Origin of the sequence: Ruegeria arenilitoris, assembly GCF_013035315.1 — a bacterium.
Lineage (GTDB): Bacteria > Pseudomonadota > Alphaproteobacteria > Rhodobacterales > Rhodobacteraceae > Ruegeria > Ruegeria arenilitoris_D.
Genome location: NZ_WQHP01000002.1, coordinates 173,015 through 592,148, shown reverse-complemented (window position 1 = coordinate 592,148; position 419,134 = coordinate 173,015). Strand labels below are relative to the sequence as shown.

Genomic DNA, 419,134 nt, shown 5'->3' with positions numbered 1-419,134 from the left:
TTGCAGTCCAGTGCGGCTGGGGGGTGGTTTGTGAGTGGGCCATCCCCCAACTTATGGAAAAGTGCTCTTCGAAAGGTCTTAGTTACATTTCAACGAAAGGTAGTCAGTGAGTGGCGAAACCAAACGGCTACTTTGTCCGCTAAGCCGGAATTGCAAAGTCCTGGATTGAATGTCCGGTTTGGGCTGCGATCAGCCAATCATGCTTGCTGCGGAGAACGGCAATGCGAGCGGCAATACTGACTTCATCAAAACTCTCCTCTTGGAATGGGCTGTATGCAGGTCATCTTATGAAAGCAGTGGTTATTGGCACAGGTGTTGGTTTGTTGCAGAAAATCAGAAGATGTAACGGAACGTGCAACACTATTCCGTTTACCAATCCTCAGTAGCCGACGTGGTGGTTGTACGCTCCAAGCAGAATTTCTGCGCGCGAATTTCTTATTGTATCTTCAAGGCCCGTGCTTCACCCGCCAGAGACACGTATTCGCGCACCGTAATGATATCTTCTGGCGAGGTTAAGTGCCCAGCCTTTAGGAGGTCGGCAAGCAGCTTGGCTTGGCTCCATTCTTCACGGCCTCCGAATTGACGAGCAACAACCGGGGCAATCGATGGTTCATTCTGCAACACCGTCGCAACAGCGCCTCGAATAACATTTTGCGTTTCTTCATCCCCGGAAAGACTGTGAATTGCGAATGCCTCAACAATCAGTTCCCGGTTTTCAAGCGGAAGTGTCACATCTGCCAAGTAACGCATCGACAAATCAGTAGCGGCGCTTGGCCCACCATGCTCGACAAAAGCGGTAGCGAAGGCACCGAAGGCAGGACCAGGCCTTGCTGAATAGACTTTAAGCCCTGCTTGCAACGGCCGTTGGACGTTACTGTCTTTAGAAAGACCAAGTAGAAGAACCTGTATCGGTAAGAGTGTCGGATCAGAGACAGCATACAATCCAGAGGTGATCGCTTCCGCTGGGATGCTCAATCCTAGATTTTTCAACGTCCCATATTCCACGCGGTCAAGTTCACGGAGCGCCAACTGGTGAATGCGAATGTCGGTGTGGCCCAACAAAGCGCCAAAAAAAACTAACCGGTCACTCTCATCCCCTCCACGCCAGTCCTCTATTCGAGCGATGATTTGATCAAAGACTGTGATCAATTCTCCGTCGACAAGTGCAAGTCTTGTCCAAGCACCGTACTTCTCTCGCCCGAAAATTGCGTAAGCGTCCGGATTTTTTCCAAGCCTCTGAATTGCGGTTGCGTCCACGCGCTGAGGGATATCAATATCTTCGGGCGTTGCGCCAATTGCTGCAATCGGATCATACCGCAACGGATCATTTGGATCTTCGATAACAGGAACTGCCAGTGCAATTTCCTGACTGCGTAGTAACTTGTCCACCACCGTGTCTTGCGGGATGTAATTATGAAATGCACAGGCGTACACAGTCGTAGCGGCCATGACGACGGACAATACTGCGCCTGATAGGGCCGCAATAAACATACGTTTTATCATCTTGACCTCCCAAGAATGATTTTGTTTGTCATGAGGCGATTCAATCACGCCGCGTTGGTCTCTTTGCCTTCCAGCCAGGTTCCACTTACTTCGATGTTTTCTATTTGCATTGGGTCAACAGAAGTCGGGTCGTCTTCAAGAACCGTGAGATCAGCGTATTTCCCAACTTCCAAACTCCCCGCAATGTCATCCATATGCAGTTGCCAGGCCGCATGCGTCGTAACACCTTTAAGTGCTTCTTCTACTGGAATACGCTGGTCGGGCGCGAAGACTTCCCCACCGTCTGCCATGACTCTGGTCACCATGTCTTGGACGCAACGCAGAGGACCTAACGGCGATACCGAGTAATCGCTGTGCATTGAAAACGGGATGCCTTTTTCAACGGCTGTGGCGGCGGCATCGTAGTACTCGACCCTTTCTGGACCAAGTAGATTATCTCGGAACGCCTTGCCCCACCATCGAATATGGCCGGACAGGTAAGTTGGCGAAACACCGAGTTCCTTCATCTTGTCGTACTGCTCAGGATGGCCGACGCTGCAATGTTCAATCCGGTGCCGATGATCGTCGCGCGGGTTCTCCGCCAATACCTGCTCGTACACGCGTAGTACTAGATCTATAGCCGCATCCCCGTTGCCATGAACGGCAAGAGAAAAACCATCCCCATGTGCCCGTTTGACCACCTCGTATAGTTGGTCTTCCGTGTAGTTGAGTGCTCCACGGCTGTCCGTGCCAAGGTAGGGCTCGCGCAAGTAAGAGCTGTAGGCCTGCGTCGCGCCATCTGACCACGCCTTCATCTTGGCAACGCGCATCTTGTCGTCGCCGTAGCCCATACCGATTCCGTTTTCGGCCCATTCGTCCATCAGGGTTGAAACTAGAAAGGCGCGCGTCCGCACCGGCGCGCGATCCTTGATGCGTTCAAATAATCTGAGGTCTTCTATGCCTTTGTTTTGACCGACGCTTGGATCACCAAAGGTGGTAATTCCGACCTTGGCACCCGAGTTGAAAAACCGGAGTGTTCGCGCCTCCATATCCTCATCGGTCAGTTGTTGGGCAGCGTTCAGAAACGGGCCAAAAGTCGGGAGCTCTTCCAAGCGACCAGTGAGTTCCCCTTTGTCGTTTTTAACGTAGCGAGCCGCAACTGGGTCCGGAGTGTTCTCGTCGATTCCAACGATTTTGAAGGCAAGTGAATTAGCATAAGCTGCATGACCACTTCCTTCCAGCAACAAGAACGGGTTGTTGGGGGCGATGCGGTCCATATCTTCAAGAGTGAACTGTCTTCCGCCGGGGGTCACGACGCCGTCATAATCAGCGGCCAGAAGCCAGTCGCCTTCTTTCAACTTGGCGGCACCTTCGTTCAGTTTTTGCATTACCTCGTCGAAACTGGCTACTTCAGTCGGACTGATAATAATGAAGTCGTCCTTAACCACCGAATATGAATGCGCGTGGCTGTCGATCATGCCAGGCATTAGCGTTCTGCCGTCAAGATCAATGATGCGTGTCGTGCTGGAAGTCAGCGCGTCGATTTCATCTTGGCTACCAACAGCGATGATCCGCCCATCACGGACTGCCAGCGCTTCAGCCTTCGGGTTGGAGGTGTCCATCGTAAGGATACTGCCGCCACTGAAAACCACGTCTGCTGCATCAGATTGGGCAATAGCTGTTCGATAGGGAAGCAAAAGAGCCCCCACAGCAGCAAGCGACCCGGTTTTCAATACATCACGCCTGTCCGGCCGGAAAGCGGATTTGTAAGGAAGCAATGGGGCTTTCATACTATTTCTCCTTATATTTCAATAATATTTCGATGTTCTTGGTGCGCAATCGACCCAATGTGCTTGGAGTTTGAAGTGACGAAGACACCTCTAGTCCGCGAGATCGCGGCATTTTTCACCTAACGGATTGCAAAAAATCTGGCTCCGAAATCCTTTGTTCGGCAGCCTCAATCCGCTTCGCTTTCGACAATATTTCGGGAACAGCTTATTTGGTTAGGCGAAATTCTCGCGATGAAATAGTATTCAATTTATCCGGTGTACTAATTTTTTAAGACCGCGCACTAAGATTGGACCTATGGGTTTCACGCATCTTGGAGAGTTCTTATGCAGTTGCGACCGATAAAGAGTTTTGCGCAACACTTCACGAATGCGCCGGTTCGAGAAACAGAACTTGTACAGCTGGGTCCTGGCGACATCAATTTAAAGGACTGTTGGATCTACGGAGAAAACAGTTTTGTAAATACCGCTTCCAGTGAAGCCCGGTCTTCTTGGACAGTGCTCGGAAGGCAGGATTTGATGGCACTAATTTTGCCACTTTCTTGGGACGGGGATTACCGCGTAAATGGTTGGTACTCCGATCCAGGTGATGTCTATCTGCTCGACGGGGAGTACGAATACTGCAACGTGGGTCAGGATCGGAAAGTGCTGTTCATTGCTTTCGAGCGCCGCCGAATGACGAGAGAAGTCGCTTCCTTAAGCAGGCGCACCTACGATGAGCTACCCAAAGGGCACAGCAAGTTTCAAATTGGTCTAGCGGCGGCTGAGAATCTATCAAAGATCGCTGGCCGAGCTTTCCAAAATGCTTCACCTCTTGATCAAGGGGGGCGGCGATTTGGAATAAGTCGCGGAGTAGAAAGCGAATTTTTTGCTCAGATCGCGCAATGGATATTGTCGTTGAACCTACTTTCCGATTGTACACATGTTCTAGACAAGGCAGCTTTCAAGAATGTTAGGTTGGCGCGGGGCGCGATCACACGTATCCCTGCGGACCAACTAACGATCTCAACTCTGTGTCGAGTTGCTGGTGTGGGGCGAAGCCAACTTCACGAGAACTTTGTCGAGATTTTTGGTGAATCGCCTTGGCAATACATATTGAAGCGACGTTTGACTTCTGTCCGAGAGCATCTCCTAGACGTTGTATCAACACCAAGGTCGGTCAAGGACACAGCACTCATGCATGGCTTCTTTTCTGGTGGCCACTTTGCGAAAGAATACCAATCAATGTTCGGAGAGCTACCGTCTGAGACGTTAAAAAAGACACTGACTGAAAAATCTCAACTTTGATTAGATTGGCCTGTAGGTTTGCCGGGACGTTTGGATTGTCCGCAAATCGGAATCTGCATAGCTTGTTTTGATACCCGCTTCGAGCTGCTGGCATCAGCTGACGACAAAGGCAGAGAGCTTCAGGGACTTGCCCCAAGCGACCCTCGTATTCAGGTAGTTGGAGTAGAGGGCCGCTTCATCTATCGTCGAACACATGTCGAACAAGGGGCAACAGTTGCAACGAAGGTTGGCGGCAATTCTAGCCGCGGATGTCGTTGGGTATTCGGCGCTTATGCACCAAGATGAGCAAGCCACAATTCTAATGCTTGATCACCTGGAAAGCGACATCATCACCCCAACGATAGCAGGCCAATCAGGTCGTGTCGTAAAGAGCATGGGCGATGGTTGGCTGGTGCAATTTGACAGCGCCGCGCAAGCTGTAACTGCTGCAATGCAGCTACAAGAGCAGTTGGCTGACCACTCGTTAATGAGCATGCGGATCGGTGTTCATGTGGGTGACATCACAGAAAAAGGTGATGACATCCTAGGTGACGGTGTAAACATTGCCGCACGGCTTGAGAGCATTGCACCAACCGGTGGCATCGCAATTTCTGAACCCGTACACTTGAACCTTGAACACACTCTGGCAGACGCTTTCAAAGCAGTTGGGAAGAAGAAGCTCAAGAACATCCAGCGCAGCCTGGATGTGTGGATTCACGATGGACCGCAACTTGGCGCATCGCAAAGGTCGCATTCTTTCACAGAGACGAGCTTGCCAAAGCTATCCATCCATCCTGTCACGTGCAGCGACCAACGCGCTGAGCTAAAGGAAACGGCCGCAGCTCTCACTTCAGATTTCGGTTCTTATTTTCGAACGATCAACTGGTTAAACGCGGCAATAACCTCCACGGAAGCATCAGAGGGATATGCACTTCGCTGCGTGCTGCGTGGACACGGCGACCGATTGCGTCTGGAAGCCCGATTAAGTGACTCTTCTGGTCCTGAAATCTGGACTCAGAAGTTCGACGGTTCGGTCGAAGCTATCTTTGATTGGCAAGACGAAGTTGTAGAAAAGCTGTTGGATGCGGTTAGTGGGATCTTGATCCAGTCGCTGACCGCAAAGCTCTCCGCTTTGCCTGAAGAAGAACTGACTGCCGAACAGTGCGTTTTGATGGGCATGATCACATGGTCGGAGGCCAGCATCGACAGCTATGAAGAGACGTTGTCGTACCACGCCAGGGCCATCGAAGCCAAACCAACCCTCGCTGCCGCCTATGCCGAAGCTATTTGGACAATGAATGGCGCGAGAACCTATGATCTTCGTCGCGAACTGTCTTCCTACTATGAGAAGTTGCCACGCTGGATCGAGGCCGGGCGACACATGGCGGGGCAAAGCCCAACGCTTGATTTGAGTGTTGCAGTGGCTGACTACAATGTTGGCGGGGACGCGGATCGCCTTTCCGTGGCGCTGGAGCAAATCCGGCAACGAGCGCCGTTAGATGCGCGCCTCCATTTATTCATGGGGTGGGGGTACAACTGGGCCGGGTTTCCAAAAATGGCACTAAGCTGTTTTCAGACAGCGCTTCGATTGGGCCGATATGGAGCCGTTTTCGTGGGTGCTTCCGGAGGTGCCGCGACCTCCTGCATCATGCTTGGTCGAGACCGTGATGCTATCGCCTACGCAGAGGCAGGTTTGCGCTTCTCAAAAAACTATGCCGCACTTCACAGCACGAGGGCCGCTGCTCACGCAATGCTTGGGGAACCTGAAAAAGCGTCTGCGGCGTTGGTGCAAATGCTGCAAATGGAGCCTGGTGAGACGATCTCGAAGTGGCGTAGCAACGTGGACTATGGCGGTTCTGAAGGCGCTGAACGCTACTTTGAGGCGCTTCGCCGGGCAGGATTGCCAGAATAGCGGTGCTGGAACCAAGTTGCGCTGGCAAAACCGGCAGCTTGATCGCGCATCTCGGTAGCTGCAAAGCTTGGATTTGAATGTCCGCTTCGGGCTGATAGTTCTACTCTCGGGGTTCGCGCAAAAAAGGCCGCTCGAAAGCGGCCTGATGGATCACACCTCGGTGGCTTCCGCGATGGCGAGTGCGTCTTCGATGTCTACACCCAGGTAACGCACTGTACTGTCCATCTTGGTGTGACCAAGCAATAGCTGCACTGCTCGCAAGTTACCTGTTCTACGATAAATCTGCGCCACTTTTGTGCGTCGCATTGAATGGGTCCCATATTGGCTGGGATCAAGCCCAATCGAAGCGACCCATGACTGAACCAACCTCGCGTACTGACGAGTAGAAATATGCAGCCGATGCTGAAAACGCCCTGGCCACAAGTACTCGGATCTTTTCATCGCAGGTTGTTTCAGCCAATTCAAAAGCGAGTTTCGCGTACCACTACTAATTTCAAAACGAACGGGTATCTTTGTCTTGCTTTGGTTGACAGACGCGCGTTCCTTTACTTGTCCAGCGGCAAATACGTCTGCAACTTTAAGGCGAACAAGATCGCAACCACGGAGCTTACTATCTATTGCTAAATTGAAGAGTGCTAAGTTCCTATGATCTTCTGAAATTTCTAAGCGAACGCGTATTGCCCAGACATGCCTTGGCAAAAGCGGGCGCTTCTGGCCAATAACCCGACCTTTGTTCCACGCAGATCGGCCAACTCGAATGACGGGTAGATTTAAAGCTTGCATGACGAATACTCCACACCGCCACGCACCACCTCATCGCCCACACAGTGTCAGCGTCTATTGGTTACCATGCTTGGTCTCCGTCATGAAAAATCTGACTTTGTCGAAGCCTGACCGGCGCCTCAAATATGCGATTTGGTATAGGGCGAATAGCAGAACTATGGATTCAATAGATCAGGATGGATAATCTTGGGTCTAGGGGAGAACGGGAGTGGAACGCCGCCTTACCACTATCTTGAGTATTGACGTCGTGGGCTACTCGCGACTGATGGAACGCGATGAGGCAGCGACGCTGGCAGCACTAAAGTCGCATCGGTCTGAACTCATTGACCCCTTTGCGGCGAGTTATGGTGGCAAGACGATCAAATTGATAGGTGATGGTGCTCTACTGGAGTTCGAAAGCACCGTACAGGCAATGAAATTTGCCGTTTCTGTTCAAAACGAAATGCTCTCTCGAAATTCGGACGTTCCAGAAAGCGAACGAATTGTGTTTCGGATCGGCATCAATATCGGAGATGTGATTGCCGAGGATGGAGACATTTATGGTGATGGCGTCAATGTCGCCGCTCGACTTGAAGGCTTGGCTGAGCCTGGAGGTATTTGCATTCACCGCAGCGTAAGGGACCAGGTACAGGACAAGCTGGATCTGAATTTCGAGGATCTGGGTGAGACCGAAGTCAAAAACATAGAGAGACCAGTCCGAGCCTTCGAAATCGTTCTGGATGACCAGGCCAAGGCTTTGGCTTTATCAAAACCAATTGCGCATACGAAACCAACGATATCCAAGTGGGTGCCAACTCTAATCGGTGCAGCATGCATCTGTTTGGTGCTGGTTTCGGTCGTATGGTGGCGATCCAGAGATGCGGCACCCCTGACCGAACAAGAGGAGTTTGCGCTTGCCATCCCAGACGAACCGTCCATCGTCGTTTTGCCCTTTGAGAACCGCTCAAAAATTGAAGAGGTCGGCTATCTGGCAGAAGGTTTTGGAGCAGCAATCACGACGCAGCTTTCGAAGTTTCCACAGCTATTTGTGATTGCTGGTTCTACTTCGATTACCTTTGCGGACAGCTTGGCCAAACCGCGAGAAATAGGTCGAGAGCTCGGTGTGCGATATGTTCTGTCAGGTAGCGTTCAGAGCGTTGGCGAGAATATTTCGATTAACTCAACACTGATAGAGACAGAGTCGGGGCACGCTCTATGGTCGGAACAATATGACGTTGGCGTCGAAGAATTGTTTTCCGCTCAGGCCGACCTTATTCGGGAAATCGCATCCACCCTAAAAATTGTAGTTGAGGAAGAAGAAATCGCTTCGCTTAGGAAACGGCCAACCGATGATCTAGAAGCGTATGAACTTTTTCTGAGGGCTGTCGCCAAAAGCAAGCTGCTGAATACTGCGAGTCGGCAAGAGGCAATTGAACTACTGGAACGAGCCATAGTGCTCGATCCAGACTACCTTTCTGCACATATTGAATTGAGCGGTCGCTACCTTAGTCTTTGGCGCTTTGGTGGGTCGGACGATCCAGAAACCGCGCTGAACAAAGCCCGCAGGCACGCACAGCGTGCGTTAGAACTGGATCAATCGGACTATCGCGTTCAACACCGCTTGGGCCAGCTACATTTGTTTGCTGACCACGATCATCAACTCGCATACCAGGCATTTCAGCGGGCAATACGGGAGAACCCCAATGATCCTGAGGTTCTATATGGTATGGGCTTTCTACGGTCGCTTATGGGTGAGCCAGCCGAAGCGATTGAGTGGAACAACAAGGCAAAAAAGGTCAACCCGCGTTATCCCGGCTGGTACAATTTTAACGCGGCCCTTTCTCATTTCTTAATCAGAGATTACAAACAGGCAATTCTGCTGGCAAAAACCGGTATCTCAACTTATCCAAAGTCGCTTCCTCCGCGCCGTATCTTGGTCGCAACTCTTGCTGAAATGGGACGTCTGGAAGATGCACAGGTTGAAGCAAAGAAATTACTCGAAATCCGGCCGGACTTCCGTGTTTCTACACACAGAAACACACCCTTTATGCATACTGAGGACCAGGACCGGTATTTTGGTGCGATGGTTGCTGGTGGATTGCCCGAATAGAAAGGTTTTCATATCCCGGATACTGGCTGTATGCGCGGTTTCCACTTTTGGTAGCATCGTTGCATGAACGGACCAATCCGCTCCTCGGGATCAACAAACATCGCTGTTGAATGTCTGGTTTGGGCTGCGACCCGCTGATGATGCGCATTGAAGAGAAGAGCGGGAGTAGCTTAGAACAACGTGTTTGTTGTTTCACTGGAGAGTGCGCAGTGAAGTAACCGTAGACGTTCAAGTGAGATTCAGGACTGACTCATTGTCAAAGCGGATCGGTCTACGCGCCAGTTTCAAGCCTTCCGGCCTCATTCGTCTTGCAGCACCGAGCCCGCCTAGGCGCGGAGAAGTATAGACAATACTCGGCGGTGAATACGATCTAGATCGTAATCGGTTAGTTCTAAACCCTCAGTCATCCGCGCTTTGAATGACTGAAAGTCTCCGCGAGTGATCTCGCCACGGTTTTCGTCGTCTCCGGCAAGTTGCTGCGCGAGTTTTTCCTTTCGGAAGTCCAGCAGAAAACGGGAAAATCGAGCGTTCAATTCGGAGTATTGAGGGGAATCCTCGATAGGCGATTTGTTTTTCATAAATTCGGTATCCGATAGCCATGGAACTGCCCGAGCGGTTTTGCTGGGCAAGTACAACATTCTGGTCAGCTTTTGCGTGTGACGCGTATGAGACGATTTGGTTCCATGGCCACAGTCTTGAGATTTTCTGGTCCTGGTCAATAGCGCGATTGCTATCGATGGTCGCCCAAAGCAGAACAATCTCAAAACTCTAAAGGAATCTTTTTTATTTTATTTCAGTACCTTAAGAATCTGTGGGCATTAAAGACCGTTCAAATGGGCGCAAAAATCAGCACTATGGGCTATTTATGCTCACCCACACACGCGGAATCTCCGCTGACCTATTTCCAAAGCTGCGTCAGCCGGTACATGAAGTAACCACATCGACGCCAGGTCGAACAAAGCACATGTGGCGGCGGGAGCCTATTCCGGCCGTCACAGCAGATGAATTCTGAGACATACCCGCTGGTCAACGACGACCAGTGTCTGAGGGTTGGTTGCAGAGCCCCGCGGTCAAGCGCGTCATGAAAGGCGAAACTTTCGCGGCGCTTGGTCAACCCAAACAAACCTAGGCAAGGGCCCAAGACTTACCTGCTGTGACCTACCTTTGGTATGGTTGAGCCTCTCTCGATCAGCCTGACTTCCAGTCTTTCAGCTTTTGGTTTTTCTTGAATGGAAATCCACCGCTCCAAAGCAACGGCTGCCCTTTCTCCCATCCGGGAAACAGGAAGGTGCACCGTTGTTAAGGAAGGCACCGAACAAGCAGAGCTTGGCAAATCGTCCAGTCCCATCAAGGATAGTTCTTTTGGTACACTTATTCCTTTGGACTGCAGGCCAAACAGAACCCCCAGCGCGACGACATCCGAAAGGCACAGGATGGCATCGGGTTTGGTCGGATAACTGAGAATACGCGCAGCAGCTTCTGTTCCGCCACGGAGGCTGATCTCGGTCTCGACTGTTGTAAGCTGACCTTCCCAGTCTATTTCGCGCAGCCCCGAGAGGCGGGCGAATGTCCGGTCGTTGTTGTGAACCGGGCCATGTACGACTGCGATTTGCCGATGCCCAAGTTCGATAAGGTGCCGTAAAGCCAACTGCGCTGCTGCCTTGTTGTCGTAGCCAATCGTCGGCAAGGCACTGGCGTCATCAAAATACGACGTGATGATCGTGGGGATCATTGTACGATCCAACAAATCGTGGAACTCGGCGGTATGTGCCGCTCCGGTAACGATCAGCCCTTCTGCACCAATATCGACAAGCCCCTTCGCCTTCTTGGCTTCAACCTCCAGATCGGACTCTGTTGTGGCGACGACAAGTGAAAGGTCATTTTCTGAGAGCTTTCGTTCCAGCGCGGCAAGAAAACGGGCAAAAATGGCATTGTCCAAAGTGGGCACCAATGCCCCGACAAAACGCGTGCGGCCCGAGTTGATTGCCCTTGCAGCAGCGCTTGGAACGAAGCGAAGCTCAGTGATTGCCTTTTGAACGCGGTCCAGCGTGTCCTTTTTGACAAGCCCCGGTTCATTCAGAACGCGAGACACCGTGGCAACAGATACGCCTGCAGCTTTTGCAACGTCTCGAAGGTTTGCACGCTTTTTTGGCGTCGGGTCTTTTTGCGTCACCTGAATTTGCACCCATTTTCCGATTTCTAACGAAAGTGTTGACATATGAAACTAGTTTCATCAACCTTTGTAACTAGTTTCATAACTGAGAATCCGTCAGCGACATGCAAGGTTCGGCCGTCCTACACGCGTTCACGAATACTGGGTTTAGCAGCCCGGGACGCAGATTCCCTGGCTTTCCCAAAGCATCTGGCGCCCGGAAACTAACGCTTGCGCCACGCGACGCGGATTGCGTTGATCTCAATGTGGGCGACCTGCTTTCGGTTGAAGCGACCTCGGGGCACAGTGCACTCGAGATCGTTGCTTTTCTAAATGGTCAGCCCGCGCTTTCCTGTCTGAGCCTGGAGGCCAGCGGGGCAGTTGATCCGGACACCTTCAGCAGCGAACGTTTGACGTCATGGATCGCGTCAAACGGGGGAGGGCAGTCGGAACGCATTCCCAGTTGCAGGCTGCCGGTAACGTCCGAGTCCATCGTTCTGCGCACCGACACACCCGTGGTGATCTGGTTGATCCGATCCGTGACTGTTGTCGATTTGATCGAAGGAACTGACAGCGGCTGTGTCACGGTTTCCCACAAACACGCTGACCCGGATTACCCTCTGTTGCCGCCGCTTCTGGGCGATACCCGGGACGAGTTCACAGTGCCGCGTGGGACCGGGTTGGCCTACGAACTGAAAGCTGGCGAATTCGTCCAGATCATCGACATCGAAGGGCAGCAATGCTCGGATTTCATGGCCTTGCGCTCGGATGGGTTGGATCAGGGGGCCGAGTGGATGATCGACTCGACAGCAACCCGATCGATGGTGCGCCGCGCCTATCCTGGTCCCGGATTGCTGGACAAGTTCTATGATCGAGAGATGCGGCCACTTCTTAACGTCGTTCAGGACACGTGCGGGCGTCACGACACGTTTGGCCTGGCCTGTACCGCGCGCGGCTATGAAGAACGTGGTTTCCCCGGTCATGTGAACTGTTCCGACAATATGTCCAATACGTTGGCACCTTATGGCGTTGCACGTCGTTCGGCGTGGCCTGCGATCAACTTTTTCTGGAACACGTGGATCGATCCGACAACGCATCACATTCTTACGGAAGAGTCTCACTCTCGCCCCGGCGATTACGTCGTCATGCGCGCGATGGAAGATTTGGTCTGCGTTTCGACTGCCTGCCCGGACGACATTGACCCAATCAATGGCTGGAACCCGACGGATGTGCATGTCCGCATCTACCGCCCGGAAACGCCAATCCGCCGTGCGGTTGCTTATCGTGAAAAGGAAGATGCTCCGATGTCGATCAGTCAGGAATCCGCGTTTCACGACCGCCTTGCCCCTTTGACTCAGCAGTTCGCGCCTGCGCGCGACCTTTGGACGCCAGTCAGTTTTCCTGCCTATGGGACGCTTGGTGAATACTGGGCCTGCCGCGAACGGGTCACGGTTCAGGACATGAGCGGTTTGCGCAAATTCGATATTGTCGGACCCGACGCTGAGAAGCTGTTGCAACAGGCAACAACGCGCAATGTAGCCAAACTGCCGGTTTGGCGTGGGTCATATACTCTGATGTGCGACGAAAGCGGGTCTGTCATCGATGACGGAACCCTATTCCGGCTTGCGCCCGAGCTTTTCCGCTGGTGCTGCGGGTCCGAGGAAAGCGGCCGCACATTGCAGGCCTTGGCATCGGAACTGGATCTGCAGGTTCGTGTCCATGCCGTGCGGAACGCGATGCCAAATCTCGCCATTCAGGGGCCAAAATCGCGCGATCTGCTGCGCAAGATCACCTTCACGCAACCGCATGTGCCATCGCTTGATGATCTGAAGTGGTTTGGCGTCACAATCGCGCGGCTCAACGATCGCGAGGGGGCACCGTTCATGCTATCGCGGTCGGGCTACACTGGCGAGTTGGGCTACGAGATTTTCTGTGCCAAGTCCGATGCGGTGGCGATTTGGGACGCGGTCATGAGCGCGGGTGAAGAGTTTGGCGTCACCCCCATGGGGTCCGCCGCGCTGGAGATCATCCGGATCGAGGCCGGGCTGGCTGCGGCAAACGCCGAGTTCGCGCCGGGTATTGATGCATTCGAGGCCGGGTTGGGGTTTGCCGTCGATCTGACCAAGAACAATTTCACGGGCAAAGCGGCCCTTGAAAGAAACGCGCGCGAACCGCGCCGCGCCCTCAAAGGGCTATTGATCGGGTGCGATGACGTGCCGGCACACGGCACCCCGGTTTTTGCAGGCGAACGGCAGATCGGCGTCGTCACATCAGCCACCCGCTCACCGATGTTGGAGCACGCGATCGCAATTGCGCACCTGTCGGTCGAGCACGCAGACAACGGCACCCAACTGGAAATCGGGCAACTCGACGGGCGGATGAAACGCTTGGGGGCAACGGTATCGGACATTCCTTTCATAGACCCGCAACGCAAGCGGGCACGCGCCTGATGGCGCAACCAACACCACGCAACGGGAGATAAAGACATGAAAAGACTGACAACACTCACAGCAACAATGGCCTTGGCCTTGGGGGCCACGTCGGTGATGGCCCAGGAAAAGGTCATGGTGGGTGAGCCCAGCTGGCCTGGCGCCAAAATCATGAGCCGTGTCATCGGGCAGGTGATCGAAACGCGATTGGGCGGAGAGGTCGGCTACGCGCCGGGCGCGAATGCGGTGATTTTTGCCGCCATGGACGGCGGGCGCGGGGATATCGACGTGCATCCGGACGTGTGGTTGCCGAACCAGTCGTCCTTCACCGACGAATACGTCGATCAGAAAGGCACCGTCGCGCTGTCGTCCGGCAACTACGAAGGCCGTGCAGGGATTTGCGTTCCGAACTACATGGTCGAGGATCACAACATCAAATCGATCTACGATCTGGCGACCCCAGTGGCGCAAGAGCTGTTTGACTCGGATGGCGATGGCATGGGCGAGGTTTGGGTTGGCGCGTCCGGCTGGGCTTCGACCAACACCTTCAAGGTGCGGGTGCGTGACTATGGTATCGAAACCTTCCTGACGCCCACCACCGAGGATGAGACCGTTTTCTATTCCCGCCTCAAGGATCAGATCGACCAGAAAAAGGGCGCTGCCTTCTACTGCTACGCACCGCACTATGTGCACGCCCTGTACGACGTGACCATTCTGGAAGAACCCGAGCATGACGCGGCAACCTACAAGATGGTGCAGCCGGATCAGGATGCGGATTGGTACAACAAATCGCATGTCAGCACTGGCGAGCCGGTGAAAACCGTGACCGTTGCTCATTCGAAATCGCTGGAGCAGCGCAACCCGGCTGCGGCGTCTTTCCTTGCCAATATCGACATGGATGCCGGTCAGCTGAGCGGCCTGACCTATGAAGTCGTCGTCAAAGGGCGCGACACCGATGAGGTCGTCGCCGAATGGATCAACGCAAACGGTGACACGGTCGACGGCTGGCTTGGCCTGAAAACCAACTGATACCGAAAGGCCCTCGGCCCGTACGCCGGGGGCTCAATTTACAAGCTAGACCAAAGTGGGGCCAGTATGACGGCGGATATCGCAATTGATGCGCGCGGCGTGTGGAAGGTGTTCGGCGCACGCGCAAAGGAAGCGCTGAAAGCCATTCACCGCAAGGGGCTGAGCAAAGCCGAAGTGCTGGAGCAGTTCGACTGCGTCGTCGGCGTGGCTGATGCCAGCTTTGAGATCCAGCGCGGCGAGCTGTTTTGCGTCATGGGTTTGTCCGGGTCGGGTAAATCGACCCTGGTACGTCACGTGAACCGCCTGCTGGAACCCACCGACGGTCATATCTATCTGGATGGCGATGATGTCATGGGCCTGAACGATGAGGGCCTGCGCGATTTGCGGAACCGGCGCGTTGCCATGGTGTTCCAGAACTTTGGCCTGATGCCCCACAGAACCGTCCGCGATAACGTCGCCATGCCGCTGGAAATTCGCGGCACTGGCAAGGCACGCCGCTGGGAAGAGGCGGATCGCGTTCTTGAGCTGGTGGAACTCAGCGGTTGGGAAGACAAATACGCGCATGAGCTGTCCGGTGGCATGCAACAGCGTGTCGGACTTGCCCGCGCTATTGCCGCAGACCCGGAAATCCTGCTGATGGACGAGCCGTTTTCGGCCCTCGATCCGCTGATCCGCAAGCAATTGCAGGATCAGTTCATGGAATTGAGCCACAAGCTTAACAAAACCACGATGTTCATCACCCATGACCTCGATGAGGCGATCCGCATCGGTCATCGCATCGCGATCATGAAAGATGGGCGCATCGTTCAGATCGGAACGCCGGAAGAGATCATTCTGAACCCGGCGGACGACTACGTTGCCGATTTCGTTGCCGGCATCTCCAAGCTCAACATGATTTTCGCCCACGCGGTTATGAAGCCGGTGGACGAGTTCGAGGCGCATCATGGCGAGGTTCCCGACGACGCCAAAGAGGCACATCCGGACATGGACCTGTCTGACCTGATGACCCTCTGTGTTGATGGACACGGCGTTGTGGCGGTCACACAGGATGGCAAGACCGTAGGCGTTATCAACCGCGCGGGACTCATCCGCGCGATCCAGGACAGTCAGGCATAAGGGGACCACGATGAAACACGTTGATGCACAACAGGTCCAACCTGAAACCGCCGACCGTCTGGAAGGGTTGATCGGTGATTTTGTCGGGCAGAGCCAAGCCTACTACCAGAAAACCTTTGCCTATATGATGCAGGCACCCGGCTATCGGTTCACTCTGAACAAGGCCGCGGCCATTCTCGGCCCGATCTGGTTCGGCGCACGTGGCCTCTGGTCGTGGTTCTTGGCTTTTCTGGTGCTTGAAACGCTCGCCTACATTCAGATCGGATTGGGATTGTTCGGCGATCTTGGTCGTGAATTCCGCGAACGGGCCGACCAGATCGAGCAAACCCTGTCGCTGCGACGGCAACAGATCGAAGCGGCAGAACAGTCCGGTGCAGCATCACTGGATTCACTCAAGCGCGCGGCCGAGTCGCTGGAAAGCGCATTGGTCGGAGCACAGGAAGCCGCCCAGAACGCAGATTCCACCGGTATCACCTATCTGGCAGTTGGCATCGTTTTGCTGCTGGCGGTCAAGTTTCTGGCGGCCTCACTGGCGAACTGGACTTTGGAAGGCCAGTTCGCGCGTTGGCGGTCGGATTCCAGCGTGGCGCATGGATGGTCCGTGAGCCGGATGGTCGTTGCCTCTGCGCTGACTCTGGTGGTTGTCGTGTTGTCGACCATCAAATTCGCGCAACCGGACGCGCTGGCCATTCTGAAAACATTCCCGACAAACCGCGATTGGCGGTTAAATGTCGGCGATGGCGTGCAGGCCGTGTTTGAGTGGACAAAGACCGCAGGCCGCGGCTTTTTTGACGGGCTGACCTATGGAATGCGCACGCTGCTGGACTGGATCGAGGTGGTGCTGGTCGACACACCGTGGCCGGTGGTTGCGCTGGTGATCATCATGCTGGCTTACCTTTCCGCAGGGCCGCGCGTCGCGATCTTCACCGGTGCCGCGCTGGCCTATCTCGGGCTGCTGGATTTCTGGGAAAAGGCAATGACAACAATCGCCTTGCTGGGGGCTGCGGCGCTGATTTCCATCACGCTGGGTATTCCGCTCGGCATCTATTGCGCACGGCGTCCGCGCGCTTTTGCGATTGTGCGACCAATTCTGGACTTCATGCAGTCGATGCCGTCATTCGTGTACCTGATCCCGGTTGTCGCTTTCATCGGGTCCGGCAAACCAGCGGGCGTCGTGGCGACGATGATCTTCGGCAGCCCGCCGGTCATCCGCTTTACTGTTCTGGGCCTGCAGCAAGTGCCCGAGACAGTGCGCGAGGCTGCATTGGCCTTTGGCGCGACACCACGTTATCTGTTGTGGAGAGTTGATCTGCCGCTGGCGCACAAGACGATCATGGCCGGGGTAAACCAAACCATTCTGATGTCGCTTGCGATGGTTGTTGTCGCATCTCTGATCGGCGCCAAGGGCCTGGGCGAAGACGTGCTGGAAGCGCTGCAATACGCTGCGGCGGGTCAGGGTATTCTGGCCGGTCTGGCAATTTTGTTCTGCGCGCTCATCCTTGACCGTATTGTTGCGGGAAAGAAATGAGTTCTGGATTCGGGAGCGATAGAGCACAAAAGTCATGTGAGCGCGCTGTCTGACGGGGTGCTCCACGTCACGGCAGCTCGCCCGCAGTGTGTCAGCAGCGTTTCTCGTCCAGCGTTTTGGTGCGACACCCGCGCCTAGCGCATCAGGTTTTCGTCATAGGGATAGCTGTCGAGTTGTTCCAGACCATCTGCTGTGACCAGAAACTGATGCTCGATCTTGACGCCGCTGCCGCCGCGATCGGAACCGACATAGCCCTCGACGCAGATCATCATGTTCTCTTCGATGATCCCGTCATAACCGATGTCATCCCAATCCTGCGGATAGGGGACATAGGGGTATTCATCGCACATCCCCACGCCATGCATGATGCAGGGGTACCGGTGGGCAACGAACTCTTCGGGGTGGCGGAAGCTGTTGTCGACCAGTTCCTTGAACGTCACACCGGGGCGCACGTTGGCCTTGTTGTGCTCGATCTCGTCCAAAGCGCGTTTATAGAGATCGCGGAACGCATCCGGCGCTTTGCCCGCGCCGCAATACCAGGTGCGCGAGATGTCGGACATGTACCCAAACGGGCCGACCATGTCGGTATCGAACCCAAGCAACTCGCCCTTTTGCACCCGCCGCTCGCCGGCCTCTTGCAGCCACGGGTTCGTCCGCTCCCCCGAGGCCAGCATCCGCGCCTCAGACCACAGGCCGCCATGGGCGATATTGACCTGGCTCAGAATGCTCCACAGCTCATTCTCTGAAATGCCGGGCTGAAACGCCTCGTGCATCCGGGAAATGCCCAGTTGCGCCACGTCGATAGCATAGCGGCAAAGCGTGATCTCTTCGGCCGACTTGATCGACCGCGCCTTTTCCAGAAAACCGGGGGCATCGACAACCTCAAACCCGGCCTGCATCAATCCCTGAACGGCTGAGGCATCCAACCGATCCAGAGCCACGCGGCAGCGTCCTTTACCCTGCAACCGGCTTTTGACGAAATCCACGAATTTGCGGGTATTCTCCGTTTGGTCAAAACCCGCAAGGAACGGGGCCAGACCGAACATCGGGATGTACTCGGTCACATGGTCCAGATCCTTGATGAACGCCCCGCTGAACACCACCGGACCATCGGCAAAGACCATCAGCATCATCAGCGGGATGCGCGCCTGAAACTGCATGTATTCGTGATAGTTCACCGCGTAGCGCATGGTGAGCGGATTGGTTATCACTGCCAGTTCCACATCCCGTTCCGCCATCGCCTCGCGGATGCGGCCCATGCGGTAATCGTTCAGCTTGGTCCAGTCGATTTCCGGCGCGGGCAAAACGGCCTTGGAAAACTGGGAAATTTCTTCATGTTTGTTCATTTCGCTACCTCTAAGGTGGCTGCTACATCGCGCAGTCGCAGGTTTTGCGGATCAAGTACCGCGTCGGCCAAAACTGTCGCCTTGTGCATCTGGCCAAAGACGATCACTTCCAATTCGGTGCCCGGCATGGCCGCATGGGGTTTGACGAACGCAAATCCCAGATTGCGCCTGGTCACGGGACCAAAGCCGCCCGATGAGATTGAGCCCACCTTCTCGCCATTCAGATAGACAGCCTCGCCGCCCAGAACATCCGTGCCCTCCATCTCGATATCGAGATAGGCAATGACCGAGGAGCTGTCCGTTTCGACCAGTTTTGCCAGCGCCTCTTTCCCCACGAAATCCTTGTCGAACTTCACGAAACGCATCTGATCGGTGTGGACAGGGCTGGCGTCATTGGCCAGTTCATGCCCCCCGCGATAGGCTTTTTCCATTCGCATCATTTCCAGAGCTTTTGAGCCGAAGGGAACCATGCCGTGCGGCTGGCCCGCGTCCCAAAGCGCGTCCCATAGCGTGCCAAGCTGACCCATCGGTGCGTGCAGCTCCCACGCCAATTCGCCCGAGAAAGACAGGCGCAGAGCGATCAGGTCCACGCCTGCAACAGTCATCTCGCGCGCCTTGAGCCAACCAAAATCTGCGTTCTTCAGTGAGGCATCCATCAGCGGCGCGAGAACTGCGCGGGCCTTGGGGCCCGCGACAGTCAGGATGCCCCATTCGTCGGACAGGTTTTTAACCGTCACATCCTCGGTCCCGCGCTGATGAACGGTGATCCAGTCCCAGATGCGCCGTTCGGATGGGCCGCCGGTCACGAACCAGAACCGATCTTCGGCTAGCCGCGCAATCGTGGCCTCGCCCTCGATCGTGCCCTGTTCATTTAGCAGCAGCGTCAGACAGGTGCCGCCAGTCTTTTTCGGAATCCGGTTGGCGCAGAGGCGGTTCAGATAGTCTTCGGCCTCTGGCCCGGTGATCTCAAACTTCGAGAAGGCCGAGAAATCTCCGATGCCGACGCCCTTATGCACAGCACACGCCTCGGCGAGTGCCGCCTCCCAAGAAGGGCCGCGCTTCCACGATTTCGGTTCATTGCCTTCCCACTCGGGCTTGCCATAGACGCGGGGACGTTCCCAACCGCCCGCCTCTTCGAACACCGCATGTAGGGCCTTGGTGCGGTCATGAACGCCGGACGTACGGATCTCGCGGCAGGTTTCATACTGCAACTGCGGGTAGGGCAGGGACAGGCGCGTCATATAATTTTCGCGGCAGCGCTGATGGGCATATTCCTCGTCCACGCGACTATGGAAGCGGCGCGGATCAAAGCCACGCATCGAGATTTCAGCCGTGCCATGCACCATCCACTGCGCCAACGCCCGGCCCAGACCCGGCCCCCAGGCAATGCCTACCGTCGCTCCGCAGGCCAGCCAGTGATTGCGCAGCCCCGGCGCGGGCCCGACCAGTGGGTGCCCGTCCGGTGTATAGGTGATCGCCCCGTTGACGATCCGCTTGATGCCGCGCTCCATCAGCGCGGGATACCGTTCAAAGCACTTTTCCAGCCACGGGGTGATCCGGTCGTAATCCGGCTCGAACAGTTCATTCTCGCTGTCCCAGGGGCAGCCATCGCGCCATTTGGCCAAAGCATCATGGGTGTCATACAGCCCGATCAGCGCGCCACCCTGTTCGCGGCGCAGATAGCCGGTGAAATAATCGTCGCGCGTCACCGGAATTTCGTGATCCATCGCTTCGAACTCGTGCACAGTATCCGTGACCACGTAGTGGTGCTGCATGGGAACAATTGGCAGGTCCAGCCCGCTAAAGGCACCGATCTGGCGCGCGTGGTAGCCGCCCGCGTTGACCACATGCTCGCACAGAATATCGCCCTGTTCGGTCACCACTTTCCACTCGCCCGAGGGCGTCTGCTGGACATCCGTCACCCGGTTGCGGCGTATCACCTTGGCCCCCCGCTGCCGCGCGCCCTTGGCCATGGCCTGACAGGTGCCGGACGGGTCAACGTGGCCATCATCGGGCGTGTAAATCCCGCCGATGATTTGCGACGTGTCAGAGATCGGGTTCAGCGCGCCGATCTCTTCCGGGTTAACCCAGTGACATTCTTGACCCCGTGCCAAGACCGCGTCGCGCGTGTGCATCAGCCAGGCGCGGTGATCCTCGGTCGCTGCCACCCGCAAGGATCCGCAATTGTGCCAGCTGACACCCTGTTCGGTCTCTTCCTCGATGGTCTTGTACAGATCGACCGCATAGTCGTGACAAACGCCTAACGCGTGACCCGGTGTCATCCGGCTGACCAGCCCGGCGGCATGCCAGGTCGCCCCAGAAGTCAGCTCGGCCTTTTCGATCAGAACAACGTCGGTCCAGCCCTCTCTGGCCAGATGATACAGCACGCTGGCCCCCATGTTGCCGCCGCCAATCACGACCACTCGAGCCGAATCCATCATTTTCAACTCCACGCTTCCTGGGAAAACCATTCCTCAAGGAAAAATTTTGTCCATAATTTTTCCAAAAGGATACTTTCAGACAGGCGACTTGATTCGGAGACGGAAAATGAACGGAGCAGTCCCCAAGGAGACCAACCTTGACCGTATGCGTCGTATCCTCGGGGAAGAAGGGTACGCACAGCTGTTTCGATCCATTGATCGGGCCGCAGGCCTGCCCAACCAAGCCTACTGGTCCGAAGAATGGTTCCAGATGGAGCAGGAACTGATCTTTCGGCGATCCTGGGTGTTTGCAGGCGCGCGGGCCGAGATCGCTGATCCCGGTGCCATGAAACCGATCGAAATTGCCGGTACGCCGATTGTTCTGGTCCACGGGCGCGACGGTGTCATTCGGGGGTTTCAGAACGTTTGCCGCCACAGGGGCATGCAGTTGGTTACCGAACCGTGCAAAAAGGCGACGCTCACTTGCCCTTATCACCGTTGGGCCTACGGGCTGGATGGCAAACTGCGCGCCCGTCCGCATTTTGACGGCCCGAATGAAGCCGGGATTTTCAAGGATGGCGGCGGAGACAAACTGAATCTGATCCCGGTTCGGGTTGAAGAGTTCTTTGGTTGCCTGTTCATCAACGTCTCGGGTACGGCTGAGCCTTTAGACGTTTGGATGAAGCCCGTTCTGGACCAACTCAGAGGGTATGACCTGTCCGCAATCCGATGGGCGGGCAAACGGGATTTTGACGTCGAGGCCAACTGGAAGCTGGTCTATGAAAATTACATGGAAGGCTACCATGTCTTCGCCCTTCACCCCCGTCTGCTCGAGTTTGCGCCGATGGATGTGCGCTGGTCCGGTGAGTGGCGCGGCAGTACCTTCGTCAACGGCTATCGCTTTCCGAAGCTGGAAGAGGGGCGCGGCATGGGCCTGCCGCATTATCCAGGGCTCTCGGAAGAGGACAGCATGAAAGGGCAGTGGTTCCTGACCATGCCGCATTTCGCAGTCGAGGTTTACCCGGACCAGTTCACGGTGCTTGTCGCCTATCCCGAAGCGCCCGACCATTGCCGGGAAGAACTGCATGTGTTCGTCATCGGCGACGAAGCCGCGACGGGTGAGAGGTACGAAAAAGAACGTACCGATCTCATCCAGATGTGGGATGACCTGAACAAAGAGGATATTTTTGTTCTCAAAGGGCTGCAGCAGGGCCGCAGATGTTCAGGCTATGATGGTGGCCGTCTCTCACCGCATTGGGAGGGGCCAACGCTCAGCTATTCGCAAAAGATCATTGAGCTGATGGCGGACGGCGAAGATTTACCGGCATAACCCAGTTTAACGGGCCTTCATAATGACCGGCGTGTTGGTGTGTATGATCTGCAAATCGGCCATTCCTTTGTTGCAGTACCGATGCGGCTTGTGTCCGGGAAAACCGAAACTGTCGCCTTCCTCCAACACGAATGTATGGCCATCCACCTCAAGGGTCAGCTGACCGGACAGCACATAGCCGACTTCTTCGCCCTCATGGGACAGAGGGTTGTCGCCGGAATGTCCTCCGGGCGAGAACTGCATCAGCGACATGGCCAGTTGGCCATCGACTGACGGAGACAGCAGATAGTCGACCTCGCCAAGATAGTCGGTGCCGGACAGCCGCGAATAATCGATGCGCCGCCTAAAACCTTTTCGCACAATATACTGGTTTTCGATCGGATCATCGTTTGGCGAGGGCGGGAACAACCAGCCGATTTCGACGCCCAAGGCGGCACTGATGCGTTGCAGTGCTTCCAACGAGGGTTGCTTTTGACCGCGCTCGACAAGGCTGAGGAATCCTACCGAAAGCGAGGCGGCCTCGGCACAGTCGTTCAACGTCATTCCCATGGCGCGCCGCATTGCTCGGATCTCGTGCCCGATGCCTGCATTTCGCCCAGCGGATTTACCTCGCGCGGTCGCCTCCGACTTTGGTTTGTCCGCCATTTTGTTACTCCTCGACAATGCCTTGTATATTCTGCGCAGCGACCGTCAGCAACAATCGGGCAACGGAAAAAGCGACCATAGGGCGTTGCGCAGATGCCAACCGCACAGCGGCGGGCTTGCCGATCTATCGGCATGATGACCACCGTCTTCAAACTTCTTTACGTGCAAGAAACACCCGCAACACATCCGCGATTTACCAAAGCCAATGAACAGGTGCCCCTGATTTCTATGGGGCATCAAAAATCAGCCAGTCGAGTGCTGAAGCGCGCGCGACCGGACCGAAACCGCCGATGCTCTAGCTGGGTGTGCTGTGCGATAGGCACCACCACAATCAAACAAGAACGTCTTCGGCTGAGCCCGATGTCGCGCGTGGAAAACGGCCTCAGAACACGATGCGGGTTCTAAGGCCGAACAGTGCGATACTGTCCTGATCCGGGTTTTGCAGCGGGTTTGAGATGAACTGCACAGACGGCGTGACCTGCAGACCCGGAGAGATCGAGAAACGATAGAAAGCCTCAACAGTGAACTGATCACCGCTGATCCCGCGCGCTTCGGCCCAGTTCAGGCCCACCCCGGCAAGGTCGGTGTTTCGACCATAATAACCTATGCCGGTGGAAACCGATCGCTGATAAAGCGCTGCAGTTCCCTTGGAGACCCCCGCGCGAAAAAACGGCATCCACTTATTGTCAATGAACCAAGCGGCTGAAAACGCCCCGCCATAGTCTTCGGCGCGCGAGCCATCGTCGGCGGCATCGGCATGCCAAAGCGTCAGATGGATGTTGTCAAAGTAGATACGATCAAACCCGGACGTGTACCCAAGCTCGAGCGATTTAAAGAGGTTGCCGTCACTGAAAACGTCAAAGTTAGGATCAGACGGGTCGGCGTTCGCGTCGGCCAAACTGGCCACAAGGTACAGGTTGTTGTTGAGCTTCAGGCCCCCGGCAATACCCAAGCCCTGATTTGGCGTGTTGATCGTTGGGCTGGTGTTGAACGCAAGGTTTTGAAACCCGCTGTAAGGGCTGACAAGACCATAGATATCAACGAAATCCGTCACGTCGATCTGCCCGATTTGAAGGGTCCATGCACCGTTGCTGGCCCTCTGCGTCCAAAACAGGTTGGTGAGAAGCAATCCAGAGTCGTTGAACGCGGTCCCGGTAATCGACAAAGCCCCTCCATTCAGTCCAAGAAACTGAGGGGCCACATCCGTATAGCTATGCCTGTCCTCGATCTTGAACGTCACAGAGCCACGCTCGGTCGCCTGCCAGTTTCCGTAAAACCTAGCGATACCACCAGCAGCTTCGCCTGTTCCAAGATTGGCATCCGACGTTTGGCCCAGTGCCAGATAGTCAAAGTTGAAGCGGAATCCGTTTTCAGCCAACCGATCCTTCCAATTGAACCAACCCGGCGCGATGTTGCGTGGAAAGTCCGATCGATATTGCGGATCGGTCAAGCCGTCTCCGGGCTCAAGCTCGGCCCCGACAGAGGAAGGCCCCGACAGACCTTGGGCCGAGGCCGCTTGGACAGTTGCAAAGGTCAAAAGCGCAGCAATCAGGGGCCTTATCATTGGGATGTTGGTGCTCCACCTGTTTTACGTTGCCGTGCGGCGCGAAAGCGATCCGCCGCGCTGTCGCTCCATTCCAGTTGATCGCCCTGCGTTTCCAGCGTTTCAACGCTGTCCGTGTCCAGCTGAAAGGTCGCGTGCATGGGCATAAAACCATCCACGACCATCATGCTTTGTTCGGACGGTGAGATGGTCAGGACGCCTGTCAGACGCACTGGCTCGTGGAAATAACTGGGCGTCCAATCGTCGTTCAATCGCACGCGGATCATCTGGTTGGGCGGGGGCGGGGGCAAATGGCTGCACATTCCGCGCTGCGGCACCAGATAAGCCACCGGTCGCCCGTCTGGATCGGCGGGGGCCGGAATGGCAAACCCTGCCACAGTGACTGTTTGACCGTCGATCTGCGGGTTTCCATAGGTGCCCGCCTTTCTGCGCCGTTCGGTCACGACCTCTCGCTGATCCAACAGCCAGTCGACATCAATCCCTCCGTCCGCCAAGGCGTCCTCGGTCTCGGTCAAAAGCTCCTGCCATTTCTGCCTGTCCTCAGCGCTGCCAGCATCCTGCTGCAACCTGCCGCGCAAGCGAACGACGTAGAGGAGATCGTCGAACTGTTCCGGACCAAGATCGCGATAAGGGTCCTCAAAGACCTGAACGGACGGATCCGGCAGGTCTGTCCAGTCAAGCACCGTCCCCGGTGTCGCAAAGGCGGGTTGCGCGCCCCAGACCATTCCCGCGAACACTGCGAAACGAAACCAATTGCCCATAACCACTCTCCGGCTGTCTGTCCCGATTATTCCAGCGTGTTTTTGTATATCACACCATCTTTCATAATCAGTCGAATGGTTTCAGGGCTCTCAGGTCTCGGGTCGGCTCCGAACCACTGGTCGCCCGTGCCGACGACCGAGAAGTCTTCGAGGGGGTTGCCGTCTATCAGTAGGATGTCGGCATAGGCGCCTGCTTCGATCACACCCAGTTTGCCTTCTGGATAGGGGTTCATGAAATCACCGCTAAGTGCCGCGATCTCGCCGCCTACCGAAGTCAAGGTTACCATCGACGCATAGGGGCCGAAGAAATGGTTGTTCAGATGCTTCTCGTAGGCGATCTGAATGTTGCACGCCTCGACTGAGCCCACGCAATCGGTTTGGAACCCGCGCGGCGCCGGGCATTCCTTCATGCTGGGAATATAGGCTTCGAAGGTCGCCGAGGCCGATTTGGCCTTCCTCAAACTGTTGGGGTTGTTTTTCACGGACGGAACATCAAGTAGGCCTGGATCAAATGCTGTGATGTTCGTCGTGATGTACGCTCCTTTTTCTTTCATCAAAGCAGAAATCTCACAGTCAAAGTGAAATCCGTGTTCAATGGTTCTGACCCCTGCATTCAGGGCATTGATGATCGCTTCTTTGCGGTAGGAATGTGCCATGACATAGGTGCCGTACTCGTTGGCAACCTGAACAGCGGCCTCAATCTCTTCCTTCGAACCGGCGAGCAACTGCCATGGATCGAATGCCGAAATCACCCCACCCGATTGCATGAACTTCAGTTGCGTGGCACCCATGCGCAAGTTGTTGCGGCCATACATGTAAATTTCATCAACACCGTTGACCTGTTGGGCCATATTCAGAGTGCCAAAATTGGTCACCCCGCCCGGCGGAGATGTGAAGGATGCGAAATCGGCGTGACCACCACGTGTTCCGAGAAATGCCCCGGAAGGGTAAAAGCGGGGGCCGACGATCTGGCCGGCGTCTATTGCGCGCCGCAGCCCGCCGCCAGCGCCCCCGGCATCGCGAACGGTCGTGAAGCCCTGCATCAGGTACATTTCGGCCATCCGTGTCCCGTGGATGGCGAAATCCTCCCAGGTCGAGTTGGTTTCCATCTCGGCAATCGATGGCCCCATGAGCATCAGATGCGCGTGATTCTCGATAAAGCCCGGTGTCAGAGTGCGTCCGCCACCGTCGATAACCTTCGCACTCGGCGCATTAATGGCATCGGTTGAGACGGACTTGATCAGATTGCCCTCGACCAGAACACTGGCATTCTCAATGCGTTGCTCATTCACACCGTCGAAGACATGCACGTTGGTAAACAGCGTTTGAGGGGCCGTCTCGTCCTGAGCCGAGGCGGGCAGGGCATAGGATAAAGTCGCTGCAATGAACGACGCCGAAAAAAGTGAGCTGCGTAATGCGGACATGATACACCTTATTACATTCAGATTTGTCTAACGTTAGCTTGAAAACATCTGGTCCGGTTGCCACTTTTTCACTACGTTGTCCGATTATGGGGTCAAAAATGGCAACTGACCCAACGCTTTGTTCAAGCTGTAGGTGGCTGACATGCCTTTCAACTCGACCCCACAAGACCACAGCGAAGGCTTTGTCCGGCTGGCTTTGGCGGGACCCTTCCTGCAATACCTCACTGAGCGCAGGATAGATCCCCAGCCCGCGTTGGATCAGGTCGGGCTGAAAGCCGAGCTTTTGTCGGACCCGTCCGTGTATGTGCATTCGGAACTGGTCTACGGACTGTTGAATGCCTTTTCCGATTTGGCAGGAGACCGCTATCTGGGACTTCATGTTGGGGAGACGTTCGACTTGCAGGGCTGGCCTCCGTTCGCGCAGGCGCAGCAAGAGTCAAAGACACTGTTTGAATTCTTCACCCGTTTCGTTCGGCTTGTGCCGCAGGAATCCAGCTCGGTTCGTCACCGGCTGATCGTGGATGCAGACAAGGCGACCTATCGGATCGAGCGGCAACAGGAACCTGCCGTGCCGCCGATACAAGTCACAGGCTTCGGGGCCGCGATCTACATCCGTCTTCTGCAAGCCGTGGTTGGTAAATCCTGGGATCCATCGGTCGTGCGGTGGGAAAGCAGGTTCATAAATGGCTTGCCGATCAATTACAAAGGTGTCGAGGTCGGCCTGGGCACCAGCCCGGGTATGCAAATCAGTTTTCCCGTCAACTGGTTGTTCATCAATCTGACGCCAGAGACCGCTTCCAAACCCTATGTCAGCGCGCCTCAGGACGAGCAGGTCACGGTCGTTGCAGCGATGAGGTCCGTGTTACGCGACAAACTGGATGAGCCGGATCTGGGACCGCGGGTTGTGGCGGACTTGTTGGGCATTCAGGCGGATCGGCTTGTTAAGGCGCTCAGGCAACAGGGCACAACGATGCCGCGCGAGGTCAAACGCCTGAAAGTCGACGTCGCCAAGGAACACCTTAGAAACGGCGACAAGACCGTGGGCGACATCGGGCTGTTATTGGGCTATTCGGACAAGTCCCATTTCACACGCTTTTTCCAGCGTCAGACAGGGATGACACCAACGGCCTTTCGGGCGGAGGTCCAGTCGTAGATCCGTCCGCGCTCAGGCGTCGTTCTGTGGTGATTTGAACAGATCCTTGCGCAGTGTCATCAACGCTCCGGGATCAATTTTTGCCTGTATGACAGTTGTTTGCCCGGACTCTATCGCCTTGGTCAACGCCGGACCCATGCCGCCCGGACCATCAACCCAGATGCCTTTGCCGCCGCATAGCTCCGCGAATTTGTCATAGCGCGGGCTTTGAATTTCCGCGCCCAGCAGACGGCCGCCATAAAACTCTTGCTGATAGGCTTTTTCGGCCCCCCAGGCCTCGTTATCCAGAACCACGATAATCACCGGAAGATCATTGGAGACGGCGGTCTGGATTTCGATCATCGTATAGCCCACAGCGCCGTCGCCCATGACCGCCACAACCGGGCGATCCGGTGCCGCCGCTTTGGCACCAATTGCGGCAGACAGACCAAATCCGACCAGACCGAAATCCAACGGAGTAATCAGCGACCGGGGTTCGTAGTGGGCCAGACGATCGGCGGCCTGAAGGCAGGTATTGCCGGTATCCAGTGTGACAATCGCGTTTGTGGGCAGCGCATCGCGAAGCTCAGCCAGCGCGCGTCGGGGATGCATCGGCAGAGTCTCGATTACGGCCTCTTCCGCGCGTTCGGCCCGCAGGCTGTCCATATCGGCTTTGAACTGCGTGCGCCAGGCATCGCAATTGGGTCTGGCCGTCGCCGCGGTCAATGCCTCAGCCGTCATGCGCGCATCGGCTTGAACTGCGACCTCGGCGGGGAAGTAACGCCCGACTGCCGATCCATCTATGTCCACATGGGCGATGCGGGTCTCGGCCCCCACGTAGTCATTGCTGTGGAAGGTCGAGTTGAAACCCAACCGTGCGCCCAGAACGACCATCACATCGGCTTGTTTCGTCAGTCGGCTGGCCACCCGGTTTCCGCGTGGCCCGGCTTGCCCCGCAAACCACGGATGGCCGTGGCGCATCACGTCGGCATGACCGGTCGAGGCGACGACCGGTATCTCCATCGCCTCGGCCAAAGCGGTCAGAGCGTCGCGCCCCTGGCCCCACTTGAAACCGCCGCCCGCAAAGATCACCGGGCGTTTCGCGCCGTGCAAAAGCTCTGCAATTGCGGCTACGTCTGCGGGTGACGCGGGTCCGGGGCGTGCGATGTTCACCGGCGCGGGCTCAATCGTGGGCACTTCGGCTGCAAACAGATCGCGCGGCACGTGCAAAACGACCGGCCCACGACGGCCCGAGTTGGCCAGCCGGATCGCATCTTCCAGCATCGGCGCAAGGCGCGACGGGTCGGTGACCATGACCGAGCGCTTGCAGATCGGGGCAAACAGCGCCACCTGATCGACCTCTTGAAAGGTGTCCTTGTGCTGATCCGCCCGCGTGATCGCCCCTGCAATGACCACCAGCGGGGAATAGGCCAGTTGTGCTTCGGCCACGGCCGTCACGATATTGACCACACCCGGCCCCGCCTGCGCGCCCAGAACGACGCCGGGTTTGCCAGTCATCCGCGCCCAGGCATCCGCCATGTGTCCCGCCGCGCGTTCATCCCGGGCACCGACATAGGCGACCTCGCCGCCCTGATACATGGCGTCATAGAGTTCCAGCATCGAGCCACCCAACAGCCCGAACACAGTGTCGATCCCGTTGGCCTTGAGCACGCGATTGACGGCCTCGCCGCCAGTGATATTGGTCATGATCTTAGTCCTCGGATCGGGGGCGCAGGTTCTGCGGGTCAAAAATGGCGTCGTCATGGACGGTTACAGGGATTGAGCGGTTCAGGATTTGTACGCTCAGCCCCTCGGGCGGGGTTCCATTTCGCACGAACAGCCAGCCAAGAGATTTTCCGACCGTATATCCATACCCGCCCGAAGTGGTCAGACCAACGGGCTTGCCGTCCAGCAAAACGGGCTCTCCGCCATGAATGTCGATGTCGTCGGCATGAAGTTCGGCGTAGTACAGCTGCCAGTCCGGGCGGCGGGCCAACAGAGCGTCTTTGCCGACAAAGTCGCGCCCCTCGGTGCGTACAAACCGGTCCAACCCGACGTCGAACGGGCCGACATCCGTGGTCAACTCGCCACTTGCACGATAGGCCTTTTCCATCCGCATTCCGTTGAACGCGTAAGAGCCCAGATCGACCAGACCGTGCTTAGCACCAGCGTCGAACAGCGCATCATAGAGTTCCGCGATCCGGTCCAGTGGCGCGTGCAATTCCCAGCCAAGTTCGCCAACAAAGGACACGCGCAACGCATGGCACGGGATGCCTGCCACCTTGATTTCTTGCCCTGAAAGCCAAGGGAAAGCCGCGTTGCTGAGGTCCGCCTCAGTCAGCTCTGCCATGATCCGGCGCGACGCGGGACCGGACAGCGCGAGCATCCCCCAATCGGAAGACAGATTGGTCATCTGCACGTCTTCGTCGGGCCGGATATGGGACTTGATCCAGTCGAAATCCGGCTTGGACCGCGCAATGGCTGAACCGGTGAAATACCGATCCTCAGCGATGCGCCAGATGGTGATCTCGGTCTCGAAGCGTCCTTTATCTGTCAGCAGGTGGTTCAGGCTGATCCGCCCGTCACGCGCCGGGATTTTGTTGGCCGACAGACGATCAAGCAAAGCGCCCGCATCCTTGCCGGTGATCTCGAACTGGGCAAAGGCGCAGAGGTCGATCACGCCGGCAGCGGCGCGTGTGGCCTTGGCCTCGGCCAGGGCGTTCTCGTGCCAGTTCTGGTGGCCCCAACCGATCTGTTCGACCTCACCCACCTGACCGAAATAGCGCGGGCGTTCCCAGCCCGCCACTTCACCAAACACTGCACCCTTGGCGGCCAGCCGGTCATAGAGAGGGTGGCGGTTCAGCGGGCGCAGGCTTTCGAACTGTTTGCCGGGGCAGGGCGTGTCGTGGCGGCGCATGAACTCATCCTTGGTGCGCTCGACGATGAAACTGTCCGTACTGAAATCACCGTAACGGCGCGGGTCCATCCCACGGGTGTTGATCTGGGTTTCGCCATGCACCATCCAGTCGGCCAGCACTTTACCGGCCCCGCCGCCCCAAGCGAGGCCAATGGACGACCCGCAGGACAGCCAGACATTCGGCGCGCCGGACGGGCCGACCAGCATCCCGCCATCCGGCGTGTGGGTGATTGCCCCGCGCACCACGCGCTTGATCCCCAGCTCGGCCAGAATGGGCATCTTGTCGAAGGCCACCATCAGAAAATCGCCAATCGAGTCGTAGTCGGCCTCGAACAGCTCATTCTCGGCTGCCCAGGGCGCGCCCTGCGGCATTTCCCAGACAGTGGGGCAGACATGGCCTTCGTAGATCCCGATCAGGCCCGATTTCTGTTCCTGCCGAATGTATCCACCAAAGGCATTGTCGCGCATGACCGGCAGTTCGGGGCGGTCCAGAAACTCGGGCACAGTATCTGTGACCAGATAGTGATGCAGGCAAGAGACCGAGGGGATTTTCAGCCCGAACCATTCACCGACCTGATTGGCGTAAGAGCCTGCGGCGATCACCACGTGTTCGGCCAACACATCGCCCTTCTCGGTCTTCAGCAACCACATGCCGCCCTTGCGCGAAGCCCCGATGACCCGATTGTGCCGCTCGATCTTGGCACCCCGCGCGCGGGTGGCGGCGGCCAACGCCATGGTGACGCCGGATGGGTCGATGTGACCGTCTTCAAAGGTCTGAACAGCGGCCTTGATGTCAGAGGTTCTGTAGAACGGGTTGCCCTTGGCTACCTCGTCCGGCCCGACCAGTTCCATTGGCAGGTCCAGCAGTTTCCCGACACCCATGATCGACTTCATCCAGTCGACTTCGTCATCCGTGGTGGCGAAGCGGAACCCACCGACCTCGTGCCAGCCGATGCTCTGGCCGGTTTCTGCTTCGACGCGCTTGTAGGTTTCGATCGAGGTTTTGTTGATCCAGCCCGCGATCCGGCTGCCCACCGCATGCGCGATCTGCCCGGCCGCGTGCCATGTCGACCCCGAGGTCAGCTCGGCCTTTTCGAACAGGATCGTATCGGTCCAGCCATTTTCAGCGAGCTGGAATTGGGCCGCAACGCCCATGATCCCGCCGCCGATGATGGCGACCTGTGTGGTGCGGGTGGTGTCAGTCATTGGAACGCCTCTTTGGCGGGTTGAAACGCAGCGCGGGCGCTGTAGCGGGTGCAGGCGATTTCGACCTCGAACCCCGCGACGACCTGGTTTGCGGCCAGTTGATCAAGCGGCGCGTTGATCATCGCCAACGCAACAGAGCGCCCGAAACGATAGCTCCACGCGGCCGAGGTGATTTGCCCAACGACCGCACCGCCGAAGTAAACCGGCTCGTCATGGATCGGGATAGCATCCGGGTTGTCGAACAGCAGTGATACGATCCGGCGCGCGGGTATGTGATTGCGCAGCGCCTCTTCGCCGACAAACCCGGTGCCCATGGCGCAGAACGCATCCAAACCGGCCTCATGAGGGGTGGTGCCCGGGGTCAGTTCATGGCCGAAGGCACGAAACCCGCTTTCGATGCGCAAACTGCCACTGGCATATAGCCCCGCATGACCGGCCCCGGCGGCCAGCAGCGCCTCATAGGCGGTCATGGCCATGTCGGCGGGGATGTAAAGTTCAAAGCCTTCTTCGCCGGTAAAGCTCAACCGCCCGGCCCAGCCACGCGCCAGCCCGATTTCAACCGGCGCGAAGTGAAAGCGTTTCAGGTCAGGCACGGGTGTGTTCGAGGTCGCTTGCAACACATCGCGCGCCTTTGCACCAGCCAGTCCCAGAATGGCATAACCGCTGGTCATGTCGGTGAACTCAACGCGGAACTCGCCGCGGGATTCCCGCATGCGTTTGAGGTCGCGCACAACTTCGCCCGCACCGACGATCAGCAGATAGGTTTCGGGCCCGTGTCGTTGAACGGTGAGATCGCTTTCCACCCCGCCGAGCGCGTTCAGGATCTGGGTATATGCGATGCGCCCCTCGGGGATGTTCATCTGTGCCGCGCAAAGATAGTTGAGAAACGCGCAGGCGTCGGGGCCTTGCACCATGATCTTACCAAAGGCGGATTGATCCAGAATAGCTGCCCCGTTGCGGCAGGCTTCGACCTCAGTCCCAACCTGAGCGCGCCAGGCGGGAACACCGAATGACAAAGGCAAATGCGCGGCCTCGCCGCCGAAATGCACCGCCCGTTCCCAGCCACCCCGGCTTTCGAACTGCGCGCCCGCCGCAACAAGCCCGGCGTGAATGGGCGAGCGGCGCTGACCGCGCGCTGTTTCCATCGCCCGCCCCGGATAGGGATTGTCATAGTGACGGCCCAAAACCTCGGGGATGCGGGCCTCAAGCGCGCCCAAAACGTTCATTTCAGGGCCAAAGCGGCGGATGTCGGCCTCGTTCAGCTCCATCGTCGGCTCGCCCGCGATGATCCATTCGGCCATCGCCTTGCCCGCGCCGCCAGCTAAGGCGATGCCGGTAGAATTCATGCCACCCATCAGAAACAGCCCCGGCACCTCGGGGCTTTCACCCAGCATGAACTGGCTGTCGAGGGTGAAACTTTCAGGCCCGTTCAGCAGCATCCGCACTTCGGCCCTTTCCAGCGCAGGAATTCGGCGCAGGGCATTTTCCATCATCGGCATGAAATGGTCCCAGTCCTCGTCCAGCAGATCAAAGCTGAAATCGGCGGGTAGGTCGCGGGTGGAAATTCCTTTGGCGTGGGGTTCGAAACAGCCCACCAGCAATCCTTCGACATCGTCGCGCGCATAAAGGAACGCGTCCTGATCATTCAGCGTCGGCAGATGTGCGCCCTTGCAAAGCGCCTGCACCTCGGCCAGTGGTTTCGTCAGGATGTAGAAGTGTTCGCACGCATACAGCGGCATATGCGCGCCCGCCATCGCCGCCACTTCGCGGGACCACAGACCACAGGCGATCACCACCTCGTCGGCCTCAATCACACGCTCCCCGATCTCAACGCTCGAGACGCGCCCGCCCTTCTTTTGCAGGCCCGTCACGGCGGTATCCTCGAAAATTCGAACCCCGCGCGCCCGTGCGCCTTTCGACAGCGCCAGCGCCACGTCCGAAGGGTTCACCCGCCCATCCGCCGGGGACCAAACCGCGCCGATCACGTCATCTGTTTCGATCAGCGGCCAAAGCTCTTTCGCGCGGGCGGCATCGACCACTTCGGCTTCAAGCCCGAAGGCACGGCCCAGCGAGACTTGCCGTTTGATATTGGTCAGCCGGTCCTGGTTGGTGGCCAGTGTCAGCGATCCGGTTTGCGTCCAGCCGGTGGCTTGCCCGGTCTCGCGTTCCAACTCGCCATAGAGGTCAATCGAGTAGTTGATCAGCTTGGTCAGCGTTGCCGAAGGCCGCAGGCGTCGCACCAGACCGGCGGCATGCCAGGTTGTTCCGCTGGTCAGCTTTGAACGCTCCAGCACCACGATATCTTTGCGCCCCTCTCGGGCCAGATGGTAGGCGATCGAGCAGCCGATAACACCGCCACCGATCACAACGGTACGCGCAGCTGAGGGAAGGGTCATTGCAGTACTCCGTCGCGGATCATGTCGGAAAGAGTTGCGCGGAACGCTGCCAGAGCCTCGTCGATCAACTCGGGCGTATGCGCGGCAGAGGTCAGACCAGAGGTGTAGGACATGATATCCACCCCGCGCGACAGCATGCCGTCGCGATAAGCCCTGACAGTTGACTTGGGCAGCCCCCGGATTTCCGCCGGACTGAGCCCATCCACGGTTTCAGCGCCGAAATAGACATGAAAGATCGAGCTGTCGCCATAAGCTATTCCAGCTACGCCAAGCTCTGCTAGCGCAGCGTTCATGCCATCCCGCATTTGCGCGGCCGTGGCATCGGCCTGCGCCTGCGCCTCGCCACTGGCCAATAGGGGCATCGCCGCACAGGCCGCCGCCGCCACCAGAGGTGAGCCGTTGAACGTCCCCTTGTGACTGACAGCCGGACCCAGCCCGTTGCGCACAGTGGCATTGCTCAAAAGCTCCATGATCGTCGCCCGACCACAAAGGGCACCACCCGGCAAACCACCGGTGACAATCTTGGCCAGAGTGGTGAGGTCCGGAACAATCCCGTCCCGGGCCTGTCGTCCGCCGGGTAACCAGCGGAAACCGGTCATGATCTCATCGAAGATCAGAACCACGCCTGCGGCCCGCGCTACGTCATGCAACGCCTGCAGCGTATCGGTGGACAGGGGCACACAGCCATAATTTGCGCCGGACACTTCAATGATGACCGTGCCAATACGTTCGTCCTGCAGCGCGCTTTCCATCGCCTGTGGGTCAGCGGCGCAGATGTGGATCAGATCATTGATTGCATCGGGAATCCCAAGCGACGGAGCCTGTTCGCTGCCGGGTTTCGCCCCTTTCAGCGCGTGATCGTGCCACCCATGAAAGTGACCATCCACGCGCAAGACATGATCCTTGCCGGAATAGGCGCGCGCCAATCGCAGGGCCAGCATCGTGGCCTCGGTGCCCGACGCGGTAAACCGGGTCAGTTCGGCCGAGGGATACAGGCGATTGACCCATTCGGCCCATTCGATCTCTGCCTCATGACAGTCAGCGGTGAAAACCGAACGGGCGGCCTGTTTTTGTATCGCGTCCACAATCGTTGGATGGCAATGCCCCAGCATCTGACTGGCGCTGCCCATCTTGAAATCAACGTATCGCCGGCCTTCCCGGTCCCATTTTTCGGCCCCCAGGGCGCGGTCAATGAACACAGGATGTGGATCGCGATAACGCAGCTCATGGCTGACGCCGCCCGGCAAAGCGGACCGCGCGCGTGTACTCAGATCATGGTTTTTCATTCCGGTCGTCCCATCTGTGCCCGCGTCAGGCGAATGTCGAACCGTTGTCGCAGCCCTTGATCCACGGCATCCGGCAAATGGTCTGGGAAACTGGTGCTCAGGATCTCGCGGGTCTTTTCACGCGCAACGTCGCCGACACGCAGGGCACCGTCATCCTGCCAGTCTGCGGGGGCGCGGCGATCTCCGATCTCGGGGTAGAAATAGTCGGATTTCATACGGCTGAACGTGTGCTGTTCGCCAAGATAGTGTCCCTCGCCACGGCACACTTCGGCAATGACCTCCGCCGCTATGTTGTCCGGCGTCGCCTCGATGCCCCGGATCGTGCGCAGGATATTGCCCAACAGATCGTTGTCGCTGACATAAGCCGCGTGGCTGACACCCAGAAGGCTGGACATCATGCCCGCTGCCTGTGTGATCAGATTGGACCCGGCATGGGCTGCCATGGTCACCGCCAGAGACTTTTCGGCCCCGTATTGCGCATCCAGGCGCTTGGAATCCGTTATCCCGGCAATCGAACTGGTCGGCAGATCCCAGCGCCGACCCATTTGCGCGGCACCGGCCATCAGAATGGCCTGTTCTCCGCCGCCGCCGCTCATCGAACCGGTGCGCAGATCGGCGACCAGGGGCTTGGGGGCAAAAATGGCTTTGACCTTGGGATCAACCAGACGGGCGAACACAAGGCCCGCCAGCGTCTCGGCCACAGCCTGCACCAGTGACCCCGCAATCGTGGCCGGGCTGGTCGCACCCGCCTGACCCGCGCTGATCAACTGCACTGGAAAGCCTGCCTCAATGGCCAGTTCCAGAACTTCACAAGCCTCTTCGGCGAACCGCATGGGCGGAACGACGTGGCACACCATCACCGTCAGAAAGGGTCGGGCCCGAAACGCCGCCTCGCCACCTGCGATACTGTAGCAGAGCGCAGCAATGTCAGCGACATTCTGCGGCTCGGTGATCGAGATCGAGACATGCTTGGACGTGCCCGCCAGACAGGCATATGCCGTGTTGATATCCAACAAGGTGTTGTCTTCGATGTCGCGTGCGACAACCGACCGACTGAAATGGTGGATATTGTCCATCGTGTCGACGATCCGGGCGGCGTCGTAGAGATCCTGCAAAGAGGATTCGCGGTATTCATGTGTGTCCAGATCAAACACACCCGGCGCCGCGCCGCCGGTCGACATGTGAACCCGGGCGGCTTCGATCTTCAGGTCATTCTCGGGCCGTTGCCCACACAAGGTAAATCCACGCTGGGCCCCGTCGATCGCCCATTTGACCAGAGCGCGTGGGAACAGCAGCCGGCCGTCTTCAGTCATGGAGCCGCCAGCCGCGGTGACTTTCTCGATCATTGACGGGATGGCCTGGCTAAGCCCCAGATCCTCCAGGATGGTCAGAGCCGCTTCTTCGACCCGCGCCTCTTCCTCGGGCGACAGGGGTTTCAGACGCCCTCCGACCACCCCGGGCCAAACAGGGGGGCTGGGGTCAACCTCCGATCCTTGCATCAGGCGTTCTTTGCGGCCGCGCCGGCGGTTCGTTGTGGGCATCGACTCATGAGCTCAGTTTCATTCGCTATCACCTTGCCCGAGAAATCAACGCATTTACAAAAGCAACTTTCTCATCGAATAATGAGTAAAACTTATCTATAGGTTCTGATGAGACCTTCTCTTCCAGCGCTACGCGCCTTTGACGCCGCCGCCCGGCAGGGCAGTTTCCGGGCCGCTGCCGAAGACTTGTCGGTGACGCCCACAGCGATCAGCCACCATATTCGCGGTCTGGAAAGCCAACTTGGCCTGACACTTTTCGAGCGGGAAGGGCGCGACGTTGCCCTGACAGAACACGGCAGGCGACTTGCCAAGGCCACGCGGCAGGCCTTTGGGCTGTTAGATGATGCTGTTCTCGCCCTGCAGAACAGCGCGCGCAAGGCCGTTCGCGTCTCGGCCGGGCCGATCTTGACCGCCCGATGGCTTATGCCACAGATCAGTGATTTCTGGGAGGCGCATCAGGACGTCGAACTGGAAGTCGTCCCCTCATTCCAGCCCGGAACGCACATTCGGGAAAACGTCGACATCGTGATCCGCTGGGATCGTTTGGCAGGGGCGGATGAAGCCGCCATCAAGCTGTTGGAACTGAACCCGGTGGCAATTGCATCCCAAGATTTTCTCACCAAACATGGGCCGATCAAGTACCCCGCTGACCTGCTGGACCTGCCCTTGCTGCATCAAAAAAACCACTGGGGCTGGCTGGATTGGTTTGCCGCGATGGGTGTGCCTTTGGACAAGCCACTACAGGGTCCCGTGTTCGAGGATGCGAATGTACTGTTGCGGGGCGCCGCCGCAGGGCAAGGCGTGGTGGTTGGGTGGCTGCCACTGATCGATCAGGATCTGTCGGAACATCGGGTCGTTCGCGTCTTCGACGAAAACATCGCCCCAACACATGGATATTTTCTTGAGGTGCGCGACGGTAGGGAATCGCGACAGGAAGTTCGCCAAGTGGTCGAGTGGTTGACGAAGGGGGTGAAACCCGGCGCAACCGAAAATAGGTGATTATCACCCGGACCTAGACTGGTGGGCGCAAAAATTGTTTATTTGCCAATATCTTATCGCCAACATAACCCACACGCCGCAACAGTCCCTCGGGATCACAGGTTCAGGAAACAGATTCAGTCTTGATTTTCAACCAGCTTTATCTGATATTTCTGTCATGACAGAAACAATAGACATAACGAAATCAAACGCGGCTAGCCAGTTTATTTTGTACTGGGGTGACATGGGCAATCAATGGGGCGTCAACCGCTCGGTCGCGCAGATTCATGCGCTGCTCTATCTCAGCGCAAAGCCCCTTAATGCCGAACAGATCGCCGTGGCTCTGGGCATTGCGCGATCCAATGTGTCCAACTCGCTCAAGGAATTGGTGAGCTGGCGGCTCATCCGGCGCGTTCCCGTTCCCGGGGACAGGCGAGAGCACTATGAGGCCGAGGTCGATGTCTGGGAAATGGGGATCCGCATTGCGCAAGGACGAAAAGAGCGCGAGATCGATCCGGCCACACAAGCCTTGCGCGCCTGCGTGGCACAGGCTGAAACCGAAAGCGGGCTGGACCCGGTCGCGTTGCAACGGATGCAAGACATGCAGGACTTTCTTGCGACGGCTGACACCTGGTTTCGCGACATGCTGACGGTGCCCCGTCCTAAGCTTGTGATGTTGATGAAAATGGGAACCAAAGTTGTCTCTCTCCTCAATTTCACCGGAGGCAAAAAGAGCGGATAAAAAATTTTGACATCTAATTTCTCTTACAACGGAAATAACAGAATGATCGAAAATAACGCCAATCCTGCACCGCCCGACCTAAAGCCGGGTCACACGAAAACCGATTCAGCCAGTTGCCGGGACGATCGGTTCAAAACCCTGCTGGGTGCCACTGCGTGGGCGCGTTTGCCCAAGGCGATCCAACGCCGTTTCAGTAAACGCCTGCTGGGTGATGCCAGCCTGGCTTATCAGGGCCGCGTGACCCAGATGCGGATGAACCCTGTTGGGCGCGCACTGGCCTTTGCCCTGCGCGCCCTGGGTGCGCCGCTGCCGTTTGATCGCACCTCTGTCGGCCGCTCCGCAGTGGTGACCGTGACCGAAGATGCGGCGACCGGCGGGCAGTATTGGATCCGGCAATATGGCAGGGCCGCCGGGTTCCCGCAGATGGTTGGCAGCTCAAAACGGTTTGCCGGGCCAACCGGGTTGGAAGAATACATCGGTTTCGGCATCGGCATCTCGTTGCGACTGAAAAGCACCTCAACCGGGCTTTACTTTATCAGCGACCGATACTTCATGAAACTGGGCCAACGGCGCATCTCATTGCCACGATGGGTCTGTCCGGGCGGATTGGTTGCGGGCCACGAAGAACTGGGCGGGGGGCAGTTTCGATTCACCTTGGAACTGGCGCATCCGCTGTTCGGTGAACTGATCTGGCAGGACGCAGTTTTCCACGACGCCGAGATTGTCGGAGGTTTACCGTCATGAAGGTCGTGATTATCGGCGGGTACGGGGTCTTTGGGTCCCTGACCGCACGATTGCTAAGCCGCGACGGCCACAGAATATGGCTGGCCGGGCGGCACCCTGACAAAGGTCGCGCTTTGGCGAAAGAACTCGGGGCGCAAACGCTGGCGGTGGATATAGGCACGGCGCCAGAGGTTTTGTTCGACGCCCAGCCGGACGTGGTTATCGATGCTGCGGGTCCCTTCCAAAACTATGGCAGCGATCCCTACCGGGTTCCCAAGCTCTGCATCTCCCGCGGCTGTCATTACCTGGACCTGTCCGACAGCGCCAAATTCACCCAAGGTATCGTTTACCTGGACGCCGAGGCCTGTGCCGCAGGTGTCTTCTCGCTTTCTGGTGCATCCAGCGTGCCGGGCCTGTCCTCGAGTATCGTCGCGGACCTGATCACCGGTCTTGACGAAATCGACCTGATCGACATCGCAATCCTGCCGGGCAATCGGGCACCGCGCGGCATGTCCGTCATCAAAAGCATCGTCAGCGGCGTCGGGCGACCTTATCACATATGGCGTGACGGCAGTTGGCAGAGCGCCACCGGTTGGACGGATCGCAAGCTGTACCAGTTGGAACCGGGCTTGAACCGCGCCGGGTACAGCGTGGATGTTCCCGACATCGCGCTGTTACCGAGCTGGACCGGCGCAAAAAGCGTCATGTTTCGCGCAGGGCTGGAGCTTTCGGTGATGAACCGGGCTTTGCAGTTTCTGGCCAAGCTGCGGCAATACGGGCGATTTGATGTACCGGACGTGGGTTACGCGGGCCTCTACCTGCTTTCAAAAGCGCTCTATCCCTTTGGGAGCGACCGTGGCGGCATGGTGGTGAGCGTCTCCGGCAGACTGGGCAAGCAGAGCGTAACGCGCCAATGGAAACTGATCGCCGAAAATGGTCACGGACCCTTCGTACCAGGGGTCATGTGCCGCGCGCTTCTGAGAGAACCCAGCAACATAAAAGCCGGTGCGCGCCCCTGCCTCGCAGAGATGCCAAGGTTCAAGGTCGAGAACGCAATGGCCGATCTGCAGATCCAGACAGAGACCACCGAAGTGCTTGATAAACCTGCGCAAAGTGACGGACACTCAGGTCGGCAGGGCCACCATATGCTTGACCCTGCGGCCCCTTGAGTGCAGTTGCATGTGGTGTTGAACCCAGATCAGCCGAACGCTTCATTCTGCGACCAGCGCGACAACCGCCTTGTCGGCTTCGGCGGGTTGATGAGTGGGCACTGAACGCTCTCTGAACCGGCCCCGATACACCAAGGCGAAAACCGGCGGGGTGAAGTAGAACGACACAACCGTCGACAACAGAACGCCACCGGCGATGGCGACCGCGAAGGGGGGCCAGAACGCACCGCCACCCAGGATCAGCGGAAGGAACCCGCCAAAGGTTGTGACCGTTGTCGAGATGATGTGACGGCTGGACCCGGACACGACCCGCGCCATGGCGGCACGGTCGCCGCGACTGGCCTCGGGGTCCTGTTGCAGGCCGGTCAGGATGATGATGGCCGCGTTGATCGATACACCGATCGAGCCGATGACACCGATAATCGCCGTAATGCCAAACGGGAATTGCATGATCGCAAGGGACAGCATCGACAGGCCTGCGGACAAAACGCAGACAACCAGAGTGACCAAAGTCAGCCGGAAGGAATTGAACGTCAGAACAATAGTCGCAATCGACAAGGTGACGATCAGACCAACCGAGGCCAGCAGATTGCCCACAGTGTTCGAGCGCGCGTCGCTGTCCCCACCCAAGGACATCGAATACCCCTGCGGCAGGACAAACCCAGAGGCGTCCAATGCTTGCAGAACGTCCTGCAGGGCCTCTTCGGGCAAGACACCCGGTACGATGAAGGCCTGAATCGTGTTCTCCCGAATGCCGTCTGTCCGAGTTATGACGCTTTCCGCAGGTTCAATGACCGGGCGGGCCAGCTCTGACAGCGGGACGGCAGGAAACACTCCGGTCGCCGAGACCGCGGCTGCGTTCGGCAGAAGGATCGGCATACTGACAATTGTGTTGAGGTCAGAACGCACACTGTCGCCCAATCGCACGCGTACCGGCAGTTGCTCGGTCCCCTCGATCAACGAACCGCCGGTGACGCCGACCAGCGCCGTATCCAGCTGACCGGCGATATCGGCCACGTCCAGACCCAGCAATCGGGCTTTGACCTCATCAATCTCGAACCGGATCTGGGGGTTTCCGCCATTCACGCTGGCGCGGGCCTGGGTAACCAGATCCAGGTTCGCCATGACCGAGCGTACCTCGTCGCCCAGGTTGCGCAGGACCGTAATGTCCTGCCCCTGGATTTTGACCTCGACCGGGGCTGCAACCGGTGGACCCTGAACCAGATTTCGCACGATGATCTGGGCATCGGGAAAGGCGGTATCCAACTGGCTTTGCAGCGCGGCGACAAGCCGTGCGGCGTCGTCCGCCGTTTCGGTCGTGATCATGGCCTGCGCAAATCCGGGCTCGCGCGAGCGGTTGCCGACGATGTTGTAGTAAAAGGCCGGACCGGACTCACCCACTGTCCAATAGACGCTTTGAACACCGTCATCGGCCAGCAAAATGTCGTCGATCTGGCGCGCGGTGGCCTCGGTGCTGGCGATTGACGTGCCGCCGGGCATGTCAACTTCGATGTAGAACTGGTTGCGGTCCACACCGGGAAAGAACTGCGCGGTCAGGGTCGGAAAGGCCGCAAATCCCAGGACCGGCAGGACCAGCGCCAAGGCGATGGATCGGATCGGGTTGGCCACAGACAACCGGATTGAAGCTTCGAACAAACGGGCCAGCGGCGGAATGCTGAGGCCCCGGCTCAGGACACCGGCGTCTGTGCGATCTGACAGAACCCAACCGGCCAGCGCGGGCGTGACCGTCAGGGCAACCACCAGTGACCACACCAGCATCAGAACCACGGCGATGGCGATGGCACCAACAAAGTCCCCGGCCGGGCCAGGCAGCAGGATCATCGGCGTAAAGGCCAGCGCCGTCGTGACGGTCGACGCCAAAAGCGGAGCGGCGAGGCGGCGAACAGCATCCCGCACGGCCGCAAGACGCTGCATCCCGTCCTGCAGCCGGCGGCGGATTTCGTCCGTCATCACGATTGCCGCGTCGACCAGCAGACCCAACGCCACAATCAGGCCCGTCACTGACATCTGATGAATGGGCAGGCCGATCATGTTCATGGTTGCCAGCGTTGCCAGCGAAACAACCGGCAGCACCAGCGCCACAATCGCAGCCGCCCGCACCCCCAGCGTGATGAACAGCACACCCACCACCAGCGCCACGCCGATGGCCATGTTCACGCCGACCTCAGTCAGGCGCTCGGTCGTGTACTGGCTTTGGTCAAACAGAAGGATTTCCTGAACCCCCACCGGGACCGAGGCGGCACCGGCCTGCAATTCCTCGCGCACAAAGCTGGTCCAGCGGTCGATCTGCACTCCGTCCTGGGCCAGAACGCCGACCAGAACGGCGGGCTTGCCATTGGCAAATGCGATCGAGGATTGCGGGTCGCGCGCACCCCGGTCGATGCGGGCAATATCACCCAGTTGCACCACCGCCCCATCTGCGCTTTCGCGCAGAACAATGTTGCGAATGCGGTCCAGCGTTTCTATTTCGCCGCTGATGTTGATCGTCAGATCGACATCGGATTGCAGTCGCCCCGACTGTACCTTGCCATCCGCTTCTGCGATCCGCGTTGAGATTTCGGCCGCGCTGAGCCCCAGCGCTGCGGCGCTGTCCATATCAACACTGACCAGGACCTCTTCTTCCGGCTGGCCAAAATACTCGACGGCCCGCGTTGCCGGGATCGCCCGCAGGCGGTCACCCAGGGCTTCGGCATGGCGCGACAGCAGGGTCACCGGAAAGTCGGCACTGTCAGCGGCCACTGCGATCACGGCGGAATAGGCCGAAATCCCCTCGGCATCGAATTCCGGGGGCAGGGCGCCCGCAGGAAAGTTCTGACTGGCATCGTCGACCGCGTCCCGTGCCTCGGCCCAAACCTGTTCGATGGTGGCCTCGTCCAGCGTTTCTAGCAGTTCGATCGACACGACCGACACGCCCGAGCGCGAGACGGAACTGACCTCGTCAACCTCGGCGATCTTGCGAAGTTCTTCTTCGATTTCCGCTGTGACCAACGCCTCGACCCGCTCGGGGTCTGCGCCGGGGAACTGGGTTGTTACGGTCGCGAAAAGATTGGTGATTGTCGGGTCTTCTTGACGGCCAAGCGACAGGAGCGAAGACAATCCGGCTGAGACCAGTACCAATATGATCAGGGCAACGAGTCTGGGATGGCGAAAGGTCAGGGTTTCCATGGGTCAGCTCCGTTACTCGGCTGCGCTAAAGGCGACGCGCTGTCCGACCGTGACGCGCTGAGGCCCCTGGTCGATCAGAACGGTGCCTTCGGGAAAGGCCCCGCGCACAAAGACCCGGTCATTCTCGGCGTGCAGCACTTCGACGACCGCCAGACGCACTGTTTTCTGCGCATCGGCCACCAGCATGGTCCACTGCCCGCGCGTCCCTTCCTTCAACGCGGTGGTGGGCACCCACGTCCCGGCGCTTTGAACCGGGTCAAGCACGTGGACACGGGCCGTTTGGCCAAATGTGACGTCCGGCCCGTCCTGCAGGTTGAACAGCGCGGTTCGGGTGCGGGTAACCGGGTCCACATCCGGGCGCAGCGTCGCAAGTTCAGTGCGATAGCTTTGGCCCGCGATTTCGATCTCGACATCCGTCAGCAGCATTGGATCGACGTCCAGAGGAATCCCGATCCGTACTTGTGGCGATACAACCTCGACCATACCCAACACCAACTCGCCCGCCCGCAGGGTCTCGCCCCCATCCACGTGGCGGGCGGTGATCTGGCCGGCAAAGGGTGCCTCGATGCTGGATTTTTCGATCCGAACTGTCACGTCGCGCAGCCCGGCGTCCAACTCGCCAATCCGGGACAGCAACTCGTCCTGCTGTGCCACGGCTTCGTCCAGACGCGCCTGGCTGGTAAAGCCCTGCTCGATCAGCTTGGCATTTCGCTCGACTGTTTTCTGGGCAAAGGACAACTGCGCCGCGATGGCATCGCGCGAGGCGGTCAGCCGGTCTCGTTCAACCTCAAGCAAGGCGGTGTCCAACGTGGCCAAAAGCTGACCCTTTGCAACTTCGTCCCCTTCGTCGACCAGGATCTGGTCCAGTTGGCCATTCAGCTCGAACGACACATTGGCCGAGCGCTGCGGTTCGACCTGCCCGATAAAGACACGGTCCACGACGTATTCGCTTTCGGAGGTGATCGGCGTCACCGAAACCGGGGTCACTGCGGCGGCATCTGGCGGCGGAACGGCCTCTGCCCTGCGCGTCAACTCGGACGCTCCGAAATACACGGCGGCGGCTGCAACCGCGATGAAACTGACGGTAACGCCAAGCCGAACGGTGCCGCGCAACAGGCGCAAAATCAGGCTGGGCTGAGTGGTCTCAGAAGGGGATGGCGCAGGGTTCTGCATTTTGGGACCTCATCAAGTTAGCATCTCTAACATATGTTAGAACTTCTCACTTTGACAAGGGATACGCGATCTGCCACATGTTGGATCATGACGAGCACAAAAAAATTTGAAGAAAATACCAGCCAGCCGACCGCGGGTAAAAAAGCGTATCACCACGGCGATCTTCGCGCCGCCCTCATCGAAGCGACGCGACAACTGGTCGAGGAAAAAGGCCCGGACAGTTTTTCGGTTTCCGAGGCTTGCCGCCGGGCAGGGGTATCCACTGCGGCCCCGTATAAACACTTCAAAGACAAGACAGAAATGCTGTCAGCCGCCGTTCTGGAAGGGATGGTACGGCTGCGGGGAAACATGCTGGCCGCACTGGAGGGCATCCCCGAAGGATCGCCAGAACGCGTCACCGCAATCGGCATGGAATATGTTGCCTTTGCCTTGAACGAGCCGGGTATCTTTCGGCTCAAGTTCGGGGGGTTCACCGATCGCATTGCCGACCCCCGCCTGGAAGAAGGCGGGCAGCAGAGCTTTGGCATTCTGCTGTCAGAGGTCGCGAAATGTATGGGAGAATCGGAGGTCACAGAAGACGTGCGCAAGCGAAGCTTCTTGATGTGGAGCTTTGTGCACGGCCTGTCCTTCATCCTGCGCGACCACGGTCTTGCCGACAAAGGCAAGGAATTCGAGCTTCACAGCCTGCTTGAGGACGTGTCCGAGAGGATGCTGAGGTAGCTGCCATGGGTACGCGCGGCGCTGACCCCAACCGAGCTACCCGCTAAGCAGGATCATTCAAAAAGCGCGCAGTCCGGTGCAATAATTCCGGAGCGGCGCGTCGTATCTCTTTGGTCATCGGGCAATTGCCCAGCCAGTCAGACCAACGGAGATGCTATTATGAAAACCTTTGCACTCACCACTGCCGCCACGCTGCTGGCGTCGACCGCAGCCATCGCGCAAGTCGAGACCCGCACCGTGACATTCGAGAATGAGGGCGCGACCCTGTCCGGCACGCTGTACCTGCCCGAAGAGCGTAGCGACGAGCCCCTGCCTGTTGTTGTTGTCACCGGTGCCTGGACATCCGTGCAGGAACAAATGCCAGCCAACTACGCGCGTGAAATGGCCGAGAGGGGCTTTGCGGCCTTTACCTTCGATTTCCGCGGCTGGGGCAAATCGGGTGACCTTCCGAACAACGTGCGCTTTGTCGAAAGCCCCGAGGCGAAAACTTCGGACATCAAGGCTGCAATCCAGTTCGTGTCGACCCTTCCCGAAGTGGACGCCAATCACATCAACGGTCTGGGGATCTGCGCCTCGGCTGGTTACATGGTCGACGCAGTGTCAGGCAACTCGCTGGTTGAGCGTGTCGGTCTGGTCGCCCCCTGGCTGCAGAATGAAAACATCGTCGAAGCCGTCTATGGCGGTAAAGAAGGCGTCGCCGGGCTGATCGAAGTGTCCCACGCAGCCGAAGCTGCGGGCGGCCAGATCATCCCCGCCGCAGGTCCTGAAGGGGCCGAAGGCGTGCTGATGCCGATCGGTGGTTACTATTACGAGGCCGACCGCGGTGCGATCCCGGAATATGACGACAAGTGGAACAATGCGGGCTGGGAAGGCTGGTTAACCTATCACCCTGCGGACAACCCGCAGCGCTTGGACAAGCCTCTGGCCATTGTTCATTCGGAAAGCGCAGCGATCCCTCAGGGCGTTCAAACCTTTCTTGCCGGGTTTGCCGGTGACGCAACCGCGCAATGGCTGGAAGGCGTCACGCAGTTCGACTTCTACGACAACCCCGAGGACGTGACTCGCGCGGCTGACACGGTCGCCGACCACTTCCGCGCCGGTTTGGAAAACTAAGACCCCCTTGCAGGCGCCGGAGCAGCCTTCGGCGCCGTTCCCTCCATCCCCTCGGAGCAACCAAATGTGTAAGAAACTCACAACCACCATCGCCGCCGCAACACTGATCAGCAGCGCGGCCTTTGCGGAACAGCACGTCGCGATTTCAACCGCGATCACCGATATCGCCGCCGGTGCCGACCGCCATGACTGGGACCGGGTGCGCGGCGCTTTTGCCGACACTGTCACCATCGACTACACCAGCCTTTGGGGCGGCGAGCCTGCAACGCAACCCGCTGATGCACTTGTTGCGGCATGGGCTGCCTTTCTGCCCGGCTTCGACAGCACGCACCACATGGTGACAAACCACGCGATCACCGCGCTGTCCGACGATACGGCCACGGCGCAAGCCGATTTCACCGCGACACATCGTCTGGATGACGATCTGTGGGTCCTGGGTGGCCGATATGACTATGCGCTTGAGAAATCGGATGACCGCTGGGTTGTCACCTCAATGACCATGACCGCGTTGTGGGAAACCGGTGACCGGGGCCTTGTCGCTCTTGCTGGCGAGCGCGCGACCGAAGCCAACTGAACCCGAAACCTGAACGGATTACCCCATGCTACGCAAGTTTATCCCCGTTGCAGTGCTGGCCATGGCCGCTCCGGCCCTAGCTGAAAACGCTTTGCCTGCGGCCATCAGTTGCTACCAGACTGCGACCAATAGCAAAGATATCGAAGCCTATATGGCGTGCTTCACAGACGACGCCGAGATGATCGACGTCAGCCGAACATTTCAGGGCAAGGACGCCATCCGAGCCTGGGCCGAACGTGAGGTCATGCCCGGTGGCCAAAGCTTCAAGCACCGGCAGATCCTCAAAAGCGATCCCGGCTATGCCAAAACCGAAGTGAATTGGGCCAGCTGGATCGCGCATTACCATTATTGGTGGAATGACGACGGCAAGATCACCAAGATGTCCCTGCAATACGCTGATTGACCTTTAAAGGGTGACCAGATGACGAACCTACGCATTGCCCTGGTGACCGGTGCCAACCGCGGTATCGGCAAAGAGGTCGCCTTGCAACTGGCGCGCGACCATGGGCTGAAAGTCCTTCTGGGGTCGCGCGATCTGGCCAAGGGCCAAAGGGCAGCGCAAGAGGTCGGGCATGGCGCGGACGCTCTGCAGCTGGATGTCTCTGATCCTGTATCGGTTGCGGAGGCCTGTGCGCAGATCAAAGCCGAATATGGACGTCTCGACATTCTGGTGAACAACGCAGGCGTCGATTACGACACCGATCAAGAAGCGCATCGCGCCGATCTGAACCGCGTGCGCCGCGCTTTTGATACCAACCTCTTCGGCCCCTGGGACATGACGATCGCCGCGGTTCCGCTGTTGCGGCGCGGTCAGGACGCGCGGATCGTCAACGTGTCGTCTGGAGCGGGCGCATTGTCCGATATGTCTGCGGGCACGGCGGGATATGGCGTGTCCAAGGCGGCGCTGAACGCACTGACCATCAAGACGGCGGCCGAGCTGAAACCCTATGGCATTCTGGTCAACGCCGTTTGCCCCGGTTGGGTCGCCACGGATATGGGCGGTGGGGGCCGTCCCGTACCTGACGGAGCCAAAGGCGTCGTCTGGGCTGCAACCTTGCCCACGACCGGCCCGACGGGTGGGTTCTTTCGCGATGGTCGGGCGATCGACTGGTAGGGCTATCCCGGTGCCATGAAATCAATCAGCGTCCTGATCCGCGCCGGCAAAAGGCGGCGGCCGGGATAGACGGCAAACATCTCCCGGGTCAGCGGGGTTGTGCCCTCAATCGTCAGGGACTGCAGCCCGTCGCCCATCATGTCTAGCGGCAGCATGGCGACACCCAGATTGCGGCGTACTGCCTGGGCAACAACCTCCAGATCGGCAAAGCTGTGTGAGACATGAGAGGGCTGAAGCGTTTCACCGCTTGCAAGCACCCAAGGCTGACCAGCGGAAAGCGCCGGCAGGCCCAAGAAGCGCTTGCGCATTATCGGATCATTCAACCCCTGATCCTCAATAAACCCCAGCCCAGCACAAAAGCAGTAAGGGATTGACCAGAGCCGTTTGGCCACAAGGCTGGAATCCGTCAACGGGCCAACGCGAAACGCCAGATCAATGTTATCGCGAAAGAAATCCATCATGACATTCGTCGTGGTCAGATCCAGTTCAACGTCCGGGTTCTGCTGGGCAAAGTCCAGCAACCGGGGGCCAATCGTCGTTCGGGCGGCCAGCGGCGGCGCAGTGATCCGAATGACATGACGCCTTGTGTCGTCAGAAAACCCCGCCACGCCCTGCAGTGCTTCGATCGGGTCCTGACAGCGATCCAGAAGGCGGCGGCCTTCTTCGGTCAGGCGAACCTGTCGGGTTGTCCTTTCGAAAAGTTTGGTGCCCAGATGGTCCTCTAATTCGGCCACCCGACGACTGACCCGGCTGAGCGGCATCCCCAACCGCTGGGCCGCCTTGGAAAAGCTAAGGTGGTTGGCAACCACCGTGAAAAGGACAAGGTCATTATAGATCATTGTTCTATTTTTGGGATGATATCTTCCAAAATCAACTATTATCACCACACGTACGAAATTCTACCTTCTGCTCAACAGAAGGAGACACACCATGTCATTCGCTATTGAAATCACTCAGACCGGCGGCCCGGACGTGCTGCGCAAAATCGATCTTGCGGTTCCGACCCCCGGTACAAATGAGGTTCTGATCCGCAACCACGCCGCGGCGGTCAACTTTATCGACACGATCATCCGCCGGGGTGAGATGCCCGAGGGGATGATGCCCGATCTGCCTCATGTGCCGGGTGTGGAAGGGGCCGGGGTTATCGAGGCCCTTGGTGCCGGCGTCAAAGGCCTTGCTGTGGGTGATCGGGTCGCCTGGATGGGACCGATCGGTGCCGGTGGATATGGCACACACTCGGTCATCGGGGCGCCTTATGTGACCCGGCTGGCCGATACGGTCGGTTTTAACACCGGGGCTTCGATCCCGGTCAACGCGATGACCGCCTATCACATGCTGGTCAATCTGGGCGGCGCGGCGGCGGGTAAATCCGTTCTGGTGCACGCAGCGGCAGGGGGTGTCGGCACGATGATCCTGCATATCGCCAAGCATCTGGGCATGACCGTGATCGCCTCGGCCAGCACCGACAAGGTCGGGTATGCCAAGGATCAGGGCGCGGACCACGTCATCGACTATCGTACTGAGGATGTCACCGTACGGGTGATGGAACTCACCCACGGGCGCGGCGTGGATCTGACGCTGAACCCGATCTCGGGCGAGTCGCTCAAGTCCGACCTCGATGCGCTTGCACCGCTGGGCACCGCCGTTCTGTTTGGGTTCCTTGCCGGTCCGCCCGCAGGCAGCTTTGCCGAAGATCTAATCAAGCATTTCCAGAAATCCGTCGCAGTCCGGGGCAGCGATATCTACACCTATTTTGTCAACCGGCCAGAGGAATTCAGTGCCGACATGGCGACCGTGTTTGGTCTTCTGCAGGAAGGCGTTCTGCGCCCTAACATCACCACGCTGCCCATCGCCGAGGCCGCCGAAGCGCACCGTCGTTTGGAAGCGGGTGAAACCACCGGCAAACTGGTGCTGAGCTTCGACTGACCGACCGGAAACCGGCATCAAGGCCGCTAGACTTAGGCCCCGAGCACCCCGGTGGGCAGGGTGCTCGGGGTGGTGGGTTCAGGTGAACAGGCCAAGCCGCTCGCCGCCCGCCACATCCGCGAACCGCTCAAGATTCGGGAACAGGGTCGTCAGGGCCGAAGGCTGCACACCGAACCAAAGGGACAGATCCGCGTAAAGCTGATCGGTCGAGGTTGTCGGGATCAGTACCCCATCCCCAACATCCAGTGCGTTGTCGCTGGCCAGACCCAGTTCGGGGTAATCCCCCAAAATCTGCCCGCCTTTGACCGAGTTACCCATGACCAGCGTGTTGCCACCCCAGCCGTGATCGGTGCCGTTGCCGTTCGACGTCAGCGTGCGGCCGAAATCCGATCCGGTGAAGGTCACGACGCGATCCGCAAGCCCCATGTCGTCCAGCGTGGCCTGAAACGCGCCCAAGGCCTCGGACAGGACGCGCAGCATGCGGCCATGGTTGGCCAACAATTCATCATGATGGTCCCAGCCAATGTAGCGCACAAAGAAGGTCTGCTGTTCGTGACCCAACCGGTCCGAGGCGGCAATCGTCTTGGCAACCATACGCAATTGCTGCGCCAGATCCGAGGACGGGAAGGACCGTGGTATCTTGATCCCGCGGGTCGCGGATTTGAACGTCTCATGCTTGGCCTGTGCATCGCGCGTCAGGTTCAGATAGGTCTCGCGGAAAGGATCGCCGCCGTGATCGGCGTTCATCATCCGGTTGAAACTGTCCAGCAACAGATCGTTCAGCTGGCTTCTTTCCTCTTTCACATATAGTCCGACGCTGCCCTGATCGGTGATTGCATAGGGCAGGTCGATCTTGCCGTTCTGAGCAATATTGTTCCCGGCCAGAGAGATGTTCATCCCAATCTCATGCGCCGATTTCGACGGCTGCAGATCGTCGGCAAAGAAACCGAACCAGCCGTCATTGACCCGCAGATCGGGGCGCGAGGTTTGCCAGTGCTTGAACTGGTCGGCGTGGCTTAGCAATCCCAAGGGCAGCGCGGCAGAGCCATCGTAGAATTGTTCCTTGCGCACGCGTTCGACCAGCGGGCCGACATTCGAGACGAAGGACAGGCGTTTCTGATTGAACAGCTCGGCCACCTCGGGCATCGACGGATGCAGACCAAAGCTGCGGCCCAGCCGGTCCTTGGGTGTGTCCAGATCCAGCAACTCGCCCCGTGACAGGGCCAGGTTGGCGCGGGTTTCCGCATATTGGCCATGGGCGATCTTGTCACTTGGCACCAGCATATTGAAGCTGTCATTGCCCCCATCAAGCATCACAAAGACAAGCGCCTTGCGGGCGGGTTTGATCATGCCGGTTCCGGCCTGCGCCAGACCGGGCAGGGCGGCCCCCATCATGGCACCGGTGGCGGCCACGCCGGTCGAGGCCAGGAACTGACGGCGGGTGAAGGATTTGGTCAGCATGGGCTCAGGCCTCCTGCACGGTGAATTCTGGGGAAACGGCGATCATGAAGGCGATGGTCTGCACCACCCATTCTGGATTGTCGGCATATTGCACGTATGCCTGTTTGATCCGCTTGCGCGCCGCCGCATTCGTCTGCCCGGTCAACAGGACCGAGATCCGATCGATCAGCTCATCATGCCGGCCCCGGTTTTGGGCGATCTTGATCTCTTCGCTCAGATCGAACTGCAGGGCGTTCTTGGTGTTGGCCCAGAGGGTGTCGGGGTCCATCTCCATCACCATCATCTGTTCGGGACCGGACCCGATCTGGTTCGAGACCAGAGGCAGATAGCCCCCGAAGAACCAGTAGTAGATGTTGTTGACATAAGCGACCGAAGTCGCGGCCGTATGCAACTCGAACTCGGGCGCGCGCAGGCCCATTTTCTGAAGGGCGCCGTGCGGAGTGAAATCGGGTTTGTAGAAGTTAAACACCGTGGGAGCGGACAGGGGATGCATCTGCAATGCGTCCTGAATGTCATCCCCCAGCAACCACAACTTGCCGCTTTGGTTATGCGCACCGAACGCCAGCAAGACCTGCGTCACCCGATGCAGGGGTGATTTCAGCTTTTGGGACTGCACGATCTTGGCCGAGGTCTTGTAGGCCGACGGCAGACGCTTGGCCGCAACTTCGTTGGTCAGCGGGTAGGTCAGGATGGTGCGAACTGCGTTTTTCAGATCGCCGTTCGGGCCAAATGCGCGCGAGACAGCCTCGACATAAGCCGGTGAGGGGTTGGAGGTGACCAGCCGGTTGATCAAATGGGTCGCGATAAAGGGCGCGGTCGTCGGATGGGCCACCAGTTGATTGACGGTCGAGCGGATTTCCTTCGGGCCAGACTGATTGCCGGGCAGGCTGAGGCGACCGTTCAGCAGGGATTTGGCACCGCGGTCGTGATACTCTTCCTCAACAACCATCGGTTTGGTTGCGTCGATGAAGGGCACGGTTTTATAGGCCTTTTCGATCCCGTCATCGAAGGCCACGGGATAACCGTTATAGCTGCTTTCCCAGAACGAGGTATTCCATTCATATTCATAGGCGGCAGGCAGCAGGCCGGTGAAGACGCGCGCCAGTTCCTTGATGTCGCGGTTGTCATAGGTCGGGATCGGGTCGCCACCGGCATCCAGTTTCTCGGTCCCGTCAGGGTTCAACTCGAACAGGCCAATTGAAAACAGCTGCATGATTTCACGCGCATAGTTTTCGTCGGGGTGGATGTTTTTGGGTTTGTTCGCCTTCTGGTTGGTCATATGCGACAGGTAGATGCCCATCATCGGGTGCATCGACACGTCGTACAAAAGGTCCGCATAGCTGCCGAACGCATGTTTGTAGAGCAGGTCGTAATAATTCGCCATTCCGATGGCATCCAGCTCAAGCGAGGAGGCGTCCGAGATCACCAGAATTTCAGACAATGCTTGCGCCACACGCTGACGCAGCAGGTCGTCCCGCTCGGTCAGGGTGTGGTTCCACCAAGCCATGTGGAAGTACCACTTGTAGGGCAGGGCGGGGTTGTTGCCGTCGCCATTGATCGCCCATCCCCCATGCGCGCGCTTCAGGCGCTTACGGAAGCTTTTCCAGATCTTGCGCGTGGACTTTTCAAACGGACCTTTGGTCGCAATACGGGCGCCCAACTGATCATCCAGCCAGCGTTCCGGGCCGATCTTGCTGACCTGTTGCAGCAGAGTTTGATCCGCCCCTAGCGTGGCCTGCATCAAAAACCGACTGGTGTCTTCCAGAGATGTCTGCATGTGCTCGCTGTCCTTGAAATCTGAATTAGATGGCAGAAAAGACTCATTAATTGTCACAAAGGACAATTTAAAAGCCAATTCACATCTTTCAACCCTCAGACTCGGCGACAGGCAAAAAAAATGCCCCGTTTCCGGGGCAGTCGGGGTCCAAGTTTCAGGTCGGCTTTAGTTGGCGTAGTTCATCTTCAGTCCGACCGAAGAGTTGTTGCCGTCATAGTCAATCGCCGCGTCCTCGAACACGGGGACAGACCGGGTGCCGGCCCCTTTGGTATAGGCCCAGCCTTCCTGTGGAACCGGGCCCTTCATCTCGAACTGGCCGTTGTCGTTTGCGTCATGGTGGATCATGATCGCCAGCTGCCCCGGTTTCTGGTTCTTGAGCGTTCCCGATACCGAACTGCCCGTGGCCGGAATCTTTGCGTAGCCCACGATCTTGGCCATTTGGCTTTGGTCAAATGCGGCCTTGTCATCAAACGCGAGGACGTGGATGACCCCACCGCGTCCGGCATCAACGCCAGAGATGTCGACCTGAATATCCCCGCCGCAGCCTGAGATGCCACAAGGGCCATAAAACCAGCGAAAAAAGCAGTCTTGGTCATTGAGAGTCTCCTGAACAGTTAACCGATGTAAATTCCGAACAGACGCCACGCCAGATCCTGCACGACGTACAGCAGACCGAACAGGAACCACATGGTCGTGATGGCGTAGAAGAGGGGTGGGTTTTCCTGGCGGTCAATGGTCTCGATCAGGAAGGCCTGTCCGGTCATGAAGGACGAGATGGCCCACCACATGAAGAGTGCGCCCCAGATCGAAAAGACCTGAAACCATGTTGCCAGCAGCAGGCATACGAAGACGATCCAGGAAAACGGGTTGGATTTGATGTATTGCATTAGGTTCTCGTTTTGATGGGGCTTGCTGCCCGCATATGATACGTGGGTGACGTCAGTACTTTTGCGGGGTCAAAAGATGAGCCCGTCAGGCAAAATGCCGTTGGCAACGCCGTTTGCTTTGCGGATCCGCCGAATTCCAGCCGACAGACCATCCTTTTGGGTCTCCTTAAAGCCTGCTATAGTGAACGATCACTCACACAAGATCACACCCTGAGTTTTTTGTCAAAGTTGTCAGGCTTTTTCAACTTCCAAAGCCCCGAACAAGCAAATGGCCGCCGATACATCGGACGCGTGACAGCGGCCATTTGCGGGTGGGTACATAATTAGAAGTTGTGCGAAACACTCACCCGAACAGCGGTACCGGACACGTTCCGGACCTGCAGACCGGCATCCGGTTCGTTGACATCGCCAAGCGTTCCGTATGTGAAATCAACCAGGATGCGGGTCTGACCGATCGAGTGCACGGCCCCCAGAGTGATCCCTTTGCCGCCGCCCTGATAATCGAACCCGACAAAACCGCCTTCAGGCTGAGACCGCGACAGGATGCCGTAGAAGTACCATTTTGGGTTCAGCAAGTATCCGACCCCCAGCTGATAATCGACCGAGTTTTCTGCGAACTCTGCCAACGGACCACCAAGCGCAGGCGATTGCACTGCGGTGTCATCCCAGTTTCTCCAACGTATCGACCCGAAGGCGCCCCACGGGCCGCTGATCGAACTTTGCACGTTTAGCGCAACTGTCTGTGGCGTGGTCAACTCGGTTGTCACGTCGGTTGGTGCCAGCGGTTGAAGCTGCTCGACCCCGTCCAAATCGTGATCGATCTTCGAGTAATAGGTCAGGTCGGCACGAAATGCGAGCGACGGGATCTCGTACGCTGCACCCACAAGAAAACCGGGGTTGTAGCCGCCTTCGGAGTCCAGCGAATAGCTGAGGGAGGGGTTGATCAGAGCGCCGCTGAAGTCGTTCAGCTTTTCGAAGCGAATACCCGCATAGGCGCTAATGTTCCCGTTGAACTTATAGCGTGCCATAAGTGCGACTTCGGTGCCGCGATAGCGGACGTTTGTTCCCGCAGAAGGAGCGCCCGTTCCCGTAGGATACTGCAGTTTATAGTTGATCGAATTGAACCCGCGGATCGCGAAAACCCACTTTTCGCCCAGGTCCTGTTTGTAGGCCAGCGACAAGCCACTGATGCTGGGCGTAACGTCGCCCGTGGGCTGGCCGAACTCTGTGCCCTCGGTTTTGCCGTCAGCCCACCCCCCGGTGATCTCGACATAGCGGCCCTGTTCGAACAGGAACCGGGTTTCGGATGGAAACCCCTCGATCCCGCCCGCAAGAACGGGGCTTGAAATCAGGCCCGCGCCCAATGCCAGTGTTGCAATCTTTTTCATACTTCCCTCCCTTTCTCTGGTGTCAGCCCGCGAAGCGACCCAGAGGAATCGATGTGACCGTTGCGCAATACGCCCGGCCGTCTGTTACACGGGCCGCGAACGGCGTGTTCTTGGGCACCGGATCGACGAACGTGTCCTCAATCGAGTGCGGTTTCCGGCTTGTGGGTTTCTGAGCAGTGCAGTAGGGAAGCGCGCAGAGGGACGGCATTGCAATGTTTTGCGAAAACGGAGCGTGATCTTCCGTTTGAAAGCCGCCTTGTGCCCCGTGAGCAGGCAGGTATGCAGCAGGCAATACCAATTGGTTCGGCCCAAGGCCGGTTGCGCGTTTTTTCATTTTCCCTGTCGTTCTTGCAGCCCAGTCTCAGGCCGGTTTTTGGTCTTTGTTATCGTGGTGCACGACGCACCGGTCTGTTATCTCCTCGTCGCTTGTTTGAATTTGGTGAGTAATCAGCCCGATCGCGAACTCCGTTTCCCTCCTGAAACTGCGCGGCGCATCGGACTAAACTGTCATGCACGACACCCGCCAATGATCCGGACGAATCTCGGATTGGTCATGGTTCTATCCCTATTGCTTGCCAGTGGGCTGGCTTTATTGTCGTTTGTGACAATCTTTTGTTGCACAAAATTTGATTCTTTTCAATACGCTTGTATTGTACAACTGATTTGTAACTTTCTTGCGCCGCAAATGTTGTATTTTCAGCGCTTTCGCCCACGTTTTGTGAAGTTGGGGCCACCCCTCACACTTCCGCGGAAACTGCGCTATGAGAGGCTGATGATCCAAAATATGCCCGAGAATCGCGCCAAGCTGCGTGACAGAAACCGAGAACACAAACGCCGCGAACTTGCCGAAAATGCGATTAAAACGATCGCACAGATCGGGTATGCCAACACGACCCTGCGGGACATTGCGGCCTCGACCGGGGTTTCGCTGGGAAAAATTCAGTACTACTTCCCCGAAAAAGAGGGGCTTCTGCTGTATTGTATCGACCTGTCCGTCGACCGCTTTACCGGGCAGCTGACTGAGATTCTTGATGCCGACCTCACCCCGGATGCGGCGCGCAGTGCCTATGTCGAACTGTTTGCCTACTCGATTACCAATCACGCGAACATGCACCGGCTTTGGTATGACATCCGCAATCAGGCCATGTTCGACAGCCAGCTCAGAGGTCGCGTTGCCGACGTCGAGGCCCGGTTCATCGAGATCTGCGACGAGTTGGGCAGGAAATTTGCTGCTAAGAACGTCTCGGGCGTCGAGATCTATGTCATTTTGGACGGGGCCTACCGGTACTTCATCCAGCAAAGCGTTTCAGGGATGCCCGTCACCGCCGAAGATATGACCGAAATGCTGAACCACCTTATTGGCCGTATCACTCAAGACAACTAGGCCGAGGTTGGCGGGGGCAGGCGACCGCCCCCGCTCCGAGCGTCAGGCAAGGGGGTCGAAGCCCAGCTCGGTCAATTGCTCAAAGAGCAATCCGGTGTCATCCAAAATGGGATTGTTGGGATCCGCCTCCAGATTGGAACGGGTCAGGTCTTCGGCCTGAAGACCGATCACCGTGGTGACGTTTGTGTCAGCAGATACGTGACCCCCGTTGCTGCTCTGAACGCGGTTAGCATCGCTCCGATCGTGAATTCGATCCATTGGATTTCCGCCATCATAGTCGTGCCGATTTCATCTAGGACAACGTCCAGATGGTCTTCGGTTTTGTGCAACGTAACCCGGGCACGCGGGCGGGTGATCGATGTGAACCGTTCGATGTAGCCCAAGGCGTCCGCAAGATTGTCCGAGTTGAACAGCATGTAGGTCAACAGCGCGCCGTTGTTCATTTTGATGGAAAGACGGGTTTCCGCTCCAAGATACGGCGTGCCTGTCCTGTGGGCCAAGAGGTTCAGAACCGAAGCCTCGGTACCGTGGGGCACGGGGGCGCCAATTTCGCCCAGGATGTTCTGGGGCAGTCCGACCTGGTCCAGAACCCAGGACGCATGGTCGGCATGTTGGGGCAGGGCTAGGATGGACCGGAGCCAATGGTTAGGCACCTGGTCCTTTTTGGATAATGTGGTCTTCATGGGAAAGGTCTGTATCTTACTGTTCAGTTTGTTTGACGGCTACGTTTTTTGGCCGCCCATAAAAACCAACAAGACGGCGCAAAATGGTCGGAGAAGCAAAGGGTTGGAGGCATTCTAGCGCATTGTTGAATCGCAGTGGTTCTGCTAACATGTGCTGAGCAGTCAGCCGAGCTGTTGCAAAGTAAAGCTTCGTAATCAATGTTATGTTAAATAATCAAGATTTGGTTGCCCATACTCGGAGCCGTGTTCTGATACCGCTTGCGGAAACATGTAACCACTCAACCAAGCAAGCACCCGAGACGCCGCACAACTCACGCTCGCAGCCCAATTCCAACTGCGCAGCAACGACATCATCTTCATCGCTGAAAACCCCATCACAAAATGGGGCAGATCCGTCAGCCAAATCGTACCATCACTCATAACAACTCCAATCAACGCCGCCATAAACTAAATGCAAACGGCGGGTCTGCAAAAAGCCAAAGTGAGGGAGTGCAGTGTCCTATGCGTTGATTCGCGATGGTCGGTGTCAGTTCGCCTGATTGCGCGCTTCTAGTCTTTCCAGGTTTACGACTGTCGACAGCATCAGTCGGTCATGACTCCAATCCTGCGTCTGGCGGACAGATGCGGCGCCTATGGCCAAGACCGAAGCCAGTGCCAATGTCAGACCCATGAACATCGCAGGGGACAGTGTCCCGATGATGGAGCGTTCTGTCAGCGCAAGCACACGTTGACGCAGCACGTGTTTAGATTTGCTTCCGTTGACCAGACCAACATGCAGAACACGCGGATTGCTCTGCGCTACGGACTGCGCGCAATAGTCCAGCAGGCAGGTCGTGTAGTCTTGGGCGTCGATCCCTTTGCGCCATACAACGGACTGATCGCAAGCCAATTCACGTAGCCTGTCGAATTGATGCTTCAGGATCAGATAGGCCGGGTTCCAGAACAGGACCGGGCGCAAAAGTTCGAACCCCAGCTCCCACTCGACGTCTCTGGCGCGGATATGCTGAAACTCATGCGCCAGCGCGAAGCGCAACTCGCGCGGCCGGTTCAACAGGTGGCTGGGCAGAACCACATGCCGCCGAAACAGCCCGCGCACTGCGAACGGTACGGTGATCCTGTCGGACAGGCGAATGTCCACCTTGGGCGACTGCCGCCACAAGAAACTGCCTTTCACAGCCTGCCGGATCGCCCAGGCGTCTCGCAGCACACGGATTGCCAACAGCGATGAAACCAGCGCCAGCACCACCAGCACGCTTGTCACAACGCCATTGCCGCCGGAGAGAACATGATCAAGCCAACGCGCACGAGTATTCAGCAGGGATTCAAATTGTGCGGCCGGCATCGCAATCTCACCACGCAGGTAGGCCGCCACGGCAATGTCCCCCAACGCTACGGCACGTCCCGGCCAAAGCAACCCGGCAAGCGTTGAAACACCCAGCGCCAGAAGCGGGCTCAGGACAACGCAGATGCACAGCGTCTTGAACACACGCAACTGCGCCGCAAAGCCATATCGCATCGAGGTCCGGCCCAGCACAGCCCGCACGGCCAGCCAGGCAATTGAGGACAAGCCCAGCACGATATTCAACTCGAGAAACGCATCGAGAACCGGTTTAACCGCCGTCATTTTGCAGTCTCCTTTCTACCAGTGCCCGAATTTCCTCAAGATCGGATTCGCTCAGCCCTGCATCATCGACCAGCCGCGCGACCAGTGTCGCAGGGGTGTCGTCAAACAGTGTACGAGACAGGTTTTGCAACGACCGCGCCTGGTATCTGTCTTTCTCAAGCAGCGGTTTATAGATCAGGGTTTTGCCGTCCTTGCGGCTTTCGACAAAGCCCTTCTCATCAAGAATACGCAGAATGGTTGCGCCGGATGTGTAGGCCAGATTGCGTTCTGATGGCAGGCGGCTCAGGACGTCCCGAACGGACCCCTCGCCTAGCGCCCAGAGTTCATTCATGAACTCCAGCTCTACTTCGGTCATCAGATTTGTGGTTTTTTTCTTACGCATCGGGTCTTGTGTCGCCATTCTTGATATGCCCGTTAGACAAGCATCCTTTCACTGTTTCGCAAAGCCTAAACTTTCCAGAAGACAAAAACGCCCCAACCTATGGACAGGAACAGAGGGGTCCAGACCGGTTGTCCGACCAGTCCCAGCCAGGCCAAAAAGATATAGGCCGAGCCCAGCAGAGTGATGAACAGCCGGTCGCCCAAAGTGGTGGTCAGTCCCAGCACGCCGCGCCGTTCGATACCGTCGCGATACTTGAACCCTTCCAGCACACCGATCAGGGCAATAGCCGAAAAGATGCCCACGAACAGAGCCAGCGTGGCCGGGGTCCAGGCCATCCAGAAATCGGGCCACAGAGGATCGGTCCAGGAAAAGCCCTTTTCCTCTTGCTGGCCGACATTGCCCCAACCTGCCTGTTGGGCCACGGCCATGGAGGGCAGGAAAAAGAGGGAGAGAAGAAACTTGCGCATATCGAACCTCACACACGTCCCATCGCGAAACCGCGCGCGATGTAGTTGCGGACAAACCAGATGACGATGGCTCCGGGGATGATGGTCAGTGTTCCGGCAGCGGCCAGCAGGCCCAGCTCATACCCCGCGCTGGAGGCGGTGCGGGTCATTACGGCGGCGATGGGTTTCGCCTCGACCGCAGTCAGGGTTTTGGCCAGCAACATCTCGACCCATGAGAACATGAAGCAGAAGAAGGCTGCGACGCCGACGCCCGCTTTGATGTTCGGCAAAAAGATCGTCACGAAGAAGCGCGGGAAGGAATAACCGTCGACATAGGCCGTCTCGTCCAGTTCCTTCGGGATGCCGCGCATGAAGCCTTCCAAAATCCAGACCGCCAGCGGCACGTTGAACAGCGTGTGAGCCAGTGCCACAGCCAGATAGGTGTCGAACAGGTGGATCGACGAATAGAGCTGGAAGAACGGCAACGCGAACACGGCCGCCGGGGCCATCCGGTTGGTCAGCAGCCAGAAGAACAGCTGCTTGTCACCCAGGAACCGATAGCGCGAGAACGCGTAAGCCGCAGGCAAGGCGACACAGACTGACAGCACCGTGTTGATCGTCACGTAAATGATCGAGTTGATATAGCCCCAGTACCACGTCGGGTCGGTGAAGATGGTGATATAGTTCTCCAGCGTGAAGGTCTGAGGGAACAGGGAAAAGCCTGACAGGATCTCGTTCGTGGTCTTGAAGGACATCGCCACCAGCCAATAGATCGGCAGCATCAGGAACGCGATATAGAGGATCGGGATAAGGGACCGCTTCTTCATTGCGCGTCATCCTTTGTCATCAGAGTGTAGAAGACCCAGCTGACCAGTAGCGTGATGGCGAAGTAGATCAGGCTCATCGCGGCCGCAGGGCCAAGGTCGAACTGTCCCAGCGCGATCTTCACAAGGTCGATCGATAGCAAGGTGGTTGAGTTTCCGGGGCCGCCGCCGGTCAGAACGAAGGGCTCGGTATAGATGTTGAAACTGTCCATGAACCGCAGCAGAACGGCGATGGTCAGGACGGTTTTCATCTTAGGCAACTGGATATAGCGGAACACCGACCATGGGCTGGCACCGTCGATCTTGGCGGCCTGATAATAAGCGTCCGGGATCGAAACGAGGCCTGCATAGCACAGCAGAACAACCAGCGACGTCCAGTGCCACACATCCATGATGACAATGGTGATCCAGGCCGACAACGGCTGCTGCGTCATGTCATAGTTGATGCCCAGAACGTCATTCAGGAAGTAGCCCATCAGACCGATTTTCGGCAGGGTAAAGATGTTCCACATCGACCCGACCACGTTCCACGGGATCAGCATCGGCAGGGCCATCAGCACCAGACAGACCGGCACCCAGAACCCTTTGCGCGGCATCGACAGGGCGACGATGATGCCCAAGGGCACCTCGATCAGCAGGATCAGGAAGGTAAAGAGGAACTGCCGACCGAGGGCCGCCTGAAACCGGTCCGACCGAAGAATCTGCTCGAACCAGCCCAGCCCTTCCCAGAAGAACTGGTTGTTGCCAAAGGTTTCCTGCACCGAGTAGTTGACCACTGTCATCATCGGCACCAGCGCGTTGAACGCGACCAGTGCCAACACTGGCAGGACAAAGAACCACGCCTTTTGGTTTTCGGTTCTCATCAGCGGCGCTCCTCGGTTGCGATCCAGCCGTCGCGGTAGACGCGGGATTGTTCAGGTTTGAATTGCAGAAAGACCTCGGATCCCGGCTCGGGCACCTCATGTTCCGTCACAGCCTTCAGCGCAGTGTTGCCGACCACGGCGCTGACCACATAGTGGCGGCCGATGTCGGACACCTTGGTCACATGCGCCGGGATACCGCTGTCGCCAAAGCCCACATATTCTGGGCGGATACCCAGATCGGTGCGACCTCCGTCGCCATGGGTGGGACCCTCCAGCATGACCTCATGGCCTTCGAACACCGCGCGGTCGCCCTTGGCCTCACACGGCAGAACGTTCATTCCCGGCGAGCCAATGAAGTGGCCGACGAACGTGTGCTGAGGGCGCTCGAACAGCTCGACCGGAGTTCCGATCTGCACCACCTCGCCTTCCTGCATCACAACCACCTCGTCCGCGAAGGTCAGGGCTTCGGTCTGGTCGTGGGTCACATAGATCATCGTGGCCTGAACACGCTGATGCAGTTCTTTCAGCTTGGACCGCAGTTTCCACTTTAGATGCGGGTCGATCACAGTCAGCGGCTCATCGAACATCACCGCATTCACGTCATCACGGACCAACCCGCGCCCCATCGAGATTTTCTGCTTGTTGTCAGGGCTTAGGCCGCTGGCGCGGGTATTCAGCATATCCGTGACGTCCAGCATCTCGGCAATCTCGTCGACGCGGCGCTTGATCGTTGCCGGGTCAACGCCGCGGTTCTTCAGCGGAAAGGCCAGGTTCTCGCCCACGGTCATCGTGTCGTAGATCACCGGGAACTGGAACACCTGCGCGATGTTGCGCTGATCAGGGGGCAAGGCGGTCACGTCCTGCCCGTCGAACAGAATCTGCCCTTCGGACGGGGTCAGCAGACCCGAGATGATGTTCAGCAACGTGGATTTGCCGCAACCCGACGGACCCAGCAGTGCATAGGCCCCACCGTCGCGCCAGGTGACATCGATTTCCTTCAGCGCATAATCCTCGGGGCCTTTCGGCGCGGACATATAGCTGTGTCGCAGGTTAGAAAGCTTGATCTGTGCCATGTCACGCGACCCTTTGGCCGTCTTGGCCGAAATATCGGCAATGCGCCGGGTTCATGTAGAAACTGTGATCCTCACCGACCTGATAAGGGTGCACGCCGGCAGCCAGAGACACCCAGTCATCCGCGCCATGGCGGAAATGCGCACTGGAATCCGAGCCCGACAATTCGGTCACGATCACCCTGCCCGTCAGTTCAACATCCGCGTCGGATGTTCGGATCGGCGTGACCCGGTGCGGGCGTACGGCGACCATGTACTCGCCATCGGCCATCTCGGGGACGGCCCAGCCCCCTCCCCCGGCCAATTGCGCCTGAGCGCCGGATACCGTGATGCGGGCCACGTTGATCGGTGGATCGGAAAACACCCGCGCAGCGGCAAGGTTTTCGGGATTGCGATAGATGTCGGCGGTCGGACCGAATTGCGTCACACGACCATCTTCCATCAGCGCGGTGTAGCCGCCCAGCAGCAGCGCCTCTTCCGGTTCCGAGGTGGCATAGACCACCACAGCCCCGCGCCCGGCAAACAGGTCGGGCAACTGCTCGCGCAATTCTTCGCGCAGCTTGTAATCGAGGTTGGCCAGCGGTTCGTCCAGGAACACCGCGCGGCTCTCTTTCGCAATGGCACGGGCCAGCGCCGTACGTTGTTGTTGCCCGCCCGACAACTCATGCGGACGACGGTGCAGCATCGGACGCAGTTGCAGCAGATCGGCGGCCTCTTCCACGCGGCCTTCGATTTCGGATTTCGCCATGCCCGCCACGCGCAGCGGCGAGGCAATATTGTCGAACACGGTCATGTGCGGATAGTTCACAAAGAACTGGTGCACCAGGCTGATCTGCCGCTTTTGCGTGTTCAGCCGAGTCACATCCTGCCCGTCCATAAAAACCTTGCCCGAGGCAATCGGGTCCAGCCCCGCCATCATCTTGATCAGTGAGGTCTTGCCCGACCCGGTCGCCCCTAACAGCACGTTGAAATGGCCGGTTTGCAGTGTCAGGGATGTGGGTTTGATATGGATGACGTTACCGACCCGCTTGGTCGCGTCTTGAAGTTCGATCATGTCCGTGGGTTCCGGTCCTGCAGTGCATGGCACTGGTCTTAGGGGTTGGGGATGCCGCAGCCGGCACCCCCGGTTCTTAGGGACTTACTGAGCCTGCCAGCGCGCCACCAGTTCGTCATAGTTGACGGTCTGGCCCTGCGGCTTTTCGTTCTCAAGCTTGGCCTTCGGCGAACCCGCTTTTTCCAGCCAGAAGGCAGGATCCTGCGGCTCGTTCAGACGCGGACCACAGCCACCGTAGACACCGGCGCTTTCATCCGCGGCCTGCATGCGGGCCATGGTGATGTCCATTTCTTCGGCCAGACGGTCCATCGCCTCTTGCGGCGTGAACGCGCCCGAGTTCACGTCACCGATCTGCTGCCACCAGATCTGGGCCAGCTTCGGATAGTCCGGAACGTTGATGCCGGTCGGCGACCATGCCACACGGTCAGGCGAGCGGTAGAACTCGACCAGACCACCCAGCTTGGGTGCGCGCTCGGTGAAGGACTCGTGGTTGACCGAGCTGTCGCGGATGAAGGTCAAACCCACATGGGACTTCTTCACGTCAACAGTCTTGGACGTCACGAACTGAGCGTACAGCCAAGCGGCCTGGGCACGATCCGAAGGCGTCGATTTCAGGAAGGTCCACGACCCCACGTCCTGATAACCAACCTTCTGGCCGTCTTCCCAGTAAGGACCGTGCGGGCTCGGCGCCATCCGCCACAGCGGCGTGCCTTCGTCATCCACGGTGTTGTTGCCTTCGGACTTCGGCTTCACCATGTCGGCGGTGAAGGCGGTGTACCAGAAGATCTGCTGGGCGACGTTGCCCTGGCTGAGCGCCGGCAGAGACTGGTAGAAGTCATAAGACGCCGCACCCGGAGGCGCATAGTTGCGCAGCCATTCGTCCCACTTGCGAATCGCATAGACCGCAGCCGGGCCGTTTGCAGCACCACCGCGCGAAACGGATGCACCAACAGGGTTACAGGTGCCCGCTTCCATGCGGATGCCCCATTCGTCGACGGGAACGCCGTTCGGCTCACCTACGTCACCAGCACCGGCCATCGACAGCCAGGCGTCGGTCATACGCCAGCCCAGGTCAGGCGCGCGCTTGCCATAGTCCATGTGGCCATAGATCGCCACTCCGTCGATTTCCTTCACGTCGTTGGTGAAGAATTCGGCGATGTCCTCATAGGCCGACCAGTTGACCGGAACGCCAAGGTCATAGCCGTACTTCTCTTTAAACGCGGCCTTGTTGGCCTCGTCATCGAACCAGTCCTTGCGGAACCAATAGAGGTTCGCGAACTGCTGATCAGGCAGCTGATACAGGTTGCCATCCGGGCCAGTGGTGAACTGAATGCCCATGAAGTCATCCAAATCCAGCGTCGGCGATGTCGTCGCCGCCCAATCGCCACTCATCTGATCGGTCAGGTTATAAGCCAGTTGCAGGCGCGAATGCGTGCCGATCAGATCGCTGTCGTTGACATAGCCGTCATACAGGTTCCGTCCGGTCTGCATCTGGGTCTGAACGGCCTGAACAACTTCGCCTTCACCCAAGATCTGGTGGTTGACCTTGATGCCGGTGATCTCCTCGAACGCCTTGGTCAGGACCTCGGACTCGTACGAGTGGGTCGGAATACCTTCGGACAGGACATTGATTTCCATGCCGGCGTAGGGTTGTGCAGCTTCGATGAACCACTTCATCTCACCCATCTGTTCGTCTTTCGACAGGGTCGATGGCTGGAATTCGTCGTCAATCCAACGTTGTGCTGCGGCTTCGTCGGCCCAAACGGGACCGTGCCCCGCAATGACGGCAGCCGCCGCCACTGCGGAAAGTAGATGTCTCCGCATCTGTCTCCTCCCAAAGATTATGGTTTCCGGCGCGAACCGGATGGCGATCAGCATCAGCGATTTGTTGCGCATCTGTCAAACTAAATTTTTAGTAAATGGAAGACTTCTTCTGCAAGAATCTGATAAAATGGGGTTTTCTGCGAAATCCAGATGGGTTTCCTTTGGCTGCCCTGCCAAATGAGACTCAGGGATTCCCCCTTTGGGTGAATGGGTCGAGGTTCCACTAAAAACGATTAAAAGGGTTAAGTGAGATCAGTGTCGGCACGAATGCCGAAAAACACCAAGGGAAGTTGAGAACAACGCCGCAGTGAGGCATTCTTTTCGCTATGCTTCATTTCCAAGAACATCCCCTTCCATTTTTTGGCCCACGCCTACGTCGGCTTCGCCGCGCTAAAGGCATCAAGCAACAGGCGCTGGCTCAGCTTTTGGGTGTGGATCAAATTACCATCTCTCGCTGGGAGGGTGGGGCGCAAACGCCTGGAGCGGACACACAACAGGCTGCACTGGCTGCCCTTGGCGTTGCCCGTTCAAATGACACGGCCCTGCGCCGCTTGGTCGAGACATCTAGTGAATGCATACATTTGGTCGAAGAGGCAAGCCACGTCTGTCTGGCCTATTCCGCTGCGCGAGCGCGGGATTGGCGGGTGTCTCAGAGCGCTTTGCTTGGCGTGTCACTTTGGCAATTTGCGACCGATGAGATTCGTTCGGCGGAACATGCGCTCGAGCAGTCTGATTGGTGGGCTGTAGAAACCCCGGCGCCCGTCTGCTTTGTGACATCTGAAGCAGTTCATGACCAAATCCGCATCAGCGCCGGAGGAATCCGGTGGGAGCGTCTCTACCTGACAGATGGTACTCCGGCCCGTCTCGTCAGCGGGGACTGAGATCAGGAACCGTCCTCGCGCATAATTTAGGCGTGGTCATCGACGGGGTGATGCGCGTATCGGTTGGGTATGTCTGTTGCAACACCCCGCGCTCTCTTTTTGATCTTACTGCTTTGGCTGGCTGGGCTTGCCGCAGCAGCGCAGTTCGCCAAAATCGCTGTTCCGTTTGATCTGTTTCGCCAGCAATATGCGGGGGCGGGGCCACATATAGGCTGGGTGCTGACCTTTATAAGTGCCATTGGCGCCGTCGCAGGAATGTCGGCGGGCGTCGTCGTAAACCGTTTTGGCTGCAAACCGGTTCTGGTTCTGGCACTGCTTCTTGGCGGAAGTCTTTCCGTCTGGCAGGCCGAGATGCCAGTGTTTTCGACGATGTTGTTCAGCAGGCTGTTGGAGGGTGTATCCCATCTGGCCATTGTAGTTGCTGCGCCCACTTTGATCGCTGAAATTAGCCCAGACCGGCTCCGAAACTTTGCCCTTGCACTCTGGAGTACATTCTTCGGCGTTGCCTTTGCCTTGGTCTCCTGGCTCGGGACTCCGTTTGTCGCGGCGCACGGGCTTGGTGCATTGTTCGTTCTTCACGGGGGTGCCATGGTTGCACTGGGTCTTTGCCTCGCCATGGTTTTGCCGAGCGCCCCACGTCTTTCTGAGCCTGATAGTGACGGCATTAAATCATTTCTTGTCAAACACATAGCTGCCTACCGGTCCCCCCGGATTGCCGCGCCGGGTTTGGGTTGGCTTTGTTACACGCTGACCTTTGTGTCACTGCTGGCGTTACTACCTGCTCTGTTGCCTCAGGATGTTCGGGCGATGGTCGCGGGACTAATGCCTTTGGTCAGTATTCTGGTTTCCCTTGTTTTCGTTCCGCTTTTGCTGACCCGATTGACCGGGGTGAGTGTTGTTATCGTCGGCTTTGCCCTGGCAATCGCAGTGATTGCAGGCGTGTTTCTGGGTGGACCAGTGCCCGTCCTAAGCGTGGCGCTTTTCGCAGTTCTGGGGCTGGTCCAAGGAGCAAGCTTTGTTGCCATCCCGCAATTGAACACCACTCTGGCCGACCGCGCGATGGCGAACGGAGCGATGGCCCAAATGGGAAACATCGGGAACCTTTTGGGCACTCCGATCCTGTTGTTCATACTTGCGCGCGCAGACTTGCAAGGCGTTCTGTTGAGTGTTGCCGTCTTCTATTTGGCCGGGATTTTTCTGCATATTTGGATGCGGGCGCGTAGAATGGCAGAAACCGGCTTTTCTGACGCTGTTTGACCTGTTTAGCTTTCGCCGGAGTTCTTGTCTTGCGCGCGGTCATCGCAATGACAACAATCATATTTTTTGGATTTTCTGACTCGGTCTCGGCGGGGTCAACGACGATAGGACCCAGCCTTGAACCGTTCGATGCCCTGCAAGAAGACACATCGGTCGGGTTTGGGAACGGATCGTTTCGCCGGTTTTAGTGGTACATTGGGGCACGCGAGATGACACCTTGTATCCGACAGAGAGTTTCAACCCTAAGGTCGAGGCTTCACATAATTTCACTCTCGAAGGGATAACGGGTGACCATTCCAAAGCTTTTGTGAATTTCACCAATTACTTTAACCCGGTCCCCAAGGAGGTCATCGCAGCCCGCGCCTCGACCTGTGCCGCCAGTGCGGACACTCCGTTTATTGACCAGTGTTCGCTTGGGGGCACTGATGCCCCGTGGGTTCCCGGTCACCCAGTTTCTGGATTTGCGCTCGGCCTCGCTGCAGGTTGAGTACCGCCGTCAGATCTGGCGTCGATTTGGTGCCGCGGTTTTTGCCGGTGTTGGCCAAACCGGCGATAGTTTTTCGAACTTGTCCTCCGGCGGCACTCATTCCGCCTATGGTGTTGGCGGGCGGTATCGCGTCTCCAAGAAGTTCCCGATTGATTTTTCCGTAGATTGGGCCCGGAACAACAAAGGGGATGATCAGCTCTACATTTACGTAGGTCAGCGGTTTTGAAAAATCGGCCAAATCTTGCTTTGGTCCGGGTCCGGAGGATGGGTATCTCCAATCCGTGAAGACTAACTTAACACCCTCGAAGAAAACAGCTTTTACGTCGCAGTCTGCTCAGTTCATCGGTGGGCAATTGTCGCAATTTGAGTTTTCTCGACTTGTTCGCTTGACCACGTTGGCCTAGACAATTCCTCGTGCTCATAAGAACCTGTGGGCGATTGAAAAACAGGGAGACGATTGGATGAAACTGATTGCTGGTACGGCTCTGGCCTTGACGTTGTCGACAACCTCGGTGCTTGCCGCCGGTGACGGAACCTGTGCTGCGGGTAAGACACTGACTGACGGCACATTGACAATCGCCACGGGGAACCCGGCCTATTACCCATGGGTCATGAATGACGCCCCCGAAAGCGGCGAAGGGTTCGAAGCCGCGGTCGCATACGCGATCGCTGATAAAATGGGTTTCAGCCAGGACAACGTCACATGGGTGCGCACAAGCTTTGATGAGGCGATCCAGCCCGGCGCGAAAAACTTTGACTTTAACATGCAGCAATACTCGATCACCCCAGAACGAGAAGAAATGGTCGATTTCAGCCTGCCGTATTACACATCTGCCATGGCGGTTCTGACCACGCAGAATGTGGTCGACGGCGGTGCAGAGGCGACGCTGGACAGTCTTAAGGGTCTGAAATGGGGCGGCGTGGCCACGACCACGGCAATCCCGATGCTGAAAGACATCATCCAGCCAACGGATGAGCCGCTTTTGTACAATGACAACGCCGACGTGAACGCCGCCATCATGGCCGGTCAGATCGATGCGGCGATCTACGATCTGCCGACCGCGCTCTATCTGTCGGCGGTTGTTGTCGAAGGCGGCACGCTGCTGGGCCAGTTCCCACCTGAGCAATCGGAAAGCCCGGACCAGTTCGGCCTGTTGATGGAGCAGGGCAATCCGCTGAAGGAATGCGTGGACGCTGCCATCACAGAGCTGACCGAAAGCGGTGAGCTGGCCGCCATTGAAGCGCAGTGGCTGTCTGAGGCAACCGGCGTTCCGGTCATCAAGTAAATGGACAAATCGCCGGTGCAAGACAGGCCCGTTGAACACGTGGCCTCGGTGCCTACGCGCCGAGAGCTATACGAGGCCGGAGTCCGGCGACGCTCGAACCGCATCGCACTGATCTCGACGGTCAGTGTGGTGTTGGCACTGATTGTGCTCGTCCCGCTTGCCCCTGGTTGGGACGCCGTTCAGCGCGCCTTTTTCAACGGCAAAGTCTTTGTCGCGACCTTTCCCGGACTGCTTGAGGCGTTTCTGCTGAACGTGATGATCTTTGCCTGGTCGGCTCCCTTGATCGCGATCATGGGGCTGGCCATCGCTCTGTGCCGCGACACCCGCGCGCCGGCGCTGTTTCCTCTGAGATTGTTTGGAATAGCATACACGGACGTTTTTCGTGGCCTTCCCGTGGTTTTGGTTATCTACATCATCGGCTTTGGTATCCCCGGTTTGGGACTTCCACGACCGTGGAACAGCCCATACATTTGGGGCACTTTGGCGCTGGTTTTGGTGTATTCGGCTTATGTGGCCGAGGTGATCCGCTCGGGTATCGACTCGATTCACAAATCGCAAAGATCGGCAGCCGCTTCTTTGGGGCTAAACGATCGGGACACCATGCGGTATGTGGTTCTGCCGCAGGCCATTCGGAACGTTGTTCCGGCCAATATGAACCTGTTCATCGCCTTACAGAAGGACGTGGCCCTTCTGTCCTTTATTGGCCCGGTCGAGGTTTTCCGCCAGGCAGGCGTTTACAAATCTCTCTATGCCAATTTCACGCCATATGTGGGTGCGGCGTTGATTTTCCTGATCTTGACCATTCCGGCCACGCGATACGCAGACTACCTCATGAACAAGCAAAACAAGGCGCGCACATGACGGCAAAGCTTTCGTTGCGCGGCGTGCGCAAGCGGTTCGACGATCACGACGTCTGCAAAGGCATTGACCTTGATGTGGCCGAGGGTGAGATGGTGTGCCTGATCGGCGCGTCAGGTTCGGGCAAGTCCACGCTTTTGCGCTGCATGAACCTGCTTGAGCCGATTGATGACGGGACAATCTGGCTGGATGGCAAGGACATCTCTGAACCCGGTCTGGACCCTCAGCCGGTGCGCCGGCAAATTGGCATCGTGTTCCAAAGCTACAATCTATTTCCCCATATGACGGCGGTCGAGAATGTCATGCTTGCCCCCCGCCGAGTGCGCGGTCTGAGCAGGGACGATCTGAGGCCGCGGGTCACTGAGTTGTTCACTCGCTTTGGCCTAGGCGAACGGATGGAGCACTACCCCGATCAGCTATCAGGCGGCCAGCAGCAGCGGGTGGCGATCATCCGCGCTCTGGCGATGGAACCTCAAATTATGCTGTTCGATGAAATCACCAGCGCGTTAGACCCTGAACTGGTGGGCGAGGTGCTGGATGTGCTGCGCGACCTGCGTCAACAGGGCATGACCATGGTGCTGGCAACACACGAGATGGGCTTTGCACGTGAACTGGCGGACAAGGTTTGTTTCCTGGATGCTGGCCGTATTCTGGAACAAGGCCCGCCCGAGGTTCTTTTTGCCGAACCCCGCGAGGCGCGCACCAAAGCCTTCCTGTCCCGCGTACTCTGACGGCTCATTGAAGCACGGGCTTAACACTATCAGGGGACACATCTCCGGATCGCTAACAAAGGCGCTGGCGACGGGTTTTATGCTGGGCGAGTGCATTTTGGGATTGGGTAGCGTGTTGCGGACAAAGGCTGTGTTTCTGTCGGAGTCTCCAGCTGTTTGATGACTGGCAAAACGAATTGCGGGTGCCATGCCGATCAAGCATGGCACCCGTTGTTGAATTCGGTGCGGAATTTATTCCGCAGCGATGGCTTGCGCGTTGTCGGTCCGATCATTGAAACGGACCCACTTCAGATCTCCGTTGTAACGCCAGGCTAGCTTACCTTCGTCGTCCATTGTGATCAGGTGGAGCCAGCCATTGTCGAACAGCTCGCGAACTCCAGGATGCCGGGACAGGATGTCGGACATGGCGTCGCGTGGGGCTTCGATAATCACGGACAAGCGCAGCGGATCGTGTTGGAAAGCGTTGCCGTCATGGACAGACTGCCAAGGTAGACCCGCGCGCGGCGCGCCATTGTTGCCTTCCAGCACACCGATGCCCCCGACCACGTTGTGCAAAAGCTTGTTGCCGCCGCCGAACAGGTTTGGTGCAACGGTCGAGCCGTAGTACTGCAGGCTGATCCAGCTGGCGACCACGACCGGAGCGGTCATGATCAACTCGAGAACGCCGAACTCAGAATCGCGCCGCCAATCGTAGTTGTGCAGGAAAGCCTGCCCGGACAGGTCTGATCCATCCGTGCGACCGCGCGGAGCGGCAACAAAGGCGCGGCAGCCGGCCAGACCCCATTCGGGGCGGGTCTCGGCCCAGTCGCGCGCACGACGCAGCACGTTTGTCGCATCCGCCGCGCGCGGCAAACGCTGCATCCGTTCCGCGCGCGCAAGGCTGCCCGCCGCATCCAGGTGTTTGCGCAGCTGAGCAACGCCCGGGGTCGACATGCCCATCGGCAAGTCCTGGTCGTACAGCGTGACCTCATCTGTGGTCGTATGGTGCAGTGCAGGCAGGAAAACCGTATCCGACGGGATGTCGATGCCTGCGTCTCGCAGGGCGTCATGAACTTCACGATCATTCAACAGCCCGGCCAGAAGGCGCGCGTTCACGTCGCCTGCATAGCCGCCGCAAGCCCCGCATTGCAGCGCGCTTTCGTGCGGGTTGTTGGTGACGTGTGCCCCGTGGCCGGTCAGCATTACGATCTCGGCAAAGTTGTCGGTCAACGACATCGCCGACAACACCGATTTCGCCATGCCCACGCGTGCCTCAAGGTCAATTGCAGGGTCCAGCTTTGGGGCGGGATCGGCCTTGTTGTTGTGGCTCAGACTCAGAGAGTCCTTGACCAGCTTGCCCGCATAGAGTGGCCCGGTCGCCTCGACAAAGGCAAAGGATGAAACCGCGGCCAGTTTGAACCGACCCCATGCGCGCTTTGCCCGCGCTGTGTATCGACGATCCAGATCGGCCTTTACGGGTTCATTGGCTTGCGAAGTCACACCTGCCTGCAGCAGCACAGGACCCCGCATTTCGGTCACGTCAGAACCTGCAGCCTTGTGCGCGCTGGCCAGACCGAAGAAACCGGCAAAGCCTATGGTTTCGATATTGGCATCCTGCGCTTCCAGCGCCCGGCGGAACACTTCGGACCGGACGTCTATGCAGAACGCTGCCTGTATGTCCGGGCGCCCATTCACTGTCCGGGGTTCGCCCTGACCCAATTTGTCAGCCAGAACCCGCTGTTGCGCCCGTTCACCTGCATCTTGAAGGATCGCATCAATCACGAAGTCCTTGGATGGGGTCACGGGTGCCCTGTGCGCCTCGACAACCTCGGCCCACCGCGCTGCGATCTGGTCTTCGTACAGGTCGAACAGCGCCTCGTCGAAGACCATCCGCACGGCTAAAAGCTCGGTTGCGGTGCTGTCTTCTGTGCCGTTCAACTCGGCTTGCCAAAGGTGGTAACGACCGTATTGCGCCCACCCGCCCAACGTCATCAGCCAGCGGTGAAAGGCGGTAGAAGCCGCATCGGTGTCAACGGTCAGCCGCTCCGAGGCGCGACCGACGGCGCGCCAGTGCGAACGGTTGGTCTCTGCGACAAAGGCGCAGAACCCTTTCAGGCCATGAATCTCGGGCGTCAGATCGCGCGAGGCAAAGTCACGCCAGGATTGGAATGCGCCACCTGCATTGGCTTGTTGCCACAACGCCTGACCCTGATCGAAATGACCAGCGGCCCAAACGCCGATCCGGTCGTCAATTAGACCGGGCCAGTCGATCCCGGATACATCTGCGGCAAGTTCTGCGACTGTCGGCAGAGCTTGAGGCTCTGACGTGTCGGTGTTCAGCGCATCCTTTATGTCTTGCAAAGTCGGCTGGTTGAAGGGTTCGTTCGACGCTGATACGGCATCGATCAGGTCCGCTTCGGTGATTTCGCCCGCGTTGATCCTGGCGGCCCAATGCGCCCGTGTCGGCGTGATCCGTTCACCGCCAACGCGCGCCAGGCGGGCTGCGGTCACAGCAAGAGGTTCGCTGGTCTGGCCCAGAAACGGGTTAACAGCGACGCTTGCCGACAGCGGGAACAGCGGTGGAACGGCCTTGGCCGCCAGATTGGCTTCGGTGACAAGTTCCAGCAGCGGGGCGGAGTAGGTTTCAAGTTTCGCAAACATCTTTGTATTCCTCTCAGGCTGCGGACCGCTTGGACCAACCGTCCAGAAGCTTGTCGAAGATGGCATTGGCATAAAGGCCGTTTGTGAGGTGGACGCGCAGGCCTGCGGCGGCCGGATGCGAGGCCCAGAGTGGAAAGGTCGATTGAGCCACGGCAACACAGCCAAAGCTGATCAGCGCGAGGACGATCAGGGCCCATTCCAGGGGTCCGGGGCTTGGCGTTGCAGGAAGTGTGCCAGCGGTCAGATGCTGAGCGATCACTTGCAGGGCGAAATAGCTGACTGAGGTTACCAGCGCATAGATCACAGTACGCTGCATCAACTCACGCGGGGCTGAGTCCGCGAAACCTTGGGCCAGCAGGTAGGCCACGCCGAAAATCAGGATGACACCGAGGGCAATCGCCTGAACCGATTTGCCGTCGAACCCGACCAAGGTGCCGACGATGCCATAAATCACGATCGAAGTGACAAAGGCCTGCAGAACGTTCCGCGCACTGGGTACGGCGATCGGACCCGGCCGGCGGATCGCAGCGACATTGCGAACAGCCTCACCAGCGCTGAGGAAGGCATGCGCCTTGTACAGGGAGTGGGCCACGATGTGCAGCAGCGCGAGCGGGAACAGAGCCAGGCCGCATTGCATAACCATGAAACCCATCTGCGCGATGGTCGACCAGGCCAGAGATGTCTTCACCGCAGGCTGGGTCAGCATGACGAGCCCCCCAAACAGAGCGGTAAAACCACCCAACATTACCAGCAGCGCCATGACACCCGGGGCCAGCAGCATCACATCCGCGAACCGGATCAACAGGAAACCACCCGCATTGATTACACCCGCATGCAGCAGGGCCGATACTGGGGTAGGGGCCTCCATCACTTCGGTCAGCCATCCGTGCAGTGGGAACTGCGCTGATGCAAGCACCGCCGCGATGGCGATCAGCAGGGCCGCACCCATGGTCAGCCAGTTCGGTTCGGCCGTTGTCAGGATGGTTGTGATGTCGGTCGTTCCGGATGCGGCAATCAACAGGACGATGGCCACAGCCAGGGCACCCTCGCTCATCCGGGCGACAAGGGCTTTCTTACGCGCTGCCCGCCGGGCTGTTGCGCGTTCGGGATAGAACAGCAGCAGCCTGTTCAGCGACAGGCTCGTCAGAGTCCATGCGAGGAACAGTTGTGCAAGGTTGCCGGACATCACCAGCAGCAAGACTGCAGCAAGGGTCGCGGACATCCAGCCGGTAAAAGCACCCTGGCGGTCTTCTCCATCCATGTAGGTCTTGGAATAGCGCAGTACGACCCAGCCAATGAAGCTGACCAGAACCAGCATGATCGCGCTGACCGCATCCAGACGTACGGACAGGCCCACTCCGAATACCCCGATCAGCGCCGAGGTCCCCGATCCGTTAACGACAACCAGTGCAGCCGCCAGAGCTGAGACTGCAAAAGCCGCAAACGCGGCTGCCTCGGTGATAGCCGGGATGTTGCCGGGGTATTTTCCTGGTTTCCGCGTCGCCAGATACGCCGCAGCGATCAGGATCAACGGACCCATCAGCGGTAGAAAGAGATAAGCCATGTTTGGGTTCCTTGCGTTTCTTGGGCCAAAGCCTTTGGACGCAGATAGGACAGAAAGTCTGCCAATAAAAATTCATTGTTTGCGACTTATTGTTCTATTAAAAAGAACGAATGCCGCTCAATTATCATCATCTGAGGTACTTTTGGGCCGTCGCGCATGACGGCAACCTGACGCGCACTGCGCAGCGGTTGAACCTGTCTCAGTCCGCGCTGTCGGTTCAGATCAAACAGCTGGAGGAACGGCTAGGTCACCCGTTGTTTGAACGACGCGGTCGCCAGTTGCACCTGACCGAAGCAGGGCGCATCGCGCTAGACCATGCGGACGCGATATTCTCGACTGGTCAAGAACTTGTGGCAACGCTGACGGGCACTGTGCAAACCCGCAAAGCGTTGCGTGTCGGTGCGCTGGCAACCCTGTCACGCAACTTTCAGATTGGTTTCCTCAGGCCGATTTTGTCCCGTTTGGACGTCGAAGTGATCCTGCGGTCCGGCAGTCCGGCCGAGTTGCTGGAAGGCTTGGAGGCTTTGAACCTGGACCTGGTTCTGATGAACCGCCCTCCCCCGGATGACAGCCTGACACCGTATGAGACACACCATATTGGCGAACAGGATGTCAGCATTGTCGGAACGCCAAAACGGCTGGAAACTGACCTGCCGATCCAAGAGTTGCTTGCCGAGCAACCGTTCATCCTGCCGACAACCGACAGCAGTGTGCGCACCGCCTTCGACGCCATGGCCAGCCGCTATTCCGTGCGTCCTCAAATCGCTGCCGAAGTGGACGATATGGCCATGATGCGCCTTTTGGCGCGCGAGGATATCGGTCTGGCGTTGGTAGCGCCGATCGTTGTGACGGACGAGTTGAACTCCGGTCGGTTGAAAGAGGCCAAGGAACATCCGCGCATCAAGGAAAGTTTCTACGCCATCACTCTGCGTCGCCGTTTTCCCAACCCGCTGGTTCAGGAGATCATTGAACAAAACGCTGGATCGGATTTTTTGTCGTGAAAACGGCTGTGCGAATGGCTTGGTTTTGGATCGGCCGGACCTACCCTTCACGGGATGGACAATAACCCGTTAAAACGCCCCACATTGATCGTTGTACTGGGCGATCAGCTTTCGATGAATTCTGCTGCGCTGCGCGCTGGTTCAGCAGATCGCGACACGGTCCTGATGGCCGAAGTGATGGACGAGGCGCAATATGTGCGACATCACAAGAAAAAGCTTGCGTTTGTTTTGTCGGCCATGCGCCATTTTGCGATCGAGCTTGAAGCTGCGGGGTGGCGGGTCAGGTATGTGCGGCTGGACGACCCAGACAATACACACAGCCTGACGGGTGAAATCGCGCGCGCGCAAAGCGACCTGAACATTTCGCGTGCTGTTGTGACCGAACCCGGAGAGTACCGATTGGCGCAGGCCTTTGCGGGCTATGAGGGTTTGAGCGTGCTGCCCGATGACCGTTTTTTAGCCAGTCATCAGGAGTTTCGGGATTGGGCCAAGGGGCGAAAGCAGTTGCGGATGGAGTATTTCTACCGCGAGATGCGCCGTAAAACCAGGCTTTTGATGTCTGGGGACGCGCCGGAAGGTGGGCGATGGAATTTTGACTCCGAAAACCGTAAACCCGCCAAATCCCATCTTTTTATGCCTCGACCTCTGGATACGGACCCGGACGAGATAACCCAAGAGGTTCTGACGCTTGTTGAAGCGAAATTTGCGGATCACTTCGGAACCCTGACCCCATTCTGGTTCGCCGTGACGCGGCAGGGCGCGTTGGCCGCGTTGGACCATTTTGTCGATGCCGCGCTACCCCGGTTTGGCGACTACCAGGACGCGATGCTGAGTGATGAGCCGTTTCTGTACCACTCGGTTCTGGCTCAATACCTGAATGCGGGCCTGTTATCGCCGCTTGAGATCTGTCGGCGCGTCGAACGGGCCTACTATGAAGGACATGCACCACTGAACGCGGCAGAGGGGTATATTCGTCAAATCATTGGCTGGCGCGAATTTGTGCGCGGTATCTATTGGTTGCGAATGCCGGGGTATATTCAGGAAAACTACCTTGAAGCAAAACGCCCGCTACCTGCCTTCTATTGGACCGCAGATACGGACATGGCCTGCATGTCTGCAGCCATTGCCCAGACACGCGACGAGGCTTACGCGCATCATATCCAACGGTTGATGGTGACCGGCAACTTTGCCCTGTTGGCCGGCATTGACCCGGTCGAGGTGCACGAGTGGTACCTAGCGGTCTACGCAGACGCCTATGAATGGGTCGAAGCGCCAAATGTGATCGGAATGAGCCAGTTCGCTGATGGGGGGTTGTTGGGGTCCAAGCCCTATGCAGCCAGTGGGAATTACATCAACAAGATGTCCGATCATTGTGCTGCCTGCCGGTACGACGTGAAACAAAAAACGGGCGAGGGTGCATGCCCCTTCAATCCTCTGTACTGGGATTTCTTGGTGCGGAACGCGGACAAGTTGCGCGGTAACCCGCGTCTTGGACACGCCTACCGGACCTGGGATCGCATGAACGAGGCCAAGCAGCAGGAGTATCTGGACAGTGCCCAAAAGGTGCTGGCGCGGATTTAGTCTGAAAGGCCAAGGTTCCTCAGCAGGTTTGGGATTTGTTTTTTCAGCCCAAAGAAGCCGCGTTTGGCATGAGGCCAAACCAGACTGTCATAAGCCCGTCTGACGCGAACCAGCTCGATACCCTCGGACATCAGAGTTGGTTCGGCAGCGTCTAACTGCGATCGGGCCGGTCCAATCGGTGTGTAGGCGGTGACGATCCTTCGGATACCGGATCGCGCAGCGGCCTCGACCAGCGGTTGGGTCCAGTTGTTGCTGGTGATTGGCGTTTGTCCCCAGTCTGCCAAGGCCTTTTCCAAGCCGGCGGCAACGAAGTCATTCGCCAGAACACTACCGTCGGGCGTTAGCAGACCAAGAACCCCATCTGGGTCAGGGGGCATCAACGCTGCGCCGCACAGGTCTTCGGCATTGAGCAACAGCATACACGGCCCCTCGGGCGGGGCGAATGATGGGGGAATCGGTCTCAGCGGGTGATCCTCAGGTTCGGTCAATGGCTCCGCCACAGTGGCCAAGCCTGTGGGATCAAAGCGACCATTTGTGTATCTCGCGATATTGTCGGGCCGGGCCAGGTAGGTCTTGCCCTTGGTATGCAGCCCGGCGACCCAACGCCAACTGAGTGTGTTCGAGGCCGGATCTCCATCCAGCAGATGATGCAAAAAGAATTCTGCACCCAACTGCCAAGGCAGGCGCAGAGTAAAGATCCAGATCGAGGCAAACCACATCCGGGCGTGATTGTGCAGATACCCGGTTTCCCGCAACTCATGGGTCCACGCGTCAAAGCAATCAATCCCTGTTCGACCCGCAATCGCGTCCTGATAGTCTGCACCAATGGTGTAGCGTGCATTATCCAACCCGTTCAGGTAGGCGGTCCATACACTGGGACGCTGTTCCAACCAGCCTTTAAAGTAGCCGCGCCAAAAGACCTCTTGCACGAATTTCTCGCAGGCCGCGGGACTATGCCGAGCTAAGGCCGCTGTCAGCACCTCTCGTTCCGTCACAAGGCGGTGCCTGATCCACGGGGACAAAGCCGAGATGTTGTTGCGGTTTCCGGGCCCATCATCATAGTTGCGCGTTGCGGCGTACGCGCGGCCCGCTTGCGGCGCAAATTGGCCGAGACGCGCCAGGCCCGCCGCCCTGGTCGGAGCCCACTCCACGGGCTGAGGGATCGGGGCAAGGCCGGGCAGGGTAAGGGTGGTCATGACGCGCGCCTGCACCGGTCCGAGCAATAACGGATCTCATCCCAGACCTTTTCCCATTTTTTGCGCCAGCTGAACGGACGTCCGCATGTCGCGCAGAATTTGGTGGGCAGGTCGGATTTCTTCCTCATACGCAGTTTTCAGCCCTCCAACGGCAGTGAGAGTTGTGCCGATTGCATGGCTCTGTTCGGTTTGCGTGGCCGGCGTTTGCGGCTGCCATGTTTCGACTGGATTTGCGCCGCCTCGGACCGGAACTCAGGACTGCGACGGACGGCCCAAATCTGGGCGCGCGCATGTTTTGCGGCCTCAAGGTGGTCAAACACGCGCTCGGGATAGCGTTTGCCGATCACGTCTCTGGCATTGGGCGCAGTCCACGGTTCTTGCAGGAAAGGGTCGGCAATATCCGCAAGCTCGGGTACCCAACGGCGTGTAAACGCACCGGTTGGGTCCTGATCCTTGCCTTGCTTAACAGGGTTGTAGATACGAACCGCGTTGATCCCCGTGGTGCCCGACTGCATTTGGACTTGGCTCCAGTGGATGCCGGGCTCATAGTCGGTGAAAAGGCGCGCCAGAACCAGACCGGGCGCGCGCCAGTCCAGCCAAAGGTGATAGCTGGCCGTGGCCATCACCATCGCCCGCATCCTGAAATTCAGCCAGCCTGTGGCATGAAGCGACCGCATGCAGGCATCCAGAAACGGATAGCCAGTTTGCCCGCTGGCCCATGCGGCCAGACGCGTGCTGTCCGGTTGCTTCGGGCGCAGCCCGTCATACAGCCGGTGCATGTTTTCAAATTCGATCCGAGGGTCATCCTCGAGCTTTTGGATGAAGTGGCAATGCCAGTGCAGCCGACCGGTGAAGGACCGGAGAGACTTGCGCCAGTTGCTTTGTTTCGCGCTCAGATTTTGTCGGCGAAGCTCGGTTGCTTGTGAGACCTCTCGCATCGAAAGCGCGCCCCATGCCAGGTAGGGCGACACGCGCGAGCACGCAGTTGCGCCCTCTAAAGGGGACGACATTGCCTGCCGATAAAGCTCACCACGTTGGTTCAGAAACGTCTCTAACAAACCTATCCCAGCAGCGCGCCCACCAGTTTGGCGATCTGTACACAGGTCGTTCTCTAAACCCAGTTCGGCGACAGAGGGCAGCCGCCCCAACCCCACGTCCAGGGCATCAATCGTGGGTGCGAGTGCGGCAGGTTTCGCCATGAACGTGTCCCAGCGCTGCGCCCATCCGTTTCGCGAGGACATGCGCCGAATAACCCCGTGGTTTTGCAGCTCGTGCCATGGGACGCCCTTGGTCTGGCACCACGCTGCGACACTCCGATCGCGCTGGAAAGTCCAGCCGTTTCCCGTCTCTTCATGGGACCAAAGGGCCGCAAGGTGACCGGCCCGACGCAACTCGGCCAGGATTTTGACAACTTCACCCAGACGAATGACCAACGGCTGGCCAAGATGGGCGAGGTCCCGACGCAGTTCGACCAGAGTTTCAGACACAAACTGCCAGTGCCGGGCAGACATATCCGGTTGCTGCCAGAGCTCTGGTTCAACAACGTACAATGGCAGCACCGGCCCGCGCTGCGCAGCGAGCGCCAAGGCCGCGTTGTCTTGCGTGCGGAGATCTCTTTTGAACCAGACGACCTGCATAGCCTACGATTTACGAAGTTTCCGTTGTCCGGATGAACCTAGGTCTGACCGCGAATACGGCCAGTAGACACTGTACCAAACGTCGCCGACGCGCCCAGATCAGAGCGGGTTTTGGGCACCCACATAGTAAGTCAGTTTACCCGTTTCATCGAACAGGGGGCGAATGCGTAAGCGGTTCATGAATGGGTCCCCGGATTTTCGATAGTTCAGGATATCGATCGAAAAAACGGTCTTTGCCGCTAGCGCGGCGCGGATGGCCTGAATTGCCTGTGGGTCGGTATCAGGACCCTGTAGAAAACGGCAGTTTCGACCCAAGGACTCTTCGGGCGAATATCCGGTGTGTGTTTCGAATTCTTCGCTGACATAGATCATAGGGTTGTCGTTGCGCGCTGGGTTGGTGATGACAACGCTCATTCTGCGTTCATCCTCCTGCAGCATCGCGACCAGTTCTGCCTCGGTCGGCACGGATATTGACATGGGTGTCCTCTCACATGCGGCTCTGAAACAATGAGTTAAGTATAGTTCGGATATTCGTGATTTCCGGTGGCTTGGTGCAGCGTTGTTGCGCCGGATGCTCGCCACAGGCGGATCAAAAGCTATGTATCATGCGTAGGCGAAGACTATTTCGGTGGCGAATATGCTTGAGGACAAAAGAAAAGATCTGGTCTCGGAAAAACAAAAGCAGTTGCTGGAGCGGCTGGTCATCGAACTGAGCCGGACCCGCGGCGACCTGTATTACCAATCTACCAGTGAGGTTGCCGCACAGCTGGAGCGCCATATTCAAAGTGGTGCGAACCTTTTGGACGTCGAAAAGGATCTGATTGGCGGCCTAAGTAGACGGGATATCGAGATCATCCTGAGTCTTGGTAAGTAATCGGGCCTTTGGATTCGAAGCAGGTGTTCAGGCATCGATTGTAGATGCGAGGGTGAAATAAACTGTAAGTTAACAATTGTTCGCAAACGGGAAACAAAAGGGCCCAGTTGGTGCTGCGAGTATCGGCTAGCCCAATGTTTGGGCGGTGTGAAAACTCCAATTTTTTCAAATAGGTGACTGGCTAATCTCCTGCCGCCCAATACCGAAACGCGGCCTAGGGGTGTTCTACCTCAGCCAAGAGTCGACAGGTACCTTGGCTTCGCATACGATCAGGGCAGTCTTTAATTGTTTTGCCGACGTATTTCGCCTGGGGGGGTGTGCAGCAAATTTCGTAGGGCACTTGGTCTGGCTGCATTGAATTTAGCGCCATGTGCTGCAATCGCCCCTTTGGACGGTGTGAGGGGTTGTTATGTTAAGTGGTTCTGCCGTCCGTGCACTTGGTTCATTAAATTTCGATCCTCAGCTGGACCTGTATCAAAGCTTTCTGCGCGTTTGTCAGATTGTGCCTGAGGCGATCGCCCTTATGGGCGATGGTCGGCAATACACCTATGCTGAGATGGTGCGCGCCGCAGACAGGATTGCCGCGCACCTGATCAATCGGGGCGTCGTGCCCGGCGACAATGTGGTCATGATCACTGACCGGACACCCGAAGCGATCCTGACTATGTGCGGTATCATGCAAGCGGGGTGCACCTATGTACCTCTGGACCCGGCCTACGACTCCAAACAGTTGGGGTATGTTGTCGGCGACTCAAAGCCGACGGTCATCCTGTGGGACGATCCGTATGAGGTGCTTGCGACCAACCTTGCTGACGATACCATCCCACAGCTGAAGATCTCTGAGGTGCTGGAAACCGATATCGCGATTCCGCAGGAATTTCCCAGACGAACCGGCGAAGATGCCTGCTATATCATGTACACATCGGGGTCGACCGGGCAGCCCAAAGGCGTTGTTCTGCCCCATAGGGCCATATCGCGACTGGGGTACGACCAGCCGACAGGGCAGATGAGGCCGGGCGACATCTCATTGGCAAACTCGACCATCGCCTGCGATGTTTCCACTTGGGAAATCTGGGTGCCACTGCTTAACGGCGGGTCCGTAGCAGTTGTGACCGAGCCGAAGCCTGCGCTGGACGCCTTGGCCGAAACGATAACGCGGTACAATGTAAATGTGGCCTATTTCTATACCGGTTTGTCGCATCTGATGATCGAACACCATCTTGGGGCGCTCAAGGGTTTGCGGGAGTTCGGTGCTGGTGGCGATGTTCTGTCGCCATCTCATGTGCGTCAGTTAATGGAAGCCTATCCCTATGTTCAGGTCGTCAACGGCTATGGGCCCACCGAGAACTCGGTTTTCACAACGATGCATCTTGTTACGGCGGACGATCTGAAAGGAGGGTCAATTCCAATCGGCCTGCCAACGGGGCATTGCGAGTGCTTTGTTGTCGATGAAGACTACAATGAGCTTCCGATTGGAACGGTAGGGCAACTGGTTGCGGCAGGGCCGGGGGTCGCCTCGGAGTATCTCAATAAACCTGATCGCACGGCTGAATCCTTTATCCCGGACCCACGACAAGGTCGCAGCGGTCAGGTTTACCTGACGGGCGATCTGGCTCGCTGTCGCGAGGACGGCGTTTACGAATTTCTTGGGCGGGTCGACCGGCAGGTCAAGATCGGTGGCCGCCGGATCGAGCTGGATGAAATCGAACATCATCTGCGCGAAATTCCGATGCTGGTCGACGCGGCGGTTGCGCTGGTTGTCGCCAAAACGGGGGAAAAACGGATCGCTGCGTTCTTAAAACCCTCTGGTGAAATGCCGGCGGATCACCGGGCCTTTATCAGTGATGTCATGGCCGAACTGGGCAAGGTACTGCCGGAGGGATGCCTGCCCCGGATGAACCGCGTGTTGGCCGATTTTCCCCTGACCGTGAACAGCAAGATTGACCGCAAGGCGCTGGTGCGCAGCGTTGAGGACCCTGAAAGCGACAGCACGCCCGACACTGTCGTGGCCTTCCGCTCAAAGCGTAAGAAACGCAGTGCCGACGAGGTTTTTGGAGTTCTGGCCAAAGTCTATGATGAGCATCTGGGTTGTGGACCGTTGGACAAAACCGCAACCTTCTTCGAAGCGGGTGGTACATCGTTGCAACTTATCAGCGCGCATGCCGAGGTGATGAAGCGGCTGGGACTGATCTTTGACATCAGTCTTGTGTTCGAAACACCGCGACTGGGATCATTGTCGCAGGCCATTGCCGAGTTGGCAGTCGACGCTCCGGTGGAAACCCCTTCGGAAGAGCTCAGACCGGCGGCAGTTGATGAAACTGCAACCCAGCCTAATCTACCCGAGGATGCAATCGCGGTTGTAGGTATGGCCGCCAAGCTGCCGGGTGCGGATTCTTTGGAAACGTTCTGGCAGCACATCCAGAACGGCGACAACCTGATCCGGCCCTTCAAGGCAGACGAGCTTGAAGACGGGTTTTCTGAGGCGGAGCGATCCAAGGACAGCTATGTCCCGGTGCGCCCCGGCCTGCCGGATGGGGGCATGTTCGATGCCAAGTTCTTTGGCATGCACGCACGCGAGGCCGCCGTGACCGATCCCCAGGCACGCGTCTTCATGGAGATTTGTTATCACGCGCTGGAAGACAGCGGGCATGATCCATGGCGCATGGGCGGCACTGTCGGGGTCTATGCCGGGTGTTCGATGAACACATACCTGATCCACAATGTTCTGGGGGACCGCAAATCCTCGGACGCGTTTACCTCTAATTACCAGACCGGGAAATTCTCCGAAATGACCGGCAATCTGAGCGATTGTCTGGCCACCCGTGTATCCTACAAGCTGGACCTCAAAGGTCCTGCAATGACGGTTCTGACGGCTTGTTCCAGTTCGTTGACCGCGATATCGCAGGCGATGACGGCGCTGCGGTCTGGTCAATGCGACATGGCCCTTGCAGGAGGGGTGTCGATCACCTTCCCGCAGAACCGTGGTTACATCACGCAAGAAGGCGGGCTTGCCTCGGATGACGGCACGTGCCGCCCGTTTGACGCGCAGGCCAGTGGAACGATCTTTGGGCATGGCGCAGGCGTTGTCGTCTTGCGGCGGCTGAAGGATGCCGTCGCGGATGGCGATCATATCCATGCGGTGATCCGTGGGTGCGGCATCAACAACGACGGATCGGAAAAGATTTCGTACACAGCGCCCACGGTTTTGGGTCAGGCGGATGCCATCCGCCGCGCGCATCAGGATGCGGGGATTTCCGCGGATACCGTTTCTTATGTGGAGTGCCACGGAACGGCGACGCCGCTGGGTGATCCGATCGAGATCAAGGGATTGCGGCAGGCCTTCGCGGATGCCTCGCCCGAGGGCGGCTGTGCGCTTGGATCGGTCAAGGGCAATATCGGCCACCTGGACGCGGCGGCCGGGGTTGTTGGCGTGATCAAAACCGCGCTGATGCTGACCCACAGATCTATCCCGCCCGTAGCAAACTTTAACAGCTTGAATCCACGAATTGACCTGGATGGTTCGGGGTTCAGGGTTCCGAAAGCCGCTTCAAACTGGGTGTCCGACGGTCCGTTGCGGGCCGGTGTCAGCTCGTTCGGGGTTGGTGGGACCAATGTGCATCTGGTGATGGAAGAGGCGCCGGATGTTCCGCATGCCACCCCGTCCAAATCGGCTCAGGTCATTGTTCTGTCCGCCAAGACGCCCGAAGCGTTGGCCGAGATGCAGAATCATTTGGTCGATGCGTTGGAGCAGCCCAATGCGTATGCACTGGCAGATATAGCCTATACATTGCAGGACGGTCGGGCTGAGTTCGAGTTTCGCCAGGCCGTGGCCGGAACGGACAAGGCCGAAGTCGCCAAAACCTTGCGCGCGGCACCGGCAGTTCGAAAACCCGCGATGCAGGGTGATCCGTCGGTGGCGTTCATGTTCCCGGGGCAGGGGTCCCAGTATCCCAGTATGGGCAGCGGCCTTTATCGTTCAGAACCAGAGTTTGCCCGCTGGATTGATCAGGGCGCGGAAATTCTGCGCCCCGTGCTTGGGTTGGACGTCAAGACCATGCTTTGCTTTGGCGATCCCAGCGATCAGGAACTGGCCCGCGCTTTGCGGGAAACCCGGTTGACGCAGCCTGCGCTTTTCCTGACCCAATATGCCTGTGCGCGCCTTTGGATGGCTCGCGGAGTGACCCCGGCGGCGATGATCGGGCATTCGGTGGGTGAGTTCACGGCGGCCGCCCTCGGCGGGGTTATGGATTTCGAAACCGGCCTGTCGATCATCGCAAAAAGAGGCCAACTGATGCAGGATCAGCCCGGCGGCGCAATGCTGTCGGTCAGAGCGCCGCTTGAAGCTCTTGAAGATCATCTTGATGACACCGTTGATGTCGCCGCCCGCAATGCGCCACGTCTGAATGTTCTGGCCGGAGATTTTGATGCCATCGCGGCTATGGAAGAGCGACTGAAAAAAGCCGATATCCCTTGTTCACGTCTTCACACGTCGCATGCGTTCCATTCGCGCATGATGGATCCGGTATGTGATGGCCTGATGGAAGCGGTCTCGGAAAGAGTGCTGCAGCAGACAAGAATCCCATATGTAAGTTGTGTAACGGGTGATTGGATTTCAGAAGATGAATGCACTGACCCGTCCTACTGGGCGACGCAGGCGCGTGCGGCGGTCAATTTTGCAGATGCGGTGTCGACACTAGTGGGCGAAGATGCGGTTGCACTGCTCGAGGTTGGCGCAGGGAACACGTTATCTGCGTTTAGCGCCCAGACTTTGCCAAGGGATGCCTCGGTTGCAATTATACAATCCTTGCCGGATCACACCCGCCCGGAAACTGATGAAGTCGCAATGGCCACTGCAATGGGCCGTCTGTGGGGATGTGGTGTCAGTGTAGATTGGGAAAAGCTTGGTTCGCGAGGAAACCGACGGGTGCCGCTGCCAACCTACCCCTTCCAACGCAAATTGCATTGGGTGGACGCTCCGGCGCCATGCCTCGGAATACCAACTGGCGCGTCAACCGATCCGACCGCCGTACCAGTGAATCCTGTTTCAAGTGTGAGTGAGATTTCTTCGATGCCGACATCTATTTCTCAAGAGCCCATTGATCGCAAACCCCGCCTGATCGGCGAGATTATGGCCATTCTAAGCGAAGTTTCCGGTGAGGATCTGGGTGCTGAAGATGCATCGGCAACATTTTTGGAACTTGGGTTTGACTCCTTGTTCCTTGGTCAGGTCACTCAACAAATGAATACCGATTACGGGGTTGATCTGACATTCCGGCAATTGCTGTCTGATTATCCGTCCGCCCAGGCGTTGGTTAATTACCTTGATGAATGCCTGCCTGCTGAAACGGCTGCTCTCTCGGTGGAGCAAGAAACTTCGCAGGCGGTCCCTCAAGGCGCTGTTGCACAGGTGGTTCCTGCGGCTTCGCCGCCGCCAGCGGCGCCCTCCGTTCCTATGGGCGATGGTTCGGTTGCGGCTGTTATGCAAGCGCAGGTCGCGGCAATGCAGTCATTGTTCGCGCAACAGCTTCAGGCCTTGTCAGGGGCTCAGGCGGAGGAACCGACCGCTCCGGTCAGCACACCCAAGGTCGCGGCAGAGGATAAACCTTTGGTTCCCGCCCCAGCCAAAACCGCCGCGAAAAAAACCGCTTTCTCGATTGGACGCGCAACCAATGCGGCTGGAGGCGATCTTACACCTCAGCAACTGGCCTTTGCGCAAGACCTGGCGGGCAAATACAGTCAGCGATACGCCAAGTCTAAAGAATATGTTCAGACCTACCGGTCCGTTATGGCCGACCCGCGCACTGCTGCCGGGTTTCGTTCCGAATGGAAAGAGCTGGTTTTCCCGATCGTTTGCGAACGTTCGAAAGGTGCGCGCTTATGGGATATCGACGGCAATGAACTGATAGATTTGGTCAGTGGTTTCGGGCCTATCGCCTTTGGTCATTCGCCGGATTTCATTATTGATGCCATAACGCGACAAATGGAACTCGGGTTCGCAATTGGTCCGCAATGCGATCTTGCCGGTCCTGTTCTGGAACGCTTTGCCAAGTTCGTCGGACATGAGCGGGCTACTTTCTGTAACACCGGGTCCGAGGCTGTGATGGCGGCAATGCGCATTGCTCGGACAGTGACAGGTCGTGACCAGATCGTCGTTTTTGGCAATGACTATCATGGCCAGTTCGATGAAGTTCTGGTCAAGGGCAAATCCCGCGGTGGTGATCCTGCAGCTCTGCCAATTGCGCCTGGGATTCCGCGTTCGAGCCTCTCCAACATGGTTGTGTTGCCCTATGGGGCGCCGGAAAGCCTCGACTGGATTCGCGAGAACATCGGCGCAGTTGCTGCCGTTGTTGTTGAGCCGGTACAAAGCCGGAATCCAACCCTGCGACCCAAGGATTTTGTGCGCGAACTGCGTCACATCACGCACGAAAACGGCGCAGCGCTTGTCATGGATGAGATCGTCACAGGATTCCGCGTTGGTGCCCGCGGCATGCAGGGCGAGTGGGACATCCAAGCTGATATGGCGACCTATGGCAAAGTGATCGGAGGCGGCATGCCCATTGGCATGCTGGCGGGTTCGGCCCGGTTTATGGATGCCCTTGATGGCGGCATGTGGCAGTTCGGTGATGACTCGGTCCCCGAAGCGTCGCCGACCTTCTTTGCTGGGACATTTGTTCGCCACCCGTTGGTTGTCGCCGCAGTGGATGCCACACTGGATCATATGGAAACCAATGGATCCGATCTTTGGCAACGCACAGCGGCGCGTACAGCCGACGCAGTCGAAAGGATGAATGTTATTCTTGAAGCGCGCGGATTGCCGCGATTGGTCGAGAGCTATTCAAGTTGGTTTGTTCCGAAGCTCATGGATTTTGATCCTAACGCAGCTCTGTTTTATCCGCTTATGAAGATGGCCGGCATCCATGTTCAGGTCGGATATGCTTGCTTCTTTACCACTGCGCACACTGAGCAAGATTTTGATGCAGTTGTCACCGCATTCGAACAATCCGTTGATGCGCTTAGAAACGTTGGGATTCTCACCGGCGATGGTCAAGCCGAGCCTGCCGCGGCAGTACCTGTGGCCACACCACCGACCGAGGGTATCCCTTTGACCGAAGCACAGCGTGAGGTCTGGATGACCAGTCAGCTGGGAGAGAAGGCGTCTTGCAGCTTCAATGAAAGCGCCTCGTTCTACCTGACGGGTCAACTCGACAAGGAAGCACTGCAACGGGCGCTTAATCTCGTGGTCGAACGCCATGACGGGTTGCGTCAGGTCTTTGCAAGAAACGGTGAGACGTTCGACATCATAGACCCCTTCGAGCTGCCTCTGACTTTGCATGATCTGAGCGAAAGAGAAAATCCAGAAGCCGCTTTAGCTGATATTTTGCACGAAGATTCAGCGACCGAAATCGACTTGATTTCTGGACCTCCATTAAGAGCCTTTCTTGCTAGGATGTCCGCGGAAGAACATGTTCTGGTCATTAATGCACACCACATCGTTTGCGACGGTTGGTCATACAACGTTCTGGGTTCAGATCTGGTGGCGTTTTACAAAGCAGAGGTCGCCGGAACGTGTGCGGAGTTACCGCCCGCCCCATCTTTTGCTTCCTATGCCATCCAACAATCTGGCAAAGATGTACGAGCTGAGACGCGCGCTTATTGGCAAGAGCAATATGCAGAGCCTACCGAATTGCCGGAGATACCAACCGATAGATCTCGGCCAGCAATCAAGACATTCTCCGGAGCAACCTGTACAGCGCACATTTCGGGCGATGTGGCGGCCGCGGCGCGGAAGGCAGGTGCCGCTCAGGGCTGCACGCTGTTCGCAACCCTGTTTGCATCCCTTCAGATCGTTTTTGGACGGCTGACAGGGTCGCATGATCTTGTCTTAGGCGTTCCAACCGGTGGGCAGGCCTTGTTGGATGACAGTGATATGGTTGGCCATTGCGTCAATTTCCTTCCGATCCGCACCATTCAAGATCCGAACGCTACGGCTGCTGACTTCCTGGTTCAGGTTCGCGACAGGGTAATGAATGCATTTGACCACCAGGATTACACCTATGGAACGCTCGTTCGCGATCTGAATATCGAGCGTACGCTAAACCGCCTGCCGCTGACGGAAGTACAGTTCAATCTTGAACGACTGGGCGAAGCCGTTGACATGGGCTCGCTGAGCATGACGACCGCACCCAACCCAAAAACTGCTGTGAATTTCGATCTTTTCTTTAACGTGATCGAACGTCGCGATGGTCTGCGAGTGGATGTCGATTACAACACCGATGTCTATGACGAAGACACAGTGATGCGTTGGATAAAATACTTCGAAACAGCGCTTACCGAATTGGCAGCGGATACTACGCGTCCCCTGTCCGAGATTACCATTCAGCCAGCCTATGAACTTGAGTGGATGTTGGAGACCGTAAATCAAACAAGCGAGGAATTGCCGCAGGCGTCAACGCTTCATAGGCTGATCTCAGAAACTGCTAAAACTCACCCCGAAGTCATCGCAGTTGAGGACAGCAAAGAGCAGCTCAGTTATATGGAGCTTGACCGGCTGAGTGATGCGGTAGCTGCAGATATTCAGGCCCTTGTGCGCAGTTCCGGCGGGCGGATCGCCGTTGCGATGTCTCGGTCATCACAGTGTCTTGCAGCTTTGCTTGGCGTTTTGAAAAGCGGCAACGCATATGTTCCGATTGATCCTGCTCAACCCGCGTCGCGGCTACGAATGATACTAGAGACGGCAGATGTTTCGGCAATCCTGCACGACCAGACTGATCTGCCCGATTGTGCGGAAGGTCTGGATCTGCGCGAGCTTCAAATGAGCCAAGTAAGAGCGGGTGGCAGTCCCTCGTTCGTCGCGGGCAAAAATGATCCAACCGCATATGTGATGTTCACCTCTGGTTCGACCGGTACACCGAAAGGGGTCGAGATAGGCCATCGCTCTGTAATCAACTTGCTGACGTCTATGGCGGACGAGCCCGGGTTTGACGCGCAATCCGTTATGCTGTCTGTGACGACAACGATGTTTGATATCTCCGTTCTGGAACTGTTCCTGCCGTTGCTGCAGGGCGGTCGTTTGGTTATAGCCGAACAAGAAGACGTACTGGACGGTTTCCGGCTGGTTGAACGCCTAAAGCGCGGAGATGTCACCCATATTCAGGCCACGCCGACATTGTGGAGCATGCTTCTTGAAGCAGGACTTCAACCGGATGAAGGCTTGACCATGTTGGCAGGAGGAGAACCCCTGCCAGCCGACCTCGCAGAGCGGTTGATGGAGAATGGTGCAGACCTCTGGAATATGTATGGTCCGACTGAGACAACGATCTGGTCGGCGGTCTCAAAGATCAATTCGGGAGAACTGATTACGATTGGTCATCCGATAGCCAATACTGAATTGCATGTCCTTGGTCCTGACGATCAGCCGTTGCCTATCGGTGCCGAGGGCGAACTGAACATTGGTGGTACCGGGCTGGCCAAGGGGTATTTCCGACGCGAAGACCTCACCAACGCCGCGTTTCGTGAGGTGTCTCTGAACGGGCAGTCGCGAATGTTGTATAAAACCGGCGATGTAGCGCGTCGTTTGGTGGACGGAACAATACAAGTTCTGGGCCGCAATGACGGCCAGGTCAAGTTGCGTGGTTTCCGCATTGAGCTTGGCGAGATTGAAGCTGCTATGCGGACCGTGAGCGGCGTTCAGTTTGCCGCCGCTGCATTGCGTCCATCGCCACGCGGCGACAAGCAGTTGGTCGGCTATGTCGTTTCAGAGCCGGGATATGACCCGAAGCCGGAAGATCTGACAATGGCTTTGGGGCATCGTCTGCCAAATTACATGGTTCCAACTGCTTGGGTTTTCCTGAGTGATCTTCCCAAAACCGGCAACAAAAAGTTGGATCGCAAGGCTTTGCCCGATCCGGACGTGGTTGCAACAGTCACAGTGTTGTACACTGAACCGAGCACGCCGACGGAAAAGAAAATGGCGAAAATCTGGGAAGAAACGCTGGGCATCGAGCAGATTTCAACATCGCAAACCCTGTTCGCCTTGGGCGCTGACTCTCTGACTGTGTTCCGGATTGCCGCGCGCCTGATCGACGCCGATCTGAACGTCGAGGCGAGACATCTTTTGGAGTACCCCTCAATTGCGCGCCTTGCAGCGTTTGCAGACAGTCGGGTTGGAGATGACAATGCGCCGCGCAAACCTTCGCTAAAATCCTATCGCCGCGGCGCGCGCCGGGGATTATAAGCGGTTATCGGGGTCACTCGAAAGTGAAACGGGCGGTCCTGAGATCTTGATCCGACGTTTTACTGATGCGTCGCCCTCAGGACCCGTTGGGACGATTTCGAAATCCAATGTGTCACCCGTTTGTAATACCAGACTAATCTCCGGCAGGGTGTACCCGTCTTCCGTAACCTCAGCGTCGTGAATGAGCGTCCCATTGTGTTGGATAGATAGGCGGGCTTTTTCGGATTGTGAGTATGCCTGCCACCACCCATTTATTTCGAACGAGCCGTCCATTTGAGCAGTGAACCGTTCAATAGCCGAGTAGGGCCTATCATTGAACCGAGCAGTGGTTACGCCATCGTCTGTTATCCGCAGCGGTGATAAATCTGGCGCACCGCGAAAACTTGGCCAGTTCCAATCGATGATTTCCAACGGCACCAGCCCGATACTGGGGCGCCGGGCATAGTAACTCCAAGGCGGTCTATTGAACTGGTATTGCGTGTCCGCGTGCATATTTAGCGTCTTTAGTCGCACGTCCAGATCCTGTCCAAGTATCAAAACCGGAGCGTCCGACATTCGGCTTACTGGATCAATAGGGCGACCGCGCGAGTCGAAAAATTTTGCCTCCCCACTAACTTCAAACTCGCCTCCACTGCCCCATACAACGAATGCTTCACCGTTTTGTCCGAATTCATAAATGCGCGCTGGTTCAATAGTCTCGCTTGCAACAGGACGACCCAATGGCAAGAGACTATTTTGCAAAAATTCGAACGAGTCCGCCGCGGGTTTTCGGTTTTCCGCGTTTATTGTGCGCAAACCCATGTTCGGCCACCAAGGCTCATCGAGCAATGCGTACCAGTATGCCTCGCTTATTCCGGCCGCGGCCATTTGTGTGACCATCTTGATCATGTAGTCGGGCGCGTCGTGTTGATCATCGAACCAATTGCCGAATTCGGTTACGAAGATCGGGCGTTCCCCGCCGTATTCCTGCATTAAGGTGGTCAACCGGTTCAGTTCTGTTAACAGAGTATTTGGGTTGTCGCGGTAAGGATGAACGGAAATGGCATCGCAGGCTTGCAACCCGCCCTTTCGGAAGAACTCTTGATAAAACCCGATGGCGATTGTGTTCAGTCCGCTACAGATGATTTTCGCGTCCGGATGATCTTGGTCCAGACGCTTGCGCACCGCCCGGACCAGTGCCGCCAGATAAGCTGGCGGGTCTTGGGTAAACGGCCCGCTGATAAAGTCGCTTGAGTTGAATTCGTTCCCGATTTCGATCTGAACATTCTCGACCCCGTAGTGGCCGAAGATGGCGCTGACCCAGGCAGCGAAACCTTCGCGACCCTCTTTGCTGTGCGGGGTGTCACCGTCGTCGTATAGTGGATTTGTATCGGTGATAACAATCAAAGGGACCATGCCTTTTTGAAGCATGGGCAACATGTACTTGTCGGCGACTTCAAAGTTGTAAACGCCGGGCTGTCTTTCCGCCGTGGCCCACCCGATTTCATCGCGCAGATGCGTTGCACCGAGTTCTTGCGCGAGTTCGACAGCGGCTACACTCCATCCTTGTTCCATGTGTGTTTGAACGCCGAGCTTGAAAGTCATATCCCCGGCCATGGCTGTGTTTGCTAAAAGCAACGTTGAGATCGCAATTTTCCATTTCATTCCGCTCCGCTCCAGTCCATTACGATCTGGTCACCAGCGACGGTCAGATGATGCATAGCTTTCACACCGGGTCGATCTTTGGGCGTGAACTGCCGGACAAACCGTTCCTCGTACTCTGTCTCGTCAAGCTTCAAGATTTCCATGAGGTTTAAGCCAAAACCGTAAACCCCATGGCTGTTGTTTTGCGATGGCCGGAACAGCCGATCCCCTTGCCGAATAATCGCTCCGGCGTTTCTGGCGGAGTCCGAACCGAAAACGACCGGGTTCTTGGGATGAGGTTTGATCGATTTCAGATTAGGGCCGTCGATTTCGAACAGGTAGAGTTCGCTGGAGTGATCCTGAAAGGCGTAATGATCTGACAAATTGGTTATCAGCCACCAACGCCCATCATCCCCGAGATACATACTGGAATCCGCTAAATACTGTCCTTCGAATGCTGTGGCATGTAACTCCCATTCATCGGGAAACGTGGTGCAACGCCAGATCTCAAGGCGTTTAGATGCCTGTGTTTCAGGCATCATAAATATCGAACCTTCTGCACGAAATACGAATGGAAATGATAGGTGATAAGAACATTTCAATGCGGTAACGGGGTCTTCGAGGCGGTCTCCATCAAGGCACGCCACATCTATTCGACCGTTAACATCATTGGCGTTCATAGCTTCGAAAAATACCCACCGCCGTCCTTCGTGCTCGAACAGGAAAGGATCGGCCATTACGCACGATGATCGCGACAGTGCTTTTGCTTCACGCGGATGAAAGCCTGAGACCGGACCTGAAGAACTGCCCAGTTGCCAAAACTCTATGTTCTTTCCGGACCTGGCCAGACGTTCAGATCTCAGTTTTTTTGACACTTCATTTGCAAGATTGAAAGCATAAGTGAGGGCGGGTTCAAAACCAGGTTTTTCTTTCGAAGCGGTAGGCAAATGCTTGGGATCAGGCATGCAGCGGTACTCTGCCAACCCAGCCAATGTATGTAACAACAGCAGAACAGATTTTTCGGCGACAAATGCCCCTGTCAATACTGTTCCCGGTTTGCGATTATAGCTGGTTTGTCGAAGAACCATTCGCGCCGGGTTTTCGTACGATCGTGTATGGATTTCGACTTGGACCCGAGGGATGCTTCTGGCGCCCGAAGTCATGAATGCGTTGAACGGATCGCTCATGCCGCCGAAAGTAATTGACCATTCTCCGTACCGGATCTGGGCCAATTGGTATTTTGTTAGCGATGAAGGACCCAGCGCTAGGGCCAGATCCGCTTGATCTTGAGTGATCGGTAGCGCTTTGATGAAACGCTCAGCATGTTGAGTGTCGTAAGGCAGAATACGACGCGCAGCCAAAGCTTGCTCCGCGCGTTTAAGGCAGCGCGACAAGAGCGTTCCAGAGGGGTCTCGCCTATCCTTTGCGCCAACAATCTGACCTGTGATTTCATACCGAGGATCGTTTCTTATTCGGTCAATCAAAAGTGCTTGCCAATCCTGCAATCCTGCCGGACTTGGCGGTGCAATCAGCACGACCTTCAGCTTTTCATCTGGCACGGTCGCTCTCCAGTCGGCGGGCCTTTGCATCAAAGACTTCGGATATGCGGCCAAACCCCGATCTCATGAGCGAGTCGCCGTGCCAGCCATTCACCTGATAGACAGCTGTGTCCGCTGGAAGGAGTTCCGACCATCCCAAAATGCCGTCCTCGGGAACCATGGCTTGCGATCGAGTGACAAACAGAACAACTTCGCCGTCATATGTATCGAATTTGTAAGTACGTGTTTGCTTCACCAAAACATCTACGGTGTCGTCGACCAATGCGGCGGCGGGTGCTGTGGGCTTTACCAGCTTAATCACTTCTAAGACTCGCTGCAGAAAATCGTTTTGCCCGAGAAGTTCCGTCGTGCTGATCTGTCCGCGCCACCTTAGTGCGAGGTAATACCGTAGTCGGCGCAGTCGAATGGTCCATTTATCACGGGCACGTTGAAACCGCGTGAATCTGCCAATTGCGCCGGGAGCCCAAGTATCAATCATACCAACGCAACGCACCCGTTCGCCGAGAGCGTTTAGCCGTTCCGCGAGCCGCAATGCGACGCGGCCGTCGACGCAAAGTCCGCACAAAAGAATGTCGCGCCCAGCATATCGGCCTTGGACCAGTGCTGCTGCCGCATCAATCGCTGGATCGAACCCGGCTTGTGACAAAGCTTGGAGCTGTGCCCGATCAGCGACGCCAATATTAGCTACGGCGCAAGTGGCTTCGATTTCTTTGCCGAGTGATTGATATAGGAAGGGCTGATTGACCGTCAGTAAGACCGGCGCGGTTTCCGGCGAAGATTTTAGCTCGGCCATGGCCCAAATTGAATTGGGTGTGGATACCGCTTGTGGTGTCGCATGCGTTTCCAAGACTGGTTCAGCTTGCCCCAGTAGACCGGTCAAACCGTCCAGGGTGGGTTCACTTAGAAACGCGTGTAGGCTTGGCCGGGCCTGGAAATTCTCTCCGACGCGCGACAACATTTGTAAGGCAAGAACAGAATAACCGCCCAGTTCAAAAAAATCTCCATCGACTTGGTCAACAGGCAACGCAAGAATGTCAGACCACAAGGCAGCCAGTTTAGGTTTGACGCTGTTAGGAGGAGGTGTTTGCTTAACAGTAAACCTAGGCTTTTTTGGTTCAAGCGGCGCCGCATTTGCCTCAAGGGAACGATTTGGCGCGATTGCTGAGATCGGTACATCGTCGCGCCGCATCAAGGCCTGAAACGCCTCTAGCAAAACATCTGAGAACGTCTTGATCGTCGCTTCATTAAACAAGTTGGCGTTGTAGTCTATCGCCAAGCGCCAACCAGAATTTCGGCCAATAACATTGACATTGAGATCATAGAGCGTACCCGGTGAGTGTGACTGAACCGAGACCAGCTCTATGTCACCATATTTCCTTTCGTTTAAGAATACGCGCTGAAGGTTGAACATGACAGAAACAAGCGGAATTCGTAACGGGTCGCGCGGTGGGTTCAGAACTTTAACTAGCTTGTCGAACGGCAGCGTCTGGTGTGCCAAGGCACTGTTCACAACATCACGCGCGGCGCGACTTTGATCGATCAGTGTTTTGTTCGCATCAATATCAAAACGCATTACAATTGGGTTGGTGAAAATACCAATCAGCGGCTCTAGATCTATTTCCGTTCGGCCTGCAACCTGAATGGCAAAGCTTACGTCGCTACGGCCGGAAAATCGCTCCAGCGCGATACTGAATGCTGAAACACCTAAGGTAAAAACCGAAGTATCAAGCTCTCTCGCGATTTCAGAAAGGGAGGTTTCAAAATCCCCCGGAAGCTCTCTAGTGATTGACCTCGGCTCAGGCTCTGAAGGTGCGCGCGGTCGGTCAAGTGGCAGCTCGAAATACTCCATACCTTCCAGCGTTCGTTTCCAGTAAGCCTCCTCATCGTCCATGCCGCCGCTTTGCTCGTAATCAGCAAGCCACATAGAATAGTCACCATATTGTAGCGAGAGCTCCGGAAATTTAGGGTCTGTTCCGGTCAAGAGCGCTTCGAGATGCATCCCAAGCTCATGGCCTAGGACGCCGATGGAAAATCCGTCGAACACGCTGTTGTGTACCGAAATCAATAGAGCGGCGCGTTCTGTCTCTATTGGCACCATCGCAACGCGAAAGAGACAGGGCTTAGATAGATCGAATGGTTCTTCGGAATGTGCAACGGCAATTGAGTTGATGCGTTCGGCGCGGTCCTCTTCGGGAACGTTGCGGATATCCACAAGATCGAGTTTGAAATCTACGTGTCCGAAAACTTCCTGCAGAGGTTCTCCGTTTTGTTCTATAAAACGGGTTCGAAAAATCTCATGGCGGTCGACAATCTTCTGGAATGCGGTTTGAACCATGTCGCTTGTTACCGGTCCTCGCAATTCCCATCGGATTGCCAGATTCAATCCCTTATTGCCAGGGTGAATCTGGTCCATGAACCAGCACCGTTTTTGCGTAACAGAAGTGGGAAAGGTTCCGACAACCTGTTGATGCTTTAATGCCTTCATTCAAAAAACACTCCGCTATCCCCAATTGCCCTGGGCGCGGAAAAATGTCGCAAGCTAAAACGAGCCAATAAACTTCCGGCATGCGGCGAACAGGGCAAAATGCGGGTACTAATTACACACTTCAAGTGTCACTGCAGCGGACGCTTGAGTCAAACAAAACTGTTAAAAAAACACCAGTGCAGCTCAACAGTGTGAGGTTTAATCCGACACTACGTGAATTATGGGGCGAAACGATCCTGACAGGCCATGATTTATCGGTATCATGTGACAGTTGTTATTTAGTTGTAAGCGATTCGATGAGTTGGCTTAAGGGTTCTGATTTAGCTTCTGCGCGAATTCTCGTGTTTAGCATATGCGCTGTTTCCACTTTTGTTTGCGCAGCGATGGTCAGCAGTATTGGCTGGGCTACAACCCCTGACGGGTATTTGATCAGTGTCGGTGACGAACTCGAGCTTGATATACTCGATGACAATGAACCGCCTCAGCGATTTACCGTCGGCCGCGACGGCGAGGTGCAATTGCCTTATATCGGTGGTCTACAGGTGTCTTCAATTGCGGTGGGCGATGCGCGGGACTTAATTCATCGCACTTATGTGCAGCGTGAGATTTTTGTGGACCCTTCAATAGAACTTTCGATTGCAAGTTTCCGACCGATTTCGGTTTTGGGGGATGTTCAGAACCCAGGAAATTTTGATTACCAGCCATTTATGACAGCTGAGCAGGCCGTAGGGCTGGCTGGGGGGCCGGCGATCTCGGCAAATAATGAAGAAGCCCGAGTTCTGGAGCGTCGTAATTTGAAGGGCGCGCTAAACAGTCTTGAGTACGATCTTGGTTTATTGGCCGCCCAATACGCTCGGTCACAAGCGCTGCTAAAAGGTGAGGGAAACCTAAATTGGTCTAATCTACCATCTGACTTGCGCCAAGGCGTGAACCGCGAATTGTTCGACGAACACAAGGCAAACGAAGATCAGGTTATCGCCTTGGAAACGCAGAACGCGGTGACGCAGCGGGGTCTTCTGACGCAGGCTGTTTCGGAAGCTGAAAATCAGATCGCCATTCTGCGGCAGCGTGAGGTTGTACAGCGTAAAATTGTTACTGTTTCTCAAACAGAGCTAGAGAGAATGATCGACCTGGCGACCAGAGGCCTGATCCCAAAATTCGATGTACGAAATTTCGAGCTTCAGGCTTCGCAGGCAGAAAGCAGCCTTTTGGATCACCGTGAGCGACAATCTGAGGCAATTGTGCAACTTACGACCCTCATGGGGCGTTTGTCCCAATTCGATTCGCATCTGGAACAGCAACGCCTGACTGAATCCCAGCGGATTCGGAATGAGATTAATAAATTGATTTCAAATCGTAATTCGGTCGAAGATCGTTTGGCATTGCTGGATCAGTGGATGAATGCAGCTTCCGGTCTGGAAAGTGAACTACTGCTTGAATTTCAAGTACGTCGGCGCGAAGGCAACGGGGTTCGTAAGCTACTCCTGCGGCCCGATGAAGAACTGTCACCTGGCGATCTGTTGGTTATTGTTGTGAAGCCGCCAGAAACTTTGGGTGAAGCGCAATGAACGTGCGTAGAAACCCGCATTCTTCCATTACTAGCGAAGCAGGAGGTCTCGTCAAACCGGATGCTGGTTTCCTTGCATATCAATCCATCGACGTGATGTATCTGTTCTCGATATTGCGGGTCAATGCACGGCTAATTGCCGCCTCGGCGATAGTGTGCGCTATCGCGATGTACGTATACTTGCTCTTCGTCTCACCGACTTACACCGCTTATGCGCAGATTATTCTCGATACACGCGAGGAAAGTGTATCGCCCGTGGAGGAGGTGGTTTCTGACCTTAACTTGAACAGTTCAGTTATTGCGGGTGAGGTCGTCACTATCCGGTCGAATGTCTTGATCGGTCAGGTGGTCGACGAATTGGGTCTATTGGAACATCCACAATACGACCCCCGTTTGCCGCGGAGCGAAGGACTTTTTGACAAGGCAAAACGTCTCTTACGTGGAGGCGATCCGCCACATGTAGTTGCCGAAAGACTGCCAATAGAAACCTTGCGTTCGTGGGTAATTTCTGACGTGCGTGGGAACCTGTCTGTGACGCAGATTGGTGTGTCTTACGTCATAGGTGTGAGCTTTAAGAACACTGATCCGGTGCTTGCTGCCGATGTTACAAACGCGATAGCGAACCAATACATTAACAGCCAATTGAGCTCGAAAATGGAAGCAACACTACGAGCCAATTCGTGGTTATCAGACCGGTTGGCAGAACTTAGCGAACAACTTGAAGCTGCAGATGCAGCTGTGGTCGATTTCAAAGCCGAAATGATCGAAATTGCGGACGGCAATGAAGAAAACATCAGCCAACTATTGGCCGAATTGAATACTAAGTTGGTGGGTAGCTCAACTGAGCGCGCAGATGCGGAAGTGCGGCTCTCCCAGGTTGAGGCGCTACAAAACCTCGGTGGTTTGCGCGCGGTTTCCGATGTTGTGACTTCACCGTTACTGGAAACATTAACTCAACAACGAACGGAATTGACGACAAATCAGGCTCAATTGGCCAGCACCCTCGGACGTAGGCATCCGGAAATGGTTCGCATAAATGCGCAGATCGCGAACATAGACCAATCGATTGACTCCGAACTGCGGCGCCGGATCGAAGAAATGCGTGGCGACGTTATCGTGACCACCAATCGAGAGAACGCACTGCGAAGCCAAATTGCTGTAGTATCTGAGCGGGCAGATTCGTTGGCGAAGGCGTCGGTACGTTTAGGGCAACTAGAACGGGCCGCAAACGCCAACCGGCTGGTGTACGAGAATTTTCTTTCGCGATTCAAGGAGACCAGTGCACAGGCAGATTTTCAACTTCCTGAAGCGCGTATAATTGGACAGGCCGAGGTGCCTTCTATCCCATCCGGCCCGCGGAAAACTTTGCACATGATCGCTGCTTTTGTTTTCGGCCTTTCTGCGGCTACTGCATTTGTTTTCTTACGCAACCTGGCGCGCTCACCGGTGAATACAGCTGATGAACTAGAAGCACTGACCCAGCGTCGTAATCTAGCTCTGTTGCCATACGTCCGCCACTTTGGAAGCAAGTACAGATGGCTGCGACAAGAATTGTCTGGCGCGGAAAGATCACACTTCATGGAAAATGTGCGCACCATTCGCACCAGCCTGTTCGGCCTGCGGAAATCCCGCCAGCCCAAAGTAATAATGATCACGTCTTCTGTTCCGGCTGAAGGGAAATCATCACTCTGTTGCGCTTTGGCGCGGGTCGTAAGCACTTCAAAGACGTCTGTTCTGCTGCTGGATGCGGATCTGCGCCATCCGGATGTTCGAGAAGCGTTGGACTTGCCGTCGGACGGGCCGTGTTTGGTGGAGTATCTTAATGGGAACGAAAAGATTAAAGACTTGCCCATCAGATCTGATCTGGCTGGTGTCGACGTCATTTCACCCAGAGCTCAAAGCGCGCGCGCTGCGGATTTGCTGTCTTCTAACTTGTTTAACGGACTATTGAACCGAATTAGCGCCCGCTACGACGTGGTGATCGTAAACGCGCCACCTGTCCTGTATCTATCAGATGCAATTTTGCTCACGAAACATGCGGACACAACTCTAGTCGCCGTGCGGAGTGGCAAGACACCGGCCAAGGTCGTTCGTAACTCGATCGCGCGGCTCGAAGAGAACGGGCACCCGGTGTTCGGAACTGTTATGACAATGGTGCGCCGCCAGGACGTCGCTGCGCGTGATCTTGGGAGCTATTCGTACAAGTACAACTATTGATTTGAGTGTTTTGTACAAATTGTGAAGTTATGAAAGTTGCCCTTGTTCACTATTGGTTGACTGGAATGCGTGGCGGCGAGCGCGTGTTGGAACAGTTGGTCAATCTGTACCCACAGGCAGACTTGTTCACGCATGTTGCCGATCCGGACAAATTGTCGCCACTTCTGAGAAGCCGACCCATCCAAGAAACTTTTATTGGCAAGTTTCCGGGCGCACGGCGCCACTACCAGAAATACCTTGGGTTCATGCCCCGCGCGCTCGAAGAGCTGGATTTGTCAGGCTACGACTTGATCATCTCCTCCGAGAGTGGTCCGGCCAAAGGTATCATTGCGCCGCCGGGGACGCCTCATATCTGCTACACGCATTCACCGATGCGATACATATGGGATCAGTACGGAGCCTATAGTAGTCGGTTGTCTCGCGTCGAGCGGCTGTATTTCTCGCATCTCGCACACAGGCTCAGAATTTGGGATGTCAGCACCGCAGCCCGTGTCGACAAGTTTGTGGCCAACTCCAATTTTGTGGCACAGAGGATCCGCCGGTACTATCACCGCGACGCACAGGTTGTGCATCCACCTGTCGATCTTGATGCCTATCGCCTACCTGAAAAAACCAGCGACCGTAGCCACTATCTGTTTGTCTCTGAGCTGGTTCCCTACAAAAAGGCAGACTTGGTGATAGAGGCGTTCCGAGGTTTCGACCGACATCTGGTCGTCGTAGGGGACGGCAGCCAGCGGTCCGAATTGGAGCGGAATCTACCCCCGAACGTAAAGTTGCTGGGCCGGGTTCCCAGTGCGGACTTGCCGGGTCTGTATCAAACCGCTAAGGCGCTGATTTTCCCGGCCGAAGAAGACTTTGGCATCGTCCCGGTCGAAGCCATGGCCTGCGGAACACCCGTGCTGGCCTACGGTCGAGGGGGTGTACGCGACAGCGTTGTAGAAGGTCGAACAGGTTTGTTCTTTGACACGCAATCAACTGAATCGATCATCGATTCAATTCGTCTGTTTGAAAACATTCAATTCCGTTTCGCGGACATCAGCGAACACGCAAGAGGGTTTGGAGCCGATCGGTTTCGTCGCGAATTTTCTGACGTTGTAGAAACTGTTCTTAGCGGTTGTGGTCGCTAATTGTCGGGCTCTTTCGGACCTTCTTCAATCTGGTAGGATCTGCAGGATCAAAGCGGACGGCGCATTTGAATCGCTGCGTACAGAAATCTCAGCCACCCTAAAGCCGGTCTCAGAATAGATTGGTCCGCCGGTATTGGTATTTCTTGAAAGCCGAGGAAAACTGGAGCCCGCCAAATGCAATCGAATTTGATGACCAACGTCAAACTTGTAAGCGATTTGGCGCATGTCGACTGTCACTTCGTAGACCTCTCCAGGTACCAACAGTTCGGGCGTTTGAAAACTATCCCTGTACCGCAATCTCAATGCACCTTCTTGTACTAGAAGCGAATTTCCTCGCGTGTCCACGTCTGTAAGGCGCAAAATCAGGTCGGAATCCGGAGTTGAAACACTGATACGTAGTTTTGCCTGGATTGGGCCTGCTATGGTTACCGGATTTTCCAAAGGCGCTGACGAAAATAACAGCAAATCATTTCGTGACTCGATCGAATTCTGGAACACGGGTCCCTCACGATCTTCTGGATTACCAGTGCAGCAAAGCGGGCCGCCGATAGACGGAACAGGATTGTCGGGGTCAGATAAGAAGGCATGCACAAAGTCCGAAATGCCGCTTTTCTCCCAAACTAGAGCCTGATTAGCACTCAAAAACAATTGACGTTGAATTGCGTGTGCAGGCGGCCAGCTGTCGGCCTCGCGCCACTTGTTCTCGACGAGTGTGAAATACGTGTATGCGGGTAGATCGACAGCGGGTCCATCCGCCAGATGCCAAGCAAGAAACTGGCTAATGAGGTCGACATAGCCGATGTGTCGATCTGGCGAGACTGTCAGGTCTCCTACGACCGTAACATCATCCGTGCCGAGGTAATTGCAGTGCGTTCCTGCGCCGATGATCGTTTTTACGGATGCTCCTGACGCTTGCAGCGTTTTTGCCAATGTCAGGCTCGAGTCTATTCCGGGATCGTGCCATGTATCAATGAACAGGGCTGGCACCGCAAAGTTTTCGTCGCCCGTAATGTAACCTGCATCTCGCCAATACTGCGGATTCTCGAAGTTCTGTAAGAACGCTTCATAATCAGTGTTGTCAGGGCGAAGTTTCGCGACAAGGCCCTCCACAGGAAGACGCTCGAGTACCGGGCTGGGGTCGATAGGACGATGGCTCGACACGGGCGCGGATTTTCCGCCCTCAGCGCCAAACCAACCGACGCTGAGCGCAAGATTGAATACCCCGCCTTCGAATGCGCTAAAGAAGGCGTTTTTTCCATCGACTGAGCCTACCGCGCCACCGGCTGCGATTGGAACTATGGCATGAAGTGCTGGATGACCTTGAACTGCCAGCATGAGTTGGGATTCTCCTAAGGCTGAACAGCCCAGTGTGCCGACTCGACCGTTCGACCATGGTTGGTTAATGATCCAGTCCAATGTAGCGACACCGTCTGGACCTGCATTGGGATAGGGCGCAAAAATCCCCTCTGAACCGTGTCGCCCACGCATGTCTTGGGCAACGACAACGAAGCCCCGGCGCGTCAGTTCCCCCACCCAAAACCGCACTTCTCCATAATATCTTTTGCCATAGGGAAGGCGCATTAGCACCGTAGGTCGAGGGCCGGACGCACCCGGAAAATAAACATCAGTCGCAAGGCGGACCCCGTCTGGCATTGTTACCATGACATCCGAAATATCTGGTGCGCCAGCTTGAACCCACCAAGCAATTTGGTTCCGATTCTGGTCCAAAAATTTTTTTCCCAGTACGGCTACAAACCCAATTGCGATCACTGCGACTATGACAAGAATAACCTTGCGTTTCATGTAGACACCCTATCGACTAGTTGGGTTTTTCGCGAGAAGATTTCAGAATCTGAACAGAGGAGTATGCGTGTGCTCAATGTGGATCTTTGGCAATGGTCTCTGGACGAACCGGAAGAAAGCATAAACCATTTCAGTAAGGATCTTTCCACGGAAGAACACCAAAGGGCAGAACGTTTTGTCAAACTCAGCGATAGGAGCATGTACATCGTGGGCCGTTCGGGTTTGCGCAAAATTTTAGCGGAATACGTCGGCGTCACCTCACAGACGATCCAGTTCAATTATGGGCCGCATGGTAAGCCGTACTTGCGAGATGGTCCCTGGTTTAATCTTAGTCACTCGGGTGGCCTCGCCGCTTTGGCGGTTTGTACTCGGTCTGACCCCGGCCTCGATATTGAGTTGGTTAGACCCATTGATGATGCGGTTGCCAAACATAATTTCTCTTCTGCGGAATATGCTGAGTTGTCGAGACTGCCACAGGCGGACAGGCTGCAGGGATTCTTTCGCTGCTGGACCAGGAAAGAGGCCGTGCTAAAAATGTTGGGCCACGGTCTGCACATGCCACTCGACTCCTTTGATGTGACCTTGTCGCCTGACGTTCCAGCCAAATTGAACCGGATTGAAGATGGCGACCCGACAAGCTGGTCTCTTTTTCACCTCGAGCCTGCGCCGGGTTGGGTCGGTGCTTTGGCCCTGCGCGACACGGACGGCCCTGTTGAGCTTTGCTGGCAATCGGGCGAACCGATTGTTAGAGCTTGATCACAACGTTCCAAGAAGTAGCCTCGGCTGACACTTGGACCCAAGCCCGGATGCGTTGAGACGACGTGACTTAGAGACGGAATGTCCCACTGATCGCGTATGACATAACCCATTTCGGTCAGACCTTTTTCAAATTCCACTTGGTTTCTGATCTGATATGGGACCCGGCCAGGCCCGATCTTTTCTAGAGTTACAATAGACGGGCCACAGCGCGTAGCAACTTTGTTCAACAAAATGTATTTGGGGGGGGAGTCCAGTTCTCCGACCAACTCTGCCAGGGAAATATCCAAGTATTGCAAAAGACCAGACGCCAGCAAAACATCTACAGAACCAACTTCTGATAGGTGGTCTTGAAACACAATCTCGGCAGGTAATTCTTGTTTCTCTTGCGCGGCACGGGCCAGACTAATTGTTATTGGCAAATCATAAACTATCCAGTGCAGCCTATCGATAGGGCACAAGTCTCCAAAGGCAATATACTTGGATCCGAAATGCCCGCCCGCATCCAGCAGATGCATTCCTTCGCTGAATACTTCATTGATCCAATAAATTACCGGGTAATCCCAAACTGTAGTTTTGCGCATCAGCTCAGCATTTACCTGTGCTACGTCTTCATCGTTATACCCATTGCCGTTCGTGTTAATTGCGGCTGTCGCATAGTCTGGATAAGCACCGATCATAGCTGGAGGGCGAATACCAGTTGCCATTAATCTCGCCCACGCTGCAGAAACCGGTAACCCAATCCCGCGCTTAAAAAGGCCTAACCCAAATTTTAGTGTCTCACGTGATGTCACGACAATCTTGCCATTGGAAAAACGAGTATAGTGTTTGCAACTGTGAATCTTGGAGTCCCAGAACTTTCAATCGAATTGCTTTCAAATTGGATTCGATAAAACTCAAAGGCAAAGTAATCGTGCTATTGTTGTTGTTTTCGAAACGTTCACGTTAGTTTTCGGAAATTGTCTCTCTGACCTTCGGCCGTGATCGCCATTAGATATCTACCTGAAATTATTTCATTATTCTTAGCGCTTAAGCAGTTCGAAGCGCTGTATTCCAGAAATTTTTCATGCGGGCGGCGATGCTTGTTAAAATCGCAAAGGACATAGAGAGTTGGACTAAGCAAATTACATATTGGCCTAGACTAGTATCACGTAAGTTTAATGTTCGCGGATTGCACTCCGAGACTTTGAGTGAGGACGTAAATGGCTGTTTATCCCGCTGCAGCCGCCTTTTTGCTATTGTGGCTTTGGCTTAGCGCACGAAATGCAGACACCGGAATACTGATGGCGGTTGCGGTCATACCCTTTGGGATGTTCGCGGCGATGGTAGTAGGTGGCCTTTCACTGATAATGGCCAATTTCTTGGCTGTCCTCTCGATCTCAATCTTGTTGATACGTTGGATCGCGCATGCGTACGAACCGAGGTATCTCCGATTCCCTCCATCAGGTGTCTACCTTCTGGTCTTTACGCTGTACTCAGTTTTTTCGGGTGTCGTGCTCGTGCGCCTGTTTCAAGGGCAGTTTCTTGTTTTCCCGATGACAGTGACAAACAAGGGGCCGCAAGTTAGCAATTTTTTTAACTCTGTAATGTTGCCGTTACGACCTACGAACTCCAATATTGCTCAATCCGTCTACATTTTGTTGTCCTTTGGCTTTTTCCTGGCGACGGTCTTCGTCGCTAGAAGACGTGGCGCTGAGTTCATCGAGAAAGGATTGGTTTGGGCCGCGTTATTAAACGTTCTACTCGGACTTTTTGATTTTCTAGGTGCTGACGCAGTTTTGAGCCTTGTCAGAACTGCCGATTACGCGTTGTTGAATGAGCACCTCGTCGGGCCGTTTAGCAGGGTGATCGGGGGTTATGCAGAGGCATCCGCTTATGGTGCCGCCTCGGCCGTCTTCTTTACTTACTTTTTTATGTCTTATTTGATTGGCAGAAAGCAGAGCCATGGCATGTTGGCAGCCGCTAATTTCATTGGAGCTTTGCTGGCCATGTCCAGTACGGGAATTGCTGCTCTTGCCGCGGGAGTGCTTTTTGTGGCGCTCCATTTCAGGGTTTATCTGGGTTTCCGTATGTCACGTGGTTTTGGTCATCTATTGGTCGTTGGTGTTTCATTCCTCGCAATTGCTGCGAGCGCTATGCTTCTACTTCCATTTGTTTTGGATGGGCTTTCAGATGTTATGGACCGGTTGATTTTTTCCAAACAGGATTCCTTGTCAGGTCGGGAACGGGGGGCGTGGTCAGTTGCTGGATTTGACGCCTTAGTTCAAACTTGGGGGCTTGGAGCCGGGGTCGGTTCACTGCGCGGCAGCGGGTTTGCATCTGTCCTTTTAGGAAGTGTCGGACTTCCTGGAACGATTGCTTTTTCGCTTTTCGTTATCACCGCAATTGGAGTTTCGGTAAGTGGAGCCAACCAAACTACCTTGCGGTTGTTTTGCGCCGGCCGTGTAAGTTCGATGACCTTGTTGACGGCTATGTTGGTTTCGGCGACTACGCCGGATCCAACCCTGCTCCTAATGACGACTTCGGCGCTGTGCGTTGTCGCCCGTGAAGAAGTGTACGCGCGCAATGCTACGGAGCCACTGGCGCAATCTGCAGTCGGACTTTCGAATCGCCTTTGACCTCAGAGAGTTTGGCTGAATGGCAACAGTGCTGAACTGAAATTAAACACTGTTTCCATTTCTCCAACAAATGGACTCTAGAAATTGGGTTATCCACAAGCCGCTTGATGCCCTGTGTCAAAAATACAAAAAAGTTGCGACGTCGAGGGGGATTTTCTTATACTGCTTATCTAGGCGAATTGATCCGCGAGCCAACATTTTTTGGGCCGCGACTTGTGAATATTTTTTAACGATTGGCTGCGTTATGGGAACTGATTTTAATCGGGGCGCTGAAGTGAATGCTTCATTGCTTGGAAGCTCAACTACGAGCAGATTAAAAAAGTACAAAGGTGGTTGGGGTTCTGCGATCAAATCTTTGTTTGACCGTTTGTTCGCATTCTTAGCCCTGATCTTTTTCGCACCCTTTATTGTTCTGATCTCCGTCGTAATTTTGATAACGGACGGTGGGCCGATTTTGTTTGCTCATAGACGTATCGGTCGCGGTGGCAAAGAGTTTAACTGCCTAAAGTTCAGAACTATGGCTCGGGACGCTGAAGAGCGTCTAGCTAATATCTTGGAATCCGACGCCGAAGCTCGTGCCCAATGGGAGGCGCATCAGAAATTGGATGAGGACCCGCGAATTACAACGGTCGGAGAGTTTTTTCGTAAGACAAGTTTGGACGAACTTCCGCAGTTCTGGAACGTTTTAAGAGGTGATATGGCGATCGTTGGCCCTCGCCCTGTGGTCGCTGCTGAAGCATCCCACTACGGCGAGCACTTTTGCGACTACCTATCAGTTAAGCCTGGGATTACTGGGCATTGGCAAGTAAATGGACGTAGCAATACAACTTACGCGGAAAGGGTGGAAATGGATGTTGACTATGTTCGCAACCAATCATTCGCCCGCGACGTAATTATCATCCTTAAGACAATCAAAGTAATGATCATGGGTGACGGAGCAAGATAGCGTCATCTAGTCATCCGGGTCAAAAGAAAACGAACAGGAGCACTATTAACCAAAAGAGGAGACAACCGCCAATCACCAACCGGCGCAGTAGCTTCGGTGACGCGGATTCGATCAGATCGATGATATTGAAGCGCAACGTTTTATTCTCGTGAACGAGTGCCATTTGCTATGCTCGACTTTTCTTATTCATGATTACTACCACGGCTACGCTGGAGACGAATACCTGTCAACAACGCAAGCTGAGATGGCGGTTTATCGGCAATATTATGTCTAAAGTGGGATAACGTTATGCGTATTATTGTTTCCATACCGACTGCGAACCGCCCTGATGTTGTGGTTACTACAGTTCTTGATTTAGCGCGCCAAAAACGATTTCCAGACCTGGTAATAGTAGTAGTCGCAGACGCCGGAGATATCGACGCGAACAAAATCGCCGATTTACCGTTTCCGGTCTGCGTCGTTCAAAGTGAACGTGGCACTTGTGTTCAACGAAATACTGCCTTGAGTATGCTGCACGAAGACGATGTTCTTCTGTTTTTGGATGACGATTTTCTGATGGCGCCGGACTATCTGGCCAACCTAGAGAAACTGTTTGAAACTCAACCCGATGTCGTAATGGCAACAGGCACCGTTTTGGCCGACGGGATACACGGGCCGGGAATTGACCATTGGCGTGGTATTGATTTGGTCTCGCGCACTTCCGATAACAATGACCCTAGCATAACAGAAGTCTACAATTGCTATGGGTGCAACATGGCGCTGCGTGCGGCACCGGCTTTGTTGGATAAGATACTGTTTGACACGAAACTCAAGTTATATGCTTGGCTAGAGGACGTGGATTTCTCGCGCCAGATGGCTGCACACGGACGTATCGTTCGTTCGAGCAATTTGCGGGGAGTGCATTTGGGGACCAAGGTCGGGCGAACAAGCGGCCAACGTATAGGCTATTCGCAAATTGCTAACCCGCTTTATTTGAATCGGAAGGGCACGATGGCCTTTAGCCGTGCTCTCAAGATAATGTGGAGGAACTTGGCAAGCAATTTTGTCAGGTCTTTCAATGCCGAGCCCGAAATAGACCGGTTGGGACGATTGAAAGGAAACCTCCAAGCCTTTGGTGATTTGGCGCGCGGAAAACTAAACCCGGAAAACGTGGTAAAATTCGAATGACGGACCTGGTGCCCAGTCGTGTCGTAATACTTAGCGATTTCGCAAAAATTCGAGGAGGTGCGTCGAAGCTGGCTGTCCTTCAAGCTGAATTACTTGCCGAGCAAGGCATTCCAGTTACTTATTTTTGCGGCGATGACGGTGATCGTTTGAATGCCGGAATTGAATTAATTTCAATGGGTGGCCAAAGCCTGTTAGAACGGGGCGGATTGTCCGCGGCCGCATCTGGGATTTGGAATTATGCGGTCCAAAAACGGTTGGCAAATTGGATCAAAATGAATGATTGCGGTGGTGTGATCTATCATGTTCATGGGTATCACCAGACCTTGTCACCGTCGTTACTTTGGCCTCTCAAGCAGGTCAAAAGTCGTACAGTTATGCATGCTCACGATTACTTTCTGAGCTGCCCCAATGGTGCATTTTTTGATTTCCGTGGGCAAAGCACCTGTCCCCGGTTGGCAATGTCTGGGTCCTGCATTCTGCACAATTGTGACAAGCGCAACTATGGACAGAAACTGTGGAGGGTCTTGCGTCAAGCGCTTCAAAACCAAGCTCGGAACAGGCTTTTGCCAGATGTTACGACTTTGCTCATCCACTCAGGTATGGAGCGACTACTGTTTCCGGACGGCACGAGCGGTCCCGTCGTGGCAATTGCGAACCCGTCGGAACCCCTGTTATCCCAACCGGTTGCAAGCCAGCTGAACAGTGAATTTGTATACGTTGGAGATATACACGCTTACAAAGGCGTCTTTCTGCTTGCAGAAGCTGGAAGAAAAGCTGGTGTCAAAGTGCGTTTTGTAGGTGATGGACAGGACCTGCACCAGTTGCGCACTAGCTTTCCCGAACATCAGTTTGATGGTTGGCAAGACCGAGTCGGATTGCAGCGCGCCATGACCAACGCACGAATGCTGGTAGCGCCGACTTTGGGACCAGAGCCCTTTGGTCTGGCACCGGTTGAAGCGCTGCTAAGCGGCGTTCCCGTTCTTGTATCCGACAGCCTGTTGCTGAGCCAAGAAATTCGAACGCTAAACATGGGTCTAAACTTTTCGGCGGGTGATAGTGAAGCGCTGGCGGCGGCTATGCGAGACCTTTCACAGGACGATAACATGATCCTGCAAATGGCTTCTAATGCCAGACGTGGCGCGCGCAATATCTCCCATACGCCCGAAAACTGGTGTGCTGAGTTGCTGAATGTTTACCAAGAAATACTTTGGGGGATGAACGAATCCCGGAGGGCTGAGCATGAATATGCCCGAACTGCTTCATGAAGGGTCTCGCCAAAATCGCCTGTTTGCCAAAATTCCGGGTGCCGGGTCCATCAGGAATTGCAAATGACAACGGCGGATAAGAAAGAAGAAAGTGTACTAAAGGGCGGGCTTTGGACAATTGTGTCCAAAGTCTTCACCCAATTAACCCAATTCGCGATCTTTATGGTTGCTGTGCGCCTGATGACGCCAGCAGAGTTCGGTATCTTTGCGCTTGCTGCTGCAGTAGTGGTCATCCTAACTCAGGTTTCAACCGCAGGTTGGCCTGAGTACATAATGCAGTGGCACGGGAAAACGGCCCGCATAAGAGAAACGCTGAGTGTTTCTATGCTTTGTGGGTTCGCGATTGCTGCGCTCGGCCTAGTTGGAGGCGGTGCGATTGGTGCTGTCGTTTCCGAACCGGCCGCTAAACCGCTTATCCAGATATTGTCGGCGAGTGTTTTTTTTACCTCGATAGGCGCAGCCTACAACGGAGTTTTGATCTGGCAGAATAGGTTGACAGCAGGCGCGTTGCTGACACTTCTGGCTGATTTTGCAAATTTGATCGTTGCGACTTGGGCCCTGTTTCATGGCTATGGCGTGCTGGCTCTGGCGTGGGGGCGCCTGTCCAGCGCTTTGATCTGGAGTGTCAGCGGTTTTGTCGTCAGCAGAATGCCCCCTAAGTTTGTGCGCTCTGAGACACTGCGTGAGGCTGCAGAGTTTTCTTGGAAAATTATTTTGACCCGCGTTGTTGTGAATATTCGAATTTACGCGGCAACGTTGATCATTGGGGGGTTCTTGGGAGCGACATCTGTTGGCTATTTCCGGGCCGCCCAGCGGATTGTTGCGGCCTTTGAGGAGATCGTAAGTGAGCCGACGCGTGTCTTATCTTGGAATCTTTTCCGCCGAAGCCGTGACAACAACAGAGGGCCGAGAGGATTTGGTGCGCTCGCCTTGCGGTTTTTTCCAATTCTGTACTACGGAGTTGTTCCTCTTTTTACTGGTGTGTTCCTCATGGCGGATGCACTTACCACCGGAATTCTCGGACCCGATTGGGACGCCGCGACACCTGTTTTGCGTATCTTGGCCGTGGCGGCCCTGATCCGGTGCAGCGGTCATGCGAGCCTCGCGATCATCACTTTGGCGGGTCATGTCCGGCTTCTGCCTTGTTTAACAGCGCTTTATTCCGTTATCGCGGTAGGAATGGTTCTTGCAGCAGCGCCCCTTGGTATCACAGCAATCGCTATGGCCGAGGTTTTTGCTGCAGCGATTGTCTTTGTGATCAATGCCTTCATAATGAAGCGCTACGCCGGGATTGAGTGGTGTTCTGTCCTGGGCAAGACTTGGCCCGTTGTGCCCGCACTGGCAATTTCGTGCATTCCTGTGTTTTTAGCAGACGAGTTCAGTGTGTTTTCGGGCCTCCACGAATTGATCCGTTTTGTATTAACCGGTTTTGCCATGTTGGTTCTCTTTTTGCCCGCCATTCTTGTGTTGGATAAAAGCCTTTGGGAAACGCTGCGACAGCGAAGATCTCAAAAGCCTCCGGCAGAAGAATCGACGGAACGTTCGGCCTAGTCTCGGGACATCTGCGAAGAATAGTAGTATGCGATTGCTTGGGTTCTGTTCCTCACGTCCAGTTTTTCGTAGATGTTGGACAAGTGAAACTTGACCGTATTTGTTGAAATCTGGAGATCTTTGGATAATTCCCTATTGGACATACCCTGCGCCAGTGCATCAAGTATTGTGCGTTCTTTTTTGGACAGGCTCTGGATCGGGTCCTGCTGCACTTTGCGAATGTCGATGAACGGAAAGACCATTTTTCCGGCAGCCACATCAACACAAGTTTTCAAAAGGCCCTCGACCTCGCCGGAGCGCGCGGCAAATCCAGCGGCACCGGCTTGCATAGCAAGTCTTGGAACGTCGCCAGTGGTCTCGCCGTAAACCACAAACCGTGGGGCATTGGCCTGTTCGCGCAGCACCTCGATCAGTTTGGCCGCGCCCAGCACTGGGAGGTTCCAGTCTATCACACCGACCTTGACCGGAACGCGCATCACTGTTCCCAAAAAGCCTTCAGCGGTCGCAGAGGTCGCCACCAGCGAGAATCGCGGGTCACGCTCGAAAATTTCGGACATGGCAGACGAAACCAGCGGATTGCTGTCAGCCAGCATGACGTCGATCGGGGATTACAAAGTGTCAACCATTTGATTTCGGTCCAGTTTCTTAAAAAACTACCCATTCAGGTGGGTACCATTTTGGTATACCTTGGTATTTTTGCCAATTTAGGTAGTCAACTTCCCACCAATTTAGCCATCCTAAAGCAGTAGTAAGTTACGTTGCGTTATAGGGCAAGTCCGCGTTTTCTACCCGTCATTGCAACGTAACGGGCCTTTGCGCCTGGCCCACAGCCGAGGATGTCGACGAAGATATTTCAGATTTACCCTCCGCTCAGTATCCCCGAAACTCTGGCCGCAGGTCCGGGACCGGGAAACACGGATGCCCGCGTTCTACAAGCATTCGCCGGTGCAGGCGTGGCCGACCATATGCAGGGTGACGTCCTGAGAGGTATGATCGAGTGCAAGCATATGCTGCGCAAGATCTGGGGTACCCGCAACACCTATACTATCGCCGTCGCTGGTACAGGTTGGAGCGCACTGGACACCATGTTTTCCGCCGTTATGCCCGGCGACAAGGTTGTTGCATTTGCCAATGGAACCTTCTCTGGGATTAATGCGCTGACCTTGCGGATCAAGGCGGCGACGTCTCAGGAACATGCGGCCAACCCGCTCAACCCGCAGGCTGCTAGCGTCACGGTGATTGACGTTCCACATGGCGAACCTGTGACAGCAGAAATGGTCGATGCCGCTTTGGCCGAACACAAGCCGAAATGGGCTTTCATGGCACATTGGGAAACCGGCTCCGGTCGAGTGAACGATCTGCGCGGGTTTTCGGATGCTTGTGAGCGCCATGACGTTATGGGTCTGATTGATGCAGTGTCTTCCCTGGGTGTCGATGACTTTGCGATCGACGACTATCCGGGGATTGCCGGTTGGGCGTCTTGCCCGCAAAAGGGCCTGTGTTGTCTGCCGCTGACCTATGCGCCGGTCAGCTTCACTGATGCGTATATCGACAGCCTGAAGGCGTCGGGTGCTTATACCTACGTGCACAATCCGATCTTTGAAGCCCGCCACTGGGGCATTGTTGACGGCCACGACGTCGACAAAGGGACCTACCACAGAACCCATTCCGGCTATGCGGTTGCCGCGTTCCACGAAGCCCTCCGCCTGACATTGCAGGAAGGGCTGACCAGACGGACGGTATCCTACAAAACCCATCAGGCAGTTTTGCGCGACGCCGTAACGGCCATGGGGTGCGAGGTCACTTCGGACATGCCCAGCCTGGTTGTTCTCAACCTGCCGCCGGAGCTTACTGGGCGCGAGATGGAGCTGGTGCAGAACTGCCGAGCGCAAGGGTTTGGCATCTGGCCGACGCTCAGCGCGCCTGTGCAGGTACGGATTGGTATCCTCAATCAGCTCAACCGCGAGGCCGTCAGCCGCATCGTTCGACTGTTTGCCGAGGCCATACGCGAATTGGGCGGTCACGTTGATTTCGAAGACATCGAAGCGCTGCTCGAAAGCCGTTACGGCACATCGATCGCAGCTTGATCACACTGCATGAACGGGAGGAATGCAGATGGATATCCACGAGTACCAGGCGAAAGAGGTCCTTTCGAGCTTTGGTGTAGCCGTACCGCCGGGTGCTTTGGCGTACAGCCCCGAACAGGCGGCCTACCGCGCGCGCGAACTGGGCGGGGATAAATGGATTGTGAAAGCCCAGGTTCACGCAGGTGGTCGCGGCAAGGCGGGTGGCGTCAAGCTGTGCAATACCGAAAACGAGATTTACGAGGCCTGCGATGATTTGTTTGGTCGCAAATTGGTAACGCATCAGACAGGTCCGGAAGGCAAAGGCATCTACCGTGTTTACGTCGAAGCCGCGGTGCCGATTGACCGAGAGATCTATCTTGGATTTGTTCTGGACCGGTCCAGCCAGCGGGTGATGATCGTCGCGTCTTCGGAAGGCGGGATGGAAATTGAAGATATCTCAGCCGAGCGCCCTGACAGTATCGTGCGCTCCATCGTGGAACCGGCGGTTGGCCTGCAAGAGTTTCAAGCGCGCGAGATTGCCTTCAACCTTGGGCTTGAACCGCGTTTGGTTCAACAAATGGTACGGACATTGCAGGGGTGCTATGCGGCTTTCAGCGAGCTGGATGCAACCATGGTCGAAATCAACCCGTTGGTCATAACGGGTGACGATCGGGTTTTGGCGCTGGACGCCAAGATGAGCTTTGACGACAATGCTCTGTTCCGCCATCCGCAAATTGCCGAGCTGCGCGACAAAAGCCAGGAAGACCCACGCGAAAGCCGCGCAGCGGATCGGGGTCTGTCCTATGTTGGACTTGAAGGCAATATCGGCTGCATCGTGAACGGGGCCGGTCTGGCCATGGCGACGATGGACACGATCAAACTGGCCGGTGGCGAGCCTGCCAACTTTCTCGATATCGGTGGCGGAGCATCGCCTGAGCGTGTGGCCAAAGCATTCCGGTTGGTTCTGTCCGATACGAATGTTCAGGCAGTTCTGGTCAATATCTTTGCGGGCATCAACCGCTGTGATTGGGTTGCCGAAGGCGTTGTGCAGGCGCTTCGCGAGATCGAGATCGACATTCCGGTTATCGTGCGTCTTGCCGGTACGAACGTGGAAGAGGGTCAGAAGATCCTCGCAAAATCCGGCCTTCCGATCATCCGGGCTACGACGCTCATAGAGGCGGCCGAACGCGCCGTTGGCGCTTGGCGCAATGACCTGACGCAAAATACAAAGATGAGGGCTGTGTAATGAGCATTCTTCTCGACCGCGATACACGTGTCATCGTTCAAGGGATTACCGGGCGCATGGCGCGCTTTCACACCAGGGACATGTTGTCTTACGGTACAAACGTCGTCGGCGGAGTCGTCCCCGGCAAGGGAGGCGAGACCGTTGAAGGTTTGCCTGTCTTTGACACCGTCAAACAGGCGGTAGAGGCAACCGAAGCGGATGCCAGCCTAGTCTTTGTGCCGCCCCCTTTTGCAGCGGATTCGATCATGGAAGCGGCTGATGCAGGTATCCGCTACTGCGTCTGCATCACCGATGGCGTCCCTGCGCAGGATATGATCCGCGTTAAGCGCTATATGTACCGCTATCCCAAGGACAAACGCATGGTGCTGACCGGGCCGAATTGCGCGGGCACGATCAGCCCGGGCAAGGCGTTGCTGGGGATCATGCCGGGCCATATCTATCTGCCGGGCACAGTCGGGATCATTGGACGATCAGGGACGCTTGGATATGAAGCCGCCGCGCAGCTCAAGGAGCGCGGGCTGGGTGTTTCGACCAGCGTTGGGATTGGCGGCGATCCGATCAACGGGTCTTCGTTCCGCGACATTCTCGAACGGTTCGAACAGGATGAAGGCACCAAAGTCATCGCCATGATCGGTGGCCCGCAAGAGGCTGAGGCCGCCGAATACATCCGTGATCACGTGACCAAACCTGTGGTGGCTTACGTCGCCGGTTTGACCGCGCCAAAAGGGCGGACCATGGGACATGCCGGTGCAATCATTTCGGCGTTTGGCGAAAGCGCGTCTGAAAAAGTCGAAATCCTGTCTGCTGCGGGCGTCACGGTCGCTGAAAACCCTGCGGTCATCGGTGAGACAATCGCCCGTGTCATGGGAAAGGCCGCGTGATGACCAAACCTTCTGTACTGGTGACCCGTCGCTGGCCCACCGCAGTTGAGGCGCAGCTGGCTGAGAGTTACAACGCTGTGCTCAACGCCGGGGACAAGCCTATGTCCCCGTCGCAGATACGCGATGCGTTGAAACACTATGATGCCGTGTTGCCCACGGTAACCGACACGCTCAATGCCGAGGCCCTGGACGTGCCAGGTGCGCAAACCAAAATTCTGGCCAACTATGGTGTCGGCTACAGCCACATTTGTGAACCTTCCGCGCGCGAATTGGGTATGACGGTGACGAACACGCCGGATGTTTTGTCCGAATGCACCGCCGATATCGCGATGACGTTGCTGCTGATGGTGGCGCGCCGAGCTGGCGAGGGTGAGCGTGAATTGCGCTCGGGTCATTGGATCGGCTGGAGGCCCACGCACCTTGTTGGCACAAAGGTCAGTGGAAAAACACTGGGCATCGTAGGTTACGGCCGTATCGGGCAAGAGATGGCCCGCCGTGCCCATCACGGGTTCGGTATGGACGTCCTTGTCTATAACCGCAGTCGGGTGGCACCAGACGTGCTTGCGCAGTGCAATGCGACCCAAATGGATGAGATCGACAACCTTCTCCCTCAGTGTGATTTTGTGTCGCTGCACTGCCCTGGCGGTGCCGCAAACCGGCATCTGATCAATTCGCGCAGGTTGAGCTTGATGAAGCCGAATGCCTTACTGATCAATACCGCACGAGGCGAGGCGATCGACGAATGGGCGCTGATCCAGGCCCTGATGTTCGACATGATCGGTGGTGCGGCCTTGGATGTTTTCGATGGCGAGCCCCGGATCAGCGCGGACCTGCTGCAGTGTGACAACCTTGTGATGCTGCCGCATTTGGGCAGCGCCTCGCGTGAGGCCCGCGAAGCGATGGGGTTCCGCGTGCTGGATAACCTCAGCGACTTTTTTGCGGGCCGAGCGCCGCGAGACCGTGTGATCTGAAAACGCGCCAGATGAATGCCGGGAGCACAAATCACGAGGCTGCCCGGCATTCCACCACCATGACCAGCTATAACGAAGGACCGTAACCGATGAGTTTTCATTCTATTGACCAAGCGCCCGCCCGATTGAACCGCAGCGAGTTGGCCGTTCCGGGCAGTCAACCCGGCATGTTCGAAAAGGCCGCTAAATCGGACGTCGATGTCATTTTCCTTGACCTCGAGGATGCTGTCGCACCCGATGAAAAGGAACAAGCACGCAAGAACATCATTGAAGCGCTGAACGATATCGACTGGGGAAGCAAGACCATGTCGTTGCGAATCAACGGGTTGGACACCCACTATATGTATCGCGACGTGGTTGACGTGGTGGAACAGGCCGGCGAGCGTTTGGACCTGATCATGATCCCTAAAGTTGGGACCGCTGCAGACGTCTATGCGGTCGATATGCTGGTCACTCAGATTGAGGATGCCAAGGGACACAAGAAACGCATCGGGTTCGAACATATCATCGAAACCGCACTTGGAATGCAAAACGTCAGCGAGATCGCTGCCGCGTCGAAGCGCAATGAAAGCCTGCACTTTGGAGTGGCCGACTATGCGGCCTCCACCCGTTCGCGCACAACGACTATCGGTGGTGTGAACCCGGATTACTCGGTCCTGACGGATGCGGACGCAGACGGTGGACGTCTGACCCATTGGGGCGATATGTGGCACTATGCCTTGGCCCGAATGGTCGTCGCGGCGCGTGCGAATGGTTTGCGCCCGATCGACGGCCCTTTTGGGGATTTCCAGGACCAGGACGGATACCGGGCTGCGGCCAAACGCGCCGCTGTTTTGGGGTGTGAGGGCAAATGGGCGATCCATCCCAGCCAGATTGCATTGGCCAACGAGGTTATGTCCCCGTCGGACGCCGAAGTGACCAAAGCACAGCGTATTCTCGTTGCTATGGCCGAAGCCGAGGCATCCGGAAAAGGGGCCGTGTCATTGGATGGTCGGCTGATTGATTACGCATCGATCCGCCAGGCAGAAGTGCTGGTCGAGAAAGCTGGTCAGATCGCGGCTGCATAAGCAGTCTAATGAAGAGTTTTTTGACGCAGGGTACTTGCGACCCTGCGTTTTCAGTTCCGCTCGGTATCGATTTTTCGTGCCACTCTCATTTCGAGTGCGTTTGGCACTCGCACTTGCTTTCGATCTGATTATCGGTTCAGATTAGCCCCTCGCCAATTGATGTCTGGTTGCGCTAGTGGCTGACCCGGTCTCAAAAATAGGCCATCTCATTGGCAAAGAACAACAAGAACTTGTCGAATGTTACTGTCCTTAGGCAAATCGTATACCGAGCAACAAATATCATTTGAGATTTTTGTTCAGGCAGAATTTTCTTATTTGGAGTTGTCATCAGTCATCGCCGTTTTGCAGACAGCAAACGACGTTCTCAACCGCGATCTATTTACATGGCAGATCACTTCCGACACCCCGGGTCTGGTGTCCAGCAGTTCGGACCTGATTGTGCGGGCGATCCCCACTATTTCGGACCAGTACCTAAGCGATTGTCTGTGCGTTTTGGGCGGTCAGATGGGCGATGTAGGGGCGTGGTTGCGGCGCGTTAGAGCGATGCAGAAACTCAAGCGACCAGTTGCCCTGTTTTCGGACGCAGCACGCGAATACATCAAGGCAACGGCACCTCAATCCGGGCCAGTTACGGCGCATTGGCGCGATATCGGCGTGCTGCGTGAGGTCGGAGATTTCCCGACGCTTTCGGACAACTTGGTCGCGCGCAACGGTACGGTGCTGACATGTGCCGGGGCCGGGCATACCGCCGAGGCTGTGATCGGTATTCTGTCTGAAGTGCTTGAGCCGCAGGACCGAGCCGAGCTTGCATGCCAGATGATACTCAACAACGTGCGCGGTCATGCGCAAGAACAGCCAAAGGGCCTTAGCGCCAATCCGAATTTTCTGGAAAAACGACTGCAGAACGCCATCCGCATTATGGAAGAGAATACGGAACACCCTTTGCCAACCGCCACTCTGGCGCGCCGCGTGGGTGTCTCAACCCGACAGTTGGAACGGCAATTCATGCTGCACCTTGGTACGTCACCGGGCAAGTTTTACCGGAAGATCCGATTGAAAAAGGCGCTGACGCTGGTCTCGCACTCGCAAATGCCGATCATCGATGTTGCAATTGCCTGCGGGTTTTCCTCGACTTCAACGCTGTCCCAGACATTCAAGGCAGAGTACGGCAAGACGCCAAACCAATTGCGCCGGACCGAGTGAATTGGGCGGCACGTTTAAGCTATTTCGGTCGCGTCGTGCGGCAAAGCCCGTGTTGGCCCGCCTTTCAGTTTGTAGACTCGCACCTTGCCAGAGCGTCCTTTGACCGGGAACGCGCCGCAATCCTGCAGATCAAACGATGACCCGATCTGTTTAGCGGTAGCATCACTGATCAATATCTTGGTTTGCTCGTCTCCGGGCAGGTCTCCGGCCAAAGTTTCAATGCGTGCGCAGGTGTTTACGGTGTCGCCGATTACCGTGTAATTCGTTCTGTCTGTTGCTCCGATGTTTCCAACGATCAGTGGGCCGGTGTGGACTGCGATTTTGACGCCATAGGCCACCTCTGCATCTGCCAGCGACCGTTTGATAGCCAACGCCGTTCTGCACGCTCGTTCGGCATGATCCATTTGTTCCTGCGGAGCGCCCCAAAATGCCATCGCTGCATCACCAATATACTTGTCGAGGGTGCCGCCTTCGGTTTGAATACAACGGTTTAGGATCTCGAAGTGACGGTTCAGCATGTCCGCTGTGGCTTGTGGCGTCATGGCCTCGGACGCGGGGGTAAACCCAACGATGTCGGCAAACACAACGGTCAGTTCGACCTCTCGCGGTTGCACGAGGTTGGGATCTTCGGTGGTCAGCAATTGCCGTACCAGTGCGCGCGGCAAGTAGGTTTCAAACCATCGCAACCCATCCAGCATCTTGTTGAAAGCCACCGCTTGGAGGTTCAATTCAGCAACCCGAGACGGGGGAAGATAATCGATCTGATCCAGGTGCAGTTCACTGATTTTGATAGCTTCTTCAGTGGATCTGTGAATGGGCGCGGCAAGTCTTTTTGCCAGTAGTAATGCCGCAATGACGGACGCCAACAGCAGGCCGCCGCTGACAAGCGCGGCGTCGCTGAGCCGGGACCATTGGTTGCTCCAATCGCTTAGTGGCGAATACTGACCGATCACCCAGGGTTCTGCGCCGAACTCGTGAACGGTGCTGGTCAGGACCAGATGCTCGCCATCTGGCCGTTCGACAACAAAGCCATCAAAAGATCCGTCACTGCCCTGAAACTCGGGGGCTTGTGTCAGCATCTGTGAAATCACCGCGTCATCCAATGCGGCGACGGAATGCAAAGGCGCGTCGGCGTTCAGCCCATTGCCGGTCAGGTTCAAAAGTTTCGGATGAGCCAGAACGCGGCTGTCGCCATACAGAATGAACCCGGTTGCCCCGTATTTCCCCCCCAACTCATTTATGAGGCCCGAGAAGTGATGTACGGTAGACGACACAAGGATCGCCCCAAGGAACGTGCCGTCCCGGTACGCGGGTATGGTCGCCGAGATATGCGTGCGTCCCTGGTCGAAGAATGGTTCGTTCCAGAACAGCTGATCATAGCTTTTCACGTCTTCCAGATACCTGAGTGTCCCCGCCGCAGGGGGTTGGTTGGTTGCAACAAATGAGGGTCCGCCGGGGTCGGTCACATGTGTCGTGATAAAAAGGCTTCCGTCTGGGTACACGATGGCAAGGTCGCTCAGATACGGGGCTGAGGCTGCGACACCCTTAAAATACGCCTTCAGAAACTCGGTGTCCGACAGGTCAACTTCGCCCGATCTTGCGTCTTCTTCCAGGGATTTGGCCAGTTCTTCGATTGGAGTCGTAAGGCTAAAGACGTTGTCCTGAATTGACTCGACGATCATCGCGGCAGAGGTGTTGAGCAGTTCCGTGGTGTTCCGCACGTTTGCGTAAGTCGACACCAACAGCACCGCACCCGCCGACAGCGCGACGAGGCCGCCGATCGTCAGTGCCAGCAGGACGGAAATTCTGATCTTCAATCCAGAGCCCGAACTTGTGCGTTCGCGCGCAATGTTATTGGAGCGCCCTAAGTCTATGTCTCTGCTGGCCATACTTGAACACTATTTGGCTTGCTGGTTCGTTTCAACGCAGACATAGCCATTGTTCGACCCGTTCCCGCCGAAGGGTGGGCCAATAGCTCTAGGAGCCGAGATAGGCACGCAAGCTTGGCGGAGGATTATCGAACAGTGTCTCAGTCTGAGCGGGCGCGTGTACCACCTCGTCTGCGACAAGTACAGTCTGACCGGCAATGCGGCGTGCATCCTGCGGATCGTGGCTGACCATCAAAAAGGTCGTGTCGGTCTCGGCGACAAGACCGGCGACCAAATCCAGCATCTCAGCTTTGAGAGCCGGCCCCAGAGCGGCAAAGGGCTCATCCAAAAGCAAAAGCGCGCGGTGTTGAACCAGAACGCGCGCCAGTGCGACCCGGCTTTGCTGTCCGCCGGACAGCTCTGCCGGTCGGCGGTCCCCAAACCCGGGCAGAGCAACCCGGTCAAGCGCGGATAGAACCTGGGCCTCTTCGTCAGTTGTCAAACGCCCGTTCGGGCGCAGGCCCAAAGCGACGTTCTGCGCAGCAGTAAGGTGAGGAAACAGGTTCCCATCCTGAAACAGCATTGCCAAAGGGCGCTGACCCGGGAGCAGATTGGAAATGCGCGCGCCATCCCAAAGGATCTGGCCCTTCTTGAGGTCCCGAAACCCGGCGATGGTTTCCAGAAGGGTGGATTTACCTGCACCCGATGGGCCGATAATCGCGACGTTGGCACCGGTTTCGATCTCGATATCCGCGCTCAGGGTGAAAGATCCGTTTTCAATCACGCAGCGATCAAGCTTCAGCATGCCAGCGGCCTCCTCGGTCCAAAAGCCAGAACGCGCCCATCGACAGTAGCAGCAGCAAAAGCGCGCCTCCAGCGGCGGCTTGCATCTGATAGGCTCCCATCAGACGATAGATTTGTAAGGGAAGCGTGGCGATCTGTGGATCAGCAAACAAGGCGATCACGCCAAGATCGCCCATCGACAGGGCCGCTCCAAGTCCGGCAGCAAAACCGATTTGAGGACGCATGCGCGGCACCAGAACACGGCGGAAGTACGTCCATTTCCCCATGTTGAGTGACAATGCCAGACGTCCGTGTCTGGCGGTAATGTCCTTTGCGGCAGGCACCAGAATGCGCAATGCGAAGGGCAGGGCCATCGCGGCATTCACCAGGGCGGTAACGGGTAATGCCAACATGGTCGGGTTCACAACAGGCCGGATCAGAATGAACAGGCCGGTGCCAATAACCAGAGGTGAGGCGGCCAGTCCAAGGATGCCGCTCAGTTCAACCAGTCCATGCCTCCCACTTGCGACGGCGGTGGCCATGGGCAGGGCTAGAACCAACAAAATGAGCGTGCTGGCTGCGGCAACGAAGACAGACGTAAGCGCCGCGCGAAACACCAGCGCAGGCATGTCAAATACCCCGGCCAGCCCTGAGATCACGACGGAAGCCAAGGGCAAAAGCAGAAAGGCAGCGGCTGCCGCGATCCAAAAGGCGTCCAGAGCGGGTGCCCCGCCGTCCCAGCGTTGCAAGGCGCGATCTAGACCCGTGCCAAACCCGTCGCCCCGCGAAAACCTCAGCGCAGCCAGAGCTGCTGCTGCGGTCAAAGCCAACTGCAGGGCCGACAAAAGCGCGGCGCGGCCAAGGTCGAAGTCGTAGGTAAAGGCCTGATATATTGCCAGTTCTATTGTGGTTGCCCGAGGTCCTCCGCCCAGCGTCAGGGCGACGGCGAAGCTGGTCAGGCAGATTGCGAAGATCACAGCGATCACGCCCGGCAACGTCCGTTTGAGCATCGGCAATTCGATCAGGCGGAACATCGCCATGCCGTTGCAGCCAAGTTGGGCGGCCAATCGAAAGCGTTCGGCGGGAATTTCTTGCCAAGCCTGCAACACAAGGCGGGTGGCCAGAGGAAGGTTGAAGAACACATGGGCCAGAACAACCCCATGCAAACCATAAATCCGAATGGGCGGCAGGCCGAAAACACCTAGAACGTCAGAAATCCATCCCGACCGGCCAAAGACCTGCAGCAGACCGAGGATAGCCACTATGACCGGGAGGATGAACGGCGCGCCCAAAAGGGCAATCAACGCACGGCGACCCGGGAACCGCCGACGGGCCAAAGCTCGTGCCACCGGTACGGCTAGCGCGACGCTGAACAAAGCGGACAGTATGGCCTGAGTCAGCGTGAACCGCAGCGCCGCCCAGTCGGCGGGGCTGAACCCGCCGCTTGTCTCAGCACGCAGGGCGACCGCTGCAAGAGTGCCCAGGATCAGCGCAGCGACCAGCGCCGCTGCACCGATGCCCGGCCATGCGCTTATTGGCTGAGCGCGTTCTGCCATTCAGCCAGTGCCTGATCCCGCACCGCGGCGGCTTCATCGGGTGAGAACAGCAAGGATTTGGCTGGCACGGTCAGGGTGTCGAACCCTTCTGGCAGGCCATCCGCCGGGGTAACGGCAGGATACATCCAGTTGGTCGTCGGGATGATTTGCTGGAATGCGTCTGTTACCATGAAATTCAGGAACTTATTGGCCAGTTCAGGTTGGTCTGTCCCAGCCAGCTTTGCTGCCACTTCGACCTGCAAATAGTTGCCTTCGTCAAAGGCAGCAGCTGCCTTGCTGGCATCTTCTTCAGCGATCAGGTGATAGGCTGGCGACGTGGTGTAGCTGAGAACCATATCGGACTCGCCTTCCAAGAACAGGCCATAGGCTTCGGACCAGCCTTTGGTGACGGTCACGATGTTGTCGGCCAGGCCCGCCCAAATCTCGGGCGCTTCATCGCCATAGGCCGCTTTGACCCACATCAGCAGGCCCAGGCCGGGTGTGGATGAGCGGGGATCCTGGATGATGATCTTGGTGTCGCTGTCGGCCAGCTCGCGGAAATTGGCGGGTGCGGTGGCGTCAGCGTTGTGAACAAAGGCAAAGTAGCCCCAGTCATAGGGTGTGAATGTGTCGTCCGACCACTCGATCGGCAGCGCGAATTCCGCGGAGACAGGGTTGGGCGCAAACAGGCCGGTTTCCTTTGCCGCAGTGATCAGGTTGGTATCCAGACCCAGAACCACATCGGCATCCGAGTTTTCGCCCTCAAGCCGGATACGCGACAGCAGGGCCGCGCCGTCCTCAACGCCAACGAGGTTCAGCTCGCATTCGCATACAGCTTCGAACGCTTCTTTGACCTGCGGGCCGGGGCCCCAGTCAGATACAAAGCTGTCATAGGTGTAAACGGTCAACTGAGGTTTGTCGGCGGCGATGGCCGACGTTGCACTCAGGATTCCCGCAGCAATCAGCAGATGTTTCATGTCATCCTCCATTGCGGCGAGAGGGCAAGGATGGATGAAACCGCAACCCTTCCCTCCGCCGGTTCTAGCCGGTTCAGGTTCTACGGGTTCGCCAATGGCATCTCAGCGCGGCAGGCCGCGCACCCCGAGGTAAAGGTGTCACTAGGAGGGATTGGGTCGAAAGACAACCATATTCGACGACGCCATCGACCTTGTGAAGGCTTGGGCCCTATGAACCAGAAAGGTGAATGGTCCAAAGGGCCGCAAGATCAGAAGTAGCGCAGCCAGATATACACGTTCGCGATCATCAGGGTCAGGATCATGATCGGGAATGCGATTTTGGCAAAGGCGATAAAGCCGATGGGTTGCTTGGCCTTTTCCGCGAATGCAGCCACGGTCAGGTTGGCGCTTGCACCCAGCAGGGTGCCGTTGCCGCCCAGACAGGCCCCAAGTGCCAACGACCACCACAGCGGCTCAATCGCGTCCTTGCCACCGAAGGTGTCGGCGGTGGATTCAATCAGCGGGATCATTGTGGCAACGAATGGGATGTTATCCAGAATGGCCGACAGGATGCCTGAGGCCCAGAAGATGAAGAACGCCGTCCACATCATGTCGCCTTGGGTCAGCTCCAGAACTTTTTCCCCGAAGAAGGCCAGCAGTCCGACGTGCTCGACCCCGGCAACGATGACAAACAGGCCGCCGAAGAAAAAGATCGTTACCCATTCCACCTCACCAAAGATGTGGTGCACGGACTCGGTCTGTTCTTCGCCGTGCTGATGACCGTAGGCCAGCAGCATCAGCAGGCCTGCACCGGCCAGCGCCGAAGTGCCCGGCTGAATGCCGTAGCTATGGCCCAAGGTGAAGCCAAGCAGGACCAATGCCAGAACGGACAGCGATTTGATCATCAAAGGAACATCGGTGACCGCTTCGGATTCGTTGAATCCCATGATCCGCTCGCTTGCGGACTTCGGAATTCTGGCCAGTTCCTTGCGGTTCATCAGATAGATAATGCCGGTCAGAACAACCAGACAAATGGCCGAAATCGGGGCGAGGTTCACCACAAACTGGTTAAAGCTCAATCCAGCGGCCGAGCCGATGATAATGTTGGGCGGGTCACCGATCAGGGTGGCGGTGCCGCCGACGTTCGACGCCAGGATTTCAGCGATAAAGAACGGAAACACCCGCGTTTCCAGCGCTTCGGTAATCAGCAGCGTAATTGGAGCAATCAGCAGGACGGTGGTTACGTTGTCCAGCAGCGCCGAGAAAACTGCTGTGATCAGGGTCAACATGATCAGAATACCGGTAGGATTTGCCTTCACCGCTTTGGCGGCCTTGATCGCCACATACTGGAACAGGCCGCATTTGCTGGTGATGCCTACGATCACCATCATGCCGATCAGCAGGGCCAGAGTATTGGAATCAACCCCGGCCACGGCCTGCTCTTGGTTGATGATGCCAAACAGGACCATCAGTGATGCGCCCAGCATGGCCAGAATGGCGCGGTTGACCTTTTCGGTGATCAGGACGGCATAGACAAGGATCAGAATGCCTGTTGCGACCCAAAGGGGATCGATTCCCAATAGTTGTGGAACAGAGAGGGCGGTCTCTCCGTGTGACGTCGAATGCGTTGCCAAGGTATTAGTCCGGTTTGTATGGGGTTAGCTGAGTGCGCGGTCCAGAAGCGAATTGGCGCTGACAGTGCCAACGAAACGCTTGGTCTCGGGCTCAACAAGGATCACGTGCCGTTTGTACTTGTAGATCAGGAAGATGCCTTCCATCACCGGCGTGTCAGGGGCGGCCACGGGGATGTTCGACGGTCTTGACATGTTGTCACGAACCTTCTCGGTTTTGAGCCGGTCAAGCTGCTGTTCGAAATCGTCCCGAGTCAGGTTCATAAAGCTCAGCGAGTCGATGGCGACGCGCGATGCATCATCATTCAGGCCAATGGTTGCGGCCTTTGGCAGGATCAGCTTCAACAGCGTTGGTGCGGTGAACACGCCAACATAAGTTCCATCGGAGTCCACCACGGGCAAAAACCGTGCGCGGCTGCAGCGGATAATGTTGAAGGCTGTGGCGACGCTTTCGTCGGGCAGAATGGTTTTTTGTACCTCGGGCGGTACCATTACGTCATAGCAGGTCAGGCCCATGCTTTTCCTCTGACTTCGCGTGGCGTTGGGTGGGGCTCCACCGGAAAGCCACAAAAAACGCCCGGGCAATGCCAGTACAAGCCTGTCTGAGCGAATCAAAATTTGCTGATGCGCACTGATTCCATCGCCAGTCGGGATTGACCAGCCCTGATTCGAAATTTAATCACGCCGCCTCGCGAAGGCCTTTTGAGTCGAGGCTGCAGGTTACCTTTTTCTGCGAAGGTTCCGCAGATCAAAAAAATCTGTTGCAGAAAGCTCTGGGCTCATTTGAGGGGCATTGATCTGGCCGTTTGTAGCGTGCGCATCTGAGGCATAAGCAGCTTACCCATAGCTTGGTGTCCTTTTCTGCAGTTTGGCCGCGACGCTTTCGGCAAAGTCGGCGGACTGCAGTTGCTCTGCAAAAACCTGAATTTCTGCGCTCATATGACCGGCGATTTCGTCTCGTTGGCGACGGATCAGCGCTTTGGATTTCTTCAGCGCGGCGGGGGAGGAACCGGCAATCTGCGCGGCGATCTGCTGGGCGTTGGCCGCAAGGTCATTATCGGCAAACACACGTGCGACAAGCCCATGGTTCAGCGCCTCTGTCGCTGTCAGGACCCGACCGGCGAGCAGAACATCATTGGCAACTGCCATACCAACGGACGCAGGCAACAGCATCGAAGATCCCGCTTCGGGTACCAGACCCAACTGCGCGAACGGAGCGCTGAACGTGGCGCTTTCGCCTGCATAGACCAGATCGCAGTGCAGCAACATCGTCAGGCCAATTCCAATTGCCGCCCCGTTGACCGCTGCGATCAACGGCTTGGGGCAATCCCGGATGGCGTTCAGGAACCGAACAATAGGGTTCTCACCGCTCCCCAAAGGGACGCCACCACCCATGAAGTCCTGCAGGTCATTGCCGGCAGTGAACATGTCCCCGGTCCCCGTGATCACCAGCGCACGGGCCTCGTCTGTGCGCCCATAGTCTTCAATGGCTTCTGCCATCGCCGTGTACATCGCAAATGTAATCGCGTTCTTCTTTTCCTCACGGGAAATAGTAACCGTAGTGACGCGATCCTGGGTGTTGATGATAATGTTGTCGGTCATGAGGTAAGTCCTTGGGGTTCCAGCGGAAACTTTGCCGCTTTTGATTTTGGGGTGTGGGATCGCCGCTGGCAGGCGTGCAATCCAAGGCCCGGTTCAGGACCGATTATTTTCTGTCGTATGCGGGCCGCCCCTTATCGTCAATAAATCAAGCCGATGACCTCACGTCGCGAATCCGGCAGCCACGTTACGCGTTGGTGTCACCCAACTGTCGCAAGCTACAACAAAAATTTACCGCTCAGCCCCCGAATTCTTTGTGCGAAAACTGTGCCGGTTCACATATACGTTGTCGAAACAGAACATTTGCACGCGTGAGCCCCAATGCCCCAGATCAATGACGAATTGCTTCAGCAAATCCGTGACCGGTTTGCTCAGATAGACCACTGCCCGCAGCAGGGGCCGCGCATATTCTTTGAAAATGCTGGTGGCGCGTTGACGCTGAATTCTGTGGTTGAAACCTCGCAGGCCTATGCGGCAATCCCCGACAATCAGGGGCGCGACAATCCGGGTAGCCACGAGTTGGTTCGGGTAATCAATCAGGCCAAGGCAGATATGGCTGCGTTCATGAACGCGCCCGGCGGTCAATTCTTTGTGGGCGAAAGCGGAACAGAACTATTGTTCCGCCTGATCATGAACGCCTGTCTGGCAACCGGGCCGGGGCAGGTTCTGGGCACCACGCTAGAGCATCCTGCGACCCGCAGCGCTTGCGCTCGTTGGGCGGGGATCGCTGGCCAAAGCCATGTTCTGGTCGAGCACGACGACGCAACCGGTACGGTATCAGCTGAAGGTTATGCCGCGCTTGTCACGCCAGACACCAAAGTGGCAACCGTCGTCCATACATCGCCGGTCACCGGGATGGGCGTTGATGTCGAAGCGGTCGCAGCGGCCATCCGCGCCGTGTCGCCTGATTGCTACATCATCGTAGATGGCATCCAGCACGCCGCACATGGCCGGATCGACCTGACTGCGTATGACGTCGATGGTTATGTGATTTCGCCATACAAGGTGTTTTCGCGCCATGGCTACGGGGTGGCCTGGATCTCGGACCGGCTAACGGCGTTGCCGCACAACAGCTTGATCGATGGTCCGGCCGAAAACTGGGAGATGGGCACACGTGACACCGGTTCATACGCGACCATGTCTGATGTCGTCAGCTATTTCGAATGGTTGGGGTCGCAGGTTACCGACTCGACCGATCGGCGAGAGCGGTTCCTAGCAGCGGGCGAAGCGATTCATGAACAGGAAAAGGCGCTGACTGATGCAATGATCCACGGGACCGGCAATCTGCCCGGTCTGGCCGAGATGGAGAAGGTGACCATTCTGGGCGGTGTCGACAATCCGGCGCGCGAAGGTCTGGTGTCTCTGGTGGTCGATGGCGTGCCATCTGCCGACGTTGTGCGGGCGTTGAATGAGCAGGGGATCCGCACCCATCTGCGCAAGGCTGACCATTATTCAGGGAACATCCTGACGCCACTGGGCATGGATAGCTGCGTTCGCGTGTCGATGTGCCACTACAACAGCGTTGCCGAAGTCGCGCAGTTCCTTGGCGCGATGAAGACCCTGGCAGCTTAGGTAAACAGCCACCATAGTCGAGCGCCGGGAACAATTTTTCGGTCAACCGTTGTTCCCGGCGAAATTCAGCCCGTTCCTGATTTACACACCAAACGGGCTGACCAATTTCGTTAGAGGCATTCGGCCAGGTTTGTCGCGATGTTGCGGATCACCTGAGGGTACAAGGCTGCGCCAGCTTCCAGGTCCGAACCCAATGGGTCAATCACAGCTGTGTTTGCCTCGGTTCCTTCCATGACGGTGGCTACAAGGCCAGCATTGAATTGCGGCTCGGATAGGACACACTTGATCCCTTCATCCCGGATGCGGCCCTGAATCTCTGCGATCCGGGCGGGGCTTGGGTCGGATGCGTCTCCGATCGAAATCGCGCCGGATGCGGGGAAGTCAAAAGCGTTCTCAAAGTACTGATAGGCGTCGTGGAACACGATAAAGTTTCCACCGCGAACCGCGTCCAGTGTTGCGGCGACCTCGGCAGACAAGGCCGCCATCTCTTCACGCGCGGCTGCCGCGTTTGCAAAATAGGCCCCCGCGTTGTCCGGGTCCGCTGCGGAAAGCTGTGCGGCGATAACGTTCAGCCAGGCGCTGGCATTCTCTGGGGATAGCCAGGCGTGGGGATCATGTTCCCCGTGGTCATGACCGTGGTGGTCATCGTGACCAGCGTGGTCCTCATGGTCCTCGTGATCGTGGTCATCACCTTCGGCGTGATCGTCGTGGCCGTGTTCATCCTTGTGATCGTGGCCCTCGCCTTCGGCATGTTCGTCGCCGTGGTCGTGATCTTCATGATCAGCGTGGTCGTGGTCTTTGTCTTCGTCATGCTCGTCATGCCCGTGATCGTCGTGATCATCATAGCCGTGGTCATGCGCTTCGAACAGCGCGCCTTCGCGGAAGTCCAGCAGAGTTGTGCCGTCGGCCTCAAGCAGTGCTGTGACCGTTGCGCCGTCGCTTAGCGTGTCGATCGCACCTTCCATCCAAGGGGTCAGATCCTCGCCAACCCAGAACACCAGATTCGCATCCTGCAATGCTGCCGCCTCAGAGGGGCGCAGGTTGTATTCATGTGGCGAGGCACCGGGTTGCACAATCAGGTTCGGTGTGCCGACACCTTCCATCACGCGCGCGACCAGTGAGTGAACCGGTGCAATATCAACCGCAACGTTCGGAACTTCCGCCATTGCTGTGCCGCCCAACAACGCAGCCGTGATCGAAACAGGAAGAAGCTTTCTGGACATCTAACCCTCTGTGTGATTTTATAACGTTGCGAGCGGCATACATGATATGGAATAACATGACAAGTGAGACGACCCCTGCGATTTCTGAGGACACCGGCCTGGTCGGGTTTCAGAAGCATGACCATGCGCATTGTGTCGAAAGCAGCCTGTCCATCGCCGAAGCTCGGTGCAAAGAGGAAGGTCGGCGCCTGACGCCCGTGCGTCGCAAGGTGTTGGAAATGCTGCTTCAGGAACATCGCGCGCTTGGGGCCTACGCGATCCTTGATCGGTTGCGTGACGCCGGGTTCGGCTCGCAGCCACCGGTCGCTTATCGCGCGCTGGATTTTCTGGTCGAGAACGGGTTTGTCCACAAGATCGAGCGCCTGAACGCCTTTGTGGCTTGTTCGCATCCGGGCGCGTCGCATTCCCCGGCCTTCATGATCTGCAGAAAATGTGACGCCGTTGCCGAGGCGCATTCCACTCCGGCCAAAGGTGCATTGGGTGCGGCCGCGCGAGCTGTGGGTTTCGAGATCGAACGGACAGTTGTAGAAGCCGAAGGTGTTTGCCCCGACTGCACCGAAAAGGCGTAGAAATGAACCTGATTACCGTAGAAGACCTCAGCGTAAGCTATGGGGCAAATACCGTGTTGCAACGTGTCAACATGGGGGTCGAGCCCGGTGAGATCGTGACCATTGTCGGCCCGAACGGATCAGGCAAGACAAGCCTGTTGCGCGCCATCATCGGCGCGACGAAACCATCGGCTGGGCAGGTTACACGCAAACCGGGTCTGAAAATCGGGTACGTTCCGCAAAAGCTGCATATCGATCCAACTTTGCCAATTTCGGTCGAACGCTTCATGCGGCTGACTCATCGCGCTTCACAAAAAGACTGTGCGGATGCTTTGGAAACAGCCGGTGTGCCAGATCTGATGAAACGGCAGATGTCACAATTGTCGGGTGGACAATTCCAGCGCGTGCTGCTTGCGCGGGCGTTGATCAATCGGCCCGAAATCCTGCTGCTGGATGAGGCGACCCAAGGTTTGGACCAACCCGGTTCGGCCGCGTTCTACCGTCAGATCGAAGCCGTCCGGCAGGAGACCGGCTGTGCCATTATCATGATCAGCCACGAACTCCACGTGGTGATGAGCGCATCGGACCGGGTAATCTGTCTGAACGGTCACGTCTGTTGCGAAGGATCGCCAGCAGTCGTGGCCTCGGCTCCGGAGTACCGGGCGCTGTTCGGCACCGGCACAGGCGGAGCTCTGGCTCTTTACCGGCACGATCATGATCACGACCACGACCACGATCATGACCATGGTTCAAACCCTCAGGAAGCGGCTGAATAATGCTTGATGATTTTATGACCCGAGCCACGCTGGCAGGCGTGGGTGTTGCCTTTGCCGCCGCGCCCTTGGGCTGCTTTGTCGTGTGGCGCAGGATGGCGTATTTTGGGGATGCGACGGCGCATGCCGCAATTCTGGGGGTGGCACTTTCGTTGACCCTTCAGATGCCCATCTTTCCGGGTGCTCTGGCGATTGCACTCGTGATGGCGCTGACTGTGACACTGTTGAGTGGCCGAGGGTATGCGATGGACACGTTGCTGGGTGTTATGGCGCATTCGGCGCTGGCTTTTGGCCTTGTAGCTGTTTCATTCCTGTCCGGTATTCGCATCGATTTGATGGCCTATCTTTTCGGGGACATACTTTCCGTATCTCGCTCAGATCTGATCGTAATCTGGGGCGGCGCTGCCTTGGTCGTTGCATTGATTGCATGGCGATGGTCGCAGTTATTGACGGCAACACTGAACGAAGAGCTGGCTTATGCCAGTGGGTTCGACCCCAAGCGCGAGCAGTTGATCCTGACGCTGGCCCTGGCGATTACGGTGGCCGTTGCAATCAAGGTCGTTGGGATTTTGCTGATCGCAGCTATGCTGATCATACCGGCAGCGGCCGCGCGCAGTCTGGCGCGGTCACCGGAATCGATGGCTTTGATCGCGGCCGCGATAGGCGCAACTTCGGCCGTTGCTGGGTTGCGAGGGGCTTACATCTTTGACACGCCCGCAGGCCCGTCCATCGTTTGCGTCGCCGCAATTTTGTTTGCCTGTTTCAGCCTTATTGGGTGGCAACGCCAGACCAGGATTTGACGTTCGACCTGTCGCCGCTTTTGAGGCGACGGGGCGGTATTTCTTAAACCTGCACCTGTTTCAGGTCCGCTGCGGCCTTGAGAACCCAGTTCTGAAAGAGCTGAACTGAAGGCGTCGGGAACTTCTCGCGTGCTGCGAAGTAATAGGCCCATGGGCTGGTGATTTCGATGCCGAAGGGCTCGATCAAAAGGCTCCGGTCAATAAACGACCGGGTCAGGGACTTTGGTAAGACCACGCAGCCTACAGAACGCGACGCCATCTCCATCGCTAGGTTTGAGGCATTTGTTCGCAGCCCGTGGGTCAGGCTCAGTTCGGTCAGGTCGAAATAGGTTCGGACCAGTTCCCAATAGGCAGGTCGTCCAAGGATGTGGATCAGATGGGCGTCCCTTAGCTGGCTGGGATCGCGCAGCGGTTTCCCGTTGATCTGGTAGTCTGGTGCGCAGACAACCGTCAGTTTTTCCGTCCACAGCTTGGTCATGTCCGGAGACGCTTCGTCAACATGGTGGATCGTGATCGACAAATCCGACACGCTCGGCTCGACGTCGCTCCAAACGGTTCCGTGGACGGTCAAATCAATGTCAGGGTGCGTCGTGTTGAAATCGCGGATCACATCGGGAAGCCAGTTCTCGGCCAGGCTGAAGGGGCACGAGATCACCACTTTCCGGGTGTGCGGTCGCTGACTTACGGATCGAGTGGCAACATCGATTTCCTGCAGTGCGTGGCGCACGGACGGCAAGTAAGCCTCGGCCACGTTCGTCAAGGACAGTGAACGGGCGTGGCGGACAAACAAAGGGCGCTGAATAAACTCTTCAAGCGATCGTACATGGTTGCTGACAGCTGATTGTGTGCAGTTCAGTTCTTCGGCGGCGCTGGTAAAGCTCAGATGCCGGGCGGCGGCCTCGAACGACCGAAGGAAAGTGAGGTGGGGCAGGTGCATCATCAGCGGGCTGTCTCCGTGTGTTTGAAGACTCCATAGGAAACACAGCAGGAGTGCATCTTGTCCGCGAACGACATCCGCAAGGTATAATAAGCGGCAGGGCTTCGAGTGGGCGCGTAAATTCTGGGTCGGCCGTCCCTAATGGCTGCCTCTTTTTCAATCCGACCCATCATGATCCTTTTGCGACACGGAAGCGTCGGCAAGTGACAAAAATGGCGATCTGAGGCTGCTACCTTGCAGGCTGTGTAAGGCACTAAATCAGATCCGGTACGGGGGCAGACAGAACATGGCACGGGACAGACGTGGAGGCGGGCGACGGGGGAAATCCGGGCGTGGCACAGCCGGTATCGACCAACTGCCATGGCAGCAAATTCGCAACGAGTACCCTCCGTTCGAGATACTGAACCCCGAGCAGATGGATCAGTTGCACGCTACATCCATCAGGATCCTATCCGAGGCAGGCATCCGCGTTATGGGCGACAACGTGATCGACCTGTTCGAACGTGCCGGAGCAATCGTTGACCGGGACACCAAAACCATCCGCATAGATGAAAGCCTTGTGTTCGAAGCGCTGAAAACGGTGCCACGTGAATTCACTTTGACGTCCCGGAATCGATCCAAGCAGATCACATTGGGCGGCAATCATGTGAACTTTGGATTGGTTGCGGGGCCTCCGAACGTTCATGACTGTATCAATGGTCGTCGTCAGGGGAACTATGAGGACTATTGCAACTTCATCCGTTTGGCTCACCATTTCAACGCAATACACCTGATTGGAAATCAGGTGATGGCCCCGATTGAGATGCCTGCCAACAACCGCCATCTTGATACCTACAACGCCAATTTGACCTACAGTGATCTGAGTTTTCACTGCACTGCCATCGGTCGCGGCCGGGCAATGGATGGCATCAATATGATGGCCATTTCGCGCGGTCAAAAACCCGAAGAGATGCAGGGTGATCCGGGCGTGATTACTATAATTTCGGTCAACTCTCCGCGTTTGTTCGATGACGCGATGGGGGACGGGCTGATTGCGATGGCGGAATACGGCCAGCCTGTGACCGTGACGCCCTTTACGCTGATGGGGGCGATGACGCCCGTTACTCTGCCGGCCGCGTTGGCGCAACAGAATGCCGAAGCCTTGTTCGGGGTGGTACTGACCCAGCTCGTCAATCCGGGTGCGCCGGTCATGTATGGCTCGTTTACCTCGAACGTGGACATGAAGTCTGGCGCGCCGGCTTTTGGGACACCGGAAAACGCCAAGGCCAATATCGTCGGTGGTCAATTGGCGCGGCGCTATGGGATTCCCTACCGGACCTCAAATGCCAACGCGTCGAATGTGGTGGATTTGCAGGCCGCGTATGAGACGATGATGGCCACCTGGGGCGCGGTTCTCGGCGGCGCGAATATCGTTTATCACGCAGCGGGTTGGCTTGAGGGCGGCCTGACTGCCTCGTATGAGAAATTCATAATGGACGTCGAAATCATCCAAAACATGATGGAGTTCCTCAAGCCGATGAAGTTCAACGCCGAAGAACTGGGTCTGGACACTATCAAATCAGTGCCGACCGGGGGGCATTTCTTTGGTACCGATCACACGATGGCCCGGTATGAGACCGCGTTCTACAGCCCGATGCTGTCTGACTGGCAGAACTATGAAAACTGGGAAGCCGCGGGTGCAAAGGACGCGCTGCAGCGGGCGACGGATATCTGGCAGCAGGCCTTGCGTGAGTATCAGGCACCAGAAATGGACCCCGCAATACGCGAAGAGCTGGACGCCTATATCGCCAAGCGTCGCGAAGAAATTGGCAGCGGAGAACCCTAAGGTTAATCGGGGCAGGGATGGTTCCGTGCCCCGCTCTGTTTTAAAACCTATCGAATAGACGCCCGGGCAGGGCGTCGTGACGGGGCAGGTTCAGGGCCTTCATCAAGCCAAACATCATTGCCTGATTGGACGTGACGACCGGTTTGTCCAAAGCCGCCTCGATACGGTCTATCGCCTCAACCGAACGCATATCGGTACAGCTCAGGACAATCGCCTGCGCGTCGGGATGATCGGCCTGACAGGCCAGGTCAAATACCTCGTCAGGGGTCAGCTCGCCCTGACCATAATTGCCCAGTTCGCGGCCCACGTCGGCGCATCTGACGGTTTCGATTCCATTTAGGGCCATGAAATCGATGGCCTGAACATTGATCTCACCCAGATAAGGGGATGAGAAACCGACACGTGTTGCGCCGACTGCCTTGATCCCCTCTATCAGAGCGCCCGCCGCCGTCAGGGAAATCGCGCCCGAGCCCGCTTTGATCTGATCCGCCAGATCCGTGTCAAAGGCGGGTCCGTGGGTCAGAGTGGCCGAGGTGCAACCATACAGCACCGCATCCGGACGCACGCCTGAGATCATGCGCAGGTCGTGGCTGATATCCGAGGCCCCCAGACCCGCCATTTGGTCCGAGCCGGGAATCTCATCCACGTCATACCCACCCATGCGTTGGAAATGGACCGTGGTGTTCGGCGGTCTCATCAACTCCAGATCCGGCTCTAGGTTCGTGTTGGTGAAGGGTACCAGAACACCGATTTTGGCCGCGGTTCGTGTTTCGGTCATCTCAACACTCCTTTCAGGGCGGTCAGGCAGCGATTCATGATTGGGGCTTGGCAGATCGTAGCCCTGAGGCAGTCGCTCAGGCCATAACCCCCCATGCCGCGCATCAACAGGTTATCGGCGCGCAGGGCTGCATCTGCACGTTTTGCGTCTTCGACAGAAGCAAAGCGCAATAGCACGAAATTGGTATGGCTTTCAGGAACGGCCAGACCCAAGGCCCGACAGTCTTGGGCAAACCGGTCTCTGATTTTGGCTGTCCGGGAAACCACATCCTTCATGTGGGGCTGATCGCGCATCGCGGCGGATGCTGCGGCTTGGGCAGCGATGGAGATATTGTTTGGATTAAGCAGCTTGCGCAGCTCACTTGCGATTTCAGCCGGAAAGTAACCCCAACCCACGCGCGCACCGGCAAGACCGTAAGCCTTGGAGAACGTGCGCAGGACCACCGTGTCGCCCCGATCAGCAAGCGCGAAAATCTCGGCTGGGTTATGGGTTTGGTCGGAAAATTCAGCATAGGCCTGATCCACGACCAGCATCACATCTGCGGGCAGTTCGTCCCGCAGTCGCTGGATGTCCGAGTTCGGGATCAACGTGCCGGTGGGATTGCCGGGATTGCAGACAAAGACGATCCGCGTCTCTGGAGTAACCGCGTCAAGAGTATCGTCAATCGAAACGGTCAGGTCGACTTCGCGCGCCTTGACGTAGTCCGCCTGCACCTGGGCTGATGCCGAGGCGACGAAAGCGTAGCCGTAGTCAGTACCCAGTACCCGGTTGCCCGGTCCGGCATAGGCTCGGATCAGACATCCGATCAGCTCCATCGAGCCCGCGCCGCAAAGGATTCTCGCAGGGTCCAACCCGTGCACTTCGACGATCGCCGCGCGCAGGTTGGGCCATTCAGGGTCGGGATAGAGCGGCAGTTCGCCCATCGCGGCCTTTCCCGCCGCAATGGATGCAGGGCTTGCCGGAAACGCGCTTTCGTTTTGCGCCAGCGAGATCGTTTGCTGGTCACCAAGATCAGCCAGCGCATAGGCCGCCATCGCACCGACGTGGGGAACGGGGCGGATCATGAGACATCTCCGTAGGATTTCGCACCCGCGTTACTGATAAACCCACGTTTGAGGTCCAGCGCAACAGCATTGGGATCGCGCTCGGCCGGGTCGCCAAAGCCGCCGCCGCCGGGTGTTTCAAAGATAAGGTAATCACCCGGTTCGACGCGCAGTTCACCTTTGCCGGGAATGTCGCTTTCACCGTCGCGGAAGCGAATGCGCCCGGGTGCGCCGGGCTGTCCGCCCATACGACCAAGAGCGGGGAACTTCAGACGTTCAACCGACAGGAACACGAGGAAGGGCGCATCATTGGCCGAGGTCATCTCGATCCGTTGACCGAGACCGCCGCGATACTTGCCTGCACCACCGGAATCGGGGCGCAGCTCGCGCCGCCAGATGGTGACCGGCGCCACGCTTTCGGTGATCTCGACTTGCGATCCAAACACGCCCGAAGGATAGGCGGTGGCCGACAGGCCGTCCGCATGTGGTCGTGCGCCGGTGCCACCGTTGTGGACCGGTTCAACGGCGAACTCGCGCCCGCCGTCACGGGCAACTTCGGGAGCGTGGCGCATCGGCAAATCGAACATGCAGGACGCGCCTTCGGCTGGAACCTCATCGGGCAGGGCCTGATGCAGGCATCCCAAAACCAGATCGGGCGTCACTTGTCCCAATGTGTGTCGCATCGCCACTGGAACGGGCCGCTGCGCGTTCAGGATACAACCCTTTGGTCCGTCGACGGTAAAAGGTTCCAGCGATCCAGCGTTATTGGGGATGTCCGAACCAACGATGCAACGCAGGGCAAAGACGGTGTAAGCCGTGGCATAGTTGAGCGGTACGTTGATACCCTTGCGCGAACAGCCCGAGGTTCCCGCAAAATCAACATGCATGCCCTGTTTGCTGACTGTCAGGGTCGCATGCAATTCCAACTCATTCTCATAACCGTCCATCTTCAGCATGTTCTTGTAGATGCCTTCCGGCACCTCGGCGATGGCCTCAAGCGTGCCGCGGCGGGACGTGTCGATGATATAACTGCCCAACGCATCCAGATCGTCGATGTCGAATTCTTCCATCATATCCAGCAGGCGGGTCACTCCGGCCTCGCAGCAGGCGATCAGAGCGTAGATATCACCCTCATTCGCAATCGGTTCGCGGCTGTTGGCGCGGACGATATCCAGCAGCAGGGCGTTGGGCACACCTTCGTCGACCAGTTTGCAGGGAGGGATCAGCAGGCCCTCGTCGTAGATATCCGAGCCTTCAGGGCCCATGCCCAGACCTCCAAGGTCCACCAGATGCGAGGTGCACGAGGTAAAGCCGATGACCTTGCCGTTTTTGAACGCTGGCATCATCAGCAGGAAATCGTTTAGGTGCCCCGAAGCTAGCCAAGGGTCGTTAGTCATGTAGATATCGCCGGGCTTCATTGTCTGAACAGGGAACTGGTCGCGCAGGTGCATCACGGCTTCGGCCATCGTGTTGATATGGCCGGGCGTGCCGGTGACCGCTTGCGCCAGCATCCGGCCAGAGGCGTCGAAGATCCCGGCTGAGATATCACCGCATTCGCGCACAATGGGCGAAAACGCTGCCCGGATAAGGGTTTGGCCTTGCTCTTCGACCACCGCAAGAAGGCGGTTCCACATCACTTGTAGGCGGGCGGCAGATATGTCGGCGGTCATTATGCGCCTCCTTTCTGGTCTTGGATCAGGACAAGGTTTCCAATGGCATCAACATGTGCCGAGAAATCGGCCGAAACCAAAGTGGTGGTCTGCGGTTCTGTGATCAACGCCGGTCCGCGGACGCGGTCGCCCGGCTTCAGGGTATCGCGTGGTACAAAACCGGCCTGTTTTTGGTGGCCATCCACGTCACATATGATCGGGCGGGTCTGGCCTGGGGTGATTGTTGTCAGGGGTGGCGTTTCCGGCAATTCAGGCACATCCGTATCCGGATTTGCAACACGTACTGCCCAGTTCAGGATCTCGATCTGCATCCCTGGCACCGGGCGCGAAAACTGCTTGCGGTATTCCGCCTCGAACGCGGTGATCAGCGGTGGGATATCCTCTGCCGTCAAGTCGCGATCGGGGAGGGCGATCTCGATCTCATGACCCTGACCGTTGTAGCGCATGAAGGCTGTGCGTTGTGTTTCAGTTGGCGCGTCGCCTGCGCCTTGGGCCACGACGTCGCTGGCCTCGGTGATCATGTCGGCAAACAGGGCGTTGATCCCGCCCAGGTCCAATGTTTCCAGCAGGGAATAGCGGGACCGGACAATTTCAAAGCTGACCGAAGCGAACAGGAAGCCGACCGCAGATCCGACGCCCGGGTTGGGCGGGATCACAATGCGGCTGACCCCGGCGGATCGGGCCACTCGGCTGGCATGCAGCGGGCCGTTGCCGCCAAACGCTATCATCGTGCGTGGCCCAAGGTCCTTGCCAGATTCCACCGCATGCATACGGCCCGCGCTGGCCATGCTTTCATCGACGATCCGGCTGACACCATCTGCCGCGCCGATAGCATCGGTATCCAACTTGGTACCTATGGTTCTGGTGAGCGCTGCTTTGGACGCTTCGGGGTCGATCTGGATAAACCCTTCGGCGAAGGTGTCGGGTACGATATAGCCCAAGGTGATGTCGCTGTCGGTTACTGTTGGTTCGGTGCCGCCCCGACCAAAAGCCACGGGGCCGGGTTCTGACCCGGCGGATTTGGGTCCTACGGTCAGCCGCCCCAGCCGATCCACCCCGGCGATTGACCCTCCGCCCGCGCCAATTTCGATCATCTCGATCACGGGAATACGCACCGGCATTCCCGAACCCTTGATGAACCGCGCCGCGCGGGCAATTTCGAACTGCCGCGACGTCTGCGGGCGCGCGTTGTCGATCAGGCAGAGTTTTGCAGTGGTCCCGCCGACGTCGAAAGACAACACATTGTCGATACCCGCACGTGCCGCAATGCGCGCCGCCAGAACAGCACCCCCTGCGGGGCCGCTTTCGACCAAACGGATAGGAAAGCGCGAGGCGGTCTGTACAGTGCACATACCGCCACCCGCTGTCATCATTAGGATCGGACAGCCGACGCCCGCGGCCTGGAACTGCGCCACAAACCGCGCCAGGTAAGTCTCCATCAGCGGCTGGATATAAGCGTTGGCCACCGTTGTGCACAGCCGGTCAAATTCACGCGCTTCCGGGCTGACGTCCGAGGAGATCGACACGGTCAAATTGGGGCGTTTTTCAGCCAGAATTTCACACAGTCTGCGTTCATGCGAGGGGTTCGCATAAGCGTGCATCAGGCAGATCGCAACCGCATCGACCCCAGTGGCGTCCAGATCGGCCAACAGCGCGTCGATAGCATTGTCTTCCAGCGGGATCAGCACATTGCCATCTGCGGCCATTCGTTCCCGGATGGTCAGCGCCCGTTCGCGTGGCACCAGCAGATCAGGCTTTTCAAGGTTGATGTTGTACTGAGCGTAGCGCCGTTCGTAGGCGATTTCGAGGATATCGCGGAACCCTTCCGTCGTTACGGTCGCGACTGTGGCTCCGCGTCGTTCGATCAGTGCATTTGTCGCCAGTGTCGTGCCGTGGATAAACCCGGTCACCTCGCTCAGCGCGCGACCTGATTGGTCCATGACGCGCCGGGCGCCTTCCATCGCGCCATCGGCTGGGTTCTGGTGGGTCGTAAGTGTCTTGGTCGAGGCCAGAATGGTCTCATTACCGGAAACGAGAACCGTATCGGTGAAGGTGCCGCCAATATCGATGGCCAGGCGCAAGGGTTGCGATGTCATGAAACTGTCCGATTTGTCCGTAGTCTAAGCAGAGGGCAAAGGGCACACGGCCCCTGCGGTCACCTGCTGACGACGAGGTCACAACCGGTTGCGCGACGATCCAAACGAATGGGCGAGCTGTTTCTGTTCATTCTGCCAATATCACCGGCGGTATCTGACGACTCAAGTTAGTTTGCGACTTACTGGCCTGTAAGCGACAAAAAACTGAGGTGGTCAGTCAGGGCTTTTGGCCATGCGGCCCGTGGATCACGACGCTTTGGCAGCGCGTTTTGCCGCCGAAGTTTCGGCCAGAACACCATCCATGATCAACGCTTTCAGGCTGGACCGGATCTCACTTTCGGGGAATTTCCCGATGTTCCAATGCCGCAGGGACCACACGTTGCACAGGAAATACAAGTAGTTGGCCATCAATTCCGTATTCATCGGGCGGAACACGTTTTGCTCAACGCCTTTGTCCAGGATCGCTTTCCAGCGCCCCATGAACTCACGTTCCATGTCGAACACCCGAGCCCGGTTTTCCGCGGACATAGAACGTGTTTCCGAGTAGACGAGGTTGATGTAGCGGCGGTTTTCACCAACGTAGTCGATATACCGGTCCACAGCTTTCTCAAGGTTCTGATCTGCGGGTCCGGTGAACAGTTCTCCGGTATCGAAAAAGTCGATGATGTCTTGCATGCACATGGTGGTGATCAGGTGCAGAATGTCGTCCTTGTCCTTGATGTACTTGTACATCAGGGGAACAGACAGGCCGGATGCTTTGGCGATCTCGCGCATTGAGGCGTTACCGAACCCGTGTTTCGCGATAACGGTGCAGGCCCCTTCGAAGATTTGCCGCCGCCGTTCCTCGGCTGTGTCGGATAGAGGGCGTTCGGTTTTTTCGACCTGTGTCGTTTTCGTTGAATCCGCCATTTCGGTATCAACAGAGAAGGTACAGGTCACTTCCATCAACGTCGCGGTGTCGCCCGGTTTGGCTCCGGCCTGAACGATTGAAACCCGGTACGAGGTCAGCGGCGAATCCTCGGGTGACATTCGGACAGCCTGCGCCTCTATCTGACCTTTTCCGGGGGCCGCCAGATTCGTAGCTGCGGTGTTGATCAAAACCGGGTGTGGCGTGTCCCCAAGGCGCTTGAGTTCGTCCCTCGCCGCATCAATCGCCAAGGCAAGGCAGACACCATCAAGTTGCGATTTCTGAATAAATTCATCGACTTGTGCTGCGGAATACAAAAACACCCGGCCTGCCCCTTGCTTCTTTGCGTTACGGTAAAATGTTGAAATCTCAGTGTCTTGTCCAGTTGGAAATCGTCGCAGCCATTTTGCGACGCAGGGAAACATATTTCTGGGCTTGACGTTTTCCGTGCTCACATGAGAATGTTAGTGAACGTTCAATAATAACCGGAGAATGCCTGCATGAAGTTCAAGATTCTCGCCATTCCATTCGCGCGCCAGCATGGCGAGGACACCCAGCTTGCCGGGCGTGATCCTGCGCGGTTCAACAAGATGATGCACACGCTGCGTGATCAGATGATTCTGGCCGAAGAGCTTGGGTATGACGGGTTCTGCCTGACCGAACACCACATGCAGGTTGAAGGGGTGGAATGCACCACCAACCCGTTGTTCTGGAACATGTACATTGCCCAGCACACCAAGAACTTCAAAGTCGGTCAGTTGGGGATGAACCTGACCGCGATGAACCCGATCAAGACGGCTGAAGACATTGCGATGCTAGATCACATGACCGGTGGTCGTGTCTTTGCCGGTTTCTCGCGCGGGAATACGCCGCGCTGGACAGCGACCATGGGTCAGCATCTGGACATAACCTCGGCCGAGTCCGACAAGTCCGAAGCCGATCAGCGCAACCGCCGTGCATTGTATGAAAACTGGCGCCTGATCAAATCGCTGTGGACCGATGACCTGACCGAGCATCAGGGAGAGTTCTGGAACTTCCCGTCGAATGTCGAGTGGGAGTTCAATCCCACAAAACTGTGGGGCGGTGACAACCCGGTTGACGAAAACAAGATCCTGCGGAAGTCGGGCATCGTGCCGCGCCCGCTGCAGAAACCGCACCCGAAAGTGTACGCGCCGTTCTCGTATTCGATGGAAACCGCCAAGTTCTGGTCCTCGGAAGGTGCCAAGATGGTTTCTTTCGTGACGGCCGACAAAGAAGAATTCATGCCGGTGATCCTGGAGAACTGTCTGCAGGCTGCCCATGAAAACGGGCTGACGCATACCACCAACAATGACGTTCTGGCTCTAGGCGCTCATCTGATGATGGGCAAGACACCGGCGAAAACCAAGCAGTACCGCGAGATGTTCGACAAGCTGTGGTTCTCGGCCTACGACGCCCCGCCGTACCACGTTCCGTTGGGTCGTGTCTGGGATGGTTCGCGTCAGCAGGTGCTGGATCAGGTCGGCGAATTGGCAGAGCGCTATCAGATCGGCGAATTCTTTGTCTGGCACCACGTGAATTACTTTGGCGACGAGATCGAGCAGGAAGCGCTGATCGAATTTGCCGAAGGCGTCATCAAACCGCTCAACGGGTAAGGGAATAGATCATGTTCGACCTGCATGAGGTCCATCGGCTGTCGCCCATCGAAGACATCATCGCGGACTGCGCGCAGGGCCGCATGGTCATTCTCGTCGATGACGAAAACCGCGAAAACGAGGGGGATCTGGTGATCCCCGCCGCTTGTGCGGATGCTGCTGCCATAAACTTCATGGCTCGGTTCGGTCGCGGATTGATCTGCATGGCGATTACCCAGGAACGGGCCGCACAGTTCGACCTTGGGCCGATGGCAGCGTTGAACACCGATCCCCATCACACTGCGTTCACCATCTCGGTGGATGCGAAAGAGGGCACCACCACTGGCATCTCGGCCAGCGACCGGGCCCGGACTATTGCCCTTTTGGCATCTGATACGGGGTCTTCTGCAGACCTCGTTTCGCCCGGTCACCTTTTTCCGTTGGTTGCCAAGCCAGAAGGCGTGCTCGAACGCGAGGGCCATACCGAGGCCGCAGTCGATCTGGCCCGTCTGTCGGGGCAGGGCGATGGCGGTGTGATCTGCGAGGTCATGAACGACGACGGTGAAATGGCACGCTTGCCGGATCTGTTGGAATTCGGTGCCCGCCACGGCCTTAAGGTCGGCACGATCGAAGACCTCAAACGCCACCGCCAGGCCTTGCTTGCCAGCAAAGCAGCCTGACCCAGACATAAATTGCGTCTCAAGACACTTACGACCGAGGACACTCAATGACCGCATTCGCCGATATCGAAGCCCTGATGCAGGCCTACATCGAAAACCTGCATGATGGTGACATCAGCAAGGTAGACCAGATGTTCCTGCCGGAATGTGACCTGACCTGCGCCAATGAGGACGGCAGCTACATCCACATGACGCTGGACAAGTACAAAGAGGTCATTGGCGGTAGCGAAAGCCCCAAATCCAAGGGTTATCCGGTTTATGGGCACACGATTTCGATCGACCAGTCCGGTCCCAATACGGCCATGGTCAAGATCGATTGCGCCGTGCAGCCGCGCTATTTCGTCGATTACCTGTCATTGGTTCGCACCGGGTACGGCTGGAGGATCGCCGCCAAGGTCTACTACGTCCAACGGACCGAAGCCTGATCCCTTTCTACCTATCAACGGTGCGCGTATGACGGCCCCCTATTCGCAACTCTCGGCGCTTGCCATGGTGCAGGCCTATGCCCGGCTGGAATTGTCTCCAGTCGAGGTCACACAGGCTGCGCTGGACAGGATTGATGCGGTCAACCCGCAGATCAACGCGATCTATTATACAGACGCCGAGCGCGCGCTTGAGGCCGCAAAGGCGTCAGAACAACGCTGGCACGACAATGCGCCGATGGGCCCACTAGACGGGGTGCCAACCACGGTGAAGGACGCCCTGGATTGTATCGGCATGCCCGCCTACCGCGGTTCGGCGGCCGGGTCTGCGTCGATCGGCACCACCGATCACCCGACAGTTGCACGGATGCGCGAGGCCGGATCCGTCATCCTCGGCAAGAACACGATGTGCGACTACGGGATTCTTGCGGGTGGCGTCAGTTCGAAACACGGCGTGACACGCAACCCCTGGGATTTGTCGCGTACAACCGGCGCGTCGTCTTCGGGTGCGTCAGCAAGTGTCGCGGCTGGGATCGAGCCGGTCTCGATCGGGACCGATATCGTTGGGTCGATCCGTTTGCCCGCCTCATATTGCGGGTTGGCGGGTCTGAAGCCCAGCCAGGGCCGTGTGCCTTACTACGTCTGCAACAGTCCGGCGATCACTGCGGGTCCCTTGGCGCGGAATTTCAGCGATGTTGCGCTGCATATGAACGTGCTGACCGGTGAGGACGTCCGCGATTTCGCCGCCTTGGCCCGGGACGACGTGAACTACGTATCCCGCCTCAGACGTTCTGATTTTGACAGGCTGTCAGTTCTGGTCATTCCCGAACTGGGGCTGGGTGAACCCGTCACAGAAGGCGTTCGCAATGCGGTGAACAAGGTTGCGCAGGTGCTGCGGGACCTGGGCGTTCAGGTGACAACCATGGATACAGCTCCGTTCAGTCGCTCCGACTGGGAACCGGCTGAGGCGTTTTACAAAATTCGAACCCTGTCCGAGTTGATGCGCCAACCGGATGCCGAGCAGGACAAAACGCCGTACATCCGCGACTGGACCGCAGATGGGCGTAGTTTGTCCGCCGTCGAGCATCAGCGCAATTTCGACCACACGCAAGCACTGCGCGAACGCGCGCTGGCGTTGATCGACGGGTATGATTTCATCCTGCTGCCATCGACACCTGACACGGCCTTTGCTGCAGAATTGCCGGGGTTCAACCCGGCCAAGCCGTTTGAAAGCTGGGCGAATACGTTCCTGTTCAATCTGACGGAACAACCCGCATCCAGCATCCCGACTGGGCTGGACCGCTATGGTCTGCCAATCGGCGTTCAATTGGTCGGGAAACGTTTCGACGATCTGGGCGTATTGCAGATGTCTTGGCGGGTTGAACAGGAAATCGGAGCAATGTCGCCTGCACCGTTGTGACCCCACAAACGTGCAAAGCAGAAGAATTTGGGAGGCAAAATGAGCATAGAAACAAAAACGATCCCCGGGCAAATCATGACGATGCCGCTGACCGTGACCAGTATTTTCCGTCATGGCATGTGCGCGCACCCCGAGGCGCAGATCGTCTGGCGCAACTCGGACATGACAATTGACCGCTACAGCTTTGCCGATATGGGGCGGCGGACGCAACAACTGGCCCATGCGCTGACCGAGTTGGGTGTCGGGCCTGGTGATCGTGTTGCAACGCTGGCCTGGAACAACAATCGGCATTTGGAGCTCTATTACGCATTGGCGTGCATTGGTGCGATTTGTCACACGATCAACCCGCGCCTGCACCCGGACCAAATCGCATTTATCGTTAACGACGCCGAAGACACGCATATGTTCTTCGACACGACTTTTGCACCGCTGATCGATGCGGTGTCGGAGCGTTGCCCGACTGTCAAAGGTTGGTACAGCCTGACCGGACAGGATCAGGTGCCGCAAATGAAGACGCCGATCAGTGACTACGAAAGTCTGATCGCAGGTAAGCCGGATGTCTATGATTGGCCCGAGCTGGATGAAAACGCCGCAATGGCTCTGTGTTATACCTCTGGCACGACAGGTAATCCCAAAGGCGTGCTGTATTCCCACCGCGGAACGGTGTTGCATGCGATGGGTGTTTCGGGCGGCGAATGGTTGGCCCTGACTGCGCGCGAGGCGGTGCTACCCGTGGTGCCGATGTTCCACGCCTGCGCGTGGGGTCTGCCCTATGCCTGCATCATGAACGGTTCCAAACTGGTTCTGCCTGGGCCCGGCATGGATCCCGCGCCACTGCAGGAGTTGATGGACAACGAAGAGGTCACCATGATCTCGGGCGTGCCGACGGTTTGGCTGGGTCTGTATGAATATCTCGACCAGCGTGGCGAACGGTTGAGAACCGTCAAGCGTGCCATGATGGGCGGTTCGGCCGCACCGCTGTCATTGATCGAAAAGATCGAGAAAGGTCACGAGACCGAAGTTGTTCACGGCTGGGGCATGACCGAATTGTCGCCGGTCGGGTCGCTGGCGATGCTCAAGTGGGGCGAGGATAAACTGCCCATTGATGAGCGTTTACAGATTAAAACCAAACAGGGTCGTGCGCTCTATGGCGTCGAGATGCGCATCGTGAATGATGAAGGCGATTTGCTGCCTCACGATGGAATAGCGTCCGGAATGTTGCAGGTGCGCGGCCATTGGGTGGCCAGCAGCTATTGGGGCGGGGCCGGTGCCGATGCGTTCACCGAGGACGGCTGGTTCTCGACCGGGGATGTCGCCGCAATTGATCCAAAGGGCTATTTGCGCCTGACAGACCGAACCAAGGATGTAGTCAAGTCGGGGGGCGAATGGATTTCGTCGATCGATCTGGAAAACATTGCCATGAGCCATCCGGACGTTCTTGAGGCCGCCTGTATCGCCGCCAAGCACCGAAAATGGGACGAGCGCCCGCTGATCGTTGCCGTCAAGCGCGAGGGTTCGGATGTCAGCCGCGAAGATATTCTGGCGCTGTATATCGGCCAGATCGCCAAATGGTGGACGCCCGATGACGTGGTGTTCCAGTCCGAGCTTCCGCACACCGCAACCGGCAAAGTCTCCAAGCTGCATCTGCGTGAGCAATACGCCGACTACAAGCTGCCCACCGACGACTAAACTCACCGTTCAAGGATCATAATCATGCGTTCTGCCGTTATCGTCTCGACCGCTCGTACCGCCATTGGCAAAGCTTTCCGCGGCGCCTTCAACGACACACATCCCGCTGTTTACGGCGGCCATGCCGTAGCCGAAGCGGTCAAGCGCGCTGGGGTTGATCCTGCCGAGATTGAGGATGTGATCATCGGCAATGCCGTCCCCGAAGGCGCAAATGGCGGCAACCTTGGCCGTCAGGTCGCCATGCGCGCGGGCCTGCCGGTGACGGCGTCGGGCCAGACGATCAACCGGTTCTGTTCCTCAGGTCTTGAGGCCCTGACCCGCGCCTGTTCGCGCGTGATGGTGGATGGTTGTGACGTTGTCGTTGGGGCAGGCGCGGAAAGCATCTCTCTGGTGATGGGCCGTGACAACACGTTCCGGCTGAAAGAGGATTGGATCGAACAGAATGTCCGCGGCTTTTACGATCCGATGATCAAAACCGCTGATACGGTAGCAGAACGGTACGGCATCAGCCGCGAGGCGCAGGACGCATTCGCCCTGCAATCCCAGCAACGCACCGCCGCCTCACAGGCCGCAGGGAAATTCGATGATGAGATCGTTCCGATCACTGTCACGAAGGCCAACAAGAACAAAGAAACCGGTGAGATTACCTACGAGGAGGTGACGCTGACGCAAGACGAGTGCAACCGGCCTTCCACCACGCTGGAAAGCCTGGCCGGTCTGGCTCCGGTCATGGGTGAGGACAAGTGGATCACCGCCGGAAACGCCTCGCAATTGTCCGACGGTGGATCAGCGCAGGTGGTGATGGAAGAGAAGCTGGCAGAAAAGCGCGGGCTAGAGCCTATTGGGCGTTATGTCGGCTATGTCGTCGCCGGGTGTGAGCCCGACGAGATGGGCATCGGCCCGGTCTTTGCTGTCCCGAAGCTGCTGGAACGCAACGGCCTGAAAATGGACGACATCGGCCTTTGGGAGCTGAACGAGGCATTCGCGTCGCAGGCGCTTTACTGCCGCGACAAGCTGGGTATCCCGGACGAAATTCTGAACGTCGATGGAGGCGCAATTTCGGTGGGTCACCCTTATGGCATGTCTGGTACCCGCATGGTCGGCCACGCGCTGATCGAGGGTAAGAAACGCGGTGCCAAATACATCGTTGCCACCATGTGCATCGGCGGCGGCATGGGCGCGGCTGGCCTGTTCGAGGTTCTGTAAATGACTGCGATCAATAAAGTTGCCGTCATCGGCTCGGGTGTGATGGGGGCAGGCATCGCCGCCCATTTCGCCAACGCAGGCGCCGAGGTTGTTCTGCTGGACATCGTTCCCCAGGATGCCGAAGACCGTGCGATGCTGGCCAAGGGTGCCATCGCACGCATGACCAAGGGTCGCGCGCCGCAACTGGCAGATCCGGCCTATGCCGACCGGTTGACGGCAGGCAATCTCGAGGATGATCTGGACCAGTTGTCGACATGCGACTGGGTGGTTGAGGTCGTTTTGGAAGACCTTTCCATCAAGCACGCGCTCTATGCCAAAATCGCGCCTTACCTGCGCGATGACGCATTGCTCAGTTCGAACACTTCGACCATTCCATTGGCCGACTTGGTTGGCCCGATGGATGAGAGCCTGCGCAAGCGGTTCGTCATCGTGCATTTCTTCAACCCACCGCGCTACATGCGCCTGATCGAGCTTGTAACCGGCCCCGACACCGATCCGGCCGCTGCCGAGCGCGCGCGTGCCTTTAGCGATGAGCGTTTGGGCAAGACCGTTGTACCCTGCAACGATCGTCCCGGATTCATTGCTAACCGCCTGGGCGGGCTGTGGATGAACGCCGCCGCGCGCGAGGCTGTGGCGCGTGGTATCACGGTGGAAGAGGCGGACACAGTGCTGGCGCGCCCCTTTGGTGTGCCCGGCACGGGTGTGTTTGCGCTGATGGATCTGATCGGGATCGACCTGATGGGCAAATCGCGCCTGTCGATGCGCAACCTGCTTGAGGCGGACGACCCGCAGCAGACCCATACCGAAGGTTTGGACCTTTTCGACAAGATGGCGGCCAAGGGATTGGCCGGTCGTAAAGCTGGTGCCGGTTTCTATCGCCGGTCCAAGGATGAAAATGGCAAGCCCAAGGCCGAGGCGATTGATCTGGCCACGCTTGACTATCGCCCGCAGGTTAAGGGACCTGAACTGGCCAAGACGTTTGGCGCTGATTTCATCGATCAAACGGAGGACCGGCTGGCCGATTATGCCTGGGCCGTCATGGGCCCGACGTTGTCTTACGCGGCCTGGTGCGTTCCTGAAATTACTGCCAACCCGGCGGATATCGATGCCGCTATGGAGCTGGGTTACAACTGGCGCATGGGTCCGTTCAAGCTGATCGACAGGATTGGTGCGGACAAGATTGCTGCGCGTCTGAAGTCCGAAGAGCAGGATGTGCCGCCCTTGCTGGCGCTGGCAGCCGAACGTGGTGGAATTTACTCTGGCGCAGGTCTGGCGCGGAAAGTGCTGCTGCCGTCCGGCGAACAGGCGGACGTGCCGCGCGGCCCGGGTGTGATTTTTGCCTCGGATTTGACGGATGACCCGGTCTTTGCGACGGACTCTGTCGCGCTGCGGGACATGGGTGATGGCGTTGCTTTGCTGACCATTACCGCACTCAATGCGGCGCTGGACGATCTGGTGATGACCGGCGTCAGCCAGGCGTTGGACGTCGTGGGCCGAGACTTCAAGGCGATGGTCATTGGCTCGGACGGAAATCACTTCTCGGTTGGTGCAAACCTTAAAAAGGCGCTGGATCGTGCCGATGCGGGCGAGCTGGATCTGGTCGAAGGGCAACTTGCCATCGGTCAGGCGACGATGCGCAAGATCAAATACGCGCCGTTCCCGGTTGTGTCTGCTGCGTGTGGGCTGGCCCTTGGGGGTGGTTGCGAAATCCTGATGCATTCGGATCGGGTCATGGCCGTGTTGGAAAGTAATATCGGCTTGGTTGAGGCCAATGTTGGCCTGCTGCCAGCTTGGGGCGGAACGACTGCTTTGTTGTTGCGGAAGACGGCCGAGTTGGGAGATCCAACCCAGGGTGCCGTCGCAGCGTTTGACGTGATCTCGGCGGCGCTGATGACCGGCTCTGCGCCGCTGGCGCAGCATGCTGGCTATCTGAGACAAACAGATGGCGTGGTCATGAACCGCGATCGTTTGTTGGCCGAAGCAAAGGCGGCTGCTCTGGCTTTGGCGGATGGCTATCAGGCACCTGCCAAGGCCGAGATTGCGCTGGATGCAGCCGCAATCAACGCCAAACTCAAGGCCTTGGCAGAGGCGATGTCAGATGCCCCGTACACGGTCGAGATTGCACGCGAGACGGCACAGGTTCTGGCCGGGGGCGAAGGCGGCGTTCTGGACGAAGAAGCGCTGCACAGGCTTGAGGCCGAAGGCATGATGCGTCTGATCCGACAGGACAAGACAATCGAGCGGATGCGCCACACCATGACCACCGGCAAGCCACTAAAAAACTGAGGGAAATTGACATGGACTATCAACTCCCTCAGCGGGACATAACATTTTTGCTGGACGAGGTTCTTGACCTCGACAAGACCCTTGCCCTTCCAGGGTACGAGCATTGCGACAAGGACACGTTCTTTGCTGTGGTCGATGCCATTAATGGGTTCGTGCGGGACAACCTAGCGACCTGCAACGAAGCGGGCGATAGCCCCGGCGCGCGGCTTGAGGACGGTCAGGTTTATGCCGCCCCCGGCTTTGGCGAGGCTTACAAGGTGTTTTGCGAAGACGGGTGGAACGCGCTGGCATTGGAGGAAGAATATGGTGGACAACAACTGCCGTTTGTCCTGCATGCGGCACTGCGTGAGGGCATGGCGGGCACCAACCTGGCCTTTGCCCTGATCCACGAGTTGAATTTCGGTGTTGTCGAGGCGCTGATGGCCTATGGTTCGGACGAACAGAAGGCCGTCTATTGCCCGCAGCTGACATCCGGAAATTGGGCCGGGACCATGAACCTGACCGAGCCGCATTGCGGCACCGATCTGGGTTTGATCCGTACCAAGGCTGTCCGCAATGAGGACGGATCATATGCCATCACCGGCAACAAGATCTTCATCACCTGGGGCGATCACGACATGTCGGAGAATGTCGCCCACCTGATCCTGGCTCGGGTCGAAGGTGCACAGCCGGGACCACGCGGTTTGTCGCTGTTCTTGGCTCCGAAATACATGCTGGACGCCGATAACAACACGACCGACGAACGCAACACGATCACCATCGCCGGGATCGAGAACAAGATGGGTATCCATGGATCGCCCACCTGCGCAATCTCGTTCGAGGACACCAAAGCCTGGATCGTTGGTGAAGAGGGCAAAGGTCTTGCCGCGATGTTCGTGATGATGAACGCGGCGCGCCTTTCCGTTGGACTGCAGGGATTGGGTGTGGCGGAAGCGGCAGTTCAAACCGCGACGTCTTATGCCCACGAACGCCTTCAGGGCCGCGCGGACGGGGAACCCTTGAATCCGACTGGCCCGGCTGATCCGCTGATTGCCCATGCGGACGTACGCCGTCGTCTATTGACTGCACAAGGCGAAATGGATGTTGGCCGTGCGCTGGCCTATTTCGGTGCAGGTTTGTTGGACGTGGCCCATCGCGCCGAGACCCCTGAGAAGCGCAAGGAAGCAGATGCACGTTTGTCGCTGCTGACTCCGGTGATCAAATCCTATCTGTCCGAAATGGGGTCACGCATGGCGAATGAGGCCGTTCAAATGCACGGCGGCCACGGGTTCATCAAGGATTACGGGGTCGAGCAATTGGTCCGCGATGTCCGGATCACCGAGATTTATGAAGGTACAAGTGCCGTTCAGGCGCGCGATCTGGTGATGCGCAAAGTGCGCGGCGACAATGGGGCCGTCATCAAAGGGTTTATCGCCGATATGCTGGACGAGGCGGGCCGTTTGGACGCGGACCTTGCTGACATCGAGCAGAACCTGCGTGATGCGGCAACCCGTCTTGGGCGCTCGACCGACTGGGTTCTGGGAACAGCTCAAGGCGATGTCCTGTCTGGCGCATGCGACTATCTGGAGATCGTGGCGCTGAGCCTTTCGGCATGGATGTCCGCCCGGATTGCGCGGGTTGCCAAGGCAGCCACCGGTGCGCAATCGCCTGATTATTACTCTGACCGCGTAGATGCGGCGCGCGCCTTTATGGCGCGGGCCTTGCCGCGGGCCGTAAGTCACGAACTGATTATGCAAGCCGGTGAACCCGGTGTTGTATCTCGGGCTGATCGCTGTCTGTAACTCCTCCTCCTTCTACACAGACAGCGGAACGGAAGGGCGTCCCGGAAACCGGGCGCCCTTTTTGCATTCTTTGACTCAAATCAAATTTCAGGGCCAAGCGAGTTGTTAAAGTAAGTGAACGATAAATCACCTAAGGCAAACAGATGAAAACGGCACACTGCGCAAGATGGGCATCGTACCGCGTCCGCGTGAACGGACCGACGGGCGCGATTTCCCGCCGCTCTATGTACCGTTCTCGTGGTCAATGGAAACGGCGAAGTTCTGGGCCAAGGAAGGGGCGAAACTGGTGTCGTTCGTCTCGAAGGACGAATTCATGGACATGACCATGCCGATCTACCTTGAGGAAGCCCATCATCACGGTCACACCGATCTGACCGTTGGCAACACTCTGGTGCTTGGCGGGCACCTGACCATTGGCTCGACCGAAGCGCAAGCCGAACAGCACTATCGCGATTTCGAAGAGCTATTCAATTTCGCGTATAACGCGCCGCCATATCACGTACCGATGGGTCGCGTCTGGAAGGGTACCGTTAATCAGGTCATCGATCAGGTGGGTGCCTTGAAAGAGAAGTACAACACCGAGGAGTTCGTGGTTTGGCACCACGTTGGTTACTTCACGCAGGAAGAAGAGCTTGAGATGCTGGATAACTACGCCAAGGTTATCAAGGCATTCTCGTGACCGAGTTCGGAGATAGGGGCCTTGGCCCCTTTCTTATATTTTAGCAAAATTCGTCGCTGCGTTGAACTGAGAACGCCAGTTCCGGGTGCGATCGGATCACGCTCCATTCCGGCGCACGAGTGAAACCCGGTGTCCTGAGTACCAGTGACAGCACGGCGTCTTCTTCGGAATATAGAAGGTTCAGCTCCAACAGGCGGAGAACTGCATCGCGAACGGCGTCCTGTCCAAAGGTGGCTTCCAACCGGTCCTGCAGTTGGGCGCGGCCGACAATGGTTGGGGCTTGGTCAAGAACTGCGATTTCTGTCGCCGAAAGTTGGTGTTTGTGAGACTGATCGGGATCGCGCGTGTCCACAACGACATCGCCATCCAGATACAGTTCAGCAGTGCTCGCATCGTTTTGCCAGATCGCCAAAGCATCAAGCGTAGGTGCGGCGCGATCCTGGGCCGCCGATTGATCCCCATCTACGATGTCAAAGTGATAGGCGTACTGCGCAAGATCTTCGTTCGGCACGTCGAAGATATAGCCATACGGTTTAGCCGGCCGAACCTGAATGCCATAGGCCTCGGGGTAGTCGAAATAGGGGCTGAACCGGTCCGCCCGAACCGGTCCAATCGACCCCGGGGGTTGCAGGTGGTGCAGGTGCGGGATCAATTTCGCCATCCGGCTGAAACCTTCGGGATCTTCTCCGGGGAAACCATAGAGAAAACACCATTCGACAAAGACGCCCGCCTCAGCACAAAGCTTCAAGGTCTGAATGTTCTGGATGCCGGAAACGCCCTTGCGCATGTGGGCAAGCGTTTTGGTGTCGAAGGTCTCGATTCCGGGTTGAACCTTGCGGACGCCCCCGTTGGCCAGTGACGCAATCACTGCCGGCGACAGGTTTGATTTGACCTCATAATGCATCAGGAACGGGCGTTCGTCCTGCGCCAGTTTGGGGATCAACGTTCTGAGGTACCGGTGGTCCAGAATGTTGTCGACGACGACCAGATCAGGACCGTAAAGATCCGCCAGCTCGCGGAATTCAGCAAAGGCACGCTCGGCCGATTTGCTGCGATAGGTCATCGACTGGCCGTTCAGGCCGCAGAAAGTGCAGTGATGCTTGGCCCCCCACCAACACCCGCGCGAGGTCTCGATTGTCGGCGAAGGCTGGAACAAGTCCGGTAACCCGGGGGTGTTGTGAAACCGGTCAAAAAACGAGGAAAAGTCCGGCACCGGCAACGCGTCCAGATCAGTAACCAGGGGCGCCTTCGCATCCTCAAGGGATCGGGTGTTGTGCGTTTGGGTCAAGATGCCAGGTGTTTCGGGCAGGGCATCGCGAGATTGCAGATTGCTGAGAAACTCGGGGAACGCCTCGTCCCCTTCGCCGATACAAACGGCGTCCAGTTCGGGATGTGCCTGCAGCAGGGTCTGTCCCAGCGGACCCTCGCAATTTGCGCCGCCCATCACGATCACCACATCGTTCGACCGGCGCCTTATGGCTTTGGCGATGGCCAATGACGACATAACCTGTTGGAAAGATGACGTAATACCCACGACGGTTGGATTGTCCCAAAGAATGTCTTCAGCGCAGCGGTCAACGAATTCCTTGGCCGCTTTTCGGGCGGAAATAGCGTCTTGCATGACGGTCAGCCATTCCACACCTGACACGTGGTCCGCCAAAACAGTGGTTAGGTATTCGAATGCAACAGCTTCCTCGCGTGGGTAGATAAGGTCGGTGAACACCCACTCGCCCAAAAGGGCCTGGTAGAACCTGCCGTCAGACAGCAGCGAATACCTGTCCAGCCCGATCACTTCGGCAAAGTCAAAGCTAAAGAACTTTTCGGTCGTCGTCGCTCCCGCCCGTCGGGCCAGTTGCGCCAGTAAGGCCAACCCCAACCCCGGATGCTGGAGCGAGGAAAACGGCATAGATACCAGGCACAGGCGGTGATGGTCCGCGCCTGGGGTGTTGGGCTGGCTTAACGCCGCTTCGCTCATTTCGCGTTAGGCGCAGCGGGGCCGGATTACGCCGTCCGAAGAGTCTTCGTATGCTGATCTGATTTTATCCATTGCGGACCGAACGTCGGAACCGCCTTCCAGAACCTCGCCGATGGATTTCAGCAGGTCACGCGCGTTACCGTCATCTTCGACAGAAATGCCCAGACGTTTAACAACCGTCTCGGGGTCTTGAACAAAAGCTTGCCGGAATGCCTCATCAAGAACGCCTCGCCCGATGATTGTCTGAACATCCTCAAGCGTCAGGCCGTGTTTATGCTTTTCAGTCACGATCATACCTCTTTAAAAATGTATCTTTACGCGTAATTCATTTATTGTGTCGTTTCAACGAATTTGACACGCGAAGTTTAACGGATAACGGCTCGTCCAAACCTGCAACATGCTTTTACGGACTGGCAAAATTCACATTCAAACGGCATACTCATTTCGAAACGGGAACGCGAAAGAATGATAGGCAACGTCCAGATTGAACCGACAGAACGCAAGATGTGTACTGTCATGTTCGTCGATATTGTCAAATCAACCATGATGATTGGCTCGCTGGATCCTGAGGATGCCATTGATCAGGTTGGGCCAGCGATCGAATTGATCATGTCAACCTGCGAGAGTAATGGCGCAACAACCTTGTTTACCGGCGACGGTGCGCTGGCGGTGTTTGGCTCGCCGCAAGCGGACGAAGATCATGCGATCAAAGCCATCGCAAGCGCGCGCAAGATCATTCAGCGGCTTTCTGAGATGGACGGTAAACAACCCGACGTGCGCATTGGTTTGCATTGTGGCGAGTTGTTAGTCGGCCATTTGCAGCACACGTTGGGCGAAGAACAAGCCTTTCTGGGCCCGGTGATGAATATCGCGGGTACGATCGAAAGCCGCGCCCGGCACAATGTTGTGACCGTGTCCGGTGCCGTGATCGAGCATGCGGGTGGGATATTTGAGCATCAGCGCGTTGGAGAGCTTGTCCTCGACAATCTTGCCGAGCCGATCGGTCTGTATGAAATTCAGGCGCGCAAGGATCAGGCCTCTCGCTGGCATTCCCGCGTACGTCGGAGCCGCTCTCCGTTTGTGGGTCGGGCCGGAGAGTTTGAGCAACTGCTAAGCGCATGGAACAGCGCAGTCGGCGGGCGGGGGAATGCCGCGTTGCTGATTGGCACGGCCGGGATCGGTAAATCCAGGTTGCTGCACGAGTTTGCCGACAAGATCCTTCTGGGCCGGTATCAGGCGATTGAATTCAACTGTATCTCATTGGATCAGGATGCCGCGTTCTTGCCGATCACGCGTGCGATCACGTCGCATCTTCAGCATTCGGTCGCTGGGTTGGATGTTTCCCTGGAAGATCAACTGACTGAACTGCTGGGCGATAACTCGGATTTAGACGATGCAACGCATCATGCGCTGATTTCGTTGTTTACTGGTGTTCAGCCTCTAGCCGAACCTAGTGCCGCAGACCCAATGCGCAGAAGACGGCTTTTGGTTGATGCCTTGGCGCGGATCATTCTGGCTTTGGACGCCGGCGATCCACTGTTGTTGATCATCGAGGATCTGCATTGGGCGGACAAGGGCACGCTTGATGTTGTGCACGCCTTGCTGGACCGGGTTTCTTCGACGCGAACGCTGATCCTTCTGACTTCGCGGAATGCCGATTTCGTGTCGACTGATCCGAAACCATTGCTGGAGGTTATCCATGTTTCCCCACTGGAAACTGCTGCCTGCAGGGATCTGATCAGGCTGTTGCTGGACGATGCCGCTGTCAACAAGATGGTTGCGGCGTATATCGAAGACCTCAGTGATCGAACGCCGCTTTTTGTCGAAGAGTTTGTCTATAACATCCGCGAACGGTTGTCCGAAGAGAACTATCTGAACAAATTGCCGGAAATCCTGGAAGACATCGACATACCGGCCCGCGTTCAGCCTCTGATCGCGGCGCGTATCGACGCTTTGGACCCCGAAGACCGCAGGGCCTTGCAAGTCGTGGCCGTTGGCGGCCTGCAATGGAACCATCAGGTTCTTTTGCGCACTTTGAGCGGACAGTTTCAGAATGCACAGGAACGCATTCACAGCCTGATCGAGCAAGGCCTGCTGGAGTTTACTGCAGGTGACAAGTCGCAGACCATCCGGTTCAGCCATGCCTTGATGCAGAAGGTCGGCTATCGCAGCATTCCCCGGTTACGCCGTACCAAACATCATCGCGCGATTTATGAGACCCTGTATGGGGGTGGATACAGCGACAATCTCGACATCATGCAGTCAGTTGCAAGGCATGCGGACGGGGGTGAGTTGTGGTTAGAGGCGGCAAAAGCCTACAACCATTGCGGCCACCTTTCGGTCAAGTTGTTCTCATTCGACGCGGCGGTGTCTTTCTTTGAGCATGCGTTGCGCTGTATCGGAAAGATCCGCCATGAAACGGATGAATTCCACGTGGCCAGGCTGGGATTGAGGTCCCGCCAGGGGTTGCGCGTTTCACTGGTGGCGAGTGGAGATTTTGAACGGATCCTGACCATTTCCCGCGAGGCTGAAGAGCTGTGCCAGAAGATCGGAGACACGGCTGCGCGCATTGCTTCTCAGATTGATCAGGGGATAATGATGACGGTCCTTTCGGACGTGCGAGAGGCTACGCGCGTCTCGCGGTTTGCGTTGGTCAATGCCGAGGCGTGCGGTGATACGAAGTTACAGGCCAAGGCCGCATTCGCCCTTGCACAAGCAGCCTGGTTCAACGGTGATTATATTGGCGCAGTGTCGGCGATCGACCGCCATGTTGATCTGTTTGCCGAAACATTCCGAACCGAGGATATTGGAACTACGGGGTCGATCTCGGTTTTGGGTCTGGCGACACGGGCCAATGCGCACAGCATGGCGGGACGTTTCGAAGCCGCCGAGGACGATATCAATACGTCGCTCGCGGTCGCCGAGGAAACCGGAAAGGCCTACGACCTTTGTTTCGCGCTGGTGGCCAGGGGCATAAAGTGCTGCATACAAAGTAGGTTGGACAGCGGTATCGCGGCGCTTCGGAAAGCGCTGCGAACTGCAGAGTATGCAGGGCTGGATGTACTGTGTTGTTTCGCTGCCGCGCCGCTGGCCCGCATGTTGGCTCAAAAACACGAGTTCACTGAAGCCAGGACCATTCTCAACAAAGGTCTTTCTCTGGCTCAGCTCATGAAAATGGACGCGTTCGAAGCCTGGCTGTTGACGGCTGAGTTGCAGGTTCTGCTGGAAGAAGGCCGCCGTCTGGAGGCCGAAGAGCTATCGGTTGACCTGTTGGATTTGTGCAGCCGCAACGGCTATTTCGGGTTCCGGGAAGAGCTAAAGGCAATCATGAAATCGCCCAGCTACACTCGTCACTAAGGAACGACACATCGTTGAATGACTGAGGGGCAATCGCCCCTCAATCCTTGTTTTCTTTACAGCGCGGCTTCGCTACCCAAGACGGTGGTGAATTCGTTCGAGAATGTGCCGCCGTTGCCATGGGCAATCGCGATGTTCACGTCTTCGATCTGGCGGTCGCCGCCGTCGCCCCGGATTTGGGTCGCGGCCTCGATCAGGCAGAATAACCCGTACATGCCGGGGTGCACACAGCTGAGACCGCCGCCATTGGTGTTCACCGGCAACGATCCGCCCGGCGCGATGTTGCCGTCGGCCACAAATGCACCAGCTTCGCCCTTTTTCACAAAACCCATGTCCTCAAGGAACAACAGAGTATTGATGGTGAAGGCGTCGTACAGCTCGACCACGTCCACATCTTTTGTGGTAATCCCGGCCATTTCGAACGCCCGTTTTGAGCTTTCGGCGGCGCAGGTCGTTGTCAGGACAGGGGCCTGGCTGATTTCGCGATGGGAAATGGCATTGCCGCCACCCAGGAAATAGGCGGGCTTCTCCTGATAGTCTTTTGCGCGATCCGCCGAGGTCACGATGATCGCAGCGCCGCCATCTGACATCAGGCAGCAGTCCAGAACAGCCAGCGGATCCGCGACCTTAGGCGAATTCAGGTACTCTTCCATCGTCAGCTCAGACCGCATGGTGGCATCTGGGTTCAGCTGCGCCCATTTCCGGGCCGAGATTGCAACGTGGCCAAAATGCTCTTTGGGTACGTTGAACTCGTGCATGTAACGCTGCGCGGTGAAGGCATAGCCCGGCACTGGAACCATCGGCTCATAGGCACGTTCCCATTGCGGGGTTTCGATCAGGCCGTTGAGATCGCGAGCGGATTTTGCGTTCGAGCCATAGCAGATCAGCACGTTATTACACAGGCCTGCCTGAATCGCCATGGTCGCCTCGACAAGGTAGGACATGAAGGACGAGCCGCCCACCATATCTGAGTTGGCCCATGTCGGTTTGATCCCCAGATACTCGGCAATCGAGAGGGTAGGGAAGAAGTGATAGAACGTCCCACCGCAAACACCGTCGATCTCGGACAGGTCCATTCCGGCATCGGACAGCGCGTTCTGCGTGGCCTTGGCGATCAGTTCCATGGGCGACGTGTTGGGCGTTTTCCCCAGACCCCAATAGCCTTTGCCGACGATTGCTGATTTGCCGCGAAGTGCGTGTGCCATGTTTGGTCTCCTTATTCCGCGGGCTTGAAGAATACGGCGGGTTCGCCGGATTTTGCGTTGGGGCCAAAGTCAGGGGTCATGACAACGGCCTGCACTTTCATACCGATGGTGATCGCCTCGTTGTCCACGTCGACGATCCGGCTGAACATCCGGGGCCCTTCGTCGAGGTCGATCAGAACGTTATTGATGTCACCGCCGAACTTCTCGGGGCGTCGAATGATGGTCGATGCATACACCGTGCCTTTGCCGCTGGCTTCGACCCATTCCAGATCATCGGCGCCGGTGGTGGGTGACAGGACCCGAGGATAAAAGTTGTATTCGCCCGTCGTTTTGGACCGTTGGATCAGGAACTTCCCAGCGGTCAGACCGGCGCGAAACGCCGCGTCGGCCTGTGGGCTGGGTTCGGGGATGGTAAAGTCGGTCATTTGTGGTCCTTGGTTTTCAGGCGGCAAAGATTGCCGCGGAATGTGTGGGTTCAGGATTGAGAATGCGGTGGCGCAGCAATCCGGCCTCTGGCAGGATGCGGGATCGGACATGGGCTGCAGCCGCGCGCAGCAATTCGGGTTGCGGTGCGGCGTCTGCCGCAGCTTCCATATCGGCCCAGACACGGCCGAAATAGACCAGCCCGGTCAGACGTATGTAGTCGGCGACCGAGGGGCCAATATCCGAGGAACCCTGCATCGCAATGGTGGCAGCCTTCCAGGCGTCAATCGCATCGGCGAGCTCCATCGAGCTGGGCCCGTTTGCAACGAGCTCGGCAAACGCCTCGGCTGCCGCGCCACCATTGGCGCGGATCGCGCGACGGGCAATGCCGTTTGCAAGGACGCCATTCGTACCTTCGTAGATCGCCATGATGCGACTGTCGCGCATGATCTGTTCGACCCGGTACTCTTTGCAGAACCCATAGCCGCCGTGGATTTGCACCGCCTGGCTTGAAGCTACATTCACCGCGTCCGTCGCAAAGGCCTTGCAGGTGGGCGTCAGAATATCCAACAGAGCTTGATCGGCCCCCAGCTCCATATCCACGAATGTGCGATAGACCATTGCCCGGCAGCCCATTGTGTGGGCGTAAATATCCAGCAGCATACGCTGTACATCCCCATGTTCGGTGATCAGAGCGGTCCCTTCGGCTGTCGTGCCTTGTCGCCGACCGGTCGCATGTGTCCGAGCGCGTTGAAACGCGATGTCCATCTGACCCACGGCCTGCAGGGCGACGTCCAGCCGCTCGGCGTTCATCATGGTGAAAATTGCGGCAAGGCCTTTGCCTTCTTCGCCCAGCAATTCGCCCCGCGCATTGTCAAAAGCCATCTGGCATGTGGGTGAGGCATGCATGCCCATCTTGTCTTCGATGCGCACGGTCTGGACCGTGTTACGTTTCCCGTCCGGCAAAACGGCTGGGCAGGCAAACAGGCTCAGACCTCGCACCCCCGGAGCCGCACCGGGCGCGCGCGCCAGTACCAGATGCAGAATGTTTTCCGTATAGTCGTGATCACCACCGGAAATAAAAATCTTGGTGCCGCTCAGCGCATACCCGTCGCCGTCCGGTGTGGCTATGGTTTTGATGCGCCCCAGATCCGAGCCCGCGTCCGGCTCGGTCAGGCACATGGTCGCCAGCCATTCGCCCGACACCAACGGCGGCAGTAGCCGCGCCTTTTGATCGTCACTGCCCGATGCGCTGATCGTCCGGATACAACCCTGCGCTAAACTCAATACCATTTCGTACGAGATACACGCGCCCGCCAACATGTCCGCCAAAACCGCGCCCAGAATATGGGGCAGGTCTTGGCCGCCATAGGGTTCAGGCGCGCACAGCCCCGGCCACCCCGCGCCGGAATAGCGTCGATACGCAGCCACCATTTCTGGCGGCATACGAACACGGCCGTTCTCGAGCCGCGCGCCCTGATCTTCGCCGATCATGTCCAATGGCGCGATTTCGGCGTTGATAAATCGAGCGAGGGCTGGGATCACGGCCTCAGCCAGATCATCGCTCCAATCGGGCAGGCGGTCAGGACGGCCGATATGCTTCAGGACAAACGCAATTTCGGCCTCAGAGGCGGTGTAGTCGATCATCAGGATGCCTTTCCGGACAAAATAACGTCTTCGGTCCCGGCATAAAGCTGAAGGACCGCGTCAGCCCGCAGCTCCAACGCGAGGCGCTGATTGATATAGCCTTTGTCGGTGATCTCATTTTTTTCGACCGACGGCGCGTTGCGTTCGATGCGCACACGTTTCACGCGCGTGGCGCTGCCAATCTGCTCTGCGTTATAGGTGGCCAGCTTTTCGGCGATAAAGGTCCGTACTGCGGGATCATTTGCATAGCCTGCCAGCGTATCGTCCCGTCCTGTCAGTGCCTTGCACTCATCAGCGTTCAGAAACAACAATGCGCCGATCTCGGTTCGGTCGTGCCCTGTGATGACCGCATCCGAAGCGATGGGGCTGAGGGTTTGCAACAGGTTCACGCGCAGATTGCCGACTGCGACCCAGGTTCCGGTCATCAGTTTGAAATTCTCGGAAATCCGCCCGTCGAACACGATACCTTTGGACGGATCGTCCGGGTCTTGCAGCCGTCCGGCGTCGCCGGTCAGAAAGTAACCCTCTTCGTCGAAGGCCTCGGCCGTTTTTTCAGGATTGTTCAGGTAGCCTGTCGTGACATGAGGCCCGCGCACCCGCATTTCCAGCTTGCCACCATTGGGCAAAAATTTGATTTCAGACCCCGGTCCTGGCACGCCGATCACGCCGGCCTTGTCGATGGGGAAATGGACACACGTGGCCATCATCGCCTCGGTCAGGCCCCAGGCGCTGACAAACGGGATTTTCCCACCGCGTTCCTGAAGGCCCAGGTGTTCAAGGCCTTCCCAAAGATGGTCCGGCAGCCCGGCGCCTGAGAAAAAGATCAGGTCCAGCCGCTTGAAGAACGCGCTGCGCAAGGCTGCATCCTCGCGCAGGGCGGGCAGCAACATGTCAAAGCCGCGCGGCACGTTGAAAAACAGAGACGGCGATACGTCGCGCACGTTACGGATCGTTTTTTCGATCTCGCCCGGTACAGGTTTGCCGTCGTCGATGTAGAAACTGCCGCCGTTGCGCAACATCATGTTAAAATTGAAGTTGCCGCCGAACGTATGGTTCCACGGTAGCCAGTCCACGATGACCGGTGGTGCACTTTCCAGAAATGGCCAGATTTTCACCACGGCCTCTTGCGTGGCAAGCATCATGGCCTGCGTAACGATGACCCCTTTGGGCATCCCAGTAGATCCCGAGGCGAACAGGACCTTGGCGTTCGTGTCGTTGTTGACGGTTGCTCTTGCCTGATCTACAGCGTTGACCGCTGTGGATTGCAGAGCTTGGTCAAAGGTTTGCGCGCCGTTATCAGACAGTAGTTCGATGTCTTCCGAGGCCAGATAGTCAAAGGCCCGCGCGTAGGCTGAGGCATCATCGGCATAAGCCATCCCGGGGTTGGTCGTCTTGACGATATGGCGCAGTTTCGCCAGCGACTCGTCGAACAGAGAGTAAGGAACTGAAACCGGCACAACCGGAATACCCACATGCATGGCCGCGAGCATGAGCAATCCGTGCCGCACCGAATTACCTGACAGAATCAGCAGTGGACGGTCCTTGTTCAACCCTTTGCTCAGCAAAAAGGCGGCCAAGGCCTTGGTCTGTGCCAGGGTTTCTGAATAGGTCACGCTGACCCAGCGATCATCGGCTCCGCGCTCGGCCAAAAACAGTCGGTCCGGTGCGTCTATGGCCCATCGTTCCAAATATTCGGACAAACAGCCCACGTTCATGTCCAGCGGATAAGAGCTGCGCAGAACGAATGCACCATCGCCCAGGTCTTCGCGAAGCACACTGGCTGGCGCGAACTTGGGCGAGCGTGACAAGGTCGTCTCGCTTTGCTGGGCTGAACTGCTCATTTTCCTCTCCCTGTCATCCGGCCAATTTGTCTGCGGCGCGATGCGAATTGCAAAAACAGGCTACCCAATTAATTGTTAGTATGCAAATGTATTATTGATCGTTCACTAAAGGTAAGCCAAAGGGGTAAGGCGCAACACGAGATGCCGCAAGATCATCGCTTGATTTCGTTGCGTCATTGCGCTGTGGCCAGACAGGGAGACAACACATGAGAATTGAAAACGCGTCCGCAATTGTGACCGGTGGTGCCTCGGGGCTGGGCTTGGCCACGGCAGAGTTTCTTTCCGCTCAAGGCGCAAAAGTGGCTCTTTTTGATTTGCCGGGTGACAAGCTGCAAGAGGCGGCCACGCGTCTTGGGGCCGTCGCTGCCCCCTGCGATGTGACCAGCGAGGAAGAGGTGCAAAAGGCATTGGAGACGGCGACTGCGGCCAATGGTTTGCCGCGAATCTTGGTGAACTGTGCCGGCGTCACCCATGGAGAAAGGATTGTTGGGCGTAACGGTCCGGCTTCGTTGGAGGGGTTCGCGCGGACGGTGCAAATCAACCTGATCGGCACCTTCAACGTGATGCGCCTTGCAGCCGAACGGATCATGCAGAACGACCCGCTGGAAGACAATGAGCGTGGAATCATCATCAACACCGCCTCTGCGGCAGCGTTCGAAGGGCAGATCGGGCAGGCGGCCTATTCGGCCTCAAAAGGGGGCGTGGCCAGCCTGACCTTGCCCGCAGCGCGGGAATTCGCCCGCTCGGGCGTGCGGGTCATGGCCATTGCCCCGGGCATATTTTCTACGCCCATGATGGATTTGCTGCCGCAAGAAATTCAGGACAGTCTTGGGGCCAAGGTGCCCTTTCCGTCCCGTCTTGGACAGCCCGCCGAATTTGCACGGCTGGCAGGGCATATGATCGAAAACACAATGCTGAACGGAGAATGCGTGCGTCTGGATGGCGCGATCCGTCTGGAACCCAAGTAAGGCTAGGCAATGGAATACACACATATAAGTACGGAAATCGACGGTGCGATCGGCGTCCTGACACTGGACCGACCTGCCAAGTTCAATGCGATCAATCACGGGCTCCTGTTCGAGATCGAGCACTATTTCGACACCCTTCCTGATGAGATCGGCGCGGTGGTGATCCGTAGTTCTGGTCAGCATTTTTGCGCCGGACTGGACCTGTTGGAGCACTCGATGCGGGATGCCGCTGGGGCGATGCACGAATGCCGCCTGTGGCACCGGATTTTTGACAAGATCGAATACGGCCGGGTTCCGGTTGTGGCCGCAATGAACGGCGGTGTGCTGGGCGGCGGGATGGAGCTGGCGATGACCGCTCATATCCGGGTCTCGCAGCAGGATACGTTCTATGAGCTGCCAGAAGGCCGCCGTGCAATCTTTGTCGGTGGTGGAGCAACCGTTCGCGTTGGGCGGATCATCGGAGCCAGCCGGATGATGGAGATGATGCTAACCGGTCGCCGCTATGGCGCGGACGAAGGGTTGCAGCTGGGACTGGCGCATTATGTCGAGCCGGACGGAACCGTGTTCGACAAGGCGATGGAACTGGCCAAGCGAGTGACAGAGAATGCGCCGCTGTCCAATTACATGATGATGCAGGCGATTACGCGCATCAACGACATGTCCGCCAGCGATGGGTTCTTTACCGAAAGCCTTGCGGCGGCGATTGCCCAATCCTCTCCCGAAGCGCGGGCCGGGATGGAGGCATTTCTGAACAAGACGGGAAAGCGGGACAATCAGTAAGTCCCGAGACACGCGGGATCCGGTGTGAGAGCATTTCACCGGATCCCGGTGTCGGGCCGGGGCAGAGCCCCGGTTGGTCAATCGACAAAGGCGCGTTCGACCACAAAAGTTGCAGGTTTGTTGTTCGCGCCTTCTTCCAGCCCGAACCCTTCCAGCGCGGCCTTGGTATCCTGCAGCATCGCCATCGAGCCGCAGATCATGCCCCGGTCGGTTTCCGGCGAAATCGGCGGCAGGCCCAGATCGTCGAACACTTTGCCGGATGCCATCAGATCGGTGATCCGGCCTTTGAACGGATAGCCCTCACGCGTGAGGGTGCAATAGTGCCGCAATTTCTGCGCCATCTCGCCAACCAGCGGATCGGATTTGAGCGCGGCGACAAGTTCTTTGCCATAGTCCAGCTCACCCTTTTCACGGCAGGTGTAAGTCAGGATCACTTCGTCGAATTTCTCATAGGTTTCGGGGTCGCGGATCAGCGACGCAAAGGGGGCAATCCCGGTCCCTGTCGAGAACATCCACAGCCGCTTGCCCGGCAACAGCGCGTCATTGACCAGCGTCCCTGTTGGTTTTTTGCGCATCAAAACCGTGTCACCTTCGCGAATTTTCTGCAGGTGTTCGGTCAACGGACCACCGGGGACTTTGATCGAGTAAAACTCGATCTCTTCATCCCAACTCGGCGAGGCGATGGAATAGGCGCGGAACACTGGTTTTTCTGCATTCGGCAGGCCAATCATCACAAACTCACCGGATCGAAACCGGAAGGACGACGGGCGGGTGATGCGGAATTTGAACAACCGGTCGGTGTAGTGCTTCACCTCGGTCACGGTTTCGGCGAACACGCCCGCCGGAATGGGGAATTCGGTCTTGGTCGTGGAATCCAGCGACATCTTGATCTCCTATTCTGCCGGGGCTTCGGACAGAAGCTCGAGTTTGCCGTCCTTGCCGTTCCAGTCGTTTGCGTCGGGCATTGGGTCTTTCTTTTCGGTGATGACAGGCCAGGCCTCTGCGTACTTGCCGTTTAGTTCGACCCACTTCTCCATCCCGTCCTCGGTGTCGGGACGGATTGCGTCAGCGGGGCATTCCGGTTCGCACACACCACAGTCGATGCATTCATCGGGATGGATGACCAGTGTGTTTTCCCCTTCGTAGAAGCAGTCCACGGGGCAAACTTCCACACAATCGGTGAATTTGCAGTTGATGCAGTTTTCGGTGACGACATAGGTCATAGATCAGCCTAATTGTTAGTATACAAATGAGTAATATCGAATTGCCGCGCCTGTCAACTTGTTTCTATACGAATGAAATTTCCCAATTGGCGGGACTTGACCAAATACCATAACAAGTTAGTGTGCTAACAATATCCGTACTGCGTCGGGAGAGCGAAATGGCAGAAAAACTGGTCATCAAAAACATCGGGCTCATGCTGTCAGGAAAGATGGAGGAGCCGATTCTGGAGGCCGATTGCCTGATCGCAATAGACGGGAAAATCGCTGAATGGGGATATGAAAAGGATCTGGATTGCGGAGGCGCCGATACGGTAGTGGACGCCAATGGCGTCACTCTGGCACCGGGCTTGATCGACAGCCATATCCACCCGGTCGTCGGGGATTACACACCTCGTCAGCAACAGCTTCATTGGATCGATTCCACTTTGCACGGTGGTGTAACAACGCTGATTTCAGCGGGTGAGGTGCATATGCCTGGCCGTCCCAAGGATGTGGTGGGGCTGAAGGCGATGGCGATCGCGGCGCAACGTTGGTACGAGAACTTCCGCCCTTCGGGCGTCAAGGTGCATGCCGGTGCACCGGTCATCGAACACGGCATGGTCGAGGAAGATTTCAAAGAGATGGCCGATGCCGGTGTCAAACTGCTGGGTGAGGTGGGTCTGGGCACCGTCAAAGACGGCAAGACTGCCAAGCAGATGGTCGACTGGGCGCGAAAATACGGCATTCAGTCCACGATCCATACCGGAGGACCCTCGATCCCGGGCTCGGGTCTGATCGACGCAGATATGGTTTTAGAAACCGGGACGGACGTGATTGGGCATATCAATGGCGGCCATTCGGCACTCCCTGACGATCAGATCATGTGCCTGTGCGAAAGCTGCACCGCGGGCCTTGAGATCGTCCATAACGGCAACGAACGCGCCGCACTTTTGACGTTGAACACGGCGCGCGAGCTAAAGCAGATGGACCGCATCATTCTGGGTACTGACGGCCCGGCCGGTTCAGGCGTGCAGCCTTTGGGTATTATGCGGATGGTGGCGATGCTGTCGGCATTGGGTAATGTCCCTGCCGAAATCGCGTTCTGCTTTGCCAACGGCAACACTTCGCGCCAACGCGAGCTGGATACAGGTCTGATCGAAAAAGGGTATTGCGCTGATTTCGTCCTGATGGATCAGGCGCAGCATGCGCCGGGTAAGAACATTCTGGAATCAGTGCAACTGGGCAATCTTCCGGGCGTCGGGATGACGATCATCGACGGGGTTGTTCGGTCCGAACGTAGCCGCAATACGCCCCCTGCGACCCGATTGCCAAACGTCGTCCGCTGATATTATTACGTTCCGAACTGTCCCCTCCGCAGGCCGGTCCTGCGGGGAGAATTTTGAGAGGTTCAGCCCATGAGCGCACCTTTGCAAGGTTTGAAAGTGATCGAACTGGCCCGCATTCTGGCCGGGCCATGGATCGGGCAGACATTGGCCGACCTTGGCGCAAATGTGCTTAAGGTCGAAAGCCCCGAAGGCGATGACACTCGCAAATGGGGTCCTCCGTTCATTGAGCGTGACGGAGACAAAACCGCCGCTTACTTCCATGCCGCTAACCGGGGCAAGGACAGCATAGCTCTGGACTTCCGGGAGGAGGGCGACCGAGCCAAGCTGTTGGACCTGATACGTGATGCAGATGTGCTGATTGAGAACTTCAAAGTCGGCGGGTTGAAAAAGTTTGGTTTGGACTATGACAGCGTCAAAGAGATCAATCCCGGGTTGGTTTATGCCTCGGTCACGGGCTTTGGGCAGGATGGTCCCTACGCGCATCGCGCAGGATATGACTTTCTGATTCAGGGCATGAGCGGGATAATGGACCTGACCGGGGACCCGCAGGGTGAGCCGCAAAAGATCGGTGTCGCCTTTGCAGACATTTTCACCGGCCTCTACGGGGTAATCGGCATTCAGGCAGCATTGGCTGAGCGTGAACGTTCGGGCCTGGGCCAACACGTTGATCTGAGCTTGCTGGACTGTATGACCGGCGTTCTGGCCAATCAGGCGATGAACTACCTTGCCTCAGGCCAATGCCCGACGCGTCTGGGCAATGCACATCCTAATATAGTGCCATATCAGGTGTTCCCAGTCGCCGACGGTCATATCATCATCGCCTGTGGCAACGACCGCCAATATGCCAGCCTATGCCGGATTCTGGGTTTGACCGAGTTGATTGACGAATCGCGCTACAGCTCAAATGCGGATCGCGTAGCCAATCGCGCTGAATTGACAGAGGCGCTGATACAGGCCTGTAAGAAATGGTCCAAAGCGGATCTGTTGGCAGCCTTGGAACAGAACGGCGTTCCCGGTGGTCCCATCAACTCGGTTCAAGAGGCGCTTAGCGATCCGCAGATTCAGCATCGGGGCATGCAGATCGCCCCTGAAGGCGTACCGGGTCTGCGCACACCGATACGGTTTTCGAGGTCCGCGTTGAGCTTGGATAAAGCATCGGCCAAACGGCCGGTTCGCTCATGAGATTTTGCGCAGGATGCGGATCAGATTGCGTTGTTCCGCAGCTGTCAGGGGTTTGAGCGTTTCGTTAGTGATCTTCTGGCCCACGTCCTTCATTTGGCTCACCAAAGCTTCGCCTTCGGGGGACAGAGAGATCAGTGTGCGACGCTTATCATCCGGGTCCGGTTCTACCACGGTCAGCCCTTTTTGACGAAGCCGATCAACAACCCCTTTGATTGTCGCCACATCCATCGCGGCCAGCCGTCCCAGCCGGTTTTGCGAGCATTTGCCCAGTTCGGCGATGCGGATCAACGCGGCGAATTGTGTGGGTGTCAGTCCCTCAAGCGTATGCGATTGGAAGATCGACGCATGGCGCTGGTTTGCCAGTCGCAAAAGATAGCCGACCTGCTCGTCCAGCGCGTAGCTCTCAATGGACTCCGTCATGAATCGTCCTGCCTGATTTAATTGTTCGTATTATAATAAACAAAGGCGCGCCTCCCACAAGACCAACCCGTCAAACCGCTAGATAAGTGTTTGAAATCTCGGGGTTGTCATCAAGGTCCGCAAAACTGCCTTCGAACCGCATCTCACCTTTTTCGATGATATAGGCACGATCCGACACGATCCGCGCAAAGTGAAGATTCTGTTCGCTGATCAAAACCGACAGCCCTTCGCGTTTTAGTTCGGCTATGACACGGGCCATTTGCTCGACAATCACGGGCGCGATCCCTTCTGAAGGTTCATCCAGCAGGACCAGCTTTGGATTGCCCATCAGTGTCCGCGCGATGGTCAGCATCTGCTGTTCCCCGCCGGACAGTTGCTTGCCCAGGTTCTTGCGTCGCTCGGCCAAGTTGGGGAACAGTTCGAACAGATGCTCTTGTGTCCATTCAGGGGCATCGGGGCGCGGTGCACGCCGCCCGACTTCAAGGTTTTCCTCGATGGTCAGGTCGCCGAAAATCCGGCGGTCTTCCGGGACGTAACCCATGCCAGCGCGGCATATCACATGGGGCGCATTGCCCTGAATATCACGATCAGCATAGCGGATGGTGCCGTCGATATGGCGCACCAACCCCATGATGGACTTCATGGTGGTCGATTTCCCAGCACCGTTTCGACCCATCAGGGCAACCACCTCGTTTTCACCCACACTCAGCGAGATGCCGTTGAGGATTTGCGCGCGCCCATACCAGGCCCCAAGATTTTGAACATTAAGCATGGGCGCTCTCCGCTTCAAAGACTGTGCCACCGCCCAGATAGACCTCCTGGACCAGTGGGTTTGTGCGGATTTCCGACCCTGTTCCTTCGGCGATCAACTCACCCCGGTTGAGGACCAGAATGCGGTGTGCATGTGCGAATACCACGTCCATATCGTGTTCGGTGAACACGACGCTGACCCCGCCTTTGGCCACGATTTCTGCTGTAAGGGCCATCAGGGCAAGCCGTTCTGACGGGGCCATTCCAGCGGTCGGTTCGTCCATCAAAAGCAGGGCGGGTTCGTGGGCTAGCGCGATTGCAAGCTCCAATCGTTTGAGGTCCCCGTAGGCAAGCTCGGAACATGCCCGGTTCGCCTGGTCCTGCATCGATACCAATTCCAGCAACGCCATCGCCTCGTCCACGTACAAACGGGTTGCTCGCGAGAACAGGTCAAACACCCGCCGGTGGTGCGAGATCAGGGCCATCTGGACGTTTTCGACAACGGTCATCGAGAGGAATGTCGCAGTAATCTGGAACGTGCGACCTACCCCCATGCGCCAGATCTTGCGGGGGGGCTGCCCGATCAAAGCTTGCCCACGCAGCGAAACCGAGCCTGAATTGGGTTTCAGATACCCGTTCAGCATGTTGAAACACGTTGTCTTGCCCGCGCCGTTGGGCCCGATGAGTGCCAGAAACTCTCCTTCCTTGAGATCGAAGTTTACATCTTTGACCGCTTGTACACCGCCAAAGGATTTGGACAGGTTCCGCACCTCAAGAACATTGGTCATGCCCGGCTTCCTTTCAGCACACGCAACAGACGCTGCACGCCGCCCGCGATTCCATCAGGTGCCAGCAGCACGACGACCAGAATGATGGCTCCGAAGATAAAGCGCCAATAGTCCAGCCGCGTGACCCAGTCTTCGATCAAAACAAATGCCCCGGCGCCCAGTATTGGCCCGGCCAGCGCGTGGATCCCGCCCAGCAGAACCATGATCAGGCCATCAATGCTGAGCGCGATGCTGAGGCTGTCGGGAAAGACGCTGCCTTTGGAAAAGGCGAAAACGACGCCTGCCAGTCCGGCAAACCCACCCGCCAGCACAAAGCCCATCCATTGATGAAACCGCGTGTCGATGCCGATGGCCTCGGCCCGGGTTTGGCTGTCGCGGACGCCGCGCAGAATATACCCGAACGGAGAGAACGCGACCCGGCGCAAAGCCCAGATGCCACCGATGCAAAGCACGAAGGCGATGTAGAAATAGACCTTGTCCGCGCTGGCCCATTTGGCTGGCCAGACGCCAAGGATGCCGTCATCACCGCCGGTGAATTCCTGCCACTGGAAGGTGACGCCCCACAGGATTTGGGCCGCCGCAAGTGTCAGCATGGCCAGATAAACACCTGACAATCGCACGCAGAACCAGCCGAAGAATAGCGCGGCAAGGGCAGCGCAGATCGGGCCAAAAATCATCGCTGAAATCATTCCTAGCCCAAGAAGTTTGACCGCCATCGCAGCGCCATAGGCCCCGACGCCGAAATAGGCGGCATGGCCAAAGCTGACCATCCCGCCGACCCCCATCATAAAGTGCAGGGACACCGCAAACAGGGTCGCAACCATCACATCGACCATCAGTACCGAGGTGAAGTCGGCGGTGAACAGAGGGCTGAGCGCCAGAACCAGAAGCGCTGCCATCAGAACCATGGCAGATTTCTGATCCATGAGCGCCAGTGGTTGCTCGGGCTCTTCCGGCGCGCCTTTTTCGCTGCCGGGTTTGCCAAACAGGCCGTGCGGGCGGAAGATCAGGACAATGGCCATGATGATGAAGGGCAGAACGATCGAGATCTGAGGGAAGATCAAGATGGCGAAGGCGTTCAGGACTGAGATTAAGACGGCGGCAACAAACGCGCCGGATACACTGCCCATGCCGCCGATCACGACGACCACGAAAGCCTCGCCAATGATCGACAAGTCCATCTGCAACGATACCGCCTCACGCGGGATTTGCAGCGCGCCGCCCAGACCGGCCAGGAAGGAGCCCAGCACAAAAGCCGCTGAGAACAGCCAGGCCTGATTGACGCCAAGGGCTCCGACCATTTCGCGGTCCTGGGTCGCGGCGCGGACCAGAACGCCCCAGCGTGTTTTGTGAAACAGCAACCAGATGGCCAACAAAACGACCGGGCCAATGGCGATCAGGGCGAGGTCATACTCCGGGATCGGTTCGCCCATGATGCGAACAGCGCTATCCAGCCCCGGTGCACGTGGTCCCAGAAGGTCTTCGGCCCCCCAGATGGCCAGCGTCGCATCCTGAAAGATCAGAACGACGCCAAACGTGGCGACCAGTTGGAACAGTTCGGGTGCGTGATAAATACGGCGCAGGATGGTCAGTTCGATCGCAAGACCGATCAGCCCGACGATGGCGGCGGCCAGAATGACGCTGAACCAGAATCCGAAGATACTGCCGCTCCAAAGCGTGACAAGCGTATAGGCGAGGTACGCACCCACCATATAGAACGAACCGTGGGCAAAATTCACGATCCGCGTAACGCCGAAGATGATCGAAAGCCCAGAGGCAATCAGAAAAAGCGAAGACGCATTCGCCAGTCCGGTCAGAAGCTGTGCAAAATAGAACCCCATCGGGCCACCGTCCCTTGTTCGTTTTAGGCGGCGGGGCATGAACTGCCCCGCCGGATCGGCTTATTCCGCCGGACGCAAGGCTGCAGCCTCGTCTTCGCTGGGCAGATAGTCCGCACCATCGGCATAGGCCCAGTCCACCATCACGGGCTTGCCCTCGACCATGCCGGTTTTGCCGACATAAGCGCCCATCGTGGACTGATGATCCGCCGCGCGGAAGGTGAACGGCCCGGTTGGGCTGCTGTCGATAGCCAATCCTTCCATGGCCGCCAGCAGAGCATCCGTGTCTGTGGAGCCTGCCTTTTCCAAGGCAGCGGCAATGGCGAGGATCGAGTTATAGCCCACAATGGAACCAGTCTTGGGCGCTTCGCCGAATTTTTCGATATAGGCGTCGGCAAAGGCCTTGTGCTCATCCGTTTCGATATCTGTCGATGGATAGCCGGTCACGATCCAGCCCTCGGGTGCTTCAGCACCCAGCGGGTCCAGATACTCGGGCTCTCCTGTCAGCAGAGACACCACATCGCGGTCTTCAAACAGGAAGCGTAGCGAGCCCTCGCGGACGAATTTCGCCAGATCACCGCCGAACGTCACGTTATAGATCGCGTCGGGCTTCGCAGCCTCAAGCGCGCGAACGGTTGAACCTGCGTCGATTTTGAAAACCGGCGGCCATTGCTCTTCAACGAACTCCACATCCGGGCGCAGTTTGGTCAGCTCGGATTTGAACGCCTTCACAGCGTCCTGACCATACGCGTAGTTCGGGGCGACTGTGGCCCATTTGACCGCGTCCAGTTTGGCCGCTTGTTCAGCGAGCATCGCGGCTTGCATATGGGTCGAGGGGCGCAGGCGATAGGTGTACTTGTTGCCCTTGGACCAGACGATAGCGTCGGACAGGGGTTCCGACGCGAGGAACAGAACCTCTTTCTGCTTGGCGAAGTCCGAAACCGCCAAGCCGATATTGGACAGGAAAGTGCCAAAGATCAGAACGGCACCGTCTTTTGACACCAGCTCTTCGGCGATCCGAATGGCTGTAGCAGGATCGCCGGTATCGTCGCGGCTGATCACCTCAAGCTGTTTGCCATCGATCCCACCAGCCGCATTGATCTGTTCAACGGCCAGTTGCCAGCCTTTCTTGTAAGGCTCTGTGAAGGCGGGCAGGCGGGTGTAGCTGTTTACTTCGCCCAGCACGATTGTGTCTTGGGCAAAGCTGGCCCCTGCCGAAATTCCGGCCAGAGGCAACGCTGCAAGCGCACCGAGAACCGTGCGTCTGATCAGATTCATTTCAAATTCCTCCCGATGATCATTTTTCACGGCCAGTTATCCCGGCTTCTTAAAGTATTGTCAGCCCAAAAGAGCGCACCTTTCTCATTCAGCGCAGCCCGTCCTTGCCTTCTGCCTCATTGGTGGTCAAACCGCCGACACGCGGCAAGGGTCTGCCGCTGTCCGTGACCGCAACAGCAACCATGATTTCGTTCGCGCGGGGGGCGTCGTTCAACTGCACTTCAATCCCATCAAAATGGCTGCGCACATATGCGGCATCCTTGTGGCCGAGTGGCACGTCCAGAACCTGACCGGGGCTTCCCATTTTCTTTGACGACGGCACCAGGGCAGATCCCTTCTCGACCTCTTTGCGCAAGGGGGCACCAAGTTTGGGGTGCAGGATGGCGGCGGCATGCTCCAGCTCGCCATTTTCGCCGACCATTGCGGACTTGCCGTAACTTTCGGCCTGTTCAGGCGTAATCCCCAAAGCCTCGACACAGCGGCGTCCCAGCAAGGCCCCCAGTTCAGCGCCGGTGTCCATCAACGGCGTCAGGTCTTCGACATATTGCCCGGCAAATGGGTTCTCGATCACCGCAACGGCGACGGCCTTGCGGGTCGCGGGCGAGATTTCCCGGCCCGCTTCGATATGTGTTTCTTCGACATTGACGGCAATTTTGCGGATTTTTGTCATCGTAGACCGTCCTCTCCTTTGATGTCCCAGGCCTCAAGCCCGCCAGACCGGGAATGCACCCGCGGTCCGCTTGTCATGACCAATGCAAATGCCAACTCGCCCGCGCGCGGAGCGTCATTGCAACCAACTTCCATACTGTCGAAATGGCTGCGCACGTACGAAGCATTGATATGCGTGATCGGTACGTCCAGCCGCGCTCCTACGCCGCCGACCTTCTTGGACGACGGCACAATCGCGTTGGCCGTGCCCAGCAACTGCCGCATCGCGTAACCGCCGGGCGCGTGCCACAGGGCACCATGCTCAAGCTCGCCGCCTTCGCCGACCAAAGAGCCCTTACCATAGCCTTCGACGTTCTCAGGCCCGCCCAGCATGTCGATCAGGGTCTGCGCAAGTTCCAGCCCCAGCGGTTTGAGGTCGTCCATAAAGCCCTGAATTTCAGGTTCGTACCGGCCAGCAAACGGGTTTGCGATCACTGCAAGCGCTGCGACACGCTGTAGGGGCTTATCAGAGACCGGCCCGCCCTCGTGATAAATTTCTTCTAGCGAAAACAGCTTTTTTCGCAGTTGAACATCAGGCATATTCAGAAACCTTTTGAGTAGAAGAGGTCACCAGCCGGGCGGCACCCGTCTGGCAGGATTGAGAACCAAGCGACAGATGGGCGGCGGTGATTAGCCCTCTCGCTTGCATCTGTTTGGCGGTATTCAGGCCCCGTGACAGGGCCAGATTGGTATCCTCGACCGAGAGTGGGCCGATTGAAACGGGTACAAGCAACGCGCCCAGATCACTGTCATCGCGCAGGTCGTGGGCAGGTCGGCGTCGGATTGCGGTATGGCCCGGCAGATCAACCGCGTTTGCAATCAGCGTTGCGGCAACATCGGCCATCGCTGCTGTTTTTGCCAATACAGTGACGCTGTCGGCGATACCAAGGCTCAGGCTGCGCCCGCCTCGACCCGAAGTTGCGATGCCGCCGATCCCGTCCGCGGCGGAAATGACGATGCGGCCAAGATCACGCCCGTCGAGACCACTCATAGCAATGCGGAAGGTCTGACCCGGCCCCAGGTGCAAGGCAATATCGCCCCCGTTGTTGACCGAAGCGCGGTCCAGCGGCGTGGCCTGTACCATTGCCGCCAGAACTTCGTCAGCAACTGCCCCTGCAACTGCGGCCATACGGGTTACGAATACGTCCGAATGCAGGCGGACGGCCCCATCCATGCGCAGCGCCACCGACCCCTGCGGGTGCGGGCTGTCTGGCGTCATGGGTGTTTTTAGCAGTGGGAGCTCGTCGACCAAACCCTGCAGGATGGTCTGGAACCGGGCCAGTGCGGCCTCAAAAGCGATCTCTCTCGCGCCTTCCGCCTCGACGATCAGGTCGATGGGGCCGTGTTGCAGGTGCAGCCTGCGACCACAAGGCGATATGGCGGAAGTGGGATGCAAGGGACGTTACGCTCCTTTTGCCCAGCGGTAATTGGCGGATGCCATGGGGTTTGGCTGGTTCTCGAACTGATCCACTTTGCGCGTCTCGTCAGAGACGACGTCAGAGACCGGCTTGATCTCATCCATATGCCCACCCAAGGTGTCATAATCGCTGACGCGCATTGTGAACTCGATGGGGGCGACCAGCGCCGGGGTGGGCACGTATCCGAAAGAGCCCGTCGGCATGTCCATAACGTCCACCATCACGGTAATGCCGCCTCCGGGCCAGACATAGGCCTCGGCTCCACCGCAAGACACGAAAGTCAGCGAGTCCTTGACAGATTTCGTCAGCCGAACCGGGTTTTCGGTCACACCCGCCCGCAGGCTGCCGCCGGCACCGCCCATGAACAGGACCGAACAGACGGAAGGTTCGCAGTTTTCTGCAATCAGTTCGGCCGACACCTTGAGCGCTGCAGGTATCGCGGCCGGTTGCGGTTTTAAGTCAGCGTCCAGTTCGAAATAGCCATACTGCTCGCCCGTGGTCGAAACCATGAGCAAACTCAGGCCTTCGCGCGCGAATCTCGGGTTGAAATCGCCCAGAATTTTGAGGGGGTCTTCGATGTTCGTACCGCCCCAACCGGTGCCGGGTTCGGCCACCTGAAAGTAACGTCCGGGCGTGGATCGCCGCCCGTTGATCTTGATCCCTGTAGGTTCGACATCCAGCATCTTGCCCGCCTGGTGTTCGGACAGAACGCCGGTGATGTGGTCGTCTACAACGACTACGTCGTCCACATGGTCGACCCATTGCTTGGCAAACATACCGATCGTGGCCGACCCACAGCCCACCCGCATCAGCTTTTCCTCGACCCCGTTGATAATCGGTGCTTTGCCCGCTTGTACGATGACGGTCGTCTCGTGCCCGTCATCGCCGATCACCATCTCGACGGCCTCGCGATTGCACAGGCGCAAGAGGGCGTCACAAGTCACGCGGCCCTCTTTCTTGGTGCCGCCGGTCAGGTGTTCGACACCACCCAGCGACAACATTTTCGAGCCGTATTCGGATGTCATCACATGCCCGACCGGCTCACCATCCACGCGGACCACATCGCGTTCGTGGCCGATATGGCGGTCTGTGTCGATCTTCACCTTGACGCCGCAATACGAGAATATCCCCTCGGTCACGACGGTGACCATGTCCACGCCTTCGATGTCCTGACTGACAATGAACGGCGCGGGTTTGTAGTCTGGATAGGTCGTCCCCGCGCCGACCGCGGTGACGAATGGGCGTGCGCCCTGCACGATGTCACCGTCCCAGTCTTCGGGATCTTTGCCATCTTTCATAAACGGAACAAGCTGCCCGTCTTGTGCGTTTTCGATAATGGTCAGCGGGTCCAGCCGTACCAGATCACCCCCGTGATTGGCATAGCGGTCACAGGCCCCGGCTTTGCCATCCGCGATGTAGCACATCACCGGGCAGGCGTCGCAGCGGATCTTCTCCGATGTTGTGCGTTCAGTTGGCATCTGTTTGTTCCTTGATTGCCGCGCGCAGCTTGGCAGGCGTCGCGGGACCTTGGGTCAACCGGACGCCGCAGGCGCGTTTGATTGCGTTAAAAAGAGCCGGAGCGGTTGGGATCAGCACATGTTCTCCCAGACCTTTCGCGCCATAAGGGCCGTGGGCATCCGCTTCCTCGATGATGATGGTTTCGATCGGAGGGATGTCGCCAATGGTTGGGATCAGGTAATCATGCAGGTTTTCGGTGCGGCCGGGCAGGTACTCCTCCATCAACGCCATACCGAGGCCTTGCGCGATGCCACCCTGTACCTGACCCTCGACAAGCATCGGGTTAATCGCCTTGCCGACGTCATGGGCGGCCACGAATTTGATCGGTTTCACCGTGCCGAGCTTTGTATCCACCTCGACCACCGCCAGATGCGCGGCATATCCGAACTGCGAGTATGGGATACCCTGGCCGTTTTCATCCAGCGGTTTTGTCGGCGGGTCATAGGTTTCCTCGGCGCGCAGGACATAGCCTTCGACGTCGGGTTCCAGCGCGGCCAGATCGATAACATGAGGCTGACCCTGATCGTTCACCTCCAATGCACCGGCTTTCAGCGATATCACCGCCTCTGGTCCGGCATTCACGCGGGCCAGAATCTGCGCCCGCAGCGCCTCTCCCGACAGACGCGCTGCACTGCCCGACACATAGGTTTGCCGCGAGGCCGAGGTTTTTCCTGCGTCTGGCGTTACATCCGTATCGGCCCCGATCCGTTCGACCTGACCAACCGGAATGCCAAGCGCGGTGGCGAAAATTTGCGTGATGACCGTATTGGCACCTTGGCCAATATCCATCGCGCCCTGGTGCAGCACCAATGTCCCGTCTGCCTTGATGCCAGACTTAATGGTCGATGGATTGGGCAGAGAAGTGTTGCCGCACCCATACCAACCTGCCGCCAACCCGACGCCGCGTTTCAATGCATCGCTGTGAGCGTTGAAGGCGTTGGCTGCTTCGTTTTCCTCGACCCATGCAGTGCGAAGCGCCTCGAGACAGGCACGAATGCCGACGCCTTGGTCAAAGACCTGACCGCAAACCGTAGGTACGCCGTTTTCCAAGGCGTTTCGGATGCGGAAATCCAGCGGGTCGATATCCAGTTGGTCGGCCAGTTCGTCGAATAGGCTTTCCTGAGCGATGGCTGATTGCGGGACACCAAAACCGCGGAATGCGCCGGACGGTGGGCAATGCGTATGGATGCCTTTGGCCTCAGCGCGATAATCGGCAATTCTGTACGGCCCCGAGGCATGAACCGGCACTCGATTGGCCACTGTCGGACCCCAACTCGCGTATGCGCCCGTGTTGAACAGCCCGTCAAAGGTCATTCCGCTGATCGTGCCGTCTTTGTTTGCCCCTATCTTAACCCGCAGGTCCGAGGGGTGGCGTTTGGTGGTCGATTGCATCGACTCTGTTCGTGAATAGGTCAGTCGAACAGGCTTGCCTGTCTTGAGCGTGGCCAACGCCAGAAAAGGCTGAACGGACACATCCAGTTTCGACCCAAAGCCGCCGCCGACACCGGTTGGCACAATGCGGATTTGGTCGCGCGACATTCCAAGTATGATCTCAAGCGCGTCCAGATCCATCACGGGGGCCTGCGTGCAGGCATGAACTTCGACCCGGCCATCGACGATCTCAGCAAAGCCCGCTTCGGGCTCGATATAGCCGTGTTCGACAAACCCTGAGCGGAAGTGGCCTTCAACAACGACATCCGCGCTGGACAACGCGCTTTCTGGAGCGCCACAGGTCACAAAGCCGCCGCACATTACGTTGTTTTCGCGGTCAGGGTGCAGTTGCGCCGCTTGGGGCTTCAGGGCTTCATGAGTTTCCAGTGCAGCAGGGCGTTCGTCCCAAGTGACCGGGAAGTTCGACGGATCAAAGGTCGCAACAAATTCTGGCGAGGCTACGATTGCGGCAACTGCCTCACCCCGGAACCGGGTCTCGACTTCTGCAAACACCGGTTGATCCGCGAAGTCCGGAATGACGCCAAAAATGTTCCTGCCGGGAATATCCTTTGCAGTCAGGACGGCCTCGATACCTGCTGTGCTCTGCGCCCACGCGTCCAGATCGCCAAAGGTGAAACCGGCGCGATGATAGGGTGATCGAATGACAAAAACTTCCAAAGTACCCGAAGGGGCCACGTCGTCGCCAAACTGTTCCGCCCCAGTCACCTTGTCGATCCCGTCGACGCGCCAGATGGCCTCGCCGGCGTGGCCAGTTGTTGCAACGGGTTGAGTGGCCGCTCCAGCAGCAACGACAGCGTCGATGATCTTGCGATACCCGGTGCAGCGACACAAAACTCCGCCAAGGGCGTCCTGAACCTGCTCTGTGTCAGGCTGAGGCGTTTCACGCAGTAGCGCGACCGCAGCGGTCATCATGCCGGGTGTGCAGATCCCACATTGCGCCGCGCCGTGGTTCTGAAAGCTGTCGGCCAGATTTTGGGCGATTTGATCGTCACGTGTTAGCCCGGCAACCGTTTCCACGGACCGTCCCGCAGCCTGTTGCGCAGGCACAAGGCACGCACAGACCGGAGCGCCATCAAGCAAAACAGTACAGGCACCGCAATCGCCCGCATTACAGCCGATCTTGACGTCGCGGGTGTCCAGCCTTTCGCGCAGCATCTCGGATAGGCGTTCGCCAGTGCGTGGAACAGCGCTGACTGGATGCCCGTTCAACGTGAACTGTGTCGTGATTTCGTCCGCGCGCTTATCCATGACGTTGGCCCGCCTCTTTGATTGCCCGCAGGCATTGTTCTGCAACGGCCTCAAGCCGGAAATCCGCGTCGCCGCGTACATCATCAATCGGGCTGAGCGGTGCCAAATGACGGGGCAAGACTTCAACGGTTTTCGGGTTTTGCCCGATCAGGTCTTTTTCCAGAGCTTCCAAGCGTTGCGCTACGGCCGAGGCTGCTCCCGCCGCAATCCGCGCGCAGGAGATGCGGCCCCGAGCATCGAGATCGATGATGGCCGCTGTCATTGTTATGGAAATGGCCAGATGCCGGCGCGCGCCCAGCTTTTCGAAATGCCCGATGGCCCCGTCCGGTGGTGCAGGCAGGTAGATTGCGGTTACGATCTCGTCGCTTGCGACCAGTGTCTGCCGCACGCCTGTGATAAAGTCCGACAGTGGAACCTCACGGAAACCGCGCGCAGACCCGAGTTCGACTGAGGCTTCGAGCGTCAGAAGGGGGGGCACGCCGTCAGCGGCCGGTGACGCGTTGCAAAGGTTGCCTGCAATCGTGCCGCTGTTCTGAATTTGCAGGCTGCCCACTTCGAGGGCGGCCATTTGCAGGCCTCGAAAGGCACAGGGCAAATCCGCCCGTGCGATATCGGTCCAGCTAGTCGCTGCCCCGATCTTCCAGCGGTTTTCAGTGAATCCGATTCCCGAAAGTCCGACGATACGGGTGATGTCCAGAATGTCTATGCATAGCTCATGACTTTGTCTGGATGGGAAAAAATCTGTGCCGCCAGCGACAATCGCCAGATCATGGGTGGTCAGCAATTTAAATGCATCGTCGAGCGTGCTGGGCGTTAGATACCGCAAAGTGTCTATTCCTACGGAGAAATTTCTCGTTAGTACACTAATGGTATTACGCGACCAAAAAAAATGTCAACGATTTGTTTTAGCGCACTTCGATGTGGGTCTGGCGGAGTAGAGGGTTCGGACGTCTGGTGCCTGAGCTTCGGGTTTTCCTTTTATTTTTCTAAATAAATTTTGGTTTTTGGTCCGATGGCTGAGTCATTTGGGAAAATTTTCATCGCATTGCCGGGATTGTTTTCACAGTCGCGCAGAAGTTTTCTGAATTTGAAGTAATTCGTTGACACACTAACAAACGCCTATGAGTATAGTGAGCGATCACTCACCTTGATGTAGATCGATTGGCAGGCTGAAACCCACCGCCTGGTGTCAATAGGGAGGAAGATATGAAAAAACTGAACTTTATGATGACGACCACGCTTGCTGCTGGCTTGATCGCAGGGGCGGCAGCGGCACAAGAAAAGGTGCGAATCGTATTTATTGACCCGCTCTCAGGTCCGTTCGCGACGACCGGCACGCAGGGGTTGGCCATTTATCGCCACACGGTCAACGAACTGGTGAACGAGCCCGGCGCGCTGCTGGAGGGACAGGCAGAGTTTGAAATGGTGCCCTTCGACAACAAGATCAGTGCCAAAGAGTCGTTGATCCAGCTGCAGGTCGCCATGGATCAGGGTATCCGCATCATCGCACAGGGTGCGTCATCCGGCGTGGCCAGCGCATTGACCGAGGCCATTGCCAAGCACAACCGGCGTAACCCGGATGACCCGGTCATCTTCCTCAACCACTCGGCCGTTGATCCGGCTTTGACGAATGACAAATGCCAGTTCTGGCACTTCCGGTTTGACGCCAACTCGGACACTAAGATGGACGCGCTGACTGACGATATCGCTGCCAATCCTGACATCAAAAAGGTCTACGTAATCGGGCAGGATTATTCCTTTGCTAAAGCCGTCGCAGCCGCTGCTGAACGTTTCCTGAAAGAAAAACGCCCTGATATCAAAATCGTCGGCAACGAGTTGCACCCGATCGGAAAGGTCAAAGACTTCACGCCTTATGCTCGTAAGATCGTTGGCTCGGGCGCTGATGCTGTGATCACCGGCAACTGGGGCGGCGACATGGTTGGTCTGGGTAAGGCTGTTATGGGGGCCGGCTTCGATAAGCCGATCTACACTTATTGTGGCGCAACCTCGGGTATCACGGCGGCCTTCGGTGAAGAAGGCGACGGCATCGTCAAGTTGGTTGGTGCAGGGCAAGTGAACCCGGCGCCGTCGCCGGACGCGCAGGTGTTTATCGAGTCTTTCTACGAAAACTTCCCGGATCTGGACCTCGGGCAACCTCAGATGGCAAATGTCGCGCCGATGCTGGCTGCGGCAATCAACGAAGTTGGCAATGCCACGGACATCAAGGCGATTGCATACGCGCTTGAAGGGATGGAGCACGACGGCATTCTCACCGGTAAAACGTTCATGCGTGAAAGCGACCACCAAGCGATCCAAACGGTGACCGTTCAGGGCCAGACGCCGGACGTCGCGTTCCAGTATGACAAATCGGGTCGCGGTATGAATGCCGAAACGATCGTTGAGATGGCGTCCAAGGACTCGGCCACATCATGCGAAATGAAGCGCCCCTAACCCTTTGACAAAACTTGCGGGCCTTCTGGCAACAGATGGCCCGCAAGGCCACCACTCTATCAATGCAGGGAGACAACAATGGCGCTGTTCCTCGTGAACGTGATGGATGGGTTCGTCACCGGATTGCTGCTTTTCATGCTGTGCAGCGGTCTGACACTGATCTTTTCCATGATGGGCGTTCTGAATTTTGCCCATGCCAGTTTTTATATGCTGGGCGCTTACTTCGCCTATCAGATCAGTCTGGTCACAGGATTCTGGGCGGGCCTGATCATTGCGCCGCTGATCGTTGGGTTTATCGGAGCCTTGATCGAACGATACGGGCTGAGGCGGGTCCATAAATACGGCCACGTTCCCGAACTGATTTTCACCTTTGGCCTGGCGCTGTTGATTGAAGAGACAATTCAGTTTTTTTTGGGGGCAAAAGCCAATTGCCGTTCTCAGAACCCGCAGCGCTTGATTTCGCGGCGTTTTCGATCGCTGGCAACGCCTTCCCGGCCTACAAGGTTTTCATGATCGCCGTAGCCATGGGGATTTTCCTGACGCTGCTGTACATCCTTACCAAGACCCGCATCGGCATGACCATCCAAGCGGCGCTCAGTTATCCTGAGACCGTTCAGAACCTTGGTCACAATGTCCCGCTGGTCTTTATGTGTGTCTTTGGTGTCGGCACTGCGATGGCTGGTCTGGCCGGTGTGATCGCGGGTCCGGTCCTTGGGGTTTTCCCTGGTATGGCCGTGCAATTGGGTTCAATCGTGTTCGTGACCATTGTGATCGGCGGGCTTGGGTCGCTTTGGGGCGCGCTTGTCGCCTCGTTGATCATTGGTTGGATGCAGACCTTCGCAACCGCTTATGACGTGACGGCCGAGCAGGTGCTGACCGCCATCGGCTTTACCAAACCCGAGCTCATCTGGGATCACCCGCTGCAGGATCTTTGGACGCTGACACTGCCGCAATTGGGCCCGATCCTGCCATATCTGTTGATGATCATCGTGCTTGTCCTGCGCCCGCAGGGTCTTATGGGGAACCGTGAATCATGAGTATTGCAAGCAAGACACCTTTGACCGCGGGCACAACCCGGCTGGTGTCGCTGTCCAACACGATGCCCTGGGCGTTTGCCGTTCTGTTTCTGCTCTGCCTGCCGTTTGTTTTCCAAACCAGTTCGGCGCTAACGATCATGAACCAGATGGCGATCACCATCGTTTTTGCGCTTAGCTACAATATGCTTCTGGGTCAGGGCGGGATGCTGTCATTCGGCCACGCGTTCTACATGGGGCTAGGCGGGTTCTTCGCCATGCACGTCATGAATATGGTCGAGGACGGCTTGTGGCTGCCCCTGCCGCTGCTGCCGATCGTCGGCGGACTGTTTGGCTTGGTGTTTGCTTTCATCATCGGCAGTTTCTCGACCCGCCGGGCGGGGACCGTATTCGCAATGATCTCACTGGGAGTCGGTGAGTTGATCGCAGCCTGTTCCGTTATCATTGTCGTGTTCTTTGGCGGCGAAGAGGGGATCTCGGGCGACCGTACAATGGGGCCGCCGGTTTTCGGCTATGAATTCTTGTCGCAACAAGAAGTCTATTACCTGACTGTCTTTTGGCTGCTGCTGGTCACTCTGCTGATGTAACTGTTTTCGCGTACGCCGATTGGTCGGATTGCCAACGCGGTCCGTGACAACGAAGAGCGGGCGGAGTTTCTGGGCTATTCCCAGCGTAATGTGCGTTGGATTTCCTTCTGTGCCTCGGGCTTTTTTGCAGGTGTCGCCGGATCGTTATTCGCGATCAACTTTGAAATCCTGACCGAAGAAAACCTGAATCTCGCGACATCGGGGTCGATCCTGCTGGTCACTTTCATCGGAGGGGCTGGTTTCTTTGTGGGGCCAATCATCGGAGCCATTGTGTTCACCCTGTTGCAAACGGTTCTGGGTCTGCATACCGAACTTTGGGCGCTCTATCTGGGCATCCTTTTCGTGGGCTGCGTGATGTTCTTTCCGTCGGGCTTTGCCGGATTGATCGCCATGCATCGCCGGCCGCTTGCGTTGGGCAAACTGAACCTTCTGGTCAAACCGTATCTCAAGGTCGCGATCCCGGCGGTCACAAGCACTCTGTCGTTGGCCGCCATCCTGGAAATCCTGTTCCACAAACGTCATGGCTACGGAGGTGATCATGAGATGGTGTTGTATGGTATCTCGTTTGACAGCAGCGGCTACCATGCGCTTGTCATGGCAGCAGTGATCGCAGCTGTCTCACTCTTCCTTGTATCCCGCGTGCCGCCGGAAATCCGCGCGGCTTGGGACAATGCGAACCACGCGGAGGCCCGGGTATGAGCGTTCCCGCCATCGAGCTTAAAAACCTTGAGAAGAGCTTTGGCCTGGCCAAGATCATCCAGGGAGTGAACCTGCAGATTGCTAAGGGTGAACGCCACGCAGTCATCGGGCCGAACGGGGCTGGGAAATCGACCTTGTTCAACCTGATCACCGGACGTTTCGCGCCGACCTCGGGTGGCGTGTTCCTGTATGGTGAAGACGTCACTGGTATGAAGCCGTTCGAGATCAATCGACGCGGTCTGAGCCGGTCGTTCCAGATCACTAACATCTTTCCCAACATGACCGTGTTCGAGAACATTCGCTGTGGTTTGTTATGGACAATGGGTTATCGATACTCGTTCTGGCACATGATTGGGCGGCAGCAGGACGTAACTGAAAAAGCCGAAGAAATCCTGGCGCAGATCAACCTGACGCAACGCCGCAATGAACTGGCGGGTACGTTGGCCTATGCCGAGCAGCGCGCGCTTGAGATCGGGATCACGATCGCAGGTGGAGCAGATATCATTTTACTGGACGAACCCTGCGCCGGGATGAGTCATTCGGAAACCGATCTGATCGTCGATCTGATCCGTAAGGTGACCGAGGATAAGACGCTGTTGATCGTCGAACACGACATGGGTGTGATTTTTGACCTCGCCGACAAGATCTCGGTCCTTATTTTCGGCGAAGTGATCGAATCCAGTACGCCGGACGTTGTGCGGGCATCAGCAATAGTGAAAGAAGCCTATTTGGGCGCAAGTTTGGAAGAGGAGGCGGTGTGATGCTTCAGGTCACCGACTTGCACGCTTACTATGGCAAAAGCCACATCCTTCAGGGCGTAAACCTCGAGGTAGGCGAAGGTGAGATTGTCTCGCTGCTGGGTCGCAACGGTGTGGGTCGATCCACCACCTGCAAGGCTATCATGGGTGAGGTCGCGCCGCATGGCTCGATCCAGTTCCGGGGCAAGGAAATTGCTGGCCGCAAGAGCTTTGAGATTGCCAAATCCGGGATCGGCTATGTGCCTGAAAACCGGGACATCTTTCCGGGTCTTACGACGCGGCAGAACCTGATGCTGGGTCTGAAACCCGGTCAAAAGGACGGCGACGGGCGTTGGTGTATGGAGGATATGTTCGAGATGTTCCCCAACCTACGCAATCGCGCAGACGTGGATGCCTCGGTCACGTCAGGTGGCGAAAAGCAGATGCTGACGATCTGTCGGGCGCTGATGGGCGATCCGGATTTCATCATGATCGACGAACCAACCGAGGGTCTGGCCCCCAAGATCGTCGAACAGGTCGGCGATTTGTTGCTGCAGATCGCCGAGCGTGGCGTATCCATCCTGTTGGTCGAGCAAAAGCTTACAATTACCCTTCGGGTGACGAACCGGGTTTATGTCATGGGTCACGGCCACATGGTGTACGAGGGCACGCCTCAAGAGCTTAAGGAAAACGCAGCCATACGTCAGGAATGGCTTGAGGTCTGAGCTGCCGCACTACCCAAAAAAAGGGAGCTCAAAAGAGCTCCCTTTTTTACTGTTTTACTTCTTCAGGAACGGGCCCATCGTTTTGAAGAACTTGTCGCTATAAGGCGGCCGCACGGCTTTGAAGAACCCGTCCATGTTGATCTGCTTGTAGACCGCCTTCGCATGGCTGAAGCGCTTGAAACCGTGCTCGCCGTGGTACGACCCCATTCCACTGGCGCCGACACCGCCGAAAGGCAGGGACATCTGGGTCATGTGCATGATCATATCATTCACCGTGGCCCCGCCCGAGATGGTGTTATCCATGACTTTTTCCTGCTCGGCCTTGTCCTTGGCGAACACATAGGCCGCCAGTGGGCGTTGGCGGGCATTGGCGTAGGCAATCGCATCGTCCAAAGAGTCATAGGGTAGGATTGCCAGGATCGGTCCGAAGATTTCGTTCTGCATCAGCTCAAGATCCGGATCCGCATCGATCACCAGGGTCGGTGGCAGAATTTTCTCGTTCGAGGTCGAAAAGTCTTCGTTCGCGGGATTGACCTCAACAATACGCGCGCCGGCGGATCGCGCCTGTTCTACCAAACCCTTGAGGCGATCGAACTGATGGTCGGTCACAATATGAGTAACGTCCGGATTGCCTGAAAGCGTCGGAAAGTACTCCGCGATCTTGTTGGCCAATGCGGTGGAAAAATCTTCCATTTTGGCACGCGGGACGAACACATAATCTGGCGCAAGGCAAACCTGACCGGCGTTAAAAATCTTGCCTGCCGCGATCCGGGTAACGGCCAGATCCATGTCGGCGCTTGGAGCGACAATGGCCGGGTTCTTCCCCCCCAGTTCCAGTGTCGTCGGAACCATATTGTCAGCAGTAGCGTGTAGAATGTGAGGGGCGATGCTGGTGGCACCGGTGAACAGAAGGTGGTCGAACGGCAAGCTGGTGAAGGCTTGCCCGACCTCGACCCCGCCAGTCGAGACGGTTACCTCATGTGGCGCGAATTTGGCTTCGAGCAGCGTTTTCATCAGCTCGGAGGTGCGTGGCGTGAACTCTGACGGTTTCATCATTACCGAGTTGCCGGCGGCTATGGCTTCGGCCATTGGACCGACGGACAGGATGATGGGAAAGTTCCACGGGCTGACGATCCCGATCACGCCCAGTGGTTGATACTGGATACGAGCGCGGGCACCAAACAGTCCCAGCGGAAACTCGGGCTTTGCCTTTTCGGGCCGCATCCAGCGATCGAGGTTTTTGCGCGCGTACTTGATCTCTTTCAGAGTGCCGACAATGTCCGCTGCGAGGGTCTCGTGGCGCGAACGGTTGCCGAAATCCGCCGAGATTGCGTCGACGATGGCATCCTGATTGTCCACCATAAGATCGATCAGACGAGTCAGGCGATCCTTTCGCTCGGCCGCGCTTGGCGCGCCATGCGTTGCTTGATGGGCCTTTTGCATTGCCAGAAGGTCCGAAAGGGTCTCGAATGACTGAGAATTTTGCTGGTTCACTTTGTGTCTCCTGCGGTCAAAAAACGCCTTCCTGTTGGTAGGTTTGTTTTCTTTGTTCTCGTGGCTTCAAGAGCGAAGGCTTTTTGTTCCTGTGTTCGCTGGCGGTGAAGTCTGCATTGACAATCGCTCTGCAATATGGAAGGTAAGTGATCGTTCACTAATAAGCAAGAGCACAGTATGACCCTGACCACAGAAGACAGGTTCAAGACCGGCATGCAGTTGCTTGCTGCCTCGACCACGATCATCACCTCTGAGTTTGAAGGCGCGCGCGCGGGTATGGCGGCGACGGCGGTTTGTTCACTTACAGCTGATCCGCCAGCGCTGCTTGTGTGCATCAACAGAACGGCGCGGACTTATGGGTATGTCATGGACAGTCGCAGGTTTGCGGTGAACCTGGTGCCGGATGACATGACTGAGGTTGTGGGTGCGTTTTCGTCAAAAATGGACAAGGAACAGCAGTTCCACGCGGCTGGAACCTGGGCCACAGGCGATTTGGGTATCCCGGTTCTGCAAGAGGCGGTTGTGTCCTTCGAATGCGTCGTCGACAATTGGGCAAACACTAAGACCCATGCGGTCTTTTTTGGTATGGTCAAGCAAGTCCACCTTAATCCTGAAAAATCCGCGCTGATCTATGGGCGAAAAGGCTTCCACAAGCTGACTCCGCTGGACGCGTGACGCCCTTTTCGGGCGACTAAAACCGTCAGGGCAGCTTGGACGAGTATCTTCGTCTGCAAATTGCTGCACCCTGATCTATCGAAAAAAGACCGTTCAATTAAGAACGGAAACGACCTCCAGGGAGGAGACATCAATGCCAACCCTTGGCCAGCTTATTGATCGGAACGCCGACCGTTTTGGTGATCTGGATGCATATGTGGAACTGGCACGCCGCCGCAGCTGGCGCGAATTGGGCGTGCGTACAGATGCATTGGCGTATGCATTGCGTGGGCTGAGCATTCGCAAAGGTGACCGCGTTGGTGTGATCCTTTCCGACTGCATTGAGGTGGTGGAAACCATCGGGGCCTGCGCCAAGGCTGGGGCAATCCGTGTGGGGCTCAATTATCGTCTGGCACCCCGTGAAATTGGTGAGTTGATTGATGACTCCGGAGCGGACGTTCTGGTCGTTCAGGACTCGAAAGTTGCAATTGCCCAAGAGGCGCTGACCTTCAGCAAACGGCAGCCCAAGCTGATTGCAATCGGGACACACGAGCTTGAGCTGGATTATGAATCGTTGATTTCGGCCGAGCTTGACCGCGGTGCATTTGCTCATACCCCGCATGAGCAGTTGATGATTTGCTACACGACGGGTTCCACAGGGCTGCCGAAGGGCGCGATCTATCCGCACGAACTGATGATGGAGTCGATGGCCGCTGTGGCTCTGGCCGAAGGCGCGGGCCCTGATGATGTGTGGCTACATGCCATGCCCGCGTCGGGTGTTCCGATCATGCATTTGCTGCGCAACCTGTTCCACGGCACCAAATGCGCGATTATTGGTGAGTGGAATGCTGAGACAGCTTTGACGTTGATTGACCGCGAACAAGCCACAATATGCGTCCTGGTCCCGACAATGTTGAATGATCTGTTGTCATCCGGCCTGATCACGAAATTCAATTGTTCGTCTATCCGTCAGTTGGGCTACGGGTCTGCTCCGATCCCTCCGGCGACGGTTCGGGATGCGCTTAAGGCGTTTGGATGTGAGTTCCTTCAGATGTTCGGCACGACGGAACTGATGGGCATGGGCATGATGCTGACCGCAACCGACCACGAGCGCGCGTTGAAAGACGGCCACAACTGTCTCGAAAGCGCCGGGCGGCCGCTGTACTATGTGGATGTCCGGGTGGTTGACGACGAGGGCAATGATCTGCCCGAAGGAGAAGCGGGCGAATTGTTGATTCATTCGCCCTATGTAATCCCGGGCTATTGGAACCAGGCCGTGGAGTATTCCGAAACTGTGCGCGACGGATGGCTGCACACTGGGGACATCGCGGTGATTGACGCCGAAGGCTTTGTCCACCTGAAAGACCGTGCCAAATTCCGCATCAAGTCCGGTGGCTATAATGTCTTCCCGGTCGAGGTCGAAAATTGCCTGGCCGAGCATGATGCCGTGGACGAAGTCAGTGTTGTAGGCCTTCCTGACCCGAAATGGGGCGACCGCATCCATGCGGTTGTTACGCTGAGCTCGGGATCGGTGGTGACCGGTGCGGAGTTGCGCGAATATTGCCGGGGCAAGATCGCCAACTTCAAGATTCCTAAAGAGATCGAAATCTGGGAGACTTTGCCCAAAGGACCGACTGGTAAGATCCAAAAGCGTGAGATCATAGATATCTGCGGTCGCACGAGCCGAAGCGGCGCAGCCTGATCTGTTTTCTGACCCGGTCATCTTTTGCTGGGTTGGAGGGTTGCCCGAAACATGCGGCGTCAGCGAGGCAAGCCCTCTTCGGGTTGTGCCTGAGTGGCCAGCCAATGTCGGAAGCTGCGTAAAGATGGATCTTCCGACTTGGTTTTCGGCCAGACCAGATAATAGGCTCCCATCATCTCGATCGCATCGGGAAAGGCGGCGACGAGTTTGCCGGTCGCTAGGTCCTGTTCGACCAAATAGTTGGGCAGCAGCGCGACCCCCAAGCCATGCACCGCAGCCTGATTGATTGTGGTGTATTGGTCGTAAACTGTGCCGGGCAAGGCCTCGGGGTGGGCGGCTCCCATGTGGTCAAACCATTCTTGCCAGGCCCTTGGTCGGGTTTGAATGTGCAACAGGGGGAGCTTCAGCAGGTCGCTCGGAGATTCGGGTGCGCCCTTGGGTAGCAACGACGGGGCGCATACAGGCAAAACGCTCTCGGCTCGCAGCAACAGCCGGTCTGTGCCTGGCCAATCCGGCTCTCCAAAATGCAATGCCGCATCGAAGAGGTCCGTCGTAAAGCTGAATGGGCGCAGGCGGGTGGACATGTTGATCGTGATGTCCGGGTGCAGACGTGCAAACTCGGGGAGTCTGGGTACAAGCCATCGCATTCCGAATGTGGGTAGAATTGCAAGATTCAGCGTTCCACCGGGCGGTGACACGTGCAATTTCAAGGAGGCCTGAGCGATCTGGTTCAATCCTTGACGGACCTCGGCCACGTAGTCTTGTGCGACGGGTGTCAGCAACAGGCGTTTACGATCGCGGCGGATCAGATCGACGCCCAACTGCGCTTCTAGTGTCTGCAATTGCCGGCTAACCGCGCTTTGGGTCAGTGCGAGTTCGTCAGCAACCGCAGACGCCGAGCCCAACCTGTCCAGGGCTTCCAGCGCGCGGAGAGATGAGATTGAAGGGAAAAGGCGGCGCGGCGTTACCATCTATGCGATCTGCTCATAACTTGGCTCAAAACTTTGCAGTTGTTTGAGCTTTGTTCAAGCAACTAGTTGTTCGCCGGCGCCTGATGGTGGGTCACTGCCAGTCTTGGGCGTCGTAGATCCATCCGTCCTGGTGTTGTCCGACCCGGTAACCGACCGAGAATAGCTCGGTCATGCATTCGGGGTCAAAAGGTTCATCCGGTTTGGTCTGAAACTCTTTGGGAATGTAAGTGATATTGGCCTGAAACCCGTCTCGGTTGGACAGTGCTAGAATGCTTTCGATGTTACCCAGACTTTGTGAGCGGATCAGCATTTCGAACGCGCGGTTTGCGACCGCTGTGGCGTTTCCGGGCAGCGGATCGAATGTTGGTTCAAGCTTTTTGTTGTGGATCAGCCAGATGCGATTCTTCTGATTGCTCAACCCTGCGGCGCGCAGCAGTTGGCGCATTTGCAAGTCGTGAGGGTAGGCAAAAATCTCACGCGTTAACCCGCCATCCACATGCAGCTCTTCGCGTTGTACCTCGCAGTTCGTTACGTCAATTGACACAGGTTGAAAGATGACGGGTATCGAGGCTGACGCCAGAATGACGTCTCGGATCAATTCCCGCGCCCTCGGCGTGTCAGATTGGGCAATCGCCCCAACCGTTCAGCACGCCGGCTCCCTAGGCACCATGTCGTCCGCCGCCCGACAAGGCAAGAATATTCAGGCTGCGGCCCCTTGGAACCTGCGCCAGTGTTTTATCAATCTCTTCATTGACGGCGGCCAGCCGATCACGGTTGTCATCTTCAAAATACCGGCTGTCCGCACCGGTGCCGGCCGGCAGAAAGGTTTCATAGTTTTCGGCCGTAGCTGTGAGAACCGTCCGGTCATAACTTCCGGCACATGCGGTCAACACAGCATGAGGACAACAGAGAAGTACATCTGGAAAAAAGGCATCGGGCAACCTGCGGCGAAAGAGTCGCGGTTCTTTGTCGGTACCGGCGCGAATTGTTGAGTCAGTTTTGCCTAATTCTGAAGCAAACGATCGGTTCAACGTGGTGTGCGCAAGATGGCACCGATCGCCCGCGTAATGGTCGCAACCAAACGCCGAATTAAGTCTGTCGGCTGCAATCTTTAATTGTCACTATTGACAGAGATGTTTCGGTTACCTATCTCGCGTCGAGGCTTCGCTTCGACCCTGCATGTGATTGGAACAGTTTTTGCGGTCGAATTGAACAGCTTACCAACCGTAAGTTCTACGGCCTAAGGAGGGGACAGCGTGCCACAAATGTACCATGAGCTTCCCGCAGAAGCGTACACGTCGCAGGAATGGTTTGACCGCGAACAGCGCGAGATCTTTTCGAAAACCTGGCGTTTTGCGGGCTTTAAAGAAGATGTGCCTGAGCCTGGACACTATATTTCGGTTCAAGCGGGGCTGAACAATTTGTTCATTGTGATGGGCCGCGATCGCAGGCTGCGCGCGTTTCACAACATTTGTCGACACCGTGGCACGCAATTGATCCGGGCCGTCGGCAAGACACAAAAGGCGTTGACCTGCCCGTATCATGACTGGACCTATGACCTGGAAGGCAATCTGGTTTCAGTGCCGGACGAAGATCGCGAGTATGGCTCGGTCGACAAATCCTGCCTTGATCTGAAACCCGCCTCGGTCGACATCTGGAAGGGCATGTTGTTTGTGCATCCTGACCCGAACGCAGGGTCGATCATGAAATGGTTCGGCGATGTCGACGACAAGGTCGGCCCGCATGTGCCCGAAGAATTGGTGGAACATGAGGGCACTTCAAACACATATGAAATTCAGGCCAACTGGAAAATCGTCATTGAGAACTACATTGACGTATACCACCTGAGCCACCTGCACTCGAACACGTTGCAGATGTATGACCATGCTAAGGCGCAGTATGGTTGGTATGGGCCTCATTATATCTTTTGGGAACCGCCCGTAGAAGAGTTCGCGAAAGATCAGAACAAAAAGCTGCAGATGCCGAGGGTCGTGCCCGAAGATCAAAATGGCGCTTGGGTTCCGATGCTGTTTCCGGGAATTGGAATTGGTGCGTCCGAAGACGTATGGAATGTTTTCATCGTCACGCCTTTGGCTCCGGACAGGACTCGGGTTCTGAATCGGACCCGCGTGGCCAACGCCTCAAGCTGGGAGTTTTCGAAACAAGCAAGCCGTTCGGGATCCTTCTGGAACAGCTTCGGGATCAAAGGGAAATACGAAGGCGACGATGCCTATGGCGAAAACGATCCGATGGCGTCGGGCGATTTCACTCAGGAAGATGTCTATGCCTGTGAGCAACAGCAAAAATCCCTGACCTCGCCCTATTTCGAGGTTGGCCCGGCCTCTGTCGGTGAAAGCCCCGTGGTGCAGCACCAACGGGTTGTGCGCGAGTGGTTGAAGGAAAAATGATCGGTCCGAAAGACCGCCTGTCCATAGCAACTTTGTTACGGGTCTTCCGGGCAAAGATCGCGATGACCTGGGGGCTGACTCTTTTCGAAACAGCTTTGTTTGCCATTCTCCCGCTATTGATTGGCTATTCGATCGATGGCCTGTCGAATGGCGATTACACGTCGTTTGTCCATTTCGGCATTGCGATGGCAATGCTTCTTGTCGTTGGAATTGTGCGGCGTGTGTATGACACACGAGCATATGGTACGATCCGGGTTGAGCTGGGCCAGGCGCAAGCTAAGAGGGGTGCGACGCAAGAGGTTTCCGTCTTGAACGCGCGCGTTCTGATGGGGCGGGAATTGGTCGACTTCCTGGAAGGCGAAGCTCCGGAATCGATGGGGGCGGCCGTTCAGGTCGTTGTCTCAGTTGGTATCCTGTTGTCCTTCCACGGCGCGCTTGCGACCGCAGCGGGGACGGCTGCGGTGCTGATTTTGATCATCTTTGGTCTGTTTTCGCGCCGTTTCTTTCGGTTGAACGGTTTGCTGAACCAGCAATCCGAACGCCAGGTGACCGCGTTGCAGAGCGTGGATCTAAGAAAGATTGGTCAGCACTTTTTCAGACTACGTTCGCATGAAGTTCGGCTGTCGGACTCCGAGGCGTTTGTATACGGCGCTATTTTTGCCGTCTTGCTCAGTATGCTGGCGTTCAACTTATGGTTTGCGGCGACGCAAAGCGGTGCGACGGCGGGTCAAATTTTCTCGGTTGTCACTTACTCGTTCGAGTTCGTGCAATCAGTTGTGATTTTGCCGATGGTTTTGCAAAGCCTCGCGCGTTTGTCTGAAATAACCGAGCGGATCAACGCCCCTGCAGAAAAAGACAAGGCCAATGCTTGAACTGCTGGTTTCAAAAGTTCGATGCAAATCGAATAACATCAAATACATCGCCCCATCGCGTGGCACGAATGCCGGAGGCACCCAATGACCAGAGAGTTCCACCCGCTGACGGTGCGTGACGTTCGTGAAGAAATCGGCGGGCAAGCCAAATCCGTGATGTTCGACGTGCCCCCGCATCTCGCGCAGGCGTTTGCGTGGCGGGCTGGGCAGCATGTTACGCTGCGCTTTCAGATCAAGGGCGAAGAGGTGCGCAGAAGCTACTCGATCTCTTCGTCACCTGTTTCGGGCGACCCCCTGCGCATCACCGTCAAAAGGGTGAAGAAGGGGCTTGTCAGCAACCATATCAATGACAATGTGCAGCCTGGTGATGTGATTGATGTCATGCCGCCGTTTGGTAGTTTTTGTCTGGATACTGACCCGACCGAGCGGCGTACGCACTACTTTCTGGGTGCGGGCAGCGGGATTACACCTCTGCATTCCATGCTGCAATCTGTTCTGTTGGCCGAACCGTGGTCTTATGTGCATCTGGCCTATGGCAACGCAAACGCGGATAGCATCCTGTTCAAAGACGCGTTCGCCGAGTACCAAGAGGCCTTTGCGGATCGCCTGACAGTACAGCACGTGCTGTCCAAACCCTCAATGTGGTCTAGCTTCGACTATTGGCGGCGAGGAAACATCGACAAGGATGCGGTTCAGGCGTTTCTGGCCGAAAACCCGCCCTATGCCCAAAATGCGCAGTACTACATCTGCGGCCCCGGCGGTATGAATGGATCGGTGACAGAGGCGTTGATGTCGTTGGACGTGCCCGCGAACCGGATCCACATAGAAAGCTACGGTGGCGCGCAGGTCGCGGATGATGGCATAAAGGGTATTGATGCGGTCGTGGACATTACTCTGAATGGCCATCGGCAGTCCGTTCCGATAGCGCCCGGCCAAACGATATTGCAAGCCGCCCAAAAGGCCGGAATGGAGCCTCCATACTCCTGCCAGTCGGGTGTCTGCGGGGCGTGCCGGTGCAAGCTGAAGAAAGGTTCAGTTCATATGCGTGCACGGACCGCTTTGGATGACACGGAAATCGCCAAAGGGGCTGTTCTGTCTTGTCAGGCCGTTGCCACCTCGGAGAAAGTGGCAGTCATCTATGATTGACGCACTTTGTCAGGGTTTGGATTCCAAAGTCTCGGCAAGCTTCAATGCGGCAAAGTAGGACGAATACGCCCAAGTCTTGGGCGGCTTTAGTGGAATGAATGCGTCCGTCGTGATGTAAAGGTTCACGATACCATGCGCGACGATTTCACAAGCCTGCTTATCTGCCTTAGGGTGAGACGCGAGAACGATGTCCATCGCGACTTTGTAAAAATCGTCCATGGAATCCAGCAAAGGCTGACGGAGTTCCGGGTATATCTCGACGGAGTTGACAAGCGACTGGTAGCAGATGTTGATCCTTGGATCCAACTCGCCTTCTGAATTGAACAATGCCTCGATCAAGCTTCGAACGCCGGGGTGGTCAGCAAGGGCCACGCGCAGTGCTTCACTTTGACTGCTGAGGGTTTCAGCAATGTGTTCTCCCAGGGCCAGAACCATGGCTTTGCGATTGCCAAGGTGGTGTCGAATCAAAGGCCGTTTCAGCCCGGCCGCAGCCGCGATATGTTCCAGCGTTGCCCCTTCAACACCATAGGACACCACGCACGTCATGAACGCGTCCAGGACTTCTTTCTTCCGTTGATCTTGTACCGAAGGTCGACCCATGCGAATACTCTGCTTGTTTGCAATTGTTATAAGGTATCGTCTAGATAATAGACTGTCAACATGGACAATCAAAATTTTTCTTGTGGCGCTTACTTTGATTGTACGACCTAAATCTTGATTGTCATCCGATAGACTGACCAACGCGCAAGGGTAATACATGCCGCCCGCGCGTTTTCCAGGTCGCGCGGGCGCTCATCTCACTTCTGCAGGGCCAGCAGTTCGTCGAACTGCGCCTTGTCCAATCGATAGAACATCAATGCGATGACCGAGGCCATGTACACCACAAGCGTCAGGCATGCATAATTCCAGCCGAGGGCCCGAGTAACCTCGGCGGTCAGATTCGATTGGTCCGGGGATTCAGGGAACCCGACATAGGCCAAGAATACACCCGAAGCCGCCAACCCGCCTGCGCTCCCTGCCTTAAGCACAAAGGTAATGACCGAGGTAATGATCCCCTCGTTCTGAAAGCCATTTTGGCTTATGCCGAGTTCGACGACGTCCGCTGTCATCGACGTTAAAAGGGCGGTTGTCCAGACGATCAGGATGATTTGCAGAATACCGTGGGCGAACAGCAGCCAGATCAAAAGCTCGGTTCCGTTGGCGGGGAAAAAACCGATCTCTCGGAGTAGATAAGGTGCAGCGCCAATCGCGGCCGAGAGGATCGATAGAAAAATCGCGCTGGCCTTTTTGTCGCCCGTTCGGGAAATCATTCCAATCGTTATGCCGCCGATCAAAGCCCCGATCAGGTTCGCAACCAGGATCAGCGAGATCTGGTCGTTGTTCAGCTCCCAGAAGAACGAAGTCAGATAGGTCCACAACGCGGCTCCGATCCCGGCTCCCACGGCATAGATGGCCGAGCTGATGAAAATTGCGCGAAGGGCAGGCAGTTTGAAGGCCGCTATTGATTGCCGGAAGAACCCGGATGTGCTGTAGGTCGCATCATGAGAGATGTCCATCATCCGATCCTGCCAGCGTCGGGTGCCTAGCGCCGAGAAAGCGATGGCCAGAGCTATGATCACAGCGCCGACGAACCCGGCTTGTTGATACCCGGCTTGATTGAGGATGCCGTAGGGCATTGTGTCCGTCGGGACCAGCCAGATCACATACATGGCGATGACCATAATCTGACCGGCGATCCAGCCTATTGAAACCTTCAGGCCCGACAGCGTCGTTCGTCCGCCATAGTCCTTGGTCAGTTCCGGCACCATCGCGTTGTGCGGTACATCAAACAGGGTCATTGCTGTGCGCAACAAGATCGCTGTGATCAGCAGGAACCAAAATTGCTGGGTCTCGGTTATCAGCGTTTCGGGCGGATTCCAGATGAACCAGTAAAGAAGGGCAATCGGGATTATCGCCAGATAGATGAACGGGTGCCTTTTGCCAGCGCGGGAACGCGTATTGTCCGACAGATACCCGACAAGCGGGTCCGAGACTGCGTCAAAAATCAAGGCAATAGACAGGGCCAACCCAACGGTTTCTGCAGGTAACCCAATGACTAGATTGTAGTAAATCAGCAGGAAAAAGCTGAGGCCGTTTGTCAAAATGCCGTTGGCAACGCCGCCTGCCCCGTAGAAGAGCTGCATGCGTGCCGACGGTGCGTCCGTTTTGGTGTTCATTTGTGTCCTCCCGTTCGCCGAAGCCCAATTGTGTTTGGGTTCTCCGGTTTGCGCTGACGCGTTTCTTCGCGGTCTTTTTGCGCAGCCTGCGTCACTTTCCCTGTGATGGTTGCAAGTGCGCGCAGCAGGTGCGCTGGGTCGGCTTCGGTTTTAACCGGGCGTGCCCTTGATGATGTTTCGTGATTTGGAATTTGATCCGACATCGCCGCGTCGGTTGATTGAGTTAGGTCAGCGTCCCTTTTGCTTCTGCAATTCGGCAAGGAATGGGTCAGAAATTCCGTTTCGTGCGTAGCATGCAGTTTAATTGTCTAGGATGACAAATTTAGTCGCATGAAACTCACCTCATTTCAATACGTTTGTATTGAAATCGTGGTTTGCCGCACAAAACATAAAGAAAATGCCCGATTAAGCTCAATAGAGTGAGATCTTGTGTGCCCCGTGACTCAAGCATGCGATGGTTCTTGCGCCAGAGAAGCCCACCGCGAAAGACCAAAAAATGTTTATTGTCACACGAGTATACCGCTACGCGGGAAACTGCATTGATATGTTTAATCCACGCGGATCAACAGCTTGCCGGTGTTTTCTCCCCGATAGAGCATCGCAATCGCGTCTCGCGCGGCGTCTGCGCCGTCCAGGATGTGTTCATTGGCTGACAACCGGCCAGAGCGGAGCCAGTCCGCCAATTGCGCGATCGCTTCGGGAAACTGGGGCCGATAGTCAAAGGCAATGAAGCCTTGCATACAGGCCCGTGCAACCAATAGCTGGCGATGAACCCGGGGGCCTAACGGGATCGGGTCCCAATCGGCCAACGCGGCCGTCCCACAAATTGCAATACGGGCGCCTTGCGCCAGGTGAGTCATTACCGCGTCTGAGATCGGCCCACAGGTGTTATCGAAATAGCAATCCACGCCATCCGGGCAGGCGGCGCGAAGGGCTTGGGCGACGTCCTGTTCCTTGTAGTTGATGGTGGCATCATATCCGAACTTGTCTGCGCATAAACTCATTTTTTGTTTGCTCGAGGTGATGCCTACTGTCCGGCATCCAAGCACTTTGGCGATCTGCCCAACCGCGGACCCGACGGCACCAGCCGCGGTTGAAACGACGACAGTGTCGCTCGCTTTGGCCGCGCATATGTCCAGCAGGCCAAAATAGGCAGTCACGCCGTTAAGGCCCAAAATCCCCAGTGACATAGAGGGCGACAGATCGGTTTCGGTTACTTTCCGGTCGATGTTCGAGCCGTCTGATATTGCGTATCGGCTCCAACCTAGCATACCTGAAACAAGCTCACCCTCCGCGTAATCGGCGTTCCGCGAGGCGATGACTTCACCGACTGCAAACCCGCGCATGGGTGCGCCGATTTCGACCGGGGGCAGATAGTTGGGCGCATCATTGGCCCACCCCCTTTGAGCCGGATCCGCCGACCAAAAAGAGGTTTTGACCAGTACGGAGCCATCCGGCAACTCTGGCACAGGACCATCCTGAACGGTGAAGTGTTCGGCCTGAGGGATACCCTTCGGGCGGCTGGACAGGACTACGCTGCGGTTGGTCTGGGTCATGACTGTTTCTCTCAATTGTTGTCCGGGTTGCCGTCCGGACGGGGATCTTTGTAGCGGTTCAGGTCCAGAACACCGGCATGTACGGGGTTGTTGGCCAGAAACATGGCCATAACCTGATCGCTTGTTTGCCAGAAGTCAGGGCTTGTTCGACGCAGGCCAAAGGTCGCCACGAATTTCATCCAGTCTTCTTGTGACCGTACTGCTATGGCAGAAGTCACAAAGGAGTCCATCTGATCCTGCCGGACCCGGAAGAAAAAGTTCGGATAGCTTCCGACCACCCCCTGAAGAATTGACAGAACGTCGGCCTGAGGGTCCCGGCGATCTTCTTCATTGAACAGGAAAGCCACGTTGAAGTGGGCTTTGTCGTGAAGCACAGAATACAGGTCTGTTGACCCGTCTTCGGTCTCTATCAGCAATAGAGATGCATCCGGAAAGAACCGAACCCATTCACCGGTTTGATTTGCCAGCGCACGCAGTCCGGTCTGGTCATCATCAGAACAGGCGGGATCGTCACATCTGTTGATCGGGTCGGTAATCGCCCACAGGCCGTTGCCTCGATCGAGCAACTCATAAAGGAATTCCTGTTTTGGCGTGTCAGTTTCAAACGTGATACCAGTCGGAAAACTTGGGTCGACATAACGGCGGTGCCAATAGGTGTGCAGCTCGGCCAGTGTGCCCTGATACCAGGTGTCGTGCATGGCTTGGCGGATGTCGGGGGGCATGAAGAACAGAAAGGTATCCTCGCTCTCCATTCTCAACTCGTCCATATAAAGCCGGGTTGAAAGCTGGTGCTCGACCCGCCCGAACACATCGTAACCGGCGACCAGATCGTAGTAGATGCGTTCGAACACCGGAAAGTCGATGACCCAGGCGGTTTCAGGAATACCGCCGTGAAACCCGGTCATGGCCGAGGCGTTGTCGAAATGGCGAAAAACGGTGATCAGTGCTTGTGGGTTGGTGCCGTCGCCGTCCCAGATGGCATCATAACCGAACCCGGTATTATGAGCGGCGCTTTCCCGATACCGAGTCTCGCGAAACTCCAAATATTTGACCTGATTTTCGTGAGACAGGCCCTGCAGGTCCCCCAACACGCGACCATCCAGGGCACCGACGGGCAATTCCAGAAACGCCGCACCTTCGGCCAGAAAGCTTGGGTCCGTAACGGACAGATCTGCTTCGGGATCAAGGAAACTGACCCAGAACCGGTCTTCGATCACATCGACAGCGGTTTCACCGTGGCAGACAGGACCACGAATGAAACTGCGCACAAAGAACAGCGCGTCATCCAAAAGAAACTGGTAGCGGCTGCGCGCCGGGATTTCAGCGAAGGTGCTGAACGGGTTGCCGCCCTCATCTTTTCCATAGGCGGGCAGGGCAGTAACAAGCCAATCCGGTTCGAGGAATATTTGCTGATAGCGCGCCATACGTTCCAGGCCGAACGTGTAGACCAAGTGATCCTTGTGCACGATCGTTTCGTCGAACGACTGTAACCGATAATAGAAAGGTGCCGAGCCGGGATCGTCAAAGGGTCGCCGTGTGGCGATGACCTCGATCTCGGAACCAGGTGGTGTGGTCGAACGAACCAGCTGAAAGAATTGCCGTGGATTTGTTCCTGGGAAGTGCAGCCGAGCCAAAAACAAATGTTCGTAGATGTATCGGCCCATCAATTGGTAGCGGGGATCAGGAGAGTTCAAAAACGCTTCCCACGATGCGATCTGCGCTTGGACATCGTCCGACAGTTCCGGCTCTATCGGAGGCACGGGGGCACCAATTTGCGCCCAGGTCATCAACACCTGATACTCGTCTTCCGTAAGCGGAGCAGCGGCATAAGGCATTCCAGCCTTGGGGTTTGATGCGCTGTAAGCATCGAACTCTTGCGGTGTCGGGCAGGCCAATTTACGATCCAGAGCAAGGCCTAGGTCCTGCGGGAGCAGGGCATTCGCGGCCAGCGGTTCTTGGCGCCCTAGGTTGAGATACCGTTCCATCAGGGACCCGTCCTCATCATTCTGATCAGAGGAGGGGAGAACCGAGAAAAACCCAAGCGCGCGCCACTCGGGAACGGTCTGTGCGTCAATTCCCAACCGTGTCGGCTGTGCGTCGGTGAGACGTTCGGTGTGATAGACCGCCTGCTTGCTGGCCCCGCGCAGCAGACCATCCGGTGACGTCAGCTTGAGTTGGCAGGGTGCATCATAGCAACTGTGACAGACCACGCAGCGATGGTTTAGGATGTCTTGGACATCTGCCCATGAGGCGCTCTGGTCCTCAGCCCTGTCGGTATTTGACTGAGCCGCAGCCTGATCAAGAATCAGAAACCCAAAAACGGCCGCAACGGCATAGGTCAAAAGACGCCCGATTCGTAGTGTTCGCGGCATGGATGCCTCCTGATTTGGGTGATCAGAAAACGCGGAACATCGCGTCCAATTCAAAGCTATTTCCGATCTATACTACTGATTTCAGATCACTTGTCGCGCTGTGTTTTTCTGCAGACCCAGCAGAGTGCGTTTGTCGCAGTGTCACATGCAGTAAAAGAAATGTATTCAGTGTTCAGTTAACATGAATGCGTTTTGACTAGGGATTGCCGACTATGAGTGCGTCATGGATTGACCGGTTTAAGGGGCTGAGCCAACTGCCACCTGACATTCGGGATCAGCTTGAAGCAGGCAGTCAGATCGTAAGCGTTCCGGCGGGAACGCAAGTTTTTGCGCCGGGGCAGACGGCTGACAACTTGTTGTTGCTGCTGGACGGGACAATCCGTGTCCAGCAAAAGTCCGATACCGGGCGCGAAGTGTTTCTTTACCGCGTCCACGCAGGCGAAAGCTGCGTGCTGACCACGGCATGTATGCTCGCGTTCGAGGATTACTCGGCCGACGGGATTGCCGAAACGGATGTGCGCGCGGTCGCCATCCCCCGCGCGACATTTGACGATCTGGTCGCAAAATCACCCGTCTTTCGCACATTCGTATTCGCGGCCTATTCGCGCAGGATTTCGGATCTTTTTGCACTGATAGATGACATCGTTTTCCGACGCATGGATGTCCGGCTTGCGTCCCGTTTGCTAGAGCTGTCGGACGCGCGCAATGTTGTTCACGCCACGCATGCGGTGCTTGGCAATGAGCTTGGGACCGCGCGAGAGGTCGTATCGCGCACCTTGTCGGAATTCCACCGCAGGGGTTGGGTCGAACAGTCCCGGGGTGAGGTTCATCTGACGGATCGCGCCGCGCTTGAACATTTGGTCCGATCGTCCGGCATGCACCTTTGAACAAAAAAGTTCCGGGTTTGGTGACCTTGTCACCAAAGGTTGCAGGAGCGTCATGGCAAGAACGATTCATCGCATCTTGATGGAGTGAATCGTGACAACGAATATGGGAAAATTTGACCGGGCCGCGCGCATCGCTGTCGCGGGTGTTTTGGTATTCCTAGCCTTCGGTAGCGGGCTTTTGGGAACAGGCCTTTTGTTTTGGGTCGCGCTGGCCGTCTCGGCGATTTTCACCCTGACTGCCCTGGTGGGCAATTGCCCGATCTACAGCGCGATCGGCCTGAAAACTTGCCGCAATTGCGGGTGAAAAAACACCACTAACGCCAAGATCCGTAACCGGAGGAGACATTCGATATGACAGATTATTCTGTGAACCTTGAGACAACGCCGGTTGTTCAGGCCTTTTTTGACGAGGCCACGAACACCATTAGCTATATTGTCAAAGACCCGACATCGCCCGCGTGTGCGATTGTTGATAGCGTCATGGATATCGACTATGCGGCCGGCCGCATCACATATGATCACGCGGATGAGCTGATCCGGCAGATACAGGATCAGGGCCTGAAGCTGGAGTGGATCATCGAAACCCATGTCCACGCTGACCACCTGTCTGCCGCCCCTTACATTCAGGAAAAGCTGGGCGGCAAGATTGGTATTGGGTCCAAGATCATGGTGGTTCAGGACACGTTCGGAAAAGTGTTCAACGAAGGCACTGAGTTTCAGCGCGACGGGTCCCAGTTTGACGCCTTGTTCGATGATGGGGACACCTACATGGTCGGAAACATGCAGGCATTCGCCATCTATACGCCGGGCCATACTCCGGCCTGCATGGTGCATGTGATGGGTGACGCGGCCTTTGTGGGTGACACGCTTTTCATGCCTGATGGCGGTTCTGCGCGTGCGGATTTTCCCGGCGGCGATGCGGGCACGTTGTATGACTCGATCCAAAAGGTTCTGGCCCTGCCGGACGAGACGCGCTTGTTCATGTGTCATGACTATGGGCCCAACGGCCGCGACATCGCATGGGAAACCACTGTTGCCGACGAGAAGGCGCAAAACATCCATGTCGGCGGGGGCAAGACAAAGGATGAGTTCGTCAAGTTCCGGACCGAACGTGACGCGGTTCTGGACATGCCCAAGCTCATCATCCCTTCGCTGCAGGTCAATATGCGCGCAGGCGAGGTGCCGACCGATAGCGACGGCAACCCGATGCTCAAAGTTCCGGTAAACACGCTTTGATCGCGGAGGGCAGAGATATGGATCTCAGAAAAATCTCACCGCAATTCACCGCCAGCCCTCAGATTTCGATCGAGGATGTCCCGGTCATTGCCGCCAACGGATACCGGGCCATAATCTGTAACCGGCCCGATGGAGAGGCCCCCGACCAACCGTCTTTCGAAGAGATTGAGGCCGCCGCCAAAGCGGTTGGCATCGAAGCGCAGTATGTCCCTATTCAAAGCGGCATGGTGAAAGATACCGATGTGCTTGCGTTCGGGGTCGTCCTGCAAGACCTGCCCAAGCCGGTTCTGGCCTACTGCCGCACCGGTACACGGTCAGTCACCTTGTGGTCATTCCACGAGGCCCCGACGCGCCCCATGGCCGAGATTCTTTCTGCGACTGCAACGGCAGGGTACGACATGAAAGGGGTCGCGCGCCGGATTGCCAACGGTGGCAAGACACCAACAGACACGGGTGACGCACATTTCGACGTTGTTATTGTCGGCGGCGGTGCAGGTGGCATATCGGTTGCAGCGAGCCTGAGGTCGCGCAAGCCCGATCTGAACATCGCAGTGATCGATCCGGCCGATATTCACTACTACCAACCCGGTTGGACAATGGTGGGTGGCGGCATCTTCGACGCGCAAACCACCGCGCGGACGATGGGCAGCCTGATCCCAAAAGGGGTGCATTGGCTCAAGTCAGCAGTTGCGGCATTCGAGCCCGAAAACAATGCGGTGATCCTGGATGGGTGCCGAGTGGTGAAGTATGACCGGCTGGTGGTGTGTCCGGGCCTCAAGCTGGATTGGGGTGCGGTTGAAGGGTTGGAAGAGACCCTGGGCCGAAATGGAGTCACTTCGAATTACCGCTACGATCTGGCGCCCTATACTTGGCAATTGGTGCAGGATCTGCAACGCGGTCGGGCCGTCTTTACCCAGCCGCCGATGCCGATCAAATGCGCAGGCGCTCCGCAGAAGGCGATTTATCTGTCTGGTGATGCGTGGTTCCGCAGCGGCGCGCTTAAGGATATCGAAATTCAGTTCATGAATGCGGGCGGGGTGCTGTTTGGCGTCAAAGACTATGTCCCTGCGCTTGAGGCTTATGTCGAAAAGTATAGGGCCGCGTTGAACTTTTTCCACAATCTGATCGCAGTGGATGGGCCTGCCAAAACAGCCCGTTTCGAAGTGGCAAAACCAGATGCAGACAAGGAAATCGTCGAGGTCGAGTTTGACATGATGCATGTCTGCCCACCTCAGACAGCGCCGGATTTCATCCGTGTATCGCCTTTGGCCGATGCGGCGGGATGGGTCGATGTGGATCAGTCAACCTTGCGCCACAAAAGCTATGACAACATCTGGTCTTTGGGCGATGTCATGAACGCCCCGAACGCCAAAACCGCTGCTGCAGCGCGCAAGCAGGCCCCAACAGTCGCCGACAATATCGCAGCTGATATCGAGGGGCGGTCCGCAGCGGCACAATATGATGGTTATGGATCCTGCCCTTTGACGGTCGAGCGCGGCAAGATCGTGTTGGCCGAATTTGGCTATGGCGGAGCTTTGAAGCCCAGCTTCCCCTCTTTCCTGATTGATGGCACCAAACCCTCGCGCCTCGCTTGGCTTTTGAAGGAAAGACTGCTGCCGCCGATCTACTGGCAGGCAATGCTGCGCGGCAAGGAATGGTTGGCCAAGCCAGAAAAGCTGACGGTGGCAACGGACTGAACATGAACGCATCCCAGAAGGCATGGCGCCGTTATGTTCCGATCCTGGATTGGGGGCGGAGCTACACAAAATCGGCCCTGTCGAACGACCTGATTGCCGCGGTGATCGTAACGATCATGTTGATCCCGCAATCGCTGGCTTACGCTTTGCTGGCGGGGCTGCCGCCCGAGGCGGGTCTTTACGCCTCGATCGTGCCGATCCTGTTGTATGCCATCTTTGGTACAAGTCGTTCCCTTGCAGTTGGTCCGGTCGCGGTAGTGTCATTGTTGACGGCATCGGCCATAGGGCAGGTGGCCGAGCAGGGGACGGCAGGATATGCTGTAGCGGCTCTGACACTGGCATTTTTGTCGGGCGGGTTTCTGGTGTTGATGGGCATTCTGCGCCTGGGATTGCTTGCGAATTTCCTCAGCCATCCGGTGATCGCCGGGTTCATCACAGCCTCGGGTATCCTCATCGCAACCAGCCAGCTCAAGCACATTCTCGGTGTCGATGCCCAAGGGCATACGCTGCCCGAGATGGTGATGTCGATCCTGTCCCACCTGCCACAGTTGAATTGGGTTACAGTGGCAATCGGCGTTTCTGCTACCGTGTTCTTGTTTTGGGTTCGGGCGTCGCTGAAATCCACACTGCGCGCGATGCGCGTGCCCCCGTTGCTGGCCGACATTTTGACAAAGGCGGGGCCTGTTGCCGCTGTCGTCGCGACCACGGTTTGCGTCTGGGCCTTTGATCTGGCCGGACAGGGTGTCAAAATTGTGGGTTCGGTCCCACAAAGCCTGCCGCCCCTGACGATGCCCGGGTTTTCGCTGGATCTCTTGAACGCGTTGCTGGTCCCAGCCATCCTGATCTCAGTCATCGGTTTTGTCGAAAGCGTGTCGGTGGCGCAAACGCTGGCGGCCAAGAAACGTCAGAGAATTGATCCGGATCAGGAACTGATTGGTCTGGGTGCCGCCAATCTTGGAGCCGCCTTTACCGGAGGGTATCCGGTGACCGGTGGCTTTGCGCGGTCTGTTGTGAACTTCGATGCGGGGGCCGAAACACCCGCGGCAGGAGCATTCACGGCGATTGGTCTGGCCATCGCGGCCCTGGCCCTGACGCCGCTGGTATACTTCCTGCCCAATGCGACGCTTGCGGCGACGATCATTGTCGCCGTGCTTGGTCTTGTTGATTTATCGATCCTGAAAAAGACCTGGGACTATTCGCGCGCCGACTTTGCTGCTGTCACAGCAACGATACTGCTGACGCTGGGGCTTGGGGTCGAAGTTGGGGTGGCTGCTGGCGTTGCGCTGTCCGTTGTGCTGCATCTCTACAAAACGTCCCGACCGCATGTGGCCGAGGTTGGATTGGTGCCGGACACCCAGCATTTCCGCAATGTCCTTCGTCATGATGTGCTGACCGACCCAACTGTGGTGACGCTGCGCGTTGACGAAAGCCTGTACTTTGTGAACGCGCGCTTTCTTGAGGACTTGGTGCAGAAACGTGTGACGGACAGCAGTACCATTCGCCATGTCATATTGATGTTTTCTGCTGTGAATGAGGTCGACTATTCTGCCCTGGAAAGCCTCGAGGCGATCAACCGCAAACTAGCCGATATGCGTATCGGGTTGCACCTGTCCGAGGTGAAGGGCCCCGTGATGGACCGACTGAAACGGTCGCATTTCCTTGAGGAACTGAACGGGCGCGTTTTCCTGTCGCAATATGATGCTTGGATGAGTCTTTCGCCTTCCAGCACACCGGATGTCGCGGCATAACTCGGTTTCAAAAACGTCGTTGCTGGATGCCCAAGGGCGGACGGGTCCCCGTCCGCCGGATCAATCAATTGCGGTCCAGCCTTAAACCGTTGCGCCCTTGATACGAATGGCCGACCCCAGGCTGCCCGCGCAGAGGCCGATGACAACTGCGATCAACAGTTCAAACGTATTGACTTGGGCAAATGATCCATGGGCAAAGATCACGGTTTGCAGCAACGCGACAATGCCCCCCATCAACGCGCCCAGCCAGACGCGGCGCGTCATCATGCCCAGAGCCAGCCCAAGGATTCCCGGCAGGCTGATGATGTTGGCTCCGACTGTTCCCAGAAATTCCAGCATATCGTGTCCCTTTTAGTCTGCGCGCGAGGTCAGGAATGACTTGATGTCGTCGCCGTTTGTTGCAGCGTGCTGTTGCAGCTGACTTGATGTCTTTCCGGCCAGAGTGTCGATGACTTCTTGATACCGTTCTTGATGGCCCGGTGGCAGGCTGTGGGCGATACCCTGGTGGCAATCGATACAGGTCATGTTTTCGTCAATGGCGCGCTGATGTTCCGAGGCGGCGCGCGCCTCTTGCAGCGTGAAATCCATATAGTCGAAGTTGTGACAATTGCGGCATTCGCGGCTGTCAGACGCCTTCATCTTTTTCCAGACGGCCGTCGCCATGCTCAGACGATGTTCTTCGTATTTTTCGGGCGTGCTGATCGTCCCGACAAGCTCGTGATAGACGTCTTTGACCGCCATGATCTTGGCTTTGATCTTGTGGTTCCACTCGTGCGGCACGTGGCAATCGGAACAGATGGCCCGAACACCCGAGTGGTTGTTGTAATGGATCGTTTCACGGTATTCGCCGAGGTTGGTTTCCATCGTATGACAGGAAACGCAAAACTCTTCGGTATTGGTCAGCTCAAGCGTCCAGTGGAAGCCGCCCCAGAACAGGATGCCGGCCAAGAAACCCGCGAGGATCAGAAACCCAGAACTGAAGGCCACTGCTGGCGTCCAGATCCAGTTCCAGATGCGGCCAATCCAACCGCGCTTTTCAGGAGAGTCTGCCATGTCGGTGCTCCTTTCAATCTTGGGTTGGATTAATTGCCCGAGGACGGCTGAAACACGTTTTCGACCAATGGCGGCGCGTCAGCTTGCGGCACGTGGCACTGGTTGCAGAAGTAACGGGTGCCCGCGATGTGATCCAATTCGTTGCCTTCGCGATCCAGATAGTGAGTCATCGACAGGGTCGGCGCGTTGCGCTCGCCAGCCTTGGTCCAATCATGGCAAGTCAGGCACTGGTTGGTGCGCGTGTCGATCTGGTATTGCTCGATCGAATGCGGGATCAAGGGCGGTTGCTGGCGATAGTTGCGCTGCATGCGCCCTTCGATGTTTTTGTGAACCTTATCAAGGGGGATAAGTTCATCCACATCAGCGCCACGCAGGGTGTCGACATTCGCAGATTGCGCAAGAGCGAACCCGCCCAAGAGTAAAACGGGGATAAGGGCTGTAAGGCCTGTACGGATTGGCTTGTTCATCTTGGCACTCCCTTAGATAGGTCTGGCTTCGCGCGGATCGGGCGCGGGAACTGGATCGGAAGGCACGGCGATCTGGTCGTCGAACCGGTGAGTAAACTTGAAAACGTCGACGGCGCAGACGTCGATGCAGCGACCGCATGTGGTGCAATCGGGGGAAAGGATCAGGGGTGTTGATCCAGGCCTGCCTTTCAGCGCGGGTGAGATAACCTGATTTTCCGGGCATACCGCATAGCAATCCATGCAGTCATCGCAGGCCGCTCGGTTTGCGGCGCTGACCCTCAACAGGCCCTTCGCTCCGATTAGCCCGTAAAAAGCACCGACGGGGCAGATGTAACCGCACCAGCCGTGACGGGCAACGAAGACGTCAAAAACAAAAATCGCAACGACCATGGCCCAGACGAACCCTGCACCAAAGATCAGGCCGCGGTGCAGCATGGTGATCGGGTTGACCAACTCCCATGCAATCACGCCCGTCGCGCCCGAGACGATCAGGACAGTCGCCAATATCCAGAGGCGGGTGCTGCGCTTGGGTTGCCAGCCTTTCGGCAGGTCCAAACGTCTGTGTAGCCAATTGGCCGCATCGGTGATCGGGTTGATTGGGCAGACCCATGAACAATAGACGCGCCCACCGATCAGAGCGTACGCGATCAGAACGATCACGCCCCCGATCAGTGCGGTCATCTCGGGCCAATGTCCCGCCATAACGCTTTGCAACAGGATCAACGGGTCCGTCAAAGGCAGCACGCCCAGTGTTAAAGACCCGGCAAGAGTGCCTTGAACAATCCAAATACCGAACCACGGCCCCAACAGGAACAGGACCAAAAAGAAGAGCTGACTTGCGCGACGCAACAACAGGTACTTGTGTGCGCGCACCCAGCCCTTCTCGTCGATAGCCTCCTGGCCGACTGGCATATGTGTTCGGGCGCTCATTGTCCGGCCCCCGGCAAATTATAGGACGGTGCGAACCCGCCGGGCGTGGACAGGTTGTCTGTTCCGGGCCCAGGTAGGCGGTCGGGTAAGTCGATGATACCCTCGACGAGGGGGCCACCCTTGGCCTCTTTCTCCTCCCAGCCCTTGCGGTAGTGGTCGGCGCTGCTGCCGCGGGCCAGACGGGCGGGCAGAACCTTGATCGCGGCCTCTGGCAGAACACAACTTTTCTCGCACATGCCGCAACCAGTGCAATGATCGGCGTGAACGGTGGGGATGAACATCGCATGATGACCCGAGCGTTCGTTATGGGCCGTTTCCAGCGTAATTGCGTCGTCAATCACCGGACAGACCCGGTAACAGACATCGCAGCGCAGGCCGAGGAAGTTCAGGCAGTTTTCCTGATCGACCAGAACAGCGACACCCATCTTGGCATCGTCAATATCATCAAGGCCCGGGTCCAGTGCCCCGGTTGGGCAGGCGGCCACACAAGGGATGTCGTCACACATTTCGCACGGCACGTCGCGCGCGGTGAAATAGGGTGTTCCGGTTGCCACCGCATCCGCCCCCAATTCTGCCAGTTTCAGCGTGTCGTAAGGACAGTCCCGCACGCACAGCCCGCAGCGGATGCATGCCGATAGAAACTCCTTTTCAGGTAGCGCGCCGGGGGGGCGCAACGCCTCGGCCGGCAGGGCGCGGGCATCGCGGGCAAGCCAGGCCAGCAATGACCCGGCGACCACGCAGCCACCCGTTGCCCGCGCCGCATCCTGCAGGAAGCGACGCCTTTGCGGCGAAAGGGGTTTACCTTCGAAGGGCATGGGGACGACCTTTGCCTCGCTAGTCCGTTACGCGCGCTCGACCTTGCAGGCGCATTTCTTGTAGTCGGTCTCTTTCGACAACGGGCAGGTTGCGTCCAGCGTCAGCTTGTTGGTCAGCTGGTGTTCGTCGAACCAAGGCATAAAGACCAACCCGCGCGGCACCTTGTTGCGTCCGCGGGTCTCGACCCGGCTGGTGACCTCGCCACGGCGGGTGGACAGTACGATTTCCTGCCCGCGACGCAGACCGCGATCCTTGGCGTCCTCTGGGTGCATGTAGACGACAGCGGACGGGAAGGCCCGGTGCAATTCCGGTACACGACGCGTCATCGAACCCGAGTGCCAGTGCTCGAGCACACGACCAGTGGACAGCCACAGATCGTACTCGTCATCTGGGACCTCAGCTGCCGGTTCATAAGGAGCAAAGATGATCTTGGCCTTGCCGTCTTTGTGGCCATAGAACTTCACGCCCGCGCCTTCGGGCACGTACGGATCGAAGCCTTCACGGAAACGATAGAGCGTTTCCTTGCCGTCGACGACCGGCCAGCGCATGCCGCGTGCTTCGTGGTACATCTCGAACGGGGCCAGATCGTGTGCGTGGCCGCGACCGAAATCGGCATATTCTTCGAACAAACCTTTCTGAACGTAGAAGCCGAAATGTTCGGCATCGTCGTTATGGAAGCCTTCCGCCGTTTCGGACAATGGGAACTGATCGACCTTGCCGTTGGCATAAAGCACGTCGAACATTGTCTTGCCGCGGTGCTCGGGCATTTTAGCCAGAAGTTCCTCACCCCAAACCTCTTCGACGGTGAAGCGTTTCGAGAATTCCATCAGCTGCCAGAGGTCGGATTTGGCCTCGCCCGGTGCCTGCACCTGTTGCCGCCAGAATTGCGTGCGGCGTTCGGCGTTGCCGTAGGCGCCTTCTTTCTCAACCCACATGGCGGTTGGCAGGATCAGATCGGCGGAAACTGCAGTGACCGTCGGATACGGATCAGAAACAGTGATGAAGTTTTCCGGGTTGCGGTAGCCGGGATAGCCTTCTTCGTTGATGTTTGGCGCGGCCTGCATGTTGTTGTTGCACTGCACCCAATAGGCGTTCAGCTCGCCATCCTTCAGCTTGCGGTGTTGCAGTACGGCGTGGAAGCCGGGCTTGGGCGGAATGGTGCCTTCCGGGATGTTCCAAGCGGTTTCGCAGATCTGGCGATGCTCATCATTGGCGACCACCATGTCTGCGGGCAGGCGGTGGGCAAAGGTGCCAACCTCACGCGCCGTGCCGCAGGCCGAAGGCTGGCCAGTCAGCGAGAAGGGCGAGTTACCGGGTTCTGAGATCTTACCCACCAGCAGGTGCACGTTGTACATCAGCGAGTTCACCCACGATCCGCGGGTGTGCTGGTTAAAGCCCATGGTCCAAAGGCTCATGACCTTGCGGGTCGGGTCGGCATATTGCTGTGCGAGTTTTTCGAGTTTGTCCGCCGGAACACCGGACAGTTCCGAAGTATATTCAAGCGTGTACGGTGCAACGGCTTCTGCGTATTCCTCAAAGCTGATCGTTTCGAGTTTGCCCGAGTTCGGGTTCTCGGCCTCTTGCTGCAATGGGTTGGTCTCACGCAGGCCATAGCCGATGTCGGTCGCAGTCTTAGTGATGTTTACGTGGTTACGGACAAAATACTCGTTCACCGCGTTGTTCTGGATGATGTAGTTGGCGATGTAGTTCAGGATCGCCAGATCGGTCTGCGGTTCAAACACGATGCCATTGTCGGCCAGTTCGAAGGAGCGGTGTTCAAAGGTCGACAGAACGTGTACCTCACAGCCCGGCTTTGTCAGGCGTGTATCGGTCAGGCGCGACCAAAGGATCGGGTGCATCTCGGCCATGTTCGAGCCCCACAGCACGAAAGTGTCCGCGTGTTCGAGATCGTCATAGCAGCCCATCGGCTCGTCAATGCCGAAGGTGCGCATAAAGCCCACCACGGCCGAGGCCATGCAGTGGCGCGCGTTGGGGTCAATATTGTTCGACCGGAAACCCGCCTTCATCAGCTTGGAGGCAGCATAGCCTTCCCAGACCGTCCATTGACCGGAACCGAACATGCCGACGCTGGTTGGACCTTTCTTGGCTAAGGCTTCTTTCCATTTTGCGGCCATCACATCGAAGGCTTCGTCCCAGCTGACGGGCTCGAACTCACCATTCTTGTCATATTCGCCGTTGGTTTTGCGCAGCAAGGGCGTTGTCAGGCGGTCCTTGCCATACATGATCTTGGACAGGAAATAGCCCTTGATACAGTTCAGGCCCCGGTTGACCGGCGCATCGGGGTCACCTTGGGTGGCGACGACGCGGCCTTCTTTGGTGCCGACCAGAACGGAACAGCCGGTGCCGCAGAACCGGCACGCGGCCTTGTCCCAGCGGATATCTGGTACACCAATCTGTGCACTGGCCTGACCGGCCGCAAGCGGGATGCCAGCGGCTGACGCAGTTGCTGCGGCTGCTGAGGCCTTTAGAAAAGTCCGACGAGATTCAGAATGTGTCATTGCTTGGGCCTCCGGCTGGTGGTTGGGCTTGGGGCATCGGGCTGCGGATCAGCATCCGCGAGATCCTCGAAATGATGGTAAGTAAGGGTCAGTGAGATCACGCCAGGGATCTGGTGCAGATCCATGATGGTTTCGGACGCAAGTCGGGTCGGGGTGTCTTCGACTACAACAACAAAACGTCCATCTTCTGTTTCGGCGTGAATTTCGACACCCTGCGTGTTTTTCATCGCGCGCGCTGCGGCGCTGGCGTGGTCGGGCGCGACATGGGCAAGGCAACCGCAGATGTTCATTGAAGGGCTTCCATTTCAGGTTCGGGTTGGCGTTCAAGGGCAATAGCGTCGGCAGGGCACAGGCTTGGGCAAAGCCCGCAGCCGTTGCACAAAGAGGCGTCCAGTCCGGGCTCTGACCGACCGCCGGTCAGCAGTGTGAAACGGATCGCGTCACGCTCGCAGTTGTCCTGACAAATACGGCAGCTCACGCCATTCATTGACAGGCAGCTCTCGGGTTTCAGCGCAGCACGCCACGGCCATTCAGTCAGGCGATCGATGTTTAGTGCATCCGTTGGGCAGGCCCGTGCGCAGTCACCGCAGAATGTGCAGGGCTCATCGACAGGTTGAAATTGGGGGAAGCTATCCGTGCCTATGGCGATGACATCCTCGGGGCAAACCTCAACGCAGTCACCGCATTTTGTGCACAACTCGGCAAAACTCTGCACAATCGCACCCGGAGGTCTGGCAATCAGGCCGTCCTCTTGTCGAAACCTTGCGCTTAGAAACGCGCGTCGGCTGGTCATTTGTTGCATTGCACGCGACCTGGCTACACTCGATTCCCGTCATCGAGTGTATCGCATACCGCGAACCGTGCAGGCTTTTTTTGATTTAGGTCATTTTTATGCCTGAATTTTAGGCTTTCTGCGAATTTATGCATTCATATAAATGATTTATTGCACTCAACGCCGCGGCCGCGCGGTTCGGATCAAAAGGATAAAGACAAAAACAGACCCCAGCGAAGTGGTCACGATCCCGACCGGAAGCTCTTGTGGCGCAAGCAAAAGGCGGCTCAGAATATCCGAGCCAGTTAGCAATGCAGCGCCGACCACGGCGGCGGTTGGGACAAGCTGGCGGTGTAACGGGCCGGCAATCCCGCGCGCGATATGTGGGACCATCAATCCAACAAATCCAATGACCCCGGCGACTGAGACAAAGACCGCTGTCGCAAGCGCTGCGACGAAGAACATTCGAAACCGCAGGCCCTGTACCGGCACACCAAGGGTGCTGGAAGTGAGATCTCCGGTCAGCAGGGCATCCAGCCAGCGGCTGCGGTACATCGCGTAAGCCAGGATCAGCGCCAGACCAGCGATGACTAGGGGGAAGGTCTCCCACCGGGCAAGGCCCAGGCCACCCAGCATCCAAAAGATCACCGAATGCGCCGCTCGGCTGTCGCCTGCGAAGATAAGGTAGTTGGTGATGGCGGAAAACAAAAAGGATACCGCAAGCCCAGCCAGGATCAATTTCTCGGGCGCGCTGGTACGAAGACCGTGGACCAAAGCTAATACGATTCCCGAGGCGACAAGACCGCCGCAAAACGCGGCCAGGGGGAGGGTCCAAAAGCCCAGCACATCCCCGGTGACCGTAATAACAAAGACAGCACCTGCCGCCGCGCCAGAGGACAGGCCGAACAGGAAAGGGTCCGCCAAATCGTTGCGTGTTGTCGTTTGCAAGACCACACCGACGATCCCCAACCCGGCACCAATCACGGCGGCGAACAACGCACGCGGCAGCCGCAGATCAAATACGATCCGGTGGAGAGGAGACATCTCTCCGTCGACCAACCCGGTCCCAAGCAGGACCCCGGCCAATGCATCGGCGGCAGGGATCGAGGTGGTCCCGTAGACGGTAGAAACCAGCAAGAGGGCGGCCAAAACAGCCGCCCCCAGCAATAGTGTCAGGCCCAGTCGGCCCATATCAGTTCAGGCCCGGGTGCATGGCCTCGGCCATTTTCGAGATTGCTTCGATGTTTGCCGGTCCGGGCGTCAGTTCCTCGTAACGCAGACCGATCCAGCGTTCGTTTTTGACCGCGTCTGTCTGGGACATCACCGGATGCTCTTGCAGGAACTTGAACGTGTCCGCGGCGCCGTTACCGGTCTGGTAGTCCAGCAGAACCAGGAATTCGGGGTTCGAGGCGGCGACGGCCTCCCACGAGGTGCGGCCCCAGCTGGTGTCCATGTCATGGGTGACGTTCTCGCCACCGGCGGCTGCGATCATCGCATCGGGGATGGCAAATTTCCCAGCGGTGAACGGTGCGTCGGCAGGGCCGTCCAAAAGGAATACCCGAGGTTTCGGCAGATCGGCCGTTTTGGCCTCGATTGCCGACAGTTCTTCTTTCCAGCCGTCGACCAGCGCGTTGGCCTTGTCTTCGACATGCATCACCGTGCCCAAACGCAGGACGTCGTTGAACAGCAGGTCCATGCTGGCCTCGGGGCGGTTTTTGTCCAGATGAACGCAGCTTTCGGACAGGATCATCGTCTTGATGCCAAACGGCTCAAGCGTGTCTGGCGTCACGTCACCGCCGGGCTTCATGCCATAGTACCAACCGGCAAAGAACAGGTCAGGCTCGACAGCGACGAGGTTTTCCACGGTCGGGTACTTTGGGGCAAGTTCGGGGATGTCGCCGCGCAGCGTGTCGAATTCCGGGCTGGTCTTGTACCAGCCGGTAATGCCTGTCAGGCCGACGATCTTATCCTGCAGACCCAGCGCAAAGGCCATGTCGGTCATGTTCATGTCGTGCACGACCAGCCGCTCGGGCTGAGTTTCAAAGACCAGAGGCTCACCGCAATTGTCGACAGTGACCTCGTGCGCCGTCGCAGCGCTGGCCAATCCGCCAATCAGGGCTGCGGACCAAAATGTATTTTTCATGCTCGGTTCCTTAATTTGAGCGTTTGGTTCTTCGGATATCCAGTGCCGGGATCACGCGGCCTTCATGTTGAAAGCACAGATAATCGACACCAAAAGTTTCACGGACCCGTTCAGGGGTCAGAACGTCTTGCACCAGACCAAATCCGGTCAATTGTGCGGATTTCATCAGGGCGACATGCGTGGCGAATTCCGGGATCATGACCAGATCGTGGACGATCATGACCACCGTGATGCCAAGCTCGGCCACCAGCGACAGCATCCGGCCTTTGGCGTCCGGGTCTAGGTGGTTGGTCGGCTCATCCAGAAACAGCAGCGAGGGGTTCTGCGCCAGTGCCCGCGCAATATGTGCGCGTTGGCGTTCGCCGCCTGACAGCACACCCATTCGCTTGTCCGCCAAGGTGCTCAGACCGGTCAGTTGCAGAATGCGATCCAGTTCTGCTGCATGTTCATTGGCGGATCGATCCGCACGGATCGGAATCTGACCAAGCGCCACATAGTCCCGCAGGAACAAACGTCCGTCGGGCGTTTCCTGCTGACCAACCACGGCAATCATGCGCGCGCGATCCACGGCCGAAAGCTGCCGCAAGCTGCGCCCTTTCAAAAGAACGTCGCCCAGCACGATTTCCTCGACGCCACACAGCAGATTGAGCAGCGTCGTTTTTCCCGCCCCATTCGGACCGGCAATCGCCAGAATCGCACCCTCTTCGAGATCGAAATTGATGTCTTTCAACAGGACATCGCCGTTGAGCGCGTAGTACTCCAACGCGCGCGCCTCAAGGAAGGTCATAGGCTGTCCTCCTGCGCGAACCGCGGCAGACGCGCGAGGGTTTTGTCGAACAAGGCGCTTGGACGCTGGGTCGCGTTGGTCCAGCCATCTTCGCTGTCGCGGAACTGGCTGGCAAATTCAACCAACGCGTCCATGTCCTGATCCGACAGAATGTCGCCGAATAAGTACTGCGCTTTACCCTCAGCTTGAAAGCCGACAGTCGTGGGGCGTTCACACCCCGCCATGCAATTCACTGTGCGAATTGCAAAGCCATCAGGCAGCTTCTGCGCAAGCGTCTGATGCATTGACTCCGCGCGAATATGACCTTCGCAGGTTTCACAAATAAGTAGAAAATGATCTGGTTTTATTGACATTTCACGCCCCGCTTACAGCCGAGTCGAACGAAATGCAATGTTATAACGTCTACGACGTTTCATATCGCCTCCTTCCAGGACGCCCCGCCCCGGGTTGGTTGAACATTTGATGGCAGGTCTCCTGACTTGCGGGTCAAGGCTTGGCCATCCTTCCCGGCCATCGTGGCCAGTGGACATTTGGCGTCGCTTACCGCTTACAGTTGCGGGGGCAGTCACGGACTTGGTGCCAGACGGCAACCTCACCGTATTCCCTTTTCATCCCTTGGCGAACCAGAGGGAACCATCGTGGATGATGAGTGCCTGAGTTCAGAATTTGGGTCAAGAATAAAACTGCGCGCGCTACGACACGCTTGCGCGTTGCGTTCTGCAGTATCAGTGTCACAGACTTTTGCTAGGCCATATGAAGCGCTTTCCGTGGCGCGGTAGCATCGGGGCTAACCAATTGTCATTCGATAAGAACTTGACTACGCTGCAGCGCAGAAAGGGCCAGAGGCGAGAAAAGCGGTGAGTTTTATCGCAGCTCGAACGCCTTGCCTCGAGCGCTGACTTTATTATTCAGAACCAAAGCCAGACACCATGAAGATTGAAGAAAACCGAACATATTCACAGGTCAAAATTGGCGACACGGCGCAAGTCACGCGGCTGTGCACAGTGGATGATCTGTATGCCTTTGCGTCGGCCTCGGGCGATCATAACCCGTTACATCTGGCCGCGTATGACGGCGATGGTGATGGCCGCCCCGAGGCTGTGGCACCGGCCCTTTGGCCTGCTGGTCTGGTTGCCGCGGTCATTGGGAACATCCTTCCAGGTGCGGGAACGCAAACGCGACGCGCGGATCTGAGCTTTCACGCGCCGGTCCTAGCAGGCGAGGAATTGACGGCCTTTGTGTCGGTTGTGGAAAAGCGTGAAGACGGTGACCTGACTCTGTCCGCCGAGGTGCGCCGGATCGGGGATGAAGCGTTGATCCTCAGTGGGACCGTTCAAGTCACGCCGCCCACTCAGCATTTGACATTCGACTCGGTCGAGGTGCCTGGACTGATCGTGCAAAGGCACCAGCATTTTGATGCCCTTCTCGAAATGGCGCAGCCATTGGACGCGATGCCGACAGCAGTGGTTGCCCCGGAAGAGCCGAATTCACTGGGTGGCGCATTGCTGGCGCGTGCCAACAGCATCATTACGCCGATACTGGTGGGCGATCCTGCCAAGATCACCGCCGCTGCGGCCGAACTTGGCGCGGATCTGGCCGGGGTGGAAATCGTTGCCGCGCAAAGCCACGATGTGGCTACTCATATCGCCGTCGATCTGGTGGTCGAAGGAAAAGCCCGGATGCTGATGAAAGGGCATTTGCATACGGATGTCCTGCTGCGCGCCGCCCTGCGCCGGGAAAAGGGGCTCAGGACCGGACGTCGTTTGTCGCATGTTTTTGTCATGGATGTGCCAGGTATGTCGCGGCCGATCATGGTCACTGATGCCGCAGTGAACATTGCCCCGGACCTTGAGACCAAAGCCGATATCGTTCAGAACGCGATCCATCTGGCGCATTCAATCGGTATCGACATGCCCAAGGTGGGCGTCCTGTCGGCGGTCGAGACGATCAACCCGCATATGCCTTCATCCGTGGATGCCGCGCTGTTGTCAAAAATGGCTGAACGCGGCCAGATCACCGGTGGGATCGTCGATGGGCCTCTGGCCATGGACAACGCCGTTGACCTGAATGCGGCAAGGACCAAGGGCATCACATCCGAGGTCGCAGGGGTCGCGGATATCCTGGTTGTACCTAACATTGAGGCGGGCAACATGGTCGCCAAGCAACTGACTTACATCTCTCATGCCGAAGCCGCTGGTGTCGTTGTGGGTGCAGCTGCACCGATTATCCTGACTTCACGCGCGGACGATGATGCGTCGCGGCTGGCCTCATGTGCGGTTGCAGCCCTGCATGCACTTGCGAACAAGGATAAAATCCATGGCTGAGCACGTTCTGGCCCTTAATGCCGGGTCGTCATCGTTGAAATTTGCATTGTATGAATTGCTCGAAGATCGCCGCCCCAGCATGCGGTGGCGCGGTCAGATCGAGCGGTTGGGCGATGCACCGCGCCTGTTGGCACAGTCAGCAGGGGGTCAGTCGGTCGATCGACAACTGTCCAGGACAAAATCCCACAATGAGGCCATAAACGCGTTTCTTGAGCTAACCCGCGAATACCTACCGGATGTTCAGGTTCGGGCCGTCGGCCACAGGGTCGTGCATGGCGGGCCAGTCTATTCTGAACCTGTCGTGGTGGATGAGAAGGTCATTGATACGCTCAGCGGCTTTATTCCCTTTGCACCGCTGCACCAACCCTACAGCCTTGCGGGGATCCGGGCGGCCAGCGCGGCGTTCCCGGGGACCACACAGGTCGCGTGTTTTGATACCGCGTTTCACCGCACGCACCCATGGGTGAACGATACCTTCGCTTTGCCTCAGAACTTTTATGACAAGGGAGTGCGCAGATACGGGTTTCACGGGTTGAGCTACGATTACGTCTCACAAAAGCTGAAGGAAATCGCGCCCGGTCTTTATGATGGACGTGTCGTCATTGCGCATCTTGGCAACGGCGCGTCGATGTGCGCGGTGTCCGGCGGGCGGGCTGTCGCTTCGACCATGGGCTTCTCGGCGTTGGACGGTTTGCCGATGGGAACACGCAGTGGGCAGCTTGATCCCGGTGTCGTGCTTTACATGATGCAGCAAGAAGGGATGTCGGCCGACGACATAGCCGAGACGCTGTATCGGAAATCTGGCTTGCTGGGGCTGTCCGGGATGTCCTCGGACATGCGCACATTGTTGGCCGCCGACACGCCCGAAGCGCGAAGAGCAATTGACTACTATGTCTTCCGTATCCGCCGAGAGTTGGGGGCGTTGTCCGCGGCGCTGGAAGGCATCGACGCTTTGGTCTTCACCGGAGGCATCGGCGAAAATGCGGCCCGTATCCGTCAGATGGTGTGCGAAGGCATGCGCTGGATCGGGATCGAGATGGACCCCAACCGAAACGCTAACAATGGCATGGTTCTGTCGACGGATTTCAGCCGCGTTCGCATTCTGGCCATTCCGACGAACGAAGAGATGGTGATAGCGCGTGCAGCAGCCAGATTGAGCTAGGCGGTATCAATCCGATTTGTTGCGTCCCTGTCGTGCGTATTTGAGAAAAATTCTGAGGACGGCACTAATAATGTCGGGTGACAAAACGCCGATTGGGTCCCGCCGAAGACCTTCGAGCGTTTTGCGCGCCTCTGCCATGTTTTCGCTGACTTCATCCTCGATGTCATGCAGTGCTAGGTCCCGCAATTCGACAACCGCCGATGTATCGCTGTCGGCGGACATTGAATTGGCCACAACGGCAAGCAGCACTGCAAGGATCAGGTTTGCTCCGGCCATGATCATTGCGGCCGAAGATTTGGTCATTGTCTCGGCCAGCCAGAAAAAGCCAGCCACGTTCAGCATGATGATGGCCAGCCCGACGGCGAGCCCAGCGGCGGCAAACAGTCCTGTGCGCTTTGCGGCAACTGCCAGTTGCCGACGTGCGATCAGCCGTTCAGCGCGCAGGATGGTCGAAATGTTGCGAGAAATACGACTCATGTGCGGGCTCCTACCGGGAACGTCCTAGAAGATATCCAACCGCAAAGATGCCAAGCGCAAAGAGGATCGGCTTTTTGTGCGGAAACTCCTCTAGCTCGGTCATGACGTCCTCAAGTTGCGCAGACCATGCTTCAAGGTTTTCTGCCAAACCTTCGGGTTCTACGTCTGCCTCTTGAGATTCGTTTGGAGTCGGCTCTTTGGCTTGTTCGGCCAATTGGCGGCGCAGGTCTGCCACTTCGGCCTCTAGCTGTGCTTTGGTTACCATTCCTGTCGTCCCTTGAAGGCCGCGTAGTATTAGGTGTGCGACTTTTTCCTTTGTCACACACCATGTTACTTCGATCTTTTGCGTTCGGGAAAGGGGGGTACGCCGAATTAGATTTCAGACCGTCGCCTGGCACCAGACGCAGTCGTGATCGGACAGGGGCGTCCCTTCATCGGAAATCGAGGTCAAAACGCCATTGTCACAGCAGGTCAAATCGCGGCCGGCAAGCCAATCCAGCTTCATCACCCGGTCGGGGTGAGGCGTGATAAGGCTAGGGCGTGTGGTCGTCCCCGGCGCAGTAAAGGCCCACGAATATCCACGCTCCTCGGCCAGTGTGAACAACGTTTCCCGCTGCCAGTTAAAATCCGGCGGCAGACGGTTGCCGGTGTTCAGATCCCCGCCAATCATGACGGGCAAGCCTAGGGCAAAAGCGTCGATTGCGTCCATCAGGCAGTCAAATTGCTGGTGTCGGTGGGCCGCGTCTGCATTGCTTTCCAAATGGGTCGAGACGAAACAAATAGGCCCTTTGACCCCCGGAACGATTGCGGCGATAGCGTTGCGACCGCCGACACGCGGCTGATCGGGGTCCGCGGCACCTGCGTCGGCAGAGAACCAGTGTCCATGGTCATCCAGTCGGATCAGAGCCGTGCGTTCAAACGGGACGGAAGACAGGATTGCATTGCCGTGCCAGCCAAGCGTGTTGAAGCTGTCGGAGCAGAATGCGCGTTCAGTCGGACCACCCAGATCAAGCTCATGAAACTCCACACCGAACGCGTAGGCCATGCCCAGCTCAGCGGCGACCGCTTCGGTGGTGTGTCGCTGAGCCGTACGAGCCATACCGTGGTCAACCTCGGACAGCAGTACGACATCGGGTGATAGTTTTGACAGATGAGCCGCTGTGGCTTCGGGAAAAAGACAGCGTTCCACGTTCCACGCGGCAACGGTGAATTCTTCGGCCAGCTGCTCGGTACTGGCTGCGCCGCCCAATTGCACGGCGTTCATCGCTGGAAGCTCTGAAAGCAACTTTCGATGAGATTGCGCAGTGCGCGGGGCGGCAAGAATTCTGCCCCGCTGATCGTCCGTGACGGCGGGCAGTTCTGTAACAGTTTGCATAATCACAGTTTTTGTCCCGTGGCCTTGTCGAACAGCCGCAGTGCTTCAGGCTTGAGGGTTATGCGTGTTTCGCCGGTCTCTGCGGTGTCGTCCTTGCCAATCATCACGGTAAACGGCTGATCAGCGATCGCGCCATGCAGAAGGCGATGGGCGCCCAGCTCTTCCAGAATGTCCACGCGGAAGGTGACACTGCCCCGATCGTCCAGAACCACATCCTCGGGCCGGATACCCATGGTAACCGAGCCAGCGTACGTCTCGGGCACGGGCAGCAGCTGGTCATAGCCGTTTATCCGAACCTGACCCTGACCCATTTCCGCCTCAATCAGGTTCATGGGTGGCGCACCCATGAAAGAGGCGACGAAGGTTGAGGCCGGGTTATGATAGATCTCGGACGGGGTGCCGATCTGTTCGACCTTACCCTCATTCAAGACGATAATCCGGTCCGCCATGGTCATCGCTTCGACCTGATCGTGGGTCACGTAGACGGCCGTCGTACCAAGGCGACGTTGCAGGGCCTTGATTTCGATCCGCATTTGATTGCGCAGCTTGGCGTCAAGGTTCGACAGCGGCTCATCAAACAGGAAAAGCGCCGGGTCCCGCACGACAGCGCGGCCCATGGCAACGCGCTGGCGTTGACCGCCCGACAGCTGTGCCGGTTTACGGTCCAGATACTCGGTCAGGTTCAGCATCTTGGCGGCGTCTTCGACCTTGGCCGAAATCTCAGCTGCTTGGGTGCCGCGGTTCTTCAACCCGTAACCGATGTTCTTGCGGACCGTCATATGCGGATACAAAGCGTAGTTCTGGAACACCATTGCGATGTCCCGATCTGCGGGGTCCACGTCGTTGACCACCCGGTCACCGATTTTCAATGTCCCTTCGGTGATATCCTCGAGTCCTGCGATCATCCGCAGCAGTGTGGACTTGCCACAGCCAGAGGGGCCAACCAGCACGACGAACTCGCCGTCCTGAATGGTGAAGCTGGTGGTCTCAACCGCCTGGAAGCCATTGGGATAGACCTTGCGGATGCTCTCTAAAGAAACCTGAGCCATGCGCGTATTCCTTATTTGTCGGATTCTGTGAGGCCCTTGACGAACCAGTTCTGGAAAAAGACGACGATCGCCACCGGCGGGATCATCGCAACGATCGCCAGTGCCAATGCCTGTCCATGTTCGGGGATCTGACTGTCGGTGTAGGACAGCACGATCTGTTTGATGCCGCGAACCAGCGTGAAAAAGCTTTCATCGGTGGTGATCAGCGTTGGCCACAGATACTGGTTCCAGCCAAAGACAAACATGATGATGAAGATCGCAGCGATCATCGTTCGGCTGAGCGGGACAAGGATGTCTATGAAGAACTTCCACGGGCCTGCGCCGTCAATCCGGGCGGCCTCGGCCAGTTCCTCGGGGACGGACATGAAGAACTGCCGGAAAAAGAACGTGCCGGTGGCCGAGGCGATCAGCGGCACGATCAGACCGGTATAGGTGTTCGTCAGCCCCAGCTTTTGGATTGCTTCGTAGGAGGGCAGGATGCGCACCTCAAGCGGTAGCAAAAGGGTGGTAAATATCACCCAAAAGGCCAGCGTAGCAAAGCGCAGACGGAAATAGACAATTGCATAGGCAGCCATCATCGAAATCACGATTTTGCCCACTGCAAAGCCGATGCCCAGAATGAACGAGTTCATCAGCATCAGCGTGCCGTCGACGGTCTGGGTAAACCCGCCCTTTTCGAACATGGCGGCGCTGAAGTTCTTGTCCAGGTCATCGCCCAGCGTCAGCTGCAGCCCTTCGCGGTGGATTGTCACCGCATCATGGCTGGCCGTTGTAAGCGCCAGCAGGGGGGGCAACATCATCAGCAATGAGCCGAGGATCAGGACAGTGTGATCTCCGATCGTCGCCCACTTGATCCTGCGGCGGTGGCGGGCGACGGCGGGTGTTTCAAGGGTTGTATCAGCCATTGTCAGCCCCCTCAGGTATAGTGAATCCGGCGTTCAACCAGCCGGAACTGAAAAACGGTCAGGATCAGAACAAGCACCATCAGAACAACGGATTGCGCCGAGGAGCCGCCCAGATCGTTGCCGCGGAAGCCATCCAGATAAACCTTGTAGACCAGTGTCATCGGGTTGTTGCCCGGCTCGCCCTTCATCAACGCGTCGATGATGCCGAACGTGTCGAACAGGGCGTAGGTGATGTTGATGATCAGCAGGAAAAACGCCGTGGGGGCCAGCAGCGGGAAAGTCACCTGCCAGAACCGGCCCGTGGCCGAGCGGTTGTCGATCATTGCCGCCTCACGCACCGATCGCGGGATGGATTGCAGGCCGGACAGAAAGAATATGAAATTCACCGGGATTTGCTTCCACACAGCGACAATGACCATTGCTGTGGCGGTGGCGTTATAGTCCACGCCCAGTTTGAAGTCCCACCCGAACATCTGAAAGAACTTGGTCATCGGGCCGGTGCTTTGGTCGAAGAACAGGATGCCCAGAAATCCGGCGACCGGTGGTGCGATGGCGTAAACCCACATCAGCAACGTGCGATAGGTCTTGGCCCCGCGAATAACCTTATCGGCTTTGACTGCCAGCAACAGCGCGATGGCCAGGGACAGGAATGTCACCAGTACAGAATAGATGATCGTGAAACCCGCGACCCGCTTGTACTGATCGTTGCCCAGCAAGGATGTGTAGTTTTCGCCTCCTACAAAGGTCGAGCCGAACCCAAACGGGTCCTGCAGATAGAACGAGGATTGCAAAGCCCATCCTGCGGGCCAGTAAAAGAAGATGGCGATGATCATCAATTGCGGCATCAAGAGTGCCACAGGAAGCCAGATAGTGTCGAAGCCCGCGCGTTTCATAGGTGGTCCATTGCGAGAAATGAGTGATGGCCGCGCTGCAAAAGCGCGACCATCCTGAGGGTGATCCGGGGCTTAGCCCTGGGTCTTGGAGAAACGTGCCAGCAGAGCGTTGGCTTCGGCCTCGATGGTTTTGAACGCGGTTTCCACGTCAGTTTCACCGGTCAGGATGCGGCCATACTCGCGGTTCATGATGTCGCGGATCTGGACGTAGAAGCCCATGCGGTAACCTTTGGTGTTCTCACCTGCTTTGTCCTGCAGTTGGTTTACGCCAACTTCGGCAGCCGGGAAGCGGTCATAGTGGCCGTCTTTCTTGGCAACTTCGTATGCGGCCTCGGTGATCGGCACGTAACCGGTTTCCTGATGCCAGAAATACTGGGTCTCAGGCGCTGTCAGGAAGTCAAAGAATGCCGCTGTCGCTTTGTTTTCTTCGTCCGACTTGCCGGACATCGCGAACAGAGCTGCGCCACCGATGAAGGTTTGGGTAGGCTCTGCAACGACAGCTTCCCAGTAGGGCAGTTCGGTCGCGCTGAATTCAAAGGGAAGATTTTTTTGCAACAGACCGCCGAAAGAGCCCGACGAACCCAGCCACATGGCAACTTTGCCTTCTTCGAACGGCTTGGCATTGTCGCCCCAACCGGTGCCGTACCATTCGAACAGCCCGTTATCTTTCCAGTCGCTCACAGCGGTAAAGTGCGCTTTGATCGCGTCGTTGTTGACCAGGATTTCGGTATCCATGCCGTCATAGCCGTTGTTGTTGGTGGCAAACGGCAGGTCGTGGCGCGACATGAAGTTCTCGGTGAAGATCCAGGGCAGGTGCGACTGGCTGAGTACGATGTAGCCTGCGTCTTTCAAAGCCGGAGCGGTGGTCGACTGGAACTCTTCCCAGGTTTTCGGCGGGGTTACGCCTGCGGCTTCCAGCGCGTCGACGTTGTAGTATAGGATCGGGGTCGACGAGTTGAACGGCATGCCGATCATCTTTCCGTCGCTGTCGGCATAGAAGTAGCGGACACCGGCGATATAGTCGTTGATGTCGAAGTCGACGCCGTTGTTGGCCAGCAGATCCTGAACCGGGATGGTCGCGCCCTTGGCACCAATCACCGTGGCGGCACCTGCGTCGAACACCTGCATGATGTTGGGCTGCTCGCCCGCACGGAAGGCGGCGATACCGGCGGTCAGGGTCTCTTCATAGCTGCCCTTGTAGACCGGAGTGATCTTGTATTCGTCCTGCGACGCGTTGAAGTCTTCGGCAAGCTTGTTGACAGTTTCGCCTAGCTGTCCACCCATGGCGTGCCACCAGGTGATCTCGGTTTCGGCGAAAGCTGCGGTCGCGCTAAAGGCGACGGCGGCAGCAGTTGCGCAGAGCTTAAGGTTGGTCATTTCATAACTCCGGTTCAGCACCGTACCCGTTCACGGGCCAGCGCGTCTGGTTGCGGGGCATGCGCCCCTTGCAGCAAAAAGATCGTTCGTATGCAGGCGATTGCCGCGTACGATGCACATGATGTGCACACGTGGGCAGATACGGGGAGTGTGTGACAGTTCAATGAAGCTTTTGTAGTAATATTGACAAATTGTTCCCAAACAGAGGACAGCTTATGCGTGAGTGATGATCAGAGCAAAACGACACATCGTCCGCGCCGGGTAACGGCGCAAACCGTGGCCGAAGCCGCGGGTGTTTCGCGTTCAGCAGTGTCGCGGGCCTTTACCCCGGGCGCGTATCTGGATGCGGGCAAACGAAAAAAAATTCACGAAGTTGCTGCGAGCATGGGATACCAACCCAACGCTCTGGCAGCGGGGCTAAAGGGCGGCCGGTCTCATCTTGTGGCCGTTTTCGTTGGCAATATGCGCAGCGCCTATGACACTGAGTTCGTCATGGCGCTGGTGGGTAAATTGAACGCGCTGAACAAGTGGCCGATTTTGATTGACGGTGCGGATCAAACGACCGAGCAGGCAATTCAGCAGGTGCTGCGATACCCGCTGGACGCATTGATTCTGCGAGGCGGCAGTATGCAGAGCGAGATCGTGACCCATTGCAGCAAGATCGGCGTACCCATGATTTCCACGGGCCGCATTGTCGAAGCCAGAGGCGTGGACAATGTCTGCTGCCGCAATGCCGACGGCACAGGTCTGGCAACGACCACACTGATTCAGGCGGGCCGCACAAGGTTTGGATTTATTGGCGGTCCAGCACAGTTCTTCTCGTCGGTAGGTCGCAGACAAGGGGTGGAGAGCGCATTGTCCAAGGCCGGGTTGCAGTTAGTGGCCCAAGCCGACGGGGACTTTACGGTAGATACCGGATTTAAAGTCGCTACAGCCTTGTTGAAGAAGCACAGCTTGGACGCGTTGGTTTGTGCCAACGATGCAACCGCCATCGGCGCATTGGCGGCGGCCCGAGACTTGGGGATCGCCGTACCCGAGGCGTTGTCGGTTGTTGGGTTCGACGATATCGAAATGGCCGGGTGGCCAAGTTTTGATCTGTCGACTGTGTGCAATCCGATCGATGACGCGGTCGAGCGCGTCATCGGTCTGTTGGAACAGCGCCTTGCCAACCCGTCAAAGCCAAGCGAAACGGTCTTGATCGACCCGTACTTCGTGCCGCGCGGCACTCATTGAGCTGTAGTTCAGTAGTCAGAGACCAGCAGGAAGTCCGGCGCGGTATCCTCTTCGATAGTCGCAAAACGCGGGATCGGGTCTTCGAACACATTGTCGGTCCGATCATCATTCACTGTCGAAACTTCGCCAATCAGGCAGTCGCCCTGTTCAGCCCAGAACGCATGCCATATACCCGGCATCAGAGTCACGCTTTGGCCCGGTTTCAACCGCAGCAGTTCGCCGGGTTGGATGGTAACGGGGCAACTGTCGCTGGGAACGACCACGGGATTTTCCCGGTCAATACCGCCTTCGGGGTCCGAGGCGTAGATCTCCATTACCAGATCGCCACCGCCTCGATTGATGATATCTTCGGCTTTGATGATGTGGCGGTGCATAGGTGACAGTTGTTTCTCTCGCGAGATCAGAAGCTTTTCGGCGTAAAGCATGCCGCGACCCTTATTCAGGTCCTGCACGTCGCCATTGCGCAGAGTGAAAAGGAACAGACCAAGTTCATCGAACCGGCCCTGACCATAATCGGTGATGTCCCAGCCAAGCCCGCGGTCGCGGATGCCCTGTGCCTCTGCGCTCCGCATCTGGTCCGGGGACCAGTTAGCAAAGGGGGGCAGGACAGCGCCGAACGAGCGGATAAATGCCTCTGCCTCGGTTTTGATGTCGTTGATGTCTGATCTTTTCATCTTGGTCCCTCGTCGGGTCAAAGTTCGTGCGCCCACGGCGGATTGGCTCCGGCGCGGGAAACGGTGATGGCGGCGACTTCTGCACCTTTGGCAAGGGCCGAGCGAAGCTGGTCTAACCCCAAATTGCGTAAATTAGTCTTGGTCAATAGACCCGCACGGTCCAATTCAGCCAGAACGCCAGCGTTGAATGTGTCACCCGCGCCGACAGTATCGACAACCTCAACCGGTTTGACGGGCACCGAAGTTTCCGACCCATTTGCCAGGTAACCTGATGCGCCGTCGCTACCGCGTGTGACGATCACAACGGCAGGTCCGGCCTGAAGCAATAGGGGCACTTTCTGTTCCAAAGGTTCAGGTCCGGGAATGATCCAATCCAGATCCTCATCCGAGACCTTTATGATGTCAGCGCGCGCAATCATACGGTTCAGCCGAGTGCGGTACCGCGTCTGATCCTTTATGAAATCGGGTCGGATATTGGGGTCCAGCATTACAGCGCGGTCTGCTCCATGCCGGTCCAATAGGGCAGCATAGGCGTCGGCACAGGGTTCGCACGCCAAGCTGATGCCGCCGAAGTACAACGCAGACACCGCGGGCAGCTGATTGGGCATATCCTCGGGCGTCAGCATCCGACCGGCCGTGTTTTCATCGACAAAGCTGTAAGTTGCGTGCCCGTCCTTTAGCTGGACAAAGGCCAGCGTCGTCGGCCGGTTGGACCGGATCACATGGCTTGCATCGACATGGCTGGCCTGAAGGGCGTCTGCCAGTTGTTGCCCAAACATGTCTGACGACAGGCCAGTCAACAAACCTGCGGATGCACCCAACCGGCCTAACGCGACGGCCGTGTTGAAGATGGCGCCGCCCGAATGGGGTACGAACCCTTGCGCCCCTGAAACGGTTGGCTCAGCGATCATGTCGATCAATGCTTCACCGCAGCACAGAATCATGCCGTGGTCCTTTCTGTAACGGGATCAGGCGGCCAGTTTACCGCGCGAGCGCACTTTTGCAGAAATTGTTAGCGCCAACAATGCCAAATTCGTCCTGTTCGGACACATAGAGGTTCATGGAGCGCCGCAGATCACTGAAACGTCCTCCGGCGTTGAACGCATCCCGGAAGTCGTCCTTGAACAGCCACCGGTTCTTTTCGGCCACTCCGCCCACTAGAAAAACGCCGCCTGTGGGCATGAAGGCAACGGCCAGGTCGCCCATCAGCGCCCCTAGATGGGTTGTGAACATATGCGCGGTTTTTACTGCAACCGGATCGGATTCTGCCAGGGCATCTTCAAGGATGTCTTTTGCGTTGCGCGTCGATACGTCGGTGTGACCTGCAGCCATGCAGGCTGCCTGATACAATATTGGCAGGCCGGTTCCGCTCAGGAACATTTCGGCTTCCAGTACGAGGCTGTCGTCAAAGAAACACTCAGGTGCGATCTGACGTGCGGCTTTAAAGATTTCGACCTCATCCGAGTGACGCGGCGCGAGGCCGACATGTCCACCTTCGCCGGACGCGGTGTGGAATCTCCCTTCGGAATATAGCAACGCGCCAACGCCAAGGCCGGTTCCGGGACCAACCACCAGCCGGGTTCCGGTTGGAGGTGTTTCAGCCCCTTGCAGAACTTCGACGTCATTGGCGGTGATTTCTGCGACCGACCAGGCCGCGGCGGTGAAGTCATTGATAACAAACGTGTGCTGAGCCCCAGTGGCTTTGCCGATATCGCGCTCGGACAGGTCCAAATGCGCGTTTGTCAGCCGGATCGTCCCGTCCTTGACCGGCCCTGCGCCCGCGGCGACAACGGCGCGGGGGTCGGTGCCGATTTCGTCGCGAAGGTTGTGGAACGCCTCCAGCAAGTCGGGCAGCGTACCTGTTGGATACTTACGCAGATCGGCAAGCTTTCCATCTGAGATGACACCCAAGCGCGTGTTTGTGCCGCCAATATCTGCGACCAGATTCCAGTGCTCATGCATAGTTCCGGCAGGCTGCGCCATCGGCAGTGAAACGGATCCTCCCGACAATGCAGACTTCAACGCGTTGTACGACGCTTTGGGCCTGCGTTCCAAAGTGTCGAAATCCACGTCCACCAGACCGAACCGCTTTTCATAGCCGAAAGACCACTCGTAGTTATCCAGCAGGGACCAGATGAAGTAACCCTTGACCGGAACATCCTGATCCAACGCATCCTGCACCGCTGTAAGGTGCTGATTGAGGTATTCGATGCGCTCGTCATCCTGTTGGCGCTCGGGGCTGGCCATGCCGTTTTCGGTAACGTAAATCGGCAGGTCGCCGGTATAGTCCTGTTTGGCGCGGGTCAGGAAGCGAGTCAGCGCGCTCGGCTCGATCTCCCATCCCATCTGGGTTTTTGGCAGCGGGCCTGGCACTTCTTTCAGGCTTGGCCAGGCGGTGTCTTCGGGGGCAATCAGCTTGCGGGTGTAGTAATTCAGGCCGCACCAATCGACCGGCGTGCCGATCGTGTCGAAGTCATCTTGCCAGCCAGAGGGCAGGTAAGGTTCAAGCCCATCCAGAACGTTTTGCGGATAGGATTTGTTGAAGACGCCCCCAAGGAAAAACCGGTTGTAGATTCCATCATAAAGATCTGCGGCCTTGCGCGCGGCGGCGCTGTCATCCGCGGGTTCGGCCCATTCCAGATTGAATACTGCGCCCAGATTTGACATCCCCAGCCCGCGCATCGCCTCAATCGCCCGACCATGGGCCAGCAGGACGTGGTGCATGGCGCGGGCCGCAGCGCGGATATCGCGCATGCCGGGCGCATGATGGCCGTCAAAATGGCTCAGCCAGCTCACGCACCAAGGTTCATTGATCGGTGCGACGCTGAACATGCGGTCACCGATCCGGCCCATGATAACTTCGGTGAAATCGGCAAACCAGCTTGCGATGTCCCTGTTCCGCCAACCGCCTAGATCGGCCAGCGCCGAGGGCAGTTCCCAATGATACAGGGTCGCGCAGGGGCGAACGCCTCGTTCCAAAAGCGCGTCGGCAAGGCGGTCATAGTAGTCCAGCCCTTCTTGGTTCACCGGGCCGCGCCCTTCGGGCAGGACGCGTGCCCAACTGGTCGAGAAACGGTAGCAATCGAACCCAGCATCGCGCACCAGATCGAAATCCTGCGGAAAACGATTCAGATGATCACAGGCCAGATCTCCGTTTTCATTTCGCACAACGTTACCGGGAGAGGCGGCGAAGCTGTCCCAATGGGTCTGCCCCGCGCCACCCTGGGCGTGTCCTTCGATCTGATAAGCCGAGGTTGCGACGCCAAAGAGGAAGTCTTTGGGGAAGTCAGAGCGTGTGTATTTCATTTCTCAGTGCCTGTTGGGAACGGGGCCGGTCGAGCCGCCAACTACCAGCTCGGCCTCCAGCAATCTAGTTTTAACCGGGTCGTTCGGGGATTTGATGCGTTCGATCAGCATCTCAGCAGCCATTTCTCCGGCCCGGCGCACCGAGGAACGGGTCGCCGTAAAGATCGGTACATCCTGACCGTTTTTTAGATAGGACAGGTCATCATCATGGGCGATGACTGATACGTCTTTGCCCATCTTCAAGCCCGCCTCGTTCAGGGCGCGCCGAACGCCGATGGCGGAAATCATGGACGAGGTCAAAATGGCCGTCGGCGGATCATCCAGCTGCAACATATCGCGCGTCTCGTGGTGGCCGTACACCTCGGTCATTTCGGCGCTGCGCATCAGATCGGAGTCCGGAGTCAGGCCTGCCTCGCGCAATGCCTCAAGGTACCCGGCGCGGCGACGTTGGGCAAAGTCCATATCCTCAAGCCCGTTGATCAGAGCGATGCGGCGGTGCCCAAGGTCGACCAGGAACCGGGTGGCGCGCAGAAAAGAACGTTTGTTGTTCACGTCGATCCAGTCATAGGGCACCTCGACGCCGGTCGATCTGCCGTGGACGATGAAGGGTACGCCCATCCGGTTAAGGACCTCAATCCGGTGCTCGTTGACCTTGGGGCCCTGCAGAACAACGCCGTCGACCGCACCGCGCTGGAACAGGCTGCGATAAGCATCTTCGATCGAGGTGTCGTCGGCATTCGTGAACATCAGATCATAGCCGTGATCCGCGTATTTCCGAGCGGCACCGGCAACAAAGTCACCAAAAATGGGGTTCACCATCTCATGCCGGGATGAGCTTGGAATCACATGTCCGATCACCATCGATCGACCCGTGGCCAACCCTTTGGCGCGACTGTTTGGCCGGTAGCCATGTTTGGCAGCGGCCGCCTGAACCCGTACGCGCGTATCCTCGTTCACCTCGGGATAGCCGTTCAGCGCGCGGCTGACCGTCGTTTGGGAAAGCCCAAGGATTTCTGAGAGCTGCTTAAGGTTCATATTCTCTTCAAAGCGCCTTCAAATTCTGCTGGTCGGGTGCGTTGCGTGTGGCTTAGGTGGCTAGCCTCATGCGACGCAGATCGTGTTTTGAATATTAAGTTTAGGGCGATCCGTAAACAGATTATTGACATAAATTGAATGTTAGCGGATAAAGCATGCCATCCAAAGCGCTTTGAAAATGAGTCTTGAAAGCGCCTAGAAACTTTGGGAGGAAACTTCATGAAACACTCGCTTTACGCAGGTGCGGCCACGTTCGCCCTGATGGCGGGCGCGGCGCATGCCGACAAGGTCACCGTGTTTGGTCCGTGGCTTGGACCGGATCAGGAAAACGTCGAAAAGGTGCTGGATGGCTTTGCGGCTGCAACCGGGCACGAATACGCCTATGTCGGCTCGGACAGCTTCGAACAGCAGATCAGGATCGACGCCGAGGCTGGGTCTGCGCCGAGTGTCGCTGTGTTTCCTCAGCCCGGACTGGCTGCCGACATGGCAAAGGCGGGTTTCCTAACGCCTTTGAGTGATGGAACTGCGGACTGGATTCGTGACAACTATGCTGCGGGACAGTCTTGGGTTGATCTCGGCACCTATGCAGGCCCGGACGGTCAGGACCATCTGTACGGCTTGTTCTACAAAGTTGATGTGAAATCCCTTGTCTGGTTCGTGCCGGAGAATTTTGAGGATGCCGGGTACGAAGTACCGACCACGATGGAAGAGCTGAAGGCGCTGACCGACCAGATCGTCGCTGATGGCGAAACGCCGTGGTGCATCGGTCTGGGTTCCGGCGGCGCGACCGGCTGGCCTGCGACCGACTGGGTCGAGGACATGATGCTGCGCACACAGTCGCCCGAGGATTACGACGCTTGGGTCGCCAACGAGTTGAAGTTCAACGATCCCAAGGTCATTGAGGCGATTGAAGAATTCGGTGCATTCGCGCGCAACGACGACTACGTTGCAGGTGGTGCCGGCGCGGTAGCAACCACGGACTTCCGCGACAGTCCGAAGGGCATGTTCAGCTCGCCTCCGCAGTGCTACATGCACCGTCAGGCGTCTTTCATTCCGGCGTTCTTCCCGGAAGGCACGGTTGTAGGTGAGGACGCCGACTTCTTCTATTTCCCGGCATATGAAAGCAAAGATCTCGGCAGCCCGGTTCTTGGTGCCGGTACCGTTTGGGCGATCACCAATGACAGCCCTGGCGCACATGCATTGATCGAGTATCTGCAAACACCCGAAGCGCATGAGACATGGATGGCGCTGACCGGTTTCCTGACCCCGCATAAGGGCGTCGATACTTCGGTTTTCTCAGACCCAACGTTGAAGAAGATGAACGATATTCTTCTGGGGGCCACCACCTTCCGGTTTGACGGGTCTGACCTGATGCCGGGCGGCGTCGGTGCGGGCACCTTCTGGACTGGAATGGTCGACTATGCGGGCGGAGCATCCGCGCAAGAAGTCGCCGACGAAATTCAGTCCTCGTGGGATGCGCTGGACTAAAGGCGTCTGAGACTGGGCAACCTGCGCTGTCGGGTTGCCCGAACCTTCCGTCGCAAGGGAGAGCGGCATGCATCCGGCATTTCAGGGCCTGCTGACCATCGCCATCGGCGTGTCAGGTTGTGTGGGCTATTTCTACCTATCCAATCAGTTTCTGGACAAAGTTCTGTTCCCGCCCCGCGGGCCGAATGCTGGCCGCAACATCAACCGGGCCAACATGATCCGGCCGTGGCTGTTCCTGTTCCCGGCGCTGGCCGCCTTGGGGCTGTATCTGGCCTATCCAGTGGTTGAAACACTGCGCCTTTCGCTGACAGATCGAGTTCCAGGCGGTGGCTATGAGTGGGTTGGATTGGAAAACTACATCCAGATGGCAAACGAGCCCAAGTTCTGGGAAGCGATGCGAAACAACATGTTCTGGCTGATCGTTGTACCTGCAATGTCTACAGCGTTCGGTCTGCTGGTTGCGCAACTGACCGACCGTATACGCTGGGGCAATATCGCCAAGTCCTTGATCTTTATGCCGATGGCAATCTCGTTCGTGGGTGCCTCGGTTATCTGGAAGCTGGTCTATGACACGCGTCCGGCAGAGCAGGATCAAATCGGCATGCTCAATGCGCTCTACCTGTTTTTTGGCGGGACCGAACCGCAGACATGGCTGACGATCCCGTTCTGGAACAGTTTCTTCCTGATGGTCGTTCTGATCTGGATTCAGACCGGTTTTGCCATGGTCATTCTGTCGGCTGCGCTGCGCGGTATCCCTGAAGAGACGATTGAGGCTGCCATTCTGGACGGTGCGAACCCGTTCCAGATCTTCTTCAAGATCAAGGTGCCCCAGATCAAGACAACGATTCTGGTTGTTTGGACCACGATCACCATCACTGTGCTCAAGGTCTTTGACATCGTCTTTGCCATGACCAACGGCCAGTGGGAGACGCAGGTTCTGGCCAATTACATGTACGACAAGCTGTTTCGGGCGAATGACTGGGGCGTTGGCTCGGCCTCGGCCATGGTGATCATGTTGCTGGTTGCACCGATCCTTGTCTGGAACGTGCGCAACGCACGGAAAGAGATGGAGTAGGGCCATGAGCGATATTGCAGGAACCAAGCCGGCCCTCAGATGGGTCGTCCATGCCTCGGTCATCTTTCTGGTCGTCCTTTGGGTCGTACCGACACTTGGCTTGCTGATCTCATCCTTCCGTACCGCAGACCAGATCGCGACCAGCGGTTGGTGGAGATCCCTGTTCCCTTCGGAACAGAACCTGACATTGCGCAGTGCAGCGCCAGAAACGCAGGTGCTGGAAAACGGGCTTTATGTCATCGAGGGCAACCTGTTCGAGGGCGAACCTACGGCGAAAATCTCGAAATGGGGTGTAAGTTCGCGCGCGGTAGACGCTTTTGTACCCGGCGAGACAGCCGAGTTGCGTCGGGGCGGTACGATCACCGTCGATGCTGACGGCAACTATCGGATGGAGAACCCAGAAGAGTTTACCGGCAGTCGGGGCGCGCGTGTCTTTGTGACCGCAGAATTGCCGCCCGAATTCACCCTAGCCAACTACCACAAGGTTCTGCTGGCCGAGGACAGCACTGACAGTATGGGGCGGGCGTTCTTCAATACACTGACCGTGACAATACCGGCGACGATTATCCCGATCCTCGTGGCGGCCTTTGCGGCTTATGCTCTGGCCTGGATGGATTTCCCAGGACGGGCACTGTTAATTGCCGCGGTTGTTGGACTGCTGGTGGTTCCCTTGCAGCTTGCCCTGATACCATTGCTGAAATTCCATCTGAATATTGGGATCGGCAAAGGATACCTTGGCGTCTGGATGGCACATACAGGCTTTGGGATGCCTCTGGCCATATACCTGCTACGCAACTACATGGCCGGCCTACCGCGCGACCTTATCGAAAACGCGCGGGTCGACGGGGCGACCGAGTTCCAGATCTTCACCAAACTGATCCTGCCGCTCAGCTTCCCGGCGCTGGCCTCGTTTGCGATCTTCCAGTTTCTGTGGACATGGAACGATCTTCTGGTGGCCAAAGTCTTCCTGATCGACGCATCAGGTCAAACCACCGTTATGACCAACCGCATCGTCGAGCTTTTGGGCACGCGTGGCGGCAACTGGGAAATTCTGGCCACCGCAGCGTTCGTCTCGATCGCTGTGCCGTTGGCTGTCTTCTTCGCAATGCAGAAATATCTGGTCCGCGGCCTTTTGGCCGGGTCCGTCAAATAGAGGCGTCTGATGAACGTGCAGAACACCGTAGAACTCGAAAACGCAACCAAAGCATCCGCCGACTGGTGGCGGGGCGGCGTGATCTATCAGATCTATCCGCGTAGCTTTCAGGATAGCAACGGCGATGGGATTGGCGACCTGAAAGGGATCACCCAGCGGCTGGATTACATTGCCTCACTCGGCGTTGATGCGATCTGGATATCTCCCTTCTTTAAGTCCCCGATGAAGGACTTTGGCTATGACGTCAGCGACTATCGCGATGTCGATCCGATGTTCGGGACAATGGCGGATTTCAAAGAGCTTTTGGACCAGGCGCATGCGCGTGATCTTAAGATCATGATCGATCTTGTCCTGTCACACACGTCGGACCAGCATCCGTGGTTCAAGGAAAGCCGATCGAGCCGTGAAAACGATAAATCCGACTGGTATGTCTGGGCTGACCCCAAGCCCGATGGCACGCCGCCAAACAACTGGCTTTCGATCTTCGGCGGGTCCGCATGGCAGTGGGATTCTCGGCGTTTGCAGTATTACCTGCACAACTTCCTGACCTCGCAGCCTGACCTGAACTTCCACTGTCCGGACGTGCAGAACGCGTTGTTGGACGTCGCGCGGTTCTGGTTGGATCTGGGGGTTGATGGGTTCCGTTTGGATACGATCAATTTCTACTTCCACGACAAACAATTGCGCGACAATCCGGGCCTGCCACTGGAGCAGCGTAATGCCTCAATTGCGCCCATGGTAAACCCGTACAACCATCAGGATCACCTCTATTCCAAAAGCCAACCTGAAAACATCGCTTTCCTCGAGCGTCTGCGCGCCCTGACCGACGAGTATGAAGGCCGGGCCTGCCTGGGTGAGGTCGGCGACGCGCAGCGCGGGCTTGAGATCATGGGCGAATACACAAGCGGCGACAAGCGCATGCACATGTGCTATGCGTTTGAGTTCCTGGAAAAACGTTCTCTGACAGCCGCTTATGCCAAACAGGTGTTCGATCAACTCGAGCAGAAGGCAGGTGATGCGTGGCCGTGCTGGGCGTTTTCGAACCACGACGTGCAGCGCCATGCCTCCCGGTGGGAACTGAGCGATGCGGCTGTTCGCCAGCACGCGGTTCTGATGATGTGCCTGCGCGGCTCGGCCTGTATGTATCAGGGCGAAGAACTGGGCCTGCCCGAAGCTGATGTTGCGTTTGAAGACTTGCAGGATCCCTATGGCATCGAGTTCTGGCCAGAATTCAAGGGTCGGGACGGTTGCCGCACTCCGATGGTGTGGGCGGCGCAGGATGAACAGTCGGGCTTTACCACAGGGGCTCCATGGCTGCCTGTCAGCCAAGAGCAGGCCGCAAGCGCGGTTGACCGGCTAGAGCGAGAGCCGAATTCGATGCTGCACCACTATCGCCGTGCCATCGCTTTGCGCCACGCGAATTCTGCGCTGATGTCCGGTCAACAGATCGACATGGATCAATCGGGGCCCATCCTGAGCTTCTTGCGCGAAGACAGCGCCCAGCAAGTCTTTTGCGCCTTCAACCTGGGTTCGGAAAGTGCAGAGGTCACTCTGCCCGACGGCAATTGGAAGCATATCGGGGAGGAATTGGGCGGTGTCGCAGGGGCGGGAAAAACGTCTCTCGACCCTGCCCAGTTCTGCCTGATGATGCGCGAGAAGGAGTAAGCCATGTCGGAACTCAACCTCACGGATGTGGCCAAGACCTATGGCAGCGTCGACGTCCTGAAGAATATCAATCTGGACATCGAACGCGGCGAGCTGATCGTTTTTGTCGGGCCTTCAGGCTGTGGTAAGTCGACATTGCTGCGCATGATTGCGGGTCTTGAAAAGATCTCGGGTGGAACGCTCGAGATTGAAGGACAGGTGATGAACGATGTGCCCCCAGCGCAGCGTGGCATCGCCATGGTGTTTCAGAGCTATGCTTTGTACCCGCACATGACCGTGCGCGAGAACATGGCTTTCGCGTTGAAAATTGCCAAGATGCCAACCGCCGAGGTTGACGCAGCTGTCGAACGCGCCGCGCGTATCCTGCAGCTTGAACCGTTTCTGGACCGTCTGCCAAAAGCCCTGTCTGGTGGCCAACGACAACGTGTCGCGATTGGCCGGGCCATTGTGCGCGACCCAAAGGTCTATTTATTCGACGAACCGCTTTCGAACCTGGATGCGGCACTACGCGTTGCCACACGGATCGAAATCGCCCGTCTAAAAGAGGCGATGCCGGACAGTACGATGATCTACGTTACCCATGACCAGGTCGAGGCGATGACCCTTGCCAGCCGGATCGTCGTGCTGGCCAACAAGGGGATCGCGCAGGTCGGCACCCCGCTCGAACTGTATGAAACACCTGATAATGAATTTGTGGCGCAGTTTATTGGCTCACCCTCAATGAACCTGTTGCCGGGTGTCATCACGCAGACAGGCGAGCGCACCGTGATCAAACTGGACGGCGGCGGAACGGCGGTTTCCAGCGTTCCGACCGATGCTTCTGACGAAGGAAAACAGGTCAACATTGGCGTCCGGCCCGAAGATTTTCTGCCGGTGGACAACGATCCGATTTTACAGGGTGTCGTGGATTTTACCGAAGCCTTGGGTGAGGTCACGCTGCTGTATTTCGCGGCCAAGGAGGGGGAAGACCCCACCATCGCCAAGCTTCCCGGCGTGCAACGGGATATGCGGGGTAAAACCGTTTCTGTTTCGGCGGACCCGGACAAGGTTCACCTGTTTCACGGTGGGATTTCCATGCGTAAGTGATTTGCTTGTCGGCCATTCAACATCAGACTTCGAATCAAGGTTCTGCCGCCGCGGGGCCTTTTCGCAGTTTGTAAGCAGCGTGAGCAATTTAGCCCTTAAGCGCTTGTTTTTTGGTCAGATACCCGAATTTTTTTCAGAACGGCAGTGTTCAAAAATAGGGGCCTAGGCGCTTTGATCCCGCCTAAAATTCGCTGCAGCGCTGCAAAGGTCACGTCTTTGATTGGTGCCTTTGCTGGTGACTTTGGCGTTCGCGGCAGAACGAAGCGTTTTTCCTTGTTTAATGTAGTGCCTGGCTTGGCTGTCTGGTTCGGCAAGCGCGTGATCCGGGGATATTGCAGGAACGTCTGCATCCGATTTGGGGTCAAAGACGCCAATGATTTGCGAACTTCAGTTCGCTTGCGGACTAACAAAAATCACGATCTGGACTTACTAAAAATGGAAACTGTCACTTTTGGCCTGACAACGCCCTCGCAAAGCTCTAGCGTGACACGCATAACAAAAACAACACAGTCCAATAACGGGAGATCCTACTATGGCTGAACGGAAAAACCTTTCCAGACGCTCGGTCCTGAAAGGCGCGGGCGCGGCCGCTTTGGCGGCACCGCTGTATAGCAAAAGCGCGCTGGCCTCGTCGGGGGAAATCAACATTCTGATGTGGTCGGACTATCTGCCGCCCACATTCCTGCAAGAGTTTGAAACTCTGACCGGAATCAAGGTGAACTACACCGGCATCGGGTCGAACGAAGAAATCATCAACAAGATGAAGGCCACCAAAGGCCAGGGCTTTGACATTGTCTCGCCGACCAACAACCGCTCGTTGCAGTGGGAGCCGCTGGAGCTGCTGCAGCCTTTCGACATGAACAAGGTTCCGATTGATCTGGTGAACCCTGCAATGGCGCAAATCGGTACTGATGCGTGGAACTTCGGTGACAGTGGCGTTCACTGGCTGCCGCACATCTGGGGCACCGAAGGAATTGCCTATCGCACCGACCTGTGGCTGCCCGAGGGCGACGCGCCGTCTTATGGCGACGTCTGGTCGGAAGAGAACGCTGGAAAGACCATGGGTCGCGCGCATTCGATGATGCTGGGCGCTGGCCTCTACATGGAGCGCGCAGGCGAGATGGAGCCGGGTTCTGTCTGGGCCGCATACGGCGACGAAGAAACCATGCGTAAGGTTTGGGGTCAGATCACCGATTGGTGCATCGAGCGCAAAAACCGGATCAAGCTGATCTGGAACGACGCCGACACCCAAAAGAACGGCCTGCTGAACGAAGGCGTTGTTGTCGGTCAGACGTGGGATGGTCCGCCGCTTGCGCTGAAATCGGCGGGTGAGCCGGTCCACTACCAGGCGCCGATCGAAGGAGCGATGGCCTGGGTCGATGGTATTGCGATGCCCACGGGTGCGGCCAATATCGATCAGATCTATGCCTTTATCGACTTTGCTTATCAGGCGAAACCGGCTGGTGTGGCGATCGACAGCCACGGCTACAACTCGCCCGTTCTGGGTGCCGACCAGTATTCGGGCGACACCTACAAGAAGAACTTCGCCGAGGCCTATCCGGGCGACTCGCTGGCGAACCTTAACCCATGGCCGGCCGAGGCTCCGTGGTACGCCGAAACCCGGACCGAGTTTGTCAACAAGTTCAAAAGCGCCTGATCGCCATGAAAAACTGTCCTCCGCCCCTGTGCGGGGGGCAGCGAACCCGCGCGCCCTTTCGGCGTGACGGAACCTATTTCGGTGCGAAGGGGACTCGCACCAGACGGAGATACCAAAAATGAGTGCAGGGGTCGGTGTAGATCTTGAAAACCTGTGGATCCGTTTCGGAGACTTTGTTGCCGTGCGGGACGCCAACGTGAACATCAACGGGGGCGATTTCTTTTCGTTTCTTGGCCCGTCGGGCTGCGGCAAGACAACGATCCTGCGCGCGGTGTCGGGCTTCCTGGACCCCAGCGAGGGCAAAGTTCTGATCGGCGGCAACGACATGCGCGGTATCGGCCCGAACAAACGCCCGACGGCCCTGATCTTCCAGAACCTCGCTCTTTTCCCGCTGATGAAAGTCTGGGAGAACATCACCTTTTCAATGGAAATCAAAGGCGCTAGCGCGTCGCAACGCCGCAAACGCGCGGATGAACTTCTGGACATGATTGCTCTGCCGGGGCAGGGGGACAAGCTGCCCAGTGAACTGTCCGGGGGGCAGCGTCAGCGGGTTGCAATCGCGCGTGCACTGTGTGCCGAACCGGATGTGCTGCTGTTGGACGAACCGCTCTCGGCGCTGGATTTGAAACTGCGCCAGCATATGCGTACAGAACTGCGTGAAATCCAGCAGCGCGTCGGGATCACCTTCATCTACATCACCCACGATCAGGGCGAGGCGTTGACCATGTCGGACAACATCGCTGTGATGCGAGCCGGAGTGATTGACCAGATTGCCGATGGTAAGACCATCTACAATGATCCCAACACAGCCTTTGCGGCCTCGTTCGTTGGGGAAAACAACGTCTTCCGCGGCAAGATCAAACAGGTCATGGGCAATGAAGCGATGATCGCCACAAATCGCTCGGGTGATCTGGTGGCGCGGATCTCGACTGCCAATCAGGGCAAGCTTAAAGAGGGGGATGACGCGATGATGTTCGTTCGTCCCGAAGCATTCACAATTGCCCCTGACGGAACCGCCGGCGATCACTTCGTCACCGCACGGGTGACGCATGAAGAGTTCGAAGGCAACGTCTTTAACATCTTCACCGAATGCGAAGGCGGAAAAGAGATCAAAGTCTCGCTGCCAAACCTGGGCCAGTCCTTCGAAGATCACACCGGGCAGAACATCACGCTGGAATACGAGACCCGCAATGCGGTTCTGGTTCCGGCGGGTGAACTGGCGGCAGAATAAGGGGTAAGAACAGATGCCCCAATTTCTGAAAGACTTCTTCAATCGCAACGGTTTTGGCATGGGGTTGGCGATCCTGGGTCTGGTCCTGTTCTGGACCATTGGCCTGATCATCCTGCCGCAGCTGTCGATGCTGGACTTTTCCTTCCGTCCGAACCTGCCGCCGCCAGAGATTGGCGGACCTAAGGACGTCTATACGCTGGAAAACTACAAGTACCTGATCTACGGCCCCGAAGGCGGCAGCCAAGACTACAACGCGGTTGATTTGAGGGTCTTTTTCCGCACCCTTCTGGCAGCGGTCTGTGTGACGATCTTCAACCTGATCCTGTGCTATCCGATTGCCTATTACCTCGGCCAGTCCAAGGGTAGCCACATTCGTATCTTCGCGATCATGCTGATCATTCCCTACTGGATCAACGAGATCCTGCGTGCCTTTGCCCTGCGGATCATCTTTGGTGAGACTGGTGTGCTGAATACGCTGTTCGTCGGTCTGGGGATTTGGGACACGCCGTTTGATTTCATCCGCAATGACATCGCGCTCTATGCCGGTCTTGGGTATGCCTACATCCTGCTGATGATTTTCCCGATGTATAACGTGATCGAAAGTCTGGACGGAAACCAGATCGAAGCTGCTCGCGACCTTGGTGCGCCGTGGTGGAGGATTCACTGGCGGGTGGTCATTCCCTATGCCAAACCGGGCATCAGCTCGGGCTGTACGATGGTGTTTATGCTAAGCGCCGGCGCGCTGGCTGCGCCGCAGATTCTGGGCGGGCCGTCGAGTCTGTGGTTCACGCAGTTGATCTATCAGCAATTCAACGACAACAATGACTGGCCGCAAGGTGCCGCCTACGCCATCGTGCTTCTTGTTACCTGTATCCTGTTCGTGTTGGCAATGATGCGCCTGTTCAAAGTGAACATGGGGGATATCGGGAAATGAATAATTCCTTCCTCCGCATAAGCATCTGGGTCTATCTGGTCATCTTCTTCCTGTACCTGCTGGGCCCGCTGGTGATCATGTCGGTCACGGCGTTCAACTCTTCGGCTTTCCCGAGGATGACGCCGTGGGAATGCCTGACCTTTCAGTGGTTTGGTGAGCTGTTTCAGGACCAGCGTATCCTGAACGGTATCAAGAACTCGCTGATAATCGGTGCCGGGACGGTTGTTCTGTCGGTGGCGATGGGTCTGGCAGGTGCGTTGATGCTGACGCAGATATGGCCGAAGCTGCGGGCAACCTATTACACGATCATCATCGCGCCGATCCTGATCCCAGGCGTTGTTTTGGGTATCTCGACACTGGTGTTCTGGGATCGGATCAACCGGATGCTGGGGCTGGGCGCGGATAGCGTTCTGTCGAACGGGATTTTCCTAACGGTGATTGGCCAATCCACCTTTATCGCCAGCTACTGCATGTTGGTTCTGGTGGCACGGCTACAGCGCTATGACGTCGCACTGACCGAAGCAGCACTGGACCTCGGTGCAACCCACGCGCAGGCCTTCCGCAAGATACTGCTGCCCTTTATGCGTCCGGCGATTGCGTCGGCGGCGGTGCTGGCATTCCTAGCTTCGTTCGAGAACTACAACACCACCACCTTCACCTTTGGCGAATACCCGACGCTGACAATCGAGCTGGCACAAAAGGTGCGGTACGGCATCACGCCATCGATCTCGGCCTTGGCCTTTATCATCGTGGCGCTGACCGTGTTCTTTGCCCTTTTGAACGAGGCAAAGCTGAAGCGCCAGGAACTGGTTGCTGCAGCGCGTAAGCAGGCAACCGTTGAAGAACTGGCTGGAAAGATCAAACTGCCCAGCTTCTTTGCCGGAAACATGGCAGCGGTTCTGCTGGTCGTGTTCGCGGTGGCCACGATAACCGTGGTTGGCACCGCAACCGCCTATAACCCGGGCCAGTGCATCGCCAACGTCAAAGAGCAGAAACGCCTAGAGGCCGAACAGCGCATTCAGGAGCTGCGAAAGCAGCGCGAAGAACAGCGCAAAAAGCGTGAGGCTGAAGAGGCCGAACAGGGTGGTGATCAGCAATCTGCGCCGAAGCCGTCGAACAACAGCGGTTTTGGTAACGTGTTCGCGCCGAATACTCTGGGCGGTGACACCGAAGAAGAAAGCTCCGGACCCGAAACTCCGCCGTCCAACAACGGCGGGTTCGGTGGGGCCTTTGACCCCAATAGTCTACAAACTGATCAGTAGGTTCGAACGATTACCAAACGGACGCGCCCGAAGAGGTTACCCCTCTTCGGGCGTTTCTTTTTTTAGGACAACGATGCCGCATGCATCCACGACCTGACCGTTCCAAGCGACCGGTTGGGCGTTGTAATTGATCAGGAACTCATGCGTTGCCGTTTCACGGCGACGCAAGCCGTTGGGCATAGTATGCAGGCGCACGCCCGTTTCGCGCGCAGCCATATCAATCACTCGATCCCACAACAGCTCATCGGGGAATCCAGCCAGGTACCAGAGACCGTTAGCACCTAAAAGCGCAGGGTTACCGTCCGCAAAACGCATCAGACACGGGGACGTCCCAGAGACCCGGTCGACCCAATGCTGCGCGGCGCCGCCGCCCTCAACATTGCGGTGGACCTGGGGTGGAAGGGACTCCACCAGCTCGACATCGCAATCCATTCCACTCAAACCGGGGCGCGCGTGTGGAATCTGGAAGTCATGCGTGATCGCCCCGCTGCGGGGTCCGACGATCGCCAGATCACAGCCTTGCGTCAGGTCTCTCTCCAAATCACCGCCCATCGTGGCCAATCCCGGCGCGAGGATGATTTTGTAGCCTGCGGTCGGAATGTCAGTCGGAGAAACAAAGTCCACAGACAAACCCGCCCGCCGCAGCGCGCGGTAGGCCGAGAAGACCAATCGGAAATAGTCGAACCCGGCCCCTTGTGGCTGCGTCGCCCAAGCCCAGTCAGAGGCATAGTCGAACAGGATGGCCACTTCCGCATTCTTCTGAACCACGTCCCCAAGGCCAGACAACGCATCAGCGGTCTGCCTTGCCTCGGCCAGCGCCGGGGCTGGGCGATTATTGGGCGTCAACAGACCGGCATGCATTTGCTCTTGCGCGAACGGGGCCTGCCGCCAGCGGAAGTAGCTGACAACCTCTGCCCCATGCGCCACGGCCTCAAGGGACCACAAACGAACCATGCCGGGCAGGGGAGCAGGATTATACGGAGCCCAGTTCACCGGACCGGGCTGTTGCTCCATCACCCACCAACGACCACGGCCAACAGCGCGGTAGAGGTCGTGGTGAAAGGCCTGCATATCCGGGTCACCCTGCTGCAGAAAGGCGGTTTTGTGCGCCTCGTCCGCCTCAAGCCGGTCGGACAGGAAGCCGATCGGATAGCTGTCCCATGTGGCGATATCCAGATCCTCACCGACTTTGAAATGGTCGAAATCCAATACGCGCCCCATGTAGTTATGCAGCAGCGGCGCATCTGTCAGACCCCGCAGCACATCGACCTGAGCCTTGTTGTAAGCCGCAACCTGATCCGAGCTGAACCGTCGGAAAGCCAACACATGGGCCGGGCTAGGTTCGGTAACGGTCAGGTTGGGCAAATCGATCTGATCGAAATCCCCATACTCCATCGACCAAAAAATGTTGCCCCACGCCTCGTTCAGCGCGTCAATGCTGTCGTATTGTTCTTTGAGCCATAGCTGAAAGGCCTGCAAGGCAGCCGGGCTGTAGCTGACTGTGGTATCGTGGCAGCCGTATTCATTGTCGATCTGCCACGCCGCGATATGCGGGTTCTGACCATAGCGCTCGCCCATGATCCGGGCGATGCGAACCGACTCCTGAACGTAGCTCTGGTGGCTGAAGCAGTAGTGCCTGCGAGAGCCAAACTTCCGGGGGTTGCCCTGTTCGTCCACTGCCATCATGTCCGGATACTTCGCAAGCATCCAACGGGGCGGCGTCGCTGTTGGCGTTCCTAACACGACCTTTAGGCCAGCAGCGCCGAGCGTATCGATTGCGCGGTCCAGCCAGTCAAAACGCAACTCACCGGGCGTAGGTTCCATGCGGCTCCAGGCGAATTCCCCGATCCGAACCCAGGTTAGCCCGGTTTCGACCATACGGGCCGCGTCCTCGGCCCACATGCCTTCGGGCCAATGTTCCGGGTAATAGCAGACGCCAAGTTCTGGTTTCATAAAATGACTCTGTGTTCTGGTTGGCCTTTACCCACGTCGCGGGCGGCAAAGGTCATGCCGTTGGTCGGTTGTGTTTCGATGCTTGCTGTATCCAGCCCTTCGCGGGCCGTGGTGCAAAACAGGGTTGTCAGATTGCTACCACCAAAGGCTGGGCAAGACGCGTGCGCGGCCTCAAAAGTGACCGCTTTCAGGAACTGCGCTTGCGGATCATAAGCCGCCACCCTGTTGGCGCCCCACTGGGCGATCCAGATGTTGCCTTCGGCGTCCACCACAGCTCCATCGGGGTTGAGGTCATCATCGCGCAGGTCCAGAAAAACCGAACTTTCGCCTTCGGGCCAACCGGTTTCAGGATCCAACGACCATCGCATGACAAGTTTGGTAACCGTATCGGTGAAATACGCGCAGGACCGGTCGGGTGCGAAACAGATCGCGTTAGAGATTGTGATATTCGGTACAAGCTGGCGCAGTTCACCCTGCCAGTATCGATAGATCGCGCCTGCACCCGGCTCGCTATTCTTGCCCATTGTTCCGATCCAAAAACCGCCCCATGGATCGGCGCGTCCATCGTTGGATCGGGTGACCGGGTTGTCGGCCTCAAGCGGGGCAATCCGGTGTTTGTCACCGCTCGCTAAGTCGAACCGCCACAGCCCAGTTTCCGAAGCGATCAGCAGAGTGCCCTGATCCACCCAACCTGCGGCAGACACATGTTCGGAAAACTGCCAACTTTGCTGTTCCCCGGATGCCTGTGTCATCAGTCGTTTGTTGACAATGTCGAACCAGAACAACTGTTGCCGCTCGGGATGCCATAAGGGGCCTTCGCCAAGCTCGCACGGCCGGTCGTCAAAGACAAAGCTCATCCAGCAGCCTCGTCATAGGCTGCGACGATCCGCTTGGCCCTGTCGCCAATTTCATCAACGGACATACCCGGTTTGAACAAGGCCGACCCGATGCCAAATCCGTCAGCCCCAGCCTTGATCCACTCGCCAAAGTTCTCGGGGCCCGCACCGCCAACCGCATAGACCAGCGTGCCCTTGGGCAAAACCGGGCGCAATGCAGCAAGCCCGGATGGTCCGGCCATAACACCGGGGAACAGTTTCAACCCTGTGGAACCCGCCCTGAGCGCGGCAAACGCTTCCGTCGGGGTGTAAACCCCGGGCCAGCTTTCCATTCCCAATGCGACCGTTCGGGCAATGACCTCAATATCGCAGTTCGGCGATACGATCAGCTTGCCACCAACACCTTGTACGGCCTCAACCTGATCTGGCGTCAGTACAGTTCCAGCGCCGATCAGCGCTTGATCGCCGTAGGTCTTGGCCAAGGCTTCGATGCTGATCAGCGGGTCGGGAGAGTTCAGAGGCACCTCAATCTTGTCGATACCGGCCGCGATCAGGGCCTGGCCCACATCAACAGCATTTGACGGATCCAGGCCACGCAGGATTGCAATGATTGGGCGGCTCATACGGTTTGCCTCGTGAGTTTACGGGCCTGAGAAAGACCCGCCAGTGTACATTGAGTGGCATTTGCGGTGTCTACGAGCGCGCCCTGCAATTGCAGAGCACCCGCATAGATTTGGGAAATCTCTTCAGCGCCGATAATCGCCAGTTGCTGACCCAGCCAATACGGGCGCGTTGCTGCCAGTTCGGCCCCGATCAGCATGCCCGACAGCTTTGCCCGCGCTGTGCCTTTGTCCTGTTCATGCAGCAAATCGGCCGCCCGCAGTCCAAACAGGCGCGCGGCCAGTTGTTCGGGTTTCGAAAGGGCATCCGCGACCGCGCCGGCGAAGGCGTCTTCATCCCATCCCTCTGCGACGGAATGCTTTAGCACGGATTGCCCGCTGAGCAGCTCGAACAACTCACCGGTCATGAAGGTGCGAAAGCTGACGACCTCTCCGGCGCTGACTTGCACCCATTTCGAATGGGTTCCGGGCAGGCAAATCACGCCGTCCCAATTTGGGCGAGTGGCCAGAAAACCAGCGATCTGAGTTTCTTCTCCACGCATGACGTCTGGCGGTGCGTTCTGCTTGAGCCCAGGAGCGACAAATGCACGGATCCGGGGATCGGTGCCCGGTACGCGGATGGGCGCATCCGGCAGAGGGGCCGAGGGAACGGCCGCGTAAGGGGCCTCGACCCATCCTTGCCGCGCGCCGACCATACCGCAGGCAAGGACGTCGACGGGCTCGGCACCCAGCCAGCCATCGATCAGGTCCAATAACGCCGGCTGGAAGGCCTCTTTGCTGAGGCGCGCCATTCCGCGATCAGACTGTGCCTGGTCTAGCACATTGTCGCCTTGCATGGCCCAAACCCGCAGATGAGATGTCCCCCAGTCAACAGCAATCCATTCTGTAGTCATGGTCTTATCCCGTTACTACAACGCCGCCGTCCACCGCCATACACTGGCCGGTCATCGCGCGGCTGGCTTCCGAGGCAAGGAAGAGGGTCGGTGCGATCATATCTTCAGGCGTCAGGTGTTCTTTCAGACACTGGCGACCTAGATGTGCTGCCAAATCCTCGGGGGTGGCCCACATATCCAGCTGTTTTTGCGTCAGAACCCAGCCAGGGGCCAGTGCATTCACTCGGATATTTTGCGGCCCCAACTCGCGTGCCAGCGAGCGTGTCATGCCGGTGATACCAGCATTTGAGGTGGTGTAAATCGGATAACCCGCGTTGCCCATCATGTAGCTGATCGAACTGAAATTGACGATCGACCCGCCTTTGTTGGCCATCTGGCGTGCAGCCTCCTGACAGGCAAAATAGTAGGCCTTCAGGTTGACCTCGATCATCCAATCCCAGAATTCACTGGTGGTTTCTTCCAACGAATGGCGTTTGTCATTGGCGGCATTGTTAATCAGAACGTTCAGTGGACCATGGGCCTCGGCGGCCTTTTGCATGGTTGCATGAAGCAGCTCGGTATCTGTCATATCGCCTTGCATGAACAGGGGTGCCCGGCCGTGTTTGTCGCGCATTTCCTCGACGAAACCGCTGGCGTCCGACCGGCCGATAAAAGCGACATTCGCGCCTTGGGCCAGGAACCCATCGGTCAGTGCTGCCCCAACGCCCGAGCCTCCGCCCGTGATATAGACCGATGCGCCGTTCAGGTCATGAAATGTGGCTGGTTGATCCATCAGTGGCTCTCTCTGGTCACAAGGCGGGTGTCTTTGCCCACAAGGAAGTCAAGGTCCGCGCCCTGATCCGCTTGCAGAACGTGGTCGATATAAAGTTTCGCGTAACCGCGTGTGTAGTGTGGCTCATCCGGTTGCCATGCAGCGCGGCGGGCGTCCAGTTCTTGTGCATCAACCAGCAATTTCAGTTCGCCGTTGCTGGCCGAAACGCGGATGCGGTCTCCGGTCTTGACCAGCGCCAGCGGACCTCCGGCCTGCGCTTCTGGGCTGACATGCAGGATGACGGTGCCAAAAGCGGTGCCGGACATGCGGGCGTCCGAGATACGGATCATGTCGCGCACGCCTTCTTTCACCAGCTTGGCCGGGATCGGCATGTTGCCAACCTCGGGCATGCCCGGATAGCCCTTGGGCCCGCAGCCCTTGAGGACCAGAATGGTCTCGGGCGTGACTGGCAGATCATCCCGGTCGATATTGGCCTTGAGGTCTTCGATACTTTCGAAAACGTATGCCTCGGCTTCGGTCTCCAACAGTGCATCCGTCGCTGCCGAAGGTTTTACGATTGCGCCATTCGGGGCGAGATTGCCGCGCAGAACCCGCAGGCCTGCGGCAGGTTTTACCGGGTCGTCAAAGGGGCGGATGATGTCAGTGTTGAAACACTCTGCGCCCTCGTAGTGAGCCGAGATATCCTTGTTCAAAACGGTCTTTGCCGGTCGCAGGAATGGTTTGAGTTCGCTGAGAACAACCGGAACGCCACCGGCGTAGCAGAAATCCTCCATCAGGTATTTGCCTGATGGCATACAGTTGACCAAGAGAGGGATTTCCGATCCGATTTCGAAATCCTTGAGCGTCAGATCAACGCCGACACGGCCCGCAAGCGCCAACAGGTGCACCACCGCGTTGGTCGAGCCGCCCACCGCTGCATTGGCCAGAATGGCGTTTTCGAACGCTTCCTTGGTCAAAATGTCCGAGGGCTTGAGGTCTTCATCCACCATCTCGACGATCCGCTTGCCTGTCAGATGCGCCAGCGCCATGCGGCGGGCGTCGACTGCCGGAAGGGCCGCGTTTGTCGGTAAGCTCATGCCCATCGCCTCGACCAGAGACGCCATGGTTGAGGCCGTACCCATGGTCATGCAGACACCAGCGCTGCGCGACATGCCGGATTCCGCGTTCATAAAGTCCTTCAGTGTCATTTCTCCGGCGCGCACGGCTTCAGAGAATTTCCAGACATCCGTCCCCGAGCCGATGTCCTTGCCTTGGTATTTTCCGTTCAGCATCGGGCCAGAGCTGACCACGATCGACGGCAGATCAACCGAGGCCGCGCCCATCAACTGTCCGGGCGTAGTCTTGTCGCAGCCGCCCAACAACACAACGCCGTCGATGCCATAAGCGCGAATGGACTCTTCGACATCCATGGCCAGCAGGTTGCGGAACAGCATGGCGGTTGGCTTCATCTGCGTTTCGCCCAGCGACATGACCGGGAACTCGACGGGAAAACCGCCAGCCTCCCAGACACCACGTTTCACGCCTTCGGCCAAATCACGCAGGCCCGAGTTGCAGGGCGTCAGTTCTGACCACGTATTGCAGATGCCAATTATCGGGCGACCATCAAATGCGTGATCTGGAAAGCCCTGGTTCTTCATCCACGACCGGTGAATGAAGCCATCCTTGTCGAGCTTTCCGTACCAATGCTGTGAGCGGCGTTTTTTTGTCATTGTTTTCAGCCTTTTAAAATAGTGTTCAAGCGGCCTTGGCGGGTTTGCACCAATTGGGCAGCCAATCGGCATGGGCCACCAGCAAATCGTCGACCATGCTGCGGATCTGGCGAAGGTCCAGTTCGGCAGCGGTATGCGGGTCCATCATGGCGGCGTGATAGATGTGTTCGGGGTTCTGCTCAACCAACGCACGGACTGTCAGTTCCTGAACGTTGATCTGTGTCCGCATCAGGGCGATCAGCTGAGGCGGAATGTCTGTAACGACCGAGGGCTGGACGCCATTTGTATCAACGAGGCATGGGGTTTCGACCGCTGCGCCAAGGGGCAATTGCGGGATCTGACCCGTGTTGGGAAGATTGCCATAAGCGACATAGGGCGTATCCGTCACAATCGCGTTCATCAGGTCGGCTGCGAACTCATGACTGCGAGTCACATCGATGTCGCGTCCGTCCGTAAGGGTTTTAGCCTGCTCCTTCCAACTCGCGATCTGTTCCTCGCAGCGGGTTGGATATTCGTCCAGGGGAATACTGAACTGTTCGATCAGATCCTGACGCCCGTCTTTGATGAACCAGGGGACATACTCGGCCAGATGTTCCGAACTTTCGGTGCAGAAATAGCCCAATTGCTCCATCACCTCATACCGCACCTTGTTCGCGCAGCGGGGCATCAGAAGAGGTGGTTTGGGAAACTGACCGCTGGCGTATCCCTGCCGCAGGGCAGGGTAGAGGTCACGGCCCTCGTGATCCAGCCGCAGGAAAAATGCCACGTGGTTCACACCGGCCACTTTGTACCTGATGTCCTGCTTTGGCAGGTCCAGATCGTGGGCCAGTTCTTCGACCGTGTTTTGTACCGAATGGCACAGGCCGACATGTTTCAACGCGGGAAAACGTTCCGCCAATGCCCAGGTGTTGATGGCCATTGGGTTGACGTATTGCAGTAGCGTCGCGTTCGGACAGAGCTGCATCATGTCCTGCGCCACATCCCAAAGCACCGGAACGGTCCGAAGGCCGCGCATGATACCGCCGACACCAAGCGTATCCGCGATTGTTTGGCGCAACCCGTACTGTTTTGGGATTTCAAAATCCGTCACGGTGCAGGGTTTGTAGCCGCCGATCTGAAAGGCAGTGATCACGAAATCCGCGCCGTCCAGCGCGGCGCGACGATCGGTGTGGGTCGAAACGGTGGCTGCGGTCCTGACGGAACGGATCATCGCTTTGGCAACAGCCTCGCTTTCAGCAAGGCGTTGCGTGTCGATGTCCATCAGCGCAAAATGACTGTCGGCCAACGCCGGGGTCAGAAGGGCATCGCCCACGATGTTCTGCATGAAAATCGTGGATCCGGCCCCGATAAAGGTGATCTTGGTCATGTGGCAAACCTTTGGTTTGACGTTATTTTACGGCACCGAGGGTCAGACCCGCGATGAAGTGTTTCTGCATTAGGAAGAACATGGCCACCGGCGGCAGCGCCGCAACGATAGAGCCGGCACTCATCAACTGATAAGCCGCTCGAAACTGAGCGTTAAAACTGGTGATACCTGCAGTAACAGGCTGGCTTTCGGCCCCCTGGGTCAGGACAACCGCCCAGAAATAATCGTTCCAGATAAAGGTAAAGATCAGCACGCTGAGCGCTGCAATCGCGGGCTTCATCAACGGCAGGACAACATACCAGAAGATGCGCCATTCGCTGATGCCTTCGACCCGTGCTGCCTCGATCAATTCAAAGGGCAGGGCGCGGATGAAGTTGCGCATGAACAGGGTGCAAAACCCGGTTTGGAACGCGATATGGAACAGGACAAGGCCGGTTTTGGTGTTGTAGAGACCAAGTTCCAAGGTCAGGTCACGGACGGGCACCATCAGGATCTGGAAAGGCACGAAATTGCCCGCGACGAACATGAAAAAGATCCAGAGGTTCGATTTGAACTTGTAAATCCCCAGCGCGAACCCGGTCATGCAGCTGAGCGCCACCGCACCGATCACGGTCGGGATGGTGATCATAAACGAATTCAGCAAATAGCGCGGCATGTCCGAGTTGAAGAACACTTGCCCATAGTTATAGGCGCCTTCAAAACTGGATGGCAGTCCCCAGTAATTTGCGTTGGTAAAGTCGGCCGCGGGTTTGACTGAGAACAGGGCGACCGCAAGCAGGGGGCCAAGCCACAGCAGCAAGGCCAGTGGCAACATAGCCTGATAGGTGATCTGCGCTGACCGCGATTGTTTTTCGATAGGTTTGGGAAACATCTCAGTGCCCCCTTTCTTCGCGGTACATCGACCACAGGAAGTAGGCGATGAAGCAGAGCATGATCAGGAAAAGGATCACAGCGATGGCCGCGCCATAACCCATGCGGAATCCATATTCGGACAAGGCGACCTCGAACATGTAATACGCCAGAACGCGGGACGATCCGAAAGGTCCGCCCTGTGTCATGATCGAGATCAGGTCGAAGGATCGCAGCGCGCCAATGATGGTCACGACAAAGGCGATGAATGTGGCCGGGCGCAGTTGCGGCAGGATGATGTGCCACAGCATGCGCCACCCCTTTGCACCATCCAGCCGCCCGGCCTCGATCTGTTCGGGGTCTACGGCGTTCAGGCCGGTGAGATACAGGATCATGCAATAGGCCGTTTGCGGCCAGAGACCTGCGAAGATGATGCCGTAGGTGACGAACCGCTCATCCCCCAGAACATTCAGGGGGCCAAAGCCGAAGAGCCCAAGGAACTCGTTCAACAACCCGAAGGTCGGATCGTAGAACCAGGTGAAAACAAGGCCAACAACGACCTGAGAGATAACGAAGGGAAAGAAAAACAAAGACTTATAGAGGCGGATGCCCCAGACAGTCTGGTTCAGGAACAGCGCGATGAACAGACCTGCAGGAATCGCAAGCAGGTACATAATCAGCCAGATCAGGTTGTTCTTCAGCGAAGTATAGAACGCGTCTCGATCGACCCATTCCCAATAGAGGTCTTCGTAGTTGCGAAAGCCCACATATTCCGCTGCGCCAAGCCCGTCCCATTCATAGAGCGACAGGTTGAAGGATTGGAACACCGGGATGATCACATAGACCATGAAGAACAGCAGGCCCGGGGCCAGAAACAGCCACGGCGCAATGCGCTGTTGGTTTCTGTGGAACCAGCTTTCCTGTTCGGGGACGTCGACAGCTGACATGCGCTTACTCGGGATTTAGGTAAAAGGAGTAAGCCGAGTTACACTCGACTTACACATGAAAAGGTGCAGGCCGGGCAGACGCCCGGCCTGACCGGTTTAGTTGTCGTAGATACGCTGGCGTGCGCGCTCGAGTTTGGACAGGATACGGTCAGCGTTGTCAGGCTTGACCATGAACTCCTGGAACCCTTCCATCGAAACTTTCGCCATTTCGGCCGGAGCATCGCGATCCCAGAACTGGGCGACACCGCCGGGGCTGTTGGAAGACAGCATGGTAAAGCCCTGCTGGAGGAACTTGTCGTCGTCCACGGACGACTTAGCGTTCACCGGCAGCTGGCCGAGGTTTGCACCGTTGTTAATCTCGGTCTGCTCGTCAGCTGAAACCACAAAGCGCAGGAACTCGCGCGCGGCCTCTTTGTTCGACGCGTTCGCCGGGATGTGGAATGTGTCGGTGGGGGCGTCTTCGGCCAGCTCAACATCTGGGTTGATCGCGACGAACTGGTAGAAGTCCAGCTGGTCGTCGGTCAGGCCTGCCTCGCGCAGCGGAGCGACTGCGAAGTTGCCCATCAGGTACGCGGCGGCTTCGCCGTTGACCATGAAGGGCAGGGCTTCTTGCCAACTGTACGTTTGGTGGTTGTCGATGAACGCGCCCATGTCGATTAGCTGCTTCCAGTTGGCGAAGGTTTGTTTGACGCGGTCATCTTCCCAGCTGATTTCGCCATTGGCGAGCTGGTTGTGGAAGTCGAATCCGTTGGTGCGCATATTCAGATAGTCGAACCAGCCACCGGCGGTCCACAGGAACTTGGTACCGATGGTGTAGCAGGCACGACCGGAAGCGACGATTTTTTGACAGTTCGCCAACTCTTCTTCCCAAGTGGTGGGTTCGGTCAGGCCCAGCTCGTCAAAGATGTCTTTGCGGTAGTAAACACCCCACTGGTAGTAGGTATAGGGAACGCCCCACTGCTTGCCGTCGATGGTCATCGCGCCTTTGGTCGATGCCAGGTTTTCGGCGATCTCAGGCTCGGCCCACAGGTCTGATACGTCCTCGAACAGGCCAGCCTCGACATAAGGCTTCATGCGGTTGGCCGCATACCAAGTCGCAACGTCCGGTGTATCCGCTGTCAGAAAGTTGCGGATCTGGGTCTTGTAGGCCTCGCGGTCGATGACCGTGGTCTCAATCTCCAGGCCGGGGTGCTGTTCTGCAAACCGTTCGATCATCGCCTCCATCGTCGCACGTGGCGCCGGGTTGGATGTATCGAGGAAGATTCGCAGCTCACCGGTCAGTTCGGCGGCAACGGGCGCAGTAAGTGCGACACTGGCTGCCAAAGCTGCGGCAGTGCGCTTGAACATGGAATGCATGGTTTCCTCCCTTAGCTTCCATTTTGGTTCCAAATATTGAAACCATGTTTTATATATTGAAAACTACACATCAGATCGGTTAGTCTTGTCAAGACCCTCGTGAGGATGGCGATGGTTTAATGGGAGGAGAGCAGGCACTCGTGGCTGGTGATGGAACAATAGGCAAAGCATGTGACGTGCTGGATCAGGTGGCCGCGTTCGAGCGCCCGGTCCGTTTCGCAGAATTGCTGGAAAGCAGCGATTTTCCGAAAGCGACCCTGTATCGGTTTCTGCAAACCCTGACCAATCAAGGGATGTTGTCCTATGACCCGGACCGGCAGACCTATACGCCAGGTTTGCGGCTGGTGCGTTTGGCTCATGCGGCTTGGACGCAAAGCTCGCTGGCTCCGATTGCGCGACCATTTCTGGATGCGCTCAGCCGCGAGACGGGGGAAACGGTGCACTTGGCGCAACTGGATTCGAACCAGGTGTTGTATGTGGACAAGCGCAACGCCGCCCACCCGATCGAGATGTATTCGCAAGCAGGTAAAGTTGGTCCGGCTTATTGCACCGGGGTGGGCAAGGCTATGATGGCGTTTCTGGATGACGCCGCGCTGGATCGCGCGGTGTCCCAGCAAAGCTATCACCGCTTCACCGACAAAACCCTGACGTCTGAGGCTGCGCTGCGTGCTGACCTCGACCTGATTCGAAGCCGGGGTTACGCGGTCGACGACGAAGAGCATGAGCCCGGCATTATCTGCATCGCTTGCCCCATCCTTACGACGGGCGGGCGGATGCTGGGTGCAATATCCGTTACCGGATCGACCGAGAGAATGAATTTCAAACAATTGGAAACCTGGGTTCCTCGTGTTCGCCGCGTGGCCGAACAGATCGGAGCCGAAGCACAGGCTTGGCGGTTCCCTGAAACCAACTCAAGCGCCGACACAGACAGGATGCAAGCAACATGACGGGTGTAACTCTGAACCAGGCGATCAAGCGGTATGGCGAGACGCAGGTAATTCACGGCATTGATCTGCAAATTGAAGATGGCGAGTTTTGCGTCTTTGTAGGCCCGTCGGGCTGTGGCAAGTCGACCTTGCTGCGCATGATTGCGGGGCTTGAAGAAACCACCGAAGGGCAGATTCATATTGGCGCTCGCGAAGTGACCCATATGGATCCGGCCAAGCGTGGGGTTGCGATGGTGTTTCAGACGTATGCTTTGTATCCGCACATGACCGTGGCCGAGAATATGGGGTTCGGCCTGCGCATGAACGGCGTCGCCAAATCGGAAATCGACACGAAGGTGCAGGAGGCGTCCAGCATTCTCAAGCTGGACCAATACCTGAAACGCAAACCCAAAGCCCTGTCCGGTGGTCAGCGTCAGCGGGTTGCGATCGGCCGCGCTATCGTTCGGGGTCCAGAAGTGTTCTTGTTCGACGAACCGCTGTCAAACCTCGATGCAGAATTGCGGGTTGAGATGCGGGTTGAGATCGCGCGTCTGCACAATGAGATTGGTGCGACAATGATCTATGTGACGCACGATCAGGTCGAGGCGATGACCATGGCCGACAAGATCGTCGTATTGCGAGATGGTCGGATCGAACAAGTTGGTGCTCCTATGGACCTGTATCGCGATCCGGACAATCGGTTCGTAGCGGGTTTTATCGGCTCGCCTGCCATGAATTTCCTTGAGTGTGATTTTGTCGACGGAAAGGTCACGCACCCGGCACTCAGCGAACCGTTGAATATGGCGGTAAACGTGCCTGCTGGTATGACAAAAGTCACCCTCGGAATTCGGCCGGAGCACATCGCTGTGGATCGCGCAGGCGACACCTGCACAGTTGATCTGACCGAAGCGCTTGGAGGCGTTAGCTATTCCTATTTGCTGACACCCAACGGTGATAAGCTGATTGTCGAAGAGCGCGAGGACCAGCGCAGCAAACAGGGTGAGCGTATTGGTATCTCCGTACGCCCCGAGCGCGCCATGTTGTTTGATCCCGATACAGGTCACCGGCTTCGTTAATTCATTCGAAACGCAAATTTGGCGCGCTTGATCATAGATCTGGCGCGTCTTCAATTCTTCTGGATTTTGTATCCAATATCCGTTATGGCGAGTCCGAAGGGGGCATAACCCATGGCCCCGCCATCGAGGATTTCGCCCATGTCGACCAACACTTTCACCGGCACGATGCCTGCTCTGATGACCCCCTGCAAGCCGGACCGGACGCCCGACTTTGACGCGTTGGTCCTCAAAGGCAAGCAGATGATCGACGCCGGTATGTCAGCCGTGGTTTATTGCGGTTCGATGGGGGACTGGCCGTTGCTGACCGACGCGCAGCGTATGGAAGGGGTCGAGCGTTTGGTGGATGCGGGACTGCCCGTCGTGGTCGGAACGGGGGCCATTAACACCAAGTCCGCGGTCGCCCATGCGGCCCACGCGCAAAAGGTGGGTGCGGTGGGGCTGATGGTCATTCCGCGAGTGTTGTCGCGGGGCAGTTCACCGGACGCGCAAAAGAACCACTTTAAGTCGATCCTGTCAGCCGCTCCTGACGTCCCGGCTATCATCTACAACAGCCCCTACTATGGCTTTGCCACACGCGCTGATCTGTTCTTTGCCCTGCGTGCAGAACATCCGAACCTGATTGGTTTCAAGGAATTCGGAGGCAAGGACGACCTGCGCTATGCGGCCGAGAACATCACCAGCCAGGACGATCAGGTGACGTTGATGGTTGGCGTTGATACCGAGGTCTATCACGGCTTCGTCAATTGTGGCGCGACGGGTTCGATCACCGGCATCGGAACGGCCTTGCCGCGCGAAGCGTTGTTGCTGGCCGCGTTGTCGAAAAAGGCGGCGCAGGGCCATGCCGAGGCGCGCCAACGTGCGCAGGAACTGACCGAGGCAATCCATGTCCTGTCCAGCTTTGACGAAGGGCCGGATCTGGTCCTGTATTACAAGCACTTGCTGGTACTGAACGGGGAACCAGAATACCGCCTTCACTTCAATGAGTCGGACGAGTTGACCGATGCGCAACGACACTATTGCGAGCAACAATACGAGCTATTCCGAAACTGGTTTGCCGATTGGTCTAAGCAGGGTGGGGTGATCGCTGAATGCATGTGATCGACAGCCATACCGGCGGTGAGCCCACACGTGTCATTCTGGAAGGTGCCCCCGATCTGGGGACCGGTTCTTTAGCCGAACGCGCGCGACGGTTGGCGACCGAACATGAAGGTTTCTATCGCTCTGTCATGCTCGAGCCGCGCGGGCAACCCGCAATGGTTGGGGCCTTGCTGGTTGAACCGGCCGATCCCACCTGTGTCACTGGTGTTATCTATTTTGACGTGGACGCCGTTCTGGGAATGTGCGGTCACGGAACCATCGGGCTGGCAGTGACGCTGGCACATATGGGCCGGATCGGATTGGGGCATCACCGGATCGAAACGCCTGCCGGAGTGGTTACTGTTGAACTGATCGACACCAATACCGTCACCGTGACGAATATCGAAAGCCGCAGGGTACATCAGGGCGTCAGCCTTGAAGTTCCGGGATACGGCTCGGTCACCGGTGATGTCGCTTATGGCGGCAATTGGTTCTTCATCATCGACCCCAGCCCGATTCCTGTTGTCCCAAGCAATATTCGTAAACTGACCGAATTGACGATCGCTGTCCGAGAGGCGTCGATCGCGCAAGGCGTTGGGGGTGAAAACGGCGAGCCTATTGACCATGTCATCCTGCAGGAGGATGCACCCGACCCGGCTGTGCACAGCCGCAACTTTGTGCTGTGTCCCGATGACAATTATGACCGCTCTCCTTGCGGGACGGGCAGTTCAGCGCGGCTGGCTTGCCTTGCCGCTGACGGGAGATTGGACCCGGGTCAGGAAATCGTACAGCAAAGCGTGATCGGCAGTTCTTATCGTCTGTCTTACCAACCCGGATCAACAGGTGGAGTAATCCCTTCAATCACCGGGCAGGCCTTTGTCATGGCCGAGGCTAGCCTCCTGTTTCACGAAGGCGATCCCTTCCAAGCCGGGATCGAAGTATGACCCAGAAGGTCGTTGTCATCGGTGCAGGTGTGATCGGAATCACAACCGCACTCGAGCTTCAACGACGTGGCCATTCCGTTTTGGTTCTGGACCGAACTGGAGTTGCAGCCGAGGCGTCGGCTGGGAACGCAGGGGCCTTTGCCTTTCCCGAGGTTGAGCCACTGGCAACTCCGGGCATCATGCGGAAGGCTCCAAAGTGGTTGTTGGATCCGCTGGGACCGCTTTCGATCCCTCCGGCCTATGCGCTGCGTATTGCGCCGTGGATGTACCGCTTTTGGCGGGCCGGTCGTCCTGATCGCTATAGTGAACTGCTTGGCGCTCAGGCTCGTTTGACCGGTTTGTCTCGTGAAGCACTCAGTCGCTTAGTCGCAAGCGTGAATGGCGACGGCCTTCTACAACGAGATGGTCAGATGCAGTTATATGAAGGCGAGGCCGAATTTCGCGCCAGCCTGCCGACCTGGGACCTTCGTCGTGAGCATGGAATTGAGTTCGAGTTGCTGGAAAGTCCGGCCGACATAGCCAAAAAACAACCGGGTCTCAGTTCACGATTCACACACGCCGGGTTCACACCCAACTGGCTGAATACCGTCGATCCCAAGACATGGGTGGAACACCTAGCAGACGTATTTTTGGATCGCGGAGGTCAAATTCAGAAGCGTGAGATCCGGGCTTTGTCCCCGGTCGAGAACGGTATTCAAATCGTATGCCCCGGTGAAACACTTGATGTGGCCAAGGTGGTTGTGGCCGCAGGGGCATGGTCGCACCAGATCGCCCAGACCTTGGGTGACCGGATTCCGTTAGAGACCGAACGGGGATACAACACCACTTTGCCCAAGGGTGCCTTTGATTTGCGCATGCATCTGACATTTTCGGGCCACGGGTTCGTCGCGAGCAAGATCAATGGTGGCGTGCGTATCGGCGGTGCGGTCGAATTGGGCGGATTAAGCCTGCCACCAAATTTCAAACGCGCGGATGTGTTGCTGAAAAAGGCGGCCGAGTTCTTGCCGGGTCTAAGAACCGACGGTGGTACGCAATGGATGGGTTTCCGTCCGTCCTTACCTGACAGCATTCCGGTGATTGGCTCGTCACCTAACTCGCGACACGTTGTTTATGCTTTCGGACATGGCCATCTGGGTTTGACTCAGTCTGCCGGAACAGCCGAACTGGTTGGGGCCTTGGTTGACGGACAAGCTCCGCCAATTTCTGTGTCGCCCTACGCCGCGACCCGGTTTTAAGGAGAGCTCATGCGCAGCGTCAAAACCATCCACGTTATTTCTGCCCATGCCGAAGGCGAGGTGGGCGACGTAATCGTTGGCGGTGTTGCGCCGCCTCCGGGCGAAACTCTCTGGGACCAACGGTCGTTTATTGCAAAAGATCAAACCCTCAGGGATTTTGTGTTGAACGAACCGCGCGGAGGCGTGTTTCGACACGTGAACCTGCTGGTGCCGCCGAAAGATCCGAATGCCGATGCAGCCTTTATCATCATGGAGCCCGAAGACACGCCGCCCATGTCCGGCTCAAACTCAATCTGTGTCGCGACGGTGTTGCTGGATAGCGGGATCATCCCGATGCGGGAGCCCGAGACCACACTGATGCTCGAAGCGCCAGGTGGGTTGGTGCGCGTTCGTGCTGAATGTCGAGACGGCAAGGCCGAGCGCATACATGTGCAAAACCTGCCCAGCTTTGCAGACAAACTCTCGGTCCCATTAGAGGTGCCGGGCTTGGGAACTCTGACCGTAGATACGGCCTACGGGGGCGACAGTTTCGTGGTTGTGAACGCTGTTGCACTGGGGTTTGAGATAACTCAGAACGAAGCCCGCGATATTGCCCGTCTAGGGGTCAGAATTACCAACGCCGCCAACGAACAGTTGGGGTTCACCCATCCGGAACACCCAGATTGGTCGCATATCTCTTTCTGCGCCTTCTGTGGACCGCTTGAAAAATCCCCGACCGGCTGGCGCGGTAAATCCGCTGTCGCCATCCAGCCCGGCAAAGTCGACCGATCCCCCACTGGAACGGCCGTGTCTGCGCGCATGGCGCTGATGGCAGCAAAGGGGCAAATGGCATCCGGCCAGTCTTTCGAGGCGGTATCCATCATCGGCTCAACGTTTACTGGTCGGATTATACAGGACACTCAAGTTGGTTCGAAGCCAGCCGTCATACCCGAGATCAGCGGCCGTGGATGGATCACTGGCACACATCAACACATGCTGGACCCGGATGATCCCTGGCCCGGCGGATATCGGCTAAGCGACACTTGGGGTGCCTAATTTCCGGGCGGCAGACCCGGAAATCCCCGAATTTTTGTATACCGTGTCAATATGCGCCCCCTCAGAACGATTGATCCCAAGCCAAACGTGATTTAAGGGAGGCCCTGTCAAAACAGAGTCACCGTTGGGCGGTAGGTTAAACGCGCCCATCCCTCGCCACCTGAGTGTGGCACACTCTTGGATCGCACGCCCCGAAAGGCTTAAAAAAGGTAAAAGAATATGGCAGATAAATCGAACTTCGACATATTGTATACCATTGTAGACGAAGCGCCCGAGCTGGCCAGCGCCTCGTTCCTGCCCATCATTCGCAAATTCGCCGGCGCTGCGGGTGTCAGTGTTGGGACCAAGGATATTTCGCTGGCTGGCCGTATTCTGGCAACCTTCCCGGAAAACCTGACCGATGCGCAACGCATCACCGATGATCTGGCTGCGTTGGGCGAACTGGTAAAAACGCCGGACGCAAATGTGATCAAGCTGCCGAACATCTCGGCTTCGGTCCCACAGCTGGTTGCCGCCATCGAAGAGCTGCAGTCGCAAGGCTACGACATCCCGAATTATCCCGAAGAGCCCTCGAACGATGAGGAAAAAGCGATCCGTACGCGTTATGATGCCATCAAAGGTTCGGCTGTGAACCCGGTTCTGCGCGAAGGTAACTCGGATCGTCGCGCAGCCCGTGCAGTGAAGAACTACGCTCAGAAAAACCCGCATTCTATGGGTGAATGGGTGTCAGACAGCAAAACCAAGGTTTCGTCGATGTCTGGCAATGACTTCTATGCCAACGAGAAATCGGCGACCATCACCGCTGCGCAAGCAGGCGACGCGAAGATCGAATTCGTTGGTAAAGACGGCAGCGTCACAGTGCTGAAAGACGCGTGGCCGCTGGCCGAGGGGACCGTGGCGGACGCGACCTTCATGTCCGTCAAAGCGCTGTCTTCGTTTCTGGCCGACGCAATCGAGGACACCAAGAATGACGGCACCATGTTCTCGCTGCACATGAAGGCCACGATGATGAAGGTCTCAGACCCAATCATCTTTGGCTATGCGGTCAAGGCGTGGCTAGCACCTGTGTTCGAAAAATTCGGCGCGGAACTGGAAGCGCTGGGTGTGAACCCGAACTCGGGTCTGGGTGATCTGCTGGATCGCGTGAAGGACAATGCTGACATCGTAGCCGCAATCGAAGCGATCAAGGGCGACCGTCCGTCCATGTACATGGTCGACAGCGACAAGGGCATCACCAACCTGCACGTCCCGTCGGACGTGATCATCGACGCCTCGATGCCTGCCGTGATCCGCGCAGGTGGTAAAGGCTGGGACGAAACCGGTGCCAAGGGCGACACCAACTGCGTCATCCCCGACCGCTGCTATGCGCCTGTTTACGATGAAGCCATCAACTTCTTCAAAGCCAGCGGCGCGCTGAATCCGGCCACCGCCGGTGCAGTCGCTAACGTTGGCCTGATGGCACAAAAGGCTGAGGAATACGGCTCGCACCCGACCACGTTCCAGGCACCCGCAGATGGCGTGATCCGCATCGTTCTGGCAAATGGTGAGACGTTGCATTCGCATGACGTTGAACAGGGCGACATCTGGCGGTCCTGCACTGTGAAGAAAGCTCCGATTGAGAACTGGATTCAACTGGCGATGGACCGTCAGCGCCTGACCGGTTCCGAAGCGATCTTCTGGCTGGACGCAAACCGCGCCCATGACGCTGAACTGATCAAATACGTCAAACCGGCACTTGAGGCGGCAGGTGTAGCCGACAAGTTTCAGATCATGGCTCCGCGTGAAGCGACCCGTCAGTCGCTGGAAACGATCACCGCAGGCAAGGACAGCATCGCCATCACCGGCAACGTGCTGCGTGACTACCTGACCGATTTGTTCCCGATCCTTGAACTCGGCACCTCGGCCAAGATGTTGTCGATCGTCAAGCTGATGAACGGCGGCGGTCTGTTCGAAACCGGTGCGGGTGGCTCGGCCCCGAAACACGTCCAGCAGCTGGTGGAAGAAAACCACCTGCGTTGGGACTCGATGGGTGAGTTCTGTGCGCTGGGTGAATCGTTGAACTTCCTGGCTGATAACAAAGGCAACGCCAAGGCAGGCGTTCTGGGAGCGGCGGCCGAAGCGGCCACGCAGGGTATTCTGGACAACAACAGATCGCCCAGCCGCAAGGTTGGTCAGCCGGACAACCGCGACAGCCACTATTGGTTTGCGCGCTATTGGGCCGAGGCTCTGGCCGCGCAATCTGATGATGCGGAACTGGCGGCCGAATTCGCTCCGATCGCAAAGGAACTGGCCGACAAAGAAGGCCAGATCCTGTCAGAACTGGCAGCCGCGCAGGGCCCAGCAGCAGATCTGGGTGGTTACTATCACACCGATCCGGTCAAAACTGCTGCGGTCATGCGCCCCAGCGCGACACTGAACGCGATCATCGACTGATCGATTGTACCCACGTTTTGAGGCGTGGGTACTTTCACTTCCAACAAGACACAGAAAAAGGGCCGACCCCCAAAGTCGGCCCTTTTTTTGAGTGAGCAGTTAGGCCAAGGCCTTACCGGTACAGTTGAGCTTAAGGTAGCAGCTTCTTTTGAATTTGATATTGGGGGATTCCCGTAGATCAAATCCGGAGTGCAGAAAAAAGGCCGGTCGAAAGACCGGCCCTAATTCAGCAAGATGAAGTTGGGGATCAGTTAGACGCCGCGTTCAGCTTTTCGTTCTGTTCGCGCAGTGTGTCCGAAATGATCGCATACCATTCGCCGGATTCGCGCATTTCGTTCAGACCTTTGTTCATCATTGCAATGTACTCACGCGCGAACGGGTTTGTGCGGTGCGCAAGGAAGCTCATCGATGACAATGTCGAAACATATGGGTTTTCAACGATATCAGCTGATGTCAGTCCCATGTCCTTCATGGTCGAAGCGAACAGATCAACTTCGAATGCGGCGACATCTGCAGTGCCGGTCAGAACGGCGTCAAGGCATTCGCGGGCCGAGTTGGGCTGCACCACAGTGGTGTTCTCGCGGTTCAAGCCAACTTCCTCCAGAACCACCATGCTCCATCCTGCCATGCGGCAAATGGTGGACCCTTCGAGATCTTCGAACTTTGTAGCGCTTGCGTAGTCGCTTTCCGGCAGCGTGAAGAAGCCGCCAACAACGTCATAGACGGGAACCGAAGCGACGAATTGGGTGCAGCGCGCCTCAGTCTCTTTGGACCACTCATAAGTGCGGTTCGTACAGTCTGGGATGGTCCAGGCGATTGAGATGTCGAAGGCGCCAAGCGGCAACAGGGTGTCCAGGTGCGAACTCCAATCGTCGACAAAGCTCACCGAGTAGTCACGGCTGTTACCAGCACGTTGCAGGCTGGTTGTCGCCAGGCGAGTCATAATGCCGCCGCCGCCCAGAGATTCACTGGTAAACGGTTCCCAACCGTTGCCTGCAACCATCTTGATCGGCGGCGCATAGACGTTTGAGCGTTTGACACTTGCTGCGCGCTGCTCTTCTGCGGCGATCAGTTCCTGTGCGGACTGACCGTTAGGCAGGCTGCCGTCTTCACATGGCAGAGCCAGAACCAAGCCAGGTTCAAGCGAGTTTGGGTTCGTGATCGAGTTGCGGTTCGCGTTGAAGATCGGCTGGTAGTTCGAGGTGCCGTAGGCTGCGATCGCGATGGTGGCCATCGTGTCACCATCTTGCACGGTGTAGTTTGTACACGCTTCCTGCGCTGCCGCTGCGCCTGCGGTAAGTGTGAGGACGGCAGTCGCCGTCATCACCTTGGTGTTAAGTTTTTGTTTATGCATTATTTTTCCTCCCGTGGATTGGAATGTGGAAAGTGGATCCTTAGCCGGATGAGGCTATCAGTCGTTCATTATGCTCATTCAGTGTGTCCGAGATGATGGCGTACCATTCTCCGGACTCCCGCATTTCGTTCAAGCCTTTGTTCAGCATCGCCAGGTATTGTTTGCCCATTGGGTTGGACCGGTGAGTGATGAACCGCAGGGCTGAGAGGGTCGTGACATATGGGTTTTCGACGAGATCGTTTTCGTTCAGACCCATTTCAGCCATTGCGTCGGCAAAAAGCTGAACTTCAAAAGTCGCTACATCCGCGGAGCCAGTCAGGACGGCATCCAAGCATTCCCGCGCGGTAACGGGTTGCAGCAGATCAATTGTTTTTGCTGGTTGCAGACCTTCTTGTTCGAGGTCGTGGATGAACCATCCTTCCATCCGGCAAACGGTTGCACCTTTCAGGTCATCAAAGCTGGTCGCACTGGCATAGTCGCTTTGAGGAAGCGTGTAGAAACCCAAGACGATGTCATACACAGGTGCTGACGCATGAAACTGCGTGCAGCGGATTTCTGTTTCCCAGGACCATTCGTAACTGCGGTTGGTGCAATCGGGCATGTTCCACGCCATGGACACGTCAAACGCGCCCAGCGGAAGCAGGGTTTCGATATGCGAGTTCCAATCATCGACGAAGCTGATCGAGTACTCGTGTGCGTTACCAGCCCGTTGCAGAGCTGTCGTTCCCAGACGTGTGATGAAGCCACCGCCGTTCAGGGTCTCATCCGCGAAAGGAGCCCAGCCATTGCCCGTAACCAATTTGATTGGGGCTTTGAACGAACTTGTTTGGTTCGAGCTGGCAAAGCGTTCCTGCTGCTGGGCAATGATTTCGCGTGCGCTTTGGCCGTTCGGCAGGCTTCCGTCTTCACATGGAAGCACAAGCGACAATCCAGGGGCGAGATCGTTGGGGTTGTTAATCGAGTTTCGGTTTGCGTTGAAAATCGGCTGATAGTTCGAGGTGCCGTACGCAGCAATCGCGATGGTGGCCATCGTGTCACCATCCTGTACCGTATAATTAGTGCAGGCTTGCTGGGCGGCGGCGGCTCCGGCGCTTAGAGCAATGACGGCAGCAGAGGTCATCGCAACGTTATGGAGCGGTAGTTTAGGCATTAGTTGTTTTCTCCAGAGATAGTAATTGAAAAGGCTTGTTCTTGTTTCAGCCGTTTTCCATTTGATGGCGTAGGGCGGTTGACACGATGTCGCGCCATTCGCCGGATTGCTGCATGATCGCCAGACCCTGATTCAGCGTCTCAAGGATCGCTTCCCCATCCGGATTATCTTTGTGGGTCATGACGTTAAGCGATTTGATTGCCGCCAGATTGGGGTTTTCGATGATACGGTGTTCGTAGCCCAGCCGTGCGATCGCCTCGACCGCTAGATGAGCTTCGATTGCGACGATGTCGGCAGTGCCTTCCATCACAGCGTGAAAGCACTCATCAGGCGAGACCGGGCGCATAAGTGAGATGGCTGGTTCATATAATCCGACCGCGTCCATGTGCGACAGCGACCAGCCTTCTGGGCGGCAGATGGTGGTTCCAGCAAAGTCTGCGTGGGTCAGCGTTTGCTCGTACCCTGAGCCTTCGCGGGCAAAGAATGTGTCCACGACCTCATAAAACGGGTTCGAGAAGTTGTATGTCTCGCACCGGTTGCGGTCTTTTTCCGAAAGCGCGGCGGCATCTTCGCAATTCGGGCGCGACCACGGGAAGGTGGCATCAAAAGCCAGCGTTGGCATCAACAGATCCAAGTGCGACGACCAATCGTTGACGAACTGAATTTTATAGGCCTGCTCGGGAGCCGCACGCAGCATCGCTGTTTCGACGAGGTAAGTGTAGAGGCCGCGATTGGGCAACGCCTCATCGGTGAAGGGCGCGTAGTTTCCGCCGGTGATGAGCAACAACTGACGGTCGCGAATCTCGGGGCGTTCACCCGTATCTGCGTTGCGGATCAGCGCAGCCGCTTCCGCGCGTGCGGCTTCGATTTCGTCCTTCGCTGCCTCTTTCGCGGCAACCACGGCGTCTTCGCTCGCCTTCTTGGCCTCGGCCTCGGCTTCGGCAACACGGGCTTCGGCCTCGGCGATTGCTTTCGCGGCGCGGTCTTCAGCGGCTTTCACCAGTTCGGCCGCCATTTCTGCAGCCATGGCTTCGGCTTCGGTGCGCGGCAGGGCAGGTGCCCGGCCGATGTCTTCCAGACAGGGCAGGGTCAGAACGTCGCCAACGCGAATGATGTTCGGGTTGTTGCCAATAACATCTCGGTTCGCGTCATAGATGATGCGAAAGTCCTCGGTCGAGTAGACTTCGATGGTTAGCTCACGCAGGCTGTCGCCACGCTGAATTTCGTAGGTTGAGCATGCTTGTTGTGCCGAGGCTGTGCCTGCCGCGGCAGCAAGTGCCAGGCTCGATATGATCAGATGGGGTCTCATGGGTCCTGTTGCTTTGCTTTGTTTAGTTTTTTGTGAGTTTCACGACGCCGATCGACGCGTTGTCCTGATCCGGATCGTCCTTGGCTTGCAATGCGGACTGGAGTGCTCCGGCGATGTCTTGCGCCAGCGCGTTCGCATTGCTACGCAGGATGTCCTGTATCTCGGAATTGCCAAGATATTGAAGACCATCGCTTCCAAGGATCAGGATGTCGGACGGCGTCAGATCAAGCGGTTCTTCCGGACAATCGACCTTGGGAATCGCAGCCCCCATGATGACCGAGGTCAATTGGTTCCTGTCAGGATGCGCCAACGCTTCGGCCTCGGTCAGAGTCCCTTCGGCCAGTTGCGCATCAATTGCGGGTGCCATCGAATGGTCTTCGTTGATTTGCTGCAGAGAACCATCCCGGAAAAGGTAAAGCGGGCTGTCGCCGATCGAAATCCAGAACAGACGTTGTCCTAACAGAAGCACGCCCAACAGGGTCGACCCCATGTTGAAACCGCCACCCTGATCTTCGCAATGATTGGCGATCAGGGCATTGGCCTGCATTGCTGCCAGAGGCAAAGCATCTATCAGAGCGGCCTCGGACGGCGTTTCGCTTTCCAATTCGGCGTCCAGAGAATCGCGCCAGGCGCGGATCACCAGATCTGAGGCAACTTCACCCGCAGCGTGCCCGCCCATACCGTCGGCCACGACCACATAGCCCGCATTTGCCGCGTCGAACATACGCGACGCAACCGCGTCTTCCTGCGTGTCGCGCTGGCCCTTGTCCAGGATCAGCGCAATATCATATGCCGGAGTCGCCAGCATCTATCAGGAATCCCGCCAGTCAAAGCCGTCGTCACAGAAGGCGGCAAAACGGATCGAGGTTTCGCTGATACGGATCAGGTCACCGCTGGACAGGGCAACGGTGCTGAGAACGGGTTTACCGTTCAGGCGCACAAGGTTAGCCTTGCCGCCATGACCCAGATAGCATTTGCGGTCTTCCGGGTCGTAGGCAATTACAGCATGGTTGCTGCGCGAAATCCCTGTGTCGCCAAAATCCAGCTGGATGGCCTGATCGTCGTTGCGGCCGATCTGCATCAAACCTTCGGTCAATGTAATGCTGGCCCCGCGGCCAGGACCACCTGTGATGACAAGCCAACCCACTGGGAAAGACTGTTCGGCATTGTCGGTTTTTGCGACCGGTTCCGCCGTTTCAATCAGATCCTGAACATGCGTATCGGCACGTTCAAAGCCCAAGAAGGTCGTTTTTACGCGGCCCCGGCGATCTTCGACCGGCGCAGGTTCTGGTGCCTGAGGCGCCTCTGCCTCAGTTTCGCTGACAACAGGTTCTTCGACAACAACCTCAACAACCGCTTCCGGTTCGGCGACTTCGACCTGAACGATTTCTTCCTCCACGACCACTTCCGTTGTTACCTCGATGGGTTCCTCGGGGGCGGTGTGTAGGGTCATTACGGGTTCGGCCTCGGGCTCAGGGGCTTCCACGGCCTCTTCCTGAACTTCGGCAATCACCTCGGCTACGACGACTTCATCCTCTGCCTCGATGGTATCCGCCTCGGCACCTTCCGCGAACTCGGGCATTTTTCCTTCAGGGATCAGCTCATCGGTTTCTTCGTAGCTGTCCGAAGACATGTTGCCGCCAGCCAGAGCCTCGCGCAGTGCGTTGAAATCGGCGATTGGCTCGACTTTTTCGGTTTCAGGCGCTTCGGTCTGCTCTGCTTCGGCTTCTTTTGGTTTACCGGCACCTTCGAGAAGCCGGCTAAGAGGGCTTTTGTATTTGAACATGGTGTCGACACCTTTGTTTCTTGGCACAGGACCAGAGTCCCATGGGGCTGCTTTTTGCCTGTACGCGGTGGCACAACGGCACGAATACTTCGTTAACAAGGTCACTTTTGACTTCTGCGGCGGGCCGGTTCCCGCCAGGGCACCATTTGCGGTAACCCTCAGCAAACACACACTGGCAGATCAGATACGAACCGGTCAGATTACTCCTGCGCTAAGGGCATGGTGGCATTGGTCTCGGCCCCGCTGCGCAACACGCTGAACCGGGCCTGAGGTTGGTTTTCTGACACCAGCGCGGCTGTCAGGGCATCAAGACTTTCCGATCCGTCCAGTGCGGTACCGGTATTCACCTCGGAAACAAGAACGTCACCCTTTTGCAGATCGCCTTCGGCAACTGGCGGAACCGAACTTACAACTGTTTGCCAGCCTGTTCCTTCAGTGTTTTGAATGGTGAACACGTATCCGTTTTCCAGCCCCACTACGCGCATGGCAGGCAATGCCAGCAAACCGTTCTGTGGACGGGTCTCTCCCAAGGGGCGATAGCGGGCAGACACGCGGATGTATCCATCCGGATCAACTTTCAGATCGTTCAGAACCTGCGCGGCAAATGTCGTATCTGCTTGGACCGGTCTGCCGTTCAGAGTGAAAATGGTCGCACCCCGTGTGACCCATTCGCCTACGATCGACGGATCAATTCCAGCGTCAACACCTGTGATTGCGATGATGCTGCCAGTCGAGGCCCGGCGACGCGATGTCTGGAACGGAATGTCGACATCCCAATGCGAGAACGCGATCTGCTGTTCAGCCAGGTTCACGGGCTGCGACAGCGCAGGTGGGGTTTCCGGGGCAGGTGCTGCTTCGGCCGTTCCTGTTGCAGGCGTTTCGTCTACCTCTGCAACAGCGGGTTCTTCTTGTGCCTGCTCGACAGGCTCTTCTGCTACCTCGACCACCGGCTGTGCGGGCTCTGCTTTCGCGAGCTCAACTTCGGTGGCCGCTACCTGCTCGACCGGTTCCTGCTCGGGAGTTTCTACCGCCGCGGTTTCTTCGACCGCTGGCACCTCTGCCGTTGCAGTATCCTCTGCCGGAGTTTCTTCACCCGACATCAGGAAAAAACCACCAGCCGCGAGTACTGCAAGAACGGCTACACCAGCCACAAGCTTGCCTGCGCCACCCGATCCGCTTTTGACAACGGTGTCCACGGTAACAGGGGTTTCTTCTTTCGAGTTGAAGGTTGCGAGCTCGTCGTCCTTCTTGTCCTCATTCCCCAAAGCGATATCGGTGTTGCCGGCCAGCAGAGCGGTTACGACAGCTTCGGCATTTTCGCTTTCGGCCTTGATCCGCGCTTTTTCTTCTTCCTCGTCCTTGTGGTCCATTGCCACGATCACCGACACCGGTCGGTAATCGAAGCTGTCGAACATCACGCCGGGGCCGCGGAACATGCGCAGCCAATCCAGCGCAGTTTGCAGACGATCGGTCGCGTGAACTTCCATCGCTTTGTCGATGGCCTCAAGGAACCCATCAGGATAGCCTTCGAACCGTCCAGCCAGAGGAGCATAGGGATCCTTCTGGCCGTTGTTGAACGCATTCAAACGGGTTTGACCGTCAATCGGACGTTCGCCGCTGATGGCGTGATACAAGGTTGCCGCCAGAACATAGAGGTCACTGCTGGGACCTTGTTCCGCACCGCGTACGTAGAACTCATGTGGCGAGTAACCATCCTTGATCACACGCAGCGTCAGAAGAGCGGCGGACTGGTTTGCCGCCTGTTCCCGTGCAGCACCAAAGTCGATCAGAACCGGATCCCCGTTTTCATCGATCAGGATGTTGTCGGGAGAGATATCGCGGTGGAGCATGCCACTTTGGTGGATGAAGGCCACCGCCGAAAGCATCTTTTCGGTGACCTGAACGATGAAATCAGCTCCGGTCTTATTTTTCGGGTCCTCGACATAATCCAGCAGATCGCATCCGCGGATGTAATCCATAGCGATATACGCGGTGTCGTTATCTTCGAACACCTGATGGACGTCGACGATGTTCGGATGAACCAGACGGGCGTGATTGCGTGCTTCGAGAATAAAGAGATCGATGATTGAACGTAGGTCGTCTTTGTATCCCGGATCAACCGGTTCGACCATGTCGCCATTGCGTCGGCACAGAGCACCCGGATAGCACTCTTTGATCACCACTTCGCGCTCCAGACTGTCGCGCGCGAGATAGGTGATCCCGAACCCGCCGTTGCTGATAAAACGCAGGATTTCATACTGCCCGCGCAACAGTTTGGCGCCGGGTTGAAGTCCTTCAATTTTCGGTTCGTCGTGCGTTGCGCCGACGGCCTGGTTGTGGCTCATTTCATTCCGCCCGTTCTAATCGTTTTGCGGTATTTTCAACTGGGCAAACTGCCCGCGAACTCACAACCAAACACAACCGCAGGACACTGAAGAACGTTAGACGTTTCAAATTTGACTTTATTGGGGCCGCCTCATGGCTTCACTAAGAAGCAGTAAACCAAAAAATCGATATGTAGTATTGTGATCAATCTGAACGTCTAAATATTGATAATCTCGTGCTGAGAACTGCGGACTGAAGACCGAATTTATGCAGATTGGTCGTCGATCGCGAAACAATCCGGCAGCGATTCTAGGGCTCTCGAATCGCTGCCATGCCGCTCAATTTTTGCGGGAAACGGTCAGGTTCCGGTTTTTGTCTGAAAGGACTCGACCCTGCTACCCGCCCAAGCGAGGTTATCGCTGAGCTGCGCAAGGATGCTGATCGCGTCCTTCAATGGCGCGTCGCCGCTTTCGAATTGCAGCAACAACAGCAGATCTGTGGCCTTTTCGAACTCGCCGGGAATCCAGTCTGCGTCAGGGGTAATTTCGTGCCCCTGCTCCAGACGTTCGGCAAAGTCTTCGACGATCTCCTGGCAACTGTTCAGGAAGGCGGCGGGTTCAATGTCCGAACTCTCACGCAGGTCGTCGTAAATACTGGCGATGGCGGCCAGCCAATCCTCGAGAATGGGATTTTCGAGCGGGGGCAGCGCAGACTCCAGCGTCGCGTGGATCGAAGGGGCTTCGGTCTGCTCTGCCTCCTCTTTGTGACCCTCAATGCTGGTTAGGAAGGGCAAGAATTCGGCCTCCAGATCCTTTTGGGCGGCTTCCAAATCCGCCATACGCTTTGCCGAGGCGATTTCCAGAACCTGCTCGGCAAGGTTTTGACCGCCGCAGGTTTCCCAAAGATCAAAATCAGGCTCGGGTTCCTGGGCCATGGCGCGAACTGCAACCGGTGTTCCGATCGGAACGATCGCCCGGAACATGTCGCCTATTTCTTTTTCCAATCGGCCCAGAACGCGGTCCAGCGCGTCACGAACCGGGGGCAGATCGGTGTGGGTTACGGCCAGCAAGCTGTTTGACCGCAGCTCTTGCGGCACCTGCGTCCAAAGATGCCGTTCCGTTTCACGCCATGCGTTCGTTCCGTTCGTGCACCAGATTGCGCAATCGACATAGGAGAGCAAATCCAAAGTCGGTTTGTAAGTATCGTCCAACGCGCCGCTGCCGGGCAGATCAAACAACGAAATCTCTTGCAAGGCAGGTGTGTTCAAGCCGACCGAGATAAAGTCGGGGTCGTCAGCTGCCGCCTTTTCCAATGCGATACCCGAATAGACCTTGGGCTCTTTGTCCCACCAACCAACAGTGGTTTCCGGGGCATCGGCATAAGCCACGATAACCAACGGCAGTTTCAGGTGTTGAGGGCCCGTCGGCAAAATGTCCGCCCCGGCCAGCATGTTGGCTAAGCTGGACTTTCCGGCACCAAACTCGCCGGCGAAACCGATATTGACCGCATTCGAAAGCCGTTCAGCATGGGCCAAGGCGCGCTCGCGCATCTTGTCCAGCGCTGCGTCTGACGGGAGGTTTTCAGTGGCGGTCAGGAAGCGTTCGAGTTTACGTACTTCCTGTTCGGTTCCGGGAAATTCTATCATTCCGCAGCCTCTGCTAATTTCTTGTCGGCAGTGTCGCCGCCGAACACGGCATCGAGATCACCCGCCAAACGCTGTGCCAGATCGAATGCCGCCTGCGCTTCTGCACGAGCATTGGTTTGGCCGGTTCCGACCCGTTGTTCAAGATGCCCCGCCAGCAAAGCCAGATAGTGATCAAGGACTGTGTTTAAGCGTTCTAACAGATCACTGCGTGCTGTATCGACCAGATCATCCCCGATCATCTCGAACTCCTGCACGATCATCCGCTCGGCGCGGGCGACTACGCTTTTGCGCGAAATCAGGCGTGACAGCCAACTGACGCGCAGTTCCACTGTGATACCACGTGTCAATGCCGTGGTATCGGGGCGGAACCACCGAACCGCACTGGTGTTCATTCGGTTGTCGGTTGGATCCTGCCAACCGGGCAGGGCGCGCAACGAGGCGTTGCTGTTCATGTCGATTGCATAAAGCTCGCTGAGCATGCGCTGCCTTACGACCTGCGTGGCACCCTGAACCAATTCGCGCATGCGATCCCGTAGAGGCGCAAAGTTCAGCTCGGTATCGCCGCCCTTGGCCAAAAGTGGCGATTGCCCATTCGGTCCTCGAACCACGGCCGAGACCGCCTCGGCCACCGTGTCGTCCATAACACCCCGCAGGTTAGCTAGAACATCGTCCATATCGTCAATGATTTGGGACGTCTTTTGCGCAACCATCGCGCGCAAATCACCTAGAGTTTTGTCGTTTTCATTGCCGCTGCCCTGATCGGTTGCCCCATCATCGTCGAGGGCGCGCAGATGGGCTTTGGACCGCTCCAGCTCACCCTGGGCAAAACTGTTGAGATGCTGCCACGCCATCTTAAGCTGCTCATCCCGCGGGCCTTGGGTCAGGGCATGGGTCACGTGCCGGCGCAGGTCCGGCAGACCCGAAGCAATCATTGCGGCAAAACGCAGAACCCCTTCGCGGCTGATCGGGCCGGGGCCTTGTTTGATTTCCTCGACGCCGTCCAGATATTGCTTCATCTGCTCTGGATGAGCGCGCAGCCAGGCCAAAACGTGGTCGTGGTTTACGCCCGTATCATCTCCGGTCAACGCGTAATGGGCCCACTGGGCGCTGCCCATCAGAACGTCGATGTCCGAGTTGCCCAGAGCCTTTTCAAGACCGTCCAAAACATCCGCACGAACCTTACCGGCGTCTTCTGCGCCACCTCCCAATTCATCAACGCGGTTGATGAATACGACGATCTGGCCCAGTTCCAAGGCCTGCATCAGGCGGAACAGTTTCAAATCCGCCCGCGACAACGCCTGATGCGCGGACAGGACAACCACAAAGAAATCCGACTCTTTGAGGTACTGGCGCGAGATTTCCTCGCGGATCAGCAACGGATCGTTGACGCCGGGTGTATCCGTGACGGTCAGAGGGAAGGGGAAATGGCCGATGTCAAAATACACCTCGGCCTTGCGGGTGATGTCGCTGTACAGACCACGGTCCGAGCCCGGATCATGCGCTTCGCCATCGGTGGGATCGTCACCGGCACAAACGTAGCGGGCCAGATCGTCCGAGTTCAGTTGTTCCAGATCGTGATGCTGACCCAACAGTTGTTCGTAGCTATCGCCCAGACGCAGTTGCGCGCGGGTTTTCATCGCCTCGACCTGTTCTTCGATCATCTCGCGCTTATAACTGTCCTCATCATCGGGGAACATGTTGCGCAGCTCTTCGCCTTCGGCGATCAGGGCTTGCCACTGGCGGTTATCAAAGAAATGAAACTCTGCCCCATTTGTCCGGCCCGAGGGGTGGCCGAAGTGCATATCGGTGATGACTGTCGTCCAGGGATTTACATCTGACGGCAGATATTCGGCCTGACCTGTAAACCCGTTGATCAAGCGGGATTTGCCAGCCTTGATTTGGCCAACAAACGCGATCGAGGGTTTAAGGTTCGATAGGTCGTCAACGATGCGCGAAATGAATTGACGGGTTTCGTCGTTGCTGACCCCGTTCATGTCTTCGGCAATGCGAATTAACTCGCGACGGTTATTTTCACTCATACTGTTACCCTGAGTACTGATAATCACGGATTGAATTAGTCGAAAAACTGAATGTTATGGGCGCACTCATTCGGTGCGCCCCGCCAGAGATGTCCAAAGGTTCACGACTGCGCCCAGTTTGCGAGCCTCGTGAACCACAACAGAAAAATCATCGCCGTCGTTCAGCACAGCGAGGCTTGCACCCTTGCCGCCCGACGGGCGCATTACGATCAGTTGTGGGTGCGCCAATACATCGGCAGCGTCCGCATCCCAACCGGCCAGATCACGGGCAAATTTTTCAAGCAAAGCCTGATCCACATGCAAAGGCTGATCTTTGGCACAATCTCCATCGGCCCGTTTCACCGCGCCGTTGCCGGCACCGGACTGAACACGCCCCAGTGCAAATCGCTCGGCTTCAACATAGAACTGGCTGGCCAGACTGTCTGATGCATCGTCGTCGGCAACAGGCTCTGCAATGTCCGGGACGATTGAGACAACCGGTTCGGCAAGCAATTCGATTGATGTGCAAGCCTTGGCGATTTCGCTGAAGGTAATGCCAACATCGTCGGCTTCGAGAGCGTTGTCGGGTCGCAGGGACATCATGCTTAGCGGGGTAGGGGCCATCGCGATATCAGAGACCAGTTGTCCAAGCTGTGTGGCCAGCTCTTCGCGCTGATCGGTTTCAAAATCAGGAGCGACACCAAAACGGACGCGGAACACATCCGTAACCCGAGAGCTGTTGACCTCAATCGCCAGGCAATCGCCGTTTGCCGCCGTGAACTCCAGCCGACGTGGCAACACGGTGCCCCGGATAGCCTGCAGAACCTTTTCACGTCGCTCAATTGCAGTATCGCCCGGCAGCGTAACGGCAGGATCAAGCCGCGCCACGGCAGAGCGTCCTATATCCCCGAGCAGGTCGAGTATGTCTGTATCCATCATGCCGTGACCCCCTCTGGTCCTGACTAAACTGCGGCCGCGACCGGCCCCAGACTGAGATGTGATTTTGTAAGGGCCAAGCCCACATTGGCGCTGTTGCGACAGACGTAGCAGACCACGTGGTCCGGATAGGCCTGCGTCCGCAGAAAGATGTTCAACCTATCCTTCGAAAACACCGCGATTTCCCCAAACCCCGGATTTTCCGTGTCTGCATTGCCCGATTGCTGCAACAGGGTTTCAAACGCGCTGACGCCACGACCCTGAAAAAGATTTGCGACCACCAAAGCCAAGTTTTCCAGCACCCGATCATCTTCGGCATCGCAAACGCTGGTTCCCAGCAGCATCCCCGTTTCCATGTCGACATACCCGGCTGCAACGCAGTCGGGTATCGTTTCCATCGCGGATTTCAATGCGGCTTCGATAGACATCAGATCTTGTCTTTCAAACTTGGTTTCCCGTTACAAAACATGCCATTCGGCCCCGCCCTTATTGCCGGTTTTCGGAAGGGAGGGAACGTCTTCTTTCTGACGACGCGCACTATGTTCCGCCGCGATTTTGTCGAACTCTTCCAGGAAGGCGTTGAATACCTTTTTCAGGCCTTCGGCATCTTCAGGAAGGTCTTCGCCAACGGTGATCTCACGCCACATGGCCGCCGCGCTCAGGTTCGATCCGGCGTCAGCGCTCAGCAACTCTTCCAGTGATTCAGGAGCCGTTTCGGCCTCGGGCTCTTTGCCGCCGGGCATGGCCACGACCTGTGTTTCGATCAGACCGCTGGTTTCTGGCTCGGGCTCGAACTCATCCTCAGAACCACTTGATTGTTCTGCAAGCAATGCGGCGATGGACGAGACGGATACATCAGCGCCTTGCGCGTCCGCTGCGGATTCATCGGCTTCCGTCTGTTCCGGCGTGTCGGCCAGCTTGTCCCCAAGCGAAGCCATGAAGGGTTCATCGTCCTGAGTGTCGCCATTTGACAGAGTGTCTTCTGCCTCAGCTTCCAGTTCGAGGCCTTCATCGTCCTCGTCGTCAATGCCCTCGTCATCCAGATCAAGAAACGCGTTCTGCTCTGACGGAATTTCAGTCACATCAGCAAGGTTCAGAGGTTGGCTCGGCGTCTCCTTGAAGAACGAGCGCAGCTTATCTTCCGCGACCGCGGGTGTGCTTTCCTCTTCAAGCGCGGTCATTTCGGCCCGCATCCGCTCTGCTTCATCCGCGTTGATGCGCGGGGCACGCTCTGCATCGTCCGAACGCGCTACGCGGGACGGTCGAACAGGGAAGCTGGTGACAACATCGTCTGGCTCATTGTCCGCAGAAACGGGATTGACCAGCTTCAAGGGTGCAGGCTGTTCAGCAGCAGACGGTTTGCCTGGGCGCAGAGGCTGTACTCGAGGCGTTTCTGCCAGGCTGTTATCAATCTGATAGCGCGCAAGCATGTCGGCCCGGTTGTCCATGATCTGTTCGGTGATCTCAAGAAAGCTGTCCACCATCTTGCCGCCGCCACTGCGGCCCCACAGTTCGGCGTCGCCGCTTTTGTCCCGGGCCGTAATCGCATCTCGGGCCGAAAACAAAATGGACCGGTTGAACAGGTGGCCAGCCTCACGGTTGACGCGACGCAGAACCTTCTGGCGATCCTTTGCTCCCAACGTGTCCGCCCGCGTGATCAAAAGCAACGAGTTATGCTGCAGACGTTCCGGCAGGGCGACCCAGGTCGCCCGCTCGGTTTCGCGCCAAGCCTGCGTTGCGTGCGTGCACCACAGCACGCCGTTGGCTTGACCTACAGCGCGACGCCAGACGTCGGTTGAGATTTTGGGGTCCGAGATGCCGGGTGTGTCGATCAGATCAACCGCCTCAAGAATGTCGGATTCAAGGAAAATGCGAACGAATTGGGCGTCGTTGACACCGACGGATTCCAAATTGTCCAGCTCGATGCTTTCGCGTGAGCCATCGTGGCGCTGAACGTAAGCGGACTGCTTCCCCCAACTGAACCAGACAGGTGGTAGCTGAGTGGCCGTCACCTGCGTTGGCAGCGTGTGCGACCGCAACAGAAAGTTCATCAGCGTCGATTTGCCGGCGCTGAACTCTCCCATAAGCGCAAAGATGGGCTTGCGGCGGGACCACTGCTCGATGCGTTCCCATGCCTTGGGCGAGACGAAACGGGTTTGTGAGTCTTTTGCCATATCGCTACTTATGCTGCCTCGTTACTAAGATCTTTCAGGATGTCGCCCAGAATGTCGTCTCGCGATTTCTGGGGCGTCAGTCCCGCCATCAGAGCCGCGTTACGATTGGGGTCATTCTCGGCCGATGCTGAAATGCTCAGCAACGTCTCCTTCTGCTCACGCAGGAAATCCGACAGGACCGCGCGCACGTTTTCCAACACCGCAGCGACCTGATTTTCCTCGATATCTTTGGTGATCGAATTTGCTTCGGACGCGATCAGGCGGGTGTAATCCGCCGCATAGGCTTCGAACCCCTTGCGGCGTTGCCACCACCTGCGCCACCATGTGCTTTGCAAGTCCAATGCGATCGTGCGTCCGATGCCAAGTGGCGGCGGAACACGGGGTACAATTGGCGCTTCGATACTGAACTCACCCAAGTGGTTGCCCAGGATTTTCTGGTACAGCGCCTCAACATCAGCTGCTGCAGCACCGTACAGCGCACCAGCCTCTTTGCGCATTGACCGCGCAAAGCTGAAATAAGCCGCTTTCTGCAATGTCCGAAGGCCTGCGGGGTCATACTGCCACGTACCTTGTTCGCCATTCACCTCGAGGTGCGCGATCAGAGAATCTGTCGCGCGTTTGACGAAATTAGCCTCCGCCGAATTCAGCCGCTCCAGCACTTTGGCTCGTAACGAGGCCGTCAGTTCAGCCGCCTTCTTGTCATACTGATCTGTGATCTTCGCGACTGCTTCTTCAGGTGAAACGCCGTCCAGATCACGGGCCAGACCTTCTGAACCCGAGAGGTTTTTGGCAACAGCAGTGGCGCGTATCTGGCTGGCGATATTGCGAGCCCGGTGCCGCACACGATCCAGCAAACGGTTGCCCGCGCCTTCAGCGATGCGTTCGTTCATCGCCAACAAAAGGTCAGGCAGGCCGGACAGCGCCCAGATCTTGTCGAGCGAGGGTGCCTGATCGCCGAAACCAGCCGCCAGATAGAAAGTATTCAATGCTTCCCGTGACTCATCCGACAAAATCTCGGGATTGCCCGTCAAAGCTGCCTCGGCCCAAAGCGCACTACCAAAAACAACGCTGGTATTGGCGTCGATATTGTTCTGTTTCAGCGTGTCCTGAATGCGATCTCGGATCTCCGGGACCTGGTTCACCGGATCGGCCAGTTCGTCGATCCGGTTCACGAACAGGATGATCTGCCGGTTTTCGAACTGCGCAATGATCCGCATCAGCGCCATGTCCATGGTCGTCAGCGCCTGGCTTGCGGCCAGAACAACAACGCAAACCTCAGAACCGCGTAAGCTGCGCAGAGTGATCTGCTCGCGCACCATGAAGGTATCGTTCACGCCGGGGGTGTCGCAGAGCTTCAGCGAAATCGGGTATTGCGGAATGTCCATGTACAGTTCCGCCGATTTGGTCACATCGGCAAACCGCCCGGTTTTTGGGTTGATGTCCGGATCGTCCTCATCACCCAGACAAACGTAACGCTGGATCAGTTCTTCGTCGAAATAGTCGTACTGATGGCTTTGGCCCAGGATTAGATCGAAATGTTGGCCCAAGCGCGCTTCGGATTTCGCCTTCATCTCTCCGATCTGACGGCGGATATCCTCCATCTCGTCATCGGCGCCCGCGCGGTTGGCCAGCTCGCCTAGGCGGCCTCCGCCAACCATTAGATTGTCCCATTCTTCTTGCTCAAAGAAGGTAAACTTGGCCCGTTTATCGCCTTCGGTCCGGGTATTGATGTTCAGCGTGGTCACCACAGAGGTCCACGGGTTCACGTCAGACGGCAGCAGAGCAGGGCGCCCGGCCAGAATGTTCACGATCGAGGATTTGCCTGCCTTGACCTGCCCGACCATGGTGACGCTGGCCGTAAAGTTCTCCATCCGCGTCTTGAGCGTGGCAAGACGGGCGGACGATCGCGCATCCGCTACTTCTGTCAATTGATCGATCTGTGTAGTCAGCGCAGTCATCGCCGACGTCATGGGCGTCAGTGCCTCATTGCCAACTGACAGAAGATGGTCGTTGCGCGCCATGTTCAGCCTCCGGTTCCTGTGGCGGCCAACTGTTCAGCTGGCGTGCTGGTCAACGAGTCGATGCGTGCGATCAGGTTCAGAGCATTGCCCAGGATGGCCGCTTCGGCCCCCGGCGACATCGATTCATAAGCGTGGCAATCGGCCAGTACCTCGATTGAGCGGAAGCGTTCGCTGTTCTCAAGGCACGCGACGCGGCGGCCGGTCGGAAACCCTTCGGATTTGGTTTCCGGCAGGGGCATCCTTGCATTGGCCAGCAGATATTGCCTGCCAGAATGCGTGCGCAAAGAGACACCGAAACCGGTATTCGGATGATTTCGGTTCAGGGTTTTGAGTTCACCAAGAAAACTTTCGCGCGCAAGGCCAATGGCTTCTTGCTCGGCAGCAGCGGAGTTCATCATATTGGTCACGGTACAGACCCTTGTACTGGAGTTGAGCTGAAACACTCGTACAACGCCCTAAGGCAAAAAGACTCATTAACTCCCACCCGACCAAGAATGACGTCCAAGGCGGTCTTAATTTGACGCGAATAAGATATTTTGGCGTTTGAATTGTGGCGCAATTGTGTTTGCTGACAGTAGTAAGCGCGCAACCAAAGCGAGAAGTTTTTCAATGCCAAGGGCTTCGGCGACTGTACCGTAGTTTTGCGTGCGGTCATAATTGACCTATAAGCGAACCGGTGCTGTATCGTTGATGGTAGAAGTTTATATTATTGAAAATAAATTATTTTTCGTGACGCGTGGCTTGAGACTGTACAGCTGAGCAATGCTGAATGCTCCCTTTTATTGGTCGGGGGAGACCTTGAGAACAAATAATTGAGGCTGCCCGTTTCGGCGGATTTAAGAAAACAAACTCAACGTGAGGGTGTTTATAAATAACGGACAATAAAATGTCAGTGTATCTAAGTCATCAACAATAAATCAACTAGTTACACATCATGGAAAGGTCTTTTCTTCTACCGTTTTAATTTGCAGCCGCATTTTAGAATGCAGCAGCTAGCCCAAACCTATGGGTGGAAAACTGCCTTGAACGCGTTTCGATTTTGGGTCCTAGCCACACTAGCCCGACCGAAAAAGTCTGTTGCCGTCACGTAATCAATAATCTTGAGCGCGACCTCATTTTACCTCTCGCACTCCGTCGCAAGCTTTGCTATTCAGCGCGTCATCTTGGCACCATGTGTCAGAGTTGCGGGTGTGGCGAAATTGGTAGACGCACCAGATTTAGGTTCTGGCGCCGCAAGGCGTGGGGGTTCAAGTCCCTCCACCCGCACCATATTGAAATTTAACGATAATTTACCAATATCTTGTAATTGGTGGCACGGCATCGCTATAGAGTTTCCCAGTTTGTTGCACAGTTTCCCGTTTCGTTTTTGTTCTGTTCCGCGAATCTAGCCACGCCGATCCTGCGCCAGTTTTGACAGTGGTTTTTGGTTCGCTTGGCTGCGGTATTTCCTGACCGTTTCAATGGTCTTGTGACCGATTGAATCTCATGAAATCAGCGCTTGCGCCGTGACTTAAAGCAAAAGAAACTCGCCTGCATGACCTCAAAAAAGCCGCGACCCTTCGCAGATATTGCCGAGCGCCTTAAATGGCACAGGGAAAAAGTTGTTAAACTGACGCAAGCGGATTACGCCGAAGCTATCGGCGCAAAACGCTCTGCTTTGTCATTATGGGAAGCCGGGACTCAGCGGTTGTCGTTAGACGGCGCGCTGTCCATTCGGAAGAAGTACGACGTGTCCCTGGACTTCTTGTATGTGGGCAACGACGGCGCGTTACCTATGACCCTGCGCAACGCTTGGCGCGATAGGCCCTGAATTAAGTCATTCAGAAAGTCGATGGTAAATCCGGTGGCAGAGTGAGAAGTTGAGGGAGTAGAGTTTCCCGGTTTCTAACTTTGTTCCCGCTATGTCTTGGGAAACTATTTTAATAAATGATTGATTTATAACGATATTCGCAAAATTTAGGTTCTGGCGCCGCGAGGCGTGGGGGTTCAAGTCCCTCCACCCGCACCATTTTGTTTTTATTGAACTTTCTTGCATTTTGCCCATGTCACTTCTTTTGTTGATGTTGAGAGTTTCGCACTTTCACGTTCTGTTTCTGTTTCGTTTCAGCGGTTTCTTCACTGTTGAGTCAGCCTTGAAGTTTTCTTCTGACTCGCCTGCGCTCGATACTTATGGACCATTGCCAGGGTCTTGTGACCCGAGACGGCTTGAATTTGAGCATCCGTGCAGTCGGTCTCTGCTAGCAACCTTGCAGCCGCGTACCGCCAGCCGTGAGGAATAAGTCGGTTGTCGCCGTACTTGACGCCAAATACCTCTCGAACGTCTTCAATTGCTTTTTGCACACTACGTTTCCCGCCTTGAACAATGCCGAATTGTGAAACAAACATCGAAGTTTGCGCATCCGATTACCGCAACCCGCAGCGCGCTTCTTTATTTAGTAGTTCAATCAAGCACCCTAAGGCGTTTGAGAAGCGAAGAGGTGTCCCAGCGACCACCCCCAAGTTGTTGGACATCTTTGTAGAATTGATCAACCAGTGCGGTTACTGGCAAACTTTCGCCGGTTTCGTTGGCTGTATCAAGACATATACCCAGATCCTTGCGCATCCAATCGACTGCAAATCCGTAGTCGAAATGATCTTCGAGCATTGTTTCGTGTCTGTTGTCCATCTGCCAACTACCGGCCGCGCCTTGGCTGATAACTTCTACAACAGAGCGTCCATCAAGGCCGGCTTTCTCGGCGAAGTGCAGTGCTTCGCTCAATCCCTGAACCAATCCTGCAATTGCGATTTGGTTGCTCATTTTTGTTAATTGCCCAGCACCGCTATCTCCAATACGTCGGCATATTTTCGAGTATACTTGTATGATAGGTTGGGCAGCGTCGTATTCTGATTGATCGCCTCCGCACATTATCGAAAGTACGCCGTTTTCTACCCCGGCCTGACCGCCGGAGATTGGCGCATCCAAAAAACCCAGGCTTTGTTCTTTCTCCGCAGTGTAAAGTTCGCGCGTGACCTTGGCACAGACCGTCGTGTGGCCGACCAGCGTTGCGCTCTGCGACATGCCACCGAACGCGCCGTCTGGCCCAATGCAAACGTTCCGAAGATCATCGTCATTCCCGACGCATGTCATGACGAACTCTGCACCTTCGGCAGCTTCGCGGGGTGTAGCGCGCGCAGAGCCACCATGTTCCGCCACCCACGCATCGGCTTTGGCGATTGTTCGATTGTAAACCGTAACGTCGTGCCCCGCTGCCTTTAGGTGACCGGCCATTGGGTAACCCATTACGCCTAATCCGAGGAAAGCTAGTTTTGCCATTAAAGTGTCCTCTTCTACAAAAGGTCTCGGGGTGTTTTGCCAGCAAAGAATGCGTCCAAATTATCCAAGGCGCGAAAGCCCATTGCGTCGCGGGTTTTCGTCGTTGCGCTTCCGATATGCGGCTACGTGAAGATGTTCTCGTACGCGGCGAACTTTGGGTTACCATCCGGTTCTGTCTTAAACAATCAAGGCCTGCCGCAGACAGCTTTCCGGTTTCGATCGCGTCCAACAGCGCGTCTTCGCCAACAAGGGCGCCGCGGGCGGACCTGGCTCTGGCAATGAGAAATGGAGGAAAAGCTGAGGTATGTTCAACGATGATGTCCTCGCGAGATGTCCAGAATGCGGATCTCCGGACACGGTGATTACTGCTGAGAAAGCCGCGTGCAACGCATGTGGTTTTGAAGAGCCATCTATGCCCGAAGGAGGTGTTAGCGATGGCATGCAAGAACTCGTGGCCGACACGCAGAAGATGGCGCGCTTCAGAGACGTTCTGCAGAGGTGGGATTTCGCCGGTTTCCAGTCACTTATTGCGGCAACCCAGCCTTTAACCAACCTTCACGCCAGTCATTTGCACAGGATGGAACAGTGAAGATTGGTAAGTTGGTTTCAGTTGAGGCGGCTGTCAGGCCCGGGCGAAGCATCTGCAGGTCTTTGACGGCTTTGCGAGCCGCTTCTTGCTCGGTCAGGTGCCCCAGAGAAGCGATCAGCATAAGATGACTCATAACGAAGCTGGATCGCACGGACAAAGCCTCCCGGCAGGCACTGGCCGCTTCTTCAAACCGCCCAAGCTGAAAGAGTGCGCTTGCCTGAGCAAGATAGGCCGCGTGGCGCAACGGATCATGTGGACTGAGGTCGACAGATTGAACCGCGTGTGTCAGCGCCTCCTTTGGCCTATCAAGCAAGCAAAGGTTGATGGATGCCAACATGTGAACTGTTGCAGCGTTTGGATTTTGCTTGAGCGCTTGTTTAAAAACGACCCGCGCACGCGGCAGGTCTCGTGCGAGCATCGAGATAGAATGGGCCGCATACGCCATTGCTATCCCGTCTGCACGATCGCTCACAAGCACTCGTTCAGCGGCCGTGACAGCTTCTTTTGGTCCCTCACCAATAGGTTCAAGCCCTTGAACCATTCGTTGAATATGCAACCAAGCCAACAGCCCGGATGCGGATGCATAGTCTGGATCACGATCCAGTGCGAGTGTTGTTAGTCTTATGGCCTTGCGGTTGTCATCGTCGGTCAAAAGATGGAAGTGCGATTGCGCCCGAAGGTACAGTTCGTAAGCTTCCAAATTGTCCGTTGGTTTCGCTCGTGCTCGGTTTGTTTCAGCGTGCCTCAGAGATGGCTCAATCGCTGTGACGACCTCAACGGTGACTTTGTCTTGAAGGTCAAAAATATCATCAAGTACGCCGTCAAAGCGATCTGCCCAAAGATGACTGCCGTTTTCCGCATCAATCAGCTGCCCGGTAATGCGCACGCGCTGGCCCGCACGTCGGACCGAGCCCTCCAGAACATACCGCACGCCAAGAATACGCCCGACTTCGCGTATATCCGTGCTTTTACCTTTGAACGTGAATGACGAGTTTCGGGCCAACACCATCAGCCAGCGAAAACGAGACAGTTCTGTGATGATGTCCTCGGTAATGCCGTCTGCAAAAAACTCCTGTTCGGGATCACCGGACATATTGTCGAACGGAAGCACAGCAATCCCGGGCCTGACATCCGTTGTTGCTGAAAGATTGGCCGAAGTGCCTTTAGGCCAGCACCAAACACCGATGCGGCGTGTGATGTTCTTCAATTCTGTTTGCTCACCGCCTTCGAAGTGAGATGCATCACCACGGTCCAAACTGTTGTGCGAGGTGTCTGACATCAGAACCTGATCCGGCTCGGCCAGCGCTTCGAGACGAGAGGCAATATTTATTCCGTCACCAAAAATGTCATCGCCGTCCGTGACGACTTCGCCGGTATGAATGCCAATTCGAAGTTTGATACCATCTGGTTTTTGAGCTGACTGTATTGCAATCGCGCAATCTGCGGCATCTGATGTGGATTTGAACTCGGCAATCCAACCATCGCCCATACTTTTGATCAGCGTTCCATCATGGTCTTCCAGCAGACACTGAAGCGTTTCTTCACGGAATGATTTGAGTGCCGCAATCATACCTCCCCGGTCACGATCCATCAGCGCTGAGTAGCCGACAATATCAGCTGCAAGCACTGTGGTAAGCCTTCTGTCCATTCGTTGCCCCCCGTTTCAAGGAATTTAACGCGACACTCAGGTTCTGTCAGCCCGACAAGGTCGCCTATGGGCTCGAAGCACATATTCGCTTCGGGTTGCGCGAACGACGGCAGTGCGGGCAAAGCTGACAATCGACGCGAAGGGGTTGGCTAGCACCGATAACATTTCAATTGCCTCAAGGCCCTAGTCTTCTGAAATTTCGAAGCAGTTGCTCGAACGCGCCAGATCATTATGCTGTAACCATGGCCAAACGTACCCTGCTAGTTCTCAACAGAAAGTCCGCAGCAAGATCCGATCTGCGTTCTGCTGTCCGTCCATTAGAAAAAGAGCTTGGCATTAGGGTGTGTATTCCTTGGTCAGGAAAAGACTTGAAGAAGACGCTTCGAGAAGCCGTGGGCGACGGGGTAACCCGGATAATCGCTGGCGGTGGTGACGGCACTTTGAACTCGGTCGCGAGTGCTGTTTTGAACTTGAAAACAAAGTCGCCTGTCTCGCTAGGTCTTGTTCCCTTGGGAACAGCGAACGATTTCGCTCGGTCGTATGGTGATAAGGGTTTGGACTTGGCAACATCTGTTCGAGTTGCTGCATCGGGAGACGCGCGGCCCATCGATGTCGGATACATAAACGGCAGTCCGTTTGTGAATGTTGCAAGCGGCGGTTTTGGAGCGATGATCACCGCAACGACGCCCAAGGAAATGAAGAAAAGGCTGGGGGGACTCGCGTACACTCTGTTTGGGCTTGCTCGTTTATCTGATGCAAAATCTGTTCCCGCAAAAATCTCAATTGATGATCAAGATCCGTACGACGTTTCCATTTCCGCAATCGCGATTGCGAACAACCGCTATGCAGGTGGCGGTTTTGACGTGGCGCCTGAAGCGGAAGTGTCCGACGGGCTGCTTGATTTAAGCGTGCTATCCACAGAGCGTTTAATGCCAGAAAATCTGCCCTTTGGCAGACTGCCGGATATCTCGGATCCCAAGGATGGTGTCGTACAGCGCTCTCGTCTGAGATCCATGGTTTTGGAAACCTCCCAACCGTTTCATATGAATTTGGACGGAGAACCGATGATCGATCAACGCTTTGAGGTTTCAATTAAACCAAATGCGCTGAACTTCGTTTTCCCAAGCGGTAGGTAGCTCGGGTTTCTCTTTAAGCTCAAATTTCGCACGGTGTTTCGAACTATGTGCGGGGCTGACACATACACTCGCCGATAGAGGCAGGTAAAAGGCCGCCATCCAGTTTGGCGAACGTCTCTCGCGCTTAGCTGTTCCCTGCGTCAGTGTTGTTTATCTTCCCATCACCGGACATCAGTATCGCGATTGGCTGCGTAGACGGGATATTCGAAAGCACAATCATGATGCACACGGTGATCGGGACGCTCATCAACGCTCCGGCAATCCCCCAGATCGCTGTCCAAAACGTGAGCGCCAAAATGACCATGAATGGCGACAAATTCAGGCTTTTCCCAAGTAGCATTGGCTCCAGGATATTGCCGACAGAGAATTGAACAGCGCCACAACCAATCAGAACAACAAGAAAGGGCACGACTTCTTCAAACTGTACCAGTGCGACAATTGAAGGAAGCGCAACGCCGACGATAGAGCCGACTGTCGGGATAAAATTCAACAAAAAGGCAAGAACGGCCCAGGTTTCAGAGAAGTCCAGGCCGACGGATGCCATCACGGCGTAACTGCCTAAGCCAGTTAGTGCACTCACCAACGTTTTGATGCCAACATATCTTTGAATGCTGTCCGACGCGCTCTCAAGAACGTGACGAACTTTTTCAGCGGCTTCCCTGTCTTTGATTGCGAGTTTGATTTTGGCGCGCATTGGAACACGTTCGACCAACATGAATGGCACATAGAGTAGCACCAGGAAAAAAGCGCTTAGGAATGCCCCAGCAGAGCCGATTACTCCTGTCGCGAGCCCAGCCAGGTTGATCTGCTCCAAAGCTTTGATCGCGGCTGCATAATTGTCTTGCCCAACCAGTGATACCAGCTTTGCGACTATGCTGGAAAACCGTTCCTCATAGCGCGGAAACGCTTCCGAAACCGCGCCGGCTTGACTGGATAATATCGACAACACAAGCGAGAGGCCGATTAACACAATTGAAATTGCGGCCACTTGCGCGAGCCACTTCGGGACGGTACTGCCAAATATCTTAAGTCTGCCAATGCGATCCGCAGTCGCTGTGAGGAGAACGAACAGGAGGGCCGCAAAAGACAGGGGAACCAGCACAGAGGAAGCGAGGACTAGCGAGGCAATGGTCAAGAATGCAAGAACGACCAACTGATACCAGAACGTGAGCCCTAAGAAGTTTGGAGCAGCATTCTTATGATGGGTACCCTTCTTCATTCGGAGGCTCCAAAGATAGTTGAGCGTCGTTCTGCCGTTTCCTGCTTAAAAATCAATAGGTCGCCTTAGGTGCAACTTGGCAAGTAGTTCAAACACTTCTCTCTGTACACAGTAGTCGATTTTTTCAGAGGACGCCCTTTTTAAATGACATTAACTGCCTGATCATGAAACCCGGAGACTCAAGGGTTATTGGCAATAGTTTGGCTCTTGAGCCTCTTAGTGAAATCAGATTTCGAATAGTCCGCCTTAGACTCCAAGTGGTCGTTAGAAAAATTCATCGAATATCTGCTCTTTGGACCAATCGGTCATTCTCTTTTTTGATTCTACACAAATCAAAACTCGACATTCATCGAGGTCTCGACTGCGTGTACACCTATACCCACTACAATGCCTGCAAAGATAAGCCCAACAAACGCGTTGATAACCGCCAAAGCCCGGCTCGCAGGTTTCTCCGGCCTAAAGTCACCGTAGCCAACTGTAGTTGCGTTTATGAAGGCATGGTAAAGGCTCGGTCCGGTCGACCAGCCTTCGATCCGACCAATTGATATCCCTAGCGTGCACACCAAAATCAACAAGAATAACAGTATCGGTGACAGTAAGATCAGGTCCCAAAGAAAAACCGACAAAAACGTGCAAATGTAGCTAGCGTCGCAACCCATGGCGAAACTCTACCTCTCTGCCAGTTGGGGGCCTAATTGAAAACCAATGCCTTAACAGGAAGCAGAATGGCCTGTGCCCGCAAGACAATTGCATTTGCTATACCCATGCCATCCACAATCCTTGCAATAAAGGCAGACAGGCCCGTGATCTCACCAGCGTCGATTTCCTTTGCTCGGCTCGAATAAGCAACGCCAACGCACGCACTACCGGGCGGGATGCTATCAAGATGCTGTGGGAAAATCGGTGCTAGGAAAGCTGTAATTGTACCGGGTCTCGTTCGATCCTGCTGATCCAGCAGCGTATCCCCCGGTCGGAACTGCCCAGCAGCAATCGCCTCCTGCACGTCGTCCACAACCATTGGGATTATAGTCAACGGTTTGGACGCACAGGTAATTTCCACCAGCATACCCGGCCTTAGTACACTGGCAGAAATCTGACCGAAAGCCGCGATAAAACGCCCTTGTCCTGTGACCTCAGGCACTAAAATCCCTGCAGGGCGTAGAATTGGATTTACGATATCACCCGGCTTTAGAAGGAACTGCGTTACCGTTCCGTCCACGTCGGCAATTACTGTGGATTTTGATATCTCGGCCTCAGCCTCTCTCAGCACCGCACGCGCGGTTTCAAGCTGTGCAGGGAGAAGGGTGGTTCGGCGCAATTTGGCACCGTCTAGCGAGGCAATGGCGGTTGCGCGCTGACTTTCTGCGCCGGTCACTGCTGTTTGCAAGCGTTCCAGTTCCTGCTCACTGACAACGGTGTTGTTTCGCTCCGCAAGCTCCAGACGTCGCTCCAAATCGCTTGTAGCCTGTGCAAGGTCGGCTTCCGCCGCCTCAACCCTTGCGGTGGCGCTCGCGACTTCTGTTGCGGTCAGCCCCAGAGCCGCCTCAATCTCTTCGATACGACGCCGAGCCGTTTCTGCTGCTGCCTCCTGTCGTGTTGTGTCCAGTCGGAAAATCGCCTCGCCAGCCGTAACTTCCTCATTATTGGCAACGTAGACCTCCGCGACCCGCCCCACGCGATCCGAGAGAATGGTAACTGTGCGAAATGCAGCTGAGACATTTCGCGTTGAAGGGTGGAAATAGAAGATCACCGTGATCAGCGTCACAGCCAGTATTGCACAGGCGGTCAAACCCCACCGCAATTCATACCAGACGTTGAAAAGGGTTATTTCGTGCCCCCAACGCTTGCCTTGCTTGTAGCGGCGATACAGATAGTCCGGGACGATTGTGATCAGTGCCGAGAAGACTAACTCAAGCATCGTCGCTCTCCGAGACATCTACTTCAGTCTTGAGCGGAAAGACTTCATGCAACGGCACGGCGGCGATCAAAATAGCTGCGATCCAGAAAGCGTTGTTCAGGGTGAAGAGAGAGATCAACCCAAGCACACCGACCAACTGCATTTGGACCTTATGAGCACCTGCTGCCATGCGGTCGGGAATGGCCTGAACAGTAAAGTAGAGTGCGCCAAAACCCAGCAGCACTATCACGAGAAGCAATCCCACAACGATCAGAAAACCGTCCGTCTCCCCTGGGGGCGTTACCCAAAACGGGAGCCTTGCCATTGCCTCATCAGAAATAGAACTGTTCACCAGTCTCCCCGCCCTCCGTTGATCACATTGGAATATATCTGATTTCCATCTAGAAAACCAATTTCTCGTTTGGTTTTGAATTTTCTTTAAGCGCGCTCAATGGGGCTTGCTACCACATGCCTCAAACAAGTTTCTGCAACCTCGTGCGGCGTGTTTATAGTTTCAGCCACCCAGTTTCTAAAGCTGGACCGAAGGCCATGGGGTCGTGCGTCCATATCCCAGCGCAGCATCCGACAAGGGTACTCGGAAATCTTCCGTCGCATCCCTTCGCCCCTTTATGATTTCTGCGGGCATCGCATTCCCCGGATCGCGAATGTACAAACAGCTAGAAGCTGAAGGGCGGTTGTTGTCGGATGATTGGGGGGACTACGATGGTTCTCATGCGGTGTTCCTACCCAAACAGATGACCCCGGAAGAACTGGAATACGGTGCGGATGCAATTGACCGCAGGTTCATCTCCACCGGCCGCTGTCTGTCTCGCACCGCGCGCCAGATCGGCGACTTTGGGCTATCAACGGCGATGCAAATTCAATCTTAAACGCAGGGTGCACTTTTACCTGTCAAAAAAGGCGGTAAGAGGGCAGCCCTCTTACCGTTTTCACAAACTGTTCAGTGGAACTCCAACTGCTTCGCCGCGTGCCTCATTAGGATCTCCGAAGGAGTAAACCGCTCGCCGTAACGTCGGGTCAATTCCTCGCACCGTTCAACAAAGCGACCCAGACCATAGGTGTTGACGAACTGGATGTAACCGCCCGTGTGGACAGGAGCGCCAATACCCAGAATGGAACCAACATTCCCGTCGGCGACTGAACGCAAAACGCCTTCTTCCAGACAGCGCAGAGTTTCCAGAACTGCTCGGAAAATGATTCGGTCCTGAATGTCTTGATCGGGCAGAACCGCATCCTCTTTGCGCCACACTGTCAAACCCGGCCAGATCTCCTTGCCTTCGGCGGTATAGTCATAGAACCCCTTGCCGGTCGCGCGGCCTTTGCGGTCATGGTCAGTCACTAGTTCGGCGATCATGTTTCGGGCTTCGGGCGTCGCCTCTTCCGCCGGGTCGACAAGGCCCATGCCGACCTGCGTGGTGTAGATGTCGTGGATCAGTTTTAACTGAACTTCGTCCAACAGGGACAACATACCCGTGGGCATCCCCGTCAAGCGGGACAGGTTATCGACACGCACGGGGTCTTGTCCTTCTGCGACGAGTTGCACAGCCTCCAATATCTTGGTTCCGATGGTGCGGGACGTGTAGAACCCGGTTTTGTCGCCCACGATGATCGGTGTCTTTTTGATCTGGCGCGCAAAGTCAATGGCGCGTGCAAGGGTTTCGTCCGATGTTTTGTCGCCTGCGATGATTTCAAGCAATGGCATCTTGTCGGCCGGTGAAAAGAAGTGCAGGCCGACAAAGTTTTCTGGACGCGACGAGCCCTCGGCCAGACGCGTGATCGGCAGAGTGGAAGTGTTTGAGCCCCAAAATCCATCCTCGGCCAAAAGATCCTCGTGCTCAGCCAGAACCGCATTCTTGACATCAATACGTTCAAATACTGCTTCGATGATCAGATCGCATCCTTTGATGTCCTCGGCCTTGTCGGTCGGTGTAATCAGGGCGAGAACCGCGTCGCGTTCTTCAGCGGTCATCCGACCTTTGCCGACGCGCTTGTTCAACAACTTCTCGGTATAGGCCTTGCCACGTTCGGCCGCTTCCAGCGTCATGTCCTTCAGAACCACCGGCACCCCCGCCATAGCAGCCGAGTAAGCAATACCCTGACCCATCATTCCTGCGCCCAGAATGCCCAGACGCTCTACTTTCGAGCGTGGAATGCCCTTGGGGCGCGAGGCACCGCCATTCACCTTGTTCATACCGAAGAACAGGGTCTCGATCATATTCTTGGTTGATGGCATCGGCGCCAGAGAAGCGAAACGGCGGCTTTCGTAACGCTGCGCGGTATCAAAATCGACGCGACCTGCCGCTTCGGTCATGATGTCCAGAATGCGTGCGGGTCCGGGCAGCAATCCCCTGGTCTTTTTGAACAGCATCGCAGCCGCACCGGCAATCCGAGGTGCGTTCTTGGGCGAAGCCGATGGTCCACCGGGGATTTTGTAGCCTGTAGTGTCCCAAGGCTGCGTGACAGCGGAGATGTCGCCCTGAACCGATAGGATGTACTCTTTTGCGCGATCCAAAAGCTGATCAGGGGCAACGACCTCGTGCACCAACCCAGCAGTCAACGCCTTTGCGGGTGAGACCTGATGGCCTTCCAAAAGAAACGGCATAGCTGCCTCCAAACCCAGCAACCATGTCAGGCGCACTGTTCCGCCACCGCCGGGCAACAGGCCGAGCGTGACCTCGGGGAGGCCAATCTTGGATTTTGGATTGTCAGCGGCGATGCGATAGTTGCAAGCTAGGCACAACTCATATCCACCGCCAAGCGCCGCACCATTGATCGCGGCCACAACCGGAACCGGCAGCTTTTCCATCCGCCGCATGACAGCTTTGGTGCCCTCTACGCTTTCAAAGAGCGCCTCAACGCCGTCCGGGGTGACCGACTTAAGCATGTTCAGGTCGCCGCCCGCAAAGAAGGTTTCCTTTGCCGAAGTCCAGATGACCCCTGTCAGGCCATCTTCAGCTTCTATCCGGTCCATCGTGTCGCAGAACAAGGGCAAAAAGGCGTTGTTCATCGCGTTTACAGGGCCATCCATATCCATGGTGACCGTCACGATGCCGCTGGCGTCTTTGTCGTATGCGAATGCCATGTGTCAGATACCTCCTTACACGCGCTCGATCAGGGTCGAGATGCCCATTCCACCGCCGATGCACAGCGACAGCATGGCGCGTTTGGCATTGCGCCTTTCCAGTTCGTCCAACATGGTCGACACCAGCATCGCGCCGGTTGCACCCAGAGGGTGACCCATAGCAATAGAGCCGCCGTTGACGTTGGTGATTTCGTGGTCGATGCCCAGATCCTTCATGTACCGCATCGCGACCGAGGCGAACGCTTCGTTGATTTCCCACAGGTCGATGTCATCTACGGTCAATCCGGCCTTATTCAGGCACTTTTTAGCGGCTGGCCCAGGACCAGCCAGCATGATGACCGGATCCGTCGAGATCATTGCGGCCTGCACAATACTCCCGCGTGGTTCAAGCCCCAGATCCTTGCCCGCCTGTTCCGAGCCGATCAGCACCGTCGCCGATCCATCCACGATGCCAGAAGAGTTTCCCGGCGTGTGAACATGGTTGATGCGCGCAACTTCGGGGTATTTCGACAACGCCATCTCGTCAAAACCGTAGCTCCCCATCGCGGCAAAGGACGGATTAAGCGCCCCCAGTTTCTGCATGTCTGTATCAGGCTTAATGAAGTCATCCCTTTCGAGGATGGTAAGGCCGCCTTCGTCCCGGACGGGCACCACAGACTTATCGAACCAACCGCTGTCTCGCGCATGCGCCGCGCGGCGTTGGCTTTCCATCGCAAACGCATCCACGTCCTCACGGCTGTAGCCGTCGATAGTCGCAATCAGATCCGCGCCAATACCCTGCGGCACAGCGCGTTGATCGATGATCATGTCGGGGTCCAAATACATGGCACCTCCAGCCGAGCCCATGGGCACACGGCTCATGGATTCCACACCCCCGGCAACCATCAGATCTTCCTGCCCGGCCACGATTTTGGCCGCGGCCGTGTTCACGGCCTCTAATCCAGACGCGCAAAACCGGTCTATTTGAACGCCGGATACCGCTTCATCCCAATGAGCGGCCTGAACCGCACCTTTGGCAATATCGCTTCCCTGATCACCGACAGGCGATACACAACCCAGCACAACGTCACCAACGCGGCTGGTGTCCAGGTCGTGGCGGCTCTGCATTTCGCGCAGCAGCCCTGCGGCCAGTTGAACCGGCTTGACTTCGTGAAGTGTTCCGTTGGCCTTCCCCCTCGAACGCGGGGTACGGATGGCATCGTAAATGTAGGCAGCGCTCGCCATTTTGGTCCTCCGGCGTCAATTTTTCTTGTTAAAGTGGCAGCGCTGGTGACCGGCAACAATGATCTGGAGATACAAAAAAATAGACATTATCTTACACCTATGACTGTTCTCATTCCGGCCGTTTTTGCCGAAAATCTTCTGCAGGGTGTTACGCGGCGTGGCGGTGATCCGGCGGCCATACTAAAACGCGCCGGGCTGAGCGGCATCACCCAGCCGATGACGCATCCCAGTTTTGTCAAGCTGGTCATGACGGTAACTCTGACACTGGATGACGAACTGGGCGGATTGCAGGACCGACCACAACGCATCGGCAGCACGGCAATTCTTGCGGCACATGCCAGCCACGCTGAAACTCTGGGCGAAGCCTATCGGCGGACCGTGCAATTCATGGATGTTCTGGACAACTCCTTCCGCTACCGATTTCGCGAAGAAGGCGAGAGCGCCATTTTCGAGATGGAGCGCATCCCTGGGAGGGTGGTCCTGAACGAGTTGGCCGTTGAAATGATTGTGGTGCTGGTCAATCGCATGCTTGCCTGGCTTGCGGGAAACAAAGGGGCCGTCAACCGAGCGTGGTTTGACTACGCAAGCCCCATCCACGCGCCGATCTACCGTGCCATGTTCCTTCAAGCGCCTGTGCAATTTGAGCAATCGACCAGCGGGCTGGCAATTCCACGTTCTCTGATGAAATTGCCTTTGGTGCGGACCGAAGACCAGGCCATGGCTTATGCTCGGCGGACGCCATTGGATGCGTTTCTGCCGATGGATGGGACGACTGGCCTTGCGCTTGAAGCCGCGCTGGCTATCGACACGATCCTGACACGGGACGGGCGGCTAGCCGATATGGAGGAGATTGGTCGCCGCCTAAACATGCCCAGCCATCGGCTGCGACGCACCCTCAAGCGTGAAGGCGTAGATTACTCAGACCTGCGGAAACAAGTCAGGCGGGATCTGGCCGTGCGGCTGCTGACAACAACGGACTTACCCATTGAGGCCGTAGCCGCAAGATGCGGGTTCAGCGAGGCCAGTGCGTTTATTCGAGCCTTTCGAGGCTGGACAGGCCTCACCCCGCGTACGTATCGGGTTTCGGACCTGTGAACCGACCTATTCGCCCAACAATCCCATCTGACGCACGGCCAAATCGCGCATGATCTCTTCTGAACCCCCGCCAATGGCCATGATCTTGATCTCACGCCACACACGCTCAACCGGATTGCCCCGCATGTAAGCGGCACCTCCAAAGACCTGCATCGCCTCAGAGGCGACAAATTCCAGCGACTTGGTGGCCTGTGCCTTGGCCTTTGCCAATTCTGCCACGGGCATCAAACCCTGTTCTATGGCCCAGCAAATACGCTCAATATAGGCCTCGTTCATATCAATCCGGGCCGACATCTCGGCGAATTTGTGATTGATTACCTGATGTTCGATCAGTCGCTTGCCAAAGGTTTCCCGCTCACGCGCCCATTCCAGCGCGCTGTAATAACAAAGCTTCATCATACCAAGCGAAGCAGAAGTCAGCCCAAGGCGTTCAAAGTTGAAGTTGTTCATGATCGCGATGAAGCCCTTGTTTTCGGGGCCAAGCAAAGCACTGCGGTCCACTTCGCAATCGTCGAGGTGTAGCGTGGCCTGCTGTGAACTGTGCCAACCCATCTTGCGCCCCAGTGGTGTACGACTGAAACCCGGCGCGTCATAGGGCACCAGGAACAGTGAGATACCAGCTAGGCCTTGCCCTCCGGTTCGGGCGCCGATGACGAACCACTCGGCATCCATTCCACCGGTGATATAGGTTTTCTCACCGTTCAGAATCCATTTTCCTCCCTGAAACTCGGCGCGTGTCTGGATATTGGCAACGTCCGAACCCGCGCCGGGTTCGGTGATGCCCAATGATGACATCATCCGGCCTGCGATGATTTCGGGAAGCACTGTCTTTTTGAACTCTTCCGAGGCGAATTTGGCGATCGGACTGATCGAAATCGTCCGTCCGCCAAGTGCCGCGCCAATGCCGGACGCGCCGCAGCCGAATAAGATCTCACTGTAGTCGTGGCGCATGAAGGCATTGTCAAACCCCAATCCCCCATATTCCTCGGGGATGCCAAATCCGAAAACGCCGAACTCTGCGACCTTCGCGTGCAATTCCCACGGGATACCACAGTCCGCTTCCCACTGCTCGATATTGGGTTTGATTTCAGCGTCCACAAACCGGCTGAAGTTTCGCCGAAAGGCATCGCGTTCTGGCGTCATGAACGGGGAAGGCAGGGTCATTCGGCGTCCTCGATCTGTATTTGTGTTTCAGGCAGCACCTGCAGTTGGCTTTCCATCATGCGGGCAAAGCGATCCATCATCTGCGTCAGGTATTCGGGCGACGAGACGAATTTTTCGTGCAGCAGAAGTCCCCGCAAAAAGTTCCGCGCTATGCTCCACAGAAGGTCCGTGTCTTCGCGGCTTCCGGTAACGCTGACGTACTGGCCCGAGATCAGATCCAAGTTCGACCTGTCCCAGTCGCGCAGGCTTTGTTCCAACAGTCCAAACAAGGCGGTATCCGTCCGGCAGGCGACCAGGATCTCGACAATGGCACGCCCGCCAGAGGAGTTCACGATGTTGGCCCAGGACGACATGATCAGTTCATAAACGGGGGGCGGGGGTCGGCCCCGATTCCAGATCGGGGTTTGCGCATTGTCCAAAAGGCGCATCGCAGTCGCCGCAACCAAGGCCTGCTTGGTGGGGAAATGATGCGTAATTGCCCCGCGCGATATACCTGCCTTGGCCTGTACTTTTGCAAAGGTCGTCTCGGCGTAACCAAGCTGATCCAGACAGGCGACGGTCGCGTTACAGATCTTAGCCCGCATGTCACGCGACCGGCGGTCCTGAACCGAGGGTTTCTTTGATGCTATGTTCATCATGTTCCGTGGCGTCGTGGCGGCAGTTCACTGTTGACCGATGCGATCGACAAATCATAAAAACAGAACAGTCGGTCTGTAAAGCGTGGATCGCGATCCAAATGGGAGAGACGTAGCGTGACGAAACCTCTGCGGATCGGAGGAGCAAGCGGGTTCTGGGGGGATGCCCCTCATGCCACACAGCAATTGCTGCGCACGCCGGGCTTGGATTTCTTGGTCTACGACTACCTGGCTGAAATTACGATGTCTATCATGGCGCGCGCGCGCCTGAAGGATCCGCAAAAGGGGTATGCGGCGGACTTCGTTTCTGACGTCATGGCCCAAAACCTGACCCGGATCGCCGAGGCTGGGGTGAAGGTCTTGTCAAATGCAGGTGGCGTCAATCCAAGCGCCTGCGCCGAGGCCTTGCGCGTGATGTCCGCTGAACTTGGACTGGATTTGAAGATTGCCGTCGTCGAAGGCGATGACCTGATGCCGCGTGTGGCCGAGTTTGCTGACCGAACCGAGATGTTTTCGGGCGCGCCAATGCCCAGTGAAGACAAAATCGCATCGATAAACGCATACATCGGCGCGGGCCCGATAGTAGCTGCGCTACAGGCCGGGGCGGACATTGTCATCACGGGCCGCTGCGTGGACAGCGCGCTGACGTTGGCGGCGTGCATGTATCACTTTGGCTGGCAGCATGACCAATATGATCTGCTCGCCGCAGGGTCTCTGGCTGGCCATCTACTGGAATGCGGCCCGCAATCGACAGGCGGTAATTTCACCGATTGGGAGATGGCGGGCGATATCGCCCTGATCGGATACCCCGTGGCCGAGATCAGCGCGGATGGCGCGGCTGTTCTAACCAAGCCCGAAGGCACAACAGGCTGTGTGACACCTGCTTCGGTCTGCGAGCAGATGCTTTATGAGATCGGCGATCCGCAGTCGTATACACTGCCAGATGTGATTTGTGATTTTTCGAACGTTCAACTCGAGCAAACCGATCCTGACCGGGTACGCGTCACGGGCGCGAAAGGGCGCGCGCCCACCGGGCAGCTCAAAGTGTCTGTGACCTGGGCTGATGGATACCGCGCGGGTCTGACCCTTCTGATCAATGGGCGCGACGCCCGGCAAAAGGCAAAGGTCTTTGCGCAAGCTGGTCTGGACCGCGCTCGCGCTGTTCTGCAGCAGATGGGCGCGCCGGATTACCGCGATGTCTCGTTCGAAGCGTTCGGTGGACGGCCCGGCGACGGGGACTATGAAGAGATTTCGTTCAAGGCGGCTGTGAAGCACGATGATCCCCGCGCCGTGGGCCTGTTCCTGCGAGAGTTGACCGGAGCCGCGCTGGCCACGCCGCCGGGGATGCACATCTTTACCGGAGGCGGGCGCCCCAAGCCATCACCGGTGGTGGCACTGTTCTCATTTTTGGTTCCAGAAACCATACTGACTTACCGGGTGGCCGTCGATGGAAAGGACATTCCCTACAACTCTCCACCAGTCGCCCCGCAAAACCCCGCGCCTGTCCGGGCCAATATCCCAAAACCTGCCGAGCAGAGTGTGTTGGACTGGGAAGAACGCCCGCTGGAAGACCTGGCTTGGGCAAGATCCGGGGATAAAGGTGACAAAGCGAATATCGGTGTTATCGCGCGTAGCCCAGCCTACCTACCCTATATCTGGTCCGCATTGACCGAGGACACGTTGTCAGCTGTTTTTGCCGATTTTCTGTCGGGTTCCGTCGAACGGTACTACCTGCCCGGTACGCACGCGATGAACATCGTCCTGAACGAAGTTCTAGGCGGGGGCGGCGTCGCTTCGCTGCGCAATGACGCGCAGGGTAAAAGCTTTGCCCAAATCCTGCTTGCCACACCAGTCAAGGTCCCGGCGGGACTGATCGCAAATTCCGAGCAAGGAGATTTCTGATGGGTTTTGTCAGCCAGGTTGTCCGCGACTCTGAGGCCTTTGCAAAGAACCGGGCTGATATGCTGGCGCTCGTCGATGAGATGCGCGCGCTAGAGGCACGGCCCGTTGCGCTGTCAGAAAAACGACGCGAACGGATGGAGGCGCGCGGTCAGATCACGCCTCGTGACCGTTTGGCGCATCTGCTGGACCCAGGCATGCCGTTCTTGCAACTGCATGGTCTGGCAGGTTTTTGCGTCGATACGGATGACCCGGCAAAGTCGGTGCCGGGTGCCTCGCTGATCATTGGGATCGGCTTCATCTCGGGTGTGCGCTGCATGATCATCGTTGATGACGCAGGTATCAAGGCAGGCGCCATGGTTGAAATGTCCGGCGTCGCTTTCCTGAGCGCCCAAGACATGGCCCTGAAACAAAACCTGCCCTTTGTGCATCTGGTGGAAAGCGCCGGGGCAAACCTTATGGAGTACAAGGTCGAGTTCTGGGCCAATGGCGGCAAGCTGTTTCGCAATCTGGCCCGCCATTCGGCCGCTGGCTTGCCCAACCTCGCGGTGCTGCACGGACCGTCGACTGCTGGTGGTGCTTATATGCCGGGCCTGGCCGACTATGTGGTCGGGGTCAAGCAAAACGGCATGGCCGCACTGGCCGGGGCTGCATTGGTCTACGCGGCGACGGGCGAAAAGGCCAATGATCGCGATCTGGGTGGATCAGAGATGCACGCGACGACCTCGGGTCTTGTGGACTATCTGGCCGAGGACGATGCTCATGGCATCGAAATGGCGCGAAGTGTGATGGCGCGATTGGACTGGAACAAATCTCTGCAGCAGCGCCGTAGTCTTGAGATACAGCCACCAAAGTACGACGTGGAGGAAATCGCGGGCATTGTGCCGATTGATTACCGCATTCCCTATGACGTGCGCGAGGTTGTCGCGCGTATCGTGGACGGTTCGGACTTCGACGATTTCAAACCGGACTACGGCTCGGCCACTGTCTGCCTGCAGGCCGCAATCAACGGGATTGCTGTGGGCATTATTGGCAACAATGGACCCTTGGACCCGGCAGGGGCCAACAAGGCTTCGCAATTCATTCAGCTATGCGGGCAAGCCGACCTTCCGTTGATCTTCCTCAACAATATCACGGGCTTCATGGTCGGCACTCAGTATGAGCAGGGCGGCATGATCAAACATGGCGCCAAGATGATCCAGGCTGTGACCTCGGTCGATGTGCCCAAAATCACGCTCTATATCGGGGCCAGTTTCGGGGCCGGAAACTATGGCATGTGCGGTTATGCCTATGATCCTGATTTCCTGTTCGCATGGCCCAACGCCGCAACCGGTGTGATGGGTGGCGAACAGGCGGCTGGAACGATGGAAATGGTGGCGCGCGCGGGATTCAAACGCAAAGGGATCGAACCGGACGAAAAGACGCTGGCAGCGCAGAAAGCCGGGATCACGGCACATTTCACCCGGCAAGAAAACGCGTTTTACACCTCGGGCCGGTGCATTGATCACGGAGTCATCGACCCACGCGACACCCGCCGCGTGTTGGGCTTTTGCCTTGAAACTTGCCTTGAGGCCCGCGCGCGTAAGGTCAAACCCTCCTCTTACGGCGTTCACAGGTTCTGATCATGCTGCCAACTTCGCCGTATCTGGACCTTGAGCTTACGGGTCGATGGCTGACCGTATGGTTCAACGACCCGGAAAAACGCAACCCGCTGACCCAAGAACGCGTACACGCCTTGCTGGAACTGTGCGCCGCGCTTCAAAACGCGCCGATCCAGGGCGTCACATTCCGTGGACGTGGTGGATGGTTTTGCGCCGGTGGCGATTTGAAAGCTTTCAAATCCGGCGTGCAAGGCGGTGCATCGCGGCAGGATTTCATCCGACTAAGCCTGCAGGCCGCCGACCTTTTTGATGCCATGGCAGCACTGCCGCAATTCACGGTCATGGTCGTCGAAGGCGCGGCCATGGCCGGTGGCTTCGGGATGGTCTGCACGGGCGATATGGTCATCGCCAGTGAAGGGGCCCGCTTTGGCCTGTCGGAAACCCGCATCGGTCTGACGCCGGCGCAAATCGCTCCGTTTGTGGTGGCCCGGATCGGATTGCCCGCCGCCCGGCGCTTGATACTGAGCGGGGCAATGATCGACGCGAAGGATGCTTTGGGATTGGGTCTGGCGGATCAGATCACTGCCACCAGAGACATGGACTGTGCCCTGGCGGACGTCCAGAACAGTGTTTTGGACGCTGCGCCACAAGCCATGTCAGCGATCAAACGACAATTGATCCAGATGCCCTACCAAAACCGCGAGGAACAACGGCAAGAGGCGGCGGAAAGCTTTGCCGATCGCATGTTGTCGGACGAAGCGCGTGAGGGGATGTCGGCCTTTTTTCAGAAACGAAAACCCAATTGGGCAGGGGGATGACCAATGGCATTTGACACAGTTTTGATTGCCAACCGTGGTGAAATTGCTGTGCGTATCCTGCGGACAGCCCGGTCCATGGGTCTGCGCACCATAGCGGTTTACACGACCGCTGACGCCCTGGCACCGCACGTTGCGCTGGCGGACGTAACCGTCTGGATCGGCGAGGGGCCTGCTGGCGACAGCTATTTGAATGGTGACCGGATCATCGCCGCAGCTCTGGAAGCCGGGGCAGGGGCAATCCATCCCGGCTATGGCTTTCTGTCTGAAAACGCCGAGTTCGTCGCAGCCGTTGAGGCCGCCGGTCTGATCTTTATCGGTCCCGATTCCGAAGCTATTCGCTTGATGGGCGACAAAGCCGATGCAAAACGCCTGATGGTCGCCGCAAACGTGCCCTGCGTGCCTGGGTATGAGGGCGCGGATCAGTCCGACGCAGTCCTTGTCGCAGAGGCAGGCAAAATAGGGTTTCCCCTTATGGTCAAGGCCGCCGCGGGCGGCGGTGGGCGTGGGATGCGTCTGGTCTCGGATGCGTTGGCTCTGCCTCAGGCAATTGTCCTGGCGCGATCCGAGGCTGAAAACGCCTTCGGTTCGGGCGCTTTGATACTGGAAAAAGCCATCTCCAACGCACGCCATGTCGAGCTGCAGGTCTTCGCGGATAGGCAGGGCAACATCATTCACTTAGGCGAACGGGATTGCTCGGTCCAGCGCCGCCATCAAAAGGTGGTAGAAGAAGCCCCGTGCCCGACGCTGTCACCAGAAATGCGCGCAAGAATGGGCGCGGTGGCGATTGAGGCGGCCCGCGCGGTCAACTATCGCGGGGCCGGCACCGTCGAGTTCCTGCTGGAGCCATCCGGCGCCTTCTATTTCCTGGAAATGAACACCCGCCTTCAGGTTGAACATCCGGTGACCGAAATGATCACCGGCCTTGACCTTGTGGCGCTGCAGATCTCTATCGCACAGGGCAATGCCCTGCCCATCTCACAAGAAGACGTATCGCTTGATGGTCATGCCATTGAGGTCCGCCTTTATGCCGAGGACCCCAGCAACGGGTATCTACCGGCAACCGGCCCTGTCGATTTGTGGCAACCTGCCACCGGCCCGGGCGTGCGCGTGGATGCAGGGGTTCAGTCGGGGCAGGAGGTCTCACCTTTCTACGACCCCATGCTCGCAAAGATCATCGCGCATGGACCGGACCGCGAAACGGCCCGAAACAGGCTGATCAAGGCTGTGAAGGAAACGGAGCTTTTGGGGACAGTCACGAATTCTGAGTTTTTGGCCGATGTGCTTGCACATCAGACTTTCGCGGCAGGGGAGGCAACGACTGACTTTCTGGATCAGACCTATCCCGACGGCTTTCCTTCCGCGCCGGCCCAGGACTGCGATGTCGCTTTGGCGCTCGCGTTGCTGTTGGAGGCTGACAAGGAGCATGCCAAGGCAATGGCCGGATATGTTTCGCCGGATCAGCTCGGCTGGTCCAGCGCCGCTTTGCCGCCGATGACTGCAAATTTGCTCTGCGGAGAGGTTCAGACGAAGGCACGCGCCAACGCACACCCCGGCGGCTGGACTGTCTGGATTGAGGACCACAAGTTCGAGATCAGTCTTCCAAAATGCCACAACGGGAAAATTCGCGCGCAGATCAACGACCAGACTGTCGAGGTCGTTGCACGGGTCCGTGATGACACGGTCCAACTCGCCATAGGCGCGCGGCGTTTGGCCTTCAGTCGCCTCCGCCCCGGTCGGAGTGGGGAAACAGACCAAGCCGGAGGACGCGTGATCGCCCCCATGCCAGGCCTGCTGATCGAAGTGGCCGCGAAGCCCGGCCAGGTGGTGACCAAAGGCGAGCGTCTTGCCGTGCTTGAAGCTATGAAGATGCAGCACCAGATCACGGCCGCTGTGGACGGGGTCGTCAGCGCCGTTCATGTGTCTGCTGGTCAGCAACTTACGATGGGAGCTGTAATGATCGAGATCGATGAGAGCTAGATGAACTCGGATCTATGCCAAAGGTTTGGTATCGAGTTCCCACTCATTGCGCCCGGCCACTGCCGATACGTCGCAGCGGCTGTATCGCGGGCGGGCGGCATAAGGGTCAAACAACTGACCCCATACTGGATCGGGCAGGGGGCGGCCTGATGGACGAGGCAACCTCGGTGGCGGTGGTGGTACGGGACTTTAAAGAAATCTATCTGGCCGCAATCGAACGGCCGAACGCAACGTTGGAGGAATAAGCGGTGCAACAGGCAAAGGACTTTCTGGACGAGAGCGAGGCGCTGTATGCCATCTTGGCCAACGTAACGGGCGACCAATGGGAAACGGCCACGCAGTTTAAAGGGTGGACATTGAACGACGTCCTTGTGCACCTGCATTACTGGAACCAGATGGCTGACCTGTCTCTGCAAGACCCCGAGGCTTTTACGGCGCGCATCGGTGCCTTGTTCACCAAAGCCAAGGCCGAGGGGCTGCGCAAAGCGGAAAACGAGGCAATTACTCTGCGCAGAGATGAGCTGCGCGATGAATGGCGGGCGCTCTACACTGAAATTGGATCACGCTGGGCCGATCTGGATCCCAAGCATAGGGTAAAATGGGCCGGGCCGGATATGTCTGTACGCTCGTCAATCACCGCTCGCCAGATGGAGACATGGGCACACGGGCAAGAGGTGTTCGACATTCTAGGCGTTGAACGGGTCGAACAGGACCGGATCAAAAATGTCGTCATCCTGGGCGTCAACACATTTGGCTGGGCTTATCAGGTCAATGGAAAGTCGATACCAGACGCAATGCCTCATTTGGAGCTGACCGCACCGTCCGGGGCCGTTTGGGAGTTTGGCGAGCCGGGTGACAATCGTATCACGGGATCAGCGGTTGAGTTTGCGCAGGTTTCTGCGCAAACGCGAAACATCGCGGATACCTCGCTTCGGGTCGAAGGGCCGATCGCGACCGAATGGATGTCGATCGCGCAGTGTTTCGCTGGAGGGCGGGAAACACCCCCTGAACCCGGCAGCCGCCATATAGCGTAAGTTGCCACAAAGATAGGATTGCTGGTTGAATGCAAGGGGCAAACCGGGCACAGAAAAGCAAAACAAGGCGACACCATGCTTCAGTTCAACGTAACAAAACTGGCGGCTGGCCTGATCGTGGCGGTCATTTTTGGCTGGATATTGATTATCGGGAAAAGCCTGTTGTTGCCGGTGCTGTTGGGCATCATCGGTATCTACATTCTGGATTCGACAGCCTCTACAATCGGAAGAGTCCCGGGTCTGCGGAAGATTCCGCGCCGCGGGAGGCGCTTGCTGGCCCTGCTCGCGATTTTCCTGCTGTTTGTGCTGATGGGCGTTTTTCTCGAAGCAAATGCGCAGGCTGTCGCGCAGAACATCCCACGCTACAAGACGAACCTGAACGCGCTGATTGAATCCGGCATGTCCATTTTGGGGGTCAAAAAACTGCCGGATTGGTCCACGATCGAACAGACGCTGTCAGGAAAGTTTGACTTCCTGGGATTTTTGCAGGGAACGCTTTCCACAGTTCAGGGTTTCGGAACAGTCATGATGATGACAATCCTCTACATCATCTTCATTCTGACCGACCTCGACGATATGCCGGAAAAGGTTCGGAAGGCATTTGGTGATGCCGAAACGTCAGACCGGTCCCTCAAGATCGTCGCACAGATCAACCAGAAAATCGGCAGCTACCTCAGCGCCAAGACGCTGATCAATGTCATCCTTGCGCTGATCTCATTCGTGATCATGCTGCTATTGGGGATCGAGTTTGCCCTGTTCTGGGCCATCCTGATCGGGTTGTTGAACTACATCCCGTACCTGGGCTCAATCCTTGGGGTCCTGTTCCCGGTGATGCTCAGCCTCGTTCAATTTGGGGGCTTGTGGCATGCTGGAGTTGCCTTTGTGGCGCTGATGGCGGCTCAGCTTTTTGTGGGGAACATTCTCGAGCCCCGTTTGGTCGGAAACTCAGTGAACCTGAGCGGCTTCATGGTGTTGTTCTCACTGACAATCTGGACAGCTATGTGGGGGTTGGCCGGTACCATTCTGGCGATCCCCTTGACCGCTGTAGTGATGATCATCCTGTCGCAAATCCAATCAACGCGGCCGCTGGCAATTTTGATGTCGGAAAGTGGCGAACTGGATTGATCGGGTCATCTAGTTTGACCGAAATGCTGAAAAGTGAATAGCTGCCTAGCTCAGGCTCAATTTTGTGCGAAATGAGCGGTTTTCAGGCAAGCGCGGCACCGTTGTGTGGGTTTTTCGCCTATTTTTTCACCATTGCACTGCGAGGTGCCGTAAATTTAGTCGACGAACAAGGAAATCTGGCCGGTTGCCCGTCGCACCATAGTGTCCGCTGCCGCGAAAGGGAAAACATAGCAGCAAACCACGTCCCACAGGTGCGCCATCACTCAATTCGCAACCATACTGCCCGCCACAACCTCAGCGCCGCCTCGGGCGACAGGGGCGGTCAGTCTTAGCGCCAAGCAATTGGGTTCCCGGACAGTTTTGGACACCCTGCGGCAATCCGGGTCTTTCAAGTGCCTGTTCCCGCAACCGAGTTCCGCGGGCCTTGACGCCGTACTGCTGAACACCGCGGGAGGCGTGACAGGTGGAGACAGTTTCCGTTTTACCGGCAAGGCAGCATCGAGCACCACGCTGACGCTGACAACGCAAGCTTGCGAACGTGCCTACAAAGCCCAACCTGAAGAATTCGGTCAGATCGTCAATCATCTGACCGTTGAACCCAATGCACGGCTGAACTGGTTGCCGCAAGAGACCATCCTGTTCAACGGCAGTGCGCTGGATCGTCGATTGAAGATCGAATTGGCACCAGAGGCACAAATGCTGATGGTTGAACCCCTGATCTTCGGGCGCGCTGCGATGGGTGAAACGTTGACCAAAATCCGCCTGCGCGACCGTATTGAGATCCACCGCCAGGGCGTGCCGGTTTTTCTGGATACGATGCGTTTTTCCGGTGATTTTCACAGCCATCTCGCGCGTCCGCACATAGCCAACGGGGCAGGCGCGATGGCGCTGGTTGTCTTCGCCTCGGCGTCAGCTGGGGCACATCTGGACGCCATTCGCCAAGGCCTTCCGGAAACTGCCGGGGCCAGCCTGATCCACGACGACCTTATGGTAATCCGCATTCTGGCGGATAACGGCTTTGCCCTGCGCCGCAACCTATTGCCGGTTCTGCGCCGGTTGAACACAGACACGCTCCCCCGATGCTGGATGCTATGACATGAACCTTACCCCTCGTGAAAAAGACAAGCTTCTCATCGCAATGGCCGCCGAGGTTGCCCGCAAGAGGCTGGCGCGCGGCGTCAAGCTAAACCACCCCGAAGCGATCGCTTTGATCACGGACGCCGTGGTCGAAGGCGCGCGAGACGGACGCTCGGTCGCAGACATGATGCAGGCTGGGGCCGAAGTGATCACCCGCGACCAATGCATGCAAGGCGTGCCAGAGATGATCCACGAGGTTCAAGTCGAGGCCACTTTTCCCGACGGAACGAAGCTTGTGACCGTCCACAATCCAATTCGCTGAAAAAGGAAAACAGAAATGACCCGAATGCTCTTTCCCGCCCTGATCCTTGCCGGTCCTGCGGCAGCTCATAACGGAACCCATATCCACGCACATGGCACCGACTACGCCACTTTGGGCGTCGGTCTGGCTGTTGTCGCGCTGGTTGCTGTCGCGCTGATTACAAAACTGAACAAATGATCCCGGGAGAACTCTTTCCGGCGGATGGCGAGATCACGCTGAACTCCGGCGCTAAGACCGTTGTGCTGATGGTGGCGAATACAGGCGACCGCCCTGTACAGGTTGGATCACATTATCACTTCGCCGAAACAAACCCCGCGCTGGATTTTGACCGTAGCGCCGCGCACGGGATGCGGTTGGACATCGCCCCCGGCACAGCTGTGAGGTTCGAGCCGGGGCAGGCGCGTGAGGTGACCCTGATCCCGATCAGCGGAGCACGTCGGATTTACGGCTTCAATCAAAAGGTCATGGGGGCGCTCTGATGCCAGCAACGATCAACCGTGCGGACTATGCGGCCATGTTTGGGCCTACGACTGGTGACAAGCTGCGGCTGGCCGATACCGATCTGGTGATCGAGGTCGAACGCGACCTGGCCGCCGAACGCGCGGGCGCCGCGGCGACCGGGGGAATCGGCGACAACGCGCGGCTCTATGGCGAAGAGGTCAAGTTCGGCGGCGGCAAGGTGATCCGTGATGGGATGGGTCAGTCTCAGGTCACGCGCGCGGAGGGTGCCGTCGATACGGTTATCACCAATGCGCTGATCGTGGACCACTCGGGCATCTACAAAGCCGATGTCGGCCTGAAGGACGGGCGTATTGCAAAGATCGGGAAAGCCGGGAACCCGGACACACAACCTGGCGTGGACATCATCATCGGTCCTGGCACCGAGGCCATCGCGGGCGAGGGGCGCATTCTGACCGCAGGCGGATTTGACAGCCATATCCATTTCATCTGCCCGCAACAGATCGAAGACGCGCTGCATTCCGGCCTGACCACCATGCTGGGTGGCGGCACTGGTCCGGCACATGGCACATTGGCCACCACATGTACCCCCGGCCCATGGCATATCGGGCGGATGTTGCAGGCGGCAGATGCGTTCCCGATGAACCTGGCCTTTGCAGGTAAAGGCAACGCCTCGCTGCCCGCCGCGCTGGAAGAACAGGTCAAAGCTGGCGCATGTGCGCTGAAACTGCACGAGGATTGGGGCACCACGCCTGCCGCCATCGACTGCTGCCTTTCGGTGGCCGATGCGATGGACGTTCAAGTGATGATCCACACCGACACGCTCAACGAATCCGGTTTTGTGGAAAACACCGTCGCGGCCATGAAAGGCCGCACAATCCACGCCTTCCACACCGAAGGCGCGGGCGGGGGCCATGCGCCGGACATCATCAAGATCTGCGGTGAGAACCACGTGCTGCCATCATCGACCAATCCGACGCGGCCCTTCACTGTGAATACGGTCGAGGAGCATCTGGATATGTTGATGGTCTGCCATCACCTCGACAAATCCATCCCCGAGGACGTGGCCTTTGCCGAGAGCCGCATCCGGCGCGAGACCATCGCGGCCGAAGACATCCTGCACGACATGGGCGCATTCTCGATCATCGCGTCCGACAGTCAGGCCATGGGCCGGGTCGGAGAGGTGCTGATCCGAACCTGGCAAACCGCGGACAAAATGAAGAAACAACGCGGTCGCTTGTCTGAGGAAACCGGCGAGAACGACAATATGCGTGTCCGCCGCTATATTGCGAAATATACGATCAACCCGGCCATCGCGCATGGCCTCAGCCATGAGATTGGCAGTATCGAGGAAGGCAAACGCGCTGACCTCGTCCTGTGGAACCCGGCGTTCTTCGGTGTAAAGCCCGAGATGGTTCTGCTGGGCGGCACAATCGCTTGCGCCCAGATGGGTGATCCGAACGCCTCGATCCCGACACCGCAGCCGGTCTACAGCCGCCCGATGTTCGGAGCGCATGGCCGCTCGGTCGAGCATTCGGCGATCACATTTGTCTCGGCTGCCGCGCAGGCTGATGGGATTGGTGATACACTGGGCTTGGCGAAACAGACCGTCGCCGTGCAAAACACCCGCAATATCGGCAAGCGAGACTTGCTGCTGAACGATGCGACGCCTGAGGTCGAGGTTGATCCCGAAACCTACGAAGTGCGTGCCGACGGCGAATTGCTGACCTGTCAGCCAGCCGAAGTTCTGTCGATGGCGCAGCGCTATTTCATGTTCTGAAAACACACGAGGCCCCGATGACAACCGCAATAAAAACCGCCCGCATCTATCAAGATCACCATCACGCACAGGCCCATGCGCAGGTTTCTCTGGATTATGATGGCCGCTTCCTACGCCGCAAGATGCTGGCCACCGATGATGGTGAGGCTTTCCTTGTCGATCTGGCTCAAACCAAATCTCTGGACCATGGTGGCGTTCTGGTTCTGGAGGACGGCCGCAAGATCGAAATCATCGCCGCGCCCGAAGAGTTGCTGGCGGTTCGCGGCGACAACCTTTTGCGACTGGCTTGGCATATCGGCAACCGCCACACCCCCTGTCAGATCGAGGAGGGTCGCCTTTTGATCCAACGCAACCATGTTATCCGCGACATGCTGCAAAAGCTCGGCGCTGAGATTGACGAAGTGGTCGAGCCATTCACACCAGAAGGCGGCGCATATGGCCATGGCCGGACTCATGGCCACACCCACTGACGCCGATATCCTAACGCTGACCCAGTGGTTGTCCCCAGCCTACCCGGTTGGCGGCTTCGCCTATTCTCACGGCTTAGAAGCCGCGATTGAGGTCGGCGCAGTTGCTTCGGCTCAGGACACCAAAGCGTGGATCGCGGACGTATTGGAGAACGGGGCAGGGTGGAATGACGCGTTGCTCCTTGCGGCCGCTTTCAAGGCAAAAGACTCGGAGGAACTGAACACTGTAGACGCCACGGCGCGGGCGTTTTGCGCCTCGTCCGAACGGCTGATGGAAGCGCATCTGTTGGGGCAGGCCTTTAGCTCTGTGACGGCGGAAGTGTGGGACCTGGACTTTGACCAACTGACCTATCCGGTTGCCGTCGGACGCGCTGCACGCCTCAAGAGCATTCCACTGATCCTGACGACAAAGATGTTTCTGCAGGCTTTCGCCAGCAACCTTGTCGCATGTGCAACGCGCCTTGTGCCACTGGGCCAGACTGACGCCCAAAAGCTGATACGCGATCTGACAGCGCTGTGTGATCGCCTTGCCGAAGACACACAACACTTGGGTCTGGAAGAGCTCAGCTCAACCGCTTTTCTGTCGGACATCGCATCCATGACCCACGAAACACAATATTCGAGGATTTTTCGGACATGACAAAAATGAATGGCCCTTTGCGCGTTGGAATTGGTGGCCCTGTAGGTGCGGGCAAAACCACATTGACTGCGGCCTTGGCAGAAGTCCTGCGCGATGTCTGTTCGATCGGTGTTATTACTAACGACATATACACTCAGGAAGACGCCGAAGCGCTGATGCGGATGCAGATATTGCCTCAGAACCGGATTATTGGGGTGGAAACCGGCGGCTGCCCTCACACAGCGATCCGGGAAGATGCCTCTATCAATCTTGCGGCAGTCGCAGAGATGCAGGCGCGGCACCCCGATTTGGATGTTGTCCTGATCGAAAGCGGCGGCGACAACTTATCAGCCACATTCAGCCCGGAATTGGCGGACCTGACGATATACGTCATCGACGTCGCCGCGGGTGAAGAAATACCGCGAAAAGGTGGGCCGGCGATCACCAAGTCCGACATCCTGATCATCAACAAAACCGATCTTGCCCCGCATGTCGGAGCGTCCCTGGATGTCATGCAATGCGACGCCGAACATATGCGTAAAGGGCGACCGTTTCTGTTCTGCGCGCTTCGCCACAGAAAGGGTGTCGATGCGATCGTCGAACATGTTGTTCAGATTGGAGGGCTAAGAACCTCCGAGCGGGTTTAATACAGCGCGCTAAAAATAGAATTAAGTCGTGTAATCTGTCTTATGTTAAATTTATCGGATGAGCTCTGACAAACCCACATTAGGTTGACCTGTCAGAGTTCATCCACCAATCTGATTTCACATAGATTATTTTTGCGCCCAAGGGCACGTTTGTTTTCGTAAAGTCGATGGCATGACCGACGATTCAATTAAGAAATACCTGCATGATACCCACCGTCTTCGCGAGCCCGGGCAAACTCTGAGCATCGTGCAGCCATATCTTCGGGATATGGGGATCACCCGGATTGCCAATTTGACAGGTCTCGATCGGATCGGCTTGCCGACCGTGATGGTCTCGCGCCCAAACTCCCGGTCAGTTGCCGTGTCCCTTGGCAAAGGTCTTTCGGTGCAAGCCGCCCAAGCGTCAGGCGTGATGGAGGCGGTTGAGGCCTGGCATGCAGAGCGGGTGCGACTGCCTCAACGGTTGGCTCGATATGCGGACCTGGTCAGCGATGCGGACGTGGTGGATGTGGATCGCCTGCCGCGCGTAACGGGGGCTCAGTTCGATCCGCAGGGCACCATGCTTTGGGTCGAAGGGCTCGACCTAAATGCCCAACGCGCCTGTTGGGCTCCGCTAGAGATGGTCGACACAGACTACACTGCGCCGCCAATTGGCGGCCAGCGGGCGTTCCCCAGAACGACAAATGGTCTGGCGTCGGGCAACAGCCTGGCAGAGGCCAGTTGCCACGCGATTTGCGAGTTGATTGAAAGGGACGCGACGACCCTGTGGTCACACAAAGCCGCTGCAACAAGGGTCGACTCCGCTACGGTGGACGACCCTCGATGCCAAGAAGCCATCGAAATGATCACTTCCGCAGATTTGGAAATCGGGATTTGGAACACGACCTCTGACATCGGGATCGCCAGTTTTCGCTGCGTGATCTGCGAGACCGGAGGGCGTCCCGGCCATATCGGTATCGGAGATGGCTGCCACCCGGATCGCGCCATCGCCTTGCTGCGCGCCGTGACCGAGGCGGCACAAACTCGACTAACCTACATCTCAGGTGCGCGGGATGACCTGGACCCGGCCGAATTCACGGACAAGGCGCAAACCGAGCGGGGCCGATATGTCCGCAATCTGATTGACCAAGCCGACCCGACAGATCGGTTTCAGGATTGTCCCACCTACTCAACCAAATCATTCGATGAAGACCTTACGCTTTTGCTGAGCAAGTTGAATGATATCGGCCTTCAGCAAGTCGTGATAGTGGACCTGTCGCGGGACGAATACGACCTTGCTGTGGTGCGGGCCATCATTCCTGGCCTCGAAGCACCGCATGACGACTCCGACTATGTTCCCGGCAGCAGGGCCCTGCGGATCAGGGGTGAGGTCGCATGACAGCCGTTGTTTTTGTTGGCCCTACCCTGCCCTCTGACGACGTCAAAGCAATTTTGGACGCCACTATTTTGCCTCCCGTTCAACAGGGCGATGTGTATCGCGCGGCGCGGGACAAGCCGGCAGCGATCGGGATCATCGACGGGTTTTTCGACGGCGTACCATCCGTCTGGCACAAAGAAATTCTCTGGGCGATCGAGCAAGGCATTCCGGTTTTCGGCAGCGCCAGTATGGGTGCTCTGCGTGCGGCAGAATTGGCTGACTTCGGGATGATCGGCGTTGGCGGTATCTTCGAAGATTACCTGAACGGAACCTTGCAGGATGACGACGAGGTTGCGGTGTTACACAGCCCCGCAGAACTTGGCTTCCAACCACTAAGCACGCCCATGGTCTCGATCCGAGCGACCGTCAAACATGCTGAAAACATTGGTATTTTGTCGCCCAAAAACGCCGCTGAAATTCTGACGCACGCTAAGGAACGGCACTATCGGCAGCGTACATGGAAAGATATCAGCCAGGACCTAGGTACCCTTCCCGGCATTGCCAAGTTTGTTGATTGGCTTCCCGAAGGCCAAATCGACGCCAAGGCGAATGACGCCCGTGAAATGCTGGTGCAAATGGCCGACTGCTTATCGCAGGCGACCCATACACCGAGATCAGCGATGCGCACCGAACGGACATTGATGTGGAAACAACTCTGCGATCGCGTGGACAGAGACGAGGTTCAAAACCATCCGGTCATAGATGAGCTCAGGCTAAATCCCGAGCTCTATGCAGATCTGCGTACTCGCGCCGTGCTTAGCATCATCGCCGAAGAAGAAGCCATCGCGCAGGCCCAAAAACCGGACCGCGATACCCTGATCCGGCACATGGCAGACCACAGATCCCGCGCCGGGTTGTCGCATAAAACCCACTTGCTGGAGTGGCTGGAATTAAACGATCTGAGCCCAACGAGTTATGAGGGTATTCTGGCCGACGCCGCGCGTATCGAAGCAATCGTTGCATCCCGTGCAGGCCAGTTGAACGGACCATTGCTGGCAGAGCTAAGACGCACCGACCTCTATACCAAACTCAAGGATCGGGCCCATGCCAAAGCAGCTGTTGAGAAAGAAAATCGGTCAGGCGCGGAACAATTGCGGATGATTTTGTGGTACTTTGAAACCCGTCTGGGTCGGCAAATCCCTGACAATCTGGACGCTTATGCAGTTTCATTGGGTTTGTCCGACCGTGCGGCTCTGTGTGACTTGATTGAGGCCGAGTTCCTGTATTGCCAAACGGAGGCCAATTCGTCTCTTGCCCAAGATCAGACGACACCTGCGCGGCCCCGGGAGGTTGAGTGATGAACATACCCGAAAACATGGAACAAGAAGAACCGGGCACGCGGTTCCTGCTCTATCCGCAATCTCCGTTTCTGGAACCGGGCGCGCAGCCAGAACTCGTCGAGATCTCGGCCCCCCAGGGGAGTATCGGGCCCGGTCCGTCCGGACCGCGCATGTACACCGTAAATCCTGTTGGGAAAACCACGCCCTATGGTGCCATTGTACCTGGCCCTGGCGGCCCGGGCATGTATCTGCCGCCTTGGGATGGGTACATTCAACCCCCGGCCATGCCAGATGAGTTTGGAAACTTCTTTCACATCGCCCCCGATGATCCATCATTCGAAGCCGCCCATCTGTTCGGGTCAGCTCATTTCACCATGGATGTCTGGCAGGGATATTTCGACCGCCCTATCCCCTGGCATTTCGCGCGAGATTTCGAACGGTTAGAGCTTTCTTTGCTTCCCAGCCTGGACAACGCGCATATCGGCTGGGGGTTTCTCGAAACCGGTGGCACGCATGAATATGGCGACGAATACCGCCCCTACAGCCTGAACTTTGATGTCGTGGCCCATGAGATCGGTCATGCCATTATCTACAGCGTAATCGGAATGCCCTCGGACGGGGACGCAGGTGGAGAGTATTATGGGTTTCACGAGTCCGCCTCTGACATGGTCGCCCTGCTGGCTTCTTTGCATTTCGGTTCAGTCGTTGATGCGTTGCTCGAGAATACACGGGGCAACCTCTATACGTTCAACCGCCTGAACCGTTTTGCAGAACTGTCGGAAAACGCCCAAATCCGCATAGCCGCGAATACCCGTTCTCTGTCAGAGTTCGCCGCCGGATGGTCCAGCGAACATGACCTGTCCGAACCTTTGACTGGCGCGATGTTCGACATTTTCGTGGATATTTATCACGAGCGTCTGCTGTTGCATGGCCTGATTTCGCCCGAAGAAGAGGACCTGTCAGATCGATTGGAAGACTCGCCGGATTACAGCACCGTAATGCAGGGAATCTTCGACGCGCGTTACGCAGAAAACCCTGACGGTTTCCGGATCGCTTTGCTAGAGGCGCGCGATTTTCTGGGCACCTATCTGGCCGATACGTGGGAGCGATTGGATGCCGATATGCTCAGCTATTTCGGTGTGGAAAAAGCCCTGCTGACAGTCGACCAGGAAATCACCGGTGGAGCCTTTCGCAACATCATCGAAGGCAACTTCCGCATGCGCGATATTGGCCTGACAACCGCCGGCCCTCGCCTGCCCGACCCGGATGAAGACAGCCATTCGAACTCAGTCCGTACGCAGACCCCAGATTGAGATGCAAAATCCTTTATTTTGAAGCGGTTTTGTGGCATGCAATCTGGGGGTGATTTTTGAAGTTCATTTGCTCGAGTTTTCAGTTCGAGTTTGATTTGAGGGGTAGATGAGGAATCTGGCTTCGTCGATCCCGTAATTGGGAGAAAATGGTATGTCTGAATCCTTGCTCAGTTTTTCAGAAGTGTTGTTGTTTGGACGTTTGATTCACGACATTGAAATACTGGAGACCGTGAAGGTTCACGTCGCCACGGAAGTTTCTGGTGCGTCGGTGCCCCCGATTGCCGACGACAAGATCGATGGCGTGAAAGTCAAAGATGGGGACTTGGCCCTCGTGGTAACCGGATCAACCTCTGTTTCGGGTATTTATTCCGTGGTAGACGACAACAACACACTGAAGCTGGATAGCCGCGCAACGATAAAGCACAACCAGTTCGTTTTTGTTCGTAGAGGTAATGAACTGGGCAAAACGTACTGGCGCCAGAAAAATGACGAACTCGTCCATCAAGAGTTTGTAAAAAAAGGTAAACGCCGGAAAGGCAAGGGCAACAACAATTTCTTGGGTGATCAGTTTGGAGACGACTCTCAGTTGGCCAGAATTTACGGTTTTGCTTACGAGGGCACATATTTTGAACTGCCCGAGCCATGTCTCTTCCTGGTTCACGGCAAGGGCGAAAAGGCGGCCGCGGACTCTGGCGCAATGGCGCGGTCCCCGCTGGAACCCTCAAAAAGCGGCGTCGCCGCGGCGGACTATCAGGTCGCCGACGATATTCGCGTTTGGGATTACGATAAGGCCGACTACACTATCCGCATGGATGTGCTGACAGGACAGTTCGAACAAGTCTTGCTGGACATCTATTTCGGCTTCGACAGCCCGGCGATCAGCGGCGCGAAAGTCTCAGGCGCCAAGGTCAGCGGTGCGAAAGTCTCTGGAGCCAAAGTCAGCGGTGCCAAAGTAAGTGGCGCAAAAGTCAGCGGTGCAAAGGTGCGCGGCGGCGATTGAGGCCAATTGCGAGATTATCCCACTGGGGCACCCGCAGGGGTGCCCTTTCGTCGTCAGAACCCGGCCTTTTTCAGACCTTCGACAAAGTGCTGGGTGTCTTCTTCCAACCGATCCGGTTGAATAGTCGCCCACCTGTCTAGCGAAAAATTCGGATGCGCTTCACGGTGTTTTTCCCGGATCAGGCTTGCCATATCCGTTTTGCCCAGCTGAGCATAGCTGGCCGCCAGCATGCGCTGCCCTTCGGTCGGGTTGTTCATCTTGTTGACGGTCTCAATCACGTCTTCATACCGCCTGAGATTGTAATAGGCCCCGCCCAGATGCCACAGGTATTGATCCGGGAAATACGGGTTCAGCCGCATCGCCTGCTGAAGATGCGTAATCGCGGTTTCATTGTCACCGGAATGAGCGAGCGCATCCGCGTAATCCGAATGCATATCCGCATCATTGGGGTTCAGGGCCAGCGCACGTTCATAGGATTGAATCGCCGCATCGTGTTCTTTGCGGTACAGATGCACATAACCCAATTCTCCGAAACCCCGCGCATCGGTTGGGTCCAGTTCAATCGCGCGCTGCGCCAGTGTGAGCGCTTTGTCCAAAGCCTGTGACGGATCCTCGGCCCAGGAATATCGCCAGTCGATGTTCAGCGTACGTGACAATGCGGCTGCGGCGCGTGCATATCCTTCATCCCGATCAAGGGCGGATTGGTAAAAGTTCTGCGCTTTGCGGTTATCGTTGCGCGTGTATTTGAAGATATGATGCTGGCCTTGCAAAACCGACCCATAGGCTTCCAAGTCGGACGGAATGGATTGGATCATCCGTTGTTTTTCGTGCGACTCGATCATCACGGCCGTGGCTGCGACGATACACTCCGTCACCTCGTCAAGAATGTCGAAAATATCATCAATCTTGCGATCAAACCGCTCGCCCCAAATGGTGCGTTCAGTGTTGGCGTCGACAAGCTCCGCCGAAATGCGAATGCGGCTGGCCGAGCGCCTCACGCTGCCGCGTGCGACGTAGCGCACATTCAGTTTCTGTGCGGCCTCTTTTGGAGGCATCGCCTGGGTCTTGAAGAAAAATGACGAGTTTCGGGCAATGACAAACAAGTTCCGGAACTTGGACAGGTTCATGATAATGTCGTCGGTCAAGCCTTCGGCGATCCAACTGTCGGATTCGTCGCCACCGCTGCTGCTGAAGGGTAAGACCGCCACGGACGGTGTGTCCGGACGTTCCAGAATATCCCCCTGAATATCAGGGCGCATCGTTCCGGCCATAGTTGCGCCAGCAACTTCGCTGCGCACGCAATAGATAGAAACGGGGTTCAGAATATTCTTGAGCTGTTTTGGCCCCAGAAATTCGTACCCGTACCGCAAGCGGTTACAGACCTGATCATAGACCGCCGAACTGACATAGACCCGTTCAGGCTCAGCAATCTCTTGCAACCGGGCCGCGATGTTCACGTTGTCGCCATGGATTCCACGCTCATCGATCAGAATCTCTCCCAAGTGAACCCCAGCCCGGAATTTGATTCGCTGATCCTGCGCTCGTGTTTTGTTGTGATCACTGGCGATCTGGTGCAATTCGACACCAAACTCTACCGCGCTGGTGGCGGTTTCGAACAGTGCCAGAATGCCGTCGCCACGCACCTCAACCACGCGCCCTTGATACTTTGCACATGATGTCTCCAGCAAAGAAATAAGGGATTTTAATGCGTTGTAGGTATCCAACTCATTTTCACTCATCAGCCGTGAGTATCCGACGACATCCGCGAACAAGACTGCGCCCAGCCTCTGGGTGATCGGAAAGTTGGGAACAGTCGTATTCACAAGCGATACTCTTCTTTCGGACTCAGGTCAGACGTGCATTCAACATATAGCAAAAATCGCTTTTGACGACCGAGACCCTTGTTATTCATATAGATCAATTGTCTGCGATCTTTGGCGGCCATGACCACGCGGTACAATCAGTTGGGCCCAGCGAGACAACGGTTTTTGCGTCCAGCTCCTGCCCCAACACCTCACGATGCACCATCCAGTCGTCCCGCAGGATGCCCACGACAACCATGTCATGAAACTGTCCCTCGGCGAACCATGCCTGCCGCATCGTACCTTCTATCTGGCATCCGATCTTTGCGACCAGATCCCGGCTGTTGTGATTGTCTGCGCGGTAGTATGACGTAATTCTGTTCAGTCCCAATTGCCGAAATCCCAAATCCATCAACAAGGCGGCCGCACGAATTCCCACGCCGGATCTGCGCGTGGCCTTGTCAACGAAAACTGCGACCACAGCATCGCGATTAATGTTTGATATTGAGTCGAGCCCGGCTAGTCCGATGGTGTCACCGGCGAGGGTTTCTATCACAAACCAACACTGGCGGCTGGCATCCGGCGCAGCGAATGCATCTTTCCACCAGCTCTCTGCATGAGCCTGATTGAGCGGTACGCGCGTGGTTCGGTCAAATCGAGCAAGGTCTTCAACATCCTGAAACCACGGCAGAACTGAGTCCAGATCAGACCGCTCCATCGGACGCAGCTTGAACGTGCATTTTGTGTCGCCGGTCACCTGAAAATTCTACCTTTGAAAGAAATCATTAAAATCTTGTCGGACCCTAGCACAAAATCCCTGAAATTACGAAATGAGATTTCGTTCTGTTTGACAAATGAACTGAGTGTTTCCCAATTGACGTCGTTTTTGCGGCTAGGTGTGCCCATCCTGAGGCTAGGACTGCGTCACACATCTTGGTTGGTGCACCAGCCAGGTGTTCAATTCGAACAAAAAGTCTAAGGTCTCGGCTGGCATCCTCAACGGTATCTTGTGCGCAAAAATGGGCCTCAGTTATTCGGGCCAGGGAAGCGAATAAGATTTGACGTTAGTGAAGAACTTCATCGCTTCGATCACGCCTTCTTTGACGCCATTGCCGCTGTCCTTGATCCCTCCGAAGGGGGACATTTCGATCCTGTACCCGGGTTGTTCCCAGATATTGCAGGTTCCAACCTTCAACCCGTTGATGAACGCAATTGCTCGGTTCAGATCGTTTGTGCACACGCCAGCCGACAACCCGAACGAGGTCCCGTTTGAGATCGCCATGACCTGCGCATCGTCATCCGGCACCCGTACAATCGGCACGATGGGGCCAAAGGTCTCCTCCATCACCAACTCGCTGTCATGGGGTACCTTGTCGACGACGATAGGTGGCAATACTGCGCCATGACGACTGGGGTAATACAGAACCTCCGCGCCCTCTTCCGCTGCCATCAGGACGCGCTTTTCGAACAATTCAGCGGCTTGCTCGTGTATCACGCAACCCAATTGCGTTTGCGGGTCCTGCGGATCTCCAAACCGGATAGCTTTGGCTTTTTCCAGAACACGCGGCACGAATGCGTCCGCCACACTGTCCTGCACCAGAATGCGCTTGATCGCGGTGCAGCGCTGACCCGAATTGCCCGTTGCTCCCGCGACAGCGATGGCGGCAGCTTTGTCCAAGTCGGCGTCGCTCAGATCGTTCAGCACGATCAGTGGGTCATTACCGCCCAACTCCAGCGCCTGACGTTTGTAACCCGCTTTTGAGGCAATCATCTTGCCGACGGGCACCCCGCCGGTGAAAGTAATGATGTCGATATGCTCATTGGTTATCATCTCTTCCCCAATGTCCTGCGGCCAGCCGGTGACAACCTGGAACATCTCGGGTGGCAGCCCGGCCTCGTACAGGATGTCGGCCAACGTCAACGCGGTCAGCGGCGTCAGTTCGGTCGGCTTGCACACCATGCAGTTGTTTGTTGCGATCGAAGGCGCAATCTTGTGCGCGACCATGTTGAGAGGGTGGTTGAACGGTGTGATTGCGCTGATGGCGGTCACGGGCTCGCGCTTGGTGAAAATCTTTCGCGCCTTGCCATTGTGTGTCAGGTCGCAGGAAAAGACCTCGCCATCATCTTTCAGGGCCTCAGCCGCGGCGAACTGAAACACGTCTTGCGCACGCTTGGTTTCATAGATCGAATGCTGGTGACAAATGCCAAGCTCTAACGTCAACCATTTCGCAAGGTATTCGCGTTTTTCACCAATCAATGCACCCGCACGCCGCAAAATCTCACTACGGTCAAATCGGGTCAGGCTGGGCGTATAGTTCGCCGCAATTTCGAAGGCTTTGCGCGCATGTTCTGCGGTTCCGGCGGGGACCGTACCAACAACCTCATTGGTATACGGGTAGTGCACCGGGACAGTGGCATCGGTAAAGACGACCTTGCCACCGATGCGCATGCCTTCGTTGCGGATGTTGGATGTGTTCATCTTGCAGTCCATGGTTGTCTGATCCGGCGCGTATGCCAAGCCCAGATGACAGTTTTGCAAAACCAGTCAATTTGGTCGAATTCCAGAGCCTGCTCTTGTGTCAGTCCAGAAACCGGTGCTTTGGAACGCATATGATTCACCTCGGCATTTCTAACCTTCAGTAAGTTCGGAATCGTTCAAAGTTACGAATGAATCCAACACCCTTGGAAATCCGCGTTTCATTTTGTATTTTGGATACAAGTTTTCACCGACCGAGACCACTCTTATGCCACGAACCCGCGCGATTGCACGACAAAGCCTGCCAGATGTTATCACAAACGACCTGCGCGAACGTATTCTCAGCGGCGAGATGGCCGAAGGCGAAACGATCCGGCAAGAAGCTCTGGCCGAGGACTACGACGTCTCACGCATGCCGATCCGCGAAGCGCTCAAACGATTGGATGCCGAGGGGCTGGTTCAGCTGACCAACAATCGCGGTGCATCGGTCACCTCGCATTCTCTTTCCGAGATCGGAGAGATTTTCGACCTGCGGGTGCTTTTGGAAGTCGATGTGTTCAGACGCGCAATTCCTCAAATGACCGAAGCGGATTTCGCCGCTTGTGAGCGGCTGCTGAATGAGATGGAAAAATCGTACGAAGCCTACGACGTGGGCCGTTGGGGCAGCCTGAATTATGAATATCACAAGGCCTTGTACGCGGCTGCGGATCGCGGACTGACCAATGAAATCCTGCAAAGGGTGAATCTGCAGTCCGATCGCTATGTTCGTATGCATCTGAGCGTGATGGAGCAGCGCGAACCAGCCAAGAAAGACCACCGGCAGTTGTTGTCGCTGGCTCGCAAAGGGCAAGTTGAGGCAGCCTGTGATTTGCTGACCAAACACATCCAGCGCACCAAGGAAGAGTTGCTGGCAATGGTTGTCAAAACACGGGGCGGCGAAGCTGGCTGAACCTTCCGCTAGTCCAATGGATGAAGGCATGCGACCTTGTGATCCGTGCCGCTCAGTTCTGGCGGGGCCGTGCGACACTCTTCGGTTGCAAGCCAGCAACGCTGTGCAAAAGCACACCCCTTGGGGATATTCATTGGCGACGGCAGCTCACCTTCCAGTTTGATCCGATCTTTTCGTGCATCGGGATCCGCCCGTGGGGTCGTTGACAGCAATGCTTTGGAATACGGGTGCCGAGGGGCAGCAAACAGCTTGTCCTTGGGCGCTTTTTCTACGGCGCGGCCCAGATACATTACGATCACATCATCGGCAAAGTGCTTCACGACCGATAGATCATGCGAGATAAACAAGTAAGCGAGGTTCAACCTCTCCTGCAATTCGACCAAAAGGTTCAGGATCTGCGACTGGATCGAGACATCCAGCGCTGAAACCGGCTCGTCCAGCACCAATACCTTCGGGTTCAGCATCAGGGCGCGAGCAATGGCGATACGCTGCCTCTGCCCGCCCGAAAACATGTGCGGATAGCGATCATAATGTTCCGGTCGCAGTCCCACCAGTTCAATCATCTCCCGCGCGCGGGCCTCGCGATCGGCTGCGGCCATGTCGCGGCGGTTGATAATCAAAGGTTCTTGCAGGATCTGACCGATCCGTTGTCGGGGATTGAGCGAGCCATAGGGGTCCTGAAACACGATCTGCACGGTCTCGCGCATTTCTGCCCATTTGGATGGAGTGATATCGACCCCGTCGATGGTGAGACTGCCCGAGGTTGGTTCCTCGATCATTGTCACCACCCGTGCCAACGTTGATTTCCCGCAGCCGGATTCCCCCACGATGGCCAGAGTCTTGCCCGGCTGCAGGTCGAAATCCACGCCAGACAGAGCCTTGACCGTTACCGGTTTCGAAAACAACCCGCCTTTGACGGTATAGAACCGGGCCAAGGCACTGGCCTGTACGATGGGGGCGGTCATACCAATTCTCCGGCGGTAATCTTTTCGACATGATGACAGCGGGCCTTGCCGAACTCTGCACCATGCGGCGTGGGCGGAGTGTTGCGGCACAGATCATCGGCGTGTTTGCATCGCGGGCTGAACAGACACCCTTTTGGCCGGTCGAACTGACCGGGCACGACACCGGGAATTGTAGGTAGCATCTTGGATGTAGCACGCTCGGGCAGCGCACTCAGCAAAGCGGATGTGTAAGGATGGCGCGGAGTGCGGAACAGATCGCCAACAGGCTGCTCCTCGACCTTCTGACCAGCATATTGGACCTGCACACGCTCGGCCGTTTCGGCAACGACGCCCATATCATGGGTAATCAGCACCAGCCCCATCCCCTGCTCATCCCGCAGTCGGATCAGCAAATCCAAAATTTGTGCCTGAATGGTGACGTCCAGAGCCGTCGTCGGCTCGTCCGCGATCAGCAGTTTGGGATTACAGGCAATCGCCATGGCAATCATCACACGCTGGTTCATCCCGCCCGACATCTGATGCGGAAAGGTGTTCAAGCGGCTTTCCGGTGCTGGGATACCGACTTGATCGAATAGTTCAATCGCGCGTTGGTGGCGGGCTTTGCGGTTCAGACCCAGATGGATGCGCAGCGCTTCCTTGATCTGAAAGCCGACTGTGAAACAGGGATTAAGCGACGACATCGGCTCTTGAAAGATCATGGCGATGTCCTTGCCGATGATCTTGCGCCGGTCGCGGGCCGAGATGCTGGTTAGGTCGATGCCCTCAAAACTCAGCTGATCGGCGGTAATCGTGGCGGTCCAGGGCAGCAAGCCCATTAGCGCCAGCATAGACACTGATTTGCCCGAGCCACTTTCACCGACGATGGCCATCAGCTCGCCCTTGTCGACGGACAGATCGACTCCGTCTACCGCGCGGAACTTGCCTGAAGCGGTTGCGAATTCGACGGTGAGGTTTCGGATATCCAAAAGGCTCATGTCATCAACTCCGCTTTAGCTTCGGGTCCAGCGCGTCGCGCAGACCGTCGCCCATCAGGTTGATGGCGAGCACCGTGACCAAAATGGCCAGACCAGGGAACGTCACAACCCACCAGGCGCGCAGGATGAATTCACGCGCCTCGGCCAGCATGGTGCCCCACTCAGGCGTCGGCGGCTGTGCACCCATGCCCAGGAAGCCAAGCGCTGCGGCGTCCAGAATGGCGGTTGAGAACGACAAAGCGGCCTGCACGATAATGGGGGCCAGACAATTCGGCAGCACCGTTTTGAACATCAGCCGGGCCTTGCCAGCACCGGCCACGCGGGCGGAAGTAACGTAATCCTTCTGCCGTTCTGCCAGCACTGAAGCACGGGTCAGGCGCACGTAATGTGGCTGGAAGACGATAGCGATGGCGATCATGGCGTTCGTCAGCGACGGGCCAAGAATGGCGACCAGAACCAAAGCCAAAAGAAGCGAAGGGAAGGACAGAATAATATCCATCACCCGCATGATCAGCGTGTCGACCCATTTGGGCGCGAACCCAGAGAGCAGGCCAATGATCACGCCGCCCGTCACGGCCACACAGACCACCACGATGCCGACAAAGAATGAATAGCGTGAGCCCATGATCAGCCGCGATAGCATGTCCCGCCCAAGAGGATCGGTACCCAAGGGGAAGGCCCAGCTTCCGCCCGCTTGCCACGCCGGAGGCTGCAGGATGTGGTCCCGGAATTGCTCGGTCGGGTCATAGGGAGCCAACAGGGGAGCAAAAGCCGCACACAGGACAAAGGCGGAAAACACATACAGACCGAAAACCGCACCACGGTTCTCGCTGAAGTAATACCAGAATTCACGCAATGCGCTGGGGCGATCTTCGGTTTTGGATGGAGTTGCAGACAATTCAGCCATCACCGCCTCCGAATTTTGGGGTTGATGATACCGTAGAGGACATCGACCAGTAGGTTCACCAGCATGACAATCACCGCGATCATCAACAGACCGCCCTGCACCACCGGGTAATCACGACGGAAGATACTGTCGACCATCCACTTGCCGATGCCGGGCCAACTAAAGATTGTCTCGGTCAGGATCGCGCCAGCCAGCAAAGTACCAACCGACAGGCCGATTACAGTAACCACCGGGATCAGTGCATTGCGCAGGGCATGCAGCCCGTTGATCCGCGCTGGGGCCAACCCCTTGGCACGGGCCGTACGGATGTAATCTTCGCCAAGAACCTCCAACATCGCCGAGCGTGTCTGGCGGGCAATGACAGCGAGGGGAATGGTACCCAGAACGATTGTCGGCAGGATTAGGTGGCGTATCGCCGATTTAAAGGCACCCTCCTGCCCCGAAAGCAAGCTATCGATGAGCATGAAGCCAGTGACGCTGGGAAAGTAGTACAGCAGGTCGATCCGGCCTGAGACCGGCGTCCAGCCCAAATTGCCTGAGAACACGATGATCAGCAGCAAAGCCCACCAGAAGATTGGCATGGAATAGCCCACAAGAGCCGAAGACATCAGCGCACGATCAAAGAACTTGCCTCGGTTTACGGCTGCGATCACGCCCGCTGGCAACCCTAATGCAACCGCAAAGATCATCGCGCAGATCGAAAGCTCTAGCGTGGCAGGGAATAGGGCAAAGAACTCGTCCCAAACCGGCTTCTTGGTGACAAAGCTCTCACCCAGATCACCGTGCAACACACCGGTCAGATAATCCCAGTATTGCTGCAGGATAGGTTTGTCGAAGCCCAGCTTTTCGACCATCTCCTGATAGCGTTCTTCGGTCATACCGCGTTCACCGGCCATCACGATGATCGGATCGCCCGGCAGCACCCGGATGAACATGAACGAAATCAGCGTCACGCCCAGAAATGTCGGAATGAACATGCCAAGGCGTGTAAGAAAATAGCCAAACATCAGCGGCCTATGATTGTCAGATCTTTTGGAAAGCTGGTTAGCGAGCGGCAACCATCGTCGGTCACCAAGACATCATCTTCAATCCGAACGCCGAAATTGTCCAGATCATAAAGACCCGGCTCATTCGTCCAGACCATGCCAGCACGGATGATCTGACCGTTTCCACGCATAATATACGGCGCTTCGTGCACATCACGACCCAAACCGTGCCCTGTCTTGGTACGGATACGGTCCGAATAAGGCGACGCTTCGAGAACTCCGGTCACGGCATCGTCGATATCATGAGCGGTTACACCGGGACGGCAAGCTTCGAAGCCAGCCAGATTGGCGCGCAGTACCGTGTCATAGACCGCCCTGCCCTCGTCCGAGACATCCTGAACGAAGAAGGTCCGCGTGATGTCGGCGGCAAACCCATTTTTGCGTGCCCCAAAGTCGAACAAAAGTGCTTCGCCCGCCTTGATTTGGTAATCCGCCCGCGCCTTACCATGCGGGCGCGCCGAGTTGTCCCCGGCCGCAACGATTGGCGAAAAGGCCAGTGAGGCTGCGCCTTCGGAAAAAAGCGCTTGAATCAACGCCTGTTCGATCTGTTTTTCCGTCTGGCCGACGCGCACATCCGCAATGACACGGTCCAGAGCGCGTTCCGAAACATCGATGGCTGCTTGCAAGGCGGCGATATCGTCGTCCGTCTTGATAATGCGCAGGCCCGAGATTTCGCGCTCGCCGTCCACGATGCGCAGATCTGGGATGGCGCGGGTAAAGGCTTTGAACACGAATACCCGCATCACCTGCCCCTCAACGGCTAGGGATTTTAGCGGTAAATGCTCGGCCAAAGCAGCGAATGCGCCGTCATATCCGGTCTGATCTAGCCAATCGAAAACCGCGCCATCGAAACCGACCAGATCCCATGATCCAAGTTCCAGATTGGGCACAATTGCTGCCGGGGCTCCCTGCGCCGGGATCACGACCACAAAGGGACGCTCGTGGCTCATGAAGGGTTTACCCAATGCGCGGGTGAAATTCGGGCCGGGCACCAGTGCCACGGCGTCTACTGACATGTCCTTTGCCAGCTGACGGTACTCGGACAAATCCGGCATGTGCGCCGACCTCCCAATATTGAAAACCGGAGCCGCCAATTGGGGCGGCTCCGATCAGTGAGTGGTGTTTTATTCGACGCTTACGCCGTAGAAGATGTGACCGCCCAAGGGATGAACCTTGTAGCCCTGCACCTCGTTACGCATTGGCATGTAGACAACTGAATGCGCGATGGTGGCCCATGGTGCCTGTTCTTTGAAGATGACCTGCGCCTGTTCGTACAGCTTGGCGCGCTCAGCCTGATCGGTTGACTGTTTGGCCTCAAGGATCAGGTCTTCAAACGGTTGGTGGCACCATTGTGCCCGGTTTGACGCTTCGCGACCGTCACAGCCCAGCAGTACCGCCAGGAAGTTGTCCGGATCGCCGTTGTCACCAGTCCAGCCCAGCAGAACCGCCCCATCCCGGTTCAAATCTTTCGAACGGGAAAGGTATTCGCCCCATTCATAGGAAACGATCTCGACATCCACGCCGATCTTGCCGAAATCCTCTTGGATCAGTTCAGCCATGCGACGCGCATTAGGGTTGTACGGGCGCTGCACCGGCATCGCCCAAACCTTCATCGACAGATCAGAGACACCTTCGGCTTCCAGCATCGCCTTGGCTGCTTCAGGGTCATAAGCGTCGTCCGTGATGGCATCGTTATATCCCCACATGGTCGGTGGGATCGGGTTTTTGGCAACCTGCCCCGAGCCTTGGAAGACAACGTCGATGATCGCGTTCTTGTCGATCGCCATGTTCAGCGCCTTGCGGACATTCGGATTGTCGAACGGCGCCATTGTGGTGTTGTAGGCAAGGTAACCGACATTCAGGCCCTCTTGCTCCATCATGTTGATGTCACCGTCATCCTGCATCGCCTGAATATCGGCGGGGTTCGGATAGGGCATGATGTGGCATTCGCCGGCCTTCAGCTTTTGATACCGAACCGAGGCATCCGGCGTGATCGCGAAGATTAGGTTTTCGACATCCGCTGGGTCTTTCCAATAATCGGCATTCTGGGCATAGCGGATCACTGCATCCTTCTGATAGGCCACGAACGAGAACGGGCCGGTACCGATGGGCGCTGTGTTCAGCTTCTCAGGCGTGCCGGCCGCCATCATCGCGTCGGCGTATTCAGCCGACAGGATCGACGCGAAATCCATCGCCATATTGGCCACGAACGGTGCTTCGGGTTTGGTCAAAGTGAATTTCACAGTGTAGTCGTCGACCTTTTCAATGGACTCGACCAAATCGGGCATGCCCATGCCCTTAAAATACTCCCAGGTTCCACCGGACACCTGGTTATACGGGTGGCCTTCGTCCTTCTGACGCATGAACGAAAAGATGACGTCATCCGCATTGAAATCGCGGGTTGGGGTGAATTCGTCGTTCGAATGGAACTTGACCCCCTGACGCAGCTTGAACGTGTATTCCAAACCGTCATCGCTGGCTTCGACGCTTTCGGCCAAACCGGGGATCACATTGGTTGTCCCGGTTTCAAACTCGAGCAGTCGGTTGTAGATCGGGTGCGAAGAGGCATCGAAGGTGGTCCCGGCTGTAAACAGCGCCGGATCGAAGCCTTCGGGTGAACCTTCCGAACAATACACCAATGTGCTGGCATGCGCGGCCGCGCTGGACAGGGCGATTGCCGCAGTTGCCGCCAAAAATCCAAGTTTCATGATTGTCTCCCAGAAATGTTTTAAATCGGCTTTCGCGTTGCTTTTGTTGGTCAAGCAATTCCAGACGACTCTCATCGTCGCGAAATCTGTGCTAGTTGTATCCAAAATACAAAATCCATTGTCAACTCAATTTGATACCAAACATGCCTGACCAGCGAAGAACACGCGTTGGCCGGGTTCGGCGATGGAATGGAACACTTACACTGGTTGTCACCCTATCTGACGCAAAAGCAGCTGTTTGACGCAGAAGCCCGCGCACGACAGACCGAAGCCCAGATCAATGCTCAGCGCATCTCGGGCCTGCGCAACCAGGTCGCAGGTTTGAATGAACAGCGGCGCGCGGCTCAGAACCAGATCGACATCACTCAGGTCGAGCTGTCGAACCTGCAATCCCTGCTGGATAAGGGCTTAGTGGCGGCCACGCGTGTCAGCGCGCGTCAGATCGAACTGGAGCGTCTGGGTGGCGTCGACGCGTCGTTGCGCACTCAAATCGCGCAAGCTGAAGATCAGGTTCAGGAATTGCAATTGTCCCTGCTTAGCCAGCAAAAGCTGCGCGATGAAGTTATCGCCGGAGAACTTGCGATCGTGGATGCGCAGCTTGATCTGATCCGATCGAAATACACTGGCGCAGCAGAGCGGTTGAAGCGGACGCAAGTGCTGGCCCCGGCCAGTGGTCGCGTTGTCAACTTGGGTATCTCGACCAAGGGTGGCGTCATTCGCCCCGGAGAGGCGATCATGGATATCGTCCCCGCCAATCAGGCACTGATCGTCGAAGCGCGGATCAAAACCGGAGATATCGACAAGCTGCAGATCGGGCAATCCACGCGCATTCGCCTGTCCGCCTTCGCTCAGGCTGACGTGCCCGAGGCCAGCGGACAGATATTCGACATCTCCGCCGACGCATTGGAGGACGAGCGCACCGGAGAGGCGTACTACAAGGCGCGGGTAAAGCTGGATGCGGATCAACCAACCGAAGTCGCCGCCCTTGATCTGGTCCCGGGCATGCCTGCAGATCTGTTCGTGAATACGGGCGAGCGTGCCGTGATCAGCTATCTGTCACAACCAATCAGCGACCGGCTGGCAAAGACCTTTATCGAGTGACTGGTTAAGCCCGCATCCGGGATGCCGGGTGCGGGTTGTTTTTCGCTTTATTTGGAACCTACCGACTTAAGCACCGTACCGGGCCATGAACATCTCAACCGCCTGTAGCGCGATTTCGTCGATCTCGGCCTTGGAAAAGCTCTTTTGAATTCCGATGGCTGCACGTGTCCAGATCCGAACCTTGCACAACTCACTGAATTGCTCCGCCGCCAATTGAAGGTCGTCGATGGCAAGCTCACCTTTGTTGACCGCTTTCTCCAGATACTCGACCATCTTGTGCTGACCGTTCTGCGGTCCGGCCTCATAGAATGTCTGGCCCAGCTCAGGGAATCTGTCGCGCTCAGCGATGCAGATGCGAAACATCTGTTGTGAAAAGTCCGAGACCAGAAAGGCCGTCAGTTCCCTCGCAGCAATTGTCAGAACTTCGCGGGCCGGTTTGCAGTCGTCAACCATCGCAACGACGTTTTCTGCCATCCGTTTGCATTCAACTTGGGCCACTTCCATGAACAACAGGCGCTTGTCCGGAAAATAGCTGTAAAGCGTGGCTTTCGACACCCCGGCTGTTCGCGCGATGTCGTCAACGCTTGCACCTTCAAAACCGTCCGCCATGAAAACCTCTCGGGCTCCGCGCAGGACCTGATCAAATTTTCGGCCTGTACGCAGGATGGCGGCTGCTTCGGTCATGGGCTCTCCTTAGTTCATATGGGTGTCGAATGTATAAACCGTTCAGTTCAGATACAACGATTCGCATAGTTTCTGGGCCAGAGGCAATTGTTTAGGCAACTGGAACGGGTTTTAGGCCGCAAGCCAAACCTGTGCGCGGACAATGCTTGCAGCTTGCTAAATCCATGATACGAAGTTCCTCATGGTCGATATCTTCCTGCGCACGCTGCCCTTTTTCGCGATCATCGGCCTGGGATACTGGGCCGGTCGCAGTCGTTTTTTCACCGAAGAGGCGACGGCCTATCTGACCAAATTCGTTTTCTATTTCGCGCTGTCGGCCATGCTGTTTCGCTTTGCCGCCACCCTGCCCTTTGCCGAGATTTTCAATGCAAGGCTTGTTCTGGGGTACCTGATCGGCACCGCGGCTGTGTACAGCCTGGCCACTCTGGTTGCATGGATACGGCGGCTTGATATCCCAACCGCTGCGGTCGAGGCGCAATGCGCGGCGATCGGCAATGTCGGTTTTTTAGGGCTGCCCATGTTGGCGCTGCTGTTTACCGAGGCTGCCATCGGGCCGGTCATGCTGGTTCTGACCGTTGATCTGGTCGTGTTCTCGTCATTGATTGTCATACTGATCAACGGCGGGCGTGATGGGCGACTGACCCCCGCGACTTTCCGGCTGATCGGGATCGGGCTGCTCAAGAACCCGATGATCGTTTCGATCTCAGCTGGTCTTCTCTGGTCCGCCTGTCAAATCCCCGTCCCTACGCCACTGAACGATTTCCTGAGCATTCTGGGCGGCGCGGCCACACCCGGCGCCCTGTTCGCTATCGGAGCGTCGCTGGCCAGCAAATCGGCCGAGCGCGTCCATATCGCGGGCTGGCTTAGTTTTTGTAAACTCGTCATCCACCCTGCCTGCGTTGCAATCGTTCTTCTGTGGGTTCTTCCCGTTGCTGCATTTCCTGCATCAGTGGCCATCGCTGCTGCGGCGTTGCCAGTTGCAGGCAATGTCTACATGCTGGCCGCGCATTACGGCGTTGCACCGCACCGTGCATCTGCTGCGATCCTGCTGTCCACGGCCGCAAGTATTCTGACCGTGCCTTTGGTGATTGCCTGGGTCGGAACACCCTGACGCAGCTCTTGTGAAAAATGTCGTGCGGCAGGCACTCAGGCTTTACGTATCGCCCTTGTGGCTATAGCCATGGCGCAAACCTAACGTAAGGACAAAACCAGATGGATACCCTTTCGGAAAATGCATGTTTCGGAGGCGTCCAGGGCGTCTACCGCCACACCTCGTCCGCCTGCCAGTGCGACATGACCTTTGGTCTTTTCCTGCCGGCCGAGGCCAAGGATGGTCCGGTCCCGGTTCTGTGGTATTTGTCGGGCCTGACCTGCACCCATGAAAACGCCATGACAAAGGCAGGCGCGCAGGCGTGGGCAGCCGAGCAAGGCATCGCCGTTGTATTCCCGGACACCTCTCCGCGCGGTGAAGGTGTTGCCGACCACGAGGACTACGATCTGGGTCAGGGTGCCGGATTCTATGTGAACGCAACCCAAGAGCCTTGGGCTCCGCATTTCAATATGTGGGATTATGTTGCCGAGGAACTTCCTGCTTTCCTGATCGAAAACTTCCCGATCGATGGCGACCGCCAGGCCATCACCGGCCACTCGATGGGCGGTCACGGTGCGTTGACATTGGCCATGAACCTGCCGGGACGCTTTCGGTCGGTTTCCGCCTTTGCGCCTATCTCGAACCCGACCGGCGCAGACTGGGGTCGTAAACAACTAAGCGCATATCTGGGCGGCGATCAGTCACGTTGGGATAAACACGACTCTTCTGTGATGATGAGGGAAAAGGGCTTCGATGGTCCAGTACTGATCGACACGGGTGCCAACGACCAATTCATCGACCTGCTGCGCCCAGAAACTCTGGCGCAGGCGATTGCCGAACGTCGCCAGCAGGCAACCTTCCGCCTGCAGCCGGGCTATGACCATTCATACTTTTTTGTGTCGACCTTCATGGAAGACCACATCACATTCCACGCCGAGGCGCTGTACGGAGACTAAGGCATGAGCGACTACGATTACGACCTGATTATCATCGGGTCTGGTCCTTCGGGGCGATCTGCGGCGATTCAAGCGGGCAAACTGAAACGGCGCGTTCTGGTGATCGACCGCAAAGACCGGTTTGGTGGCGTCTCAGTGCACACCGGGACGATCCCCTCCAAGACCTTGCGGGAAACGGTTCTGAACCTGTCCGGCTGGCGCGAACGCAGTTTTTACGGGCGGTCTTATCGGGTAAAAGATCAGATCAGGGCCGAAGACCTGAAGGCTCGACTGCACATGACGCTGGACCACGAGGTTGACGTGTTGGAACATCAGTTCAACCGCAACCATGTGGAAACCATGAACGGGCTGGCGAAATTCGTTGGCCCGCACGAGGTTGAGGTTGCAACGGATGCGGGCGAAACAACGCGCCTGACGGCGGCCAAGTTCCTGATTGCGACCGGCACCAAGACCTATCGCCCCGACTACGTGCCCTTCAATGGCAAGACCGTGGTTGATGGTGACGACTTTCTTGAGATGGCCGAGATCCCACGCTCGCTGGTCGTAATCGGAGCCGGTGTGATTGGAGTAGAATACGCCACCATGTTCTCGGCGCTGGACGTGCGGGTGACGTTGATCGAACCACGCGAGACGTTCCTTGATTTTATCGACAGCCGCTTGATCCACGATTTCACGCACCAAATCCGGGAAAACGGGGTTGATCTGCGCCTGGGTTCCGCAGTCGAAAAGATCGAAGATGCAGGCGATCATGTTGAGGTCACACTGGAAAACGGTCGTCACGTCCGCGCCGAGATGCTGCTGTTCGCTGCAGGACGTATGGGCGCGACCTCGGCGCTGAATCTGGATTCCGTAGGTCTGGAGACCGATCACCGCAACCGGATCAAAGTGGATCGCAAGACCTACCAGACCTCTGTCCTTCATATCTACGCCACCGGCGATGTTATCGGGCATCCTTCGCTGGCTTCGACCTCGCTGCAACAGGGCCGCGTGGCGGCATGCCATGCGTTGGACACCCCTACCCTGCCTGAAAGCCCGTGGTACCCGTATGGAATCTACTCTGTGCCCGAGATTTCGACCTGTGGCATGTCCGAGGAAGAGCTGCAGGAGCGCGGCATCCCTTATGAGGTCGGCGTGGCGCGATTCCGCGAAACCTCACGCGGGCATATCATGGGGCTGGAACATGGTATGCTGAAGATGCTGTTTTCGCTGAAAACACGGCGGGTGCTGGGTGTGCAAATCGTGGGCGAAGGGGCGACCGAACTGATTCACATCGCGCAAGCCGTGCTGAACCTGAAGGGCACAGTGGATTACTTCGTTCAGAATACGTTCAACTATCCGACGCTGGCCGAGGCCTATAAAATTGCAGGTCTGGACGCATTCAACCGGATGCCGATCCCCGAAGAGTTCAAGGTGCGCAAGAAACCCGCAGAACCCGCCAAGAAAGAGGTCAAGAAAGCGTGACGACCCTGTATGTCGATGGCGATGCCTGCCCGGTCAAAGCCGAGGCCGAACGTGTCGCCACGCGGCACAAAGTGCCTGTGGCTCTGGTCTCGAACGGTGGGCTTCGCCCCTCCGCCAACCCGTTGGTGCAGGTGGTCATCGTCGCAGAAGGCGCGGATGAGGCGGATAAGTGGATTGCTGAACGCTGCGGCACCGGAGACGTTGTGGTGACCTCCGACATCCCGTTGGCCGCCAAGTGTGTCGAGGCCGGTGCGCGGGTTCTCCGCCCCAACGGCGAGGCGTTCACGGCAGCCAATATCGGCCAGCAACTAGCCATGCGCGACCTGATGGCCGACCTGCGCGCAGCCAATCCCTTAGGCGCGGGCGGAGGCGGCAAACCCTTTGGCAAGGCGGATCGGTCTAGGTTTCTGGACGCGCTGGAACGCGAATTGAGAGCAGCGCAACGAGGCTGATCCTCCCGCCTGCTTCTGTCGCATCTCAGATGCGCCTGAGGCAGTTGGGCCAGGCAGCGCTGCGCGCTGCGGTTGTGTCTTGATAAACACCCTCGGGATTGGTTCAGTCGCCCCACGCAATAATTGCACGGATAGAGGATTAAATGTCGATAAAGGCCGTTATCTTTGACATCGGGAACGTTCTGATCGAGTGGAAACCCGAGCGTTACTATGACCGGATCATTGGCGAAAACCGCCGTCGCGCGATGTTCTCCGAAGTTGATCTGCATGGCATGAACGACTTGGTCGATCAGGGCCATCACTTCACCGATACGATCTATGATTGGGCCGAGAAGTACCCCGAGTGGAGCGACGAAATCCGCATGTGGCATGACAAGTGGATTGAGCTTGCCGCGCCTGAAATCCCACACTCGGTCCGCCTGCAGCGTGCTTTGCGGGTCAAGGGCGTGAAAGTCTTCGCGTTGACCAATTTCGGCGTACAGAACTTTGACTACGCGACCACGGTGTATCCGTTCTTGAATGAGTTCGACAAACAGTATGTCTCGGGCAGAATGCAAACAGTTAAACCGCATGTCCCGATCTACGAAATGGTCGAGGCAGATTGCGGCCTGCGTCCCGAAACGCTTTTGTTCACCGACGACCGGATCGACAATATTGAAACCGCGCGGGCCCGCGGGTGGCAAACGCACCTGTTTGCCGGCCCTCAAGGGTGGGCAGACCGGCTGGTGCAGGAAGGCCTGCTGACAGAGGAAGAGGCGCGCTAGCTCAGGCGGCCGCGGTCGCAGTACGGTTTTCTCGGATGGGCAGATGGACAATGGCGCTGAACGCTCCGATCGCGACGCCAATCCACCAGACCATGGTATAGTCACCGTATTGATCGTACATCCGTCCACCCAGCCAGACGCCGAGGAAGCTGCCGATCTGGTGGCTGAAGAAGATGATCCCATAGAGCGTGCCCATGTAGCGCAACCCATAAAGATGCGCGACCAACCCCGACGTCAGCGGAACTGTGGCCAGCCAGAGCGAACCCATGACCAGCGAGAACACAACGACCGAGATTGGTGTGATCGGGAACATGATGAAGGCTGCGGCAGCTATAGTGCGGGCGGTATATACGGCAGCCAGCAGGTACTTTTTGGGGAAGTGGTTCCCTGCCCAACCTGCCAACAGTGTGCCGACGATGTTTGCCAACCCGATCAGTGAAATGGCCACGGCCCCAAGTGCGGACGTGCTGGTGATCCCGATGGAATGCAGAACGCCGCCCGGTTGAATGGGTCCACACATTTCGGTCACGAAGGCCGGAAAATGGGCCGTAATGAACCCTAACTGATACCCACAACTGAAAAAGCCCAAGAAGATCAGCGTGTAGGATGGGTCTCGGAACGCCTTGCCCAGGATTTCCCCCATGCTTTCTTCAAGCTCGGCCTTTGTCACCGCCTGCGGCGCACGCATAAAGGGCAAGGTCAGCACCAGAGCAAGGATCGCGATCGCGAAGACGATGAACACTTGCTGCCAAGGCATGAAACTCAGCAAAAATTCGGCAGTTGGGGCACCCAAAACTTGCCCAAAACTGCCCGCAGCTGTGACAATTGCCAGCGACATCGAGCGGTTCTCGTCTGATGACGCGCGACCAACAACCGCAAGCACCACGCCGAAACCGGTTCCTGCAATACCAAATCCGACCAGCCAAGCGTACATCTGATGCTCAAACGGCGTGACGGACCACGCCGACAAGACCATGCCGGCGGCATAGGTCAGCGCTCCGATCACAATTGCTCGTCGGTCGCCGATCTTTTCAGCAATCGCGCCAAAGATCGGCTGTCCAATACCCCAAGCCAGGTTCTGGATCGCGATGGCCATGGAAAACTCGGTGCGTAACCAGCCGAACTCGTCCGCGATGGGAATCTGGAACACGCCAAAGGACGCGCGTACGGCAAAGCTGACCGTAATGATGATGCACCCAACAATCAGGATGGGGTTAAAAAGGCGCGCGTACTGGGGCATGGGGTCCTCGGGGGTATCAGGCACGCCAAGTTACTCGCTGTGAGACAGGCGTCAATTCAGGAGTTTTGCGGTCACGGATAAGCAAATTTGATGTGTCCGATAAATGGCCGCTTTTCAACGGGCAAGCCGGGCGGTATGCCTCGGACTATGACGGGTTTGATTTCGCTTTATGACAAACAGGTGGCCGAGGGCATCCTGACCAGAGACGACGCGCAAGAAGCCGTACTTCCCAATTTCGAACGCATTCGGTCTGCTTTGGCGGAACCTGTTAAGCGCGGGTTCTTTCGAAAAGCGCCGCCGCCGCCCAAAGGATTGTACCTGTGGGGTGGCGTCGGGCGGGGGAAGTCCATGCTGATGGATATGTTCATCGACTCGCTGGCGGACATCCCGGCCCGCCGCGTGCATTTCCACGCCTTTATGCAGGAAATCCACACGGGCATGCACAAGGCCCGGAAGGACGGGGTCGAGGATGCATTGGCTCCGGTTGCCGCCTCGGTTGTCAAATCCGTGCGTGTGCTGGCCTTTGACGAAATGCAGATCACCGATATCACCGACGCGATGATTGTTGGTCGTCTGTTCGACTTATTGCACGCAGGGGGTGTCGTGGTTGTCACCACATCCAACCGGCATCCAGATGATCTGTACAAGGACGGGCTGAACCGTCAGCTCTTCCTGCCATTTATTGCGCATATCAAAGAACAACTTGAGGTGTGGGAACTGATCTCACCCACAGACTACCGCCAGAACAGGCTGGAGGGTGCCCCTGTCTACTTCACTCCGATCGGCCCCGAGGCCCGTGCGAGCATTCGCAGCGTCTGGAACGATCTGGCCGGAGGGGCAGCAGACCCGCTGATCCTGCAAGTGAATGGGCGCGCAGTTGAACTGCCGGAATTCCGCAACGGTGTGGCGCGGGCCAGTTTCTATGACTTATGCGGCCGAATGCTTGGCCCGGCGGATTACCTGGCCATCGCTGAAGCGGTTAAAGTGCTGGTTCTTGAGGATATTCCGCGCCTATCCCGCAACAATTTCAACGAAGCCAAACGGTTCGTCACGCTGATCGACGCGCTGTATGAGGCGAAAGTCAGGTTGATCTGTTCTGCCGCCGCAGAGCCCGAGATGCTGTATGTCGAAGGCGAAGGCACGTTTGAATTCGAACGTACGGCATCGCGTCTGCGCGAAATGCAGGATCAGGACTGGGGGCAATAGGGGGCCCTGCCCCCGCCGCGCTGCGCGCGCCTCCCCCGAGGTATTTTTGGTCAGATGAAGCTAAGCGGACGCGCTATGCTCAGCCGTTTTCTCGCAGAATGTTGCCCGCCAGATAAAGCGAGCCGCAGATCAGGATGCGGGCTTGTGGGTCTTTCGCTACGATTCCGTTGACCGCTTCGGCAACGCTTGCAGCGGTTGTGGCAGGCAGATTGACTTTGGCGGCGGCCGCGGCCGTGTCCTCGGCGCTTAGCGTGGCAGCCTCACCCGGGATCGACACAGCCGTTAGGCTTTGAGCCTGTTTGGCCAGAGGAGCCAGGTATCCGGTCACATCCTTGGTGTTCAACATGCCGCAGATCATATGGGTCGAACGCGCAGGCAGGGTTGCGAGAAGATCGGCCAATGCCTGCCCCGCAGCGGCATTGTGACCACCATCCAACCAAAGCTCGGCCTCGGGCGCTTGCTCAACTAGCGGACCGGTTTTCAGTCGCTGCATCCGTGCGGGCCATTCGGCCTTGGTTACTGCAGCCTCATAGGCCTCATCGCCAAGATCCAGGTGGCGCAGCACCGCAAGCGCAGGACCGGCGTTTTGAATCTGGTGTGCGCCCAGCAAGTTTGGAAGTGGCAAATCACGAAGCCCGGTTTCGTCCTGATAGACCAGACGCCCGTTTTCCTGGGTGACGTGCCAATGCTGCCCATGGACCAGCAGCGGCGCACCCAGACGCGCTGCGGTGTATTCGATGACCTCTAACGCTTCGTCGTGTTGCGGCCCTACTATGCAGGGTACACCGGGCTTGATGATTCCGGCTTTCTCTGCCGCGATTTTGCCCAGGGTGTCACCCAGGAACTGTTCGTGGTCGATGGATACGGGCGTGATAACTGTGACCGCGGGATTGTGGACGACGTTGGTGGCGTCCAACCGGCCACCCAGCCCGACTTCAAGCAAGGTGAAATCCGCCTTGGATCGTGCAAAGGCCAGCAAGGCCGCACAGGTAGTGATTTCGAAATAGGTGATGTTTTCACCACCATTGGCGGCATAGCATTCATCCAGAACCGCCGTCAGATTGGGTTCGGAGATCAGATCACCAGCCAGGCGGATACGTTCATGAAACCGGGCCAGATGAGGCGACGTGTAGGCATGTGCTGACAGGCCAGCCCCTTCGAGCCCCGCCCGGATCATCGCCTGGGTAGAACCTTTGCCGTTGGTTCCGGCGATATGGATCACCGGAGGCAGTTTTTCCTGTGGATTGTCCAACGCGGCCAGCAAACGCCATACGCGGTCCAAGGTCAGATCAATGATCTTGGGGTGCAGCGCCATCATCCGTTCGAGGATGACGTCCGATGTCTGAGAGGTCATTTTGCGTCCGCGTCTTCAGCCGGTGTTTCGGACTTGGCATCCTCGGGTTCGGGTGCCGGCAGGTCACCCTTGATCGCTGGCGGCTGGTTCATCAACATCCGAGTGATGGTGATCAATTCATCCCGCATCTCGGTGCGTTTGGTCACGCGATCCAGCATACCGTGATCCAGCAGATATTCCGCGCGTTGGAACCCTTCGGGCAGTTTTTCGCGAATGGTCTGTTCAATTACACGCGGCCCGGCAAAACAGATCAGGGCGTTCGGCTCCGAGATATGAACGTCTCCCAGCATCGCGTAGGAGGCCGTCACCCCACCGGTCGTGGGGTGCGTCAGCACGACGATATACGGCAGGTTCGCCTCTTTCAGCATCTCAACCGCGACAGTGGTCCGTGGCATTTGCATCAGGCTTAGAATACCTTCCTGCATCCGCGCACCACCAGCGGCCGAAAACAGGACCAGCGGGCGCTTCAGCTTAACAGCCTCTTGCGCGGCGGCGATGATGGCGTTGCCCACGTACATGCCCATGGACCCACCCATGAACGAAAAATCCTGCGCAGCGGCTACAATTGGAGTCCGGCCAATCTCGCCCGTGGCGACCAGCATCGCCTCTTTCTCGCCCGTCTTTTTCTGGGCCGCTTTCATCCGGTCGGGATACTTCTTCTGATCGCGAAATTGCAACGGGTCGTCTTTGGGCGCAGGAACCTCGACCTCGGTAAAGATGCCGCCGTCAAACAGATGTTTGAACCGGTCGCGCGGTGCGATCGCCATGTGGTGACCGCATTGGGTGCAGACATTCTGGTTGTCCGCCAGTTCGCGGTGGAACAGCATCGTTCCGCATTCATCGCATTTGTGCCAAAGGTTTTCAGGCACCTCGCGGCGCGAGAAGATCGAGTTGATCCGGGGACGGACGTAGTTTGTGATCCAGTTCATGTCGGAACCTTGGCTTGTGCGACTTTGACGTCAAATAAGACGCTACGGAAAGAAATGCAATCAGCGCCTGAGCGCAACCCGTGCTGCCAGCCAACTGACAATCATCACTGCGAAATCAACATACAGCCATTGCCGCAATATCCCGGTGTCCGACATATCGTAAGGCAACAGGAACAAAGCCAGCCCGCTAAGGCTGTCCGGCAATGAGATGAACAACAGCGCAACCATATTGTTGAACAGATGCAATGCGATAGCCGGGCCCAATGTTCCTGACCGCGCGGTCAGATCCGCTGCCAAAAGGCCGAACAGTCCGGACCATATCGCCACCAGCAGTGCATTGTCGCCAGCCGCACCGGGGGCATAGTGACCTGCCGCAAACAGAACCGAAGGGATACCCAACCAAATGACAGGCGAACGGAAACGCGCGGCAAGAGTCTGTTGCATGTAGCCTCGAAACAGGACCTCTTCGGCGCTGACCTGAATCAGTACCGCAACAAGGGATACCGGCAACAGCAACAACCAAGTCGACAAGGCCAGGTTCTGCGTCAAGGTAGCGCCCATGTCGTAGGGTGGAAGAATGGTCACGATGACCCCAATCACCAATAACGCCTTGAACACAGTCCAGAATTGCGCAGTTGTTTCGCGCATTGGGCCACAAATGGAACTCAGGGTCCGCCCCTGCAAAGACCGGGCGGCAACCGACACTCCGAAAGTGACGAAGGCAAAACTGGTCAGCAGAACCAACATCGCTGTGGGCGAGGCTCCGGCCAACAGGGATTGCGCCCACGCGACGGAAACCAGTGTCGACGCCAGCCCGAACAGAACAAAATTCAACACGGTTACGACGACACCCACAATGGCCAGACCGACCAAAAGACGCCACAGCTGAGGGCGGGTGCGTGCGGCGTCAACCAAACGCTGATGCGCCGAATAGGCTCCGGGTTGGGCGTCAAACATTGTCGGGTGGTTCCCGGACTATTTGGTCGGCGTCTGCAAAAAGCGATGTAGCGTTGGCTGCATTTGCTCGTTCCGCCAACGTAGACAGGTACCCCGCTACCGTTTGCAACAATTGCAAGGCTACGCCCGCGTCGCTTTCAATGACCGCACGCAGTTCTTCCGCGCCGATCCGAAGGAAGGAGCAATTCTGAACTGCAACCAAGTCAAGCTGCCGGGGTTCGCCCGTAATCACCGACAAGTCGCCGATCAGACGTCCGGGCTCGATCACCGAAATCGTCCGTGCCGCGCCGCCTTCTTCGGTCCAGATCAAATCGGCCTCACCGGAAATGCAAAGATAAGCGGCGTCTGCGGACTGCCCCCGCGAAAAGATGATCTGACCGGCGGCGGCTTCGTACCATTGGGCCGAAAACGCCAACAGGCGTTGGTTTCGGCCATCAATCCCTGAAAACAGCTCGGTCGAAGAGATGATCTTGAGTTTACGGCTCAGATCATTTGTCGCGCTGGTTTCGTCCTCGGGGCGCGTGCGCGAAACGCCGTCGATCCGGCCTTCTTTGATCTCAACGAAAAGATCATAGGCTTCGGGGTGGGCAAAATGATCCTCCATGAACAGCATAATCGAGTTAGGCAGCAGCTCGCGCAGTTTAAGCCGGGTTCTCAACCGGCTTTCCGAATCGTGACTGGCCAGTGCCTTGTCCAGAATCAGAACGTCGGGACGCTTGATCCCGGCGCGCGAGAAGGCTGCGCGTTCCTGAAACACCGTCGGCAGATTGTTCCCACCCAGACCCGAAGGCAGGTCATAGATGATGGCCGCGGCGCGGCGGCGCAGGCCGGCTTCGTTCATGGCTTCGGCCACGACGTCTTCGATCTCATCCATATGTGCACCGGCCATCAAAGATACGCGCCCGAACAGCGCATTTTCCATGGCTGTCATACGCCCGATATACGTCTCGGGCGTCACCGGAATGAACATACCGTCCAACGAAGCCCGTAACTGCTCGGCCTGACCGCTGCGAATTGCGAGGATCTTGTTTTTGTACTCTTCCGGGAAATCCGGCCCAATCTGTTCAGCAGTCAGCAGGAACGGAACGGTCAGCAACAAGGCCCGCTCGCCTTCGCTTATTTCACTATCCCCTTTGGCCTTGCGGCGATCCTCAATATCCAGAAGTCGGTGGAACATCTCTTTGGTCATGCCCAGTCGCAAGAACAGCGGGTGATCGGTTCCATCCCGACCGAACGTCTTGTTCAACGTCTCAAGCACCGCGCTTGCGATGCTCATTGCATCATCATCAAGATCATGGTGGCGCAGCATCTGCATGAAACGACTATCGCCTGCCAGAATATCAGGTGAGATGTCATGGGATGGCGCAGCATAGAGCAGGTTGCCCCCAAGCGGCACAGCCGGGTTGAAGCGATCGGGGTCAAATCGATAGACATACCTATCCAGACCCTTTTCCTTGAGCCTCTGCGCAACAGTATCGCGTAGCTTTACAATTTTCCCGGCAAGAATGGGATGCTGTTCCGGATCGAACTGAGATCGCAGCGTCCTCCGGAACATGAATTCATCAATGCCCATTGCCTCGACCAGCTCGAACCACCAATCACGAATGTCCTCGATGTCTTCGAGGCCTGCCAAACCGGGGTCGATCCATTCATCGGACAGGGAATCCGGCGGGTTCCCTGCGCGAACCGCCTCGATCTGCCACCTGCTAGGTGCATTTTTCGCATCCGCTTCATGCTGCGGATGGGTCCGCAATGGCATCAAGAGGTTGTCACCCAATGTACCGTCAAACAGGTAGGGGCGTGAATAGGCATAGCCGATACGCGCTGCGATTACGGTTTGATGTAGTTTTTGAATGTCATGACCCGCGATGATGACATCGCCCTGAACCGGCAGAATTTCTCGTGTCAGTAGTTGCGCTAGCGCACTGCGCTCGGCCGCGCTGGAAGATTGGATGGCCACACGCGCGCCCTTGGGAATGATCAGGTCAATGTCTTCGAGGATCGTTTTGCCGTCATCGTCACGCACCGTGACATTGTGTAGCTCAATATCTCCGGTCAGGTGCGGGATGGACTCAGGTTCGCCGACAAAGAGCTCTTCGGGGATCATATTGTCAGGCGCAAACCGCTCGGTCACGATTTCCCAACGCAGCGACATATCCTGAACCTGGTTGTAATAGGTCAGCAGAGCCTTCCACGGACCGCTAAGATCCTTATAGGCCCCCAGCGCCGCAACAAGCGCGCCCACGGTCACCTCACCTTTGATCGCCAGATAACCACCGACCGAGAAGAACAGGAACGGTGTCATCTGAGTGATCAGATTGTTGAGGAACTTCATGAAGAACTTTTTGTTGTAGATCTTGAACCGGATCTCGAACAATGTCCCCAACCGATGGCTGAACTGCGCCAGCCGATAGCGCCAGCCGCCGTTCGTACGCAGATCGCTGATCCCGGCCGCGCTTTCCCCGATTTCCGAGCTTAATTGGCGGACCTCTTGAATACGCTCTTTGTTCAACAGGTTGATCTGACGCTGCAGCTTTGGGATCAGCCAGGCCTGCAGCGGGATAAGAGCGATACTGGCCAACCCGAACCATACGCTCTGCATGAACAGAAAAGTGACGATCGTCATCATCTGACCAAACTGGAACACGGGCTGCGCAATCGCGTCGCCCATCAGACCACCCATCGGTTCGGCCTCGGAGGTGATCATCGACACCAGCTCACCCTGGCTGGTGGTCGCGAAATAAGACTTCGGGAAACGCATCGTCCGGTGGATCAGCGTGAATCGCAGTCGGCGCAGCATCCGTTCGGCCAGAACCCCCTTCATCGTGTTGATGCGCATTTTCATCAACCCGCTGACGATGACGGTCGCGAGAAAGGCAAAGCACAGGATCAGCAGGTACTGAACCTGCGTGAAAGTCACGCTCATAACGGTCACGGTATCGCCGGGCGCACCGATCGCATCGTTGATGATCTGCTTAGGCAGTTCAAGCGAGGCGTAGAGGAACGGGAAAGACAACACCGTCAAACACAAAAGCACAAGCTGTTGCTTTTTCGAGTGTTTCCAAATGAATGCAAAAAGAGTGGGTTCCATGCCCCGCCTTGCCTTAGAAAATGATACGCTGTCTTGTCAGATGAACCACAGCAATCAAGTGCCGGACGGTAAGCACAGAGCCGGTTGATTGCAAGAACGGCCGCGCCTTTAGCAGCGCAGAGAGGGCCTGCCCAGTCACAAGCCCGTTAACTGGCAGGCAGATTTATTCGGAATTCAAAAATTTGGTCTTATCCTCGCCACCGTCTTTGACTAAAGAAGGCCAAGTTCAAATGATGGGACCATGGGCAGAATTCTTGAACGATACCTACACCGCAAGACTTTTGCGCGCTGGCGGCGCGCCGCGCAGAGTGCGGGCGAGGCTCCCATCCCTCAATTGCGTCAGCAGCGCGACGAAGCGCGAAAGTTGCGAGCGCAATTGGATCGGCTGATTCAGGATTCCACCGAACGGTTGAGCTTACCTTTGGTTGGCTCGAAACAGTTTCCCAAACCGTTGGGCACAGATTGGTGCTGGCGACCGGACTTGTGGCGCGGGCCATTGGCGCGACCGGGTATCGCCTCGGTTGCGCGCAAGGCGGCATTCGATCCTCAAGTGACCATCTTCCATGATTGCCCCCTGTCCGAAATCAGCGCCAGGCAGACCCGAAACACGGATGACAGGGATCTGGCCGCATATGGTCTGACCCTTGAGGTTTTTGGGTTTTCGGGCTCTTTCCTGTCCCTGTCTCTGGATTTACCGCCCGAGGCAGAGCAAGGTCTGACCCGACAGCACCTCATGCGGGTCGATGCGCTGCTTGAGGCTGAACGTCCCCTTGACGTGACCGCACGGCTGAATGTTCAACATGGCCCGAACACCGACTCTGTCGTGCGATCCTTAGATTTGTCGGCCCCGTCTAATGCGCTGGATTTCGATCTGGCCAAATTGCCGCTGAACGAACGTCGCATCGATAAGATTTGGCTTGACCTCGTTTTGACCAAACCTGCGATGAACCGCATTACCCTGCGCGACCTGACCCTTTGCCGCCACCACCGCGCCGATTTGTAAGAGCATTGGCATGACACATCCGTCCCTGACCCCAACACTGTTCAAAAACGGCATCTGGCGCGCCTATGTGCAGGCTCAAACAGAGCCTCAGATCGACGTCCATTACCTGGGGCAAATTTTGGAGGATGTACAGATAGCTGAGGCCGAAAATGGATGGGAGCTGAGCGTACAGGTGCCACCCACTGCGATTTCAGACGGGGTACATTGCTTTGTGATCAGAGACTCGCAGTCCACAGAGAAGCTCGGGGAATTTACGATCATTGCTGGGACACCGGCGGCCGAGGACCTGCGGGCTGAGGTTGCATTGCTGAGGGCGGAACTGGACATGCTAAAGCGCTCATTCCGACGGTCACAGGCGTCTTCAGACTGAGGCTGGGTAGGCCTTGCTGTGGCAACCCCCTATCTTTAAATCAAATTCCGTGCATCATTAACGTATCCGCAGCAATCCGGGTACGTCCATGGACCGCAGCAGTATCGTCAAGGTCATTGCCCTGATGGTCACGGGGTTTGGCATCGGTATCGACTTTACCGGCGCGCTCATTTTGGTTCCGGCCATCGAAAACAGCTTTGACGCCGATATCACCAGCACTCAATGGGTTCTGAACATCTATGCGCTGTTCTTTGCCATGACCATGGTCGCGGGCGGGCGCATGGGGGATATGTTCGGACATCGCAAGATGATGATCATCGGGCTGACGATCTTTCTGTTTTCGTCCATCATGTGTTTTGTCTCGCCCAGCCTTGATTTCCTGATCTTTTCGCGTGCGCTTCAGGGGATCGGCGCGGGCTGTGTCTGGCCCTGCACCTTGGCCTTTGGGGCTACCAAAGTCTCGCGCCCGGAACACCGCGCAATGATCATGGGGATGATCCTTGCAGGCGTGACCAGCGGTAATGTCTTCGGCCCTCTGATCAGCGGAGCCGCCGTGAACTTCGGTGACTGGCGGCTGTTCTTTCTGGCCAATGTTGTGTTTTCGACCATTTCGATGGTCACCGCCCTGATCCTGATGGAGCGTGAAACGCAGCACAAGCAGGGCGAACATATCGATTTTGCAGGAATGGGCATTTTGTCGTTCGCTGTCCTACTGCTGCTTTATGGGTTGGACGTTGGCGCGGATTGGGGCTGGAGCTCGGTGCCACTGCTGATGCTGTTTTTCGTCAGTGTGGTTCTGTTCCTATTGTTCCCCAAAGTCGAAAAACGCGTAAAAGAACCTCTGCTGTTGCCGCAAATGATGCAGAACCGCGAGTTTCGCATTACGCTTGGCTTGAATATGTTCAACGTCTCGGCCGCCTTCGTTGGTCTGCTGTATTTTCCACAATACATGCAGAAAGTTCTGGGCTGGTCGGTGTTCGCGTCGGCGGTCGGCTTGGCTCCGTTGACGGTTCTGCTCGCGGTCGGGTCGATTGTCTCTGGTACGCTGTACAATGACTTTGGCCCAAAGCGGTTGTTGTTCTGGGGCTATGTGATCGCAACGGCTGGCGCGCTGAGCGTCGTAGCCCTGCCCGCGGGCTTGGGATACTTCCAGATTCTGCCGGGAATGGCGATGATAGGATTGGGTGCGACGCTGACCGTCGGGCCATCCGGCACCGCCGCCGTATGTGCTGTCAAACCAGAACGAGCGGGGCTGGTCGGCGGGCTGAGCTTTATGACACATCTGGTCTATGGCGCGATTTCCGTCGCCTGTGCGACCGCGATCATGTACGCCACCAGCCTGGCCAATCTGGGCAAACAACTGACGGCAGACGGGATCGACCTGTCCGCAGCCGATCAAAGGGCCATCAACGGCGGAACGCTGACAACCGATACAGCGCGCGCGGTCATGGAAAAACTCAGCTCGGACGAGGCTGAAAAAGTCAAATCAGCCATCGCCTCTGCTTTCGACGCCGGGATGAACATGGCATTTGTCTTCGCTGCCATTTCGGTATCGATGGGCGTACTACTGGCTTTGATGCTTGATGAAGAAAAACTGCACAAGGTCGAGAGCTAAGACCTGCCATGCGAAAAGGGCCGCCGAAATCGGCGGCCCTTGTCAGGTTTACTGGGATGGTCCTCCGGTGGGATTGAACGCCGACAGACCTTTGAGGATATCGATGGCGTAGGCCAACTGATAATCCTCTTCGCGCAGCTCGGCCGTGGCTTCGGCCTTGGCACGATCTTCTTCGATCTGACGGATTTCGTCCTCGCTCAGGCTGTCGTTGTTCAGGCTACCGCGCAGGTCGGCCTCGGACCGGGTGCGGGCGTCGGCTTCATCCTCGTCGGTCTCTGGCGCCGGACGCGGCTGTTCCACGATGATGTCAGGGCTCACACCCAGCGCCTGGATCGAACGGCCCGACGGTGTGTAGTACCGCGAAGTTGTCAGGCGCATTGCGCCGTCTCCACGCAGCGGCATAACCGTTTGCACCGATCCCTTACCAAAGCTCTTGGTACCAACCACGATCGCACGGCGGTGATCCTGCAGCGCGCCTGCGACGATTTCCGAGGCTGAGGCCGAACCACCGTTGATCAGCACGACGATCGGCTTGCCTTCGGCCAAGTCACCCGGTGTCGCGTTAAAGCGCTCACCGTCGTTTGCGTCGCGACCACGGGTCGAGACGATCTCACCTTCGTTCAGGAACGCGTCCGAAACCTTGATGGCCTGCGTCAGCAACCCACCGGGGTTATTCCGCAGGTCGAGGACCACGCCGTTGACCTTATCAATGCCGCCGGCCTCTTCGATCTGTTCGTTCAAACCCTCTTGCAGATTGGGGAACGTCTGATCGTTGAAGGTGGTGACACGCAGAACAACACTTGTTCCCTCGGTTCGGGCGCGTACGGCTGTCAGTTTGATGGTGTCACGAATGATGGTGACATCGAACGGCTCCTGCTCGCCTTCACGGACCACAGTGATCACGATCTCCGAACCCACGGGACCGCGCATCAAATCCACCGCCTTGTCCAGAGTCAGGCCCAGAATGCTCTCGCCATCGACATGTGTGATGAAGTCACCCGCTTCGATCCCGGCTTCATCTGCCGGTGTGCCATCGATAGGAGAGACGACTTTTACAAAGCCTTCCTCTTGCGTGACTTCGATACCCAGCCCACCGAACTCGCCACGGGTTTGAACGCGCATTTGTTCAGCGTCGTCCGGCGACAGATAACTGGAGTGCGGATCAAGCGAGGTCAGCATGCCGTCAATAGCCGCTTCGATCAACTCTTCGGGCTCGACCTCTTCGACATATTGGGCGCGGATACGTTCAAAGATATCGCCAAACAGATCCAATTGTTCGTAGACAGTAGCCTTGCTGTCGGCCTCTTGCGCCAGCAGTGGGCCGGCGATCTGTGTAGTTGCGATTACACCTGCCACGGTTCCGGCCAGACCGGCCATCAGAAATTTCTTCATACTCGTTTATCCATCCTTGTCGGTCCGAAACCACGATTCCGGGTCCACGGGGCTGTTATTCTCTCTTACCTCTATATAGAGCGTTTCTGACCGGTCAGTTCCAGTGCCATCACCGCTTGTTGACAAAATAGCGCCGATTTCGGGCGTTTCACCGGGCATCAACCCGACTGGCGTACCCTCTGGGATCACTTCGCCCGTGTTGCCATAGACGTCTTGAAGGCCCGCAAACACAAACAACAAGCCGGGTTGCGGCTCGAGGATCACCACATTCCCAAGCTCTAGCAACGGGCCACGATATCGAATTGTTGCGGCAGTCGGGGTTGTAACAATTGCCCGCGGGCGGGTAGCCAATACCACGCCGGGGCGGGTCACACCTGCGGCATCCGTCTCATTCGCACGGTGCAGCATCACCCCCTGAGTCGGCAGGGCAATCTGCCCTTTCCGATCCGACACATCAGCGTCCGTCGCCGCGATTTCACCTTCCGAGATTTCGGACAGACCGCTGGCGAACCCATCCAATGTCTCGGTCGAAGAAATCAGGATGGCCGTTCGGACCGGGTCCTCTACGAACCGGCGGGGCAGATCAGTGCGGTCAGCAATGGCCTCACTGAGTTTGGTTCGTGCGTCCTGCACGCCGGTCAGCCCTTCGACCAGTGTTTCGGCAGCACTTTGCTGCAGTTTGCGAAGAGTCTGAACCTCTTGCAGATCCCGCGCCAGCGCCTGTGCGCGTGCGTTCAGCCCAGGCGTGACCTCTGATAGCATCATGCCTGCCCGCGCGGACCCAAGCGGGCCGGACGGGTGAAGCATCAAAACCGGCGGGGCCGTGGTTTCGATTGTCTGCAAAACACCAAGCAGTTGTGCCACGTCTTTTTCGCGCGCCCGCAGCTCTGCTGTTAGCTGAGCCTCTCGCGTCGCCGCCATGCGTAACCCGTCACGCATTGCCGAAAGCCCCGCCTCATAGGCCTGAATCGTTTCGGTCAGGGCGCGCACACGGTCTCTCGCCCCGTCCGCTTCGGTCAAGTTGATTGACGCCTGCTCCAGCATTCGTGCGGCGTTCAATGCCGCCGTAGACGGATCATTCTGCGCACCGACGGGTGACGCAATGCACAATGCAAGAATGAGCGCGCGGAGCTTCATGACAGAAGGCTCTGACCCGTCATCTCGGGCGGTTGCTCAAGGCCCATCAACTCCAGCAGCGTTGGTGCCAGATCGGACAAGCGACCATTGCGCAACGTTGCCCCTTCAGGTCCACCAACCAATGCCACGGGTACCGGGTTCAGCGTGTGTGCTGTGTGTGGTCCGCCGGTTTCTGGATCAAGCATCATCTCGCAATTGCCGTGATCCGCCGTGACGATCATCGCACCGCCTGCCTTTTTCAACGCGGCAACCACCTGAGCCAACCCTTGGTCTACCGCCTCACAAGCCTTGATTGCGGCCTGTAGATCACCAGTGTGGCCCACCATGTCCGGGTTGGCGTAGTTCGTGACGATAAGATCATACCCCGCCTCGATCGCTTCGACAAACTTGGCCGTCACCTCGGCCGAAGACATCTCGGGCTGCAGATCATAGGTCGCAACCTTCGGGGAATTCGGCATGAAGCGGTCTTCGCCCTCCTCGGCCGTTTCCTTACCGCCGTTGAGGAAAAAGGTCACGTGGGGGTATTTCTCGGTCTCGGCCAAACGGAACTGGCGCAGCCCTTTTTTGGCAACCCACTCACCCAAGGTGTTCACGATATCCCGCTTGGGGAACACGGTCGTCATATAGGCGTTGTGGCCGTCCGAGTACTCGACCATGCCCAGCAAAGCCGACAGCTGCGGACGCGGGCCGGTGTCGAAATCCGCGAAACCCGGCTCACCAATTGCGCGCAGAATTTCGCGGGCGCGGTCGGCACGGAAATTCAGGCAGAAAAAGCCGTCGCCGTCTTTGACACCATCGTAGCCGGTCAAAACCGTGGGAACGATAAATTCATCCGTTTCCGACTGATTATAGGCGTGATCCACGGCCCCATGCGCCGTTGCGGCCGTACGACCCTGACCCTTTATCATCGCATTATAAGCTTCGCTGACCCGCTCCCATCGATTGTCGCGGTCCATGGCAAAGTACCGACCACTGACCGTGACGATCCGTGCGCCTTCAGGCAGGCGGTCTTCAAGCTCGGCCAAATAGGTAAAGGCTGATTTAGGGGCCACGTCCCGCCCATCTGTGATGGCGTGCACCGCAACCGGAACACCCGCATCCGTGATGGCCTTGGCCGCAGCGACGATGTGGTTCAGATGACCGTGCACGCCACCGTCCGATACCAGCCCCATAAGGTGAGCTGTTCCACCTGCTGCTTTCACCTTGGCGATAAAGGCCTGCAACGCGGCGGTGTCAAAGAAACTGCCATCCTCGATTGCCAGATCAATCTGCCCCAGATCCATAGCAACAACCCGACCCGCACCGATATTGGTATGGCCAACCTCGGAATTGCCCATTTGGCCACTTGGCAAACCCACATCCGGGCCATGCGTGATCAGAGTCGCGTGCGGCCCGTTGGCCATGATCGCATCAAAGGTCGGCGTATTCGCAAGAAAAGGCGCGTTGGCTTGCGTGTCATCGGACAAGCCCCAACCATCAAGAATACACAGGACGACGGGTTTGGGGGCGGTCATTGCGGCTCTCCGGGTTTCTGCTCTTGTTCGGTCTTGTATCCTCTGACCTTGGGCAATTGAACCGTATTCTGAGCGCGGATGGCCAGAATTAATGCCCGCTCGCCCTAGCCATTTTTCGTGTAATCCTGATAGGGGCGCGCTTTTCGTCCGCGATACTTGACCGTCAGGTCCAAGGGCGCATCGTTTTCGTCATAAACCCCGACCACAACGCCCCTGCCCCGGCTTTTGGTCCGCATTTCGATCAGTTGCTGTTCCGACCGGGTCGTGCGTTGCGATTGACGACGTGTCCAGGCGAAAAGATGGGCATACATGTCGGCAATCAAATCCGCATGATCCGCGCTGTCGCCCAGATCGTTCAACTCGTTCGGGTCGTTTACAAGGTCAAACAGGATCGGTCGGTGGCCGCCTTCGCAATGGATCAGTTTCCACTTTTTGTCAGCCACCATGAACATGACCGCATCCCGGACCGAAGCGTTCAGCATGTCTGCAATAGGCGAGGCCGAATAGTCGTATTCGCAAACCACGACATCGCGCGGCGTTTCCGTATGGTTCCCATGCAGGATCGGAAGCAGGGAATGCCCTTCAAGGATATGGCCTGCTACGTCGCCACCCGCTACGTCCACGAAAGTCGGTGCCAGGTCGATGGATTCGACGAGCGCATCGCTGACAGTGCCACGGGTCGCGTCTGCCTGCGGGGATGGGTCGTAGATGATCAGCGGCACTTTTGTCGAAGCATCATGAAAGAAGGTCTTCTCGCCCATCCAGTGATCACCCAGAAAATCTCCGTGATCCGAGGTCAGGACGATCAACGTGTCTTCCATCCGACCCGTTTTTTCCATCCAATCAAACAAACGACCCATCTGATCGTCGGCCTGTTTGATCAGCCCCATATAGGCCGGGATCACTGCGTCGCGCACATCCTGCCGCGAGAATGCCTGCCCCACTTTGGTGTCCATGAACGCCTTGAGCACGGGATGGGCATTCTGCCGCTCGGCTTCGGACCGGATCACCGGCGCGACATGCTGCGGACCATACATCGAGGCATAGGGTTCCGGCACGATGTAGGGCCAATGCGGCTTGATAAAGCTCAGATGGCAGCACCAAGGCCCGTCATGGGTCTCCATGAAATCCATTCCCCGTCCTGTCAGGTAGGGGGTTTCGCTGTCCTCTTCGGCGATGTTAGCAGGCTCGGCAGAATTCCTAAGGAACCAGCCGGAAAGGACATTGCCATCCGCATCCAGACCTGAATTGGCAAAGTCGTGCCAGGGGTTGTCACTCTCATAGCCTTTGGCGGTCAGGTACTTGTTGTATTCCTTCGCGCCATCCGGGTCATAGTAACCATCCGGCCCTTCAGGTAGCATTCCATCGTCGCGCTCGAACACGTCGAAGCCGCATTCCGCCACCCGCGCGCCGATCAAACTGTCAGGCTCCAGCCCCAGCCGCGCCATACCCTCTGCATCCGCCCGCATATGCGTTTTGCCGACCAGCCAGCAATCCATACCGGCCTTTCGCAGATGGTCGCCCATCGTGATCTCGCCAACCTTCAGCGGGATACCGTTCCACGACGCACCATGCGAATGAACGTATCGGCCGGTATAGGTCGACATTCGCGAACTGCCGCAAATCGGCGATTGGATATAGGCCCGGTCAAACCGAACGCCCTTGGCCGCCAGTCGGTCGATGTTAGGGGTGTGCAGATGTGGGTGCCCGTAACAGCTCAGGTAATCCCAACGTAGCTGGTCGAACATGATGAACAGGATGTTTTTGGCTTTGGCCAAACCTGCGCCCTCCCCCAATATGCCTCGGAGGAGTTTTTAGACAGTTTCGCAGAAATAACGAAGCGCAATTTGCGCTTAGGCCTGACGCTCCATCTGTTCAAGCATCTTCTTGGCACGCTTGCACTGAAGCTGATCGCGCAGGGGAGAGTTCGGATCGACGTCTTTCTGGCAGACCACACATTTGTCTGCACCCGAGATCGCGTTCAGACCACCGCAACTGCCCTTGATGGTTTTTCCCATCAGCATGACGCCCAAGGACATGCCCACCACGATGATAAGCAGCAGAAAGAAGGCGATGATAAAGGTGCTCATTCCGGTCCTATCCGTCAGTTGGTGCCCAAGGCGTCTTTGAACGCAGTGCTATGAACAGTGATATAGGCATCGTCGCCGCCTGTCACATCCCGCGAGATGAAATATACGGCAAGTTTATGCTCTTCTGCCAGTTCCATACCTTTTTCCTGACCCAACGCCAGCATCGCCGTTGCCCAGGCATCGGCCATCATCGCGTTTTCGGCCAGAACCGTCACCGAAGTCGTGCGGTGCGTGATTGGACGACCGGTTGTGGGATCAATGATATGTGAATAGCGCACGCCATCCTGTTCAAAGAAATTCTTGTAGTCGCCCGAGGTGGCCATGCCCAGATTGTCGAGCTGAACAATTAGTTGCAGGTTCTGTGATCCAGCCTCGGGTTTTTCGATGCCGATCCGCCAGGCCTCGCCCTTGTCGTTCTGGCCCATGGTGACCAGATCGCCGCCAATCTCGACCATGTAATTCTCGATCCCCGCCTCGCGCAGCGTCGCGGCCACGGCGTCGATGCCATAGCCTTTGGCAATGGCGGACAGGTTGATGCCAACACCAGCATCCGACTTGGACAAAGTGCCTTTGTCTGCATCCAGCGTCAGCAAACGCGCCTGGCCTACGCTATCCAAAGCGGCCTGTATTTCGGCATCCGAGGGCACCGGGTCTTCCGGCTTGCGCGGACCAAAGCCCCACAGCTCGATCAATGGGCCCAAGGTGACATCGAAAGTGCCGCCGGATTTATCATGCACATCGTTCGCGGCCGCGATAACCAGTGCGAATTCATCAGACACTTCGGTCGGTTCCGTGCTGGTAGACGCCGAGAATGTCGAAACCTCAGAATTTGGGTCCCAGTTGGACATTTTGGCATTTACGTCAGCCAACGTCTCTTCGACAGCTGCACCTAGCGCAGTTTCATCAACATCCGTGCCAATGGCGGTGATGTTGAAGGTGGTACCCATGGTCTCACCGGACAGGCGCACAACTTCGGGCTCTTCGTCGAAAAGACACCCGGACAAAAGTGTTGCAGCAGCCAAAACAGGCAAAAGGCGCATCGAGAGACCTCCTGAGGAAAACCGTGCCCGGCATATGCCAGCGGCCCCTTGCAGAGTCAAACCGACTTCACAGTTTCAGAGGCAAGAACCCCAGTGCCAGCAATCCGATGCCAGCCGGAACACCAAAAAGCCAGGCTTTTTTCTGCCATCCCTCGGCCTGCTGTTTCCAGGCCATTCTGAAGTTATGCCCGCAAACCACCACGGCAAAGAAAATCAGCGCGGCAATGGGCGGGGTTAGGTACAGGTCAGACAACAGGCCGGATATCCTTGATTTGCGGCAGTTTTCGCCGGTTTGGGAATTTGCACCCTATACAGACTGCTTTGCTGCGGTAAGGTGTAAGGGAAGCCATCTCAAAAAAAGAGGAGATTGCCAATGGCCCCAACCTCATATCAGCCCCCCACCCGTGGCGACAAGGCCGATAAAAGCACACAAAGTCAGTCGGTTGAATCCAACCTGTCGCACACACAGACGACAGTCTCGAAGCTGCTTGAGGGTAAAGGGGATGCTGTGTTTGCGGTGCGCCCAAATGATACGATCCATTCGGTCGTCAATACACTCAAGGAAAAGCGGATCGGTGCGGTGGTCGTAACCGACCAGAACGGTACGCTACAAGGCATCCTGTCGGAACGCGATATTGTGCGGCGCATGGCGGACACGCCCGGCCAAACCCTGCCGCAATCGGTCGAAGATCTGATGACCCGCGAGGTCAAAACCTGCGCACCAGAGGATCTGTTGAACGATGTCCTGAAAACCATGACCGACGGACGGTTCCGCCATATGCCGGTTCTAAGCGACGGTCATCTGCGCGGTGTCATCACAATCGGAGACGTCGTTCATTTCCGGCTGAAAGAGCTGGAATACGAAGCCCTGCGCATGAAACAGATGATTGTCGGCTGAGACCGTCAAAAGAATACCCCTTGACCTTGGCGGACCAACAGTATCCCTGATGCGCAAATTGGTTCGGTTATAGGTCGAGGGTAAAATGAAACGTGTTTTGATCACGGGTACAGCCGGTTTCATTGGATTCCATCTGGCAAAACTGTTGCTGGCCGAGGGATTTCGGGTGCACGGCTTTGATGGAATGACGGACTATTACGACGTCGCCCTCAAGCGCCGCAGGCATCAAATGCTGCTTCAGAACCCAGGCTTCTCTGCGACCGAGGATCTTCTGGAAAACCACGAAAAACTGAAGCAGATCGGGGAAGAATTCCAACCGGACGTGATTGTTCACCTCGCTGGTCAGGCGGGCGTACGTTATAGCCTAGAAGACCCGCGCAGCTATATCGACTCGAACATTGTCGGCACCTTCAACGTGATGGAAGTTGCGCGCGAGCATAAGGTCGAGCACCTGTTGATGGCCTCAACATCCTCAGTCTACGGCGCGAATGAGGCGATGCCCTTTACCGAAGTCGAAAAGGCGGACACCCCGCTGACCATATATGCCGCGACCAAAAAAGCGAATGAGGCTATGGGGCATTCCTATGCCCATCTGTGGGACCTGCCGACCACGATGTTCCGCTTTTTTACGGTCTATGGGACCTGGGGCCGACCTGATCTGGCGTTGTATAAATTCGTTGACGCCATTCTGGATGAACGCCCGATCGACATCTACAACCACGGTGACATGTATCGCGACTTTACCTATGTCGATGATCTGGTTCGTGGGATCAGGCTATTGATCGACACCCCTCCTGTGCGGCCCAACAGCCCGGACGAGATTGAGGAAGGCGATAGTCTTTCGCCCGCGGCCCCTTGGCGCGTGGTAAACATCGGCAATGGCGACAAGGTCCGACTGATGGATTTCGTCGAAGCAATCGAGGACGCTGTCGGCAAGAAAGCCATTCGAAACTATATGCCGATGCAGATGGGGGATGTTCCTGCGACTTGGGCCAACAACGATCTGCTGCAGCGCCTGACCGGGTATCGCCCTCAGACCGATTTCAAAGATGGAATTGCCCGTTTCGTGGAATGGTTCCGCGATTACCACGGAAAGTAGGCTGAGTTTCCACATGTTCGAAACAGATCCAAATTCACGAAAAATCGCCGTCATCGGATTGGGCTATGTCGGGCTGCCTCTGGCCGTCGCTTTTGCGAAGATCGGCCCGGTAATCGGCTTTGACATCAACACCGCCCGGATCGAAGCATTGCGCACAGGACAGGACAGCACCCAAGAGGTGGAGCCCGAGGAACTGGCGGCTGCGACTGGTCTGACCTTTACTACAGACCCTACCGCCCTCGCAGAATGCGACACCTTCATTGTGACCGTGCCAACCCCAATCACGGCGGGCAAACAACCAGATCTGGCACCCCTGTTACGCGCCTCCGAAACGGTTGGGAGCGTTCTGAAAAAAGGCGATCTGGTGATCTATGAAAGCACCGTCTATCCCGGCGCAACCGAGGAAGATTGTGTGCCGGTTGTGGAGCGTGTTTCAGGCCTAACGTTCAACGAGGATTTCTTTGCAGGCTACAGCCCCGAGCGGATTAACCCCGGCGACAAGACGCACCGGATTTCAGACATCTGCAAGGTGACATCGGGGTCGACCCCCGAAGTCGCCGATCTGGTCGATGCGCTTTATGCGCGGATCATTTCCGCAGGCACGCACAAAGCCGAAAGTATCCGCGTTGCGGAAGCCGCCAAAGTTATCGAAAACACACAGCGCGACTTGAACATTGCGCTGGTCAACGAGTTGGCGATGATCTTTGGGCGTTTGGACATCGATACCGACGCTGTGTTGCGTGCGGCGGGGACAAAGTGGAACTTTCTGCCCTTCCGTCCGGGTTTGGTTGGGGGCCACTGCATCGGCGTTGACCCTTATTATCTGACCCACAAAGCTGAGGCCGTCGGGCATCATCCGCAGATCATCCTGGCCGGTCGGCGGCTTAATGACAGCATGGGCAGCTATGTGGTGTCCCAACTTGTGAAGCGAATGACCCGTGCCGGAATTGACGTGGGATCTGCCCGCGTTCTGGTCATGGGCCTGACCTTCAAGGAAAACTGCCCCGATCTGCGAAATACTCGGGTCGTCGATATTATTGACGAGCTGAAAGACTACGGAATTGCTGTGGATGTTCACGATCCGCATGCAGATGCGGCGGCCGCGCAGGATGAATACGGCATTTCGCTGATCGATGCTCCGCAGTCGCACACCTATGACGGGGTGATCCTGGCGGTTGCGCATCATGAGTTTCTGCAGATTGATCCAGCACGTATTCGTGCGTACGGAAAGGACCCCTGCATCATATTCGACGTCAAATCCGTTCTGCCGGTCGAAGCCAGCGATCTACGTCTATAAAAAAACCGGCGCCCTGAGCGCCGGTTTTTTGTCTCTTACCCGCCGAAATCGTCGAGCATGATGTCTTCGCGGTCCACACCCAGATCCAGCAGCATGTTGATGACCGACTGGTTCATGATCGGCGGGCCACACATGTAGAACTCACAATCCTCAGGTGCCGGGTGGTTCTTGAGGTATTCTTCGAACAGAACATTGTGGATGAAGCCGGTATAGCCTTTCCAGTCGTCTTCGGGCTGTGCGTCCGACAGGGCGACATGCCATTCGAAATTCTCGAATTCTTCGGCCAGCGTGTCGAAGTCTTCGACAAAGAACATCTCTTTCTTCGAACGCGCACCGTACCAGAAGCTGATCTTACGGTTGCGGTTCTCAAGACGCTTGAGCTGGTCGAAGATGTGGCTACGCATCGGCGCCATACCAGCACCACCGCCGATAAAGACCATCTCTTTCTCAGTTTCGCGGGCAAAGAACTCACCAAACGGACCCGAGATGGTTACCTTGTCACCCGGCTTCAGGTTGAAGATATAGGACGACATCTGACCCGGAGGGATACCTTCCGACCCCGGAGGCGGTGAGGCAACACGGACGTTCAGCATGATCATGCCTTTTTCGTCCGGGTAGTTTGCCATCGAATAGGCACGCTCGATCGGTTCGGCAACAACCGACTCGTACTGCCACAGGTTAAAGCGGTCCCAGTCTTCGCGGTACTCTTCCTCGACGTCGAAGTCCGTGTACTTCAATGCGTGGGCCGGCGCTTCGATCTGGATGTAGCCGCCAGCGCGGAAGTTCACATCCTCGCCTTCCGGCAGATCCAACGTCAGCGCCTTGATGAAGGTCGCAACGTTCTCGTTCGAACGTACCGTGCATTCCCATTTCTTGACGCCGAATACCTCTTCGGGGACTTCGATGTCCATGTCCTGCTTGACCGCGACCTGACAGGACAGGCGGTCGCCGCAGGCTGCTTCACGCTTGGTGATGTGGCTTTCTTCAGTCGGCAGGATCGACCCGCCGCCCGAATGCACACGCACACGACATTGTGCACAGGTACCACCGCCACCGCACGCAGAAGGCACGAACAGCTTCTCGGCCGCCAGCGTTTGCAGCAGCTTGCCGCCCGCTGGAACGGAAATGGTTTTCTCGCCGTTAATGGTGATGTTCACATCACCGGTCGAGACCAGTTTCGACCGCGCCGCCATAATGATGGCGACCAGAGCGATAACGATCAGGGTAAATAGGACGACGCCCAGGCTAAACGTTTCCATCGACGCCTCCTTACAGCTTCACGCCCGAGAAGGACATGAAGGCCATCGCCATCAGTCCCGCGGTGATGAAGGTGATACCAAGACCCTGCAGACCATCCGGAATGTCCGAGTATTTCAGCTTTTCGCGCACGCCCGCCATCGCGGTGATCGCCAGCGCCCAGCCAAAGCCAGAAGACAGACCATAGGTGGCAGCCTCAGCGAAGTTATAGTCACGCTCGACCATGAACAGCGAACCACCCAGGATAGCGCAGTTCACCGTGATCAGCGGCAGGAAGATACCAAGCGCGTTGTAGAGCGGCGGGAAGTACTTATCCAAAACCATCTCAAGGATCTGAACCATCGCCGCAATCACGCCGATATACGAGATCAGGCCAAGGAAGGTCAGGTCCACATCGGGGAAACCAGCCCAAGCTAGTGCGCCCGGCTTCAACAGGTAGTTGAGCAGCAGGTTGTTCGTGGGCACCGTGATGGCCTGCACGACCATGACCGAAATACCCAGACCCAGCGCGGTCGAAATCTTCTTGGACACGGCGATGAAGGTACACATGCCGAGGAAGAAGCTGAGCGCCAGGTTTTCAACAAAGATGGCCTTTACGGCCAGTGAAATCAGACCTTCCATCAGTGGGCCTCTACCTGCTGAATTTTGTATTCACGTTCTTCGACCTGGTTCGGCTTCCATGTGCGGAAGGCCCAGATGATCAGACCGATGATAAAGAACGCGGACGGTGGCAGCAGCAGCATGCCGTTGGGCACGTACCAACCACCATTGTTGACGGTTTCCAGAATGGTGACGCCGAACAGCGACCCGTTCCCGAACAGCTCGCGGATGAAACCAACCAGCAGCAGGATCAGGCCATAGCCCATGCCGTTGCCCATGCCGTCGATGAACGACGCAACCGGAGGGTTCTTCATCGCAAACGCTTCGGCGCGGCCCATTACGATACAGTTGGTGATGATCAGACCGACGAAAACCGACAGGGTTTTTGAAATCTCAAAGGCATATGCCTTGAGGATCTGGTCCACCAGGATCACCAGCGATGCGATGATCACCATCTGCACGATGATCCGGATCGAACCCGGGATCTGGTTGCGCAGGCACGAGATGAAGAAGGACGAGAACGACGTCACGAAGATCACCGCCAGTGCCATCACCATCGACACCTGCAGCGACGAGGTCACCGCCAGTGCCGAACAGATACCGAGCACCTGCAGAGTGATCGGGTTGTTGTCGACAAGCGGGTCGACCAGCATCTCTTTCTTGGTCTGGGACATCAAATCTCTCCTGCTTGCAGTTTGGCCAGGAACGGAGCGTAGCCCGCATCACCCATCCAGAATTTCACCAGGTTATCGACACCTACCGAGGTCAGCGTGGCACCAGCCAGCGCGTCTACGTAAAAGTCGGGGCCAGCGGCAGGTTGCGACTTGGATACGGTGATCTGCAGATCGCCCGCGTCATCGCGCAGTTTCTTGCCATTCCACAGTGCTTTCCAGCGAGGGTTGTCCACCTCAGCACCCAAGCCAGGGGTTTCGCCGTGCTGATAGAATTGCAGACCGAAGATGTCGTTCCCGTTGTTCTCCAGGGCGATGAAGCCATACAGCGTGGACCAAAGACCATAGCCGTGCAGCGGCAGGATCACCTTGTCCAGTTCGCCAGAATCGTCCCGCAGCAGATAGATCACGCGATACAGAGCCTTGCGGCCGATACCAGCAGGGTCATCGTCCAGCGCAACGCTCAACTCTGGGTCACTGGCAGCAGCCAGATCGTCGAAGGTGGCCGGATCAAACTTGTCGTCCACAAACTCGCCAGTCGACAGTTCAAGTACATGCGGCTCGAACTTGGCAAATGCCTCAGAGACATCGACGCCCGGTTCGTAAACGCCTGCCACCTGCAGAACGTTGATCTGCTTGTCCTTGAGCGCGTTGGCTTCCTGCACAGGGCGCAGGCTTACGGCTGCGGCAGACACGACCATCGAAGCCACAAGGCACACCGCAACAGCGATAAAGATCGTCTTGCCAACCGAGTCCGGCGAGGCCGCCAGAAACTTGGCAATCGCGCCCTTGGGTTCTGGGGATTGCGTATCAGACATGGCGACGCGCCCTCCGTTTGATGTTTGCCTGAACGACGAAGTAGTCGATCAGTGGTGCAAAGACGTTACCGAACAGGATTGCCAGCATCATGCCTTCGGGGAAAGCGGGGTTCACCACCCGGATCAGCACAACCATGATACCGATCAGCGCACCGTAGAAATAGCGCCCCATGTTGGTATGGCTGGCCGAAACAGGCTCGGTCACCATGAAGGCCAGACCGAAAGCATAGCCGCCGACCACGATGTGCCAGTACCAAGGCATCGCGAACATCGGGTTGGTGTCCGATCCGATCAGGTTGAACAGCAGCGTCAGACCAATAGTACCCGCCAAACAGCCGACAATCAGACGGTAGTTTGCGATCCGCGTTGTCAACAGGAATGCCAGACCAATCAGACAGGCCAGCGTCGACGTTTCGCCAAAACTCCCCTGCATCTGACCCAGGAACGCATTCCACCAGGTCAGCCCTTCGGTCGCCAGCGCCTGAAAGCCTTCCGAGGCCGACACAGACAGAGCCGTCGCGCCCGAGAACCCGTCAACCGGGGTCCAAACCGTGTCGCCCGACATGTTCGCAGGGTATGCGAAGTATAGGAACGCACGGCCTACAAGCGCGGGGTTCAGGAAGTTTTTGCCAGTACCGCCAAAGACTTCTTTACCGATGACCACACCAAAGATGATGCCCAAAGCGACCTGCCACAGAGGGGCAGATGCAGGCATGATCAACGTGTAAAGCATTGAGGTTACAAGGAAGCCTTCGTTAACCTCGTGGCCGCGTACGGTTGCAAAGATGACCTCGAAAATACCACCCGCGACCAGCGTCGTGATGTAGATCGGCAGGAAGTACATCAGACCATGCATGAAACAGGCAAAGATGCTGTCAGGGTTCAGTGAGATACCGAACATCTGCAGAATGGCGATCCGCCAGCCGGTGGCCGCATCCGGGCCAAGCGCAGCAATCGCCGAGTTAGCCTGATAGCCGGTGTTGTACATCCCCCACAGGATACAGGGGATCGTCGCGATCACGACATATGTCATGATCCGCTTCATATCCACGTAGGAACGCGCATGAGGTGCAGCGGTTGTTACGGTTTTCGGAGTGTAGATGAAGCTTTCCACCATCTCGTAGATGGGGAAGTACTTCTCGTACTTGCCGCCCTTGGTAAAGTTCGGCTCGATCCGATCAAAGAAGCTACGCAAACCCATTCGGATCAGCCCTCCTTTTCAATCTTGGTCAGGCAGTCGCGCAGCGCCAGCCCATATTCATATTTCGCCGGACAGGCAAAGCCGACGAGGCCCAGATCCTCTTCGTCCAGCTCCAGCGCACCCAGCGCCTGTGCAGTATCTGTGTCCATCACCAGCAGCGCGCGCAGCAGCTGTGTCGGCAGATAGTCCTGCGGCATCAGCTGCTCGAACGTGCCGGTCGGCACCATTGCGCGCCGTCCACCGTTCAGGTTGGACGTGAATGAGAACAGCTTCTTTGCAAAAGCCGAACCCAAAACCGGTTGCACCGCGTATTTCGACGGCATCGGAAGGATCCAACCCAGCGTATGCTGATCATGATCTTCGCGGATGATGCTGATCTGGCGCGCGAAACGGCCCAGATAGGCCTCTGCACCCGCTGCATGGCGACCAGACAGGATCGAGCCGGAAATCACGCGGGCGGTGCCATCAACGTTGATCTCATCGCGGGTCAAATCGTCGGTCGAGGCCCCCATGACTGTACGGATCAGACGCGGCTGCCGTGCACCTGGGCCCGACAGGGCCACCACGATGTTCGGATCCAAATGGCCGGTCTGCATCAGGCGACCAATGGCGATGACATCCTGATATCCGATCGTCCAAACCTGCTTTTCACCGGCCAGCGGCTCGAGGAAGTGGATGTGTGTGCCAGCCAAACCAGCGGGGTGCGGGCCGGAAAACGCAGCCGCCTCTACACCCGGAACATCTGCGCCCGGAAGGACGTCACCGTCTTTCTGGCAAAGGTAGGTCTTGCCCTCGGTCAACTTTGCAATGGCGCTCAGGCCAGCGGCAAAGGCGTCGCCTGCATCCTGAATGATCGTCGCGGCATCAGCAGCCAGCGGTTCACTGTCCATTGCCGTGACGAAAATGGCGGCAGGCGTGGTGCCCGGCACGGCCATTTTGGAATAAGGACGCGTGCGGAATGCAGTCCAAAGACCAGCGGCACACAGGCGTTCGGTCACGCCTTCGGCGGTGTCACCGTTGCCGACGCCGGAAAAGTCGAGACCAGTGTCGTTGGCGTCCGAAACCTCGATCACGACGCTCTGCAAAACCCGGCGCGCGCCGCGGTTGATGGCCACAACCTTACCGCTGAGCGGGGCAACCATCATCGCCTCGGGCACGTCCTTGTGGCAGAACAGCGGTGTGCCCCGCTGAACCTCATCGCCTTCCTGAACCAGCATACGTGGTTTCAGGCCCAGATAATCGGCCCCCAAAACCCCAACTGAGCTGAATTCAGGACCCGGTTGGATTTTTTGCTCTGGCGCACCTTGCACCGGCAGTTCCAACCCTTTTTTCAGTTTGAAAGTTTGCATGTCGCTACGGTCTTCCAAGCCTCTTTCCTGCAACACGTCGTTCCCACCACTCTATAGTGGCACAAAACAACCTGTATGTGGGAGCCTGCGAGCAGAAAAAGGCGCATGGCACCTGTTTCCATTCCAAGCTTCGTTTTGATCAGGCACCCTTTACGCGGGGACGGTGCTAAACGCAAACCCGTTACCGACGAAAATACGGATTTATTGTCAAATTCCTTTGAAGGGTCGCTTTTCGGCCCAATGAAATTGCATATCGCACCTGTCGAGCTTCCGGTGTAAGCACCGGGGATGAAACAAAACGACGATTTTGAAATCTTTTTGGTAGCCACGCCTGGTCTCGAAGCGCCCTTGCATGCCGAGGCGGTCGAACAGGGATTCGCGTCCGCAAAACCAGTCCCTGGGGGCGTTACTTGCCGCGGAGGTTGGCAAGAAGTCTGGCGCGCGAACCTCTGCCTGCGCGGGGCGAACAAGGTTCTGGTGCGGTTGGGCGGGTTCCCTGCGGTCCACCTGGCGCAGTTGGACAAACGGTCGCGCAAGTTCCCATGGGCTGAGTTCCTGCGCCCCGATGTCCCCGTAAGGGTTGAAGCAACCAGCCGAAAGTCTCGAATCTATCACGCGGGCGCTGCACGTCAGCGGGTCGAGAAGGCGATCACCGAAACCCTGGGCGCTCCAATCGCGCCTGATGCCGCGCTGCGCGTCCTGCTGCGCATTGAAAAAGACATCTGCACCTTCTCAATAGACAGCTCGGGCGAGCCATTGCACAAACGCGGGCACAAACCAGCCGTCGCCAAAGCCCCCATGCGCGAGACGATGGCCGCAATGTTCCTGAGCGAATGTGGATTTGATGGGTCTGAACCAGTCCTAGATCCGATGTGCGGGTCCGGCACCTTTGTCATCGAGGCCGCCGAGATCGCATCTGGGCTGCGCCCGGGTCGGTCCCGCAGTTTTGCCTTCGAGAATTTGGTCAGTTTTGAACAGAATCTCTGGTCGTCCATGCAACAGCAGGATCATTCGGCGAAGCCGGACGTGATCTTTCATGGATCGGACCGCAATGCAGGGGCGGTCGAGGCGTCAATAAAAAACGCAGAGCGTGCCGGTGTTGCCGACGTTACTGTGTTTCAGACACGACCGGTCAGCGACATCAAACCCCCACAGGGCCCCACCGGTCTGGTCATCGTTAACCCACCCTACGGCGCGCGGATCGGCGACGAGAAACGCCTGCGATCCGTTTATGGCAGTCTGGGAAAGACGTTGCAGTCCAGATTCAAGGGTTGGCGTGTCGGCATCGTGACAAGTAACGTAAGCCTTGCACGTTCGACCCGCTTGCCGTTGTTACCCCCCGGCCCGGTTGTCGACCATGGCGGTACCAAAATCCGCCTGTACCGCACCGACCCCCTAACCTGAACCGATTTAGAGGTCATTGCGCAATTCGCGCGCCGGGCACCAAAATGCCTCTTGCACATCCAAAACCGCAGGTATAGATCACGCGCCACGGTCGGAGTGTAGCTCAGCCTGGTAGAGCACTGTCTTCGGGAGGCAGGGGTCGGAGGTTCGAATCCTCTCACTCCGACCAATAAAACAAGGCGCCCAAGGGCGCCTTTGTTGTTTCTATGACAGTGATCCGAAGTTCGTTGAACGATACGTTAGTCGAGATCCAACGCATTGGCGGTTTTGTGCAGGCGTTCCGGGCAATAGCAACCTAGTGAAACTGTGTTCCCCCCGCCTCCAGCGATACGGTTGTCCCTTTTTCACCGCGAACGGCTGCAGGAACATCGGCTAGGGCGCAAATGATCGCGCGACCGCCCGAGGATCGCACAAAGTCCTGGGCGGCCTGCACCTTGGGACCCATTGATCCAGCGGGGAAGTCGTACTCATCCAACGCGTTGGGGGTGATCGACCGAATGCCTTTTTGGTCAGGCGTTCCCCAGTTCAGGAATACGGCTTCTGCATCTGTAGCGATGACAAAGAAATCTGCGCCAAGGTTCTGCGCCAGAAGGCACGAGGCGAAATCCTTGTCGATGACGGCTTCGACCCCAACCAGTTTCCGTTCAGCACCCGCCTCGTACATCGTCGGGATGCCGCCTCCGCCAGCAGCGATCACGGTCGCGCCCTTTTCCAAGATCCAACGGATCGGTTCGACCTGAAAAATACGTTTCGGGCGGGGCGATGGCACAACGCGTCGCCAGTACTCGCCATCCGGTTTCACCGTCCAGCCATTGTCAGCCGCCTCTTTCTTGGCGTCCGCTTCGGAATAAACCTGCCCGATGAACTTGGTCGGATTGTCAAAGGCCGGGTCGCTCGGGTCTACCTCGATCATGGTCAATAGAGTGGCGATGTGATGCTCGAAGGGCAGGATGTTACCAAGCTCCTGCTCGATCATATAGCCGATCATGCCCATCGTTTCGCCGACCAAAACGTCCAGCGGGTACTCCTCGACATCCGTATACATGATCTCTTGCAGGGCCAGCATCCCGACCTGCGGACCATTGCCATGAGTGATGACGGTTTCGTGCGCTTCGCAGAGCGGGGCGAGGGCTTCGGCGGCAATCTTCGCGTTCTTGCGCTGATTGTCCGCTGTCATCGCCTCACCCCGTTTGAGAAGCGCGTTGCCACCGAGTGCTACAACAACGCGACCCATGGTTCAGGCTCCCAATGTGGCGACAAGGATCGCCTTGATCGTGTGCATCCGGTTTTCGGCTTGCTCGAACGCGATGTTCATATCGCTTTCGAAAACCTCCTCGGTCACTTCCATCTCGGTGATGCCGAACTGTTCGTGAATGTCCTGACCGACCTTGGTCTCCAGATTGTGGAAGGCGGGCAGGCAGTGCATGAACTTGACGGCTGGATTGTTAGTTTTCTTCATCAGATCCATGTTGACCTGATAAGGACTCAGCAGCTTGATCCGCTCGGCCCAGACCTCTTTTGGCTCACCCATCGACACCCAGACATCGGTATGGATGAAATCCGCGCCTTCTACGGCCGAGGTATCGTCGGTGATGGTCACACGTGCGCCGGTCTTTTCAGCCCGCTCCATCGCCAATTCGCGTACATCGTCATGGGGCTGGGTTTCTTTCGGCGAAATCATCCGGACGTCGCAGCCCATGATCGCGCCCAACATCAGTAGCGAGTTGCCCATGTTCGACCGACAGTCGCCCGAATAGGCATAGACAATGTCCTTACGGGGCTTGTCTGCGTGCTCGATCATGGTCTGCATATCGGCAAGCATCTGGGTCGGATGCCAGTCGTCGGTCAGACCGTTATAGACCGGAACACCGGCATATTCTGACAGCGTTTCAACCATGTCCTGACCAGCACCGCGGAATTCAATCCCGTCGAACATGCGGCCCAAAACGCGCGCCGTGTCTTTCATCGACTCCTTGTGCCCGATTTGCGAGCCCGATGGATCGAGATACGTAATGTTCGCACCCTGATCGTAGGCCGCCACTTCAAATGCGCAACGAGTACGCGTCGAGGTCTTCTCGAAGATCAAGCAGATGTTCTTGCCGGTCAGCGAGGGCTGTTCGGCGCGGGCGTATTTGGCGCGTTTCAGATCGCGGGCCAGATCCAGCAGGTACAGCATTTCACGCTGGCTGAAATCGGCGATTTTCAGATAGCTACGGCCTTTGAGATTGAATGCCATTTTGTCTCTCCCTAACAAAAATCAGCGGGCGCAGGGGGCTGCACCCTTGGTAAATTCAATAGGCGGGGTCGCGGTCGATCGGGCAGGTCATGCAGTGGCCACCACCGCGACCGCGTCCCAATTCCTGACCCGAGATTTCGATCACCTCGACGCCGGCCGCGCGCATCTTGCCATTCGTAAAAGTGTTGCGCGCATAGCCGACGACCACACCGGGCGAGAGGGCCACGACGTTATTGCCGTCATCCCACTGTTCGCGCTCGGCCTGGAACTCGTTGCCGCCGGTCGAAATGACCTCAAGCGAATTCAATCCCAGGGCTTCCTTGTAGACTTCGAACAAGTGCCCTTTTTCCACGTGGATATCCAAGTCCCCGCGGTCGCCCGGGCGGATCGAGATACAGGTGATCTGGTCCGCGACTTCCGAGAATGCGGTGACCTTGTCGTGGTCAAGGCAAGTGAAGACGGTATCCAGATGCATGGCCGCGCGGCTTTTTGGCATGGCACAGGCGACGACACGTTCAGCACCGCCTTTCCTGAACAATGCTTCCGCTACCTGTGCGACGGCCTGCCGGGTTGTGCGTTCGCCCATTCCAATGAAGACAGTGCCGTTGCCCACCGGTTGAACGTCGCCACCCTCGACCGAGGCGAGGCCGAAATCGTCGTCGCTGTCGCCCCACCAGAACTCGAACTCGGCGTCCTTGAACATCTTATGGTGGCGATACACCGTACGCATGATCAGGGTTTCCGGCTTGCGAGCGGGCCAGAACATTGGGTTCGTCGTCACGCCATCGAAAATCCAGCAGGAGGGGTCGCGCTGGAACTGCGCATTGGGGATGGCGGGAAGGATGAAGTCGCCCAGAGAAACCAGATCACCGAACTGTTCGTCGATCATGCCTTTGGGCAGGTCTGCGAAGATGATGCCGCCAAGCATATGGCGAGCAAGTAGCTTGGCGTCCATCTCGTCCAACCAAGCCCGCATTTCTACGGAAAAGCCCAGGCCGACCATGTTGGGCGTGATCAGACGGTCCAGAAGGAAGGCGCGCGCTGCTGGATCTTCCGCGATGGCTTGGGCGAGCAGATCCTGAATGTCATAGACCTCGACCCCGCGTTCCCGCATGAGCGAGCAGAATTCGGCGTGGTCCTTGCGGGCCTGTTCGACCCAGATCACGTCATCGAACAAAAGCTCTTCGCAGTTTCGCGGTGTCAGGCGATCATGCGCCAGTGAAGGGCGCGAGACGATCACCTTGTTGAGCTTTCCGATCTCGGAATGAACGCCGAGCTTCATTGCAACTCTCCTTTCGAACTATCCGTTTTCTGAATCTCTTCAATGTCATTGGCCTGGCTCCAGCGGACCCAGACATGGATAGGCACGCCCATAAGCAGCAGGACCGAGCCAACCAAAACGGTTTCAGCGCCTGAGCCGATGAAGGCCCAGACGGAATAGATGAACCCTAGTGCGCCCAGCACGACGACCTTCGCCAGTTCCGGGCCATGCAGGACCTGCCCGCCTTTCAGCCGGATCATTATCTCGGCCACCGAGCAGATGGCATAGGGCAAAAGGCTGGCAACAACGGCGAGCAGAATGACAAAGTTGAATGCGGCGACCAGCCCTTGCGCATAGTTCATGATGATCAGAACCGAGGCTAGTGCGTTCGACAGGATTAACGCATTAGCAGGCGTTCCAAATTTGGATTTTTGGCCCAAGGCTGCAGGGAAGACGCGATCCAAGGCAGCACCGTAAGGGACCTGGCCACTAAGCAGCGTAAAGCCGTTCAAAGTGCCAAAGGTCGAAATCACCGCGCCCACTGCAACAAGGACACCGCCAACGGGACCAAACATCACCTCACCGACGGCTGCCAGAGGTGCGGCGGAAACAGCGAGCAACTCGGCAGGAATGACGCCCATCGAAACGGCAGTTACCGAGATATAGACGCTTGCCGCGATAATCACGCCGATCACGGTGGCGCGCGGGATGGTCTTTTCCGGTTCGATAACATCGCCAGAGGGAACCGTCGCAGATTCAAGGCCTAGGTAGGCCCAAAGCGTCAGAGCAGCCGCGGCAGAAATCGCCGTAAACGCCGTGGTGCCGCTTTGGTTGACCGGAACATAGTTCTCGGTGTTGATCCAGAAGATACCCAATGTGCCAATTAATATCAGCGGCGCGAGTTTCAGCACGGTGGTTACGATCTGAACCAAACCAGCGCCTTCGACCCCTCGGATATTAACCAAGGTGAGCGTCCAGATTGCAACCAACGCGGTCGATAGGCCGTACATCGGCACTTCGATGATAATCGGGAACAGGAATCCCAGATATCCCACCAACGCGACAGCAACAGCTGCGTTCCCGGTCCAAAGTGCGATCCAGTACCCCCAGGCAATAATGAAGCCTGCAAAGTCTCCGAATGCTTCTTGCGAATAGGCGTAGGGGCCACCAGGTTTTGAAACGACGCGTGACAACCTTCCGAATATGATCGCGAGAACAAGTGCCCCTGCCGAAGTCAGAATCCACCCACCAATTGCGATTGGCCCAAGCGGTGCAAGAGACGCTGGTAGAAGGAACACTCCCGAACCGATCATGTTTCCAACAACCAAAGCGATACAGGCCGTCAGCCCTAGGGCACCCGATGTCGAAGTCGTCTCTGGAGCGGAGCGATCGGTCATTGCGACGGCTCAGTTCGATGTTGTGTCTGAAGTCTCGGTAGCGGGCCCGTCGATCCCCGGATCCGTGATGGCCCCAACGGTAAGTGCCGCGCATATGATCACGGCCAGAATTACGAGCAGCGGGAAAACAAAGCGTAGCCACCTGTCATAGGAGACACGGCCAATGGCTAGCCCTCCCATGACGACGGCAAATGTCGGGTTGAACAGGTTCACCCATCCGTTTGCTGACTGGTACGCTGTAACCACAAGGTCACGACCGACGCCTGCAAAGTCTGCCAGTGGCGCCATGATCGGCATCGAAAGCGTGGCCAGCCCTGACGAGGACGGCACCAGGAATGACATCAAGATCTGAATGCCAAACATCGCGTTGATAAAGGCGAACTCGCTCAGTCCTGAGACAAACCCCTCGGCTCCGGCGAGGATTGTATCGGTGATTTTGCCCGCGTCCATAATGACGACAACGCCGCGCGCGACGCCAATGATCAGGGCAACGCCCAGCAAATCGCGCGCGCCATCAACGAAGGTTTCCACAAAGGTCCCTTCGTCCATTCTGGACCCTTCATCCGTTTTCCCGACCCACCAAACGATGATGGACATCACCAGGAAGAGACCGGACATCTCGGCCATCCACCACCCCAGTGCGACAACACCGTAGATCATGATGGCGAAGGTAATCCCGAAAAGAACCAGAATGATCGAACGCGTCTTGGTCATCTCGGGGAACGTATCATCGCCTTCCGAACCCTTTAGGAAATGCGCCCGGTTTTCCTCGGCCTGATCGGCCACCACGGACAATGACGGGTCGGCTTTCACGCGTGATGCGTATCGCATGACGAATGCGATGCCGGCAGCAAGACAAAGGACAAGGATAATGAACCTAAGAACGATCCCGTTCGTGAACGGAATACCCGCACCTTGCGAGGCAACAACTGTCGCAAATGCGTTGAAGGTTGAGCCCAGGGTCCCAATGCCTGCGCCTAGCATGATCACGGCAACACCGGTCAACGAGTCGTACCCTGCCCGAATAAAAACCGGAATGATCAGAGCGTAGAACGCGAGGGATTCTTCGGCCATGCCATAGCTTGTCCCGCCAAAGGCAAAGGCGATCATCAGGATCGGGATCATCAGGATTTCCCGCCCGGCCAACCTGTGCAGCAACCAACCGATACCGGCGTCGATAGCTCCTGTCTTGGTGACAACCATCAGGAAACCACCAATGACCAGAACAAACAAAGCGACATCAATTGCGGCGCTGGATGAACTTCCCAAAAGACCAGGGTCGTACATACCTGCAATCGGCGCAAGGATGACCGCCGTAAGCCCCTGAGGGTTCGGCTCGACTTCGTGGTAGGTGCCCGGGACAGGCGCTTCGCTGCCCAAAGCTTCGTTCATCTGACGGTCATACTCACCGGCTGGAATAACCCATGTAAGGGCGGCCACGACGGCAATCAGTATGAACAGAATGGTAAAGGCGGTAGGAAATTTGAACTTGGACATATGAAACTCGCGCTGGGTGAAGCTGAGAAACTGGACAGTCAAATATTTGAATACTTATGTCTCAACTTAGTACTAACGCGGCGACTTGTCACTTTCGTAAAACGTGAGTTTCATTTGTCGGATTCATTGACAGCAAAGTGGCTGTCCAACTGGCAATCACACTTCGTTTCCACGCAACAAAAATTGCCGTTTGCTTTATTTGCAACCACTTGGCAGGTTTCTGCCCAGATGTTTGCCGTCTAGGTTTGGTCCGATCTGATGTGGCCGACCTTACCGACTGCACCAATCCGAGACAAAATCCGAAAAGGCCTGCACGTTTGCCGACAGGTGCCGCGCCGGGGGATAGATCACCTGCAGCATACGAGACGGGAGCTGGTAACTGCTCAATAACTTTTCCAGCCGCCCGGCCTCCAGATCGGACCGAATTGCATATTCTGGAAGCACCGCTATCCCCAACCCTTCGGTGGCTGCTTTCAAAAGGGCGTCCATGGTGTTAGCGCGCAAGACCGGCCGAACTTTGACCTTAACCGGGCCGTCCGGACCCAACAGCCCCCAAAACCCCGACTGCTCGGATTGCAGCAAACTCAGACCATGGTGCTCTTTCAAACACTCAGCCGTTTTTGGGACTCCGTGTTCCTTCAGATAGGCCGGGGACGCGCACAAAAGATAATCCAACGTCATAATGCGGTGGTCGACCAACAAAGTTTCTTCATCGGGCTCGGCCACTCGGATCACAAGGTCGTATCCTTCAGTGACCGGATCAATTAGGCGGTTCTCGAAAGAAATCTCTATTTGGACCTGCGGATATTGCTTTAGAAACCCGGCAACAATATCGGAAAAATCCAAGTCTCCGAACGAATGTGGCGCACTAATCCGAAGCTTCCCAACGGGCACGCGCCGTGCGGCGGTGACTGAAAGCTCCACCTCTTCAAGATCGCTAAGTATCTGTTTGGCCCGCTCATAGAGCGCCCGGCCATTGCTGTTGGTTGAGACCGATCGCGTTGTTCGGTGCAGCAACTGAACCCCCAAGCGTTCTTCAAGCGCTATGACCAATCGGTTCACGGACGACCGCGATTGTCCGGTTTCGCGGGCCGCGCCGGAAAAACTGCCAGCCTCGACCACGTCCACAAACGCACGGAGTTCTGAAAAACGGTCCATATTTCACCTGCTCGTTTTGCGGGACAGTGTGTCCATATTTGATACAATTGTCGCTCAATGCAAATAGCCCAAATTGAAGGTCAACAGCGAAACTCATACCACGGAGTTACAAATGCAGATGATCAGACCTTCGGCAGAGCGCGGCGCAGCCAACTTTGGTTGGCTTGACTCGAAACATTCCTTTTCCTTTGGGCAATACCTGGATCCGAACCACATGGGCTTTGGCCCGCTTCGTGTCATCAACGAGGACCGGGTCGCACCGGGGGCCGGGTTCGGCACACATGGTCATGCGGATATGGAGATTATCTCGGTCGTTCTGGATGGCGCGCTAGAGCACAAAGATTCCATGGGCCAGAACGCCATTATCCGACCTGGCGAGGTTCAGCGCATGAGCGCCGGAACAGGCGTGCGGCATTCAGAATTCAACGCCTCGAAGACGGACCCGGTGCACTTTTTGCAGATCTGGATCGTACCCGAGCGCGAAGGGCTTCGTCCAAGTTATGAACAGAAAACCTTCCCGGAGATCGAGCGTCAGGACAATCTGCGCCTATTGGGGTCGCGTTACGGGCGGAATGGATCGTTAACTATCCACCAGGACGTCGATCTATACGGTGCGACCCTGAATGCAGGCAAAGAACTTCAGCATGATATTGCAGCAGGGCGAGGCGTTTGGGTTCAGGTGATCCGTGGCGCGCTGACTGCCAACGGGTCAGACCTTGAAACCGGTGACGGTTTCGCGGTCGCGAACAAACAGCAGGTGAACCTTAAGGCGAGCGGCGATGCAGAAATTCTGTTGTTCGATATGGACCTGAGCTGAGTCAAGTGATGGCGCCGCCAAATCCGGCGCCATCCTCCAACACTGCGGCCTCTTCGCGCGACCAGTTGATGAAACTGGCGATTTCTGGTCGCGTCTCATCCCCTTTTTGGCAAATCACGAAGTAACTGACATGCATCGGAAGCACCGGACCAAATGGCATCCCAAGGCGACCGTCCAGCATCTCGTTGCGGGCCAGAAACCGCCTTGCCAGAACAACGCCAGCTCCATTGACGGCTGCGTCAATGGCATGGTCAGCGGCTTGACGTTCAAACCGCATACCCCGTTGAGCCCCGATAGTGTCGAGGCCAGCCCTGGAAAACCAACCGGACCAGTTCAGGTTCTGCCCGAAAACCTCGGCACTGCTGTCATGCAACAAGGGCGCGCGGACAATGTCGGCCGAGCATCGCAGGTCAAGCTGGGCGATCAAATCGGGGCTCGCCAGCGGGACCAAAAAATCCTCGCACAGTTTCACCGCAAACAGCCCTTCTCCGGGCGCACGGGTAAACCGGATCACTACGTCGGGTCCATCTTTTCCAAAGGTGGTTACGTGGCCGACGGTTTCAAAGCTCACCGGCAATTCCGGGTACCGTTCGGCGAAGCGATGCAGGCGCGGCAAAAGCCATTTGCGAATAATCGGGCCGCTGGATTCCACCCGCAGCGGTTGGGTCGCCTTTGGCCTCACCTGATCCACGGCATCGCGCAACTGCAGAAACGCGGACGAGACTGCAGGTTGCAAGGATTGCCCCGCTTCGGTGAGCGTCACAGCCCGCACGGCGCGGGTAAAGAGTTTTACGCCAAGATCATCCTCCAATGCGCGGACTTGCTGGCTGACTGCGCCCGGAGTCACCGCCAATTCTGCCGCCGCATCCTTGAAGGACGACAGCCGTGCGGCGGCCTCGAAGGCGCGCAACGAAGCCAGAGCTGGAAGTCGGCGAAACGGCATGGGCATAGAATAGCAAAACTAAACTATCGGGCAAGAATCCATCGTTTGTCGCCCGCTCTTTTTCACCCCACTTGCATTGGCAAGACACCCCGGCGGCCCGTCGGCCAAACCTTTTAAGGAGTCCAGACATGAGCACAGAGAAATTGCAGGTTCTCACCCCCCAGAACAGTCAGCTGATCTTTATCGACCACCAACCGCAAATGGCCTTTGGCGTTCAGTCCATCGACCGGCAAACGTTGAAGAACAACACAGTGGGTTTGGCCAAAGCGGCCAAGATATTTGACATCCCGACCACGATTACGACTGTCGAAACCGAGAGCTTCTCAGGTCACACCTATCCCGAACTTCTGAGTGTCTTCCCCGAGCATCCGTTGCTGGAACGCACCTCGATGAACTCGTGGGACGACCAGAAAGTTCGCGATGCGCTGGCGCAGAACGGGCGCAAGAAGGTGATCGTTTCGGGCCTGTGGACCGAGGTCTGCAACACCACCTTTGCACTCAGTGCGATGCTGGAAGGCGGCTATGAGATCTACATGGTTGCCGACGCGTCAGGTGGAACATCCGTCGATGCGCATAACTATGCGATGGACCGAATGGTGCAGGTCGGCGTTGTTCCCATGACCTGGCAGCAAGTGCTGCTGGAATGGCAACGCGATTGGGCGCACCGCGACACGTATGACGCCGTTATTGACCTCGTGAAAGAGCACTCTGGTGCCTACGGTATGGGCGTCGATTACGCTTACACCATGGTGCACAAGGCGCCCGAACGGGTTGAGCACGGACCGACCATTGATCCGGCGCCCGCACCCATCGCCGCCGAGTAAATTAGCGCCTCCTGTCCGGGGTCATCTCCCCTGCCCCGGACAGAATTTCTCAGCACGCATTCCTGACCGGCCCGTCGGGCCGAGACGATCCCCTTTGCCCAGACACAAGGTGACCGACCATGCCGACCCAGATTGACCGCCGCCAGCTTTTGGCCGGAACCGCCACCCTGATCGCTGCCCCTTTGTCAGCTGCTGCCCAAACCCAAACGGCAGACTTGGTCTTGGTGAACGGGAAAGTCACGACGATGGATCCGGCAAAGCCCGACGCTTCTGCTCTGGCCGTCAAAGACGGACAGTTCATCGTGGTTGGTAGCGACGCTGAGATACGCCCCATGATCGGGCCGTTCACGCAAGTTATCGACGCACGTGGCCAGCGGGTGATCCCCGGTCTGAACGACAGTCACACGCACGCCATCAGGGGCGCGGTGAATTACAATCTGGAAGTTCGCTGGGACGGCGTGGACAGTCTGGAAGAAGCTTTGCACCTGCTGCGCATGCAGGCCGAGCGCACGCCTGACGGACAGTTTATCCGCGTCGCCGGAGGCTTCAGTGAGTTCCAGTTCAAAGAAAAGCGCCTGCCGACCGTGGCCGAGCTGGATGCAGTTGCCCCCAACCATCCCGTTCTGATCCACCATCTCTACAAGCTCACGCTGCTGAACACCAAGGCGGTTGAGTGGTACGGTTACAATGAGCCAGGTCATCCGGAATACCCCGGCGGCATCATCGAAAAGGACGTGGATGGGACCGCGACAGGTCGTTTGCTGGCCGCGCCGTCGGGTCTTGTTATGTATCGCACCCTGGCAGCCGCGCCAAAGCTGTCGATCCGTGACCAGATCAACAGCTCTCAACAGTATTTCGACACGCTGAACGGCCTCGGCATTACTTCTGTATCGGATGCAGGTGGCGGGGGGATGGAGTTCCCTGACGCTGATCCTTACCGCGTCATCGGGTGGATGCATGATGAAGGGCTGCAGAGCGTCCGCATCGGTTACCATTCCTTCCCACAGCACAAAGGTCAGGAACTGTCCGATTACCAGAAATGGACCGCCAGCACGCGCGCCGGAACCGGCGACAACCTGCTGAAATTCGTTGGTGCAGGCGAAAACCTGGCTTGGGCGTCCTACGACTATGAAATCTTCGCCGATGCGCGCCCTGAAATCGACGCGGATGCCGAAGACTATCAGCGTCAGATCATGACCGTTCTGGGCGAAGGTGGTTGGCCTTTCCGTCAGCACATCACCTATGACGAGACCGGCGATCGCCTGTTGCCCGTCTACGAGGATGTCGCCAAGGGCGCGGGTTTGACGCCGGGTTGGTTCATCGACCATGTCGAGACCTTCAGCCAGCGCAATCTTGAGCGCATCGCAGCACTTGGCGGCGGCATTGCCCTGCAAAACCGCATCCAGTTCCAGGCCGAAGATTTTGTCGCCAACTACGGCGTCGAAAAACTGAAAACCACGCCAAATTTCCGCGCGATCCTCGACCTTGGTGTTCCGGTAGGCGGCGGTACGGATGCAACCCGCGTGACCTCGTTCAACCCGTGGTTCTCGATCCAATGGATGACCACCGGCCTCTCGCGCGGGGGCATGCCGATGTATGACGACGCGAACCTGCTGAGCCGCGAGGAAGCCTTGCGCGTCTGGACCACGGGTTCCGCCTGGTTCACCGGAGATGCAGGCCGCAAAGGCGCGATTACTCCGGGCCAATTGGCAGATTTCGCGGTCCTCGACCGGGATTATTTCACCGTCACGGATGCAGAGATCGCCAAGCTGAAATCCGAGCTGACAGTGATGGGGGGTGAGGTTGTCTTTGGCTCCGGCCCCTTCGCGCATCAGGATCTGCGGCACATTCCACCGATCAGCCCGGACTGGTCCCCGGTGATCCTGCAGCAGACCCAACCGCTGACGGTTTTCTGAAACAAACCGGACCCCAGTGCCCCTAACGACCATTTCACGGAGACGCAGAATGGCGGACCTAATACTCTATAACGGGCGTATCACAACGTTCGATCCTGATCGGCCAGAGGCCACCGCCATAGCGATTTCAGGCGGAAAGATTGAAGCGACGGGAACCGATGCTGAACTCATGGCTGAAGCCAGGGATGCGCAGACCATCGACCTGCAGGGCCGCCGCGTGATCCCCGGATTGATTGATAGCCACACGCATATCATCCGACAGGGCAACAACTTTGCGATGGAGCTACGCTGGGATCATGTACCCTCGCTGGCGGATGGTCTGGCCATGCTGAAGGCACAGGCGCAACGCACACCAGCCGGTCAGTGGATTCGCGTCGTGGGCGGCTGGTCGGCGGATCAATTCGCCGAAAAACGACTGCCGACGATTGACGAAATCAACGCCGTCGCGCCCGATGTGCCGGTCTATGTCCTGCATCTGTACGACCGGGCATGGCTGAACAAAGCGGCCTTGCGCGCGCTGGGAATCGACAGTCATTACTACGAACCGTTCATCTCGGGCCGCTTGGAGCGTGATGACAGTGGCAATCCGACTGGCCTGGCGTTGGCGCGGCCCAATGCCCAACCGCTTTATGCACTGTTGGACATGGCCCCGAAATTGGACTTTGAGCAGCAGTTGCTTTCCACCAAGCACTATTTTCGGGCGCTGAACGGATTGGGCCTGACTTCGGCACTCGATTGTGCTGGCGGGTTTCTGAACTATCCAGACGACTATGGCGTGATCAGTGAACTCAACCGTCGCGGAGAGCAGACCGTCCGGATTGGATACCAACTGTTTGCGCAGCGACCGACGCTAGAGCTCGACGACTTCAAACGCTGGAATGACGTCGTGAAGCCGGATCAGGGCGATGATTTCCTGAAATGCGTCGGCGCCGGTGAAATGCTCGTCGCCTCGGCCTATGATTTCGAAGACTTCTCTTACCCCCGACCGGAACTGCCCAAGCGCATGGAAAGCGACTTGAAACCGGTGCTGGAGTTCCTGTTCGAAAAACGCTGGCCGATCCGCTTCCACTGTACCTACGAGGAAAGCGCCCATCGCCTGCTTTCTGTGGTCGAAGAAGTTGGTCGAGACAAAGGGTTGGACGAACTCAACTGGATTTTCGACCATGGAGAGACCGTGTCCGAAAAGACTATGGAACGGGTGGCCCGGCTTGGCGGCGGCATTTCTTACCAGAACCGCATTGCCTTCCAGACGACCGCGTACCGGGATCGTTATGGTGAGGTCGAACTGCGCGATGTCATGCCGGTCAAAAAGATGATGGCCTCGGGCGCGCCGCTGGCCGCCGGAACCGACGCGACACGCGTATCTTCGTATAACCCGTGGCTCGCGATCCATTGGGCGGTCTCTGGAAAGGGACGCGGTGGAGACATGATCTGGTCTGCGGAAAACAGGCTGAGCCGCGAGGACGCTTTGCGCCATTGGACAGCGGCCGGGGCCTGGTTCAGCCGGGAACAAGGCAAAAAGGGACAGTTGAAACCGGGCCAGTTTGCCGACCTCGCTGTGCTGGACCGCGACTATTTTGCGGTGGCAGAAGATGAGATCGCGGATATCTCGGCCGACCTCACCGTCACAGGCGGGAAAATCGTCCACGCCAAGGGCGCATTTGCAAGCATTGGTCCGGAACCTCTGCCCGAGCTTCCCGACTGGTCCCCGATTAACTCATTCGGCGCGCCTGGCGTTCTTGTGGCCTGACGGAGAGCGAAATGGACTGGAAAGCATACGTTGTCTCTTTGACCGTCGGCCTGTTAGTCGGGGTGATCTATGCGCTACTGAACACACGCTCGCCCGCGCCGCCGATCATAGCGCTGCTCGGATTGCTCGGCATGCTCATCGGCGAAGGTCTGACCGGCTGGGTGAAAAAACAACTGACCATTGAAGAAGCGGCAGCCGAGTGCTTGCGCGACAAGAGCTTTGCCAAGGATCAAAGCGACGTATCTCAATCGGCGAACGGGGACGTGGCATGAAGAACGTCGTCGCATTCGCCATGGCCGTTCTGTTGGGATCCGCTGCGTCCGCCGATGTGCTCGAGTTCGAGGGCAAAGTCCTTCCCTCTGAGCGCGGGATCATCACCAGTCAAATCGACGGCATCGTAGAGGTCGTTTTTCACGGAAACGGCACGCATGTCACAGAAGGAGAGCCGATTATTCAATTGGACGAAACCGACGCGCGGTTGGTTTTGGACATGGCAAACGCGCGCCTGCAACAGGCCCAAGCCACATTGGCCGCCGCAACGGCGCGCGCAAACAGGCAGCGCGAACTTCTGAGCCGCGGAATATCTGCAGAGGCCGCCGCAAACCCGGCCATCACGGCCCAGAAGGTTGCCGAAGCAAATCTGGCCCTGGCGCACACCGAAGTCACCGCAGCCGAAATTGCGCTGAACCGGACAGTGATCCGGGCACCCATTGCTGGCGTGGTTTCTAAGGCCTCGACTGCCAAGGGAATGTTTGTTGAGGCTGAGGCCAATCAGGAGCTAGGAGAAATTATCGTCATAGATCCCGTTCTGATCGCCTACGAGGTCGACTACGATACTCGCCTGGACACAATGACCAAAGCTGGCGTCTCGTCGCTTGAAGCTTTGTTTGATCGCCTCAGCGTCTCAATCTCGCTCGCAAGCGGAGCTGTTATTCACGATGGACTTTCCCCGGAACGCGCCAGTCTTGAGCTTAACGATGCCGGACACCTGACCGTTTGGCTGCGCGTCCCAAATTCAGATCAGCTTTTGCGCCCTGGCCTTTCGGTGCGTGTAACCTCGACACTACTACATTCGGGAGTTCAGAATTGACTCTCCAAGCGACAATTACCCGCAAAGATTCAGATGCAAAAGCCGTGTATTCGGGCACCCTGCCCGGTTTGGACGGTACTGCAGAGCTGACGCTTTCAAAAACCAGCGAGACGCTGGTGATCGCCGATGGCACCATCGTACCCAACAGCCTGCGTGGCATGGGCGTTGGACAACAACTGGTAGAGCGTTTGATCGCCGACGCCCGTTCAGCAGGCCAGCGAGTGGTTCCCATATGCCCCTTTGTTCGGGCCCAAGCGATGCGCCACAAAGGGGAATGGGCCGATGTCATCCAGTTCTGAGGTCGCACCACCCGTTTCGGCCTGGTCGCCCTTTCGCTATCGCGCGTTCGCGCTGCTTTGGTTTGCCACACTGATCTCGAATGTCGGGACATGGATGCACGAAGTTGGTGCGGGATGGCTGATGATCGAACTCAGCCCTTCACCAGCTGTGGTATCGCTGGTTCAGGCTGCGACCACACTACCGGTTTTCCTGTTCGCTCTGTTCGCCGGGACGTTGGCAGATCGTTTGGACAAACGCCGTATGCTGATCGTGATCAACGTCATAATGATGGTTATAGTGGCCACGCTTGCGCTACTTGTGCAGTTGCAGGCGATTACGCCCTTGATCCTGATCCTCTTCACACTGGCTATAGGCACCGGCGCGGCCTTCATGGCCCCGGCCTGGCAGGCGGTGGTGCCCTCATTGATCCCGCGCGACAATCTGCAGTCAGCGATTGCGCTGAATTCGATGGGCATCAATATCAGTCGGGCGATCGGTCCGGCACTGGCCGGTGTCCTGATCGTAAGCGTTGGGCTATCCACGCCGTTCGTCGTCAATGCGATAAGCCACGTTGTGATTATAGCGGCCTTGCTGATCTGGAAACCCGAAGCAACGCCCCGGAAAATCGGACATCAACCGATACTGGCCGAGATGGCAACGGGTTTGCGCCATGCTCGCTATAACCATGCGCTGCTGGCTACATTGATCCGGGCGGCTGCGTTCTTTCTGTTTGCTTCCGCCTATTGGGCCATGTTGCCTCTGATTGCGCGCAGCATACCCGACGGCGGCGCCGAACTTTATGGGCTACTGTTAACGCTTGTCGGTGCAGGTGCAGTAAGCGGAGCCATTGCTTTGCCCAGACTGCGCGGAGACGCCTCGGCTGATAAGGTTGTCACCGCAGGAACAGGCGGAACGGCTGTCGCACTGGTTTTGCTGGCCGTTGCCAGCAACCCTGGCGTCGCCATGCTTGCCTCTTTTGTCGGTGGTTTTGCCTGGATTGCGGTGCTGACGACGTTCCATGTATCGGCGCAATTGGCTCTGCCTAACTGGGTCAGAGCACGCGGTATGGCCATTTTTCTGATGGTCTTCTTCGGGTCCATGGCGCTTGGGGCGACACTCTGGGGGCAGGTTGCGCAAGCTTACGGCCTGTCCTTGGCTTTGGTCATTGCGGCCGCTGGTCTGGTGGTCGGGTCGGCAATCACCAGAAAAGCAAAGCTTGGTCAGGGCGAAAACCTGGACCTGAGCCCCGCAATGCTTTGGCCTGCCGCACCCGACCTGGACTTGAACACGGACCAATCCGCTGATCGCGCTGCGCGGGTCCAAATTGAATATCGCATTCGACCTGAAGACCGGACTGCATTTGTTCAGGCTCTTAAAGCCTGGTCAGCGCAGCGATACCGCGATGGGGCCTTCAAGTGGTCGCTCATCCAAAGTGTCGAGGATCCCGAGATCTGGATTGAAAGCTTCGAGGTCGCCAGTTGGAACGAACACCTGGCCCAGCATGAACGGCTTACGGTTTCCGACAGCATAGAACAGGCCGAGATAAAGAAGTTCGAAATCAGAGACACAGGCCCAGTTGTGCGCCACTACCTTCACTTTTGAACCCGACACAAGTTTACGGTGCCATAATCGTAACCGGACCAGCGCGGAGTCCCCAACCCGCCGAAGGTCAACTGCGCAGTCTTTCCGCATCAGACCAAAATGCGCTGATAAATTAGGCAATTCCGCGCTCCGGCGAGGCGATCCAAGGATTTCGGATTGAGGCCGCCAACGTCTGGCCCCAGCTGGTTCGTCATGAGCCAAAACCTCACTGTTGTTGTCGTCGAACAGAACCAAGAGCGTGCCTTTGCCATTGTCGATGCCCTGAAAGAATCCGGGGACGTGGATGTCTTTGTGATCGGCAGCGTGTCAGGACTTGCGCGCAAGATTGCCACGCATAGCCCCGATATCGTGTTGATCGACGTCGACAACCCGTCCCGCGACATGCTGGAAGAGCTGACCGTTGCTTCAGGTCCTATGGAACGCCCTGTCGCGATGTTCGTTTCCGGAGCAGCTGGCGGTTTGGCCAAGGCAGCGGTTGAGGCCGGTATGTCAGCGTACGTCGTCGATGGCCTGCAGGCCGATCGAATTAAGCCCGTCATGGATACCGCTATCGCCCGATTTCAGATGTTGCGGCAGATGCGCGTGGAATTGGAAGAAACCCGACGCGCATTGGAAGAGCGCAAGCTGATTGATCGCGCCAAAGGGCTGCTGATGAAAGCCAAAGGTATTCAGGAGGACGAGGCATACGCCTTGCTGCGCAAAACCGCGATGAACCAGAACCGGCGTGTTGCAGACGTGGCCGAGGCTTTGGTGACAGCTTCGGGGTTGCTCTCATGAGGACTGTCACGCTGCCTGTCGCTTACATGCCTTTGGTGGACGCGGCCCCCCTGATAGTTGCGCGAGAGATGGGCTTCGACCATGCCGAAGGGATCTCGTTGGATCTGCGCCCTGCACCTTCTTGGTCATCGCTGCGGGATATGCTGGCCTTCGGCCATGTCGATGCGGCGCACCTGTTGTCTCCGGTGCCCGTGGCGATGGCTTTGGGTTTGGGCGGCATCGCAACACCACTTTCCGCAGTGTCTGTCTTGTCCCTAAATGGCAATGTCATCGGTGTCGGCACCAAGCTGGCCGGGCGATTGGCGGATATGGGGTATGAGTTCGATTTTTCGGACGCCCAAGCCGCCGGGGCCGCATTGGCGCAGGCCGCTGGTGAGGTTCTTGTCTTTGGCGTTCCTTTCCCCTTTTCGATGCATGTCGAATTGTTGCGCTATTGGGTCGCCGGAACGGGGCTAGCGTCCAAAAAGGTCGAAATCCGCACCGTCCCCCCGCCACTGATGGCGCAAGCCCTGGCCAGCGGCGAGATTGACGCGTTCTGCGTGGGCGAGCCTTGGGGTTCGTTCTCAGTAGACGATAATGTGGGTGCTTTGCTACTGCCCGGCCGGGCGATATGGACCTGCGCACCAGAAAAAGTTCTGGCCGTCAGAAACGATTGGGCGGAAACCGAACCCCACCTATTGGGTAGTCTTATGCGGGCTGTTTGGCGTGCGGGTCGGTGGCTGTCCAACCCGGATAGCCGGACCACCGCATCCGAGATGCTATCACGCAAAACCTACCTCAATGTCTCGCCCGAGCTGATCGATCGTGCCCTGATGGGTGCGTTCACGATCTCTGCACGCGGAGAGCAGCGCCAAGTGGACGGGTTTGTCGAGTTTTTTGAGGGGGCGGCGACCTTCCCTTGGCGCAGTCAGGCGAAATGGGTCGCGCATCAACTCGCAAAACGAAACGGGTTGGACCCCGCGACGGCGGAACGCCAGGCGGCCAAGGTGTTTCGCAGCGATCTCTATCGTCGTGAATTGCAGGGATTAGGTGTCGAAACACCCGGCGCATCCGAAAAGCTGGAAGGCGCATTGGCCGAGTCGACGGCTGTAGCCTCGGCGACAGGTAGCCTGATTCTGCCGCAAAACATGTTTTTTGACCGACGCATTTTCGAGCCGACCGGGTGAGGTTGCACATTTTTTTTGCACCGCAGCATCTCATCACGCTGCATTGCAGAAAAATCCACGCAAAAATGGCGAAAACTGATGACGCCCCGGCAAACGGCTGGCTTAATCATCTCATCGGAAGGCAACGAAGCCCACCGACAGAATTCGCCCAAAGCCAGGGGCAAATAACAAGAGCAAAGCCGCTCGACCAACCGCCATCTCCTCCCGGCGGTTTGTGTCGGCGGCTTTTTTGTTTGCCCAACGGAAATGGGCTGAACCGAAAGGGACCGAGATGAAAAAGCTACTTCTGAGCCTCGCTGCGACGACAGCGCTTGTGTCTCCGGCATTGGCCGAGCTGGAGCTTGAAAAAGACGAACTGACTTTTGGCTTTATCAAACTGACCGACATGGCACCGTTGGCGGTGGCATATGAGAACGGTTATTTTCTGGACGAAGGCCTATTCGTCACGCTCGAAGCACAGGCCAACTGGAAAGTGCTGCTGGATGGCGTGATCGACGGGCAATTGGACGGTGCGCATATGCTGGCTGGGCAGCCTTTGGCCGCAACGATCGGTTATGGGACCGAAGCGCATATCATCACCCCTTTCTCGATGGATCTGAACGGCAACGGCATCACCGTGTCCAACGAGATTTGGGAAGAGATGAAGCCGAATATCCCGGTGATGGAAGACGGCCGGCCGCAGCACCCCATCAGCGCCGAGGCATTGGCTCCGGTCGTCGAGAAGTACAAATCTGAAGGCAAGCCCTTCAACATGGGCATGGTCTTCCCGGTTTCGACCCACAACTACGAGCTGCGCTATTGGCTGGCCGCGGGTGGACTGCATCCGGGATACTACAGCCCTGAAAACGTGACCGGTCAGATTGGCGCGGATGTCTTCCTGTCTGTGACGCCTCCGCCGCAGATGCCAGCCACGCTGGAGGCTGGAACAATCTATGGCTATTGCGTCGGCGAGCCGTGGAACCAGCAGGCCGTGTTCAAGGGCATCGGTGTACCGGTCATCACCGATTACGAGCTCTGGAAAAACAACCCTGAAAAGGTGTTCGGCATCACCGCCGAATTCGCTGAAGAATACCCGAACACCACGCTGGCAGTGACCAAGGCGCTTATCCGTGCGGCGCAATGGCTGGATGAAAACGACAACGCCAACCGCCCCGAGGCCGTCGAGATCCTAAGCCGTGCGGAATACGTGGGTGCGGATTATGACGTGATCGCTAACTCGATGACCGGCACTTTCGAATACGAGAAAGGCGACAAGCGCGAAGTCCCTGATTTCAATGTGTTCTTCCGCTACAACGCGACCTATCCGTTCTACTCAGACGCCATCTGGTATCTGACCCAAATGCGCCGCTGGGGTCAGATCCCAGAATCCAAGCCCGACAGCTGGTATGACGAGGTCGCCAAGTCCGTCTACAAGCCCGAGATCTATCTGGAAGCCGCGCGCCTGTTGGTCGACGAAGGTTTGGTAAACGAGGCCGACTTCCCCTGGGACAGCGACGGATACAAAGCCCCGACCCCGGCCGAGGACATCATCGACGGTATCGCCTATGACGGCCGCACCCCCAACGCCTATCTCGAAAGCCTGTCCATCGGTCTGAAGGACGGTCAGAAGATCGTCGGCTCGGACGTGCAAGGTTAACCCCAAAACGCCGCGCCCGGCATCGGTCGGGCGCGGACCTCATAGTGCCCCGCCATTGCAAGGACACATCAGATGACAACCGTCGATCCAGAATTCAACGCAGACGCCGCCCGCGAGGCACGTCGCGCCCGTCTTTTCACCCGTATCAATGCTGCTGACAAATGGTTCCAGGTACTTGGCTTGAGCTGGGCGACCCCGGTTCTGAAAGCTGCAGCCGGAGATAACCCACGCGCCCAGATGACCGAGATCTGGCGTCTGCTGATCGTCCCACTGCTGTCGATCTGCGCCTTCCTGCTGCTGTGGGCGGCACTGGCCCCTAAAGTGCAAACCTCATTGGGCGCGGTCCCGGGTCCCGCGCAGGTTTGGGAGGAGATGGTCAGCCTGAATGACGACGCAAAGGCAAAAGCGGCCAAGCGCGCGAAATTCGAGGCCATGGTTGAGAAACGCAACCAGAAGTTCATTGACGCAGGTCAGCCCGAAAAAGTGAAAGACGTCGCCTTCACTGGGGCTCCGACCTACTACCAACAAATCTGGACCTCGATCAAAACTGTGTTCTTCGGCTTTCTGATCGCAACCGTTATTGCAGTTCCGCTGGGTATCGCGGCCGGTTTGTCTCCGACTGCGAACGCTGCGCTGAACCCACTGATCCAGATTTTCAAACCGGTTTCTCCGCTGGCGTGGTTGCCCATCGTGACCATGATCGTCTCGGCGGTTTACGTCACCAATGATGGCTGGTTCGCCAAGTCCTTCCTGATCTCGGCCATCACCGTGACGCTATGTTCGCTGTGGCCGACTCTGATCAACACATCGTTGGGTGTGGCATCCATCGACAAGGATCTGGTGAACGTCTCCAAAGTTCTGAAAATGAACACGTATACCAAGATCACTAAGCTGGTGCTGCCGTCGGCCCTGCCGCTGATCTTCACCGGTCTGCGCCTGTCGCTTGGTGTGGGTTGGATGGTTCTGATTGCGGCTGAGATGCTGGCGCAGAACCCCGGCTTGGGCAAATTCGTCTGGGATGAGTTTCAGAACGGCTCTTCCAGCTCGCTAGCCAAGATCATGGTTGCAGTCTTTACCATCGGCATCATCGGCTTCTTGCTGGATCGGGTGATGTACGCGCTGCAATCCCTCTTTACCTTTACCAACAACCGGTGAGCGCGATGAGTATCCTAAGCTTCAAAAACGCTTCCAAGTCCTTCGGCGAAGGCACCGCACGCGCGGATGTGCTGAAAGGCATCGATCTGGACGTGCAAGAGGGCGAATTTCTGGTGATCCTCGGTTTCTCGGGCACCGGTAAGACGACCTTGATCAACCTGATGGCCGGTCTGGACACGCCTACCAGTGGAGAGGTCACGTTCAAAGGTGCTCCGATCAAGGGCCCTGGCCCGGAACGGGGCGTGATCTTCCAGAACTACTCGCTAATGCCTTGGCTTACGGTCAGCGGCAATGTGGGTCTGGCGGTTGATACGGTCTTCCCCGGCCTCAGCAAGGCCGAGAAAGCCGAGAAAGTCGCGCATTACGTCAAGATGGTTGGCCTCAGCCACGCCGCAACGCGCCGCCCGGCGGAACTATCGGGTGGGATGCGCCAACGGGTCAATGTGGCACGTGCCTTGTCGATGAACCCCGAAGTTCTGCTTCTGGACGAGCCGCTGTCAGCGCTCGACGCGCTGACCCGCGCCAATCTGGCCGATGAAATCGAGCACATCTGGGAGGCCGACAAAAAGACCTGCGTGCTGATCACCAACGATGTGGATGAAGCGATTATCCTCGCCGACCGGATCATCGCTCTGAACCCCGATGGCACTCTGGGTCAAGAGTTCCGCGTATCGATCCCGCGCCCGCGCGAACGCGGTGCGATGAACAATGACGAGACATTCAAACGCCTGCGCGCGGACGTCACCAAATACTTGATGGACGTGGGGATCGAGGCCAAGGTCGAAGGCTCGCGCATCCTGCCCGACGTCACGCCGATCCATGGCGTGCCAACGGCAGTGGCAGAGGCGCAAAAAGGGATGATCCAAGATCGGTTCCTGGACTTCTCGCAACTTCACAAAGTCTATCCGACGCCCAAAGGTCCGCTGACTGTGGTTGAGGATTTCGACCTGAAGATCGACAAGGGCGAATTCATCTCTCTGATCGGCCATTCGGGCTGCGGCAAATCCACGGTTCTGACCATGGCTGCCGGGCTGAACGAAATCTCGAAAGGCGCGATCAAGCTGGATGGTCGCCACGTCGAGGGGGCCGATCCCGAGCGTGCCGTGGTGTTCCAATCCCCCAACCTGTTCCCATGGCTCAGCGCCAAAGAAAACGTCGCGATTGGAGTCGACAAGGTATATCCCAAAGCCAGCATGGCCGAGCGGCAAGACGTGGTCGAATACTATCTGGAACGCGTCGGTCTGGCCGATGCCATGGATAAATCCGCAAGCGACCTGTCGAATGGCATGAAGCAACGCGTCGGCATCGCCCGCGCCTTTGCGCTGTCGCCGAAACTGCTTCTGTTGGATGAGCCCTTCGGGATGCTCGACAGCCTCACACGCTGGGAATTGCAGGAAGTGCTGATGGAGGTCTGGTCCCGCACCAAGGTCACCGCGATCTGCGTCACCCACGACGTGGACGAGGCGATCCTGCTGGCCGATCGCGTGGTCATGATGACCAACGGCCCGCAGGCCACGATCGGCAAGATCACCAAGGTGGATCTGCCGCGTCCGCGCACACGTAAGGCCCTGTTAGAACACCCGGATTACTACGCCTACCGGCAAGAAGTCCTCGATTTCCTCGAAGAATACGAACACGGCGCCAAGCCCAAAACACCCGCCCCCAAGGCGATTGCAGCGGAGTGAACCCATGAAGCAAAGACTTGTTGTCATTGGCGCAGGCATGGCCTCGGGTCGGGTTTTGGAGCACCTGACTGACGCTGCGCCAGATGCGTTCGACATCACCCTGTTCAACTCCGAGCCGCGCGGGAACTACAACCGTATCATGCTCAGCCCGGTGCTGTCGGGTGAGAAGACCTATGAAGAGATCATCACCCATGACGACGCCTGGTACGCCGAGCGCGGCATAGCCTGCCGTTTCGGTGAAAAGGTCGAAAAGATCGACCGCGAGATGAAGGTGGTCGAGGGAGAGAACGGCCATGTGCCCTACGACAAGCTGATGATCGCAACCGGGTCGAACCCGTTCATCATCCCCCTGCCCGGTCATGATCTGGACGGCGTGATCGCATATCGCGATCTGGAAAACACCCAGCAGATGATGGGCATGGGTCCCGACAACAAGGTGGTCGTGATCGGCGGCGGTCTGCTGGGGCTCGAGGCGGCGGCAGGCATGGCCGCGCACGGCGTGGACGTTACCGTCGTTCACATCATGGGCCACCTGATGGAGCGCCAGCTGGACGAAGCAGCAGGGTATTTGCTGAAGAAATCGCTGGAGGACAAAGGCATCAAGATTTGCCTGCAGGCGAACTCCAAGGAAATCCTCGGACAGGATGGCAAGGTCCGCGCGCTGCTGCTGGAAGACGGGACCGAACTGCCCTGTGATCTGCTGGTCATGGCCGTCGGCATCCGGCCCAACACGGCTCTGGCGAAAGAGGCCGGTCTGGCCACCGGGCGCGGCATCCATGTGGACGACCAGATGCTGACCTCGGACCCTGATGTCTATGCGGTAGGTGAGTGCGTCGAGCATGACGGCGCGGTCTTCGGTCTTGTTGCTCCACTGTATGACCAGGCGAAGGTCGCAGCGCAGTCGTTGCTGACGGAAGACGCTGCGTTTGTTCAGAAAACCCTCTCGACCAAGTTGAAAGTCACCGGCTGCGATCTGTTCAGTGCCGGTGACTTTGCCGATGGTCCGGGGCGCGAGGATATTGTGTTCCGAGACCCCTCGCGCGGGGTCTATAAACGGCTTGTAATCGAAGAAGATCGTCTGGTTGGCGCCGTGATGTATGGCGACACTGCCGATGGCAGCTGGTTCTTCGGGCTGATCAAGGACGGCACCAGCATCGAAGAGATGCGCGAGACGCTGATCTTCGGCCCGGCCTATCAGGGGGGCGACACTGCGGACCCTCTCTCAGCCGTTGCAGCATTGTCGCTTGAGGCGGAGATTTGCGGCTGCAACGGCGTATGCAAGGGCGACATTGTCGAGGCGATCAATGCAGGGGCTGGCGATCTGGGCGCGGTGCGTGCAAGCACCAAAGCCAGTGCCTCCTGCGGGACATGCACGGGGCTGGTTGAGCAAGTATTGCAAGTCACGTTGGGCGACGACTTCCAAATTCCGACTGCTCAGCCAATCTGTGGGTGCACGGACCTGACACATGAGGATGTGCGCCGTCTGATCAAAGGACAGGAACTGAAAAGCCAGGCCGCCGTCTGGCAGGAGTTGGGGTGGAAAACGCCAAACGGCTGCCATGTCTGCCGTCCGGCGATCAACTACTACCTGCTGGCCGATTGGCCGCTTGAGTATCAGGACGACCCGCAAAGCCGGTTCGTGAATGAGCGCAAGCATGCCAATATCCAAAAAGATGGCACGTTCAGTGTCGTACCGCGCATGTGGGGCGGGATCACAACGCCAGAAGAACTGCGCGCCATCGCTGATGCTGCCGACAAGTATGACGTGCCAACCGTCAAAGTCACGGGAGGTCAGCGTATCGACCTTCTGGGCGTGAAGGGCGAAGACCTACCCGCCATCTGGTCCGATCTTAACAAGGCCGGTCTGGTCTCGGGCCACGCCTATTCCAAGGGTTTGCGGACCGTTAAAACCTGCGTCGGCACCGATCATTGCCGGTTCGGGACGCAGGACAGCACCGGCTTCGGCATCAAGCTAGAGAAAATCCTGTGGGGATCGTGGACCCCCCATAAGCTGAAGTTGGCCGTGTCGGGTTGCCCTCGAAACTGTGCTGAGGCGACATGCAAGGATATCGGTGTCGTTTGCGTGGACTCTGGCTATCAGATCAGCATCGGCGGGGCCGCAGGTATGGACGTGAAAGAGACCGAGCTGCTCTGTCAGGTTCCCACCGAAGACGAGGCCATCGAGGTCGTTATGGCCGTGACGCAAGCCTATCGCGAAGGTGGCAAGTATCTGGACCGATTGTATAAATGGCTGGGAAAGGTCGGCATGGACTGGGTAAAGGCGCAGGTCGTGGATGATCTTGAAAACCGCGCCGCCTTGGTCGAGCGGTTTGAGCTGTCACAAAGCATCTACCGCAAGGATCCATGGGCCGAACACGTGCGCGACAAGGCGCAAACTTATGCGCCGATTGCAGATTTCACACTGGAGGCGGCAGAATGAGCTGGATCGACATCGGACCTATCGACGACATACCGCTGCGCGGGGCACGTCTGGTCAAAACCCTTATCGGCTGCATCGCCGTCTTCCGAACCGCCGAAGAGGAAGTATACGCCGCGACAAACAGCTGCCCGCACAAGGGTGGCCCATTGTCCGAAGGCATTGTCCACGGCCAGTCGGTGACCTGCCCCTTGCACAATTGGGTGTTCGACCTGAACACAGGCGAAGCGCAGGGTGCCGATGACGGTCGGATCACCACGTATCCGGTGCGCCTCGAAGGTGGTCGTATTCTGCTCGACGACAGCGCAGTTGCCCAACGGAGCGCAGCCTGATGGACGGCACCAGCCTGCCCGAAGTTCGTTCGACCTGCGCCTATTGCGGTGTTGGCTGCGGCGTCCTTCTGCGCCCGGACGGTGTTGGAGGGTTGGCGGTTCGTGGTGACCCGGACCACCCGGCGAACCACGGGCGCTTATGCTCGAAAGGCATGGCTCTGGGTGACACGGTCGGTCTGGACCACCGCTTGCTCGCCCCACGCGCATTTGGTCACGATGTAAATTGGGGCGAAGCACTACAAATGGTCGCCGATCAATTTTCGGCCACCATCAAGGCGCATGGACCGGACAGCATCGGATTCTATGTCTCCGGCCAATTGCTGACCGAGGATTACTACGTCGCAAACAAGCTGATGAAGGGCTTCATCGGTTCAGCCAACATCGACACCAACTCTCGCCTGTGCATGGCCTCAACCGTGGCAGGACACAAACGCGCCTTTGGGACAGATACGGTTCCGGGAACCTATGAGGATTTGGATCAGGCCGATCTGGTCGTACTCGTGGGTTCCAATCTCGCATGGTGCCACCCGGTGCTTTATCAACGTGTCTTGGCCGCGCGGCAGGCAAGGGGGACAAAGATCGTCGTGATAGATCCGCGTCTGACGGCCAGCTGCGATCAGGCTGATCTGCATCTGGCGCTGAATCCCGGCAGCGACGTGTCCCTGTTCAACCAGCTGCTTCGCAAAATTCACGCAAGCGGGCATAGCGATCCGCATTTCCTGGAGCGGACCGTTGGCTTTGCAGAGGCCATCAGCGCGGCTGAAAAGGACGATCCATCGGTCACAGGGCTGACAACCACCGAGATCGAAGCTTTCTGCGAGCTCTGGATCAAAACGAAGCGTGTCGTGACAATCTTCAGCCAGGGCGTGAACCAATCCTCTAGTGGTACGGACAAGGTCAACGCGATCCTGAACTGCCATCTGGCGACAGGCCGGATCGGGCGGCCCGGTATGGGCCCGTTTTCAGTCACCGGACAACCCAACGCGATGGGTGGACGGGAAGTCGGCGGGTTGGCCAACATGCTGGCATGCCACCTCGAAATAGAGAACAAAGACCATCGCAGCGCTGTCCAAGACTTTTGGAATGCGCCAACCATACCGGAAAAGCAGGGCTTGAAGGCCGTCGATTTGTTTCGCGCTGTTGAAGACGGTCAGATCAAAGCCCTTTGGGTCATTCACACCAATCCCGCGGTCACAATGCCTGATGCTGACCGCGTCAAAGCCGCGATAGAAAACTGTCCTTTCACGGTTGTTAGTGATCTGACCGCACATACAGATACCGCGCAGCTCGCCGATGTAGTGTTACCAGCGACAGGTTGGGCCGAGAAAAGCGGCTCAGTCACCAATTCAGACCGTACAATCAGCAGACAACGCGCTGTTTTAGAGCCTCCGGGACAAGCGCGGGCAGACTGGGATATTCTGGCCGAAATTGGCCGTCGCATGGGATGGGAGGACGCGTTTAACTACGCCTCACCAGTAGAGATCTTTCGAGAGCACGCCGCCCTATCCTCCATCGCAGGTTCACTGGGCAAAGACTTCGATATTTCGGGTTTTGCAGAGATTGACGACGAAGAATACGCAGAGTTGGCGCCGACACGCTGGCCCGTGGCCTCTGGCAAGTCCGGCGACCGCTATTTTGGCGACGGTCGGTTTTTTTATCCGGACGGCAAAGCTCGTTTCGTACCCTTGACCCATCGACCGCCCAAGGCGGAACCGTCAATACACTATCCGTTCCTGTTGAACACCGGTCGCAATCGGGATCAGTGGCATACGATGACCCGTTCTGGTCTGTCGCCCCGCCTGTCGGCACATCTGGCCGAACCATTTGTTGATGTGAACCCCAATGACGCCGAACGCCTGAACCTAAATCCTGCCAATTTGGTTGAAGTGCAAAGCTCAGTCGGACAAGGCATCTTCCGGCTTCGCATCACAGATGCCGTCGCACCTGGTCAGGTCTTTGCCCCCATTCATTGGACAGGCGAGTCCGCCCCGTCCGCGCGTGTGGACGTGTTGGTGCCCAGTGTGACGGACCCGATCTCTGGCCAGCCAGAAAGCAAGGCAACAGCCGTGTCTATCCGGCCCATGAAGGCGGCTTGGTACGGGTTTGCAGTGTCGTCCAGCGCGGCATTTCCAAAAACGGACTACTGGGCAACCGTCAAAACAGACAAAGGTTACCGGACCGAACTGGCCGGGTATCGGCACGTCGAAGACTGGGAAAGCACCGCCCGAGAATGGTTCGGGTTGTCAGACGCTGCGTGCACCTCAGTCGAAGATCCTAAACGAGGGTCGTTTCGCATTGCCTTTTCTGACGGGGACAACGTTTTGGCGGCTATGTTTATCTCCCGCGAACCTGTTACGCTCATGCGGGACTACATTGCGACTTTGCCAGAGGTCGGCCTCAACCAGATTTTGTCTGGTCGATCTGCTTCGGACGATCAAGATCGCGGACCAATCGTCTGCTCGTGCTTTGGCGTAGGGCTGAAATCCATCATCCGTGCTATTGAAGATGCGCAGGCATTGGACGTGGAAGCACTCGGGAATGTCCTTCAGGCTGGAACAAACTGCGGTTCTTGTCGACCAGAGCTTTCCGACCTGATCAATGAGTATTCCACAAAGGTAGAATGGAATTCAAAGCAACGCGAGCAGGTCTAGGTCAAGGCCCATACAGGTTGGCTTACAAAGCGACCTAGATCACGCACCTGCGTTGCAAATCAGATCATCCGTGGCAAGGTGGTCGATCAAGGCGCGCACGCGGGTCGTGAGACGACGGTTTTGCGGAAATAGCGCAGCGACGACAAAAGGCGTCACGCGGTGCTCGTGGAAAAGCTCAACCAGTTCACCGGATTCCAGCGCGCTGGCCACTGTGTAGGCCGGGCATCTGGCGACGGCCACACCCGCTGCTGCCAACCGAGCTGCGGCTGCCGGAGCGTTTGCCTGAAACCGTCCTTTGACCGGGACGGCCACGTCCTCTCCGTTGATGTCGAACCGCCATATCGCCGTGTCGCCCATGGTGCCGTCCAAAACGCATTCATGCTGTGTAAGCGCCCCGGGATGTGAAGGCGTACCCGCCTGCCGCAGATAGTCAGGCGAGGCACACACGATCAAAGGCATTGGCCCCAACTGGCGAACGCGCAACGAGCTGTCGCGCAACGGGCCGATCCGTATAGCAAGGTCTAGCCCTTCGTCAATGATAGACACCCGGCGGTCCGACAGGTTCAGATCAATCTCAACTTCGGGGTGCTGCTTGGCAAAGGCAGCAAGCGACGGGGCCAATCGTATAGACCCAAATCCTGTTGGCGCCGAAATGCGGATCACGCCACGCAGGGACTGCTGCGCATTTCTAACTGTCTCTTCCAACTCGTCGAAACCGTCCAGCAACGGCTCGCACATGGCCAGATAGGTGGCCCCGGCCTCGGTCAGCGACACGCTGCGCGTGGTTCGGTTCAAAAGCTGGACGCCCAGCGAGTCTTCCAAATCCGCCACATACTTGCTGACCAGACGCGCAGACCGCCCTAACCGCTGGGCGGCCTGGGTGAACGAGGCATTCTTTGCCACCAGCGCAAAGGCGCGCATTCGATCGATCTTGTCCATAAACATTGCGCCCTTTCAGGGCTTAATCTTTCGCCCAAAGTGGCGATTATCATCTGAATTGGCAAGCGTTACTTATCCCCTAAGACATCAATTTGATCATGACAGGAGCCTCCAGATGGCCAACACAGTTCGCATCCACCACTTTCCGCTGTCCGGCCATGCGCACCGCGCGTTGGTGTTCGCTAAACTGGCCGGAATCGCACACGAGGCCGTTTTCGTCGATCTGGCCGCAGGCGCGCATAAATCGCCCGAGTTTCTGGCGATGAACCCAGACGGCCAGGTGCCGGTCCTGGAAGACGGTGATGTAGTGGTATCGGACTCCAACGCGATCCTTGTCTATCTTGCGCGGACATACGCCCCGGATTGGATACCCACCGACGCGGTGGACGAGGCCGCGATGCAGCGCTGGCTAACCCTTGCAGCGGGTGAAATCGCTTTTGGTTCCTGCGCGGCACGTCTGATCACTGTGTTTGGTGCTCCGCTGGATGCAGACTTCGCAGCCGCAACAGCGACCAAAGCCCTGCAGAAGCTGGAACGGGGGCTGGATGGCCGGGATTGGCTGGTTGGTGATCGACCGACCATCGCGGACGTTGCCGCCTATTCCTATACCGCCCATGCACCCGAGGGGAACGTCTCGCTCGACCCATACCCCAACGTTCGCGCATGGATCGCGCGGTTCGAAGCCTTGGACGGGTTCGAACCGATGCCCGTCACAGCCGCCGGTCTCGTTGCCTGAACAGCCAACACACAGCCTGCATGGAAAGGAAACATCATGTCCTACGCAGATACTCCGTTTCACGCAGGCGAATTGGCGGCGCAGCAGCGCGCAGGGGCAGGCCATATCGCAAAGCAGGCCGCCCCGTTTATTCGAGATTTCATGCCTGACCAGCATCGGAACTTCTATGAGGCGCAGCCATTCCTTGTCGCCGCCTCCGGTGATGCCGAAGGGCGCGTCTGGGCCACGATCATCGAAGGCCCTGACGGATTTGTTCAATCACCCGATCCCCGCAAACTGGAACTGAGCACTCAGCTTGACCCCTCGGACCCACTGGCGCAGACCTTTTGCAATGGTACCGATGTTGGCATCGTCGGCATTGAACTGGCCACACGTCGCCGCAACAGATTGAGCGGTCGGACCCGTCGGACCGATAGCGGGTTTGCCATCGACATCCGGCAAACCTTCGGAAACTGCCCGCAATATATAAACGAACGCGACTGGTGGCGTGTCGCGCGCAATGGAGATGAAGAACCCGTTTTGTCGGACCACCTCAGTCCGGCGCAGATTGCACACATAACCCAGGCAGATACCTTGTTCATCGGCTCCGGGCGTCATGGCCCGCAAGAAGACGCCTCCAACGGGTTTGACGCCTCGCACCGTGGGGGCGAGCCCGGTTTCGTCCGCGTGACCGGCCCCAATCGGCTGCGAATTCCTGACTATTCAGGCAACAACTTCTTCAACACGATTGGAAACCTTTTGGAGAATCCGCGCATCGGGTTGCTGTTTGTCGATTTCGCAAGTGGCGGGTTACTGCATTTGACAGGCCGCGCCGAGATCGACTGGACGCCGGCAGAGGCACGCGATCCAAACATCCTGCGCATGATCGACGTCCAGGTTGATGCCTTGATCGAGCGTCCCGAGGCACTGTTGCTGCGATGGTCCGCTCAACCGACGCCTTCGACGAGGCTTGTGGTTACGGACAAGGTCAAGGAAGCCGAAGGCATTACCTCATTCCACCTTGCACCCGCGAAGGGACACGTATTGTCCTCTTCTCAAGCTGGCCAGCATCTACCCATCGCTCTCGAAATACCGGAACAAAAAATAAAATTGCGGCGAACATATTCGCTGTCGGGCGATCCAAGAGATGAGCGCTATCGGATCACCGTCAAGCGAGAACCCCAAGGCGTGGCCTCCGCATTCCTTCATGACAAGATCGACGTGGGTGATGTTTTAGAGGCCCGACCTCCAGCCGGTGATTTCCTGATCCCAGAAGGCGACAGCCCCTTGGTTCTGGTCAGCGCAGGTGTTGGTCTGACCCCGATGGTGGCCATGCTGCACCATAGCGTTCAGCAAAACCGTGACCGTCCGGTTTGGTTTGTTCACGGCGCACGCAACGGTCACCATCACGCCCTTCGCAACGAAGTTGACCAACTGATCGCGGCAAACCGCAACGCGGCAAAGCGTGTTTACTACAGCGCCCCGGTCCGTACCGATCAATTGGGCCGGGATTTCGATGCCGAAGGGCGGATAACCGTGAACGAAGTTTTGGCGCTCAACGCAGGCGATGGTGCCCGGTATTTGCTATGCGGGCCCGCCGGTTTCGTAACTGGGCTAAAATCAGGGCTCGAAGCAGCAGGTGTGCCAAAAAGTCAAATTCACTTTGAAACGTTCGGGTCCTAAACCCCACGATAAACCAACCAAACAACGCGATTTTCGCATTTTTAAAGAACCGGCGTCTTGAAACCGCAGCAGGAAATGTATACCGGTGTATACAAATCTTGACCGTGGTGGTTGGCCCCCGCCTCACCACACCCGATGACACATACAAAGCGGAAACAGCCATGAGCCAGTATTCAGACTACTTGGATGAAATCGAAGCGCGGAAAGAACAAGGGCTTAGCCCAAAACCCATTGACGAGGCTGCGCTGCTGAAAGAAATCATCGAGCAGATCAAAGCTGCCGATCATCCGCACCGGGCGGATTCGCTGCACTACCTGATCTACAACACGCTGCCAGGTACAACCAGCGCAGCAGGTGAGAAGGCGCAGTTCCTGAAATCGATCATTCTTGGCGACGAAATCGTCAACGAAATCACGCCGGAATTTGCGTTCGAGCTGTTGTCGCACATGAAAGGCGGTCCTTCGGTCGAGGTTCTGCTTGATGTCGCTCTGGGTAGTCAGCAGAATCTTGCTGCTCAGGCAGGCGAGGTTCTGAAAACGCAGGTGTTCCTGTACGAAGCCGACACGGACCGTCTGAAAGCAGCCTACGAGGCAGGTAACGCCGTCGCCACAGACGTTCTTGAAAGCTATTCCAACGCGGAATTCTTCACCAAGCTGCCCGAAGTGGACGAAGAGATCAAAGTCGTCACCTATATCGCTGCCGAAGGCGACATCTCGACCGACCTTCTGTCGCCCGGTAATCAGGCGCACTCGCGCTCGGACCGCGAATTGCACGGGAAATGCATGATCTCTGAAGCGGCGCAGAAAGAGATTGAAGCGCTCAAGCTGCAGCACCCGGACAAGCGCGTGATGCTGATCGCGGAAAAAGGCACCATGGGTGTCGGCTCGTCCCGGATGTCAGGTGTCAACAACGTCGCACTGTGGACTGGTAAGCAAGCAAGCCCCTATGTGCCTTTCGTCAACATCGCGCCTGTCGTCGCCGGCACCAACGGAATCTCCCCCATCTTCCTGACCACCGTTGGCGTGACAGGCGGGATTGGGGTCGACCTGAAAAACTGGGTCAAAAAAACGGACGAGGACGGTAAGCCGATCCTTAACAACGATGGCAACCCGATCCTCGAACAGCGCTATTCGGTCGAAACCGGCACCGTTCTGACCATCAACACGAAAGAGAAAAAACTCTACAGTGCGGATGGAAATGAAGAACTGGTCGATATGGCCGGGTCATTCACGCCGCAAAAGATGGAGTTCATGAAGGCAGGCGGTTCCTATGCCATCGTCTTCGGTAAGAAACTGCAGACATTCGCGTGTGAGACACTGGGTGTTGAGCTCAAGTCCGCCTTCGCTCCATCGAAGGAAATCAGCCACGAAGGTCAGGGGCTGACCGCGGTTGAGAAAATCTTCAACGCCAACGCTCGTGGAGCGACGCCCGGCAAAGTCCTGCATTCCGGTTCGGACGTGCGGGTCAAGGTCAACATCGTTGGTTCGCAAGACACCACCGGCCTGATGACCAGCCAAGAGCTAGAAGCCATGGCTGCCACCGTTCTGTCGCCCAGCGTTGACGGTGCATATCAGTCCGGCTGTCATACGGCTTCGGTCTGGGACAAAAAGGCACAGGCCAACACACCCCGTCTGATGGCATTCATGCACAAGTTCGGCCTTATCACGGCCCGCGACCCCAAGGGCGTATATCACTCGATGACCGACGTTATTCACAAAGTGCTGAATGACATCACGGTCGACGATTGGGCCATCATCATTGGCGGGGATAGCCACACGCGTATGTCCAAGGGCGTGGCATTCGGTGCTGACTCGGGCACCGTCGCGCTGGCTCTGGCAACGGGCGAGGCAACAATGCCGATCCCGGAATCCGTCAAGGTGACCTTCAAGGGTGAGATGGCGCCGCACATGGACTTCCGCGACGTAGTTCACGCGACGCAGGCTCAGATGTTGGCCCAACACGGCGACAACGTGTTCCAAGGCCGGATCATTGAGGTTCATATCGGCACGCTGCTGGCGGATCAGGCCTTTACCTTCACTGACTGGACAGCCGAGATGAAGGCCAAGGCGTCGATCTGTATCTCGAACGACGACACGCTGATTGAATCGCTGGAAATAGCCAAGTCTCGTATCCAGATCATGATCGAAAAAGGCATGGATAACGACGTTCAGATGCTGCAGGGGCTGATCGACATTGCCAACCAGCGTATTGCTCAAATCCGCTCGGGTGAGAAACCTGCCCTGCGCCCGGACGACAACGCCAAGTACTTTGCCGAGGTCGTTGTGGATCTGGATCAGATCGTCGAGCCGATGATCGCCGACCCGGATGTCAACAACGCCGATGTGTCGAAACGCTATACCCATGACACCATCCGCCCGATTTCTTACTACGGTGCGGAAAAGAAGGTCGATTTGGGCTTTGTTGGTTCCTGCATGGTGCACAAGGGCGACATCAAGATCGTGGCCCAGATGTTGCGCAACCTCGAAGAGGAGTATGGCAAAGTCGAATTCAAGGCTCCGCTGGTCGTCGCTGCACCGACCTACAACATCGTTGACGAGCTGAAAGAAGAAGGCGACTGGGCTATCCTGCAGAAATACTCGGGCTTCGAGTTCGATGATCTGTTCCCGAAACAGACCGCACGGACAGAGTATGAGAACATCCTCTATCTCGAGCGTCCGGGGTGCAACCTGTGTATGGGCAACCAGGAAAAGGCCGCCAAGGGCGACACGGTTCTGGCCACTTCGACCCGCCTGTTCCAAGGCCGTGTTGTGGCGGATAGCGAGACGAAAAAGGGTGAATCCTTGCTGGGTTCGACCCCGGTTGTCGTTCTGTCGGCGATCCTGGGCCGGACCCCCACGCTTGAAGAATATAAGGTTGCGGTCGACGGCATCGACCTGACCAAATTTGCGCCTCCGGTGCAGGTTCCTGCGACCTCGCGCTCGGTCCATTTCTAAACTTCGATCGGGCGCGGCGACCTCCGCCGCGCCCGGCTCAATCCTATTAGGCACGAGCAAACGCCCTCGCGTCACGACGCGTCGCTTGCCCTTCCAAACGTCAATCGGAAGAGCGCGCCGCTTTCGACAGGTTCCGCGCGAATGCTTGCGCCCACCTGCCCTAGTACTGCTGCAACAATGGCTAACCCCATGCCAGTACCCCCCGCATCTCGGCGCGTGGTAAAGAACGGTTGGATAATCCGGTCGTGGTTCCGAGCAGAAATTCCGGTGCCATTGTCCTGAACAGTCAGGCTGTCAGAAGCGGAATCGTAGGTGATATCGATTTTTGTGGCGGAATGCTGCTGTGCATTCTGCAGCAGGTGGTGCAGCACGATCTGACTTTGGTCAGGCGACAGCGGTAGCGTCACATCCGCTTTGGTATGTATACGGACGTTCAAATCACCAAATTCGCCGATCGTGATCGCCACACTCTCTGCGAGCGACGATTGCGCCGGCCCGGTCTGCGCCGAAGCGCGCGCCAGTTCACGCAGCCGTTCCAACAGCGCATTCATGCGCAGGCTCTCGTCCTGAATATTACTGACCAACTTCTTGTGCCGATCCCCCGACATATCGTCGCCTGCATCAGCAAGCAGTTCCGCCGCGCCCAGAATGGCCGTAACCGGGGATTTCAATTCATGCGTGACGTGGTTCGTGTAAGTTTCAATCGCCGCAGATCGGTCCGACAGGGTCGATGCCATTGACACAACGTTGTTCCCCAGATCGGCAAGCTCGCGCACACCATAGTGGAGGATCGGGTCTGGCACTGGTTTCAGCCCCGTTGCCACATCCCGACTTTGGGCACTGAGGTCGCGGATGGGCTTAGAGATCAATCGCCACATCAAAAACCCGACCAGCGCCGCCGAAAGCACCATGAACGCGGCCACTGAGCCCAGCGTATAGCGCTCTTGAAACAGGAATTTGCGCAGGTCCATGGGTGTACGCGACAGATAAACCGCTCCAACGACCCGGTCGTCGACAACAACGGGATGCGCAACGAACACGCGATAGGACGTATCGCGGCTGATCGAATTCAAGAGATGCCGGTTGGTCTGATCATCGCGATAACGCAGCAGCGTCACAGTCTCACCCTGCAGCGCCTGTATCACTTCTGGGACGTCGCCCAAAGTCCCGGTGACTTTTCCGCTGCTGGCAACGATCTGGCCGGAATGATCCAGAAACAGATACCCCGACAGCGTGGTTTTCCGCGCCGACGTTGCCAACTGAGACAGGTTTTCCGCAATTGCCACGTAAGGCGCATCCAATTCGGCACCCGTTTCGACAGGGTCGGGACGCGCGGGCAAGACTTGCCCTCGAAACAAATCCAGACGGGGTGGAACAGGGTGAAAATCCTGCGCAAGCCGCTCAATTTGATCAGGGCCCAATGGATGCCCGAATTCTGGCGACGGCTGCTGTTGGGCGAAAGCCGCAGTATAGAGCTCGGCAAAGATGGCTGCCTGCGCGAGCAAACTACGCTCTGTTTCGCGGGCGAACTGATTGCTGGACAACCGCGCACCCAGAACGCCAATGACGGGCAGGGCAACCAGCGCGCAACAGACCAAAGAGACCACCAACGCCAGCGAAGGTCGCCATTTCTGCGTGACCTTCAACACCGGCAAACACCCAGCTTGACCCCAACACCATGCACCGTCTGGATCAAATCCGCATACCCAGCCGCCCGCGCCTTTTGGCGAATATTCCGGATGTGACTGTCGACCGTTCGGCCCGACAAGTACGTATTCTGCCCGTAAACTTGTTCGATCAGCTGGGACCTTGAGAACACGCGGTCCGGTGATTTTGCAAGTGTCGCCAGGACCGAAAACTCGATCCCCGTCAATTGAAGCTCAACTTCGGCAAGGGTGCAACGATGGGCGGTTTCGTCCAGTCGCAGATCATCGACAACGATGCCTCGTTCAGCCTGTGCCGATGTGGTCGACCGGGCAAGGATCGCGCGAATGCGAAGAACCAGTTCGCGCGGGCTGAAGGGCTTGGTGACGTAGTCGTCACCCCCAAGCTGAAAACCCAGAATGCGATCTATTTCTTCATCCCGCGCGGTCAGAAACAGGATCGGAACGTCTGAGGTCCGGCGGATTTCCCGGCATGCCTCCAACCCGTCCATGTCGGGCATACCAATGTCCAGAACGATCAGGTCCGCGGCAGCCTCGCCAAACCGATCCAGCGCCTCAAGACCGGTCGCCGCTTCGACTGTTGTGAAACCGGAATCCTCAAGCGCGAAGCGCACGACATCACGAATACGGGCATCGTCATCTGCAATCAGGATGTGGTTTGCCATGGTCTTTTACCGTCGGTTTTGCTTGCGTGTTTCGATCACAGATCACACCGCCGCTGGCGCGGTCAAGTGAGGGGTTCGCCCTGTCGGGGCACATCGGTGCCCGCCATGTGATGACTCCATCCAGCCACCAGGCGTCTGTACGCAATTTGTAGGGGACACGCCTCATGCTGCTTTCCTTCGTATGCGAGATAGGCGCAAGGCCCCCAAGGCCATCAGGGTGATGATCCCGAAAAGGGTCTGGGGTTCCGGCGTGGATGATCCGCTGAACCCGGTATTTGGATAGGCATGCGCGCTGACACCGGCCACCTGCGGCAGCGGCACTGCGGTCTTTGCGGCCAGCATGCCGCTATCATTCACAACCGCTTTGGAGACCGCCACGAATGAGGTGTAGCGGGTTTGAAGATTGAACCGCAGACCCAAATCGACGATGCGGTCTTCCAGCTGGCGCTCGTCACCATCCTGAATCGCGATGGCTCGGTCTAGATCCGCGATTTTCTTACGTGCCCAAGTCAATGGAATCGCACCGCTGCGCAATGCTGTGCTCTCGTCGGTGGGCCCTGTCGGCAAGTCCAGCTTCAAAGGCAGGTTAGCTTTGCGACCCTGAACCTGACCATTGATCTGAACGTCCGCTGAGCCCCCACCTTCATAGCGCGCCAGAACACGAACCGAGCCGCCTTCAAAAAGATCGGGTATACGCTCGGGGACGACATCAGTGACATTCAAGTCACCCCAATCAACTGAGATATCCGTTAGAACCGGCGATTTCAGATCCCGGGCCAGCGTTTCGGCCACGTCCGAAGCGTCCTCGGTCGGGTCCACATAGCGCGCAAACCCGCGGCCCTCATCCGCCATGGCATCCAGAAGATAGCGGTTTACGGACGTTCCGACCCCAAAGGCGTAGATGCGTGCGTCGCCAATTTGTCGACGGATTCTATGCAGCACATCTGCCTCGTTGCCGATGTAACCATCGCTGAGAAATACGACGATCCGCAGCGTTTCGGCAGGTTGGCGGGTCGCAAAGGCGTGCCGCATGGCTTTGTCGACCTCAGTCCCGCCTCGGGCACTAAGATTGCGTACGAACCGCTGACCGGCTGCAATGTTTCGACGCGTTGCAGGCACCGCTTCAGTCGCAAACTCGGACGCTTCGGACGAGAAACGAATGACGCGAAAATAGTCCTCAGGACGTAGACCTTGCAGCGCGGCTTTCATAAACTGCTTGCTTGCGTCCAAAGGCGCACCGCCCATGGACCCCGACGTATCCAGAACAAAGACCAGCTCACGGGCGGCAATCTGATCCGCCTCAGGCAGTTCCGGCGGTTCGATCATCAAGGACACAAACCCGCCCCGGTCGTCATAGTGCGAAAGGATGCCAGCGGTCGTATCCTCTGCCCCAAGCTCATAGCGCAGGATGATATCCCGATTGTCAATCACGCGACCGGCCGCTAAGCCAGCCTCAATCGAACCATCGTTTTCAGTAACATTCAGCTTATGCGTCGCACTCGTGAGACTCGAAATCGGCACAGCGGCTTCGAGAGACAGATCAAGTGAGACGCGTTCAGGATCGATCATGTCCGGGATGGTCAGGCCGGAAACGGGTGGATACTCGGGTAGCCCAGACACAAGCCAACTGCCCGCTTGCGTTGTCTCGTGCTGCGCGTCATCGGCGGCAAATTCAGCCAAAACCGGATCGCCGGGATCGCTTTGTTCAGCAGTTCCCTGGTAGCGCGGGCCAACAACAAGGGGCAGCACCAGTTCATACGCGCCATCGATCTTAGGAACAGGCTGCACATAATTGAGCGTGACCGAAATCGGGCGCCCCGGCATGAGGTTAGCAATGTTCTGTGTGAACATATTGGGGCGATGCTGTGTCAGCAGCGCCGCTGCTTTGCCCTCCTGCTCAGCGTATTTGAATGTCTGCTCGGCCTCGGCTTTGCGCTGGATTTGCGCCGCTACGACCTCTTCTCCAACCTGCATCTCCATCGCATAGACCGCAGCGTTTTGATTAAGCGGAAACAGGTACTCTGCCGACATGGGCAAATCCGAGGGATTGGCAAAGACCTGCCGCACCTGAACCGTGGCCATATCCCCCTGAATATCAACCTTGAGGTCCGATTTCAGCAGCGGCATGTCCACAGGCCCTGCGGTGGTCGAACCGACAACGCGTCCCGCTAAGTCCTCAACGGTTTGGGCAAAAACGCCTTGCGCCCAAATCCCTGGCACCGCCAGAACCGTTAGGCAGGCAAAGTATCGTATCATATGTCCGTTCCTTCGATGAGTTGAATATCAAGAGAAGCCAATGCGGCAGCCTCCAACGCTGCACCCGTCTTTGGGTCAAGCTGCCAGGGCGTGATCCTTTGAACGCTGCTCCAGGTGCCGCCCGATCCGGCCATCCAGTGCCAGATCGCTTCGCCTACGCTGGGGGTGACATGTCCGTCCTCTGACACGTAACTGACCGCAACGCGCCAGCGGTCTCCGGCCGGGCCGATAGCCTGGTAATAGGCGGTGGGGGCACCATCGTACCGGGTGCCAAGAAACCGGACCTTGTAACCCAACCCGCGCAGACAGATTTCCGGCGCGTGCAGATGCCGCAAAGGTGCGCGGGTGCTGACAACGTTCAATCCAAGTGGACCGAATTGCGCCTTTTGCGCCTGTCCGCCGTAGGTTTCGAAATACGTGGCCTCCAGCGGAGTCAGCGGTACGTTCTGCGCCCTGAAACCATGGATCTGCCCGGGTATTGCCGGAAGCTGAACCACACCGGACACATCTACCGGTTCGGGTTTCAGCGAAACGATTGTGAAACTGGCCAGCAAACAGATCACGGCAACCGGCAACGACAAACGGGCGGGTGTATGGCGCTGTGCATCAGGAACTTTGGCGCTCACCGGACGGTAAAACAAGGCAAACGGCAGCACGGTCAACGCCAGAGACACCAGGCCGATCAGAGAATGCCACGGCTCTGCCATCACGTCGAACTGGTTAACCAAACCAACCGCCAGGAACGAGATGCGCAGGCTGTTTCCGATCACAGCGCATCCGGCCATAGCCGCAACGCTCAGGACAGCTGTCATCATGTGAGGGCGCATGATAGCGTTCTGAATCACGACAAAGGCCGTTGCCAGCAGCAACCCTGACGCGCCTGAACAAGGCAGATCCACCAGGATATCCTGATTTTCCAGCGTAACTCGGACGCCTTCGCAGACCGCGCTGGGGAATAACAGACCCAGCATCCGACACGAGATATCTGCCGACACCATCTGCAAGGGAAATCCCAGCGTCCGTTGCAAGATCACTTCGGTCGGCAACGCGAACAGGAACAGGGCTGCCATCCAAAATGGCGACAGGGCAAAGGGGCGTCGATCCAGCCGCAGGAGGCGCACCAAAGCAAAGACATCCACGGCAAGAGCAAGAGCGCTCAGGATATTTATGGCCAGCACCTGACCCATCAATCGGGCCAAGGCTGCGCCAAAAAAAAGCAGAAAGAGAACCGGAGCGTTAGCACCCTTTTCGGTTGCCGGACCGCTGAGAATACTTGCGCCGGCCAGCGCGAGGATCAGCAGCACATAGAGGTATCCGTATGACCCATAAGCTGGACTAACCCAGCTTTGGACAAGCCACTGCAAGGGCTGGGCAGCAAGGATCACCGACGCCAACGCCAGCGCCATCCAAGCCAGAGAGTCTGTGACAGGTTTCTTCATGTCCGCAGGATCGCGAGAGAATGCGCAATTCCCCTGCCCGAGTTGTGCAGATTTTCATGATTTGCAACCGGCTACCCGTCTGATTGGCCTACTGCCGCCCTTGGTGCAATCGCCGCATGACCATTGGCGTTAGATACATTGGTATTTGATATGCACTGATGAAAACCAATACAGGCGCGGTGACTTCGGTCGGTAATGCCAATAAGAAGATCGCGACATTTCGGTTTCCTGCGATGACCGATACGGCCGTGACCTTATCTGCGGTTATTCGGTTACGTGTCAGAAAAAATGCAACCAATTGCGCTCCAAAATTCACCAGACAGGCAAAGATCACCCAAAACAGTGCGACGGCGGGATTGGCCAGCGCTGTTGCCGCCAATGTGGGCATGAGGCCGATCACAAAGACCGCAAACGTAATCGTCGCCAAACCTTCCAGGTTCTTAAGAGCTATTTCTGACGGCGCACGCAAAAAGACCCGCCGCACCAGAACAGCCGCAACAGTCGAAACGGCAATTGTCAAAAACAATCGCAGCACCGCCATTAACACAGATTGAATGTCCCCCAGTTCGGGCATCAGCAAGAAAACGGGAAACACTGTCAGCGGCAAAACAACAGTCCCGATCACCATCAAGCGCAAAGCAAACTCCGCCGGGTGCCCCATCATTAGACACATGTTGGCACTGCCCGCTATCGACGGAGCCGATGCCATGATGAGCAGCGACAGAAAGACCGGCGAGCCCGTCCAACCGCCCATCAAACCAATCCCGACGAGCGTCAACGGAAGAGCAAGTTGAAACACTGCCACGGTCTTTGTCACTTGCCGCAAGTCCATCAAAGAACCGACAAGCAGCACTGGATCGATGCGTAGAACTGTTAGAAACAGCAACAACGCGACCAGCGGAGGCAGCAAGGCGCGCATCGGCTCTGCCAGCCCGGGTAACAACAACCCGGCGACCAGTCCCATGACCAGAACATAAGGGCCATGGCGGGCCGCCAGGTGAAGAGGGTTCAACGTTCGTTACCCGCCGGGGCTTTGTCGCAGATTCTCCGGTAGCCAGGTCGCCAGCTCGGGGAACCAGATCAGAACAAAGACCATCAGAACCATGATCAGGAACATCGGGATAGCGGCACGCGCGATGTAGCTCATCTCGTGGTTTGTCATGCCTTGCATCACGAACAGGTTGAACCCGATCGGCGGCGTAATTTGCGCCATCTCGACGACAACAACGATAAAAATGCCGAACCAGATCAGGTCGATGCCTGCGTCGCGGATCATCGGCTCTACCACTGCCATCGTCAGAACGACCGAGGAGATTCCGTCCAGAAAACAGCCAAGGATGATGTAAAACACCAGCAAAACCATGAGCAGTTCGAACCGCGTTAGCTCCCACCCGGCGATCAGATCAGCCAATCCGCGTGGCAGGCCGGTGAAACCCATGGACAACGACAGGAATGCGGCACCGGCAAGGATCAGCGCGATCATGGCGCTGGTTCGCGTGGCCCCCATCAGGCTTTCGGTGAAGGTCTTCCACGTCAAAGACCCCTGCCCTGCGGCCAGCAGCAAACCTCCGATCACACCGAAAGCGGCCGCTTCAGTCGCCGTGGCATAGCCCAGATACATCGACCCGATCACCACCATGATCAGCAGGATGACCGGCAGCAGAAATCGCGAGTTCTTGATCTTTTCAGAGAAGCTCAGCTTATTTTCGGTATTCGGGTTCCAGTCCTTCCCGAATTTCGAATAGATCGCCACATATCCCATGAACATCGTAGCAAGCACCAAACCGGGCAGGATGCCTGCAAAAAACAGCTTGGTGATCGATTCATTTATCGTGACACCATAGACGATCAAGGTCAGCGAGGGCGGGATCATCAATCCCAGCGTGGCCGCACCCGTGAGCGTACCGATGATCATCCGTTCTGGGTAGTTGCGCTTGCGCAATTCCGGGATCGACATCTTGCCCACGGTGGTCAGCGTTGCAGCAGACGACCCCGAGACGGCGGCAAACACCGTACACCCGACGATATTCGTATGCACCAACCCCCCGGGCAACGGCGCCATCCAAGGGGACAGACCCTTGAACATGTCCTCGGATAATCGCGTTCGATACAGGATTTCGCCCATCCAGATGAACATTGGCAGCGCGGTAAGTGTCCAAGAGGAAGAGGCCGACCAGATCGTGGTGATCATCACGTCGCCAACCGGGCGCGATGTAAACAGCTCCATCCCGACCCAGGCGACGCCCATAAGCGCCAGCCCGACCCAGACGCCGGTGCCAAGCAGGGTGAACAGAACAAAGAGGAAAAGGATAATGACGGACAGGTTTTCCATGCTCTTACTCCCCGTGGCTCTGATCGGCCAGATCGCGGACGATACGGTGATCGCCGCGGAACAGCACGTGGATCAGATGATCCGTTAGGGCGATGGCAAAAATCACTGCACCAATCAGCATAGTTGATTGCGGAATCCATAAAGCCGTCTTGTCCTGACCCTGGCTGACATCATTGAACTTCCAGCTCCAATAGACAAAGCGGTAGGCGTACCAGCAGAAATACCACATGACTGCGGCACCGATGGCAAAGCACCAGATTTCAAGAATGCGACGCACCTTGTCGGGCACGGCGTTCAACAAGATGGAAACGCGGATATGGCTGCCGCGGTTCAACGCGTTGGCAAACGCCAAAAAGGACGCGGCGGCCATGGCGTAACCTGCATAATCTGGTGCGCCGGGAAAGACTTCTCCGGTCCAGCGGGCCAGCATCTGCACGACGATCAGTAGCAAGATGGCGATCAGGCTCAGCGCCGCCAGAACCCCTGATGCCAGATAAATGAAATCCAGAACGGACCTGAGCCCTCGCAACGCCGCCATGCTGTCCCCGCTTTGATTTTTCTTTGGAATTCGGGCGGCAGTTCAAGCCGCCGCCCGAATGGGTCGGTTACTGAGCCGAATTGAATGCGTCGACGATGGCCTTGCCTTCGTCACCAGCGGCCTCAAGCCATTCATTGGTCATGGTAACGCCGATCTCTTTCAACTCGTTGGTCATCTGCTCGGAAGCCGGACCAACGGTCATACCACCATCGCGCAGACCTTGCAGGGTAAAGCCGGTATATTCCTTGGCACGCCAGTTACCGGCATATTCCGCCAGTTCGGCGCAGGCTTTAATAACGTTCTTGTTGGCGTCAGACACGCCCGACCAGACGTCTGAGTTGACCATCACGTAGTTACGCGGCAGCCAGGCGTCGACCTCATAGAAATAGTTCAGACTTTCCCAGACCTTCCGGTCATAGCCCGTCGAACCCGACGACACCATCGAGTCCGCGACGCCAGTGGCAAACGCCTGACTGATTTCGGCTGCTTCGATGGTCACCGGCAACATGCCTGTCAGCTCGGCCAGACGCGAGGTGGCGTTGTTGTAGGACCGGAACTTGATACCTTCCATATCCGCGACCGAGTTGACCTCGTTCTTGAAATACAGACCCTGTGGGGGCCATGGAACGGCGTAGAGCAGGGTCAGGTTCTGTTCGGCCAACAGCTTTTCGATCGAGGGCTTTGCAGCCTCCCAAAGCTTGGCGCTGTCATCGAAGGACGTAGCCAGGAAAGGGATCGAGTCGAACCCGAACAGTGCATTTTCGTTCTGGTGGCCAGACAACAGGCGCTCACCAATCGGGGCTTGGCCGGTCTGAATGGCGCGCTTGATGTCCGCGCCCTTGAACAGTGAGCCGGACGGATGAGTTACGATCTCGATCTCTCCACCGGTGCCGGTGGTCACGCATTTGGCGAACTCCGCGCCTGTGGCTGAATGGAAGTTCGACGCCGAATACGCCATGGGCATATCCCATTTTTCGGCCATCGCCGGAGCTGCGGCTGCAGCGGTCAAGGCGGTTGCCGCCAGTAGGTTAGTCAATTTCTTCATCTTTCTCTCCCTGTTTAATGTCGTGTTTCCGGCGTTCGTCACCGGTATTTATGAAGTTGCGTATCGGGACGGAGCGTAAACGCTCATGTCCGCGTTCGGAGCTCTGCCCGCGATCATTTGCGACAGCAAACGCCCTGTTTTTGGCCCGCCTGTCAGGCCGATGTGATGGTGGCCAAAGCCCATGAACGCGCCGTCAACGCCTGGAACCTCGCCGATGATGGGGATCGAATCCGCTGGCGCGGGCCGATGGCCCATCCACTCCACCTCATCCTTCCATGTCACACCCGGAAAGGCCGCCCGGGCATTTTTGCGCATTAACTCGAACGGTGCCCGCGAGGGCGGCGCATCCAGCCCGCCGAATTCGACGATCCCAGCCAGTCGGATACGACCATCCATAGGTGTGGCCACAAATTTGCCTGACGCCACCATAACCGGGTTTTTGGGCATTGCGGAAGGTTCCACTAATTCAAGATGATACCCGCGCTCGGTTTCCAGCGGAACGGACACACCCAAATTTTTGGCCAGTGGCCCTGACCAGACACCTGCAGTAACAACGGCGGCATCACATTCGATGGTCTCACCACCGGCTCGTACGCCCGTGACTGCTCCGCTCTCGCGCACAACGTCATCGACGGTCGCGCGGACGATCCGGCCGCCTTTCGCTTCGACATGCGCGGCAAGGTCTTTCACATAGCGCCCGGGATCGGTGATATGCCCGTGATCTGACAGCTTTGCTGCAAACCCGATGTCTTTGCTGAAGATGGGGTCGTATGCGTGAAAGGCCTCGCCCTCCAGTTCTTCCCATTGAAACCCATGCTCACGTCGAATGCCCCAGCCAAAGGCATCACCGTCAAAATGCTGACGGTTCTCGTAGAGGAACAGATAGTCCGACGGGACAATCCACTTTTCGGCCCCGGTGCCCTGCGCCAATGCCTGGTGGTCATTCAGGCTGTCTCCAACGATGGGGGTCAAGGCCGCTGCGATCCGTTGGACATCTTCGGCGTTTGCGTGTTTCAGATACCGCATTAACCACGGCAGTAACTTGGGCACATAACCCCATTTCATGAACAACGGCTGGGACGGATCAAACAACATCCGTGGCGCTTTTTTCAGCAGCCCGGGCACCGTCACCGGAATAATCGAGCATGACGCCAACACTCCACCATTCCCATGCGAGGTGCCTTCGCCGGGTCCTGCCTTATCGATCAGGATTACGTCATGCCCATCGCGCTGCAGCCAGATCGCGGTCGAAACGCCAACAATTCCGGCGCCGATGATCGCTATGGTCTTTTTCTCGTTCATGCGGCCACCGCTTTGGACACAGCATAATGATTCAACTTGGCAACGTCTGGCGTTCCGCCCAAACCGGGCCCGTTGGGCACAATCACCTGTCCGTTTTTGATCTCGAAGGGCTCTTCCAAAATATCCTCAGCCAGAAAATACGACGCCTGATAAAACTCACATCCCAACGAAATCTCGGGCGTCGCGGCAATCATGTGCGTGCCCGCCAGATGCGCCAAACCGGCCTCGAACATGTCGCCGCCATAGGCACTGAGGCCATGAGCCGCCGCCATTCGGGCGACCGTCTGACCACGCGTCAAACCCCCAGACTTCATGATTTTGACCGACACCCCGTCGCAAATCCCCTCGCGCGCGGCGCGCTCCATATCCTCGGGACCAAAGACGCTTTCGTCAGCCAGCAAGGGCACGTCCGTCAGACGCCGCAGCTTGGCCATCATTCCATAGTGATGCGAACGCACGGGCTGTTCGATGAAGTCAGGACCGAACTGGGCCACGTCGCGAACCTGGTTCGGTGCATCCTCGATCGTCAGACCTTGATTATAGTCGACACGCACTGAGAACTGAGGACAGTTCTGCGCCAGATATTCCAAGCGCATGATGTCGAACGCGTGGTCCTTGAACCCTGTTTTTAACTTCACGATCCCAACACCATCGTCCTGCAAACGTGCGAGAAGATCGATGTCCTGTGCAAAGTCCGGATTGGCGATTGAGCAGCTTAACGGGATCGCATCCCGACACTTTCCGCCCAGCAAAGCCCACACCGGCGCAGCGCAGATCCTGCCTGCCAAATCCAGCAAAGCGGTCTCCAAGGCTGCCTTGGCCTCAGTACAGTGCGCCACAGCATAGGCCGCACGCGTCATGATTGCGGCCCTATCGGAAACGCGCGCGCCCACCACCAAAGGACGCAGGTACCGGTTCAATGCTGCAAAGGTTGCTTCGGGCGTTCCCGTGAAGACCGACCAGGGCGAGGCCTCGCCGAAGCCGTAACTGCCATCTTCTGACGTCAGACGTAAGATGACGACCTCGCACACCCCTTCGACGGACCCGATGCCGTGATCACGCCGGGATGTGACCGGCAGTTCAAGGTGCCAAAGGTCAAAACCTGTTATCTTTTGTGACAGATCGCCCATGCATCCTCCCAAGCGATAGGAGGCAGCCTGCCTTGACCAATATATCATTTCAAATACTATCTTTTCGTAAGTCCATCATTAGAAATGATAAGGTAGCTCATGTCGCTGCGTTTTCGCCAGTTGCAGGCGTTTCACGCCATCATGGAAACCGGCACGGTTACCGGGGCCGCGTCCGTGCTGGGTATCTCACAACCGGGCATAAGTAACCTTCTGGCCCAACTCGAGCGCGAAGCCCGCCTTCCGCTGTTCGAACGCACCAAAGGGCGGTTGCTGCCGACCCCAGAAGCAGAACTGTTGTATCGTGAGGTGGACACCGTGGTCCGAGGGCTGGATCACGTTGCGCAGGCCGTTTCAGATTTGCAGAATAAACACCCCGGGCAATTGCAGGTCGCAGCGCCACACCTTCTGTCCTTTGGGTTCATGCCGAGAGAGATCGCGCGATTTGCAAAATCCCGCCCCAACCTGTCGGTCAGCTTTCAATCGCAATACTCGTCAAAGATTCAGGAATGGGTCATCTCGGGCCTGTTCGAAATCGGTATTGTCGAGATGCCAATTCTCCACGACACGCTGAACTATCAGGTGTTTCATTTCGAAACGATGGCGACCTTCCCGGATAACAGTCCTCTCGCCGACCACGACGTTCTGACGCCGGACCTTCTGGAGAATGAACCTTTCATTGTCATGGGGCCCGAACACCAGACCCACCGCCGGACCCGCGACATCTTTCAAGCCGCGGGATGCAGTTGGAACACACGTATTCACACGCATCTTTCGGAAAACCTGCTGAGCTTCGTCAAACAGGGGATGGGCGTCGCAATGATCGACCCTTTCACGGTGACGTTCGATGGCGAGAGCGGGTATCAAACCCGCCCATTTCGACCTGCCGTGACACTCGATCTAGCGATCATTACAGCCAAAGGGCGTCCTCTATCCACCATCGCGCAAGAGTTTTTGGCCCAGTTGACCCCGGCGATTGCCTCTTACGCCACCCATTCCGAAACCGGTGCCGCCGCTTCATGAAGCGGTTGCGAATGGATGTCGACCAGCGTCGGCCCGTCATGTTCTATCGCCTCTTTCAGCATTTTATGCAGGTCGTCCGGATCTTTGACCGTCCAGGATTTGACCCCAAATGCCTCAGCCACAGCGGCGTGATTGGTGCGGTTGAAATCGACATTGTAGTATCGCTGGCCAAAGCCTGCATCCTGTCCCGCTTTGATCCAGCCAAAAACCGCATTTGAGAATACGATCGAGGTGATTGGCATCTTGTGCCGCACCATCGTTTCAAACTCACCACAGGCGAAACCGAACGACCCATCGCCCATAACGGCTAGTGTTTTGACCGGTGGCCGGCCCACATGCGCGCCCATGGCGGCCCCTAGCGAGTATCCCAGCGCGCCGTGCGCCCGGTTGGTGATGAACTGCCGCCCCGGTTTGCGCCAACGGTAGTGGGCGCTGAAATACGGACAGGGTGTACCGGGGTCAGCCACGACAATTGCGTCATCATCCAATATGTCCATCAACGCAGCCATAACAGCCTCGGGCCGGATCGGGGTATCTCGGCTGGCTGCGAGAGATGCAAAATCGGCCAATTTGGCCTCCCAGGCAGCTTGGGCCTTGGCTGCGCCATTGAAACCCTGCAGATTTTCCCGCGCCTCAAGCGACTGCGCCAGGGATTCAAGTGCCAAACGGGCATCGGCACAGATCGCCACCTCGGTCTGATAGTTCGCGCCAATCACCATTGGATCGCTGTCGATATGGATGATGGTCGTGTCCCGACCGGGACTGCGCCAACGCTCGGTCGTAACGGACCCGGCGCGGCAGCCTACAAACATGACGACATCCGCCTGGTCGACCACGGCTCGCGTTGCCGGAACGCCGCCATTTGAGCCAACAACACCGAGGGCCAGCGGGTCAGTCTCGGCAATTGAGCCCTGCCCGGACACAGTTGTCGCAATCGGAATGTCCAAAAGTTGCGCAACGTGGCGCAAGGCGTCCTCTGCCCCGGACAAAACCGGCCCGCCGCCGCAAACAATGACGGCGGATTTGGCTTGTGCCAGAATGTCTGCGGCTGCCTCAATCGCGAGCAGATCAGGCCCCACCCGTTCAGCGGGATAGCTGCGATGACGCGCGTCGGCCCAGATCTCTGCCTCGTCCACTTGCGCTTTCTGAGTGTCAAACGGCAACGCCAGATGTGTGGCACCCGGCGTGCCGGTTGTCATCGCCCGAAACGCCGCACGGACCATTGCTGGCAATCGCGCGGCATCATCCAACGAGGTGTTCCACTTGGCCAAAGGCTTGAACAACGCAGCCTGATCCAGCTCGGTCAGCGGGTACTTTCCGCGGCTTGTCGTAGCGACATCAGAAGTGATCGCCAGAATAGGAACCGAGCTTTCATTGGCTTCGACCACTCCGGGAAGGATGTAGGTCGCCCCCCCACCAGACGGGCCTTCGCAGACGCCGGGCTTGCCGGTCACGCGGGCGTAGCCATCCGCCATGTATGCGGCGTGCCGCTCGTCGCGTGTCAGGATGTGCTGAATGCCATGATCCATACGCGCCAAGGCGTCGTAGAAAGGCAACGTCGTGTCTCCGCACAGGCCAAACATATGTTTGACCCCGTGTGCCTCTAACATCCGCACCATGGCTTCGGCGCCGGTCAGATAGTTGATCCCTGTCATGGCTTGGATTCCTTCGATTCACATCTGCACACAGAACTGTATACAGTTTTGTATATTGATTTCAACATCGGCTTGTGGCACCCCTTGACAAAAGAAAAAGGCACAGGTCATGGCAGGTCCACGCGTCGACGACATTTACGATCAGGTAAAGGCAATGGCCGTCTCGTTTCGCCTGCGGCCCGGGGACCGGTTGAACGAGGTGGCGCTGTCCAAGGAATTGGGCGTCAGCCGTACGCCTCTGCGCGAGGCCCTAAACCGGCTGGTTGCAGAACGGATGTTCGATTTTCGGCCCGGACAGGGTTTTTTCTGCCGCCCATTGGACGCGCAAAGCGTGTTTGACCTGTTCGAGTTGCGGCAGATTATCGAAACTGCCGCCGTGCGTACGGCTTGCGCAAAAGCCTCGGACGCCGAACTGCAAGCGCTTCACGATGAGCTGTACGCGACCGGCATCGACATCACCGGATTGACCGTGGAAGAGGCTGTTAGCCGTGACGAGGCGTTTCATCTGGGCATAGCCACCCTTTCCGGCAATGCAGAACTGGTTCAAACGCTGACCCGGATCAACGAACGCATCCGATACATCCGATGGGTTTCGATGAGCCTGGATCGGGTTCAGCGCTCGAAAGAGGAACACAAACAGGTCATGCAAGCGCTGGTGGAGCGTGATGCGGACGAAGCCGCACGTGTTTTGGGTGCGCATATCGCCAAACGGATGGATCAGGTGCAGAATGCTGTGCGGCACGGGATATCCAGCATCTATATGGAAGGGTCCCAGAACATCTCGGCCCGGATAATCGAGGAGGCTCAGGGATGATCGCCCAAGGCGGAAAATCCATCTACGGCGCGTCGGTCGGTATCCTCATGCTGGACGCGCGGTTCCCGCGGATCCCCGGTGACATGGGTAACGCTGTGACATGGCCGTTTCCAGTGCTCTATCGCATCGTCCGGGATGCTTCACCGGACCGAGTAGTCCGGCACAGGGCCGAGGGCATGCTGAACGCGTTTATCGACGCAGCGCGCGAATTGGTGAAAGACGGTGCTGATGGCATCACCACCAATTGCGGATTTCTGTCCCTGTTCCAGAAAGAATTGTCCGAGGCGGTGCCGGTCCCGGTCGTGACGTCTTCGCTCATGCAAGTACAGACGGTCAACTCAATGCTGCCCGCCGGGAAACGTGCAGGGGTACTGACCATTTCCGCGTCAACACTGACCCAGGATCATCTGATCGCTGCACAGGTTCCCAATGAAACGCCGATCGGGACCACCGAAGGCGGTCGTGAATTTACCCGCGCAATCCTTGGAAACGAGCTTGAACTTGACGTCAAAAAAGCACGGACCGACAACATCGAGGCCGCTGTTGCCCTGCAAGCTGAGAATCCGGATCTCGGCGCTATTGTGCTGGAATGTACGAACATGTGTCCCTACGCGGCAGATATTCAGCGCGCGACGGGTTTGCCCGTCTTTTCCATCGTAACTTTGGTCAGTTGGTTCCAAGCAGGGCTGGTACCCCCCACATTTCCCGCCCACTGACGCAACGCTCAGTCTGACGATCCGTTGACACGCACCAAGTCGTGCATTGCGCTTACTGACAATAGTTCGTAAGCGTCCGCCCCGCCGGTCGCAGCCTACCCGGCTATCAAAACAAGGACTGAAATTATGAAAACGACATTGGTCTGCTCCGGTGGACTGGATTCCGTATCGCTTGCGCATGTGCTGGCTGCGGAAGGGAACCTGTCACGGCTTGTGTCTTTCGACTATGGCCAGCGCCACACCAAGGAACTGACATTTGCAGCCGCCTGTGCAAAGCGGCTGAACGTGCCCCATCACGTCATTGACCTGCGTTCGGTTGGCGCATCGCTGACCGGCTCGGCCCTGACCGACGACTTGGACGTGCCGGATGGGCATTACGCGGAAGAGACGATGAAGGTCACCGTGGTCCCAAACCGCAATGCCATCATGCTGACAATCGCCTATGGCGTGGCAGCGGCACAGGGCGACGACGCCGTTGCGACAGCTGTGCATGGAGGCGACCACTTTATTTAT

Annotated in this window: 350 protein-coding genes, 2 tRNA genes, 2 pseudogenes and 2 riboswitches (1 of these 356 only partly in view); of the genes and pseudogenes, 161 read left to right on the top strand and 193 right to left on the bottom strand. The window is 57.0% G+C overall.

The features are described from left to right. Positions 1 to 435 precede the first annotated feature (435 nt). Both GOV53_RS07325 and GOV53_RS07320 read right to left on the bottom strand, forming a co-directional pair. Entirely contained in the window at positions 436 to 1,503 is a 1,068-nt protein-coding gene (locus GOV53_RS07325; protein WP_170465028.1) for a hypothetical protein, read from the bottom strand. Positions 1,504 to 1,547: 44 nt separating this feature from the next. After that, a complete protein-coding gene (locus tag GOV53_RS07320) occupies positions 1,548 to 3,272 on the bottom strand; it encodes an amidohydrolase (protein ID WP_170465026.1) in 1,725 nt (574 codons plus the stop codon). A 324-nt stretch (positions 3,273 to 3,596) separates the two neighbouring features. On the opposite strand from GOV53_RS07320, the gene GOV53_RS07315 reads away from it, so the two are divergent. Together GOV53_RS07315 and GOV53_RS07310 are read left to right on the top strand one after the other, a co-directional pair. Next, positions 3,597 to 4,556 (top strand): helix-turn-helix domain-containing protein, encoded by a 960-nt coding sequence (locus GOV53_RS07315; protein WP_170465024.1) that lies wholly within the window; start codon positions 3,597 to 3,599, stop codon positions 4,554 to 4,556. Positions 4,557 to 4,749: 193 nt separating this feature from the next. Beyond that, positions 4,750 to 6,447 (top strand): adenylate/guanylate cyclase domain-containing protein, encoded by a 1,698-nt coding sequence (locus tag GOV53_RS07310; protein ID WP_170465022.1) that lies wholly within the window; start codon positions 4,750 to 4,752, stop codon positions 6,445 to 6,447. Between the two features lie 150 nt (positions 6,448 to 6,597). Here the strand turns inward: GOV53_RS07310 and GOV53_RS07305 are convergent, their stop codons facing one another. Next, a complete protein-coding gene (locus GOV53_RS07305) occupies positions 6,598 to 7,230 on the bottom strand; it encodes a tyrosine-type recombinase/integrase (protein ID WP_170465021.1) in 633 nt (210 codons plus the stop codon). Positions 7,231 to 7,438: 208 nt separating this feature from the next. On the opposite strand from GOV53_RS07305, the gene GOV53_RS07300 reads away from it, so the two are divergent. Then, positions 7,439 to 9,319 carry a tetratricopeptide repeat protein gene (locus GOV53_RS07300; RefSeq protein WP_170465019.1) on the top strand — a complete coding sequence of 627 codons (1,881 nt, stop codon included), beginning with the start codon at positions 7,439 to 7,441 and terminating at the stop codon, positions 9,317 to 9,319. A 1,144-nt stretch (positions 9,320 to 10,463) separates the two neighbouring features. Here GOV53_RS07300 and GOV53_RS07295 read toward each other — a convergent pair. Further along, positions 10,464 to 11,537 carry a LacI family DNA-binding transcriptional regulator gene (locus GOV53_RS07295; protein WP_170465017.1) on the bottom strand — a complete coding sequence of 358 codons (1,074 nt, stop codon included), beginning with the start codon at positions 11,535 to 11,537 and terminating at the stop codon, positions 10,464 to 10,466. Between the two features lie 200 nt (positions 11,538 to 11,737). Between GOV53_RS07295 and GOV53_RS07290 the strand changes: the two genes are divergently transcribed. The 4 genes from GOV53_RS07290 to GOV53_RS07275 all read left to right on the top strand — a co-directional run bounded on the left by GOV53_RS07290 (position 11,738) and on the right by GOV53_RS07275 (position 17,573). Then, positions 11,738 to 13,921, top strand: a complete 2,184-nt coding sequence (locus GOV53_RS07290; protein WP_367648760.1) for a DUF1989 domain-containing protein — start codon at positions 11,738 to 11,740, stop codon at positions 13,919 to 13,921. 36 nt (positions 13,922 to 13,957) lie between these two features. Continuing rightward, positions 13,958 to 14,929, top strand: a complete 972-nt coding sequence (locus GOV53_RS07285) for an ABC transporter substrate-binding protein (RefSeq protein WP_170465012.1) — start codon at positions 13,958 to 13,960, stop codon at positions 14,927 to 14,929. Positions 14,930 to 14,995: 66 nt separating this feature from the next. Next, positions 14,996 to 16,045 carry a quaternary amine ABC transporter ATP-binding protein gene (locus tag GOV53_RS07280; protein ID WP_170465010.1) on the top strand — a complete coding sequence of 350 codons (1,050 nt, stop codon included), beginning with the start codon at positions 14,996 to 14,998 and terminating at the stop codon, positions 16,043 to 16,045. Positions 16,046 to 16,055: 10 nt separating this feature from the next. Then, positions 16,056 to 17,573 carry an ABC transporter permease gene (locus GOV53_RS07275; RefSeq protein ID WP_170465008.1) on the top strand — a complete coding sequence of 506 codons (1,518 nt, stop codon included), beginning with the start codon at positions 16,056 to 16,058 and terminating at the stop codon, positions 17,571 to 17,573. 134 nt (positions 17,574 to 17,707) lie between these two features. Here the strand turns inward: GOV53_RS07275 and GOV53_RS07270 are convergent, their stop codons facing one another. Further along, positions 17,708 to 18,919, bottom strand: a complete 1,212-nt coding sequence (locus GOV53_RS07270) for a M24 family metallopeptidase (RefSeq protein ID WP_170465006.1) — start codon at positions 18,917 to 18,919, stop codon at positions 17,708 to 17,710. Further along, a complete protein-coding gene (locus GOV53_RS07265) occupies positions 18,916 to 21,360 on the bottom strand; it encodes an FAD-dependent oxidoreductase (RefSeq protein WP_170465005.1) in 2,445 nt (814 codons plus the stop codon). Before GOV53_RS07265 ends, GOV53_RS07270 begins: the two co-directional genes overlap by 4 nt. Positions 21,361 to 21,466: 106 nt before the next feature. Between GOV53_RS07265 and GOV53_RS07260 the strand changes: the two genes are divergently transcribed. After that, positions 21,467 to 22,669 carry an aromatic ring-hydroxylating oxygenase subunit alpha gene (locus tag GOV53_RS07260; protein ID WP_170465003.1) on the top strand — a complete coding sequence of 401 codons (1,203 nt, stop codon included), beginning with the start codon at positions 21,467 to 21,469 and terminating at the stop codon, positions 22,667 to 22,669. Between the two features lie 6 nt (positions 22,670 to 22,675). Here the strand turns inward: GOV53_RS07260 and GOV53_RS07255 are convergent, their stop codons facing one another. From GOV53_RS07255 to GOV53_RS07240, 4 genes are all read right to left on the bottom strand, one after another. Beyond that, the gene (locus GOV53_RS07255) at positions 22,676 to 23,314 is read right to left on the bottom strand and encodes a cupin domain-containing protein (RefSeq protein WP_170465001.1); all 639 of its coding nucleotides are present in this window, start codon (positions 23,312 to 23,314) and stop codon (positions 22,676 to 22,678) included. 382 nt (positions 23,315 to 23,696) lie between these two features. Beyond that, positions 23,697 to 24,878, bottom strand: a complete 1,182-nt coding sequence (locus tag GOV53_RS07250) for a carbohydrate porin (protein ID WP_170464999.1) — start codon at positions 24,876 to 24,878, stop codon at positions 23,697 to 23,699. Continuing rightward, on the bottom strand, positions 24,875 to 25,639 hold the full coding sequence (locus GOV53_RS07245) for a DUF3299 domain-containing protein (protein WP_170464998.1): 765 nt from the start codon (positions 25,637 to 25,639) through the stop codon (positions 24,875 to 24,877). The genes GOV53_RS07250 and GOV53_RS07245 overlap by 4 nt, the downstream gene beginning before the upstream one ends. 26 nt (positions 25,640 to 25,665) lie before the next feature. Beyond that, positions 25,666 to 27,063: an amidohydrolase family protein gene (locus GOV53_RS07240; RefSeq protein WP_170464996.1), complete on the bottom strand. Its 1,398-nt coding sequence runs from the start codon at positions 27,061 to 27,063 to the stop codon at positions 25,666 to 25,668. A 142-nt stretch (positions 27,064 to 27,205) separates the two neighbouring features. On the opposite strand from GOV53_RS07240, the gene GOV53_RS07235 reads away from it, so the two are divergent. After that, positions 27,206 to 28,216 carry an AraC family transcriptional regulator gene (locus GOV53_RS07235; protein ID WP_170464994.1) on the top strand — a complete coding sequence of 337 codons (1,011 nt, stop codon included), beginning with the start codon at positions 27,206 to 27,208 and terminating at the stop codon, positions 28,214 to 28,216. Between the two features lie 12 nt (positions 28,217 to 28,228). On the opposite strand, the gene GOV53_RS07230 is transcribed toward GOV53_RS07235, so the two are convergent. From GOV53_RS07230 to GOV53_RS07210, 5 genes are read right to left on the bottom strand one after another with little or no spacing between them, the layout of a single operon-like run. Further along, the gene (locus tag GOV53_RS07230; RefSeq protein WP_170464992.1) at positions 28,229 to 29,902 is read right to left on the bottom strand and encodes a thiamine pyrophosphate-binding protein; all 1,674 of its coding nucleotides are present in this window, start codon (positions 29,900 to 29,902) and stop codon (positions 28,229 to 28,231) included. A gap of 4 nt (positions 29,903 to 29,906) precedes the next feature. Next, entirely contained in the window at positions 29,907 to 32,318 is a 2,412-nt protein-coding gene (locus GOV53_RS07225; RefSeq protein WP_170464990.1) for a GcvT family protein, read from the bottom strand. Further along, the gene (locus tag GOV53_RS07220) at positions 32,315 to 34,714 is read right to left on the bottom strand and encodes a GcvT family protein (RefSeq protein WP_170464988.1); all 2,400 of its coding nucleotides are present in this window, start codon (positions 34,712 to 34,714) and stop codon (positions 32,315 to 32,317) included. The genes GOV53_RS07225 and GOV53_RS07220 overlap by 4 nt, the downstream gene beginning before the upstream one ends. Next, entirely contained in the window at positions 34,711 to 36,000 is a 1,290-nt protein-coding gene (locus tag GOV53_RS07215; RefSeq protein WP_170464986.1) for an aspartate aminotransferase family protein, read from the bottom strand. Before GOV53_RS07215 ends, GOV53_RS07220 begins: the two co-directional genes overlap by 4 nt. Beyond that, on the bottom strand, positions 35,997 to 37,541 hold the full coding sequence (locus GOV53_RS07210) for a trimethylamine methyltransferase family protein (RefSeq protein ID WP_170464984.1): 1,545 nt from the start codon (positions 37,539 to 37,541) through the stop codon (positions 35,997 to 35,999). Before GOV53_RS07210 ends, GOV53_RS07215 begins: the two co-directional genes overlap by 4 nt. A 108-nt stretch (positions 37,542 to 37,649) precedes the next feature. Here GOV53_RS07210 and GOV53_RS07205 point away from each other — a divergent pair, with 108 nt between their 5' ends. From GOV53_RS07205 to GOV53_RS07190, 4 genes are read left to right on the top strand one after another with little or no spacing between them, the layout of a single operon-like run. Next, positions 37,650 to 38,540 carry a LysR substrate-binding domain-containing protein gene (locus GOV53_RS07205; RefSeq protein WP_170464982.1) on the top strand — a complete coding sequence of 297 codons (891 nt, stop codon included), beginning with the start codon at positions 37,650 to 37,652 and terminating at the stop codon, positions 38,538 to 38,540. Between the two features lie 34 nt (positions 38,541 to 38,574). Beyond that, a complete protein-coding gene (locus tag GOV53_RS07200) occupies positions 38,575 to 39,261 on the top strand; it encodes a GbsR/MarR family transcriptional regulator (protein ID WP_217361239.1) in 687 nt (228 codons plus the stop codon). 42 nt (positions 39,262 to 39,303) lie between these two features. After that, positions 39,304 to 40,005: a DUF4166 domain-containing protein gene (locus GOV53_RS07195; RefSeq protein ID WP_170464980.1), complete on the top strand. Its 702-nt coding sequence runs from the start codon at positions 39,304 to 39,306 to the stop codon at positions 40,003 to 40,005. Further along, on the top strand, positions 40,002 to 41,153 hold the full coding sequence (locus tag GOV53_RS07190) for a saccharopine dehydrogenase family protein (RefSeq protein WP_170464978.1): 1,152 nt from the start codon (positions 40,002 to 40,004) through the stop codon (positions 41,151 to 41,153). Before GOV53_RS07195 ends, GOV53_RS07190 begins: the two co-directional genes overlap by 4 nt. A 42-nt stretch (positions 41,154 to 41,195) precedes the next feature. Here GOV53_RS07190 and GOV53_RS07185 read toward each other — a convergent pair whose 3' ends face one another. Further along, entirely contained in the window at positions 41,196 to 44,339 is a 3,144-nt protein-coding gene (locus GOV53_RS07185) for an efflux RND transporter permease subunit (RefSeq protein ID WP_170464976.1), read from the bottom strand. A gap of 12 nt (positions 44,340 to 44,351) precedes the next feature. Then, the gene (locus GOV53_RS07180) at positions 44,352 to 45,512 is read right to left on the bottom strand and encodes an efflux RND transporter periplasmic adaptor subunit (RefSeq protein WP_170464974.1); all 1,161 of its coding nucleotides are present in this window, start codon (positions 45,510 to 45,512) and stop codon (positions 44,352 to 44,354) included. Between the two features lie 87 nt (positions 45,513 to 45,599). Between GOV53_RS07180 and GOV53_RS07175 the strand changes: the two genes are divergently transcribed. From GOV53_RS07175 to GOV53_RS07155, 5 genes are all read left to right on the top strand, one after another. Beyond that, a complete protein-coding gene (locus GOV53_RS07175) occupies positions 45,600 to 46,232 on the top strand; it encodes a TetR/AcrR family transcriptional regulator (protein WP_170464972.1) in 633 nt (210 codons plus the stop codon). A gap of 159 nt (positions 46,233 to 46,391) precedes the next feature. Next, positions 46,392 to 47,345, top strand: coding sequence for an alpha/beta hydrolase (locus GOV53_RS07170; RefSeq protein ID WP_170464970.1), 954 nt, complete (start codon positions 46,392 to 46,394; stop codon positions 47,343 to 47,345). 64 nt (positions 47,346 to 47,409) lie between these two features. Further along, a complete protein-coding gene (locus tag GOV53_RS07165; RefSeq protein WP_170464968.1) occupies positions 47,410 to 47,919 on the top strand; it encodes a nuclear transport factor 2 family protein in 510 nt (169 codons plus the stop codon). Between the two features lie 25 nt (positions 47,920 to 47,944). Further along, positions 47,945 to 48,322 (top strand): YybH family protein, encoded by a 378-nt coding sequence (locus tag GOV53_RS07160; RefSeq protein ID WP_170464967.1) that lies wholly within the window; start codon positions 47,945 to 47,947, stop codon positions 48,320 to 48,322. A gap of 18 nt (positions 48,323 to 48,340) precedes the next feature. After that, positions 48,341 to 49,033 (top strand): SDR family oxidoreductase, encoded by a 693-nt coding sequence (locus tag GOV53_RS07155; protein ID WP_170464965.1) that lies wholly within the window; start codon positions 48,341 to 48,343, stop codon positions 49,031 to 49,033. Positions 49,034 to 49,035: 2 nt separating this feature from the next. Here GOV53_RS07155 and GOV53_RS07150 read toward each other — a convergent pair whose 3' ends face one another. Next, positions 49,036 to 49,872, bottom strand: coding sequence for a LysR family transcriptional regulator (locus GOV53_RS07150; RefSeq protein ID WP_170464963.1), 837 nt, complete (start codon positions 49,870 to 49,872; stop codon positions 49,036 to 49,038). Between the two features lie 91 nt (positions 49,873 to 49,963). On the opposite strand from GOV53_RS07150, the gene GOV53_RS07145 reads away from it, so the two are divergent. Continuing rightward, positions 49,964 to 50,959 carry a quinone oxidoreductase family protein gene (locus GOV53_RS07145; RefSeq protein WP_170464961.1) on the top strand — a complete coding sequence of 332 codons (996 nt, stop codon included), beginning with the start codon at positions 49,964 to 49,966 and terminating at the stop codon, positions 50,957 to 50,959. 78 nt (positions 50,960 to 51,037) lie between these two features. On the opposite strand, the gene GOV53_RS07140 is transcribed toward GOV53_RS07145, so the two are convergent. The 6 genes from GOV53_RS07140 to GOV53_RS07115 form a co-directional block, all read right to left on the bottom strand. Continuing rightward, positions 51,038 to 52,420 (bottom strand): DUF1501 domain-containing protein, encoded by a 1,383-nt coding sequence (locus GOV53_RS07140; RefSeq protein ID WP_217361238.1) that lies wholly within the window; start codon positions 52,418 to 52,420, stop codon positions 51,038 to 51,040. A gap of 4 nt (positions 52,421 to 52,424) precedes the next feature. Continuing rightward, complete coding sequence (locus GOV53_RS07135; protein WP_170464959.1) at positions 52,425 to 54,197, bottom strand: DUF1800 family protein; 1,773 nt, start codon at positions 54,195 to 54,197, stop codon at positions 52,425 to 52,427. A 165-nt stretch (positions 54,198 to 54,362) separates the two neighbouring features. After that, positions 54,363 to 54,842 (bottom strand): DUF2141 domain-containing protein, encoded by a 480-nt coding sequence (locus GOV53_RS21285; RefSeq protein ID WP_170464957.1) that lies wholly within the window; start codon positions 54,840 to 54,842, stop codon positions 54,363 to 54,365. After that, positions 54,812 to 55,084: a hypothetical protein gene (locus tag GOV53_RS07125; protein WP_170464955.1), complete on the bottom strand. Its 273-nt coding sequence runs from the start codon at positions 55,082 to 55,084 to the stop codon at positions 54,812 to 54,814. The genes GOV53_RS21285 and GOV53_RS07125 overlap by 31 nt, the downstream gene beginning before the upstream one ends. A gap of 323 nt (positions 55,085 to 55,407) precedes the next feature. Next, positions 55,408 to 56,472: a hypothetical protein gene (locus GOV53_RS07120; RefSeq protein ID WP_170464953.1), complete on the bottom strand. Its 1,065-nt coding sequence runs from the start codon at positions 56,470 to 56,472 to the stop codon at positions 55,408 to 55,410. 22 nt (positions 56,473 to 56,494) lie between these two features. Continuing rightward, positions 56,495 to 56,806, bottom strand: coding sequence for a hypothetical protein (locus GOV53_RS07115; RefSeq protein WP_170464951.1), 312 nt, complete (start codon positions 56,804 to 56,806; stop codon positions 56,495 to 56,497). A 438-nt stretch (positions 56,807 to 57,244) separates the two neighbouring features. Here GOV53_RS07115 and GOV53_RS07110 point away from each other — a divergent pair, with 438 nt between their 5' ends. Next, entirely contained in the window at positions 57,245 to 57,856 is a 612-nt protein-coding gene (locus GOV53_RS07110) for a TetR/AcrR family transcriptional regulator (protein ID WP_170464950.1), read from the top strand. Between the two features lie 42 nt (positions 57,857 to 57,898). Here GOV53_RS07110 and GOV53_RS21435 read toward each other — a convergent pair whose 3' ends face one another. From GOV53_RS21435 to GOV53_RS07060, 11 genes are all read right to left on the bottom strand, one after another. Further along, entirely contained in the window at positions 57,899 to 58,027 is a 129-nt protein-coding gene (locus GOV53_RS21435) for a hypothetical protein (protein WP_302477684.1), read from the bottom strand. Further along, positions 58,024 to 58,539: an AraC family transcriptional regulator ligand-binding domain-containing protein gene (locus GOV53_RS07105; RefSeq protein ID WP_170464948.1), complete on the bottom strand. Its 516-nt coding sequence runs from the start codon at positions 58,537 to 58,539 to the stop codon at positions 58,024 to 58,026. Before GOV53_RS07105 ends, GOV53_RS21435 begins: the two co-directional genes overlap by 4 nt. 201 nt (positions 58,540 to 58,740) lie before the next feature. After that, complete coding sequence (locus tag GOV53_RS21495) at positions 58,741 to 58,959, bottom strand: hypothetical protein (protein WP_170464946.1); 219 nt, start codon at positions 58,957 to 58,959, stop codon at positions 58,741 to 58,743. Positions 58,960 to 59,065: 106 nt separating this feature from the next. Continuing rightward, positions 59,066 to 60,163 carry a M56 family metallopeptidase gene (locus GOV53_RS07095; RefSeq protein ID WP_170464944.1) on the bottom strand — a complete coding sequence of 366 codons (1,098 nt, stop codon included), beginning with the start codon at positions 60,161 to 60,163 and terminating at the stop codon, positions 59,066 to 59,068. Next, positions 60,150 to 60,545 (bottom strand): BlaI/MecI/CopY family transcriptional regulator, encoded by a 396-nt coding sequence (locus GOV53_RS07090; protein ID WP_170424269.1) that lies wholly within the window; start codon positions 60,543 to 60,545, stop codon positions 60,150 to 60,152. The genes GOV53_RS07095 and GOV53_RS07090 overlap by 14 nt, the downstream gene beginning before the upstream one ends. A 65-nt stretch (positions 60,546 to 60,610) precedes the next feature. Then, positions 60,611 to 61,012, bottom strand: a complete 402-nt coding sequence (locus GOV53_RS07085) for a DUF2160 domain-containing protein (protein ID WP_170464942.1) — start codon at positions 61,010 to 61,012, stop codon at positions 60,611 to 60,613. An 8-nt stretch (positions 61,013 to 61,020) separates the two neighbouring features. Then, a complete protein-coding gene (locus tag GOV53_RS07080) occupies positions 61,021 to 61,818 on the bottom strand; it encodes a carbohydrate ABC transporter permease (RefSeq protein WP_058280831.1) in 798 nt (265 codons plus the stop codon). After that, the gene (locus GOV53_RS07075; protein WP_170423975.1) at positions 61,815 to 62,678 is read right to left on the bottom strand and encodes a carbohydrate ABC transporter permease; all 864 of its coding nucleotides are present in this window, start codon (positions 62,676 to 62,678) and stop codon (positions 61,815 to 61,817) included. Before GOV53_RS07075 ends, GOV53_RS07080 begins: the two co-directional genes overlap by 4 nt. Next, the gene (locus GOV53_RS07070) at positions 62,678 to 63,751 is read right to left on the bottom strand and encodes an ABC transporter ATP-binding protein (RefSeq protein WP_170464940.1); all 1,074 of its coding nucleotides are present in this window, start codon (positions 63,749 to 63,751) and stop codon (positions 62,678 to 62,680) included. Before GOV53_RS07070 ends, GOV53_RS07075 begins: the two co-directional genes overlap by 1 nt. 1 nt (position 63,752) lies before the next feature. Further along, positions 63,753 to 64,802, bottom strand: a complete 1,050-nt coding sequence (locus GOV53_RS07065; RefSeq protein ID WP_170464939.1) for an ABC transporter ATP-binding protein — start codon at positions 64,800 to 64,802, stop codon at positions 63,753 to 63,755. An 84-nt stretch (positions 64,803 to 64,886) separates the two neighbouring features. After that, on the bottom strand, positions 64,887 to 66,626 hold the full coding sequence (locus tag GOV53_RS07060; RefSeq protein ID WP_170423981.1) for an ABC transporter substrate-binding protein: 1,740 nt from the start codon (positions 66,624 to 66,626) through the stop codon (positions 64,887 to 64,889). Positions 66,627 to 66,952: 326 nt separating this feature from the next. On the opposite strand from GOV53_RS07060, the gene GOV53_RS07055 reads away from it, so the two are divergent. From GOV53_RS07055 to GOV53_RS07030, 6 genes are all read left to right on the top strand, one after another. Further along, the gene (locus GOV53_RS07055; protein ID WP_170464937.1) at positions 66,953 to 67,507 is read left to right on the top strand and encodes a helix-turn-helix domain-containing protein; all 555 of its coding nucleotides are present in this window, start codon (positions 66,953 to 66,955) and stop codon (positions 67,505 to 67,507) included. A gap of 99 nt (positions 67,508 to 67,606) precedes the next feature. Then, on the top strand, positions 67,607 to 68,764 hold the full coding sequence (locus GOV53_RS07050; protein WP_170464935.1) for an MFS transporter: 1,158 nt from the start codon (positions 67,607 to 67,609) through the stop codon (positions 68,762 to 68,764). Between the two features lie 425 nt (positions 68,765 to 69,189). Then, positions 69,190 to 69,477, top strand: a complete 288-nt coding sequence (locus tag GOV53_RS07045; protein WP_170464933.1) for a hypothetical protein — start codon at positions 69,190 to 69,192, stop codon at positions 69,475 to 69,477. A 235-nt stretch (positions 69,478 to 69,712) separates the two neighbouring features. Next, complete coding sequence (locus GOV53_RS07040) at positions 69,713 to 70,537, top strand: ABC transporter substrate-binding protein (RefSeq protein WP_170464931.1); 825 nt, start codon at positions 69,713 to 69,715, stop codon at positions 70,535 to 70,537. Further along, positions 70,538 to 71,398: an amino acid ABC transporter permease gene (locus tag GOV53_RS07035; RefSeq protein WP_170464930.1), complete on the top strand. Its 861-nt coding sequence runs from the start codon at positions 70,538 to 70,540 to the stop codon at positions 71,396 to 71,398. Beyond that, positions 71,395 to 72,126 (top strand): amino acid ABC transporter ATP-binding protein, encoded by a 732-nt coding sequence (locus tag GOV53_RS07030; RefSeq protein WP_170464928.1) that lies wholly within the window; start codon positions 71,395 to 71,397, stop codon positions 72,124 to 72,126. The genes GOV53_RS07035 and GOV53_RS07030 overlap by 4 nt, the downstream gene beginning before the upstream one ends. A 231-nt stretch (positions 72,127 to 72,357) precedes the next feature. On the opposite strand, the gene GOV53_RS07025 is transcribed toward GOV53_RS07030, so the two are convergent. Then, a complete protein-coding gene (locus GOV53_RS07025) occupies positions 72,358 to 74,766 on the bottom strand; it encodes a YbcC family protein (RefSeq protein WP_170464926.1) in 2,409 nt (802 codons plus the stop codon). Between the two features lie 13 nt (positions 74,767 to 74,779). Continuing rightward, the gene (locus GOV53_RS07020) at positions 74,780 to 76,330 is read right to left on the bottom strand and encodes a proton-conducting transporter transmembrane domain-containing protein (protein WP_170423875.1); all 1,551 of its coding nucleotides are present in this window, start codon (positions 76,328 to 76,330) and stop codon (positions 74,780 to 74,782) included. Positions 76,331 to 76,440: 110 nt separating this feature from the next. Here GOV53_RS07020 and GOV53_RS07015 point away from each other — a divergent pair, with 110 nt between their 5' ends. Together GOV53_RS07015 and GOV53_RS07010 are read left to right on the top strand one after the other, a co-directional pair. Continuing rightward, entirely contained in the window at positions 76,441 to 77,331 is an 891-nt protein-coding gene (locus GOV53_RS07015) for a LysR family transcriptional regulator (RefSeq protein WP_170423873.1), read from the top strand. Between the two features lie 54 nt (positions 77,332 to 77,385). Continuing rightward, positions 77,386 to 78,912 carry a cryptochrome/photolyase family protein gene (locus tag GOV53_RS07010; protein ID WP_170464924.1) on the top strand — a complete coding sequence of 509 codons (1,527 nt, stop codon included), beginning with the start codon at positions 77,386 to 77,388 and terminating at the stop codon, positions 78,910 to 78,912. Here the strand turns inward: GOV53_RS07010 and GOV53_RS07005 are convergent. From GOV53_RS07005 to GOV53_RS06990, 4 genes are all read right to left on the bottom strand, one after another. Beyond that, positions 78,909 to 80,108 carry an FAD-binding domain-containing protein gene (locus GOV53_RS07005; RefSeq protein ID WP_170464922.1) on the bottom strand — a complete coding sequence of 400 codons (1,200 nt, stop codon included), beginning with the start codon at positions 80,106 to 80,108 and terminating at the stop codon, positions 78,909 to 78,911. The genes GOV53_RS07010 and GOV53_RS07005 overlap by 4 nt on opposite strands. Continuing rightward, complete coding sequence (locus GOV53_RS07000) at positions 80,105 to 80,236, bottom strand: DUF2256 domain-containing protein (RefSeq protein WP_170464920.1); 132 nt, start codon at positions 80,234 to 80,236, stop codon at positions 80,105 to 80,107. The genes GOV53_RS07005 and GOV53_RS07000 overlap by 4 nt, the downstream gene beginning before the upstream one ends. Before the next feature lie 9 nt (positions 80,237 to 80,245). Further along, positions 80,246 to 81,745, bottom strand: coding sequence for an FAD-binding domain-containing protein (locus tag GOV53_RS06995; RefSeq protein WP_170464919.1), 1,500 nt, complete (start codon positions 81,743 to 81,745; stop codon positions 80,246 to 80,248). A 99-nt stretch (positions 81,746 to 81,844) separates the two neighbouring features. Continuing rightward, complete coding sequence (locus GOV53_RS06990; RefSeq protein ID WP_170464917.1) at positions 81,845 to 82,222, bottom strand: PAS domain-containing protein; 378 nt, start codon at positions 82,220 to 82,222, stop codon at positions 81,845 to 81,847. A 160-nt stretch (positions 82,223 to 82,382) separates the two neighbouring features. Between GOV53_RS06990 and GOV53_RS06985 the strand changes: the two genes are divergently transcribed. Together GOV53_RS06985 and GOV53_RS06980 are read left to right on the top strand one after the other, a co-directional pair. Next, positions 82,383 to 82,619, top strand: a complete 237-nt coding sequence (locus tag GOV53_RS06985) for a hypothetical protein (RefSeq protein WP_170464915.1) — start codon at positions 82,383 to 82,385, stop codon at positions 82,617 to 82,619. Positions 82,620 to 83,028: 409 nt separating this feature from the next. Beyond that, entirely contained in the window at positions 83,029 to 92,853 is a 9,825-nt protein-coding gene (locus GOV53_RS06980; protein WP_170464913.1) for a non-ribosomal peptide synthetase/type I polyketide synthase, read from the top strand. Here GOV53_RS06980 and GOV53_RS06975 read toward each other — a convergent pair. From GOV53_RS06975 to GOV53_RS06965, 3 genes are read right to left on the bottom strand one after another with little or no spacing between them, the layout of a single operon-like run. After that, on the bottom strand, positions 92,848 to 94,497 hold the full coding sequence (locus tag GOV53_RS06975; RefSeq protein ID WP_170464912.1) for a glycosyl hydrolase: 1,650 nt from the start codon (positions 94,495 to 94,497) through the stop codon (positions 92,848 to 92,850). The genes GOV53_RS06980 and GOV53_RS06975 overlap by 6 nt on opposite strands. Further along, positions 94,494 to 96,035 carry a glucosamine inositolphosphorylceramide transferase family protein gene (locus GOV53_RS06970; RefSeq protein WP_170464911.1) on the bottom strand — a complete coding sequence of 514 codons (1,542 nt, stop codon included), beginning with the start codon at positions 96,033 to 96,035 and terminating at the stop codon, positions 94,494 to 94,496. Before GOV53_RS06970 ends, GOV53_RS06975 begins: the two co-directional genes overlap by 4 nt. Further along, entirely contained in the window at positions 96,025 to 98,520 is a 2,496-nt protein-coding gene (locus GOV53_RS06965) for a condensation domain-containing protein (RefSeq protein ID WP_302477683.1), read from the bottom strand. The genes GOV53_RS06970 and GOV53_RS06965 overlap by 11 nt, the downstream gene beginning before the upstream one ends. Before the next feature lie 296 nt (positions 98,521 to 98,816). Between GOV53_RS06965 and GOV53_RS06960 the strand changes: the two genes are divergently transcribed. The 3 genes from GOV53_RS06960 to GOV53_RS06950 are packed head-to-tail and all read left to right on the top strand — an operon-like array spanning position 98,817 to position 103,431. Further along, entirely contained in the window at positions 98,817 to 100,088 is a 1,272-nt protein-coding gene (locus GOV53_RS06960; protein WP_170464909.1) for a polysaccharide biosynthesis/export family protein, read from the top strand. Beyond that, entirely contained in the window at positions 100,085 to 102,304 is a 2,220-nt protein-coding gene (locus GOV53_RS06955) for a GumC family protein (RefSeq protein WP_170464908.1), read from the top strand. The genes GOV53_RS06960 and GOV53_RS06955 overlap by 4 nt, the downstream gene beginning before the upstream one ends. Positions 102,305 to 102,333: 29 nt before the next feature. Beyond that, positions 102,334 to 103,431 carry a glycosyltransferase gene (locus GOV53_RS06950; RefSeq protein WP_170464907.1) on the top strand — a complete coding sequence of 366 codons (1,098 nt, stop codon included), beginning with the start codon at positions 102,334 to 102,336 and terminating at the stop codon, positions 103,429 to 103,431. A gap of 24 nt (positions 103,432 to 103,455) precedes the next feature. On the opposite strand, the gene GOV53_RS06945 is transcribed toward GOV53_RS06950, so the two are convergent. Next, a complete protein-coding gene (locus tag GOV53_RS06945; protein ID WP_170464906.1) occupies positions 103,456 to 105,234 on the bottom strand; it encodes a CocE/NonD family hydrolase in 1,779 nt (592 codons plus the stop codon). A 63-nt stretch (positions 105,235 to 105,297) separates the two neighbouring features. Between GOV53_RS06945 and GOV53_RS06940 the strand changes: the two genes are divergently transcribed. Further along, on the top strand, positions 105,298 to 105,990 hold the full coding sequence (locus GOV53_RS06940; RefSeq protein ID WP_170464905.1) for a 4'-phosphopantetheinyl transferase family protein: 693 nt from the start codon (positions 105,298 to 105,300) through the stop codon (positions 105,988 to 105,990). Here GOV53_RS06940 and GOV53_RS06935 read toward each other — a convergent pair. Beyond that, positions 105,885 to 106,697, bottom strand: a complete 813-nt coding sequence (locus GOV53_RS06935; protein WP_170464904.1) for a methyltransferase, TIGR04325 family — start codon at positions 106,695 to 106,697, stop codon at positions 105,885 to 105,887. The genes GOV53_RS06940 and GOV53_RS06935 overlap by 106 nt on opposite strands. Before the next feature lie 495 nt (positions 106,698 to 107,192). Here GOV53_RS06935 and GOV53_RS06930 point away from each other — a divergent pair, with 495 nt between their 5' ends. From GOV53_RS06930 to GOV53_RS06910, 5 genes are all read left to right on the top strand, one after another. Beyond that, the gene (locus tag GOV53_RS06930; RefSeq protein ID WP_170464903.1) at positions 107,193 to 108,608 is read left to right on the top strand and encodes a hypothetical protein; all 1,416 of its coding nucleotides are present in this window, start codon (positions 107,193 to 107,195) and stop codon (positions 108,606 to 108,608) included. A 244-nt stretch (positions 108,609 to 108,852) separates the two neighbouring features. Beyond that, positions 108,853 to 109,554, top strand: a complete 702-nt coding sequence (locus GOV53_RS06925; RefSeq protein ID WP_170464902.1) for a sugar transferase — start codon at positions 108,853 to 108,855, stop codon at positions 109,552 to 109,554. 288 nt (positions 109,555 to 109,842) lie between these two features. After that, the gene (locus tag GOV53_RS06920; RefSeq protein WP_170464901.1) at positions 109,843 to 110,721 is read left to right on the top strand and encodes a glycosyltransferase family 2 protein; all 879 of its coding nucleotides are present in this window, start codon (positions 109,843 to 109,845) and stop codon (positions 110,719 to 110,721) included. Then, positions 110,718 to 111,986 (top strand): glycosyltransferase, encoded by a 1,269-nt coding sequence (locus tag GOV53_RS06915; protein WP_170464900.1) that lies wholly within the window; start codon positions 110,718 to 110,720, stop codon positions 111,984 to 111,986. The genes GOV53_RS06920 and GOV53_RS06915 overlap by 4 nt, the downstream gene beginning before the upstream one ends. A 63-nt stretch (positions 111,987 to 112,049) precedes the next feature. Beyond that, entirely contained in the window at positions 112,050 to 113,537 is a 1,488-nt protein-coding gene (locus GOV53_RS06910; protein WP_170464899.1) for an oligosaccharide flippase family protein, read from the top strand. Here the strand turns inward: GOV53_RS06910 and GOV53_RS06905 are convergent. Beyond that, entirely contained in the window at positions 113,534 to 114,130 is a 597-nt protein-coding gene (locus GOV53_RS06905) for a response regulator transcription factor (RefSeq protein ID WP_170464898.1), read from the bottom strand. The genes GOV53_RS06910 and GOV53_RS06905 overlap by 4 nt on opposite strands. A gap of 243 nt (positions 114,131 to 114,373) precedes the next feature. On the opposite strand from GOV53_RS06905, the gene GOV53_RS06900 reads away from it, so the two are divergent. From GOV53_RS06900 to GOV53_RS06875, 6 genes are all read left to right on the top strand, one after another. Beyond that, the gene (locus tag GOV53_RS06900; RefSeq protein ID WP_170464897.1) at positions 114,374 to 115,624 is read left to right on the top strand and encodes an aminotransferase class V-fold PLP-dependent enzyme; all 1,251 of its coding nucleotides are present in this window, start codon (positions 114,374 to 114,376) and stop codon (positions 115,622 to 115,624) included. Between the two features lie 28 nt (positions 115,625 to 115,652). Continuing rightward, positions 115,653 to 116,849 (top strand): malate--CoA ligase subunit beta, encoded by a 1,197-nt coding sequence (locus GOV53_RS06895; RefSeq protein WP_170464896.1) that lies wholly within the window; start codon positions 115,653 to 115,655, stop codon positions 116,847 to 116,849. Beyond that, positions 116,849 to 117,730: a succinate--CoA ligase subunit alpha gene (gene sucD / locus GOV53_RS06890; protein WP_170464895.1), complete on the top strand. Its 882-nt coding sequence runs from the start codon at positions 116,849 to 116,851 to the stop codon at positions 117,728 to 117,730. The genes GOV53_RS06895 and sucD overlap by 1 nt, the downstream gene beginning before the upstream one ends. Further along, positions 117,730 to 118,701 carry a 2-hydroxyacid dehydrogenase gene (locus GOV53_RS06885; RefSeq protein WP_170464894.1) on the top strand — a complete coding sequence of 324 codons (972 nt, stop codon included), beginning with the start codon at positions 117,730 to 117,732 and terminating at the stop codon, positions 118,699 to 118,701. Before sucD ends, GOV53_RS06885 begins: the two co-directional genes overlap by 1 nt. Positions 118,702 to 118,790: 89 nt before the next feature. Next, positions 118,791 to 119,768 (top strand): HpcH/HpaI aldolase/citrate lyase family protein, encoded by a 978-nt coding sequence (locus GOV53_RS06880; RefSeq protein WP_170464893.1) that lies wholly within the window; start codon positions 118,791 to 118,793, stop codon positions 119,766 to 119,768. Between the two features lie 315 nt (positions 119,769 to 120,083). Further along, positions 120,084 to 120,971, top strand: a complete 888-nt coding sequence (locus GOV53_RS06875; RefSeq protein WP_254439201.1) for a GlxA family transcriptional regulator — start codon at positions 120,084 to 120,086, stop codon at positions 120,969 to 120,971. Between the two features lie 14 nt (positions 120,972 to 120,985). On the opposite strand, the gene GOV53_RS06870 is transcribed toward GOV53_RS06875, so the two are convergent. The 7 genes from GOV53_RS06870 to GOV53_RS06840 form a co-directional block, all read right to left on the bottom strand. Continuing rightward, entirely contained in the window at positions 120,986 to 122,788 is a 1,803-nt protein-coding gene (locus tag GOV53_RS06870; protein ID WP_170464891.1) for an adenylate/guanylate cyclase domain-containing protein, read from the bottom strand. Positions 122,789 to 122,948: 160 nt separating this feature from the next. Then, complete coding sequence (locus GOV53_RS06865; protein ID WP_170464890.1) at positions 122,949 to 123,644, bottom strand: thiamine ABC transporter ATP-binding protein; 696 nt, start codon at positions 123,642 to 123,644, stop codon at positions 122,949 to 122,951. Beyond that, positions 123,631 to 125,178 (bottom strand): thiamine/thiamine pyrophosphate ABC transporter permease ThiP, encoded by a 1,548-nt coding sequence (locus GOV53_RS06860; RefSeq protein WP_170464889.1) that lies wholly within the window; start codon positions 125,176 to 125,178, stop codon positions 123,631 to 123,633. The genes GOV53_RS06865 and GOV53_RS06860 overlap by 14 nt, the downstream gene beginning before the upstream one ends. Continuing rightward, positions 125,154 to 126,134 carry a thiamine ABC transporter substrate binding subunit gene (gene thiB, locus GOV53_RS06855; protein ID WP_170464888.1) on the bottom strand — a complete coding sequence of 327 codons (981 nt, stop codon included), beginning with the start codon at positions 126,132 to 126,134 and terminating at the stop codon, positions 125,154 to 125,156. The genes GOV53_RS06860 and thiB overlap by 25 nt, the downstream gene beginning before the upstream one ends. Positions 126,135 to 126,167: 33 nt before the next feature. After that, positions 126,168 to 126,271: riboswitch (TPP riboswitch) on the bottom strand. Between the two features lie 111 nt (positions 126,272 to 126,382). Beyond that, positions 126,383 to 127,747: a sodium:proton antiporter gene (locus GOV53_RS06850; protein WP_170464887.1), complete on the bottom strand. Its 1,365-nt coding sequence runs from the start codon at positions 127,745 to 127,747 to the stop codon at positions 126,383 to 126,385. A 24-nt stretch (positions 127,748 to 127,771) separates the two neighbouring features. Then, positions 127,772 to 128,260, bottom strand: a complete 489-nt coding sequence (locus GOV53_RS06845; RefSeq protein ID WP_170464886.1) for a CBS domain-containing protein — start codon at positions 128,258 to 128,260, stop codon at positions 127,772 to 127,774. A 321-nt stretch (positions 128,261 to 128,581) separates the two neighbouring features. Next, positions 128,582 to 129,346, bottom strand: a complete 765-nt coding sequence (locus GOV53_RS06840) for an enoyl-CoA hydratase-related protein (protein ID WP_170464885.1) — start codon at positions 129,344 to 129,346, stop codon at positions 128,582 to 128,584. Positions 129,347 to 129,664: 318 nt separating this feature from the next. Here GOV53_RS06840 and GOV53_RS06835 point away from each other — a divergent pair, with 318 nt between their 5' ends. Then, positions 129,665 to 130,915, top strand: coding sequence for an aminotransferase class V-fold PLP-dependent enzyme (locus tag GOV53_RS06835; protein ID WP_170464884.1), 1,251 nt, complete (start codon positions 129,665 to 129,667; stop codon positions 130,913 to 130,915). Positions 130,916 to 131,025: 110 nt separating this feature from the next. Here the strand turns inward: GOV53_RS06835 and GOV53_RS06830 are convergent, their stop codons facing one another. Then, entirely contained in the window at positions 131,026 to 132,138 is a 1,113-nt protein-coding gene (locus tag GOV53_RS06830) for a zinc ABC transporter substrate-binding protein (RefSeq protein ID WP_170464883.1), read from the bottom strand. A gap of 56 nt (positions 132,139 to 132,194) precedes the next feature. On the opposite strand from GOV53_RS06830, the gene GOV53_RS06825 reads away from it, so the two are divergent. Genes GOV53_RS06825 through GOV53_RS06815 form a run of 3 tightly spaced genes read left to right on the top strand, consistent with a single transcriptional unit; the run spans position 132,195 to position 134,259 of the window. Beyond that, on the top strand, positions 132,195 to 132,707 hold the full coding sequence (locus GOV53_RS06825) for a Fur family transcriptional regulator (RefSeq protein ID WP_170464882.1): 513 nt from the start codon (positions 132,195 to 132,197) through the stop codon (positions 132,705 to 132,707). A 2-nt stretch (positions 132,708 to 132,709) separates the two neighbouring features. Then, positions 132,710 to 133,462 (top strand): metal ABC transporter ATP-binding protein, encoded by a 753-nt coding sequence (locus GOV53_RS06820; RefSeq protein ID WP_170464881.1) that lies wholly within the window; start codon positions 132,710 to 132,712, stop codon positions 133,460 to 133,462. Continuing rightward, on the top strand, positions 133,462 to 134,259 hold the full coding sequence (locus GOV53_RS06815) for an iron chelate uptake ABC transporter family permease subunit (protein WP_170464880.1): 798 nt from the start codon (positions 133,462 to 133,464) through the stop codon (positions 134,257 to 134,259). The genes GOV53_RS06820 and GOV53_RS06815 overlap by 1 nt, the downstream gene beginning before the upstream one ends. 43 nt (positions 134,260 to 134,302) lie before the next feature. On the opposite strand, the gene GOV53_RS06810 is transcribed toward GOV53_RS06815, so the two are convergent. Then, positions 134,303 to 135,199: a LysR substrate-binding domain-containing protein gene (locus GOV53_RS06810; RefSeq protein WP_170464879.1), complete on the bottom strand. Its 897-nt coding sequence runs from the start codon at positions 135,197 to 135,199 to the stop codon at positions 134,303 to 134,305. 283 nt (positions 135,200 to 135,482) lie between these two features. Between GOV53_RS06810 and GOV53_RS06805 the strand changes: the two genes are divergently transcribed. Then, positions 135,483 to 137,021, top strand: coding sequence for a trimethylamine methyltransferase family protein (locus GOV53_RS06805; protein ID WP_170464878.1), 1,539 nt, complete (start codon positions 135,483 to 135,485; stop codon positions 137,019 to 137,021). A gap of 40 nt (positions 137,022 to 137,061) precedes the next feature. On the opposite strand, the gene GOV53_RS06800 is transcribed toward GOV53_RS06805, so the two are convergent. From GOV53_RS06800 to GOV53_RS06780, 5 genes are all read right to left on the bottom strand, one after another. Beyond that, entirely contained in the window at positions 137,062 to 137,799 is a 738-nt protein-coding gene (locus GOV53_RS06800; RefSeq protein ID WP_170464877.1) for a maleate cis-trans isomerase family protein, read from the bottom strand. Continuing rightward, on the bottom strand, positions 137,796 to 138,863 hold the full coding sequence (locus tag GOV53_RS06795; protein WP_170464876.1) for a pyridoxal phosphate-dependent aminotransferase: 1,068 nt from the start codon (positions 138,861 to 138,863) through the stop codon (positions 137,796 to 137,798). The genes GOV53_RS06800 and GOV53_RS06795 overlap by 4 nt, the downstream gene beginning before the upstream one ends. Continuing rightward, entirely contained in the window at positions 138,860 to 140,512 is a 1,653-nt protein-coding gene (locus tag GOV53_RS06790) for a hydantoinase B/oxoprolinase family protein (protein ID WP_170464875.1), read from the bottom strand. The genes GOV53_RS06795 and GOV53_RS06790 overlap by 4 nt, the downstream gene beginning before the upstream one ends. Beyond that, a complete protein-coding gene (locus GOV53_RS06785) occupies positions 140,512 to 142,608 on the bottom strand; it encodes a hydantoinase/oxoprolinase family protein (protein ID WP_170464874.1) in 2,097 nt (698 codons plus the stop codon). Before GOV53_RS06785 ends, GOV53_RS06790 begins: the two co-directional genes overlap by 1 nt. Positions 142,609 to 142,854: 246 nt before the next feature. Beyond that, positions 142,855 to 143,838 carry a TetR/AcrR family transcriptional regulator gene (locus GOV53_RS06780; RefSeq protein WP_170464873.1) on the bottom strand — a complete coding sequence of 328 codons (984 nt, stop codon included), beginning with the start codon at positions 143,836 to 143,838 and terminating at the stop codon, positions 142,855 to 142,857. Positions 143,839 to 144,015: 177 nt separating this feature from the next. On the opposite strand from GOV53_RS06780, the gene GOV53_RS06775 reads away from it, so the two are divergent. The 9 genes from GOV53_RS06775 (at position 144,016) to GOV53_RS06735 (ending at position 155,291) form a co-directional block, all read left to right on the top strand. Then, entirely contained in the window at positions 144,016 to 145,149 is a 1,134-nt protein-coding gene (locus GOV53_RS06775) for an LLM class flavin-dependent oxidoreductase (RefSeq protein WP_170464872.1), read from the top strand. A gap of 11 nt (positions 145,150 to 145,160) precedes the next feature. Then, positions 145,161 to 145,808 (top strand): 3,4-dihydroxy-2-butanone-4-phosphate synthase, encoded by a 648-nt coding sequence (gene ribB, locus GOV53_RS06770; protein ID WP_170464871.1) that lies wholly within the window; start codon positions 145,161 to 145,163, stop codon positions 145,806 to 145,808. Between the two features lie 47 nt (positions 145,809 to 145,855). Continuing rightward, positions 145,856 to 146,233, top strand: coding sequence for a nuclear transport factor 2 family protein (locus GOV53_RS06765; RefSeq protein ID WP_170464870.1), 378 nt, complete (start codon positions 145,856 to 145,858; stop codon positions 146,231 to 146,233). Between the two features lie 28 nt (positions 146,234 to 146,261). Then, complete coding sequence (locus GOV53_RS06760) at positions 146,262 to 147,650, top strand: amidase family protein (protein WP_170464869.1); 1,389 nt, start codon at positions 146,262 to 146,264, stop codon at positions 147,648 to 147,650. A 39-nt stretch (positions 147,651 to 147,689) separates the two neighbouring features. Beyond that, positions 147,690 to 149,339, top strand: coding sequence for a long-chain-fatty-acid--CoA ligase (locus GOV53_RS06755; RefSeq protein WP_170464868.1), 1,650 nt, complete (start codon positions 147,690 to 147,692; stop codon positions 149,337 to 149,339). Between the two features lie 24 nt (positions 149,340 to 149,363). Next, complete coding sequence (locus tag GOV53_RS06750; protein WP_170464867.1) at positions 149,364 to 150,545, top strand: acetyl-CoA C-acyltransferase; 1,182 nt, start codon at positions 149,364 to 149,366, stop codon at positions 150,543 to 150,545. Beyond that, positions 150,546 to 152,831: a 3-hydroxyacyl-CoA dehydrogenase/enoyl-CoA hydratase family protein gene (locus tag GOV53_RS06745; protein WP_170464866.1), complete on the top strand. Its 2,286-nt coding sequence runs from the start codon at positions 150,546 to 150,548 to the stop codon at positions 152,829 to 152,831. An 11-nt stretch (positions 152,832 to 152,842) separates the two neighbouring features. After that, complete coding sequence (locus GOV53_RS06740; RefSeq protein ID WP_170464865.1) at positions 152,843 to 154,612, top strand: acyl-CoA dehydrogenase family protein; 1,770 nt, start codon at positions 152,843 to 152,845, stop codon at positions 154,610 to 154,612. Between the two features lie 166 nt (positions 154,613 to 154,778). Beyond that, entirely contained in the window at positions 154,779 to 155,291 is a 513-nt protein-coding gene (locus tag GOV53_RS06735; RefSeq protein WP_170464864.1) for a hypothetical protein, read from the top strand. A gap of 40 nt (positions 155,292 to 155,331) precedes the next feature. Here the strand turns inward: GOV53_RS06735 and GOV53_RS06730 are convergent, their stop codons facing one another. Beyond that, complete coding sequence (locus GOV53_RS06730) at positions 155,332 to 157,266, bottom strand: RiPP maturation radical SAM C-methyltransferase (RefSeq protein WP_170464863.1); 1,935 nt, start codon at positions 157,264 to 157,266, stop codon at positions 155,332 to 155,334. A 6-nt stretch (positions 157,267 to 157,272) separates the two neighbouring features. After that, positions 157,273 to 157,554 (bottom strand): hypothetical protein, encoded by a 282-nt coding sequence (locus GOV53_RS06725; protein ID WP_170464862.1) that lies wholly within the window; start codon positions 157,552 to 157,554, stop codon positions 157,273 to 157,275. Between the two features lie 177 nt (positions 157,555 to 157,731). Here GOV53_RS06725 and GOV53_RS06720 point away from each other — a divergent pair, with 177 nt between their 5' ends. After that, the gene (locus tag GOV53_RS06720) at positions 157,732 to 160,623 is read left to right on the top strand and encodes an ATP-binding protein (RefSeq protein ID WP_170464861.1); all 2,892 of its coding nucleotides are present in this window, start codon (positions 157,732 to 157,734) and stop codon (positions 160,621 to 160,623) included. A gap of 56 nt (positions 160,624 to 160,679) precedes the next feature. Here GOV53_RS06720 and GOV53_RS06715 read toward each other — a convergent pair whose 3' ends face one another. The 4 genes from GOV53_RS06715 to GOV53_RS06700 are packed head-to-tail and all read right to left on the bottom strand — an operon-like array spanning position 160,680 to position 165,739. After that, positions 160,680 to 161,828 (bottom strand): acetyl-CoA acetyltransferase, encoded by a 1,149-nt coding sequence (locus tag GOV53_RS06715; RefSeq protein ID WP_170464860.1) that lies wholly within the window; start codon positions 161,826 to 161,828, stop codon positions 160,680 to 160,682. A gap of 11 nt (positions 161,829 to 161,839) precedes the next feature. Further along, complete coding sequence (locus GOV53_RS06710) at positions 161,840 to 162,253, bottom strand: Zn-ribbon domain-containing OB-fold protein (RefSeq protein ID WP_170464859.1); 414 nt, start codon at positions 162,251 to 162,253, stop codon at positions 161,840 to 161,842. A gap of 16 nt (positions 162,254 to 162,269) precedes the next feature. Continuing rightward, complete coding sequence (locus GOV53_RS06705) at positions 162,270 to 163,898, bottom strand: acyl-CoA dehydrogenase family protein (protein WP_170464858.1); 1,629 nt, start codon at positions 163,896 to 163,898, stop codon at positions 162,270 to 162,272. Beyond that, the gene (locus GOV53_RS06700) at positions 163,898 to 165,739 is read right to left on the bottom strand and encodes a feruloyl-CoA synthase (RefSeq protein ID WP_170464857.1); all 1,842 of its coding nucleotides are present in this window, start codon (positions 165,737 to 165,739) and stop codon (positions 163,898 to 163,900) included. Before GOV53_RS06700 ends, GOV53_RS06705 begins: the two co-directional genes overlap by 1 nt. A gap of 206 nt (positions 165,740 to 165,945) precedes the next feature. On the opposite strand from GOV53_RS06700, the gene GOV53_RS06695 reads away from it, so the two are divergent. Together GOV53_RS06695 and GOV53_RS06690 are read left to right on the top strand one after the other, a co-directional pair. Beyond that, positions 165,946 to 166,707: an SDR family NAD(P)-dependent oxidoreductase gene (locus GOV53_RS06695; RefSeq protein ID WP_170423736.1), complete on the top strand. Its 762-nt coding sequence runs from the start codon at positions 165,946 to 165,948 to the stop codon at positions 166,705 to 166,707. Positions 166,708 to 166,716: 9 nt separating this feature from the next. Then, entirely contained in the window at positions 166,717 to 167,487 is a 771-nt protein-coding gene (locus tag GOV53_RS06690; RefSeq protein ID WP_170464856.1) for a crotonase/enoyl-CoA hydratase family protein, read from the top strand. Between the two features lie 77 nt (positions 167,488 to 167,564). On the opposite strand, the gene GOV53_RS06685 is transcribed toward GOV53_RS06690, so the two are convergent. Next, a complete protein-coding gene (locus tag GOV53_RS06685) occupies positions 167,565 to 168,371 on the bottom strand; it encodes a ferredoxin--NADP reductase (protein WP_170464855.1) in 807 nt (268 codons plus the stop codon). A 9-nt stretch (positions 168,372 to 168,380) separates the two neighbouring features. Next, on the bottom strand, positions 168,381 to 168,710 hold the full coding sequence (gene fdxA / locus GOV53_RS06680; RefSeq protein ID WP_170464854.1) for a ferredoxin FdxA: 330 nt from the start codon (positions 168,708 to 168,710) through the stop codon (positions 168,381 to 168,383). Positions 168,711 to 168,868: 158 nt separating this feature from the next. Here fdxA and GOV53_RS06675 point away from each other — a divergent pair, with 158 nt between their 5' ends. Both GOV53_RS06675 and GOV53_RS06670 read left to right on the top strand, forming a co-directional pair. Then, positions 168,869 to 170,035: an amidohydrolase family protein gene (locus GOV53_RS06675; protein ID WP_170464853.1), complete on the top strand. Its 1,167-nt coding sequence runs from the start codon at positions 168,869 to 168,871 to the stop codon at positions 170,033 to 170,035. Positions 170,036 to 170,104: 69 nt separating this feature from the next. Then, entirely contained in the window at positions 170,105 to 171,217 is a 1,113-nt protein-coding gene (locus GOV53_RS06670; protein ID WP_170464852.1) for a CaiB/BaiF CoA transferase family protein, read from the top strand. On the opposite strand, the gene GOV53_RS06665 is transcribed toward GOV53_RS06670, so the two are convergent. The 11 genes from GOV53_RS06665 to GOV53_RS06615 form a co-directional block, all read right to left on the bottom strand. Continuing rightward, complete coding sequence (locus GOV53_RS06665; protein WP_170464851.1) at positions 171,212 to 171,637, bottom strand: MarR family winged helix-turn-helix transcriptional regulator; 426 nt, start codon at positions 171,635 to 171,637, stop codon at positions 171,212 to 171,214. The two genes, GOV53_RS06670 and GOV53_RS06665, sit on opposite strands and share 6 nt — an antisense overlap. 70 nt (positions 171,638 to 171,707) lie before the next feature. Beyond that, entirely contained in the window at positions 171,708 to 172,409 is a 702-nt protein-coding gene (locus GOV53_RS06660; protein WP_170464850.1) for an ABC transporter ATP-binding protein, read from the bottom strand. Continuing rightward, positions 172,402 to 173,175, bottom strand: a complete 774-nt coding sequence (locus GOV53_RS06655) for an ABC transporter ATP-binding protein (RefSeq protein ID WP_170464849.1) — start codon at positions 173,173 to 173,175, stop codon at positions 172,402 to 172,404. Before GOV53_RS06655 ends, GOV53_RS06660 begins: the two co-directional genes overlap by 8 nt. Further along, positions 173,172 to 175,055, bottom strand: coding sequence for an ABC transporter permease (locus GOV53_RS06650; protein WP_367648759.1), 1,884 nt, complete (start codon positions 175,053 to 175,055; stop codon positions 173,172 to 173,174). The genes GOV53_RS06655 and GOV53_RS06650 overlap by 4 nt, the downstream gene beginning before the upstream one ends. A 21-nt stretch (positions 175,056 to 175,076) precedes the next feature. Beyond that, positions 175,077 to 176,291 (bottom strand): ABC transporter substrate-binding protein, encoded by a 1,215-nt coding sequence (locus tag GOV53_RS06645; RefSeq protein WP_170464848.1) that lies wholly within the window; start codon positions 176,289 to 176,291, stop codon positions 175,077 to 175,079. A gap of 88 nt (positions 176,292 to 176,379) precedes the next feature. Next, positions 176,380 to 176,961, bottom strand: coding sequence for an amino acid synthesis family protein (locus GOV53_RS06640; protein ID WP_170464847.1), 582 nt, complete (start codon positions 176,959 to 176,961; stop codon positions 176,380 to 176,382). Then, positions 176,958 to 177,539, bottom strand: a complete 582-nt coding sequence (locus tag GOV53_RS06635) for an amino acid synthesis family protein (protein ID WP_170423712.1) — start codon at positions 177,537 to 177,539, stop codon at positions 176,958 to 176,960. Before GOV53_RS06635 ends, GOV53_RS06640 begins: the two co-directional genes overlap by 4 nt. Then, a complete protein-coding gene (locus tag GOV53_RS06630; protein WP_170464846.1) occupies positions 177,532 to 178,395 on the bottom strand; it encodes a UPF0280 family protein in 864 nt (287 codons plus the stop codon). Before GOV53_RS06630 ends, GOV53_RS06635 begins: the two co-directional genes overlap by 8 nt. Before the next feature lie 6 nt (positions 178,396 to 178,401). Continuing rightward, entirely contained in the window at positions 178,402 to 179,895 is a 1,494-nt protein-coding gene (locus GOV53_RS06625; RefSeq protein ID WP_170464845.1) for a 6-hydroxynicotinate reductase, read from the bottom strand. Further along, positions 179,885 to 182,635 carry a molybdopterin-dependent oxidoreductase gene (locus GOV53_RS06620; RefSeq protein WP_170464844.1) on the bottom strand — a complete coding sequence of 917 codons (2,751 nt, stop codon included), beginning with the start codon at positions 182,633 to 182,635 and terminating at the stop codon, positions 179,885 to 179,887. Before GOV53_RS06620 ends, GOV53_RS06625 begins: the two co-directional genes overlap by 11 nt. Next, a complete protein-coding gene (locus GOV53_RS06615; protein WP_170464843.1) occupies positions 182,628 to 183,461 on the bottom strand; it encodes an FAD binding domain-containing protein in 834 nt (277 codons plus the stop codon). Before GOV53_RS06615 ends, GOV53_RS06620 begins: the two co-directional genes overlap by 8 nt. Before the next feature lie 380 nt (positions 183,462 to 183,841). On the opposite strand from GOV53_RS06615, the gene GOV53_RS06610 reads away from it, so the two are divergent. The 6 genes and pseudogenes from GOV53_RS06610 (at position 183,842) to GOV53_RS06590 (ending at position 188,868) form a co-directional block, all read left to right on the top strand. After that, on the top strand, positions 183,842 to 185,086 hold the full coding sequence (locus tag GOV53_RS06610; RefSeq protein WP_170464842.1) for an ABC transporter substrate-binding protein: 1,245 nt from the start codon (positions 183,842 to 183,844) through the stop codon (positions 185,084 to 185,086). A 78-nt stretch (positions 185,087 to 185,164) separates the two neighbouring features. After that, positions 185,165 to 185,599, top strand: coding sequence for a branched-chain amino acid ABC transporter permease (locus GOV53_RS21275; RefSeq protein ID WP_254439200.1), 435 nt, complete (start codon positions 185,165 to 185,167; stop codon positions 185,597 to 185,599). Then, positions 185,515 to 186,123: a branched-chain amino acid ABC transporter permease gene (locus GOV53_RS21270; RefSeq protein WP_254439199.1), complete on the top strand. Its 609-nt coding sequence runs from the start codon at positions 185,515 to 185,517 to the stop codon at positions 186,121 to 186,123. Before GOV53_RS21275 ends, GOV53_RS21270 begins: the two co-directional genes overlap by 85 nt. Next, positions 186,120 to 187,406 (top strand): annotated as a pseudogene (locus GOV53_RS06600) (branched-chain amino acid ABC transporter permease). Before GOV53_RS21270 ends, GOV53_RS06600 begins: the two are co-directional and overlap by 4 nt. Continuing rightward, complete coding sequence (locus GOV53_RS06595; protein ID WP_170464841.1) at positions 187,403 to 188,167, top strand: ABC transporter ATP-binding protein; 765 nt, start codon at positions 187,403 to 187,405, stop codon at positions 188,165 to 188,167. Before GOV53_RS06600 ends, GOV53_RS06595 begins: the two are co-directional and overlap by 4 nt. Continuing rightward, positions 188,167 to 188,868, top strand: a complete 702-nt coding sequence (locus GOV53_RS06590) for an ABC transporter ATP-binding protein (protein WP_170464840.1) — start codon at positions 188,167 to 188,169, stop codon at positions 188,866 to 188,868. The genes GOV53_RS06595 and GOV53_RS06590 overlap by 1 nt, the downstream gene beginning before the upstream one ends. Before the next feature lie 54 nt (positions 188,869 to 188,922). On the opposite strand, the gene GOV53_RS06585 is transcribed toward GOV53_RS06590, so the two are convergent. Next, the gene (locus GOV53_RS06585; RefSeq protein WP_217361237.1) at positions 188,923 to 190,362 is read right to left on the bottom strand and encodes a coniferyl aldehyde dehydrogenase; all 1,440 of its coding nucleotides are present in this window, start codon (positions 190,360 to 190,362) and stop codon (positions 188,923 to 188,925) included. Between the two features lie 177 nt (positions 190,363 to 190,539). On the opposite strand from GOV53_RS06585, the gene GOV53_RS06580 reads away from it, so the two are divergent. Next, the gene (locus tag GOV53_RS06580) at positions 190,540 to 191,037 is read left to right on the top strand and encodes a flavin reductase family protein (protein ID WP_170464839.1); all 498 of its coding nucleotides are present in this window, start codon (positions 190,540 to 190,542) and stop codon (positions 191,035 to 191,037) included. 133 nt (positions 191,038 to 191,170) lie between these two features. Further along, positions 191,171 to 192,718, top strand: coding sequence for a class I adenylate-forming enzyme family protein (locus GOV53_RS06575; protein ID WP_170464838.1), 1,548 nt, complete (start codon positions 191,171 to 191,173; stop codon positions 192,716 to 192,718). Between the two features lie 59 nt (positions 192,719 to 192,777). Here the strand turns inward: GOV53_RS06575 and GOV53_RS06570 are convergent, their stop codons facing one another. The 3 genes from GOV53_RS06570 to GOV53_RS06560 all read right to left on the bottom strand — a co-directional run bounded on the left by GOV53_RS06570 (position 192,778) and on the right by GOV53_RS06560 (position 194,720). Next, positions 192,778 to 193,689, bottom strand: a complete 912-nt coding sequence (locus GOV53_RS06570) for a LysR substrate-binding domain-containing protein (protein ID WP_170464837.1) — start codon at positions 193,687 to 193,689, stop codon at positions 192,778 to 192,780. A gap of 91 nt (positions 193,690 to 193,780) precedes the next feature. Next, entirely contained in the window at positions 193,781 to 194,320 is a 540-nt protein-coding gene (locus GOV53_RS06565; RefSeq protein ID WP_367648763.1) for a patatin-like phospholipase family protein, read from the bottom strand. 28 nt (positions 194,321 to 194,348) lie between these two features. Then, positions 194,349 to 194,720 carry a hypothetical protein gene (locus GOV53_RS06560; RefSeq protein ID WP_170464835.1) on the bottom strand — a complete coding sequence of 124 codons (372 nt, stop codon included), beginning with the start codon at positions 194,718 to 194,720 and terminating at the stop codon, positions 194,349 to 194,351. Positions 194,721 to 194,954: 234 nt separating this feature from the next. Between GOV53_RS06560 and GOV53_RS06555 the strand changes: the two genes are divergently transcribed. The 3 genes from GOV53_RS06555 (at position 194,955) to GOV53_RS06545 (ending at position 198,115) form a co-directional block, all read left to right on the top strand. Continuing rightward, positions 194,955 to 196,097 (top strand): aromatic ring-hydroxylating oxygenase subunit alpha, encoded by a 1,143-nt coding sequence (locus GOV53_RS06555; RefSeq protein WP_170465075.1) that lies wholly within the window; start codon positions 194,955 to 194,957, stop codon positions 196,095 to 196,097. Then, entirely contained in the window at positions 196,094 to 196,969 is an 876-nt protein-coding gene (locus GOV53_RS06550; protein WP_170464834.1) for an ABC transporter six-transmembrane domain-containing protein, read from the top strand. Before GOV53_RS06555 ends, GOV53_RS06550 begins: the two co-directional genes overlap by 4 nt. 84 nt (positions 196,970 to 197,053) lie before the next feature. Next, a complete protein-coding gene (locus tag GOV53_RS06545) occupies positions 197,054 to 198,115 on the top strand; it encodes a ferredoxin--NADP reductase (protein WP_170464833.1) in 1,062 nt (353 codons plus the stop codon). A 9-nt stretch (positions 198,116 to 198,124) separates the two neighbouring features. Here the strand turns inward: GOV53_RS06545 and GOV53_RS06540 are convergent, their stop codons facing one another. The 4 genes from GOV53_RS06540 to GOV53_RS06525 all read right to left on the bottom strand — a co-directional run bounded on the left by GOV53_RS06540 (position 198,125) and on the right by GOV53_RS06525 (position 204,259). Then, complete coding sequence (locus tag GOV53_RS06540) at positions 198,125 to 198,715, bottom strand: TetR/AcrR family transcriptional regulator (protein WP_170464832.1); 591 nt, start codon at positions 198,713 to 198,715, stop codon at positions 198,125 to 198,127. 197 nt (positions 198,716 to 198,912) lie between these two features. Then, positions 198,913 to 200,331, bottom strand: a complete 1,419-nt coding sequence (locus GOV53_RS06535; protein WP_170464831.1) for an MFS transporter — start codon at positions 200,329 to 200,331, stop codon at positions 198,913 to 198,915. A gap of 548 nt (positions 200,332 to 200,879) precedes the next feature. Continuing rightward, positions 200,880 to 201,887, bottom strand: a complete 1,008-nt coding sequence (locus GOV53_RS06530; RefSeq protein WP_170464830.1) for an NADP-dependent oxidoreductase — start codon at positions 201,885 to 201,887, stop codon at positions 200,880 to 200,882. Between the two features lie 11 nt (positions 201,888 to 201,898). After that, complete coding sequence (locus GOV53_RS06525; RefSeq protein ID WP_170464829.1) at positions 201,899 to 204,259, bottom strand: fatty acid cis/trans isomerase; 2,361 nt, start codon at positions 204,257 to 204,259, stop codon at positions 201,899 to 201,901. 212 nt (positions 204,260 to 204,471) lie between these two features. Between GOV53_RS06525 and GOV53_RS06520 the strand changes: the two genes are divergently transcribed. The 5 genes from GOV53_RS06520 (at position 204,472) to GOV53_RS06500 (ending at position 209,827) form a co-directional block, all read left to right on the top strand. After that, positions 204,472 to 205,146, top strand: coding sequence for a Crp/Fnr family transcriptional regulator (locus GOV53_RS06520; RefSeq protein ID WP_170464828.1), 675 nt, complete (start codon positions 204,472 to 204,474; stop codon positions 205,144 to 205,146). 91 nt (positions 205,147 to 205,237) lie between these two features. Then, on the top strand, positions 205,238 to 205,450 hold the full coding sequence (locus GOV53_RS06515; protein ID WP_170464827.1) for a YgaP family membrane protein: 213 nt from the start codon (positions 205,238 to 205,240) through the stop codon (positions 205,448 to 205,450). A gap of 47 nt (positions 205,451 to 205,497) precedes the next feature. Continuing rightward, positions 205,498 to 206,382 carry an MBL fold metallo-hydrolase gene (locus tag GOV53_RS06510; protein WP_170464826.1) on the top strand — a complete coding sequence of 295 codons (885 nt, stop codon included), beginning with the start codon at positions 205,498 to 205,500 and terminating at the stop codon, positions 206,380 to 206,382. 17 nt (positions 206,383 to 206,399) lie between these two features. Continuing rightward, positions 206,400 to 208,079, top strand: coding sequence for a bifunctional protein tyrosine phosphatase family protein/NAD(P)/FAD-dependent oxidoreductase (locus GOV53_RS06505; RefSeq protein ID WP_170464825.1), 1,680 nt, complete (start codon positions 206,400 to 206,402; stop codon positions 208,077 to 208,079). 2 nt (positions 208,080 to 208,081) lie between these two features. Next, on the top strand, positions 208,082 to 209,827 hold the full coding sequence (locus tag GOV53_RS06500; protein WP_170464824.1) for a SulP family inorganic anion transporter: 1,746 nt from the start codon (positions 208,082 to 208,084) through the stop codon (positions 209,825 to 209,827). 81 nt (positions 209,828 to 209,908) lie between these two features. Here the strand turns inward: GOV53_RS06500 and GOV53_RS06495 are convergent, their stop codons facing one another. From GOV53_RS06495 to GOV53_RS06440, 12 genes are all read right to left on the bottom strand, one after another. Then, on the bottom strand, positions 209,909 to 210,166 hold the full coding sequence (locus GOV53_RS06495; RefSeq protein ID WP_170423661.1) for a hypothetical protein: 258 nt from the start codon (positions 210,164 to 210,166) through the stop codon (positions 209,909 to 209,911). Positions 210,167 to 210,178: 12 nt separating this feature from the next. Further along, a complete protein-coding gene (locus tag GOV53_RS06490) occupies positions 210,179 to 210,880 on the bottom strand; it encodes a NapC/NirT family cytochrome c (protein WP_170423659.1) in 702 nt (233 codons plus the stop codon). A gap of 29 nt (positions 210,881 to 210,909) precedes the next feature. Further along, positions 210,910 to 211,347 carry a nitrate reductase cytochrome c-type subunit gene (locus GOV53_RS06485; RefSeq protein WP_170423656.1) on the bottom strand — a complete coding sequence of 146 codons (438 nt, stop codon included), beginning with the start codon at positions 211,345 to 211,347 and terminating at the stop codon, positions 210,910 to 210,912. A gap of 12 nt (positions 211,348 to 211,359) precedes the next feature. Continuing rightward, on the bottom strand, positions 211,360 to 212,277 hold the full coding sequence (napH, locus tag GOV53_RS06480; protein ID WP_170464823.1) for a quinol dehydrogenase ferredoxin subunit NapH: 918 nt from the start codon (positions 212,275 to 212,277) through the stop codon (positions 211,360 to 211,362). Further along, positions 212,274 to 213,092, bottom strand: a complete 819-nt coding sequence (gene napG / locus GOV53_RS06475; RefSeq protein ID WP_170464822.1) for a ferredoxin-type protein NapG — start codon at positions 213,090 to 213,092, stop codon at positions 212,274 to 212,276. Before napG ends, napH begins: the two co-directional genes overlap by 4 nt. A gap of 27 nt (positions 213,093 to 213,119) precedes the next feature. Then, positions 213,120 to 215,612 carry a nitrate reductase catalytic subunit NapA gene (gene napA, locus GOV53_RS06470; protein WP_170423651.1) on the bottom strand — a complete coding sequence of 831 codons (2,493 nt, stop codon included), beginning with the start codon at positions 215,610 to 215,612 and terminating at the stop codon, positions 213,120 to 213,122. After that, positions 215,609 to 215,902 (bottom strand): chaperone NapD, encoded by a 294-nt coding sequence (locus GOV53_RS06465; RefSeq protein ID WP_170464821.1) that lies wholly within the window; start codon positions 215,900 to 215,902, stop codon positions 215,609 to 215,611. The genes napA and GOV53_RS06465 overlap by 4 nt, the downstream gene beginning before the upstream one ends. Continuing rightward, entirely contained in the window at positions 215,899 to 216,414 is a 516-nt protein-coding gene (locus GOV53_RS06460) for a ferredoxin-type protein NapF (RefSeq protein WP_170464820.1), read from the bottom strand. Before GOV53_RS06460 ends, GOV53_RS06465 begins: the two co-directional genes overlap by 4 nt. A gap of 147 nt (positions 216,415 to 216,561) precedes the next feature. Then, positions 216,562 to 217,575, bottom strand: a complete 1,014-nt coding sequence (locus tag GOV53_RS06455; RefSeq protein WP_170464819.1) for a FecCD family ABC transporter permease — start codon at positions 217,573 to 217,575, stop codon at positions 216,562 to 216,564. A 1-nt stretch (position 217,576) separates the two neighbouring features. Beyond that, positions 217,577 to 218,527, bottom strand: a complete 951-nt coding sequence (locus tag GOV53_RS06450; protein WP_170464818.1) for an ABC transporter substrate-binding protein — start codon at positions 218,525 to 218,527, stop codon at positions 217,577 to 217,579. Between the two features lie 10 nt (positions 218,528 to 218,537). Beyond that, positions 218,538 to 219,314, bottom strand: a complete 777-nt coding sequence (locus tag GOV53_RS06445) for an ABC transporter ATP-binding protein (protein WP_170423640.1) — start codon at positions 219,312 to 219,314, stop codon at positions 218,538 to 218,540. Next, the gene (locus tag GOV53_RS06440) at positions 219,311 to 219,667 is read right to left on the bottom strand and encodes a DUF1636 family protein (protein WP_170464817.1); all 357 of its coding nucleotides are present in this window, start codon (positions 219,665 to 219,667) and stop codon (positions 219,311 to 219,313) included. Before GOV53_RS06440 ends, GOV53_RS06445 begins: the two co-directional genes overlap by 4 nt. A gap of 94 nt (positions 219,668 to 219,761) precedes the next feature. Then, a riboswitch (cobalamin riboswitch) is annotated at positions 219,762 to 219,967 on the bottom strand. A gap of 276 nt (positions 219,968 to 220,243) precedes the next feature. Here GOV53_RS06440 and GOV53_RS06435 point away from each other — a divergent pair. Both GOV53_RS06435 and GOV53_RS06430 read left to right on the top strand, forming a co-directional pair. After that, the gene (locus tag GOV53_RS06435) at positions 220,244 to 221,638 is read left to right on the top strand and encodes a bifunctional enoyl-CoA hydratase/phosphate acetyltransferase (protein ID WP_170464816.1); all 1,395 of its coding nucleotides are present in this window, start codon (positions 220,244 to 220,246) and stop codon (positions 221,636 to 221,638) included. Further along, the gene (locus tag GOV53_RS06430; RefSeq protein WP_170464815.1) at positions 221,631 to 222,800 is read left to right on the top strand and encodes an acetate/propionate family kinase; all 1,170 of its coding nucleotides are present in this window, start codon (positions 221,631 to 221,633) and stop codon (positions 222,798 to 222,800) included. The genes GOV53_RS06435 and GOV53_RS06430 overlap by 8 nt, the downstream gene beginning before the upstream one ends. 6 nt (positions 222,801 to 222,806) lie before the next feature. Here GOV53_RS06430 and GOV53_RS06425 read toward each other — a convergent pair whose 3' ends face one another. The 7 genes from GOV53_RS06425 to GOV53_RS06395 all read right to left on the bottom strand — a co-directional run bounded on the left by GOV53_RS06425 (position 222,807) and on the right by GOV53_RS06395 (position 228,876). Then, the gene (locus tag GOV53_RS06425; RefSeq protein WP_170464814.1) at positions 222,807 to 223,277 is read right to left on the bottom strand and encodes a phage holin family protein; all 471 of its coding nucleotides are present in this window, start codon (positions 223,275 to 223,277) and stop codon (positions 222,807 to 222,809) included. A gap of 10 nt (positions 223,278 to 223,287) precedes the next feature. Then, positions 223,288 to 223,542 (bottom strand): hypothetical protein, encoded by a 255-nt coding sequence (locus GOV53_RS06420; protein ID WP_170464813.1) that lies wholly within the window; start codon positions 223,540 to 223,542, stop codon positions 223,288 to 223,290. A 114-nt stretch (positions 223,543 to 223,656) separates the two neighbouring features. Continuing rightward, positions 223,657 to 224,652, bottom strand: coding sequence for an endonuclease/exonuclease/phosphatase family protein (locus GOV53_RS06415; RefSeq protein ID WP_170464812.1), 996 nt, complete (start codon positions 224,650 to 224,652; stop codon positions 223,657 to 223,659). Between the two features lie 2 nt (positions 224,653 to 224,654). Further along, positions 224,655 to 225,701 (bottom strand): ABC transporter ATP-binding protein, encoded by a 1,047-nt coding sequence (locus GOV53_RS06410; RefSeq protein WP_170464811.1) that lies wholly within the window; start codon positions 225,699 to 225,701, stop codon positions 224,655 to 224,657. 11 nt (positions 225,702 to 225,712) lie between these two features. Continuing rightward, the gene (ugpE, locus tag GOV53_RS06405) at positions 225,713 to 226,606 is read right to left on the bottom strand and encodes a sn-glycerol-3-phosphate ABC transporter permease UgpE (protein ID WP_170464810.1); all 894 of its coding nucleotides are present in this window, start codon (positions 226,604 to 226,606) and stop codon (positions 225,713 to 225,715) included. An 11-nt stretch (positions 226,607 to 226,617) separates the two neighbouring features. Beyond that, positions 226,618 to 227,499, bottom strand: coding sequence for an ABC transporter permease subunit (locus tag GOV53_RS06400; protein ID WP_170423624.1), 882 nt, complete (start codon positions 227,497 to 227,499; stop codon positions 226,618 to 226,620). 72 nt (positions 227,500 to 227,571) lie between these two features. After that, positions 227,572 to 228,876, bottom strand: coding sequence for an extracellular solute-binding protein (locus tag GOV53_RS06395; protein ID WP_170464809.1), 1,305 nt, complete (start codon positions 228,874 to 228,876; stop codon positions 227,572 to 227,574). Between the two features lie 219 nt (positions 228,877 to 229,095). Here GOV53_RS06395 and GOV53_RS06390 point away from each other — a divergent pair, with 219 nt between their 5' ends. Then, entirely contained in the window at positions 229,096 to 230,109 is a 1,014-nt protein-coding gene (locus tag GOV53_RS06390) for a LacI family DNA-binding transcriptional regulator (protein WP_170464808.1), read from the top strand. An 8-nt stretch (positions 230,110 to 230,117) separates the two neighbouring features. On the opposite strand, the gene GOV53_RS06385 is transcribed toward GOV53_RS06390, so the two are convergent. The 5 genes and pseudogenes from GOV53_RS06385 to GOV53_RS06370 all read right to left on the bottom strand — a co-directional run bounded on the left by GOV53_RS06385 (position 230,118) and on the right by GOV53_RS06370 (position 235,124). Beyond that, a complete protein-coding gene (locus tag GOV53_RS06385; protein WP_170464807.1) occupies positions 230,118 to 230,783 on the bottom strand; it encodes a D-lyxose/D-mannose family sugar isomerase in 666 nt (221 codons plus the stop codon). 17 nt (positions 230,784 to 230,800) lie between these two features. Continuing rightward, on the bottom strand, positions 230,801 to 231,727 hold the full coding sequence (locus GOV53_RS06380; RefSeq protein ID WP_170464806.1) for a carbohydrate kinase family protein: 927 nt from the start codon (positions 231,725 to 231,727) through the stop codon (positions 230,801 to 230,803). 37 nt (positions 231,728 to 231,764) lie between these two features. Next, a complete protein-coding gene (locus tag GOV53_RS21265) occupies positions 231,765 to 232,745 on the bottom strand; it encodes an ROK family protein (protein WP_254439218.1) in 981 nt (326 codons plus the stop codon). 42 nt (positions 232,746 to 232,787) lie between these two features. Further along, positions 232,788 to 234,089 (bottom strand): annotated as a pseudogene (locus GOV53_RS21260) (GH1 family beta-glucosidase); the annotation flags it as partial. Between the two features lie 3 nt (positions 234,090 to 234,092). Next, positions 234,093 to 235,124, bottom strand: coding sequence for a LacI family DNA-binding transcriptional regulator (locus tag GOV53_RS06370; RefSeq protein WP_170464804.1), 1,032 nt, complete (start codon positions 235,122 to 235,124; stop codon positions 234,093 to 234,095). A gap of 219 nt (positions 235,125 to 235,343) precedes the next feature. Between GOV53_RS06370 and GOV53_RS06365 the strand changes: the two genes are divergently transcribed. The 9 genes from GOV53_RS06365 (at position 235,344) to GOV53_RS06325 (ending at position 246,675) form a co-directional block, all read left to right on the top strand. Further along, positions 235,344 to 236,612 carry an ABC transporter substrate-binding protein gene (locus tag GOV53_RS06365; protein WP_170464803.1) on the top strand — a complete coding sequence of 423 codons (1,269 nt, stop codon included), beginning with the start codon at positions 235,344 to 235,346 and terminating at the stop codon, positions 236,610 to 236,612. Positions 236,613 to 236,679: 67 nt separating this feature from the next. After that, positions 236,680 to 237,687 carry a carbohydrate ABC transporter permease gene (locus tag GOV53_RS06360; RefSeq protein WP_170423608.1) on the top strand — a complete coding sequence of 336 codons (1,008 nt, stop codon included), beginning with the start codon at positions 236,680 to 236,682 and terminating at the stop codon, positions 237,685 to 237,687. Between the two features lie 4 nt (positions 237,688 to 237,691). Further along, entirely contained in the window at positions 237,692 to 238,840 is a 1,149-nt protein-coding gene (locus GOV53_RS06355) for a carbohydrate ABC transporter permease (protein ID WP_170464802.1), read from the top strand. 9 nt (positions 238,841 to 238,849) lie between these two features. Beyond that, on the top strand, positions 238,850 to 240,505 hold the full coding sequence (locus GOV53_RS06350; RefSeq protein ID WP_170464801.1) for an alpha-glucosidase: 1,656 nt from the start codon (positions 238,850 to 238,852) through the stop codon (positions 240,503 to 240,505). A gap of 3 nt (positions 240,506 to 240,508) precedes the next feature. Then, the gene (locus GOV53_RS06345) at positions 240,509 to 241,591 is read left to right on the top strand and encodes an ABC transporter ATP-binding protein (RefSeq protein WP_170464800.1); all 1,083 of its coding nucleotides are present in this window, start codon (positions 240,509 to 240,511) and stop codon (positions 241,589 to 241,591) included. A 532-nt stretch (positions 241,592 to 242,123) separates the two neighbouring features. Further along, positions 242,124 to 243,248, top strand: a complete 1,125-nt coding sequence (locus GOV53_RS06340; protein ID WP_170423598.1) for an extracellular solute-binding protein — start codon at positions 242,124 to 242,126, stop codon at positions 243,246 to 243,248. 118 nt (positions 243,249 to 243,366) lie between these two features. Next, a complete protein-coding gene (locus GOV53_RS06335; protein ID WP_170464799.1) occupies positions 243,367 to 244,479 on the top strand; it encodes an ABC transporter ATP-binding protein in 1,113 nt (370 codons plus the stop codon). Between the two features lie 13 nt (positions 244,480 to 244,492). Continuing rightward, complete coding sequence (locus GOV53_RS06330) at positions 244,493 to 245,413, top strand: ABC transporter permease (protein WP_170464798.1); 921 nt, start codon at positions 244,493 to 244,495, stop codon at positions 245,411 to 245,413. After that, on the top strand, positions 245,410 to 246,675 hold the full coding sequence (locus GOV53_RS06325) for an ABC transporter permease (RefSeq protein WP_170464797.1): 1,266 nt from the start codon (positions 245,410 to 245,412) through the stop codon (positions 246,673 to 246,675). The genes GOV53_RS06330 and GOV53_RS06325 overlap by 4 nt, the downstream gene beginning before the upstream one ends. Before the next feature lie 36 nt (positions 246,676 to 246,711). On the opposite strand, the gene GOV53_RS06320 is transcribed toward GOV53_RS06325, so the two are convergent. The 10 genes from GOV53_RS06320 to GOV53_RS06275 all read right to left on the bottom strand — a co-directional run bounded on the left by GOV53_RS06320 (position 246,712) and on the right by GOV53_RS06275 (position 257,976). After that, a complete protein-coding gene (locus GOV53_RS06320; protein ID WP_170464796.1) occupies positions 246,712 to 248,628 on the bottom strand; it encodes a beta-galactosidase in 1,917 nt (638 codons plus the stop codon). After that, entirely contained in the window at positions 248,625 to 249,485 is an 861-nt protein-coding gene (locus GOV53_RS06315; protein WP_170464795.1) for an SMP-30/gluconolactonase/LRE family protein, read from the bottom strand. The genes GOV53_RS06320 and GOV53_RS06315 overlap by 4 nt, the downstream gene beginning before the upstream one ends. Continuing rightward, the gene (locus GOV53_RS06310; protein WP_170464794.1) at positions 249,482 to 250,087 is read right to left on the bottom strand and encodes a 2-dehydro-3-deoxy-6-phosphogalactonate aldolase; all 606 of its coding nucleotides are present in this window, start codon (positions 250,085 to 250,087) and stop codon (positions 249,482 to 249,484) included. Before GOV53_RS06310 ends, GOV53_RS06315 begins: the two co-directional genes overlap by 4 nt. Then, on the bottom strand, positions 250,084 to 250,977 hold the full coding sequence (locus tag GOV53_RS06305; RefSeq protein ID WP_170464793.1) for a 2-dehydro-3-deoxygalactonokinase: 894 nt from the start codon (positions 250,975 to 250,977) through the stop codon (positions 250,084 to 250,086). Before GOV53_RS06305 ends, GOV53_RS06310 begins: the two co-directional genes overlap by 4 nt. A gap of 4 nt (positions 250,978 to 250,981) precedes the next feature. Beyond that, a complete protein-coding gene (locus GOV53_RS06300; protein WP_170464792.1) occupies positions 250,982 to 251,749 on the bottom strand; it encodes an SDR family NAD(P)-dependent oxidoreductase in 768 nt (255 codons plus the stop codon). Next, positions 251,749 to 253,458, bottom strand: coding sequence for an IlvD/Edd family dehydratase (locus GOV53_RS06295; RefSeq protein ID WP_170464791.1), 1,710 nt, complete (start codon positions 253,456 to 253,458; stop codon positions 251,749 to 251,751). Before GOV53_RS06295 ends, GOV53_RS06300 begins: the two co-directional genes overlap by 1 nt. Before the next feature lie 25 nt (positions 253,459 to 253,483). Continuing rightward, a complete protein-coding gene (locus tag GOV53_RS06290) occupies positions 253,484 to 254,824 on the bottom strand; it encodes an alpha-glucosidase/alpha-galactosidase (RefSeq protein WP_170464790.1) in 1,341 nt (446 codons plus the stop codon). Between the two features lie 22 nt (positions 254,825 to 254,846). Beyond that, a complete protein-coding gene (locus GOV53_RS06285) occupies positions 254,847 to 255,695 on the bottom strand; it encodes a carbohydrate ABC transporter permease (protein ID WP_170423577.1) in 849 nt (282 codons plus the stop codon). 1 nt (position 255,696) lies between these two features. Next, on the bottom strand, positions 255,697 to 256,620 hold the full coding sequence (locus GOV53_RS06280) for a carbohydrate ABC transporter permease (RefSeq protein WP_170423575.1): 924 nt from the start codon (positions 256,618 to 256,620) through the stop codon (positions 255,697 to 255,699). A 96-nt stretch (positions 256,621 to 256,716) separates the two neighbouring features. After that, positions 256,717 to 257,976 (bottom strand): ABC transporter substrate-binding protein, encoded by a 1,260-nt coding sequence (locus tag GOV53_RS06275; RefSeq protein WP_170464789.1) that lies wholly within the window; start codon positions 257,974 to 257,976, stop codon positions 256,717 to 256,719. Between the two features lie 140 nt (positions 257,977 to 258,116). On the opposite strand from GOV53_RS06275, the gene GOV53_RS06270 reads away from it, so the two are divergent. The 7 genes from GOV53_RS06270 (at position 258,117) to GOV53_RS06240 (ending at position 266,702) form a co-directional block, all read left to right on the top strand. After that, positions 258,117 to 258,923 carry an IclR family transcriptional regulator gene (locus GOV53_RS06270; RefSeq protein ID WP_170464788.1) on the top strand — a complete coding sequence of 269 codons (807 nt, stop codon included), beginning with the start codon at positions 258,117 to 258,119 and terminating at the stop codon, positions 258,921 to 258,923. Beyond that, positions 258,920 to 259,978, top strand: a complete 1,059-nt coding sequence (locus GOV53_RS06265; RefSeq protein ID WP_170423572.1) for an ABC transporter ATP-binding protein — start codon at positions 258,920 to 258,922, stop codon at positions 259,976 to 259,978. The genes GOV53_RS06270 and GOV53_RS06265 overlap by 4 nt, the downstream gene beginning before the upstream one ends. 138 nt (positions 259,979 to 260,116) lie before the next feature. Beyond that, positions 260,117 to 261,076 (top strand): dihydrodipicolinate synthase family protein, encoded by a 960-nt coding sequence (locus GOV53_RS06260; protein ID WP_170464787.1) that lies wholly within the window; start codon positions 260,117 to 260,119, stop codon positions 261,074 to 261,076. Next, positions 261,067 to 261,999: a proline racemase family protein gene (locus GOV53_RS06255; protein ID WP_170464786.1), complete on the top strand. Its 933-nt coding sequence runs from the start codon at positions 261,067 to 261,069 to the stop codon at positions 261,997 to 261,999. Before GOV53_RS06260 ends, GOV53_RS06255 begins: the two co-directional genes overlap by 10 nt. Beyond that, positions 261,996 to 263,234 carry an NAD(P)/FAD-dependent oxidoreductase gene (locus GOV53_RS06250; RefSeq protein WP_170464785.1) on the top strand — a complete coding sequence of 413 codons (1,239 nt, stop codon included), beginning with the start codon at positions 261,996 to 261,998 and terminating at the stop codon, positions 263,232 to 263,234. The genes GOV53_RS06255 and GOV53_RS06250 overlap by 4 nt, the downstream gene beginning before the upstream one ends. A 9-nt stretch (positions 263,235 to 263,243) precedes the next feature. Continuing rightward, the gene (locus tag GOV53_RS06245; protein WP_170464784.1) at positions 263,244 to 264,269 is read left to right on the top strand and encodes a trans-3-hydroxy-L-proline dehydratase; all 1,026 of its coding nucleotides are present in this window, start codon (positions 263,244 to 263,246) and stop codon (positions 264,267 to 264,269) included. Positions 264,270 to 264,488: 219 nt separating this feature from the next. Further along, a complete protein-coding gene (locus tag GOV53_RS06240; RefSeq protein WP_170464783.1) occupies positions 264,489 to 266,702 on the top strand; it encodes an NADP-dependent isocitrate dehydrogenase in 2,214 nt (737 codons plus the stop codon). Between the two features lie 247 nt (positions 266,703 to 266,949). On the opposite strand, the gene GOV53_RS06235 is transcribed toward GOV53_RS06240, so the two are convergent. The 13 genes from GOV53_RS06235 to GOV53_RS06175 form a co-directional block, all read right to left on the bottom strand. After that, positions 266,950 to 268,056 (bottom strand): LysM peptidoglycan-binding domain-containing protein, encoded by a 1,107-nt coding sequence (locus tag GOV53_RS06235; RefSeq protein ID WP_170464782.1) that lies wholly within the window; start codon positions 268,054 to 268,056, stop codon positions 266,950 to 266,952. A 40-nt stretch (positions 268,057 to 268,096) separates the two neighbouring features. Further along, the gene (locus tag GOV53_RS06230; RefSeq protein ID WP_170464781.1) at positions 268,097 to 269,206 is read right to left on the bottom strand and encodes a transporter substrate-binding domain-containing protein; all 1,110 of its coding nucleotides are present in this window, start codon (positions 269,204 to 269,206) and stop codon (positions 268,097 to 268,099) included. A gap of 46 nt (positions 269,207 to 269,252) precedes the next feature. Continuing rightward, positions 269,253 to 270,515: a transporter substrate-binding domain-containing protein gene (locus GOV53_RS06225; protein WP_170464780.1), complete on the bottom strand. Its 1,263-nt coding sequence runs from the start codon at positions 270,513 to 270,515 to the stop codon at positions 269,253 to 269,255. A gap of 22 nt (positions 270,516 to 270,537) precedes the next feature. Beyond that, entirely contained in the window at positions 270,538 to 271,323 is a 786-nt protein-coding gene (locus tag GOV53_RS06220; protein WP_170464779.1) for a PP2C family protein-serine/threonine phosphatase, read from the bottom strand. 3 nt (positions 271,324 to 271,326) lie between these two features. Further along, positions 271,327 to 272,301, bottom strand: coding sequence for an FHA domain-containing protein (locus tag GOV53_RS06215; protein ID WP_170464778.1), 975 nt, complete (start codon positions 272,299 to 272,301; stop codon positions 271,327 to 271,329). Between the two features lie 200 nt (positions 272,302 to 272,501). Beyond that, on the bottom strand, positions 272,502 to 274,646 hold the full coding sequence (locus GOV53_RS06210) for a serine/threonine protein kinase (RefSeq protein WP_170464777.1): 2,145 nt from the start codon (positions 274,644 to 274,646) through the stop codon (positions 272,502 to 272,504). A 338-nt stretch (positions 274,647 to 274,984) separates the two neighbouring features. Further along, the gene (locus GOV53_RS06205; protein ID WP_170464776.1) at positions 274,985 to 276,271 is read right to left on the bottom strand and encodes a dynamin family protein; all 1,287 of its coding nucleotides are present in this window, start codon (positions 276,269 to 276,271) and stop codon (positions 274,985 to 274,987) included. Beyond that, positions 276,268 to 278,310, bottom strand: a complete 2,043-nt coding sequence (locus GOV53_RS06200; protein ID WP_170464775.1) for a dynamin family protein — start codon at positions 278,308 to 278,310, stop codon at positions 276,268 to 276,270. Before GOV53_RS06200 ends, GOV53_RS06205 begins: the two co-directional genes overlap by 4 nt. Before the next feature lie 66 nt (positions 278,311 to 278,376). Next, positions 278,377 to 279,228 (bottom strand): hypothetical protein, encoded by an 852-nt coding sequence (locus GOV53_RS06195; RefSeq protein ID WP_170464774.1) that lies wholly within the window; start codon positions 279,226 to 279,228, stop codon positions 278,377 to 278,379. 23 nt (positions 279,229 to 279,251) lie between these two features. Further along, positions 279,252 to 279,653, bottom strand: coding sequence for a hypothetical protein (locus tag GOV53_RS06190; RefSeq protein WP_170464773.1), 402 nt, complete (start codon positions 279,651 to 279,653; stop codon positions 279,252 to 279,254). A 30-nt stretch (positions 279,654 to 279,683) separates the two neighbouring features. Beyond that, on the bottom strand, positions 279,684 to 281,399 hold the full coding sequence (locus tag GOV53_RS06185) for a dynamin family protein (protein ID WP_170464772.1): 1,716 nt from the start codon (positions 281,397 to 281,399) through the stop codon (positions 279,684 to 279,686). Positions 281,400 to 281,407: 8 nt separating this feature from the next. Continuing rightward, a complete protein-coding gene (locus GOV53_RS06180; RefSeq protein ID WP_170464771.1) occupies positions 281,408 to 283,420 on the bottom strand; it encodes a dynamin family protein in 2,013 nt (670 codons plus the stop codon). A gap of 2 nt (positions 283,421 to 283,422) precedes the next feature. Further along, complete coding sequence (locus GOV53_RS06175) at positions 283,423 to 283,818, bottom strand: hypothetical protein (protein WP_174823378.1); 396 nt, start codon at positions 283,816 to 283,818, stop codon at positions 283,423 to 283,425. A 786-nt stretch (positions 283,819 to 284,604) separates the two neighbouring features. Here GOV53_RS06175 and GOV53_RS06170 point away from each other — a divergent pair. Together GOV53_RS06170 and GOV53_RS06165 are read left to right on the top strand one after the other, a co-directional pair. Continuing rightward, positions 284,605 to 284,689: transfer RNA gene (locus GOV53_RS06170), tRNA-Leu, on the top strand. 229 nt (positions 284,690 to 284,918) lie between these two features. Continuing rightward, a complete protein-coding gene (locus GOV53_RS06165) occupies positions 284,919 to 285,230 on the top strand; it encodes a helix-turn-helix transcriptional regulator (RefSeq protein WP_170464769.1) in 312 nt (103 codons plus the stop codon). 305 nt (positions 285,231 to 285,535) lie between these two features. On the opposite strand, the gene GOV53_RS06160 is transcribed toward GOV53_RS06165, so the two are convergent. The 3 genes from GOV53_RS06160 to GOV53_RS06150 form a co-directional block, all read right to left on the bottom strand. Next, the gene (locus tag GOV53_RS06160) at positions 285,536 to 285,805 is read right to left on the bottom strand and encodes a tyrosine-type recombinase/integrase (RefSeq protein ID WP_170464768.1); all 270 of its coding nucleotides are present in this window, start codon (positions 285,803 to 285,805) and stop codon (positions 285,536 to 285,538) included. A gap of 55 nt (positions 285,806 to 285,860) precedes the next feature. Beyond that, complete coding sequence (locus GOV53_RS06155) at positions 285,861 to 286,733, bottom strand: NAD(P)-dependent oxidoreductase (RefSeq protein WP_170464767.1); 873 nt, start codon at positions 286,731 to 286,733, stop codon at positions 285,861 to 285,863. A gap of 524 nt (positions 286,734 to 287,257) precedes the next feature. Then, a complete protein-coding gene (locus tag GOV53_RS06150) occupies positions 287,258 to 288,949 on the bottom strand; it encodes an adenylate/guanylate cyclase domain-containing protein (protein WP_367648758.1) in 1,692 nt (563 codons plus the stop codon). Between the two features lie 263 nt (positions 288,950 to 289,212). Here GOV53_RS06150 and GOV53_RS06145 point away from each other — a divergent pair, with 263 nt between their 5' ends. Next, positions 289,213 to 290,106: a YegS/Rv2252/BmrU family lipid kinase gene (locus GOV53_RS06145; RefSeq protein ID WP_170464765.1), complete on the top strand. Its 894-nt coding sequence runs from the start codon at positions 289,213 to 289,215 to the stop codon at positions 290,104 to 290,106. A gap of 124 nt (positions 290,107 to 290,230) precedes the next feature. Here GOV53_RS06145 and GOV53_RS06140 read toward each other — a convergent pair whose 3' ends face one another. The 4 genes from GOV53_RS06140 to GOV53_RS06125 form a co-directional block, all read right to left on the bottom strand. Continuing rightward, positions 290,231 to 291,325: an AI-2E family transporter gene (locus GOV53_RS06140; protein ID WP_170464764.1), complete on the bottom strand. Its 1,095-nt coding sequence runs from the start codon at positions 291,323 to 291,325 to the stop codon at positions 290,231 to 290,233. Between the two features lie 332 nt (positions 291,326 to 291,657). Continuing rightward, the gene (locus tag GOV53_RS21490; protein ID WP_170464763.1) at positions 291,658 to 291,984 is read right to left on the bottom strand and encodes a potassium channel family protein; all 327 of its coding nucleotides are present in this window, start codon (positions 291,982 to 291,984) and stop codon (positions 291,658 to 291,660) included. A gap of 32 nt (positions 291,985 to 292,016) precedes the next feature. Further along, the gene (locus GOV53_RS06130; RefSeq protein WP_170464762.1) at positions 292,017 to 293,243 is read right to left on the bottom strand and encodes an HlyD family secretion protein; all 1,227 of its coding nucleotides are present in this window, start codon (positions 293,241 to 293,243) and stop codon (positions 292,017 to 292,019) included. Then, the gene (locus GOV53_RS06125) at positions 293,236 to 293,574 is read right to left on the bottom strand and encodes a hypothetical protein (protein WP_170464761.1); all 339 of its coding nucleotides are present in this window, start codon (positions 293,572 to 293,574) and stop codon (positions 293,236 to 293,238) included. The genes GOV53_RS06130 and GOV53_RS06125 overlap by 8 nt, the downstream gene beginning before the upstream one ends. A 313-nt stretch (positions 293,575 to 293,887) precedes the next feature. Between GOV53_RS06125 and GOV53_RS06120 the strand changes: the two genes are divergently transcribed. Further along, positions 293,888 to 294,112 carry a hypothetical protein gene (locus GOV53_RS06120; protein WP_170464760.1) on the top strand — a complete coding sequence of 75 codons (225 nt, stop codon included), beginning with the start codon at positions 293,888 to 293,890 and terminating at the stop codon, positions 294,110 to 294,112. Between the two features lie 71 nt (positions 294,113 to 294,183). On the opposite strand, the gene GOV53_RS06115 is transcribed toward GOV53_RS06120, so the two are convergent. Both GOV53_RS06115 and GOV53_RS06110 read right to left on the bottom strand, forming a co-directional pair. Then, positions 294,184 to 296,325 (bottom strand): 3-hydroxyacyl-CoA dehydrogenase NAD-binding domain-containing protein, encoded by a 2,142-nt coding sequence (locus tag GOV53_RS06115; protein ID WP_170464759.1) that lies wholly within the window; start codon positions 296,323 to 296,325, stop codon positions 294,184 to 294,186. Positions 296,326 to 296,340: 15 nt separating this feature from the next. Beyond that, positions 296,341 to 297,549: an acetyl-CoA C-acetyltransferase gene (locus GOV53_RS06110; protein ID WP_170464758.1), complete on the bottom strand. Its 1,209-nt coding sequence runs from the start codon at positions 297,547 to 297,549 to the stop codon at positions 296,341 to 296,343. A 99-nt stretch (positions 297,550 to 297,648) separates the two neighbouring features. Between GOV53_RS06110 and GOV53_RS06105 the strand changes: the two genes are divergently transcribed. Further along, entirely contained in the window at positions 297,649 to 298,644 is a 996-nt protein-coding gene (locus tag GOV53_RS06105; protein ID WP_170464757.1) for an AraC family transcriptional regulator, read from the top strand. 6 nt (positions 298,645 to 298,650) lie between these two features. On the opposite strand, the gene GOV53_RS06100 is transcribed toward GOV53_RS06105, so the two are convergent. Beyond that, entirely contained in the window at positions 298,651 to 299,808 is a 1,158-nt protein-coding gene (locus GOV53_RS06100) for an acyl-CoA dehydrogenase family protein (RefSeq protein WP_170464756.1), read from the bottom strand. Continuing rightward, positions 299,805 to 300,443 (bottom strand): TetR/AcrR family transcriptional regulator, encoded by a 639-nt coding sequence (locus GOV53_RS06095; RefSeq protein WP_170464755.1) that lies wholly within the window; start codon positions 300,441 to 300,443, stop codon positions 299,805 to 299,807. Before GOV53_RS06095 ends, GOV53_RS06100 begins: the two co-directional genes overlap by 4 nt. Positions 300,444 to 300,560: 117 nt before the next feature. Between GOV53_RS06095 and GOV53_RS06090 the strand changes: the two genes are divergently transcribed. The 18 genes from GOV53_RS06090 (at position 300,561) to GOV53_RS06005 (ending at position 319,278) form a co-directional block, all read left to right on the top strand. Beyond that, positions 300,561 to 302,345 carry an acyclic terpene utilization AtuA family protein gene (locus tag GOV53_RS06090; protein ID WP_170464754.1) on the top strand — a complete coding sequence of 595 codons (1,785 nt, stop codon included), beginning with the start codon at positions 300,561 to 300,563 and terminating at the stop codon, positions 302,343 to 302,345. Next, positions 302,345 to 303,964, top strand: coding sequence for an acyl-CoA carboxylase subunit beta (locus tag GOV53_RS06085; RefSeq protein WP_170464753.1), 1,620 nt, complete (start codon positions 302,345 to 302,347; stop codon positions 303,962 to 303,964). Before GOV53_RS06090 ends, GOV53_RS06085 begins: the two co-directional genes overlap by 1 nt. Positions 303,965 to 303,966: 2 nt before the next feature. Further along, complete coding sequence (locus tag GOV53_RS06080) at positions 303,967 to 304,761, top strand: enoyl-CoA hydratase/isomerase family protein (protein WP_170464752.1); 795 nt, start codon at positions 303,967 to 303,969, stop codon at positions 304,759 to 304,761. 3 nt (positions 304,762 to 304,764) lie between these two features. Further along, positions 304,765 to 306,738, top strand: coding sequence for an acetyl/propionyl/methylcrotonyl-CoA carboxylase subunit alpha (locus GOV53_RS06075; protein WP_170464751.1), 1,974 nt, complete (start codon positions 304,765 to 304,767; stop codon positions 306,736 to 306,738). 248 nt (positions 306,739 to 306,986) lie between these two features. Beyond that, entirely contained in the window at positions 306,987 to 307,772 is a 786-nt protein-coding gene (locus GOV53_RS06070; protein ID WP_170464750.1) for a TIGR03084 family metal-binding protein, read from the top strand. Positions 307,773 to 307,847: 75 nt separating this feature from the next. Continuing rightward, a complete protein-coding gene (locus GOV53_RS06065) occupies positions 307,848 to 308,897 on the top strand; it encodes an AI-2E family transporter (protein ID WP_170464749.1) in 1,050 nt (349 codons plus the stop codon). A gap of 342 nt (positions 308,898 to 309,239) precedes the next feature. After that, entirely contained in the window at positions 309,240 to 309,992 is a 753-nt protein-coding gene (locus GOV53_RS06060; protein WP_254439197.1) for an urease accessory protein UreD, read from the top strand. A gap of 1 nt (position 309,993) precedes the next feature. After that, positions 309,994 to 310,296 (top strand): urease subunit gamma, encoded by a 303-nt coding sequence (locus GOV53_RS06055; RefSeq protein ID WP_170464748.1) that lies wholly within the window; start codon positions 309,994 to 309,996, stop codon positions 310,294 to 310,296. 15 nt (positions 310,297 to 310,311) lie between these two features. Next, a complete protein-coding gene (locus tag GOV53_RS06050) occupies positions 310,312 to 310,473 on the top strand; it encodes a peptidase M23 (protein ID WP_170464747.1) in 162 nt (53 codons plus the stop codon). Continuing rightward, on the top strand, positions 310,470 to 310,775 hold the full coding sequence (locus tag GOV53_RS06045) for an urease subunit beta (RefSeq protein WP_170423505.1): 306 nt from the start codon (positions 310,470 to 310,472) through the stop codon (positions 310,773 to 310,775). The genes GOV53_RS06050 and GOV53_RS06045 overlap by 4 nt, the downstream gene beginning before the upstream one ends. Then, the gene (ureC, locus tag GOV53_RS06040; RefSeq protein ID WP_170464746.1) at positions 310,775 to 312,535 is read left to right on the top strand and encodes an urease subunit alpha; all 1,761 of its coding nucleotides are present in this window, start codon (positions 310,775 to 310,777) and stop codon (positions 312,533 to 312,535) included. The genes GOV53_RS06045 and ureC overlap by 1 nt, the downstream gene beginning before the upstream one ends. A 17-nt stretch (positions 312,536 to 312,552) precedes the next feature. Continuing rightward, positions 312,553 to 313,005 carry an urease accessory protein UreE gene (gene ureE / locus GOV53_RS06035; protein ID WP_170464745.1) on the top strand — a complete coding sequence of 151 codons (453 nt, stop codon included), beginning with the start codon at positions 312,553 to 312,555 and terminating at the stop codon, positions 313,003 to 313,005. Further along, positions 312,989 to 313,642, top strand: coding sequence for an urease accessory protein UreF (locus GOV53_RS06030; protein ID WP_170464744.1), 654 nt, complete (start codon positions 312,989 to 312,991; stop codon positions 313,640 to 313,642). Before ureE ends, GOV53_RS06030 begins: the two co-directional genes overlap by 17 nt. Further along, positions 313,639 to 314,268: an urease accessory protein UreG gene (ureG, locus tag GOV53_RS06025; RefSeq protein ID WP_170464743.1), complete on the top strand. Its 630-nt coding sequence runs from the start codon at positions 313,639 to 313,641 to the stop codon at positions 314,266 to 314,268. Before GOV53_RS06030 ends, ureG begins: the two co-directional genes overlap by 4 nt. A gap of 172 nt (positions 314,269 to 314,440) precedes the next feature. Next, on the top strand, positions 314,441 to 315,646 hold the full coding sequence (locus GOV53_RS06020) for a YcaO-like family protein (protein WP_170464742.1): 1,206 nt from the start codon (positions 314,441 to 314,443) through the stop codon (positions 315,644 to 315,646). Further along, positions 315,643 to 316,983 (top strand): TfuA-like protein, encoded by a 1,341-nt coding sequence (locus GOV53_RS06015; RefSeq protein ID WP_170464741.1) that lies wholly within the window; start codon positions 315,643 to 315,645, stop codon positions 316,981 to 316,983. Before GOV53_RS06020 ends, GOV53_RS06015 begins: the two co-directional genes overlap by 4 nt. Continuing rightward, positions 316,983 to 318,278 (top strand): hypothetical protein, encoded by a 1,296-nt coding sequence (locus GOV53_RS06010; RefSeq protein ID WP_170464740.1) that lies wholly within the window; start codon positions 316,983 to 316,985, stop codon positions 318,276 to 318,278. Before GOV53_RS06015 ends, GOV53_RS06010 begins: the two co-directional genes overlap by 1 nt. A 151-nt stretch (positions 318,279 to 318,429) precedes the next feature. Then, positions 318,430 to 319,278: a pentapeptide repeat-containing protein gene (locus tag GOV53_RS06005; protein ID WP_170464739.1), complete on the top strand. Its 849-nt coding sequence runs from the start codon at positions 318,430 to 318,432 to the stop codon at positions 319,276 to 319,278. A gap of 53 nt (positions 319,279 to 319,331) precedes the next feature. Here the strand turns inward: GOV53_RS06005 and GOV53_RS06000 are convergent, their stop codons facing one another. From GOV53_RS06000 to phnY, 3 genes are all read right to left on the bottom strand, one after another. Next, complete coding sequence (locus GOV53_RS06000; protein WP_170464738.1) at positions 319,332 to 321,101, bottom strand: tetratricopeptide repeat protein; 1,770 nt, start codon at positions 321,099 to 321,101, stop codon at positions 319,332 to 319,334. A 94-nt stretch (positions 321,102 to 321,195) separates the two neighbouring features. Continuing rightward, a complete protein-coding gene (locus GOV53_RS05995) occupies positions 321,196 to 321,837 on the bottom strand; it encodes a GNAT family N-acetyltransferase (RefSeq protein ID WP_367648757.1) in 642 nt (213 codons plus the stop codon). 273 nt (positions 321,838 to 322,110) lie between these two features. Further along, positions 322,111 to 323,559 (bottom strand): phosphonoacetaldehyde dehydrogenase, encoded by a 1,449-nt coding sequence (phnY, locus tag GOV53_RS05990; protein WP_170464737.1) that lies wholly within the window; start codon positions 323,557 to 323,559, stop codon positions 322,111 to 322,113. 265 nt (positions 323,560 to 323,824) lie between these two features. Between phnY and GOV53_RS05985 the strand changes: the two genes are divergently transcribed. After that, complete coding sequence (locus GOV53_RS05985; protein WP_170464736.1) at positions 323,825 to 324,505, top strand: GntR family transcriptional regulator; 681 nt, start codon at positions 323,825 to 323,827, stop codon at positions 324,503 to 324,505. 8 nt (positions 324,506 to 324,513) lie between these two features. Here GOV53_RS05985 and GOV53_RS05980 read toward each other — a convergent pair whose 3' ends face one another. The 6 genes from GOV53_RS05980 to GOV53_RS05955 all read right to left on the bottom strand — a co-directional run bounded on the left by GOV53_RS05980 (position 324,514) and on the right by GOV53_RS05955 (position 331,105). Next, complete coding sequence (locus GOV53_RS05980) at positions 324,514 to 325,470, bottom strand: ABC transporter ATP-binding protein (RefSeq protein ID WP_170464735.1); 957 nt, start codon at positions 325,468 to 325,470, stop codon at positions 324,514 to 324,516. Further along, the gene (locus GOV53_RS05975) at positions 325,467 to 326,444 is read right to left on the bottom strand and encodes an ABC transporter ATP-binding protein (RefSeq protein ID WP_170464734.1); all 978 of its coding nucleotides are present in this window, start codon (positions 326,442 to 326,444) and stop codon (positions 325,467 to 325,469) included. The genes GOV53_RS05980 and GOV53_RS05975 overlap by 4 nt, the downstream gene beginning before the upstream one ends. Before the next feature lie 4 nt (positions 326,445 to 326,448). Further along, positions 326,449 to 327,351, bottom strand: a complete 903-nt coding sequence (locus GOV53_RS05970) for an ABC transporter permease subunit (protein ID WP_170464733.1) — start codon at positions 327,349 to 327,351, stop codon at positions 326,449 to 326,451. Next, on the bottom strand, positions 327,351 to 328,358 hold the full coding sequence (locus GOV53_RS05965; RefSeq protein WP_170464732.1) for an ABC transporter permease subunit: 1,008 nt from the start codon (positions 328,356 to 328,358) through the stop codon (positions 327,351 to 327,353). Before GOV53_RS05965 ends, GOV53_RS05970 begins: the two co-directional genes overlap by 1 nt. Then, positions 328,358 to 329,452: a M24 family metallopeptidase gene (locus GOV53_RS05960; RefSeq protein ID WP_170464731.1), complete on the bottom strand. Its 1,095-nt coding sequence runs from the start codon at positions 329,450 to 329,452 to the stop codon at positions 328,358 to 328,360. Before GOV53_RS05960 ends, GOV53_RS05965 begins: the two co-directional genes overlap by 1 nt. Before the next feature lie 69 nt (positions 329,453 to 329,521). Beyond that, the gene (locus tag GOV53_RS05955; RefSeq protein WP_170423482.1) at positions 329,522 to 331,105 is read right to left on the bottom strand and encodes an ABC transporter substrate-binding protein; all 1,584 of its coding nucleotides are present in this window, start codon (positions 331,103 to 331,105) and stop codon (positions 329,522 to 329,524) included. A 189-nt stretch (positions 331,106 to 331,294) separates the two neighbouring features. Between GOV53_RS05955 and GOV53_RS05950 the strand changes: the two genes are divergently transcribed. Continuing rightward, positions 331,295 to 332,206: an HlyD family type I secretion periplasmic adaptor subunit gene (locus GOV53_RS05950; protein ID WP_170464730.1), complete on the top strand. Its 912-nt coding sequence runs from the start codon at positions 331,295 to 331,297 to the stop codon at positions 332,204 to 332,206. Positions 332,207 to 332,272: 66 nt separating this feature from the next. Here GOV53_RS05950 and GOV53_RS05945 read toward each other — a convergent pair whose 3' ends face one another. Further along, on the bottom strand, positions 332,273 to 332,890 hold the full coding sequence (locus GOV53_RS05945; RefSeq protein ID WP_170464729.1) for a TetR/AcrR family transcriptional regulator: 618 nt from the start codon (positions 332,888 to 332,890) through the stop codon (positions 332,273 to 332,275). Between the two features lie 181 nt (positions 332,891 to 333,071). Here GOV53_RS05945 and GOV53_RS05940 point away from each other — a divergent pair, with 181 nt between their 5' ends. From GOV53_RS05940 to GOV53_RS05920, 5 genes are all read left to right on the top strand, one after another. After that, positions 333,072 to 334,001: an AEC family transporter gene (locus tag GOV53_RS05940; protein WP_170464728.1), complete on the top strand. Its 930-nt coding sequence runs from the start codon at positions 333,072 to 333,074 to the stop codon at positions 333,999 to 334,001. Positions 334,002 to 334,102: 101 nt separating this feature from the next. Continuing rightward, positions 334,103 to 334,936, top strand: a complete 834-nt coding sequence (gene fghA, locus GOV53_RS05935) for an S-formylglutathione hydrolase (RefSeq protein WP_170464727.1) — start codon at positions 334,103 to 334,105, stop codon at positions 334,934 to 334,936. 3 nt (positions 334,937 to 334,939) lie between these two features. Beyond that, the gene (gene sthA / locus GOV53_RS05930) at positions 334,940 to 336,397 is read left to right on the top strand and encodes a Si-specific NAD(P)(+) transhydrogenase (RefSeq protein ID WP_170464726.1); all 1,458 of its coding nucleotides are present in this window, start codon (positions 334,940 to 334,942) and stop codon (positions 336,395 to 336,397) included. Further along, positions 336,394 to 336,849, top strand: coding sequence for a YaiI/YqxD family protein (locus GOV53_RS05925; RefSeq protein WP_170464725.1), 456 nt, complete (start codon positions 336,394 to 336,396; stop codon positions 336,847 to 336,849). Before sthA ends, GOV53_RS05925 begins: the two co-directional genes overlap by 4 nt. Positions 336,850 to 336,992: 143 nt before the next feature. Beyond that, positions 336,993 to 337,613: an HAD family hydrolase gene (locus GOV53_RS05920; RefSeq protein ID WP_170464724.1), complete on the top strand. Its 621-nt coding sequence runs from the start codon at positions 336,993 to 336,995 to the stop codon at positions 337,611 to 337,613. A gap of 1 nt (position 337,614) precedes the next feature. Here the strand turns inward: GOV53_RS05920 and GOV53_RS05915 are convergent, their stop codons facing one another. Beyond that, positions 337,615 to 338,853: an MFS transporter gene (locus GOV53_RS05915; RefSeq protein WP_170464723.1), complete on the bottom strand. Its 1,239-nt coding sequence runs from the start codon at positions 338,851 to 338,853 to the stop codon at positions 337,615 to 337,617. Positions 338,854 to 339,000: 147 nt separating this feature from the next. Between GOV53_RS05915 and zapE the strand changes: the two genes are divergently transcribed. Beyond that, complete coding sequence (zapE, locus tag GOV53_RS05910) at positions 339,001 to 340,059, top strand: cell division protein ZapE (protein WP_170464722.1); 1,059 nt, start codon at positions 339,001 to 339,003, stop codon at positions 340,057 to 340,059. A 79-nt stretch (positions 340,060 to 340,138) separates the two neighbouring features. On the opposite strand, the gene GOV53_RS05905 is transcribed toward zapE, so the two are convergent. The 4 genes from GOV53_RS05905 to GOV53_RS05890 are packed head-to-tail and all read right to left on the bottom strand — an operon-like array spanning position 340,139 to position 346,390. Then, positions 340,139 to 341,413, bottom strand: coding sequence for a bifunctional folylpolyglutamate synthase/dihydrofolate synthase (locus tag GOV53_RS05905; protein ID WP_170464721.1), 1,275 nt, complete (start codon positions 341,411 to 341,413; stop codon positions 340,139 to 340,141). Then, positions 341,410 to 342,342, bottom strand: coding sequence for an acetyl-CoA carboxylase, carboxyltransferase subunit beta (accD, locus tag GOV53_RS05900; RefSeq protein WP_170464720.1), 933 nt, complete (start codon positions 342,340 to 342,342; stop codon positions 341,410 to 341,412). Before accD ends, GOV53_RS05905 begins: the two co-directional genes overlap by 4 nt. A 60-nt stretch (positions 342,343 to 342,402) precedes the next feature. Continuing rightward, positions 342,403 to 343,299, bottom strand: coding sequence for a CPBP family intramembrane glutamic endopeptidase (locus GOV53_RS05895; RefSeq protein ID WP_170464719.1), 897 nt, complete (start codon positions 343,297 to 343,299; stop codon positions 342,403 to 342,405). Continuing rightward, positions 343,292 to 346,390, bottom strand: a complete 3,099-nt coding sequence (locus tag GOV53_RS05890) for an ABC transporter transmembrane domain-containing protein (protein WP_170464718.1) — start codon at positions 346,388 to 346,390, stop codon at positions 343,292 to 343,294. The genes GOV53_RS05895 and GOV53_RS05890 overlap by 8 nt, the downstream gene beginning before the upstream one ends. Positions 346,391 to 346,631: 241 nt before the next feature. Here GOV53_RS05890 and GOV53_RS05885 point away from each other — a divergent pair, with 241 nt between their 5' ends. The 3 genes from GOV53_RS05885 (at position 346,632) to GOV53_RS05875 (ending at position 349,378) form a co-directional block, all read left to right on the top strand. Beyond that, positions 346,632 to 347,393 (top strand): DUF6478 family protein, encoded by a 762-nt coding sequence (locus tag GOV53_RS05885; RefSeq protein ID WP_170464717.1) that lies wholly within the window; start codon positions 346,632 to 346,634, stop codon positions 347,391 to 347,393. A 10-nt stretch (positions 347,394 to 347,403) separates the two neighbouring features. After that, entirely contained in the window at positions 347,404 to 347,763 is a 360-nt protein-coding gene (locus tag GOV53_RS05880) for a hypothetical protein (RefSeq protein WP_170464716.1), read from the top strand. Between the two features lie 88 nt (positions 347,764 to 347,851). Beyond that, positions 347,852 to 349,378, top strand: a complete 1,527-nt coding sequence (locus GOV53_RS05875; RefSeq protein ID WP_170464715.1) for an MFS transporter — start codon at positions 347,852 to 347,854, stop codon at positions 349,376 to 349,378. A 48-nt stretch (positions 349,379 to 349,426) separates the two neighbouring features. Here GOV53_RS05875 and GOV53_RS05870 read toward each other — a convergent pair whose 3' ends face one another. The 7 genes from GOV53_RS05870 to GOV53_RS05840 form a co-directional block, all read right to left on the bottom strand. Beyond that, positions 349,427 to 350,770 carry a S41 family peptidase gene (locus GOV53_RS05870; protein ID WP_170464714.1) on the bottom strand — a complete coding sequence of 448 codons (1,344 nt, stop codon included), beginning with the start codon at positions 350,768 to 350,770 and terminating at the stop codon, positions 349,427 to 349,429. Positions 350,771 to 350,776: 6 nt separating this feature from the next. Further along, positions 350,777 to 351,907 carry a murein hydrolase activator EnvC family protein gene (locus tag GOV53_RS05865; RefSeq protein WP_170464713.1) on the bottom strand — a complete coding sequence of 377 codons (1,131 nt, stop codon included), beginning with the start codon at positions 351,905 to 351,907 and terminating at the stop codon, positions 350,777 to 350,779. Next, on the bottom strand, positions 351,904 to 353,421 hold the full coding sequence (gpmI, locus tag GOV53_RS05860; RefSeq protein WP_170464712.1) for a 2,3-bisphosphoglycerate-independent phosphoglycerate mutase: 1,518 nt from the start codon (positions 353,419 to 353,421) through the stop codon (positions 351,904 to 351,906). The genes GOV53_RS05865 and gpmI overlap by 4 nt, the downstream gene beginning before the upstream one ends. Before the next feature lie 104 nt (positions 353,422 to 353,525). After that, complete coding sequence (locus GOV53_RS05855; RefSeq protein ID WP_170464711.1) at positions 353,526 to 355,199, bottom strand: sulfatase-like hydrolase/transferase; 1,674 nt, start codon at positions 355,197 to 355,199, stop codon at positions 353,526 to 353,528. 75 nt (positions 355,200 to 355,274) lie between these two features. Beyond that, on the bottom strand, positions 355,275 to 355,511 hold the full coding sequence (gene nqrM / locus GOV53_RS05850; RefSeq protein ID WP_170423432.1) for a (Na+)-NQR maturation NqrM: 237 nt from the start codon (positions 355,509 to 355,511) through the stop codon (positions 355,275 to 355,277). A gap of 14 nt (positions 355,512 to 355,525) precedes the next feature. After that, on the bottom strand, positions 355,526 to 356,551 hold the full coding sequence (locus GOV53_RS05845; RefSeq protein ID WP_170464710.1) for an FAD:protein FMN transferase: 1,026 nt from the start codon (positions 356,549 to 356,551) through the stop codon (positions 355,526 to 355,528). Positions 356,552 to 356,618: 67 nt separating this feature from the next. Then, positions 356,619 to 356,804, bottom strand: coding sequence for a hypothetical protein (locus tag GOV53_RS05840; RefSeq protein WP_170423429.1), 186 nt, complete (start codon positions 356,802 to 356,804; stop codon positions 356,619 to 356,621). Between the two features lie 120 nt (positions 356,805 to 356,924). On the opposite strand from GOV53_RS05840, the gene GOV53_RS05835 reads away from it, so the two are divergent. From GOV53_RS05835 to tviB, 3 genes are all read left to right on the top strand, one after another. Continuing rightward, positions 356,925 to 357,449 carry a CBS domain-containing protein gene (locus GOV53_RS05835; RefSeq protein WP_170423427.1) on the top strand — a complete coding sequence of 175 codons (525 nt, stop codon included), beginning with the start codon at positions 356,925 to 356,927 and terminating at the stop codon, positions 357,447 to 357,449. An 85-nt stretch (positions 357,450 to 357,534) separates the two neighbouring features. Continuing rightward, positions 357,535 to 358,548, top strand: a complete 1,014-nt coding sequence (locus GOV53_RS05830; protein ID WP_170464709.1) for an NAD-dependent epimerase/dehydratase family protein — start codon at positions 357,535 to 357,537, stop codon at positions 358,546 to 358,548. Between the two features lie 13 nt (positions 358,549 to 358,561). Further along, positions 358,562 to 359,845 carry a Vi polysaccharide biosynthesis UDP-N-acetylglucosamine C-6 dehydrogenase TviB gene (gene tviB, locus GOV53_RS05825; protein WP_170464708.1) on the top strand — a complete coding sequence of 428 codons (1,284 nt, stop codon included), beginning with the start codon at positions 358,562 to 358,564 and terminating at the stop codon, positions 359,843 to 359,845. Positions 359,846 to 359,880: 35 nt separating this feature from the next. Here tviB and nqrF read toward each other — a convergent pair whose 3' ends face one another. From nqrF to GOV53_RS05795, 6 genes are read right to left on the bottom strand one after another with little or no spacing between them, the layout of a single operon-like run. Then, on the bottom strand, positions 359,881 to 361,104 hold the full coding sequence (gene nqrF, locus GOV53_RS05820) for an NADH:ubiquinone reductase (Na(+)-transporting) subunit F (RefSeq protein ID WP_170423421.1): 1,224 nt from the start codon (positions 361,102 to 361,104) through the stop codon (positions 359,881 to 359,883). A 10-nt stretch (positions 361,105 to 361,114) separates the two neighbouring features. Then, positions 361,115 to 361,723, bottom strand: coding sequence for an NADH:ubiquinone reductase (Na(+)-transporting) subunit E (gene nqrE, locus GOV53_RS05815; RefSeq protein ID WP_170423419.1), 609 nt, complete (start codon positions 361,721 to 361,723; stop codon positions 361,115 to 361,117). Then, complete coding sequence (locus tag GOV53_RS05810) at positions 361,723 to 362,376, bottom strand: NADH:ubiquinone reductase (Na(+)-transporting) subunit D (RefSeq protein WP_170415660.1); 654 nt, start codon at positions 362,374 to 362,376, stop codon at positions 361,723 to 361,725. The genes nqrE and GOV53_RS05810 overlap by 1 nt, the downstream gene beginning before the upstream one ends. Beyond that, on the bottom strand, positions 362,376 to 363,191 hold the full coding sequence (locus GOV53_RS05805; protein WP_170464707.1) for a Na(+)-translocating NADH-quinone reductase subunit C: 816 nt from the start codon (positions 363,189 to 363,191) through the stop codon (positions 362,376 to 362,378). The genes GOV53_RS05810 and GOV53_RS05805 overlap by 1 nt, the downstream gene beginning before the upstream one ends. Beyond that, entirely contained in the window at positions 363,184 to 364,392 is a 1,209-nt protein-coding gene (locus GOV53_RS05800; protein WP_170464706.1) for an NADH:ubiquinone reductase (Na(+)-transporting) subunit B, read from the bottom strand. Before GOV53_RS05800 ends, GOV53_RS05805 begins: the two co-directional genes overlap by 8 nt. A gap of 5 nt (positions 364,393 to 364,397) precedes the next feature. Then, positions 364,398 to 365,741, bottom strand: a complete 1,344-nt coding sequence (locus GOV53_RS05795) for a Na(+)-translocating NADH-quinone reductase subunit A (RefSeq protein ID WP_170465069.1) — start codon at positions 365,739 to 365,741, stop codon at positions 364,398 to 364,400. Between the two features lie 288 nt (positions 365,742 to 366,029). On the opposite strand from GOV53_RS05795, the gene GOV53_RS05790 reads away from it, so the two are divergent. Next, positions 366,030 to 367,145 carry a THUMP domain-containing class I SAM-dependent RNA methyltransferase gene (locus tag GOV53_RS05790; protein WP_170464705.1) on the top strand — a complete coding sequence of 372 codons (1,116 nt, stop codon included), beginning with the start codon at positions 366,030 to 366,032 and terminating at the stop codon, positions 367,143 to 367,145. 92 nt (positions 367,146 to 367,237) lie between these two features. Further along, positions 367,238 to 367,314, top strand: a tRNA-Pro gene (locus GOV53_RS05785). Positions 367,315 to 367,440: 126 nt separating this feature from the next. Here the strand turns inward: GOV53_RS05785 and arcC are convergent. The 6 genes from arcC to GOV53_RS05755 all read right to left on the bottom strand — a co-directional run bounded on the left by arcC (position 367,441) and on the right by GOV53_RS05755 (position 374,694). Beyond that, complete coding sequence (gene arcC / locus GOV53_RS05780; protein ID WP_170464704.1) at positions 367,441 to 368,379, bottom strand: carbamate kinase; 939 nt, start codon at positions 368,377 to 368,379, stop codon at positions 367,441 to 367,443. Positions 368,380 to 368,382: 3 nt separating this feature from the next. Continuing rightward, a complete protein-coding gene (gene argF / locus GOV53_RS05775) occupies positions 368,383 to 369,381 on the bottom strand; it encodes an ornithine carbamoyltransferase (protein WP_170464703.1) in 999 nt (332 codons plus the stop codon). A gap of 55 nt (positions 369,382 to 369,436) precedes the next feature. Continuing rightward, positions 369,437 to 370,663, bottom strand: a complete 1,227-nt coding sequence (locus GOV53_RS05770; RefSeq protein ID WP_170464702.1) for an arginine deiminase — start codon at positions 370,661 to 370,663, stop codon at positions 369,437 to 369,439. Beyond that, positions 370,660 to 372,039: an amino acid permease gene (locus tag GOV53_RS05765; protein WP_170464701.1), complete on the bottom strand. Its 1,380-nt coding sequence runs from the start codon at positions 372,037 to 372,039 to the stop codon at positions 370,660 to 370,662. Before GOV53_RS05765 ends, GOV53_RS05770 begins: the two co-directional genes overlap by 4 nt. 9 nt (positions 372,040 to 372,048) lie before the next feature. Then, a complete protein-coding gene (locus GOV53_RS05760) occupies positions 372,049 to 373,536 on the bottom strand; it encodes a YfcC family protein (protein WP_170423403.1) in 1,488 nt (495 codons plus the stop codon). Between the two features lie 270 nt (positions 373,537 to 373,806). Beyond that, the gene (locus GOV53_RS05755; RefSeq protein ID WP_170464700.1) at positions 373,807 to 374,694 is read right to left on the bottom strand and encodes a LysR family transcriptional regulator; all 888 of its coding nucleotides are present in this window, start codon (positions 374,692 to 374,694) and stop codon (positions 373,807 to 373,809) included. A 112-nt stretch (positions 374,695 to 374,806) separates the two neighbouring features. On the opposite strand from GOV53_RS05755, the gene GOV53_RS05750 reads away from it, so the two are divergent. Beyond that, positions 374,807 to 375,511 carry a pirin family protein gene (locus tag GOV53_RS05750; RefSeq protein ID WP_170464699.1) on the top strand — a complete coding sequence of 235 codons (705 nt, stop codon included), beginning with the start codon at positions 374,807 to 374,809 and terminating at the stop codon, positions 375,509 to 375,511. A gap of 1 nt (position 375,512) precedes the next feature. On the opposite strand, the gene GOV53_RS05745 is transcribed toward GOV53_RS05750, so the two are convergent. Beyond that, positions 375,513 to 376,460: a LysR substrate-binding domain-containing protein gene (locus GOV53_RS05745; RefSeq protein ID WP_170464698.1), complete on the bottom strand. Its 948-nt coding sequence runs from the start codon at positions 376,458 to 376,460 to the stop codon at positions 375,513 to 375,515. 122 nt (positions 376,461 to 376,582) lie between these two features. Between GOV53_RS05745 and GOV53_RS05740 the strand changes: the two genes are divergently transcribed. From GOV53_RS05740 to GOV53_RS05670, 15 genes are all read left to right on the top strand, one after another. Continuing rightward, positions 376,583 to 377,278 carry a hydrolase gene (locus GOV53_RS05740; RefSeq protein ID WP_170464697.1) on the top strand — a complete coding sequence of 232 codons (696 nt, stop codon included), beginning with the start codon at positions 376,583 to 376,585 and terminating at the stop codon, positions 377,276 to 377,278. 119 nt (positions 377,279 to 377,397) lie between these two features. Then, on the top strand, positions 377,398 to 379,194 hold the full coding sequence (locus GOV53_RS05735; protein ID WP_170464696.1) for an amidohydrolase: 1,797 nt from the start codon (positions 377,398 to 377,400) through the stop codon (positions 379,192 to 379,194). 49 nt (positions 379,195 to 379,243) lie between these two features. Next, positions 379,244 to 380,944 carry an amidohydrolase gene (locus GOV53_RS05730; RefSeq protein ID WP_170464695.1) on the top strand — a complete coding sequence of 567 codons (1,701 nt, stop codon included), beginning with the start codon at positions 379,244 to 379,246 and terminating at the stop codon, positions 380,942 to 380,944. A gap of 11 nt (positions 380,945 to 380,955) precedes the next feature. Beyond that, complete coding sequence (locus GOV53_RS05725; protein ID WP_170464694.1) at positions 380,956 to 381,216, top strand: DUF1427 family protein; 261 nt, start codon at positions 380,956 to 380,958, stop codon at positions 381,214 to 381,216. Next, on the top strand, positions 381,213 to 382,034 hold the full coding sequence (locus tag GOV53_RS05720; RefSeq protein ID WP_170464693.1) for an efflux RND transporter periplasmic adaptor subunit: 822 nt from the start codon (positions 381,213 to 381,215) through the stop codon (positions 382,032 to 382,034). Before GOV53_RS05725 ends, GOV53_RS05720 begins: the two co-directional genes overlap by 4 nt. Positions 382,035 to 382,078: 44 nt before the next feature. Then, positions 382,079 to 382,333: a GNAT family N-acetyltransferase gene (locus GOV53_RS05715; protein WP_367648762.1), complete on the top strand. Its 255-nt coding sequence runs from the start codon at positions 382,079 to 382,081 to the stop codon at positions 382,331 to 382,333. Next, entirely contained in the window at positions 382,317 to 383,915 is a 1,599-nt protein-coding gene (locus tag GOV53_RS05710) for an MFS transporter (RefSeq protein ID WP_170464691.1), read from the top strand. The genes GOV53_RS05715 and GOV53_RS05710 overlap by 17 nt, the downstream gene beginning before the upstream one ends. A gap of 192 nt (positions 383,916 to 384,107) precedes the next feature. Next, positions 384,108 to 384,692, top strand: a complete 585-nt coding sequence (locus GOV53_RS05705) for an ANTAR domain-containing response regulator (protein WP_170423381.1) — start codon at positions 384,108 to 384,110, stop codon at positions 384,690 to 384,692. Beyond that, positions 384,689 to 385,858: an ABC transporter substrate-binding protein gene (locus GOV53_RS05700; protein WP_170464690.1), complete on the top strand. Its 1,170-nt coding sequence runs from the start codon at positions 384,689 to 384,691 to the stop codon at positions 385,856 to 385,858. Before GOV53_RS05705 ends, GOV53_RS05700 begins: the two co-directional genes overlap by 4 nt. A 271-nt stretch (positions 385,859 to 386,129) precedes the next feature. Next, positions 386,130 to 387,494, top strand: coding sequence for a CmpA/NrtA family ABC transporter substrate-binding protein (locus tag GOV53_RS05695; RefSeq protein ID WP_170464689.1), 1,365 nt, complete (start codon positions 386,130 to 386,132; stop codon positions 387,492 to 387,494). Between the two features lie 72 nt (positions 387,495 to 387,566). Next, complete coding sequence (locus tag GOV53_RS05690) at positions 387,567 to 388,649, top strand: ABC transporter permease (RefSeq protein ID WP_170464688.1); 1,083 nt, start codon at positions 387,567 to 387,569, stop codon at positions 388,647 to 388,649. A gap of 5 nt (positions 388,650 to 388,654) precedes the next feature. Continuing rightward, positions 388,655 to 390,334, top strand: a complete 1,680-nt coding sequence (locus GOV53_RS05685; protein WP_170464687.1) for an ABC transporter ATP-binding protein — start codon at positions 388,655 to 388,657, stop codon at positions 390,332 to 390,334. Between the two features lie 4 nt (positions 390,335 to 390,338). Next, positions 390,339 to 392,774 carry a nitrite reductase large subunit NirB gene (gene nirB, locus GOV53_RS05680; protein WP_170464686.1) on the top strand — a complete coding sequence of 812 codons (2,436 nt, stop codon included), beginning with the start codon at positions 390,339 to 390,341 and terminating at the stop codon, positions 392,772 to 392,774. Continuing rightward, a complete protein-coding gene (gene nirD, locus GOV53_RS05675; RefSeq protein ID WP_170464685.1) occupies positions 392,771 to 393,103 on the top strand; it encodes a nitrite reductase small subunit NirD in 333 nt (110 codons plus the stop codon). The genes nirB and nirD overlap by 4 nt, the downstream gene beginning before the upstream one ends. Beyond that, positions 393,103 to 395,754, top strand: coding sequence for a nitrate reductase (locus GOV53_RS05670; protein ID WP_170464684.1), 2,652 nt, complete (start codon positions 393,103 to 393,105; stop codon positions 395,752 to 395,754). The genes nirD and GOV53_RS05670 overlap by 1 nt, the downstream gene beginning before the upstream one ends. 39 nt (positions 395,755 to 395,793) lie before the next feature. Here GOV53_RS05670 and GOV53_RS05665 read toward each other — a convergent pair whose 3' ends face one another. Then, positions 395,794 to 396,693, bottom strand: a complete 900-nt coding sequence (locus GOV53_RS05665) for a LysR family transcriptional regulator (protein ID WP_170464683.1) — start codon at positions 396,691 to 396,693, stop codon at positions 395,794 to 395,796. A gap of 115 nt (positions 396,694 to 396,808) precedes the next feature. Here GOV53_RS05665 and GOV53_RS05660 point away from each other — a divergent pair, with 115 nt between their 5' ends. The 3 genes from GOV53_RS05660 (at position 396,809) to GOV53_RS05650 (ending at position 402,045) form a co-directional block, all read left to right on the top strand. Beyond that, complete coding sequence (locus GOV53_RS05660) at positions 396,809 to 397,429, top strand: glutathione S-transferase family protein (protein ID WP_170464682.1); 621 nt, start codon at positions 396,809 to 396,811, stop codon at positions 397,427 to 397,429. 36 nt (positions 397,430 to 397,465) lie between these two features. Further along, positions 397,466 to 399,091 (top strand): FAD-binding oxidoreductase, encoded by a 1,626-nt coding sequence (locus GOV53_RS05655; protein ID WP_170464681.1) that lies wholly within the window; start codon positions 397,466 to 397,468, stop codon positions 399,089 to 399,091. Between the two features lie 161 nt (positions 399,092 to 399,252). After that, a complete protein-coding gene (locus GOV53_RS05650; RefSeq protein WP_170464680.1) occupies positions 399,253 to 402,045 on the top strand; it encodes a bifunctional aconitate hydratase 2/2-methylisocitrate dehydratase in 2,793 nt (930 codons plus the stop codon). Positions 402,046 to 402,116: 71 nt separating this feature from the next. On the opposite strand, the gene GOV53_RS05645 is transcribed toward GOV53_RS05650, so the two are convergent. The 10 genes from GOV53_RS05645 to GOV53_RS05600 form a co-directional block, all read right to left on the bottom strand. Further along, positions 402,117 to 403,694: an ATP-binding protein gene (locus GOV53_RS05645; RefSeq protein WP_170464679.1), complete on the bottom strand. Its 1,578-nt coding sequence runs from the start codon at positions 403,692 to 403,694 to the stop codon at positions 402,117 to 402,119. Continuing rightward, entirely contained in the window at positions 403,688 to 404,374 is a 687-nt protein-coding gene (locus tag GOV53_RS05640) for a response regulator transcription factor (protein ID WP_170464678.1), read from the bottom strand. Before GOV53_RS05640 ends, GOV53_RS05645 begins: the two co-directional genes overlap by 7 nt. A 162-nt stretch (positions 404,375 to 404,536) precedes the next feature. Next, complete coding sequence (locus GOV53_RS05635; protein WP_170464677.1) at positions 404,537 to 406,630, bottom strand: VIT and vWA domain-containing protein; 2,094 nt, start codon at positions 406,628 to 406,630, stop codon at positions 404,537 to 404,539. Continuing rightward, a complete protein-coding gene (gene xrtT / locus GOV53_RS05630; RefSeq protein WP_170464676.1) occupies positions 406,627 to 408,069 on the bottom strand; it encodes an exosortase T in 1,443 nt (480 codons plus the stop codon). The genes GOV53_RS05635 and xrtT overlap by 4 nt, the downstream gene beginning before the upstream one ends. Positions 408,070 to 408,157: 88 nt before the next feature. Further along, positions 408,158 to 409,081, bottom strand: a complete 924-nt coding sequence (locus tag GOV53_RS05625; protein ID WP_170464675.1) for a hypothetical protein — start codon at positions 409,079 to 409,081, stop codon at positions 408,158 to 408,160. A 6-nt stretch (positions 409,082 to 409,087) separates the two neighbouring features. After that, on the bottom strand, positions 409,088 to 410,401 hold the full coding sequence (locus GOV53_RS05620; protein ID WP_170423336.1) for a TRAP transporter large permease: 1,314 nt from the start codon (positions 410,399 to 410,401) through the stop codon (positions 409,088 to 409,090). A gap of 4 nt (positions 410,402 to 410,405) precedes the next feature. After that, complete coding sequence (locus GOV53_RS05615; RefSeq protein WP_170464674.1) at positions 410,406 to 410,939, bottom strand: TRAP transporter small permease; 534 nt, start codon at positions 410,937 to 410,939, stop codon at positions 410,406 to 410,408. Positions 410,940 to 411,006: 67 nt separating this feature from the next. After that, on the bottom strand, positions 411,007 to 411,984 hold the full coding sequence (locus tag GOV53_RS05610) for a TRAP transporter substrate-binding protein (protein ID WP_170464673.1): 978 nt from the start codon (positions 411,982 to 411,984) through the stop codon (positions 411,007 to 411,009). Between the two features lie 48 nt (positions 411,985 to 412,032). Beyond that, complete coding sequence (locus GOV53_RS05605; protein ID WP_170464672.1) at positions 412,033 to 413,286, bottom strand: NAD(P)/FAD-dependent oxidoreductase; 1,254 nt, start codon at positions 413,284 to 413,286, stop codon at positions 412,033 to 412,035. After that, positions 413,283 to 414,416: an enolase C-terminal domain-like protein gene (locus GOV53_RS05600; RefSeq protein WP_170464671.1), complete on the bottom strand. Its 1,134-nt coding sequence runs from the start codon at positions 414,414 to 414,416 to the stop codon at positions 413,283 to 413,285. Before GOV53_RS05600 ends, GOV53_RS05605 begins: the two co-directional genes overlap by 4 nt. 99 nt (positions 414,417 to 414,515) lie before the next feature. Between GOV53_RS05600 and GOV53_RS05595 the strand changes: the two genes are divergently transcribed. Further along, positions 414,516 to 415,436, top strand: a complete 921-nt coding sequence (locus GOV53_RS05595) for a LysR family transcriptional regulator (protein WP_170464670.1) — start codon at positions 414,516 to 414,518, stop codon at positions 415,434 to 415,436. Here the strand turns inward: GOV53_RS05595 and GOV53_RS05590 are convergent. Beyond that, positions 415,397 to 417,091: a thiamine pyrophosphate-binding protein gene (locus tag GOV53_RS05590; RefSeq protein WP_170464669.1), complete on the bottom strand. Its 1,695-nt coding sequence runs from the start codon at positions 417,089 to 417,091 to the stop codon at positions 415,397 to 415,399. The genes GOV53_RS05595 and GOV53_RS05590 overlap by 40 nt on opposite strands. A gap of 109 nt (positions 417,092 to 417,200) precedes the next feature. Here GOV53_RS05590 and GOV53_RS05585 point away from each other — a divergent pair, with 109 nt between their 5' ends. The 3 genes from GOV53_RS05585 to queC form a co-directional block, all read left to right on the top strand. Beyond that, positions 417,201 to 417,905 carry a GntR family transcriptional regulator gene (locus GOV53_RS05585; protein ID WP_170464668.1) on the top strand — a complete coding sequence of 235 codons (705 nt, stop codon included), beginning with the start codon at positions 417,201 to 417,203 and terminating at the stop codon, positions 417,903 to 417,905. Beyond that, a complete protein-coding gene (locus tag GOV53_RS05580; protein ID WP_170464667.1) occupies positions 417,902 to 418,621 on the top strand; it encodes an aspartate/glutamate racemase family protein in 720 nt (239 codons plus the stop codon). The genes GOV53_RS05585 and GOV53_RS05580 overlap by 4 nt, the downstream gene beginning before the upstream one ends. Positions 418,622 to 418,747: 126 nt before the next feature. Next, positions 418,748 to 419,134, top strand: partial view of a 7-cyano-7-deazaguanine synthase QueC gene (gene queC / locus GOV53_RS05575; RefSeq protein WP_170464666.1) — the 5' portion only. It continues 312 nt past the right edge of the window; the window shows 387 of its 699 coding nt (coding positions 1-387); it begins with the start codon at positions 418,748 to 418,750; its stop codon lies off the right edge, out of view.

What these genes read in the sequence shown, in the direction of transcription:
- GOV53_RS07325 (WP_170465028.1), bottom strand. Translation starts at nt 1,503, where the DNA reads ATGATAAAACGTATGTTTATTGCGGCCCTATCAGGCGCAGTATTGTCC.
- GOV53_RS07320 (WP_170465026.1), bottom strand. Translation starts at nt 3,272, where the DNA reads ATGAAAGCCCCATTGCTTCCTTACAAATCCGCTTTCCGGCCGGACAGG.
- GOV53_RS07315 (WP_170465024.1), top strand. Translation starts at nt 3,597, where the DNA reads ATGCAGTTGCGACCGATAAAGAGTTTTGCGCAACACTTCACGAATGCG.
- GOV53_RS07310 (WP_170465022.1), top strand. Translation starts at nt 4,750, where the DNA reads ATGTCGAACAAGGGGCAACAGTTGCAACGAAGGTTGGCGGCAATTCTA.
- GOV53_RS07305 (WP_170465021.1), bottom strand. Translation starts at nt 7,230, where the DNA reads ATGCAAGCTTTAAATCTACCCGTCATTCGAGTTGGCCGATCTGCGTGG.
- GOV53_RS07295 (WP_170465017.1), bottom strand. Translation starts at nt 11,537, where the DNA reads ATGTCAACACTTTCGTTAGAAATCGGAAAATGGGTGCAAATTCAGGTG.
- GOV53_RS07285 (WP_170465012.1), top strand. Translation starts at nt 13,958, where the DNA reads ATGAAAAGACTGACAACACTCACAGCAACAATGGCCTTGGCCTTGGGG.
- GOV53_RS07280 (WP_170465010.1), top strand. Translation starts at nt 14,996, where the DNA reads ATGACGGCGGATATCGCAATTGATGCGCGCGGCGTGTGGAAGGTGTTC.
- GOV53_RS07275 (WP_170465008.1), top strand. Translation starts at nt 16,056, where the DNA reads ATGAAACACGTTGATGCACAACAGGTCCAACCTGAAACCGCCGACCGT.
- GOV53_RS07270 (WP_170465006.1), bottom strand. Translation starts at nt 18,919, where the DNA reads ATGAACAAACATGAAGAAATTTCCCAGTTTTCCAAGGCCGTTTTGCCC.
- GOV53_RS07265 (WP_170465005.1), bottom strand. Translation starts at nt 21,360, where the DNA reads ATGATGGATTCGGCTCGAGTGGTCGTGATTGGCGGCGGCAACATGGGG.
- GOV53_RS07260 (WP_170465003.1), top strand. Translation starts at nt 21,467, where the DNA reads ATGAACGGAGCAGTCCCCAAGGAGACCAACCTTGACCGTATGCGTCGT.
- GOV53_RS07255 (WP_170465001.1), bottom strand. Translation starts at nt 23,314, where the DNA reads ATGGCGGACAAACCAAAGTCGGAGGCGACCGCGCGAGGTAAATCCGCT.
- GOV53_RS07250 (WP_170464999.1), bottom strand. Translation starts at nt 24,878, where the DNA reads ATGATAAGGCCCCTGATTGCTGCGCTTTTGACCTTTGCAACTGTCCAA.
- GOV53_RS07245 (WP_170464998.1), bottom strand. Translation starts at nt 25,639, where the DNA reads ATGGGCAATTGGTTTCGTTTCGCAGTGTTCGCGGGAATGGTCTGGGGC.
- GOV53_RS07240 (WP_170464996.1), bottom strand. Translation starts at nt 27,063, where the DNA reads ATGTCCGCATTACGCAGCTCACTTTTTTCGGCGTCGTTCATTGCAGCG.
- GOV53_RS07235 (WP_170464994.1), top strand. Translation starts at nt 27,206, where the DNA reads ATGCCTTTCAACTCGACCCCACAAGACCACAGCGAAGGCTTTGTCCGG.
- GOV53_RS07230 (WP_170464992.1), bottom strand. Translation starts at nt 29,902, where the DNA reads ATGACCAATATCACTGGCGGCGAGGCCGTCAATCGCGTGCTCAAGGCC.
- GOV53_RS07225 (WP_170464990.1), bottom strand. Translation starts at nt 32,318, where the DNA reads ATGACTGACACCACCCGCACCACACAGGTCGCCATCATCGGCGGCGGG.
- GOV53_RS07220 (WP_170464988.1), bottom strand. Translation starts at nt 34,714, where the DNA reads ATGACCCTTCCCTCAGCTGCGCGTACCGTTGTGATCGGTGGCGGTGTT.
- GOV53_RS07215 (WP_170464986.1), bottom strand. Translation starts at nt 36,000, where the DNA reads ATGAAAAACCATGATCTGAGTACACGCGCGCGGTCCGCTTTGCCGGGC.
- GOV53_RS07210 (WP_170464984.1), bottom strand. Translation starts at nt 37,541, where the DNA reads ATGCCCACAACGAACCGCCGGCGCGGCCGCAAAGAACGCCTGATGCAA.
- GOV53_RS07205 (WP_170464982.1), top strand. Translation starts at nt 37,650, where the DNA reads ATGAGACCTTCTCTTCCAGCGCTACGCGCCTTTGACGCCGCCGCCCGG.
- GOV53_RS07195 (WP_170464980.1), top strand. Translation starts at nt 39,304, where the DNA reads ATGATCGAAAATAACGCCAATCCTGCACCGCCCGACCTAAAGCCGGGT.
- GOV53_RS07190 (WP_170464978.1), top strand. Translation starts at nt 40,002, where the DNA reads ATGAAGGTCGTGATTATCGGCGGGTACGGGGTCTTTGGGTCCCTGACC.
- GOV53_RS07185 (WP_170464976.1), bottom strand. Translation starts at nt 44,339, where the DNA reads ATGGAAACCCTGACCTTTCGCCATCCCAGACTCGTTGCCCTGATCATA.
- GOV53_RS07180 (WP_170464974.1), bottom strand. Translation starts at nt 45,512, where the DNA reads ATGCAGAACCCTGCGCCATCCCCTTCTGAGACCACTCAGCCCAGCCTG.
- GOV53_RS07175 (WP_170464972.1), top strand. Translation starts at nt 45,600, where the DNA reads ATGACGAGCACAAAAAAATTTGAAGAAAATACCAGCCAGCCGACCGCG.
- GOV53_RS07170 (WP_170464970.1), top strand. Translation starts at nt 46,392, where the DNA reads ATGAAAACCTTTGCACTCACCACTGCCGCCACGCTGCTGGCGTCGACC.
- GOV53_RS07165 (WP_170464968.1), top strand. Translation starts at nt 47,410, where the DNA reads ATGTGTAAGAAACTCACAACCACCATCGCCGCCGCAACACTGATCAGC.
- GOV53_RS07160 (WP_170464967.1), top strand. Translation starts at nt 47,945, where the DNA reads ATGCTACGCAAGTTTATCCCCGTTGCAGTGCTGGCCATGGCCGCTCCG.
- GOV53_RS07155 (WP_170464965.1), top strand. Translation starts at nt 48,341, where the DNA reads ATGACGAACCTACGCATTGCCCTGGTGACCGGTGCCAACCGCGGTATC.
- GOV53_RS07150 (WP_170464963.1), bottom strand. Translation starts at nt 49,872, where the DNA reads ATGATCTATAATGACCTTGTCCTTTTCACGGTGGTTGCCAACCACCTT.
- GOV53_RS07145 (WP_170464961.1), top strand. Translation starts at nt 49,964, where the DNA reads ATGTCATTCGCTATTGAAATCACTCAGACCGGCGGCCCGGACGTGCTG.
- GOV53_RS07140 (WP_217361238.1), bottom strand. Translation starts at nt 52,420, where the DNA reads ATGCTGACCAAATCCTTCACCCGCCGTCAGTTCCTGGCCTCGACCGGC.
- GOV53_RS07135 (WP_170464959.1), bottom strand. Translation starts at nt 54,197, where the DNA reads ATGCAGACATCTCTGGAAGACACCAGTCGGTTTTTGATGCAGGCCACG.
- GOV53_RS07125 (WP_170464955.1), bottom strand. Translation starts at nt 55,084, where the DNA reads ATGCAATACATCAAATCCAACCCGTTTTCCTGGATCGTCTTCGTATGC.
- GOV53_RS07120 (WP_170464953.1), bottom strand. Translation starts at nt 56,472, where the DNA reads ATGAAAAAGATTGCAACACTGGCATTGGGCGCGGGCCTGATTTCAAGC.
- GOV53_RS07115 (WP_170464951.1), bottom strand. Translation starts at nt 56,806, where the DNA reads ATGAAAAAACGCGCAACCGGCCTTGGGCCGAACCAATTGGTATTGCCT.
- GOV53_RS07110 (WP_170464950.1), top strand. Translation starts at nt 57,245, where the DNA reads ATGATCCAAAATATGCCCGAGAATCGCGCCAAGCTGCGTGACAGAAAC.
- GOV53_RS07105 (WP_170464948.1), bottom strand. Translation starts at nt 58,539, where the DNA reads ATGAAGACCACATTATCCAAAAAGGACCAGGTGCCTAACCATTGGCTC.
- GOV53_RS21495 (WP_170464946.1), bottom strand. Translation starts at nt 58,959, where the DNA reads ATGAGTGATGGTACGATTTGGCTGACGGATCTGCCCCATTTTGTGATG.
- GOV53_RS07095 (WP_170464944.1), bottom strand. Translation starts at nt 60,163, where the DNA reads ATGACGGCGGTTAAACCGGTTCTCGATGCGTTTCTCGAGTTGAATATC.
- GOV53_RS07090 (WP_170424269.1), bottom strand. Translation starts at nt 60,545, where the DNA reads ATGCGTAAGAAAAAAACCACAAATCTGATGACCGAAGTAGAGCTGGAG.
- GOV53_RS07085 (WP_170464942.1), bottom strand. Translation starts at nt 61,012, where the DNA reads ATGCGCAAGTTTCTTCTCTCCCTCTTTTTCCTGCCCTCCATGGCCGTG.
- GOV53_RS07080 (WP_058280831.1), bottom strand. Translation starts at nt 61,818, where the DNA reads ATGAAGAAGCGGTCCCTTATCCCGATCCTCTATATCGCGTTCCTGATG.
- GOV53_RS07075 (WP_170423975.1), bottom strand. Translation starts at nt 62,678, where the DNA reads ATGAGAACCGAAAACCAAAAGGCGTGGTTCTTTGTCCTGCCAGTGTTG.
- GOV53_RS07070 (WP_170464940.1), bottom strand. Translation starts at nt 63,751, where the DNA reads ATGGCACAGATCAAGCTTTCTAACCTGCGACACAGCTATATGTCCGCG.
- GOV53_RS07065 (WP_170464939.1), bottom strand. Translation starts at nt 64,802, where the DNA reads ATGATCGAACTTCAAGACGCGACCAAGCGGGTCGGTAACGTCATCCAT.
- GOV53_RS07060 (WP_170423981.1), bottom strand. Translation starts at nt 66,626, where the DNA reads ATGCGGAGACATCTACTTTCCGCAGTGGCGGCGGCTGCCGTCATTGCG.
- GOV53_RS07055 (WP_170464937.1), top strand. Translation starts at nt 66,953, where the DNA reads ATGCTTCATTTCCAAGAACATCCCCTTCCATTTTTTGGCCCACGCCTA.
- GOV53_RS07045 (WP_170464933.1), top strand. Translation starts at nt 69,190, where the DNA reads ATGCCCCGTGGGTTCCCGGTCACCCAGTTTCTGGATTTGCGCTCGGCC.
- GOV53_RS07040 (WP_170464931.1), top strand. Translation starts at nt 69,713, where the DNA reads ATGAAACTGATTGCTGGTACGGCTCTGGCCTTGACGTTGTCGACAACC.
- GOV53_RS07035 (WP_170464930.1), top strand. Translation starts at nt 70,538, where the DNA reads ATGGACAAATCGCCGGTGCAAGACAGGCCCGTTGAACACGTGGCCTCG.
- GOV53_RS07030 (WP_170464928.1), top strand. Translation starts at nt 71,395, where the DNA reads ATGACGGCAAAGCTTTCGTTGCGCGGCGTGCGCAAGCGGTTCGACGAT.
- GOV53_RS07025 (WP_170464926.1), bottom strand. Translation starts at nt 74,766, where the DNA reads ATGTTTGCGAAACTTGAAACCTACTCCGCCCCGCTGCTGGAACTTGTC.
- GOV53_RS07020 (WP_170423875.1), bottom strand. Translation starts at nt 76,330, where the DNA reads ATGGCTTATCTCTTTCTACCGCTGATGGGTCCGTTGATCCTGATCGCT.
- GOV53_RS07015 (WP_170423873.1), top strand. Translation starts at nt 76,441, where the DNA reads ATGCCGCTCAATTATCATCATCTGAGGTACTTTTGGGCCGTCGCGCAT.
- GOV53_RS07010 (WP_170464924.1), top strand. Translation starts at nt 77,386, where the DNA reads ATGGACAATAACCCGTTAAAACGCCCCACATTGATCGTTGTACTGGGC.
- GOV53_RS07005 (WP_170464922.1), bottom strand. Translation starts at nt 80,108, where the DNA reads ATGACCACCCTTACCCTGCCCGGCCTTGCCCCGATCCCTCAGCCCGTG.
- GOV53_RS07000 (WP_170464920.1), bottom strand. Translation starts at nt 80,236, where the DNA reads ATGAGGAAGAAATCCGACCTGCCCACCAAATTCTGCGCGACATGCGGA.
- GOV53_RS06995 (WP_170464919.1), bottom strand. Translation starts at nt 81,745, where the DNA reads ATGCAGGTCGTCTGGTTCAAAAGAGATCTCCGCACGCAAGACAACGCG.
- GOV53_RS06990 (WP_170464917.1), bottom strand. Translation starts at nt 82,222, where the DNA reads ATGTCAATATCCGTGCCGACCGAGGCAGAACTGGTCGCGATGCTGCAG.
- GOV53_RS06985 (WP_170464915.1), top strand. Translation starts at nt 82,383, where the DNA reads ATGCTTGAGGACAAAAGAAAAGATCTGGTCTCGGAAAAACAAAAGCAG.
- GOV53_RS06980 (WP_170464913.1), top strand. Translation starts at nt 83,029, where the DNA reads ATGTTAAGTGGTTCTGCCGTCCGTGCACTTGGTTCATTAAATTTCGAT.
- GOV53_RS06975 (WP_170464912.1), bottom strand. Translation starts at nt 94,497, where the DNA reads ATGAAATGGAAAATTGCGATCTCAACGTTGCTTTTAGCAAACACAGCC.
- GOV53_RS06965 (WP_302477683.1), bottom strand. Translation starts at nt 98,520, where the DNA reads ATGAAGGCATTAAAGCATCAACAGGTTGTCGGAACCTTTCCCACTTCT.
- GOV53_RS06960 (WP_170464909.1), top strand. Translation starts at nt 98,817, where the DNA reads ATGAGTTGGCTTAAGGGTTCTGATTTAGCTTCTGCGCGAATTCTCGTG.
- GOV53_RS06955 (WP_170464908.1), top strand. Translation starts at nt 100,085, where the DNA reads ATGAACGTGCGTAGAAACCCGCATTCTTCCATTACTAGCGAAGCAGGA.
- GOV53_RS06950 (WP_170464907.1), top strand. Translation starts at nt 102,334, where the DNA reads ATGAAAGTTGCCCTTGTTCACTATTGGTTGACTGGAATGCGTGGCGGC.
- GOV53_RS06945 (WP_170464906.1), bottom strand. Translation starts at nt 105,234, where the DNA reads ATGAAACGCAAGGTTATTCTTGTCATAGTCGCAGTGATCGCAATTGGG.
- GOV53_RS06940 (WP_170464905.1), top strand. Translation starts at nt 105,298, where the DNA reads ATGCGTGTGCTCAATGTGGATCTTTGGCAATGGTCTCTGGACGAACCG.
- GOV53_RS06935 (WP_170464904.1), bottom strand. Translation starts at nt 106,697, where the DNA reads ATGGCAACTGGTATTCGCCCTCCAGCTATGATCGGTGCTTATCCAGAC.
- GOV53_RS06930 (WP_170464903.1), top strand. Translation starts at nt 107,193, where the DNA reads ATGGCTGTTTATCCCGCTGCAGCCGCCTTTTTGCTATTGTGGCTTTGG.
- GOV53_RS06925 (WP_170464902.1), top strand. Translation starts at nt 108,853, where the DNA reads ATGGGAACTGATTTTAATCGGGGCGCTGAAGTGAATGCTTCATTGCTT.
- GOV53_RS06920 (WP_170464901.1), top strand. Translation starts at nt 109,843, where the DNA reads ATGCGTATTATTGTTTCCATACCGACTGCGAACCGCCCTGATGTTGTG.
- GOV53_RS06915 (WP_170464900.1), top strand. Translation starts at nt 110,718, where the DNA reads ATGACGGACCTGGTGCCCAGTCGTGTCGTAATACTTAGCGATTTCGCA.
- GOV53_RS06910 (WP_170464899.1), top strand. Translation starts at nt 112,050, where the DNA reads ATGACAACGGCGGATAAGAAAGAAGAAAGTGTACTAAAGGGCGGGCTT.
- GOV53_RS06905 (WP_170464898.1), bottom strand. Translation starts at nt 114,130, where the DNA reads ATGCTGGCTGACAGCAATCCGCTGGTTTCGTCTGCCATGTCCGAAATT.
- GOV53_RS06900 (WP_170464897.1), top strand. Translation starts at nt 114,374, where the DNA reads ATGTCGACGAAGATATTTCAGATTTACCCTCCGCTCAGTATCCCCGAA.
- GOV53_RS06895 (WP_170464896.1), top strand. Translation starts at nt 115,653, where the DNA reads ATGGATATCCACGAGTACCAGGCGAAAGAGGTCCTTTCGAGCTTTGGT.
- sucD (WP_170464895.1), top strand. Translation starts at nt 116,849, where the DNA reads ATGAGCATTCTTCTCGACCGCGATACACGTGTCATCGTTCAAGGGATT.
- GOV53_RS06885 (WP_170464894.1), top strand. Translation starts at nt 117,730, where the DNA reads ATGACCAAACCTTCTGTACTGGTGACCCGTCGCTGGCCCACCGCAGTT.
- GOV53_RS06880 (WP_170464893.1), top strand. Translation starts at nt 118,791, where the DNA reads ATGAGTTTTCATTCTATTGACCAAGCGCCCGCCCGATTGAACCGCAGC.
- GOV53_RS06865 (WP_170464890.1), bottom strand. Translation starts at nt 123,644, where the DNA reads ATGCTGAAGCTTGATCGCTGCGTGATTGAAAACGGATCTTTCACCCTG.
- GOV53_RS06860 (WP_170464889.1), bottom strand. Translation starts at nt 125,178, where the DNA reads ATGGCAGAACGCGCTCAGCCAATAAGCGCATGGCCGGGCATCGGTGCA.
- thiB (WP_170464888.1), bottom strand. Translation starts at nt 126,134, where the DNA reads ATGAAACATCTGCTGATTGCTGCGGGAATCCTGAGTGCAACGTCGGCC.
- GOV53_RS06845 (WP_170464886.1), bottom strand. Translation starts at nt 128,260, where the DNA reads ATGGGCCTGACCTGCTATGACGTAATGGTACCGCCCGAGGTACAAAAA.
- GOV53_RS06840 (WP_170464885.1), bottom strand. Translation starts at nt 129,346, where the DNA reads ATGACCGACAACATTATCATCAACACCCAGGATCGCGTCACTACGGTT.
- GOV53_RS06835 (WP_170464884.1), top strand. Translation starts at nt 129,665, where the DNA reads ATGCCCCAGATCAATGACGAATTGCTTCAGCAAATCCGTGACCGGTTT.
- GOV53_RS06830 (WP_170464883.1), bottom strand. Translation starts at nt 132,138, where the DNA reads ATGTCCAGAAAGCTTCTTCCTGTTTCGATCACGGCTGCGTTGTTGGGC.
- GOV53_RS06825 (WP_170464882.1), top strand. Translation starts at nt 132,195, where the DNA reads ATGACAAGTGAGACGACCCCTGCGATTTCTGAGGACACCGGCCTGGTC.
- GOV53_RS06820 (WP_170464881.1), top strand. Translation starts at nt 132,710, where the DNA reads ATGAACCTGATTACCGTAGAAGACCTCAGCGTAAGCTATGGGGCAAAT.
- GOV53_RS06815 (WP_170464880.1), top strand. Translation starts at nt 133,462, where the DNA reads ATGCTTGATGATTTTATGACCCGAGCCACGCTGGCAGGCGTGGGTGTT.
- GOV53_RS06810 (WP_170464879.1), bottom strand. Translation starts at nt 135,199, where the DNA reads ATGATGCACCTGCCCCACCTCACTTTCCTTCGGTCGTTCGAGGCCGCC.
- GOV53_RS06805 (WP_170464878.1), top strand. Translation starts at nt 135,483, where the DNA reads ATGGCACGGGACAGACGTGGAGGCGGGCGACGGGGGAAATCCGGGCGT.
- GOV53_RS06800 (WP_170464877.1), bottom strand. Translation starts at nt 137,799, where the DNA reads ATGACCGAAACACGAACCGCGGCCAAAATCGGTGTTCTGGTACCCTTC.
- GOV53_RS06795 (WP_170464876.1), bottom strand. Translation starts at nt 138,863, where the DNA reads ATGATCCGCCCCGTTCCCCACGTCGGTGCGATGGCGGCCTATGCGCTG.
- GOV53_RS06790 (WP_170464875.1), bottom strand. Translation starts at nt 140,512, where the DNA reads ATGACCGCCGACATATCTGCCGCCCGCCTACAAGTGATGTGGAACCGC.
- GOV53_RS06785 (WP_170464874.1), bottom strand. Translation starts at nt 142,608, where the DNA reads ATGACATCGCAACCCTTGCGCCTGGCCATCGATATTGGCGGCACCTTC.
- GOV53_RS06775 (WP_170464872.1), top strand. Translation starts at nt 144,016, where the DNA reads ATGAAGTTCAAGATTCTCGCCATTCCATTCGCGCGCCAGCATGGCGAG.
- ribB (WP_170464871.1), top strand. Translation starts at nt 145,161, where the DNA reads ATGTTCGACCTGCATGAGGTCCATCGGCTGTCGCCCATCGAAGACATC.
- GOV53_RS06765 (WP_170464870.1), top strand. Translation starts at nt 145,856, where the DNA reads ATGACCGCATTCGCCGATATCGAAGCCCTGATGCAGGCCTACATCGAA.
- GOV53_RS06760 (WP_170464869.1), top strand. Translation starts at nt 146,262, where the DNA reads ATGACGGCCCCCTATTCGCAACTCTCGGCGCTTGCCATGGTGCAGGCC.
- GOV53_RS06755 (WP_170464868.1), top strand. Translation starts at nt 147,690, where the DNA reads ATGAGCATAGAAACAAAAACGATCCCCGGGCAAATCATGACGATGCCG.
- GOV53_RS06750 (WP_170464867.1), top strand. Translation starts at nt 149,364, where the DNA reads ATGCGTTCTGCCGTTATCGTCTCGACCGCTCGTACCGCCATTGGCAAA.
- GOV53_RS06745 (WP_170464866.1), top strand. Translation starts at nt 150,546, where the DNA reads ATGACTGCGATCAATAAAGTTGCCGTCATCGGCTCGGGTGTGATGGGG.
- GOV53_RS06740 (WP_170464865.1), top strand. Translation starts at nt 152,843, where the DNA reads ATGGACTATCAACTCCCTCAGCGGGACATAACATTTTTGCTGGACGAG.
- GOV53_RS06735 (WP_170464864.1), top strand. Translation starts at nt 154,779, where the DNA reads ATGGGCATCGTACCGCGTCCGCGTGAACGGACCGACGGGCGCGATTTC.
- GOV53_RS06730 (WP_170464863.1), bottom strand. Translation starts at nt 157,266, where the DNA reads ATGAGCGAAGCGGCGTTAAGCCAGCCCAACACCCCAGGCGCGGACCAT.
- GOV53_RS06720 (WP_170464861.1), top strand. Translation starts at nt 157,732, where the DNA reads ATGATAGGCAACGTCCAGATTGAACCGACAGAACGCAAGATGTGTACT.
- GOV53_RS06715 (WP_170464860.1), bottom strand. Translation starts at nt 161,828, where the DNA reads ATGGCACACGCACTTCGCGGCAAATCAGCAATCGTCGGCAAAGGCTAT.
- GOV53_RS06710 (WP_170464859.1), bottom strand. Translation starts at nt 162,253, where the DNA reads ATGACCGACTTTACCATCCCCGAACCCAGCCCACAGGCCGACGCGGCG.
- GOV53_RS06705 (WP_170464858.1), bottom strand. Translation starts at nt 163,898, where the DNA reads ATGATCGACTACACCGCCTCTGAGGCCGAAATTGCGTTTGTCCTGAAG.
- GOV53_RS06700 (WP_170464857.1), bottom strand. Translation starts at nt 165,739, where the DNA reads ATGAGCAGTTCAGCCCAGCAAAGCGAGACGACCTTGTCACGCTCGCCC.
- GOV53_RS06695 (WP_170423736.1), top strand. Translation starts at nt 165,946, where the DNA reads ATGAGAATTGAAAACGCGTCCGCAATTGTGACCGGTGGTGCCTCGGGG.
- GOV53_RS06690 (WP_170464856.1), top strand. Translation starts at nt 166,717, where the DNA reads ATGGAATACACACATATAAGTACGGAAATCGACGGTGCGATCGGCGTC.
- GOV53_RS06685 (WP_170464855.1), bottom strand. Translation starts at nt 168,371, where the DNA reads ATGTCGCTGGATTCCACGACCAAGACCGAATTCCCCATTCCGGCGGGC.
- fdxA (WP_170464854.1), bottom strand. Translation starts at nt 168,710, where the DNA reads ATGACCTATGTCGTCACCGAAAACTGCATCAACTGCAAATTCACCGAT.
- GOV53_RS06675 (WP_170464853.1), top strand. Translation starts at nt 168,869, where the DNA reads ATGGCAGAAAAACTGGTCATCAAAAACATCGGGCTCATGCTGTCAGGA.
- GOV53_RS06670 (WP_170464852.1), top strand. Translation starts at nt 170,105, where the DNA reads ATGAGCGCACCTTTGCAAGGTTTGAAAGTGATCGAACTGGCCCGCATT.
- GOV53_RS06665 (WP_170464851.1), bottom strand. Translation starts at nt 171,637, where the DNA reads ATGACGGAGTCCATTGAGAGCTACGCGCTGGACGAGCAGGTCGGCTAT.
- GOV53_RS06660 (WP_170464850.1), bottom strand. Translation starts at nt 172,409, where the DNA reads ATGCTTAATGTTCAAAATCTTGGGGCCTGGTATGGGCGCGCGCAAATC.
- GOV53_RS06655 (WP_170464849.1), bottom strand. Translation starts at nt 173,175, where the DNA reads ATGACCAATGTTCTTGAGGTGCGGAACCTGTCCAAATCCTTTGGCGGT.
- GOV53_RS06650 (WP_367648759.1), bottom strand. Translation starts at nt 175,055, where the DNA reads ATGCCCCGCCGCCTAAAACGAACAAGGGACGGTGGCCCGATGGGGTTC.
- GOV53_RS06645 (WP_170464848.1), bottom strand. Translation starts at nt 176,291, where the DNA reads ATGAATCTGATCAGACGCACGGTTCTCGGTGCGCTTGCAGCGTTGCCT.
- GOV53_RS06640 (WP_170464847.1), bottom strand. Translation starts at nt 176,961, where the DNA reads ATGACAAAAATCCGCAAAATTGCCGTCAATGTCGAAGAAACACATATC.
- GOV53_RS06635 (WP_170423712.1), bottom strand. Translation starts at nt 177,539, where the DNA reads ATGCCTGATGTTCAACTGCGAAAAAAGCTGTTTTCGCTAGAAGAAATT.
- GOV53_RS06625 (WP_170464845.1), bottom strand. Translation starts at nt 179,895, where the DNA reads ATGCCAACTGAACGCACAACATCGGAGAAGATCCGCTGCGACGCCTGC.
- GOV53_RS06620 (WP_170464844.1), bottom strand. Translation starts at nt 182,635, where the DNA reads ATGGATAAGCGCGCGGACGAAATCACGACACAGTTCACGTTGAACGGG.
- GOV53_RS06610 (WP_170464842.1), top strand. Translation starts at nt 183,842, where the DNA reads ATGAAAAAACTGAACTTTATGATGACGACCACGCTTGCTGCTGGCTTG.
- GOV53_RS21275 (WP_254439200.1), top strand. Translation starts at nt 185,165, where the DNA reads ATGGCGCTGTTCCTCGTGAACGTGATGGATGGGTTCGTCACCGGATTG.
- GOV53_RS06595 (WP_170464841.1), top strand. Translation starts at nt 187,403, where the DNA reads ATGAGCGTTCCCGCCATCGAGCTTAAAAACCTTGAGAAGAGCTTTGGC.
- GOV53_RS06590 (WP_170464840.1), top strand. Translation starts at nt 188,167, where the DNA reads ATGCTTCAGGTCACCGACTTGCACGCTTACTATGGCAAAAGCCACATC.
- GOV53_RS06580 (WP_170464839.1), top strand. Translation starts at nt 190,540, where the DNA reads ATGACCCTGACCACAGAAGACAGGTTCAAGACCGGCATGCAGTTGCTT.
- GOV53_RS06575 (WP_170464838.1), top strand. Translation starts at nt 191,171, where the DNA reads ATGCCAACCCTTGGCCAGCTTATTGATCGGAACGCCGACCGTTTTGGT.
- GOV53_RS06570 (WP_170464837.1), bottom strand. Translation starts at nt 193,689, where the DNA reads ATGGTAACGCCGCGCCGCCTTTTCCCTTCAATCTCATCTCTCCGCGCG.
- GOV53_RS06555 (WP_170465075.1), top strand. Translation starts at nt 194,955, where the DNA reads ATGTACCATGAGCTTCCCGCAGAAGCGTACACGTCGCAGGAATGGTTT.
- GOV53_RS06550 (WP_170464834.1), top strand. Translation starts at nt 196,094, where the DNA reads ATGATCGGTCCGAAAGACCGCCTGTCCATAGCAACTTTGTTACGGGTC.
- GOV53_RS06545 (WP_170464833.1), top strand. Translation starts at nt 197,054, where the DNA reads ATGACCAGAGAGTTCCACCCGCTGACGGTGCGTGACGTTCGTGAAGAA.
- GOV53_RS06540 (WP_170464832.1), bottom strand. Translation starts at nt 198,715, where the DNA reads ATGGGTCGACCTTCGGTACAAGATCAACGGAAGAAAGAAGTCCTGGAC.
- GOV53_RS06535 (WP_170464831.1), bottom strand. Translation starts at nt 200,331, where the DNA reads ATGAACACCAAAACGGACGCACCGTCGGCACGCATGCAGCTCTTCTAC.
- GOV53_RS06530 (WP_170464830.1), bottom strand. Translation starts at nt 201,887, where the DNA reads ATGACCCAGACCAACCGCAGCGTAGTCCTGTCCAGCCGCCCGAAGGGT.
- GOV53_RS06525 (WP_170464829.1), bottom strand. Translation starts at nt 204,259, where the DNA reads ATGCCGCGAACACTACGAATCGGGCGTCTTTTGACCTATGCCGTTGCG.
- GOV53_RS06520 (WP_170464828.1), top strand. Translation starts at nt 204,472, where the DNA reads ATGAGTGCGTCATGGATTGACCGGTTTAAGGGGCTGAGCCAACTGCCA.
- GOV53_RS06510 (WP_170464826.1), top strand. Translation starts at nt 205,498, where the DNA reads ATGACAGATTATTCTGTGAACCTTGAGACAACGCCGGTTGTTCAGGCC.
- GOV53_RS06505 (WP_170464825.1), top strand. Translation starts at nt 206,400, where the DNA reads ATGGATCTCAGAAAAATCTCACCGCAATTCACCGCCAGCCCTCAGATT.
- GOV53_RS06500 (WP_170464824.1), top strand. Translation starts at nt 208,082, where the DNA reads ATGAACGCATCCCAGAAGGCATGGCGCCGTTATGTTCCGATCCTGGAT.
- GOV53_RS06495 (WP_170423661.1), bottom strand. Translation starts at nt 210,166, where the DNA reads ATGCTGGAATTTCTGGGAACAGTCGGAGCCAACATCATCAGCCTGCCG.
- GOV53_RS06490 (WP_170423659.1), bottom strand. Translation starts at nt 210,880, where the DNA reads ATGGCAGACTCTCCTGAAAAGCGCGGTTGGATTGGCCGCATCTGGAAC.
- GOV53_RS06485 (WP_170423656.1), bottom strand. Translation starts at nt 211,347, where the DNA reads ATGAACAAGCCAATCCGTACAGGCCTTACAGCCCTTATCCCCGTTTTA.
- napH (WP_170464823.1), bottom strand. Translation starts at nt 212,277, where the DNA reads ATGAGCGCCCGAACACATATGCCAGTCGGCCAGGAGGCTATCGACGAG.
- napG (WP_170464822.1), bottom strand. Translation starts at nt 213,092, where the DNA reads ATGCCCTTCGAAGGTAAACCCCTTTCGCCGCAAAGGCGTCGCTTCCTG.
- napA (WP_170423651.1), bottom strand. Translation starts at nt 215,612, where the DNA reads ATGACACATTCTGAATCTCGTCGGACTTTTCTAAAGGCCTCAGCAGCC.
- GOV53_RS06465 (WP_170464821.1), bottom strand. Translation starts at nt 215,902, where the DNA reads ATGAACATCTGCGGTTGCCTTGCCCATGTCGCGCCCGACCACGCCAGC.
- GOV53_RS06460 (WP_170464820.1), bottom strand. Translation starts at nt 216,414, where the DNA reads ATGCAACAAATGACCAGCCGACGCGCGTTTCTAAGCGCAAGGTTTCGA.
- GOV53_RS06455 (WP_170464819.1), bottom strand. Translation starts at nt 217,575, where the DNA reads ATGGGCCGACTGGGCCTGACACTATTGCTGGGGGCGGCTGTTTTGGCC.
- GOV53_RS06450 (WP_170464818.1), bottom strand. Translation starts at nt 218,527, where the DNA reads ATGAAAAATACATTTTGGTCCGCAGCCCTGATTGGCGGATTGGCCAGC.
- GOV53_RS06445 (WP_170423640.1), bottom strand. Translation starts at nt 219,314, where the DNA reads ATGACCTTCCTTGAGGCGCGCGCGTTGGAGTACTACGCGCTCAACGGC.
- GOV53_RS06440 (WP_170464817.1), bottom strand. Translation starts at nt 219,667, where the DNA reads ATGTCAATAAAACCAGATCATTTTCTACTTATTTGTGAAACCTGCGAA.
- GOV53_RS06435 (WP_170464816.1), top strand. Translation starts at nt 220,244, where the DNA reads ATGAAGATTGAAGAAAACCGAACATATTCACAGGTCAAAATTGGCGAC.
- GOV53_RS06430 (WP_170464815.1), top strand. Translation starts at nt 221,631, where the DNA reads ATGGCTGAGCACGTTCTGGCCCTTAATGCCGGGTCGTCATCGTTGAAA.
- GOV53_RS06425 (WP_170464814.1), bottom strand. Translation starts at nt 223,277, where the DNA reads ATGAGTCGTATTTCTCGCAACATTTCGACCATCCTGCGCGCTGAACGG.
- GOV53_RS06420 (WP_170464813.1), bottom strand. Translation starts at nt 223,542, where the DNA reads ATGGTAACCAAAGCACAGCTAGAGGCCGAAGTGGCAGACCTGCGCCGC.
- GOV53_RS06415 (WP_170464812.1), bottom strand. Translation starts at nt 224,652, where the DNA reads ATGCAAACTGTTACAGAACTGCCCGCCGTCACGGACGATCAGCGGGGC.
- GOV53_RS06410 (WP_170464811.1), bottom strand. Translation starts at nt 225,701, where the DNA reads ATGGCTCAGGTTTCTTTAGAGAGCATCCGCAAGGTCTATCCCAATGGC.
- ugpE (WP_170464810.1), bottom strand. Translation starts at nt 226,606, where the DNA reads ATGGCTGATACAACCCTTGAAACACCCGCCGTCGCCCGCCACCGCCGC.
- GOV53_RS06400 (WP_170423624.1), bottom strand. Translation starts at nt 227,499, where the DNA reads ATGAAACGCGCGGGCTTCGACACTATCTGGCTTCCTGTGGCACTCTTG.
- GOV53_RS06395 (WP_170464809.1), bottom strand. Translation starts at nt 228,876, where the DNA reads ATGACCAACCTTAAGCTCTGCGCAACTGCTGCCGCCGTCGCCTTTAGC.
- GOV53_RS06385 (WP_170464807.1), bottom strand. Translation starts at nt 230,783, where the DNA reads ATGAAAAGATCAGACATCAACGACATCAAAACCGAGGCAGAGGCATTT.
- GOV53_RS06380 (WP_170464806.1), bottom strand. Translation starts at nt 231,727, where the DNA reads ATGATTCTGTGCTGCGGTGAAGCATTGATCGACATGATCGCTGAGCCA.
- GOV53_RS21265 (WP_254439218.1), bottom strand. Translation starts at nt 232,745, where the DNA reads ATGCATGAGCACTGGAATCTGGTCGCAGATATTGGCGGCACAAACACG.
- GOV53_RS06370 (WP_170464804.1), bottom strand. Translation starts at nt 235,124, where the DNA reads ATGAACCTTAAGCAGCTCTCAGAAATCCTTGGGCTTTCCCAAACGACG.
- GOV53_RS06365 (WP_170464803.1), top strand. Translation starts at nt 235,344, where the DNA reads ATGAAACACTCGCTTTACGCAGGTGCGGCCACGTTCGCCCTGATGGCG.
- GOV53_RS06360 (WP_170423608.1), top strand. Translation starts at nt 236,680, where the DNA reads ATGCATCCGGCATTTCAGGGCCTGCTGACCATCGCCATCGGCGTGTCA.
- GOV53_RS06355 (WP_170464802.1), top strand. Translation starts at nt 237,692, where the DNA reads ATGAGCGATATTGCAGGAACCAAGCCGGCCCTCAGATGGGTCGTCCAT.
- GOV53_RS06350 (WP_170464801.1), top strand. Translation starts at nt 238,850, where the DNA reads ATGAACGTGCAGAACACCGTAGAACTCGAAAACGCAACCAAAGCATCC.
- GOV53_RS06345 (WP_170464800.1), top strand. Translation starts at nt 240,509, where the DNA reads ATGTCGGAACTCAACCTCACGGATGTGGCCAAGACCTATGGCAGCGTC.
- GOV53_RS06340 (WP_170423598.1), top strand. Translation starts at nt 242,124, where the DNA reads ATGGCTGAACGGAAAAACCTTTCCAGACGCTCGGTCCTGAAAGGCGCG.
- GOV53_RS06335 (WP_170464799.1), top strand. Translation starts at nt 243,367, where the DNA reads ATGAGTGCAGGGGTCGGTGTAGATCTTGAAAACCTGTGGATCCGTTTC.
- GOV53_RS06330 (WP_170464798.1), top strand. Translation starts at nt 244,493, where the DNA reads ATGCCCCAATTTCTGAAAGACTTCTTCAATCGCAACGGTTTTGGCATG.
- GOV53_RS06325 (WP_170464797.1), top strand. Translation starts at nt 245,410, where the DNA reads ATGAATAATTCCTTCCTCCGCATAAGCATCTGGGTCTATCTGGTCATC.
- GOV53_RS06320 (WP_170464796.1), bottom strand. Translation starts at nt 248,628, where the DNA reads ATGAAACCAGAACTTGGCGTCTGCTATTACCCGGAACATTGGCCCGAA.
- GOV53_RS06315 (WP_170464795.1), bottom strand. Translation starts at nt 249,485, where the DNA reads ATGAGCTTTGTCTTTGACGACCGGCCGTGCGAGCTTGGCGAAGGCCCC.
- GOV53_RS06310 (WP_170464794.1), bottom strand. Translation starts at nt 250,087, where the DNA reads ATGAGCCGCCCAATCATTGCAATCCTGCGTGGCCTGGATCCGTCAAAT.
- GOV53_RS06305 (WP_170464793.1), bottom strand. Translation starts at nt 250,977, where the DNA reads ATGACTACAGAATGGATTGCTGTTGACTGGGGGACATCTCATCTGCGG.
- GOV53_RS06300 (WP_170464792.1), bottom strand. Translation starts at nt 251,749, where the DNA reads ATGGATCAACCAGCCACATTTCATGACCTGAACGGCGCATCGGTCTAT.
- GOV53_RS06295 (WP_170464791.1), bottom strand. Translation starts at nt 253,458, where the DNA reads ATGACAAAAAAACGCCGCTCACAGCATTGGTACGGAAAGCTCGACAAG.
- GOV53_RS06290 (WP_170464790.1), bottom strand. Translation starts at nt 254,824, where the DNA reads ATGACCAAGATCACCTTTATCGGGGCCGGATCCACGATTTTCATGCAG.
- GOV53_RS06285 (WP_170423577.1), bottom strand. Translation starts at nt 255,695, where the DNA reads ATGTTTCCCAAACCTATCGAAAAACAATCGCGGTCAGCGCAGATCACC.
- GOV53_RS06280 (WP_170423575.1), bottom strand. Translation starts at nt 256,620, where the DNA reads ATGTCAGCTGTCGACGTCCCCGAACAGGAAAGCTGGTTCCACAGAAAC.
- GOV53_RS06275 (WP_170464789.1), bottom strand. Translation starts at nt 257,976, where the DNA reads ATGCATTCCATGTTCAAGCGCACTGCCGCAGCTTTGGCAGCCAGTGTC.
- GOV53_RS06265 (WP_170423572.1), top strand. Translation starts at nt 258,920, where the DNA reads ATGACGGGTGTAACTCTGAACCAGGCGATCAAGCGGTATGGCGAGACG.
- GOV53_RS06260 (WP_170464787.1), top strand. Translation starts at nt 260,117, where the DNA reads ATGTCGACCAACACTTTCACCGGCACGATGCCTGCTCTGATGACCCCC.
- GOV53_RS06255 (WP_170464786.1), top strand. Translation starts at nt 261,067, where the DNA reads ATGCATGTGATCGACAGCCATACCGGCGGTGAGCCCACACGTGTCATT.
- GOV53_RS06250 (WP_170464785.1), top strand. Translation starts at nt 261,996, where the DNA reads ATGACCCAGAAGGTCGTTGTCATCGGTGCAGGTGTGATCGGAATCACA.
- GOV53_RS06245 (WP_170464784.1), top strand. Translation starts at nt 263,244, where the DNA reads ATGCGCAGCGTCAAAACCATCCACGTTATTTCTGCCCATGCCGAAGGC.
- GOV53_RS06240 (WP_170464783.1), top strand. Translation starts at nt 264,489, where the DNA reads ATGGCAGATAAATCGAACTTCGACATATTGTATACCATTGTAGACGAA.
- GOV53_RS06235 (WP_170464782.1), bottom strand. Translation starts at nt 268,056, where the DNA reads ATGCATAAACAAAAACTTAACACCAAGGTGATGACGGCGACTGCCGTC.
- GOV53_RS06230 (WP_170464781.1), bottom strand. Translation starts at nt 269,206, where the DNA reads ATGCCTAAACTACCGCTCCATAACGTTGCGATGACCTCTGCTGCCGTC.
- GOV53_RS06225 (WP_170464780.1), bottom strand. Translation starts at nt 270,515, where the DNA reads ATGAGACCCCATCTGATCATATCGAGCCTGGCACTTGCTGCCGCGGCA.
- GOV53_RS06220 (WP_170464779.1), bottom strand. Translation starts at nt 271,323, where the DNA reads ATGCTGGCGACTCCGGCATATGATATTGCGCTGATCCTGGACAAGGGC.
- GOV53_RS06215 (WP_170464778.1), bottom strand. Translation starts at nt 272,301, where the DNA reads ATGTTCAAATACAAAAGCCCTCTTAGCCGGCTTCTCGAAGGTGCCGGT.
- GOV53_RS06210 (WP_170464777.1), bottom strand. Translation starts at nt 274,646, where the DNA reads ATGAGCCACAACCAGGCCGTCGGCGCAACGCACGACGAACCGAAAATT.
- GOV53_RS06205 (WP_170464776.1), bottom strand. Translation starts at nt 276,271, where the DNA reads ATGATAGAATTTCCCGGAACCGAACAGGAAGTACGTAAACTCGAACGC.
- GOV53_RS06200 (WP_170464775.1), bottom strand. Translation starts at nt 278,310, where the DNA reads ATGAGTGAAAATAACCGTCGCGAGTTAATTCGCATTGCCGAAGACATG.
- GOV53_RS06195 (WP_170464774.1), bottom strand. Translation starts at nt 279,228, where the DNA reads ATGATGGATACAGACATACTCGACCTGCTCGGGGATATAGGACGCTCT.
- GOV53_RS06190 (WP_170464773.1), bottom strand. Translation starts at nt 279,653, where the DNA reads ATGTCTATCGAAGCCGCATTGAAATCCGCGATGGAAACGATACCCGAC.
- GOV53_RS06185 (WP_170464772.1), bottom strand. Translation starts at nt 281,399, where the DNA reads ATGGCAAAAGACTCACAAACCCGTTTCGTCTCGCCCAAGGCATGGGAA.
- GOV53_RS06180 (WP_170464771.1), bottom strand. Translation starts at nt 283,420, where the DNA reads ATGGCGCGCAACGACCATCTTCTGTCAGTTGGCAATGAGGCACTGACG.
- GOV53_RS06175 (WP_174823378.1), bottom strand. Translation starts at nt 283,818, where the DNA reads ATGATGAACTCCGCTGCTGCCGAGCAAGAAGCCATTGGCCTTGCGCGC.
- GOV53_RS06160 (WP_170464768.1), bottom strand. Translation starts at nt 285,805, where the DNA reads ATGTTTGTTTCACAATTCGGCATTGTTCAAGGCGGGAAACGTAGTGTG.
- GOV53_RS06155 (WP_170464767.1), bottom strand. Translation starts at nt 286,733, where the DNA reads ATGGCAAAACTAGCTTTCCTCGGATTAGGCGTAATGGGTTACCCAATG.
- GOV53_RS06145 (WP_170464765.1), top strand. Translation starts at nt 289,213, where the DNA reads ATGGCCAAACGTACCCTGCTAGTTCTCAACAGAAAGTCCGCAGCAAGA.
- GOV53_RS06140 (WP_170464764.1), bottom strand. Translation starts at nt 291,325, where the DNA reads ATGAAGAAGGGTACCCATCATAAGAATGCTGCTCCAAACTTCTTAGGG.
- GOV53_RS21490 (WP_170464763.1), bottom strand. Translation starts at nt 291,984, where the DNA reads ATGGGTTGCGACGCTAGCTACATTTGCACGTTTTTGTCGGTTTTTCTT.
- GOV53_RS06130 (WP_170464762.1), bottom strand. Translation starts at nt 293,243, where the DNA reads ATGCTTGAGTTAGTCTTCTCGGCACTGATCACAATCGTCCCGGACTAT.
- GOV53_RS06120 (WP_170464760.1), top strand. Translation starts at nt 293,888, where the DNA reads ATGTACAAACAGCTAGAAGCTGAAGGGCGGTTGTTGTCGGATGATTGG.
- GOV53_RS06115 (WP_170464759.1), bottom strand. Translation starts at nt 296,325, where the DNA reads ATGGCATTCGCATACGACAAAGACGCCAGCGGCATCGTGACGGTCACC.
- GOV53_RS06110 (WP_170464758.1), bottom strand. Translation starts at nt 297,549, where the DNA reads ATGGCGAGCGCTGCCTACATTTACGATGCCATCCGTACCCCGCGTTCG.
- GOV53_RS06105 (WP_170464757.1), top strand. Translation starts at nt 297,649, where the DNA reads ATGACTGTTCTCATTCCGGCCGTTTTTGCCGAAAATCTTCTGCAGGGT.
- GOV53_RS06100 (WP_170464756.1), bottom strand. Translation starts at nt 299,808, where the DNA reads ATGACCCTGCCTTCCCCGTTCATGACGCCAGAACGCGATGCCTTTCGG.
- GOV53_RS06095 (WP_170464755.1), bottom strand. Translation starts at nt 300,443, where the DNA reads ATGAACATAGCATCAAAGAAACCCTCGGTTCAGGACCGCCGGTCGCGT.
- GOV53_RS06085 (WP_170464753.1), top strand. Translation starts at nt 302,345, where the DNA reads ATGGGTTTTGTCAGCCAGGTTGTCCGCGACTCTGAGGCCTTTGCAAAG.
- GOV53_RS06080 (WP_170464752.1), top strand. Translation starts at nt 303,967, where the DNA reads ATGCTGCCAACTTCGCCGTATCTGGACCTTGAGCTTACGGGTCGATGG.
- GOV53_RS06075 (WP_170464751.1), top strand. Translation starts at nt 304,765, where the DNA reads ATGGCATTTGACACAGTTTTGATTGCCAACCGTGGTGAAATTGCTGTG.
- GOV53_RS06065 (WP_170464749.1), top strand. Translation starts at nt 307,848, where the DNA reads ATGCTTCAGTTCAACGTAACAAAACTGGCGGCTGGCCTGATCGTGGCG.
- GOV53_RS06055 (WP_170464748.1), top strand. Translation starts at nt 309,994, where the DNA reads ATGAACCTTACCCCTCGTGAAAAAGACAAGCTTCTCATCGCAATGGCC.
- GOV53_RS06050 (WP_170464747.1), top strand. Translation starts at nt 310,312, where the DNA reads ATGACCCGAATGCTCTTTCCCGCCCTGATCCTTGCCGGTCCTGCGGCA.
- GOV53_RS06045 (WP_170423505.1), top strand. Translation starts at nt 310,470, where the DNA reads ATGATCCCGGGAGAACTCTTTCCGGCGGATGGCGAGATCACGCTGAAC.
- ureC (WP_170464746.1), top strand. Translation starts at nt 310,775, where the DNA reads ATGCCAGCAACGATCAACCGTGCGGACTATGCGGCCATGTTTGGGCCT.
- ureE (WP_170464745.1), top strand. Translation starts at nt 312,553, where the DNA reads ATGACAACCGCAATAAAAACCGCCCGCATCTATCAAGATCACCATCAC.
- GOV53_RS06030 (WP_170464744.1), top strand. Translation starts at nt 312,989, where the DNA reads ATGGCCACACCCACTGACGCCGATATCCTAACGCTGACCCAGTGGTTG.
- ureG (WP_170464743.1), top strand. Translation starts at nt 313,639, where the DNA reads ATGACAAAAATGAATGGCCCTTTGCGCGTTGGAATTGGTGGCCCTGTA.
- GOV53_RS06020 (WP_170464742.1), top strand. Translation starts at nt 314,441, where the DNA reads ATGACCGACGATTCAATTAAGAAATACCTGCATGATACCCACCGTCTT.
- GOV53_RS06015 (WP_170464741.1), top strand. Translation starts at nt 315,643, where the DNA reads ATGACAGCCGTTGTTTTTGTTGGCCCTACCCTGCCCTCTGACGACGTC.
- GOV53_RS06010 (WP_170464740.1), top strand. Translation starts at nt 316,983, where the DNA reads ATGAACATACCCGAAAACATGGAACAAGAAGAACCGGGCACGCGGTTC.
- GOV53_RS06005 (WP_170464739.1), top strand. Translation starts at nt 318,430, where the DNA reads ATGTCTGAATCCTTGCTCAGTTTTTCAGAAGTGTTGTTGTTTGGACGT.
- phnY (WP_170464737.1), bottom strand. Translation starts at nt 323,559, where the DNA reads ATGAACACATCCAACATCCGCAACGAAGGCATGCGCATCGGTGGCAAG.
- GOV53_RS05985 (WP_170464736.1), top strand. Translation starts at nt 323,825, where the DNA reads ATGCCACGAACCCGCGCGATTGCACGACAAAGCCTGCCAGATGTTATC.
- GOV53_RS05980 (WP_170464735.1), bottom strand. Translation starts at nt 325,470, where the DNA reads ATGACCGCCCCCATCGTACAGGCCAGTGCCTTGGCCCGGTTCTATACC.
- GOV53_RS05975 (WP_170464734.1), bottom strand. Translation starts at nt 326,444, where the DNA reads ATGAGCCTTTTGGATATCCGAAACCTCACCGTCGAATTCGCAACCGCT.
- GOV53_RS05970 (WP_170464733.1), bottom strand. Translation starts at nt 327,351, where the DNA reads ATGGCTGAATTGTCTGCAACTCCATCCAAAACCGAAGATCGCCCCAGC.
- GOV53_RS05965 (WP_170464732.1), bottom strand. Translation starts at nt 328,358, where the DNA reads ATGTTTGGCTATTTTCTTACACGCCTTGGCATGTTCATTCCGACATTT.
- GOV53_RS05960 (WP_170464731.1), bottom strand. Translation starts at nt 329,452, where the DNA reads ATGCCGGATTTGTCCGAGTACCGTCAGCTGGCAAAGGACATGTCAGTA.
- GOV53_RS05955 (WP_170423482.1), bottom strand. Translation starts at nt 331,105, where the DNA reads ATGAAACTTGGATTTTTGGCGGCAACTGCGGCAATCGCCCTGTCCAGC.
- GOV53_RS05950 (WP_170464730.1), top strand. Translation starts at nt 331,295, where the DNA reads ATGGAACACTTACACTGGTTGTCACCCTATCTGACGCAAAAGCAGCTG.
- GOV53_RS05945 (WP_170464729.1), bottom strand. Translation starts at nt 332,890, where the DNA reads ATGACCGAAGCAGCCGCCATCCTGCGTACAGGCCGAAAATTTGATCAG.
- GOV53_RS05940 (WP_170464728.1), top strand. Translation starts at nt 333,072, where the DNA reads ATGGTCGATATCTTCCTGCGCACGCTGCCCTTTTTCGCGATCATCGGC.
- fghA (WP_170464727.1), top strand. Translation starts at nt 334,103, where the DNA reads ATGGATACCCTTTCGGAAAATGCATGTTTCGGAGGCGTCCAGGGCGTC.
- sthA (WP_170464726.1), top strand. Translation starts at nt 334,940, where the DNA reads ATGAGCGACTACGATTACGACCTGATTATCATCGGGTCTGGTCCTTCG.
- GOV53_RS05920 (WP_170464724.1), top strand. Translation starts at nt 336,993, where the DNA reads ATGTCGATAAAGGCCGTTATCTTTGACATCGGGAACGTTCTGATCGAG.
- GOV53_RS05915 (WP_170464723.1), bottom strand. Translation starts at nt 338,853, where the DNA reads ATGCCCCAGTACGCGCGCCTTTTTAACCCCATCCTGATTGTTGGGTGC.
- zapE (WP_170464722.1), top strand. Translation starts at nt 339,001, where the DNA reads ATGACGGGTTTGATTTCGCTTTATGACAAACAGGTGGCCGAGGGCATC.
- GOV53_RS05905 (WP_170464721.1), bottom strand. Translation starts at nt 341,413, where the DNA reads ATGACCTCTCAGACATCGGACGTCATCCTCGAACGGATGATGGCGCTG.
- accD (WP_170464720.1), bottom strand. Translation starts at nt 342,342, where the DNA reads ATGAACTGGATCACAAACTACGTCCGTCCCCGGATCAACTCGATCTTC.
- GOV53_RS05895 (WP_170464719.1), bottom strand. Translation starts at nt 343,299, where the DNA reads ATGTTTGACGCCCAACCCGGAGCCTATTCGGCGCATCAGCGTTTGGTT.
- GOV53_RS05890 (WP_170464718.1), bottom strand. Translation starts at nt 346,390, where the DNA reads ATGGAACCCACTCTTTTTGCATTCATTTGGAAACACTCGAAAAAGCAA.
- GOV53_RS05885 (WP_170464717.1), top strand. Translation starts at nt 346,632, where the DNA reads ATGGGCAGAATTCTTGAACGATACCTACACCGCAAGACTTTTGCGCGC.
- GOV53_RS05880 (WP_170464716.1), top strand. Translation starts at nt 347,404, where the DNA reads ATGACACATCCGTCCCTGACCCCAACACTGTTCAAAAACGGCATCTGG.
- GOV53_RS05875 (WP_170464715.1), top strand. Translation starts at nt 347,852, where the DNA reads ATGGACCGCAGCAGTATCGTCAAGGTCATTGCCCTGATGGTCACGGGG.
- GOV53_RS05870 (WP_170464714.1), bottom strand. Translation starts at nt 350,770, where the DNA reads ATGAAGAAATTTCTGATGGCCGGTCTGGCCGGAACCGTGGCAGGTGTA.
- GOV53_RS05865 (WP_170464713.1), bottom strand. Translation starts at nt 351,907, where the DNA reads ATGAAGCTCCGCGCGCTCATTCTTGCATTGTGCATTGCGTCACCCGTC.
- gpmI (WP_170464712.1), bottom strand. Translation starts at nt 353,421, where the DNA reads ATGACCGCCCCCAAACCCGTCGTCCTGTGTATTCTTGATGGTTGGGGC.
- nqrM (WP_170423432.1), bottom strand. Translation starts at nt 355,511, where the DNA reads ATGAGCACCTTTATCATCGCCTTCTTTCTGCTGCTTATCATCGTGGTG.
- GOV53_RS05845 (WP_170464710.1), bottom strand. Translation starts at nt 356,551, where the DNA reads ATGCGCCTTTTGCCTGTTTTGGCTGCTGCAACACTTTTGTCCGGGTGT.
- GOV53_RS05835 (WP_170423427.1), top strand. Translation starts at nt 356,925, where the DNA reads ATGGCCCCAACCTCATATCAGCCCCCCACCCGTGGCGACAAGGCCGAT.
- GOV53_RS05830 (WP_170464709.1), top strand. Translation starts at nt 357,535, where the DNA reads ATGAAACGTGTTTTGATCACGGGTACAGCCGGTTTCATTGGATTCCAT.
- tviB (WP_170464708.1), top strand. Translation starts at nt 358,562, where the DNA reads ATGTTCGAAACAGATCCAAATTCACGAAAAATCGCCGTCATCGGATTG.
- nqrF (WP_170423421.1), bottom strand. Translation starts at nt 361,104, where the DNA reads ATGGAAACGTTTAGCCTGGGCGTCGTCCTATTTACCCTGATCGTTATC.
- nqrE (WP_170423419.1), bottom strand. Translation starts at nt 361,723, where the DNA reads ATGGAAGGTCTGATTTCACTGGCCGTAAAGGCCATCTTTGTTGAAAAC.
- GOV53_RS05810 (WP_170415660.1), bottom strand. Translation starts at nt 362,376, where the DNA reads ATGTCCCAGACCAAGAAAGAGATGCTGGTCGACCCGCTTGTCGACAAC.
- GOV53_RS05805 (WP_170464707.1), bottom strand. Translation starts at nt 363,191, where the DNA reads ATGTCTGATACGCAATCCCCAGAACCCAAGGGCGCGATTGCCAAGTTT.
- GOV53_RS05800 (WP_170464706.1), bottom strand. Translation starts at nt 364,392, where the DNA reads ATGGGTTTGCGTAGCTTCTTTGATCGGATCGAGCCGAACTTTACCAAG.
- GOV53_RS05795 (WP_170465069.1), bottom strand. Translation starts at nt 365,741, where the DNA reads ATGCAAACTTTCAAACTGAAAAAAGGGTTGGAACTGCCGGTGCAAGGT.
- GOV53_RS05790 (WP_170464705.1), top strand. Translation starts at nt 366,030, where the DNA reads ATGAAACAAAACGACGATTTTGAAATCTTTTTGGTAGCCACGCCTGGT.
- arcC (WP_170464704.1), bottom strand. Translation starts at nt 368,379, where the DNA reads ATGGGTCGCGTTGTTGTAGCACTCGGTGGCAACGCGCTTCTCAAACGG.
- argF (WP_170464703.1), bottom strand. Translation starts at nt 369,381, where the DNA reads ATGGCATTCAATCTCAAAGGCCGTAGCTATCTGAAAATCGCCGATTTC.
- GOV53_RS05770 (WP_170464702.1), bottom strand. Translation starts at nt 370,663, where the DNA reads ATGAAGCTCGGCGTTCATTCCGAGATCGGAAAGCTCAACAAGGTGATC.
- GOV53_RS05765 (WP_170464701.1), bottom strand. Translation starts at nt 372,039, where the DNA reads ATGACCGATCGCTCCGCTCCAGAGACGACTTCGACATCGGGTGCCCTA.
- GOV53_RS05760 (WP_170423403.1), bottom strand. Translation starts at nt 373,536, where the DNA reads ATGTCCAAGTTCAAATTTCCTACCGCCTTTACCATTCTGTTCATACTG.
- GOV53_RS05755 (WP_170464700.1), bottom strand. Translation starts at nt 374,694, where the DNA reads ATGGACCGTTTTTCAGAACTCCGTGCGTTTGTGGACGTGGTCGAGGCT.
- GOV53_RS05750 (WP_170464699.1), top strand. Translation starts at nt 374,807, where the DNA reads ATGCAGATGATCAGACCTTCGGCAGAGCGCGGCGCAGCCAACTTTGGT.
- GOV53_RS05745 (WP_170464698.1), bottom strand. Translation starts at nt 376,460, where the DNA reads ATGCCCATGCCGTTTCGCCGACTTCCAGCTCTGGCTTCGTTGCGCGCC.
- GOV53_RS05740 (WP_170464697.1), top strand. Translation starts at nt 376,583, where the DNA reads ATGAGCACAGAGAAATTGCAGGTTCTCACCCCCCAGAACAGTCAGCTG.
- GOV53_RS05735 (WP_170464696.1), top strand. Translation starts at nt 377,398, where the DNA reads ATGCCGACCCAGATTGACCGCCGCCAGCTTTTGGCCGGAACCGCCACC.
- GOV53_RS05730 (WP_170464695.1), top strand. Translation starts at nt 379,244, where the DNA reads ATGGCGGACCTAATACTCTATAACGGGCGTATCACAACGTTCGATCCT.
- GOV53_RS05725 (WP_170464694.1), top strand. Translation starts at nt 380,956, where the DNA reads ATGGACTGGAAAGCATACGTTGTCTCTTTGACCGTCGGCCTGTTAGTC.
- GOV53_RS05720 (WP_170464693.1), top strand. Translation starts at nt 381,213, where the DNA reads ATGAAGAACGTCGTCGCATTCGCCATGGCCGTTCTGTTGGGATCCGCT.
- GOV53_RS05710 (WP_170464691.1), top strand. Translation starts at nt 382,317, where the DNA reads ATGTCATCCAGTTCTGAGGTCGCACCACCCGTTTCGGCCTGGTCGCCC.
- GOV53_RS05705 (WP_170423381.1), top strand. Translation starts at nt 384,108, where the DNA reads ATGAGCCAAAACCTCACTGTTGTTGTCGTCGAACAGAACCAAGAGCGT.
- GOV53_RS05700 (WP_170464690.1), top strand. Translation starts at nt 384,689, where the DNA reads ATGAGGACTGTCACGCTGCCTGTCGCTTACATGCCTTTGGTGGACGCG.
- GOV53_RS05695 (WP_170464689.1), top strand. Translation starts at nt 386,130, where the DNA reads ATGAAAAAGCTACTTCTGAGCCTCGCTGCGACGACAGCGCTTGTGTCT.
- GOV53_RS05690 (WP_170464688.1), top strand. Translation starts at nt 387,567, where the DNA reads ATGACAACCGTCGATCCAGAATTCAACGCAGACGCCGCCCGCGAGGCA.
- GOV53_RS05685 (WP_170464687.1), top strand. Translation starts at nt 388,655, where the DNA reads ATGAGTATCCTAAGCTTCAAAAACGCTTCCAAGTCCTTCGGCGAAGGC.
- nirB (WP_170464686.1), top strand. Translation starts at nt 390,339, where the DNA reads ATGAAGCAAAGACTTGTTGTCATTGGCGCAGGCATGGCCTCGGGTCGG.
- nirD (WP_170464685.1), top strand. Translation starts at nt 392,771, where the DNA reads ATGAGCTGGATCGACATCGGACCTATCGACGACATACCGCTGCGCGGG.
- GOV53_RS05670 (WP_170464684.1), top strand. Translation starts at nt 393,103, where the DNA reads ATGGACGGCACCAGCCTGCCCGAAGTTCGTTCGACCTGCGCCTATTGC.
- GOV53_RS05665 (WP_170464683.1), bottom strand. Translation starts at nt 396,693, where the DNA reads ATGGACAAGATCGATCGAATGCGCGCCTTTGCGCTGGTGGCAAAGAAT.
- GOV53_RS05660 (WP_170464682.1), top strand. Translation starts at nt 396,809, where the DNA reads ATGGCCAACACAGTTCGCATCCACCACTTTCCGCTGTCCGGCCATGCG.
- GOV53_RS05655 (WP_170464681.1), top strand. Translation starts at nt 397,466, where the DNA reads ATGTCCTACGCAGATACTCCGTTTCACGCAGGCGAATTGGCGGCGCAG.
- GOV53_RS05650 (WP_170464680.1), top strand. Translation starts at nt 399,253, where the DNA reads ATGAGCCAGTATTCAGACTACTTGGATGAAATCGAAGCGCGGAAAGAA.
- GOV53_RS05640 (WP_170464678.1), bottom strand. Translation starts at nt 404,374, where the DNA reads ATGGCAAACCACATCCTGATTGCAGATGACGATGCCCGTATTCGTGAT.
- GOV53_RS05635 (WP_170464677.1), bottom strand. Translation starts at nt 406,630, where the DNA reads ATGATACGATACTTTGCCTGCCTAACGGTTCTGGCGGTGCCAGGGATT.
- xrtT (WP_170464676.1), bottom strand. Translation starts at nt 408,069, where the DNA reads ATGAAGAAACCTGTCACAGACTCTCTGGCTTGGATGGCGCTGGCGTTG.
- GOV53_RS05620 (WP_170423336.1), bottom strand. Translation starts at nt 410,401, where the DNA reads ATGGAAAACCTGTCCGTCATTATCCTTTTCCTCTTTGTTCTGTTCACC.
- GOV53_RS05615 (WP_170464674.1), bottom strand. Translation starts at nt 410,939, where the DNA reads ATGGCGGCGTTGCGAGGGCTCAGGTCCGTTCTGGATTTCATTTATCTG.
- GOV53_RS05610 (WP_170464673.1), bottom strand. Translation starts at nt 411,984, where the DNA reads ATGAAGAAATTGACTAACCTACTGGCGGCAACCGCCTTGACCGCTGCA.
- GOV53_RS05605 (WP_170464672.1), bottom strand. Translation starts at nt 413,286, where the DNA reads ATGAACGAGAAAAAGACCATAGCGATCATCGGCGCCGGAATTGTTGGC.
- GOV53_RS05600 (WP_170464671.1), bottom strand. Translation starts at nt 414,416, where the DNA reads ATGGGCGATCTGTCACAAAAGATAACAGGTTTTGACCTTTGGCACCTT.
- GOV53_RS05595 (WP_170464670.1), top strand. Translation starts at nt 414,516, where the DNA reads ATGTCGCTGCGTTTTCGCCAGTTGCAGGCGTTTCACGCCATCATGGAA.
- GOV53_RS05590 (WP_170464669.1), bottom strand. Translation starts at nt 417,091, where the DNA reads ATGACAGGGATCAACTATCTGACCGGCGCCGAAGCCATGGTGCGGATG.
- GOV53_RS05585 (WP_170464668.1), top strand. Translation starts at nt 417,201, where the DNA reads ATGGCAGGTCCACGCGTCGACGACATTTACGATCAGGTAAAGGCAATG.
- GOV53_RS05580 (WP_170464667.1), top strand. Translation starts at nt 417,902, where the DNA reads ATGATCGCCCAAGGCGGAAAATCCATCTACGGCGCGTCGGTCGGTATC.